At 41.9% G+C, this 353,789-nt stretch carries 291 protein-coding genes, 5 tRNA genes, 3 pseudogenes and 1 other annotated feature (1 of these 300 only partly in view); of the genes and pseudogenes, 118 read left to right on the top strand and 181 right to left on the bottom strand.

Translation table 11 applies throughout. The features are described 5' to 3' along the window. The 5 genes from AB0756_RS19180 to AB0756_RS19160 all read right to left on the bottom strand — a co-directional run. On the bottom strand, window positions 1-3,314 hold a 3,314-nt coding region (locus tag AB0756_RS19180), incomplete at its 3' end, for an nSTAND1 domain-containing NTPase (RefSeq protein ID WP_456320634.1). Then, entirely contained in the window at window positions 3,311-4,621 is a 1,311-nt protein-coding gene (locus AB0756_RS19175) for a P-loop NTPase fold protein (protein WP_038083824.1), read from the bottom strand. The genes AB0756_RS19175 and AB0756_RS19180, both read right to left, overlap by 4 nt. 142 nt (window positions 4,622-4,763) lie before the next feature. Beyond that, complete coding sequence (locus AB0756_RS19170) at window positions 4,764-5,402, bottom strand: Restriction endonuclease, type I, EcoRI, R subunit/Type III (RefSeq protein ID WP_038083822.1); 639 nt, start codon at window positions 5,400-5,402, stop codon at window positions 4,764-4,766. A gap of 131 nt (window positions 5,403-5,533) precedes the next feature. Continuing rightward, window positions 5,534-5,872 carry a helix-turn-helix domain-containing transcriptional regulator gene (locus tag AB0756_RS19165; RefSeq protein WP_038083820.1) on the bottom strand — a complete coding sequence of 113 codons (339 nt, stop codon included), beginning with the start codon at window positions 5,870-5,872 and terminating at the stop codon, window positions 5,534-5,536. Continuing rightward, a complete protein-coding gene (locus AB0756_RS19160; protein WP_038083818.1) occupies window positions 5,844-6,188 on the bottom strand; it encodes a type II toxin-antitoxin system RelE/ParE family toxin in 345 nt (114 codons plus the stop codon). Before AB0756_RS19160 ends, AB0756_RS19165 begins: the two co-directional genes overlap by 29 nt. Before the next feature lie 200 nt (window positions 6,189-6,388). Between AB0756_RS19160 and acs the strand changes: the two genes are divergently transcribed. From acs to AB0756_RS19145, 3 genes are all read left to right on the top strand, one after another. Next, window positions 6,389-8,359 carry an acetate--CoA ligase gene (gene acs / locus AB0756_RS19155; protein WP_038083816.1) on the top strand — a complete coding sequence of 657 codons (1,971 nt, stop codon included), beginning with the start codon at window positions 6,389-6,391 and terminating at the stop codon, window positions 8,357-8,359. Window positions 8,360-8,482: 123 nt separating this feature from the next. Beyond that, a complete protein-coding gene (locus AB0756_RS19150; protein WP_038083814.1) occupies window positions 8,483-9,298 on the top strand; it encodes a Uma2 family endonuclease in 816 nt (271 codons plus the stop codon). Between the two features lie 26 nt (window positions 9,299-9,324). Continuing rightward, window positions 9,325-10,062: a tetratricopeptide repeat protein gene (locus AB0756_RS19145; protein ID WP_050045902.1), complete on the top strand. Its 738-nt coding sequence runs from the start codon at window positions 9,325-9,327 to the stop codon at window positions 10,060-10,062. A gap of 117 nt (window positions 10,063-10,179) precedes the next feature. On the opposite strand, the gene AB0756_RS19140 is transcribed toward AB0756_RS19145, so the two are convergent. From AB0756_RS19140 to AB0756_RS19130, 3 genes are all read right to left on the bottom strand, one after another. Next, window positions 10,180-13,956 (bottom strand): eIF2A-related protein, encoded by a 3,777-nt coding sequence (locus AB0756_RS19140; protein ID WP_038083811.1) that lies wholly within the window; start codon window positions 13,954-13,956, stop codon window positions 10,180-10,182. A 214-nt stretch (window positions 13,957-14,170) separates the two neighbouring features. Then, window positions 14,171-14,347, bottom strand: a complete 177-nt coding sequence (locus AB0756_RS19135; RefSeq protein WP_237265898.1) for a hypothetical protein — start codon at window positions 14,345-14,347, stop codon at window positions 14,171-14,173. Between the two features lie 6 nt (window positions 14,348-14,353). Continuing rightward, window positions 14,354-14,842, bottom strand: coding sequence for a tetratricopeptide repeat protein (locus AB0756_RS19130; RefSeq protein WP_082051720.1), 489 nt, complete (start codon window positions 14,840-14,842; stop codon window positions 14,354-14,356). Window positions 14,843-15,047: 205 nt separating this feature from the next. On the opposite strand from AB0756_RS19130, the gene AB0756_RS19125 reads away from it, so the two are divergent. After that, entirely contained in the window at window positions 15,048-16,385 is a 1,338-nt protein-coding gene (locus tag AB0756_RS19125; protein WP_038083808.1) for an AAA-like domain-containing protein, read from the top strand. 55 nt (window positions 16,386-16,440) lie between these two features. Here the strand turns inward: AB0756_RS19125 and AB0756_RS19120 are convergent, their stop codons facing one another. The 6 genes from AB0756_RS19120 to AB0756_RS19095 form a co-directional block, all read right to left on the bottom strand. Beyond that, window positions 16,441-17,022, bottom strand: a complete 582-nt coding sequence (locus tag AB0756_RS19120; RefSeq protein ID WP_038083805.1) for a Uma2 family endonuclease — start codon at window positions 17,020-17,022, stop codon at window positions 16,441-16,443. Between the two features lie 658 nt (window positions 17,023-17,680). After that, window positions 17,681-19,288, bottom strand: a complete 1,608-nt coding sequence (locus AB0756_RS19115; RefSeq protein WP_050045904.1) for a DHA2 family efflux MFS transporter permease subunit — start codon at window positions 19,286-19,288, stop codon at window positions 17,681-17,683. A 32-nt stretch (window positions 19,289-19,320) separates the two neighbouring features. Then, entirely contained in the window at window positions 19,321-20,598 is a 1,278-nt protein-coding gene (locus AB0756_RS19110; RefSeq protein WP_038083802.1) for an MFS transporter, read from the bottom strand. Between the two features lie 148 nt (window positions 20,599-20,746). Continuing rightward, on the bottom strand, window positions 20,747-22,264 hold the full coding sequence (locus AB0756_RS19105) for an HlyD family secretion protein (protein ID WP_137986312.1): 1,518 nt from the start codon (window positions 22,262-22,264) through the stop codon (window positions 20,747-20,749). A 146-nt stretch (window positions 22,265-22,410) separates the two neighbouring features. Further along, window positions 22,411-22,878 (bottom strand): MarR family winged helix-turn-helix transcriptional regulator, encoded by a 468-nt coding sequence (locus tag AB0756_RS19100; RefSeq protein WP_038083798.1) that lies wholly within the window; start codon window positions 22,876-22,878, stop codon window positions 22,411-22,413. A gap of 73 nt (window positions 22,879-22,951) precedes the next feature. Continuing rightward, complete coding sequence (locus AB0756_RS19095) at window positions 22,952-23,866, bottom strand: glycosyltransferase family 2 protein (RefSeq protein ID WP_038083797.1); 915 nt, start codon at window positions 23,864-23,866, stop codon at window positions 22,952-22,954. A 238-nt stretch (window positions 23,867-24,104) separates the two neighbouring features. Between AB0756_RS19095 and AB0756_RS19090 the strand changes: the two genes are divergently transcribed. From AB0756_RS19090 to AB0756_RS19080, 3 genes are read left to right on the top strand one after another with little or no spacing between them, the layout of a single operon-like run. After that, window positions 24,105-25,862 (top strand): hypothetical protein, encoded by a 1,758-nt coding sequence (locus tag AB0756_RS19090; protein ID WP_038083796.1) that lies wholly within the window; start codon window positions 24,105-24,107, stop codon window positions 25,860-25,862. 19 nt (window positions 25,863-25,881) lie between these two features. Beyond that, window positions 25,882-27,015 carry a TPM domain-containing protein gene (locus AB0756_RS19085; protein WP_137986313.1) on the top strand — a complete coding sequence of 378 codons (1,134 nt, stop codon included), beginning with the start codon at window positions 25,882-25,884 and terminating at the stop codon, window positions 27,013-27,015. A gap of 59 nt (window positions 27,016-27,074) precedes the next feature. Then, window positions 27,075-27,641, top strand: a complete 567-nt coding sequence (locus AB0756_RS19080; protein WP_038083795.1) for a Uma2 family endonuclease — start codon at window positions 27,075-27,077, stop codon at window positions 27,639-27,641. A 15-nt stretch (window positions 27,642-27,656) separates the two neighbouring features. On the opposite strand, the gene AB0756_RS19075 is transcribed toward AB0756_RS19080, so the two are convergent. Next, window positions 27,657-28,445, bottom strand: a complete 789-nt coding sequence (locus AB0756_RS19075) for a hypothetical protein (RefSeq protein ID WP_038083794.1) — start codon at window positions 28,443-28,445, stop codon at window positions 27,657-27,659. Between the two features lie 19 nt (window positions 28,446-28,464). Then, window positions 28,465-30,195: an ArnT family glycosyltransferase gene (locus AB0756_RS19070; RefSeq protein WP_050045906.1), complete on the bottom strand. Its 1,731-nt coding sequence runs from the start codon at window positions 30,193-30,195 to the stop codon at window positions 28,465-28,467. A gap of 117 nt (window positions 30,196-30,312) precedes the next feature. On the opposite strand from AB0756_RS19070, the gene AB0756_RS19065 reads away from it, so the two are divergent. From AB0756_RS19065 to AB0756_RS19055, 3 genes are all read left to right on the top strand, one after another. After that, window positions 30,313-30,960 carry a class I SAM-dependent methyltransferase gene (locus AB0756_RS19065; protein ID WP_038083792.1) on the top strand — a complete coding sequence of 216 codons (648 nt, stop codon included), beginning with the start codon at window positions 30,313-30,315 and terminating at the stop codon, window positions 30,958-30,960. Window positions 30,961-31,133: 173 nt separating this feature from the next. Continuing rightward, window positions 31,134-31,646: a hypothetical protein gene (locus AB0756_RS19060; RefSeq protein ID WP_038083958.1), complete on the top strand. Its 513-nt coding sequence runs from the start codon at window positions 31,134-31,136 to the stop codon at window positions 31,644-31,646. A gap of 124 nt (window positions 31,647-31,770) precedes the next feature. After that, complete coding sequence (locus AB0756_RS19055; protein WP_038083791.1) at window positions 31,771-32,658, top strand: hypothetical protein; 888 nt, start codon at window positions 31,771-31,773, stop codon at window positions 32,656-32,658. 122 nt (window positions 32,659-32,780) lie between these two features. Here AB0756_RS19055 and AB0756_RS19050 read toward each other — a convergent pair whose 3' ends face one another. Beyond that, window positions 32,781-33,518 (bottom strand): hypothetical protein, encoded by a 738-nt coding sequence (locus AB0756_RS19050; protein WP_038083790.1) that lies wholly within the window; start codon window positions 33,516-33,518, stop codon window positions 32,781-32,783. Between the two features lie 241 nt (window positions 33,519-33,759). Beyond that, window positions 33,760-34,458 (bottom strand): DUF4079 domain-containing protein, encoded by a 699-nt coding sequence (locus AB0756_RS19045; protein WP_038083789.1) that lies wholly within the window; start codon window positions 34,456-34,458, stop codon window positions 33,760-33,762. 580 nt (window positions 34,459-35,038) lie between these two features. On the opposite strand from AB0756_RS19045, the gene AB0756_RS19040 reads away from it, so the two are divergent. Then, the gene (locus AB0756_RS19040) at window positions 35,039-37,309 is read left to right on the top strand and encodes a glycosyltransferase (RefSeq protein ID WP_038083955.1); all 2,271 of its coding nucleotides are present in this window, start codon (window positions 35,039-35,041) and stop codon (window positions 37,307-37,309) included. A gap of 96 nt (window positions 37,310-37,405) precedes the next feature. On the opposite strand, the gene recQ is transcribed toward AB0756_RS19040, so the two are convergent. From recQ to AB0756_RS19020, 4 genes are all read right to left on the bottom strand, one after another. Continuing rightward, on the bottom strand, window positions 37,406-39,562 hold the full coding sequence (gene recQ, locus AB0756_RS19035) for a DNA helicase RecQ (RefSeq protein ID WP_038083788.1): 2,157 nt from the start codon (window positions 39,560-39,562) through the stop codon (window positions 37,406-37,408). An 84-nt stretch (window positions 39,563-39,646) separates the two neighbouring features. Next, window positions 39,647-40,060 (bottom strand): type II toxin-antitoxin system PemK/MazF family toxin, encoded by a 414-nt coding sequence (locus AB0756_RS19030; protein WP_038083786.1) that lies wholly within the window; start codon window positions 40,058-40,060, stop codon window positions 39,647-39,649. Further along, the gene (locus AB0756_RS19025) at window positions 40,045-40,326 is read right to left on the bottom strand and encodes a hypothetical protein (RefSeq protein ID WP_038083784.1); all 282 of its coding nucleotides are present in this window, start codon (window positions 40,324-40,326) and stop codon (window positions 40,045-40,047) included. Before AB0756_RS19025 ends, AB0756_RS19030 begins: the two co-directional genes overlap by 16 nt. A 210-nt stretch (window positions 40,327-40,536) precedes the next feature. Beyond that, window positions 40,537-40,734 carry a type 2 periplasmic-binding domain-containing protein gene (locus AB0756_RS19020; RefSeq protein ID WP_137986314.1) on the bottom strand — a complete coding sequence of 66 codons (198 nt, stop codon included), beginning with the start codon at window positions 40,732-40,734 and terminating at the stop codon, window positions 40,537-40,539. A gap of 139 nt (window positions 40,735-40,873) precedes the next feature. Between AB0756_RS19020 and AB0756_RS19015 the strand changes: the two genes are divergently transcribed. Then, window positions 40,874-41,158 (top strand): DUF427 domain-containing protein, encoded by a 285-nt coding sequence (locus tag AB0756_RS19015; protein WP_038083782.1) that lies wholly within the window; start codon window positions 40,874-40,876, stop codon window positions 41,156-41,158. A gap of 177 nt (window positions 41,159-41,335) precedes the next feature. Here the strand turns inward: AB0756_RS19015 and AB0756_RS19010 are convergent, their stop codons facing one another. The 3 genes from AB0756_RS19010 to AB0756_RS19000 form a co-directional block, all read right to left on the bottom strand. After that, window positions 41,336-41,785: a TOBE domain-containing protein gene (locus AB0756_RS19010; RefSeq protein ID WP_038083777.1), complete on the bottom strand. Its 450-nt coding sequence runs from the start codon at window positions 41,783-41,785 to the stop codon at window positions 41,336-41,338. A gap of 202 nt (window positions 41,786-41,987) precedes the next feature. After that, window positions 41,988-42,341: a hypothetical protein gene (locus tag AB0756_RS19005; RefSeq protein WP_050045908.1), complete on the bottom strand. Its 354-nt coding sequence runs from the start codon at window positions 42,339-42,341 to the stop codon at window positions 41,988-41,990. Window positions 42,342-42,638: 297 nt separating this feature from the next. Then, on the bottom strand, window positions 42,639-43,178 hold the full coding sequence (locus tag AB0756_RS19000; RefSeq protein ID WP_038083774.1) for a phycobiliprotein lyase: 540 nt from the start codon (window positions 43,176-43,178) through the stop codon (window positions 42,639-42,641). A gap of 496 nt (window positions 43,179-43,674) precedes the next feature. Here AB0756_RS19000 and AB0756_RS18995 point away from each other — a divergent pair, with 496 nt between their 5' ends. The 5 genes from AB0756_RS18995 (at window position 43,675) to AB0756_RS18975 (ending at window position 53,793) form a co-directional block, all read left to right on the top strand. Beyond that, a complete protein-coding gene (locus AB0756_RS18995; protein ID WP_082051721.1) occupies window positions 43,675-45,090 on the top strand; it encodes an efflux RND transporter periplasmic adaptor subunit in 1,416 nt (471 codons plus the stop codon). Window positions 45,091-45,173: 83 nt separating this feature from the next. Next, window positions 45,174-48,473 (top strand): efflux RND transporter permease subunit, encoded by a 3,300-nt coding sequence (locus tag AB0756_RS18990; RefSeq protein WP_038083771.1) that lies wholly within the window; start codon window positions 45,174-45,176, stop codon window positions 48,471-48,473. Between the two features lie 196 nt (window positions 48,474-48,669). Further along, the gene (locus tag AB0756_RS18985; protein WP_038083769.1) at window positions 48,670-51,438 is read left to right on the top strand and encodes a response regulator; all 2,769 of its coding nucleotides are present in this window, start codon (window positions 48,670-48,672) and stop codon (window positions 51,436-51,438) included. 689 nt (window positions 51,439-52,127) lie between these two features. Further along, on the top strand, window positions 52,128-52,307 hold the full coding sequence (locus AB0756_RS18980; RefSeq protein WP_137986315.1) for an adenylate/guanylate cyclase domain-containing protein: 180 nt from the start codon (window positions 52,128-52,130) through the stop codon (window positions 52,305-52,307). Then, complete coding sequence (locus tag AB0756_RS18975) at window positions 52,294-53,793, top strand: diguanylate cyclase domain-containing protein (protein ID WP_038083765.1); 1,500 nt, start codon at window positions 52,294-52,296, stop codon at window positions 53,791-53,793. Before AB0756_RS18980 ends, AB0756_RS18975 begins: the two co-directional genes overlap by 14 nt. Before the next feature lie 17 nt (window positions 53,794-53,810). Here AB0756_RS18975 and AB0756_RS18970 read toward each other — a convergent pair whose 3' ends face one another. Beyond that, complete coding sequence (locus tag AB0756_RS18970) at window positions 53,811-54,386, bottom strand: Uma2 family endonuclease (protein WP_038083763.1); 576 nt, start codon at window positions 54,384-54,386, stop codon at window positions 53,811-53,813. Between the two features lie 36 nt (window positions 54,387-54,422). Beyond that, window positions 54,423-55,772 (bottom strand): PrsW family glutamic-type intramembrane protease, encoded by a 1,350-nt coding sequence (locus AB0756_RS18965; protein ID WP_038083761.1) that lies wholly within the window; start codon window positions 55,770-55,772, stop codon window positions 54,423-54,425. 320 nt (window positions 55,773-56,092) lie between these two features. Between AB0756_RS18965 and AB0756_RS18960 the strand changes: the two genes are divergently transcribed. Further along, window positions 56,093-58,063, top strand: coding sequence for a serine/threonine-protein kinase (locus AB0756_RS18960; protein ID WP_038083759.1), 1,971 nt, complete (start codon window positions 56,093-56,095; stop codon window positions 58,061-58,063). A gap of 150 nt (window positions 58,064-58,213) precedes the next feature. Here the strand turns inward: AB0756_RS18960 and AB0756_RS18955 are convergent, their stop codons facing one another. Continuing rightward, on the bottom strand, window positions 58,214-59,182 hold the full coding sequence (locus tag AB0756_RS18955) for a glycosyltransferase family 2 protein (protein WP_038083757.1): 969 nt from the start codon (window positions 59,180-59,182) through the stop codon (window positions 58,214-58,216). A gap of 143 nt (window positions 59,183-59,325) precedes the next feature. On the opposite strand from AB0756_RS18955, the gene rplS reads away from it, so the two are divergent. From rplS to rplL, 8 genes are all read left to right on the top strand, one after another. After that, window positions 59,326-59,688 carry a 50S ribosomal protein L19 gene (rplS, locus tag AB0756_RS18950; protein ID WP_038083755.1) on the top strand — a complete coding sequence of 121 codons (363 nt, stop codon included), beginning with the start codon at window positions 59,326-59,328 and terminating at the stop codon, window positions 59,686-59,688. Between the two features lie 154 nt (window positions 59,689-59,842). After that, a tRNA-Trp gene (locus AB0756_RS18945) sits at window positions 59,843-59,915 on the top strand. 174 nt (window positions 59,916-60,089) lie between these two features. Continuing rightward, window positions 60,090-60,311, top strand: coding sequence for a preprotein translocase subunit SecE (gene secE, locus AB0756_RS18940; RefSeq protein WP_038083753.1), 222 nt, complete (start codon window positions 60,090-60,092; stop codon window positions 60,309-60,311). Then, complete coding sequence (gene nusG, locus AB0756_RS18935) at window positions 60,311-60,952, top strand: transcription termination/antitermination protein NusG (RefSeq protein ID WP_038083751.1); 642 nt, start codon at window positions 60,311-60,313, stop codon at window positions 60,950-60,952. The genes secE and nusG overlap by 1 nt, the downstream gene beginning before the upstream one ends. A gap of 6 nt (window positions 60,953-60,958) precedes the next feature. Beyond that, complete coding sequence (gene rplK / locus AB0756_RS18930) at window positions 60,959-61,384, top strand: 50S ribosomal protein L11 (RefSeq protein ID WP_038083749.1); 426 nt, start codon at window positions 60,959-60,961, stop codon at window positions 61,382-61,384. A 130-nt stretch (window positions 61,385-61,514) separates the two neighbouring features. Continuing rightward, window positions 61,515-62,231 carry a 50S ribosomal protein L1 gene (gene rplA / locus AB0756_RS18925; RefSeq protein WP_038083950.1) on the top strand — a complete coding sequence of 239 codons (717 nt, stop codon included), beginning with the start codon at window positions 61,515-61,517 and terminating at the stop codon, window positions 62,229-62,231. Window positions 62,232-62,321: 90 nt separating this feature from the next. Then, window positions 62,322-62,520 (top strand) — a sequence feature (ribosomal protein L10 leader region). A 79-nt stretch (window positions 62,521-62,599) separates the two neighbouring features. Next, window positions 62,600-63,151: a 50S ribosomal protein L10 gene (rplJ, locus tag AB0756_RS18920; protein WP_038083747.1), complete on the top strand. Its 552-nt coding sequence runs from the start codon at window positions 62,600-62,602 to the stop codon at window positions 63,149-63,151. A gap of 78 nt (window positions 63,152-63,229) precedes the next feature. Then, entirely contained in the window at window positions 63,230-63,625 is a 396-nt protein-coding gene (rplL, locus tag AB0756_RS18915) for a 50S ribosomal protein L7/L12 (protein WP_038083745.1), read from the top strand. 373 nt (window positions 63,626-63,998) lie between these two features. Here the strand turns inward: rplL and psbA are convergent, their stop codons facing one another. From psbA to AB0756_RS18900, 3 genes are all read right to left on the bottom strand, one after another. Beyond that, window positions 63,999-65,081, bottom strand: coding sequence for a photosystem II q(b) protein (psbA, locus tag AB0756_RS18910; RefSeq protein WP_038083742.1), 1,083 nt, complete (start codon window positions 65,079-65,081; stop codon window positions 63,999-64,001). Window positions 65,082-65,446: 365 nt separating this feature from the next. After that, window positions 65,447-66,988, bottom strand: coding sequence for an MBOAT family O-acyltransferase (locus AB0756_RS18905; protein ID WP_038083740.1), 1,542 nt, complete (start codon window positions 66,986-66,988; stop codon window positions 65,447-65,449). Between the two features lie 54 nt (window positions 66,989-67,042). Then, window positions 67,043-70,054 (bottom strand): DUF1574 family protein, encoded by a 3,012-nt coding sequence (locus tag AB0756_RS18900; RefSeq protein WP_038083738.1) that lies wholly within the window; start codon window positions 70,052-70,054, stop codon window positions 67,043-67,045. Window positions 70,055-70,564: 510 nt separating this feature from the next. Here AB0756_RS18900 and AB0756_RS18895 point away from each other — a divergent pair. The 3 genes from AB0756_RS18895 (at window position 70,565) to AB0756_RS18885 (ending at window position 74,693) form a co-directional block, all read left to right on the top strand. Next, window positions 70,565-70,798 carry a hypothetical protein gene (locus AB0756_RS18895; RefSeq protein ID WP_038083947.1) on the top strand — a complete coding sequence of 78 codons (234 nt, stop codon included), beginning with the start codon at window positions 70,565-70,567 and terminating at the stop codon, window positions 70,796-70,798. Between the two features lie 104 nt (window positions 70,799-70,902). Continuing rightward, window positions 70,903-74,076 carry a phosphoenolpyruvate carboxylase gene (locus AB0756_RS18890; RefSeq protein ID WP_038083734.1) on the top strand — a complete coding sequence of 1,058 codons (3,174 nt, stop codon included), beginning with the start codon at window positions 70,903-70,905 and terminating at the stop codon, window positions 74,074-74,076. 362 nt (window positions 74,077-74,438) lie between these two features. Beyond that, complete coding sequence (locus AB0756_RS18885) at window positions 74,439-74,693, top strand: hypothetical protein (RefSeq protein WP_038113142.1); 255 nt, start codon at window positions 74,439-74,441, stop codon at window positions 74,691-74,693. A 61-nt stretch (window positions 74,694-74,754) separates the two neighbouring features. Here the strand turns inward: AB0756_RS18885 and AB0756_RS18880 are convergent, their stop codons facing one another. After that, window positions 74,755-75,138, bottom strand: a complete 384-nt coding sequence (locus AB0756_RS18880; protein WP_038113143.1) for a hypothetical protein — start codon at window positions 75,136-75,138, stop codon at window positions 74,755-74,757. Window positions 75,139-75,403: 265 nt separating this feature from the next. Between AB0756_RS18880 and AB0756_RS18875 the strand changes: the two genes are divergently transcribed. Further along, on the top strand, window positions 75,404-75,706 hold the full coding sequence (locus tag AB0756_RS18875; RefSeq protein ID WP_050045910.1) for a small RNA NsiR4-regulated ssr1528 family protein: 303 nt from the start codon (window positions 75,404-75,406) through the stop codon (window positions 75,704-75,706). Window positions 75,707-76,073: 367 nt separating this feature from the next. Here the strand turns inward: AB0756_RS18875 and AB0756_RS18870 are convergent, their stop codons facing one another. Together AB0756_RS18870 and psbP are read right to left on the bottom strand one after the other, a co-directional pair. Next, on the bottom strand, window positions 76,074-76,688 hold the full coding sequence (locus AB0756_RS18870; RefSeq protein WP_038088602.1) for a Maf family protein: 615 nt from the start codon (window positions 76,686-76,688) through the stop codon (window positions 76,074-76,076). Window positions 76,689-76,765: 77 nt separating this feature from the next. After that, a complete protein-coding gene (gene psbP, locus AB0756_RS18865; protein WP_050045911.1) occupies window positions 76,766-77,311 on the bottom strand; it encodes a photosystem II reaction center PsbP in 546 nt (181 codons plus the stop codon). Window positions 77,312-77,511: 200 nt separating this feature from the next. Between psbP and AB0756_RS18860 the strand changes: the two genes are divergently transcribed. Next, on the top strand, window positions 77,512-78,330 hold the full coding sequence (locus tag AB0756_RS18860; protein ID WP_038079112.1) for an SDR family NAD(P)-dependent oxidoreductase: 819 nt from the start codon (window positions 77,512-77,514) through the stop codon (window positions 78,328-78,330). Between the two features lie 56 nt (window positions 78,331-78,386). Here the strand turns inward: AB0756_RS18860 and AB0756_RS18855 are convergent, their stop codons facing one another. The 16 genes from AB0756_RS18855 to AB0756_RS18780 form a co-directional block, all read right to left on the bottom strand. Beyond that, window positions 78,387-79,139, bottom strand: a complete 753-nt coding sequence (locus tag AB0756_RS18855; RefSeq protein ID WP_050045912.1) for a hypothetical protein — start codon at window positions 79,137-79,139, stop codon at window positions 78,387-78,389. Window positions 79,140-79,463: 324 nt separating this feature from the next. Then, window positions 79,464-79,652 carry a CPXCG motif-containing cysteine-rich protein gene (locus AB0756_RS18850; protein WP_038079110.1) on the bottom strand — a complete coding sequence of 63 codons (189 nt, stop codon included), beginning with the start codon at window positions 79,650-79,652 and terminating at the stop codon, window positions 79,464-79,466. Then, entirely contained in the window at window positions 79,652-81,295 is a 1,644-nt protein-coding gene (locus AB0756_RS18845; RefSeq protein WP_038079107.1) for a B12-binding domain-containing radical SAM protein, read from the bottom strand. The genes AB0756_RS18850 and AB0756_RS18845 overlap by 1 nt, the downstream gene beginning before the upstream one ends. A gap of 22 nt (window positions 81,296-81,317) precedes the next feature. Next, the gene (locus AB0756_RS18840; protein WP_038079104.1) at window positions 81,318-81,572 is read right to left on the bottom strand and encodes a SemiSWEET transporter; all 255 of its coding nucleotides are present in this window, start codon (window positions 81,570-81,572) and stop codon (window positions 81,318-81,320) included. A 25-nt stretch (window positions 81,573-81,597) separates the two neighbouring features. Next, entirely contained in the window at window positions 81,598-83,421 is a 1,824-nt protein-coding gene (locus AB0756_RS18835; protein ID WP_038079102.1) for a hypothetical protein, read from the bottom strand. A 201-nt stretch (window positions 83,422-83,622) separates the two neighbouring features. Then, window positions 83,623-84,711 (bottom strand): chorismate synthase, encoded by a 1,089-nt coding sequence (aroC, locus tag AB0756_RS18830; protein ID WP_167844702.1) that lies wholly within the window; start codon window positions 84,709-84,711, stop codon window positions 83,623-83,625. Between the two features lie 319 nt (window positions 84,712-85,030). Next, window positions 85,031-85,435, bottom strand: coding sequence for a type II toxin-antitoxin system VapC family toxin (locus AB0756_RS18825; RefSeq protein WP_038079100.1), 405 nt, complete (start codon window positions 85,433-85,435; stop codon window positions 85,031-85,033). A 2-nt stretch (window positions 85,436-85,437) separates the two neighbouring features. Further along, on the bottom strand, window positions 85,438-85,653 hold the full coding sequence (locus AB0756_RS18820) for a hypothetical protein (protein WP_038079098.1): 216 nt from the start codon (window positions 85,651-85,653) through the stop codon (window positions 85,438-85,440). 517 nt (window positions 85,654-86,170) lie between these two features. Further along, window positions 86,171-87,562, bottom strand: a complete 1,392-nt coding sequence (locus AB0756_RS18815; protein ID WP_038079097.1) for a UDP-glucose dehydrogenase family protein — start codon at window positions 87,560-87,562, stop codon at window positions 86,171-86,173. A 103-nt stretch (window positions 87,563-87,665) separates the two neighbouring features. Beyond that, window positions 87,666-88,601, bottom strand: a complete 936-nt coding sequence (locus tag AB0756_RS18810) for a UDP-glucuronic acid decarboxylase family protein (protein ID WP_050045916.1) — start codon at window positions 88,599-88,601, stop codon at window positions 87,666-87,668. A gap of 292 nt (window positions 88,602-88,893) precedes the next feature. Next, window positions 88,894-91,044, bottom strand: a complete 2,151-nt coding sequence (locus AB0756_RS18805) for a cation:proton antiporter domain-containing protein (RefSeq protein WP_038084467.1) — start codon at window positions 91,042-91,044, stop codon at window positions 88,894-88,896. A gap of 142 nt (window positions 91,045-91,186) precedes the next feature. Continuing rightward, window positions 91,187-91,843, bottom strand: a complete 657-nt coding sequence (locus tag AB0756_RS18800) for an HAS-barrel domain-containing protein (protein WP_038084466.1) — start codon at window positions 91,841-91,843, stop codon at window positions 91,187-91,189. A 90-nt stretch (window positions 91,844-91,933) separates the two neighbouring features. Then, the gene (locus AB0756_RS18795) at window positions 91,934-92,125 is read right to left on the bottom strand and encodes an NAD(P)H dehydrogenase subunit NdhS (RefSeq protein WP_038084475.1); all 192 of its coding nucleotides are present in this window, start codon (window positions 92,123-92,125) and stop codon (window positions 91,934-91,936) included. Between the two features lie 141 nt (window positions 92,126-92,266). Then, entirely contained in the window at window positions 92,267-93,571 is a 1,305-nt protein-coding gene (gene rodA, locus AB0756_RS18790) for a rod shape-determining protein RodA (protein WP_038084464.1), read from the bottom strand. A gap of 74 nt (window positions 93,572-93,645) precedes the next feature. After that, on the bottom strand, window positions 93,646-94,716 hold the full coding sequence (locus AB0756_RS18785) for an Mrp/NBP35 family ATP-binding protein (protein WP_038084461.1): 1,071 nt from the start codon (window positions 94,714-94,716) through the stop codon (window positions 93,646-93,648). Window positions 94,717-94,861: 145 nt separating this feature from the next. After that, window positions 94,862-95,368, bottom strand: a complete 507-nt coding sequence (locus AB0756_RS18780; protein WP_038084459.1) for an SRPBCC family protein — start codon at window positions 95,366-95,368, stop codon at window positions 94,862-94,864. Window positions 95,369-95,657: 289 nt separating this feature from the next. On the opposite strand from AB0756_RS18780, the gene hemF reads away from it, so the two are divergent. Together hemF and AB0756_RS18770 are read left to right on the top strand one after the other, a co-directional pair. Next, window positions 95,658-96,695 carry an oxygen-dependent coproporphyrinogen oxidase gene (gene hemF, locus AB0756_RS18775; protein WP_038084458.1) on the top strand — a complete coding sequence of 346 codons (1,038 nt, stop codon included), beginning with the start codon at window positions 95,658-95,660 and terminating at the stop codon, window positions 96,693-96,695. Between the two features lie 207 nt (window positions 96,696-96,902). Further along, window positions 96,903-97,271, top strand: coding sequence for an STAS domain-containing protein (locus tag AB0756_RS18770; RefSeq protein ID WP_038084456.1), 369 nt, complete (start codon window positions 96,903-96,905; stop codon window positions 97,269-97,271). A gap of 42 nt (window positions 97,272-97,313) precedes the next feature. Here AB0756_RS18770 and AB0756_RS18765 read toward each other — a convergent pair whose 3' ends face one another. Continuing rightward, window positions 97,314-97,910 (bottom strand): chromophore lyase CpcT/CpeT, encoded by a 597-nt coding sequence (locus AB0756_RS18765; RefSeq protein ID WP_038084453.1) that lies wholly within the window; start codon window positions 97,908-97,910, stop codon window positions 97,314-97,316. A gap of 128 nt (window positions 97,911-98,038) precedes the next feature. Here AB0756_RS18765 and psb29 point away from each other — a divergent pair, with 128 nt between their 5' ends. Next, entirely contained in the window at window positions 98,039-98,722 is a 684-nt protein-coding gene (gene psb29 / locus AB0756_RS18760) for a photosystem II biogenesis protein Psp29 (RefSeq protein ID WP_072040759.1), read from the top strand. A gap of 59 nt (window positions 98,723-98,781) precedes the next feature. Here the strand turns inward: psb29 and AB0756_RS18755 are convergent, their stop codons facing one another. The 3 genes from AB0756_RS18755 to AB0756_RS18745 all read right to left on the bottom strand — a co-directional run bounded on the left by AB0756_RS18755 (window position 98,782) and on the right by AB0756_RS18745 (window position 100,906). After that, window positions 98,782-99,144, bottom strand: coding sequence for a phage holin family protein (locus AB0756_RS18755; protein ID WP_038084449.1), 363 nt, complete (start codon window positions 99,142-99,144; stop codon window positions 98,782-98,784). Window positions 99,145-99,434: 290 nt separating this feature from the next. After that, on the bottom strand, window positions 99,435-100,094 hold the full coding sequence (locus AB0756_RS18750) for an ExbD/TolR family protein (RefSeq protein WP_038084447.1): 660 nt from the start codon (window positions 100,092-100,094) through the stop codon (window positions 99,435-99,437). 32 nt (window positions 100,095-100,126) lie between these two features. Further along, window positions 100,127-100,906 (bottom strand): MotA/TolQ/ExbB proton channel family protein, encoded by a 780-nt coding sequence (locus tag AB0756_RS18745; RefSeq protein WP_038084472.1) that lies wholly within the window; start codon window positions 100,904-100,906, stop codon window positions 100,127-100,129. 211 nt (window positions 100,907-101,117) lie between these two features. Between AB0756_RS18745 and AB0756_RS18740 the strand changes: the two genes are divergently transcribed. Both AB0756_RS18740 and AB0756_RS18735 read left to right on the top strand, forming a co-directional pair. Continuing rightward, the gene (locus tag AB0756_RS18740; RefSeq protein WP_038084445.1) at window positions 101,118-101,432 is read left to right on the top strand and encodes a YkvA family protein; all 315 of its coding nucleotides are present in this window, start codon (window positions 101,118-101,120) and stop codon (window positions 101,430-101,432) included. A gap of 153 nt (window positions 101,433-101,585) precedes the next feature. Beyond that, complete coding sequence (locus AB0756_RS18735; protein WP_038084443.1) at window positions 101,586-102,383, top strand: sugar phosphate nucleotidyltransferase; 798 nt, start codon at window positions 101,586-101,588, stop codon at window positions 102,381-102,383. Between the two features lie 156 nt (window positions 102,384-102,539). Here the strand turns inward: AB0756_RS18735 and AB0756_RS18730 are convergent, their stop codons facing one another. Together AB0756_RS18730 and AB0756_RS18725 are read right to left on the bottom strand one after the other, a co-directional pair. Further along, entirely contained in the window at window positions 102,540-103,421 is an 882-nt protein-coding gene (locus tag AB0756_RS18730) for an RpnC/YadD family protein (RefSeq protein ID WP_038084441.1), read from the bottom strand. 412 nt (window positions 103,422-103,833) lie between these two features. Then, complete coding sequence (locus tag AB0756_RS18725; RefSeq protein ID WP_038084440.1) at window positions 103,834-107,049, bottom strand: glycoside hydrolase family 15 protein; 3,216 nt, start codon at window positions 107,047-107,049, stop codon at window positions 103,834-103,836. A gap of 357 nt (window positions 107,050-107,406) precedes the next feature. On the opposite strand from AB0756_RS18725, the gene AB0756_RS18720 reads away from it, so the two are divergent. Together AB0756_RS18720 and mgtE are read left to right on the top strand one after the other, a co-directional pair. Continuing rightward, complete coding sequence (locus AB0756_RS18720; RefSeq protein ID WP_167844703.1) at window positions 107,407-107,544, top strand: hypothetical protein; 138 nt, start codon at window positions 107,407-107,409, stop codon at window positions 107,542-107,544. A 1,651-nt stretch (window positions 107,545-109,195) separates the two neighbouring features. Beyond that, complete coding sequence (gene mgtE, locus AB0756_RS18715) at window positions 109,196-110,545, top strand: magnesium transporter (protein ID WP_050045917.1); 1,350 nt, start codon at window positions 109,196-109,198, stop codon at window positions 110,543-110,545. Window positions 110,546-110,617: 72 nt separating this feature from the next. Here mgtE and AB0756_RS18710 read toward each other — a convergent pair whose 3' ends face one another. From AB0756_RS18710 to cofH, 3 genes are all read right to left on the bottom strand, one after another. Then, complete coding sequence (locus AB0756_RS18710; RefSeq protein WP_038073233.1) at window positions 110,618-112,117, bottom strand: family 10 glycosylhydrolase; 1,500 nt, start codon at window positions 112,115-112,117, stop codon at window positions 110,618-110,620. A 552-nt stretch (window positions 112,118-112,669) separates the two neighbouring features. Continuing rightward, a complete protein-coding gene (gene psb27, locus AB0756_RS18705; RefSeq protein ID WP_038073236.1) occupies window positions 112,670-113,071 on the bottom strand; it encodes a photosystem II protein Psb27 in 402 nt (133 codons plus the stop codon). An 824-nt stretch (window positions 113,072-113,895) separates the two neighbouring features. Continuing rightward, window positions 113,896-115,035, bottom strand: a complete 1,140-nt coding sequence (gene cofH / locus AB0756_RS18700) for a 7,8-didemethyl-8-hydroxy-5-deazariboflavin synthase subunit CofH (protein ID WP_038073238.1) — start codon at window positions 115,033-115,035, stop codon at window positions 113,896-113,898. A 296-nt stretch (window positions 115,036-115,331) separates the two neighbouring features. On the opposite strand from cofH, the gene AB0756_RS18695 reads away from it, so the two are divergent. Together AB0756_RS18695 and AB0756_RS18690 are read left to right on the top strand one after the other, a co-directional pair. Further along, window positions 115,332-116,576 carry a glycosyltransferase gene (locus AB0756_RS18695; RefSeq protein WP_038073241.1) on the top strand — a complete coding sequence of 415 codons (1,245 nt, stop codon included), beginning with the start codon at window positions 115,332-115,334 and terminating at the stop codon, window positions 116,574-116,576. 81 nt (window positions 116,577-116,657) lie between these two features. Continuing rightward, window positions 116,658-118,430, top strand: a complete 1,773-nt coding sequence (locus AB0756_RS18690) for a glycosyltransferase family 39 protein (protein ID WP_050045918.1) — start codon at window positions 116,658-116,660, stop codon at window positions 118,428-118,430. A gap of 326 nt (window positions 118,431-118,756) precedes the next feature. On the opposite strand, the gene AB0756_RS18685 is transcribed toward AB0756_RS18690, so the two are convergent. Continuing rightward, complete coding sequence (locus AB0756_RS18685) at window positions 118,757-119,356, bottom strand: DUF3318 domain-containing protein (protein WP_038073437.1); 600 nt, start codon at window positions 119,354-119,356, stop codon at window positions 118,757-118,759. 192 nt (window positions 119,357-119,548) lie between these two features. Here AB0756_RS18685 and AB0756_RS18680 point away from each other — a divergent pair, with 192 nt between their 5' ends. After that, on the top strand, window positions 119,549-119,806 hold the full coding sequence (locus AB0756_RS18680; protein WP_050045919.1) for a hypothetical protein: 258 nt from the start codon (window positions 119,549-119,551) through the stop codon (window positions 119,804-119,806). A gap of 108 nt (window positions 119,807-119,914) precedes the next feature. Here the strand turns inward: AB0756_RS18680 and AB0756_RS18675 are convergent, their stop codons facing one another. The 6 genes from AB0756_RS18675 to AB0756_RS18650 all read right to left on the bottom strand — a co-directional run bounded on the left by AB0756_RS18675 (window position 119,915) and on the right by AB0756_RS18650 (window position 128,371). Next, window positions 119,915-121,609 (bottom strand): iron uptake porin, encoded by a 1,695-nt coding sequence (locus AB0756_RS18675; protein ID WP_038073443.1) that lies wholly within the window; start codon window positions 121,607-121,609, stop codon window positions 119,915-119,917. 144 nt (window positions 121,610-121,753) lie between these two features. Then, a complete protein-coding gene (locus AB0756_RS18670) occupies window positions 121,754-122,353 on the bottom strand; it encodes a Crp/Fnr family transcriptional regulator (protein WP_038073446.1) in 600 nt (199 codons plus the stop codon). Between the two features lie 343 nt (window positions 122,354-122,696). Beyond that, a complete protein-coding gene (locus tag AB0756_RS18665) occupies window positions 122,697-124,940 on the bottom strand; it encodes a PhoX family protein (protein WP_038073452.1) in 2,244 nt (747 codons plus the stop codon). A 466-nt stretch (window positions 124,941-125,406) separates the two neighbouring features. Further along, window positions 125,407-126,093 carry a phosphate signaling complex protein PhoU gene (gene phoU / locus AB0756_RS18660; RefSeq protein ID WP_202048627.1) on the bottom strand — a complete coding sequence of 229 codons (687 nt, stop codon included), beginning with the start codon at window positions 126,091-126,093 and terminating at the stop codon, window positions 125,407-125,409. Between the two features lie 10 nt (window positions 126,094-126,103). Continuing rightward, a complete protein-coding gene (locus tag AB0756_RS18655; protein ID WP_038073455.1) occupies window positions 126,104-127,420 on the bottom strand; it encodes an ATP-binding protein in 1,317 nt (438 codons plus the stop codon). A 198-nt stretch (window positions 127,421-127,618) separates the two neighbouring features. After that, the gene (locus tag AB0756_RS18650; RefSeq protein ID WP_038073458.1) at window positions 127,619-128,371 is read right to left on the bottom strand and encodes a winged helix-turn-helix domain-containing protein; all 753 of its coding nucleotides are present in this window, start codon (window positions 128,369-128,371) and stop codon (window positions 127,619-127,621) included. Between the two features lie 738 nt (window positions 128,372-129,109). Between AB0756_RS18650 and AB0756_RS18645 the strand changes: the two genes are divergently transcribed. The 3 genes from AB0756_RS18645 (at window position 129,110) to AB0756_RS18635 (ending at window position 132,404) form a co-directional block, all read left to right on the top strand. Next, window positions 129,110-130,084 carry a coiled-coil domain-containing protein gene (locus AB0756_RS18645; protein WP_038073461.1) on the top strand — a complete coding sequence of 325 codons (975 nt, stop codon included), beginning with the start codon at window positions 129,110-129,112 and terminating at the stop codon, window positions 130,082-130,084. Between the two features lie 212 nt (window positions 130,085-130,296). Continuing rightward, window positions 130,297-131,391, top strand: a complete 1,095-nt coding sequence (locus tag AB0756_RS18640; protein WP_038073464.1) for a coiled-coil domain-containing protein — start codon at window positions 130,297-130,299, stop codon at window positions 131,389-131,391. A gap of 353 nt (window positions 131,392-131,744) precedes the next feature. Beyond that, window positions 131,745-132,404, top strand: a complete 660-nt coding sequence (locus AB0756_RS18635; protein ID WP_038073468.1) for an ester cyclase — start codon at window positions 131,745-131,747, stop codon at window positions 132,402-132,404. Window positions 132,405-133,006: 602 nt separating this feature from the next. Here the strand turns inward: AB0756_RS18635 and AB0756_RS18630 are convergent. Further along, window positions 133,007-133,195, bottom strand: coding sequence for a CbtB-domain containing protein (locus AB0756_RS18630; RefSeq protein WP_072040766.1), 189 nt, complete (start codon window positions 133,193-133,195; stop codon window positions 133,007-133,009). 142 nt (window positions 133,196-133,337) lie between these two features. On the opposite strand from AB0756_RS18630, the gene AB0756_RS18625 reads away from it, so the two are divergent. Beyond that, window positions 133,338-134,663, top strand: a complete 1,326-nt coding sequence (locus AB0756_RS18625; RefSeq protein WP_038073471.1) for an Nramp family divalent metal transporter — start codon at window positions 133,338-133,340, stop codon at window positions 134,661-134,663. A 593-nt stretch (window positions 134,664-135,256) separates the two neighbouring features. Here AB0756_RS18625 and hisA read toward each other — a convergent pair. The 3 genes from hisA to AB0756_RS18610 are packed head-to-tail and all read right to left on the bottom strand — an operon-like array spanning window position 135,257 to window position 136,703. Beyond that, window positions 135,257-136,030, bottom strand: a complete 774-nt coding sequence (hisA, locus tag AB0756_RS18620; RefSeq protein ID WP_038073474.1) for a 1-(5-phosphoribosyl)-5-[(5-phosphoribosylamino)methylideneamino]imidazole-4-carboxamide isomerase — start codon at window positions 136,028-136,030, stop codon at window positions 135,257-135,259. Between the two features lie 35 nt (window positions 136,031-136,065). Next, complete coding sequence (locus AB0756_RS18615; protein WP_038073478.1) at window positions 136,066-136,359, bottom strand: DUF3593 domain-containing protein; 294 nt, start codon at window positions 136,357-136,359, stop codon at window positions 136,066-136,068. Next, window positions 136,356-136,703 carry a DUF2499 domain-containing protein gene (locus tag AB0756_RS18610; RefSeq protein WP_038073481.1) on the bottom strand — a complete coding sequence of 116 codons (348 nt, stop codon included), beginning with the start codon at window positions 136,701-136,703 and terminating at the stop codon, window positions 136,356-136,358. The genes AB0756_RS18615 and AB0756_RS18610 overlap by 4 nt, the downstream gene beginning before the upstream one ends. A gap of 79 nt (window positions 136,704-136,782) precedes the next feature. Between AB0756_RS18610 and csaB the strand changes: the two genes are divergently transcribed. The 3 genes from csaB to AB0756_RS18595 all read left to right on the top strand — a co-directional run bounded on the left by csaB (window position 136,783) and on the right by AB0756_RS18595 (window position 139,189). Beyond that, the gene (csaB, locus tag AB0756_RS18605) at window positions 136,783-137,820 is read left to right on the top strand and encodes a polysaccharide pyruvyl transferase CsaB (RefSeq protein WP_038073594.1); all 1,038 of its coding nucleotides are present in this window, start codon (window positions 136,783-136,785) and stop codon (window positions 137,818-137,820) included. Window positions 137,821-137,845: 25 nt separating this feature from the next. Further along, on the top strand, window positions 137,846-138,436 hold the full coding sequence (locus AB0756_RS18600) for a Uma2 family endonuclease (RefSeq protein WP_038073484.1): 591 nt from the start codon (window positions 137,846-137,848) through the stop codon (window positions 138,434-138,436). Between the two features lie 78 nt (window positions 138,437-138,514). Continuing rightward, the gene (locus AB0756_RS18595; RefSeq protein WP_038073487.1) at window positions 138,515-139,189 is read left to right on the top strand and encodes a DUF4241 domain-containing protein; all 675 of its coding nucleotides are present in this window, start codon (window positions 138,515-138,517) and stop codon (window positions 139,187-139,189) included. 15 nt (window positions 139,190-139,204) lie between these two features. On the opposite strand, the gene AB0756_RS18590 is transcribed toward AB0756_RS18595, so the two are convergent. The 9 genes and pseudogenes from AB0756_RS18590 to nrdJ all read right to left on the bottom strand — a co-directional run bounded on the left by AB0756_RS18590 (window position 139,205) and on the right by nrdJ (window position 150,982). After that, on the bottom strand, window positions 139,205-139,558 hold the full coding sequence (locus AB0756_RS18590) for a hypothetical protein (RefSeq protein WP_038073490.1): 354 nt from the start codon (window positions 139,556-139,558) through the stop codon (window positions 139,205-139,207). A 164-nt stretch (window positions 139,559-139,722) separates the two neighbouring features. Then, complete coding sequence (locus AB0756_RS18585) at window positions 139,723-141,087, bottom strand: cobyrinate a,c-diamide synthase (protein ID WP_038073493.1); 1,365 nt, start codon at window positions 141,085-141,087, stop codon at window positions 139,723-139,725. A 105-nt stretch (window positions 141,088-141,192) separates the two neighbouring features. After that, window positions 141,193-142,575, bottom strand: a complete 1,383-nt coding sequence (gene opcA, locus AB0756_RS18580; RefSeq protein WP_038073496.1) for a glucose-6-phosphate dehydrogenase assembly protein OpcA — start codon at window positions 142,573-142,575, stop codon at window positions 141,193-141,195. 101 nt (window positions 142,576-142,676) lie between these two features. Next, on the bottom strand, window positions 142,677-144,206 hold the full coding sequence (gene zwf / locus AB0756_RS18575) for a glucose-6-phosphate dehydrogenase (RefSeq protein ID WP_038073498.1): 1,530 nt from the start codon (window positions 144,204-144,206) through the stop codon (window positions 142,677-142,679). Between the two features lie 108 nt (window positions 144,207-144,314). Next, window positions 144,315-145,460, bottom strand: coding sequence for a transaldolase (gene tal / locus AB0756_RS18570; RefSeq protein WP_038073501.1), 1,146 nt, complete (start codon window positions 145,458-145,460; stop codon window positions 144,315-144,317). Between the two features lie 69 nt (window positions 145,461-145,529). After that, the gene (fbp, locus tag AB0756_RS18565) at window positions 145,530-146,579 is read right to left on the bottom strand and encodes a class 1 fructose-bisphosphatase (protein ID WP_038073504.1); all 1,050 of its coding nucleotides are present in this window, start codon (window positions 146,577-146,579) and stop codon (window positions 145,530-145,532) included. Window positions 146,580-147,118: 539 nt separating this feature from the next. Further along, on the bottom strand, window positions 147,119-147,418 hold the full coding sequence (locus tag AB0756_RS18560) for an RNA recognition motif domain-containing protein (RefSeq protein WP_038073596.1): 300 nt from the start codon (window positions 147,416-147,418) through the stop codon (window positions 147,119-147,121). 436 nt (window positions 147,419-147,854) lie between these two features. Further along, window positions 147,855-148,073 (bottom strand): hypothetical protein, encoded by a 219-nt coding sequence (locus AB0756_RS18555; protein WP_038073508.1) that lies wholly within the window; start codon window positions 148,071-148,073, stop codon window positions 147,855-147,857. Window positions 148,074-148,344: 271 nt separating this feature from the next. Next, a pseudogene (gene nrdJ / locus AB0756_RS18550) lies at window positions 148,345-150,982 on the bottom strand (ribonucleoside-triphosphate reductase, adenosylcobalamin-dependent). An 890-nt stretch (window positions 150,983-151,872) separates the two neighbouring features. On the opposite strand from nrdJ, the gene AB0756_RS18545 reads away from it, so the two are divergent. Beyond that, window positions 151,873-152,457 carry an Npun_F5749 family FMN-dependent PPOX-type flavoprotein gene (locus AB0756_RS18545; protein WP_038073511.1) on the top strand — a complete coding sequence of 195 codons (585 nt, stop codon included), beginning with the start codon at window positions 151,873-151,875 and terminating at the stop codon, window positions 152,455-152,457. Window positions 152,458-152,583: 126 nt separating this feature from the next. Here AB0756_RS18545 and AB0756_RS18540 read toward each other — a convergent pair whose 3' ends face one another. The 6 genes and pseudogenes from AB0756_RS18540 to AB0756_RS18515 all read right to left on the bottom strand — a co-directional run bounded on the left by AB0756_RS18540 (window position 152,584) and on the right by AB0756_RS18515 (window position 158,770). Beyond that, window positions 152,584-154,521: a HEAT repeat domain-containing protein gene (locus AB0756_RS18540; RefSeq protein ID WP_050045921.1), complete on the bottom strand. Its 1,938-nt coding sequence runs from the start codon at window positions 154,519-154,521 to the stop codon at window positions 152,584-152,586. Window positions 154,522-154,870: 349 nt separating this feature from the next. Continuing rightward, the gene (locus tag AB0756_RS18535) at window positions 154,871-155,119 is read right to left on the bottom strand and encodes a hypothetical protein (RefSeq protein WP_038073515.1); all 249 of its coding nucleotides are present in this window, start codon (window positions 155,117-155,119) and stop codon (window positions 154,871-154,873) included. 36 nt (window positions 155,120-155,155) lie between these two features. Then, window positions 155,156-155,287: pseudogene (locus AB0756_RS18530) on the bottom strand (type II toxin-antitoxin system HicB family antitoxin); the annotation flags it as partial. A gap of 147 nt (window positions 155,288-155,434) precedes the next feature. Further along, window positions 155,435-156,229 (bottom strand): serine O-acetyltransferase, encoded by a 795-nt coding sequence (gene cysE / locus AB0756_RS18525; protein ID WP_038073517.1) that lies wholly within the window; start codon window positions 156,227-156,229, stop codon window positions 155,435-155,437. 126 nt (window positions 156,230-156,355) lie between these two features. Beyond that, window positions 156,356-156,850 (bottom strand): hypothetical protein, encoded by a 495-nt coding sequence (locus tag AB0756_RS18520; protein WP_038073604.1) that lies wholly within the window; start codon window positions 156,848-156,850, stop codon window positions 156,356-156,358. A 186-nt stretch (window positions 156,851-157,036) separates the two neighbouring features. Further along, window positions 157,037-158,770, bottom strand: a complete 1,734-nt coding sequence (locus tag AB0756_RS18515) for a DUF3352 domain-containing protein (RefSeq protein WP_038073519.1) — start codon at window positions 158,768-158,770, stop codon at window positions 157,037-157,039. A gap of 259 nt (window positions 158,771-159,029) precedes the next feature. Between AB0756_RS18515 and AB0756_RS18510 the strand changes: the two genes are divergently transcribed. The 4 genes from AB0756_RS18510 to AB0756_RS18495 all read left to right on the top strand — a co-directional run bounded on the left by AB0756_RS18510 (window position 159,030) and on the right by AB0756_RS18495 (window position 162,344). Beyond that, window positions 159,030-159,389: a rhodanese-like domain-containing protein gene (locus AB0756_RS18510; protein WP_038073521.1), complete on the top strand. Its 360-nt coding sequence runs from the start codon at window positions 159,030-159,032 to the stop codon at window positions 159,387-159,389. A gap of 426 nt (window positions 159,390-159,815) precedes the next feature. Then, window positions 159,816-160,904 (top strand): heat-inducible transcriptional repressor HrcA, encoded by a 1,089-nt coding sequence (gene hrcA, locus AB0756_RS18505; protein ID WP_038073523.1) that lies wholly within the window; start codon window positions 159,816-159,818, stop codon window positions 160,902-160,904. A 70-nt stretch (window positions 160,905-160,974) separates the two neighbouring features. Next, the gene (locus AB0756_RS18500; protein WP_038073525.1) at window positions 160,975-161,652 is read left to right on the top strand and encodes a hypothetical protein; all 678 of its coding nucleotides are present in this window, start codon (window positions 160,975-160,977) and stop codon (window positions 161,650-161,652) included. Between the two features lie 8 nt (window positions 161,653-161,660). Beyond that, on the top strand, window positions 161,661-162,344 hold the full coding sequence (locus AB0756_RS18495; RefSeq protein ID WP_038073527.1) for a hypothetical protein: 684 nt from the start codon (window positions 161,661-161,663) through the stop codon (window positions 162,342-162,344). 122 nt (window positions 162,345-162,466) lie between these two features. Here the strand turns inward: AB0756_RS18495 and crtW are convergent, their stop codons facing one another. The 6 genes from crtW to AB0756_RS18465 form a co-directional block, all read right to left on the bottom strand. Then, a complete protein-coding gene (crtW, locus tag AB0756_RS18490; protein ID WP_072040767.1) occupies window positions 162,467-163,237 on the bottom strand; it encodes a beta-carotene ketolase CrtW in 771 nt (256 codons plus the stop codon). Between the two features lie 321 nt (window positions 163,238-163,558). Beyond that, on the bottom strand, window positions 163,559-163,753 hold the full coding sequence (locus tag AB0756_RS18485) for a chlorophyll a/b-binding protein (RefSeq protein ID WP_038073529.1): 195 nt from the start codon (window positions 163,751-163,753) through the stop codon (window positions 163,559-163,561). A gap of 215 nt (window positions 163,754-163,968) precedes the next feature. Then, on the bottom strand, window positions 163,969-165,408 hold the full coding sequence (locus AB0756_RS18480; RefSeq protein WP_050045922.1) for a PP2C family protein-serine/threonine phosphatase: 1,440 nt from the start codon (window positions 165,406-165,408) through the stop codon (window positions 163,969-163,971). Between the two features lie 565 nt (window positions 165,409-165,973). Continuing rightward, on the bottom strand, window positions 165,974-167,608 hold the full coding sequence (gene ftsY, locus AB0756_RS18475; protein WP_038073531.1) for a signal recognition particle-docking protein FtsY: 1,635 nt from the start codon (window positions 167,606-167,608) through the stop codon (window positions 165,974-165,976). 261 nt (window positions 167,609-167,869) lie between these two features. After that, window positions 167,870-168,526, bottom strand: coding sequence for a transcription antitermination factor NusB (gene nusB / locus AB0756_RS18470; RefSeq protein WP_038073532.1), 657 nt, complete (start codon window positions 168,524-168,526; stop codon window positions 167,870-167,872). 148 nt (window positions 168,527-168,674) lie between these two features. After that, window positions 168,675-169,448: a DUF502 domain-containing protein gene (locus tag AB0756_RS18465; RefSeq protein WP_038073612.1), complete on the bottom strand. Its 774-nt coding sequence runs from the start codon at window positions 169,446-169,448 to the stop codon at window positions 168,675-168,677. 305 nt (window positions 169,449-169,753) lie between these two features. Between AB0756_RS18465 and AB0756_RS18460 the strand changes: the two genes are divergently transcribed. Further along, on the top strand, window positions 169,754-170,077 hold the full coding sequence (locus AB0756_RS18460; RefSeq protein WP_137986318.1) for a hypothetical protein: 324 nt from the start codon (window positions 169,754-169,756) through the stop codon (window positions 170,075-170,077). Between the two features lie 179 nt (window positions 170,078-170,256). On the opposite strand, the gene AB0756_RS18455 is transcribed toward AB0756_RS18460, so the two are convergent. From AB0756_RS18455 to AB0756_RS18445, 3 genes are all read right to left on the bottom strand, one after another. Then, on the bottom strand, window positions 170,257-171,141 hold the full coding sequence (locus AB0756_RS18455) for a glycosyltransferase family 2 protein (RefSeq protein WP_038073535.1): 885 nt from the start codon (window positions 171,139-171,141) through the stop codon (window positions 170,257-170,259). Between the two features lie 144 nt (window positions 171,142-171,285). Further along, entirely contained in the window at window positions 171,286-172,122 is an 837-nt protein-coding gene (hpsJ-B, locus tag AB0756_RS18450; protein ID WP_038073537.1) for a hormogonium polysaccharide biosynthesis protein HpsJ, read from the bottom strand. Between the two features lie 230 nt (window positions 172,123-172,352). Continuing rightward, window positions 172,353-172,988: a TIGR04282 family arsenosugar biosynthesis glycosyltransferase gene (locus AB0756_RS18445; RefSeq protein ID WP_038073540.1), complete on the bottom strand. Its 636-nt coding sequence runs from the start codon at window positions 172,986-172,988 to the stop codon at window positions 172,353-172,355. 372 nt (window positions 172,989-173,360) lie between these two features. Here AB0756_RS18445 and AB0756_RS18440 point away from each other — a divergent pair, with 372 nt between their 5' ends. The 5 genes from AB0756_RS18440 to AB0756_RS18420 all read left to right on the top strand — a co-directional run bounded on the left by AB0756_RS18440 (window position 173,361) and on the right by AB0756_RS18420 (window position 180,572). After that, window positions 173,361-173,645, top strand: coding sequence for an HU family DNA-binding protein (locus AB0756_RS18440; protein ID WP_009457351.1), 285 nt, complete (start codon window positions 173,361-173,363; stop codon window positions 173,643-173,645). A 26-nt stretch (window positions 173,646-173,671) separates the two neighbouring features. Then, the gene (gene cobD / locus AB0756_RS18435; protein WP_038073615.1) at window positions 173,672-174,781 is read left to right on the top strand and encodes a threonine-phosphate decarboxylase CobD; all 1,110 of its coding nucleotides are present in this window, start codon (window positions 173,672-173,674) and stop codon (window positions 174,779-174,781) included. A gap of 813 nt (window positions 174,782-175,594) precedes the next feature. After that, window positions 175,595-177,358, top strand: coding sequence for a group II intron reverse transcriptase/maturase (gene ltrA, locus AB0756_RS18430; protein ID WP_237265821.1), 1,764 nt, complete (start codon window positions 175,595-175,597; stop codon window positions 177,356-177,358). 243 nt (window positions 177,359-177,601) lie between these two features. Beyond that, the gene (gene iscB / locus AB0756_RS18425; protein WP_038081113.1) at window positions 177,602-179,002 is read left to right on the top strand and encodes an RNA-guided endonuclease IscB; all 1,401 of its coding nucleotides are present in this window, start codon (window positions 177,602-177,604) and stop codon (window positions 179,000-179,002) included. 88 nt (window positions 179,003-179,090) lie between these two features. Continuing rightward, a complete protein-coding gene (locus AB0756_RS18420) occupies window positions 179,091-180,572 on the top strand; it encodes a dihydrolipoyl dehydrogenase family protein (RefSeq protein WP_038081112.1) in 1,482 nt (493 codons plus the stop codon). Between the two features lie 303 nt (window positions 180,573-180,875). Here AB0756_RS18420 and AB0756_RS18415 read toward each other — a convergent pair whose 3' ends face one another. After that, window positions 180,876-182,747, bottom strand: coding sequence for a DUF3685 domain-containing protein (locus AB0756_RS18415; RefSeq protein WP_038081111.1), 1,872 nt, complete (start codon window positions 182,745-182,747; stop codon window positions 180,876-180,878). A 138-nt stretch (window positions 182,748-182,885) separates the two neighbouring features. On the opposite strand from AB0756_RS18415, the gene AB0756_RS18410 reads away from it, so the two are divergent. Continuing rightward, window positions 182,886-185,912: a pentapeptide repeat-containing protein gene (locus AB0756_RS18410; RefSeq protein WP_038081110.1), complete on the top strand. Its 3,027-nt coding sequence runs from the start codon at window positions 182,886-182,888 to the stop codon at window positions 185,910-185,912. A 28-nt stretch (window positions 185,913-185,940) separates the two neighbouring features. Here the strand turns inward: AB0756_RS18410 and AB0756_RS18405 are convergent, their stop codons facing one another. Then, the gene (locus AB0756_RS18405) at window positions 185,941-186,396 is read right to left on the bottom strand and encodes a Fur family transcriptional regulator (RefSeq protein ID WP_038081108.1); all 456 of its coding nucleotides are present in this window, start codon (window positions 186,394-186,396) and stop codon (window positions 185,941-185,943) included. A gap of 897 nt (window positions 186,397-187,293) precedes the next feature. On the opposite strand from AB0756_RS18405, the gene AB0756_RS18400 reads away from it, so the two are divergent. After that, entirely contained in the window at window positions 187,294-188,316 is a 1,023-nt protein-coding gene (locus AB0756_RS18400) for a mechanosensitive ion channel family protein (protein ID WP_038081191.1), read from the top strand. A gap of 251 nt (window positions 188,317-188,567) precedes the next feature. Next, window positions 188,568-189,524: an undecaprenyl-diphosphate phosphatase gene (locus tag AB0756_RS18395; protein WP_038081107.1), complete on the top strand. Its 957-nt coding sequence runs from the start codon at window positions 188,568-188,570 to the stop codon at window positions 189,522-189,524. A 111-nt stretch (window positions 189,525-189,635) separates the two neighbouring features. Here the strand turns inward: AB0756_RS18395 and AB0756_RS18390 are convergent, their stop codons facing one another. The 3 genes from AB0756_RS18390 to AB0756_RS18380 form a co-directional block, all read right to left on the bottom strand. Next, window positions 189,636-190,532: an ABC transporter substrate-binding protein gene (locus tag AB0756_RS18390; protein WP_038081106.1), complete on the bottom strand. Its 897-nt coding sequence runs from the start codon at window positions 190,530-190,532 to the stop codon at window positions 189,636-189,638. A gap of 100 nt (window positions 190,533-190,632) precedes the next feature. Then, on the bottom strand, window positions 190,633-191,415 hold the full coding sequence (locus tag AB0756_RS18385) for an ABC transporter ATP-binding protein (protein ID WP_038081104.1): 783 nt from the start codon (window positions 191,413-191,415) through the stop codon (window positions 190,633-190,635). Further along, complete coding sequence (locus tag AB0756_RS18380) at window positions 191,412-192,398, bottom strand: FecCD family ABC transporter permease (protein WP_038081102.1); 987 nt, start codon at window positions 192,396-192,398, stop codon at window positions 191,412-191,414. The genes AB0756_RS18385 and AB0756_RS18380 overlap by 4 nt, the downstream gene beginning before the upstream one ends. Before the next feature lie 133 nt (window positions 192,399-192,531). Between AB0756_RS18380 and AB0756_RS18375 the strand changes: the two genes are divergently transcribed. The 6 genes from AB0756_RS18375 to AB0756_RS18350 all read left to right on the top strand — a co-directional run bounded on the left by AB0756_RS18375 (window position 192,532) and on the right by AB0756_RS18350 (window position 204,056). Further along, window positions 192,532-193,860, top strand: coding sequence for a TIGR03279 family radical SAM protein (locus AB0756_RS18375; protein WP_038081101.1), 1,329 nt, complete (start codon window positions 192,532-192,534; stop codon window positions 193,858-193,860). 169 nt (window positions 193,861-194,029) lie between these two features. Beyond that, window positions 194,030-196,831, top strand: a complete 2,802-nt coding sequence (locus tag AB0756_RS18370; RefSeq protein ID WP_050045923.1) for a family 10 glycosylhydrolase — start codon at window positions 194,030-194,032, stop codon at window positions 196,829-196,831. A gap of 632 nt (window positions 196,832-197,463) precedes the next feature. Beyond that, complete coding sequence (locus AB0756_RS18365) at window positions 197,464-199,923, top strand: PAS domain S-box protein (RefSeq protein WP_050045926.1); 2,460 nt, start codon at window positions 197,464-197,466, stop codon at window positions 199,921-199,923. Window positions 199,924-200,130: 207 nt separating this feature from the next. Further along, window positions 200,131-201,354: an EAL domain-containing response regulator gene (locus tag AB0756_RS18360; RefSeq protein WP_038086295.1), complete on the top strand. Its 1,224-nt coding sequence runs from the start codon at window positions 200,131-200,133 to the stop codon at window positions 201,352-201,354. Between the two features lie 122 nt (window positions 201,355-201,476). Next, window positions 201,477-202,571, top strand: coding sequence for a hybrid sensor histidine kinase/response regulator (locus AB0756_RS18355; protein WP_038086293.1), 1,095 nt, complete (start codon window positions 201,477-201,479; stop codon window positions 202,569-202,571). Between the two features lie 150 nt (window positions 202,572-202,721). Further along, the gene (locus AB0756_RS18350) at window positions 202,722-204,056 is read left to right on the top strand and encodes a PQQ-dependent sugar dehydrogenase (protein ID WP_038086291.1); all 1,335 of its coding nucleotides are present in this window, start codon (window positions 202,722-202,724) and stop codon (window positions 204,054-204,056) included. A 68-nt stretch (window positions 204,057-204,124) separates the two neighbouring features. Here AB0756_RS18350 and AB0756_RS18345 read toward each other — a convergent pair whose 3' ends face one another. The 8 genes from AB0756_RS18345 to dndC form a co-directional block, all read right to left on the bottom strand. After that, a complete protein-coding gene (locus tag AB0756_RS18345; protein ID WP_038086289.1) occupies window positions 204,125-204,886 on the bottom strand; it encodes a HEAT repeat domain-containing protein in 762 nt (253 codons plus the stop codon). Window positions 204,887-204,987: 101 nt separating this feature from the next. Continuing rightward, a complete protein-coding gene (locus AB0756_RS18340) occupies window positions 204,988-205,506 on the bottom strand; it encodes a GNAT family N-acetyltransferase (RefSeq protein ID WP_050045927.1) in 519 nt (172 codons plus the stop codon). Between the two features lie 68 nt (window positions 205,507-205,574). After that, window positions 205,575-205,727, bottom strand: coding sequence for a hypothetical protein (locus AB0756_RS18335; RefSeq protein WP_167844704.1), 153 nt, complete (start codon window positions 205,725-205,727; stop codon window positions 205,575-205,577). 101 nt (window positions 205,728-205,828) lie between these two features. Beyond that, window positions 205,829-206,239: a hypothetical protein gene (locus tag AB0756_RS18330; RefSeq protein ID WP_038086285.1), complete on the bottom strand. Its 411-nt coding sequence runs from the start codon at window positions 206,237-206,239 to the stop codon at window positions 205,829-205,831. A gap of 5 nt (window positions 206,240-206,244) precedes the next feature. Further along, entirely contained in the window at window positions 206,245-207,690 is a 1,446-nt protein-coding gene (locus tag AB0756_RS18325) for an AmpG family muropeptide MFS transporter (protein ID WP_408019836.1), read from the bottom strand. Between the two features lie 205 nt (window positions 207,691-207,895). Next, window positions 207,896-208,282 carry a DNA sulfur modification protein DndE gene (gene dndE, locus AB0756_RS18320; RefSeq protein ID WP_038086281.1) on the bottom strand — a complete coding sequence of 129 codons (387 nt, stop codon included), beginning with the start codon at window positions 208,280-208,282 and terminating at the stop codon, window positions 207,896-207,898. Window positions 208,283-208,533: 251 nt separating this feature from the next. Beyond that, window positions 208,534-210,522 (bottom strand): DNA sulfur modification protein DndD, encoded by a 1,989-nt coding sequence (dndD, locus tag AB0756_RS18315; protein ID WP_038086280.1) that lies wholly within the window; start codon window positions 210,520-210,522, stop codon window positions 208,534-208,536. Window positions 210,523-210,603: 81 nt separating this feature from the next. Further along, window positions 210,604-212,214 (bottom strand): DNA phosphorothioation system sulfurtransferase DndC, encoded by a 1,611-nt coding sequence (gene dndC, locus AB0756_RS18310; RefSeq protein ID WP_038086278.1) that lies wholly within the window; start codon window positions 212,212-212,214, stop codon window positions 210,604-210,606. 259 nt (window positions 212,215-212,473) lie between these two features. Here dndC and AB0756_RS18305 point away from each other — a divergent pair, with 259 nt between their 5' ends. Both AB0756_RS18305 and AB0756_RS18300 read left to right on the top strand, forming a co-directional pair. Next, entirely contained in the window at window positions 212,474-214,072 is a 1,599-nt protein-coding gene (locus AB0756_RS18305; RefSeq protein ID WP_038086301.1) for a DGQHR domain-containing protein, read from the top strand. 592 nt (window positions 214,073-214,664) lie between these two features. Continuing rightward, window positions 214,665-215,876: a DNA sulfur modification protein DndB gene (locus AB0756_RS18300; protein ID WP_038086276.1), complete on the top strand. Its 1,212-nt coding sequence runs from the start codon at window positions 214,665-214,667 to the stop codon at window positions 215,874-215,876. A gap of 22 nt (window positions 215,877-215,898) precedes the next feature. Here AB0756_RS18300 and AB0756_RS18295 read toward each other — a convergent pair whose 3' ends face one another. From AB0756_RS18295 to tig, 6 genes are all read right to left on the bottom strand, one after another. After that, window positions 215,899-216,372 (bottom strand): DNA phosphorothioation-associated protein 4, encoded by a 474-nt coding sequence (locus tag AB0756_RS18295; RefSeq protein ID WP_038086274.1) that lies wholly within the window; start codon window positions 216,370-216,372, stop codon window positions 215,899-215,901. A gap of 80 nt (window positions 216,373-216,452) precedes the next feature. After that, entirely contained in the window at window positions 216,453-217,085 is a 633-nt protein-coding gene (locus AB0756_RS18290) for a type I restriction endonuclease (RefSeq protein WP_038086272.1), read from the bottom strand. 6 nt (window positions 217,086-217,091) lie between these two features. Further along, window positions 217,092-218,024 (bottom strand): alpha/beta fold hydrolase, encoded by a 933-nt coding sequence (locus AB0756_RS18285; RefSeq protein ID WP_050045931.1) that lies wholly within the window; start codon window positions 218,022-218,024, stop codon window positions 217,092-217,094. 202 nt (window positions 218,025-218,226) lie between these two features. Next, complete coding sequence (gene clpX, locus AB0756_RS18280) at window positions 218,227-219,567, bottom strand: ATP-dependent protease ATP-binding subunit ClpX (RefSeq protein WP_038086270.1); 1,341 nt, start codon at window positions 219,565-219,567, stop codon at window positions 218,227-218,229. A gap of 9 nt (window positions 219,568-219,576) precedes the next feature. Then, window positions 219,577-220,275: an ATP-dependent Clp endopeptidase proteolytic subunit ClpP gene (clpP, locus tag AB0756_RS18275; protein ID WP_038086269.1), complete on the bottom strand. Its 699-nt coding sequence runs from the start codon at window positions 220,273-220,275 to the stop codon at window positions 219,577-219,579. Window positions 220,276-220,468: 193 nt separating this feature from the next. Then, a complete protein-coding gene (gene tig / locus AB0756_RS18270) occupies window positions 220,469-221,938 on the bottom strand; it encodes a trigger factor (protein WP_038086267.1) in 1,470 nt (489 codons plus the stop codon). 684 nt (window positions 221,939-222,622) lie between these two features. On the opposite strand from tig, the gene AB0756_RS18265 reads away from it, so the two are divergent. From AB0756_RS18265 to AB0756_RS18255, 3 genes are all read left to right on the top strand, one after another. Then, window positions 222,623-223,666 (top strand): aspartate-semialdehyde dehydrogenase, encoded by a 1,044-nt coding sequence (locus AB0756_RS18265; RefSeq protein WP_038086299.1) that lies wholly within the window; start codon window positions 222,623-222,625, stop codon window positions 223,664-223,666. Window positions 223,667-223,764: 98 nt separating this feature from the next. Beyond that, window positions 223,765-224,664: a 4-hydroxy-tetrahydrodipicolinate synthase gene (dapA, locus tag AB0756_RS18260; RefSeq protein ID WP_038086265.1), complete on the top strand. Its 900-nt coding sequence runs from the start codon at window positions 223,765-223,767 to the stop codon at window positions 224,662-224,664. Between the two features lie 378 nt (window positions 224,665-225,042). After that, window positions 225,043-226,818 carry a ribonuclease J gene (locus AB0756_RS18255; RefSeq protein ID WP_038086263.1) on the top strand — a complete coding sequence of 592 codons (1,776 nt, stop codon included), beginning with the start codon at window positions 225,043-225,045 and terminating at the stop codon, window positions 226,816-226,818. A gap of 95 nt (window positions 226,819-226,913) precedes the next feature. Here the strand turns inward: AB0756_RS18255 and AB0756_RS18250 are convergent, their stop codons facing one another. Beyond that, window positions 226,914-228,110, bottom strand: coding sequence for an anion transporter (locus AB0756_RS18250; protein WP_038086261.1), 1,197 nt, complete (start codon window positions 228,108-228,110; stop codon window positions 226,914-226,916). A 569-nt stretch (window positions 228,111-228,679) separates the two neighbouring features. Between AB0756_RS18250 and AB0756_RS18245 the strand changes: the two genes are divergently transcribed. Continuing rightward, window positions 228,680-229,057, top strand: coding sequence for a Mo-dependent nitrogenase C-terminal domain-containing protein (locus AB0756_RS18245; RefSeq protein WP_038086259.1), 378 nt, complete (start codon window positions 228,680-228,682; stop codon window positions 229,055-229,057). A gap of 76 nt (window positions 229,058-229,133) precedes the next feature. Here the strand turns inward: AB0756_RS18245 and AB0756_RS18240 are convergent, their stop codons facing one another. Beyond that, window positions 229,134-231,110 carry a caspase family protein gene (locus tag AB0756_RS18240; protein ID WP_167844705.1) on the bottom strand — a complete coding sequence of 659 codons (1,977 nt, stop codon included), beginning with the start codon at window positions 231,108-231,110 and terminating at the stop codon, window positions 229,134-229,136. Window positions 231,111-231,558: 448 nt separating this feature from the next. Between AB0756_RS18240 and AB0756_RS18235 the strand changes: the two genes are divergently transcribed. The 3 genes from AB0756_RS18235 to AB0756_RS18225 all read left to right on the top strand — a co-directional run bounded on the left by AB0756_RS18235 (window position 231,559) and on the right by AB0756_RS18225 (window position 233,131). Next, a complete protein-coding gene (locus AB0756_RS18235) occupies window positions 231,559-232,068 on the top strand; it encodes a hypothetical protein (RefSeq protein WP_038116834.1) in 510 nt (169 codons plus the stop codon). A gap of 159 nt (window positions 232,069-232,227) precedes the next feature. Continuing rightward, window positions 232,228-232,401: a 50S ribosomal protein L32 gene (rpmF, locus tag AB0756_RS18230; RefSeq protein ID WP_038116823.1), complete on the top strand. Its 174-nt coding sequence runs from the start codon at window positions 232,228-232,230 to the stop codon at window positions 232,399-232,401. Between the two features lie 133 nt (window positions 232,402-232,534). After that, on the top strand, window positions 232,535-233,131 hold the full coding sequence (locus AB0756_RS18225; protein WP_038085022.1) for a sulfite oxidase-like oxidoreductase: 597 nt from the start codon (window positions 232,535-232,537) through the stop codon (window positions 233,129-233,131). Window positions 233,132-233,196: 65 nt separating this feature from the next. Here AB0756_RS18225 and AB0756_RS18220 read toward each other — a convergent pair whose 3' ends face one another. The 12 genes from AB0756_RS18220 to groES form a co-directional block, all read right to left on the bottom strand. After that, on the bottom strand, window positions 233,197-234,573 hold the full coding sequence (locus AB0756_RS18220; RefSeq protein WP_038085024.1) for an aldehyde dehydrogenase: 1,377 nt from the start codon (window positions 234,571-234,573) through the stop codon (window positions 233,197-233,199). 17 nt (window positions 234,574-234,590) lie between these two features. Next, a complete protein-coding gene (locus AB0756_RS18215; RefSeq protein WP_038085026.1) occupies window positions 234,591-235,691 on the bottom strand; it encodes a sensor histidine kinase in 1,101 nt (366 codons plus the stop codon). A gap of 366 nt (window positions 235,692-236,057) precedes the next feature. Then, window positions 236,058-236,369, bottom strand: a complete 312-nt coding sequence (locus tag AB0756_RS18210; RefSeq protein WP_408019825.1) for a hypothetical protein — start codon at window positions 236,367-236,369, stop codon at window positions 236,058-236,060. 201 nt (window positions 236,370-236,570) lie between these two features. Beyond that, window positions 236,571-237,515, bottom strand: coding sequence for an RpnC/YadD family protein (locus AB0756_RS18205; protein ID WP_038085028.1), 945 nt, complete (start codon window positions 237,513-237,515; stop codon window positions 236,571-236,573). Between the two features lie 45 nt (window positions 237,516-237,560). Next, a complete protein-coding gene (ureC, locus tag AB0756_RS18200) occupies window positions 237,561-239,273 on the bottom strand; it encodes an urease subunit alpha (protein WP_038085030.1) in 1,713 nt (570 codons plus the stop codon). 65 nt (window positions 239,274-239,338) lie between these two features. Beyond that, window positions 239,339-239,650: an urease subunit beta gene (locus AB0756_RS18195; protein WP_038085032.1), complete on the bottom strand. Its 312-nt coding sequence runs from the start codon at window positions 239,648-239,650 to the stop codon at window positions 239,339-239,341. A 35-nt stretch (window positions 239,651-239,685) separates the two neighbouring features. Beyond that, window positions 239,686-239,988 (bottom strand): urease subunit gamma, encoded by a 303-nt coding sequence (gene ureA, locus AB0756_RS18190; RefSeq protein WP_038085035.1) that lies wholly within the window; start codon window positions 239,986-239,988, stop codon window positions 239,686-239,688. A gap of 51 nt (window positions 239,989-240,039) precedes the next feature. Further along, window positions 240,040-240,927, bottom strand: a complete 888-nt coding sequence (locus AB0756_RS18185) for an urease accessory protein UreD (RefSeq protein ID WP_038085037.1) — start codon at window positions 240,925-240,927, stop codon at window positions 240,040-240,042. Between the two features lie 8 nt (window positions 240,928-240,935). Further along, window positions 240,936-242,246 (bottom strand): ferritin family protein, encoded by a 1,311-nt coding sequence (locus AB0756_RS18180; RefSeq protein WP_038085039.1) that lies wholly within the window; start codon window positions 242,244-242,246, stop codon window positions 240,936-240,938. Next, on the bottom strand, window positions 242,239-243,159 hold the full coding sequence (locus AB0756_RS18175; RefSeq protein WP_038085041.1) for an SPL family radical SAM protein: 921 nt from the start codon (window positions 243,157-243,159) through the stop codon (window positions 242,239-242,241). Before AB0756_RS18175 ends, AB0756_RS18180 begins: the two co-directional genes overlap by 8 nt. A gap of 564 nt (window positions 243,160-243,723) precedes the next feature. Next, window positions 243,724-245,364, bottom strand: coding sequence for a chaperonin GroEL (gene groL / locus AB0756_RS18170; RefSeq protein ID WP_038085044.1), 1,641 nt, complete (start codon window positions 245,362-245,364; stop codon window positions 243,724-243,726). A gap of 121 nt (window positions 245,365-245,485) precedes the next feature. Further along, the gene (groES, locus tag AB0756_RS18165) at window positions 245,486-245,797 is read right to left on the bottom strand and encodes a co-chaperone GroES (RefSeq protein WP_038085046.1); all 312 of its coding nucleotides are present in this window, start codon (window positions 245,795-245,797) and stop codon (window positions 245,486-245,488) included. 979 nt (window positions 245,798-246,776) lie between these two features. On the opposite strand from groES, the gene AB0756_RS18160 reads away from it, so the two are divergent. Beyond that, on the top strand, window positions 246,777-247,424 hold the full coding sequence (locus tag AB0756_RS18160; protein WP_017740397.1) for a response regulator transcription factor: 648 nt from the start codon (window positions 246,777-246,779) through the stop codon (window positions 247,422-247,424). Window positions 247,425-247,495: 71 nt separating this feature from the next. On the opposite strand, the gene AB0756_RS18155 is transcribed toward AB0756_RS18160, so the two are convergent. From AB0756_RS18155 to AB0756_RS18105, 11 genes are all read right to left on the bottom strand, one after another. Then, window positions 247,496-247,804, bottom strand: coding sequence for an NIL domain-containing protein (locus tag AB0756_RS18155; protein ID WP_038085051.1), 309 nt, complete (start codon window positions 247,802-247,804; stop codon window positions 247,496-247,498). A 479-nt stretch (window positions 247,805-248,283) separates the two neighbouring features. Then, window positions 248,284-249,657: an ATP-binding protein gene (locus AB0756_RS18150; protein ID WP_038085053.1), complete on the bottom strand. Its 1,374-nt coding sequence runs from the start codon at window positions 249,655-249,657 to the stop codon at window positions 248,284-248,286. Window positions 249,658-249,943: 286 nt separating this feature from the next. After that, entirely contained in the window at window positions 249,944-250,948 is a 1,005-nt protein-coding gene (cheB, locus tag AB0756_RS18145) for a chemotaxis response regulator protein-glutamate methylesterase (protein WP_038085055.1), read from the bottom strand. Window positions 250,949-250,951: 3 nt separating this feature from the next. Then, window positions 250,952-253,180 (bottom strand): hybrid sensor histidine kinase/response regulator, encoded by a 2,229-nt coding sequence (locus AB0756_RS18140; protein ID WP_167844706.1) that lies wholly within the window; start codon window positions 253,178-253,180, stop codon window positions 250,952-250,954. Beyond that, window positions 253,177-253,923: a chemotaxis protein CheW gene (locus AB0756_RS18135; protein ID WP_038087643.1), complete on the bottom strand. Its 747-nt coding sequence runs from the start codon at window positions 253,921-253,923 to the stop codon at window positions 253,177-253,179. Before AB0756_RS18135 ends, AB0756_RS18140 begins: the two co-directional genes overlap by 4 nt. A 40-nt stretch (window positions 253,924-253,963) precedes the next feature. Further along, window positions 253,964-255,760, bottom strand: a complete 1,797-nt coding sequence (locus AB0756_RS18130) for a HAMP domain-containing methyl-accepting chemotaxis protein (protein WP_050045937.1) — start codon at window positions 255,758-255,760, stop codon at window positions 253,964-253,966. A gap of 110 nt (window positions 255,761-255,870) precedes the next feature. Next, entirely contained in the window at window positions 255,871-257,517 is a 1,647-nt protein-coding gene (locus AB0756_RS18125) for a methyl-accepting chemotaxis protein (protein ID WP_050045938.1), read from the bottom strand. Window positions 257,518-257,750: 233 nt separating this feature from the next. Beyond that, on the bottom strand, window positions 257,751-259,376 hold the full coding sequence (locus AB0756_RS18120; protein WP_038087646.1) for a methyl-accepting chemotaxis protein: 1,626 nt from the start codon (window positions 259,374-259,376) through the stop codon (window positions 257,751-257,753). A 354-nt stretch (window positions 259,377-259,730) separates the two neighbouring features. After that, the gene (locus AB0756_RS18115; RefSeq protein ID WP_038087640.1) at window positions 259,731-260,981 is read right to left on the bottom strand and encodes a CheR family methyltransferase; all 1,251 of its coding nucleotides are present in this window, start codon (window positions 260,979-260,981) and stop codon (window positions 259,731-259,733) included. A gap of 4 nt (window positions 260,982-260,985) precedes the next feature. Beyond that, window positions 260,986-261,492: a chemotaxis protein CheW gene (locus AB0756_RS18110; protein WP_038087637.1), complete on the bottom strand. Its 507-nt coding sequence runs from the start codon at window positions 261,490-261,492 to the stop codon at window positions 260,986-260,988. A gap of 259 nt (window positions 261,493-261,751) precedes the next feature. Then, window positions 261,752-262,678, bottom strand: coding sequence for a LysR family transcriptional regulator (locus AB0756_RS18105; RefSeq protein WP_038087634.1), 927 nt, complete (start codon window positions 262,676-262,678; stop codon window positions 261,752-261,754). A gap of 117 nt (window positions 262,679-262,795) precedes the next feature. Here AB0756_RS18105 and AB0756_RS18100 point away from each other — a divergent pair, with 117 nt between their 5' ends. From AB0756_RS18100 to AB0756_RS18090, 3 genes are read left to right on the top strand one after another with little or no spacing between them, the layout of a single operon-like run. Further along, the gene (locus AB0756_RS18100; RefSeq protein ID WP_038087630.1) at window positions 262,796-264,127 is read left to right on the top strand and encodes a Na+/H+ antiporter NhaC family protein; all 1,332 of its coding nucleotides are present in this window, start codon (window positions 262,796-262,798) and stop codon (window positions 264,125-264,127) included. 15 nt (window positions 264,128-264,142) lie between these two features. Continuing rightward, entirely contained in the window at window positions 264,143-264,355 is a 213-nt protein-coding gene (locus AB0756_RS18095; protein ID WP_038087627.1) for a hypothetical protein, read from the top strand. Beyond that, window positions 264,348-264,830 carry a GNAT family N-acetyltransferase gene (locus tag AB0756_RS18090; protein ID WP_038087624.1) on the top strand — a complete coding sequence of 161 codons (483 nt, stop codon included), beginning with the start codon at window positions 264,348-264,350 and terminating at the stop codon, window positions 264,828-264,830. The genes AB0756_RS18095 and AB0756_RS18090 overlap by 8 nt, the downstream gene beginning before the upstream one ends. Window positions 264,831-265,089: 259 nt before the next feature. Here AB0756_RS18090 and asnS read toward each other — a convergent pair whose 3' ends face one another. Together asnS and AB0756_RS18080 are read right to left on the bottom strand one after the other, a co-directional pair. Further along, a complete protein-coding gene (gene asnS, locus AB0756_RS18085; RefSeq protein ID WP_050045939.1) occupies window positions 265,090-266,481 on the bottom strand; it encodes an asparagine--tRNA ligase in 1,392 nt (463 codons plus the stop codon). A gap of 14 nt (window positions 266,482-266,495) precedes the next feature. Continuing rightward, window positions 266,496-266,849: a hypothetical protein gene (locus tag AB0756_RS18080; RefSeq protein ID WP_038090198.1), complete on the bottom strand. Its 354-nt coding sequence runs from the start codon at window positions 266,847-266,849 to the stop codon at window positions 266,496-266,498. Between the two features lie 217 nt (window positions 266,850-267,066). Between AB0756_RS18080 and AB0756_RS18075 the strand changes: the two genes are divergently transcribed. Further along, complete coding sequence (locus tag AB0756_RS18075) at window positions 267,067-267,351, top strand: DUF6439 family protein (RefSeq protein WP_038090195.1); 285 nt, start codon at window positions 267,067-267,069, stop codon at window positions 267,349-267,351. A 55-nt stretch (window positions 267,352-267,406) separates the two neighbouring features. Here AB0756_RS18075 and AB0756_RS18070 read toward each other — a convergent pair whose 3' ends face one another. Together AB0756_RS18070 and rlmD are read right to left on the bottom strand one after the other, a co-directional pair. Beyond that, the gene (locus AB0756_RS18070; RefSeq protein ID WP_038090193.1) at window positions 267,407-267,856 is read right to left on the bottom strand and encodes an ATP-binding protein; all 450 of its coding nucleotides are present in this window, start codon (window positions 267,854-267,856) and stop codon (window positions 267,407-267,409) included. A 425-nt stretch (window positions 267,857-268,281) separates the two neighbouring features. Next, window positions 268,282-269,643, bottom strand: coding sequence for a 23S rRNA (uracil(1939)-C(5))-methyltransferase RlmD (gene rlmD / locus AB0756_RS18065; protein ID WP_038090191.1), 1,362 nt, complete (start codon window positions 269,641-269,643; stop codon window positions 268,282-268,284). A gap of 159 nt (window positions 269,644-269,802) precedes the next feature. Here rlmD and AB0756_RS18060 point away from each other — a divergent pair, with 159 nt between their 5' ends. From AB0756_RS18060 to purF, 3 genes are all read left to right on the top strand, one after another. Further along, window positions 269,803-270,288 (top strand): allophycocyanin subunit alpha-B, encoded by a 486-nt coding sequence (locus AB0756_RS18060; RefSeq protein ID WP_038090189.1) that lies wholly within the window; start codon window positions 269,803-269,805, stop codon window positions 270,286-270,288. Between the two features lie 1,431 nt (window positions 270,289-271,719). Then, on the top strand, window positions 271,720-274,164 hold the full coding sequence (gene purL / locus AB0756_RS18055; RefSeq protein ID WP_038090187.1) for a phosphoribosylformylglycinamidine synthase subunit PurL: 2,445 nt from the start codon (window positions 271,720-271,722) through the stop codon (window positions 274,162-274,164). A 186-nt stretch (window positions 274,165-274,350) separates the two neighbouring features. Next, window positions 274,351-275,850, top strand: a complete 1,500-nt coding sequence (gene purF / locus AB0756_RS18050; RefSeq protein WP_038090184.1) for an amidophosphoribosyltransferase — start codon at window positions 274,351-274,353, stop codon at window positions 275,848-275,850. A gap of 110 nt (window positions 275,851-275,960) precedes the next feature. On the opposite strand, the gene AB0756_RS18045 is transcribed toward purF, so the two are convergent. The 3 genes from AB0756_RS18045 to AB0756_RS18035 all read right to left on the bottom strand — a co-directional run bounded on the left by AB0756_RS18045 (window position 275,961) and on the right by AB0756_RS18035 (window position 277,967). Then, window positions 275,961-276,245, bottom strand: coding sequence for a hypothetical protein (locus AB0756_RS18045; protein WP_038090181.1), 285 nt, complete (start codon window positions 276,243-276,245; stop codon window positions 275,961-275,963). Window positions 276,246-276,326: 81 nt separating this feature from the next. Further along, window positions 276,327-277,373: an ABC transporter permease gene (locus AB0756_RS18040; RefSeq protein WP_050045940.1), complete on the bottom strand. Its 1,047-nt coding sequence runs from the start codon at window positions 277,371-277,373 to the stop codon at window positions 276,327-276,329. 75 nt (window positions 277,374-277,448) lie between these two features. Further along, window positions 277,449-277,967 (bottom strand): adenine phosphoribosyltransferase, encoded by a 519-nt coding sequence (locus AB0756_RS18035; RefSeq protein ID WP_038089152.1) that lies wholly within the window; start codon window positions 277,965-277,967, stop codon window positions 277,449-277,451. A 454-nt stretch (window positions 277,968-278,421) separates the two neighbouring features. On the opposite strand from AB0756_RS18035, the gene AB0756_RS18030 reads away from it, so the two are divergent. After that, window positions 278,422-279,048 carry a DUF3038 domain-containing protein gene (locus AB0756_RS18030; RefSeq protein WP_038089165.1) on the top strand — a complete coding sequence of 209 codons (627 nt, stop codon included), beginning with the start codon at window positions 278,422-278,424 and terminating at the stop codon, window positions 279,046-279,048. Further along, window positions 279,045-280,616 carry a DUF4335 domain-containing protein gene (locus AB0756_RS18025; RefSeq protein ID WP_038089149.1) on the top strand — a complete coding sequence of 524 codons (1,572 nt, stop codon included), beginning with the start codon at window positions 279,045-279,047 and terminating at the stop codon, window positions 280,614-280,616. Before AB0756_RS18030 ends, AB0756_RS18025 begins: the two co-directional genes overlap by 4 nt. 196 nt (window positions 280,617-280,812) lie before the next feature. Here AB0756_RS18025 and AB0756_RS18020 read toward each other — a convergent pair whose 3' ends face one another. Beyond that, window positions 280,813-283,080, bottom strand: a complete 2,268-nt coding sequence (locus AB0756_RS18020) for a transglycosylase domain-containing protein (protein ID WP_038089145.1) — start codon at window positions 283,078-283,080, stop codon at window positions 280,813-280,815. A gap of 424 nt (window positions 283,081-283,504) precedes the next feature. Here AB0756_RS18020 and AB0756_RS18015 point away from each other — a divergent pair, with 424 nt between their 5' ends. Beyond that, window positions 283,505-284,173 (top strand): hypothetical protein, encoded by a 669-nt coding sequence (locus tag AB0756_RS18015; RefSeq protein ID WP_050045941.1) that lies wholly within the window; start codon window positions 283,505-283,507, stop codon window positions 284,171-284,173. 142 nt (window positions 284,174-284,315) lie between these two features. Here the strand turns inward: AB0756_RS18015 and lspA are convergent, their stop codons facing one another. Both lspA and AB0756_RS18005 read right to left on the bottom strand, forming a co-directional pair. Next, window positions 284,316-284,786, bottom strand: a complete 471-nt coding sequence (lspA, locus tag AB0756_RS18010) for a signal peptidase II (RefSeq protein ID WP_038089143.1) — start codon at window positions 284,784-284,786, stop codon at window positions 284,316-284,318. Window positions 284,787-284,807: 21 nt separating this feature from the next. Beyond that, window positions 284,808-285,395, bottom strand: a complete 588-nt coding sequence (locus AB0756_RS18005) for a biotin transporter BioY (protein ID WP_038089140.1) — start codon at window positions 285,393-285,395, stop codon at window positions 284,808-284,810. 454 nt (window positions 285,396-285,849) lie between these two features. On the opposite strand from AB0756_RS18005, the gene pstS reads away from it, so the two are divergent. The 4 genes from pstS (at window position 285,850) to pstB (ending at window position 289,919) form a co-directional block, all read left to right on the top strand. Then, window positions 285,850-287,046 carry a phosphate ABC transporter substrate-binding protein PstS gene (gene pstS, locus AB0756_RS18000; protein ID WP_038089136.1) on the top strand — a complete coding sequence of 399 codons (1,197 nt, stop codon included), beginning with the start codon at window positions 285,850-285,852 and terminating at the stop codon, window positions 287,044-287,046. A 164-nt stretch (window positions 287,047-287,210) separates the two neighbouring features. After that, window positions 287,211-288,161 carry a phosphate ABC transporter permease subunit PstC gene (gene pstC, locus AB0756_RS17995; RefSeq protein ID WP_038089133.1) on the top strand — a complete coding sequence of 317 codons (951 nt, stop codon included), beginning with the start codon at window positions 287,211-287,213 and terminating at the stop codon, window positions 288,159-288,161. Between the two features lie 20 nt (window positions 288,162-288,181). Then, complete coding sequence (gene pstA / locus AB0756_RS17990) at window positions 288,182-289,066, top strand: phosphate ABC transporter permease PstA (RefSeq protein ID WP_038089131.1); 885 nt, start codon at window positions 288,182-288,184, stop codon at window positions 289,064-289,066. Window positions 289,067-289,112: 46 nt separating this feature from the next. Beyond that, window positions 289,113-289,919: a phosphate ABC transporter ATP-binding protein PstB gene (pstB, locus tag AB0756_RS17985; RefSeq protein WP_038089128.1), complete on the top strand. Its 807-nt coding sequence runs from the start codon at window positions 289,113-289,115 to the stop codon at window positions 289,917-289,919. Window positions 289,920-290,089: 170 nt separating this feature from the next. On the opposite strand, the gene AB0756_RS17980 is transcribed toward pstB, so the two are convergent. The 3 genes from AB0756_RS17980 to AB0756_RS17970 all read right to left on the bottom strand — a co-directional run bounded on the left by AB0756_RS17980 (window position 290,090) and on the right by AB0756_RS17970 (window position 295,238). Further along, window positions 290,090-290,160: transfer RNA gene (locus AB0756_RS17980), tRNA-Gly, on the bottom strand. A gap of 57 nt (window positions 290,161-290,217) precedes the next feature. Continuing rightward, entirely contained in the window at window positions 290,218-291,471 is a 1,254-nt protein-coding gene (locus tag AB0756_RS17975) for a hypothetical protein (protein ID WP_038089126.1), read from the bottom strand. A 236-nt stretch (window positions 291,472-291,707) separates the two neighbouring features. Beyond that, window positions 291,708-295,238: a response regulator gene (locus tag AB0756_RS17970; protein WP_038089123.1), complete on the bottom strand. Its 3,531-nt coding sequence runs from the start codon at window positions 295,236-295,238 to the stop codon at window positions 291,708-291,710. Window positions 295,239-295,872: 634 nt separating this feature from the next. Between AB0756_RS17970 and AB0756_RS17965 the strand changes: the two genes are divergently transcribed. Continuing rightward, complete coding sequence (locus AB0756_RS17965) at window positions 295,873-296,481, top strand: GNAT family N-acetyltransferase (RefSeq protein WP_038089160.1); 609 nt, start codon at window positions 295,873-295,875, stop codon at window positions 296,479-296,481. A 755-nt stretch (window positions 296,482-297,236) separates the two neighbouring features. Then, complete coding sequence (locus AB0756_RS17960; RefSeq protein WP_038089158.1) at window positions 297,237-297,797, top strand: hypothetical protein; 561 nt, start codon at window positions 297,237-297,239, stop codon at window positions 297,795-297,797. A gap of 11 nt (window positions 297,798-297,808) precedes the next feature. Here AB0756_RS17960 and AB0756_RS17955 read toward each other — a convergent pair whose 3' ends face one another. From AB0756_RS17955 to AB0756_RS17940, 4 genes are all read right to left on the bottom strand, one after another. Next, the gene (locus AB0756_RS17955) at window positions 297,809-298,453 is read right to left on the bottom strand and encodes a YqiA/YcfP family alpha/beta fold hydrolase (RefSeq protein ID WP_038089120.1); all 645 of its coding nucleotides are present in this window, start codon (window positions 298,451-298,453) and stop codon (window positions 297,809-297,811) included. 85 nt (window positions 298,454-298,538) lie between these two features. After that, window positions 298,539-299,918 carry a glutathione-disulfide reductase gene (gor, locus tag AB0756_RS17950; protein WP_038089117.1) on the bottom strand — a complete coding sequence of 460 codons (1,380 nt, stop codon included), beginning with the start codon at window positions 299,916-299,918 and terminating at the stop codon, window positions 298,539-298,541. Between the two features lie 21 nt (window positions 299,919-299,939). Further along, window positions 299,940-301,280, bottom strand: coding sequence for a glutathione-disulfide reductase (gorA, locus tag AB0756_RS17945; RefSeq protein ID WP_038089114.1), 1,341 nt, complete (start codon window positions 301,278-301,280; stop codon window positions 299,940-299,942). Between the two features lie 163 nt (window positions 301,281-301,443). After that, window positions 301,444-303,591 (bottom strand): cation:proton antiporter domain-containing protein, encoded by a 2,148-nt coding sequence (locus tag AB0756_RS17940; RefSeq protein ID WP_082051722.1) that lies wholly within the window; start codon window positions 303,589-303,591, stop codon window positions 301,444-301,446. 157 nt (window positions 303,592-303,748) lie between these two features. Here AB0756_RS17940 and AB0756_RS17935 point away from each other — a divergent pair, with 157 nt between their 5' ends. From AB0756_RS17935 to AB0756_RS17920, 4 genes are all read left to right on the top strand, one after another. Then, window positions 303,749-304,552, top strand: coding sequence for a TrmB family transcriptional regulator (locus AB0756_RS17935; RefSeq protein ID WP_038080068.1), 804 nt, complete (start codon window positions 303,749-303,751; stop codon window positions 304,550-304,552). 23 nt (window positions 304,553-304,575) lie between these two features. Further along, window positions 304,576-305,100: a GNAT family N-acetyltransferase gene (locus AB0756_RS17930; RefSeq protein ID WP_038080070.1), complete on the top strand. Its 525-nt coding sequence runs from the start codon at window positions 304,576-304,578 to the stop codon at window positions 305,098-305,100. A gap of 221 nt (window positions 305,101-305,321) precedes the next feature. Next, window positions 305,322-306,479, top strand: a complete 1,158-nt coding sequence (locus tag AB0756_RS17925; protein ID WP_038080072.1) for a sulfate ABC transporter substrate-binding protein — start codon at window positions 305,322-305,324, stop codon at window positions 306,477-306,479. Window positions 306,480-306,525: 46 nt separating this feature from the next. Then, complete coding sequence (locus AB0756_RS17920) at window positions 306,526-307,527, top strand: PstS family phosphate ABC transporter substrate-binding protein (RefSeq protein ID WP_038080074.1); 1,002 nt, start codon at window positions 306,526-306,528, stop codon at window positions 307,525-307,527. 126 nt (window positions 307,528-307,653) lie between these two features. Here AB0756_RS17920 and AB0756_RS17915 read toward each other — a convergent pair whose 3' ends face one another. The 7 genes from AB0756_RS17915 to AB0756_RS17890 form a co-directional block, all read right to left on the bottom strand. Next, on the bottom strand, window positions 307,654-308,373 hold the full coding sequence (locus AB0756_RS17915; protein ID WP_137986320.1) for a carbonic anhydrase: 720 nt from the start codon (window positions 308,371-308,373) through the stop codon (window positions 307,654-307,656). Window positions 308,374-308,524: 151 nt separating this feature from the next. Beyond that, window positions 308,525-308,836 carry a P-II family nitrogen regulator gene (locus AB0756_RS17910; RefSeq protein WP_038080076.1) on the bottom strand — a complete coding sequence of 104 codons (312 nt, stop codon included), beginning with the start codon at window positions 308,834-308,836 and terminating at the stop codon, window positions 308,525-308,527. 4 nt (window positions 308,837-308,840) lie between these two features. Beyond that, window positions 308,841-309,812 carry a sodium-dependent bicarbonate transport family permease gene (locus AB0756_RS17905; RefSeq protein ID WP_038080106.1) on the bottom strand — a complete coding sequence of 324 codons (972 nt, stop codon included), beginning with the start codon at window positions 309,810-309,812 and terminating at the stop codon, window positions 308,841-308,843. 386 nt (window positions 309,813-310,198) lie between these two features. Then, window positions 310,199-310,468, bottom strand: a complete 270-nt coding sequence (locus tag AB0756_RS17900) for a DUF5678 domain-containing protein (RefSeq protein WP_038080078.1) — start codon at window positions 310,466-310,468, stop codon at window positions 310,199-310,201. 84 nt (window positions 310,469-310,552) lie between these two features. Continuing rightward, on the bottom strand, window positions 310,553-310,825 hold the full coding sequence (locus AB0756_RS40040) for a DUF3024 domain-containing protein (protein WP_456320635.1): 273 nt from the start codon (window positions 310,823-310,825) through the stop codon (window positions 310,553-310,555). Beyond that, entirely contained in the window at window positions 310,809-310,964 is a 156-nt protein-coding gene (locus AB0756_RS17895; RefSeq protein ID WP_202048630.1) for a hypothetical protein, read from the bottom strand. Before AB0756_RS17895 ends, AB0756_RS40040 begins: the two co-directional genes overlap by 17 nt. 145 nt (window positions 310,965-311,109) lie before the next feature. Next, a complete protein-coding gene (locus AB0756_RS17890; RefSeq protein WP_038080080.1) occupies window positions 311,110-313,434 on the bottom strand; it encodes an ATP-binding protein in 2,325 nt (774 codons plus the stop codon). Between the two features lie 401 nt (window positions 313,435-313,835). On the opposite strand from AB0756_RS17890, the gene AB0756_RS17885 reads away from it, so the two are divergent. Then, window positions 313,836-314,546 carry a peptidoglycan-binding domain-containing protein gene (locus tag AB0756_RS17885; protein WP_237265899.1) on the top strand — a complete coding sequence of 237 codons (711 nt, stop codon included), beginning with the start codon at window positions 313,836-313,838 and terminating at the stop codon, window positions 314,544-314,546. 109 nt (window positions 314,547-314,655) lie between these two features. Here the strand turns inward: AB0756_RS17885 and AB0756_RS17880 are convergent, their stop codons facing one another. From AB0756_RS17880 to AB0756_RS17860, 5 genes and pseudogenes are all read right to left on the bottom strand, one after another. Next, the gene (locus AB0756_RS17880) at window positions 314,656-316,257 is read right to left on the bottom strand and encodes a TROVE domain-containing protein (protein ID WP_038080107.1); all 1,602 of its coding nucleotides are present in this window, start codon (window positions 316,255-316,257) and stop codon (window positions 314,656-314,658) included. A 36-nt stretch (window positions 316,258-316,293) separates the two neighbouring features. Further along, window positions 316,294-316,418: transfer RNA gene (locus AB0756_RS17875), tRNA-OTHER, on the bottom strand. A gap of 60 nt (window positions 316,419-316,478) precedes the next feature. Further along, window positions 316,479-316,621: transfer RNA gene (locus AB0756_RS17870), tRNA-OTHER, on the bottom strand. A 51-nt stretch (window positions 316,622-316,672) separates the two neighbouring features. Beyond that, window positions 316,673-316,801, bottom strand: a pseudogene (locus tag AB0756_RS17865). A gap of 42 nt (window positions 316,802-316,843) precedes the next feature. Beyond that, window positions 316,844-316,974, bottom strand: a tRNA-OTHER gene (locus AB0756_RS17860). Window positions 316,975-317,283: 309 nt separating this feature from the next. Between AB0756_RS17860 and AB0756_RS17855 the strand changes: the two genes are divergently transcribed. After that, the gene (locus AB0756_RS17855) at window positions 317,284-318,018 is read left to right on the top strand and encodes a hypothetical protein (protein WP_038080084.1); all 735 of its coding nucleotides are present in this window, start codon (window positions 317,284-317,286) and stop codon (window positions 318,016-318,018) included. A 224-nt stretch (window positions 318,019-318,242) separates the two neighbouring features. On the opposite strand, the gene AB0756_RS17850 is transcribed toward AB0756_RS17855, so the two are convergent. Beyond that, on the bottom strand, window positions 318,243-319,370 hold the full coding sequence (locus AB0756_RS17850) for a quinone-dependent dihydroorotate dehydrogenase (protein ID WP_038080086.1): 1,128 nt from the start codon (window positions 319,368-319,370) through the stop codon (window positions 318,243-318,245). A 117-nt stretch (window positions 319,371-319,487) separates the two neighbouring features. Here AB0756_RS17850 and AB0756_RS17845 point away from each other — a divergent pair, with 117 nt between their 5' ends. From AB0756_RS17845 to AB0756_RS17835, 3 genes are all read left to right on the top strand, one after another. Beyond that, on the top strand, window positions 319,488-322,331 hold the full coding sequence (locus AB0756_RS17845; RefSeq protein WP_038080087.1) for a GAF domain-containing sensor histidine kinase: 2,844 nt from the start codon (window positions 319,488-319,490) through the stop codon (window positions 322,329-322,331). Window positions 322,332-322,596: 265 nt separating this feature from the next. Further along, window positions 322,597-322,767, top strand: coding sequence for a DUF2256 domain-containing protein (locus AB0756_RS17840; protein ID WP_072040761.1), 171 nt, complete (start codon window positions 322,597-322,599; stop codon window positions 322,765-322,767). Window positions 322,768-322,965: 198 nt separating this feature from the next. Continuing rightward, complete coding sequence (locus AB0756_RS17835) at window positions 322,966-323,919, top strand: isoaspartyl peptidase/L-asparaginase (RefSeq protein WP_038080091.1); 954 nt, start codon at window positions 322,966-322,968, stop codon at window positions 323,917-323,919. Between the two features lie 58 nt (window positions 323,920-323,977). Here AB0756_RS17835 and glmU read toward each other — a convergent pair whose 3' ends face one another. From glmU to AB0756_RS17815, 4 genes are all read right to left on the bottom strand, one after another. Continuing rightward, window positions 323,978-325,333 carry a bifunctional UDP-N-acetylglucosamine diphosphorylase/glucosamine-1-phosphate N-acetyltransferase GlmU gene (gene glmU, locus AB0756_RS17830; protein ID WP_038080093.1) on the bottom strand — a complete coding sequence of 452 codons (1,356 nt, stop codon included), beginning with the start codon at window positions 325,331-325,333 and terminating at the stop codon, window positions 323,978-323,980. 30 nt (window positions 325,334-325,363) lie between these two features. Then, window positions 325,364-326,641, bottom strand: coding sequence for a response regulator (locus tag AB0756_RS17825; protein WP_050045944.1), 1,278 nt, complete (start codon window positions 326,639-326,641; stop codon window positions 325,364-325,366). Between the two features lie 77 nt (window positions 326,642-326,718). Next, window positions 326,719-326,871: a hypothetical protein gene (locus AB0756_RS17820; RefSeq protein ID WP_153021474.1), complete on the bottom strand. Its 153-nt coding sequence runs from the start codon at window positions 326,869-326,871 to the stop codon at window positions 326,719-326,721. A 234-nt stretch (window positions 326,872-327,105) separates the two neighbouring features. Further along, the gene (locus AB0756_RS17815; RefSeq protein ID WP_408019837.1) at window positions 327,106-327,999 is read right to left on the bottom strand and encodes a tRNA (5-methylaminomethyl-2-thiouridine)(34)-methyltransferase MnmD; all 894 of its coding nucleotides are present in this window, start codon (window positions 327,997-327,999) and stop codon (window positions 327,106-327,108) included. A gap of 88 nt (window positions 328,000-328,087) precedes the next feature. Here AB0756_RS17815 and AB0756_RS17810 point away from each other — a divergent pair, with 88 nt between their 5' ends. Beyond that, the gene (locus tag AB0756_RS17810) at window positions 328,088-328,915 is read left to right on the top strand and encodes a sulfurtransferase (RefSeq protein WP_038080097.1); all 828 of its coding nucleotides are present in this window, start codon (window positions 328,088-328,090) and stop codon (window positions 328,913-328,915) included. Window positions 328,916-328,974: 59 nt separating this feature from the next. Here AB0756_RS17810 and AB0756_RS17805 read toward each other — a convergent pair whose 3' ends face one another. Then, on the bottom strand, window positions 328,975-330,432 hold the full coding sequence (locus AB0756_RS17805; protein ID WP_038080099.1) for a hypothetical protein: 1,458 nt from the start codon (window positions 330,430-330,432) through the stop codon (window positions 328,975-328,977). A gap of 345 nt (window positions 330,433-330,777) precedes the next feature. Here AB0756_RS17805 and AB0756_RS17800 point away from each other — a divergent pair, with 345 nt between their 5' ends. Then, window positions 330,778-332,286, top strand: coding sequence for a FecR family protein (locus AB0756_RS17800; protein ID WP_167844708.1), 1,509 nt, complete (start codon window positions 330,778-330,780; stop codon window positions 332,284-332,286). A 264-nt stretch (window positions 332,287-332,550) separates the two neighbouring features. Here the strand turns inward: AB0756_RS17800 and AB0756_RS17795 are convergent, their stop codons facing one another. After that, window positions 332,551-334,923 carry a serine/threonine-protein kinase gene (locus AB0756_RS17795; protein WP_050045947.1) on the bottom strand — a complete coding sequence of 791 codons (2,373 nt, stop codon included), beginning with the start codon at window positions 334,921-334,923 and terminating at the stop codon, window positions 332,551-332,553. Window positions 334,924-335,767: 844 nt separating this feature from the next. Between AB0756_RS17795 and AB0756_RS17790 the strand changes: the two genes are divergently transcribed. Then, on the top strand, window positions 335,768-336,289 hold the full coding sequence (locus AB0756_RS17790) for a LabA-like NYN domain-containing protein (RefSeq protein ID WP_038074984.1): 522 nt from the start codon (window positions 335,768-335,770) through the stop codon (window positions 336,287-336,289). Window positions 336,290-336,372: 83 nt separating this feature from the next. Next, window positions 336,373-337,971: a 2-isopropylmalate synthase gene (locus AB0756_RS17785; RefSeq protein ID WP_038074986.1), complete on the top strand. Its 1,599-nt coding sequence runs from the start codon at window positions 336,373-336,375 to the stop codon at window positions 337,969-337,971. A gap of 183 nt (window positions 337,972-338,154) precedes the next feature. On the opposite strand, the gene AB0756_RS17780 is transcribed toward AB0756_RS17785, so the two are convergent. From AB0756_RS17780 to AB0756_RS17770, 3 genes are all read right to left on the bottom strand, one after another. Continuing rightward, window positions 338,155-339,051 carry an NmrA family NAD(P)-binding protein gene (locus AB0756_RS17780; RefSeq protein WP_050045948.1) on the bottom strand — a complete coding sequence of 299 codons (897 nt, stop codon included), beginning with the start codon at window positions 339,049-339,051 and terminating at the stop codon, window positions 338,155-338,157. A gap of 20 nt (window positions 339,052-339,071) precedes the next feature. After that, window positions 339,072-339,806 (bottom strand): SDR family oxidoreductase, encoded by a 735-nt coding sequence (locus tag AB0756_RS17775; RefSeq protein ID WP_038074988.1) that lies wholly within the window; start codon window positions 339,804-339,806, stop codon window positions 339,072-339,074. 66 nt (window positions 339,807-339,872) lie between these two features. Then, the gene (locus AB0756_RS17770) at window positions 339,873-340,745 is read right to left on the bottom strand and encodes an oxidoreductase (RefSeq protein WP_038074990.1); all 873 of its coding nucleotides are present in this window, start codon (window positions 340,743-340,745) and stop codon (window positions 339,873-339,875) included. Window positions 340,746-340,923: 178 nt separating this feature from the next. Here AB0756_RS17770 and AB0756_RS17765 point away from each other — a divergent pair, with 178 nt between their 5' ends. Next, on the top strand, window positions 340,924-341,547 hold the full coding sequence (locus tag AB0756_RS17765) for a TetR/AcrR family transcriptional regulator (protein WP_050045949.1): 624 nt from the start codon (window positions 340,924-340,926) through the stop codon (window positions 341,545-341,547). Window positions 341,548-341,775: 228 nt separating this feature from the next. On the opposite strand, the gene pdxR is transcribed toward AB0756_RS17765, so the two are convergent. From pdxR to AB0756_RS17750, 3 genes are all read right to left on the bottom strand, one after another. Then, window positions 341,776-343,245 carry a MocR-like pyridoxine biosynthesis transcription factor PdxR gene (pdxR, locus tag AB0756_RS17760; RefSeq protein WP_038074992.1) on the bottom strand — a complete coding sequence of 490 codons (1,470 nt, stop codon included), beginning with the start codon at window positions 343,243-343,245 and terminating at the stop codon, window positions 341,776-341,778. A gap of 65 nt (window positions 343,246-343,310) precedes the next feature. Then, complete coding sequence (locus tag AB0756_RS17755) at window positions 343,311-343,832, bottom strand: type II toxin-antitoxin system YhaV family toxin (RefSeq protein ID WP_038074994.1); 522 nt, start codon at window positions 343,830-343,832, stop codon at window positions 343,311-343,313. Further along, window positions 343,825-344,154 carry a hypothetical protein gene (locus AB0756_RS17750; RefSeq protein ID WP_038074996.1) on the bottom strand — a complete coding sequence of 110 codons (330 nt, stop codon included), beginning with the start codon at window positions 344,152-344,154 and terminating at the stop codon, window positions 343,825-343,827. Before AB0756_RS17750 ends, AB0756_RS17755 begins: the two co-directional genes overlap by 8 nt. A 318-nt stretch (window positions 344,155-344,472) precedes the next feature. On the opposite strand from AB0756_RS17750, the gene AB0756_RS17745 reads away from it, so the two are divergent. From AB0756_RS17745 to AB0756_RS17735, 3 genes are all read left to right on the top strand, one after another. Continuing rightward, on the top strand, window positions 344,473-344,958 hold the full coding sequence (locus AB0756_RS17745) for a GNAT family N-acetyltransferase (RefSeq protein WP_038074999.1): 486 nt from the start codon (window positions 344,473-344,475) through the stop codon (window positions 344,956-344,958). Between the two features lie 62 nt (window positions 344,959-345,020). After that, window positions 345,021-345,698 carry a pyridoxamine 5'-phosphate oxidase family protein gene (locus AB0756_RS17740; protein ID WP_050045950.1) on the top strand — a complete coding sequence of 226 codons (678 nt, stop codon included), beginning with the start codon at window positions 345,021-345,023 and terminating at the stop codon, window positions 345,696-345,698. Window positions 345,699-345,890: 192 nt separating this feature from the next. Continuing rightward, window positions 345,891-347,345 (top strand): RecQ family ATP-dependent DNA helicase, encoded by a 1,455-nt coding sequence (locus AB0756_RS17735; protein WP_038075001.1) that lies wholly within the window; start codon window positions 345,891-345,893, stop codon window positions 347,343-347,345. Window positions 347,346-347,383: 38 nt separating this feature from the next. Here AB0756_RS17735 and pheS read toward each other — a convergent pair whose 3' ends face one another. Further along, window positions 347,384-348,376, bottom strand: coding sequence for a phenylalanine--tRNA ligase subunit alpha (gene pheS, locus AB0756_RS17730; protein WP_038075003.1), 993 nt, complete (start codon window positions 348,374-348,376; stop codon window positions 347,384-347,386). A 194-nt stretch (window positions 348,377-348,570) separates the two neighbouring features. Here pheS and surE point away from each other — a divergent pair, with 194 nt between their 5' ends. The 7 genes from surE to secA form a co-directional block, all read left to right on the top strand. Continuing rightward, a complete protein-coding gene (gene surE / locus AB0756_RS17725) occupies window positions 348,571-349,368 on the top strand; it encodes a 5'/3'-nucleotidase SurE (RefSeq protein ID WP_038075005.1) in 798 nt (265 codons plus the stop codon). A 291-nt stretch (window positions 349,369-349,659) separates the two neighbouring features. Beyond that, entirely contained in the window at window positions 349,660-350,541 is an 882-nt protein-coding gene (locus AB0756_RS17720; protein ID WP_050045951.1) for an MBL fold metallo-hydrolase, read from the top strand. A 57-nt stretch (window positions 350,542-350,598) separates the two neighbouring features. Beyond that, entirely contained in the window at window positions 350,599-350,787 is a 189-nt protein-coding gene (locus AB0756_RS17715; protein WP_137986321.1) for a hypothetical protein, read from the top strand. Continuing rightward, window positions 350,781-351,797 carry a bifunctional riboflavin kinase/FAD synthetase gene (locus tag AB0756_RS17710; protein WP_063779510.1) on the top strand — a complete coding sequence of 339 codons (1,017 nt, stop codon included), beginning with the start codon at window positions 350,781-350,783 and terminating at the stop codon, window positions 351,795-351,797. The genes AB0756_RS17715 and AB0756_RS17710 overlap by 7 nt, the downstream gene beginning before the upstream one ends. Before the next feature lie 122 nt (window positions 351,798-351,919). After that, the gene (locus tag AB0756_RS17705) at window positions 351,920-352,828 is read left to right on the top strand and encodes an AAA family ATPase (protein ID WP_038087920.1); all 909 of its coding nucleotides are present in this window, start codon (window positions 351,920-351,922) and stop codon (window positions 352,826-352,828) included. A gap of 64 nt (window positions 352,829-352,892) precedes the next feature. Then, entirely contained in the window at window positions 352,893-353,432 is a 540-nt protein-coding gene (locus AB0756_RS17700) for a cytochrome c (protein WP_038087923.1), read from the top strand. A 327-nt stretch (window positions 353,433-353,759) separates the two neighbouring features. Next, window positions 353,760-353,789: the 5' portion of a preprotein translocase subunit SecA gene (gene secA, locus AB0756_RS17695; RefSeq protein ID WP_038087926.1), read on the top strand. Its footprint extends 2,766 nt past the window's final position; the window shows 30 of its 2,796 coding nt (coding positions 1-30); its start codon is at window positions 353,760-353,762; its stop codon lies beyond the right edge, outside the window.

Below are 353,789 nucleotides of genomic sequence, written 5' to 3'. Positions count from 1 at the left end.
GCGGAATGCCCTTTGAGGGTTTTGAGTTCTTTGCCTGTGGTATCCCAAAGTTTGATAGTGTTGTCCTTACTTGCAGAAGCAATTGTCTTGCCATCAGGACTAAAGCTGACGCTCATAACTGGAGCGGAATGCCCTTTGAGGGTTTTGAGTTCTCTGCCTGTGTTATTATCCCAGAGTTTGACGGTGTTGTCCTCACTTGCAGAAGCAATGGTCTTGCCGTCGGGGCTGAAGCTGACGCTTATCACTGAAGCAGAATGCCCTTTAAGGGTTTTGAGTTCTCTGCCAAAAGACTCATACACTGCTTGCCGTAAAGCAACAACAACTCGATCGCGTGTATTGGCTTCCATCCACTTTGACCAAATTGTCTGTTGCAGTTTTTCTCCTGCTTTAATACTTTCTACCAAAGCTTCTTCTTGAAGAGTAGCTGTAAAAAGTGCTTCTGAAGAAGAAGCAAGAGCGCTAATTTGAGCATTTGTTTCACCAATGGTTGACTTGATTCCAAATGTCACAGCCACGGCTGTTAATGCCACCAATCCTACCCCTGTACCAAAGGCGATTCTTAATCGCTGTTTTAAAACTTGATTTAACTTTGCTTCTGCTAATTGGCGTTTTTGTTTTTCTCTTTCTAATTCTGCTAATAATTCCGCACCGCGTTGTTGGCGAATAAAAGATACCAAATAATCATGAACGAGTTGATAGCGATCTGCTGGAGATTGCGGTATCAAGAAGACTATACCTGATGTCACTAAAATCTTTAAAACTAATTCTAATTTATCAACCTTGGCTGCTAAAAATGCTAAAGTATCTGCTAATTCAGCATAGGTTTTTAACGGACGCGTATTATTTTCATCAGTTAGTAAATACAAGACTAATTGAGCAGCACGTTCATTTTCTTGTCCGCAATCTTTCACAACTTCGTCTAAGTATCTTTGGACTAGTTGTTCTTTTGGTCCTTGTTCCTGATACTGTTTTAACTGAGTGATTTCTTCGGTTTCTAGTTGTGCCCCTACGACTTGTAACTCAATGGGACGAACTTCTCCTTCTTCTGCCGCTAAATCTCTTACTAATTCTTCAATGAGTTCTGGTTCTAGAGAAGAACGTTGAGTTAAATTTTTAATAACCTTTCTCGCACCTTCAGGAGAAAAATTTCCAAAATAGTAGCGAATTCCTTTATTCAAAATATCATTTTTTGTGACTTCTAAATTTGTAATGCGATCGCACTCCAATAAATAATGCAAATAATCTTCACGTAAAGCAATAATGACTTTCACATAGGGAATATCCCAACTATCCAAAGCAAGTTTCAAAAACTGCCAAAACTCTTTTCGTTGAGATGGTTGAGAACAGTTAAAGAAAAACTCTTCAAATTGGTCAAAAATGAGAATAGTTAAGAAATTGCGAGTTGCATTTTGCCGTAATTGTTGAAGAATCTTATGAATTAACCCCGATGACTCCGCCCCCAACTCCTCCCCATGTCCACAGTTTTGGGGTGTTGTGTCACGAAGCACTTTACCCAATTCCTGTTTCCAATCACTGTAAAATCTGACTGTGACTGGCAAAGGAATCCGACTATCAATAGCAGGTAGATCGTGCAATGCGGGTACCAATCCTGCTGTCAGCAGCGAACTTTTTCCAACTCCAGAGGGACCATAAATCACAACTAATTTTTGGTCATCTCGACTGATGCGATGGATTAATTGTTTAACGTCTTCTTCTCGCCCAGATGCAACAATTTCTTGAGCAATAGTTCCTTGCTGAGAGGTTGTTCCCACAGCATCACCGTACAATTGAGTTGAACCAACTGTTATCAAAGCAGGATGAATCACCTGTCGCTGAGATTGCAATCGCCCCGCACCAATGAAAGCGCGGAAACCATATTGTTGCTCGATGGAACGTTTCTCTTGCTTGAGTTCAAATGCTTCTAAATATCTATGTTGTTGGTAGTGAAGCTCGGATAATGCATTTAATATCCGTATGTAAAGCTGTGGGTTATAATCGGGCTTACATCCTTCCTTAGCTGTTTCTAAGTTGTGTAGCGCTGCTTGTACTTCGTTTTGATGATGATATTGGGCTTGAGAGATTAAAAATTGATACCAACTTTGATAATGTCGTTTGATATCACTTTCATTTGCTAGTTTTGCGATCGCTTGAAGTGCTCTGATTGCATACTGCTGAGTCTCTTCCCAATTAGATTTTCCCAGTCCAACTTCTGCAAGGGAAGCATAAGCATTTGCCAACCTGAGAGTATTGGGATATGTTGTGTGTAGTTCAATGGCAGTGTTAGCAACAGATTTTAATTCATCCCATTTTGCTAACTGTTGCAGCACTTCTCCCCAAGGATTGATAAATTGAGCCACTAAATCGGGACGGTTTGCATGCTGTAGGATTTGCACGCACCGTTGATAGTAATTTTCTGCTTGACGACACGCTGCTTCATACTCGGCTCGATGTAAAACCGCGTACCTTCGCCACCATAACCCCAGGTGGAAGAGTACGCAGGCTTGTTGTTCTGTGTAAGGAGTGGGGGAGGGGGGAGAAAGTTCTACCATGTCCCCCATCTCTCCTCGCTGTTCCCAGAATGTAAGGCTTTGTTCGTAAAGTTGACGCGATCGCTCCATTTGACTTTTACTATAAGCATCGCGTCCTGAAATAAATTGCTGGCTGGCTTCTAATTCTGGTTCGGAGTAGCCCTGGCTGTGTAATTCTTCCAATGCTGATTCAATTTCAGCCGCATCCATTCCTATATTTAATGCAGTATTGTCTAAAAATCTGTCTCCACCTGTTTCTAATATTTTCGCAAATAACCCATCTACTTTTTTTTTAAGAACCTCAATTAAGTCTGTAGTCGAGATGGCAAATTTAATGGGTACGCCAGCATAAGTATAAAAATCGGGTGCCAGTTTTATAAACTTTTGCAGCACTAAATCGTTTATCCAGAAGACTACAGGAAATGAAAAGCTTTGGGGAAAATCATCTCGCACTCGATTTATAGAAATCAACAAATCGTCAATGGCTGTGACTGACTGCAATCCCAGTACCATAATGGCATCTGTCACAGATAATCTATCGGTTGCCAACTGTGCATGAATAATTGAATATAGATTTTTTGCTGACTTATCTAAAGTTATTTCTAGTATTTGTAATTGAGAATTTTGCCGTAACTGTTCTATAATTTCTTCTTGCAAATGTGCGTAGTTACAGCGTACTAAAATTAGGGAAAAGCGACCTTGAGAACGAACGATCGCTCTTACAAGAGTCGCCAGCGATCGCTCATTTTGCACGGAAATTTCTTCTGGATTTATCGGTTCGCTCATACCTGAAATTGCTTGGCTTCTGCTAATACGGGATTAATACCAAACCAGCGTCCCTGTTTGTCCTGATATTCAAAGACAAATAAACTTCTTAATAAAGTTTGATAGTCATCTTCACCACTCACACTTTGCTGCTGAACGACTTGACGGAGCAATTCCCATTCATGTTTTGTAATAGATAACACCAAGCTTTCGCGGTATTCGCGGATGGAGTTTTCCAAACATTCTCGCGATAAAGGGGGATCTTCTGACTGAAGACAACTGTAGAGCAGCCCTAGTAAGTTTCGCACGTGACCCCCACTGCTTTGACAAAGCCTGTTTAAAGTATCGGGAGTATCGAAAACTTCTGCAATCAAACCCAACCTCAATTCAGGGTTGACTGTGGGAAAAGCTCTTGCTAATACCATCTGTTGCAAAAGCTCTATACCTTCAGAGCACGGACTACCATCGCGTAACTGCACGGGAACCATCGGTAGTATCTTGGGACTCACTCCACCACCCAAACGATTTTTCATCGTCTCATACTCGTTAGAGAATACCAATGCTAGGGGTATTGTGTAAACAACATGGCACTTCAGCTTGCGTAACTCTTCGCCGCGATCGACAAACAAGTGTTCTGGTTGCGATCGCTCTCGGTTTTTCGCCCTTGGATCGACTCGATCCAAATTATCTACAATCACCACCAACCCTTTCTTACCCTTATCTTTGAGTTCCTGGTTAGCACGAGTTAAGAATTCTTCATTCAGAGATTCCAAAATATTATTAGTGCGAGGTTCTAGATATTGCCTTAACTGACTTCGCAAAAGAGGGCTATCTTTTGTTTTTGCGCTAATTTTAGCAATACCTACAGATAACTCCCCCGAAAGTTCTTTGGGAGTTTGTAAAAATTCATGAATTTCACCTAATAGTTTGGCAAAATATCCCGGTCTGAGTTTAATTCCTACTGCTTCTAAACTTTCACTCACTGACCTAGCGATCGCCAGTAATATATCAGTAACATCTACATCAGCCATGTCTAGGTCTTGTGTGGACTCAAAATATACCACATGAAAACCTTGCTGTTTTAACTCTGCTTCCAACCGTCGCAACTCAGTCGATTTGCCACAACCAATATGACCGGTAAATAATTGGCAAGTTGGTTTATCTGGAGAAAGGCGTGTAATCGTTCGTCCAAGTGCTTCAATCACTTTAGAACCGCGCACGGAAGCAAAGTCTATATAGTACTGCCTATCTTGAGGATTTGCCAAGACTAGAGTTCTGCTGGGGTTGCAACTGTCAAAAAATCTTTGCAAATCTAGTTTAAGTCGCATTCACCTGTCCTATCCGTAGATTTACTACTAGTTTGGCAGTAACTTCAGCTTTATTTTCCCTTTTTCCGCAAATGTTTCTAAGTGAAGTATAAGTCAGCAGGTGCAAAGATTCGCGACTCTACAAAGTTGAGAATCGAACTACCTAATTCTCTAGTTGGCAAATTGCTTTTAAAACCTGTGCTAGTAGAATACTGTGTTCAGATTGAATTAGGTTCAGTAATGGCATTAACTGATAGGTAGGGGGATTTCCTCGTTCGAGACGGACAAATTGATAACGACGACCGTTTGTTGCTAGTCCCCAAACTGATGATTGCTTTTCTAAGCTTTTAAAAGCGTAAGTCAGCAGTTGGGGTAAACCTTCGGCAACATCTACCGAACTGTTTTTTGTTTCTATTACCAAAATCCAAAATGTATTTGCAGTCTTTGCTTGAGTGTTGCTTACTGCTAAAATGTCCATCCGCCCTGTTATCTTTGTATCCTCATCTTCAATGGAGATAGCGATCGCATCTTCCATTGTCAAGCGAATAGGAACGTCATAAAATCCAGATAATCGCAACAGAGGAGCGAGAGCTAAAAATTTAACTAAACCTTCAGAAACTTTTCCAGCACTAAGGTAACGCTCAAAGTCGTTACTAATTCGTGATAAATCCTGCTGTTCCAACTCAGTCAGAGGCTCTAGAGTTAAATAGTTAGTAAATGAACCAATTGCTTCTTCTTGCAGTTTCAACAAGCGATGAACATCATTGAGAGATAAGTTACTGGCTTCTAGAGTTATTGGCATAAGTATTAACCACGTTTTTTAGTACTAATGAACATATTGCAATATGAACAGTAACAACTTCTACGGAGGATGTCCAAAAAGTCACACCTGGTACTTCTTTCGGCAATTAGTGTCTGGCTCTGTTATGATATTTAGCCTGAAAAATTATTGTCATCTTTTGGAGCAAGAGCAATTTGATAACCTAATGCATCAAGAAATTCGATTAAAGTGTAAATCTCTGCTCCACTAGTTTCTGCAAGAATTTTATCTAGTTTTTCATAATGCTGTTTGGCAGTTTCTGAAAGATTATTTGCTTGTAGACGCGCCTCTATCACATCTTTTAGGGCTGAACCTAGCATTTCAAACCCAGCGCCATCTTCTTCTAATTCCAAGAAAGTTTGAATATAAGCAGCAGCCTCTTGGGGATCTTTAAGAGATGAAATCAAGTATTCACGGTAACTTCTACTTGCTGGTGCTTGTACGTTTTTCATAATCTTTCCAGTATTCCCTAGCTTTGTTGATATCTTGTTCTTGAGTACTTTTATCTCCACCACAAAGAAGAAGTACGATTGTTGTTCCTATTTGTCCAAAATACACGCGGTATCCCGGACCATAATCCACTTTTAGTTCGCAAACTCCTTCTCCAACTGAACGATAATTTCCTAAATTGCCTGACTCTACTCGCTTCAGCCTGTTTCTGATTTTAGCTCTTGCTTGAATATCTCTCAAAGCTTCAAGCCATTCTGCAAAAGGGCTTCTCCCTTCTGAAGTGAGATAATCCTGAATTTCTCTTGGCTGTGCCTCCATACAATTATTCTATGATGCAGTTATAATTTGTCCTTGCACCCCAAACTCAAAAAACAAAATCCTTATTTGTAAAGTAGAGATATAGCATACCAAGTCCCTACTCCGTTAATTTCCATACATCTTAACGAAAATCAACCATACTTCTGGTAATTTTGCGTACACAATAGTTTTGTGTTAGAACGCCAATAACAAAAACGATCATGTCGCAAATCACCATAGAATCAATCCTTCAAGAAAAGCGTTTGTTCCACCCCAGCCAGGAATTTTCTCAAAACGCTCACATCAAAAGTCTTGAAGACTACCAGCGCCTTTACGATCGCGCTAAGGCAGATCCTCAAACATTCTGGGCAGAGTTGGCTGAGCAGGAGTTGCACTGGTTCCAAAAGTGGGACACGGTGCTGGACTGGCAACCACCTTTTGCAAAGTGGTTTGTTGGAGGAAAAATTAATATTTCTTACAACTGTATTGACAGACACCTGACGACTTGGCGCAAAAATAAAGCGGCTATTATTTGGGAAGGGGAACCAGGAGACTCGCGCACTCTCACTTATGCCCAATTACATCGCGAAGTTTGCCAGTTTGCAAATGTTCTGAAGCAGTTGGGTGTGAAAAAAGGAGATAGGGTTGGCGTTTATATGCCAATGATTCCTGAAGCAGCAATAGCAATGCTCGCTTGTGCCAGAATTGGGGCACCCCACAGTGTTGTTTTTGGCGGTTTTAGTGCAGAAGCATTGCGCGATCGCCTTGTGGATGCCCAAGCAAAAGTGGTCATCACGGCTGATGGTGGTTGGCGCAAGGATGCGATCGTTGCTCTTAAGGATCAAGTTGATAAAGCTTTGGCTGATGGGGCTGTTCCTTCAGTGGAAAACGTCCTCGTGGTGCAGCGTACCAACCAGCAAATTCACATGGAATCAGGACGAGACCATTGGTGGCATGAGTTACAAAAAGGTGTGTCTGCTGATTGTCCTGCCGAACCAATGGACAGCGAAGATATGCTGTTTATTCTCTATACTTCTGGTAGCACGGGTAAGCCAAAGGGTGTTGTTCATACCACTGCTGGTTATAACTTATACACCCATATGACTACAAAATGGATCTTTGACTTGAAGGAGACCGATGTATATTGGTGTACCGCAGATGTAGGTTGGATTACAGGACACAGTTACATTGTCTACGGTCCTTTGTCGAACGGTGCAACAACGCTCATGTATGAAGGTGCTCCTCGTGCTTCCAATCCGGGCTGTACCTGGGATGTGATTGAAAAGTACGGTGTCAATATCTTTTATACCGCACCTACTGCTATTCGTGCCTTTATCAAAATGGGAGAACACCTACCTAAAGCACGCAATCTCTCCTCGTTGCGCTTGTTGGGAACTGTAGGCGAACCAATTAACCCAGAAGCTTGGATGTGGTATCACAAAGTTATCGGTGGGGAACGCTGTCCGATTGTCGATACTTGGTGGCAAACGGAAACAGGTGGGATTATGATTACACCGTTACCTGGTGCTATTCCCGCAAAACCTGGTTCTGCAACTCGTCCTTTCCCTGGAATCTTAGCTGATGTTGTGGATTTAGATGGCAACAAAGCAGGTGATAATGAAGGCGGTTACTTAATTGTCCGACATCCTTGGCCCGGTATGATGCGAACAATTTACGGCGATCCAGACCGTTTCCGCCGCACTTACTGGGAACACGTTCGCCTTCAAGATGGGCAATCTGTCTACTTTGCTGGCGATGGCGCAAGACGCGATGAAGACGGATATTTCTGGGTGATGGGGCGCGTTGATGATGTGATTAATGTAGCAGGTCACCGCCTCGGGACAATGGAAATTGAATCGGCTCTCGTTTCCCATCCTGCAGTGGCTGAAGCGGCTGTTGTGGGTAAGCCAGATGAAGTGAAGGGAGAAGAGATTGTTGCTTTTGTAACTCTAGAAGGAGGGAGTACCGCAACAGAAGATTTGAGCAAAGAACTCAAGCAACACGTTGTTCGAGAAATTGGTGCGATCGCACGTCCGGGAGAAATCCGCTTTACCGATGCTTTGCCCAAAACTCGTTCTGGTAAGATTATGCGGCGATTGTTGCGGAATCTAGCCGCAGGACAAGAAGTTTCTGGGGACACTTCTACTTTAGAGGATAGAGGTGTATTGGATAAGTTGCGGGAAGGCGCTTAGGAATTTTGAACCACAGCCTGTAGCGGATGAACGCAGATATTTTTCTTTTCTGTCTGCGTTTATCGGCAACAGGCTGCGGTTGCAATATTAAAATAAAAATCAGATAGATGCCTGGTGAACCGTATGACTTCTGTCACTACACCAACCGACTCAGTGCTGAGTTTACCCGACCACACGCAATTGCCTGATTCCGACGGGACATTTGTGAAAAACTTACAAGAACATCCTCAAAGTATTCTACTGACAGATTCGATTAAACCTGTTTTAGAAAAGCTGCATCCTGAGGGTCAGTATTGTATCGGTCAGGATTCTGGGATTTACTGGCGGTTAATAGATCCCCCAGAGAGGGGCGCGGAATCACCGGACTGGTTTTATGTACCGAACGTACCGCCAACTTTGAATGGCAAAATGCGCCGTTCCTACGTTTTGTGGAAAGAATATGTTGCACCGTTAATTGCGATCGAATTTGTCTCTGGTGATGGGAGTGAAGAACGGGATAAAACTTCGCCATCACAAGGGGGAGAAGGGAAAGTTGGGAAATTTTGGGTTTACGAGCAAGCCATTCGTATTCCTTATTATGCAATTTATGAAGTAGAAAAAGCGGGGGTAGAAGTATACCGTCTCGTAGGTAATGCCTATCAACTGATGAACAAAAATGAAAGGGGTCATTATGCCATTGCACCAATGGGAGTCGAGTTAGGAATTTGGCGAGGATGGTATCAAAACGCAGAATTGCCGTGGTTGCGGTGGTGGGATGCTGAGGGAAATTTACTGCTCACAGGTGAAGAACGTGCTGAGGTTGAACAACAAAGGGCTGAGGTTGAACGACAAAGGGCTGAGGTTGAACGACAAAAGCGGGAGGAAATTGTAGAAAAATTGCGATCGCTTTCTCCGGAACAACTGAATGCATTAGGAATTAATCCAGAGTTATTGGATTAGCTGAAACTTCAGAAAGGAACCTCGAAATGAAGATGTTGAAATTAGCAAAAGCAAAGCTAACAAGTGGAATTTGTACGGGTGTATTTTTGACTTTTGCTTTGATTCCATCTTCTCTGGCTGCAAAGTCTGGTGGCGAATACCGACAATTAGGGCTGTTGTATCGCCAGCAAGGACGGTTTCCTGAAGCCATTGCAGCAATGCAAAAATCTGTGGAACTCGACCCAAAAAATATCATGGGACGCGTGAATTTGGGTTGGACGCAGCATTTAGCAGGTAGGGAAAAAGACGCAGCTATCTCTTTATGGCAAGCTATCTATCAAGAACCTTTGTTTGTTCCTGCGTACAATGCTTTGGGAATTGTTTATTTAGTTGATGGAAATGTACCAGTGGCAACATTAGTTCACGCTTGGGCTGCTATTCTCAAACCGAATAATGAAATTGCTTACTTTAATTTGAGTTTGTCTTGGCATCGTCTACAAGTTTATAACCTTGCTATTATTTGTGCCGAACGTGCTGCTACTTTAGAGCCCAACAATCCTCATCCTTTGGTTGCTGCTGCGATCGCTTATTGGGATAATGGCGATAAAGATGCAGCTAAACGGGTCTATGCAAAAGCTATTCAGTTGGATTCTAGATACCGCGATCGTTCTTTTTTAGGTCATCTCAAGCAAGCAGTATTTAGCCAAGAGCAAATTAAAATAACAGAGCAAATACTGACTGCTATACAAAATCATCAGGAATTTAACCGATCGACTAGCAGCTAGCCCCGACAAACTTTTAATCTTTCCCGTACTTGAGGCTGGGTATTGAGGTAATACCATTTTGGGTTTTAGATTTTAGATGCGTGGATTGGGAAAGTCGTGCTTAGACTGGATTTGTGCCTACCATCTGTCGCATTCTTTGTTCAATTTGGTATAATCTTTTAACCAGTTGCATCCCCGTACCAATAACCCATCCAATTCGTCAATGTGCCAAATCAGCACTTCGTTCCCATGGGGAGATTGACTGGCGACTTGCGTGAGAATATATTTCCCATCTGGGCTAAAACTTGCTGCTGACGTAAACATAGATGAATACTGAAATTGTGCAAGCTGCTTACCCGATATATCCCAAACACGAAAAGTTTTATCATTTGACGCTGTGGCAATGCGCTTACCATCTGGGCTAAATTTGGCATCTGTAACAACATCTTGATGCGGTATTTCAACTAAGGGTCTACCAGAAGTATTCCAAATAATCACCCTATTGTCTGGGGAAGTAGTAATAATTAGTTTTCCATCTGGACTAAAGCTTGGGTTATAAATATTTTGATTTGCTTTGAATTCTGATAATTTTTGACCTGAAGTATTCCAAATTTTTGCTATATTTCCATCAGTCGTAACAATACGCTCTCCATCTTGGCTGAATTGAGCCCCCAAATAACTATTTTCACTTTCTGGAAATTCTACTATTTTTTCTCCTGCAATATTCCACAAACTAGAGTAATTCTTACCGTCGTAATCAAACATAGCCATAATATATTTACTATTAAGACTCCAAGCAACCCCTCTGGCTGGAAATGTAGTTAGAAGCTTACCATCCTTTGACCAAATCTTAGTTTTCCTATCTGTAGTTGTAGTTAAAATATACTTACCATTAGGGCTAAAAGCAGCGAATTCTAACTCTTTGTCATGTCCTGCAAGCAATAATAACTGTTTTCCAGATGTATTCCAAACACGAGCAGTTTTATCATTTGATGCTGTGACAATTAGTTTTCCATCAGGACTAAAATTAGCGCTACTCACTATACCTGAATGTCCTTGAAATCTTGCTAACTGCTTACCATATTTATCCCAAAGTAATACAGATTTCCAAGTAGGGGTAACAATGTATTTACCATCAGGGCTCCAGCTTGCTCCCGTAATAGCATCTTTTGACTTAATAGTTACTTTATTGACTGGTATTCTATCGGATAGATTCCAGATACGAACAATTCTATCGTGTCCAAAAGTAACAATATATTTGCCATCAGGGCTCCAACGAGGTCTTGTTTGATTTCCTGTCAGTTCGGTGAGTAAATTACCTGATAAATCCCATCCTTTTACAACTTCATCTCTTATATCCCACACTTTTATAGTGTCATCAGTTGTAAAGAGTCTTTTTCCGTCTGGACTAAATCCTGCATCAACATTGAGTGCTTTCTCATTTTTTATTTCTCTAATAAGCCTACCAGACAAATCCCAAACAATCGTTTTTTCAGGTGTTGATACAAATACACGCTGGCTATCAGGACTAAAACCAGCATCCATAATTTTCCATCGATCGCTTACTGGGAATCGGGCAATTTGCTTACCTGAAACATCCCAAATATAGGAATCATTAGAATTAGTTAAAATATATTTTCCATTCGGACTCCAATAGGCACTTTTAACAGCCATGGTATCTCCTCTTAGAGTTACCAATAGCTGACCCGACATATTCCAAATACGAGCAGTCTTATCATCAGAAGCAGTAAGAATATATTTACCATCAGGGCTAAAACTGGCACTATTAACTCTATCTTGATGTTGAAGTTTTAGTAATAAATTACCAGACAAATCCCAGATGTGAGCTATTTTGTCATCAGAATTGTTAACAAGAGGTTTTCCATCTGGACCTAGTGTTGGTAGCCTGTCAGAAGTAGTAATGACACGTTTTCCATCGGGGCTAAAGCTGGCGCTAGTTACATATTCTTGATGTTTAAGTATTGCTAACTGTTTACCCGAAGTATCCCATATCCGAGCAGTTTTATCCACACTAGTGGTAAGAATATACTTTCCGTCTCGACTAAAATCAGCACTATTAACCTGTTCTTTATGTCCTCTAAGTTCTGCCATCAGCTTACCCGACAAATTCCAAATACGAGCGGTTTTATCTGCGGAAGTGGTGATAATAGACTTTCCATCATGGCTCCAGTTCACATTTGTAATAAAATCTTTATGAGCAACAAATTGCTTAAATTCACGGATATTATCGAGTATTGTTTGCAAGGCGAAAACTGGACTGGTTGCAGGATAGTTTTCGAGAGGACGTCCATCTTTTACTAGTTCTTTTAACCTTTGTCCTGCATCTACCGCTGTCACTAAAGATTCAATTTGTTTTGTTTTAAACTGTTGTAGCGCTACAAGCCCTGCGTGTTCTAATCTTGTTCCTTCCTGCGCTTCTCGTAATTGATGAGTTCCAGAGGCAAAAGCGATCGTTGCTCCAATAAGAGAACAAATAAGAACTCCACCACCGATACGAATTTGTCGTTTGGCTTGATGTTGTGCTTGGGTTAAAGTCTCGTTAGCTCGTGCTAAAATGCGACTTTCTTCTTCTTGAAATGCTAATGCAGTGGCTATTTCTTGTTTTTCAAATTCCTGGCTAGCAGTTAAAAACTGGTAATCCTGCTGATTTAAACTTTTATTAGCTGCCCAGTTTTTTGCATCTTCTAATGCTTTGCCACGCAATAATCTAGAATTATCTTGACAGCTTGAAGCAAACCAAGCTGATAATGCTTCTGCATAAGGTCTAAAGAGTGCAAGTGATTTCTCTACCCAATTTAAATCAAAAACACTAGCATAAATACGGTTATAAACCCTTAAAGCTCCCTGCTGTTCTACAACCAATCCGGATAGGCGTAATTCTATTTGTTCTGGGCTATCAGAAGCGGGAATTTGTCCTAATTGTAAAATTTGCTGATATAACCCAAGTAATGCGACTGTATTATGCTTGCTCATCAAAATTCTATCTTTGATGGTTTTTAAATGGGGCGGTTCGTCAAGGGATTCCCAGTTTTCAATGATTTGCTTTCTAACAGTATTCTCCACCCATTCAGCTTCTGTAATTTTTCCTTTTGCTCTCAGCGAATCATAATGAATATAGTTATGAGAAATTACTAACAAATCGCATAATTTTTGTGTAAGTAACGGTTGTCCTCCAGTCCACGCTAAAACTTCTTGCAAAATAGCTTGTGGATTTTCCATCCCTTTTAACCCTGATGCTAAAGGTGCGATTTCGTGTATTTGAAAACCTTTGAGTTGAATTGCACGACCTATATTAAAGGGTGTTCTTACTTTATCTGCGATTAAATCGCTTGGTGTTGCTACTCCAAGCAGGACAAAAGTAATTCTATTAAATTCGCTATTAAGATTGCGTTTTTCATAACAACTCCTAATCCAAGCAAAAAAATCATCTTTCTCAAATTTTAGGCTTAAAATACTATCAATCTCATCAATAAAAATAACTATTTTGCTCTTAATTTTCTCTAACAAAAAAGTTTCCACAAATATATCTAATCGCTGTATGGGCGATAATTCGCAGTTTTCTCTCCACCATGTTCTAATAAATTCACTGGGGTTAGCTATTTCAAAGTTGGCAACCAATGTATAAACAATACCCGCATACCACTGTTCCGGGTTTATATCTTTACTACCGCGTCCGGAAATATCAATTGTAGTACAAGCGATTCCTTCAGCTTGCAGTCGCTTGATTGTGCGAACTTGCAAGCTGGTTTTACCCATTTGTCGGGAATTAAAAATATAACAAAAATTTCCAGCTTTTAATTCATTGTAAAGGTCAGAGTCTGCCTGTCTAACTACGTAACTGGGAGCATCTTCTGTAAGGCTTCCACCAACTTTATAGGAAAAATTATTTTTCATTCTCTAACTCAGCCTACTAATGACTTGAAGTTGTATTTTGAAATTGTTACAAAAAAAGTTTGTGGGTTCTTTAAAAGCGCAGCGTAAAGCACCACTATATCAGTCCGTGTAGGAGTTACAAACACCTCTTTTTTGTCCTCCTTGTTTAGATCTGAAATAGGATTGCTATATATAATTGGGTACGTAACGGCAAATACGTCACCTACCCTACAATCTATTTCGATCGCTCGTTTAGTTTTGATAATTCATTTGTTACTTCCTCCAACATCTGTTGATATCGAGGATCTTGGAAACCACTTCCGAAAGACCCCTGTAAATATTCCTGAAGCAATTTTTCTGCTGCTTTATAATCTGCGATCGCACTTTCTCTATTTCCTAAATCCCGGTACATATTCCCTCAGAAAAAGTAGGCATCAGCAGAAGAAGCAGTTCCACTAATGAATTGAGTCAAATCTGAAATTGCTTTCTGTTTTTCACCTAACTTTTCATAAGCCCTAGCCCTGTTCCAGTAGGCAACATCACTAAAACCCAATCTACCTGTATTTTGCCTAATGACTTCAGTATAATCTTCTACTGCAGCTTTATAATTCCCAATTGCAGCATAAGCATTTGCACGATGATAATAAGGTTCTTCAGCTTGTGGATTGAGCCGAATTGCTTCGGTGAAAGAAGAAACTGCAGCTTGTGAGTTTTTTTCGCACTCCTGTTGAAAATGTCCCATGCTTGTGAAGTCAGCTACTGTATTAAGATATAGTGGCTTAAGAGATTTGCAGGCATCTGAATTCTCAGAGGCTAGGATTGGTGTAATCATTGGCATTGAAAAACCTAGCAGCAGAATAGATGATGCACAAGCTAATAAAGAAGGTATGGGTAAGGCAAATTTCATAATTGTGTAATCCAGACGGGGTTTCGGTTAAAGTAGAACTAGTGTTTGCAGGTTGCACCTCGAACCTTATTGCTACTAATCCCATGTAACCTTGACAGCACTTGAGTTCGCATAGGAGTATATCGAGTACGTATCGACTTTGTAATGAGATTGAAGATTTTACAATTTTGCCAAATCAATAAATCTAGCAGTTGTCATCTCAGAAATGCCACGTTCAGTTAGAGTACGTTCTGAATTCATAACAGAGGTAAAGTCGGCGCTACCGCGTAATGGATACATTCGTCAAACCGATTTAGCTGAATATTTGCAAATATCTCAGTCTACTATCAGTAGTTTTCTTAATGGCAGACCTGTTGATTACCTTAATTTTCGAGAAATCTGTCGGGCTTTAGGGCTAGAATGGCAAGATATTGCTGACTTAACTACTGATTTAACGGTGGAAAGTGGAAAAGATGTATTTTTATCACCATTAGCACGCACCATAGAGGAAAATCACAAAGAAACTCAAGAAATATCTTCATCCCAATCTCTAGAGCATCCATCCGGGCTAGTACCATTAGATTCGCCATTTTATATCAAGCGTTCCCCAATCGAAGAACGATGTAACGAACAAATTCACAAACCTGGTGCCTTAATTAGGATTAAAGCACCCAGACAAATGGGGAAAACTTCTCTTTTGGCAAGAATTATTGATAAATCGCATTCTCAAGGAGACTGTGCCGTCATATTGGATTTCCAACTTGCAGCACAGCAAATTTTTGTCAATTCAGATAAATTTTTTCGGTGGTTTTGTGCAAGTGTTGGTTTAGCTTTAAATATCCCGAATCAAATTGATGAATATTGGGATTTAGCAGAAATTGTGGGTAGCAGTATGGCGTGTAAAGCTTATTTTGAAGAGTATTTACTACCAACAATTAATAAACCGCTAACCCTTGGTTTAGATGAGGTTGATAAAGTTTTTGAATATTCAGAAATTTATCGAGATTTTTTTGGGCTGCTACGCGCTTTACACGAAGAAGGCAAACGGCGAGAAATTTGGAAAAAACTGCGATTGGTCATTGTACATTCTACAGAAGTTTACGTACCTCTTGATATTAATCAATCTCCATTTAATGTAGGTCTATCTGTAGAATTGCCAGAATTTAACAATCAACAGATTTTAGATTTAGTTCAGAGGTATCAACTCGATTGGGATGAAACCGAAGCTGACAAATTAATGATGCTAGTGGGTGGACATCCATTTTTAGTGCGTCTTACCCTTTATCACATTGCCAATAGAAATGTGACTTTAACCCAGATACTAGAAAATCCTACGAGTTCATCAAGTATTTATGCAGAGCATTTACGTCGCCAAACTTTAATTCTGACGCAACAACCGGAATTAGCAGATGCGATGAAAGATGTAGTTCACAATAACTCTACCAAAATATCGACAATCAATAAATTTAAATTACATAGTATAGGACTGGTCAAATTGCAAGGAGATAACGTATTACCACGCTGCAATTTATATCGTCACTATTTACAAATATATTGGTCTTAAACAGTAAAACGGACGAAACTTTCCCTCCCTTTACAAGGGTAGAATAACAGCTGAATTATTTACTGATTGGAGCGTTTAAAGTTACATCTTCATAGATTGCTGCTATAGGACAACGAAAATCAACGCTTGCTAAATGCACTTCTTCGTCTTTTTCAAACGGAATAAGTTCCCAACGACCTTGCTGATTGCGACGGAAACACTCTACAGCCATTGCGTCTTGGGAAATAAGGACATATTCTTGAAGTGTTTCTAGATGTCGGTAGTTAGCAAACTTTTTACCTCTGTCTAATGCTTCTGTTGAATCCGAAAGTACTTCTACAATCAAGCAAGGAAACTTTTTCAAGTATTCAAACTCTCTATCTCTAGCATCACAAGTGACCATCACATCAGGATAGTAGTAGCAATTTAAGGCTTCAATTTGTGCTTTCATATCAAATGCGTAAACACGACAACCTGTACCCCGGAGATGATTTCGTAAGAGAAATGATAAGTTTAGACTGATGGTAACGTGAGCATCACTTGCTCCTGCCATTGCAAAGACTTGCCCATCAATATACTCGTGTTTGATCTGACTGGATTTCTCAGCTTCTAAATATTCTTCTGGTGAAATATAGTATTCAAGTCTGCTAGTAACCATCTCAGTACTTTATTTATCGTAATTTAGTAATCATTATAAACCGATCGCACTATGACATGAAGGCTGAAGTCTGAAGGCTAAAGGATGAAAGTAAAGGCTGGCACCGTCAACTTTCGCGTGATTTATAATGGTCGCCTTATTTACGCTGACTTGTACTATAGCAATCCTATTTAATTTGTAAAAGACACGTAGGGTGGGCATTGCCCACTTTAGAATGCTGAAAATTTTTTATAAATGGCTTAGCATTGCTATAGGATCTAAAAAAGAGATAATAATTGAGCCGAATAGAACTTGCAGCTAGGGAACAGCAAAAAATAAATTATCCCAAATCAGAAATCAACGTGTAGGGGCGCAATGCCTTGCGCCCTTACGATGGGATGATTTTTTTATTGGAAGTCCCCCAGACAAACAAAGCCAAGCTATTAGCTGAAATTACCCAGTTGTTTAAGCTTCACAATCCAAAATCCGTAAATCCAAAATCCGTAAATCCAAAATCGGTCAATCCAAAATCTAAAATCCAAAATCCGTAAATCCAAAATCGGTCAATCTAAAATCTAAAATCTAAAATCCAAAATCGGTCAATCCAAAATCTAAAATCTAAAATCCAAAATCCAAAATCGGTCAATCCAAAATCTAAAATCTAAAATTCAAAATTCTATTAATGCGCTACAGCCCCACCCGTCGGCTTAACTTTTTTAATAAATAAAATCGCAATCCCACTCAACAATAAAGCAATACCAATAAAATAGAAACAATCGTTAAAAGCCATAACAAAAGCTTCACGACGCACAATCTTATCAATGGCAGCTATTGCTTGGTTTTGTGCTGTCTCTAAATCCACACCGCCACGATTGGCAAAATATTGAGCGAGCTGGTTAATTCGCTCTTGAGTTGCAGAACTATATATAGACACCGACTCCCCCAATCTATTGGAATGAAATTGTTCTCTATTAGTTAATAAAGTTGCTAATGCTGCAATTCCTACAGAACCACCTAAATTCCGCATCATATTGAATAAACCACTTGCAGAACCAGCATCTTTAGGGTTTAATCCTGCAGTAGCGATTGAAGTTAACGGTACCATAATCAGTGGTTGTCCCATGGCACGCACAAGTTGCGACCATCGCAATTGATCTAGCCCTGTTTGATAAGTCATCCTAGCGTTCATAAAGACACTTATAGAAAACAAAGCTACACCTACAGCCACCATTAACCGCACATCAATACGTTGCATAAGCTTGGGTATAAAGGGAATAATAAATAATTGAGGAATTCCCGCCCAAATGAGAACTTCACCGATTTGCAGGGCATTGTATCCTTGAATTTGGGCGAGATAGAGTGGCAAAATATAAATTGACCCGTACAATCCCACACCTAAAGAAACATTGACAACACTTGCTAATCCAAAGTTACGATATCGTACCAGTCTTAAATTAATAAACGGTTGTTTGCGAGTTAATTCAATCCAAAAGAATAACGCCACAAAAATTGCTGCTATGATACTTAGGCGGACAATCAAGGCTGAGCTAAACCAATCTTTCCGACTCCCTTCTTCTAGCACAATTTGCAGTGAACCCAAACCAATTGCCATGGAAACAATTCCCAACCAATCACCTTGCTTGAGCAATTGTAGTTGGGGACGTTCTTGTTTAATTCCATACCACACCCCAGCCAGCATTAACAAACCGGGAAAGACATTTATATAAAAGCTATACTGCCAGCTGTAATTTTCTGTTAACCAACCACCTAATGTTGGACCAATAGATGGTGCAAAAACTGCTGTAAGTCCAAAAGCAGCCAGACCGATGGGTTGTTTGGATGGAGGCAAATATGTTAGTACAACGGCCATAGCCGTGGGAATTAACACTCCTCCAGTGAAACCTTGTAAGGCTCGGAAAACAATCATAGAGTTGAGATTCCACGCCCAAGCACAAGTTATGGAAAATAAGATAAATAGGGCAGTGTTAACTAATAAATACCGTCGTAGGGAAAAGACACGAGACAGCCATCCCGTGAGGGGTATCACTACAATTTCTGCCACAAGATACGCCGTAGAAATCCAAGAACCTTCTTCTAGAGTTGCTCCTAAAGTTGCCTGGATTTCTTGTAAAGAAGCATTGGTAATCTGAATATCCAGTACTGCCATAAAAGCACCAAGCATACTGGCTAATACGCCTATCCAGGTTCTTAAGGGGATTTGTTGATTGGAGGGAGATTTGGTAGAACCCCGATTGCCTCCATTGCCAACTGCATTTGTATTAGTCACAGCAGGACTCCAGAGATTTTTTGAAAATTGAATTATTGTTTGGCACTGACTGCAATACCTTTTTCAATAAAAATTGGGTGAACCAATTTCCTTAAAGCGGGTAACTGTTTGGCAAAATATATGGAACCTAAGATACAAACTATACCATCAATAATTAAAGTTGTAGGAGCACCGATTTGACGAGCTAATGCACCTCCTACTAAATTACCAAAGGGGATTGTGCCTAAAAATGACATTGTGTATAAGCTCATGACTCGTCCGCGCATATTTTCCCGAACAATAGTCTGTAGAACTGTGTTGCTACTGGCAATTTGAATAATTGTCCCCAAACCAACGAACAGCATTGTTAGCAACGAAATTGGAAGTATGCGCGAGAAGGCAAAGGCAATTAACCCAATCCCTAAAACAGTCGGACCTAAAACAATCAGTTTTCCAAGCCCTATGACGGTTTTTCGCGTTGCTAGATAAATACCACCACTTAATGCTCCAACTCCCGAACCAGCCATTAAGAAACCTAAAGTTTCTGCACCACCTTTAAGAATTTCTTCTGCAAACACTGGGGCAAGAACAGTATATTGCATTCCAAAAAAGCTGACTAAAGCTGATATTAGTAAAATAGCTCGAATGGGTGGAAAACCAAAAGCATAAGCAAATCCTTCTTTGATTTCTACTAAAGGATTGCCATGAGTTGCCGTCATCCTTAAAGGCTTAATTTTCATTGCCAGTAAAGCTATAATGACTGCAATATAACTCAACCCATCAATGAGAAAACAGTAAGCAGTCCCAACTCTGGCAATTAGCAATCCTCCAATCGCCGGACCAATTAACCTCGCTCCATTAAACATGGTTGAGTTAATGGCAATAGCATTGGCTAAATCGTCTCTACGTTCCACTAACTCCGGTACAAATGCTTGTCTGGCTGGTGCATCAAAGGCATTAATAAATCCTTGAAACAAACTTAGAGCAATAATGTGCCAAATTTGGATAGTACCGGTAAATGCTAAGAGCGCTAATGCCAAAGACTGTATCATTGCCAGTACTTGCGTACCGATGAGAGTGTGATGACGGGAAAAGCGATCGACAAATACCCCACCAAAAGGAGTTAGAAAAAAGCTAGGAATTTGACTGGTAAAGCCGACAACACCTAACATAAAAGCGGAGTTTGTTAGATCGTAAACCAGCCAAATTGTAGCTAGTTGAGTCATCCAAGACCCAATTAAAGAAATGCCTTGTCCGGTAAAAAATAATTGGTAGTTTCTTGACTTTAATGCAGGTGGCAGTAATTTGCCTATGGGCGATCGCGTATTCATACAAGGGTTGTTTTATACCTGTCTTGTCTCTTCATAAATATCATCAGACTCTCACCCTAGCCCCTCCCTAAGGGAAGATATGAATGATGAATGCTGAATGCTCGAACCTTCAATTCATAATTCATAATTCATAATTCATAATTCATAATTATTTCACTGTTACGCTAACGTCTGCAGACATTCCTGGCGTAATTCGTGCTTCATAGCCTTTTATACTTTTTGGCTCGAAAACAATTTTGACAGGAACGCGCTGCACAATTTTAGTAAAGTTACCTGTGGCGTTATCTGGTGGTAAAAGGGCAAATTGAGCACCTGAAGCAGGAGAAATACTATCAACATGACCCACAAAAGTATGATGGGGAAATGCATCTAGCTTAATTTCTACTTCTTGTCCCGGCTTCATGTCTTCTAATTGGGTTTCTTTAAAGTTGGCTACGAGCCAATATTCGTTGCTCACAATCGCCATCAGTGGCGTACCTGCTTGTATCCGGTTCCCAACTTCTACCGTTTTGCGCCCTATGTGTCCGCTCGCAGGAGCCGTGATGTTGGTGTAAGACAGCTGCAATTGAGCATCTTTCAAAGATGCTTCTGTTTGGGCTATGGCTGCTTTTGCGGCTTCAAACTGGCTGCGGTTGACTGTAGTTTGTTTTCCACTTGCAGTCGCTTGTTGCAAGCCTCCCTTCGATGCGGCTAATTTCGCTTGGGCGCTGACAACGCCTTCTTGCGCTTGTGCTAGTTGAGATTGTGCTTTGGCTACGCCAACTCTTGCTGCTGCGAGTCTCGCTTGTGCTTGTTGCACTGCTTGAGTAGCCGCGCTCTTCTGTGCGGAAGCAACATCATAGGCTGCTTTTGCTGTATCTAATTGTTGGCGAGCAATTGCGCCTTGTTGATATAAGGTGTTGTAACGGTTGTAATCAGCTTGGGCTTTCTGTAAATTCGCATCTGCTTGTGCTACCTGTGCTTGGGCTGTGGGAACTCCTGCTTCAGCGACTTTGACTTCTGCTTGTGCTGCAGGAATTCCTGCTTGGGCTTCTTGCACTGCTGCAGTAGCAGTGGAAATCGCTGCTAATGCTCCACTCACATCTCCTTGTGCTTGAGTGGTTTTAGCTGTGGTTGTTTCTGAAGCCAGAGCAATGTTTGCTTGTGCGGCTTCTGCTTGACGGCGGGCATTTTGTAATGCTGCGGTTGCTTGCTGCACTTTGCTCTGATAATCTCGGGGATCGAGTTTTACTAACAATTGTCCCGGTTGCACTAACTGGTTGTCATTCACCAGAACTTGACTGACTGTTCCGGGAATACGACTGCTAACTTGGTGAATGTGTCCTGCTACTTGGGCGTTGTCTGTTTCTTGATGGCTGGACGCATACTGCCACCATCGATAACCAAAACCGCTTGCTGCGATCGCACCCACACCCAATGCTGCCAATATCAATCCCATTGGCTTCTTCTGTTTTGAGTTTTCTGGTGGTTGCGGTACGGTTTCTTGATTTTCTTCTTCTAATGGAGTATTGACACTCTTTTCTGGAATCAGTACTGCGGTTTCTTCATTTGCAGTTTTATCTGCTGTCGCGGCTTCGAGTGTCTCTAGATCTTTGACGAGTTCTGGTTCTAAAACTACTGTTTTATGTCCGTTACGTCTGTTTCCGTTATCGTTTGTGAGTTTCATGATGACTGGGCTTCCCTGATAGATTGAAAGTAAATTTTTGTAAATTGCTTAGAGTACGTAATATTTGCTTAGAGCTTGTTTATTTAGAATACGTAATATCTTAAAAGAAAAATTTAAATCTGGTATCACCCATTCAGGTGATTCTTTTATGAAAGATTGTCAATTGCCTTACTCAGTAATTGGGAAAATAACTCGCGATCGGCGTAGGAAATACCGCGCATCGCTTGCTCGCGAATTTCAACTGCTATAGGTGGTAACACAGTTTCGAGTTCCTTACCTGCGTCGGTTAACCAGATGCGCCAGATGCGGCGATCGCGAGAATCGCGTTCTCGACGAATCAATTTTCTTTCCTCCATTCTATCCAGGACACCAGTTAACGTACCGCCGACTTGTTGTAGTTTATCCCCTATACTAGAAGTCGGTAAACCGTCTTCTTCCCACAGACAACACAGAACAACCCAATGAAAGGGTGTCAAGCCAAACGGTTCCAAATGTTCTGTAAACTTGCGAGCAAGGAGTTGTGAAAGAAGTTTAATGCGGTAGCCCGTGCCATAGGGAGCACGAACTTGCTGCCAAGACGCCAAATCTTGAGAATTATGTGGTTTGGGAACCATACTCAATTATTTAGTGTACGTAATATTATTTTGCCATATTATCATTAATTAGCAAAAGCTAGAAAGAGGATGCTTACCCTTTCCCACTACGCTTGTCAATCATATCAGCCAATAAAGCAAACATACCCAGTTGAGTAGCAGCAACAAAGAGAATCAAAGTACGCTCGGTTAAATCGCGTCTAATAAAGATATCTTGACAAAGTGTAATCAGAAAAGCTGCGAAAAACAACCCAGCAACAGGTAAAAAGACACGTAATGGAGCAAAATACACTCCTACACGCAGAATGAGTTGCACAAAACGTAAAGTATCTTGAACGGGTTTGATCTTGCTCTTACCAACCCGATGATGGTAGTCAATCGGGACATAATGAACGATGTAGTGATTGGTGAGCATCGCCAGTGTAATGGTGGTAGTAAAGCTGAAGGTATCAGGTAGGATATTTAAAAATTCCTCAACAATGCTTTTACGGAACACCCTTAACCCACTATTCAAGTCAGGAATGCTCGTCATGGAAATCCATTCTGCAAAACGGACTAAAAACCACTTTGGGATTTTACGGAGATTTGAGTACGTGACATTGTTCCCTATTCTAGCTCCAACAACCATATCAGCCTGGTTAGTAAGAGCTACTAGTTCTGGAATCCGCTCGTTAGGATAAGTCCCATCAGCATCAGTAATGACAATCAGGGGATACTTAGCTTGACGAATTCCTGATTTTAAAGCTGCACCATACCCCCGATTTCTGATATGTTCTATGATACGAATATCACTGTGGGAGCTTAAAATATCACCAGTCTCATCTGTAGAGCCATCGTTAACCACAATAATTTCGTACTGACAGCGAGCTAAGTTAAGGGTACGGTGCAAATTACTTAATGTTGCTGCAATACTTTTTTCTTCGTTATATACAGGCAGAACAAGCGAAAAAGCTGGACATACAGATTGTGTAACTTGAGAATCTTTACCTATTTGCGTGTCTGACTGCATAATGATTTCTGAAAAGCACTATGTATATAACTTTGTTCATTTAAGCATAGGAAAAGCTAATTCGATAGTCAACAGAAGTATGAAGCCCAGCCCTTAAATTAATTTAGAGAGCTTGAAAGAACTCCAAAAAGCATTGATTTTCCTCTCCAGATTTATCTGTATCTGTTATCTTTTATTAGATCGAGAATGAAACATTTTTTTTTCATCCTTTATCCTTCATCCTTTATCCTTTGCAAAAATGGCAGTGACTGACACGTATTATCCATTTACCGCTTTAACTAAAAAAACGAAAATTTCTACAATTTTTTGGTTGACTCTCAGTATAGCTGTGGCAACTGTTTATAGTGTAATTGCTGTCTTACCAACCTTTCAACATCAATATATCATTCAAGATGATGCCAGACAACATATTTTTTGGATGCAACGATTTATCGATAATCAATTGTTTCCCAAAGATTTAATAGCCGATTATTTTGAATCCATTGCACCACACGGTTACAAAGCTTTTTATCAAATACTAGCAGTAGCAGGCATTAACCCAATTTTAGTTAGCAAGATTTTACCAGTCTTGCTGGGTATTATGACAACTGTGTATTGCTTTGGTATTTGTGTAGAAATCTTGCCAATACCACTCACGGGTTTTCTCGGTACGTTGATACTGAATCAAAGTTTATGGTTGGGAGACGATATCATTTCAGCAACATCTAGAGCTTTTTTATATCCTTTTTTCTTTGCATTGGCTTACTATCTACTAAAACGTTCGTTATTGCCATGCCTTGTATTTCTAGCACTGCTGGGCTTATTTTATCCTGGGTTTGTGCTGATATCTATTGGCGTTTTAATTTTGCCAATTTTTAAGTTTGACAATGGTTTACTGCGATTATCTAGAGAACCTAGCGATTATTGGTTTTGCGGATTGGGGATAGTGGTTGGATTCGGAAGCCTCCTCCCTTATTTTTTGAATGCTTCGCCATTTGGTTCCTTGATCTCTGTGAAAGAAGCCAGAACATTACCGGAGTTTCTTTCATCAGGAAGAATGAGCTTTTTTCATGATGACAATCCATGGCGCTTTTGGTTGAGTGCAAGCCGTGCTGGGTTGAGAATATCGTTTAATCCATCGATAGTTTTTCTAGGAGTGTTTTTACCTCTGTTATTGCGATTGAAATCTCGTTTCCCACTCGCCCAACAGGTAAGTAAGAATATTTATCTACTGATTCATCTAATAATTACTTCCTTATTTTTATTTTTTGCAGCTCATATTCTGCTGTTCAAACTGTATCTTCCAAGCCGATTTACAGTTCATAGTTCTAAAATTGTTCTAGCTTTAACTACTGCGATCGCACTCACGTTAATATTAGATGCCATTCTTACCACAAATCGGAAACGCAAACTTTTAGCAATATTTTTAATATTGATAATCAGTATATTTACTGTTTTTTATCCCAATATTTTCTGGAAAAATAAGTTTCCAACTAAGAGTTATGTAATAGGTCAAACAACAGGGTTATATCAATTTCTTCAACAATCTCCTAAAGATACAATTATCGCATCTTTGGTAGGAGAAGCTAACAACATACCTAGTTTTGCTCAACGTCCTATTCTAGTTGGTAATGAGTATGCAATTGCCTACCATGTTGGTTATTACCGCCAATTTCGTCAGCGATTAGCTGATTTAGTTCGCGCTCATTACAGTTTTGATCTAGCAGATGCCCAAAATTTGATTAAAAAATATGGTGTAGATTTCTTCTTAATAGATACAAGGAAAACAGTGTTTTCTCCCGAATACATAACAAACACAAAATGGTTGCGGCAGTACCTATCACCAAAATTGCCAGATGATATGCTAGCAAAATTGATGAGAGAAACATTAGAGAGTTTGCAAAAAGGAACAGTTCCCGCTTTATCTAAAGTGGTGCAAGATTGTACTGCGTTTAATGCTGGAGAATCAATATTGTTAGACGCGGGATGTGTTGCCAAAAAAAAGAATTCTGATTAATAGCAATTCTATCAAAAAGATGTTTAAAAAAGCTCTGTCGTTAGCTTTAAAGTGTACTTTAATTTGCTTTGTGCTTTGCTGTATTTCTGTACCCGCACAAGCTATTACTATCCGAGAAGTTCCCAACCCTCATTTATACAATCAAGGTTGGGTGACAGATATGGCAAATTTACTCAACCCGGAAACCGAAGAGCAGTTGAATCAAGTTCTATCTGATTTGGAGAAAAAAACGGGAAATGAAATAGCTGTGGTGACAGTCACAGAAACAGCGCCTAGTTCCAGCCCAAAGCAGTTTGCAAGAGACCTTTTTTATCGCTGGGGACTTGGCAAAAACGGAAAAACCTACGGTGTGTTATTTTTAATTTCTAAAAATGACCGCAGAGTAGAAATTAAAACTGGCGTAGGAACTCCATCAGTTTTACCTAACAGGCGTGTTAAGGAAATTATTGAGTTAGAAATCATTCCTCAATTTAAATTAGGGGAATTTTCTTCAGGGATAGTTGCGGGAACACAAGCACTTGTTTCTTCTTTATCAGATCAGAAATCTCTTTATCTGGAGGATATTGCTGAGTACCATCCAGAAGCAATTTTCTTTGGATTGATAGGAGTTGCTGTCATAGGAAGTGCGATCGCGATCGCACTAGCTCTCCGCCATCCTTTACTTGCACCCAATGGTCGTTCTCGGGTGTACAAAACTGAAAAAGATGAAGTAGCAAAATGCACTCAATGCCGACAGCCCATGACAAAAATAGACTCATTATCACTGATTTCTTACCTTAGCAAACCAGAGCAAGCTGCTCAAACATTAGGTAGCGTTAGTTTTGAGGGATGGCGGTGTCCAAAATGTTATCCCAACCCTACTGAAACAGGAGTTCACATACGTGCTTATGCACCTAAGAATCGTCAATTTACTATGTGTCCCACCTGTAAGGAATTGACAGTAGAACGTACATCACAGATTTTGCAAAGAGCCACTACAGCCAACAAAGGTCAAAAAATAGTGACTGAAAAATGCTATTGTTGCGACTATTACAAGGCAGATGTCATAACAATACCTGCAATTAGTTCGGATTACTCTAGTGGTTTTGATGGTGGAGGTGGTAGTTCCGGCGGTGACTCTGGAGGTGGAGGTGGAGATGGCGGTAGCTGGTAGGTAAAATGAGAGCAGATAAATTTCTGTAAGTGAAAGCGTCAGTAACCACAAGGGGTTCCATGCAGTCAGCCACCACCTATCCAGTCCGTTGGACAACTTATGACTTGGAAATTTTTGAGGGCGATCGCGTCAATCGCTACGAAATTATTGACGGAGAATTGTTTGTGACCAGAGCACCCGATTGGAAGCATCAAGCTGTTTGCATCAATATTGGAACTGTACTGAAGCTATGGTCGGATGAGAGTGGTTTGGGTCAACCTGCAGTTACCCCAGGGATTGTTTTTTCAGAATCAGATAATGTCATCCCCGATATTGTTTGGGTAAGTCAGGAACGTTTGGAAAGATTGCTAGATGAAGCAGGACATCTCACAGCTGCGCCGGAGTTGGTCGTTGAAGTTTTATCTCCAGGTAAAGCAAATGAAAGACGGGACAGAGAAGCCAAGCTAAAGTTGTACTCAGTGCAGGGCGTTCATGAATATTGGATTGTGAACCTTAAAGACCAAACAGTTGAGATTTACCGCCGTCAGAATGCGGTGCTAAAGCTTATAGTTACCCTATATCAACAGGATGAGCTAACCAGCCCAATATTACCTGGTTTTAGCTGCTTAGTCAGCAAGTTTTTTTAGTTTTGGCTTTTGTCCTCAGCCCTCAGCTTTTTTTTTCAGTAAGACTCTACTAACAATCAGAATAACAAGAGCGATCGCTAAAACTATTGCCAAATTTCTGACAGTTGCTTTATCCCAATTTTTAACACCAACAGCAACCAATGCCCAAATAGTAACCCCCGTATAAGCGCTGTCTTGATGCTGAATGGCGATCGCTGTAGCAACAACCGCTGCTACTATCAACAAAATCGACGTCCATACTTCCGCAGAAATTCCCCCTCCATCCCAATTTTGGGCATACAAAGCGCAAGCCACATTCACAATTTTAGCTACACTAATCCATCCCAGATAAATACTAATAGGAAAGTGTACGCACCACTTTTTGATACGAGATACAGGATGTTTACCAATGTCCAATTGCACGTAGGCAAAAATTAGGGGTAGCAGAATCCCTAACATTGCGACTGCTGAAAGCAAAAAGAGTCTACCTAGAAAAAGATATACCCAAATACTTTGTGCTAAACTGGCAACGACCAGTAAATAACCTATATTGCGTAAATCTTGGTCTTGTTTTTGATTGGGAAGAAATTGATAAACTGCAAAGGCAAACAAACCTAGATAGATCAAACCCCATATTGCAAAGGCATAGTTAGCAGGAATAATGAGAACATTTTTAAATAATGTATTAGAAATTTCACCAATACTTAGCCCATTGAGTGGAAAGATATTAGAGATAACATTCACTACAAAAGCGGTCAAGATCGCAACTAGTGTAAGAAGTTGACGAAGAAAATCACGGTCTAATCGGAAGTTAGACTGCTGCATAGTTTTGTTTCAACAATAGCTATTTTTCTTTTAGCTTATCTTTATTCAGAAGTTGAATTAGATTTACCTTTTGCACGGTACCCAAAATACGATAAGGCTGAGATACTGAAGTCATATTTTTTGTAGGAATCCAAGCGTAGCTAGCAGCCGGAAGTTCAGAAACTTTTTGTACCTTCTGTCCGTGATGGGGGGTGTAGAAATTAAGCAAAACAGCAATTTTGCCACCCGTTTGGACAAAATGAACGGGTGAAGAAGACAAAACTTGAGCAATCTCAGGTTGACGAATAAAAGATTTCAAATCTGGGTTATAGTCGCCTATGATACCAGTACTACCAGCGACAGCCAAAGTCAACCAAGCAGGAATTAACCACCCTGCGATCCAATAGCGAACTGTGAAATACTTTTGACCGTAATGGTAACGAGCAATCCAAATTGCAGGCAAAATCAGCCAACCCATTCCCAATACCAATACCATAGCAGCGTACTTGCGAACTTCTGCATCACCGATAGTAAAAGCCACAACACCTGCTATTAAGAGTACAACACCCAATCCACCAAAGGTATAACTGAGATTGCGGGCTAGGGAAGAGGGGGGAACTCGGGGTCCCCTCTGGGGATAGGGGGGAAGGGGGAGAGAGGGAGAGGGGGGGATTCTCTGCGTAGTTTGTCTCGTTCCTTTGTCAGGCTCCGTGACTAATCGAAAATTAGTATATCCTTTACCCAACCAATTCAAACCAACAGCAGCCAGTAAAGCGATGAACGGATAGAGGGCGAGACTGTAGTGAGGTAAGCGAGTCGGGAAAAGAGTCAGTTCCACTAATAAAGTGAGAGGAAAACCAACAAGGATGAGATGGTGGCGAGGAACGGGACGGCGCATAACTACGCCCAAGCCCAGAAGACTCACAAAAAACCAGGGAAATGCTCGCACTGGTAAATTCCAGAAATAAAACTCCAACCCGTTATTATTCCGTTCGCCAGAACTTAAATTAATCACAAAATTGATTAATTCTACAAAACTGTTTTTACCATAGTGTTGAAAGTTGAGCCAAAGCCAGATCCCAGTAGGAATTAAACCCACGGTAAATCCCAAGTACAACATTGGGTTGCTCAGATGACGATGTCGGCGATGCTCCCAAATTAGGTAAGGTAGCAAAGCAACGATAGGTAAGACAATCATGAAGCTTCTGACTAAGAAGCCCAAACCAAAACTTAAACCAGCAAGAAAACTCCAACTAAAGCGGGATCGGGGATGTAATTCTGCTTTTAAGAAAGACCAAATAGCCAAAAGTACCAAGAAAATCGTAGGTACATCCGGTGTACCCAAACGACTGTACTGCAACCAGAGGAATTCGACACTTAAAATCGCAGCAGCTAACCAAGCCACTTTTTTCCCTAAGAGAATTTTGCCGATCTCATATAAAAGTAGTACGCTCAGGATTCCCGCGATCGCACTTGGCAATCGCACGCTAGTTTCATGAATTCCGAACAAAGTATAGGCACTGGCTATTAACCAGTAGGGACCTGGGGTTTTGTGGTGGGGCGTTGACCATGGATGTATCCAGTCTCCTGACTCTAGCATGAAACGCGATCGCCAAGCATAAAGCCCTTCATCGTGTGCCATCAAGCTATCTTGTCCTGAGTTCAAGAACAGTAGCGGAAGTGTCCAAATTAACAAGCTTATATAAGGTAAACTCGGTAAAAACTCGATGAAAACCCTCTTTCGAGCAACAGACTGTGTTTTAAATAACATTGAATCAAAATCAGCCAAATCTTTGTTTGGCTCCTTTAGTTTTTGTATCTATTTATAGAATACGTATTGTGGTATCAAAATTGTTCCACACATAATAACTGACTTGAAAAAACATTTATGCCATTAAAACCAGAGCAACGTGACAAGCTAGACAGTACAGATGACAAGCTGTTTTATGAATACCCCCGCTTCGTGACTCACGTGGATGAAGGTTTTATTCAACAGCTGAGTGAGTTGTACCGCGAGCGACTCAAACCCAACACCCGCATCTTTGACATGATGAGTAGTTGGGTCTCCCATCTCCCAGAAGAGATGGAATTTGACCATGTAGAAGGACATGGGCTGAATGCTGAGGAACTACAACGCAATCCACGGTTAAATCATTACTTCGTACAGAATCTCAACGAAAATCCCCAACTTCCTTTACCAGATGCAAATTTTGATGCTGTACTCAACTGTGTTTCCGTCCAGTACTTACAATATCCAGAGGCAATTTTTTCAGAAATTCACCGCATTCTGAAACCGGGTGGTGTAGCAATTGTCAGCTTTTCCAACCGAATGTTTTTCCAAAAAGCAATTCAAGCATGGCGCGAGGGTAATGAAGCGAGTCGCGTTGCACTAGTAAAAAGTTACTTCTCTTCTGTACCGGGCTTTTCCCCTCCAGAAGTGATTGCACGCCAGTCAACAGCTCCCAATCTACTACAGTGGCTCGGTGTTGGAGGGGGAGATCCATTCTACGCTGTCATAGCATATCGCAATAATTAAAAATAAAGGGGTATTGGGTTTTCCCCCAACCCTTAACCCCTAATCCCCAATCCCTCGTTCCTACCTTAGGGTAGTTGTCCTCAAAAGTTATTAGAAAGTAAATTTTTCAGGTAAACACTACAAGAACGCAGATAATTAATTGCTTGTAGGTTAAGCATATGGAGGAGGCAAAGATGATGTTCCCTCGTGTCCGTAGAGTATTAGTTGCTTTATTGTTATGTTTGTTACTATTTACAACGGGGTGTGCAACGAAAGCCCCCGGACGATTCGATCAAGTACAGCAAGAAAGTAGCAAGCAAAAAAGCGGTCAAGCTGTTGCTAAAGAAGCAACTCAAGGTAGCGAATTTAACAAATTCTTCCCATCCGCCGGTGCGGGTTACCAACGAATCTTCACCCAAGAGAAAAAAGGCTTCGCTGAGGCTAAGTTGAAGCAAAACGGTAAAGATATAGCAATGTTAGCTGTTTCTGATACAACGAGTGTTCCTGGTTCGGCTGCTACCTACTCAAATAGCACCACAAAAATAGCCGGTTATCCCGCTCGTCAATTGGGGAATACTCAAACATCAGTATTAGTTAACAATCGCTATCAAGTTAAAGTAATTTCCCGTGACCCGTCATTCACAGCTAGCGATCGCGAAGCATGGATACAAAAGTTTAACCTTGATGGTTTGGCAAAACTGAAATGAGGCTGATGGCTAATAGCTAATGGCTGATGGCTGGTGGCTGATAACTGATGACACTATGAACGATTAGCAATTAGCAATTAGCAATTAGCAATTAACAAAACTACATAACAACAAGGAGTGTTTCGTGGCTAAACCGATTTTTGAACTGGTTGATGAACTACCAACCGGCGGTTTGACAGTGTCAATGTTGAATTCGCTCGATTTCGTGGCTCCGGGTCAATGGCAGAATGTGGTTGGATTTGTCAATACCATCAAAACTGTAACTGGCGAAACTGATGACAGCTTAATTCAAGCGATTGGTGAAAGAGCAATTTATCTCTACAACGATCGCTCTCAAGGATACCAACGCGCAATGTGGCTCTATCAAACTGTTGACAGCACAGATAGAGCCCTTGGTGCAGCAGCATTGGCAAATAAAGTCGGTGAAAAAATTCCTCTTTTTGGTTTTCTCAACAAAGTGACTCCCAAATCTGATAGAGCCCAAACTATTGATTTATGTCTAAAGTTAGTTGCTGAGTTGGTGGCTTTCTGCCAAATTAACGGGATTCCCGGAGATAGTATTGGAGATTTTGTTGCTTCTTTGGGTGAATATAGTGGTGAGTCACTGATTCGCATGGTTGCTTTAGTTTGTGTAGATGGCTTACTACCTCTTGGTCCGGACTTTATTAGTAGTGCATTATCTAGCATTAGCCAAACAAACCCCCAAGAATTGGAACAGAATGCTACTTACCAAAACATTCAAGACGCAATTCCCGGTGGTGATTCTCGCGGAAAACTGAACTTTATTGGAGAAAGCTTTGACTCCGTCAAGGGTTGGATGAGCGGTTTGGTTGCTTCTAATGGCTTGACACCACAAAAGGTTGCTCGCAACTTGCAAAGCTTCCTTGATGTTGCGGATGACAATCTGGACTATTTAGCTGCATTCCTGGATGTTTCAACCAACTACTACGAGCATACAGGGACGCAAACATTAGCACGCCGTCTCATTGAACGAGCATTTGCTGAAATTTAATTCTTCCAAAAAGTCACCTGAAATCAACCCAATGGCTGGTTTTTAAACCCCTGTTAGTTACGTATATTTATACAGGTGATGTGCTTGTTCTTTTTCCGTGAAGGCACGGCAACGCCGTGCCCTTACTTAGGTAATTTGAGTCCTTGTACTATGACAGGCATATGAGGTTCAAAATTCCGGAAATTTTCTAGTTTGTCAAACTTTCCTGTTGTTGAGGCTGTATCGAAGGCAGTTGTCATCACATAAAGGGCTTTACCGTCAAAGGCAACATAACCGCGATGTTCTTCATGAGATCCACCTTGTTTTTTCAGCCCTGCAAATCCATAATACACTCCTTTGAGTTGACCGACTTGTACTGTTTGAGGGGGCTGGGATGAGAAGGTAATTTTGTTACCATACTCTTTGTTACGATCTTTTGCCAAAATACTATAGCGCTCAGAGGTCCAAAGCTTCAGTGCTGAGGTTACCTGGTTTTGGTTCTTCGGGTCTTGGTAATCTATTTTGGAATTTGCTGGAAGACCAGCCTGTACCAACATTTTTTGAAAATTCGGTAGTTTGTCCAAAGTATAAACACCCATCTCAACCGTACCCAAAACTTTTTCTTGCGAAGATACACAGAGTAAAGGTGCAGTTCCCTCACATGGTGAAACACTCCAGCCTGATGGAGCGCTCGTTTTTCCTAAGATTGTCTTCCAGATATTGCTTTGAGTTGCTTGTGAGTTAGCAGCAGTTGCTTGTACAACTGTAGGTTGCTGCAATTTACGATTGGCAGAAAATTTAGAGAAAGCTTGTATCAAGCCAAGTGGTGTTAATACTGAAACGACAAGAGCACCAAAGAGAACGTGATAGAGTCTCAACATAAGTTTTATCAATAGAATTCGTCTTACTATTTTGGATTTAGGATTTTGTATTGAAAAAGCCCGAACTGGGCTTCGTTCCAAGCAACTATCTTTTACCTACCTGTTTCCAAGCGGTATTAGGTAGCAGAAACCATTATCCGCAAGCTTTGTGGATATCTTATGAAGATTCAGCTATTTCTTCTTATGTTCCGATTGGCTATTTGCCGATTTAGAGATTAGTCCCCATTCCTCCCGTCATCAGCTATTTCGGACAGGTTTTATTAGCAAAATCGCACTGATAAATGTAAGGCTCTTGCCAACTTAAAGGAATTTCTAGTAAGTCTCTTGTACCCGTTATACCTTGTCCGATAAACAGTAACAAGGCAACGCAATTTAAAATTGTGTGGACTGTGCGCCAACGATTCGATCTATCTTTATAGATATCAGGAACAATTGCTAAAGAAAAAATCATGAGCAAAGCAGCAGTTATTCCGTAGTAGTAATGAGACCAGTACCATTCATTGTCACGGCGAAAGACTCCATCCTGATAGCCAAGAATAACTATACCCGCACCAGTTAAAGTAGCAAAGACTCCCCGCCATAGTGGTTGCTTGACACGATACAGGAAGACTAAAGAGGTAATTGTAACCGCAAACATTATAAGAATAAAAGCAACTTGGAAAGCATCTTTACTCCACAATTGATTTTTAATAATGTTTTTCCCAATTGGATAAGCAAGCCCTATCAACACCAATCCTACAACTGCGCCTGTCAGCCAATTGCCAAGCTGTCTGTGTTCTACTCCCACTACAGGTGGAATCTTGCTTTTCTGTGAATTTTTGGATTCCAGGCGTCGCTGACGTGTTTGCCATGCAAAGTTAACTACCATGCCAATCAGAGGAAATACGAAAAAGACTGCGATCGCTGGATGGACAAGACCAAGAAAATCTGCTAACTCCATAGAATACCTTTTTACACAAACCTGTTGAGGGCAAACACTCTAATTTCGTTTTTTTTTGCAATCATAAAACACACCCTATTGTGTATTCAGCTACTTTAAGGGGAGCGATGGCAAAGCGTAAGCTACGTAGGGCTTATCGAGTACCGCTCCTCAAATTTCTTGCTAAGCTTACTTTAAACCGTATTTTCAGCAGTTAAATGAATGCAGCCTGAGAATTTTTGAGAAATACTCTAATGCTTTTTCAACCTAGGGCTCTAGCATATCCTTACAATTAATGAATTAGACCAAAAGATTCAAAGAGTGGATTTTTCATAGCGTCCCCATCCTGGTAAGTCATTTATCGATTTTTGTTGCATATTCTTTGTAATTTGTTGTAAAGTATATCAAATATTTACAATTGTATTGCACTCAAGAATTAACCACACTTGACCAAGCGTAAAGTCGTACAAGCTCCAAAACTGTGTTTATGGAAAAAAAAGAAGTTGATTCACAAGTATGGGGACTAACGGGTCACTAGTTACTGGTTGGCGATCGCTTATAATAGGTCACTCCTCACTGGTCATTGTTAGGGTATTTCAAAATGATAATTACAAAATTGAGTAAATACAGCCTCCAACTCGTTCGCCAGAGAGGTTTCCAAATCCACACTGTTACATTTTTTTTATTAAGCATCTTTGTCTTATTTAGTGCTGTCATTGCAGCCTGGTTTGCAGGCGATGAGGTAATCACTCATATTTTTGCCAAGATTTATGAATGGCAAAAGTACCCGCCAACCTGGTTACAAGTACCAATGGTACCAAAGCAGTATTTACTAGCACCCACTGTGTTGCTATTGTTATCTGTTTTGGCGATCGTAAAAATTTCTCCCCAACCTCAAGCTTGGTCTCGAAGGTTTGTGGTAGGAGTTCTGCTGTGCTTGACCTTGCGTTACATTGTGTGGCGCTCGCTTTCCACGCTCAATTTAGCCAATCCCCTCGTAGGCGTTTTTAGCTTGGGGCTATTCTTTTTTGAAATGTTCGCGCTCCTGAATACAATTATTCAGTTGTTTCTAATGCTTAATGTCAAAGATCGCCGTCAGGAAGCAACTAGAAAATCGATCGCTGTTATTCAAGGAATCTTTACACCATCTGTTGATATTTTGATACCAACCTATAATGAACCCGTTTTTATTTTGCGGCGTACAATTATTGGTTGCCAAGCACTAGAATACACTAATAAAAAAATCTATATTCTGGATGATACTAAACGTCCGGAAATGAAAAAATTAGCTGAAGAATTAGGATGTGAATGTATAACACGTTCTGATAATAAATATGCCAAAGCGGGAAATTTAAATCATGCTATAGCTCAAACTGATGGCGAACTCATTGTTGTTTTTGATGCAGATTTTGTACCGACTAAAAATTTTCTTACCCGCACAGTTGGCTTTTTTCAAGATGAAAACACAGCACTCGTGCAAACACCTCAAAGTTTTTATAATGCCGATCCTATATCCCGCAACCTTGGTTTAGAAAATATTCTCACTCCAGACGAAGAAGGATTTTACCGTCAACTTCAACCCATTCGTGATGCAGCAGGGAGCGTAGTTTGTTGTGGGACTTCCTTTATTGTTCGACGCAGCGCATTAGAAAGTGTCGGTGGGTTCGTGACAGATTCCTTAAGCGAAGACTATTTCACGGGAATAAGTCTTTCTGCAAAAGGCTACAATTTAATTTATCTCAACGAACAATTGAGTGCAGGTTTAGCGGCGGAAAACATAAGTGCTTACGTAACTCAGCGAATGCGTTGGGCGCGGGGTACATTGCAAGCATTTTTTATTAAATCCAATCCTTTAACAATTCCCGGACTGACTTTCATTCAACGATTGGGTCATTTGGAAGGATTGTTGAACCATTCTAGCAGTATTGCGCGTGTTTATTTCCTCTTGATACCACTTGCCTATTTATTTTTAGGTGTCATTCCCATTCATGCAACCGCAGTCGAAATTATATATTTCTACTTACCTGTTTATATAATAAATTTTGCAGTTTTTTCTTGGTTGAATTATCGCTCGCGCTCTGCTTTACTATCAGATATTTATTCTCTAATTTTGTGTTTTCCCCTTGCATTAAATCAGATAAAAGTGATGTTGAATCCTTTTGCTAGAGGATTTAAAGTCACGCCAAAAGGAAAAACAATTTATAGATACTACTACAACTGGCAATTGGCAATTCCTCTGATTATTTTATTCATTGCTACCGCCTTTGGCTTGTGTTGCAATTTAACAATGTTTGTGACAGGTAGTTCTTGGACTACAACAGTCCCACCAGAACTAGATTTACAAGTCAAAGGTATCAGCTTGGGTTGGTATTGGAGCGCTTATAATTTAATAACAATTGCTATTTCTCTTCTGGTATTACTGGATGCACCTAAATTAGACACATATGAATGGTTTGATTTAAGACGGGTTCTTCGCTTACATTTTGGAGAGCGAAACCTTTGGGGAGTATCCAGAATGATTTCAGAAGGAGGGATAGAAGTTGCTCTCAATCAGAAACCTCCCTTTGATTTAGTTGAAAATAGACCTGTAAAAGTAGAAATTGTCGAAGAAAACTTACTGCTAGATGCACGAGTTGAGTGGATTGGGTTGAAAAATGAATTTCCGACCGTGAGAGTTAGGTTTGAATCAGTCAGCTTACTCCAACAACGCCGCCTTGTGGAAATGTTATTTTGTCGTCCCGGACAGTGGAAGCGCAACAACGTACCGGGAGAGTTGGGTTCTTTGCTGTTGATATTGAAAATTTTGTTAAGACCGCGCATTCTTTTTAATAGAAAAGTCGATCGCACTCCGCTTGCTGTTGCTAAGATTTGAATCCAGAGAACAGTGATGCTGACGGTAGAGGGAACATCCAAATTTTGAAAAAATACAGGCGATTGGAATTGTAAAGAATATTAATCCAGAATAATATTACCTCTTACCTCTACACCGCCAGGTTATCTTTACAAGACGAATTTCATCAAAACTATAGCGATCGCCAAGATACTCTTTAATAGGTGTTAGAGGAACATCTCCTAAAATTTCCAATACTTGTAAAATTTTTTGCTGCTTCTCTACACTAACCAATAAATTTAAATCTATTGGCTGCTTCTTCTCAATGAGATTGCAAAGGTGATCGATAATGGTTCTTGGGCGAAGGTTGCGTTTTTTCGCAATTTCTGCAACACTCAAACCTTGCTGGTGCAATTGCAATGTTTGTAGTTCTGTCCCTATAGGTAATTCGTCAGACGGTGTAGAATTCAGTTTCTTTTCCAGCAAACCTTGTTTTTGATGGTAAGCACGAATTGCTGCTAGAAATTGGTCTCCGTATTGCGAGACTTTATGACTGGCTACCCCAGAAAGTTTACTAAATTCTAATAAACTTTTAGGTTGGCTCTGTGCCATTAATCTTAATGTAGAGTCAGAAAAGATGACGTAAGGTGCTACAGATTGAGCATCTGCAATTTGTTTGCGAAGCGATCGCAATTTTTGCAACAGTAAATCCACCTCTGCTGCTTTTGCATCCCTATCTGTTAAGGGTACTCTTTGTGCGACTGGAATAGCAACAGTCACTGTTCGCTGTCGGCGCATTATTTCCCAACTTAAGGCATTTAGTTTTAAGACTGCGTAACCATCACTTGTTTGTTCTAAAAAACCTTTATGCAACAAAGAACGCCCTAGCATTCGCCATTCATCTAAACCTCTATCTTTACCAATCCCATAAGTGGAGAGTTTATCGTGTCCGTTTTGGATAATTTTCTGTGTTTTTGCACCTCGCAACACATCTATAATATGACCCATTCCATACTTTTCTTTGCATCGAGCCACACAAGATAAAAATTTCATGGCTTCGATAGTCCAATCTTGCTCTGGCTTGGGATACCGACAGTTATCGCAATTTCCACAATTGCCTGCAAACCTTTCTCCAAAGTAACCCAATTGAATTGTTCGGCGGCAAACTGTTCCTTCAGCATAATCTATCATTTGCCGCAGTTGTTGTTTGGCAATCAATTGTTCTTGAGGGTCGGTTTTTTGATTGATACTCCACTCTATAGTTTTGACATCACTAAAGTTATAAAAAAGCAGACAGCGAGATGTTTCTCCATCTCTTCCCGCCCTACCTGATTCTTGATAATAACTTTCTATGTTGCGGGGTAAATCAAAGTGAACCACAAACCGGACATCTGGTTTATTAATTCCCATCCCAAAGGCAATTGTTGCTACGATAACGCGCACGTCATCGCGAATAAACCGAGTTTGATTTTGATTGCGTTCTTCATCAGTTAATCCAGCATGATATGGTAAGGCAGCAATTTTCTCATGCTGGAGTTTTAGAGTCAGTTCATCAACTTTTTTGCGGGTTAAGCAATAGATGATTCCCGAACCATCTGTTTCTCGAATCAGTTCCAACAATTCTGCGTAAGCAGATTTTGTTTTAGAACGGACTTCGTAGTAAAGGTTGGTGCGGTTAAAGCTAGAAATGTGGATGTTGGGTTGGTTTAACCCTAATTGTTGGATGATATCAGCGCGGACGCGATCGGTTGCTGTCGCAGTTAGGGCGGAGACAGGTATATCTGGGTAGCGTTGGCGTAATAACTTAAGTTGGCGGTACTCCGGGCGAAAGTCATGTCCCCACTCAGAAACACAATGCGCTTCGTCAATTGCAAAGGCAGAAATACCAACTTTGTGATGGACAAGATCGAGTAAAGGCAGAAATCTTTCGCTGACCAGACGTTCTGGCGCAACGTAGAGTAGTTTTATCTTACCTTGGAGCAGGGCTTCTTCACGCGATCGCACCTGATAGGCATTGAGGCTGCTGTTTAGGAAGGTTGCAGAAACACCGTTATTTCGCAATGCTTCCACTTGGTCTTGCATCAAAGCTATAAGTGGCGACACAACAACAGTGACACCTTTTTTCAAGAGTGCGGGAAGTTGAAAACACAACGATTTTCCCCCACCAGTGGGCATAACGATCAGTAAATCCCGATTTAAGAGCGCTTGTTCGATGATTTGCCGTTGTCCGAGGCGGAAGGTGTCATAACCAAAGTGGTGTTTTAGCGCTTGTTCTAAAGTGGGAGACTGATACATAAATCGCTTTCTTACAAAAAAGGCATCTTGCCTGCACGCTAATTGTAACTAATCACAGCCCAGGAAGAGAAGCTACAGTACATATTACCTTGTCTGTGATTTTGGATTTTTGCCTCTTTCCAAAGCTTTTGATGTTGATGGTGAAGGCTCAAACGGCTTTTGAAGGATTTCAATAATTGTCTTAATAACTTCATTCATTTTTTCGTCCTTCAATCTGCCCATTTGCTTAATGACGTTACTTTTGTCAACTGTCGCGATGATATTAGGGCGAATAAAGCAAGGGCTTAAGTTTAGTTTACCAATCCTGAAGTCTTGGTCTTCCAACTTAATTTCATAGTCTCTGCCCGGTTTACTGGTGATAGGACAGACCATGATATTGTTACTATCTGATTCTGCTATTATCAAGGCAGGTCTTCTCTTAGTGGCAGATGCATCTGAAAATGGAAAAGGTACTGAGATAACATCGCCTTTGCCTAAATTTTCTATAGATCCTTCCACGCTTCGTCTTCCTCTGGAGTGAGCCAAACTTTGTTAAGTGATGACTCACTCAACTCAAGAAAATCTTTTACTAGTGTTTGAGAATTGTCGTTATCATCAGACAACAAATTCTTAACTTTTTCTAGTGGGAGTCCAGTTAGCTTTGTTACTAGAGCTAAATCAATACCTTCCCTCAACATATTGAGTGCAACCTGGGTTAATCCCTGCTGCAAACCTTGCTCCCAAGCTTCGCGTAACGTTTTAGGTTGAATTGCAAAGTCATGCATGATTGTCAGTGTATTGCGATATGTTTCAATAATACTTGGTTACTGTGGCGATTAGCTTATTTCCTGTCTCAAACATTTCTTCACGTGTTTAATAGCCGAGCGCACTTGATAGACATTGAGACTACTACTTAAGGGTGTTGCAAAAACACCGTTATTTCGCGATGCTTCCACTTGGTTTTGCATTAAAGCTATAAGGTTAACCAGCTTAACCTACTTAGTTATAGAGTCGTACAAGCTAGCATATCCAGAGTTTTCCAACAGTTTTTGACCTTCAGCAGTTAGCAGCAAATTTGCGTATGCTTCTCCTGCTTGTCGAGCTGGGTGCTCCTCTTTTACAATCACATATAACTTACGAAGAAGAGGGTATCGCTTGCTGCGAAACACTTCAACATCCACATCAATTGACAACTGATACTAAGATGCTCCTACTGCAATCCTAAATTGCTTAAACTCTAGTATGTAGTACTCAAGCTCACCAGATTGAAAAACACAGGACTACCAACTTTCCCCTATTATTAAGGTGTAAAGTAAAGAGCGATCGCCACTTATGCCCAAAGCAATCTGGAATGGTGCTGTTATAGCCGAAAGCAATGACACTGTAGTTGTGGAAGGCAACCATTACTTCCCCCCGAGCGCAGTCAATAAGGAATACTTTAAGGAAAGCGACACCCATACAACTTGCCCTTGGAAGGGTGTTGCTAGTTACTACAGCATTGAAGTTGACGGACAACTTAATAAGGATGCTGCTTGGTACTATCCTAGTGCTAAGGATAAGGCAAAGAATATTGAAGGTTATATTGCCTTTTGGAGAGGGGTTAAGGTTGAATCATAGTCAAAATCCGCAATTTTGACTGTTCTGGAGTTGAGTGACTTCCAAATAAAAAATACCCTATCTACATTCATAGTAGGATGGGCTCTCAGCCCGTCCTAATATATTAGACGGGCAGAATTTCATGCAATCTTTCTGGCTTAATTTTGTATAAAAGTTACAAAAATAATAAGCTCAAGCTTATTCGCTTGCAATCACAATATCATTAGACTTGATTACGGCATAAGCCTCTTTACCCTCTGTCAGTTCCAACTCATCTGCTGATACTCGGGTGATAATTGAGGTAAGTTCAACTTTATGAACAATCTCTAGTGTAACCTCAGTATTTACGGCTCCTGTAATAACTCGTTTGACAACTCCTTTTAAAATATTTCGAGAGCTGACTTTTAAAGGTTTTTTCTGACCTACAACATCTATCTTAGGGCTGACTTCACTACCCCAAGCATCGTCTTTTCCCCGACGCTGAGTTGGTCGTGATGTTGATACAGAAGACTGTTCGTTGAGACTCCGCACTAATTCCCGCAAAATTTCTGTTTTGGTGCGCTGAGACTGTTGGCAAAATTCCTCTAAAATCTTTCTCTCCTCCTCGGAGGTTTGAAACGTAATCCATCCTTGTTCTTTTCTTGGCATATTTTTACCAAATTAGTTGGTAATTGAGACCGATGTTGATACGATCCTACCAAGCACAAATACGTTTGAACAAGAAAACTTTCTTTTACTTTTCGTTATGGTAGGTTGGGTTAAATAAAGTGTAACCCAACCAGACGTAGAATTTCTATTGAAGATAATTAGCACCTAAAGCCCCAATTTTTACTCAATCTCAATCTGCCACTTATACTTCATCCATCCCAACTTCCCAAGGAACTCCCTTGTCTGTAGGGGGACACAAGCGGATTTTGGCACTATTAGAAAATAGTTTTAATTTTTTAAAAATATCGGGAACAACATTCGCGATATGCCAGTAACTTTCTAAGTCATAGCAGATAATGAGCAGCGTTAATGTACCAGCGTTAATTGTGAAATACCAGTGACAACTCGACAACAAAAATCGCATTATCGGACCGCAAGCTTTGTAAAACTTCTGGCAAATGGTTTCTTCTAGCTGTCTGTGAAGCAACACATCAAGGTGTATGCTTCGCGATGGCTGATCGTCTGGGGGAAGAGGAGGAAGAAAGAATTTACCCATTAAATAAGTCCTCCTAAAAAACAGGATACCGTTCCCCTACTTTGCACTTTATTTTCTGGAATGTGGACTTTTCTCTAGGTTTTTTTCCAAATTCAAAAGTAAAAATTTAAATTTAAAATCAAAAATTTACAATTAAATAATAATACCTAAATAGATAGCTTTGGTGATACAAAATCAGTAGGTAAAATAAAAAATAAAACTATAGTCGCGAGGTGTAAATTGTCTGTATTTAGCTGGTAGTACTGTAGGGCGGGAAAATACCGCCCTACGTATATTTCAGCATAGCTGCCCTCTTCGCTAATCTATTCTCTTTTCCAAATACTGACCGATCATAACTTGTTCGCCTGCACGAGAGATAATTGACTGACGCGTGCGGTATTTGCTACCTATCAGCTTTAACTCTTCCTCAAATACTGAACCGTTGTACTCTGTTCTCAGACATAAAGTTTTGGGGTTTGGGAAGTGATATTCAGCAGTAATGGGCTTCGTTGTTGCAAAACCGCGATCGCGATACAAAATGTTTCCCAATGCACCAAACAGCGTTGAACCATTAGACTCTTTCCTTCCTGTCGCGGAATTGGCACTTTCCCAAGTGACTTCAGCACCACATCTCAAACTAACTGTTTCTGGCAAATCGTGCATTTGAGCTAGTTTTTGCAATTCCTCGCATCCTGGGGTTAAAAACTTTATAGTAATTATACTTACGACTTCTTTGGTTTCTCCATTCGGTAGTGTGTAGTAACGCCGTTCGGACCGCCACATCCCAACTGATTCTTGGAAAAAGTCAATCAATAAAGATTCATCAGAGCTTTGTGCAAGTTTAAGTAGTGCTGTCACTAGTAGTCTTCCTCTCTAATATTAAGTTTCATCATCAAGTGTTGGGATTGAATACACTATGTGTGTCTCAAATACCAGATTTCTTGATTTTTTTTAATATTACCTACAGATTTAGGAGAATAGCTGATAGCTTTGCTACAATAGCAAAAATCAGTATTCTCGCTTTTTTAACAACTCTCTTAAGTTAGATCTTTTGCATTCTGGTGTAGATTCCACAGTCTGAGATGGTTTAGATTGAGAGGAACAGACTGATATGAGGCGAAGTCTTGACTTTAGGTAGATCTGATAAAAATTTAACAATTGTTATAATTTAATTAAGAAACTTCAGGCAATTTATGTAACTAAAAATAAAAACAAGTCAGTGAAATTGCGGTCGTTTAAAGAATGACTGTAGTCGAAGCTGCTAGAGTGTCATAACATATATTTACTTAGAGTATAAACTTTTAGAAAATAAAACTAATGGGAGCAGTAAACTACCCAAGTAGGAGCAATGTCAATGCTTTTGGAAGGAAATAAAATACGGAAAAGAACACACCAGCAAATATGTACGGTTGTCAGAAAATTACAACAGCCAAACATCACCTCCATGCCAAAACAAGTGAATCGGAAAAACGTTTTGATTGCTTCAATACTAAGTGTAGGACTGCTGACAGCAGGTTGTGGTTCGTTGCCAAAAGAATCAGCTGAGGCTCAGTCACGGAGTCCGGGAAACAATCAAAGAGGTGGAGGTGCAGTCCCTGTGGATGTAGCAACAGCTCGAACGGGATTGCTGCGTCAAGAACCGGAGTATACGGGAACGACTGTACCCTTCCGGACTGTATCGCTGCGATCGCGAGTAGAAGGACAGCTTTTGGCACTAAACGTAGATGTAGGCGATCGCGTCAATCAAGGACAAGCGATCGGACAAGTAGATGATGCTCTGTTAAGAACCACTCAAAATCAAGCAGAAGCAGAATTAGCAGCTTTGAGATCGGAAGTCGCAAGAGTAAAAGCACAAGTGAGCAATGCGCGTGCTGAAGTTGAAAGATCCAGAGCACAACTACAACAAGCACAAGTCGATTCCCAAAGACAGCAGAAATTATTAAAAGAGGGAGCGATTTCACAACAAGCAGCCGAACAAGCAAGTACTCAAGCCAGAACAACATCTCAAGTCCTTCGCGCCGCACAAGAGCAAGTCCGTACAGAGCAAGAAGCATTAGGCGCAGCCCAAGGTAGAGTTGTTGCACAACAAGCAGTGCTTGCAGAAGCAAAAGAACGCCGTTCCTATGCAAGGCTTATCTCTCCCATTAACGGAGCCGTGTTAGAAAAGGTGACAGAACCGGGAAATTTTCTTCAAGCCGGTAATGAAGTTTTGAGAATAGGCGACTTCAGTCGCGTCAAAATTGAAGTTCAAGTTTCTGAATTAGAACTGGCAAAAATTCGGGTAGGACAATCTGTAAAAGTTCGCTTAGATGCTTTTCCAGATCGAACCTATATTGGACAAGTCACGCGTATTTCTCCCGCCGCAGATAGGACAGCTCGTCTGATACCTGTAGAAGTCGTGATACCAAACGGTGACGGTAGAATTGGCAGTGGCTTACTAGCAAGAGCTAATTTTGAAACTCAAGCACAAGCTAGAGTGCTTGTCCCCGAGACAGCCTTGGGGGCGAGAGGGGGAGAGGGGGAGAAGGGAAGAAGGGGAGAACAAAATTCTCCATCTCCTACCAATAGCCAAGGAACAATATTTGTGGTGACAGAAGCAGGCAAAAAACCAATAGTAACAGCTAGAGCAGTAACGCTAGGGGAAAAAGCTGATGGCAAAGTAGAAATATTATCAGGCTTGCAACCAGGAGAAAGATTTGTGGCTCGCAGTGGTAGACCGTTAAAAGATGGCGCGGCTGTCAGACTTTCAATCCTTTCAGAGAAACAATAGTCATTAGCCCCGAACGAATAAAATGGGCATTGAGTTTTACTCCACTCCCTATTCTCAAGAACATTAGCACCCGGCATTGACTTATGCAGCAGGTACAGCAAAGTAGCGGATTTAGTGTTAGCGCCATATCGATCCGTCAGCATATCGGTACACTCATGCTGACGCTAGCAGTTATTGTTTTAGGTGTCTTTTTTATCATCAAGCTGCCAGTGGATTTGCTGCCTTCAATTACCTATCCTCGAATTGGCGTAAGATTGGAAGCACCTGGAGTTTCACCAGAAGTCGCAATTGATGAAATCACCAGACCTTTAGAAGAAGCTTTTTCTGCAACTGAAGGTGTTATTCAAGTCTATTCCCAAACGCGAGAAGGACAAGTCAATGTGGATTTGTACTTTCAGCCCGGTGGAAATATTGACCAAGCCCTCAACGATGCAACAGCAGCTTTTAACAGATCCAGAAGTGGTTTACCAGACACCATAGAAGAACCTCGTATCTTCAAAGTCGATCCTTCTCAGTTACCAGTTTATGAATTTGCACTCACTTCACCTTCTTTAAGTGGTGTTGATTTGCGTGTATTTGCTGATGAAGAATTAGCCCGCGAACTCAGTGTTGTACCGGGTGTAGCTGGAGTCGATGTCTCAGGAGGTCTTCAAGAAGAAATTAGCGTCAATGTTGATTTAGACCGATTGCAGGCTTTGGGTGTAGGTTTAACTGATGTTTTAGACGAACTAAGGAACCGCAACCAAGACATTTCTGGTGGTCGCATCTTGGGGCGAGATACAGAACCGCTCACCCGAACTGTTGGACGGTTTAAAACAGCTGACGAAATCAAAAACATATTATTTGAGGTTTCCGCTTCTTCCTCTTCCGCTTCTTCCTCTTCCACTTCTTCGGTTTCCGCTTCTTCCTCTTCCGCCTCTTCCTCTGTCCCAAACAAGCGGGTGTACTTGCGAGATTTTGCTGAAGTCGTAGATGGTTCGGAACAACAGCGTATTTTCGTATTACTGAATGGTCAAGAGTCGGTGAAAGTAAGCGTTCAGAAGCAGCCAGACGCCAACACAATTGAGGTTGTGGATGGAGTCAAAAAGCGACTCGAACAACTCAGGCAATCCGGTTTGATTCAAGAAGGAACAGTTATCACACCAACTTTAGATGAGTCTCGATTCATTCGCAACTCTATTTCTAACGTCACGAGTTCTGGATTAATTGGATCGTTGCTAGCTGCGATCGCAGTATTACTCTTCCTGGGATCTGTACGTCAAACTTTTATCATCGTTGCAGCAATTCCCCTAGCAACACTCGCTGCCATTATTTTTATGGGATTATTTGGCTTATCCCTCAACGTTTTTAGTTTGGGTGGTTTGGCGCTCGGTGTAGGTATTGTGGTGGATAACTCCATCGTGATGTTAGAGAATATTGCCGAAGGCGCTGGTATGACGCCTGGAAAAAATTCCACCTCTCGTTTGAGTCAACAACAACTGATTGACCGTTCGGAACAAAGCAGTCGGGAAGTAGAATCGGCGTTAATTGCGTCCACAAGTACCAACTTAGTAGCAGTCTTGCCCTTTTTGCTCATTGGGGGCTTTATCTCATTACTATTTAATGAGTTGATTCTAACCATTAGCTTTTCTGTCGCTGCTTCTATTTTGATTGCGGTCACTGTAGTACCGATGCTTGCGTCCCGAATGCTAGCATGGCGGTGGTCGAGTCGTCTCACCGAGTTTTGGTTTCTCAAAGAATTCAATCGTCGGTTTGAGGCTGCAACCAGAGGATACAGTAGCTTCTTAACTCAAGTCTTGCGCCATCGGTTGTTGGTTATTGGGCTTGCTATCCTAGTTTTTGGTGGTAGTAGTTTGTGGATGGCTCCTCAAATTCCTCAAGAAATTCTACCTCGAATCAATACCGGACAAGCCAATTTAAACGCTCAATTTCCCCCCGGTACGCCGTTAGAAACAAACCGTAAGGTTATGGCTGCGGTTGATAATATTCTTCTCAAGCAATCAGAAACGGATTATGTTTTCTCCACATCAGGAGGTGCTCTGTTTGGTACGAATACCAGTGAAAATCCCTTGCGGGGTTCTAGCACCATTACCTTGAAATCCGGTACGGATGTCGAAGCATATGTTGAGCGAGTCACAGCTGAGTTTGAAAAGCTGAATTTAGCAGGAATCCGTTTGCGTCTGAGTCCCGGTCAAGTAAGAGGATTAATTCTTAGTAACTCTCCGGTGCGAGGGGCAGATGTTGATGTTATTTTGCAGGGAACTGATGCTGAAACTCTGCAAAGAGCAGGGCGTCAGGTATTGGCTGCTATGGAAGATCGAGTGACCGCAGCTAGATTCCGTCCCGATGCAGACCCCCGTCAGCCAGAGATACAGATTCGTCCTGATTGGGAACGAGTAGCGGCTGTAGGGTTGACAACACAAGAAATTGGAGACACGATTCAGACTGCTATTGAAGGAAGTGTACCAACTCAGTTGCAACGGGGAAACCGTTTGGTGGATGTACGGGTGCAGTTGAATGAAGAATCCGTGCGATCGACATCTCAATTATCGCGATTGCCATTATTTATTGAAAATAATCGCCAAGTGCGTTTGAGTGACGTTGCCAATATCGTCCAAGGTGAAGCACCAGGAGAAATTCAACGAATTAACCAGCGCCAAGTTGTGATTTTAGCAGGGAATTTGGCTGAGGGTGCAAGTCTTAGTGAAGCACTCACACAAGTCAACAATGTATTAAACAGTTTACAGTTGCCTGAAGGTGTCACTGTATTACCCAGTTCTGCAACAGAATCAAACAAGCAATTACAAGACTCACTCAAATTGTTGGGTGGATTGGCTGCTTTTCTTGTATTTGTGGTCATGGCTGTGCAATACAATTCACTAGTCGATCCACTAGTGATTATGTTTACAATACCGCTAGCACTTGCAGGAGGTATTTTCGGTCTTTACATTACTAAGACTGCCATCGGAGCTACAGTCATAGTTGGAGCCGTGTTGCTTGTGGGTATTGTAGTCAACAACGCCATCATTATGGTGGAATTGGCAAATCAAATCCGCGAAAGAGAAGGAGTTGACCGTCAAACTGCTATTTTGAAAGCATCACCTCAACGTTTGCGTCCGGTTTTGATGACTACCATCACAACTGTTTTGGGTATGTTTCCCCTAGCGCTGGGAATAGGAGAAGGATCTGAGTTTTTACAACCATTGGGTGTTGTTGTGTTTGCAGGGTTGTCTTTAGCAACGGTACTGACATTATTTATCATTCCCTGCTTTTATATTTTGCTCCATGACTTGCTTGATGGAAAATGGGCAAAGTCTATATTGAGCAGAATGGGTAAATTGAAAACCCGTTTCCAAAAGTTGATGTTTAGAAGGTTTCGTTAGTAGTTAGTAGGGACGCAAAGCATTGCGCCCTAATAGTATTGTTCTTTAACATAAACTCTACACGAGCTAAAAGCAACTCAAGCTTAACTCCTTAAGGGTACTATTTGCTGCGAAAACGGGCAAAATAGGTTAGTATCGCATTCATTTAGCACAAAATTCATTATTATTTTACCAATCAATAATAGTTTTCAGTAATATGACTGATGTAAGTGAAAATGACGGTAGTTTAGTCTATTTAAAGGATGATATATCATACAAAGAGGTCACAGATGCATGGAAAGTTATGATTGTGGACGATGATATATACGTTCACCAAGCAACGCATCTTGCATTAGAAGATTTTACATTTGAGGGCAAACCTTTAAAACTCATTTCAGCTTTCTCTGGTGTTGAAGCACAACAATTAATTCAAGATAACCCCGATACAGCCTTTATTTTATTGGATGTTGTGATGGAAACCCAAGATGCTGGTTTAAAGGTTGTGAAATATATCCGGGAAGTCGTAAAAAATCAATTAGTACGTATTATTTTAACAACGGCTCAACCCGGACAAGCACCAGAAACGTCAGTCATCTTAGATTACGATATTAACGATTATAAAACTAAACTAGAACTCACCCAACAAAAACTTATTACAACCACTATAGTTGCTTTGCGTTCATATCGCCAGATTTTACAAACTCAACAACCGCAATTTACTATCCCGCAAGCTAATATTCTAGTTGTAGACGATAATCTTAGTGACTTGCAATTGCTTAGCAAAACTTTATCAGAATCTGGATATAAAGTTCGACCAACACAAAGTGGAAATTTAGCCATTCGTTCTGCAAATTTATATCCTCCAGATATTATATTAATAGATATTTATTTAAGAGACTATGATGGCTATACCGTTTGCCAAAAGTTAAAAGCAACAGAAACAACTAGCAGTATTCCAATTATTTTTATTAGTGCTTCTTGTGAAATTTTTGATAAAGTCAAAGCTTTTGAAGTGGGAGGAATTGATTACATTACCAAACCGTTTCAACCAGAGGAAATTATTGCTCGAATTGAAACTCATTTGACAAATCGAAGACTCAAACAACAATTAGAAGAACAAAATCGGAGATTGCAGCAAGAAATACAGATTCGGACTTTAGCAGAAGAACGTTTGCTCATAGTAGAAAGAGCGATCGCAGCTACTTCTGATGGAATCGTTATCACTACTGCTTCTCCCGATTATTCTCTAGTTTATGTCAATTCAGGGTTTGAAAACCTCACGGGTTACTCCGTAGCAGAAGTTATTGGCAAAAATTGTCGCTTTCTACAGGGTGACGAAACAGATCAACCCGGTCTTTTAGAAATTCGCCAAGCCTTGAAAGATGGGAGAGAGTGTCAGGTTGTTGTGCGAAATTTTCGTAAAGATGGCACTAGCTTTTGGAATGAACTCAAGATTTCTCCAGTTTATGATGCTGCAGGGAACTTGACAAATTTTATCGGCGTACTGAAAGATATTTCCAAACGCCTCGCCACCGAACAAGCCCTTGCTATTGCTAAAGAAGCAGCGGAACAAGCCAGCAAAGCCAAAAGCGCCTTTCTCGCAAATATGAGCCACGAATTGCGGACTCCCTTAAATGCAATCCTTGGCTTTTCTCAATTGATGCTTCGCAGCGCAAACCTTCCTGTCGATCAAAAAGAAAATGTAGATATTATTCATAATAGCGGAGAACATTTACTGGCTCTCATCAACCAAATTCTTGATTTTTCTAAGATAGAAGCAGGAAGAGTTACCCTTAATTGCAAAACTTTTGATATTGTTAACCTCCTTAATGAAGTGAGACATTTGTTTCGCCTCAAAGCAAAAGAAAAGGGCTTGGAATTAATCTTTGATTGCATTGCTGAGATTCCTCAATATATCCGTACCGATGAAGTCAAACTGCGTCAGGTTTTGATTAACCTGCTATCCAATGCAATCAAGTTCACAGTTCAAGGAAGCGTTACACTCACCGTAGAACTTATTTCTAACTTAGAAGAAATAACCCACCCCAATCAAACATCTATTACTGACTCTCTGGTATTTTCTATTACAGATACAGGCATTGGAATTGCTCCTTGTGAAATGGATAATCTTTTTCAGCCATTTGTACAAACCTCATCAGGTCAGAAATCTCACGAAGGTACGGGTTTGGGTTTAGCCATTAGCCGCCAATTTGTGCAACTTATGGGGGGTGAGATGACTGTCCGGAGTGGACTTGGGCATGGCACGACCTTTACATTTAACCTACCTGTAGATATCGACTTTGAAGTTAATAAATCAGAATCTCAAAAGTTGACTCCTCGTGTGATTGCTTTAGAACCGAATCATCCGCCCTGTCGCCTCCTGATAGTGGATGACACAGACTACAATCGTCAACTCTTGGTAAAGCTCCTTGCACCTCTTGGTTTTGAACTTAAAGAAGCAAATAACGGTCAACAAGCAATTGAAATCTGGGAAGATTGGCAACCTCATTTAATTTGGATGGATTTACGAATGCCGATTTTAGATGGTTATAAGGCAACCCAGTACATTCGCGCTCAAGCCAAAGGCTTGTCATGTGCGATTATTGCTTTGACTGCGAGTACATCACAGGAAGCAGAAGCCGCCACTCTTGCTATGGGCTTTAATGCTTTTATCCGCAAACCCGTATCTGAGAAAACTATCTTTGATACTCTCAACAATTATTTGGGAGTACATTACGTTTACGAACAGAAAGTACCCGACGCTCAAGATTCAAGGGAGTTAGTTGAAATACCAAAACTGTCAGTTCAATGGGTGACTGAGATGAAGCAAGCAATCAACTGCGCTGATTTAGAGTTGATAGATAACCTTATTGCTCAAATCTACGTTGAGCATCCCTCCTTTGCCCAACACCTCCAAGGTCACCTTAACAATTTTGAGTACAAGAAAATCCTCAGGATAATTACAGAAAATTATGCAAAAGAGTAAGTTCTTTAGTATTCATGTATTCTAAGTAATATTACTGAGCACACAGTAGCACGAGTAGCCTTTAAATTTCAGCAAGCTCAAAGTCAGCAACTGCTACTTAACATTTTGTCAACTTATTGCCGAATGCCTCCAAGCAGGAAAAAATTCTCTGAACCATTTTTGCAGGTAGGGCATGCCCACCTTACGCCAACAGGTAATAAGAGATTGTGTAGGTAGCTTGAAAGGAGTATTTACCGATTTAATAGGCTTTACCTCTTTTTCCACGATAGAGATTTAGCAGAAATCCTAGAAATTATAAATTTTTGTCAATTTAATTGGTTGGCAAAAAACATGATTTAGAGACAATGACAACAATTGGGGATGCTTACATTAGTGGTTGGAGGTTAACCAACACTATACTGGAATAGTGCTCAAAAAACGCACAAATGGTACTAGTACAGTTCGGCGTAAATAAAGCAACCATTAGTGACAGAGAAAAAGCTTACAGTTAAAGCTTTTGCGCCTTCTGCCACGCCACTTGCTGTAGCCTGTGAAACCCGTCCACCGCAGTGGCTTCTCTGCCATCGTACTTCTGCCTTCGTGTACTAGATATGCGAGCTTGTTTAGCTTAATTCAATGCTGAAACAAAAGAGAAATTTCAGTTGTGAGTAAATAGAAATACGGAAAACGTTGTAGCTAGTTAGATGGTCATGACCGAATTTACTGATGACTCATGGGGAGATACACTCAACATTGCATTGCCTGTTAAGTTCGATAGATTACCTGGCAAGATTCAGCTTGGAAAAATTCTTGTTAAAGGGAAAGGAGAAATGATGACTGGTTTTTGGGAAAAGCAAAACATTTTAAAACACCCTTATGAATTTTGCTAGCAACCCAAAAGCTAAAGCAACAATTTTGGTAGTTGATGATACAGCTGCCAACTTGCGCTTGTTAGTCAACGTCTTGCAACAACATGGCTATAAAGTTCGACCTGTACCCGATGGAAATTTAGCACTACAGGTTGTTCAAGCAAGCCCGCCCGATTTAATTTTGCTAGATATTCTGATGCCAGATTTATCAGGGTATGAAGTCTGCCTGGAGTTGAAAACTAACCCAAAAACTAAGGATATCCCCATTATTTTCTTAAGTGCTTTGAGTGAAGGGCTTGATAAAGCAAAAGCTTTTCACCTTGGAGGTGCAGACTATATTACAAAACCATTTCAAGTGGAAGAAGTGCTAGCACGGGTGGCAAATCAACTGGCTTTACGGAGTTTACAAGTACAACTGCAACAGAAAAATCAGGAACTATGCCAGCAAAATGCTCAGTTGCAATTGCTTCTGACGGCTACAGAAGAAATTAGTGCAGCTGCTAGCATTGATTCTGCATTGAAAAGTGTTCTGGCTTTAATCTGTCAAACAATTGGTTGGGATTTGGGTGAAGCTTGGATTGTGAATTCTGAAGGAACAGCCCTTGAGTGCAGTCAAGGTTGGTATGCTCGCGCTCCTGAATTATCAAAATTTCGTGACGAAAGCCAGAAATTAACATTTTGCCCCAATGTAGGTCTTCCGGGAAGGATTTGGGTTTCCAAACAGCCTGAGTGGCTTTTTGATGTCTCTGAAGATGAGGATAATATCTTTTACCACTGCCATCTTGCTCGCCGAGTCGGTCTCAAAGCAGCTTTTGGCGTTCCTATTCTTTTTAACGAAGAATTTTTAGCAGTTCTCGTCTTTCTTTCCAATAATGCCATGGCTCCGCAATCAAGAGTTCTGGAGTTAGTCACTGCGATCGCAACTCAAATTGGGTCATTGATTAAACGTAAAAAATCTGAGGTTGCACTACAACAAGCCAATCACGAATTGGAACGTTTGATCAACTTAGATGGTTTAACTCAAGTAGCCAATCGTCGGCGCTTCGATCGAGTGTTAGAACTGGAGTGGAGCAGGCTGCGCCGGGAGCAACTGCCATTATCGCTCATTCTCAGCGATGTCGATTATTTCAAACGCTACAACGACACCTACGGTCATATTGCAGGAGACGTTTGCTTGCAGAAGATTGCCCAAGCGATTAGCAATTCTGCCAAGCGCCCCGCCGATTTAGTTGCTCGCTATGGGGGTGAAGAATTTGCTGTTCTTCTACCCAATACAAATCTTGAAGGAGCGATGAAAGTAGCAGACTTAATTCAGCAGCAAATACAAGATCTCTACATACCTCACGTAGAATCAAATATCAGCCAGTATGTCACATTAAGTCTGGGAGCCAGTAGTTTGGTTCCTACCCATGAAGAATCAATGGAAATATTAATTAGAGTTGCAGATCGAGCACTTTATGAAGCTAAAAAACGGGGACGCAATTGTATTGTTGCACAATCGGTGTGACATTGTGTACTAGGGGTTTACTCCTGTCCAACTTTAAAAACTTGCATTGCTGTAAGTTCCAAGCTTGGAAAAGCCACTGATACAATGCGTTCGCTACCTTTAAACACTGCTTCTTCGTAGAATCCATCCTCTAAAGTCAACACTATGATTTTTTCCTTCCCTGGATCGACAATCCAGTATTGTGCTATACCTCGTGCTGCGTATTCAGAACGCTTGTAACGGTAGTCTCTATCTTCATTGACTTTACCAGGAGAAACCACCTCAACAACCAGTGCGGGAGGTGGCATCTCTTGAGTAATAGTAGCCCGCCGTCCCCCAATTGCTACTAGTAGCTCCTGCGTTAGTATCATCAAGTCAGGAATTCGCACGCGTATATGCTTTCCCGTTACCACAATTTCCGTATCTTTATGGCGGATAAGCTCTAGAGGAACGAACTTAAGAAATACAGAGAGTAAATAAATAGAAATTAAATTATTTCTGTCGCTTTCTGGAGGCATTTCCAAAAGCTCTCCATCTACGAGTTCATACCGAATATCTGTTCCATAGTCCCAGGCAAGGTATTCTTCAAGAGTTAGCTTTTTAGTGGTGGTCATTTCACTCACCTTCACAAACTTACGTCAAATCTAGCATTACGAACCGTAGAAACGGGTTGCAAAATTTTGCGATCGCGTAGGTGATAAAGAACGCGCTTTAATAATTGCCGATCCCAGCAAAACATAAGACATTCCGCCAACTATAACTAACAACCCTAAAACAAAAACTCCCAAAGTACCGGTCAGTCCCGCACTGCTGTTCCACAATCCGTGTAATGCTGCAGCGCTCAAATATCCTACAATCAAAGTCCGCCACGCCTGACGTGGTTTGAGAATACTCAAGCCAATACAATAGCCAAACCACCCACTCCAAGCCAAATGCCCAGCCACTTCGCCCAAGATCCTTGGAATTAGCAGTTCCAACCCTGCTAAAAGCCCCGCTTGTTCTCCCATCTCTCTTGCAACTTGTGCAACAGTACCGGGTACATATTGACCCAACGTTTCAAATAGTGTAAATCCTACAGCAGAGGCACTTCCCAGCAAAATTCCATCAAGTGGTTCCCACACCCCGACGCGTTCCCGCCTTGGAGAAGATAGGTTTCTCCCCAAAAAATAAAATACAAATATCGGTAGGGATTTCAGTAATTCTTCTAATAAACCAGCACCAAAAAAATAACGGATAAATAATTGTGGAAAGGGGAGAGTGCTCGGATCGTCAGGCACAGTTCCAGGAAGAAGAACCCGAAATACGAATATAAATAAGTGCAGTATTGGACTTGCCAAAATGATGATAGTAAAAATTATGGAAGCGATCAGTACCCACCAAGGTTTTGGCTTGCCACACAATCTATATACAAAGTATAAAACACCACCTGCTAAATAGGAACCCAGTAAGAATTGATATGTACGTCCTTGAACAAAAAACAACAGCACCACGAATATGACCGTAATAATTCCCGGTATCAGGTAAGCTTTGCGTGTCAGGTCTTTAGGTGGTGACAGGATAGGAAGCAATTGCGACCAGCTGGCTTCACTTTCTGTATGAGAAGATAGAACGGGCTTTGCTGCTACTTGAGTTGGGGAAGCAACGGGTTGTGGTGCTTTGACAGGCTGTTGGTTGTGTTGGTACTCAAAAACAAATTCCGGTCCATTACTACCAAACATAACGCGATCGCCTGCAAGCAATTCCTGGCTACCCTGCAAAGCGTAACCATTCAAAAAAGTTCCATTAGCACTATTTAAATCCCACAGTACATAGCTTATCCTGCCATCTGGTGTTTTTGATGGGCGAACGGATGCGTGTCGTCGCGAAACCATTCCATAGAGATTGGAACTGAGTACTATCTGACAGCTGGGGTCGCGCCCAATGACTACTTCGCCTGTTGTCAACAGCGAGTAAGAATTGTTTCCACTGCCAGATACCAAACGCAGAAAAGCAATGCTCATGTAGGTATATCCTCTGCCTACCCGTTTAAAATTTTAAATTGAATTTTTACAGTACGTATTGTTACTGAAAAAATTGAGTTGCGTAGCAACTGAGTCAGCAACACTACATCCTTAATACCATTTCTTTATAGAGTATTCCCAAAAAACATAGTTAATCTTTGAACTGGTTCTTGTATGTGAACATATAGCAAAGGCAACAAACCTTGTAACAACACGGATTGCCAAAGAACAATGGACTGAAGTATGAAATATTCAGATGAAGTCAAAACTTTATTCTTTATAAGACTTATTCAAAGGACATTATAGGAGATCCGTATTAAATGATACCTGAAGTTATTAATAATCGTTACAAAATAGTGAAGGTTTTAGCAGAAGGTGGTTTTGGCAAGACTTTTTTAACTGAAGACACGCACTTACCCTCTGGGCGTCGATGCGTAGTCAAGCAGCTCAAACCAATCGCAGACAATCCTCAGATTTATAAATTAGTTCAAGATAGGTTTCAGCGAGAAGCAGCTATTTTGGAAGAATTGGGAAGCGGGAACAATCAAATTCCCCAGTTATACGCGTACTTTTGCGAACAAGGTCAGTTTTATTTGGTTCAAGAATACATTCAGGGTAAAACCTTATCTCATAAAGTACAAACAGAAGGTTTGATAAGTGAAAGTGATGTCAGGGAAATCTGTAAGAGTTTGTTGCAAGTTCTCAATTACGTACATAGCAAACAGATTATCCATCGAGATATCAAGCCAGATAACATCATTCTCCGGGATGCAAATGGGGCACCCGTTTTAATTGATTTTGGTGCCGTGCGAGAATCAATGGCTACGATTGTCAATTCTCAAGGTTATCCTACAAGCTCGATAGTTATTGGAACGCCAGGATTCATGCCACCAGAACAAGCCGCTGGGAGACCCGTTTACAGCAGTGACTTGTACAGCTTGGCAGTGACAATGATTTACTCGCTAACCGGGAAAATGCCGCAACAGCTGCCCCTAGACTCCAGAACGGGCAATATTATCTGGCATGAGTATGCAGCAAATATCAGTTCTGGTTTGCGGATGGTCTTGGATAAAGCAATTGCCTATAATCCAAGCGATCGCTTCCCAACAGCGCGAGAGATGCTTGATGCCTTGCAATTGCCTGCTGATGCTAGTGTCGATCCTACGCTCGCAATCTCTTACAATACCCCAACAATACACACTGTTCCGCCGACTATCGCACATTCAAGTGGCTATCCTTCTCAAAATGTGCCACCAACTGTCATCAGCGCAAACTCCGGTGGATTGTCTTCTGTACCGCCTACAACTATCGGCTCACAGTCACGCCCTCCTGAGAATATTTCACAGACCGCCACTCCAGGGACTGGTTCGACTTGGGTAGGGGGTGGAGGAACATTTAATAAATCCACGCCCGTACCATCAGAGATAAGGGGTTGGAATTGGGGAGCATTTTTGATATCACCATTGTGGTGCATGACTAACCAAGTTTGGTTCGGATTGCTATCCTGTCTACCTGTGATTGGTTTACCCATAAATCTCCTACTAGGGCTCAAAGGTAATACTTGGGCTTGGAGAAGCCGTCCTTGGGCGAGTGTTCCTGCCTTTAAATCCCATCAGAGAGGTTGGACTATAGCTGGTTTAGCGGTGACTCCTTTTTGGACACCCATTGTCATCATCTTTTATATCGCTATATTTTCTCCCATGTCAGAACCGACGGCTAATAACAATAAGTCTGAAACAAGCCAGTCGAGTATCAATCCAACTGCTTCTCCTTTACCTCAAAATTATCAAACGGGCAAATTTCAAGAAATTGAAATAGGCAATTTAAAAAATTATAAATTTAAAACAGGTTTGTTTTCCATCAATGTTCCTGAAAATTGGACATTTCGGGATAACAGCAAGCCAGGGGAGGCAATAGTTTTATGGCAAGATCGAGCTAAAAACGGAGCTATTATTGTCAATATTTTTGCCCAGCAAAAGCAGCAAAATCAACAACAATTAGCAGAAAGTTTAAAGAGAGTTCTCAAGAGCTTTTTTAGTTCGCAAAAAGATTTTAGGCTCGAACAAGCTGAAATGCAATTTGATGGCAGTGTCAAAATTAATTGGAGCTATACAGTCACATCGGAAGGCGTTACGGGAAAACTTACAGGTAATAGTTTTATCGAGCAACGCGGTGATAAAATTTCAATTTTCACCCAAGCTTTGCCTCTAGATCAATACGACAAACTAGAAAAATCATTGGATTTAATTCTGAGTAGCTATAAAATAAATCCATCGGGTTCATTGCCTTAGAAATTTTTCCTATTTGTTAAAGACTAGTACGTGAAGGTAGATGTACGTTTGTCTGGGGGAAGAAGGTGCAAAAGCTTTTAATTTCAGCTTTTTATTTGTTACTAATGGGTACCTTATTACGACGCGCTGTCCTGGTATTCCCAAAATTTGCTAAATCTTTATTAAGACTAGTTTGCGAATGGAAGAATTGTACTTCTTCAATCGCCTTACTAGAAGAGCGTCTAACAACAAACGCCAAGCATGGTACGAAAGAATACAGGGGTCGAAAATATTAATAAAACTGTTAAGATTTCTACTTTTAAGAGCAACTATAGTCCAGTGTAGTTTTAAGTAACTTTTGATATCTTGAAGAGGCAAAATATCTTGACGGTATTTTTCATCGACTAAAGCATGAATTTTTTCCTTCATTAAAATATTTGTGTCTAACCTAACTTTGAGGGAAATTTTTTGATCGTAACCTCCAGTCCAGACAGTACGATAAGCAAGACATTGATTGAGAAAAATAGCATCCCCATGTTGGGCAATGCGAATCCAAGAATCAATATCATCACAACTCGTTAATTTGACATCCCACCCTCCAGTTTGTAGGAAAGCCTCACGGTTGCAAGCAACTTGAACGGGTGTACCAAAAGGTATAAGTTCTAGCAACATGCCGTAATGAATGTCTGTTTGCGGGACGTAGTAGGCTAGCCCCGGACCGACAACAGGCGTGCGGCTCTTTTCAACTCCGTTTATATCTACCTGAGCCGCAATGCAAGAGCAGATGACTGCGCTTTTTCGCAGTGCGATCGCCCTGACCATTTCTTCCAAACAGTTGGGACTTAAGTAATCGTCATCATCCAAAAACTTAATCCAGTCTCCACTGCTGGCTTTGACTCCAGCGTTGACTGTTGCTGCATGACCTTGATTGACCTCATTGCGATGATAAACAAGGCGTGGTAAATTGTCATGGCATGACAGTTCAGCGCTTAAGCTTTTCATATAATCTTGGGTGCCATCTAGCGAACAGTCATCAGCAACAACCAGCTCGCATGGGAACGTCTGGTTGAGTACGGAGTTAATCGCTCGTTGCAACAACGTTAAACGGTTGTAGGTCGTAATAACGACGCTGAATTTCATAAATCGGATTCTCGCGACGATTGCCCTCTATAGTCCATTTTCCATCTAGCACCGTTATACTTGGTAAGTGCTCCCACTAAAATAACTAGACTGAATGCTAGTTGTCGATTTATTATTGTTGATTGTGAGTTTTTGCACCAAATATGAACGCTCAGCAGATCATCCGCTCTATAGAAGCGGAGCAGCTTAAATCTAATTTGCCCCAAATATTTGTGGGTGACACAGTCAGAGTCGGAGTTAAAATTAAGGAAGGCGACAAGTATCGCGTCCAGCCCTATGAGGGAGTTGTTATTTCCATACGGAATGGTGGGATTAACGAAACTATTACAGTTCGTCGCGTATTCCAGGGTGTAGGCGTCGAACGAGTATTTTTAGTCCATTCCCCACGGATAGACAACATCAAAGTACTGCGTCGTGGGAAAGTTAGGCGTGCTAAGCTTTACTATCTACGCAATCGTGTAGGTAAAGCGACCCGGATCAAGCAACGCTTCGATCGCCCTCTGTAACATCAACAGGCAGGAAACTTTGGGAGAAAGCTCGACAAAAAAGCGGCTTTAGCCGCCATAAAGAGTTCCATCGACCAAAGTTAACTAAACAAGTAGCCAATTTGTGTTATCCTAGTGTAAGCTAGTGATGGTAACTTAATAAGCAACAGCTTGTGCGCTCTTAGTTCAGTTGGTAGAACGCAGGTCTCCAAAACCTGATGTCGGGGGTTCAAGTCCTCCAGGGCGCGCTGTCAGCTAAGACAATGCCCGAAACTAAAGCAGTATCTGCTGGGTTAGCAGTATGACTTATAGATTTCGGGTATAGTTTTTGTGTTTGTAGCAAGTCGCTTCAAACAAGCTGGAGCTGTTACAAAAAAAGTAATAGGCAGCGTGTATGTAATGAACGGGGGAGGAGCGCGATCGTGGCCAAAAAAAATGAAGCAGAAATAGCGGAAACAACCAACTCTTTAGGACTTCCGAGCTTCTTCCAAGGACTCAAGGAAGAATTTGATAAGGTGGTTTGGCCTAGTCGGCAGCAGCTCGTGAGCGAATCAGCCGCTGTTTTGTTAATGATGGCACTGTCCGCATCCCTAATATTTCTAGTAGATAAATTTTTTACTTGGGCAGCACAACAGGTGTTCTGATGACTTATGCAACAGACGGTGAGCGTGATGCAACGCTACAGTCAGACGATACCGCAGATTCAGCGCTAGGCGCTTCCAAAGAAGCTCGCTGGTATGCAGTTCAAGTCGCTTCTGGTTGCGAGAAGCGAGTCAAGACAAATTTAGAGCAGCGCATTCAAACCTTTGATGTAGCTGATAAAATTGTTCAGGTGGAAATCCCACATACACCAGCAGTCAAAATCCGCAAGGATGGTTCTCGCCAGCATACAGAGGAAAAAGTATTTCCCGGTTATGTCCTTGTCAGAATGCTGATGGATGATGACACTTGGCAGGTAGTACGCAACACATCTCACGTGATTAATTTCGTGGGAGCAGAGCAAAAGCGTGGAAGTGGCAAAGGTCGCGGTCACGTAAAGCCTGTACCATTGAGCCATACAGAAGTCGAAAGAATCTTCAAGCAGACCAGCGAGCAGGAAGCAGTTGTCAAAATTGACATGGCTGCAGGTGATAAGATAAAAGTGCTTTCGGGTCCGTTTAAAGACTTTGAAGGTGAGGTGATTGAAGTCAGTCCTGAACGGAGTAAGCTTAAAGCTCTGCTTTCGATTTTTGGGCGGGATACACCAGTAGAATTGGAATTTAATCAGGTAGAGAAACAGAGCTAATCAAACATGGCGAAAAAAGTAGTTGCGGTCATTAAGTTGGCCCTAAATGCTGGGAAAGCCAACCCAGCACCGCCAGTTGGTCCTGCATTGGGTCAGCATGGCGTGAACATTATGATGTTTTGTAAGGAGTACAACGCCAAGACGGCAGAGCAAGTTGGAACGGTCATTCCGGTAGAAATTTCGGTATATGAAGACCGGAGTTTTACCTTCGTTCTCAAGACTCCGCCGGCTTCGGTACTTATTACTAAAGCAGCAAAAATTGAAAGAGGCTCCAGCGAACCAAATAAAAAGAAAGTTGGTTCCATTACAAAAGAACAATTGCGTCAAATTGCCCAAACAAAATTGCCCGACCTCAACGCCAACGATATCGACGCGGCGATGAAAATTATCGAAGGCACTGCCAAAAATATGGGCGTAACAGTCAAAGATTAGTTAGTGGCAAGCCGTTAATAGTTAGTGGGAAAGAAAACAACTAACAACTAGCAACTAGCAACTAACAAACAAATAACAAAAATTATCGGGGGAGAGGCGAATGCTTCGTAAGAAACCCCAGGAGAGCGAAATGGCGAAAAAAGTATCGCGCCGCTTGCAGGCGCTTCTAGAAAAAGTAGAAGACAAAGATTATCAGCCCTTAGACGCATTAGCGCTGCTGAAAGAAACAGCTACAGCAAAGTTTTCGGAAGCAGCAGAAGCACACATCAGATTGGGCATTGACCCCAAATACACCGACCAACAACTGCGGACAACTGTGGTATTGCCCAAAGGAACAGGGCAAACAGTGCGGGTAGCGGTGATTGCCAGAGGTGAAAAAGTTACAGAAGCCAGCAATGCAGGCGCTGACGTTGTCGGTTCGGAAGAACTGATTGACGAAATTCAAAAAGGCAGAATGGACTTTGACAAGCTAATAGCGACACCTGATATAATGCCACAGGTAGCAAAGCTAGGTAAGTTACTCGGTCCTCGCGGTTTGATGCCATCCCCCAAAGGTGGAACAGTTACATTTGACATCGCAAGTGCGATCGGGGAATTTAAAGCAGGTAAACTAGAATTCCGAGCTGACCGTACTGGTATCGTCCATGTTATGTTTGGTAAGGCATCCTTCACACCAGAAGATTTACTGGTAAACTTGAAAGCGTTGCAAGAAACCATCGATCGCAACCGTCCTTCAGGAGCAAAAGGTCGTTACTGGCGAACAATGTACGTATCCGCTACAATGGGACCTTCTATTAAAGTCGATGTCAACGCCCTACGGGATTTGAAACAGGCTGAAGGTGTATAAATGGCTAATGGCTAATGGCTAATGGCTAATGGCTGATGGCTAATAAAAAACTAACGATTAGCAGTTAGCTATTAGCTATTAGCAATTCAAAATTAAATACAGCGACAGCCGGAGACAGCAGGTGCTATTTGCTTAATATCCTGCCGAGGTTTGCGTCTTAAATGCTAAAAGTACATCCTAAAAAGGCTTTATGTACTGTGGTGTAAAGACGATGAAGTAAAGACTTATTGTTAAAAGTGTCTTTACTACAAAACCCCGGCTGCGAGAGCTGGGGTTTATTGTTTTTGTAGCTAATTACTAATAGCTATTCGCTAATGGTAAAAGCACAATTAGCTATTAGCTATTAGCAAAATAAGGAGGTGATTAAGATGCCAAGATCCATAGAAGACAAACACGCTATAGTAGCAGATCTCAAAGAAACTTTGAGTGAGTCGCAACTAGCAATAGTCATTGACTATCAAGGGTTAACAGTTTCAGAAATTACAGACTTACGGAGACGCTTGCGTCCTGCGGGAACTGTCTGTAAGGTAACCAAAAACACTCTCATGGGTATTGCCATTAAAGACCAAGAAAAATGGCAACCACTAGAAGAACTGCTCAAAGGTTCTTCTGCCTTTTTGTTAGTTAAAGAGGATTTCTCTGCAGCAATTAAGGCGTACCAAGATTTCCAGAAAGCCACCAAGAAAACAGAAGTTCGTGGCGGCGTCATGGAAGGTCGCTTGTTGAAAGAGCCTGATATCAAAGCTTTGGGAGATTTGCCATCCAAAGAGCAACTCATGGCACAAATTGCTGGAGCCATCAATGGTTTGGCTACCAAGATTGCTGTTGGCATCAACGAAGTTCCAGGTTCTCTCGCTCGTGCTTTACAAGCTGTCGCTGATAAAGAAAAAGGCGACGGTGAAACTGAAAGTGCTTCTTAGTTAGTAGTTGGTAATTAGTAGAAACGAAATAACTAACAACTAACCATTAATCAATCAACATTACAGGAGTCATAAACAATGTCCGCAGTAACTGATGAAATTTTGGAGAAATTGAAATCACTCACTTTGCTGGAAGCATCTGAGTTAGTCAAGCAAATTGAAGAAGCCTTTGGCGTAAGTGCTGCTGCACCCGCAGGTGGAATGATGATGATGGCTGCACCCGGTACTGGTGCTGCGACTGCTGAAGCAGTAGAAGAGAAGACCGAGTTTGACGTTATTCTGGAAGCAGTTCCTGCTGATAAGAAGATTGCCGTACTTAAAGTTGTACGTGAATTGACCGGTTTGGGTCTGAAAGAAGCAAAAGACTTGGTAGAATCTGCGCCTAAGCCAGTTAAGGAAGCGATCGCTAAAGATGCTGCTGAAGCTGCTAAGAAGCAAATCGAAGAAGCTGGCGGTAAGGTTACTGTTAAGTAATTTTTGATTTGTCAGCTGAGTTCATTACAAAATGACTGACAGGGGATAAGTTCCAAACTATCCATATCAAAGCAGCACCCAAGTTGAAATTCATCATTGGGTGCTGCTTTGTTTTTGTCTGTTTAAGTTTTGGCAAAATGCCCTCAGAATAGAATTCTGGTGATTTCCAATCGTTGGGTTAAAAGGGGTTAGAAAACCGGATTTGGTATAATTTAATCTCTTGACCATTGGTCTAATTTCTTAACGCATTTTTCCCGTTGCCACATTCTCGCTTACCAAAAGCCTTAATAAAATAAAAGCGCCCCCATTTAAGAGGACGCTTTTATTTACTCACAAAAGAGACGATATTTAAACTATGTCTCGAGATTGATGATTAACCGTTGATAGCAGGAGCACTGATAGCAACAGGTGCAACTTCGCCAGCAGCCAAATCGAGAGGGAAGTTGTGAGCGTTGCGCTCGTGCATGACTTCCATACCGAGGTTAGCGCGGTTGAGGATGTCTGCCCAGGTTCCGATAGCGCGACCTTGTGAGTCGATTACGGACTGGTTGAAGTTGAAACCGTTAAGGTTGAACGCCATGGTGCTGATGCCCAATGCGGTGAACCAGATGCCTACCACTGGCCATGCTGCCAAGAAGAAGTGCAATGAACGGGAGTTGTTGAAGGATGCGTATTGGAAGATCAAGCGACCGAAGTAGCCGTGTGCTGCGACGATGTTGTAGGTTTCTTCCTCTTGTCCGAACTTGTAACCGTAGTTCTGTGACTCGGTTTCGGTTGTTTCACGTACCAAGGAAGAGGTGACCAAGGAACCGTGCATTGCACTGAACAAGGAACCACCGAATACACCTGCTACACCTAACTGGTGGAAGGGGTGCATGAGGATGTTGTGCTCTGCTTGGAACACCAACATGAAGTTGAAGGTTCCACTGATTCCCAAAGGCATACCATCGGAGAAAGAACCTTGACCGATGGGGTAGATCAAGAACACTGCGGTTGCGGAAGCCAAAGGAGCAGAGTACGCTACGCAGATCCAAGGACGCATACCCAAGCGGTAGGATAATTCCCACTGACGGCCCAAGTAGCAGAAGCAACCGAGCAAGAAGTGGAAAATCACCAACTGGTATGGACCACCGTTGTAGAGCCACTCATCTAAGGAAGCTGCTTCCCAGATGGGGTAGAAGTGAAGACCAATTGCGTTAGAAGAAGGAACAACCGCACCGGAGATGATGTTGTTGCCATAGATCAAAGAACCTGCAACGGGCTCGCGGATACCATCAATGTCTACAGGAGGAGCAGCGATGAATGCGATGATGAAGCAAATGGTTGCGGAAAGCAGTGTGGGGATCATCAGTACACCGAACCAGCCGACATAAAGGCGGTTTTCGGTGGAGGTGATCCATTCACAGAACCGTTCCCATACGTTTCCGCTTTCGCGACGTTGTACAGTTGTGGTCATAATTTGTTATGAGTGCTTAAATTGCTTAACTAAATGCAACACAGGAATACTTTGATCCTGTATTATTTCGACTGTACATGAATTTACCGAATTTTTACTATTAACGTGTTATTTAATTTTTTTATATATAGAATTAATTTTACTTATGTATGGGATGGTGATGTGATTTTTCAAATACTTTGAGTGATAAAGGATATGCTTATCACTTAAATCTTATGGTGGGCATTGCCTTTCCAACTGAAAATTCACTTCGTTCTCAAACTTGGTCTGGGAACGAGAAAAGAGAGAGTCTTAAATGAGGGATGCCACTCCATTCGCGACTCTGTCTTCTTCTAAGACGGTAAGTCTGTCGAACTCACGTTTAATTAAAAATCAAAGTAAATGTAAGGTAAGCTGCCATCTGGGGCAAGCAGCCAAACTCCATACAGGCATAAAGGGACAAATACAAGCTTGAGAGGCCAGTTGAACTGTAACTTCAAAGTTTGCTTGAAAGCATAGACCACAGTCATGAGGGTAACTAAAACACCCAGCAGAACCATCAGTTGGAACTGACTGATGTTGAGGACTTCTACGTATACCTTTTGAGCAAATTGGCTATCAGCTGGATAACCGAAAAGATGCTGGAAGACGAAAGAGGAATCATTTAAATTCGGCAAGCGGAACCAAATCCATGATGTGAAAACCATCAGTTGGGTGAGCAGCCAAGCCAAAAATGTACCGAGTGGTTTGTGCCAAAAGTTTTCCAAATCCTCATTGCGATCGCTAATTGCATCTGTTAGACGGTGAACAACCAAGGCTAACCCGTGAAATAAACCCCAAACAACGAAACCTAATGCTGCTCCATGCCAAATGCCAGCAATTAACATGATAATCAGTAGATTGACACAAGTCCGATCCAAGCCCTGACGCGAACCTCCCAAAGGGAAGTACAGATAATTTCTCAGCCAGTCTCCCAAAGTCATGTGCCACCGCCGCCAAAAATCAGCAATGCTAGTACTGAAATAGGGGGATTTAAAATTTTCTGGTAAAACCAAACCAAACAGCATCGCACTACCACGGGCGATATCAACATAGCCGCTGAAATCTAAGTACAGTTGTAAGCCGTAAGCCAATGTAGCCAACCATAAATCCAAGCTACCTGCCCGAGGTAAATTACCAAAACAGACATCAACAAAAATTCCCAGGTGATCTGCTAAGATGCGTTTTTTTGCAGCACCTCTAGCAATAAGCCACAATCCTTCTGCAACCAAATCTGGGCTTGGAAAGCGGAGATTTTGAAGTTGGTTGTTTAAAGTATGAAAGCGGGTAATTGGCCCGGAAATGAGTTTTGCAAAGAAAAATTTATAAACTGTAAATTTTAGAAAATCCTTCGTAGCAGGCGCACCACGATAGACATCAACTAAATAAGCAATACATTCAAAGGTGAAAAAAGAAATTCCTAAAGGAGCAATTAATTTAAAAGAGTCAGCAGTAGAATTTGTTGTTGCAGAGTTATGAAATAAGAAATTTAAGCTAGGTTGTAAATACTTAAAGCCAAGTAGTAGCAAAACATTTAAAGCTATCCCAAACCATAAAAGATTTAAACGACGGCGGTTCCAATCCACTTGGGCAAAACGCCAATCTTCATTAGAGAGTTGCCAATCCAAATTATGTTGTCCGGGGGCTGTATTTTCACCAATTTCGCGTCCCAAACGAAAGTTAATATAAATTAATGCAAATAATAAAGGAATGTACTGAACTTGTGCGGGTAACACTGTTGTGCTGGGATTGCCTTCTCCCAAAGAAGCATAAAAGACAACACTAGCAATGAGTAAAGTCCACAATCGTAACTTTTGTTGCCCTACAGACCAATAGATTCCCAGTACACTAAGCAAAAATAGCCCGTATAAAATAGATACTAAATTCATTTTTTTGTTGGTTATTAGTTGTTAGTTGTGATTCTCCTTTGTCTCCCTTGTCCTTCACTGAGTTGGCCAAGGAATCATTGCGTCTTTGGCTAGCTTTTTCGAGACTTCATACGCGCCATAACGGTTGAGATGGCTCGGGTCAGAAAAGAAATTATTGGCTTTGGGCCAAAGTTGGCTTAAATCTCGGTAAATGAAGTTTGGGCGTTCGGCTAAGCTCAACATATAGTTTTGAAACTCTTTCTCATATTTCAATCGCATGGAGTCCAAATACTCAGCAGTCAGAGGCATATTCACAAATACTAGGGAAATGTTATGAGCCTCGGTGAATTCAAGTACCGATCGCAAAGCTGTCTCTTGTTCTCCTTGAAGTCTGAAAGATTTGTAGTCGTTGTCATAACTCCCAAGAACTTTTGGGTGTTTGCTGTAATATTTGTCAGGTTGAAAGCGGATGGACAAAGGTAAGAAGCCATCAAAATCAACTGCTTGCTGTAAATTCTCTTCCGTAGATTCCCCCCGTTCAAAATTAGTGCTATTTGATACTGTATTGGGGTTTAATACTGCTAAAGAGTTGAGTTGTTGGCTTAAGAGTTGTTTGAGCCGATCTCGTTTTTGATAGCTCGCAGAGAAATTGCCCATTCCTTGATTGAGCCACTCATCAACAGCTTTGTAGCCAAGACTACTGTCTTTTTTAACTACCTTTGTTGTTTCTTGCAGCTCGGTCATTTTATTGTCACCATTCTTGGTATGTGCTTTTTCTAACACTTGCTGGTAACCGGGGGATGCTGCAATTGTGTTAAAAGTTATATCTTCCCGACCGCTGTTAAAAGCACGGGAACCATCAGCCCAAAGAATCAGCTTTGGCAGTTGCGATCGCTCGAGAACTTGACGAAGGATAAAATCAACAACTTGTGCCGTAGCACCATTAATCCCAAAATTGAACACATCAACGCCCGAGTAACCTTCGTTCTTTAAAGCTCGAGAAAGAGCTTCTGGATCTATCCCCCTAAGAGCACGGGAAGAGCCAATAATCAACACATCAGGTGGGCTACCTCTTTTTTGCAAACGATGTTTGTAAAGTACGAGTTGTTCGTCCAACTGACGGGCATTAAAACTGGGCATTTGCGAGCGTGCTGCCAAAAGAATAGCAGTTGCATTTGCCCTTTGTTTGATAGGTGTATTTTCTGGGCTTGTGTCTTGGTCATCGTTATTCGGTTGAATAAAGCCCGACGAATTAAAACCGTCATTTTTACGCGAAGGCTTTTCTTTAGAAGTGTTGGTAAAAAAAATTGAACTCTCACCCTGCTCGTTACCACTGTTCTTGGAAACCTTAGATCTAGCAGGTGCAACACTTGCAACTGTCGGGGTTGGTTGTATGTTGCGAGCAATAATTCTACCCAATACCCAATCAGATTGTAATGTCAGAATTAAGCCAAGTGCTCCCCAAACTAAAGCCACCCGGATTCCTTGGGAATCGATTGATTCTTCTGAAAACTGGTCTTTGTCAGCAAATAAATGTGTTTTAATGAGGAACTTTCTGACAGAAGTACTCCAGTCGCGTGCGACTTCTGCAACAAAAGTGTGAACTTCCTCTGGTGTTAAATCGGGGCGCAGAACTGGTTCGCTATCTGTAGCCGGAAGCAGTTCGCCAATATACGCCGAAGTCGCAGCAAATTCTGGAGTTGCTTCCGGTACTAGGCGTTGGCGTTCCTCAAAATCAACACCATAGTTCCAGAAAGGTTCCTTGTTGCCAGCCCGACGACCGTAAATCCGTATTCCTACAAGATCGGGAATTTTTAGCTGACGCACAAATTGAGCAATTTTACTTGCGACTTGTTTGCGTGCGGGACAAACGGGAGCATCGCACATAACGTGTAACAAATCTTCTTTACGCCGCAGGAGTACCCGGAGACCACCCGTTTTAAGACGCAAATCTAAGTTAGGATTTAGCAGACGCTCGAGTAAGAAGATAAGCGCGGGTTCATCTCCTGCAGTTGCCAACTCTAAAGCTGATGCTGCAAAATTTGGATTCTCATTAGCGGGTAAAGTAGACCAATCGACCCAAACAGGTTTGTTATCTGCGGCTGTTTTGCGTCCGTATATAGCAGCCGCCACAATACCTTGAGGGGCTATTTCTTGCAAAAGAGGTTTGATTTTTTCCAAGCACAATGCCTGTTCTGGTATGGCAGCAGTGCCTAACGGGTCGAAAGCTGGGGTGCAGAAAATATGCAACGTCGTTTCTTTGAGAGTAGCTTTTACAGCAACTTTTAACTCTGCCAAAATCTCATTGAGCAGCATCGAAATTGCCTGTATATCCCCCCAACGCGCCCATTCTCGCAGCATCACCTCTGATGGGGTTAAATCTACCCGTAACAGCCAATCTAAGGCAGGTTCACCACTAACTCGCGAGGCAATCACAGCATCTTTGTAGCCAGAAAGCTTTAGATGCCTTAATTTCTGGGCTATTGGTTCGCCAATTAAAGAGGGATCGGGGCTGTAACTCGACTCGCAGAATATCCACAAGCGGCTTTCTTTCTGCTCGGTTTGTCCCGTTACCTTCTGCTCAATTACCTTAACCTCTACGGACACCCCAAAAGCACTCATGGTTTCACTCAGGTAACGCGCAATGGCATCTGGATGTCCTTGGCGTGCCAAACTTTCGTTAGAAACAATCAGCGCTCCACCTAGATTGAATGCTGGTGTTTTAAGACCGCATTTTTCAGCGTCTTGTAACAGCGATTGATGCACCTGTTCGAGATGCCGGTCCAATTGGTTGAGATGTACCCTGTGACACCATTCGGGTTTTTTTTCCCCTTTTCTACGCCCGTAGACGAGAACTTGGTAAATAGCGGGTTGCTCTGCACTTGTCAGGACGTCCAAATCTGTTTGCTGTAGTGCTGTTAGCAAGTCAGACAGAGTTTGCCACTTTTGAGGGCATTCTGGACCTTCACAGAGAATGTGCAGGTCATTTCCTCGCAATCGGATTTTTACCCCGAAAGTGCTAATCCCTGTTGCTTGGCTAACCCATTGCAATAAGGATTGCTGGCTAACTGGTAAGAGTTTTTTCATCTAAAAACCTCCGGGAGCGGAGAAACCATGTGTCTTTAAATCGCTTTGGTCGCTTGTTTCTGATAAACTGGCCACTGATTTAGTACCCAAGTCCCAATTTTTAATTGCGAATCCCTTGTAAACTAGAACCATAGAAGCACAATATGTAACTTTTTTTAACACTTCTGTTACCTTCTTTTCTTAGAAAATCGGCAAAGATAGTCTTGTCAGGTTAGGGCAGATGAGCCACTGTGGTGGTGAGGCAACGCGATCTTGAGGGTTTCCCCCATGAGCGATTGCCCTGTATGGTTCCACAGGCTACAGTAAGTGGTGGCAGAAAGGAAAAATTCCATTTCGGAAGAAAAACGATATCTTTGGGGTTTGCTTGTTCAATCGTCCTTTTACCACGCTAGTTACTTTAATGGAGGTTCCCTCCGCAACGCACTAGATCCTCTGCCCCCGTACTTCTGCCTTCTTTATATTGATTTTTTCGTTTCATTGCTTTTATCCTCTTTACAGGAAGAAATACCAATGCCACCCATAACTTCTAAACCTTCTGAAACTGGATTAGACTTATTTTTGTTTACCATCCCTCAGTATGCCCTCTTACAAGTTGGTACAGCGTCTATACTACTGCTGTTACTAGCTTCAAAAACCACCGTAGAAACCCTGTATGCGATCGCTGAAGCTAGTGAAGAATTGTTTCGAGGCGATCGCCTTCCCATTCTTAACTTTCCAGAGGTGAACGACACAAACAAAAGTTAAAAAATATACATTTTTTGTAAAAAATTCTGTGGCAAACTCCATGACTATAAATGACCAAATTCGATAAATATTAGAGATATTATTTTCCTTAACCCACTAAAGGTATGAGTTTCCTTTTATACTCTTATTCGTCTCAGGATGTGAATATCTACCCCGCCTCTGAAATGTTTCTACGCCATCGCCTCCAAATTGTAGAGGAGTTGTGGGAGTCGGTTCTCAGACAAGAATGCGGTCAAAAGATGGTGGACTTATTACGACAGCTACGAGATTTGTGTTCTCCAGAAGGACAAGCAATAGATAACCAAGCCTCCTCTGTATCTAAGTTAATCGAGCAACTCAATATCAATGAAGCAATTCGGGCGGCTCGTGCCTTTGCGTTGTATTTTCAGCTGATTAATATCATAGAGCAGGATTACGAACAAAGACAGCAACTCAGTCGCTATGAGGTAGCCACAGAAACAAAAACTCAGGAAACTCTACCAAATTTTATTTATTCCTCAAATCAAGAAGAAGCTGAAGCACCATTGAACAGTGGATTGGGAGCAGACCTCCTTACAAAAAGCTGGCAGGCAACTTCCCAAGGAAAACAGAAAGGCACTTTTACAACTTTGTTTCCCCAGCTATTTCAGCTCAATGTACCGCCGCAGCAAATTCAACGTCTGATAGCACAGTTAGATGTGCAGTTAGTGTTTACGGCTCATCCAACAGAAATAGTTCGTCATACAATTCGCGACAAACAACGCCGAGTTGTACAGCTTTTACAACAACTTGATACCGTAGAAAAGCGCTCTTTTAACGAGCAGCACATAGCCGGGAATCCCCCAGGGACTTCCTTCGGTCAAGATGCTCCAAAACTATGCTTGAAGGCGGGCGGATATCCTTGGGAAGTAGAGGAATTACAAGCCCAATTGCTTGAGGAAATTCGCTTGTGGTGGCGAACCGACGAACTTCATCAGTTTAAACCCTCGGTGCTAGATGAAGTAGACTATGCCTTGCATTACTTCCAAGAAGTCATTTTTGACGCAATTCCCCACCTATACAAGCGGTTTAAATACGCTTTGGCTAATACATTTCCATGGTTAGAACCACCAAACAGAAACTTTTGTCGCTTTGGCTCTTGGGTGGGAGGCGATCGCGATGGAAATCCTTCGGTGACGCCGGAAATAACTTGGCAAACAGCTTGTTACCAAAGAAATATCGTTTTAGAAAGATATATCAAATCCATCAAGCAGTTGATTAACTTGCTCAGTTTATCGCTGCACTGGAGTGATGTTTTGCCAGATCTGCTGGAATCTTTGGAGCAAGAACAGTCTCAATTGAGTGAAGTATACGACAAACTGGCTTTGCGCTATCGCCAAGAACCTTATAGACTCAAATTGTCCTACGTTCAAAAGCGTCTGGAAAATACACGCGATCGCAATTTGGCTCTTTACAAAGGCGAAAAGCTCACTAACGAAAATACCTTCGTGTATCGCTCTGGAGAAGAATTTTTAGCAGAACTGCGTCTGATAGAACGGAACTTGACAGAAACAGGTTTAAGTTGTAAAGAATTAGAAAATTTGATCTGTCAGGTAGAAATTTTCGGTTTTAACCTAACACATCTCGATATTCGCCAAGAATCCACCCGTCACTCAGACACTTTAAACGAAATTTTGGAATACCTCGGAGTTCTGAAAGTTCCTTACAATGAGTTATCTGAAGAAGAAAGAGTGGCTTGGCTGACAGCAGAACTTCAAACCCGCCGTCCGTTAATTCCAGCAGAACTGCCATTTTCGGAAAAAACGAACGATGTCATTCAAACTTTACGGGTAGTGCGATCGCTACAGCAAGAATTCGGTCAAAATATCTGTCAAACATACATCATCAGTATGTGTCGTGAAGTGAGCGACGTACTGGAAGTGTTGTTACTTGCTAAAGAAGCGGGATTGTTCGATCCCGGTACTGCCATTGGCACGATCCAAGTCGTTCCCCTGTTTGAAACAGTGGAAGATTTGCGTCGTTCAACCAGCGTTATGAGGCAACTGTTTGCCCTACCACTGTACCGTGCTTTGTTAGCAGGAGGCTTTGCAGCAGCCAAGACAGAAGGAGATGGAGAAGCAACAGATCCCTCTTCCCCCCCTCTCCCCGTCTCCGCCTCTCCCACTCCCCCTCACTCTCCTTCCCCACTCACGCCTAACTTACAGGAGGTGATGCTGGGTTACTCCGATAGCAACAAAGACTCTGGTTTCTTAAGCAGTAACTGGGAAATTCATAAAGCTCAAAAATCTCTACAAACAGTAGCAGAAGCATATGGTATAGCTTTAAGGATTTTCCACGGGCGAGGTGGTTCTGTAGGACGTGGTGGCGGTCCTGCATATGAGGCTATATTGGCGCAACCCGGACACAGTATCAACGGGCGGATCAAAATTACAGAACAGGGAGAAGTTTTAGCTTCTAAATACTCTTTGAGAGATTTAGCGCTGTATAACTTAGAAACAATTACCACTGCTGTCATTCAAGCAAGTTTGTTGCGAACTGGGTTTGATGATATTCAGCCCTGGAATGAGATTATGGAAGAACTCGCAGCGCGATCGCGCAAACACTACCGCGCTTTAATTTACGAGCAGCCTGATTTTATTGACTTCTTCCACCAAGTTACCCCCATCGAAGAGATCAGCCAATTGCAAATCAGTTCGCGTCCAGCACGCCGTCCTTCTGGGAAAAAAGACTTAAGTAGTCTGCGAGCAATTCCTTGGGTATTTAGCTGGACGCAAACCCGATTTTTGCTACCTTCCTGGTACGGTATGGGTACAGCCCTGCAAGAATTTTTAAACGAGGAACCGGAAGAACATCTGAAATTACTGCGATATTTTTACATCAAATGGCCCTTCTTTAAGATGGTCATTTCTAAAGCAGAAATGACTTTAGCAAAAGTAGACTTGCAGATGGCGCGACACTATGTAGACGAATTATCAGAACCAGAAGACAAAGCCCGTTTGGAAAAGGTTTTCGATCAAATTGCTAGCGAGTACTACCTGACACGCGATTTTGTTTTGCAAATTACAGGGCATCAACGACTTCTAGACGGAGACCCCACACTACAGCGTTCCGTACAACTTCGGAATGGCACAATCGTACCATTAGGATTTATACAAGTATCTCTCCTGAAACGCCTGCGTCAAGCCCGAACCAACGTGACTTCCGGAGTTATTCACTCTCGTTATAGCAAAGGTGAGTTACTGCGGGGAGCGTTGTTAACAATCAACGGTATCGCCGCCGGAATGAGAAATACGGGTTGAGGCTGATGGCTAATGGCTAATGGCTAATGGCTAATGGCTAATGGTGAGTCCAGCACTGCAGGCGGTGAGACCAGTGCTATAGGCGGGTTTCCCGCGCCCTGGCAACTGGCGTACAGCCCTTCGGGCATAGCTTCGCAACGCGAAGCGTCTCCGTAAGGAGATACCCGAAGGGGTTTCCCACGCCCTGGCGACTGGCAACTGGCGAACCCGTGTAGTCTGGCGAGCATAGCCTGCGGCATCGCAGAGCGCGTGCCTTGCACGTAGCGTCTCCGTAAGGACATAGGTCTGATGGCTGATGGAAAATTAACTATTAGCTAATAGCTATTAGCCATTAGCCATTAGCTATTAGCCATTCACAATTAATAATGAAAAACCGAATCTTAATTTGTACGTTTTTAGCGCTACTCTCAGGGTTTTTTGGTGGTTATGTAGGGGGACAAATCACCCTGAGTCTTCACAACCAGAAGTGCCAAAATCAACCTTGGGGGTGGAAACAAGTGTGTGGTGCTTGGACAACTCCAACCGCAATATGGCAAGGAAGCACGACCGGACTGTGGGTGGGAACTATCTTGGGTGCTTTTGTTGGTGGTGTAGTCACCAAGCAAAATAGAGAGTAGTTAGTGGTTAGCGGTTCTACCAACGACTAACCACTAACAATCAACAACTAATCATTAACCATCACTCAGTAGGTGTAGCAGGTGTTTGTGGATAACTCAAAGTTTTCCAAGAGTTTGTGCTAGTATCAAAACAACGCCAAGCTCCTATAGAACTATCCCGGTAGCAGAAAAGGGAGCGATCGCCAGCGTTAAAGTTATCGGTCAAAAAGTATACAATCCCTCTGAAAGGATAGATTTTGCGACTCAGCCGCTTGGCTACTGCTTGGTTGGGACATTCTACGACAAATACTGGTTGTCCGTGCAAATGGGCTAAGGAGAAAATACACATCCGCAGGATCGCTCGCAGCCAACTTTCTGAGTTATCAAAATAATCATCAATGATTTTGTTGGTTAGAGCTTTTTCTAAAGCACGGTCTTTTTTATAAGGAGTGTGAGGGTCTGACATAGCGCAACCTATAGCTTTACCGTTGGTTTGAGATTAAACCAAAAGCTCTAAAAGTGACAAGCGTATAGCAATCGTTTGAGCAAAAATCAGAAAATTTACTTAATATAAGACAAAAGAATAACCTCAGTAGAGGGCAATTTTCCTTGAAATTGCATAAAATGTATATAATAAAAGGCTACACAAGGTAAAAAGACCGTAGTATTTAGTATCTTAGTGCCTGCAAAGCTTGGTAAAATTTACTGAGTAACTGTGCTTCGATTTTGTCATGACAACTGAAATTAATCAAAACGATCCAACAACCAAGGGTGCTGATGCAATTGATGAAGCGATCGCACGAGGAATTGATTTCGATGGTTCTCCCATTCCCCCGGCTAAGTTAGATCTCTATCAGAAAGTCATGGGGCTAGAAGCAAACAGACAGCGCAGTGGGGTCTCAAATACAATGCGATCGCGCATTGTCAGAATTGGAGCAAAACACATTCCCCAAGCCGAACTCAATCAAATGTTAGAAGACGCGGGTTTTGCACCTTTGAAAGAGAAAGAAATTGCTTTTTATTACAGTAAATAGCTAATGGCTAATGGCTAATGGCTAATGGCTAATGGCTAATGGCTAATGGCTAATGGCTAAGTAGTCTGGTATGACAAAAATTAACCATTAGTACTGCTGGGCAATGCCTACCAAAGATTTTAGTGGGTATTACGCCACTCCTTTGGGCGCGAGGAAACTAGCGCCCGAGGTTTGCTCCCCTGCATATATTTCACAAATCAAATAGGATTGCCATAGCTAATAATTGAACAATATAACCATTAGCCCTTCGGGTATCTCCTTACGGAGACGCTTCGCGTTGCGAAGCTATGCCCGAAGGGCTGTACGCCAGTTCCCTACGGCGGGAAACCCGCCTACTTTCTCTGGTCTCACCATTAGCCATTAGCTATTAGCTATTAGCCATTTCACAATTTTGCCAAAAATCCGTAATTTTATACCCCAGTTCCTCTATCATTTGCCGCAGGAGAGGTAAACTTAATCCGATAACATTGCTGTGACAACCTTCAATTTTTTCTACAAACAAACTACCATAACCTTCAAGTGCAAATGCACCAGCACATTTGAGAGGTTCTCCTGTAGCAACATAAGCATCAATGGTACTGGAGTCGAGTTGTGCAAAGTAAACTCTTGTAACCTGATACCTTAACAAACTAACATTTTGAGAAACATCGATTAACGCATGACCCGTGTAGAGGTCACCAAAACTTCCTTGCATTTTTTGCCAGCGTTGGCGTGCTTCTTCTGGATCTGCAGGTTTGCCATGAATTTCACCCCCCATATAGAGAACAGAATCACAACCCATAATGAGAGCGTATTGAAACTGGGGAACTACAGTTGCTGCTTTGTTTTTCGCCAAAGTTTGCACGAGCTGTGCGGGATCGCTTAATTGAACTTGAGATTCATCGAAATTACTGGGACGAACTATGGCTTCAATTCCAATTGTCTGAAGAAGACGACGACGTGCAGGAGATGCAGAAGCTAATACAAAAGGTGGGATGTTCATAAAAAATTGTTGGTTGTTAGTGGTTAGTTGTTAGTTGTTATCTAACCACTGTACGGGCGCAAGGCAATGCGCCCCTACTAATATACAGAAAAAGAATTTACAGCTTCTTCTATAAGTCTTTGAACTCTAGACCAACGTTTTTCGGTAACGGAAGCATTGAAGGTAAAAAGTTTACCACGGCTAACTGCAACATTGGCAAGATTGTGACGTTGTTGATTTCCGGGCAATTTAACTAAATACTCCAATTTATAGTAGGTTATGCCTTTATATTCTCGTTCTTGAGCATTAACTAGTTCGGCTTCACGACCAGATCCTTCAGGCGCAAGAGCATTTTTCCCTAATTTGTAACCTACTTCTCCTGGTGTTCCCAGTTCTTTGAGAGTTTTACCATCTGGAACAGGGCTAATAACCACAGAAACATTTTCACTTGGTTCAATAATGTCATGAAAAACCACGTCGGGTCCGTTGGCGACTTTAACTTGCACCCAGCCGTTAGGATATGAAAACTCATAGCCATCAGTGGTATTAACATAACTTCTGAGACCAGCTGCGATCGCTACATCAGAATGACTTAGAGTGAAACTAAACACCAATAGCAAAATGAACGCAATTCGTTTCCACATGAATAATATTCCTTTAGGCTGGTTGCCAGAATAGGCAAGTATAATTTCTCTTACTTATTGTCGCATTAAGGGTGACATCCAGGTTCAAAGAGATAAAGGGAAGAGAGAAGTGATGGAAAATATCTTACGTGAGTTGGAAGGTTTCTAAAATTTTGTTGTTCACACTAATAGACAGTAAATAGAGTTTATTAGCAGAGAATATGGCTCCCACAGTACTTATCACAGGTAGTTCTCAAGGGATAGGAAAAGCGACTGCACTTCTGTTTGCTCGTAAGGGGTACGATCTTGTATTGACTGCACGTCGTATTGAGCTTTTAGAAAGTGTGGCGCAAGAAATACAGGCTCTCGGTCATCAAACACCACTCGTAGTTTCTTGTGATGTGACAGATCCCTTACAAGTCAATACATTAGTTGAAAAAGCTTTAGATCGTTTTGGGTGTATTGATGTATTGATAAATAATGCAGGGAGATTTGCTGAAGGACCAGTAGAAGCTTTTTCCCTGAGCGATTGGCATGATATCATAGACCTCAATTTGTGGGGATATATTCATACAATTAACGCTCTTTTGCCTCATTTTCTCCAACGCAAAAAAGGAACTATCGTGAATCTCAGTTCTATTGGTGGTAAAGCAGCAACGCCATACGTAGTTCCATACTGTACTAGCAAGTTTGCCGTTACTGGTTTGACAGAATCATTACATGCAGAATTAAAACCTAAGGGTATTCACGTTTGTGGTATTTACCCAAATTTAATTAAAAGTAGCCTGATGGAGAGAACTGTTTTTCGCGGTAACGACGAGCAGGATGCTCAAAGTCGTCGGGAACAACTAGAAAATATCTTAAAATTTCCTGGAGTTGAGAAGCCTGAGGATGTAGCAAATGCTATTTGGGATGCTGTCCACAACCATAAATCTGAGGTATTGGTAGGTTCGGCAAATATTTCGCAAGGGTTCAATAAATTATTTCCCAGTTTCTTACAATGGGCTTCCCGACAAGCTTTGAAGAATAAGGATAATTAGTTGTTAGTTGTTAGTTGTTGGTCGTTAGCTAATATCTACTAACCACTAACCGCTAACTAATTCCAATTAATCACTTTTTCTTTGACTATTGTTCTACCGTCTTCAATAACTCTGAAAACATTTCTATTTAGGATGTAATGGACATTTCCATTAATTGCAAGATATTGAGTGTTTTCTCCAGATTGAGAATTGTCTTTTTGTAGCGGAAGTGCGATCGCGCTGTTCCCATTCTTAGCAATACTGATATAACTGTCGGGAACTTCTTTACCACATATATAAACAAGAAAACCTGTTGTTTCTGCTTCTACTAAAGTATTCTGACCGGGAGGACAGTTTTTTGTGAGAGCTTGACCGTCACCCTTAAATGCACTTTTGACTCTTTCTTTAAGAATAAGACGACCCTGTTTGACGGCTATAAGTTCATAAGGAGTTATGACGTGTGCTAACTCTTCTTTAATAGCAACATAAGTTTCTCCATTGACTTGAGTAACGGGTATAGTTGTTTTACCTCCGTCACTTTTGGAAATCCGAACGTAGTATCCAAGAGAACCTGCTTTCTCTCCCCGACAAATGTATACCCGATATTTAGCTGTTTCAAAACTGCGTTTTGGTAGAAGTTTTGAAGACGGACAAACTTGTTCTTGGAGTGATAAAGTGGGGATGTTAGTTAAGTTATTTGTCAGTTTTTTTGGCTCTATTATCTTTTCTTGCGCTCTCGCATCAAGTATTGGCAACAATAACGATGCGATCGTCACTAATGCTAAGTTAAATGTCCCTACATATTTCAATTGACTGTCGAATAACTTCATGTTTTTAAAACAGAAACAGTAAAATACGCAACAATTTTGTGAAGAAGGTATTAAATTTCAGTGTTTTAACGGGTATAAGGCTTTAATTATTATCAAGTAAAAAAAATCCAGAACAGTATCACGTCCTAAATTTTTATATTCTCTTTAAAAAAAATTCTTTACAAGTAATTTTCGTGTTAAGAGAATCTACTTAGCTTGACTCTCTTTCTCTTTTAGTGTTGGAACCTTTTTAATTGTCGTGAATAGGATGGATAATGCTCGCCAGTCACTCCATGTGGGATCGGATACTCATCCTTCACTCTTTATCTATGGTTTTTACAAACGTTACTCTTCGTACTCCGTATCGATTTCAACATCAAGCGTATCTTCATCTATCCGCACGTATAAAATATTGGGATGACAGCAAACTTGACAATCCTCTACGTAAGATTGCTGACCACCCGCACTGAGATCCACAAAAGTTGTGTTCGGTTCGCCACAGAAGGCGCAATAATATTCCGCTGTTGTTTGCATTAACTCAAGGGCTGTAGTTCTTTCTGAGATGATGGGAAATAGCTGGTTGCATCTGCTAGATGTTTCAATAGTGTAGTCTGAGGCAACGGTCCTTGCAAGTGATGCCAAGGAAGTATTTGCTCTGTTGACCAGTTAGCATAAACGTAAAAATCTAGGTCGGGAATTTTTCCTCTAAGTTGTTTAAAAGCACGTTTGTAGCTACCTAAGGAATCTCCAAAAGAACGCGTGAGTTCCAGCATCTCGGAAAGTCGGCGATCGCCTCTCGACAATAAAGTTTGGATAATCGACCAGTTGTAGCTTTCCGGTCGAAAATCTATCCCTTGAGGTTTAAATTGCTTTTGCAAAAACTGCAGTCGTTTTTCTGCTTGAGGATTGACTCCAAACCATTGGAAGGGAGTGTGTGATTTCGGTACAAATGTACTGCATCCTAGTGTGAGCCGCAGACCAGGAGCAGCTTTTTTGAGTTCGCGCATCATTGCGACTGTTGCATCCAAATCTTCTGGTTCTTCACCGGGAATTCCTACCATTCCATAAAGTTTTAAACCTGATAACCCTCCCGCTTTCGCATTGATTGCAGCTGTCACAATTTCGTCATTTTGCAACTTCTTATTTACAATACGTCGCACTTTTTCAGAACCACTTTCTACAGCGATTGTCAGCGATTTTGTGTCTCGTTTTGCTAAAGTTTGTGCTAGCTGTACTGTCACTGTATTGGTTCGTACTGAGGCAATACTGAGACGCACGTCATCGTACTTTGGCTGACTGATGTAATTGAGCAAAGCCTCAAACTCTGGATGTTGGGTCACTGAAGCCCCAAGCAATCCCAGGCGGTTAGTCACTGATAACCCTTTTTCAATCGCTGGAATTAACGAGCTTTCCAGACTAGCAGTTCTAAAAGGGAGTGTGAGATAACTAGCCAAACAGAAACGACACATTTCGGGACAACTTCTTACCACTTCTACCATGTAGATGTTTTCCCAAGCTGCTTTTTCTGTCACGACAGTGGATGCTGAGAGGATATTTCCCCTGTAAGTTTGCTTGTGTACTATACTGGGAATTTCTGCAGACGTAGGTTTAATTGATTTAATGGTTCCATTTGATGGATGATACTCCACTTCATATAAGCTGGGGACATAAACACCGGGAACTTGTGCTAGAGCTTTGAGCTTGCTTTGTCTGTCTGCGTTTCTAACTTCTTTATACGCTTCTATAAAACTCCCTAATAAATTTTCGCCCTCTCCTAGCAAGATGACATCAAAGAAATCCGCAAAAGGTTCGGGGTTGGCTGTAAGCACGGGACCACCGCCAAAAACAATGGGGTCGCGATCGCCTCTCAAATTTGCTCTAATGGGAATCGCTAAAGATTCAAGCAAGTTCAACACGTTGACGTAATCCAACTCCCAAGACATGGAAAAACCTACTAATTCAGGATTTCTAGGAAGTTGTTCGCGAGTATCAGTGAATAAACGACTCACCTGTACATCCGAACGCACAGCCAGAGTAGCCCATACTACTTGATATCCAAGGCTTGTAATGCCCACACTATATTCGTTTGGAAAGGCAAATATAGTAGGAACAGCCCCAGTAGAGGAAGTAGCTCTTTCAAATAAAAGGCGTTCCGCAGAAAATACAGAAGATGTCACAGGTATTTCGTTAATAACAGGTTTATCTATATTTAATTTTAAGCCATAGAATTATCAGGTTAAAAACTAAGCTGACGCTGTTAGCAAGAATAATTGGCAAGGATTTGAGAGCAATGCCATAGAGCAACCATAAGAATATGCCCGTGTTGAAAGAAATCAGCATAATGTAGGAAACATCTTTTGCTGATTTTGTTTGCCATGTTTTCAACACTTGTGGAAAAAAGGAAAATGTTGTAATTGTGGCAGCAAGCAAGCCTAACACCATCACAAAATCCATAGATCGCACCCTTTTGACAACCCTTTTATTTTATACCCTTGTCTTTCACACCCTTCAGATACAATTTAGCCCAAGCATAACGCTCTATATCTTTTGTCAGTAAGTATTCAACCGTATTTTTTCGGCTATTATCACTTGTCATTGTTTTTAAAATATGCTTAATTTCTCCATCAATTTCTTCAGATTTAGCTCCAAGCATCATAGCTTTTTGAAAGCAGAAGTCTCCTTGCAAATAATTACCCTTATCGTAAAAAATAATTCCTAATAAAATATGAGCGTGATAATTTTCAGAATTACATTTTATTGCTTTTGTAGTAAATATCTCTGCGTTAATTAAATCAAATGTATCTTTGAAAGCAGCACCTTTAGCAAGTAAAATACTCGATTTCAGATGGTTGTCTGAAATTTTTTCTAACTCTATCTTGGTAAGTAAATTTAACGCTCTTTGTGGATCGCCTGCTTTACACCAGTAATTGCTAGCAGTTGAAAGGTGTGATATTTTCTGAGTGCGATCGAATTCTTTTTCATGAAAATTTGCCTCCAAAGTATAATATGCAGTAGCTATCTTTACAGAGTTGGATAAAAGGTCTCTTTCTACAAGATGCGCTACCGATACTGAATCCAGACGCTCTTTTGATTCAAGTTTCAACAATATTTTATAAAATATTTCAAAACTTAATTGATTTGTTGAATCTAAAATACCAAATTTTTTTTTCAACTCTATAAAGTGATGTTGCTGAGCAAAAGTAATAATATCATGGCGATTATTCTTAATCAACCACTCAATTTCTGAAGAACTTAAAGCCCATCCTAGTAGAATTCTTGATTTGAGATTGCGAACATAATTTTCATTAGCTATGGCAATTGTTTCATACAGATGTCGCTCTTTGAGAAACTCTATATCTTCTTCTTGTAAAGCATTATCTATGTCAATTAATTTTAAAACTTTGTACAAGTAACTAGAGGTTGATAATTCATCAATCTGCTCTGCTTTATACTTAATTTTTAGAATAGCAAACTCTCGTTTTTTTTCCAATTCATCAGCTATAGCTATCGTTTCAGTCAAACCGTGCTTCTCCAACCAATTCACTTCCGAGTAAATTAGTTCCTCATTGGTATCTAGTTTTTGTAAAATAAGATACAATCGACTTGCTGTAGAACTATCTGTATATTTATTGGCTTTGTACTTTTCCTTAAGCTGTGCAAAGATAGCCTCTCTTTCGGTTTCTTGTTGCTTAAAAATTGCTATAGTTTCAGCCAATCCATGATTAATCAACCATTCAATTTCAAAATCTTCTAGCCGTGTTTTTGTGTCTAGTTTTTTAAGAATTGTGTGTAATGGATTATAGGGCGATAAGTCATGATATTTGGTTGCGTGATATTTCTCTTTTAACGCCAGAAACTGCTGCTGTAGTTCCATTTCCTCAATCATTATAACTGTAGCAAAAAGCTGATTTGACTTTAACCATTCAATCTCGTCGTGGTTCAGTTGGTTTTCTGCGTTTAGTTTCCACAGAATTGCAAATAGAGGGTTTGAAATATCATTCTTAAAACTATTCCAATAATTGGGAATTTTGTACTGAGACTTGAGGCTATAAAACTCATTTTCAAGTTTTATAATTTCTTCTGCTTTTCGCTGTTCCTCTTTTAAAATATGCTCTACAGTTTCAAAAAGTTTGTGCTCTTTTAACCAATCCAACTCAATTTGAGTGAGTTTAATTCCTAAATCAAGTTTTTGCAAAATAAGATACAGTAAGCTCGAAGGCGCTGAATCTTGATATGCAGTTGCTTGATATTTAGATTTCAGATGCATAAAGTGTTTGACGCGAGCCTGAAATTTTTCGTCCATGTGAAGGTCTAGTACAATATACTTTATAAATTTTGTTATTAATGTTACTATAGCAGCACTGAGTTTAAAAGGATAGAACCTGTATTCCACCTATGCAAAAACCCCGACGTCTTTGAGAAGTCGGGGATATAAGCGATACAGAGTTTTTTATAGGCCGTTTGAGAACATTTGTACTGTTAATTTATGAAACATAAAATTTCTCTACAAAACTTTGCACTGACCGTAATGCTGCAATAAGCGATCGCACAGTACAATTGCCACCATTGCTTCTACCATCGGTACAGCACGAGGTAACACGCAAGGGTCGTGGCGTCCTTTACCTGCTAAAACGGTCTCTTCTCCTTCATTGGTAACTGTTTTTTGTTCTTTTCTAATAGTTGCTGTTGGCTTAAAAGCAACACGCAAAATAATATTCTCACCGTTGGAAATCCCACCCTGAATTCCCCCAGAATGGTTTGTGGTGGTACGAATTTCACCGCTCTCATCAATATAAAATTCGTCGTTATGCTCAAACCCTGTTAACAAAGTTCCTGCAAAACCAGAACCAATTTCAAATCCTTTACTAGCAGGAAGGGACATGACACCTTTAGCAAGCTCGGCTTCCAACTTATCAAACACCGGATCGCCCAAACCTTTGGGTACATTTCGGGCTACACATTCCACGACTCCACCAATGGAATCTCCTTGTCTCCCCGTTTGTTCGATCAGTTCAATCATCCGTTCTGCACATTCAGCATCAGGACAACGAACGATATTGCTCTCAACTTGTTCTAAAGTAACAGTGTTTGGATCGATCGCCGCTTCTAAATCTTTGATGCGCTTGACGTAACCTATGACTTCCACGTTAGCAACTTGGCGAAGAATTTTTTTCGCGATCGCACCTGCAGCGACTCGCCCAATAGTCTCTCGTGCTGAGGATCTACCTCCACCTTGCCAATTGCGAATGCCGTATTTTGCATCGTAAGTTGCATCGGCGTGAGACGGGCGATACTTAACAGACATCTCATCGTAATCTTGAGAACGGGTATCTTTGTTACGCACCAAAATTCCTATTGGTGTTCCCAGAGTTTTCCCTTCAAACACTCCAGATAAAATCTCACAAGAGTCTGCTTCCTTGCGAGGAGTGGTAATCTTACTTTGTCCGGGACGACGCCTGTCCAGTTCTACTTGAATTTCCTCTGTAGAAATTTCCAGTCGTGGAGGACAACCGTCTATAACGACTCCCACACCGCCTCCGTGGGATTCACCAAAAGTAGTAACGCGAAACAAATGCCCAAAAGTATTGCCCATGATGTTGATAATGTACCATCAAGCCTATGGTTTTTACTTACACGTATTCTCTCACTACCAAGAAAGAAATACCACGATCGTCACTTATCCATTTCTTTGACTTTTTTTGCAAATTGTTGCAATTTTAGATTTTAGCTGTCTCTTTCCCAATCGCCAATCATAGATACAGCACGAGGCAAAACACAAAGATTGTGGCGTCCTTATGTCACGCTTACATATAATAGTTAATTTGTCAAGATAAGCAAGCGCGAGAAAATCCTACAACCAAAAACGAAAATATTTCTTTTCTAGTCCCCAATCGCCAATCCCTAATCCCTATTTAAGAAGAACGCCAATTCTCCATTTGCAAATTAGGTACTCTTTGAAATTCTCTCTCGTTAGATGTTACAAGAATATGATGATGAGTTAGTGCTGTTGCTGCAATTAGTAAATCATATGCACCGATAGGAGTACCTGCTGTTTTCAGGATACTTCTAATCTGAGCAGCTTGTTCGGCTTCTGACGCAGCAAAAGATAATGTCGTAATTGAACTTAAGAAAGTTTCGAGCGCCGATTGAATTTTAAGAGCCTTTTGGGGATTAATCGCTAATCCATATTTCACTTCCATTAGTGTTAAGGATGAAATAAAAATATCAACAGGAGAAGTAGATTTTAATCGCTTAAGTGTATTTTCTTCTCCCTTAATAAAATCACTAATTACACAAGTATCTAGTAAATAACCCATCCTTAAAATTCGACTTCTTTAGGCGATAGCAGTTCGTCTCGGTAGGACTCAAAAACTATATTCTCTGTCACACCTTGATACTGCATAATAATTTCCGACCAATGAGTTGGTTTTGTTTCTAAGAAAGTTACAAAAACTCGGCTTTCACTAATGCCTTGTGGTGTTTCAGCAAGTTCGATTTTGCCGTTCTTGTAAATTCCTTCTATAGTTTGCAGCATTATTCTTTTCCTCCTAGCTACATTATAGTTGCTTGACAGCGATTGATTCACCTGTAACACTGAACACTTCTAAAACACATCCTTCTTCATTATTAGCAGGATGAGGAACAAAATCAATTTATGTACTAGGATAAAATAAAGGAAAAAAATTTTGTTGTCGTTATGAGTAACAGGTCTCAACTGCTCGAAGCAATTATAACCCTTCCGGAGGAGCTAGTTGACCAGGCATTATCATTTTTAAGCACGATCGCGATTGTGCTGGAAAAATCAAGGCAATGACTGATTTTTTGAATGAAGACGGTTAATTTTTGGAGAATCGTCTGTTGCGAGTCATGAAGCAAAATACGAAGGGATCGGACTTAGTTTTGTTATGCAGGAATACGGCAGAGGTTGATGTTTACCCTCTGCCGTTCTGCGGTAAAACTAAAGCTAGAATATCAGTTTGTTAGTCATTTCAAACTTGCTTGTAGCTAGATTTTGGCTCTCATCCAAAATCCCAAATCCACGCATCCAAAATCTACCGACCAACACCAATATACTGGAAACCAGCCCGAATCATTGTCTCTGGGTCAAGATAATTACGACCATCAACCATGACTGGATGACTCATAAGTTGAGCCATTTTGGCATAATCTAAGTTTTTGAATTGTTCCCATTCAGTGACAAGTACCAATGCATCACAACCATCAGCAAGTCTTTCAGCATCGGTTTCTACCAATACGCCGCTCAAACCATGACGCATACCTGTTTGGGAAACAATTGGGTCATAAGCTTTCACTTTTGCGCCCAAGCGGTTCAACTGCTCGATAATATTGAGAGCGGGCGCATCGCGCATATCGTCTGTATCGGGCTTAAAGGTTAAACCTAACAATCCAATAGATTTACCTTTAAGAATTTTCAAAGCTTGCTGTAGTTTTTCAATGGCAATTAATCGCTGGCGCTCGTTAACGCTTACAGCTGCTTTCATTAACTGAGCTTCATAACCGTAGTCATCAGCAGTATGAATTAATGCTGCAACATCTTTAGGGAAACAAGAACCACCCCAACCGATACCAGCGTTCAAGAACTTGTTACCGATACGGGAGTCTAAACCGATACCTTTTGCAACTTGAGTCACGTCAGCACCAACGCGATCGCAAATGTTAGCAACTTCGTTAATAAAACTAATCTTAGTTGCCAAGAAAGCGTTAGCAGCATATTTAATCATTTCTGCCGAACTCAAATCTGTTGTCAATACAGGTACTGGAGGTAAAGACGGATCTTCGGCAAATTTGCGCTCAACAATGGGAGTATAGAGTTGTTGCATCAAAGCGAGAGCTCTGGGGCTGTTACCTCCCACAACAATACGGTCTGGGTTGAAGGTATCATATACTGCTGAACCTTCCCGCAGAAACTCTGGGTTACTGACTACATCAAACTCTGCTGTAATTTCAGGCAATTTTTCTAATTCCGAACCACCACCTGCAGTCACAAGTGTTTTTTGACGTTCGGCAATACCATCTAAAACAATCATTCTTACCCAGTCTCCAGAACCGATAGGTACTGTAGACTTGTTAACAATAACTTTATAACCACCGTTTAAGTGAGCGCCAATACCGCGAGCAACTGCTTCAACGTAACGAGTATCGCTTTCACCAGTTGGTAGAGGCGGTGTTCCGACTGCAATAAACAAAATTTCTCCGTGAGCAACGCCTGCAGCCAAATCTGTAGTAAATTGAATCTTTTCTGCGTTAATTGCAGATTGCATAATTTCTGAGAGTCCCGGCTCAAATATCGGTGATTGCCCGGACTTCATAATTTTAACTTTCTCTTCGTTATTGTCTACACAAATAACATCATGACCAATGTGAGCTAAGCACGCACCTGTAACCAAACCAACGTAACCAGTACCTATAACACAAACACGCATTTCGTTTTATTCCTCGTTTTATGGGGTGATTGAAGAAACTTTTCAGTGGGAGCAAAAACTATAAATTTATGGTTCCCAGAGCTAACAGTTTTCTTGCCATTAGCTATTGGCCATTTTTAATGCGCTCGCGAAAATCTTCTACAGTCAGTTTTAACCCCTGTTGCAAAGGAACGCTAGGTTCCCAATTTAACCAAGTTTTTGCTCTTGTAATATCAGGGCGGCGACGACGTGGATCGTCAGAAGGTAGTGGCTCAAACTGAATTTTTGCGTCAGGGTTAACTAAGTTTTGCACCGCTTGGGCTAACTCCAGAATTGTATACTCATCAGGATTTCCCAAATTCACTGGACCGACGTATTCGTTATTCATCAGACGCATCAGACCGTCTACCAAATCAGAGACATAGCAAAAACTGCGGGTTTGCGAACCCTCTCCATAAACAGTCAGAGGAGTTCCCCGCAATGCTTGAACCACAAAGTTGCTAACGACCCGACCGTCATTTTCCAGCATTCGAGGTCCGTAGGTGTTAAATATTCTGGCAACACGGACATCTACTTTGTTTTGTCTGTAGTAATCAAAAGCCAAAGTTTCTGCAATGCGTTTTCCTTCGTCATAGCAAGAGCGAATTCCAATAGGATTCACATTACCCCAGTACTCTTCACTTTGAGGATGAACGTTTGGATCTCCGTATACTTCACTTGTTGAAGCTAACAAAAATCTTGCTTTGACACGCTTAGCCAACCCCAACATATTCAACGTACCCATCACGTTGGTTTTAACTGTTTTTACGGGATTGTACTGGTAATGTACTGGGGAAGCAGGACAAGCCAAATGGTAAATTTGATCGACTTCTAATCTAATTGGCTCGGTGATGTCATGACGGATCATCTCGAAATATGGGTGATCCAACCATTTCAGGATATTACGTTTGTGTCCTGTATAAAAGTTGTCAAGGCAAATCACTTCATGTCCATCGGTTATTAACCGATCGATAAGATGGGAGCCAATAAACCCAGCACCGCCTGTTACCAAAATTCTCATAGTTTACCAGTTACTAACAAATGTTTGCTTTCTTCGCTTGCGCTTGTACTTAGATTACCCAGGCTTTAAACAAAAATACAGCAAAAGAAATATGCTTTTTTCGAGAGTTCTGGATGGATGTAGCTAGTTGCCCCTGGATGAGCGCTTGTTATCTGTGTACTCGCGGGTCTTAACAAGACATAAAAAAAATAACAAACATTGTCTGCTTGTTGTTAGTGTTTAACCTAGATTTTACAAACTCTTTATAAAAGTAAAGTTTGTTAACGTATTTGTCACGAATATTGAACGCTGATTACACAATCCCCTCAGACATGGCTGCTGTGGTTGTCGGAACATTAGCCGGTACAGCTGCTGTTTGAGTGCGTTGGGGTTCTCCAAGCATGACGATGGAACAAGTGAGTTGATTAGCCAATTGAGTGGTGACATCACTAATTGCTAACCTATCGGGGCTAGTACGATTGCGGACAAAAGGCAATACGACTAAATCAAATAATCTAGCTGCCTGTAAAATTGCTTGAGCGGTATTCTCATGAGCTAGAATCTGAATCTCTGGCGGGTTTGGTGTCCCAAGTTTAGATATAGTGAGCGAGAGTTGCGATCGCCGCCAAGCAATTTTACTTGAACTGGTACGACGTTCGCAAACATTCAGCACGGTCACTTGTGCTTGATTTGCTTCTGCTAAAATTTGGGCAAACTGTACCGATTGTAAAGAAGGTGGCGTCAAATTTTCTAATGGAACTAAAATCCTTTGAATTTTACTTGGTGAATCAACCAAACGAGTGACAGCTACCGGGCAATGAGAAGACCATAGAACGCTATCAATGACATTACCAAACAAACGTGCTTTTAACCCAGTCCGTTTACCCCAACCCATGACAATCAAACTTGCTTTTTGTTCTCGAGAAGCCCGACTAATTCCGTGAGCAAAAGCATCGTCTATTCGCATTAAGGGTTGAGCCTCAACACCCATAACTTTACTCAGTGCTGTTGCTTTTGCTAACAACCTTTGACTTCGTTGAACGGAGGCTTCCACGTGCGGAGCATCCATATGAGCAAAAGCCGTTGCGATCGCGAGGGGGACAATCTTACCATGTGTTTGCCGTGCCAGCAGTACCGCCATTTCAATCAGGTGTTGCTGTGTTTGGGGATTGTACACGGGGACTATAATGGTATACTGACTTTCTCGTTCCTCTGACTTTTGCTGAGGAGGTACAATTGGCTTCTGCTCTTTGCACGGTGGAGAAGTTAAACCTACAGCTGCGCGATTCGTTATCAGCGGTCCCAGTATTGAAGTCAACAGCATCAAAATAATAATGCTGTTTAGAATCTGAATATTTAGCAATTTAGCTTGATAACCAACCAGTGCTGCTGCTAACGTCGTTCCTACTTGCGGTATTGACAGCGACCACATTGTCATGACTTCTTGCCAAGTGTATCGGTAAGTTACCTTTGCTAAAAAAGCCGCGATAAATTTAGCGATCGATAAACCAACAACAATCAGAACCGTTAACCCTAAAGTCTTAAAATTGGTTGTCAAAGAAGGTAAATCGACCTGCAAACCCAGATTCACAAAGAAAATCGGAATAAATAATACATTGCCAATGAATAATACCTTATCTTTAGCCGGACCTTCTCCCACTGTTTCATTAACAGCCAAACCAGCTAAGAAAGCTCCGAAAATCTTGTCCACGCCAACGATCTGCGATCCTACAAAAGTCACAAATACAGCAAGAATCACAAATAAAAATTGATTTCCTTCCTCATCCCCCGAGCGGCGAAAAAATTCTTTACCCAACCAATCAAAACCTACTAGAACGACAATTGAGTAGACAATTAAAGAACTAATTAATCCAACCACTAAGTTATAGTTAAATTGCTCGGCTTTATGAACGGCTAAGCTAATCGCCAAGACTAGTAAAGCACCAAAATCAGTAACAATAGTGGCTCCGACAGTAACAGCTACAGCTTCATTATTGACAACACCCAAACGACCAATCATGGGATATGCAACCAAAGTGTGGGAAGCCAATAAAGAGCCAATCAAAATAGCCGCATTCCAATCAAAGTTAAAAATTCGCCCTATAGCAGTTCCTACTAGTAAAGGAACTATAAATGTAAAAAATCCGAATCCCAACGAACGATTTTTTACCCGATGAAATTGTTGTATATCTACTTGTAACCCCGCCACAAACATCAGGTAAACTAACCCAATATATGAGAGTAAATTTATGACGGCAGAATCTTGACGCAAAATATTGCAGCCATGAGGTCCGAGGACTAACCCAGCAAGAAGCAATCCTACTAATCCAGGCAATCGCAGCCGCTCAAACAGGATTGGTACAACTAAAATGACTACCAACAGAATAGCAATGGGAACAATAGGTTCCTTGCTAAGAACTTGGAAAGCGGGTTCCAAAGCAAGAACTTGTAATGTGAGTTCCATAGGTAGGACGCAGAAATGGCAATAGAGGAGCTTCGAGCGAAGTGTCTCTTATTTATTAAAACTTAACAATTTGCAAATTTACCCTGAAAAGAAATAAAAATTTTCCTTACACTACCCAAACGATTATCTAAAAACTAACTACCTATGGGTGGATTTGGCTTAAGATAAATCGCAGGCGATCGTAATCCTCTTTAAGCAGTACACTGAGAGTACGTCCTGCTTTTACAAGCCATTGTCTGTCGGCTTTGCGTAGCTGATATACATCTCTAATAGCCGCTGCAGTTAGAGAATCTACTGGAGCACCACTGATAGAAAGCAATGTCTGTAAAAAATCAAGTTCTTCGGTGAATTTAATTATCTTTTCCGGTTCGCAGCGATAAACTGCTTGATGGATTTGAGGTGGACGAGGTGGTAGATATTGGTAAATTCTACCGCTAACAAACGTATCATTTCCCGGTTGTTCAAACCCCACAATTGCAGCCCGAAACTCGGTTTTAAGCATAGCAAAAATTTGAGGTTGCTCCGAGCGCAAGTCTTCTAGTGACAGACCCAACGCTACTGCTCGATGCACCGAATCTATGGGCATAGTTGTCACATGATAGACAACGCCATAAATTTGATTCCCGGATTCTTCATCCAAAGAACGAACCCAGCTACCAAAAGGAGGCATTGAGGGAAAACTTAAATCATCAGGTTCCAAACACTGAGCTAAAAACTCGCAAGTTGACGTTTCTATCACCTCAGCAATATGGTTGGGATGACGATTGCTTCTATCAAACTGTGGTAGGGGAAGGCGCATAAGACAAGGATGAAGGGTAAAGGATAAAGGATAAAAGACGGAGGATAGGAAGTTTTATACTTTATCCTTCATACTTCATCCTTCATAGTTTTACTTTTTCTTTCGTGCTGTTGTTTCTACAAGTTCCAACTCTGAAAGACGAAATGTAATTAACTTATCCCAATTACCACCTTCAAATAGGACAGCTACTTTTCCATCACTCACCCGTTGCACGAGACCTTCATAGCGATAGTAAGTATCTGCGGGATTCTTGACACGAACAGTTGCTCCAGGCAGAAGAATCATCGTTTTTACCCTTGCTTGCTCCTACCTCTAGCTTATACTAAATTGCTAATGGCTAATGGCTAATTGCTAATTGTTCTTTTATTAGCCCGTCTTCCATCAGCACCAAGCCAGCCATTAGCCACTACCCATTAGCCAAAATTAATACTTCTGTCGCTGGCGGAAATTGGCAACCGACTCAACAAGTCCCAAAGCAATAAAGTTTTTCAGCATGGCAGAACGTCCGTAACTCATCCAAGGGAGAGGAATTCCCGCCACTGGTGCTAAACCAACAGTCATGCCAATGTTGACAACCATTTGGAACACGATCATGGATAACACACCTATGGCCAAGAGCGAACCAAAATTATCTTTAGAAGTTTGAGCAACGTGTAGCAGGCGTTGACAAACCAAACAAAAGACAAAGAGAATGACCAAGCAGCCAATAAAACCAAATTCCTCACCTACAGCTGAGAAGATAAAGTCTGTGTGCTGTTCCGGAACGAAATTTAACTGAGTCATGGGACCTTTAAAAAGACCCCATCCCCACCATTCACCAGCACCAATAGCAATACGGGACTGGATGAGGTGATATCCTGCTCCCAAAGGATCGTGTTCGGGGTTGACAAATACGGTTAATCGGTCTTTTTGATATTCTTTTAATACGTGATTCCACGCAAAAACACCCAACTCCCCTCCCAAAAGATTGAGAGACAAAGCACCTATACCGCCAAGCCCGTATCGCCGCCAAGGAAGAGTTAAAAAACCAAGCAATCCCATGGCAAACGACCATAGCAAGCCCAAGGGTGTCAAAGTGAAATCACCAAATAACGCTATGGAGAAAGGCCAGTGTATGCCAAATAGAATACCTGCAAAAATAGGGGAAACTAGCAGTATCAACCAACCGGGGTTAGCGTTTGCCCAATACAACATCCCCAAGACGATCGCACCAAATACAAGAGATGTTGCTAAATCTGGTTGCAAAAACACCAAAGCCCAAGGCACTGCGGTAATTCCTAAAGCTCTAATAACATTATCTAAATTAGAAGCAGTGCGTTTGTGTAACATCACTGCTAAGGTAATGATTAAACCTATTTTGGCGAATTCTGAAGGTTGTACGTTAAAGCCCGCAACGCTAATCCACCGCTGTGCGCCTTTAGCACTGTGACCAACCAGCATAACTGCAATCAAGCTAGCGTTTGTTATGGCGTATGTTATCCAGTGCAACTGAATTAGGTTCTCATAACGGCATCTAGAAATGAAAAGGGCTAGGATGAGACCGATACCGCCCATCAGCCAATGCCACCACCAGTCCGTGAGACCCTGGTTCAACTCTGTACTGCGGATCATGACACCGCCAAATACGGTCAGGGCTACTGGTAATACAAATAACAACAAATCTACTTGTTGCCACGGTTTAAACCAATACTTCCAGCGAACTCTAGGAAGCGAACGTTTTAACAACATTGTGGAATTTTTAAATATTTTGAATTAATTATTCGCTATTTATGTTGCTTCAACCAGACAAATTTTGACAATTTTTAGGTCAAAGCAGCAACTGATACTTTACCCGCAATAGCAAGAGCGATCGCACTTAAAGCTTTAGCACTTGCTGAGCCTGGATCGGAAACAACAATGGGAATACCACTATCACCACCAATTCTGGTGGAAATTTCTATAGGTACGCATCCTAGTAACGGTACCCCCAATTCAGCCGCAGTTTTAGAACCACCCCCAGAACCAAAAATGTCATACTGTTTATCTGGCATATCTGGTGGGATAAAGTAGCTCATATTTTCTACTATTCCCAAAATTGGCACATTCATTTGCTGGAACATTCGCAAGCCCTTACGAGCGTCCAATAGTGCTACAGTTTGTGGAGTAGTGACAATAACTGCCCCTGCCATTGGAACTGCCTGTGCTAGTGTTAGCTGAGCATCACCCGTTCCGGGAGGCATATCTACAATCAAATAGTCTAACTCTTCCCACTCAACTTGGTAGAGAAATTGGCGAATGACGCCATTCAGCATCGGTCCGCGCCAAATAACGGGTTGATCCCGGTCAATCAAAAATCCCATAGAGACGAGTTTGACACCATGATTGAAAGCAGGTTCTAGAATTTCTCCTTTTGGTGTTGACCTTACAACCATTTCAGCATCACCAAGACCTAGCATAGTGGGATCGTTAGGACCGTAGATATCGGCATCAAGCAAACCAACTTTTGCTCCTGTCTGTGCTAACGCAACCGCTACATTAACGGCAACTGTACTTTTACCGACTCCTCCCTTACCACTAGAAACTGCAAGAATATTTTTGACACCTGGAATTCCATTGCGATCGGGTAAACTTTTTTGCTGGGGTGTTTCTGCTGTCACCTCTACAGAAACATTTGTGACACCCGGTAGCTGCTTAACCGCTTTTTGACAATCTTCAACAATAAATTCACGCAAAGGACATGCAGGAGTTGTCAGTACTAAAGTAAAGCTAACCTGACCGCCATCAATTTTGATGTTGCGAATCATATTCATTTCAACCAGACTTTTGCGGAGTTCTGGATCTTGTACCGGACGCAACACTTCTAAAACTGAGTGAGAATCGAGCACGTCATACATAGTCTTTGTTTGCCTTATTGTTGCAACAATTTTTTACAAAAAGTTCTTGTCTATTTAGAATCTTAACTTTATTGGGGAATTGTTAGTTGTTAGTTGTCGATTGTTAGTATTTTTATACTACTAACCACCAACCACTAACAATTCACTAAAAATCAAAACAACTATCCTTGATAGACTTTGTTTGTCCTGACACCTCAGCCGCTTCAACTAACGCTCTTGCAACACGATCTGCATAAGGGCGGGAAAACGACCAAATCAGAGGTGAGAGCCAACCGCGTAATGTCACCGAGTAAGATAAACAAGTTCCACAGACACTAGACTCAATTTTGTAAGTAACTCGTTCCTCCACTCCGGGAATAGCTAGCACTCGTATACTCAATAATTCTCTAGGATTCACACTCTCCACAAAAATCCTAATAGGAATGGGAGACAAACGCGTAACTGCTTGATAAATTAAACCGGGTTTTGGAACTAAGCCATAGGGGACGTTAGTACTTTTAAGTAGTGGATGCCAAGAAACATCCGCTATATCCACCACTTTTTGCCATAATTCATCTACAGAAGCAGAACTGATCTCTCGATACGTTCGCACCAGAGAAGCGCAAAACAGACGACGTTTGCGATGGACGAATTTGGATAAACAACTTAGCATCTTCCTAGTAGTCCTCCTCGCTACACGCTACAACTGGTAACTTTGACACAGTGAACATCTGCTCTGTCGTTAAACTTCGCATTTAACTTTCTCAAAATTTCCCTATAGATAGCAAGCCATCTGAAGAATGAAGTATGAACGACAAAGGCGTTTGCCAAATTGTCGAAACAATACTTAAACTTTACGCAACCACAAATAAGTTGAGAAAAATAAACAAACATACAAGCTTACACGCATTTGAGAGAAAATAACTAAACTGTAGTCATGCCAAACACTTGTATTAGAGTTTATGTTGACCAACGCCCAAATCCCAACTTTACCAGTAGAAACCACACAAACCCTGCCGGCTGACGCTAAAACCAGAGTCAGTCAGTTTATGAAACAGTTACAAGACCAAATTTCTCAAACGTTGGCAGAACTCGATGGCATGGGACAATTTCACGAGGACTCTTGGGAACGCCCAGAAGGTGGCGGCGGACGCTCTCGTGTCATGCGTGAGGGTGCAATATTTGAACAAGGCGGTGTAAATTTTTCGGAAGTTTGGGGTTCTCAATTGCCGCCCTCTATCATAGCTCAACGTCCAGAAGCGGCAGGGCATGGTTTTTATGCCACAGGTACTTCAATGGTGTTACATCCCCGCAATCCTTATGTGCCAACAGTTCATTTAAATTACCGCTACTTTGAAGCGGGACCTGTGTGGTGGTTTGGAGGCGGAGCAGATCTCACACCATACTATCCTTTTGCTGAAGATGCAGCACATTTTCACAAAACACTCAAGCAGGCTTGTGATGCAAATTCTCCAGATTATTATCCGGTGTTTAAGCGTTGGTGTGACGAATATTTCTACCTCACACACCGGAAAGAGACACGCGGTGTTGGCGGATTATTTTTTGATTACCAGGATGGACGGGGAGCTTTGTATCGGGGTCCCCATAAAGATAGTGCGGCTGCTGTTTGCAGCAACGAAATTGGGGAATTAGCACCCCGCAGTTGGGAGCAACTTTTTGCTTTTATACAAGATTGTGGGAACGCTTTCCTACCATCCTATTTGCCAATTGTGGAAAGGCGACACAAAATGGAATACGGCGATCGCGAAAGGAATTTTCAACTGTATCGCCGGGGAAGGTACGTAGAATTCAATTTGGTATATGATAGGGGCACAATTTTCGGGCTGCAAACCAACGGACGCACCGAGTCTATCCTGATGTCACTTCCACCCCTGGTGCGCTGGGAATACGGCTATCAACCCGAACCCAATTCTCCTGAAGCGGAGTTATACGAAACGTTCCTCAAACCGCAAGATTGGGCAAACTATTCTAATTCGTAATTCGTAATTCGTAATTCGTAATTAATCAAGAATTGCGAATTACCCCAATCCCCAATGCCAAATTAAGTAAGTTAAACTACTAAAGGTAAGCACCTAGCAAAAATAATGACAGAAAGATCTGTAGCTTTGTCATATAGAGCTAGGGCCAGCGATAGTCCACTTTACTTGAAATGAGAGGATGTTTGAGGAGTGCTAAGGGGAGACTCAGTGATTCATATCGATCAGCAAACTTATACAACTCAAGATGGAAATACGGTTATCGTTCTGACACCATCAGGACGACTTGATATCACTACAGCTTGGCAATTTCGCTTGAAGTTGCAAGAATGTATTTCCAAACTAAGCCGCCATGTGGTGGTTAATCTCGGTCAGGTCAATTTTATTGATAGTTCTGGGTTAACATCCTTAGTCGCCGGAATGCGTGATGCTGATAAAGTCAAAGGTAGTTTTCGGATTTGTAACGTCCATCCAGAAGCCAAACTCGTGTTTGAAGTTACTATGATGGATACTGTTTTTGAGATATTTGAAACTGAAGAGGAAGCCTTGGAAGGCGTACCTCGCAGTATCGCTAGTTAAATGCGTAGATTTTCGATTCAAATCTAAAATCCAAAATCAAAATTAAAACTGTTCTCGTTTATTGTAGCGATAAGGTCCTAAAATTGCACCCCAAGTAGCTTTTCCACTGCTCGGGTCAATCCCTTTGTCAAAACTCATAAATCGATCTTCAGTAGATTCAAAACCCAAAGAGATTTGTATAGTACTGCCACCATAAGTAAAACTGCAAAGAGTGTTTGCTGGTGGAGTGGCAGTAAACTTATAGCTATTAGGGGCTAAAGTATCCTGTTTGACATCTAATACGCAGCTTGGCAGCAATTCTAATTGGTCATAAGTGAGCCTATTGAGTAAATCGGGGTTGCGACCGGCACCTAGTAGAGCGGTGGGATTTTTAGGCATATAATATTGCGCTTTTAGGGGTGCATGAGTATTTTGTCCTTCGGTAAGACGTAAAATTCTCTGACGGTAAGGTTTATCAAGTTGGACAATATTGGCCTGTTCGGCAAAAATGGTGACGCTATCTTCTTGAAAAAGAGGCACTTTTCTATGCCACAGGCGCAAATGAACGTACCAAGCAGGATCTGCAAGAGCTTGTTCTCGATTATCAAACTCACCAAGAAGATAGCGAGCAAGGGTCAGTAGTGGTTGCGAGACAGTCATATTGTGTAGAAGCAAACAGCTATCGATCCCGAATTTTAGACCAGTTTGATACAAAGAGAAAACCCGAACTTGGCAAAGTTGCCCTAAAGCGAGAGAATAAAAATACGTCGCCCTTATAATTATGCTTTGTGAATAACGTCCGTACTGTCTCTGATACTAAGCGAACTTTCTACAACCTTCATACCCGCCCGATAAATACTATCTACCGTCGGGTTGTGGAAGAGTTAATGGTGGAAATGCATTTGCTGTCAGTCAATGTAGATTTTGGCTATGAACCAATTTATGCCCTGGGCGTCGTTACAGCCTTTGAGCGTTTTATGCAAGGCTACCAGCCAGAACGGGATAAGGAGTCGATTTTCAACGCTCTTGTGCGAGCGTTAGAAGAAGATCCGCAGCGTTACAGACAAGATGCTCAAAGATTACAATCTGTAGCGAAAAGTTTACCACCTTCGGAATTAATTGCGTGGTTAAGTCAACAAACGCATTTAGACAGGGATGCCGAGCTTCAGTCCTCGCTGCAAGAAATTTCCAAAAATCCAGCTTTTAAGTACAATCGCTTGTTTGCGATTGGAGTTTTTTCTTTACTGGAATTGTCAGACCCAGAACTTGTAAAAGACCAAAAGCAACTTACCGAAGCACTGAAAAAAATTGCTGATGGATTGCATCTATCTGATGACAAACTCAGTAAAGATTTGGAAATTTACCGTTCTAACTTAGACAAAGTGACTCAAGCACTAGCAGTGATGTCTGATTTGCTCTCAGCCGACCGCAAACGAAGAGAACAAAGAAGTCAGCAGTCTAGTACTAGTTAGTCATGAGTCGTGAGTCGTTAGCAGTTAGTGGTTCTTAGCTACTAACGACTTGCAAATTTTTAAACTCCTAACAAATGGTAGATTAAACTACTGAGAATAGAGAGCGTAAGAGCTCCTAAAATAGCGCTTCCCGCACCGTAACGCAGGCGGAAACCCGGTACTAACCGAGCTGCAATCCCAAAACTGACAACAGAGATAATAAATGTGAAGAAGCTCGATAACAAATTAAAAGTCAGAAAGTTGGGAACGGCAAATACAAGGCGTAGAAGTGGTCTGACAACTGCTGTTACAATTCCCAGAACGGCTGCGGAAATAAAAGCTTTTTCTGGTGAGTCAATTTCAACTCCAAATGGCAGCTTGCTAACAACAAATAAGCCAATGGCTGTTACCAGCCAAACAAGTAATAATGCCCCGATATTCATTACCACAACCTCTTAGCAAATGTAACTGGCAATGCTCCCTTTGGAAGTTACCCAAAAGGCGATAAGTGACGCTTAACGGCTATACAGCCGGATCGCATCACAAGGATTTCGATCTATTGCTTAACAAAGCCTGACATGAAATCAACAATTTGTAAGTTAGCAGAAATCTTTCTTTGACTGATATTTAATTTAGATCTCTTTAACTTTCACGCTCGTTCCCAGGTGAAGCCTGGAAACGAGAATAGGGCGGGCTATTCCCACCCTACAAATCCCGTATTCTGCATGCATTCCTACCTATTTCGAGCAGGATTCGGTTTTCCACCCGCAGGTACTTGAGGTAAGGAAGAAGAATTTCCAGATGGATTCACAGGAGTAATACTCCCTCCGGAAGGAATTTGGTTTGGTGCAGGTGGAGGATTAAACAGATCTGGGGTAACAGTATTTGGTAAACTTCCTCCCGGTACATTGGGATTATTTGGAAAAGAGGGAGAAGTCGGTACATTGGGATCTGTTGATTGACCTGAAGTACTGGGAATAATTCCCAAAGAAACGCGATCGCCTCCCACAGATCGCAATAGATCTAACATTTCGATAACATCGTTATAGGTTGCAGATCTAGAGGCATTGAGAACAAAAACCCCTTGTGGGTTCTTTTTGATATAGTCCTCTAAAGCGGACTTCAGTTGTTCGCGATCGATAGGCTGTTTTTCTACGTAAGTTTGACCAACAGCATCAATAGTCACAGGTAATATGTCCCGTCCTGCTTGCGATACGACACCAGCAGCAGATGTACCCGTTTTAGCTTTGGGTAAATCGATGTTAATAGCCTGCTGTCGAGTAAATTGCAAAGCAGCCAAAATAAAGAACGTCAAAATACAAAAGATGACATCAATGAGGGGAAGAATTTGAATTTGAGCTTCTTCAACAGGGTTATGTAAGTTAATTTTCATTTTATAAATCTCATGGTTATTAGGGCTTTTTATCAGCTATCGTTTGGTCTTGGAAGATCCGACTCTAATGGTGGTTCGGGAGTTTCAGTCAGACGACCTCTACCTTTTTTTCTGGGGGAGTTCAACCTATCTTGAGAATCTCGGATCGTACCCTGAGGGAGTGCCAAAGGGTCAGGTGCCATTTCTGCGTAGTTGGGAGGTGACTGACGGTACAGCAACTCCAACTCATTACCTGCTTTATGAAAAACCTTGATTTGGTTAACAACAAGACCTTGGAAAAGACGATAAAACACTAAACTTGCTATAGCAACAATCAAACCAAATGCCGTGCTAATGAGAGCTTGACCAATACCTGCAGGGACATTTGCTGTAGCTTCAGTACCTAAATCCCCAATTCGTAAATCTCCAAGAGAGCGGATCAAGCCCAAAACTGTTCCTAACAATCCTAATAATGGAGCTAGGGCAATGACAGCTTCCAACATTTTCTCTCCTCGTCGCATCCCAGCCAATTCATCTTCAGCTGTTGCTTCTAAAGCCAATCGAAAAGTTTCTGGATCGTTTTTCATTAAGCGTAAGGGAGCATAGAGAAATCTTCCCACGGGCTGGTCGATTCTCTGTTTGGCAATTTCACGCGCCTCTCTCCAATCAGTTTGGGCTGCATACAATACGCGCTCCACAATTTGCTTTTCTTGGTTTAATATCCGCAACCAGAACCACAAGCGCTCGAAAATGACACTTAAAGATAGAATCGATAGGGCAAGCAGTGGCCACATTGCCGGACCGCCCTTTTGAAACAGATCTAAGATATCCACAGTTTTCGCTTCCTCCATCCAAGGATAATGTATCTATGCCCAAAGCACTTTTATTTTAGAGATTAATGTACAACTTCAATAACTTGTTGTTAACATCAACGCTCGACACTGACATGTGGTGTAGCATATTCCAGACTAATTAGGACGGTTATTCCCACAGGAAGTTTAGGGCATATCTTGCCAGAATTAAAGGTAACTGGAGGATAAAAAAATGAATTTTTCCATTCAATCAGTTTATAGCTGGTATCGCAATACACTACGCAACCCAAAATACCGTTGGTGGATCGTTTTAGGAACTCTACTTTACGTCGTTAGCCCATTTGATATTGCTCCGGACTTTATTCCGGTTTTGGGGGAACTAGATGATGTAGTCATCTTAACTCTGCTGGTTTCCGAGGTATCCCAAATACTGATCGAAGGCTTTAAAGTCCGTCAAACCAAAGATGGGGTTCAAGCAGCAACTACGGCAGAAAATCCTACTTCTACTACAGAAACAATCGATGTCGATGCTGTTTCTGTTAAATAGTGCCTCTGACAGGGTAAAAATTCCGCAAACCTTCCTTTGACTTATGCTTGGAATAGCATCGCTCGAAGGAGGGATATTTTTTTGTTATTGGACGATGAGGCATTGTCTCCCATAGGATTATGCAAGAGTATAATTATGGAAATGCGATCGCCTATGAACAAGCGCCAAATTATCGGACTGTTGCCTGCTGGCGGACAAGCAAAGCGAATTTCTCCTTTACCACTGAGTAAAGAATTATATCCTATTGGCTTTCAAGACTTCGGGAATCAACAGGATTGCCGACCGAAAGTAGTTTCTCAATATCTGTTGGAAAAAATGCAACTGGCAGGTATTGAGAAAGCATATTTTATACTACGCCCTGGTAAGTGGGATATTCCGGCTTATTTTGGTGATGGCACTATGCTTTCCATGAACTTAGGTTACCTGATAATGGGTTTACCATATGGAGTTCCTTTCACTTTGGATCAAGCATATCCCTTTGTTCAAGATGCCATCATTGCTTTAGGCTTTCCTGATATTTTGTTTCAACCCGAAGATGCTTTTACACGGATACTCTCGCGTTTGGAAATGAGTGGTGCGGATGTCGTCTTAGGATTATTCCCCACACATCAACCTCATAAAGCGGGAATGGTTGATTTTGATAATATGGGTAGAGTACATCTCATTGTCGAAAAACCCAGGCGATCGCAACTGCGTTATATGTGGGGTATTGCAGTTTGGACGCCAGCTTTCACACTATTTTTACACGAGTACCTCATACCTCTTAAAGCAAAAAGTAACCTTTTGTCACAGCTACCAGAAATACCTATTGGCGATATTATTCAATCTGCTATTGAAAAAGGTTTTCACGTGGAAGCAGAAGCTTTTACCGATGGAACTTATTTAGATATAGGAACACCAGACGATTTAGTCAAAGCCGTGCATAAATTTAGTAGTTTTACAAATGGGTAAACCAAATAGGATGATACCAGAAATAATGGATAAAGGCTTGGCATAGTACGGGTAGGAACACCAGATGATTTAGTCAAAGCCGTGCTATATTTAGTAGTCTTACAAATGGATACGCTGAGTAGAGGCGGCTCTTAAAAAACCGCCCGCGCTACATTGTTATGACAAAAGAAGTTGCTGCAATTGGTCTAGGGAGTTCATTGTTTTAATTGCCTGTTGAATGCGCTTTAACTTTTCCAAATCAGTAATTTGAGAGATTTGTGGCATCAATTGCAAGCCCTCATTACCAAATTTGATTTCCAATCCTAGTTCAATTCCAGAGATGATTCCTCTACGTTCCCCACGTGCTTCCCCACGTGCTTCCCCACGTGCTTCCCCCTCTTGTAGTATTTGCTGATACCAGGGTGATTCTCTTAAAACCGCCATATCCCACCTCATGATTTGTTGTACTACCGCACTATCTAGTACGAGGCTAGCAAAAAATGCTAATACCGTTTCTAACTGATTTAATTCCTCGTTGTCTCGCAATTGTCGCAAAGCTTGTTGAATTGTTGATTCTTCAGATCCGCCTTTCAGAATTGGCACAAATGGCAGCAATGCAGGTAGTGGTTGCTCGAACACTATACTTACATCTACTTCCCACAGATTAATAACACGATAGTCTTGGCGAGCTTGTAATCCTGCAAAGCTCGACTCATAACGATTGGCAATTGCAGTATCGTCTTCTGTGTTTTTAAGAATATTAATCAGTACGGGATACGTCAGTAAATTATATTTTTCTTCTGCAAGGGCGGTATAAGCCCGCATCCGTTTAGGCATATTGGACTTGTAGCGCAGTTGTATCTCATTCAGTATGAGAAATTCTCCATATTCTGGGCTTTCAGCACGAATTAACACATCGCTTTCGCGGCTAATCCATTGAAATTCTGAGTTGAGAACTTCTTTTGTAACGATGTTAGGGAGTTGAGTCACCCATTTGACCCAATTATTTGGTGTCAGACTGATTAACTTTTTAGTGCTGATATCAGCAGATTTCGGCATGGATAGAACAGTTTTGTTGTTTCAATAACTGAATTGGATATTTTATCAGTAAATGTGCTGAAAAATGCCTCCCATTCATTGTTGTCGTAGTTTGAAACTCAACAAATTTTTGTTCAGTAACCATTTAGATAGGTGTGTTGATGTCCAAAATTCAACGCTTTATTGAAACGGTTAATCAATCCTTGAACGATGCGCGGATCTGTAGTTTGGAGTCCCACTTCGCGCTCACTGCTATATGTACCTGATGTGAGCGATGCGAAAGACTCAAGAGGAAGAGGAAAGGGAAAAAAGGCTACAGTCGTTCAGACTAGATTAGTCCGCCTGTGCAGACTTCATTTCTGTAGCCGCGATTTCCAAATTGCTAGGCTAAAAGGGGGTGAGAAACAGTTTCCCAACCCCCCGAGCACAAGAATTAAGCTGCCAAATCTTGACCGAATTCAGTCAAGAAGCGGAACGCCTTCACAATATAGCTGGCACATTCTCTAGGAGATGTGTTGTAAAACGATCGCCACGCACTGGCTTTGTCCTCATCATAGCGATCGCGTCTGTCGTGATGATTGTCCAACCACGCCAACCGGACTGCGTGACCGATTAACACATCCAACACGATGTATTCTTCAATTTGCAAGCTGGGGTTGCTAGATGCGATCGCAGCCAATTCCATCAATGTTTCAATACATACCTGCCTGTACTCAGGAGCTTCTATTTTATTCAACAGATGCTCGATTTGGAGAGCAAAGTTCTTTTCTCCTGGTGTCATTTCTGACAGAATTTCTTCACTATCTAAACGATTGCGTCGCTCCAATTTATCGCCAATCACCAATCCCTTACAATGTTCCATCACCAACCAAACCTGCTTAAAAAAGTCTTTAGGCACGCGCCCGGTTGTTCCTTCGGCTTGACGAAAACGCCGCCAACCACCTAATGGTATATCTTCTACTTCATCAATTAAAGTTGGTAGCACTACCCAATCAATATCACTTTCTTTTTGTTTGACGTGTAATGATTCTTGTTGACGTAACAAATTGCTCATACTGGAGTATTCATACAACACCTGACGCACTCTTGCCACCACCTCAAAAGGCGAAAGCTGCATCAAATGTTCGTAAGCTTCATCCTGAGTGACATCTAACTCCCGTGCCAATTCACTAGTAATCAGTAATATAATATACCCGATCCTGAGTGTGAGTAGCCCTTGGAAAAGTTCTGGTTCTGCTTTAATCAAAGCACTCAAATAAATGAGAATTTCTTGAGTGAGAACGCGATCGCGAATATCCTCTCGACAAAAGTCATTAATTTTCTCAACAATTTCACTATGAGACAATGGAGTCGTAATGAGTGAATCTTCGCTGTAAGCCTTACCAACAGCAATTTGCTTGCCACGGACTAAAATACTCGTTACCACATCCGACAAACCGATATCATTCATTTGTCGCAATCCAGCGGCGCGACGGACAACTGCCCAAAGCCCTGCATCTCCTGCTTTTGTATACACTTCATCTAACAAATCGCCCACAGTGACCGGACGCCCCGGTCCGCCAAAACCAGTATCAAACTCTAAACCTTGCAAACGAGTCAAAGTCTGTAACAACTCTATCTGTTCGTAAAGATTTTCTGACGCTCGCAAGGCAACAAGCAACAACCCAAGATCGGTTTCGCACTCCACCTGAAACTCTCGAATGTGTCCCAACTGCCAATTTTTCTGTGGATTGTACACTAAATAAGAACAGCGAGGTGTAGCATTTTGTACTGATGATTGAGAAAACTCGAAATCTTGGAGAACATCAATCCTTTGAGTGGCTGCAGTAAGCATCAACTGATTGAGCCGCCCTAATTTTACCCGTACACCATTACAAATACCGTCCTTTAGTTCTTGTATCAAGGACAGTAATGCCTCACTCCCTGTTTCTAACATGGTGTGAGTCAGCATTAAAGTAAAAGTGGGACGGCCTAACTCAGCACAGTATTTCTGAATATACGCCAGTTCACTTCTTATCTGATCCACCAAAAAATGACGATCCAGAGTTAAGTAGAACACTTGTGAGTCTGAAAACGAGGGTAAAAAGACAACTGTTTCACCGCGAATGCGAAAAATTTTAGATGTTGTCAAACTTCTCAGCCGTCGTACTGGACGTCCCGTTAAACCTAATTTATCGTTTCGCCCAATTTGGGTATACATTGCTGAAAGGTCAATTGCTTGCCTGATTTGAATTGGTTCTACTTGCTTGGGTGTTTGCGTTTCGATACCATAAACCGCCAGTTTTGCTTGTAAATCTTCATCTTCTGCAATTAAGGCAATTTGAACTAAAGGTTTCTGGTTTTTTCCAATGTACAAATACCTGCCCAAAGGATCGATATCACCAACAGCTATCAATCCTTCACTTAACATTTGACCGAGAAAATACAAACTTTGCGCCCACACAAGGGGAATATTTTCATTGGGTAAACGCAATTGACTGTGAGGTGCTTGTTTTTCTGCTTCTATTGACTCTTCAGGTACGTAATACAATTCTGGTAACAGACGCAAGCCATCTCGCTCAACTAATAAAGACTCCAAAAGCCCTTGATAGTATTTAGCTTGCTCTTGTTCGCCACGAAACAACCCGTCTAAAAAGAGATAGGTAAAAAATAAAGGCCATTCGCACTCAATCTTTTCAAACTGTTTGAGTTCAAAAGGTTCGTAGTGCAAGCGATTTGTATCTTCTAAAACTGTTTGGTGACCATCCCTCAAGAATCGCTTGCAACCATATTTTCCTTTCAGTTTCTTAATAATGTCGTTATGAGTCCGTTCTCGCAACGGCGCGTCTTCCACTGCAAAGGCTGGGAAACTAATTATGCTGAGCAATGCCGCATCAATTTCTTTTGAAGCCGATTCTCTAGGTAATAAAGATTCTAGAGTAATTCTAGCGCGGGCGATTTCATCCGGCAAAGCATGAATGACTGATGCTTGACAACCATGAACACCAAATAAATCTAAACCGTTGATAGCTTCCAAGGCGGCTTTTGCCATCCCTATCGAACTGGCATTTAATTCGGCATTACCGTGATTGATCTTGTTACCTCGCTCCCAAATACCGTAGTCTGGAGTACGATAAGCGCGTCCAATGTAGTACACCAAATTTTGAACGAAATTCACTTCATCAAAAGTGTAAATAATTTGCAATCCAGAAGCAGTCATCTGCGCCAGCATCAACAAAAAGATTGACGTTGCATCCAGTTGCAAGTGTCCCCATTCATCATCACCAACAACGATATCACCTGTTGCCGTGTTGTATTTAGCGTGTAAAGCATCTAAGGGGGCTTGAGTGTGTTTAAATTGCTCGACTTTGGCACTTTGCCGCATCATAGCAAACAACAGTCCCCGCATCAATTTAACAACACTGTGTTCTAACTCATACGTCCGTCCCTTGCTTTCATCAACCTTTCGGTATGCTAGCGCCAAACCCCAAACTGCCAGAATGCTGTAAACGTTATCGCGTACCCAGGCATCAGTATAGTCGCCGTGGGCAGTTATTGCTGTACTCGCTGGTAGTAAACCAGTCATCGGGTTCTGACGGGCAAGGATAATTGTCTTGATTTGATGATAATAATAATCAAGGCGAGTTTGCAGTTGAGCAGCTGTTTTCATACATGTCTTATCCAGGTTTTCGGAATAGCACCATTAGGCTGTGAAGTCAATTATGACACCAAACCAAATCCAGTTCTGAACCAGAGTTTTGGCTTGGGCGATGGTTAGCTGGAGGTAAGGCTTTCGTTTTTGATTCATTGGTTTTCTACGATAGAGAAAATATACTCTAAATTAAAGATTTTTTCAAATCTTTATCAGCAAGCAGCCTACTTTATCTTTATCTTTATACTGGCTCTGTTACCTATATATCAGGACAAAAATATAAGCAAATTCTCCCTTTCGTAAAAATCAAACAAAGAAGTTGTAATCCCATAAAACCCATCCCTCGATTAACTATAGATAAAGGAGAAGTCAATTATGTCTTTACGTTATAATCAAAACCAATCACCACTCGTAAAAGTTGTCTATACCCAAGTAAAAGTTAACGGCAGGCTCGAACTCATTCCACTAGAGTTATATGCCGATGGTTCTTTAAAACGTTCTGGAGATCGCTGACTGTTGACTGGTTAAAAAAAGATTTTTTAACTTTTGGCTATTGAAGACAATTTTATATTCCTCCTCGCTCATTCCCCCTATTCTAAAAAGCTTGGTAGGGGGTTTTTCTAATTGAATTTAGGAGGGGAACCTTTTCTTACACACTAAGGATATTACTCCCTTTCCGCTCTAAAATTTCACTGATTGTGCAGGGGTAGCAATGTTGGTGGGTATGCCTAACGCTGATAGATAATCTTCTGGCGGGAAGGAAGCAGCAATCTACTCTTCCAAGTTGAAAAAAGGGATAGGAATAATACCAATTTATACCTGACTTTGAAACAAAACTGATTTCCCGTTTCCGTCTATCCCTACCGTATATATATTAAGTCTTTTAAAGTTTTTTCTGGTGATTTCAATCTCCCTAGGGGTGTTTTCAAACGACTCGTTGAGCGTCCTAATTTTTTAGTTCCCCCTAAATCCACGCCACTTGCTACTAGTGGGGAAACCCGGATACCGATTTTCTAAGGAAAGACGCCCTCCTACAGCACTAGCGCCCCAAGCTCGTGGCTTCCTTAAAAAGGGAAACTTTACGAATATTTTAGCCTCCCCTAATAAGAGGGATTGGGAGAGCTAACACTTTGAAACACTGATGGGAGAGATAATCATTCAATGAAATGGTATGAGGATAAAAATAATGTTTATAGTGGACTCATTGAGACTCAAGAAAAAATTTGAATCTGATAACTTCCGGAAAAGATAGGGCATTACTTGAAGGTGTTAACACTCACTAAAGCTAGTTGAAAAGAGCGTTTATAAATAATATGGTGTAAGATTGACATAAATTAGCATTCGAGATTTACAACTCAACTAGCAGACTATTATAATTAACTTCATTTGGGAGTGAGGAATTTTAGCAAACCGTTCATCCTAAGATGAACAGCCACAGTATTGAAGGCTTCACATCAAAAAAACCTTCTAACTTGTTGGCGAAAACTCTAGGATCTTGGACAAATTGGTGATATGCGAACAGTAAACAAAGATCTTTGGGGTTGATAACACTACTCACCTATGACGTAGATACAAATCTCACCAAAATCAGATGGCTGTTACTAGATCTCGCGATTAAATGCTTGTAGCAGCTTCTGTTTTTGTTAGCGATGCGCTACGAGATTAGCTTGCCAAATTGTAGTCAGCAATACAAATGACCTCTAAAAATTTGATTCGTCGAGCTGACGCGTAGCAAGATTTTTCTGATTTCCTCAATGAAAAGTCATGGAGTTCCGTATGATTACACAATCTTTATTTTTGTGCTCAAACAAAGGCTACTTATTGCTTAGTAGAGATTTTAACATTAAAAAGCAGTCAAAGAAATTCAGTGATGGGGTTGACACAGATATTCACAGTAGTAGAATCTACTCAGATCCACAGACATCAGGGCAGTAAGAAATTTGGTTGTCTGGATATCAAAGTTTCCTATACTGAAGCTTCAGCATCTACCGGATCACACGGTTCCGGGTTAGTATTATGACTTAGCGATTCCATTTTATTTTAGGAATCGATGTTGATTTTTTGAGGGTTATGGACCAGAGCCCACAAGACGACGGCAGTACCAACCTCCTCTGAGCTGGCGAGTTTGTCTCCCAGCGCGGGGGAGACCATAGGAGGTTTTATGATGCTCACTGAGGATATTCGCAATTTAGCCATTGACATTGCAGACCTCAACCAACTTAAGTTGGATTTGAATGGTTTGCAACCTGTTGACGCCGGGGACTACATTGCACAATTGCCCAAGAAGAAAAGGGCGATCGCATTTCGCTTGCTGAATAAATGTCAGGCGATCGATGTATTTGAATACTTACCTCCAGACGTGCAGGAGGATTTGATTAATTCCCTACACGATATTCAAGTTGCCCAGATTGTTGAAGCAATGAGTCCCGACGAACGGGCAGAATTATTTGACGAACTGCCAGCCGGAGTTGTGAAACGGCTATTACAAACACTTAGTCCAGAAGAACGTCAAGCCACAGCAACCATTCTCGGCTATTCTGAAGGCACTGCAGGACGCGTCATGACAACAGAATACGTGCGCTTGCGGGAAGGACTGACAGTCGGGGAAGCGCTCAGCAAAATCCGTCTTCAAGACAAAGACAAAGAGACTATCTACTACGCCTATGTGACTGACGATAATCGCAAGCTCGTAAGTGTTGTTTCCTTGCGCCAGTTAATATTTACTTTCCCTGATGTCTTAATACGAGAAATAGCTAGCTCTCGCGTTGTTAGAGTCACAACAGAAACGTCTCAGGGAGAAGTAGGTCGTATTATGAAGCGGTATGACCTGATTGCCATTCCCGTTGTGGATCGAGAAGACAGACTTGTAGGAATCGTTACTATTGATGATGTCATAGACATTTTGGAAGAAGAAGCCACAGAAAACATTCAAAAACTGGCTGGCGTAAGTGGTGGCGATGAAGATGCATTGTCCCCTCCCCACGTAACTATACGCAAGCGATTACCTTGGCTGTTAGCAAATATTGTTTTGTACATTGGTGCAGCCAGCGCTATCTCACCTTTTCAGGGAGTCATTTCACAGGTGCCGGTTTTGGCAATCATCATGCCGATTTTAGCTAATAGCAGTGGCAACGTAGCCTTCCAAGTTGTGTCAGTGACAGTCAGAGGTATTGGCGTAGGAGAGGTCACACCAAAAGATACAATACCGCTTCTACGTAAAGAAGTATTGGCAGGTGTGGGTACAGCCATAGCATTAGGTATAGCCCTTGGCATACTTTCCCTCATTTGGTCGCCTCCTCAAGATCGCTGGGTCTCGGTAATAGCAGGAATGGTAATGATAGCGAATGTCATTTTAGCAGCCACCTTAGGAACGCTATTACCAATGGGTTTAAAGCGGATCAATCTCGATCCAGCCCTCATTAGCGGTCCCCTCATGACAACAACTTTAGATGCTCTTGGGTTTTTCACATTCCTATCGATGATCTCATTTGCTTTACACGTCTTCAGGGGGTAGAAAATTCGGCACAAGGTGCAGGGGGAAAACACTTGTTCCCCTTGTCTACCTTGTCCCCTTAACGACTATTCCCTAATTTCGGCAGAACTTGCGCTCGTTATCATGCTCTGGGTCTTGCCAAGAATAGGCAAAATGGCTAACTCCTCTTAATTGCGGAGTCGTTTGACGAAGTGCTTGCATTTGCGCTTCTAAGGATGGACGGTTGCTTACAGATTCTCCCCACTTACCGGCTAGAGCTGGAATAACTGTGGTGTTTGGTGATGCTACATTTAAAACTCGTTGTACTTGAGACACAATACAATCAGCATTAGAACAATTTGCATAAGACATGGGATGCCATTCCAGAGAACTTGGGAATTTATCCCAAGGTTGTAAGCGAGAGTCATACCCCCGACCCACCATTTGGTTCCCGTCGGGAAAGAAAACGGCACCAGCTGGAATTCCCGCCTGTTGTACCGGATAGGCAGCTAGATTGACAAAATCTAGAATGCCTTGCATGGCATGGGCAACGGATAGCTGCCATAACTCCACCTGCAGTTGTGGTTGTCTTTGGTCTGGAGGAATAATCGACTTTTGTTCTGTTGCGGAAGTGCGACCCTGCCACAAAGGTTCTCCTTCTTGAGGATAGAGTTGATCGACTTCAGCAATATCACCTGCTGTTACATATCCCTTACTTAAAAAACGCCGAATTAAATCTAGCCCTTTGTAATTCAGTGCGCGTTGAAACAAGGCTTGTTGAGTCGCATCACTGTACAACCATAAATCTGTGACTTTGGTTGCGATCGAGTCACTTCCTGCCTGTCTTGGGTAGCGTACATAGTCAAAGAGCACTCCATCGGGACGACGTCGCAACACCTCTTGCAGCATTTGGTAGTAGTCGCGTTTTGCTTGTAAGTTATAAGGGTCAATAAAAACTTGAGAATTATTATCTACAACGTATAAGCTCGTTTGCCCCTTACCATTACGAGCGATTGCTCCTTCCCGATCTGGACGCTGGGCGTAAGTATAGCCAAAATTAGTTGTAAACATCCAAGCATAAACCTTCAGACCTCGTTCTCGCCCTTTTTGAATAGCTTCCGCAAGCAGGTCTGTTTTTTCTGTCCCTGGTGTGCGAACAACGGAAGGCCAAATTGTTGGGTTAGCCCCTGTTGGTAGCAAGACTTGTCCGTCATAAAAAACTTCCAAATAAACTTGGTTGTAACCCTTGTTAACAATCCGATCCATAACTTGATCGATGCTTCCTTGGCGAGCATCACAAGGGTATAAACGCAACCAGATTGCTTGAATTTGTGGCCAATTGCGGTTTCGGCATTCCTGTAAATCTCTTGCCTGTGTTTGTACCAATTGCTGGTAGCGCTTTTGAGCAACTTGTTTGCCTTTGAGTGCTGACAAACGCAAGTTTTCTTTTTCTTGCGCTGCCTCTGGCGAAAGCTGGCAATACTCGGTTCGTTGCGCTTTTGCAGATTGATTGTCTATCCAAGGCATCAGCAACCCGGTAGTGAAAAGAGCAGCTGCTAACAGGTGTTGCCAAAAAAATATTGGTTTTACAACACTCAAAGAACGTTTAGACATACGTAGAACTATAAGTACAAAACAATCATCAACCTCAACTTGTATTCATTCAAATGAGATGTATATTGAATGCCATAGTATAAGGTTTAGAAGTCCATGTGCCATAGACTTCTAAAGCTTGATTTCTGTTGCCAAATTTTACAATTTAGTTTGCGTGGATTTTTAAGTTAAATATAATACTTCAATTTAAGTTTTCAACTCGCTGGCTTACCGGAAAGTTCAATTGGTATTCAGCAATATCACTTAATGATATGTTATACAATAAACTTTTATAAAAATTATTTTTTCGGATCTCCGACTTCTCTAGAAATACAGATGGTGATTCAGAGGTCCAATCCCTCCCCTTCTCAAAAGGCTCCACCTGGTAATACCTTCTTTAGAGGCTCCGCCTCCTGGCGAGGCAGAGCCTTGCGGACTGCATTCCCACCTAGAGGCTGAGAACGAGAAAGTACCGAATGACAGGTCTCATCCCCCATTAACCAGTTGTATCCTTTTAAAAGTCGGGGATTTGACCGAGCACTGAGAAAAACAGAATTATGTAATAAATCGCACTTATGCGCCACGCCGGAGTGCTGACTCAACCTGCTGAAACTCTTGTTCCAAACGGTCTTTAAGTTTTTTTGGTACGGGACGGTTGGGGTAGGAACTGTAGTGTCCGGCTAGGGAGTTAAGAGCTGTTCTCATGGTAGTAAAGGAATTCAGACCAGCGACAGAAGGATCGCGCTGATAGCGGGCGGCAAAATCATTTATCTTTTTACGTGCTTCTGTTTGAACTGCTGTTTTGTTTGGTGCGTCTTCTGTTACGTCTAAGGCAGTTCTTAAGGTGCTAACTACAGTTAAGGTGTCTTGAGAGTAATTCCCTGTTAAAGCACCCACTTCGTTAGTAGAACAGCCCACTAAACCAACAACGACTACCAAAACTAGGGCAAGTAGACGTGACCAATAGCGCTTCATAAAACCTCGTGGGAAGTGTGGAAACCTTGTGCTTTAGGTTGAGGAGGAAACACGACGCAAGTCCATGCCAGTTGCTACAAAGGGAGAAACCCCCTCGGAGTTCGCCTGTCGCCTACAAAAGAAAACCTTTCTGCAGCGCTGGACTCACCGCAACGCACTGACTCCTCTAAGGACAGTCGTCTTGAAATCCATTACCGCCTTGGGGTGACTCAATATCGTGTAGTTTTGCGATCTACTTTCGTTCGGGCAATTACGAACTGATATCTTTCACCCCTTTAGGTTCGTCAGCCCCCTAAGACGGGAAACCCCTCTGGGTTCGCCAGTTGCTTGCGAAAGGAAACCTTTCTATTGCACTGGTCTCACCGCCTGTGGGGCTAGACTCACCTGTACGCATAATGGGTTGCTCCTAAGAGCCTTCCCTTGCGGGAGTAATGTTAGCCTTGCCAAAGTTATTGGTCGGTACCCTTACGGGTTCGGCAATATCCTGCGACGGGAAACCCGTCTTCAGATTTGCCTCACTATTTAGATAGCACTGCCTTACCCCTTGTAAAGCTGTTTAACCATCTAATTCTAGAGCTATGGACTGGCAATGCATCCACAGGTAGGACTTTAACTCTTGCCAATAACGTAGTTCAGTTAAGAACTTAGGCGGGTCAGCTAACTAAAGCTTGGGGCACGAAGCCCCGTTACTTTAGTACGGGGTGCTGACATGCAACAAGTGAAACAATACCTAAATCAACGTCCATCCTATCCTGGAATGGTATCTTGGGGATCAACTTATTGGTTGGTGATTGGTGCTTGGTGCTTGGTGCTTGGTAAAACAACTAACAACTAACAAACTGATAAAGCGTATCCCTCTGCTGGTACGGACGATTTATAGATGCGATCGCATTTTGTAAAGTTTCGACTTCCATATTCGTACCACCCTGAGCACCCGCCATTGAGGTAATGTGTTCCTCCATCAACGTGCCACCGATATCGTTACAACCCCACTTTAAAGCTTCTGTTGCACCACTTAAGCCCAGTTTTACCCAACTTGGTTGATGGTTGGGTATCCAATTTCCCAAGAAAATTCTTGCCACTGCAGTGAGTAACAGCGCGTCAGCCAAGACAGGTTGTTCTCGTCCCACACGGCGGCGTAAGGATTTCGGGGCTTCTTTACCAACAAAAGGTAACAGTATAAATTCGGTAATGAAAGCTGGGTATTCCCGATTGAGCGCAGTTTTTTGGAGATGTCGTAATTTTTCCAAATGTCTTATTTGTTGCTCTGGTGTCTCAATATGACCTGATAACATCGTACTGGTGGTGTGCAAACCCAGTTTGTGAGCTGTAGTCATAATTTCCAGCCAAGTCCCCGTGTCTATTTTCTCCGGACAAAGAATACGTCTGACTTCGTCATCTAAAACTTCAGCTGCCGTTCCCGGCATAGAGTCCACCCCAGATTCATGCAAAGCTAGAATAACATCAGCGTACTCTAGCCCATCTTCTCTTGCTATAAATTGCACTTCTTGAGGAGAGAAAGCGTGTAGGTGTATCTTGGGAAATTTTTCCTTGATAGTTTCTACAAGCTGACGGTAGTAAAGCAAAGATTTACCATTTACCTTTGCTTGTAGGTTCAATCCTCCCTGCATGCAAATTTCGGTTGCACCTCGCCGTACAGCATCCGTTGTCTTTTCCAAAATCTGTGCCCAATCTAGCCAGTAAGACCCCTGTTCTGTTGCATCTCGGCGAAAAGCACAGAAGCTACAATGCTGCTCGCAAATATTGGTAAAGTTAATATTGCGGTTAATAACGTAAGTTACAATGTCTCCTGTTTGCTGTTGACGCAATTTGTCAGATGTAGCGCGAATGGCAGCAATTGCAGTCGGATCGGTTTGTTTTAACAAAACCAGTCCTTCTTCAGAAGACAAATCATACCCCCCAAGGGTACGGTCAAGGATAGCATCAACAGTTACAGTAACCACAGGTTAGTAGAAGCAGACGGTTAACATTTTTGCTTTTTAAGCATGACATATTTTTACCCATTTGGGACGAGGGAGAAAGGGAGACAAGGGGGACAAGGGAGACAAGGGAGACAACTGACAAAAGATTGTGCCGATTAATTGTTAGTATAAAGCATGACTAATTACTAACAAAAATTCCTGGAAAATAGAATTTTTGAAGAAATTATAAGACAATAACCTTTAACCTTTCATTAAATTATTTCAAGCCAAAGTCAGCCGAACTACAAAAACTTTGTTGCCCATACAAGTATTTCTCAATGAGTATCATCCAACCTAATTCACTTTTGTTAGTACCAACAGGTCCTTTAAGGATTTCTGAATTGCCACCCAAAAGCTCGTCCATAGGAGATGAAGCCGTTCTATTTTCCCTGGTTATCCCAACTTATAATGAAGCGGCAAATATCAAAAAAATGATTGGGGTCTTGAGTGGGTTGCTAGATGACTCCATACCCGGTAACTACGAACTAATTGTAGTTGATGATAACAGTCCAGATTGTACCTGGGACATTGCACAGTCTTTAATGCGGGAATATCCCCAACTCCGAGTGATGCGGCGTCAACACGAAAAAGGTCTTTCTAGTGCGGTCGTTCGTGGATGGCAGGTGGCTCGAGGTAATATTTTAGGAGTCATTGATGGCGATTTGCAACATCCACCTCACGTCCTCTTAGAACTGTTAAATACTATTGAACGAGGAGCTGATTTAGCAGTTGCTAGCCGTCACGTAGATGGTGGGGGGGTAAGTAGCTGGAGTTTTATCAGGCGTTTCTTATCCCGTGGCGCTCAAATCTTGGGACTCATTATTTTGCCCGGAGTCCTGGGTAGAGTGTCAGATCCCATGAGCGGTTATTTTATGGTACGCCGAAATTGTCTTGTCGGTAAAACTTTGAATCCTGTTGGTTATAAAATCCTTTTGGAAGTTATCGGGCGGGGTCGTATAAACCAAATTGGTGAAGTAGGATATGTATTTTGCGAACGGAAACAGGGTGAAAGTAAAGTGACATGGAAACATTATTTTGATTACTTGTATCATTTAATTCGCTTGCGCCTGTCTACAGGAAAGTTGGGACGCTTGAGTCAACGTTTGGGTTTTCCTATCGGTCGCTTTGTTCGCTTTGGGTTAGTAGGGTTAAGTGGCGTTTTTGTAGATATGACCGTGCTTTACTTGTTAAGTGATTCTACGACTTTAGATTTGCCCCTCGCTCTCAGCAAAATTATTGCAGGGGAAATCGCAATTTTCAATAACTTTTTATGGAACGATCTTTGGACTTTTAGTGATGTTTCAAGTCTACAAAATCAATGGCATCAGCGCATTTTACGGTTTTTAAAATTCAATATTATTTGCCTAGCTGGCTTAACATTAAATGTGTTTGTCTTACAGCTAGTGTTTACCTTTATGATTCCCAATCGCTACGTTGCTAACTTAATTGCAATTGCAGTTGCTACCATTTGGAACTTTTGGGTTAATTTAAAATTGAGTTGGCGGGTGACACAGGTGAAGTAGTTCTTGAGGAATTGGGGATTGTTACAGGAACAAAGTACTGGGAGTTGTGAGTTATAAGTTATGAGCGATCGCAAATGATGTATGTATTTAAGATTCAAAACTCAAAACCCAAAACTCAAAATTCTACCACTGTTGTTGGTTTGGCTGGTCATTGGTTTTGGCTTGCGCCTGATGAACTTAACAGCTAAGCCTCCGTGGACTGATGAATTTTCGACTCTAGTGTTTAGCTTGGGTAATAGTTTTTTACCTGTCCCTTTAGATAAACCGATTCCTATCGATATTTTGTTGCGCCCACTGCAACCCCAAATTGGCGTAGGGGTCAAAGACGTACTAACACACTTATTAAGAGAAAGCAATCATCCACCGCTTTACTTTATCCTGACTCACTACTGGACAAAATTATTTCCTACCCAAGATGGTTTGGTTTCTTTGTGGGGAGCGCGATCGCTTGCTGCTTTTTTAGGTGCATTGTCTGTCCCTGCAATTTATGCTTTATCCAGGCTTACTTTTCGTTCCCGTTTGGTCAGCCATATCGCTGCTGCAATTATGGCTACTTCTCCCTATGCCATTTTTCTAGCACAGGAAGCCCGTCATTATACATTGGCAATTTTATGGGTTATTGCTTCTCTCGCCTGCTTGGTTATTGCTACACGACACATTAAGGAACGCACTCAGCTACCCTTATGGATTGTCTTTTGTTGGACGGGAATTAATGCTTTAGGTATCGCGTCTCATTACTTTTTTACACTCACTCTTTGCGCCGAAGCTTGTGTTTTACTTTTTCTCGCTTGGCTGCAGTGGGAACACCGAGACAACAGAGGTGGGGAGAACAAGGAAGATGATTCTACTTTATCTACCCCCTCTTCCGTGTCTCCCTTGTCTACTCCATCCCCCCATCCTCTTAACACCTGGTTCCGAATAGGTGCGGTTGCGGCTGGTACACTTATTTCAGGGTTAGTTTGGGTACCTGTATTTTTACAGAACAGCTATGGTAATAAGTTAACAGAGTGGATTCAAAGCCCGCAACATGGGATGGCTTGGATAAATCCCATATTTCAATCTCTAGCTGCATGGATTACGATGATTTGCTTGTTACCTGTAGAAGCAGCAAATCTCGTCGTAATAATTATCTCCGGGCTGATCATGCTGATTTTCTTTGTTTGGGTTGTCCCAATTTTGCTTGATGGTGTGAAGGTTCAACTCAAACAACCAAAAACCCGTGTGATGGCGCAGGTATTTGCAGTATTCACTGTTAGTGCGATCGCATTATTTTTCACAATTACTTATTTTTTTGGTATTGATTTAACGCGAGGCGCTCGTTATAACTTTGTCTACTTTCCCGCAGTCATAATTTTACTTGGAGCCAGTCTTGCAGTGTGTTGGAGTAACAAAGAAAAAGTAAGATGGGGAGTGAGCGGGAAACAAGCAGTAGCGATCGTTGTTGTGATGGGAATGGTAAGTGCTATAACTGTAACTTGCAATCTCGGTTATCAAAAATACTATCGCCCGGATTTATTTGTACAAATTATCCAACAAACTTCTCGCGTACCCATTTTAATTGCGACTACTCAAAAAACTCACGTACACATTGGTGAAATGATGGGAGTCGCAAGGGAGTTTAAGATTCAAAGTTTAAAATTCATAACTCCACAGTTTTTGCTAGCACATCAAAATGAAGATGCAAACACTTCTACCAATGCTCTACAAAATACGTTAAAGGTACTATCGCGCCCCTTAGATTTATGGGTAGTGAATTTTTACGCACCTCTACCAGAAGAAGTTACAAATTGTACCATTGATAGTCGCTCTTTACCAGCAGTTAATGGTTATGAATACAAACTGTACCACTGTTAGCCATTAGCCATTAGCCCTATCTCAGGAGCACAGACGCTATGTGCAAGGCACACGCTTCGCGATGCCTTTGGGCTATGCCCGTAAGGGCTATACGCCAGTCCCCAGGGTATGGGAAACCCCTCCCTTGTTCGCCCTATCTCAGGAGCACAGACGCTATGTGCAAGGCACACGCTTCGCGATGCGAAGCTATGCCCGTAAGGGCTATACGGGTTCGCCAGTCCCGGTGGTCGCGGGAAACCCGCCTGCAGCACTAGACTTACCGCCTACTTTCTCTGGACTCACCATTAGCCATTAGCCATTAGCCATTAGCTATTAGCCATTAGCTATTAGCCATCTTTTGGAATTCCCACAGGAGATAATCCAGCTATAACGCGTAAATTTTGGCTGCGGAGTAATTCGATAAAATCTAGCCCGTTACGTCCTTCAATCTTGGCTACAGCCTCAATAGCAGATAACAAATGCTCGGCGGCTTCCACTTCCGAGTAACCCCGTCGCGCTGCTATGCGAATAGCTGCTTCATCAGCACCAATCTCTGATTCTTGAGAACGATTCATACGCCATATGCGAAATAGCGCTATCCCGGTTAATCCACAAGCTACAACTATACCAACTGCATCTGCTTGGGCTGATTCTACAAATCCTCCTAAAAGACCGGCTACAGCTATACCTTGATAGATATCGGGCTTAAACCATTTGACGCCTATTAACCAACTGACAGTTCGCAACAGTAACAAGTCCCGTTGTGGTTTTGTCATGCGACGCCACAAATCGAAGTTAATATAGACTGGTCTGTCTTGATTCCAAGGCAGTGGTAAGGAAGCGTCTATCACCTTTTGCTGTTCTGGTTTGCTGACGATTTTTGTCAGCATACGTCCAGAAGCAGGCATAATATCTATCAAACGACGTATTTCAACATTTGGTTCCATCTTTAGCTATCAGCTACTAGCTTTCACCTCTAATAAAACTTTTGATATAAGGTAAGATTACCTTATTTATTTACATAATAGACAAGTACAAGACAAAACACTGTCGATAGTCATTTTTACTTAACAACTGATGGCTTATACCCAGACGCGCCATAACGCGCCTCTACAACTATTAACTAATAGTAAATAATTATGGACGCTTTTACTCCTATTCCCCCCAATTGGACAACTCAAGCAACTCATGCTTATGAATTTTGCTGTCCCCAATGTCGCTCAAGTAGTTTAGAAGCCGTACAAGTTTGGATAAATCGTCGTTCGCCTGTGTTAACCGAACAAAACCGACGCAAATGGCAAGAGTTTTACCAATGCCATTGCGGTTCTGTTTGGTGGGCTTGGAGTAGCGATCGCCCCCCAAGCGATTTATTGTCTTCAGAAAATGGTAATGGTTAATGGCTACCAACCACTAACAAATCACAAATAAAAAAGGGCGCAATGCCTTGCGCCCCCACTAACTTTTCCCTAACTCACTAAGAGTCAGTTTTTTGTGAGAGACAAGTGTTAGAAAGTAAAGGTAGTACGCAGTGTACCTACATAAATGGTGTCGTTGTCGTTGTTGTGTTCTGGGTTGAAGATAACCAATACACCAGGAGTAATGGCAATGTTGTTAGACAGTTGGAGTCTGTACAACGCCTCTAAGTGGTAGGATGTGTCATCATCTTCACGACGAACGCCGTTTGCTTGAACAAAGTCGTTGTCACCTGCTTTTGGTGGTTGACCGAAGATAATGCCGAGTAAGTTACCTTCTCTACCAAAGTCTTTGAAGGCTAATGTTGCAGCCCAGTAATTAAAGTCTGCATCATCTCCTTCACGAGGACCGCTCTTAGCTTCTGCTTCGCTATAGCCATACCAACCACCGATGGTTATATTCTTGCTCAATCTGAAAGCAGCTTCTACACCGTAGTGGTTAGCGGTGAGTGCAGCACCATTAAAGGGGTTGTTTGCATATTGGCTACCTGTAGAAGAGAACAGGTTGATACCATTCTCGCTGTTTTGATAGGTACGGGCGTAGGTCAAACCAATACTTAGTGCTTGGTTGGGTTGGAAGGATAGCTGACCAATGGCTGCGTATGAACCATTGAAAATACCTCTACCTAAGCCTGGATTACTTGCTCCCGATCCCGTACCTGTGACTATATTACTTGCTGACCCTGCTAGATAGCCTGCTGATAAGGTGATGGGTCCTCTTGGATTGAGTGTAATGGTTGCACCTGCGCCACCTTGACCTTGACGGTAGATGGGGCTAAAACGACCGTAACGACCGATCGCGCCTCTTCCATCACTTGCGAGGTCGGGGTTTAAGTTATTGATGTTGTCGTAAAACTCACCACTGCTAGCATCAATCTTGATACGCACTGCTTCACCCAGATTGAAGCTGTAGTTGAGTTTATCTATTTCAATATCATTGTTATTATTGTCGTCAAACGACAGACGGGTCATGTTAGTACCCGTAACGTTCGTACCGTATGGGGTAGTATTTCGTGCTTGCAAGCGAGTGACTAACAGGTCTTTTCCAGTGAAACTGGTGTTTAATCTGAGACGAACGCGATCCGAAAAAATGGGGTTTGTCTCTAAGTCATCATTGGCATTGTTACCTGGATTTCCATCATTATCTGGGTCTGTAACACCAGAAGGAACTGCTCTCTCATTTCCAAAGACTTCAGATATGTTGAAGATGACTTCCCCAACCAACTTGGTTGTGGTAGAGAATTGATTGGCCTCTAATTCAGCAGTGCGGGCTTCTAGAGCATCTACACGACCGCGCAAAGTAGCCAATTCAGCTGAGAATTCCTCTTGCAAGCGCTGTAAGGTAGCCAGGTCTTCTTTCCGAACCAAGTCAGCAGTGGCTGTTGCAATTAGTTCGTTCACTCTGTCCAAACAAGCGTTCAAACCTGCAGCAAACTCATAACGGGTCATAGCACGGTTACCGCGATAAGTTCCGTTAGGGTAACCTGCTATACAACCGTACCGCTCAACCAAGGATTGTAATGCTTGGAATGCCCAATCAGTGGGTTGTACGTCAGAAAATTGAGAAACGGATGTTACCTGACCGAGGCTGTTATTTTGTTCTTCTAATTGAGCAACGGAGGTCATGTTTTCAGTCACTTCTCCAGCTAAAGCACTATTAGCTGTGAAGAATGTTGCCGCAAGAACAACCGGGCTTAACTTCAACAATTTCCCAGATACTTTTCTCATAGTTTTGTCTCACTCACACCTACTAACTCAACCGTGATATAATTCCCAAAAATAAAAAAATTGGGATTTACTAACGATATCTAGTAAGGATTATACCAGATGTTCTTATTGATTAAAAGTTGCTAGAACATCTCTTATGTATAGTTATTTCTTATCTTGAAAACACAATACTACGCGGCGCTTGTGGCGTAACAGAGAGCCTTCTTCTTCAAACTGCTGAAGAAGCCGCGTGACTGTTACTCTTGTTGTATTTAAGACTTCTGCCATCTCTTGATGGGTAACATTGAGTTCTATTAATTTACCTTGTTCTACATCACGACCAAACTTTTCACTTAACCAAACAAGAAATTGCCACAAGCGTAAAGAAATGGGTTTGCGATGTACTATACTTAGAAGTTCTTCTGCTTGTTGAATGTGAGATAGCAAAGCGTTTATATCTTGATTCCATAAATGAGGTGGAACAATACTTGCTTCTACGCTAGTTAAACACTCTATTTGATACGGCTTTACTCTAGATAAGGGATGACCAACAAGTTCCCCACTTCCCCAGTAACCTAAAGTGATAAATGTACCATCTTCACTCCAGGTTAATGTCCGAACAGCCCCTCGCTCAATTCTCCACAGAACGTCATTACGTGCTGGAATAATTTCACGACGGGTAAACAATCGTTGTGGTAACTGACTGTTGGAGGTGGGGCTAGGCGGTTGGGTAGTGTTTGGCGTGCGACTTGTGGAATAGATCATAGTCGTGGGGTGTTTATTAGTAGAGTGGGATAGTTTAACTGAGCCAAGAGCCACAGGACATACTCTGAAATTTGCAAGGAGATGCTAACTCGGGAATCTTTTAAATCAAACTTCTGATACAAAATATTCTCTTTTGCCTTAACTTCAGTCAAAAGGTGGATTTTGGCAGATAAGAAACTTTGATATCTTAAAATCATCTTGATTATTTGAGATATTTTTATCTGGAGAAATTTTTATCGAGAAAAGAGTTAAGCGGTAAGAAGCCGCCTCTAAAAATATTTTTCTTGTTTGAAAAAAAATGGAACTAGCAGTAGATAAAGATAGTCTACTGCCGATCGCACAATTAAACAACTTGTGACCTTGAAATAGCTACGACAGCCGGTCGCGGAGGAGCGTCAGGAGTTTTGCTGGGCCAATTCGAGCCAATGGGAACCTGGCGAGATTGTATAAATTCTTCACCTGTGGTTGTTGTTAAAAGAAACTTTCTCGTCTCTGATTGCTGGTTTTTCCGCACTCCATTTGCCTCCCCTGGGTGCTGTATGGAAAGAAACATTGTTGCCCTGTCCTGAGAAAAACAAGGTCCCGTTGTTTCGCACTCCATGGGTCCGATCGCAAATAGGAAAGCCCGACCTGCATTTTCTCCTGATGTAGGAATATGCCACAAAGCATTGTTCCCAAACAAACCAGAAATGCTAGCTGGTTTTCCATTCTTACTACGGGATTCTACTGAATTATTCATCTTACCAGTAGACATATCTGTCACCATCCAGACACTGCCATCGTCATCGAGTAATAAATTGTCTGGATTAGCAAAACCCATACCACCTGCTGATGGTTCGCCACCTGTAGCAAGCATGACCCAACGGAAGTTCATGGCTGCGGGCTCGCGACCCTCTTCTTGCAAGCGCATAACCCAGCCGTATTCATAGGGAGTTTCACCTTTGGGACCTTTGAATACACTGGTATCGGGACCACCTTCACCATCAGGCGAGCCAGAAGTAAAACTAATGTAAAGGTCACCATTGGGGTCTATTTCCGTATCTTCAGGACGCGCCGTACAAGTTGCACCTGCTGCATTAGCTGCGTAGTGAGCGTCAATTAATATCGCACCTTGTTTTTCCTGTGGAGTTCCTAGATAAAGGTCTCCCAGTTGTTTGAACCGTTTTTTGTACTGAGCAATTTGCTCGTCTTGATTTGCTTCAAAATCTCCCCCTTGAACGCGGGGCGGGAGTTTCTGCAAGCCTCGCACGTCTTTTGGTGTTTCCTTTGCAGGACCTTTTGGTAAGCGAATGAGGTTTCCTGCAATGGTACTTGGAAGATCGGGCTCGATAGGTGTATCAGCTTTAAGAGGAATCCAGCGACCCGTACCATCAGCATTAAATTTGGCTGCGTAAAGCATTCCCTGTTTCAGCAACCGGGAATTCGTTTTATCTTTGGGATCGCTGACTTTGTCGCGGCTGACAAATTTGTAAATATGTCCTCCCCTGCGATCGCAACCGGAGTAAAATGCCAGTTGTTTTCCAGCTTCTACCCGTACACCCACAGCTTCGTGGTGATAGCGTCCCAACCAAGTGTGTTTTGTCCCGTAGTCATTGGGGTTAGCGGGATCGACTTCCACAATCCAACCATATTTATTGCCAGATAGACCGAAAACATTTCCCTGTCCGAAAAGTTCCTCATCACCTAGACCAAAAGGGCGCTTTTCTGGGTCAAAGGATGTACCATCAGCATACACGGGTTCTGGAACTTGAGCTTGAAAATTTTCTTCAGCACTCAGGACTGTACCCCAAGGCGTTGTTCCACCAGCACAGTTGGCGAAAGAACCGATAATGCGATCGCCCAACTTATCTATATATCCCAATCCCTGTTTTTTAACAAATACTGCGACTGCAGGTCCGGTTGCTTTTAAATATCGCCCATCTTCTAACCCAGACACCCCGCTGATGCGTCTATCTGCTTTAGAGTTTGTGCGTTCCCACTTACCATCTGCTGTTTTGCGAATTGAGATAATACCCAATCCTTGATCGAGAAGAGCTTCTTTACAGATTTCTTTTATTTGAGCTTTGATAGAATTGTTTTCTGGTAATCCAAAGGCATTCACCTCGTTTTTTCCAGATTTATTTGCTTTCAGCGCTGTTTTTACCTCATCAAACGGTAATGATTTTCCAATCACTTGCTGATATGTTTGCATCCAAGGTATGGCGCTGATATATTCAAAATTAATTGATAAATAGCCTTCGTTTTCCCCTGTTTGCACAAACGATAAGTAATCGTTATTGTAGCCAAAACGAGAATTACCTACTTTATCACCCCACGCAGCGACGACTTGGTACTGATACCCCTCTGGCAATATCAAATCATCTTGTATTTCAAAAGCACTATACTGCTGCTTTTGCTCTTCAGGTCGGAAACCAGCTGTTTCTAGGGGAATTGGACCTTTAATTGGTTTAAACGTAAACGTTGCTTTTGTATTTTGCGGGGTAGGTTGCACTGCAACTTTTGTATCGCATCCTCCCAGGGAGCTCAGTGCGACTGTACCTGCACTTCCTCCCACCAACAGCAAGAAATCCCGACGTGTGATACTCATCTGCTTAATCAATTACACTTGTGCCATCTGTAAGATAGCAAACAACTTTTATGCTGTTTCTGCTTAATGTAAAGGTGTAAGTTTAAGAACAGGTAAGCTTTTGATAAAATGTGTACTATTTAACACATATGTAATTCTGTTATCTTTGATATTTTTTATAAGTATTTCTTATTATATTGCGTCCTATCGGTTTTTGAAACTATGTGTGGAAAGGTTAGGGGGATCTAACAACAAACCCTAAGCCCGTGAGAAATCTTCAACAGGGGGGAAGTAGGATTGCGATCGCATTGATTTTTCTAATTTGATTTTTACTCTCGCTCGAGAACGGGCACACCTATCAACAGAGGGAATTTAAAAATCAAAAGGTTTATACCAAAAAAATCGACAACAGGCGCAATAACGAACAATCTGCATTGCGAGCGGAAACGTTCTCGATCCCCAAACCCTACTCTCCGATCCCTGCGTTTCAATGTCTTTGACCTGTCACAATGTAAGCTACACGTTGACCGATATTAGTTGCGTGATCCGCCATGCGTTCCAAGCAACGGATTGCTAGGACAAGCAGTAAGATTGGCTCAATCACTCCAGGAACGTCCTTCTGATGTGCTAGGGTCTGATAGAGCCGATCGTAAGCGTTATCTACAGCATCATCCAGTTGCTTTATATACCGCCCACCTACATCATCCAAATCTGCCAATGCTACCAAACTGGTTGCCAACATAGCTTGAGCGTGGTGAGACATATCGGCAATCTCTGGTAAAGAAGGATGAGGCGGGTAAGGGAAAATTTTAATTGCGATTTCTGTCAAATCTTCAGCGTAATCTCCTATACGTTCTAAATCGCGTACAAGCTGCATAAAAGCACTTAAGCAGCGCAAATCTTGAGATGTAGGCGACAATTGGGTCATTATTGCCGCACAATCTGATTCAATTTGCCGATAAAAAGAATCAATTTGTTGGTCTAATGTCGGAAGTTCCTCAGCTACGGTTAGGTTACGAGTGAATAAAGCTTGGTGACTCAGGCGAAATGATTGTTCCACCAAAGCCCCCATACGCAATACATCTCTTTCCAATCGCCGAATCTCACGGCTTAGCTCAGGTCTTTCAGGGTTGGGACTGTGGAGGGGGACTTTCACACTTGTAGTCTCAAACATGAATATTTTATTAACTATAGTCTTGAGTTTGGGAATTTGCCATAACTTTGGGAAGTTGAACTTGCAGCCATGCACCTCCTGTTTTGGGATGGTTCATAGCTTTTATGGAACCACCATGAGCAAGAACTATTTGTCGAACGATCGCCAAACCCAAGCCACTACCAATAATTACCGATTTGGAGAGATTATCTGTCATTGTCACACGAGAACGGGAGCGATCGCCCCTATAGAATCTTTCAAAAACGTGGGGTAAATCTGCTTCAGAAAACCCCGTTCCTGAGTCAATAATGTTAATCTCCAAAAGTGACTCTTCTAAATTCTCATGCCCAGAAACTATTGTAGCCATAACTTCAATAGTTGTGTTGGGGGGGCTGTACTTAATACTGTTATCGAGCAAATTCAAAAATACCTGATAAAGTCGGGATTTATCAGCGTTAATCCAAACATTTTCCAAACCCGAGTATGCTATCTGAATTTGCTGGCGTTGTGCCAAAGGTTCCAAGGTTTCCCAAGCAGAAGCAATCAGCGATCGCACTTCCACGGAATCGCGATGAAGTTGGATGGTTGGGTTAGCTTCTAGCTGGGAGAGTTCTAACCAACACTGCACCAAGGTAATTAATCTGTCAACCTCTTGTAAAAGCCGACCGAGCCATCGATCTAGAGGTGGTTTTACACGCTCCTGTAAAGTTTCTACAATCAAACGAATTGAAGTCAGAGGCGTTCTCAATTCGTGAGCGAGATCGGAAAAAGCTCGTTCCCTTGCTTGAGTGAGATCTTGCAAAGGTTGTTGGTTTTCTATAAATACACCCACTTGTCCTTTAGGTAAAGGTAAGCTTGTCCCTCGCAACATCAAAGACCTAATTTCTGACATTGCAGCTGCATCCTCACACGAGGGGTGAAACTCCCACTGTTTTACTTGCGGCTGTTGGCAATTCCGTGTTTGCTCAATCAACTGGTCAAGTTCGTAAGACCTAACTAACTCTAACAGCAAGCGTACTTGACCCGGTTGCCATCTTTGTAGGTACAGCATTTTCTGTGCTTGGTCGTTACACCAAAGCAGCTGATTTTCCTCATCTACCTGTAAATACCCCACTGGTGCAAACTCAAGCAAATCTTGTTGTGTTTGCAGTACCTGATGCAATTGTTGCTTTTGTTGCTTGACCAGTTTAATTTTGTGCCGCAAGTTAGGAAAAAGCAGCACCACTTTATATGAGGGTACGGTTAGAGGTTGTAATATTTGGGCTAGGTAGTGGTTCAGTTGAAATTGTTGCCATAACCAAAACCCAATACCAACCGCTAAACCTAATAAAAATCCCAATATGAGCATTGCTGGCTGCTAGCTGTTAGTTGTCTTATGTTAACTAACACACTAACTGATACTTTTAATCCAAACAACTTCCGACACCAGAGACATCATCCAAAAGTCTAAATAGAATATTGTGCAAGGACAAGCCTTGAATGAAGGTTTTAGCCAACAATCAGCCGTGGTGTCAATTTTGTTTCAGAAGTGAAGTTGACAAACTTTCTATCCAAATCTATATCCGAAACCTCTCACCGTCACAATATAATCCGGACGGCTTGGGTCGATCTCTAACTTTTCGCGCAACCAACGAATGTGGACGTCTACAGTTTTACTATCCCCCACAAAATCAGGTCCCCAAACTTGATCCAGAAGCTGTTCCCTTGACCAGACACGGCGAGCATAGCTCATAAACAGTTCTAACAAGCGGAATTCTTTGGGAGACAAACTCACTTCCTGACCGCGTACAAGTACCCGACATTCTTGGGGATATAAAGTTACATCTTTATATTGTAAGACAGGGAGTTGGGGCAAAGTACTCAAACGTTGACGGCGTAACAAAGCCCGACACCGAGCAACTAACTCCCGCATACTAAAAGGTTTGGTGAGGTAATCATCTGCACCGACTTCCAACCCAAGAACGCGGTCTGTTTCGCTACCTTTTGCGCTTAACATCAAAATAGGTACTGGATTTCCCTGATAGCGAAGTAAGCGACAAATATCCAATCCGTTGATCTGAGGTAACATCAAATCCAAAATAACCAGATCGAAAGCTGTTTCGCCCGAATTCGGCTCGCAATTTTTTAAGTATTCTACAGCCAACCGCCCATCAGAGGCAGTCAGCACCCCATAACCTTCTTCTTCCAACGCAAGAACAAGCATTTCCCGGATGAGTTCCTCATCTTCAACCACTAAAATCCGGCTTCTTTGTCCGATTTCTGCTGTATGAGGATACTTAGTCGATTCGCTGGTAAACATTGATATCACAGAGTTAAATGGTTGCGCTGTATCAATCTAAATTATGCAGTTTCAGTGAAATTACGCTCCATGAGTGGCGTTTTACTTTGCAATTTGTAATATATGTAACTTATTTAATTATAAACCAATGTAACACCAACACCAAAACTATTTCTTAACTCTTGTGCTTCTATTTAGCTAGTAAAAAAGCAGCAAGTAACAGTATCGAAGCAAAGCCTTTATTTAAAAAACTTTGTAAACTTTACGATTGCTTCAAACAGTTAATAAATGGATATGTTCTAATAAGTTGTTACTTGATTTTAACACCTATAGGGCTCCTATTTGATTTTTGAACTACATATAGGAGAGCCGCCCTCATGCGCGGGTTTCCTTGCGGTTAGGGGGAGTGGCGTTCGGCATTGCCCACCACTTAAAACTTTTCATAAATCATTCATGATTCCTATAAAACATCATGAATTCATCTCTGAAGTTAAAAACAACTTCCTCATAAATCGGTCAGGGATCTCCAGTCATCGGTCACTGTTAAAAGCTTGACAGCGATAGAGCGCTTTGAGTATATTTAATTAGTACATAGTTACTATAGCTGCTGAGAATTCCGGATCTCAGACAGTATTCTGTCATTTCAGTATTTCTACTGCACTTGCAAAGCATACTCCAAGGCTACCCTGAACTCAGTATTGGGTAAGTTTTAGTATGCCTTGCTACTTAAGCAACCAATGATGAATCAGGAGATGAAATATGACAATAGTCGCATTAAAAGATAGCAAACAACAACTCATGCAAACATTTCAGCAAATCCTTGCAGACAGGAAAAAGTTAGAGCTAAAAATAGCTACCAAACAAGAAGAAGCCGAAAAAGTAAAAAATACACAAATTCTAGAAGCTGTTTCTACGTATACAGTTGATAATATTGTTAAAGGACTGGCAGATTTACAATTAGAGTTTGGAAGCATTGTCAATTCCTTATCTGAAAAGCTAGCAAAAGAGACTTCTAAACTAGATGAATTAAATCAAGCTATAGAGATTGAAACTAAACGCCTGCAAGAAATTCAAAAGATTAGAGTTGTAGCAGATACTCTCGATATTCTTACAAAAGAACACCAAGAAAAATTAAAAATTTTAGAACAAGATATTGCCAGTAAAAGAGAATTATTAGAAAAAGAAGTAGCTAGCGGACGTAAAGATTGGCAAAAAGAACAAGCAGAGTATGAAGAAGCTCTCAAAGCATATAATGAATTACTTACTAAAGAACGAACCTTAGAAGAGGAAGAATATCAGTATAAATTAGAAAACTCTCGAAAAATTAATGCCAACTCCTATGAAGCCAAAAAACGTACTTTAGAACGAGAAATTCAAGAAACAACACAAGAGAAAGACAAAAATTGGGCAGAACGAGAGAAAATTATTACTAAAAATAAACCTTTGTTTGATGAGTATCAAAAGAAAATTGCTGCTTTCCCCAATGAATTAGAAGAAGCTATTAAAAAAGCCAGAGAAGAAGCAATTAAAGAAACCAACCAAAAAGCAAAAGTTGAAGCCGATCTTTTGGAAAAAGAATGGGAATCTACCAAACAAAGTTACGAAGTAAAAATCCAATCTTTGGAAGAAGCAATTAAGAAGCAATTGGAGCAAATTGACACTATTTCCACTCAACTACAGACAGCTTTGAAACAAGCTCAAGACTTAGCAATGCGAGCTTTTGGAAATAGTTAATAATTGGTAGTTAGTGGTTGATAGTTAGTATCTTTTCAAGAACTTGTTAAATGCTCGATTAAGAATCTTTAGATCGAAAGATACTTGAAGCGATCGCTCACGTCGATCTTAACGACTAATAATGCGACTTAGTAGCTTTAAAGATTATTAGCTTTCAACCACAAATTATCAATAAATAAAAACTAAAAATCACCTGATAAAAGAGATACATCATGCCAACAAAAAAACCAACTGATAAGAATACAAAAGCTGAAATTCTTCAAGCTTATGAAGAATTAGCTAAAGAAAAAGTAGAACTTAAATCACAAATCGAAAAATTGCAAAAATCGGCAATTTCTTCTAATAATTCTGCAATCAAAGATGAGCCAAAAGTAGAAAATAAACCAACAATTATGAATCAAGCATCCAACGTTCAGCAAAAAATGAATTCTACAATTGAAAATTTAGTAAAAATTCAGTTGGGTTTTGGTAGTGCAGCAAGTGAATTGTCAGAACAACTGACGACGAGAGCATCTAAGCTAGAAGAAATCAGTCAATCCTTAAAAACTGAGAGTAAAGAGTTAAAAGAATTACACGCTTTGGAAGTATCAGAAGATACTTTGGATAATCTGATTGCAACCTATGAAGAGAATTACAAAGCTTATCAAGAAGAGTACAATCAGCAATACGAAGCGTTATCCCAATCTATACAAGAGCAAAGAAAAGCTTGGGAAAAAGAACAAGAAGAACACAAACGCTCGCTCAAAGAAAGAAACGACAATTTAAGTAAAAATCGTCAAAGAGATAATTCGGAGTACAAGTACGATTTAGAGCTTCAACGGAAATTAGAAACGGAAGAATACGAACAACAGCAAAAAGGGTTGTACAAAGAATTGGAGGAATCCCGACAAGAAATAGAAAAACAATGGACTGAAAGAGAAAAGACCATTTCAGAGCAAGAAAAACAGTTTGAAGAATCTAAAGCGAAAGTAGAAGCCTTTCCTAAAGAAAAAGAAGCAGCGATTAAAAAAGCCACAGAAGAAGGCAAAGGTATTGCCCACTATCAAGCTAAGATTAAAGCAGATATGTTTGCCAAAGAAGTAGAAGGTCAAAAGCGCTTTTACGAACAGAGATTGCAATCTTTGGAACAAACTATTGGCAATCAGGAATCTCGCATTCAAAATCTTTCCAAGCAACTTGAATCTGCGTTGAAACAAGTTCAAGATTTGGCGGTTAAAGCTATTGAGGGAACTGCAAACGTCAATTCTTATCAAGCCATGAAAGAAATTGCTTTAGAACAAGCAAAAAGTCAAGTAAAAAATAAATAATTGAAAATAAATAATTGGTATAGTTGTTAGTGGATAGGAGTTAGAACTATTCACTAACAACTAACAAATAATTCTTTACTTACTAGCACCAGATTCAGTTTTCTTTGGTTTTGTTGGTCTTGGAGCTTTTTTGATTTGTTTGGCTTGCGAACCCTGTTTTGGTATAGTCATAATTTTAACTGTTGTACTACTGATATATCTATCTACATTTTGCTGACAATTGATTCCGGATGGGACTGACAGTTTTATTTAAGCATTAATGCTTAATGAGATGTCGCGAACTCCAAACAAATACCCCTATGATGAGAGAATAATTATGAAGAGACTGTTATAACCCTATTAGAACAATCTTTATGAGTCAGACACAACCAGTAGAATTACCTCTCTGGGCACGAGACCGAGAAGAAGTGATTGCGATGGATGCTTCGGTTGAATGGCGAGAGGGAAGACCAGATTATTCCCATACCAATCAGTTCCGCGAACAAGAGCGCCAGTGCAACCATGCCGAAGGTTCTTTGAATGCGATCGCTCACAATCTTGTAAGAACTTTTGAGATGGAAGCCACCCACAAAATCAATCCACAACAATGGCTTTCTGTTGTTACTGAGAAGTTTCGCATGAGTACCAATGGAGGTAAACAATACACAGCACAAGATGTAATAGATGTCGGGACTTACAACCTCTTTTTAGGGGACACGGAACATTATCGTTCAACTGAGGAAACCTTTGATTCCTCCTATAACCTCTTCCATACAGCTTTTCCAGAAGGATTTCATTGGGAATTAATCGCAGTGTTATCCCCGCCGCCCAATGTTGTCTTTAAGTGGAGACATTGGGGGCAATTTAAGGGGAACTTTAAAGACTTTGCTCCTACAGGTGAAACGATAGAAATAGTTGGATTAAGTGTTGCAAGTGTTACCGAAGATCTGAAAATCGAATCAGTAGAACACTTTTTTGATAACAGTGCTTTTCTCAACAAATTAACCGCTTCTAAATGCCCCTTTCACTCTTAAAGAAGCGGATGAAGTGTAGCCCTAAAAAGGGAAACTCTTAAAGTTCCATTTTTTAGAGAAACTACTGCATTCGGGAGCTAGTCCTGCATCCGGATTACCCAGACAAGGATAAACTGGCATTCGGGTTAAGCGACTTGTAGCGAGTGGCATAAATTTACTCCTTTCCCACTTGAAAATTTCACTCATCTTGTAGGTAATCTTCTGGCGGGAAGGGAGTAGGAGGCTCTCAAAAATAAAGGTTGGTAAAAAAGAAAAATAGAGACGCTTTCTTCGTGCGTCTCTATTGGAGAGGAAACCCATTAAGTGAAAATTTAATATCTCAAATAAAAATTTATATAAATGTAAGAGCTATTTAGAATTTTTTAAACGCAATTTACTAAATAATTCTTTAATGCTCTTTAGTAATTTTTGAAGATTGAAGCTTTGAAAACTGAATAGACTAGATTCGGTTCTGAATGGTCTACCATTATTGGGAATTTTCCGACGTTTCATAGTGGGTTATTTGTTTTTCCTTACATACTGAGATACACGATTGCCAATCTACATTCCGGAAAATAAAAAAATAACCGATTGCAAGTCGGTAGAAAAATCTGAAAACAACTTTAACCAGCTACACTTAAAGTGTGACGACGCACTGAGTGTGCTGTGTTGTGAACAGCAGGATAAGTGGAGAAGAACACACTCCAGATCGCAAGAGTTGATAGCAGCATATAAAGCGTTACCTGCACGGGCTTGGATAGGGTAACATCTGCGGTTTTCTGGAAGACTGAAGGACGAGAAAAAGCAGTCATTTTTGACCTCACATAATTCATTTGGGTAATTCATCAATCAGATGTAATGTTTCCCTTTGTATCTATACACCCTACGGTTGATGCTTTTAGCACATTTTCTGAAATTATGAAAAGAATATGAGATTATCAAACAGCAAAACCAATGGCCGATCCTGAAAATAGACCCAGTCTTCCTGAAGTTCACCGTAGCATTTCTATCCCAAACAGTAGTGGCTTTTGGCGCAAGATGCTAGCTTATGGAGGACCGGGGTATCTGGTTTCAGTTGGATATATGGACCCTGGAAACTGGGCAACTGACATTGCTGGGGGAGCTAAGTTTGGCTACACCCTGTTGACAGTGATTCTGCTGTCGAACCTAATGGCAATATTACTGCAATCTTTGTGTGTGCGTTTGGGCGTTGCCACAGGGCGAGATTTGGCACAAGCTTGTCGGTATTATTTCAGCCCACGGGTCAGCTTTTGTTTATGGATATTGTGTGAGATTGCCATTGCTGCTTGTGACTTAGCGGAACTACTCGGAAGTGCTATTGCCCTGCAACTCCTATTTGGGATTCCTCTAGTGTGGGGTGTAAGCATCACCGCACTGGATGTCCTTGTATTGCTATTTCTACAAGGTAAAGGCTTTCGCTATACAGAAGCTTTGGTAATTATGCTGGTAGCAACCGTAGGCATTTGTTTCACAGCAGAAATTCTTTTCTCGAGACCTGATACGGGGAGAATTTTGTTGGGATATTTGCCCAAGCGAGAAATTTTACAGAATCCAGAAATGCTTTACATCTCCATCGGCATTTTAGGGGCAACGGTGATGCCTCATAACTTATATTTACACTCCTCCATTGTGCAAACACGCGATTGGGAACCAATGCCTAAAAAGCGATGGGAAGCGATTAAGTTTGGCACTATTGATTCCACTTTTGCTCTGTCGTTAGCACTATTTATCAATTCAGCAATTTTAATTGTGTCTGCTGCAACATTTCATTTTTCAGGTAATCAAAATGTGGCAGAAATTCAAGATGCTTATAAACTACTTTCACCATTGTTAGGAGTTAGTGCTGCAAGTGCTATTTTTGGTATCGCCTTACTTGCTTCTGGACAAAGTTCAACACTGACAGCAACCCTAGCAGGGCAGATTGTGATGGAAGGATTTTTGCAATTTCGCTTTCCTTCATGGTTACGTCGCCTGGTAACCCGTTTGCTTGCTATCGTTCCAGCATTAATTACTATTATTTTATTTGGAGAAAATAGTACAAGCAGCCTCATAGTTCTCAGTCAAGTTATCCTCAGCTTACAGTTACCGTTTGCAGTCATTCCATTGGTAATGTTTACAAGTAACCGTCGCCTGATGGGTGAGTTTGTAAATCCACTCTGGCTCAAATGTGCCGCCTGCTTCGTTGCTATTATTATCGTTGGCTTAAATGCTTGGTTGCTATTACAAAGTATTTTGGGCTGGCTGGGTTTTCATCTCTAATCTGTTTAAACTGTTTAGGATAGATGCAGTCGGGAAAAATTCCGTGCATTTACCTTGGTATTTCTATTACAGAGAAAGTTAAGCCATGAACTACATTCACTATGTCTCTGTCCAAACGTTTTATCTTTAATTTGTTCTCTTAAGTTACACGGTAACAAATCTGGGTTTATATCAACCCTCAATTTTTTCTTAACAAGCGGGAGCATCCCAATTTGACAAATTACCCTCAGAATAGAATTCTGGGACTATACAAGCAAAACCCACCTATGCGCTTCGCGCACGCTACGCGAACGTGGGTTTCAGAACATTAGTCCGCGTAGGCGGACTTAGCTTGTATAGCCGTGATTTCTAATCACTCGATGTTTTTTCCAAATTGGGATGCTCCCTAACAAGCAGTATTGTGCCCCCTAGGGCGTGTTTTCACGCGTATTTGTTTAATCTCCTAATTTTCTAGATCCCCCTAAATCCCCCTTAATAAGGGGGACTTTTGAGTATCTTAGCCCCCGATGGATTGGCTGCGGTAGTGTACATCTCTCTAGAAAAGAGATAAGGATTAGATATTGTTAACTGCGGTATTGACCTTTACACAACTGTTATGCAAAGGCAGAGAAATCTATATTTGGCGGAATATCTTGAATACGTCCTTGTCCTACTGCTCGCAATGCTTCTCTTAAAGAAATATCACCAGTGTACAAAGCACGCCCAACAATAACGCCTGTGACGCCTTGCGGTTCCAAAGCCAACAAGCTTAACAAGTCGGTTACGGAACTGACGCCACCAGAAGCAATGATGGGTATGGTAACAGTAGCTGCGATCGCACGCAATGCTTCTAGATTGGGTCCAGAAAGGGTTCCATCGCGATGAATATCGGTGTAGATAATTGCGGCTGCTCCCAATTCTTGCATTTGTACGGCCAATTGTGACGCGGAAACTTCTGAGGTTTCCAGCCAGCCACGAGTTGCTACTAGCCCGTTGCGAGCATCTATACCAACAACAATTTGTTCGGGAAACTCTTGGCAAAGTTGCTGTACGAGTTGGGGCTGTTCCACAGCTACAGTTCCTAGGATGACTCGCTGCACCCCCAAATTAAGTAACTGTTTTGCTGTAGAGTGTTCCCGAATTCCTCCACCAACTTGAATTGGTATGGCAATTTCTTGCGCGATCGCCTCAATCGCAGCTAAGTTAGTCGGCTTACCAGTTTTTGCGCCGTCTAGATCGACTACGTGCAACCTAGTAGCACCTTGCTCGACCCACTGTTTGGCAACTTCAACGGGGTTCTCGTTGAAAACTTGCGATCGCTCGTAGTCGCCTTGGTACAGTCGCACACAGCGACCTTCTAGTAAATCTATTGCTGGGAGAATTTCCATAATAGTTAGTTGTTAGTTGTTAGTTGCTAGTCGTCTCACTGGTCTTTGTTTCGCTTCATAACAGCCTCACGAAAACCCAGCACAATCAAGATATTAGAAAGTGTTAAAAAAAACTCGGCGCTGCCGTGCAACCAATCGACGTTTGCGAGAGAATTACCATAATGGACTTGAGCATAAATCCCTGCTGGAATGGTAACGGCAACAAAAACAAGAGTGCCATAAAATCCATACATTGCCAAACGAGGCATGGGCTGAACGCGGCTCAGATACCATAAGAAACCCAGGTATGGAAATAGGGAAAGGGCAAAGAGGGTTTCTTTTGAAATCATTTCTTTTCTATGGAGTAGGAATTAGGAGTTGAGGAATAGGGAGTTGTGTTGGTACGATAGGAACGCCAAATCCAAAACGCGGCTGCCCAAAGCGTAAAATTACCTACTAGGGTCATGGTAGCTTGTAGAGTGACCAGCCATTCTAGAGATTGTGCGTTGTCGAAATAATGCCAGGTACAGGCACACATAGCGCTGACAAGGGCGGGTAACATTGCAAAGGACAATGCTCCCCAAGCTCGGTTACCTGTCACTTCCCCATACTTCCAGATTAACCAAATAGCGGCAATCCACTCAACAACGCTAGATACATGAATAATCCAAGTTGGAATCGAAAGAGCATGCATAAGAGTTAATAGTCAACAGTCATTGGTCTTTTTGAGAAAAAATTGATAAGCTAAAATCCACTCATCCAAAATGAAAACAATGCGGGTTCTGTTATCTGGGTATTACGGTAAGGGGAACGGTGGGGACGAAGCTTTATTAGCAACACTTCTACAAATGCTACCACCATCAGTCACACCTGTGGTTCTCTCTGGTAATCCCAAAGAAACAAGCGATCGCTACAATGTAGAAGCACGAGATCGCATGAAAATCTCCCCTGTTGTAGAAGCTTTGCGGTCTTGCGATGCTTTTATTTGGGGCGGTGGAAGTTTAATTCAAGATACCACGAGTCTTATCAGCCCTTTTTATTATGCGGGAATTATGGCGGTAGCCCAAAAAATGGGTATGAAAACAGTGGCTTGGGGACAGGGAATCGGTCCGTTGAAGCGTTCTGTGACTCGTTGGTTAGCACGGCAAACTTTTAGTGGTTGTACAAAAGTGAGTGTCCGCGATCGCACTTCTGCGGCTATGCTGGCTGATTGGCAAGTTCCTTGTATTTTAGCTCCCGATCCGGTATGGGCTTTGGAAGGTAAACCAGTTCCGGGACTTTGGGATTTACCTGCTCCTAGAGTTGCAGTGACACTAAGAACTCATCCCGATTTAACAGAAAAACGTCTTGGTAACTTAACTCGCGCCTTGGTTGATTTTCAAAAAGCGACACAAACTTATATCTTATTGCTACCGTTTCAAGAAAGTGAAGATTTAGAAATAGCTCAAGCCATACAACCAAAACTTGAAGGTGTCAGCCAGATCCTGTCCTTAAAAGAACCACAACTTTTAAAAGGAGTTTTTCGCGGTGTCGAAATGGCAATTGGGATGCGCTTGCATAGTTTAATTATGGCTGCAGCAGAAGGGTGTCGCTGTTTTGCTCTCAGTTACGATCCCAAAGTTAATCGATTGATGGAAGATTTAGATATGCCGGGATGGAATTTAGCAACTTTGCCAGATGACCCTAACGTTATTAGTAAAACATGGATCGAGCATTATGCTAATGGCGAGCCGTTATCTACAGATAAAATACAGTCGTTAGTAGATAGAGCGCTGATGCACCGCGAAGTTTTGAAAGAAGTTTTAGAATAATAACAGCCAACTCACTTTTTCTCCAATGACTACCGTTACCCCTAAACGCTTCACTTTAGATGAGTATCATCGTCTCATGGAATTGGGATTTCTGACAGAGGATGACAGAGTGGAGTTGATTAGGGGAGAATTAATACAAATGGCAGCGAAAGGCACACGGCATTCTGTTTGTAACACAAAGTTAGCCAAAGAATTAGAGAGATTGCTAGGGGATAGAGCTGTTGTCCGCGTACAAGAGCCTGTTATATTATTCCCAAATAACGAACCAGAACCCGATGTTGCTATAGTACGGGGACAAGCTGATGATTATTTACCGAACCATCCTCAACTTGAGGATATTTTCCTAGTTATTGAAGTTGCTGATTCTTCTGTTGACTATGACCAAAGTACAAAACTAGAACTATATGCTGAAAATGGAATTAAAGATTATTGGATTCTTAATTTAGTAGCCAATCAATTAGAGCGTTACAGTCAGCCTTATCTTGATGAGCAAGGAAAGTATGGTTATCGCTTCAAGCAAATTGCTTTGCGAAATGAATCGATCGCAATTCCATATTTTTCCGATCTATCTTTGGATTTGGATAAAGTTTTTCCCGGTTTCGGGAAACAGAGATAGAAATTTTGTTGGAAAAAATATTCAATTTCCAGCCATCTTCAATCAGAGCTTGTCTAAACTTTGTGAATAAAAAAATGAATGAAAATTTCTGTTTTTGCTAAAGCTTTTGAAGCAGAGTATAGATTGTTAAGTACCTCTTGGGGTGAAATTACATTAACACCATACTACCTTGGAGATTTGGTTTTAACTTCAGGAAAATTGGTAGCTTGCGATCCACTAACCTTCTTTGGCGCAGAACCTTTTGCACTCGAATTAAAACCTGGTAAATATCCAACAATTTTAAGTGTAGCCTATTTTCATAAAAACAAACAATTTGCAGTTGCTTATGCAATGCTGCTTTTAAATGAGGAACCTGTTGTCAGGTTTGAAATGGCTACCATTCCAGGTGAAGATATTACTTTGCTTGAAAAAGGGAAAATATTTGGCTATGGAGTTGATTCCGGTACGGGGTGCTTTATGGATTTAGATGTCGCTCAACTGATTCTTGATAAGAACTGGGATGCAGAATCAGATGAAGATTTTTTTAGCAGCCAACTCTTAGAAGAACTGGAAAAGAACTCTCATTTCCCTCGGTGTTGGACAAATTTTTGTGTAGATGAGTCAACGCAAGCTAATATTATTGCGTTTGACTCTGGTTGGGGAGATGGGATATATGCTTCCTACTTTGGATATGATGCACGAGGAAACGCTGTCAGTGTTGTGACTGAATTTATAAATATTTTTGATTGGTGTCAAGATACTGGTGTAAGTTAATTGTTCGAGGTTGCTTTAACCATCTGTCTTATCATCACTATTCTTGTTTTGTTCCATCAGATAGTCGCAGACGCGGCGGATGTGTTGGCTATTCTCAGCGACAAGCTGCATGGTTTGAGTGGTAACCGTCACCAGTTCGGCTAAGCGATCGACACGTTGCTCTAAGTTACCAAGAATTGCTGCGTTTTCCAAGGTTTGTCTTTCAAGACGCGTGAGCATTTCGTCATGCTTGGCAACTGTTTCAACAGTGCTAGTGGCTATTTGTGCAACCTGCGTCATAAGTGGAGCTAACTGATTTAGCATTTCAGCATGGGTTGCTAGCATTCGTTCCAATCGCTCGAGTCTGTTTTGTGGTCCGTTCTGTGTCATGCTACTTCTCCTATCTTTTGCTCTTCCTTATAATTTGATTAAATGTTGGGTTTCGTTCCTCAACCCAACCTACTTTATAAACTTTCATTTTTCATTCAAGGCTTTTATTTGCTATCACAAGCTTACCAGACAGCAGCTGCCAACCCATCCTTATATTCGCCCTTTTACTGTTGATAAAAAAATTCTTGACATGAGTTTAAAAACCGTTGGGGAATTTCTATATTATTTCCCCAGTGCAAGTGAATGTAAGAAGCGTGTAGGGAAGAAGGTAAACACCATCCTTCGTCGCCCGTAAATTCTTGAGAATCATAGCGGTAAGTTTGAAAAAGCGATCGCTCTTGAGTTAAAGTTAAACGAGAACGATGAAACTCATGTCCGCAAACAGTGGTTCCTGCACGTACTAACAAACTATCTTGTTGGGCAATTGCTCGACGATAACCCAAAGTCAGATGTTTATCCATAATGGCTGTTGTTGGTAAAACTCCTACCATTGACCAAAATTTTCCTTCAAAATCAATAATTTCTTTGCACAAGTACATTAAGCCCCCGCACTCAGCAATTGTTGGCATTCCAGCAACAATTGCTGCGTTGACTGCTGTCAGGACGTTGGTATTTTCTGCTAATTGCCGTGCGAAAACTTCTGGAAAACCCCCTCCAAAATACATTCCATTAACACCTTGTGGCAGTTCAGCATCTTCTAAGGGACTCCAAAAAACGAGTTCTGCACCTAACGTTTGCAGTAAATCGAGATTGTCTTGGTAGTAAAAATTGAAAGCGCGATCGCGAGCAATTGCTATTTTAGGGAGTGAAGACTCGGAACTGGAGATTGGGAAAGACAATGTTCTGTGTTCTTCGTGTTTTTTTGTCTTTAATAGCGGAAGCAAGCGTTCCCAATCAAAGCAAGAATCTCCTAAATCGGCAAGTCGGTTAATCAAAGCATCCATTTGAGGAAGTTCTGCTGTAGGGACTAAACCTAAATGGCGATCCGGAATTGTAATGTTTTCTTCGCGTCGTAAAACTCCCAGAATCGGTAACTGTAAAGGTTCGAGAGCATTTTTGAGAAGTTCGAGATGGCGCGAGCTTCCCACGCGATTCAAAACGACACCAACAATTTTAATTGTGGGGTCATAAGAACAATAACCGTGAGCGATCGCTGCTACAGAACCAGATAATCGACTGCTATCAATAACCAGTACTACAGGTAAATCCAACAGCTTGGCGATATGGGCTGTACTGGCGGTAATTCCAACTCCATCAAACAATCCCATCACACCTTCGACTATGGCATATTCACAGAGTTGAGAGTGATAGGTAAAACATTCTTGTACGTAAACCTCAGAAGTTAACACGGTATCTAAATTACGACAAGAGCGACCAGTGACATACTGGTGAAACATCGGGTCGATATAATCCGGACCAACTTTAAAAGACTGTACTTGAAAACCACGGCGACACAAAGACGCTAAAAAGGTGAGCACGACCGTCGTCTTGCCCACCCCACTTCGTTCTCCTGCAATAATTAAAGACATTGCTAATTGCTAATAGCTAATAGTTAATTGCTTTTTATACCATTAACCATTAGCCATTAGCTATTAGCCATTAGCCATTAGCTATTAGCCATTAGCCATTAGCCATCAGCTATTAGCCAACTTAAGTACCTGAGAAGTAACAGCAAGACTTTCTTCCAAAAGTGCCTCGCGACCCCAACGTTGGACTTGTTGACTTAACAAAACTTCTGCTTTTTGCTCGGAAAGAGAAGTTACGTGTTGGAACAAACCTTGGGCTTGAGCACCACCTTGTGTTTCCAAACGCATACAACCACCTGTCTCAGAACAAATCAGCGTTCCGCAGTTAGCTTGGGGATTGGTCGAACTGAGACGCAAAGCAATTAAGTCACCAGGAATATCGCCTACATCAGCAACGGGTACGCCTGCTAACTCTGCTTCTACTTGTCTTTGTTCTGGTGTCAGGAAGCTAACTCGCGTAATATCGTAATCTCCACTTTCTTTTTGATAAGAAACAGGACGCCATTGCAATCTGCTTGCCAACCACCCCAAATACAACAGTGCTTGTACGGAACTGCCTTTTTCGTAATCGATATTAATTCTATCGACTTCTGGTAAAGCAGTACGACGTTGGGGTGGATCGTAAGCCTCAGCGGTTAACTCTTGCCATGCGGAAAGACGACGCCAGTTGAGGTCAGCTATAGGTACACCATTTTCTACTAACCCTTGCAAGTTCAGTAAATCGTTTTCTGGCTCGTTAAAGTAACAGGAATCTACAATAACGTTGTTACAAACTCCTGACAGTCTCTTAAAGAGTGGGTTGTTGATATCTGGTGTACCCTTCCACCAAAGGAACTTGGGCAACCCACCAATCAACAATGCTGGAAGCATCCCGCCTATTCTTTCTAAAGCTACAGCGGTTCCCGTGAGCGTGATGTACTCGCAGCAGACGAGAGTATTTGAAGACTGTTTTTGGATGGGACAGTAAGCAGAAACTTGAGCCTTGACACCCGTGTCTTCACCTGCTATTGGCGACAGGTTAATGATTCGGCATGGGTTGCGGATGGCGATTTCATCAGCGATTGTAGGGCTTGAAGCACTTGAACCATAGGGAGCGGGAGCGCTTGTACCATTGCCATCGCCTGTCGCACCATTTGTGTGACGTTTGGCAAATTCTTCTCGCAATAAAGCTATAGTCTCATTTGTAGCTGTTCCAGTTTCAGCTAAGCCGTACTTTTTCTGAAACTCCTTTAGTGCTGCTTGCATCTGAGGTCCGAAAATGCCATCAATGGGACCTTGGTAATATCCCAATGTCGCTAACAGAAGCTGAGTTTCTTCTGGTTCGTATACCACTAAGGTAAATGTGGTTGCCCTTGTAGCAGCAGGAAGTGTACCATCCTCGCCAGCAATGCCATAACTTTGCCAAATTTGACTGAGTTCCGCTTCAATTTCTGTAAGCGAAACATCCTTGGGTGCCTGAAGTGAAAAAATTGTAGGAGCTTGGGAAGTCATAGTGATAAATGCTAATTGTTAATTGCTAAATAGCTAATAGCTAATAGTTAATAGTTAATTGCTTTTTATAACAATTAGCTATTAACCATTAGCTGTTAGCACTAGAGTCTTCGCCAACGGCGACCGTCTTGGTTAATCAAGAGTTCTGCTTCAGCTGGTTCCCAAGTACCTGCTTCATATCTGGGAACGGTTGCTGGATCTGCGGGTGCATCCCATACTGAAAGCACTGGTGTTACTACTTGCCAAGCTGCTTCCACTTCATCTGCTCTTGTAAATAATGACTGGTCGCCCATCATACAATCTAGTAGCAAGCGATCGTATGCATCGGAGGTTGCTGCAATTCCGAAGGAACCGTATGTAAAATCCATGTCAACGGAACGAGTCCGGAACTCCGCCCCAGGCATTTTTACCTCGAAACGCAAAGAAATTCCTTCGTTTGGTTGAATCCGCATTGCCAAGATGTTACTACCCATCTGTTGGGCTGCTGATGGAAACATCCGAGAAGGAACTTCACGGAAGTGGATGGAAATCTCACTGACTTTTTTTGGCATCCTCTTCCCAGTACGCAGGTAGAACGGTACTCCTTGCCAGCGCCAGTTGTCAACCATGAACTTCACTGCTACATAGGTAGGTGTTGTAGATTCAAGATGAACGCCTGGTTCTTCATGATAACCAGGCACGGGTTTCCCTTTCATCCAACCAGCACTGTACTGACCCCGTACTGCCGATCGGTGTAAATTTTGCACATCAGCCAGACGAGTTGCTTGGAGAACTTTAACTTTCTCTGTCCGCAGACTGTCAGCATCTAAAGCGTTTGGTGGTTCGATCGCTGTTAAGCAGAAAAGTTGCATGAGGTGGTTTTGCAACATATCCCGCAATGCACCAGAACTTTCATAATACCCTGCCCGGTCTTCCACACCTACTGTTTCTGCAACAGTAATCTGAACGTGGTCAACAAAGCGACGGTTCCACAGTGGTTCAAAAATGGCATTAGCAAAGCGGAACACCAACAAATTCTGAACTGTTTCTTTACCTAAGTAGTGGTCGATCCGGTAAACTTGGCTTTCGTGGCAATATTTCTGTACCACTCGGTTCAAGCTTTGAGCAGAAGCTAAATCCCGACCAAAAGGTTTTTCAATCACCAAACGATGCTTGTACGGGTCTTCTAACATACCCGCATTTCCAAGTTGCTTGATACCCTCAGCAAAGAATTTGGGTGCAACGGAAAGATAGAAAATTCTATTTCCCCTTGTGCCGCGTTTTTCGTCTAATTCAGTTAATAAAGTATTCAGTTTTTGGTAACTTTCTGGGTTGTCCATATCCCCAGAACAATAATACAAACCTTGGGAGAAATCTTGCCACAGCCCTTCTGGACCTAGCCCATCAGAAAACTCCTCAATACCCTGGCGCATCTGTTCGCGGAAGTAATCGTGAGTCCAGTCTCTCCGCGCTACGCCAACTATAGTGGTTTCGGGGGGAATACGCCGTTCTTTGCGTAACTTGTAAAGCGCCGGTACGAGTTTGCGCTGAGTTAAATCGCCGGAAGCACCATAGATAACTATGATTTGAGGTTCGGGCATCCGTTGCTGTTGCAAACCAACCCGCAACGGGTTTTCTAGGAATGTGACCATAACAAGTTTGGTTGTGAGTTTTGTGATAAAGGGAATTGCTAATTGCTAATTGCTAATTGCTAATCGCTAATTTTTAAAAGCCATTAGCCATCAGCCGTTAGCCATTAGCTACACAGGTGACAACTGTCTCACCTTAGTTTCTAAGGATTTCATCAACGATTCAAAAGGCTGGACAAATTTCTCAATACCTTCGGTAAGAAGTTCATCCATGACAGTATTGATATCGATGTTGATGTCTGGATCTTTGAGGCTATCGATGAGTTGATACGCTTGTTCTACTCCTGTTTCCACCCGATTAGCTACATTACAGTGGTCAGCACACGCGACTATGGTCACAGGTGGTAGGGTGTTTACGGTGTCGGGACCGATCAACTCATCAACATACATCACGTCGCTGTAATTGGGATCTTTGGTGCTGGTGCTTGCCCATAACAAGCGTTGTACTTGAGCACCTTTGGTTGCCAATGCTTTCCAACGTTCGTCGTTGACGATCTTCTTGTACTCTTGATAAGCAATCTTGGCGTTAGCGATCGCGACTTTTCCTTTAACTGCTTTTAGCTTAGCTTCTACAGTAATATCGTCAACGCCTTTTTGCAATTTAGCGTCTATCTTACCATCAATGTTGGTATCTATTCTGCTGAGGAAGAAACTAGCAACAGAGGCAATTTTACTAATGTCTTTGCCTTCTGCAACTCGTCTTTCCAAACCGCGAATGTATGCCCAAGCAGTATTGATATAGCTTTGAACGGAGAACAACAAAGTGACGTTGACGCTGATTCCTTCGTAAATAGCTTGCTCAACAGCTGGCAAACCCGCTTCTGTACCGGGAATTTTAATCATCAGATTTTCCCTAGCGACTTCTTTGTAGTAGCGGCGGGCTTCTTTGATTGTTGCCTCAGTATCGTGAGCAATAGTTGGTGGTACTTCTATACTTACATAACCATCCAATCCCTTAGTTGCATCATAAACAGGGCGTAAAATATCACATGCATCGCGAATATCTGCAAAAGCTAGAGATTCATAAATTTTGTATGTAGGTAATCCACCACGGATTCCTGATTCAATATCAGCGTCATAAATAGCATTCCCAGCGATCGCTTTTTCAAAAATAGCTGGGTTAGAAGTAATCCCACAGATTCCTTTGTGTTCAACCAAGTCTTTAAGTTCACCCGAGCTAACAATATCGCGGCTCAAATTATCCATCCAGATACTTTGACCCAAGTCTTTAATCTCTAGTAATTGATTAGTCGTCATAATTGTACCTGTTTGATTCATTGCTAAAAAGCCATCAGCCATCAGCCTTTAGCCATCAGTCATTAGCCATTAATGCCCATTCTGAATAAAAGACTCTACCTTCGCTACATCCTTTGGGCTACCAATAATCAAAGGAGTACGTTGATGTAGTTTCTTTGGCACCACATCTAAAATCTCTGTATGTCCCGTAGTTGCGCGACCCCCTGCTTGCTCGATCACAAAAGCTAAAGGAGCGGATTCATAAAGTAAACGCAATTTCCCTTCTGGTTTTGGGAGTGTTCCTGGGTAAAGAAATACACCACCTTGCAACAATATTCTATGGATATCGCTTACCATCGCTCCGCTATAGCGAGCCGTGTAACCTTCTGTTCTGTGGACGTAACGGATGTACTCTCGAATTGGTTCATCCCATTGCCAAAAATTACCCTCGTTAACGCTGTATACGGAACCATGGTCGGGAATGCGAATGTTCTCTTCCGTCAGGATAAACTCTCCTAAACTTGGGTCGAGGGTAAATGAGTGAACTCCCTTACCTATAGTATAGATCAGCATCGTGCTGGGACCGTAGAGTATGTATCCTGCGGCAATTTGGTTGCGTCCTGGAGCCAGTAAATCTCGTGCTTCTCCGTCGAGATCGGTTCCTTGTTGTTGCCGAATCGAAAAAATAGAACCCAAACTGAGATTTGTATCAGTATTCGATGAGCCATCAATGGGATCGTATAGCAGGGTGTAGCGACCTATGGGGCAGTTTTCGGGAATGTAATAGGGTTTGTCCATTTCCTCAGAAGCCAAGCGACAGACTAACCCGCTTTGCTTGAACACTGAGATAAAAACGTCATTGGCATAGACGTCCATTTTTTTAACGGATTCTCCTTGTACGTTCACTTCTCCAGTAAATCCAAGAACCCCTTCCATTAAACCCGCACGGCTTAGACGACGTGCAACTAGCTTCCCAGCCAAAGCAATTCGATTCATCAACGTACTCAAATCCTGTGCTTCTGGCGAAAAGCTCTGAAGTTGCTGTAGGACATGACGGGATAATGTAGTACAATCACGGTCTAACGCCCGGTCTGCTGCTTCGTTATTGACCGACTCCAAAGATTCTGGCGCTTTAGTCATTATTATGTCCTCCCGTTCATAGTGGGTATTTACGTGGTTCATCCCGTGCGTCACAACTGTTGTTGCTGCCTCTATCTTAGAAAGGTAAATTGACCACTGAAATGGGTTTTTAGATAAAATAAAGAATCAATTCCAAATTGCAGCTATACCAAGCCGAAATCCTAATTTGGAATGGTATGCACAGTAAATATGCTTATTCATCCTGAATGTGTCGCTCGCTGTTGCCATTTCCCCGTATTTCATCCTGTAGATAGAGAGGTTAGCTTTAGCGATCGCTACAATTGCTAGTGAATCACAAATTTGTCAATTCTACTGTTATTCAGGCACCCACTCGCTGGGAAACTTGCTTCCATAAATTTGGTGATTTCTGCTAAAACCACTCTGGTAAAACGTAATGTGGCAAGCTGTGACCTTTCTCACTGGGTCACAACTTGCCGCTCGCACTTCCATTTAAGTGCCAGTAACAACTGTTTCTAGAAAACTGAGCAGTTTATAGCTTGCGTAACTAGAAGACAATTTGTTATCATCGTATTCTGCTTTTAATAAGACTCTTGTTTTTTCACCCAACTACCTCGTCGGTTGCCATTACTGTTTTCTTCTCGCGGTTTGGCTTTATTGACTCTGAGTTGACGACCCATCCATTCTGCGCCATCCAGTTCTGAAATGGCTGCATCCTCTTGGTTATCTTCATTCATGTCAACAAAAGCGAAACCCCGGAGTCGTCCTGTTTCGCGATCGGTAGGTAAAACAACTCTTTTGACCTCGCCGTATTCTGCAAATACAACTTTTAAGTCTTCTTCAGTGGCGCGGTAGGAGAGATTTCCAACGTAAATAGTCATGTGAATCACGTAAGTCGCAACGAAGAGCGAAAAGCCCAGCGTAAAGGTACAGACAAAATTAACAGCCAAGACGGGCTGAGTCTTATCTGACTTTCAGGTGAAAAATTTTGTAATGAAAATGTAACTTTGAGCAGTTACTTCGTTACAAGATTCCATTCTGTTTAGCTAAGTTTTCGCATACGCTCATATCATAACCGATCGTGTTGTTTTTCAAAGTATGAGATTTTACAAACACACATAAGTTATAATCAGTCTCTCTTATATACCCTATCTGTTCTATGGTTGACAGAATTTTATAGTGATTTTCTTAAGCTTCAAGAGAGAAATCTACCTATTTCTATAGATGCGAAATTTACTTTTTAGTACTTATCTAACTAAATTCAGGGTAAGCTTGCCTTACCCTTTAAAGCTTTACCCTGATGACAGCATCTAAACGTTAATCAATAGAGATTGTTTGTGGTCCACTTGCTTTACCATTATGTGCTTGAGTGGGAGCAGAAGTGTAAGTATTTGTACCTAATTGCTGGGAAAGCCAACTTTTAACAGGGTCATCTGCAAGATTAAGTTTTAGTACCCCAGACACAAATCCACCCATAAACGACATTGGGTGTTGGGTAAGTTGTTTAAATATTGGTGTTAATTCTTCAAGGAACATTACGAATCTCCAAGTATTGTAGTTAAAAATAAGAGGTTGGGAACTAGGGGCTTGGGTAGAGGAAGAGGAAGACCCTGACCCTCAATCCGGTGGCTCCGCCTCTTGTATTTAGTCAAGTAGTAAAACAGGTAGGGCTAAAGCCCACCAATACCATACTACGCGGGTATTTTGCCAGAAGGTCGAGGGAAAGCCTCGTAAGCTGAATTCCCAGGTTCTACCTGGGAACGAGAGATAGGCTCGCAGGGGTAGTAGTACTCCTAAACCCTAACCTCTAACCCCTCTCATTATTTTGTTCCGGCATCATGCATTTGTCTGAATCACATCCCGCAGGTCCGGCTTCCATTAACTCACCAAAATCATAGTTACTTAAAACACCATGAAAATCATCTGTTTTACGACGCATTTCGACTTCCTTCATAAATCGATCGTATTGCTCTTTTGAAATTGGCTCAAAAGGTAAGCGAGGGAAAGTTTGGAGATCGTCAAATCTGGCTAGCAGTGCAGCACTCATGTAACCTTCATCATCTCTGATGGCTTCATATATCCGCGTTCCCAAAGCTTCCACTTCATTTTCTCGGAGTTCAATGGTTGCCGAAGTGTTGTGTGTAACATAGAACTTTTGGACTTGCATATAAAAATCCGTTTGGGCGAGGGCGCTAAATTGACTGATGTCGATTTCATCAGCACCTGGTAAATCCGCCCAAAGTACAGAGACTGGAATCTCCACAAGCCATTCACTGACTCGCGGATCGAAGGGATCGTGCAACAAATTACCCTGTTCGTCTTTATCGGATTGGGAGGGAATGACATTGTAGCCGTAGTCAATACAAGCTAAAGCAACAGGGTCATTTTTACGGAAGGTGATCCGCCGCAAAAATCTTTGTGCTTTAGGTGGATGCCATCCCGGACTTGCACCTGTTAATAAGGATTTAGTACCGCTAGGTTGAACAGTAGTACAGCGGTTGGGGCGTTTCAGACCGTGGCGATCGCAGTAATCCCAAACAACACGATGAACGGTATCTTTCCAGAAACTTAGGTATTCCTGTTCTCGACGCTTAAATGCCAATCCTTGAGTTGTTTCCGGTCTTCCTTCTGCCCACCAACGCAACCAATCAACGCCAAAAGCACGGACAAAGAAATCAAATAACCCCGTGAAAGAAACACCCACAATAGGATCTAATTCACGGCTGTACTGATAGCGGGTTTCAAGAAACTTGTGGTGCAAAAGTGATGCAACAGAAAGAGATCCTGCTGTAAAAGCTTCTTCTTGTTCTTTGTAGTTCAGTGGATCGATTTGATTTAAGTGGATCTCCGATAAATTACAGTGGAAATTGCTACCTATAATTTCCATATTTGTTATCCTAAAGGCTTTTTATCCTCTAGTTCTGGAGGTTTTCCTCATACCCATAACAGGGATACAACTGGTTAATTCCAATTCAGTTCAGCATATCTTTTCTACCATAGGGTAGCCGGAGACTCGTGAGGGTATTATATTCTTGTCAGTTCTCAGTCATAAATTTTTACTGTTTGCTGAAAAGTTTCAACCCCTATGCGTTGCACTGCCAAAAGACTTTTAAATCTCAAGATTAGCTCAGGATTAGCATGCGGGAGAAGTGAGTTTTCTAACCGTTTAGCTTTCCCTGAATTTCCCCGGTTTTTTACGTGAGGCAAAATTATCTACCACACGGATTCAAGCCGAATCGAGCTAAACGATGTTCTAGCTCACTTTGAGAGATGTGAGGATATTTCTCCTGCAACCAAGCTTCTGCTTTTCCTTCTGCATAAGCCTTCAGAAAATCGACTCTTCGATCTTGAGTCACAAGTAGGTCGCAGTTAGCTCTAGCTACAGCTTCACCAGCCCATTGAATTGCACCTTCACCACTGTAGTATTGTTTGCGGACAGCATCAATACATTCTTCTAATGTAGGTTTGTAATGAAAGACTCTGCTATGGTTTGCCATCCTGAGTGCATCCCGTTCTGGATCGATGCGCCAGTTACCATTTTCGTCTTGCTGCCAAAGATTGGATTTTGCATCTGCAAATAAGCGATCGTCGCCAGAGCCTTGACGAATTCCAGCAGATCTACGGATATTACCTGCAACAATTGTTACAGCAGCTTCATCAATCAACAAACAGCATTCAACTGAATTTAACTGTCTTCCTACAGCTTTATTTAAAATCAATGCACAACGCTCGTAAAGCCCAGGCAATTTGACGGGATTGGCAACTCCTCCAAAGCCGTTCAGCCGCTCTCCTGCTTGACGTACATCACTAATATCGACAATCACTTGAACTTCTCGTGTAAACCGTTCATCTGTTGAGAGTTCCAACAATCTTTGATAAGACTGTACCCAACCTTGGCGGCTATCGCCAACATAAATTGTTACAAGATTGTTCTCTATTTTAACTTCTGTCTCCTCACGTCGGTGCTCGGGAAGGGTACTGCCAATTTCTCCTTGGACTGTGACAGATAGGCGATTGCGAATGGGAGGAAGTTGGTTGATGTATTTCGGTTCTAGAACAGCTCCAGTCCCACAGCCCATCATCGCTAAGTCCATCATTAAACCAAAAGCACTCCAATCCACAGCATTAGTTGATGTGCAATTGTAAGCTCCAGAAAAATTCTTTTGCTGCAGTAACCAGTTTGTACCTCCAACCCACAACCATCTTCCACTTGGTAATGCTTTTAAATTTCGCTGCATCCGTTCCAGGATCTCAGCCTCTTCTGGCAGAAGCTTACCCAATTCAATTAAACCCGATAAAGTGCGATCGCACACTTGCTCCCAAGTTTCTCTCACTCCACCCTCTTTACGGCGGCTGTAAGTTCTAAAAAACACTGGGTTAGCTGCAGGGGCGGTTTCCGGAAATTGGGCATTCTTTAGTCGTTCTCTTTCTAGCTCACGAACCATAATGAAGTCTTGTTGCTTGCTGACACAGATTACGACTATACGCTAACTGAATGAGAGGGTAAAGATTGCAAAATTTATGAATTTACGCTAAGTCTAAGGATATACTCAATGTTACTAGCACCTGATACTCAATCCGCTTTTTTCCCTAACGATTAGAAATCGTGGCTATACAAACGAAGTCCGCCTTCGCGGACTCAACGATCAAAGCCCTAACGATTAGAAATCGTGGCTATACAAACGAAGTCCGCCTTCGCGGACTCAACGATCAAAGCCCTAACGATTAGAAATCGTGGCTATACAAACGAAGTCCGCCTTCGCGGACTCAACGATCAAAGCCCTAACGATTAGAAATCGTGGCTATACAAACGAAGTCCGCCTTCGCGGACTCAACGATCAAAGCCCTAACGATTAGAAATCGTGGCTATACAAACGAAGTCCGCCTTCGCGGACTCAACGATCAAAGCCCTAACGATTAGAAATCGTGGCTATACAACCGAAGTCCGCCTTCGCGGACTCGATGATAAAAGGAATTCCCTTTGACACTCTCTGCCCTAAAGAGTCAGAGATTCTTAAGACTTTTCAGTCTTAATATCCGTACTAATAGGGTTCCTAGGCTCATTACGTTTGCCACAAGGGCGTAATGATATCTCCTCAAGGATGTTTCAGGCGTATACTTTCTCCCAGTCCGGGAGTAGGTTTTAACGTCTTGTACTGACAAGACTAGGATATCATGACTGTCCCTTTAGGGACAGACCGCTCGCCTACATCCATCGTCTAAAGTACGGTTGAGCCTCTCGCCGTGCTACGAGGCTCAACCTCAATGGTTTTGGCTCGCTCGATTACTTATAAGCTGTTTCACTTGGTTACTACTCATTGTTGTTGGAGGATAGTTGGAAAATCTTGCGCCATGGCGATCGCCCCTTGCTCGTGCTCTTCATCGCAATCGCAGCGAGCCTCATTCGCGATATTTCCAATTAGCAACCGTTCAAGGTGATGGACGTCCAGCCAACCGTACTGTTGTGTTCCGGGGATTTCTTGACGACACCAACCAGCTAAAAATTATTACTGATACGCGAAGTCAAAAATTTGACCAAATAAAGAATCGGGCTTGGGGAGAAGCTTGCTGGTATTTTACAAGCACCCGCGAGCAATTTCGTCTTGCAGGAGAATTGATACTTGTAGATGCCAATCATTTCGATCCAAAGATGCAAAAAGCCCGTCAGATGGCATGGCAAGAGATTTCAGACAACGCCCGCTTGCAATTCGCTTGGCCCGATCCCGGTGAACCGAGAAGCTCACAAGAGGCTTTCTCTCCATCACCTCCCGATTCAACTTTGCCTCTAGCCAATTTTTGTTTGTTACTGCTCGATCCCGTTAAAGTAGATCGTCTTGAATTACGAGGCGATCCCCAAAACAGATGGTGTTATTTGCTAGATGAATTGCAGATTTGGTCTGTTGTGGAGGTTAATCCATAATTCAGAATAATTCAGACACTCTGGTTCCCAGTAGTCCGTTGTAGTAGTTAATGCTTAATTCAGACACTCTCGTTCCCAGGCGGAGCCTGGGAATGTCTTCAGGGAGGCTCCGCCTCCAGTGACAGTTTAATGCCAACTCTGATAAAACTCTTGATAAGTCATACGTTGAGCACAATGCCATAGGAGCTTGTAAACTGCTTCATAGCGGTAAGAAGTTTGTTGATAAAACTCTTGGCTGAGATAGTCTTTCAAATCTGATACGACTTTTGGCAAATGCTCATCTTGTAGAATCGGCAGCAATTTATCAACCTCTTTTAGCAAAGAGAGTTCATAAGAAAAGCTGTGGCAAGGGCTGAGGCTTTCTTTGTTCTCTTCCTCTTCTTCAAAGGTTTGGATTAATTTGACTTTAGCCGCAATCATATTGTCAAGAAATTTTTGGTTCATTTGATTTTTCTGGGTTATTTCCTGCACGGAAACTAGCAGAGCGTCAACGTTGAGACCATTGTCTAAGTGAGCTAAATCAACTATGGTATTGAGAGCTTTTTCACAAGAATTATTAGTTTGTATCAAAACTTCAGCAGCATAGCGACGCAACCAGTCATTGCCATCGTTCTCCATAATTTTGACTAAAGTGGCGATCGCTATCTCGTTCCCTGGCTCTATTGCCAAGATTGCTCGAGCTACTTCAATATAATCACAGCAATTACCTTGATTTACCAGTAAACCAAGAAGAACTTTTATAGCTTTTTGACGTGTGGCTACAGCGACTTCATCCCAGCGAATTCTGTGAAGAGTAGAAATTGCGTTGCAAGACGCATTGCAATCTAAATTTTTTTCAATGATGGAAAGCAGCGTTGAAATCCCCACCTCGTTACTTGGGTAACGCCGCAGGAGTTCACCAGCAATTCTATAGCGGTAATAATCATCCTGAGTTGTTTCCAGCCTGTTGATAACTGTGCTTAGCGATCGCTTGTTATCTGGCTTAATAGAAAGCAAGTATGCAGCAGCTAGAGTAACACTGTGTAAGTTTTCACTTGTTTCCACAATTCGAGTTAAAGCTGTGCTTACCGCAGGACAATGCGGCGTAATTTTTCCCAAGCTAATAACTGCTTGACAGAGAAGATCGTCTTCTTTTGTCTTTTCTAACCTTGTAGATAGAGCTGCGATCGCATCCGTATTACCTGGAGCGATTTTTTGTAAATGCATAGCAGCCTGAAAGAGAACATCGCTTCGCTCAGTAGTTTCTAGAATATTGACTAAAGCTTTCTTAGCAGTCGCATTACCAGGATCTATACGTAATAAACATTTTGCAGCACAACAACTGATTCTGTCATCTTGATTCATTTGCAGGAACTTAGTGAGGGCTGCAATCGCTGTTGAACTGCTATAAGCGATTTTATCCAATGCCACAAATATCTTTACGTAAAGGTAGTTCCAACCAAAGCCTTTATTTGAAGTTATCTCAAGTAAATCGACTAAAGCTGCAATCGCATTTTCATCATTACAAGCAATTTCGCCCAAACTCTGACATATTTTGCCCAGAGTCCTTTCATTTTCCGTAACTTGTAGCAGTTTTACCAAAGCCGTAATCGCTATTTGATTTCCTAAGTCTATTTGTCCCAATCTTAAAGCAGCGTCTTGTAACACAAACTGACTTTCTGTAGTCTGAATTAACAACTCAAAGGCAGCAATTACTCGTTTTTTATCTGTTAAGTTCAAGACTACTTTTGCTTCTTCTTGTAATGGTTTTGGAAAGTTTTGCCAACCAAAATAAACATAACTCCATTGCAGTAGTTGTTGAACAATTGCATCCCCTAAACTACATTCTTCAAAATGATTCAATGCTTCTGCTGCTAGCAAGTAAGCTCGAGATCGGTAGAAATTCCCACAATCGTCTTCAAAATTTAGTAAGAGTTTCATAAACTCTTCTTTAAGTTCGTTGGGAATATCCTCTCGACTAAACCAGTGAAGAATTTCCGCTTTACACTGTGGCTCAAAAATGCGATAAATACTTTGACTTAGATTATGGGGAACGTGGTACAAGAAATAGCTAAAATCATGCATTGCCTCCTACTCACCCAAATGTGAGGCGCAAAGAACATTAAAACATATGATAACACTCTTTGTACAATAAACTGGGTCAGTACTTAGCTTCCGCTTGTCAAGCTTCCAAATACATCTTTATCAGATTGAGTACATATTGTAAGTCAATATAAACTTTTGTCTTAATACTGCTCTATTAAGAGAAATTGTAGGTTCGGCTTACCGTCGAGAACCCCAACAAATGCCAATAAATGTTATGTTTATTACTCAAACAATCTACTTAATTGCGCGTTTTTACACAAAACATACACAGTATAGACTCTTGCCTTTTCCTATGGTACACGTTTTACCCGTAACTCCAATAGTTTTATTACTGGAGGCTTTCTACTATTTTTTTCTCCATTGCCACTAATAAAGCTAAGTTTTCTTCTAGCGTTTGCTTGCGTTGACGTATTCTTTTTAATCGTTGCATCTTAGCTTCCTGGCTAAAAAATTTGTCGAAGAAGGTATCTTTCTCTTCATTTGCTATTCGTCCAATACATGGATCTTTGTCAATTTCATCAAGTGCTTGCCATATTTCAAGAGTTTTTGGTGTTGGGGTATCGTCAGTTTGATTCATAGTGTTAGTTTAATAAAATTACTAATCAAATATTTATAAGACTTCTCGATCATTACGAATTGCTGACTCGCGAGTTTCTCCATGAGTGCAGGGCATAACAACGCGATCGGCAAACTCTAGTATCATAACTAAAAAAAGCCTGACTTCATCTGACCATTGGATAACCATGCTGTATCAACTTATAAATCCTCGTCCTCTCGTATTTCTTTCCTATTTGTAAGGGCGCAATGCTTTGCGCCCCTAAAGTAGATGGTGGTTATCATTCGTTAAAATGGCTCTTTTCTAGCCACTAGTCCGCGATCGCCTATCCCGTGATTAAATTCCTGCACCATCCAAAAACTCTTCTATGATCTTATTGTCAATTCGGCAACGAGAGCGAGTTTCTGCAAACACTGGCTCCTCTGTTAGGATATGAGTCTGAGAAGAGTATTGCTCTTTCAAAGCAGCGGTTAGGTTGGTAACTGACAAGTTTTGTTGCACGTCTTGCAGCTGTTGAATTTGCTGTTCGAGTTGTTCAAGTCTATCTACTAAAGCACGTATCACTTGCGCTTCAGCATCTGGTAGACTTCCGTGTTCTAGCGGATTGACACGAACTCCAGAACGATAGAGAATCCGACCGGGTATGCCAACTACAGTACAGTCAGATGGAACATCACGCAAAACCACCGATCCGGCTCCAATGCGGACATTGTTACCAATCTGGATATTGCCGAGCACTTTTGCACCTGCTCCAACGACAACATTTTCACCCACAGTAGGATGGCGCTTACCACATTCTTTGCCCGTACCACCAAGGGTAACACCTTGGTAAATTAGGGTATAGTCTCCAATAATTGCTGTTTCTCCAATAACCACGCCCATTCCATGGTCAATAAAAACTCCTTGTCCGATTGTTGCACCGGGGTGAATTTCTATTCCAGTTAAAAACCGAGCTAGGTGGGAAATGAGACGGGGAATAAAGGGAATACCAATGCCATACAACCAATGAGCAAGGCGATGAAATAACAGCGCTTGCAACCCAGGGTAGCAAAACAACACTTCTAACCAGTTGCGAGCCGCTGGATCTCGGTCAAATATAATGCGGAAGTCAGTCAAAAGAGTAGATAACACGCTTATAAAACTCTCGTTTTGCCAAACAAGTTACACTCTATCTTAACGTTAATTGCTAACTGCTAATTGCTAATTGCTAATTGTTTGCCAGTCTGACTTCAGCCATTGACCATTAGCCATTAGCCATTAGCCTTGCTCCTGTACCGTAAGAGTATAATTCCGCCTTTCTCCCGGTTTAAATGTGCCTACCCACACGCGATATGTACCCGCTTTCCAAGTGCTATCTATGATGCTAGCGTCTTTATTTCTACCAGTATCATCGCCACACCGAACTATGCTGTTATCTGGTCCTTGAATGACCAATGTTGTATCATTACCACCTGTGTCAACTTGTATCTTGAGGCGAGAAAAATCTTTTTCCAGAATTAGGATGTGGTCTGGCTTGGGATCTCCATAGCCAATACAGACATTTCTGTTGCGATCGCGATTGCTAATAGCCGACAAGGAGTACGATCCACCTGTATAACCTGCTATTGTTCCTTTCGTTGATTCAAACCCAGGTGATAGCGCTAGCTTACCAAAGTTTGCTGTATCTGCAAACACGGGTGTAGAAGCAAGTGCGGTAAATGTAGCTAGGAGCCAGGCGCTTTTTATCGTAGATAGGGGGCGATTGCGTTTCATGATACCCCTCCCTTGTGTCTGAGTATAGTTTTTTTCTATACTCAAACTATCAGGAAAAATATTGAAATTTTCTGATCTTGTGGCACCTTTGATTGTGGCACAGGAAATAATAAAGCGGGGTAATGGGGATTTGAGCAATAGGTAAGAAACAATACCCATTCTCCATTCCCAGTTACCCATTAACAACTAACTATTAAATTGAAAAAACACACCACCTTTAAGCAAATCTGTATCGCTACCGTAACTGCTCACTGTTAGCGATCGCAAATTTTGAAAAAAGGATTTGCCAACGACTTCCACAAGTTTAAGAAAGGGGAGTTGACTTTCGATAATTGGCTGACTCTTTGTCCAATCGACATAAACATAGCCCTGATTGGGTTTTGGTAGAGCAGCAATACTATTTTGGAAATCACTCTTGTTTACCAAAGAATCTTCTTTGGCTGTAAGCGCTGCATCCATTGCCTCAATGGAAGAGGTGATAATCTCGTAATTACCTACATCTGCGTATGCTCCCAAAACCTTTGCTTGAATTGTATAGACCTGTCGGTCTTTTGCAAGTGCAGATTGACTGGAAGTAGCGGCTAACTCTGTCCAAGCAGATATTTTTTGTTCCCCTATCTTGAGGGAATTCAATGAAAGCCCCCCTGATGAAGCAATTTCATTTAAATGAGCAATGGCTGCTGGTGTCTCTTCTGATTTTTCTGCTACAAAAATCCAATCGGGATTGATTTGGTCTTCACGGGGTAACAAACCTATGGCATACTCTCCCCGTACCCAATCAAAAACATCATCTTTCCAATTGATATTCCAGTGCTTTTGAACTTCAGCTAGAGGTTGCAGCAAACCAGAGAAGACATCTTCCTTGGAACCAGATATAACTGCGATCGCTTGTTGCCAAAGTAGGGCTAAATTACTGTTATCCAAATTACTTAAATTGGAAGAAGCAACTGACAAACCCGCAGAAGCTGGAATATACTGCAATGCACCAACTGGTTGTGCGATTTCTGTAGTGGGTGAAAGCAAATTTTTTTCTTTTGCCAGTAAAGCGGTTTCCGCTATTAATCCTTTGCGATTCGTGACTAAAGAGACAATTTGACTGTTGTAAGGTGCGGTTTCACTTTCCAAGCCCTGCCATTTTGCCACGGTGGGGAGATTCAGGAAAGCAACTGCAAGTGCGTCCTTGGGTAAAGCTTTTATTGCTTGCTGGTATTTACTGGAACTCATCAAATTCAAGTCTGGGGCTTGAACGTTATTAATGGCATCGCGCAAAACTTTTGGATCGTTAGCAAATAATACAAAATTATCGCCTACCACTGCACCAGCAAGAGCATTTTGAATTTGAGATTTTGGATTTTTGGTTTTAGATTGGCGATTGGGAACTGAAAAATATCCACCTAGTTTCTCTTCTGCGGGTGTTTCCTGTGGAATCTCATAAATCAACTTTACACCCTTGTACTGTTCAACAGTTAAGTTTGCCCCAGCGAGCGATCGCTTGGAAAACAATAATTCTACAAATTCACGGCTTTTTTCTGGTTCTTTGGTAGCTAGTGCCATAAGATACCCAGGATTACTGCCATTTTCCGGTTCCCGATCCAAGTCCAAGGTAGTTACAGCCAGTGTGATTTCCTGACCCAACCACGGCTGAATATCTTTTTGGTAATCAATATCCGTATTTGCCAATAAGCTTGTTTTTAGCTTGGCGATTTCTCCATCTCGTTCCGAATTTGGCAAGCGTTCCGGATTTGTCAGCAACGACACCATCACTGGCGCTTGCTGGGAAACAAAGATAGCAGCATTTGGCTGTCCGGAAGGGATAGCGAGGTTGGATGGGGCTTTGGCGCTGTTACAAGCAGCGGTACCAAGGAGAAGCAGCATGAGGAGACAAGCAGTTATGGCTTTGAAAAATAAGCGTTGTGTCATATTTGTTACATAGACTGTTAGAGGCGCACAAACAAATATATAGCTGCTGGACGATCGGCAGCGTCACTACTAGGATTTAGTTTAAATCGTTAACGCTCATTGCCCGCGTGCTTTAAGCATAAGTACTACGCCTTGGTAATCTTTTGGAATTGGCAGGTCGTTGGGGAGGGAAGAAGTTGGGGATCTGTCGATCGCTCAATAACAAAAAAACAGCCGATTTTCTGTCAACATAAAAATACACGCATTATCGTAAAACTTCATGACAGGCAAACCTTTTGAGCAAGAGTTCACCCAAGTGAGCGTTGAGGAACTGGGTCAACGTTTATCTTCACAAGAGCCAGACCTTCAGCTTGTGGATGTACGCGAACCACAAGAAGTGGCGATCGCTAGCATAGATGGCTTTGTCAATCTACCTTTGAGTCAATTTGCTAATTGGGGGGAGCAAATTCAAACTCTCTTGAATCCTCATGCTGAAACTTGGGTACTCTGTCACCATGGCGTCCGTTCTGCCCAAATGTGCCAGTGGTTAATGACACAAGGGTTTACAAATGTTAAGAACATTGCAGGTGGAATTGACGCCTACTCTTATTTAGTCGATCCTTCCATCCCTCAGTACTAATTCCGGGCGATAAAGTTTTTTTTACAACTCCTTACCATGGCAATTCTGACTAGCTTTTGCTATCTTTAACACAGTAAATTCAGCTTCTAATCTTTGTAGAACAAGTCTCTCTCTTGCTCAACCACTCTCTATTTATTCTGGGTTGGGTAAAAATTAGTAACTTAAAATACAGCGTCTTTTAGAAGCTTATGAAATGATGCATGGTAGATGCAAGTTTTCTAACTCGAGCGATTCAAGCTTTTTAATCCAACTCACTTTGTGTTAATGAACACTTTATTAGGGGCTATACTGGAATTTTACTCTACCTATTTCAAAATAAATACATACTTTGATACCTTGCTTTACCAATATTAATCCTTTGTGGGCTTGTCTCCATTAACTTTTTCAAACTTTACTTAAAATTCTGCTTTAGTAACCCATTCCCTTATGCAAGTTCAGTTAACCAATCGGCAACAACATATACTTTGGGCAACCATACGTCATTACATTGCTACAGCAGAACCTGTTGGTTCCAAAGCTCTTGTTGAGGAATATAACCTCGGTGTGAGTTCGGCAACTATTCGCAATGTGATGGGCGCGTTAGAAAAATCAGGGTTCTTGTACCAACCCCATACCTCTGCAGGAAGAGTTCCTTCCGATTCAGGTTATCGAATTTATGTCGATCGGCTAATTACACCTTCTGAAACTTTAGGTAAGGAAGTAGAGGTTGTACTCCAACAAAATCTGAAATGGGAAGAGTGGAGTTGGGAAGCAATTCTGCAAGGAGCTGCACAAATCCTTTCTACCTTAAGTGGTTGCATTACTCTCATCACCATGCCACAAACTGGTGCTGCTGTTATCAGGCATCTGCAACTGGTGCAAATTGAAGCAGGACGAGTCATGCTGATTGTCGTCACAGATGGATATGAAACCCATTCAGCAGTTTTGGACTTACCTCCCGAACAAGACAACGTACAAACCGATGCGGAAGCCATCGACCATAAATTACAAATAGTATCTAATTTCTTAAACAGCCATCTGCGGGGGCGCAGTTTGGTGGAACTTGGCAATCTCGATTGGAGCGAACTGGATCGAGAATTCCAAAGTTACAGCAACTTTTTGAAAAAATCATTGGCAGAACTTAGCCGTCGCACTCTTAAACCATCTGCAACACAAATAATGGTTCGCGGTATTGCTGAAGTTTTACGTCAACCAGAATTCTCGGAATTACAGCAAGTGCAAACGCTTATCCACCTGCTGGAAGAAGAACAAGACCAACTTTGGCAGTTAATATTTGAACAACCAGAAGCTGAGGAAGTGGGTAAGCCACGAGTCACTGTTCGTATTGGTTCTGAAAATCCTTTGGAACCCATCCGTACTTGCTCGTTGATATCCTCTACATACCGTCGAGGTTTAGTACCTGTGGGCAGTGTAGGTGTTTTGGGACCAACGCGCTTGGATTATGAAAGTGCGATCGCGGTCGTGTCTGCTGCTGCTGATTACCTGTCAGACGCTTTCAGTTTGTTCAACTCTTAAGAAGGTTATTGGTTAGTTGTTAATGGAAAAACTACTAACGACTAACTACTAACTAGTAATAAGTTAAATTATGCTGAGAAAAATTGCCTTTGGGATTTTGTGGTTGAGCGTGATTCTCTACGCTTCTTTCTTCGCCCCTCCGAACCAACCCGATACGTTTGAGTTGATTAAAAATCTTTGTATTGGTCAGTGGCAAGGAATCAATCCTTTGGTAATATCGCTCTTTTATATTATGGGCGTCTGGCCTTTGATTTACAGCGCGGTTATGTTTGCTGATGGTAGAGGGCAAAGACTTCCTGCTTGGCTGTTTGCCACAGCTTCTTTTGGGGTTGGAGCTTTTGCTTTATTGCCTTATTTATCGCTACGGGAGCCCAATCCAAAATTTCCTGGCAAGAAGAATCTTTTTTTGGCAATACTAGATTCTCGCTGGACTGGTATTGCTCTAACTGCTGCCACTGTTGTACTAGTTGCTAGCGGTATTGGGGCTGGTGATTGGGGAGATTTTGCACATCAGTGGCAAACCAGCCGCTTTATCCATGTCATGAGCCTTGATTTTTGCTTGCTTTGTCTGGTGTTTCCAGCGTTACTTCGAGATGATATGTTCCGTCGGGGGCTAGATAATCCTCAGATCTTCTGGTTAGTTGCATTGATACCTCTGTTTGGACCTTTAATCTACTTATGTATACGTCCGCCTTTACCTGAGTTGGACGCAGAGGTTAGAAGTCAGGAGTTAGGGATTGGAAGTTAGGGAAAAGCATGAATAGAAAAATAGCTCTTTGGTCATTGTGGGCTGGATTTATTGCCTACATTTTATTTTTGTCACCTCCGTTACATCTAGACGAAACACTCGCTCTCTTGAAAAACATATTTACCTTAAATTTGTTGGCAATTAATCCAGTTGTACTCTCAATTTTTGCGCTAGTTGGTATTTTGTTGCTAATTTATAGTGGTGTTTTGTTCTTTGATGGCAGAATGCAATCGATTCCTTTTTGGCCTTTTGCTTTAGCTGGTGTTGGTGCGGGTATTCTTGGTCTTTTACCTTATCTAGCCTTTCGGGAACCCAATCAAGAATTTGCAGGACGAAAGGACTCTTTTTTGAATTTTCTAGATTCTCGCTTGTTCGGTCTTATTCTCACTTTCAGCACTCTGTCCATACTGGGTTATGGTTTGTTTTTTGGTGATTGGGTAGATTTTTGGCAGCAGTTTCACAGCGATCGCTTTATCAACGGTATGAGTTTGGCAGTGTGTCTTTTTTGTCTTTTATTTCCCACAGTGCTTGGTGATGATATGGCAAGGCGAAGATTTCACAATCCTGAATTGTTTTGGGCTGTAGCGCTTGTGCCCCTACTTGGTCCCCTTGCGTATCTTTGCCTGCGCCCTGCAATACTGGAAAATAATATTGCTCAGTATCGGCAAACAACATTAGTTCGTAATTCTTGAAAGGAATTTAAACAAAATAATTGCGACTTATATCGTTTTATGAAATGAAAAGACTCCTATAGGTTAATGGTGTAAAGACGCGCTATAATAGCACGTCTTTACACTATTTCTACTTATCGCGGTTAAGGTGAAACTGTCTCAGTCTTTGATTTATAAACTTTTGGCAATTGCCACCACGCTGCATGAGGATATTCATGGTGTTCGTTATGATAGCCAAAATGATAGCAAGTCAGAAATGACAACCAAACGGGAAGTGAGATTGTTTGAGCGCGATGGGGTTCTGAATAACCTTCTTCTGGTTCTTGATGGGGTAAGAAAGTCCCAAAATAAAATAGCTGTATGGAACTTAAGATGGCAGGTAGTGCCCAAAAGTAAGTCAAATTATCTTTGGGTATGTGAAGGAAGTAATGAGAAAGGTTATAGAGACTTGTTAAGACAATAATTTGCTGCCAGCTCCAGTAATTCTTCATGAAATACAGGTACCAGGCAAAAAAGTTTTTCTGCTTACCATTATGGAAGTCTGGATCTGATTCACTCGCAGGATGGTGGTGATGTACCCAATGCTTTTTGAGTAATTTACTATAGGATAACCAACCGTAAAGTAACAATGAAAATGAGCCGATAAAGTGATTGATTTTGCTATTTTTAGGAAATACAACTCCATGCATCGCATCGTGAGCAGTAATAAATAATCCCGTATAAAGAAATGTTTGCCAAATTATCCCTAGTAATAATGTTATAAAATTAAATTTAGAAATATCTACTGAAAGCAAGTAAGTTAAGCTGGCTGCCCATATACCTATTATGGTAATAGCAATAAAAAGCCCAGTAGTAGATTCACCGTTTAATTTTATGTGAATTTGAGAACTGGGTGGTTTTTCTAATTGTTGAATCACGCTATTGACTCCATCTTGGGTGAAAATTCAAAAAATCATGGTAGGGCAAACAGATCGCTCATCAGACAATCTCTAAATTGCGATCGGCTCCGCGCTTCGAGCAACACCAGCATTTCTATTGTATAGAAATATTAAGATACTTTAATAATTACATACCCAACAACTATCTTTGGTTTAAAGTTTTTTCTTGATTTTGTACTGGGTGTGGCGGGATGGTATCGATTGCTTGGAGTTGTAAGATCCCCGACTTCTTGAAAAAGTCAGGGTTCTGAAGAGATTTACCCATCAAAATTTATCAGGCAGACCAGTAGTGTGTGATTATCGAGGAAGAAGATTGAGTACGTCACGCACTACACTATAGCTATTGAGATCCCATAGTAGATAGGCGAGAAAGCCAATCATTGCCAGACGTCCTTGCCATAGTTCGGATTGAGGCGTGAATCCGAATTTTACAGCATTGCGATCGCTACCATTGTATGCCTTTTCAGTTGCATCTGTAGGATAAAGTCCCATTGTTAAGTTTCCTTACGCATTTAACTTACATTTTTCATAGTATTGACTCCTGCGGTTATCGCTATCTGTCTGCAGTGCCAAACAGCTAGTTCATCTCAAGAATGAGTTTCTTGGGATGTATGTAAATTTTTATCTAACAAAAGGACTGTAGAAGCTCTATCTACACTACCTAAAAGAAGATTTATGTGTAGACAAGTAGTATTGCTGTATACATTTCACCCAACTTCATTATGGGAATTAACCGCTCGTTGTGAAGCTTCAACCTGCAAAACAACCAATGTCATATCATCGGTGTTTTGCCTGTCCTCACCAATGAATTGTTCCACGCGGTCAAATAGATAATCGAGTATCTCTTCCGGACTGTTACAAATCCGACAAGCATAGTTAAACGCAACAAGAAGGTTTTCTTCATCAAAGCGATCGCCACTTGCAGATGCGGCATCCGTTAACCCATCTGTGTAGTAAAGAATAGTATCGCCCGGTTCTAACTGGGCGCGGGCATCTTCATATTGGCTGCTGGCATCCAAGCCAATCAGCATACCATAACTATCCAAGCGCGTGACTGTTTTTGTAGTGGCATGCCACCACATGGGAGGGTTGTGGGCAGCGTTAGTGTATGACAAAATCCTGGTTGCGGGGTCATACTCCGAATAAAACATAGTGACAAAGCGGTGGGAATTTTCCAAATCCGCATACATCACTCGATTCAGATTTTCTAGAATTTGACCTGGGCTATGACTGTGTAAAACTTCTCCCCGCAACATTCCCCGCATCATAGTCATAATGAGTCCAGCGGGAACACCTTTGCCCATGACATCCCCAATCACTAAACCCCAGCGACCGTCCATTTCAGCAGAACGACCGTTGTTGTTGTACTGAATTTGATGGTGATTCGTAGGAATAAAGTCATAGTAATCCCCACCAACACGATTGGCAGGTTTACAACGAGCTGCAAGAGCCACGCCTGGAATGGTAGGGTATTGGCGTGGTAGAAGTCTTCTTTGAATTTCCGCACCAATTTCTAATTCTTGGTCGAGACGTTCTTTTTTCCTCAGTTCTACAGCTAATTCATCGTTTTTGATCGCCACCGCAGTTTGATCTGCGATTAACCGAACTAACTTTTGTCTGGTTTCCGTCCAACTGTACTCAGGATCGCGACTTAAAACATACAGCCATCCTCGTTCTGTGTGTTTCACTAGAATTGCTGTGCCAAAGATGTGTATGTCTGGTCCCAAATGGCGATGCATGTGGTCATCCAAGACTCCTGTATTTGTTGCTAAAGGTTGGGAGTTTGGCACATAGGTAATCTGGCTGCTGACTGTTTCTAAGGCTTTGCGGATATTTTTACGCTGACGGCTATCTTGCCAGTGCAGTTGTTCTAATCTCACTTGACCGTTCGGTTTATACAAAAACAACGCACTTCCATCCGCATCTGTTACCCTTGTCGCCATAAGTGGAATCAGTTCCAGAAACTGATTGAGATTGTTGAAACTTCTAAGGGCAAACCCTAAAGAACTGAGTAAATCTTGAATTTTATTTTGTTCTCGATGTAGCCGTGCCACAAGCTCTTTCAGCGCTATTACAGGAGTTACATCCGTACCAGCACTGGTCTTGTTATTGTCAGTAGGTTGAGAGGGTGGTTGAGGCACAGGCACAGTTATAAATTGCACTTTACTTAAGCAGATCTTAGATTAGTTATAAATACTTCTGTTCTGGCATTGCTAAATCATATTGTGACAATATTGTCAATTTAGCAAGAGTAGAAAGACGGCAAGCATCTGATTTTTATACACATTTTTTTATCTCAGTCAATAGATATCTATAAGCTAAGTGTTTTGGATACAAAACAGATTTTGAAATAACTACTTTTTTGATAAGCGCTAAGAGGCTTACAATTTTCTCATGAATTACTTATTTTGTCACCTCCCATCAGAAATATTAAAAATAAAAAGTGTTGGAACTATTCCCACGGCACTGACAACATTTAAACTACCATTAGAGAATAATTTGCGATCGACATTATCAGGAATTCCAGACATTTTTCAGACATACCGATACCCCCTTTCCACTAGAAGATTACTGACAGACGGAGGGTGGGCAATACTCGCAAATCGCTAGCATTGCCCACCCTCCAAAAATTGGTAATCGTTAGAGCGGGAACGAACTAATTGTTTAAGTGCGTAAAGCCTTGCACCCTCTCCATTGAGTAAGTATCAACGACTAACCACTTAAAAGTGCTTCCACAAACTCGTAGCTAGAAAAAGGTCGTAGGTCTTCAACACCTTCGCCCGCACCAATAAAGCGAATAGGTAAGCCAAGTTGCTGCACGACAGCAAGAGCAACTCCCCCTTTGGCAGTTCCATCAAGTTTTGTTAACACAACACCACTAAGCTGCGCTGCTTGGGAAAAGACTTCTGCCTGTCGCAGCCCATTCTGACCTAGTGTCGCGTCTAAAACCAGTAGAGACTCTACTTTAGCATTAGGGGCTTTTTTATCAATAATGCGACGAACTTTACTGAGTTCATCCATTAAATTCTTTTTATTCTGCAGTCGTCCTGCGGTGTCTACCAACAGTAATTCTGTGTCTCGTGCGAGTGCGGCAGAAATTGCATCAAATACAACAGCTGCTGGATCTGCATTTTTTGCAGGATTAGCAATAACTTCGACACCACTTCTCTGACCCCAAATTTTTACTTGTTCTACAGCCGCAGCGCGGAAGGTATCAGCAGCACCTATCAAACACTTATATCCAGATTTATTGGCTAAGTGGGCAATTTTACCAATAGTAGTAGTTTTACCTACTCCATTGACTCCAGTCATCAACCAAATATTGAGGGTTTCCTTTTCTGGTGCAAAGGAAACTTTACCGGATTTCTGTATTGGCGTGTCCAGCATATCCCGAAGGATTGATTTCAGATATGCAATACCTTCTTCTGGTGGTAATGCTTCTTGGCGAATCCTTTTTTGTAAGGTACTGATAATATGGTCTGTTGCTTCCACACCCACATCAGCTTGCAAAAGCAAGGATTCTATTTCTGTGACAGCTGCTTGGTTGAGAGGTCCTTGACCAACAATTGCTTTAAGTTGGTTGAGTATATTACGGCGAGTTTTGTCTAAACCTTGGCGCAGTTTTTTCAGCCAAGTAATTTCTTCAATCGAAATGTCTTCAGGACGCCTCCCTTGAGCGGCTAAGACTTCTGTAGACCACAAAAATCCTTCATCAAAGGCAAACCCAGGAATTTCCCCTTGTTCGGGCGGTGCTGTTGTTGCAGCTGTTTGTAAGACCTCTGGTTCTGGTTGTTCGATCGCAGTGGCAATCAGACGTTCTTGCTTGGCTTGCCTTTCTGCTGCTGCTCTCTCTAAAAAAGAGAGTGTTGCTGGTGCTGCTGGTTGAATTTCCTCGCTTGGAACGACTGTTGGTTCTGTAGCTACACCTTCATCTATCCCTAACTCCGAATCACCTTTAATGTCTAAAGGTGACTCTGAACTCTCCACTTCCGGTGCTTCTGTTACAGCTTCCTCTACTGGTGCTACACCGAGTTCGTCTTGGATTTGGTCATCAGTACTTGGTTGACTCAGAAGAGCTTCCTTGTCTACCGTGTCTACCGTGTCTATAGTTGCTTCGTCAGATGGAGTAACATATTGCTCGTCACCCTGCTGTCTTTGCTGAATATTTTTGTAAGCTGCTTTTGCATAAGCCAGCAAGTCTACAGCTACCTCGGTTGCATTCTCTGCCGTTGACGTTGCGGCTTGTTCTAGCTGGGTTTCTTGTACAGCAGGTGTTTCTGGTTGCTTATCTTCAGATGGAGTACCAGAAGGCTCATTATGTTGACGGCGGAACCAATTAAAAACCATTGCAGCTAGAGTTGTTTTGACGTTTCCCCAGTCCGGGGGTAGGTTTTAATGTCTTCTACTGACTATCCTATAGTACTATTTTTTTGACTTAGGGCGTCAATCCACGATTGATTAACTCCTTTGGCTTTAGCCGAAGGAATTCTTAAGAGAAAGCTTGTGCCTCTCAGGCTAATCAATCAGCCCCTAACCTTTCATCGCAAACAAGAGAGGGCGAACAAGGGAGGGGTTTCCCACGCCTGGGGAACTGGTAACTCCCAAGGGTCACTGGTCACTGGTCACTGTTGATTTTGTTTGCTCGATGACTCGTCGCAAAACACCATTGATAAACCTATGGCTATCTTCTTCGCTGTACCGCTTAGCTAGCTCGACAGCTTCATTAATCGCGACGCTTTGAGGTACTGTAAGATACCTCATTTCTGCTACAGCAATTCGCAAAATATCGCGATCTATGTGAGCAAGGCGAGCAACTTGCCAATCCACCAGGGCGCTGGATATTTGTTCATCTATAGAACTACGGTTGTCATTGACAGTGAGAATGATGTCTCTGGCGTATTCTCTGACTTCTCTATGTTGATTTGCCAATTGAATGAGTTCTGGAAACTCCACAGCAGCTGCTAACTTGTTAATTGCTGTTTGTGTATACTCAATTGCTTCTTTAACCATCGCTCTAGCAGTATCGACATCGTTCGTGCGAGTTTGGCTGCTCAACAAGCGATCGTTACCGCGTTGTAGTTCCGCTGCGGCATTATCTAGGGTATCCTGCACTTCATCTTTGAGAGTGCGTACTGCAGCCAGTACCAGCGTGGGTACTAGCCGATCTTGCTCCATCTTCTCCAATTTTTTAGGATTTACAGGCAACTGGCTGAGACTTAAAAGTGCCAGTTCGCGGGCAATTTGACGGGGTTTTCGCTCTTGCATAAAAATTTAATGAAGGGGTTAGTAGTTAGTTGTTATGGGTTAGTTGGGAAGGGGCGCAAAACTCTGCGCTTGTGAATAATTAATAGTGCTAACTTAAAGCCATTAACCAGTCTTCCATTAGCAATTAGTCAGTCTTCCATTAGCCACTTTAACCTTCTTCAAGAGGCATTACCTGACGCTTTGTCTCTAAAGGAGGAACTTCTAGTTTGCGCTCTTTTGGAATCACTAATGGGGCTAACGATGTATTTGGAGAAACAATCCCACCAGAGACTATGATTTTAAACGCATCTTCAATAGACATTGACAGGTTAACGACCTCTTCTTCCGGAACAACTGCATACCAACCCGTTGTGGGATTGGGGGTTGTCGGGATAAAAAGGCTTAACATTGGATTAGACATTTGAGCTTGAATCTCATTGCTTATACTGCCAGTTACAAAAGCGATCGCCCAGATTCCCCGTCGTGGATACTCTACTAAAACAACACGGCGAAATTTGCCATTTGTATCTTTTAATAGTGTTTCTAAAAGCTGCTTGAGAGTTTTATATACTTGTCCAGCTAAGGGAATTGCCTGTAGGAGCCGCTCACCCACATCTAGCAACCAACGCCCTGCAATATTCCTAGCCATTAAGCCAATTACAAGAATACTTAGTAATGGCACCATTAGCCCTACCAAAAGATTCAGTATATTGACTAAGAGAGGATGCATCCCTTGAAAGGGATTGAGTTGTTTGGGAATTTGGGTTAGAAAGTTAACAACCCAAGTTGCAACAGTGATTGTTAGCCAGATCGTAGTAGCTAGGGGAATAACAACTAATAAACCTGCAATCAGGTCATTTTTCAGGTCCTGTTTCCAGCGATTGATTGCCAAACCCCCATTCTCCTTTTTTAGGCTTGTGGAATTTTTTTTATTGGTACTCATATTATTAGCCATTTAGCTACCATCGTTTAGGTGTCAAACTCCAGCTTTCAGCTTTTTGCTGACTGCTAACGGCTGACCAAGCGCTTCACTTTAAGACTTGTAAATGATTGTTCAAGTCTTTTAACGTATTACTAATACTACCGTGCGAGATAAAAAGCTGCTAATTCTCCTGAAAATACGGCTCAACTCTAGTTACATCTAACCTTATTAAGGATTCATTTTAAATAAGGTCAGATTGGGTAGTTTGGAGAATAATGTGAATTTTATTAATATATATAAATTTAATATAACATTTTTTTTCCAAGATGCTTATCGCCATTAACAAGCCCCCTCTTCCTTGTGCTTGCATGGTAGCAATGGAAGAGGGGGTTAACGGTCAATACTGCTCGGTTAAAGAAATTATCGCGGGAGACAAGCAGGGGATGCAGGGGAGGAAAAAACGGCAAAACCCGACAAGTATTGGGTTAACAGTAAGGTCTGTTTTATCAAGAAATCTTCTCATAATTATGAGACATGTGGCGAATGGGGGGATGATACTCCTCCTTAAATACTGTCTCGCTTCTCGTTCCCAGGCTGCGTCTGGGAACGATCTCAAAGATCTGCCGATCGTTCGCCAACAGCATCCTTAAGAAGGGGGGTGAGGTAGAGAGGCACAAAAAAACCGAAGTATGTAACGAAAAGTAAAGTTACTGAAAAACCCTTTCCCTTCCCCAATGAGCCTTGTGATAACGACAATTTTTAATGCCCACCTAACTTATGCATCAGTCCTATTATTTTCAGGAAATCACCTGAAGTGCAATCCGATCTTCTAATCAGCAGAATTTGAAACTAACTCTGTGGCTTGAGTTACAGGAATCGTTGGGTATTCAGCGCTAGGTATGGGCATATTCCTTATTTCCCAAACCTTAAGTAAAATTAAATATTCGTAGAAAGTTTGCAAGACACACCAGGTAAAACCCGCATACCCATCCAAGCAGCCACCTAAAACAAAATACATATAGAAGAAACGAATTAAAGGTCTAGCGGGTAAGCGTAAAGACAAATCTTTGAGAGCACGACGCCGTTCAACTTCTGTCTTACCGAAAAATAAATTTTGCCAATAAACTTTTCCCCCCTCCAATTGGCGGACGGTTTCTTTAGCTTCATCTGTGGAATAGCGATTGTGTTTTTCTATCCAACGGCTGAAACCCTTACTACAGGTGTAATGAGGGTACGTTTCTTTTACAAAGCTTGTAGAACCATCACACACTTCGCGTTCGGTGTGACCGTAGTCTATAAACCAGACTTTGCCGTGGCGGAAAAGGCGCATTTGATAGCGCGGGTATTGCGTGCTGCGCCGAATCCATCGGTTCATAAACATAACTCGCTCGGCAACATAGTACCCGACGTATTCCTGACTTTGAATTGCTTTGTTGCACTCTGCAAACAGTTCTGGTGTCATGCGCTCGTCTGCTTCGAGAATATAAACCCATTCGTGCTTGGGTGGTATATTTTCTAACATCCAAGTCCGTTGCTGACCGTGGCTTTCAAAAGCGTGTTCTACAACACGTACCGGATAACGACTGGCGATTTCTACAGTGCGATCGCTACTGCATGAATCAACAACAATAATATCATCCGATAACATTGCCGACTCTATACAAGCAGCAATGTCCAACTCTTCGTTATAAGTCAATATGTAAATCGAAAACATCTCAAATTCTTAGTAATAATAACTAATTTGTGGCAAATTATACTTTTTGTCAAATGTGATGGCAACAAGTATTGAGCCAGATGCAGTGGCAGTATGAACCACTAAAGATGAGGTGATTGATTCTACTGCCTGCCTTAGAGTGAATTACCGTGCAGGAACCTTACGTCCACCACCTTGTGTAGCACCAGTACTTCTGATTCCCGTCCAACCAATGATGATGTAACCGATAGATAACAGCAAACTACTCATTCCAATTCGCAATCCTGATTTCCATGCCCGTTCTCTGGCTTGTTTCTCAGCTTCTTCCCTGCGCTCCCGAATCGTACTCAGTTGTTGAGTTGCTAAAGCTTGAGGATCGCTTTGCTGGGCAATAAATTTATCAAGTTCTTGGGGATTCGCCTTAAACTTCTTGAGCAAATCTTTTTGAGCTTGGGGAATATTGGGGTTTTCAAGTGCTTGTTTGTACCGTTGCTCGTCTTTCAGCAGTTCGGAAAACTGGTTTTTGATTTGAGATTTTTGCTGTTCTACGGCTGCGCGGACTTTATCGTTACTCAATTGAGCTTGCACTTGATTGAGCTGGGTTTTTAATTGATTTTCTGCGGCTTCAGCATCCTTATTGATTTGCTCTACTCTAGTGGCACTTGCTTGACGAATATTATTCAGGTGTAAGGGAAAAATCAGCAAAAACATCAAGCCCAAAATGCTTGACAGTATGAATGCTGGAAATCTCAAATCGATACCGGGACGACTTCCATCATCCATACTGTCAATCCAGTACCCCGCAAAAAGGAAACCTAAACCCACAAGCGGCACAATTCCTCGATCGACTAGCGCCGTCGCCAAATCAATTTGCCATGCCTTATTAGTAGGTTGGAAAGGAAATAACAGAATCAAAAAGTCTACAAAGAAAGACACTATTAGAATGAGTCCCACAACCTTAGCAGTGCGGGCAGCAGTGATAGCAGCTAAATGATTATTCATAGTTTTTTGTCTCGCATACAACAGTAAAAGTCTTGTTCCATTCCAAGGTACTGGAATATTGTTCCCATGATGCTACCCGTTGTTTATGATTGGGAGATGATTTTTTAGAATTGGAGATTGGGAAATGAGTGATTCTCCCTTATATCCCTTCCTGTCCCCAACTCAATATACTTGTGTTGAAGAATACCAAATAAACCTTCACACCCTTTGTGTCAACAGTAAATACTCCTTTAGGGGGAAGAAATATATTTTTCCCACAAAGGTAAATCTTCTGGGCGATCGATATCGCGTAGAACAGGTAAGCAATCAACTGATAAATTCAGCAGATGGGCAATCTCTATAGTTTGTTGTAGGACTTGAGAAGTTCCCCAGGAGATGTTAGCAAATAAGTTTGGTATGGGGCGTTGCAGACCAATCAAGTAATAACCACCATCTTCTGCTGGACCTAGCACGAGGTCTTGACGCTCGAGTTGCTCAAAGGCTTTGACAAGAATTTCAGCATTGAGATCGGGACAATCTGTCCCAATGATGATGACTCTTTGAGCTCCTGATTCAAAAGCAGAAAGCAGCGATCGCACCAAGCGCACACCCAAGTCACCTTCTCCTTGGGGCTGGCAGTTTAAGTCAGATCCAAGCCAATCATGTAAGGTCTGCAAATTTCCACCTGCAAACCGCACTTCAAAAGATAAACTAAAGCCTGTAAGTAGCTGTTTTACCTGAGAAATTGTGTGTTCCGTCATTTGGCGCTGAAGCTCAGCTGCGCCTTCTGCACCCAAAGCGCTTATCAATCGAGTTTTTGTCTTGCCCGGTTCGGGATAGCGAGTAAATATGACTAGATGCTGTTTTGCGATTTGTGATAATGGCATTGGATAGGTGGATTTTAGATTTTGGATGCGTGGATTTTAGATTGCGAATTGTGAATTGTTTTCCTCCTAGATAGAGTCACAAGGGTATTTACTAAGTACTTATTCCTACTTTTGAGGTGTTTTTTGGTGCCACAATTACCCAATTTATACAAAAAATCCTGAAATCTATATAAATTAATGGTTTCATCTATCCACTTCTGGCTGGGACACTTTAGAATGATTCATTGAAAAGTCGAGCCGATGGGAGTTACAGCCCTTTTAGGCATAAATACCCAAAAAGATCGACTTCTGTAAATCTCCGAATAAAAAATTCAGTAGAGATGCATCAGGGAGCATCTGTACAAAATCTCAAGTAAACCCTAGGAGTTTGACATGAATAAAGGCGAATTAGTTGATGCAGTCGCAGAAAAAGCTAGCGTGACCAAAAAACAAGCTGATGCAGTTCTGACAGCTGCACTGGAAACCATCATTGAAGCGGTGTCCTCTGGAGACAAAGTGACGCTGGTGGGATTTGGCTCTTTTGAATCACGGGAACGTAAAGCCCGTGAAGGTCGCAACCCCAAAACCAACGAGAAGATGGAAATTCCTGCAACTAAAGTTCCTGCATTTTCTGCTGGAAAACTGTTTAGGGAAAAAGTTGCGCCCCCAAAATCATAGGTTCTCCCAAGCGTGAGCCTTTTTTGGTGCGGCGACCTAAACATGGGGGAAATTTAGCTTGGGCGGCTGCACTGGCTGGTTGTCCCCCAGATGCAATTCTGGATTTTTCTGCCAGCATTAGCCCTTTGGGACCTCCAAGAAGCGCTCTCGCTGCTATTGCGTCCCAATTGGATAATCTCAGACATTATCCAGACCCAAATTACTGTGAACTGAGACTTGCTCTCAGTCACTTTCATCAACTATCTCCCGAGTGGATTTTGCCGGGTAACGGCTCGGCAGAGTTACTCTCTCTTGCAGGCAGAGAATTAGCACAATTAGCCGCAACAGTTTTGATCGCTCCAGCCTTTGGCGACTACTATCGAGCGCTAGCGGCATATAATGCCAAAGTTCTGGAGTTTCCCGTGTCATTAACAGCCACTGCTTTGCAGGAATCACCTCCTTTGAATTCAGTGGCGTTCTTAAATCCTTTGTCAGAAATTCTTGACAAAGGACAAAGGACAAACGAGCGAGGACTATTGCTCAATAATCCTCACAATCCAACAGGAAAGTTATTTTCGCGGGAAGCCATTCTGCCATATCTGGAGACATTTGCTTTGGTGGTAGTAGATGAAGCTTTTATGGATTTTTTGCCTCCAGATCGAGAACAAAGCTTGATTGAGATGGTGCAAGATTATCCAAACTTAGTGATTTTGCGATCGCTGACCAAATTCTACAGTTTGCCAGGATTGCGTCTGGGATATGCAATCGCGCATCCCGATAGATTGCAGCGCTGGCAGTTATGGCGCGACCCTTGGCCTGTAAACACATTAGCCGCCGCCGCCGCCGTCGCGGCTCTCCAAGATAAGGTGTTTCAGGCAGAAACTTGGGCATGGTTAACACCAACAAGAAACCAGCTTTTCCTTGGTTTAGCCTCTTTGCCAGAATTACAACCTTTGGATGGTGCTGCTAATTTTTTACTCGTTGAGTCACAACAATCTGTATTGCAGTTGCAGCAAAAATTACTCAAAGAACACCGAATTTTGATTCGGGATTGCCTAAGTTTTCCTGAATTAGGCGATCGCTATTTCCGTGTTGCCGTGCTTTCTTCTTTAGATAACCAGCGCTTGCTAAAAGCTTTATCATTAGTCATTAGCTAAATGATGACTAATGACTAACGACCTAACGGGAGAACCAGTCGCTTAAGGTGGGAGACCTTCCTGTAGCGCTGGTCTCACAAAGGACCAAGGAAAAAAAAACGTCAGCACCCCGCACTAAAGTGACGGGGCTTCATGCCCCAGAATTTTGGTTAGTTGACCAGCCTAAGTACTTCAAGTACTACGTTTAAAGGCAAGTCGTGCGATTCGTTCACTCGAAATGAGTACTTATACTCAGGGATGAGTGGCAAGGGAATAAGAACCGAGTAATCGGAACAGAACCTTTGACAACTAAATGACCATGAGGGTGATTACCTTAGAAATCCTAGAGTACAAGAATAAAAGTCCCTCCCCGTAGGTGCAACGGTGACAGCATCACCTCCAAGGTAGCGACTAGCCATCAATCCTTGAAGCGAGGTGAAAAGGAGGTAAACTGGTAGCCCAAACTGGTTCTCCTTCGAGCATGAACCTATGAGTAGCGTCAGCGAAGATGCGCCTTAACCGTCGTAATCTAAAACCAGCGCAATCAGGCTGTCGCTGGAGCCAAAAGGCAATGGATAAGGGGCTGGCAAGTAACTTTTTGACCAGCACGCACTCCCAATAAACCCGGCGGATAGCATCGCTCTAAAGGTTTAAATAATGGTCATTTGGAACGAAGTAACCTAACATCCACTCTCAGTCGGTCGATACTGAGTAGGTGCTAACCGTATGTGGTGTTAGGAAAGATTGGGTCAGAAGCGAACGCCTCGTGTAATAACGAGGATATGCTGACGGACTCACGGTGATTTGGAATGTAGAGTCACAGTAGCAATGAATATGGCTAATACACGAGGAGTCACAACAGGAATAAACGATGAAGCAACCCCTTCTTTAAGGGAAAAGCCGACTCATGAAACTGAAAATGACAAATCGATGGTGGACTGGAGACACATCGACTGGCGCAAGCTGGAAAAACGTGTTTTTAAGTTGCAAAAACGAATCTACAAAGCCTCTGAACGTGGTGATGTCAAAGCAGTTCGTAAACTCCAAAAGACGCTGATGAAGTCCTGGAGTGCAAAGTGTCTCGCGGTTAGACGGGTAACACAAGACAACCAAGGTAAGAAGACGGCGGGTGTGGACGGTGTTAAATCACTAACCCCAAAGCAACGTCTCACCTTAGTTGCCAAATTAAAATTAGGCTCAAAGGTATCACCGACTAGGCGCGTATGGATTCCTAAACCTGGTAAGGATGAAAAAAGACCTTTGGGTATCCCCACTATGTACGACCGCGCACTGCAAGCTCTCGTTAAAATGGCACTTGAGCCAGAATGGGAGGCTAAATTTGAACCTAACTCATATGGGTTCAGACCAGGGCGTTCATGCCACGATGCTATCGAAGCAATATTTAATAGTATGAGGCACAAACCAAAATTTGTGCTTGATGCCGATATATCAAAATGCTTCGATAAAATCGACCATTTGGCACTGCTTCAAAAATTAAATACATTCCCCACCATTCGCCGACAAATTCGTGCTTGGTTAAAAGCGGGAGTGATGGATAATCAGCAGTTCCAAGAGACATCTGAGGGAACACCGCAAGGCGGAGTCATTTCTCCACTATTAGCGAATGTAGCCCTCCACGGAATGGAAGAACGGATTAAACAATATGCTGAAACATTGCCCGGTTTAAAACGGGAAAATCGCAAAAGTATATCATTAATTCGTTATGCCGATGATTTCGTAATTCTACACGAAAATCTAACCGTTGTCCAAAGATGCCAGATAATTATATCTGAATGGTTAAAAAGCATGAATTTAGAATTGAAGCCTTCAAAAACACGCCTAACTCACACTCTAAACAAGTATAAGGAAGAAGAACCAGGATTTAATTTTCTTGGTTTTAATATCAGGCAGTTTTCAGTGGGTAAACATCACTCGAAAAAGGGCTTCAAAATAATCATCACCCCAAGTAAGGAAAAGCAGAGGATACACTACGAGCGAATAGCTAGTATCATCGATGACTACAGCACAGCGCCGCAAGAGGCGCTAATTAGTCGGCTCAACCCGATAATTAAAGGATGGTCTAACTACTATTCGACAGTAGTAAGCAGTGAAGCTTACGCCAACCTCGATAGTCTTATGTATCCAAAACTTAGAGCTTGGGCAAAACGCCGTCATCCAAATAAATCAGGGAAATGGGTAGCTAAGAAATATTGGCGCACTATTGGCGGTGATAATTGGGTATTCGCCACAACGTACAAAGGTAATCTCAGGTGGTTAACAAACCACACAGATACACCCATAGTACGCCACGTAAAAGTAAAAGGCGATGCTAGTCCATACGATGGCAACCTAATTTATTGGAGTTCAAGAATGGGCGCACACCCCGAAATGCCAAAAAGAGTGGCAACACTCTTAAAGCAACAGAAAGGAAAATGCGCTCATTGCGGATTGTATTTTCGTGAAGAAGATGTAATGGAGATTGACCACAAAATACCCCTAAGCAAAGGGGGTAAAGACGAATATAAAAATCTCCAGCTATTACATAGACACTGCCATGATATAAAAACAGCTGAAGATGGTTCGGTTGGGGGTATGTAATTAGACAAGCACCAAATTACTGAGGAGCCGGATGAGGTGAAAGTCTCACGTCCGGTTTTGAAGACGAGTCGCTCTGGCGACGGAGCGGCTTAGTTTACTAAAGACTCACCAGCAGATGCGTAGCCAGTTTGCTGCTCTGAGATCGAATAGTTAAACATCTTTACGAGGGGTAAAGCAGTGCTATTTGAAAGTACTACCTTTAAACATTGGCGAGGCTAATATCACCCGAAAGGAGGGACACTTGTGTCCAAAGTCTTTGTAATTGATTCAGAAAAAAGACCGTTAAATCCAATTCATCCAGCACAAGCAAGACAACTTTTGAGAAATGGAAAAGCAGGAGTTTTTAAACATTTTCCTTTCACAATTATTTTGAAAGAAGCAAAACCCAATCAACAAATTCAAGTATTACGATTAAAAATTGACCCAGGTGCCTCCGTAACTGGTATTGCTTTAGTTAATGATTCAACAGGAGAAGTGGTATTTGCTGCTGAAATTAAACATAGAGGCTTTGCAATACGCGAATCTCTTACTTCAAGAAGACAACTTCGTAGAAGTAGAAGAAATAGAAAAACTAGATATCGCCAACCCAGATTTAACAATAGAGCTAAAACAAAAGGATGGCTGCCACCAAGTTTGCAAAGCCGCATTGCTAATATAAAAACTTGGGTTGAAAGATGGCGGAAGGTTTCACCAATTGAAGCAATATCTCAAGAACTAGTCCGCTTTGATATGCAATTAATTCGCAACCCAGATATCCAGGGTAAGGAGTACCAGCAGGGGACTTTACAGGGTTATGAGACACGCCAGTATCTTCTGGAAAAGTGGGGAAGAAGTTGTGCTTACTGCGGTATCAAAGATGTTCCCTTGCAAATAGAACATATTCTTTGTCGTGCCAAAGGAGGAAGTAACTCAATTACGAACCTAGCATTATCGTGCGAAAAATGTAATCTCAAAAAAGGCACAAAAGATATCAGAGAGTTCCTTAAAAAAGACCCTGCAAGACTAGAGAAAATTTTGAAACAATCAAAACAACCCTTACGGGTTCGCCCTTCGGGTTCGCCAGTCGCCTACGGCGGGAAACCCGCCTGCAGCGCTGGACTCACCAGTTCCCAGGGCGCGGGAAACCCGCCTTCAGGACTGGACTCACCGCTTGCAGATGCAGCCGCAGTTAACTCAACTCGATTTGCACTCCTGTCAGTTTTAAAAGAAACTGGATTGCCTGTAGAAACGGGTTCAGGTGGTCTGACAAAGTTTAATAGGACTCAACGAGAGTTACCAAAGACACACTACTTTGATGCAGCTTGTGTTGGTAAATCAACTCCAGAAAAATTAATTGTCAAAGGAGTTAAACCATTACTAATTACAGCGAATGGTCACGGAACAAGACAAATGTGCGGCACAAATAAACACGGTTTCCCAATTCGTCATCGCACAAGAAAACAAATACATTTTGGATTTCAAACTGGCGACATAGTTAAAGCAGTTGTCACTAGCGGGAAAAAAGTTGGTCATTACGTTGGTCGCGTGTTATGCCGCGCATCTGGCAGTTTTGATATTGCTACTAAGACAGGAAGAGTAGCAGGGATTAGCTATAAATATTGCAAATCTATTCACAAAAAAGATGGGTATAACTATGCATTTTAGGACATCTCGACTGCCGTTAAAACGGCACGAGTCGCGGTTCCTCCCCGAACTAAAGTTACGGGGCTTCCCCGCTCCCGGAGGTTTTTAGGTGACTAATGACTACGATGTTGTGATTATTGGTGGCAGCTTAGCTGGTCGCTTTGCTGCTTTATCTGCAACCCAAATCAAGGCTAAAGTTGCTTTGGTAGAACCAACAGTAAATGGTGAGTTATATCTGACTAATAACTTTTACGGGTTTGTCTATCACCAAGCTTTTAGTCAAATCACCAACTTTGCTAGGCAACTAGATGAGGCATTTTTCAAAGGTTGTCACATTTCATGTGCTCGCAACGAACAGAAATGTCAAATTTCTGTAGATGCTTCTCAAGCACTACTTTACTCTGATGGCATTATCTCCAAGATTCAAGAGCAACATTCACCTGCTATCCTAGCAGCGCAAGGAGTAGATGTTATTGTTGGTGATGGTCAATTTCAACCATCACCAACTCTTGCATTTGTGGTAAACAATCGCCAGCTTCGCGCTCGCACTTATTTACTAGCTACAGGTTCGCGTCCGGAAATACCAGAAATTGAAGGTTTGCAAAAAATAGGTTTTCTTACCATACCTGATGTTTGGCGATCGCTTAACAGCCCTACACCACCCAAGCAGTGGGTAATTATTGGTGGCGTACCCCAAAGTATCGAAATAGCTCAAACTTTAACGCGTTTGAATTACGATGTGACGCTTATTGTAGCTAGAAAAAATATTCTTCCTCAAGTTGACTTTGAGATTTCTCAACTCCTTTGCAGCCAGTTAGAAGCAGAAGGTGTGCGAATCATGACACAAGTACCTGTTACTCAACTCAGACGAATTGAGAATAAAAAATGGCTGCAAGTAGGAGATAAAGCGATTGAAACAGATGAAATCATAGTTGCAACCGCACAACAACCAAATATTGAATCTTTAAACTTGGCGGCAGTTGATGTTAAGTGGGATCGCAATCGCTTATTAGTCAACGATAAACTGCAAACCACCAATCGCCGGATTTGGGCTTGTGGTGATGTTATTGGTGGTTATGCAATTGCTAATCTGGCTCACTATGAGGCAAGAATTGCCATACAAAATGCACTCTTTTTTTCAAGACAAAAAGTCAATTATCAACAGATTCCTTGGGGTATATTTACTCATCCAACAGTTGCACAAGTTGGTTTAACTGAAGCACAAGCTAAACGTCAATACAATCAAGATAAAATTATAGTTTTACGACAATATTTTAAATCTCTCGCATCTGCCCAAATACAAGATGAAACAACAGGTATATGTAAATTGATAACCCTGAGTCATGGAGAAATTTTAGGAGCTTCCATCTTGGGTGCAAAAGCAATGGAATTTATTCATGTTATTGCTTTGGCGATCGCGCATAAAATCAAGGTAACTCACTTATCTGACATAGCACCTCTCTATCCCAGTTTCTCAGAGATTTTAGAACAAACAGCCCTTGCTTGGAATCAACACAAGCTGAACAGCGATCTTGCTTGGCAAGATTTTCTTGAAAGCTTTTTTCATTTCCGACGAAATTGGAATTTGTGATTGTTAGTAGTTAGGAAAAACATCGGGCGATTGAAAATCGCGACTATACAAACGAAGTCCCTTCGGGTATCTCAGGAGCGGAGACGCTACGCGTTGCGAAGCTATGCCCGCAACGGCTTACGCCAGTCCGGCGCGGGAAACCCGCCTATGGCAATGAGCATGCCACGCACACGGTTCAGGGCTGAACTCACCACCTACGTGGACTTAATACAAAGCCCGCGCCGGCGGGCTTTGTTTGTATAGCCCAGAATTCTATTCTGACGGAATTTGCAAAAACGGGATGCACCCCATAACAACTAACAACTAACGTCTTAAAGAAACATTACCAATTCCTTGGATGATCCCACGAGCGATCAAACCAATACCGCGACCAATTATCCTTGTTAAAACAAATACAACACCATTTCCTAATAAAGAGAGTAATGATTGCAAACGAGGTGTTAATGCGTCTCGAAATTCTATCGCTAAGGTAACCAATAGCGGAATGCCAGAAAGCCGAGCAAGTTCTTGATTGCGAGGAGCATAAATTGAAATTTTTGCAATACCGCGAGGTGCAAAAATAAAAAGTTCATAGCGGCTTTCAAAAATAGCTTGAGGTTGAGATATGTAAGTGCTTAAACGATATTTCCAAGATAAATCGTTTCTAAATTTTTCTATCTCTCTAGTGGAGAGCAACTGGCGAGTGTAAAAATTTTGTTTGATTGCTTCCACATCTGATAAAGAGTTTAGCAATGGCTGAACCACACTATTAGCTATTTGAATCAGGAGATTTTCTAAAATATTTTCTGCTTGCTTTTTTGCTTCATCACTATTGGGTGGATACGAAGTATTCTCTACTTGTAACTCGGTTTGAAATAACAAATAAGAAAATAATTCAACAAAAAAGGGAATTTGATTAATAATTTCTTCTTGAACTACAACAGCACTTTGTAGTAAGATATTGACGATTTCTAAATTACGACCGTCAACCCTAATCTTAGAAAATTTTCCAAAAAAATCTATAGTTGATTCTCGCCATATATCAAGTAACACAGTCTCTTTTAAGTTATATATGTCTTGAACTTCTATATGCGAAGTACGCATTTTATCTAGTGTATCTGCTACTTTTTGCAGAATTATATAGAGAAGTTCCCGTTTTTTGTCTGCACGTAAAATATCAATTTCTAAAACGACTTCAGTTAAGTTTTGCAAAGGGAACTGAATTTTTGTAACACAAAGAGCAAATAATTCTGCTTGTAGTGCTCTAGGGCTAAGTAAAACTGGTGGTTTTGGAGTTTTTAAGGAGTTTGGATTGGGATGAGAAAGCTGTAAAGGTAAGTCTGTGGGAAACTGCGCTCCTTCGGTAGCAAAATAATTGCCTTGGGGAACATCACGGGTGAGGGACTCGCGATCGTAGGAAACACGAGCTTCTACTTGTTGCCTTTCCAAGGGAGAAGTTAATAAGCGATCGAGTAACCAACGAGCTGCTAAAAGTTCTCGTCGGCGTCCAGCAAGAACTGCTTGCTCCAAAAGTGGAAGCCCAGGAACTTGTAATTTTGCGGTAATCTCTGCCAAAGAAACGTTGATGTAACCTTTCCCCGACAAGCGCAGCTTATTCCGAAGGCGAGATAGAGAGAGTGGGAGAGTGGGGGATTGGGAGATTTGGGGATTGGGGATGAATCGAGTTTGAATTTTGGATGGATCGTATGTACTTCTTCCTTGTCTCGCTTGTCCTCCTTGTCCCCAGTCTCCCTCTTGTTCTCCCACTTCCTCGTACCAAGACGAACGCCCAGCTGCTACTTCTTCCATAGCAGTCACTAATTCAGCCACAGGTATACCTTTGGGACAGTAACCATTGACGCCTGCAGCCTTTGCTGCCAAGAGTAGTCCTTGTTCTTGAGTTGAGCTTAAGAGCAATATCGGCAAGTTTGGATATTGAATTTTCAAATGCTGACAGAGTTGTAAACCGAGTTGTTGGCTTGAGATAGAGTGACCGTTACCCAGTTCTAAAACCACCAGGTTCACGCGATTAGGGTCATTACGTGCAAGTTCTGCTAGGATCTGCAATGCAGTGGTATCTGTTTCGGCTTCGGATATCACCTCAATGTCAGGGATGACTTCCAAAGCTACCCTTAGCCCTAACCGAAAAATAGGGTCTTGGTCAATTAACAGTAGTTTCAAAGGGCGAGCACTCATAGTTGGCTAAAAACAAGTGTTGTTCTTATTAGGTAAGAACAAGCTTTACAAATCAGCTTAATTTCCCTATTGTGACCTGTTTCCGCAACTCAATAAATGATTAATAATTCTTATAGGCTGATATTCCATATCTAAGTAATGAGTTTGAGTCTTCGGCATTGGTTAGCAGAACACGATATTGAAATTCCCCATATAGATCGATTTTCATCGGGGCAAATAGCTGGCTTGGCATTTCGTATTGTTCAAGATATGGAACTCAAAAGCCTGAGCATATTCGATCTTTGTCCGTTCGTTGAAGTTTTAGAAGTGCCTTTAGGGGCTGATGTACTAGAAATTTCTACCTTCGCACAACTGACTCAAAACCTAGTCAGTGCCTTTAGCCAAAAAAAATCTTTAAAACGCAATGAGGGGACGTGGTTGGCGTTTCAAATTGCTTATCTTCGTGCTTTACACCAAGTTCTCAGCCAGGAAAAAAAACTCCGCCGTCCTTGGCTAAGTAGGATGATGATATGGGATAGCCCCCCGTCCTCTTTACGTCTTCTTCCTGATGCTCAACTACAAGGGCTGCTGAAAACTCTCCGTCCTGGAAAGCTGACTGACACTCAAGCCGAGCAAGCACTGTCTGTGGTTGCAGATTCATTACTCGTCCAACAGATGAACAACGCATCTGTGGCTTGGTTGTTGGCTAATAGTGCGGAAGAAGCAGAAGCTAAGTCGCTCGTACAGCGATTGGTGAATGGGCTTACCGGACATTTGCTTGCTGCAATTGCGGAAAATGCTCCCTCATTTGCTCAACTCCAAAAATTCTTTCGGTTGGGAAATTCGTTACTTCCAACTTCTACGTCTACTGTAACAGCAGGTGACAAAATAGACTTGTACCGAGAACTATACCGAGCCAGTTTAATTCAAAGTTACTCAGAACCGCTATTTGCAGAATCTTTTTCTCTCAAAGATGTTTATGTCTCTCCTAAGGGTCAACCATTAGAGAAGAATGGTTCCGGGCAAATGCCAACCACTTCTCAAGCGGTCGATTTAATGACGTGGGCGCAGCAACAACTTTCCGATCTGGAAACTGTTGCTTTGATTGAATCAGAAGTGGGTTATGGCAAAAGCAGTTTTTGTCGAATTTGGGCAGGAATATTAGCTCAGGAAGCTTATCCTAACTGGATGCCAGTACTTATTAATCTTTCCGAGGTGACACCTTGCGAAAGTTTGGAAGCAACATTAAATTCTGGTTTCAAAGGAAACTTTCACGTCAATCTTTCAGAATGGCTGGAATTATCTCATCCAAGATGCCTTTTGCTTTTGGATAGTTTGGATGAGTTACCACCTTCTTACCTGGGTAAGAGGGCAAAAGCTATTTTTATTCAACAATTAATTGATTTTCAATCCAAGCATCAACACAAAATTTTCTTGACCAGCCGCTCGGCAGTCTTACAAGAAATCGCTCAAGATCTGCCATCACAATTAAACCGAATTACCATAGAGCATTGGGAACAGGATGAGCTGAGACAGTGGTTTCAACAATGGGCAAAAGTACAATCTTTACCAGTTGCCCAAAATTTCTTTACATTTTTAAAACAGGCAGGTATTTTCGCTACTAAACCAGAATTACAAGAACTTTCTGCTTTTGTGCGACAACCTTTGATGCTTTATTTGTTGGGCATTTTACATCGGGATGAATTGTTTGATGATGAAATTTTGCAACTAGCAGCTCAAGCTCAGCATAGAGAAAATGCTTCTTTGTTATGGGAAATTTATTACCGTCTGAGTAAATGGCTGTTTGGTTATCCTCAAGCTGAAGGTATTAAAACAGTGCAAATGGGTTGGGGTTCAAGCCATATTCACCGTACTCAAGAAGCGATCGCTAATCTATTACAAGGTCATCATCCTGAAGAATTGCTGGAAATTATGCAAGATACAGCGCTGCGTATTTTGCATTCAGGTCACTGTCGCATAAACCTGACTGAGGAATTAGATATATTGCCAGCATTTTATTTTAAGCATGGAGAAGGAAGTAGAAATTTTCTCAACGGAATCGCTAAAGTCCAAAACCCCAAATCCAAACTCAAAAATTCTCTAGAATTCACTCACTCTAAGTTAGGTGATTATTGGTCTGCTAAAGCTATAATTGCAGGTTTAAAACAGCTTGTTAAACGTATTCCTAGTGCTTATGGTGAGCCTAGTTTTATATTGGATTCAGAAAGTGAAATTGCTCTCCATCTTTACAAGTTACTTGGTTATGGTGCTCTCAGTCAGGAAATAGAAGCACTTGTCATTGAAGGGCTGCGACGCTTAAACAAGTGGGAATTTAGTTTTGAAGTGCTGTGTCAGCGTCTGTTACCTTTTTGGTATGCCTATTGCCAAGGTTATTGGTTAAATGAGGGTATAGGGCATCAAGCTTTGAGTTACTTTCAGATGTTCCAAAATCCCGTTAATCTGGAACAGGTGAATGCAGCAGTAGGATTCAACATTTTTTTATTACTTTTTAGCAGCCATCAGGAAGCAAAAAAAGAATTTTTTCCCTGCGGGAGCCCTGCTTCTTTAACAGAATTTAATTCAGAAGCGCTTATGTGGCTGATCGGTAGGACATCGATTTTAGGCAAAAACATTCTTATATCTCGCATTCGCTCCAAACCTTTTAGCTTTATCAATCTCTCAGGAGTTTATTTGGAAGCAGTGCTGCTAGCGGGGGCTAATTTTGGAAAGGTGAATTTATCACGTGCTGAGTTAGTTGGGACAAACTTTGCTACAGCTAATTTCCAAGATGCAAACCTTGCAGGTGCAAACCTCTCGAATACAAATTTAGATAATGCTAACTTTATGGGAGCCGATCTCACGGGCGCAAATCTTACAGGAGTAAATCTTGATTCTGTAAATTTGACTAATGCCTGTTTATTTCAAGCTGTGTTAACTGACGAGGGCAAACAGATTGCTTTACGTAAGGGTGCGATATTCTCATCAGAACAGTTTCAAATCATCAAAAATTTACTGTCACAACCATCCCTGCTTAATGTTAATAATACTACAGACAAAACAGTTATTTGGGCTAACAACAATATGTTGGAGAAGGGAATTATTGAAAGTATAGAAGGGGATCTAATTGTTTCAGAAGAGCCATACGATGATTGCGGCGATAACCCAACAGTAGTTAGCGATCGGTGATTAATTACCAACCACTAACTACTAACCACTAACCCTCATTCTGTTCTTTGTTATTGCGGTAGCCGTAAAAGTTAATACTGTAATCGGTAATTTTAACACCTGTTTGTTCTTCTACCTTGCGAATGAAATCTTCTGGAAGTTCTATATGAACATCAAGAATTTGATCGGTGTCCAAACAGTTAACGTGACTGTGAGAATCGCTAATATTGCCATACAAACGACCATCACAGCGTTCTATACACTCAATGATGCCTTGACCGGATAAAGCTTCTAAATTTTGATAAACAGAGGTATGTCCGATACCTTTCCCTTGCAAGTTTAGGCGATCGTAAATTTCTCGGGCAGAAAGATGCTCTTGTGCATCCCATAACAGTTCTAAAATAAAACGGCGCTGGCGACTCACGCGCATACCAAGCTTCTGACAGCGATCGAGAGCATCTTCTAGAGAACGAATTGGTTGTGTAGATAACGCTTGTTTTTGCATATTTACTTTAAGTTTTTTAAATTAATAGGTTTCTTATCCCTGTTAAATGTTTATTTGTTATTTTATGTATCTTGCGCTTTTGCTCCTCTAAGTTCACTTCTCCCCAAGAGGAACTTTGGAGCACTGGGGCAACGGCTGGTTGAAGTGACGTATATTTTTTGCTTCTCAAGCCTAGATTGTTCACACCCTAATTTAAAACAAACTCATTACAACTTTAACTTAAAATTGCTGTAAACGTCTACTGCACCGCTGCTATCTTGTCAATAGTTAATAATTATTTGCTGTACGACTGCAATTTCCGTCAAAAGAACGCGTGTTCGTCAGACGTTACCCTCCCACCCCTTATATTAGACAGGGCTAGAACCTCGCTCCACAAGAGAAAGCCAACATTGTAAAATAAAAATTAAGCAGTCACCTATTTTGCTCGTCTTGGGGGAGTTATCCGTTTCCAAGGCTGCATTCGCTAGACTTATAAAGTTTGCACTCTACTAGGGATTTCCAAGAAACAAATTATCCCTATTGTGGGATGGGTGGGGACGCCTGTCTTATATTGTCAGCTGTAGAAGCCCCGCAGTCGCCCCAACAGGGAGATTTCCGCTATCTTCTTACGGAGACGCTGCGCGATAATGCAGGCGCTATACCCGCAAGGGCTATAAGGGTCCGCCAGTTGCCAGGGCGTGGGATACCCTTTTGAAGGGCTAGATTCACCGCACGGCGATGCTCTCGTTACCACAAGCAATATTGGGAAATTTTTTATTTGGAAGTCTCCTATATCGTCTTCATAAATAACTATATGCGGTTTCAAACCGTATTTCAGCAAATAGGGTAATTTTCTGTAGTAAATGTTACAAAATTACTCTAACCTATCGTTCCCTAAATCAAAAGTTGAAAATCATGATGATGCAATTGATTGTGCCAATTGGATTTCTTCTGATTGGCTTAGTTAGTGGAATTATTGGCGAACAAGTTATTTTTAGAAAACTCAAAAAGATTGCATTTGGCAGAAAATTCCCAATTGGTGAAATACTGATTCAATCCTTAAATCGTATGCCGTTTATTTGGTGTACGCTAGCTGGTTTTTATGGTGCCGTTATTAGTTATCGTGCAGACCCAGAAATTACAGATGTTCTGAAAAAAATTATTACCATTGCTTTTTTATACTCTGTCACTTTAGTTCTTGCTAGACTCACTGCAGGAATTATCAATCTTTATTTACGGAGAACAGAAGGACTTTCAGCATCTTTGATTTCTAATGCCGCCAAAACTGCTATTTTAGTTCTAGGCATACTCATTTTACTACAAACACTAGGCGTAGAAATCACACCTGTTATTACCACTTTAGGTATTACAGGTATTGCAGTTGGTTTAGCACTTCAAGACACACTAGCCAATTTATTTTCTGGGTTTTATTTAATTATCTCCAAGCAAGTCAGAACGGGAGATTATGTGAAGCTAGATACTAGCAATCATGAGGGTTATGTTACAGATATTACTTGGCGCAACACCACTATTAAAGAGCTGTCTAACAACGTTATTATCGTACCTAACTCGAAGCTAGCTACTGCAATTTTTACAAACTATCATCTTCCAGTTAAAGAAATTACTCTGATAATGAATGTAGGAGTTTCCTACGATAGCGATTTAGAACATGTTGAAAGGGTCACTGTAGAAGTTGCAAAAGAAGTCATGCAAGAAGTAGCCCCTGAATTGATGGGCAATGAGCCGTATTTAAGATTTGAAGAATTCGCCGATTTTAGTATTAATTTTACGCTATATATGCGAGTGAGTGAATTTTTCGATCAACGTATTGCCAGACATTTGTTTGTGAAAAAATTACACAAGCGCTATCAAAAAGAAGGAATCAAAATTCCTTTTCCTGTTCGCGATGTTTACTTGCAAGGAAATGTTAACAGTAACTAGCAATCGCTACCAATTACCAGCCATGTTGGCAATCAAACCTTAACTCTTCATACTTTCTTCATATTAAGAGTGAAAAAACTCACAAAAATAGGTTAAAGTTGATAATTTAGTAAAATTACGTAAGCTGTTCTAATCTTTGATCGTTTAACCTTTATACTTTTAAGTGCTTTTTTACTGGAGAGTTTCTGTAGGGAAGCATTTGTGAAATTGTTTGTAGAACTGATACAGATGGCGATCGCAAGGTAAACTGAATGATTTTATCAAAACGTCAATTATTTGTAATTTTAAGTGTTTCATCTGCCGCGCTCTCGATTGCGTTAGAACCGTTAAAAGCTTTTGGCACTCAGCCTACAAGCGCCAATGGAGCCCAGCATATGAATATTTTCCAAGCCCTCGTCTTGGGTTTTGTTCAAGGAGCTACGGAATTTTTACCTATCAGTAGTACGGCTCATTTAAAAGTAGTGCCAGTGATACTTGGGTGGGGCGATCCGGGAGTCGCTTTTACAGCCGTTATTCAGCTTGGGAGTATTGCTGCAGTACTGTGGTATTTCTGGGGAGATTTGACACAACTTGTTGTAGGAGCAACAAAAGCAATTAGCCGTTCCGATTACCAAGACAAAGACTTCCGCGTGAGTTTGGGAATTCTGATAGGAACACTGCCAATCATTGTTTGTGGACTTTTAATTAAAAAATTGATTCCCGACTTTGATAATTCCCCCTTACGGAGTCTAGGAGCAATAGCCATTGCCTCAATTTTCATGTCTGTACTGTTGGGTATTGCAGAAAAACTGGGCAAGCGCAAGCGGGAATTCAGCCAGTTGGAAATGTCAGATGGTATATCGATGGGATTGGCTCAAGCTATGGCACTCATTCCCGGTGTTTCCCGCTCGGGCTCTACACTTACAGCAGGACTATTGATTGGTTTGGAAAGAGCAACCGCCGCAAGATTTTCCTTTTTGTTAGGTATCCCTGCTATTACCTTAGCTGGTTTAGTTGAGTTAAAAGGTTTGTTTGAACTTGGCTTTGGGGATAATTTGGTTCCCTTGATCGTTGGAACAGTTTCATCAGCAGTCTTTTCTTATTTAGCGATCGCTGGTTTGTTACGTTTTCTAAAAACCCGAAGCACTTGGGTCTTTATCTGGTATCGCTTAGTCTTTGGTATCGTGATTTTAGGGTTGATTGGAGCAGGAATTTTGACTAATCAGTAACTAGATCTCTTTCCCAGGCGGAGCTTGGGAAAGAGATCTGAAAAAGACGGGGTTTTAGACTGAAGTTTTCGCTAACTAAGAAGCAGGAGCCAGGAAACGAGCAAAAATTAATTACCCTAGCAAAACTGCTTTTAATTGCTGACAAGCTTTTGCGATCGCATCAATACTACCAGGATTGACAAGCCCGTAGTAATCAAACTCGTAGACTCGATTATTTTTTGTTGCTTTTAGGGACTTCCAAAAAGATTCTGACTGAAAAGATTTTAAAAGCCCAGGTTGAGGGCTAACAATAATGAGAACTTCTGGATTGGCTTCCAAAATTTTCTCAGCAGAAAGAGTTATGTAACCGGGTATCGGTGCTTTTCCTTGTAAATCTTCTGCTAAATTTGTTACCTGAAATTTATCCAGTAAATTGCCAGCCCAGCTTTTTTTATTTGGTGCTAAAATCGGTTGGCGGCTGACTAGTACCAAAGTAGATTCCTTCTGTATTGGTTTATCGGGCAAAAAAGTTTGGTACTGCTTTAAAAGTGGTGTTGGATCTGCATTCACTATCTTTGCTAATGTTTTAGTTAAATCTTCTAACCCTTCCCAACTATCGACTTTAGTGAGCAGAGTTTGAATACCTAACTCTTTGAGTTTGTTCGTTGTTTGATTGGAAAAACCCTCTGCACCAATAACTAAATCTGGTTTCAAAGCTAAAATTTTCTCTAGATTTGGTGGTGCTTGACCTTCGCTGACACGAGGAATATCCTTAAAACGTGGGTCATTTTTAAATAAGTTGCTACCTGACATTCCCACAATTTTTTTACTGTCCAATCTAGAAATAATATCTGTAGATAGAGATGTTAGCGTAACAACTTTTTCCACCGATCGCTCGGGTTGCTGTGTCACAGCAGTAGTATTTGTCTCTGATAAAGTTTTTGCCTGCTCGTTTGCTGTATTGGAGCAAGCAAAAATCCCAAAAATTATCCAGATAAATAGTCCAATCAATATTAAATAACGCTTCATAATAACACCTCAAAATATATCAACTAAAGAATGAAGTAAATATTCTAAATAAATTGAGTCTTCTCAATCTGTATATCAATTTTTCTTATCCTTCATATTTTTAGTCAATTGCCATTAAAGAACAAATTTGCAAACCGACTGGTGTTTCGATTACAGCAATTTTTACACCTAAAACATTAGCTAAATTGTCTGGTGTTAATACTCTCTTGGGTTCTCCTACAGACCAAACTTTTCCTTGATAAATTAGAGCAATACGAGAGCTATACCTAGCTGCTAAATTGACATCATGCAGCACTGTAATGATAGATATATTTTGTTCTTGGTTAAGTTGTTTGAGCAACTCTAATAACTGCAATTGGTAGCGTACATCTAAATAAGTTGTTGGCTCATCTAAGAGCAACACTTGTGGATTTTGGGCTAATGCAAGTGCTAAAAATGCTCTTTGTCTTTCACCCCCCGATAATTGTTCTACAGAGCGATCGCGGAATGTTTGCATCTGTGTTAGGTGTAAAGCTTGTTCTACTTTCTCTCTATCTTCTGCATCTAACTCCCATTGCCACCAAGGTTGGTGGGGCGTGCGTCCTAAAGAGACTAACTGTTTTACTGTCAATCCTGGAGGTATTGTTTGCTGTTGTGGGAGTAAAGCCAACTTTTTAGCAACATCTGTTGCTTTTTGAGTATGAATAGCTTGTCCGTCAAGGAGTACAGATCCTGTTTGCGGTTTCAACAAGCGACTCATCAGTTTTAGCAGGGTGGATTTTCCCGAACCGTTAGCACCGACTAAACTTAACCATTCTCCCGCTTGAAGTGTGAGGGAAATATCTTGAATAACGGGTTTGCCTGAGTATCCACCAGTAAGAGCGTGAGTTTCTAAGATTGTCATCTGCGGTTGTACAGTAACCAAATAAATACAGGCGAACCCAGCAGTGCGGTGATTGCACCTACTGGTAATTCTACAGCGCCCAAGCGAGAAAGCAGATCGGCTCCTGTTAAAACTAAAGCGCCACCTACAGCACTTAAAGGCAAAACAAATCGGTAATCTGTGCCAACAAACAAGCGGATACCGTGGGGAACGATTAAGCCAACAAAGCCAATCAATCCGGCGACACTCACAGCACCAGCAGCAAGTAGTGTAGCAACAGCACCAATCGTAATACGCGATCGCGCCAAGGAAACTCCCAATCCAACTGCTAAGTCATCTCCTAAATTTAATAAATTAAGACTGCGACCGAGTAGCGACCCTAGCAATAAAGCTATACAAATATAAGGTCCCGCAAGCGCAACTAGATTCCATCCCCTACCGTTAAGACTGCCAATTAGCCAACTTAACGCTGCTTGGATCTGTCCATCTTCTGCTAAAAGCAACAAAACCGATTGAATTGCTCCAAATAACGAACTCACAGCAACTCCACCCAATATTAACCTTTCGATAGAAATACCATCACCACTGCGAGCCAGAAGATAAACGAACAAGGTAGTCAATAGGCTACCAACCCATGCAGCAAAAGGAATCCAACTTTGCAATATTCCCAGAGCAAATATTGGGACAGCTACCAAACCCGCCCCAGCCGAAATACCAAGCAAGAAAGGATCGGCTAGTCCATTCCGAAGCATTCCTTGAAGCAGTGCGCCAGACATTCCCAAAGCTGCACCCACCAGCATTGCTGCTAGGGTTCGAGGTAACCGTAAATCCCAGATAATAGTTTGAGCGAGCGTATCGCCTTTACGAAGTACTGCCTGCCATAATTGGGATGGAGTTAAGGCAACTGCCCCAAAAGATAAAGAAATTCCTATTAAGAACACCAGTGTTACACTGAGCAGTAAAGTTGCCACTACAACACGGTTATCTGAGATAATTTTTTTCACTGATGTTAATTGTTAATTGTTAATTGTTGGCTCTTAGAGACTGTGATAGAAAAACACTATAATTTTTCTGTTCATTGTACCACCAACCACTCACTACTAACCACTAACCACTAACCATATAATCCTATTTAAAATGGCTATTATTCATCCTGCCCGAATTACTAAAGTATTATCTGAATCTATCGCCGCAGAAATTGGATTTGAACCGGGAGATGCAATTGTTAGCATTAACGGTACAAAGCCCAGAGATTTAATAGATTATCAATTTTTATGTGCTGATGAAGTGCTGGAATTGGAAGTGTTAGACGCTGCTGGTAAAACACATTATATAGAAATTGAAAAAGACTTCGATGATGACTTGGGGCTAGAGTTTGAAACAGCGCTTTTTGATAATTTAATTCAGTGCAACAATCACTGTCCCTTCTGTTTTATAGACCAGCAACCTCCCGGCAAACGTTCTAGTTTATATCTGAAGGATGATGACTATCGGCTCAGTTTTTTATATGGCTCTTACTTAACTCTTACAAATTTACCAGAACGAGAATGGCAGCGTATTGAAAATATGCGGTTGTCACCCCTTTATGTTTCCGTTCATGCAACAGAGCCAGAAGTCAGAATCCGATTGCTAAAAAATCCCCGAGCCAGTCAAATTTTGCAGCAAATTCAGTGGTTCCAAGAAAGAAGACTTCAAATTCACGCACAGGTTGTCGTCTGTCCTGGTATCAATGATGGCAGTCATTTAGAACAAACACTCAGAGATTTAGCTTCTTTTCACACAGGTGAAGTCCCTGCTGTTGCCTCTGTAGCAGTAGTACCAGTGGGTTTAACAAAATTTCGCCCGCCAGAAGACGAACTGATACCCGTAAGTACGGAAAAGGCAAGGGAAACAATTCAGCAAGTGCGATCGCTACAACGAGAGTTTCAGAAAAAATACGGTCAAAACTGTATTTGGTTAGCTGATGAGTGGTTTCTTATTGCTAGAGAGGAATTGCCAGAAGAATCCGAGTATGCAGACTATCCGCAAATCGATAACGGTGTTGGTTCCATTCGTTTATTTCTGAGACAATTTTCAGAAACAGCCGATCGGTTGTTACCACCAAAAATTGAACCTAGAAAATTTACTTGGGTTGTGGGTAACGCAGTAGAACAAGCATTTGAGCCAATTATCAAGCGATTGAACTCAGTTGAGGGATTAGAGGTAAGTATGTGTGCTTTGTCAAGTGACTACTGGGGACAGAACATCAGCGTCACGGGCTTGCTAACCGGTCACGATTTGCTCCTAAAGTTAAAGGGGCAAGACTTAGGAAATGGAATTTTGTTGCCAAGTGTCATGCTGAAACATGGCGAATTAGTATTTTTAGATGATATAAGTGTTGATGATGTGGCTCAAGCACTGGGTACAAAAGTATTTCCAGTGTCAGGAGTTGAAGAATTAATTTTAATGCTAATGGCTAATGGCTAACGGCTAATGGCTCATAGCTCATAGCATTTAATAATTAGCAATTTTATTTGATTTTTGAATACACGTAGGGTGGTCAATGCCCACCAAAAGCTTGAAGCGGTGGGCAACCAGCAATTAGCCATTAGCTATTAGCCATTAGCTATTAGCCATTAGCATATGGAGGTTTATAGTGATCGATCGGAAACGAAAAATTCAAAAAGCAGGATTTTTAATTTTTAATTTTAAATTCTTACTATTTAATTTACTAATTTTGCCCGCTACGGCAACAACTCCAGAACCAGTTATCAGTATTGTCCAAAGTACAGAAAATACAAATCAGTGGACGGGCATTACAAACCGTTTGCAGACTGCGGGAATCAAGTACTGTGTAATTCCCTTGTGGAATGTGAGGAGTGCTGCGGATTGGGGCGATCGCACTATCTTATTTATGCCTAATGTTGAGTCATTAGCTCCAGCGCAAGCTATTGCTTTAGAAGAATGGATGAGCAAAGGAGGACGTTTAATTGCCAGCGGTCCGGTAGGAAGTGTATCAGCACCAGGAGTTAGACAGCTTTTGCGTACACTGTTGGGGGGGTATTGGGGATTTAGCCTTGAAAACGCACAACAGTTACAACTTCCATCAAAACAAAAAATTCAGGTCTGGGCAGATAAAAAGGAACTTTTTGGCAAGATACGCGGTGGTGTGGTTGTTCCCGATGAATTAGCCACAACTCAAACTGCTGCTGTTTGGGATTCTAAAGATAGCCCGGTCGCAGTGGTAGCTACGGATCGTTCTACATTTTTTGGTTGGCGTTGGGGAGTCGATGCTGTTGCATCACCAGAGTTAGATACAGCTTGGTTGCAAACAAGTGTCAACCGTTTTCTCAAGAAACCTACAACTGCTCCATCTCGAGTAAAAGGGGGTTCGGGAACTTGTAGTCCCACTGTAGCAACGCTTCCCTCTACTTCTGGGATAAGGGACACAAGGGGACAAACAACTTCTTCATCTACCTCATCCAAAACTTCTCCTACTCCCCCACTCCCCACCGCCCCATCTCCATCCTCTGCTCCCCTCTCCCTACTACGCCAGTCGCCTCAATGGGGAGAACCCCCGTATGGCGCTGGCTCCCCTACTCCCCCCATTAACATTGCACCGACACCAAAATCAGACGAAGCAATCGACCAATTAGAACAAAGAGTACGATTTAATGTTGACCCCTACTCACAATCGCCCATCAGCTCATCAGATGCGATCGCACTCCAACACGAGCTTGAAAACCTAATTGGTAGAGTAGAGAGTTCTCGTTTATCAGCTTCAGTTATTAACGGAAACACCAACGCAGCCCAAGCGGCGAAGGCGCAACAAACAGAAGTTGCATCCACAACACCAGGTTCACTGGTTTCCAATCCAGAACAAGTTATCGATAATGCCCGCGCAGTTGCTAAAAACTTGCCTCAATTAATTGCACAAAAAAACTATGCCCTTGCCCGTCAGCAGTGGCAAATAGCAAGAGCAAATCTATGGAAACAATTTCCTCTCGACCAAAGACTTGCTCCACCAGAAATCCGGTCTGTCTGGCTCGATCGCGGCACAATCGTCCGTGCTAAGAACGAACAGGGGTTGGCTGTTATTTTTGATAAATTCGCTCAAGCGGGAATTAACACTGTATTTTTTGAAACAGTCAACGCCGGATACACAATTTATCCCAGTAAAATTGCACCACAACAAAACCCACTTGTTCGAGGATGGGACCCCCTTGAAAGTGCAGTTAAGCTAGCTCATGAGAGAGGTATAGAATTACACGCCTGGGTTTGGGCATTTGCGGCAGGTAACAGAAATCATAATAAATTACTGAACCTTAACCCTGAGTATCCCGGACCCGTGCTTGCTGCTCATCCCGATTGGGCGGGCTACGACAATCGCGGTCAGATGATTCCAGCAGGACAGGGTAAGCCGTTCTTCGACCCAGCTAATCCCCAATTAAGGCAATACCTACTGAATCTCTATGAGGAAATCGTCACTCATTACAACGTAGATGGTTTGCAACTAGATTACATTCGCTATCCCTTTCAAGACCCATCGGCTAATCGGACTTATGGTTACGGCAAAGCTGCTAGAGAGCAGTTCCAACAACAAACTGGTGTAGATCCAGCCAACATTTCTCCTAAAGACAGAGAATTATGGCAAAAGTGGACTGAATTTCGGACTTCTCAAATCAATACATTTGTTGCACAACTGTCAAAGCAACTGCGAGAAAAACGACCGAATTTGATTTTGTCAGCGGCTGTATTTCCTTTACAAGAACAAGAACGCATTCAAAAACTTCAACAACAATGGGAAGTTTGGGCAAAGAATGGGGATATAGATTTGATCGTTCCCATGACCTACGCTTTAGAGACAGCTCGTTTTGATCGACTGGCACAACCTTGGATCAGATCTTCTCAACTGGGGTCAGCGCTATTAGTACCGGGAATTCGCTTGCTTTCATTGCCTACAGTAGGAGCATTCGATCAAATTCAACTACTGAGAGATTTGCCCGTCATTGGTTATGCTCTATTTGCCGCCGAAAACTTTGGCAATGACCTACACAAAGTCTTTAGTGCAACTCAAGGTAGCGTTCAACCCAAACCACAAGAACTCATTCCTCACCGCCAACCTTTTCAAACGGCTGCAATCCGCTACTCTGCTTTACAACGAGAATGGAAATTTTTGTTTCAAAATAATAAGTTACCGATGTCTTCCACAACGCTAGCAACATTTCATTCTCAAGCAAATATTGTACAAAGTGCTTTAGATCGGCTAGCGAAAGAGCCTAATTCCAGTAATTTGCTTGCAGCAAAAGCCGTACTGACTCGCTTTGTGTCTCAATTTAGAATCTTAATGCGTGCTCCTTCTCAAGACAATTTGTACCAAATCAAAGTTTGGGAAAATCGTTTGACTACAATAGATCGGTTACTACGTTACGGAGAACGTGCTCAAGTGCGTAAGTAAGAACAAATACTTAAGGCTAGCCTGTGGGTGTGTAGGCAGGTGAAATTTGAAGAAGGCAGCCTTGCTGGAGGCAGATGGCAGAAGGCTCACTTCTGTTGGGGATTCTGACCCCAACCGATTGTAGACACCGTGTAGACGGTGAAGCAGCGTTGCAGGCGGTGAGACTAGTGCCTGCGGAGGGTTTCCCGCGCCCTGGCAACTAGCGAACCCGGAGGGGTTTCCCGCGCCCTGACGACTGCTGTTCGCGAAGCGTGTGCCTTGCACATACCCGTAGGGTGGGGTTTTATACCCCTTTGGCAGAGGTCAGACGGAATAGAGGGGATTACTTGTTACCTTTAATACTTATTCCTCCCTTCTGCCCTCTGCCCTCTGCCCTCTGCCTTTCCCAGATAAATCTTATTGGCTGTGGGAAGGAGATCCGAAGTGCAAGGATACCCTTTCCACAAGAAAATGCGGTTTCTGTAAGAGTGCTGCGCTTCAATTCTCTTAAGAAGAATTTTAAGTAATAAATATTACATTATTTATGTCAGCATACGCAAGAAAATATTTTTTTACAAAGTCACAATAAAACAAGCTACTTTGAAAGATTACTATAATACAAAATTTTTCTACTGAGACTATTGTGACTCTTTATGCACTCCTTAGATCAACACATTGTACTACCGTGTTTGGAATCTATCATCGATCCTTCTCCTCTAACTATTACCGGAGAAGAAACTTTGTCCGATGCGGTGGAACTTATGCGTCAATCTCGGCTAAAAACAGGTTTTGTTGTGGTGTTAAATAACACACAAGTGTTGGGGTTGCTGACAGAGCAAGATATAGTACAAGTAGCTTTTTCAGATATTAACTTTAAAACAATTAAGATTTTTGAAGTGCTGGAGACTTCAGTGAATACCCTGAAGTTTTCTGAATTGGAAAACAATATAGTACCATTACTAACTCTCTTACGCTTGTATCACTTACCTGCACTGGTTGTTGTAGATGAAAAGGAACGATTCATTGGAGTCATTACATACGAAAGTATTTGCCATTCTTTAGAAAGACAAGGAGCGATCGTAGGTCAAGCTCAAGCAGGTCTCGTCCAAGCAAATGCAGAACTGGAAATGCGCGTTGAGGAACGTACACAAGCTTTGAGAGAGATAAATCGGCAGTTAATGTACGAAATTGTCGATCGCCAGTTAGTAGAAGAGCAATTGCGGCAATCTCAAGAAATGTTACAACTTATTATGGACAACATTCCTCAAAGTGTGTTTTGGAAGGATACAACATCTGTCTATATAGGTTGCAACCGCAATTTTGCTCAGATGATAGGCTTGGATAGCCCAGAAGATATTATTGGTAAGACTGACTGCGATCTAGTTCGCAACCAGGAAGAAGCCCAGTATTACCGTGAATGTGATGCTAGGGTCATGGAGAATAACGTACCAGAGTATCATGCAGTGTCACTTCACCTGCGGAAAAATGGTAGAGAAGCTTGGTTAGAAACCACTAGAGTACCACTCCATGACGTAGAAGGTAAAGTCGTAGGCATCTTAGGTACATTTGAGGATATTTCTTGCCGCAAGCAAGCCGAAGAAAGCCTTCGACTTCGCGATCGCGCAATGGCAGCTAGCAGCAATGGCATTGTGATTACTGATGTAACCGTGCCAAACTCACCAATTATTTATGCCAATAAAGCTTACGAGAAAATAACGGGTTACTCTGTAGAAGAAGTTTTGGGAAAAAATTGCCGCTTTCTTCAAAATGGTGATACCAATCAGCCTGGTTTAATTGAATTACGCAATGCTATTATTCAGGGGAAGGGCTGTACGGTAGTTTTACGCAACTACCGTAAGGACGGCTCTTTGTTTTGGAATGAGTTAAGTATTTCTCCGGTTCACGACTCGAGTGGAAATTTAACACACTATATTGGTATTCAAACCGACATCACAGAGCGACAGAGGGCAGCTGTTGCTCTACTAGTATCGCAAGAACGGTTGCAGTATTTACTCTCCTCTAGTCCTGGAGTTATTTATAGCTGCAAACCTTCAGGCGATTTTGACACAACGTTTATTAGTGACAATGTAACGTCCGTGCTTGGTTATGAAGTACAGGAGTTTGTGCAAACTCCTGGTTTTTGGATAAACCACATTGATTCAGAAGATCTGCCAAGAATTATGGCTGGTGCAGCAAAACTGTTTGAGCAAAAACAAATTAACTACGAGTACCGCTTTTTCCATAAAAATGGAAGTGTCCGGTGGATGTACGATCAAGCCAAGCTTGTACTAGATGACACCGGCAACCCTTTAGAAATCGTTGGTTACTGGATTGATATTACAGAACGCAAGCAACTCGAAGAGGATCTCAAAAATGCCTTGCAAAAAGAAAAAGAACTTAACGACCTCAAATCTCGCTTTATTGCCATGACTTCCCATGAATTTCGCACGCCCTTAAGTACTATTCTCTCCTCCGCAGAATTACTACAATACTACAGTCACAAATGGACACGGGAAAAGCAGCTTTCTCACCTGCAACGCATTCAAAACGCCGTTCATCACATGATAGAAACGTTAAACGATGTTTTACTAATTGGTAGAGCAGAATCGAAAAAACTAAATTTAGATCTAGAAGAGTTTGATTTAATTGAATACTGTCAATACATGGTGAAGGAATCAGAATTAAATATTAAAAATCAACAAGTAATCAATTTTCAAAGCCAATATAATTCCATCCCATGTTCTATGGATAAGAAATTACTGGGACAAATTCTAAGTAACTTATTATCAAATGCTATTAAATATTCTCCAAACAATAACCTTATTCAATTTACCCTTCAGTTAGAAGCTGAGCAAGCAATCTTTGAAATTCAAGACCGTGGGATTGGTATTCCACCAGACGATCTACCCCATATATTTGAATCATTTCATCGTGCTACAAACGTCGGTCACATCCAGGGAACGGGATTGGGACTGGCCGTTGTTAAAAGATGCGTTGATACCTACAAAGGTGAAATTACTGTAACAAGCCAAGAAGCTTTAGGAACAACATTCACTGTCAGGTTACCAGTAGGGAATGGGGACGGTGAGGCTCCTATAGGAGATAAGGGGTAATGGGAAATAACAATTGACGACCCTATCTCCTACCGGAGACTCTAGATGCAAGGCATACGCTTGGGCGGTGCCGTATTTTATGGTCAGATACTGCTTTGTTTTTGAAAGCTAAGCCTGTAGGGTCATACACCCATTAGGGTGCAGGAGACTGACCTGTAGCACCGGACTGACTGGCAATTAGTAACCAACCACAAACTTAGGAAAATTATGATCAAAATTTTAGTCATTGAAGACGAACAATCAGTAAGAGAGAATATTCTAGACCTATTAGAAGCAGAAAACTATGATATGATTTCTGCTCCCAATGGAAAAATAGGTTTACAACTGGCATTCACTGAAGCGCCCGATCTTATTTTGTGCGATCTTATGATGCCAGAGGTTGATGGCTACGGGGTACTGACTGCATTACGCGAACAAACAGTGACAGCAACAATTCCATTTATCTTTCTGACTGCTAGATCTGCCAGATCTGATTTTCGTCAAGGCATGGATCTAGGAGCAGATGACTATTTAACCAAACCATTTACTCGGGCTGAACTGTTAAATGCGATCGTCAGTCGCTTATCCAAACAAGCCACTCTCAAACAACATATAAATAATTCCAACTATGACAGTAAGGCTGTCTCCCCAGAAGCACACAAGCTTGAAATGTACCTGCGTCAGACTTTAGAACAACGAGATTTTCGCCAATTTCAAATTTATTATCAACCTATTGTTGATATCAATTCTGGCAAAATTGTAGCAGCTGAAAGTTTATTGCGCTGGCACCATCCAGAACTGGGTATAGTTTCTCCCGTACAAGTGATACCCATAGCAGAGTCTACAGGTTTAATTGTTCCTATTGGAGAATGGATATTGCGTAGTGTATGCAAGCAGACTAAATTATGGCATGATTCAGGATTTCCTTTCTTGCACGTTGCGGTCAATTTATCAGTCTGTGAATTGATGCAACCTGAATTTAGTCAAAAAATTATTAAATTTTTACGGAACAATAACCTAGTGGCAGAGCGCATAGGACTAGAATTAACAGAAAGCATGATTATGCAAAATGTCGATGGCGCTCTTCAAAATATACAGGAAATTAAATCTTTAGGAGTACAAATTGCTATTGATGATTTTGGCACAGGTTATTCTTCTTTGCTTTATCTGAAGCAATTACCCGTTAATACATTAAAAATAGATCGTTACTTCATTCAAAACGTTGCTAACGATCCCCAAAAAGCAGCAATCACTACAGCATTGATTCAAATGGCACACAATTTGAATCTTAAGGTTATAGCTGAAGGTGTAGAGACAGAACAAGAATTAGAATTTTTACGAACTTATAACTGTGACGCTATGCAAGGGTTCCTCTTTAGCCGTCCCATACCAGCCTCAGATTTTGAAAAAATGTTAATTGAGGATAAAAAATTAGCGGTTAATGGTCAATAGTTTTTGAGAAGATATTGAATAATTAAAAAAGAATTATATATAAAGTTATTTTTTTAATTTTATTAAAAAAATGATAATTTAAGGAATTTAAACGCAGATAAACAAAAACCAAAAATAACAATATGCACAAAATTCTAGTTATAGAAGATGAAACAACCGTGCGGCAAAATTTGGTAGAATTACTCACTTATGAGAATTTCAAGGTTGTTGCTGCAGAAAATGGTTTAATCGGTATGCAATTAGCTCATGAGGAACTACCGGATATAATTATCTGCGATGTTATGATGCCAGAACTAGACGGGCACGACGTTTTGCAGAAATTACGTCAACAACCCCTAACAGCAACAATTCCATTTATTTTTTTAACCGGTAAGTGTGACAAAGCCGATATGCGCCAAGGAATGGTCTTGGGGGCAGATGATTACTTAACCAAACCTTTTACTAGGGTAGAATTATTAGCAGCTATTTCCTCAAGATTGGAAAAACAAGCTGCTATTCGTCAGCAATCACAAAAAAAGCTGGATGAGTTGCGTAGCAATATTGCGATGTCCCTTCCTCATGAAATGCGGACACCACTTAATGGAATTTTAGGTTTTTCAGAACTTTTAATTAAAGAAGTTGATAACCTTTCTTCACACGAAATCCGTGAAATGGCCGAAGGTATTCATAAATCGGGTGAACGTCTCTACAGGTTAATTCAAAAATTTTTACTTTATGCAGAATTAGAAATTATAGCGACAGACTCACAGAAAATAACGTTACTCCAAAACCACAAAACTACATTTCCTGTAATAGGATTACAAAGATTAATCGATGAAAAAGCTAAAAAAATGGGTCGTGGGTCAGATGTAAGTGTTAATTTTCAAAAAACTTGTCGCTTAAGGATTTGTGAAACTAGACTTTATAAAATGGCTGAAGAATTATTAGATAATGCTTTAAAATTCTCTTTGCCAGGAACCAATATTTATGTAGAAAGTACTGTTAAAAATAAAAAATTTACTCTATCATTTACTGATTTTGGTAGAGGTATGACAAGCTCCGAAATTTCAAATCTAGGCGCTTATCGGCAATTTGACCGAAAACTTTACGAACAGCAAGGTTCGGGTTTGGGCTTAAGCATTGTTAAGCGTATAGCGGAATTACACGGGGGGGAACTCCAAATTTACAGTCAGCCTGGAGAGAAAACGGTTGTGCAAGTACTGCTTCCATGTGCCTGAGAGCAAAAAAATAAATTCTTATAAATTAATCTTCCTACTTTTAATTCCAGCGATTGAGGACAGCTTTTTCACTCAATGGCAATCAGCGATCGCTGACCAAACGTTAAACTTGAAGGTGTTGCACCGTGAAGTTATACGGAAACTGCTACTATGAAATCTCTGCGTTGGTTGCTGCTGTTTCTGTTTCTGGGTACAGCAGCCTGCGTTCAAACCAGTGCCTACCCAGAAGAATCTACACCCCAAGCTTCTGCACCTTCTACTCAACTAGCACAGAATTCAGCACAAACAGAAAATGTGATTCCGACTGAGACTCTGTCTCCTACACCCATTAATATTGACGTCAAAAGTTTACCAAAACCTTTTGCTACTGATAGTGCTTCAAAAGGACCTCAAGTTGTAGCGATTCCTGCAAAACCGACTCTGCGCGTACCCTCTGGCTTTGTTGTTAACGTTTTTGCCGAGGGTTTAAATGCACCGCGTTGGTTGGCTTTAACTCCGACTGGAGATGTTTTGGTGACAGAAACCAGACAAAATCGCATTCGTTTACTTAAAGATACCAACGGTGATGGCGTGGCTGATATTAAAGAGACATTTGCTAGTTCTGCAAATGGACTGAATATTCCCTTTGGTATGGCTTTTGCAGATAATTCCTTCTTTTTGGGTAATACTGATGCTGTCTTGAAATTTCCTTACCAACAAGGTCAACAGCAACTCATTGGGAACGGACAAAAAATCGCTGATTTACCCGGTGGTGGATACAATCAGCACTGGACTCGTAACGTATTGTCATCACCAGATAGTAAAAAAATATACGTCTCTATTGGTTCGGAAACTAATGTAGATGAAGAACCACTACCAAGGGCTTCCGTACAGGTTATGAACTTAGATGGGACTGGGCGGCAAACCTTTGCCTCCGGTTTGCGTAACCCAGTGGGTCTGGACTTTCATCCTGTAACGAAAGAACTTTACACAACTGTCAACGAACGAGACGGCATAGGAGATGATTTAGTACCAGATTACTTTACTCGCATTCAGCAGGGAGAATTTTATGGATGGCCTTATACGTACCTAACACCTAATAATCTTGACCCCCGCCAAACCACAGGTAACAAAAGCAAACAACCCGACTTAGCAGCTCGCACTCGTACTCCAGATGTTTTATTTCAAGCACATTCAGCTGCTTTGGGCTTGCAGTTTTATGACGGACAAACCTTTCCCCAAAAATACCGTAATGGTGCTTTTGTTGCCTTTCGCGGTTCTTGGAATCGCGATCGCGGTACTGGTTACAAAATTGTCTTTGTCCCTTTTGATAGTAAAGGCAGACCCCAAGGCTACTATGAAGACTTCCTCACGGGATTTTTACTTGACCCTTCCATACCCACAACTTGGGGGCGTCCTGTAGGGTTACTTGTCCTACCTGATGGTAGTCTTCTCGTCACCGAGGAAGCTAACAATCGGATTTATAGGATTCAGTACAAAGGTTAGTGGTTAGTAGTTAGCGATCGGTCGTAGTAACTAACAACTAACAACTAACAACTATCAACTAACAAGCATCAAAACCATCCCTCAAGTTCGAGGGTTTCTACCATCTGGAGACCACGGGTGTCACCGACGCCCAAGATAGCTGCTTTGGCATCCTCCCTAACTCCTAAATCTTTGTCTTCTGCGAAAGATTGAATTAAAGCGTCTACAGCTGTGGCGTAGACGACATTAGAAGGGAGTTGGCGACACAGTTGCCCTAATGCCCAGGCACAATTACTTCGCACGGGAGCAACGGGGTCTTGCACTAATGCTTCAATCAAGGGTGGTATTGCCCCCACAACTGCTTCATAACCTACATCTGCCATCTGAACTAGGGCGCTTGCAGCCCACAAACGTACTGCTGAAATATCAGTTCTTAACGCATCTGTTAGGGGCACTAAAGAACGGCGATCGCGACAGTTTCCCAATGCCCAAACAATGCCTTTACGCACGTAACCATTCCAATCTAGGTTTAATTGGGTAATCAATGGCTGCACGGCATCTGGGCTTGGGTTGCGTCCGAGGGCGTATGCTACGCTCACCCGTACCAAAGGGCAAGTATCAGTTAACAAACGAATCAAATGCGGAATAGCTCGTGCATCTTCTATGTCACAAAAAGCACGAGAAGCCAGCATTCTCTGCTGTGGTTCTGGATGTTCCAGTAGAGCTAGCATTGCCTCTGGATTTGGCTTAGGTGTTTCTGCTTCCGCAGTCAGCGGTCCTAAACGATCTAGGGGACTTTCCAGTTCTATCTCTACATCATCAAGTAAGCTTAGGTCTTCTTCGTCATACATATCGTATTTCAATCCCTGATAGGGATTAATATAAAACCCTTCGTGTCCAGAAGTGAAGATGTATAAGTTTTATGGCTAAATATTGCACTTACGTATAAATCTTATTCGTCACGGTTAAGAGGTTTAAACATCCACAGTGATTGAGTTCCGTAGCCCAGTTGATTGTAAAGATTGTATGCAGCCGTGTTAGACTCAAACACTTGTAATGCTATTTGGCGATCTCCTCTAGCCTTGGCCCACTCTTCTACATACAGCATCAAAGCTTTAGCTATTCCCTGTCGCCGATATTCTGGCGCAACATAAAGTAAAAAAATATGAGCGTGACGAGTTCCCTGTATCTGATCGATGGCATTTCCAACCCAGATACAGGCGACAGGAGAAGAGGACGGGGTAGACAAGGTAGACGTTGCTTCCTTGTCCTCCTGGTTTCCTTGGTCTGCTAAAACCCACCAAACAGGTGTTTTAGTAGAGAAATACTGTTCAACTGTTTGTACTAAATGAGAAAAATCCTGTTGCTCTGGAAAAAGTTCTTGGTAAGTTCGCTGCATGAACTTGACCAATAGGGCGCGGTCTAGAGTAGAACCACGACGAACAATATAATCAGGTAGTAAGGATTCCAAAACTCAATGGGGGAAATTGTTATATTTTTTGTCAAGGTAGTTAATGGTTAGTAGCTAACCACTAACTACTAACTCCCAACCAACAACATTCCCAATTCCCCAATAGGTGCGGGTGCTGCCATATCTGAGGGTAGGAAAATGCGAGCGCTCACGGCCACAAGGGCAGCGAAAAATATAAGCACTACGAGTAGAGGAGCAATATACTGTCGGAAAATAGACATAACACAGAAAGCTCGGAACAGCAAGTTATTCTGATAACTAGCTTAAGAAATATTAAGCTGTCTTATTTATTCTAGCGACTTTAGATCTCTAAGAAACAAAGTTATCGGCGATCGCGTTCCAAATCGGCAATGCTTTTTTCCCAGTACCAATTTTCTGGCATACCGGGAAAATCTTGCTTTGCTTGCTCCACGAGGCGTTCTGCAGTAGCAGCGTCACCAGATAACAGACCAATCAGCTTATTCTTAAGATTGGTATCAGGTGTACGCTCATCACTTTGGGGCTTACTTCCATTAGAAGAAGGTCGAGATGAAGGTGACTGCTGCCTTCTAAATTCCCAAAATAATACGTAATACAGGGTACCAAAAATAACAATTAGGCTAAATGTTCCTAGAAACGTTAACAAGTTAAGTGCTAAAAATCCCAGAACTAACTGGGAAAGAACGTAGCCGAGTAGTACGCCAGTGATTAAAAGAATAACTGTTGCGGTACTAATGATGAGCTTCTGCCCCATAATTCTTATTCCTCATAGTCAAGTCCGGGTCTAGAAAACGGTTTTGGATGTTGATTCCAAGGAGCAATAACAGGCAAAAGCAGCAATCCTGGTAGGGCTGCGACCAAGGTCAGTAGAAAGAATGAAGACCAACCTGTTGCTTTCGCTAAATCGCCAGAGGGAGCCGAGAGAATATCCCTACTAATAGCCATCAAGCTAGAGAATAATGCAAATTGAGTTGTTGTAAAACTGTGGCTGCAAAGACTCATTAAAAAGGCAACCGTCACAACTGTAACTAAGCCAGCACAGAAGTTTTCAACATTAATTGCTAATACCAAAAGATTGCTATTTTTGCCAGCCACCGATAAGACGTAATAACCCAAGTTACTCACTAACTGTAATACACCAAATATCCAAAGAGCGCGATTGATACCAATTTTACTCATCACGATACCGCCAACAAGTACACCGACGGTTGTTGCTATCAATCCCATAACACCTTGAATTGCGGCAATTTCTGTTTTGCTAAAGCCTATTTCCCTTAAGAACAAATTACCAGTCACGCCGACTAATGCATCACCTAATTTATAGAGCAAGATAAAAATCAGAATCAGGCTAGCTTGCGAGATTCCAAATCGCTCAAAGAAATCTTGAAGTGGTAAGATGACAGCATCTTGTAAGGATTGAGGCGATTGATTTTGAGTTTGGTTCAGATGCTTTTTTGGTGTCAGAACAGATAAAGCTATCCAGCCTATCAACAAAATTGCTAGCACCCAGTAGAACACGGGTAACGCTATAGCACGAGAGATCGCTCCTCCCAATAAACCTGCAACTAACAAACCTATCAACACTATAAAAATCCCTTCTTTGAAAGACAAGGGAGAAACGGGGGTTGAAGTTGTGCGTTGCTGCAGTTCTGCTGGTGCCCAAAGGGTTGTGATTATACCTACAGCCATAAAAGCAGCCATCAGAAAATAAACTGCATTCCAAGGAATAATATCAGCTAAAGCTATAGCGAGGAAACTCGTGATAAATAAAGCGACACGGTAGCCAAGTACCCAAAGCGATGCGCCTGTTTCTAATTCCAGTGGCTGCAAGACATCTGTACGGTAGGCGTCACCGACAATGTCTTGAGTCGCACTTAAAAACGAAATGACAAAAGCAGTAATTGCTAGTATGTTCAGGACTTGTACGTTTTGAGATGGTTGTTGCAAAGCCATAGCGACGATCGCAACTACCAACCCTACTTGAGTCAAGATCAGCCAACCACGCCTTGGTCCTAGGAAAGGCGGTACAAACCTGTCAACGAGTGGAGACCACAAAAATTTTAAGGAATAAGGCAACGCCATTAGACCAAATAACGTAATTGTGCCTAAATCCACCTTTGCATCTTGCATCCATAATTGTAAAGTTTTGCTAGTTAAAAATAACGGCAAACCGGATGAAAAACCCAGCAACAATAAAGCCGCCATCTTTCGACTTACAAAAGCTCGTTGAATTGATAAAATAGTTTTCACAATTTTAATTTATCTCCTCCGGTACCCGGACGAATGTGAGTTATATTGCCATATTTATAAAGTAGTGTCAGGCAAAGATGCCAATTTATCGTGTTATTGCACCTTACCCCTTCTCTCGTTCGCAACTAGAGTTTGGGCATGCAGATCGTGAGGTGGAACCTCACGCGTCCGCAGCCAATTCAATCAAATCTTCAATTTTCTTAATATTTGGATCGCCAGCCAAGTAACCGATACCGCGATGTAAGTGAAGGCGAAACTGGGTCGCAAGAGTTTCTTTATCTGTCCCAAAGCCATCGTTGTAACAGCGTTGCTTGAGAGCAAGTAACAGAATATCGGACATCTCGCCACCGAACACCGACCATGTCATTTCAACGTTGCTGTCAGCAGGTATGGGTACGGGTGATGGAGGGGTGGGTTCCGCAAGAGAACGACAAAAACCCCAACGACACAACACGTTCCAGTTTTCAATTTTGGTACTGCGTTTGAGTTTGATGAGTTGCTCTTTTGCTGTTTGTGAGAGTTTTATACGGTCAAGAGGAGGTTCCATGGGTAGATAGAGGCGTAGGGGGGGAACAAAAACACTGTGTTTGAGCTACATTATGCAGATTATTTCATGTATCGTGCAAACACTTCAGGATAAAGTACTTGACCGATCGTGTCTAGCTCCCTAACTTTTTAGAGGATGTCTGAAAAGTTTTTAGTGATGTATCAAAGTTTCGCAGATCGCCCATGTTTAAAGGTCTAAAAGAGAACACGTATAAAATTTAATACTTTAATTGGTCTCCTCAATGTTATCAATTACCAAAAATACCCCTCTTTAACCGTTGTTTGACGAGTCAAAGAATCATATTGCAGGAGGTATGTACGAGCGATCGCTTCATTTTCTTGCAAGACTTTAAATTCCTTTTCTGCAATTTCTGTATCGGTAGAAAGCAGAATCACCTGATGAGAAGCAGAGGGAAAGTAACGCTCAACTAAGTTAGTGCGGTGAGAGGAATCTAGCCTTCCCAAAGGAGTATCAATAGCTACAGGTAAGCGATGCCCGGAAACACGAGCTAGTCCCCAAAGGAATGCGATCGCTAAAAGTTGCTTCTCTCCTGCTGATAAACGATTTTTTGGAACCATCTTCCCCTGTAGATCGTACAAAGAGAGACCAAACGTAGCAGTATCAATAACTATACGGTGTACTAAATCTGATTTATGTAATAAGTAGCGAAAACACTCAGTCACTTCCGCTTCCAGTTTATTAAGTTTTTTCAGAGTCAAGCGTTCGCGAAAAAGCGAAAGTGTTTGTTGAACTTTAGCAGAAGCAGCAATGATATGCTCTTTACTCTTACGGTCAATATTTTGGTCTGTATATTTTTTTAAATCTTTTTTTGACTTTTCAATTGCGGCGTCTAATTCAACCAAATAACGTCTTTTAGCTTCATGTTCTACTTTGATTTGTGCAACTTGACTTTGTGCTTCTACGTGTGCATTGTGTAACTTTTGATATATCTCTGGAGAAGCAGCCGTTTGCAATTGTCTCTCTAGTTTTAGAAGCTCCTCTTCTTTTGTCTTGAGCAGCCCAAGTTGGTGTTGAGCAGAAGATTTTGCGGTTTCTAAAGAATAACTGATGATATGAGAGAGTTGAGCTAGCAATTTTTCATCAGCCAGTAACCATGCTTCTTCTCCATTGTTTGAAGCCAATTGCTTGCTTTCCTCTTCAATTAAAAATTTAATTTTATCAAATTGTTCTTCTGACAAATTTACTTGAGCAATCCTATTAATCAAACGTTCATTTCTTTCCAGTAAAACATTTCGGGCTATTTGTGTTTGTGAAGAGTGGATTTCACTTTCTCCTGTTTTCCGTACTTGAACGAGTAGAGGTTGAATTAACACCATTGGTAAGACATCAGCAGCCAATAGACACATAACTTGACGGACTTGTTCAATTTCTCCCGTCACTTGTGCTTGCTGTTTTTCTAGCTGACTGCGTTCTCCTGCAATTTTGCCACCTTCTGAAATAAATTTATCAAGACATACTCTCTGTTTTTCTTCAGATGCTTCTAACTGAGCTTTAATGCGGTTTAATTGTTCCTGAGTTACTTGTTTTTCTTCTGTTTGTTGTTGGAGTCTTTGTTCAATTTCTTCCAAATTTGCCAAGTCTTTTGTATCCGCTAGTTCCTTGCGTTTGCGGCTGACTAAAATTTCTAAATCTTCTGCCAAACGTTCTGCTAGCTCTAAACCTAAAAGCCCGCGAATCGCTTCAACAACATTTTGTGGAGGAACGTCCTGTTGTGCGAGTTCTTTTACCTGTTCGCCATCAAACAGAAATAGGTTAGAAATTCCTAAAGGAATCAAATTTTCAACATACTCATCCCATATAGTCACTAAGCTCGTGTCAAGCCATTCGTCATTTGTTCCAATATCCAAAATACCTAAATGGTCTTTCCCATCTTTGGGATTTTTTTCCCAAGTTCTGACAATACGGTATCTGACTGGCTTATCATTTTCAATATGTTCAAAAGCCAATTCAATTCTGGTTTTCTCTGTTGGAGGAGTGGAACTGCTGACACATTGCGTGAGAAAATCACTGTAACTTAGATTTCCCCGAGTAGAACATTGAGCGCGAGGTCCATACAGTGCAAGGCGAATAGCATCCATTAAAGTCGTTTTGCCACCACCATTCATTCCACCAAATAAGATAATGGGACAGGAACTATCATTTTTTCTAGGGTCAAGTTTGATAGTTTGACGACCGTAGTAAGGACCAAAGTTTTGTAGTACTAGTTCAAGGAAGATCACAGTAGTTTCTTAATATTTGAATCTCAGGCAAAAGTTGGTAATAGATCTGATAACGTAACATTACGGTTGAATTATATTGTCTTAACTCTCTGCTTTTTTGGCTTGAAACTTAACTTGTCGCCAACTTTGCGGTTTGTCCGATTCCACATTGTTTGTTATAGCAGCATCGCCCAATGTTAACTGCTTGATTTTTGCGACATCGCCTTCAACAACCGCCTCTTTCAAATCTCTTTTCAAATGAGCGTTCCTAACAGCTTCATCTTGGGAACGCGAACTTCTTTCAAAACATTTTTCTAGTGTGTCAAATATTCCTACTCGGCGAGTTCGTTTGCGATACTGACGTTCTGTATCCAAGAGATTTGCCATGAGTTCCAAGTGCATTGCATCCTCACCACAGATTTCTTCAAGCACAGCCCATTCATCACTACCCAACAAACTCATACCAGCACCGGGACGGGGATCTTGAAAAATTTCCCCCGTGACTTCCTGATAAATTTTGGGTAAGCTATCATCAAATTCGTGTCTTTCCTCCAGCCATATGCGTCGAATTTCACTGAGTTCTTCTATAGAAATCAAGGTGATATCACGCATATTTTCGGGTGCGGTGTGACGAATTTGCATTTGAACAGTTAGGAGTTGTCGGAGCCAGTCTTCTCTAGCTTCTTTAATGTAGGGACCGGGTATCGGCTCAACCGACACGTCTCCATCTGTATTGCGCTCGTAGAGTTGCACGTCACCATTTCTCCGCCGAAAATCTCGGCGATCGCGGTTTTCTTCAGCATCTAATTCCTTACGAAATTCAAGTAGAGGTTGCAACCACTCTTTCTCTTCGTCATTTTGAATCATTGCTGCGAGAGATTTATCTTGGCTGACGAGCGTGCAAACCCAGCATCCAAAACGAGAGCTACCACAACTGGGGGTGGATGTATCAACAACTAAAGGACATTCATTATCAGCGCTAGCACCTCTATACATGGCGAATAAGTCCTTGTTGCTGTAGCCCCATGGGTTTTCCCATTGCATCAGATACAACCAAACTTCATCGTTTCGCCAGTCTTCAATGGGGCTGTACACAAGGGAGTTGGGCAAATTCATATTAGGGCTGAGGCGATCGCGTACCCGCTTGGCTTCCCATTTTTTCATCCTCGCCGCACGATTTGTGCTTTCAGCTTTGCGAGTCCCCAAAACAACAATAGCTTCACCGTTGTTTCTGATAACGTCACGAATAAAACGGTTAGATGGATTGATTTTAAGACGTTCCGTACACCAGCGAAATTTTCCTTTTGGGGCTGGGTATCCTTTACCAATAAAACCTACCCAGAATGTTTCTTTAACATCTGGCTGTAGGAGATGCGGTTCTATTGGCATTTGTTGTTCGAGCGCTGCTAGTTTCATCTGCTCTAGGGAATGGCGTACCCATGCAGATACATAAGGATTTTCTACAAGCGTGTCTGTTGTAATAACGTGTATTGTTTTAGTGCGCTTGGAATGTGGGAGCCCGGCGATCGCATTCCACACTAACTGTAGAGTAGCAGTGCTGTCTTTACCTCCAGAATATCCCACGACCCAAGGAATTGCATCCAAGCAGTACAATTCTTGAATTTCGGTAGTTAGAGATTCAATATCTTCTACTAACTCTGCCACAGGTCGCTGAGTTTGACCTTTGTTTTCTGGCTGTTGCGTGGTGCTCATTTGCCTACCCTTGTTCAACTCCTGCTAGTTTCATTACAAAAGACGGAGGTTCAATCCATAAAGCCTGCTTTTGCAGGGTTGTTCCAGAACTTCCGCTTTCAATCGCCTACGCCTCTGCTGTTTAGAGGTTGTTTTTGTCAAGGAATTCCTATTCTTGCATAAATTAGCACAGATTAAGGTTTTTAAAAACTTTTTTTATAAAGACTCAATTTCTTGTAAATTTAACTTCGTCTCTAGTTTTAAGTTTAAAAAAACTCATATGGATAACACTCAAGACAACCGCAATACTAAAATTGTCAGTCAGTATGAAGCACAGAAAGACGAGCACCAACATTTACTCGTTTCTACACTTGATAAGTATCAAGAGGGAACTGACCAGATTCTAGTTCGGAAAACTGACATGGGGGGTACTCAGGCATATGTTAGCTCTGTGACTCTAGAATGGTTTGCAAGCCGGGTCAACTTTGCGTCTTACTTACCTTTGTTTCAAAAAAAGTATAACGCTCAAACTGATAACGTTGAGATCGACGCCGAAAGTATTGACGAGGTTCAACAACGTCCCTTGGACTGGTCGCGTCAAGCACCATTGGTGCAGTATTTGGCGACTCGAAAACACCACAAATTTCCACCAGTTCTAGTAGTCATTAGTAAATCGTGGGTAGACAACCCTGATGCACCCGAGTGGGACAGTGAAGGACGAGCCATAAAACCCACAACTGATTTCACGCCATTTGATAAAGATGGTAAATTCGGGTTGCTGAACGTTTCTCAGAAAGATGTCACTATTTATGCCTTAGATGGTCAACATCGATTGATGGGAGTACAAGGTTTAATAGAGTTGCTTCAATCTGGTAAACTGCGGAGATACAGAAAAGATAAAACTCCTTTCGATACCTTCATAACAGTTAACGATTTGTTAGAGCAATACCAAGTTGCACCCGATTATTTGGAAAAGTTACCTCAAGAAGAAATTGGCATAGAATTTATTTGTGCGGTTGCGGCTGGTGAAACCCGTGAAGAAGCAAGATTGCGCGTTAGGTCTGTCTTTGTTCATGTCAACCTCATGGCAGTTCCTTTAAGCAAAGGTCAGCTTGCACAATTGAATGAGGATGATGGTTTTTCTATTGTTGCTAGAAAAATTGCTGTAACCCATCCACTGTTAGAGCAGCGCGAGGGTAGGAACCCTCGAGTCAATTGGAATAGTGCAACAGTTGCGACTAAGTCCACTGTTTTGACAACCCTACAAGCACTTAAAGAAATGTCTGAAAGGTACTTGGGGCAAAAGTTTTTGCACTGGAAACCTTTGGACAAAGGTTTAATCCCCATGCGACCGGAGAATGAAGACCTTGAAGAAGGAATCAAGGATTTTCAAACACTGTTTGATTATTTAGCGAGTCTTCCGAGCTATAACATTCTCAAATATGAAGAGACACCAGCTTTACGACACTTCAGCTTTGAAAAGAATGGCGGTGAAGGAAATATACTTTTCCGTCCTGTTGGTCAAGTTGCCTTAGCTCAAGCTCTTGGTGTTTTAATATTTAAAATGGGATTTTCCTTGGAAGACGTATTTAAAAAGCTGCGTAAGTTCGATCGCGAAGGCGGGTTTAGTGGTATGGAGCATCCTAAATCCCTTTGGTATGGCGTTTTATACGATCCAAACAAGAAGCGAGTACAGGTTGCAGGACGGGATCTTGCAGCTAAGTTACTCATCTATATTTTAGGTGGTGTAGAAGATAGTGTTGAACGTGCTGAATTGCGTAGGGATTTGGCTAAAGCGAGAACGCTTGAAGATAAAACAATCGGTTTTGATGGTAAATTCGTTGAACCCAAGCAGCTAGGGCTTCCGACCGGAATATAGAATTCTCAGCAGAGTTATTAACTCAGAGATTAAAACAATTGCACCTTAGGCTTTGTGTTATTTCTTGTTCAGAAGCTATTAGGTAGCAATAGGTATTTATAGTTCGGTTTTTTAGAAAAAATTCAAAAACAGTTGTGTTTGATTGATTTTCTAAAAAATTTCTGAAAATTAGACATTTCAGCTTATAATTGCTTGCCAGTTATGAACTTATTCTCCTAAGAGCAGCTTCTTTACGTTATCTACGCTTAGGTATAGTTAATGGCTGACTTAAGGATAGATGCAAGCAGCTACACGCGACGTGGTAACAAGGTTATAAAAATTTGTTTTTAGTACCTGCAAGTAATATTGAGCTTGCAAAATTACGTAAGTCTATAGCTAAAGAAAGAATAGTGAAAATTTAAAACAAGTTTTTACAAAAATTTCATATAAACTAAACAATTAAAACTGACATCTACTTTGTCATTCGTTACATTGAGACAAGAGCAAATTTATTAATTAACTAATGACAATGTTGCTGACAGTTATACTTAAGCTTCCATTTTAAAGTTAATCCTTACATTTGCTTGCATCTGCCAAATTTTGTAGGATTTTTATGACTTATTTAAATGAAGAGAGTAACGATATTATTTCACCTCAAGATAAAGCGCAGATTAGTACATTGATTGAGCCACTTTTCTCGAAGCATCATCGCGATCGCTGTTACATAGGTCTCATTTTTGAGCAGGGAAAGCGGGAGATGTTACAAATTAATGTTCCAGCCAGCGATTTTTCCAGCCTTCTCCAAGCAAAACCATCAACTGGTAACGATCCTGATTCTGGTAAAAATCGTCCGGAAGTTCAAGGACATACAGAGGAAATTAAACAGTATATTCTTGACCGTGCTCGTAAAGGAAAATCTTGGATATTGGGAACACTGACAGCAAATGTCAATCCAAAAGATATAAAAGTGATTAAATTGTATCGAAATATGTGTTTGGTGATTGTTCGCCGTACAGTTAAGCTAGATATTACTGATGGACAACATAGAAAACGTGCAATTCATGAATTAATGGAAAGCTCTGAAAGCGAGTTAATTGCCGATAATGATTTTCCTATTACTTTAGTATTAGAAGGGGATTTTCGCCAGTGTCAAACAGATTTTCGAGATATGGCTCAAACTAGATCGTTAGATAAATCTTTATTGCTATCGTTTGGAGAGTATTCTGGTAGAGTTGGTATTACTAAAGAATTAATTGAGAGAGTCTCAATGTTTTCTGGTAAAACAGAAAAGGTTAAAGCAAATCCCTCAACTAAAAACAAGCTAATTTATACTATGAATTACATAGCGAGATTTGTTAGTTGTGTTTTTACTAATAACGCAGATAATGAACTACAAGATTATGATGTAATAGAGAAGTCTGAATCTTTAGTTGAATGCCTAAATCAGTTTTTTTCAGAATGCCATAATACAAAATATATTTCCGCCAAAAGCAATCATGAATTAACAGTTACTGATGTAGCAAATTTTAAAGAAAATTGTTTGCTAGGGGTGAGTGCTGGATTGGAAGTTTTAGGACGTTTACTATACTGGACTTACTCAGCTGAAAGCAATTATTTCGATGAAGAAAAAATTTCCCAACTAGCACAAATTAATTGGTCAAGAGACTACGATTTGTGGAGAAATAATATAGTAAGGATAGATCCCCAACCTAAAAATCCAAATAAACCATATAGAGTCATAACCAAACCATATAGAGTCATAACCACTGCAAATGCTGTAACTGATGCAGTGAAGATGGTAAAAAACAGGCTGGAATGGAGCTAGCTGATTCATTAAAAGCCGCTACTCAAGACAGGAATTTAGTTAAATTAAATTCCTCGTCGTCCTCTTCTTGTTCAAATCGTTCAGAACTAAGGAGCAATAAAATTCGCTCTAAATAATCTACAGTACCTCGAACTTCAGCTTGTAAAATCTCCAAGCCCCCATTAGCGTATTCCTCAAAAATACGCAGACGTTCGTTTTCAAACTTGTCCTCTTGAGAAGAAAGAATATTAATGTCTTGAGTTGCAGTCACTCCCAATAACTTAATGACTAGATCGTATCCTCTAGATACAAAAATTTCTTGTCCTATAGGAGCAGGTTCCCGTTTAGATATTTCCCCCAAAGCCACACGCCGTTTGTGCTTCGCACCCAAAGCCGCAGCAAAAGCGATCGCATCAGCATAAGTTTGGAAAGGACCCGTTGCGCCATCAGCCGAAGTTAAAGCTTTTACCAAATCAGCCTTATCCTTAGCAACTCTAACTTTCCCAGTTTCTGCCATATTACTTATATGTTAATTGTAATAATCTTAACCTACATCTAAGCAAAATGTTAGCAAACTCCATCCGCATTTGTCCGCGTTCATCTGCGGTTCCGACCAATATTTTTTAGAATTTGCAGAACGCTGTAAAGTTCTCTAGCAGACGTAAACAAAGTAAAAACTCGCGACAAACCATATTGAGAACTACCCTCTTGGCTCAACTTAACAAATAAAATATCATCCCCATTCGTCACCATGCCAAACACGGCTTTACTTGAATACGGGTTAGCCATCAAATAAGCCAGTGCTTGCGGTAAAGCTGACACAACCGAAAGTGCAGTTTTTTTAGACTCCACTACCAAGATCCAAAACTGATTTTGCAGCACTAAAACATCAATTCGTCCCCGCAGCACCTCTTCGCCATCATTCAGTACTAAATCCACAGACGGCTCAGCCTTAATCATAAAAGGAGGATCGTAAAATCCCGCCACCCCTAACAAAGGTGACATCACCAACAATAACACTGTCCCCTCTAACAAATCCCCTACAGTACGATGATACAAATATCTACGTCGCAATTCATCTAAAGCAGCTTTTTCAGTTTCTGTAATTTCAGGCAATCCCTCATACCACTCAGAAAAAAACTGCTCGTCCTCAATTCGCACCAAGCCAAACCGATTTTGGACATCAGCCAAACTGGTAATCGCTTCTGTTATTGCTGTGGTTTGTGTCATTCCTTATTACATTCCTGCCATACCTAGCCTACTTTCCAACTGCAAAAACTCACGCACCCGTGACAAATAATTAGGTGCATCTTCCAACATGGGAAAATGCGCCGTATCTCGAATAACGGTAAATTCAATATTTTCATTCAATGCTGCTGCTTGACGCCCCATTTCAGCCGGAATAATTTTGTCATACTCCCCAGCAATCAGGAGTGTCGGTACTGTTATCCTCGCAAACTCCTGTGGCATTGTTTCGGCTGCTGCTTTACTCACTGCTGTAAAAATAGTCCCCAATGCAGCATCATAATCAGCTACCAGAAAATCTTCCAAAAAAGCTTTGCGTTCTACAGCCGAGATAGGACGACGCAAAAACCGCGCCATAAACATCCTGTCAATAAATGGTATGTTCGCCAACCATTTAGGACGGAATTTCACAACATAACCACCAAATTTATGAAAAGCTGCAAAGGCTTTTTCGTCGTACTCAAAAATACCAGCACAAGTCAAAATTGCTCTTTGTGCTCTCTGCGGGTAGCGATTCAGAAACAACGTCACAATTGACGTTCCCGTAGAATGAGCAGTGATATACACTCTTTGAAGTCGCAAGGCGTCTAACAAAGCAGCTAAATCCTCAGCGTACTCCTCAAGCTCATAAGTTAACTCCTGAATAGCTTGAGATTCAGCTTCGGGCGATCGCGATTCAAAAGATTCAGCAACAGATTCACTTGCTTGAGCTATGGTTGGCTTCCCATAGGAGCGTCCAAAGCCACGCATATCATACAGCAAGCAATCGAATTGTTCTGATAAAACCCGTGCCGTACTCTCCCAATACCGAGCAGAACCAGCCCAACCATGGACAAAAACCATCACGGGTTTTTCTTGAACCTCTGATGGCTTTTTTATCCACTCGTAATAATGCTCAACGCCACGAATACTAATGTAAGACATTTTTGAATTATGAATTATGAATGATGAATTATGAAAGGTATTTCAAGTTTTGAATTATAGGTTAATGAATTTTGGAATGAAAAAAATTTTGAATTTTGAAACTAAATTTTACTATTTAGTCCTCATAATTCCTAATTTATCATTCCTTCTTCATCCTTCATAATTTTTTATTCATAATTCATCATTCATAATTCATCATTCTTTAAGCTGACTCTGGTTTTGGTATTGAAGATGGATGCACCAACAATTCTGCTGTCGATCGCTTCTCTACCATTTCTCGCGTTACCGTACAGCGAGTCACGTCTTTGCGGGAGGGTAACTCGTACATCACGTCCAACATCAGTTCTTCAACAATGCCTCGCAGCGCTCTTGCACCTGTTTTCCGCCGATATGCTTCCTGGGCAATTGCTCGCAAAGCTTCTTGTTTGAACTCTAACTGAACGTTGTCCATCTTCAGTAGTTTTTGGTATTGCTTCACCAAAGCGCTGCGGGGCTGGGTCAGAATCGCCATGAGTGCTTCCTCATCTAGCGGTTCTACCACTGCTACCATTGGAATTCTCCCGATGAATTCTGGAATCATGCCAAATTTCACCAGGTCATCTGGTTCTAGGTGACGCAGAGTGTCAGCCGTGCGCCTGTCTTTTGTCTGACCTTCGCCCGGTTGTACAAAACCTATTGACTTTTTACCAATTCTCTGTTCTACGACTTTTTCCAAACCAACAAACGCACCGCCGCAGATAAACAGGATATTGCTGGTATCAATCTGGATGCAGTCTTGATAGGGGTGCTTGCGCCCTCCTTGGGGTGGAACATTAGCGATCGTCCCCTCTAACATTTTCAGCAAAGCTTGCTGTACGCCTTCTCCAGAAACATCGCGAGTAATTGATGGGTTTTCGCTTTTACGAGCAATCTTATCGATTTCATCGATGTAAATAATGCCTCGCTGTGCTTCCTCAACATCTAAATCTGCCACCTGTAACAGTCGCAGCAAGATATTTTCCACATCTTCTCCCACGTACCCTGCTTCCGTTAAGGTAGTAGCATCAGCCACAGCAAAGGGGACATCAAGAATCTTGGCTAGAGTTTGTGCTAACAGAGTCTTTCCACATCCAGTAGGACCAATTAGCAAGATATTAGACTTTTGTAGCTCTACAGCATCGTCCAATGCTTTGCCACTGCCTTTAGCTTGAACGATGGATAACCGCTTGTAGTGATTGTAAACGGCAACTGAAAGAACTTTTTTGGCTTCTTCTTGACCAATAACGTGTTCGTCGAGGTACTTTTTAATCTCTCGCGGTTTTGGTATTTGATTGAACGAGAGACTTGAAGAGCGACGAGCACGTTTTTGAGGTGGTTCTGACCTGGGTGCTGGTTGAGACGACGCTGCCCCATTCGTGTCTAGTAACTCTTCATCCAGGATTTCATTACATAAGTCAACGCATTCATCGCAAATGTAGACTCCCGGTCCGGCGATTAACTTGCGAACCTGCTCCTGAGACTTACCACAAAATGAACACTTTAAATGGGAGTCGTACTTAGACATACCAGCCTCTTATTTCAGAACGGTGACGTTTTCCCCTGCGACGGGGAGATTTTGTCGTAGAATGACTTGATCGATCAAGCCATAATTTTTTGCCTCTTCTGCCGACATAAAAAAGTCGCGTTCAGTATCGGCTTCTACTCTTTCTAAGGGTTGACCAGTATGCTGGGCCAGTAACTGATTCAACTTAGATTTATGATAAAGAATTTCTCTGGCTTGTATTTCGATATCCACTGCTTGTCCCTGAGCACCTCCCAAGGGTTGGTGAATCATAATCCGGGAGTCAGGAAGAGACATCCGCTTGCCACGAGTTCCTGCGGTTAACAAAAATGCCCCCATGCTAGCAGCCAATCCAAAACAGATTGTCACCACATCGGGACGAATTTGCTGGATTGTATCATAAATTGCCATACCTGCTGTAACGGAACCACCGGGAGAATTGATGTACAGTTGAATGTCTTTTTCAGAATCTTCCGCGTCTAAGAACAATAACTGAGCAACAATCGAGTTAGAAACGACATCGTCAATGGGCGTTCCCAGAAAGATGATTCGATCGCGCAGCAAACGAGAGTATATATCAAAAGCTCGCTCTCCAACTCCGGATTGTTCTACAACCATCGGGACGATGTTGCTAGGACTATTTAAGGAGGAGTAAAGCTTGAAGTCACTCGAACTATTAAATTGGTAGTTTCCCGACTGAGATACAAGCATAGAAGAACTTTTGATGACAAGTGTAACAGTAATTTTTGCAGCCAAAGCTGCTACGAATCAAAAATTGAATTCGCGATATAACTATGTGTTAACCATTATGCCTCATATATATTGCTCCGTGTGAAACAGTATCAAATCAAGTGCGACCATTTACCAAAATTTTGATAAACGGTCACTGCTTAGCGATCGCTGCTCACTGGTCGCCGCTCACTGATTCTGCTTGGACTTCCACCGTTTGTTCTGAAGCTGGCTGTGTAAATTCTGCTTCAGTCACGGGAACCGTTTCGGCCAATTCCACTTCAGAATCCTCCTCTGTGACTGTTTCCGCGCTCAAAGACCCTTCTGGCACTAGTTCAACAGTTGACCGTTCTAGGAGCCAATCCATGATTTTTTCAGACAACAGTTCATTTTCCACGACTTCCTGAAGTCTCTCAGGATCGACATCGCGCTCTTTATACTGCTCTAGCAACTCTTCGACTCTAGCTTTCACCTCTTCTGGAGATACTTCGATAGATTCGCGCTTGCCGATTTCCTGTAAAGATAGCGATCGCTTGATACGTTCGACAGCTTCATCACGAGAACGTTCCCGCAACTGAGGAATGACGTCTTGGGTAAACAACTTTTTGATATCAATGCCTTGTTGAGAAAGACGGACTGCTGTTTGTGTCAGCATCGCATCCACTTCCTCTTGAATCATGGTTTCTGGCAAATCTACTTCTACGTGCTTCACCAATTCAGCCAACAGGGCTTCTTGCTTGTTTGACTTGGTTTTCTGCTCTGCTTCCTTTTGGAAACGTTCTTCTAAAGAATTGCGTAATTCCTCAAAAGTTTCAAAATCACTGACTTCTTGAGCAAAATCATCGTTCAATTCCGGCAGTTCTTTTTCCTTGAGTTCCTTAAGTGTAACCGTGAAAATAGCTGGTTTTCCTGCCAACTCCTCATTTGCATAAGGATCTGGAAACTGAGCCGTAATTTCTTTAGTTTCTCCAGGATTCATGCCTACCATTCCCGTTACGAAACCAGGAATAAATTTATCCTCTTGCAACTCCACCTGAAAATCAGTTGCTTCGCCACCCGGTATGGGTTGCGGTTCTGCAGACGGGTCCTCACCTTCGCCTTTGGCAATAACGCCCTTGAAATCAACAACAGCAATATCGCCGAGTTGGGCTGCTCTTCCTTCTACTGGAATTAGCGTTGCCATTTGTTGGCGTTCGCCATCTAAGACTTGCTCAACCCGGTCTGGGTCGTACTTGACTTCTTCTGCTTTTAATTGTAATCCCGTGTAATCGCTGACTTCTACCTCTGGTTGAACATCTACAGCCGCAGAAAATGTCAAAGGCTTACCGGGTTCGTAGTGACCTATCAACTCCTCAAACGAAGAGCGCAACTTTGGCTGACCGATCGCTTTCACTTCTGCTTGTTTAACAGCTTTTTCGATTCCATCTTGAATCAGTTCTTCTAGCGCTGCTGCCTTAATGCGAGTTACGCCCATGCGCTGTATTAATATTTGCCGAGGCACTTTGCCTTTACGAAACCCAGGAATATTTGCAGTACTCGCTAAGTTTTTAATGACCTGTTCGTAAGATTCCTTGGTCTTTTCCGGCGCAATTTCTATTTCCAGACCAACTTGACTGGCGGGAAGTTTTTCCTGGGTTACTTTCATCTTCGTCTCTACGTATGTCGCTATCTTTGTGTTTTCTTTTACTAAGTAAATTTTTGGGGAACCGCAAAAAATAGATTATCTCACAAGAAATGTGAAACATTTTTTCTTTGGAAGTTCCTTGGTTGCTGACACTTTATCTCAAATTAGTTTATCTATTAATCCTCCAAATAGTTTTTCCCAAAGAGGTGACACGTGATATCCTGGTTCTCAATCAGCAGTTTGCATGACCTGCGTTATACCGTAGGGTACAGCTGTCTAATGGGGCTGAGCGCAGTTCTTGCTTCGTTCGACACCTTGGGGGCTAGACAAGTTGACTGGCTTGCTGCTTGAAGTCCATCTGAATCATAGTACATCAATCATTCTGATAACGCACCTTGATAGAGATAAGACTTGTCATCAGGCTAAGGTGCAGACATATGCATTTTTGCACTAACTTGAGAACAGGTAGTATAATGTGTTTAATTTGGTTGAAAATTTAATGATTATTAATTGTTGTAAAATGCAGCAATCACAAGCATAACTAAGAAAGTAAATGTATTAAATTAAGAAATACGATCAATTGCTAAAAATAATAAAACTATCTATTAAAAGGTTGACAAGGCATTTGGTATGTGCCAGTGCCATCTAGATTCTGAACTTTTACAAGAACTCGCACATAAACACTATTTAGAGGAGGAAGCCAGTTTGTCTAAATCCTATCGCATAGCTATTTTGGGAGCGACCGGTGCTGTTGGTCAAGAGTTGCTAGATTTACTGTCCGAACGGAATTTCCCTGTTTCCGATCTCAAGCTATTGGCATCCGAGCGGAGTGCGGGTAAGAGGATATCGTTCAAAGGGGAAAGTTTATTAGTAGAGCCAGTCAGTGAAAAGGTCTTTGAGAACGTAGATTTAGTCCTTGCAAGCGCAGGAGGTTCCACCTCAAAAGCTTTGGCACCAAAAGCTGTGGCCTCTGGTGCTGTGGTTATAGACAATTCCAGTGCCTTTCGCATGAATCCGGAAGTTCCCCTAGTTGTTCCAGAGGTAAATCCAGAAAGCGCCGCAACCCATAAAGGCATAATCGCCAATCCCAACTGCACCACAATTTTGATGGCAGTGGCTGTTTGGCCATTGCACAAGATAAAACCCGTGCGCCGTATAGTAGCTGCAACATATCAATCAGCTAGTGGTGCGGGTGCTAGAGCTATGGAGGAAGTAAAAACTCAAACAAGCGACATCCTAGCAGGTAAACAACCTGTTGCTGAAGTGTTTCCCTACCCCTTAGCGTTTAATTTATTTCCCCACAACTCCCCATTGAATGATTCCGGGTACTGTGAGGAAGAAATGAAAATGGTTAATGAAACCCGTAAAATCTTTGGAGAAGAAAGTATAAGAATTACGGCAACTTGCGTGCGGGTTCCCGTACTCCGCGCTCACTCAGAAGCAATTAACCTAGAGTTTGAAGAACACTTTAGCCCAGAAAAAGCAAGAGAAATTCTGCAGCAAGCACCTGGTGTAAAGTTGGTGGAAAATTGGCAGGCAAACTATTTTCCAATGCCAATGGAAGCTACAGGTCAAGATGAAGTTTTAGTGGGAAGAATTCGTCAAGACATCTCACACCCCTCCGGTTTAGAACTATGGCTGTGTGGAGATCAAATCCGCAAGGGCGCAGCATTGAATGCCATACAAATTGCTGAATTGTTAGTTGAAAAAAGTTGGTTAAAGCCACAGGAATTGGTGGTTAGCGGTTAGTAGTTATTAGTTAGTGGTTAGTAGCTTAGGAACAACTAACCACTAACAATTCACAATGAACAACTAACAATTAACAAAAAATTAGGAGAAAACTGAGGGTGGTAGATTTTGGTAGAGTTCTAACCGCTATGATTACACCGTTACGTGAAGACGGTAGTGTAAATTACGATGTAGCAGCAGAACTAGCGGTGCATCTAGCTAGCAACGGAACCGATACAATAGTCGTGTGCGGTACAACTGGAGAATCCCCAACTTTAACTTGGGACGAGGAATACCAGTTGTTCTCTGTGGTGCTGCAAGCAGTGCAAGGAAAAGCTCTTGTTATAGCAGGGTGTGGATCGAATTCCACCAAAGAAGCAATTGCTGCTACCCAAAAGGCAGCTACAATAGGAGTACATGGCACGCTGCAAGTGGTTCCTTACTACAATAAGCCGCCGCAAGCAGGCCTGTATCAGCATTTTCAGGCGATCGCCCAGGCAACGCCAGAATTGCCGATATTGCTATACAACGTTCCCGGACGCACAGGTCAAAATCTTTTACCACCGACAGTGGCGCGTTTAGCGGAAATTGATAATATTGTAGGAATAAAAGAATCAAGTGGAAATTTAGACCAAGCGAGCGAGATTCGTCGGTTGACACCAAAAGATTTCCCGATCTATTCTGGCGATGATTATTTAACACTACCTTTGTTAGCAGTGGGGGCAAAGGGAGTGGTTAGCGTAGCTTCTCACCTTGTAGGGAACCAACTACAGCAAATGATTCAAGCTTTTGAAATAGGTCAGGTTCAGTCAGCTAGGGAAATACATCTCCAACTGTTTCCTTTATTTAAAGCTTTATTTGCAACTACCAATCCAATTCCAATTAAGAAAGCATTGAACCTTGTGGGTTGGAACGTGGGTTCAAGTCGTCTACCACTAACTGAGGCCGATCCAGAAGTCAGTCAAAAGTTAGAAACGGTTCTTCAGGAACTCAATCTCCTCAAAGCAACAACGAGTTAAACACGTGTGGGGTGTTTGCTAGTTAAGCTATGTGTTAAGAAAATGTGCGTGATTTTACCATATCGCAGAGCGAAAGTCTGTGTTAAGAATGAAGTGAATATAATTATGAATTCCAAGCTTTTCAAGCCCATTTAAATTAAGCAGTTTGGTGAGTCGTCAAAAATAAAGTTAACTAGCGAGGGTTATCATTTGTCATTGTTAATTTGAAACGGTTATAACAATTTTCCATGTCATCACATAATGACTTTTATTTGCATTCACTTACATATATTGTCCGTGTTTCTATTACAAGAAAACTTCTAAATCTTGTGTTTTGAACGACAGAGAAACAACGCTCTAAAATCTCAAATTTTTAACGAAGAACAACCAAGGGAGAAAATGGTAAAAAACGAAACTTCTGCTGCCCTAAAAATTATTCCATTGGGTGGCTTGCACGAAATTGGTAAAAATACCTGCGTTTTCGAGTACGAGGATGAAATTATCCTTTTAGATGCGGGATTAGCTTTCCCTACAGAAGCCATGCACGGGGTGAATATTGTCTTACCAGACATGACTTATATAAGGGAAAACCGTCACAAAATTAAGGGTATGATTGTTACCCACGGTCATGAAGATCATATTGGCGGTATAGCTTTTCATTTAAAACAATTTGAAATTCCTGTTATTTACGGTCCGAGATTAGCATTGGCGATGCTAGAGGGTAAGTTGGAAGAAGCAGGAGTCCGCGATCGCACGGAGTTGAAGACTGTTCAGCCTCGGGATGTCGTCAGAATTGGCAAACATTTCTTTGTTGAATTCATCCGCAATACCCACTCTATAGCTGATAGCTTTACCGTAGCCATTCATACCCCTCTCGGTGTAGTCATTCATACAGGAGATTTCAAATTTGACCATACTCCAGTAGATGGCGAACGTTTTGATATCCAAAGGCTAGCCGAACACGGAGAAAAAGGCGTCCTTTGTTTGATGAGTGATTCCACGAACTCAGAAGTTCCAGGATTCACCCCTTCAGAAGGTTCGGTATATCCAAATTTAGAAAGGGTTTTTACTCAAGCCACCGGACGGCTCTTTGTTACAACCTTTGCCTCGAGCGTGCATCGCATCAATATGATTTTGCATCTCGCACAAAAGTACAAACGCACGGTGACAGTGGTTGGGCGTTCCATGCTCAATTTAATTGCCCATGCCCGGAATTTAGGATATATCAAGTGCGAAGACAATCTACTACAACCGTTGCACGTAGTTCGCAATCTTCCCGATGAAAACGTACTCGTTCTGACAACAGGTTCTCAAGGTGAGCCAATGTCAGCCATGACGAGAATTGCCAAGCAAGAGCATCCCCACATCAAAATTCGGCAAGGGGATACAGTGGTATTTTCAGCCAATCCCATTCCCGGTAATACCATCGCAGTGGTAACTGTCATCGATCAATTAATGATGCAAGGGGCAAATGTGGTCTACGGTCGAGAAAAAGGCATTCACGTCTCAGGGCATGGATGTCAGGAAGACCAAAAGCTGATGATTGCTCTAACCAAGCCCAAATTCTTCTTACCAGTTCACGGGGAACACCGGATGCTGGTAAAACACAGCCAAACAGCCCAAAGCATGGGTATTCCTGCTGAAAACATGGTCATTATTCAAAATGGCAATGTTGTAGAATTGACAGAAGAATCTATTCGTGTCGCAGGTAAAGTACCAGCCGGATTGGAACTAGTAGATACATCCGGTATTGGCATGGTTAGCGACAAAGTCCTGCACGAACGGCAACGCATGGCAGAAGAAGGTATTGTCACAATTGCAACAGCAATAGATTGGACAGGGAAACTTATGGCGAAGCCAGAAATTCACCTGCGCGGTGTTGTGACTAGTTTTGAGCGATCGCTACTGCAAAAATGGGTGCAGCAGCGAATTGAAGAAATCCTGAACGTGCGTTGGTCTGAATTTTCCACCTCTTCTTATGGAAGCGATCAACTAGAAGTAGATTGGGTTGGATTGCAAGAGCATTTGGAAAAAGAACTCGCACGCTCCTTGAAAAGAGAACTGCATTGTCAACCAACAGTGACATTACTGATGCAAATTCCTGATGAACCTCCGGTAAAAGTTGCTGATGGTAGAAGACGCCGCACTCGCACGGCGGCTCAAGTCGCATCGTAAATTATCCCCTCATCTCAATGCGAGAGGGGGCTTTGCCCTCCCTCGATCTAGTTACTCTCGTTCCCAGGCTAAACATGGGAACGAGAGATTTGAGTTTAAGCAATCAGCAGAAAAGTCAGAAGTAAAGTTAAGACAGTTAGAGGTAATCCAAAGCGCAAATGCTCTAAAAAAGTCAGCTTGTAACCCAACTCAGCAGCTGCTTCCACAACAATTAAATTAGCGACCGATCCAAACAAAGTGAGATTTCCAGCCAAAGTCGATCCAGCCGCTAGCAACAGCCAAGACTGGGAATTGTCTTGAGGAATTAAAGGTTGGAGAAGCAATACCGCAGGAACATTAGAAATCAGGTTCGACAATACAGCCGTGACACTTAAAAGACCAATAGGAGAACCAGTTGCATGAGTGAACGGCTCAAGCAAATTCAACTTTTGCGTTACCCTTGAAAGAATAAACAGCCCAGAAAACATAACCAGAAGATTCCAATCGACTTGTTTGAGAATGCGCTGTGGTTTAATCCGCCGAGTGATAAGTAACAAACTCGCTGCAATCAGGGCAGATTCAGCAAGAGGTAAGCCCACAGCAAAAGCAATCAACAATCCAGTCGCGATCGTTAAAGTTTTTTGATACAAAGGTTTGTAAACACGTGCTTTACCATTCGGCAACGAGCTGCACGGTTGAGTCGATCGCACACTTGGGTATAGTAGCCACAACAACCCAACCTGAATTACCAAACCTATCAAAGCAACGGGAGTCAATGCCCTTGCAAAATCTAAATAACCGATCCCCGAAAAAGAACCGATGAGAATATTTTGGGGATTTCCACTCAAGGTAGCGACAGAACCAATATTAGTTGCGCCAGCGACTGCAAGCAAATAGGGAATTGGATTTAAATTTAAGCTCTTTGTAAGACTCAAGGTGAGTGGGGTAAAAACTAGGGCTAAGGTGTCATTGAGAAAAAAAGCAGACAGGACACCACTACCAAAAGTCAAGACAGTTATTAAGCCGAATGGACTGCGAGTAAAACTAAGCAATACCAGCAGGGATCGCGGAAAAAAGCCAGCAAAAGATAAATTGGCATTAACAACCATCATGCTGAGCAGAAACACAATAGTTTTGGCATCAATTGCATCCCAAGCTTCCTGCAACTTGAGAACACCCAGCGCAATCAGAAATGCCGAACCTACTAGGGCGATTGTGGCGCGGTTCATGCGTAAACCGGGGAAAAAACCAATTGCTAACCCCAAGTAAGTCAGTCCTAAGACACCGTAAATTGCAAATTGAAGCAAAAGCATAGGGGTTAGGGACACGGAGGACAAGGAAGAACTCTCAATTCCCAGTTTCTTACTCCCTCTTGTACGCAGTTTGCGATCGCTATATACTTTTTTATTAAAACTTTACTTTTCTTGACAAACTTATATTTTTTCTTTAAATATAGCTGTACCGTTTGTGAGGTAAAAACAATGTAAAATTTACGTAGTTTGGCTAGAAGCTAATAATCAACCTCCAACTGCTATTTACCAGTATTTTTACTTAAGAAAAAGGCTGGTTAAGGAATGAAACATAAAGTTTTGTAAAAGTTTGATTTAGCTATACCCAACGGCAGATGACTTCATTAGAATTTAATCGTTGTGTCAAGTTATAAACAAGATGCTAGTACCACACTTCCGATCAAAAGGAAATTGTTGTTAACTTGACTTAATATAAAACAGGCTTTGATGCTAGTAGCTACTCAATCATCAGGTTGTACAGATTGTCAAATTGCATCTCAAGTCAGGACAAGATTTTTCCGGGACGAGTCATGACAATGTTGTAGATTTTCAGCAGGCAGTTAAAGACCCTCAATCAAAGAGAGGATTGCAAAATGAAGGTATACCATAATACCCCAAAAAGAATTTTTGTTGCAAGCTGGGTATCGTTAAATCCAGCACCAGAAAACGAAACTAAAGCGGTTGGACTACGCGGTTCATCTCCCAAGCCTCACTTTGATATTCTCAAACCGTTAAGGCAGTGGTTGGATAATTTTCAAGTACAAAATCGCGAGATAGCGCACCGCTTGTGCAAATCTATCCCATCTCAATGCCCCTTTGAGCGAGACATCAACCTATTTGGAAAAACCCTATTTCGCATTCCGCCATTGTGCAAGCTCAACCCTTTGTATAACGAGGTGGTCAGCTTGCGTTTTCGCGCATTGTGTTATTTGGCTGACGAATGCGGCGAAGATGTAACGCAATATTGCTAATGGCTAATGGCTAATGGCTAATGGCTAATGGCTAATGGAAGACTGACCAATAACCAATAACCACTAACAATTACCATTAATCGCTTTTTGACCACTTTTTAATGGCTTCCTGAGCCTGTTTGTAGGCACCTGTCCCTTCTGGTACTAGCACGGCAGTGTCAATAGCTGACTTAAATTCTCCTCGGTTAGCACGCCTTTGAGCAAGATCGAAAATTTTTTCGCTCCAAGTGTCAATAGATTTCTTAGCAACATCAAAGCCTGGTTGACCTTGTGGCACTTTCTTGGCAACCTCGATCGCACGATTGTATGTAGAAGCCTGTCCGGGTCGAACTAAGCCGCTAGCAGCATCGACGAGAGTTGTGTTACTCACATACTGCTTTGCCATTAGTCGCCACTGTCTCATCTGGAATTGTGCCTTGGAGTATATTGATTCCTCTTTTGTAATTAATTGCGCCGCAGCGATCGCATCTGAATAACGCTTTTCTTTTGCACGATTTTCCGCTAACTCCAAAATTATCCGGCTCCAAACTTCAACATTGGTTTGAGCTTGTTGGTAAAGAGGATCGCTTGGTGGAATTTCACGAGCTTTTGTAATTGCCAAACGTAAATTGCTTGCTTGCTTGGGAGTCAGCGACATCTTCTCCAAGTCCGCTAGGGCTTGTTTTCGCTTTTGAGACTCGTTGGAACTAGAAGTTGGTTGGACCGTTGGTTGAGAAGTAATTTGGACCGTTGGTTTGGGACTCACTATAGGATCTGAGGGCGTTGACGCTGTTACTGGAACTGTAGGAGCGTTTGGTGAACCCCCAACAGCATTGCGATCGCCTATTGAGCGGCTCCCTTGGGGAGCATTACCATTCGTGTCAGTTTTTGAAGACACGGGCAAAAGCCTCCCCAATCTCAATCCCACTCGTTCGTGGAGAACAGCCACTGCGATGATACATAAAAGTAGCATCGTAGCCACACTGCCAAAGAGAAGTTTTGGCAGAAAAGAGTTTGTTGATTTTTTGGAAGAAGTGGAGTAAGTGCTTGGGGGAGTGGAAGCGGGGGGAGACAAGGAAGGAGGGCTAGACAAGGGAGAGGGGGTAGACAAGGGAGAGGGGGTAGACAAGGGAGGAGGGCTAGACAACGAAGAGGGGGTAGACAAGGGAGAGGGGGTAGACAAGGGAGAAATTGCTGCTACCCTGTCTCCCCTGTCTCCCCTGTCCCTCTTGTCCCCTTCTCCCCTTGTCTCCACTTCCTCCCCAATAGAAGGAGCAACTAGTACAAGTGGTGTAAATTCCGAGCGAGCAAAAGCTGAGGCGCTTTTTTTGTCGATTTTTTCATCGAATTGGGGCAAGATAATTTGCCCTTGTGAGGTAGGGACAACAATCGGATTTTGTGTAGGACGCCAGTGATGCTGACACAATTCTGGTGTACGAACACTGAGGTAGTTTTCTAAATTCGTTAAACTGCTGCCATGACCGAAACGCAGAGCTTCCAAAAGCGTTGCTGTAAAAAATCCATGACCTAATTCGCTGCTTTCATAAGAAAATTCTTCTAGTTGGCAAGAAAGAATCGTAGAAATTTGTAATTCTTTGGCTAACTCTACTAATTCTTGACCAACAAAAGCATCTGCTTGAGAGCCAGTAGCACGGTTAATATCAAGCAGGATAAACGCATTCAGTGCAGCAACTTGCAAGCTTTGCATGATAGAGCGCACGTCTATACCTGTTTCCTCAATGCTATTGGGGTTTCCATCCATCGGCATTAAGTAATCTTGTCCTTTAGCGTTTGTGCCATAACCACTAAAGAAAAACCACACTCGGTCTTGAGGTTGAAAGTCTGTTGCTACCAAATCTTCAAACAACAGCAGAATATTTTCCTTAGTAGGAAGTGTCGGTCTATCTCTAAAAGGTGGTGAAGTATCTGTCATTAACAGACACTGTTGCGGTAAAAAACCACCGTATGTCACTAAAAAATCTTTGACAGCCTCAGCATCTGCTTGAGCATAACCCAAGGGTTGGTAGAAATGATATTGATTGATGCCAATGGCGATCGCCCAATTGTTTGCCATCGTGCTTTTAGTTTAGTTATTGTTTGCTATTTCTAACAGTGACTAGTGACTAATAACCAGTAACCAGTTAATTACCATACTTTAAAGTAGAAAATTTGAATCGTGAATCAATTTCTTTTTTTCCATACAAAACTTAGGGGATTCTACAGTATACAGAACCGCTCAATAGTTGGCGAACAGCAACGTTCGATCCCTAATTTAAGGGCTTCTACAGTATGCATCACCGCTTAATAGTCGCCGATCGCTAATTACGGATTACTGATAATTGTACTGAAGCCAAAATCCCCAACAATGAAGTATAAAATTTTCATTATTGATACTTATTTCGAGCGATTCAGATTAAGGTTATCACCTAAGGAGCTATAGAGTTATGAGGAGCGGCTATGTTTTTCAGTCATCAAGGATTATTCTTTTTCAAACCAATCCATTTAAAACACTCATTCAGTCTATACCAGTCATTGGCAAGAAAATCCGGATAGCTTCTGCTGTAATTGTGTTGATGAGTAGTGGAGTTCCCTTATGGATAGCGAGCGAAGCACTGAACCCCCAGATCGCACAAGCTTACACCGCCAGACTTGACCTTTCCATTGACCGCTTTCCTGAAGAAAATTACGAAACTCTCCTAACTAGAGCAGAAACGGCGGCTAGAGCAGCTGCTCAACGCAGTTTTGACCAAGATATTTTAGTTACGGATGTTTCTATAATGGTTTCCGTACAAAATTATGGTGCGATCGCACCAGTTCTAGAATTAAAAGTCAGTCGTCCGCAATGGCGTACACGTCCAGATCCAAAGCGTTGGGCAACTTACTTTAAAACAGCGCGATCGCTGCTATTTTTTGGAGGTAAGTTTTCTACTACCCAGGATGCTAACGCAGAATCACCCAATCCTCCTGCACCCCCACCTCAAAATACCGAGCCCAAACCAAGTGGGGAAAATGCTGTACCGCCAAAAAAATAGATATGAAGGATAAAGTATCAAGTATAAACAAGTTCCCCCGCCAAGAAGTACAACTGGACTAACTCACCAGCGACGAGTACTTTATCCTTTACAGTTTACACTTCAGCCTTTTGTTAGCATACAATAGTGAGGTTGTCAAAAATTGCAGTATCCGCAAACATGGCTGTTCCAAAGAAGAAAACATCAAAATCGAAACGAGATAAACGTCGAGCGACTTGGAGACACAAAGCTACAATTCAAGCCCAGAAAGCCCTGTCTCTAGGCAAATCAATCCTGACTGGACGTTCCACCTTTGTCTATCCAACTGCTGAAGAAGAGGAAGAAGAGGAATAGTAGAATAGCTAATGGCTAACGGCTAATGGCTAATGGCTAACGGTATACAAACGGCTCAATTAGCAATTAGCTATTAGCTATTAGCAAAAAATTAGCAATTAGCAATTAGCAAAAAATCTATATTTCTACTAGTATGCTGGGAAAGTTTTTTCAGAAGCCAACACAACAAGAAGGCGATCGCGTTCCACCCGGACAGTACCTCACAAAGGGATTTCCCGTACTAACCTATGGCGCAACGCCTCAAATCAATATAGAGGAATGGGAATTTAAGGTTTGGGGTTTAGCAAAACCTAAAACCTTCAAATGGTCGGATTTCTTGGAGTTACCCCATCATGAATTCACAGCAGATTTCCACTGTGTAACACGTTGGTCAAAACTTGATGTCAAATGGACTGGCATTAAGGTAACAGATTTCATGAAATCTATTGAGGTAGATTCCAAAGCAGCCCATGTTATGGAACACTGCTACGGTGGCTACACCACCAATATCTCAATGGAAGACTTTGTAAGAGAAGAAAATTTCTTTGCTTTTCAAGTTTTTGGCGAACCCTTACCTGCTGAACACGGCGGTCCTTTGCGATTGGTTGTACCTCACCTTTACGCTTGGAAAAGTGCTAAGTGGATTAATGGCTTGGAGTTCCTAGAAAAAGAGGATCTGGGCTTTTGGGAACGCAATGGCTATCATCGTCGTGGAGAACCTTGGGCGGAAGAACGCTATAGCAGCTTCTGAATTATGAATGATGAATGGTGAATGATGAAATTTTCATAATTCATAATTCATAATTCATAATTCTTTTAGTTAAAAAATCGCTTCAATAGAGACAATTTACCCTTGTAAGGAGGGTAAAGCAGTTTTGAGTTTAACCAGAAAGACCTGCGTAACACACTTTTATAATGGGAAAATGTATCAAAACTAGCTTTACCGTGATAATTACCCATACCGCTATCACCAACACCTCCAAATGGTAAAGATGAGACACCAACGTGCAAGACAGTATCGTTGATACAAACACCGCCAGATGATGTTGTCTGTAAAACTTTCTTTTGCAGGCTTTTATTGTTGGAAAATAAGTACAGAGCTAGAGGTTTTGATCGAGAGTTAATTAAATCAATTGCTTCTTGTACATCTGTGTATTCAATAATAGGAAGAATTGGACCAAAAATTTCTTCCTGCATAACTGGATCTGTTGGAGAAACATTATCGAGTACTGTAGGAGCAATATAACGTTCTTCCCGATTCGTTTCTCCTCCAATTAGAATTTTGCTATCTTTTATCAGATTAACTAATCTGTCAAAATGTCTTTGATTGACAATTCTGGCATAATCGGGGCTTGTGGCTGGATTATCTCCATAAAATTCTTGCAAACGCTTTTGAATTTCTACTAATAAATTTTCTTTGATTTTTTTATCAACTAAAAGATAATCAGGTGCAATACAAGTTTGTCCGGAATTCAAAAACTTACCCCAAGCAATGCGTGTGGCTGTATGTTCGAGGTTGGTATCAGAATCGACAATGCAAGGACTTTTGCCACCCAACTCTAGAGTCACTGGCGTTAAGTTTTTTGCAGCTGCTTCCATAACAATTTTGCCTACAGCTGTTCCACCAGTAAAAAAGATATGGTCAAACTTTTCTGCAAGAAGTTGCTGACTGGTTTCCACACCTCCTTCGACTACATTTATATATGCTGAATCGAAGTATTTCTGAATAATTTTACTAACAACCAAAGAAGTTTGTTGTGCAAGTTCTGAAGGTTTAAGAATTGTACAGTTTCCTGCTGCGATCGCACCTATTAAGGGGGATATCAGTAAATGGAATGGATAGTTCCAGGGACCAATAATCAAAACAACCCCTAATGGTTCGGGGTAAATCTGTGCTGAAGCTGGAAAGAATTGTAGGGAAACGGGTGCTGTTTGAGGCTTAGCCCAATTTTTAAGATGTTTGATAGCGCGATCGATTTCTTTGACAGTTGAAATTTCCATGCCATAAGCCTCAAACTCTGGTTTCCCCAAATCTGCTTTTAGCGCTTGAAGAATAGCTTCTTGATTTTCACCGATCGCTTGTTTGAGAACTTTTAATTGTTTGAGTCGAAAATCAACATCTTTTGTTGTACCCGTTTTAAAAAATTCTCGTTGTCGAGCAATGAGATCGGCAATTGATACTTGAGTATTCATCTTCTTGATAACCTCAACTACTGTTGTCCGGGAAGTTTTACAGTGAAAATACTGCCTTTACCTACCTCCGAATGAACGGTAATAGTTCCTTGATGTGCTTCCGCAATTCTCCGAGAAAGGTATAAGCCCAATCCACTACCAGAACTCTTATGGCTTCCCTGACGAAATCGCTCAAACAAAGTGGTTTGTTCTTCAAGAGAAATCCCCGAACCCGTATCTGCGACTTCAACAGTGATGAATGGATCGGACGCGTTTGCTGGTATTACACGGATAGTGACCGATCCGTTATCTGTAAACTTAATCGCATTACCCACAAGATTGGTAAAAAGACGAATGAGTTCCAGGCGATCTGCCATCACCAAATCTTTACCAGAGTTTTCACTCAACTTTAAATGAAGTGCAAGCCCTTTATCTACAGCCAGTGGGTTTAATTCACCAACAACTTCACTCAGTAGATTGGGAATATCGACTGGCTGAAATGCCATGGTTTTGCGACCCGCTTCAAAGCGGTAAACTTCCAGTAAAGTATTGACCATAGCCAACAGATTGCTATTGCTGCGAGCCATGATATCAATAACTTCTTGCATTTGATCTGAAAGATTACCCAATGCACCCTCTTGAAACAGCATCAGCATCTTATCAGCAGCGACTAGGGGTGTGCGTAAGTCATGAGTGAGACGAGAGACAAAATCTTGTCGCTGGCGATCGATTTCATCCCGTTCATCTATAGTATGTTTGAGGCGGAGAAGCGATCGCACGCGTGCGAGTAACTCATCTACCGTCACGGGTTTGCGAATAAAATCATCAGCCCCTAAATCCAAGCCATGAGCAACGTTGGGTGAATCATGGGCGGTAATGAGCAGAATAGGAATAAAAGGCAATGACTTATTTCCCCGGATCTGCTTGGTGACTTCATAGCCATCCATTCCCGGCATCATTAAGTCTAGCAGTACTAAGTCACAGGTTGATGTTTCCAGTTCTGCTAGCGCTGAAACACCATTCTCCGCTGTACTAACTATATAGCCTTCTTCTTCTAGAATGGTTTTTACTAAAAATACATTATCAGGAGAATCATCCACAACAAGAATTTTGTCGGGCTTTGAAGATAAGGAGCTCATATAAGAGAGAAACAGGAAAAGTGCAGTAATACTAGGTTAGTATAAGATATTAGTTATTGGTATCATTTTTTCCATTAATATCATCATAAATTTCTCATCTAATAAGGATTTTTTACTCTTAATTCGTCAGATACCCGATTTCTCAAAGAAGTCGGGTATCTTGCAACCCCTTACAATCCAATATTTGTCGGTTAAGCCTAAAAATACAAAAACGCGTAGGTTGGGTTGAGGAACGAAACCCAACATTTACAAACATTCATTGGGTTTTTCAATTCAGATTGGCATTTATTTAGCCGATGGCAAAGTAGTAGATATACCGTAATAGTTACAAGACAGAGTAGAAGTCCTTGAAGCTAGTTTCAAATTCTAACTTGCTCCAGAGGTACTCTCGTTAAGAAGTTGTTGGAATTCTTCTAAAGAGCCAATTGTAATAGCACTAGTAAAAAGTTGTTCCAGTAGAGATAACTCCCCAATTTCATTAACAACTGTCACACTTGCTTCAGGAACTACTCCAAATCGAGTTTGGAGAATTTTAATGATATGATTCCTTGTATTTTGCAGCTTTTCTTCTTCTTTTGCCAAACGTTCAACACTTGTGACATACCGCATTCTTTGAGCCTCCTCGTAACTTCTCACTTCTTGTTTAAAACTACGTACCAACTCTTCTGGTAACACCATTATCCAATCAATAAACCGAACTACACCCAGCACATCTTTCCGGCTATATCCTTGTTCAAATAATATTTTCAGGGCTCAAACAAATTAGGCTTAACAAATTAGGCTTAAGATGCTTCTATGCTCGTAATTGCGCTTTAGCGTTAAAGCACAACTACGAACATTTTCCGTTTTTTTAGATGAAGTACTTAGTACGTTCAATTTCTAACTTGCTCCAGAGGTACTTTCGTTAATAAGGTGTTGGAATTCTTCTAAAGAACCAATGGTAATAGCGCTTGTAAAAAGGTTTTCTAATAGAGACGGATCGTTGATTCTATTAACACCGTCCACAACTGCTTCAGGAACCACTTCAAATCGCGTTTGAATGATTTTAATTATATGCTCTCTTGTTTTTTCTTCTTTTGCCAAACGTTCAACACTTGTTATATACCGCATTCTTTGAGCCTCCTCGTAACTTCTCACTTCTTGTTTAAAACTACGTACCAACTCTTCTGGTAACACCATTATCCAATCAATAAACCGAAATAAATCTAGAACATCTTCCCGACTATATCCCCGTTCAAATAATTCTTTGACTATGTTCAATTTCCACTTTAGCCGATTTTCTGGGTTGCTGTGTGTTGCTTTTGTTTTTAAATGTGCCATGACAACTACACTAAAGGGATTAGTGCTTTGTTCTAAAATTTGCCATTGCGCCTCATAGTCCAAAAGTTTTACGACAGGAAACTCCAGACTCACGCGACATCCAGCTAAGGCGTACCCGTAACTTGAAGGTCGCCAAGAAGCTTCTTCATCAGCCAAAACTGCTAAACTGATAACTTTCTGTTTGTGGCGGTCAAACAAACGGTAGTTATAGATGTACATTCGTTGGGCAAATTGACGGTCGTATTGTCCTTGAACTTCGATATGAATCAATATCCAAGCCTTTTCCCCATCAATTAGCCAAACCTTGGCAACTTTATCTACAAGTCGCTTACCAATTTCTGCATCTGGTTCTAGCTGTTGCAGTTCTGTGTCCAAAAATTCAAAAGGTCGAGTCCAATCAATAACAGCGTAAGCATCAGGGAAAAAGAATTCTAAAAAGCGAGGAAAAAATCTTTCAATAATGTCTTTCCAAGGACTATCGTAATCAGTGCGCTGTTCGGTCATGAAATTGTCAATAAAGCTCTATTTGTATGTTTCCAACTTACTCATTCAAAACAAAAAATACCGTTGAGCCATTGGCAAAACCGTTGCTGGTTCGCATATCAACAATTCGCCATCCGCCCTCACTTCATAGGTTTCTGGATCGACCTCAATATGTGGTAACGCATCATTTAATTTCATATCTCGCTTGCTCAACTGGCGTATCCCGGAAACAGCAACAACTTGCTTGTTCAAACCCAATTGGCTCTTAATCTCCCTATCTAATGCAACTTGAGAAACAAATGTGAAAGACGTAGCATGACGCGCACCTGCAAAACTGCCAAACATGGGACGCATATGCACTGGTTGAGGAGTGGGAATACTCGCATTAGCATCACCCATTTGCGCCCACGCGATCGCTCCCCCTTTGATGACTATCTCTGGCTTGACACCAAAAAATGCAGGACGCCACAAACACAAATCGGCTAGCTTTCCCTCTTCTACCGATCCCACATACTGAGCAATACCGTGAGTTATTGCTGGATTTATAGTATATTTTGCAACATATCTCTTAGCTCTAAAATTATCCGCCCTTTGTTCTTCTTGTATACCAGCAATTGGGTTGAGTTCTCCCCGTTGTACTTTCATCTTATGGGCTGTTTGCCATGTACGAATAATCACTTCTCCTACCCGTCCCATTGCTTGGGAATCAGAGGAAATCATGCTAAATGCGCCCAAGTCGTGCAGAATGTCCTCAGCAGCAATTGTTTCCCGACGAATGCGCGATTCAGCAAAAGCCACATCCTCAGCGATCGCTGGATCGAGGTGATGGCAAACCATCAACATATCAAGGTGTTCGTCCAAGGTATTGACGGTGTAAGGACGTGTGGGATTGGTGGAAGATGGTAGGACATTGACTTCCCCACACACTTTAATGATGTCTGGCGCGTGTCCCCCTCCAGCACCTTCGGTATGATAAGTGTGGATAACACGATTCTTAAAAGCAGCGATCGTATCTTCGACAAATCCCGCCTCGTTCAGGGTATCGGTATGAATCGCAACTTGCACGTCGTACTCATCAGCAACACTGAGACAAGTATCAATCGCTGCGGGAGTTGTTCCCCAATCTTCATGCAGCTTTAAAGCGATCGCACCTGCTTGCACTTGTTCCACCAATCCTTGGGGTTGGCTGGTATTCCCTTTACCTAAAAACCCCAGGTTCACTGGAAAAGCATCAGCAGCTTGCAGCATCCGATACATATTCCAAGGTCCGGGAGTACAAGTGGTTGCGTTTGTACCCGTAGCAGGACCGGTTCCACCACCAATCATTGTGGTGATACCGGATGCGATCGCGACTTCAATCTGTTGGGGACAAATAAAATGAATGTGAGTGTCGATCCCTCCAGCTGTTAGAATCATCCCTTCTCCAGCCAGTGCTTCCGTTCCAGGACCAATAATAATATCTACATTATCTTGAATATAAGGATTTCCTGCTTTACCAATTTTGAATATCTTGCCATCTTTAATGCCAATATCTGCCTTGACAATTCCCCACCAATCAAGAATCAAAGCGTTCGTAATAACTAAATCTACTGCACCATCAGCGTTAGAAATGGGTGATTGTCCCATCCCATCACGGATAACTTTCCCGCCACCAAACTTGACTTCATCGCCGTAAGTTGTTAGGTCTCGTTCTACTTCGATCAGTAATTCCGTGTCAGCCAATCGGATGCGATCGCCCACTGTCGGACCAAAGGTTTCTGCATAGGCGCGACGATCCATTCTGTAACTCATGTTAAATCCTCAAAAATATTGAATTGCAGATGAACGCGAATGAAAGAGGGTTTTTAAGCGTCAAGTTGTCCGTTAATTTTGGCGTTGAAACCATAGACTTGACGGCTCCCAACTAAGGAGACTAACGAGACTTCTTTGTCATCACCTGGTTCAAAGCGAACTGCTGTTCCTGCAGGAATATCAAGACGCATTCCCCGCGCTTGTTCCCTCTCGAAACTCAATGCAGCATTCACTTCGTAAAAGTGGAAGTGGGAACCAACTTGTATCGGTCTATCTCCTGTATTGGACACTCGCAATCTTACAGTAGGACGACCCGCATTCAGTTCAATTTCCCCTGCTCCTGCAATCACTTCCCCTGGAATCATAATTTCTTAGCGCCTTTGTGTCGAGTGCGTGATACTTATCTTATCGGATTGTGAACTGTTACCAACTTTGTCCCATCAGGAAAAGTTGCTTCCACTTGCACGTCATGAATCATCTCTGGAACACCTTCCATCACATCATCTCGTGATAACAGAGTTGTACCATAACTCATTAATTCTGCGACTGTTTGCCCATCCCTCGCCCCTTCTAAAATAGCAGCAGAAATAAAAGCTATTGCTTCTGGATAATTCAACTTCAACCCTCTAGCCTTACGCCTTTCCGCTAACAGCGCAGCAGTAAAAATTAATAACTTATCCTTCTCCTGCGGTGTAAGTTGCATCTCTTACCTCTCTTGTTTCCTTGACTCTGCGCTCTGGTGCGCCTCTGCGGTTCAAACAAACCAAACTCGGGGTATACAACTACCACGAGCCAACACAGATTGACGCAGCAATTGCCAGACAGACGTAAACCAGTTTCTCACCTCCGTTGTTCCAGAACCACGGTATCGACACAATAATCCACATGACAGACGAGTCACGCCAACTTGGGGAGAGGGAATGGAGAATGAGGGGTTGGGGGCTGTAGAAGATAAGAAAAGGGAACGTGCTTTGTGTACCAATTCGTGAGAAACTTCTTGCCCAATGTATACAAGACTACCAGTTACTGGCTGCCCTGCCAATCCATGAGGGCTGTGAAAAACGTCTTCACGACCCGGTAACCATTGCCTGTCAATCCATAAAGGGACTCCCATCTGCCAAACTTCTGTATGCGATCGCCACTCTCCCGTGTAAAATTTTTCCCCTCTTGCACTCCTTCCAAATCGCGTAATTTCCCAACCCATCCAGTTAGCAGCCGCAGATAATTCTACCCGCACATCTTGTCGATATATCGCACCGTTAAAAATGATTGTTTCTTGCGGTAGCCACTCCAAACAAGCACCCGCATCGATTTGGATCTCTATATTTTGTCTTGCTTGTGCTCCGTTACTTCGATAAATTTTACTTGCTGCGGCTGTTGTAATCAGTGCTTGGGCTTTGGGTTGGAGATGGACTTTGCACGAGAGGCGATCTCCACCTACAACACCCCCAGCCGTATGCAAAACCACACTATGACAAATTTCTTGTCCTTCTGGATAAAATGGGCGCTGAACTTTCAGTGGTGCTTGATTTTGATTGTAAATAAGTGCTGTTGTACCTTGGCGTTGAGCATACACCAAGTCTAGTTTGCCATGCCACCCATTTACAGTTTGTGTTGTGGTTGGATAATTAAGTTGATTCACTAAATGATTTATGCTTTTTTTGCCAATATAATATAATCATCTAATACATAATTTGACTCATACTTCTGACCAAAATACTGGCGCAGCAGTGAAATCATATGCGATTGTTTGGGTAATTTTTCTTTAGCGTATTTTATAAATTCCACACCTCCTAGAGGAGTTCTCAAATCTGTTGATGTTAAATACTTATACCACACTAGCTCTAAACCCAGATCGTCTATAAAGTTTTTCACCAACCTTTTTTCTTGTTCGTGGTCTTCACTTTGTTTTGTTTGGTACATCTTAAATAACTTTTTGTCCTGAATGATTAAAATTGCATAACCTTCACTTTTTAAACTATTAGAAATGATTTTGTTATAAAGATTTTTAGTTTGATGATTTTTTTCACTATCGCTAAAAAAACAATGAGAAATGACTGTAAAATCAAAAAAATCTTGCGGTATATTGCTAGATGATGCATTCCAAGTTAAGAGGTCATCTGTCACAAAACGGAAGTAGGCATTTACCGGAGTTTTTCGAGCCTCTATGTACCGTCTCCAAAACTGAAGCCCTCGAAATTGGAAGGCATCTTGTTTCTCTAAAGAGTAGTAAGATATATGCATGGATGGAATTTGAAAAACCTCACTAGCACTTTGGAGAAATAAGGCTAGACCATAAGCGACAGTTGCAGGACCTGCTGCAATATCTAGGATTTTAATGTTAGTTGGTAGTAAGCCAGCTTGATAGACGAAAAACCAAGCCAAGTAAACGCAATAAACATTTTCTAAAAAATACTTCATAAAATAAACGTGTGGGGTCAGACTCAAGCTATAACTTGGGTCTTTCCCATTTTTTAAGCAGTTAATATCTTCAAGAGCATCTTCCAATTTGATTAAGAGTTTATTTTCAGATACCTTGCTGAACTCTTCTCTGAGATATTCAACTAGCTGAACTTCAAGATCGTGAAATACCCGTTCGTCTAAACCAGTACATTGAATTTTATTTTCATCATGTTGTACGATCTGAAAAACTTTGTTTAGATAATCAACAAATTCTCGCTCGAAAGTTAATATACTGCGTTCTATCTGCTTGAAATCTGCTTTTTCCGAGTGTTGAAATGCTTCGTTAAGTTTAGCTCTTAAATTTGCTGTCTCCCTTTTAGACTGCTGCAAATAACTTTCAGATTGAAGTCGATCTCTAAATAGCTTTTCCAGCCATGATAATTTTGCACCTGATGCTTGAATTTCTTCCAATAACTGTACTGCAAGACGCTTATTGCCTTGTTGCAAAGCCAGTTTAAACTTCTGGCTTCTCCACCAATTGACAATCTTTTTATTCATACCCAAACCCTACTTTACCTTCCTTAATTTCTACACCAGGAAGTTGACAAACTAATTTTTCCTTAAATCTCATATAGTTTACATTCTCATTCTCGTACCACCAAGCGTATTTTCGCTTAATTTCTTCAGCTTCTAGGCGGGTAGAAGCCACAAGCGAGCGACTATTGCTTGGGTGAAAATCTTGAATGACAACTCTATCTACAATATTGAGCTTGGCAATAAAATTATCTTCATCAACAGGTAATGTGGGAAGTAGAGGGGTAATTGTGACAGAAAGTTTAGGGACAAAACCTTTTAAAGGATCGATATTCTGATGGATTTTTAAAACGGCATTAAGTCTAGCTTGAATACTGGGCGAACGAGGTTCAAAATCTTTTCTAACCGACTCACTTCCTGTAGGAATGCTCATATTAATCCGCAATCGTTTGAATCTTTGTAAAATATCAATATCTCTGGTAATCATGGGACTGCGGGTTTGAATAACCAGTGTCGGACAGTATTCGAGCATAACTTCTAACAATCTACGAGTTAATTCATATTTAGACTCAATAGGTTGATAGGGATCTGTCACACTACTCATGTAAATACTAGGAGGTTTATTAGGATTTTTTCGGTACCATGCTTCTAGTTCTTTTTCTAAGATTGCCACGGAATTATCTTTAACAATCACCCATTTTCCCCAGCTTTGGCGCATTTCGGGATTGGGGCTAAAGGCAGCAGCATAACAGTAACTACATCCGTATTGACAACCTTTGTAAGGATTTAAAGTAAAATCATAAGCTGCAATAAAACCAGTTGCTTTATTCAGTAAAGATTTGGCATTTTGGGCATAAATATTAATCTCGCCAAATTTTTCTTTTGCTAGTTGTGTAGGATTGTTTATACAATACCCTTCATACCGTGGTTTCGGCATTTGTAGACCTCTTATATAGGTTTTCTTTAAAAAATGATGTAGAGACACACAATGGGGCGTCTTAAGATTAATGTTTCAAGATATTAATTGCTTCTAAGTCCGCGCAGGCGGACTTTGTGTGTATAGTAGCGAATTCTATTCGCCCAATACTTTATAAAACTTAAATAGGTAGTTGAGCACCCAGCCAACGAGCATAAGCAGGTAACTACACTCGTACTTCGACTGGTTGGTCGTCATTAATGTTGTAAATACCAGGTGTACCTTTTGATCGCTATCTTTAGGTGTATTAATAACCATAATGCACCTTATATAGGTTTTCCTTAAAGTAATGATGTAGAGACACACCATGGGGCGTTTTAAGATTAATGTTTCAAGATATTAATTGCTTCTAAGTCCGCGCAGGCGGACTTTGTGTGTATAGTAGCGAATTCTATTCGCTCAAAATTACGATCTCTCTCCTCTTTCTTTATGCTCCTGTGCGTCTCTGAAGCAAAAAAAACAGCCGCCTCCTTACAGAAGCAGCTGTTTTATCAAAGATGGGCTTTCGCCCACCTAGAAAAAATCTTAGTAATCGAAGTCGCCACCACCCATACCAGCGCCAGCGCCAGCAGGAGCACCATCTTTAGGTTCGGGCTTATCAACTACGATACATTCGGTGGTCAATACCATACCAGCAATGGATGCAGCGTTTTGCAGCGCGGAACGAGTTACTTTAGCTGGGTCAACGATACCAGCATCTAACAAGTTTACAAACTCGTTTTTAGCAGCATCAAAACCGATGTTGAAATCTTTCTCTTTCACGCGCTCAGCAATAACAGCACCGTTCTGACCTGCGTTTTCAGCAATGCGCTTCAGAGGAGCTGTCAAAGCACGAGAAACAATTAACGCACCAGTCAACTCTTCACCCTTGAGGTTGCCATTTGCCCATTCTTCAAGCTGAGGAGCAAGGTGAGCGAGTGTTGTACCACCACCAGGAACGATACCTTCTTCAACTGCTGCTTTGGTCGCGTTGATAGCGTCTTCCAAGCGCAGCTTTTTGTCCTTCATTTCGGTTTCGGTAGCAGCGCCTACTTTCACAACGGCAACGCCACCTGCTAATTTAGCTAAACGCTCTTGCAGTTTCTCTTTGTCGTAAGAAGATTCAGTTTCTTCAATTTGACGGCGAATCTGATCGATACGAGCTTTAACTGCAGCTTCGTTACCTTCAGCAACAATAGTGGAGTTGTCTTTGGTAATGGTGATGCGGCGTGCTTTACCTAAAGAATCTAGTTTGGTGTTATCCAACTTCAAACCAGCGTCTTCAGTGATGACTTGACCGCCGGTCAGGATGGCGATGTCTTCCAGCATAGCTTTGCGGCGATCGCCAAATCCAGGTGCTTTCACAGCTGCTACGTTGAGTACACCACGCAGGCGGTTAACAACCAAGGTTGCTAGTGCTTCTTTCTCAATGTCTTCAGCGATGATGACTAAAGGACGACCTGCACGCGCAACTTGCTCTAGAACGGGTACGAGGTCTTGGACTAAAGCAATTTTCTTGTCGGTCAACAAGATGAAAGGCTCATCGAATACTGCTTCCATCCGTTCGGGATCGGTTGCGAAGTAAGGAGAGATGTAGCCTTTGTCAAAGCGCATCCCTTCGGTGATTTCCAGTTCGGTAGTCATGGATTTTCCTTCTTCCAAGGAAATCACGCCTTCTTTACCGACTTTATCCATTGCTTCGGCAATCATCTTACCGACTTCTTCGTCGTTACCAGCAGAGATTGAACCGACTTGAGCAATAGCTTTGGAATCTTCTACGGGACGAGCGTGTTCTTTGATTTTGTCCACTAGGAAGCTAGTTGCTTTATCAATACCACGCTTGAGCAGAATGGCGTTTGCACCTGCAGCAACGTTACGCAAGCCTTCTTTAACAATTGCGTGAGCCAGAACGGTCGCAGTAGTGGTACCGTCACCTGCAGCATCGTTAGTTTTGGATGCTGCTTGGCGAATTAGAGATACGCCAGTGTTTTCTACGTGGTCTTCTAATTCAATTTCTTTAGCGATGGTCACACCGTCATTAATGATTTGTGGTGCGCCAAATTTCTTCTCTAACACTACGTTGCGACCTTTGGGACCGAGGGTAACAGCTACCGCCTCAGCCAAAATGTCCATGCCTCTTTCTAATGCACGACGAGCGTTTTCGTTGTATATAATGCGCTTTGCCATAGTTGTCAACGATTCTCTACTTTAGTTATTTCGCGATTGATAAAAGCTAGTTGCTAATTGCTAAAAAGCTAATTGTTCTCTTACCATTGGCTATTAGCCATTAGCTATTAGCCATTAGCTTTTAGCTCACAATTGCTAGAATGTCTTTTTCAGAAAGCAGTACATACTCGTCTGTACCCAATCTGATGTCAGTACCGGCGTATTTGGAGTAGAGGACTTTGTCTCCTACTTTAACGTCCAATGCCTGACGGCTACCGTCATCTTTGAGTTTGCCATCACCAACTGCAACGACTTCCCCTACTTGGGGCTTCTCTTTTGCAGTGTCGGGTAAGTACAGACCACCTGCGGTCTTTTCTTCTGATGCGCTGACCTTGACGAATACGCGTTCACCTAGAGGTTTTACTGTAGAAACGCTAAGAGATACTGCTGCCATACCGTGTTCTCAACTTATTAGCACTCTCGACTCCTGAGTGCTAATGTACCGAAAGGTGGCATGATATGGCAACATTTTTTGTTGTACGGGTTTCCGAACTTTGCTTTTGGAGATTTGTTTAAGTACTAATACTCAATTATTCAGAACTTTCAGGTTTTTTTCGGTAGAGAGCGAATATTGGTATATAGGCAAATTGGTTTGCAAAGCTGGGAAATTGATATAGAACAGTAATCAGGAGCCACGATTTGAGTAACAATACAGTGATTGAATCCAGCGATCGAATACCACAAACCAACAAGCCACCACCAGCAACAAAAACCTCTAGGTAATTCTGTAGAAACATTAAGACTGTCAAAAATCACAGCGATACATTTTAAGATTGGCGATCGGACAGTGACTAAATGCCCATACAGAGCAAAAACCAAGCTTCTTGCAAGTTTTTTGGTTTAGACTGATAATAGAGGATTACTCGGATAAACTGTGGTATAACACAGCGAACCCTGACGTAATTATGCGGACTATACAAGAAAGCAAAATACAGTAAAAGAATATGCTTTTTTGATCTATCCTTTACCCGATACTTCTCTAATAGTTCTGGTGAACTTATTGTAAGAGCTTCATATCCTCAAGGATATGACAAAGTAGTACGTAGTAGTGAATGTGCGGTAGCTTATTTTCTGGGAGCATCTTGGGAGTAACACTTAGTTGGTTATTCTGAATAATTATTATTTATTAGGTGTTTTTTAGCCCGCACCATTCAAAGCGATATATAATAACGCATTATGATTACTACTGCTCTAAGTATCCTCACGCTTACTTTGCCATTGGTACAGTAGTTCGTCAAAAGTCATTTTCCACTTTTGAGACTTCCACTAAACAAAGGCAAGTTAAGTAGGAAAAAGTACAACACCAACCTATTACACCGGAGAGGATTATTATTCAAGACCTTGATGGATCAAGCGCGACAAGTGCCACTGCTATGAAAGAACCCAGCATGAAAGATCACAAACGACTTCTATTAATTGATGATGACCCCAACCTCATTTTGCTGGTGAAGGATTATTTGGAATTCCGGGGTTATGAAGTCATCACTGCCGAAAATGGTCGCGAAGCACTGGAAATTTTGGAGCAGGATATTCCAGACATGATCATTTGTGACGTGATGATGCCGGAGATGGACGGGTACACTTTTGTAGAACAAGTCCGGCAAAACGAACGCACCAGTTGGATTCCCGTTCTCTTCCTTTCAGCTAAGGGACAAAGCGCAGACCGAGTAAAAGGTCTGAATAAAGGTGCTGATGTATACATGGTCAAGCCTTTTGAGCCAGAGGAACTCGTAGCACAGGTAGAATCTTCTCTGAAGCAGACCATTCGCTGGAAAGAACACCAAGCAAAAGGAGGGGAAAACGGTTCTCGTATCCAAGTTCCCTTTGACGTACAGCTGACCCCTACCGAACTGAAAGTTGTTCAATTTGTGGCGCGAGGCTTAGCTAACCGCGAAATCGCTGAAGAATTAAATGTCAGTCAGCGCACAGTCGAAAGCCACGTGTCTAATATGTTGGGCAAAACCAATCTCCACAACCGCACCGAATTAGCACGGTGGGCGATCGAAAACCAAATGGCGTAACGAAATTTGAGATTTTGGATTTTAGATTAAGAATCCAAAATCCAAAATTCAAAATCTCAACTGTGCTAGAGTTACCAACCGTCTTGACCGACAACTGCCTTATGCTTAATTTCTAAGTTCAGTTCATCCAGATAGGTTAAGGCACTAGCAATTTGGAAAACTGTTCCTCGGAGTTCCAAATCAAGACAGCCTTTCTGCGGTACATCCCCAAGGAGTTGTGCGGTAGCGATATTAACCGTAACTCCGCTGTGAGAGATCAGCTTGGAAATAACGGGCTGTTCGTGCATATCTTTGGGAATGTAAACCGTAACGCGAGTTTCAGTGCGTCTGTTGTCTCGGAAATTATTGGTAGATTTACCCTGTTTGACCAAAAGAGCCATAGTAGATTTCCCTTGAAAATAGTAGATTTCCCTTGAAAACGATTTGATAGGAGTTGGACGGTCAAAATTTTTTTACCCCTATCAAATCCAGCAATATTAATCTTTTTAACACAATCCCCGGTTCTATTTAACGATTGTTTCAAAAAGTATTGTTTATTTATCAGAATAGGGTTTTTTATAAAATTGATTGACCAGAGAAAATTCTCTAAATTGTGCTATCCTAGCGGTTTTTAAAAACCAATTTTCTCTTTTGGTTTGAATTTTTTATAGTAGTTTAGATGCTTGACTTCCTTAAGAAATCGGATTTCTAGCAAAGTCTGTTAGCAGAGGTTCGGCAAGTTTTGGTAGACATCGCGTACTCGGAGACATCTCTAAATCCCACCAAGCACGACAGAATCAAGATATTTATACTTCTCAAACATCCTCTTAGGTTTCATTCCTCAACTCAATGTACCTAATTTCGTAGCGATCGCCGCTTGCTAGTCTTGTAAAACAGGAATTTCAATAACAAATTCCGTACCTTTACCCAAGTCGGATCTCACATCCACATTTCCAGAATGCTTTTGAATAATTTGATAGCTAATGGCTAATCCCAAACCAGTCCCCTGATTGACAGGCTTGGTTGTAAAAAAAGGTTCAAAAATTTTATTTTGTATTTTAGAATCTATTCCCGGTCCATTATCTTTAATTGTCACTCGGATGAACTTATCATTTATTGTTTCTGTTTTAATAACAATTTGTTTTTGTGCTTCTTCTTTTACCTCTTGTAACGCATCAATAGCATTACTAATAATATTCATAAACACTTGATTGAGTTGTGCTGGATAACACTCAATCAAAGGCAGATCGTCAAAGTGTTTAACAATTTCGATTCCTTGTTTAATACGATGATTCAAAATTAATAACGTGCTTTCAATCCCTTCATGAATATTGACCCGTTTTTTCTCAGCTTGATCGAGTCGGGAAAAGTTTCTCAAGGAAAGAACAATTTCACGTATACGTTCAGTTCCAAATTTCATGGAAGAAATCATTTTACACAAATCTTCTATCATAAAATCAAGATTAATAGCTGTGAATTCCTCTTGAATTTTAGAAGATGGTTGGGGATATTCTTGTTGATACAGTTTAATTAAATTTAATAAAGAATAAACATAATTTTCTAAATAATCAAAATTACCATAAATAAAATTTACAGGATTATTAATTTCATGTGCGACCCCTGCAACCATGCGCCCCAAGCCAGACATTTTCTCTGTCTGAATCAGTTGAACTTGAGTTTTTTGTAATTCCTTTAAGGTATGCTCTAATTGCTGTGCTTGAAGTTGAGCGGTTAACGTTGCATTTGTGAGTGCTTTAAGATTATTGTAAGCTTTTGAATGGTAGCGGATGCGGGCTATAAGCTCTACGGCATCAGGCAATTTAATGAGATAATCGTTTGCCCCTTGAGCAAAGGCTTCTGCTTTGAGTTCCGGTTCTTCTTTACTAGAAAGCATGATGATGGGAATATCGCGAGTGGCTGAGTGAGACCGAAACCAACGCAGCAACATCAATCCATCCATTTCGGGCATGACTAAATCCAGCAGAATCACTGTTGGAGAGATTTCCATTGCTGTTTGGATAGCTTGAGTTGGATCGCTAACATAGTGAAAGGAAATATCTGCTTCTTCTGTCAGGATTCTATGGACTGCTTGACTCACTATCAACTGATCGTCAATCAGTAGAAGTTTGACCGCAGGTGTGTTGGCAGGTAGAACAGATGCAACCTCTTGTATAGTTTGTCCCTTACTTCTCCTTGAAGTTAAAGGTAAAACTTTGGCAGACACTTGGGTGAGTGCTTCTGCTGGCAAACTCATATCGCCTCTCCTCTTCTTTATCTGTGATTTTTATCACGATAAAGTTGTGATAAATTACTGATATACCGATTATATTTCAGGAAACCAACAAGCTCTAAATTGTTGCAATTGTTGATAAATTATCAGAGATCGACTGGTGTTGGATGTAAATTTTTATAAATAAAATGATACTAAGTATATTTCATAAAAAATACTAAAATTAAAAGTATATTTTTTTACTTAAAAGGCTGGGAGTAAAAGGCAGAAGAATGATTTGTGGAGAGATGGAAAATTTTTCCTTCTGCCGTCACCCCTCATTCTGATTTTGCAAATGCCTTATACAAGCATTCGCGATCGCATCAACGGGTAACACCTCCACAGCAGCTCCCAAGTCCACAGCGGCTTTGGGCATACCATAGACAATTGAGGTTTGTCGATCTTGGGCAATCGTATGCCAACCTTTATCTCGCAAGAGTTTTAAGCCTTGAGCACCATCCCGTCCCATACCGGTTAACAGTACCCCGACTCCATGACCGATCCAATGATTGGCAACACTCTTAAAGAAAACATCAACGGAAGGATGATAAAAACTATCTAGAGGTTGCCTGTCATAAGCAAGAGTCATGTCAGGACGCACGATAAGATGATGATTTTTACCAGCAATGAGAACGATACCTTTGTGTGGTGTAGAACCGGGAATGGCAAGCTGTACGGTCATCGGGATTTGCGCGTCTAACCAAGCCGCTAAACCTGGAGCAAACTGGGCATCAATATGCTGAATAACAATAAACGCCGCCTGAAAATCTTTGGGGAATTGAGACAGAATTGTGGCTAATGCTTGAGGACCTCCTGTAGAAGCCCCAATCGCAATTAAGAGCTTGTTGTGTTGGCTAGACTGTAAATGATGGTATGAACTTTTGCCAATTAATCTGGAGATAGTTGCAATTTTTTTAAGTAGCCCAGTCCCATCAATTGTTTGCTGACCGTAACTTATAGTAGGGGTATTGATAGCGTCTAATGCTCCGTAGCCCATTGCTTCAAAAACCTTAGCAGCGTAGCGATTGACACTCGCAGTCACCATAAGAATAGCACAAGGAGATTGACTCATGATGCGCCGGGTGGCTTCCACTCCATCCATCTCAGGCATTAGTACATCCATCAAAATCAGGTCTGGAGTATCTACGCTACATTTTGTAACAGCTTCAACGCCATCAAAAGCAACCCATGCTATCTCATAATCCGGTTTCATAGCGATCGCTTGTCGCAGCGCTTCTACTGCAATCGGTGCATCGTTAACAATGGCAATTCTCACAGGTTAAGCTTCTCCAATCAAGTCAATGACAGACTGTATTAAGGTATCATCATGAAAACTACTCTTGGTGAGGTAGTAATCTGCCCCCGCTTCCAATCCTTGAAGTCGGTCTTCTTCTCGATCCTTATAAGAAACAATGATCACGGGTGTATGCTTTAACTTGGGATGAGTTTTGATGTGGCTTGCGAGCTCAAAGCCATTCATTCGGGGCATATCAATATCTGTTACTACCAAATCGTAATTTCCTCCGCGTATAGCGTTCCAACCATCCACTCCATTGACTGCAACTTCTACTTTGTAACCATTGTTTTCTAGGAGTTTGCGCTCCATTTCGCGCACGGTGATGGAATCATCTACCACCAAAATGTGCTTGTATGTTTTACTGGTTATTTGACGAGTAGATTGGTTCACTTGGCTGGTTTGCCCGGTAGCGAATGCTTTAGCAATGGAACGCACTAGGTCTTCAACATCAACAATCAACACGGGAAAACCATTATCCATTAAAGCAGCTGCGCTAACATTAGGGACTTTACCGAGGCGGGAATCTAACGGTCTGACAACCAAACTGCGTTCTCCCAAATACCTATCTATCACTAATCCGTAACAGTTGGCGCGATCGCCTACCAAAATAACATTGAGCATTTCTGGATTTGTAGTAGGTGGTGGTAACTCTAGGATTTGACGTGCTGATATCAATTCAATCGGGCGATCGTTCATCATAAAAAACGGACGATTTTCCGAGACAGCAATCTCAGACTTCAAAAGAGTGACAACGCGTTCGATACGTGATAGTGGAAAAGCATAAGGTTCACCTGCAATTTCCACCAGTAGGGCGCGAATGACTGATAGTGTTAATGGTAATTGCATATAAAAAGTTATTCCCTGTCCCGGTTGAGAAACAGCCCGTACAGTTCCCCCCACTTCCCGCACCATGTTATGAGCTACGTTTAGCCCAACTCCCCGTCCCGAAAATTCTGTGACAGTAGTGGCTGTAGAGAAACCTGGTAAAAATAAGAATTCTATTAACTCAACTTCGCTCAGTCGATTTGCCATCTCTGTATTTGTCATTTGCTTTCTAATGACTTCTTGTCGCAAAAACTCCAGATCTATTCCCCGACCATCATCCGATACAGAGATAAAGAGCATTCCAGCACGATGAGCCACTTCAATCCGAATGGTTGCTTCTTCAGGCTTAAGCGCGGCTAAACGTTCTTGGGGTAACTCAATACCGTGATCGAGTGCGTTCCTGAGCATGTGGGTAAGGGGTGCTTCCAAGCGATCGAGAATATCTCGATCGACTAAGGTCGATTTACCAACAATTTCCAGCTTGACTTTTTTACCCAGTTGCTTGGCTATATCGCGAACCATTCGGGGAAATCCTTGACCGGCTTCAGCAAACGGAGACATTCGAGTGGCAATGACTTCTCGATAAAGACGATCTGCAAGGTTGGTAGAACGTTGAGAAAATTGTTCGAGTTCGCTGTAGCGATCGCTCAATAGCTGTTGGTATTCACTGGCTTTTTGGCGAACAGCGGTCAACTGCTCGTCAATTCGCCGCTCTAAATGACGGTTTGCTAATAATTCTTGTAACTTTTCTAATAAGTCCGATAGCTCTGTATGACCTGCTTTTAGCTGTAAGAAAGAATCAGCAAATGGTTCCAACCACTTTGCTTCAACTAAGGATTCTCCTGCTAGCCCCATTAAACGATTGAGATTATCTGCACCAACTCGCACTCCTTGGTTGGAGATAGGGGAGGGGGGGAGGGGGGGAGGGGGAGAGGGGGAGAGCGGGAGAGGGGGGGAGGGGGAGATGGGGGGAGGGGGAGAAGTTTGAATGTTGGCAATGGCTGTGACGAGCGATCGCATTCTAGTGTCTTCTAGCGGTTGCTCGTTGGGATTGTTCGCACAAATATCTGCTATATGCGAGAGTATATCCACTCCTTGCAGCAAAATATCAACATCAGCCGTTGTGAGGACGATTTTTTCTGCTTGAGCGGCTGCAAAGCAGTCTTCCATAATATGAGCAAGGGTCACGACTGCATCAATATGAACAATTCTGGCAGCCCCCTTAATGGAATGAGCTGCTCGCATTAAAGCTGTCAGTTCTTCTTTGGGCTTTGGTTTACCCTCTAGCGCCAATAGGGAATTATTCATGACGGCAACTTGAGCCTTGACTTCCATGCAAAATAAATCTAGCAAGGAAAGATTATTAACATTGATTTCCTCTGTCATGGCATCACCTTTTTGCTAAGAGTATGGAATAGCAATTCGTCATCCAAATAGCTGACACTGCGATCGCGCCACTTTAACAATCCTTTAGTATAGGTATGAGTTGCTTGAGTACCTGTGGGAGTGTGAAGCAATTCATCTTGATGACATCGATGCACCCCAAACAATTCATCAACAGCAAATACCCAAATACCACTACCTGCTTTTTCCACCACAACCATACGCGAATAAACCATAGGACTTAAAGCTTGAGGAGGGGTATCAGCCATCTCCAGATTCAACAAATGGGTTAAAGAAATACACAATTGCAATTCACCTCGAATACTCACCAATCCCCGCAAGATTTGATTGCTCCGATACGGTATGGTATGAATCGGACTCGGTGAAGTCGTTTCTTTAAAGATGTAGGCGGGAAGTGCCAACCATTCGCGTTGCAAGCGAAAGATAACAACTCTGAGAGTTTCTGTGGCTAATAAAGCATGAGAGGGAAAATAGCTTTGTTCTGAGAATGTCTCTGGTTTTTTCTCAGCCTCAGTTCTTGATTCAGCCAATAACTGAGTCCATTCACTCCGATAATTGTCAGGAATCGAACGTTCTAATAAACGACGACCGCTTGCAGAGTAAACAGGGCAATTCCGGCAGTGGCTAAAAGTAGTGAGCTTTGGACAGGTACAATCTCCTGTAACACCGATAGCATTCCAGCAAAAATCAATATTTGAATCTGATGGGGCAGTGAAACGACTCATAGAGGCTATTATCTACATATATGGGTATAATTCCCCCTAATTAAACGACATTCTCAGTTTGCTTGTAAGAAAATGGCAGCGTTTGAGTAGAATTATCTGTCTTGACTTGAAAGCGAGTTATCTCCTGACGCAATCCCCGAGCAACTTGATTGAGTCGAGTAATAGCATTATTGATTTCTCTCAAAGAATCGGTTGTTTGGATTGAGGTATTGCTCAACTGCACCATAGCATCACTGATTTGTTGCGCTCCCTGAGATTGTGCTTCCATTCCAGAGTTAACCGCCTCAAATCTCGGTGTCAGTTCTTGCACCTGCTCGATAATGTGAGACATTTGCCCGCTAATATTGGCAACATCTGCCACACTTTGTCCCACTTCTTTAGCAAATTTATCCATCTCCATCACACCGGCTGACACGGAAGATTGCATTTGCTTGACCATTTTTTCAATTTCCAAGGTAGCGACAGCTGTTTGGTCTGCCAAACGTCGAATTTCTCTGGCTACCACCGCAAACCCCAAACCATACTCCCCAGCTTTTTCTGCTTCAATGGCTGCATTTAATGACAGCAAATTGGTTTGGTCTGCTACTTTGGTAATCATCACCACAATATTGTTGATGTTGTTTGCCTTTTCACCGATTGTTCCAAGTCTTGAAGCAATGATATTCGTAGCTTCTCCTAACTGCCGCATAGTTGCTTCCATACGAAGTAAATCTTTTTGGCTGCTGCTTGTTGCTGTTGTTGTGGTTTGTGACATGAGTGCCACTTCTTCCATAGTTTTAACTAGTTCCCTGGAAGTGGCAGATATTTCTTTAGCTGTAGCTGCGACTTCGTTAGTAGAAGCGACTTGTTCGGTCATTGTCGCTTCTAATTGCTTCCCCGAAGCAGCAATTTGGGTGGCTGAAGTTGTGACTTCAATTCCTGACTGCTGTACTTGACGAATAAGAATATTCAAATTCTGAATCATGGTTTGAAAGGAAAATAAAAGCTTGCCAATTTCATCCTTTTGATTTGAATCTACGCTCAATTGCGTGGTCAAATCTCCTGTAGAAATTTGCTCGGCAACACCTACAACACGGATGACTTGAGTTGCAATTTGCCGGGAAATAAGAATCCCTAGCAGAATTGCTAAAAGAGGTCCAACAACTGTGGCTGTAGAAATCAAGAAGGTACTAATGGCTACGTCTTTTTCTGCACCATTGTAAATATATTTAGCAAAGTTCTGATTGTTTTTTAAAAGAGCGGTAGTAACTTCATCAATTTGTTTAAAAATAACATTTTTTTCATGCAAGGTATGTTCGTGCAATTTGATATATTTTGCCAAAGCGGCTTTGGTAGACCCCATCTCAGAAGAATTATCTTGATTTTGGCGTATTAATTCAAGTTCGCGTTTCCAAGGATTCCGAATACCCATACGCGTGTATTCTTCCTCAATTTGCATGAATTCTTGGTGAGATTGTTTCCATCTTTCCCATATGGGATAGAATTTTATTCTCAGATTTTCTTCTTCCTTATTATTGTAAGGAGTCGATTCAAATTGCTTAAGTCCCTCAGTAATTTGCTGCCACGATTCTTTTATTTTAACTAATGTATTTTGCCTTTGCTCTGGTGTTAAATCTGAATTTAATAAAATCCTCTGTGCTGATTCAATTTGAGTTTGACCCTCTTTAATTTTCCACAAACTATCGATACTTAAGAGATTGATGTTGGCTAAAGTGCTAATATGGTTTGATAAGCGAGAATTTCCGTTCCATCCCATAAAACCAACAATTAATACCAGAAAACCCATAAATGAAAAGGAACTAATGAGTCGCCATTGAAAGCTCATGTTTTTTAGCATTGAATGGATGAAGCCTCCTAGAAAATGAAGTCAAAACACGCTGACGGGGCGATGTTGGTAAGTTATAGTTCCCATTTCAAGCCAGAATATTAACTGCATTGCAGAAAAAATTACATGGCAACATTGTCGGTTTTGACTTTGAAACGGGTCATCTCCTGATGCAATCCCCAAGCAACATGGTTGAGTTGGGCGATCGCGTTATTAATTTCCTGTAAAGAATCAGTTGTTTGGATTGAGGTGTTGCTTAACTGCACCATAGCATCGCTAATTTGTTGCGCTCCCTGAGATTGCGCTTCCATTCCAGAGTTAACCGCATCAAATCTCGGTGTCAGTTCTTGCACCTGCTCGATGATGTGAGACATTTGCCCGCTAATATTGGCAACATCTGCCACACTTTGTCCCACTTCTTTAGCAAATTTATCCATCTCCATCACACCGGCTGACACAGAAGATTGCATTTGCTTGACCATTTTTTCAATTTCCAAGGTGGCGACAGCTGTTTGATCTGCCAAACGTCGAATTTCTCTGGCTACCACCGCAAAACCCAAACCATACTCTCCGGCTTTTTCTGCCTCAATGGCTGCATTTAATGACAGCAGATTAGTTTGATCTGCTACTTTGGTAATGGTTACCACAATATTGTTGATGTTGTTTGCCTTTTCACTAATAACTCCCAAACGTGAGGCAATGATATGAGTTGCTTCCCCCAACTGACGCATGGTTGCTTCCATGCGTAGAAGATCTTTTTGACTGCTATTGGCTGCTGTTGTAGTCCCTTGTGACATGAGTGCCACTTCTTCCATAGTTTTAACTAGTTCCCTGGAAGTGACAGCTATTTCTTTAGCAGTCACTGCCACTTCATTGGTAGAAGCTACTTGTTCGGTCATTGTAGCTTCCAATTGTTTCCCGAAAGCAGCAATTTGAGTGGCTGAGGTTGTCACTTGAACAGCGGATTGCTGTACTTGACGCACCAAAGAGTTCAAGCTTTGGGTCATATTTTTAAGTACAGTCATTAATTTCCCAATGACATTGTTAGAAGAGACTTCAACCTGACTTGTCAAATCTCCCTGAGAAACCTTTTCTGCTAAAGTAAACGCATTTTGTAAGGAAAGACTTAAAGCCCGACTGGGAATCAAAATTGTGGCTAGTGAAACAACCACTACAGTGCTGACAATACAGATAAACGTTAACAAGATAACAAAATCAGCAAAGGTTTGTACTTGAGTTGCTTGTTTTTGTTGATTTTCTATTTCTTGATTTTCTAATCGAGTCAACTCATCTAACTTTTGCCTGATAGCGTCCATAATTTTTTTCCCCCGATCTGAAAGAATCAAATTTAATGCTTCTTGTTCTCGGTTGGCCTTTTTTAAGTTGATTGTTTCTTCTAATTCATTCAATTTTTGCTGTGATAAGGCTTCAATTTCATTAATGATTGTTTTTTGTGCAGCGCGATCGCTAATTTTAGATTCCAATTCTAAATAAGCATTGCGTAATCGATTTGTAGCTGTTCTGTAAGGTTCTAAATACTCTTCTTTCTTTGTAAGAATAAAACCGCGCTGTCCTGTTTCTGCATCAATTAAATTTTTTTCAATTTCTTTTAATTGAGTTTTTACTGAATGAGTTAATAGTAACGAATTAGATGATGCAATTAAGGAATCATTGGTTCCTTTGGAAACAGAACTAGCAATAGCTGTTAAAATAACAATGATTCCACAACCACCCAATACAAATTGATTAATTTTTATACCCTGTTGCATATGTTGAGTCTATTTGGCTACTATTTGTACATATATATAGTCTTCCCAAAATAATCCAAATTTTCAATTTTTTTATAAGAAATGAGAAGCTTAAATACAGTCTTCTCTGTCTTAACTTAGAAGCGAGTCATTTCCTGAGTCAATCCCTAGGTAACTTAGTTTTGGCTTTTTCCTTCTTACAGAAATGTATGGACAAGCTTTTTTAAATTGTCAATCTGAAATGATGAAAAATCCTATGCGGTGACTTTAAAGCGAGACATTTCGTGGCGCAATCCCTGAGCAACTTGATTGAGTTGGTGAATGGCATTATTGATTTCTCGTAAAGAATCAGTTGTTTGGGTTGAGGTGTTGCTCAATTGAATCATGGCATCGCTGATTTGTTGCGCTCCCTGAGATTGTGCTTCCATTCCAGAATTAACTGCCTCAAATCTCGGTGTCAGTTCTTGCACTTGCTCAATAATTTGTGCCATCTGTTTGCTAATACTAGCAACATCTTCTACGCTTTGTTCAACTTCTTTAGCAAATTTATCCATCTCCATCACACCGGATGATACGGAAGATTGCATTTGCTTGACCATTTTTTCAATTTCCAAGGTGGCGACGGCTGTTTGGTCTGCCAAACGTCGAATTTCTCTAGCTACCACCGCAAATCCCAAACCGTATTCCCCAGCTTTTTCTGCCTCAATAGCAGCATTTAATGACAGCAAATTGGTTTGATCTGCTACTTTAGTAATCATCACCACAATATTGTTGATGTTGTTTGCTTTTTCACCGATGGTTCCCAATCTTGTGGCAATGGTATTGGTGGCTTCTCCTAACTGGCGCATGGTGAGTTCCATACGAAGTAAATCTTTTTGACTGCTGCTTGTTGCTATTGTTGTAGTTTGTGACATGAGTGCGACTTCTTCCATGGTTTTGACCAATTCCCTAGAAGTTGCTGAGATTTCTTTAGCTGTAGCTGCGACTTCGTTAGTAGAAGCGACTTGTTCGGTCATTGTCGCTTCTAATTGCTTTCCCGAAGCTGCGATTTGGGTAGCTGAAGTTGTGACTCCAATCCCTGACTGTTGTACCTGACGGATTAAAATATTCAAATTTTGAGTCATAATTTGGAAAGATTTTAATAGTTTGCCAATCTCATTATTACTATTTGATTCAGTATCAACAACAGAATTTGTTAAATCTCCAACAGAAATTTGCTCTGCTGCTTGAACTGCCTTATTAATTCTGACTTCTAGAAATTGAGCAATAAAAACACTTGCTATAATAGCTAATATCAAACAAACCATAGAAGCTACAAGGGCTGATAAATTCATGATATTTAATGATTGATTTGTCAAGAAAATGCTGTCATCTAAAATATCTTTTTCTCTTTTGTCAAAAGCTTTGCTAATTTTTAAAAAATCCTCTATATATTCTTTTCCGTTATTAAAAAATAAAACGAGATTCTTTTGATTTTTAATTTCATTTTTTTTGATACTTTTTTGAACATAAATATTGTAATTTTGATAAAGTTTATACATTTCATCCATTCTAGAACGTTGTGCAGAATCTTGAACTGTCTTAGATAAGAGGGTAAAATTTTCTTGAAACATCTTTCGATCGTTTGTATATAGTTCTAAAGCATCTTCATTGATTTTTGTGTCAATGAAATATCGTCGTATTCGCCTATCCATATTTAAAATAGCTTGAGTCATGAGTTGTTTTTCATCAATAATAGTTTGCGATCTATTAACTTTTTTAAAAGTTTCTGTTGATTGATTTGCTGTAAAATAGACTATTAGACTGAATCCTAAAACTAAAATCGTAGGAATTGAAAACCCAAGTATAATTAAATCTTTAATTTTCCAGTTGCTAAACATTTCTTTTTCCTCAAGATTTTGAATTTTTTTAAACCTGTACCCGCAATACACATGGTTTGGAACTCGCTTACACCAAATATTGAATCTAAAAAACATAAAATATTCGCAGTCGCGATGTATGCGCCTTAGTGCAACTACGAGCCTAAAGGCATCTTATGTTTAATTTGTTTGAGCTATTGACAACCTGTTTTTATAGGTGATAGAAGCTACAAGTATTGATTGGCAGGTACAAGAAGACCTTCAGTTGCTAGAATTCCCTATTGGTCAAAGAGAGTAACAATGTGTACGTTAAAATTTATTTGGATTGAGACTGGGGACTAATGACTGGGAACTGGGAAAAAGAATCCTCAATCTCTATTTTCTCTTCTTCCGCAATCTCTGAATTCGTTGCAATAAAAGAGCTGCGCTGGTTTCATCCCCCTGATGTTCCCTTAGTAATGCCAAGTGAATTAATGCTTCTTCGCAATCTGGTTGCAGGTAGATCGCTTTCTTAAACTGTTGCGCCGCTTGTTCTTCTTGTCCTGTTGCTTGCTGTATCTGTCCTAGTAGAACATAAGCTTTGGCACTGCTAGGGTTTTGTTTGAGATAATTATTGCACTGTTGAGTGGCTTCTTGAAAGCAACCTCGATCTGCTAAGGTTCTTGCTGTTTGCAGCATATCTTCTTTTGACTCATTTAAGAGTTGTACTTTTCCTCCGTCGGTAATTAATTGTTTGTTGTATGTTACAGGTGGTTTGAGAGCAGTTTTGTAGGTGGGATGATGCTTTTTGACAGCGGTTTTACAATGGTTTGATTTTAATGAAGCATGAGAAGTCCCTGACTTTCGGTAAGCAAATACCATTGGCTGGGAAATGGGAATGAATTTAGTATTGAGTAACCATCCTGCTTCGCCATGACCTACAAATAGCAAGCCTTTCTGGGTTAGCAACCGTTCCAGAACTCCTATTGTTCGCTCTTTTGTAGCTCGGTCAAAATAAATTAAGAGATTGCGGCAAAAGACAATATCGTAGGAGGGGGTTGTCCCCAAAAAATGAGCATCTGCAAGGTTACCTTGCATAAAATTGACCGAGCTTCTCACCTGTTGGCACAGTTGATATCCAGTTTCCGTAAGTTGGAAATATTGCTCTTGGAAAAAAGAGCTTGTACCGCGAAATGAGTATTGACTGTAAATTGCTTGTTGGGCAACTTGCAAGCTTTTTTTGCTAATGTCTATAGCGTCAATACGAAAATTGGCAGCCGTTAACCCGGCTTCTAGTAACGCGATCGCAATAGAATAAGGTTCTTCGCCTGTTGAGCATGGAACGCTGAGAATTTGTAATATACGATTTGAGTTATTTGCCAACCACTCAGACAATACATAATCCTTGAGAAAATTAAATGATTCTCTTTCTCTAAAAAACCAAGTTTCAGGGATAACAACACTCTCAACAAAAGCTTCCCATTCTTGAGGTGATTCCTGCAAAAGCCCCAAGTAACCAGCCATAGTAGATATTCTGCAATCTGCCATTCTTTGATAAATAGCTCTAGCGATCGTGCTAGAACCAATTGAATTTGCATCTAAACCAATTTTTTGTTTTAGTAAACTTTCGATGACAGATTGTGGCATTGGGTTAGTGGTTAGTTGTTAGGGGTTGGGGGTTAGGGGTTAGTTTAGCGGTCACAGATAAGAGATTGGCTTCTGACAACAAGTGTTCTGTGCGGATACACTGAATCATGCCTTGGGCGTCTAAGATTATCTTGCCCAAGTAAGGGGCTGCATCTACCTCAATGTTTGCATCAACCATTTCGACATCTGAGGTTTGCAAGGTTTCTACAACTCCTTCTGCCATTAAACCCACTAAATGAGGGGTTTGCGATTTTGAAATGGCATTGCGATCGCTCAGACAATAGTTAATAAGTACGATGCGAGTACTCAGATGCTCGCAGCATGGTTTATCGTGCATCAACTGGCGCAGATCGAGCACTGGAACAATACACCCTCGGTAATTAAAAACACCAGCAACGTATTTGGGTGTATGGGGTAGAGTTTTGAGAATAACTAGGGGGAGGACTTCTACAACCTGCTGACTTGCGATCGCATAAAGTTGATTATCAATATTAAGTAATAAAAATAACATTTATAGACCTTGTAATATGGATTGAGTGAATGCAGTTTAACTTAATCCTGCAAGGTTCATAAATAGAAAAAATACTTGAAATTGGGAATTACGCCTGTCTTCTGTATATTAAATGGTCAATATTGCTGAATCCAACTTTGAACCCCGATTTTTGGGTTTCGTTCCTCAACCCAACCTACTGCTTTTAACATTTTTAAACTCTCTTGTATACTGATATAACTCAATCTTAGAGCTTTTCCCAGTAGGCTAAAGTAGAAATTTATCTGCGTTCATCTGCGGTTAATTTTTTTCTATCCCATACCTGTTTGAGAACATCTAAAAAAGCAAAGACTCGTTTTGGTAATATGGCATCGGCTAGAATAATCACTCCAATAATTCGCTCGAGAGGAACTGGTAAACTCCTAACCTGTATCTCTTCTGGTATGGGTTCGGCGGTGAGTCGAGCCATCACAGTCGCGCCCAATCCCTGCTTCACCATGCTGAGCACTGTTGAATCTTCCCTGACTTTATGGCTAACTTTCAACGTTTGACCAAATCGTAAGAAATGCTCTTGGATGAATTTGTTATGCTGTGGACTCCGCAGATTGACAACCATTGAGTACTCTGCTACTTGTTCCCAACTGAGAGGTTCATCAGACGCAAGCATTCCTGGTGACAGCAGTACAACAAACTCGTCTCGAAATAATTCCCAAGCCTCAAACTCTTTTCCTGTGGGAAGCAAAGTAAAACCGACTTCTGCTTGACCTTGTTGTAATGCTTGTTCTACTTCTACATACCTGTCAAATTCGGTAATGACAACGCCCATGGTGGGATACTTCTCGCGAAAACGAGCGATGACTTTTGGTAGTATATGGGTTGCGATACTCCGAACGCAAGCGACCCGTACCTGTCCGCTTTGCAATCCTTTTTCTCGTTCGGCTTTTTCCATAACGTTCCCTAACAAATGCAAAATTTGTCGGGCTTCCTCAAAAATTTCTTCTCCAATCGGGGTTAATGTCGCACCGTGACGACCTCGCAACACGAGAACAACTCCTAATTCTTCTTCTAAAGTCGCGATCGCATAACTCACCGTTGATTGAGATAAACCCAACTCCAAAGCCGCTTCGCTAAAACTCTTGCGCTCTCCAACAGCCACTAGAGCACGTAGCTGAGAGATTTTAAGATTACAGTCGTTGATTTTGTTCATCAAACTCAAGAAAGCTTTCTATCTATCGATTTTATCGATAGAAGGTATCGAGGGTATCGTTTGTTTTTTAATTCAGTCATCAATAAACTGTTTCTTATTGGTAAAGAAATTTAAACAATGTCTTCATTATTTTCTCTCACGCTCTGCTTTGTTATTTTGTTGTTTAGCGTGACTAAAGGATTCTTTGTTGCTTATTCTCTCGGTCTATCTTTAGTCATACTGCTGGTTACTTTTACTTACCGGGGCTTCCCTTTCTCAAGCCTGTTAAAAATGGGTTATAACAGCAGTCAAAAAGCTTTTTCCATTATCACAATTTTATTACTTATAGGAGTGGTCACATCAATTTGGATGGCGTCTGGAACCATTCCAGCCTTGGTTTATTATGGGACTCAATTCATCAATCCTCAATACTTTGTTCTTTCAGCCTTTCTTCTTACCTGCATGATTTCTGTACTTCTGGGAACTTCCTTTGGAACTGTCAGCACTGTAGGTGTCGCACTCATGATTATGGCGAAAGGAGGAAACATCAATCCTCACATAATTGCTGGAGCTATTATTGCGGGAGGCTATTTTGGCGACAGATGTTCTCCCATGTCTTCTAGCGCTCATTTGATTGCTAGTCTTACCAAAACTAACCTATACAGAAACCTTGCATATCTAATGACAACTGGTTGGTTTCCATTAGTCGCTTCTATTCTAGTTTACTTTTTTCTTTCGCTTGGCAATCCCATTCAAGCTAGAAGTCAAAACTTACTGGCAGAAATTCCACATTTTTTTGACATCAACTTGCTAGTATTATGTCCTGCTATTATCGTTTTCTTCCTTTGTCTATTGAAAATAGAGGTGAAAGTTACGCTAGCAATTAGTATTGCGATCGCCTTCTTTTTAGGAATCTTTTTCCAAAATTATTCCTGGCTGCAAATGTTGCAATTTATTGTCTTTGGATTTCGTTTAGATTCACAAGCTCAATTAACTGACGCTCTCACTGGGGGTGGAATTCTATCAATGCTGAGAGTTTCAGTCGTTGTTGTGATTTCTACATTTCTTGTAGGAATTATCGTGGGAACAAAAACTCTAGCATCTGTAGAAAAAATCTTTAGAAGAATTTCTTCCAAAAGTGGTTTATTTTTGAGCACTGCTGCAGTTGGTTTGGTATCTGCTGCTTTTGGTTGTACTCAAACACTTGCTATTCTCATGACCTATCAACTTATGAAAGAAAAATACGAGCGGGAAAACGCGAGCCATTACCAACTGGCGATCGACATTGAGAATACTGCTGTTGTACTTGCGCCTCTTGTTCCTTGGAACATTGCTGGATTAGTTCCTGCGACTGTTTTAATGACTGATTCGGGATTTATTCCTTATGCGGTTTATTTGTATTTTATTCCAGTTTTTAATTGGATTGGGTTTAAGTTAGTTGAGTCGAGGATGCAACGTAAGTTTGAATAGAAATTTTCTATTTTTATGAACCGCGAAGACCAGCCAGTGCGTTGCGGTGAATCCAGCCCTGATAGCGCAGCGTGGCACGAAAGTGCCATAGGCGGGTTTCCCGCGCCCTGGGGACTGGTGAACCCGGAGGGGGGTTCCCCCCGTTGTTCGCGCAGCGTCTCCGCAGGAGATAGCATCTGGCGTCGCAAAGAACACGAAGGAAAGAGGAAAGGAACAAGATATGAATGAGGAAAAGCTTTTAATCAGACAAGCTACGAAAGATGATATCTCAATTGTTATGGAGCTTATTTTACTGAAAGCTGAGTTTGATGGATGTCTCGCTGCTTTAGAAGCAACGCCTCAAAAACTAGAAGATACAATTTTTTGTCAGAATCCTCTTGCTTTTGTTTTGTTGGCTGAGATTGATGAAAATGCAATTGGATTTGCAAGCTATCATCGCATATACTCTACTTTTCTTGCTAAACCAGGAATTTGGTTGGACGATTTATACATTAAAGCTGAGTACCGCCATTGTGGAGTTGGGACAGCTTTGATAAATCATTTGTGTCGAATAGCTCAACATATAGGTGGTGCAAGAATTGATTGGATAGTTAAAGTCAATAATGTACCAGCAGTCAAGTTTTACGAAAAAATGGGGGCAAAAATTATTCAACAGGTTAGATTGTGTCGTCTGGAAAGAGAAGTGATAAGGGATAAAGGCTGAAGCCGTATCGCAACTACAGCATATGAAAATGAAAACTTTCTGCTTGGGAGAGTATGAGACAAGGGAGCAGCTATTTTGACTTATCTTCTTAACTCAAATGTTTTTTTAGTAAAGTCCACGTAGGTGGACTTTGTCTGTATAGCCGCGAATTCTATTCGCTCTAGGAAGTGTAAGTTTCTTAGAAATGATTTAGGATTGCTATATATCTTGCACCATTGTTTATTGCATTCCCAGGCGGAGCCTGGGAACCAGAATCTCACTAAAATTCAGCGCTTTCAGGTGTGCGTGGGAAGGGGATAACATCTCTGATATTGCCCATACCCGTCATAAATTGCACGAGTCTTTCAAAACCAAGCCCAAAACCTGCGTGTGGAACCGTACCAAAGCGGCGCAAATCCAGATACCACCACAAATCCTCTGGTTTCATCCCTTGAGCAAGTATGCGACGTTCTAAAATCTCCAAACGTTCTTCCCGTTGGGAACCACCAATGATTTCACCAATTTTGGGCGCAACAATGTCCATTGCGGCTACGGTTTTTTCATCATCGTCCAAGCGCATGTAGAAAGCTTTGATTTGTACCGGATAATTTGTGACGATAGTGGGCTTTTTGAACAGCTGTTCTGCAAGGTAACGCTCGTGTTCTGATTGTAAATCGAGACCCCAACTCACTGGATATTCAAATTTGACGTCAGCTTTCTCTAAGAGTTTGATGGCTTCTGTATAAGTTACACGTTCAAATTCATTATTAATAATGTTATCTGCTGTTGCTATAACAGTGTTATCAATGCGCTGGTTAAAAAATTCCATATCTTCAGCGCAGTTTTCCATCACGTATTTAAATATGTGCTTGAGAAATGCTTCTGCTAAATCCATATCCCCTTTAAGATCGCAAAATGCCATCTCTGGTTCTACCATCCAAAATTCTGCAAGGTGACGGGAGGTGTTAGAATTTTCTGCACGAAAGGTAGGTCCGAATGTATAAACGTTGGTAAATGCTGTCGCCATAACTTCGGCTTCTAGCTGTCCGCTGACTGTTAAGTACGTTGGTTTACCAAAAAAGTCTTTACTGTAATCTACAGCTTTGGTATCCTTGCGAGGCACATCTTTTAAATCTAAACTGGTGACGCTGAACAGTTCACCCGCACCTTCACAATCATTGGCGGTGATGATGGGTGTGTGTACCCACAAAAAACCGCGTTCTTGGAAGAATTGATGAATGGCTGTAGCGCATGCATTCCTAACTCGGAAAACTGCACCAAAGGAATTGGTTCGCGATCGCAAGTGTCCGATGGTTCTGAGAAACTCAAAGGAATGTCGTTTCTTTTGCAGGGGATATGTATCGGGATCGGCTTCTCCGTATACTGTTACCTTATTAGCTTTTAACTCTACACGCTGACCTTTTCCTTGGGAAGCAACCAACACGCCTGCAACTTCTACTGACGCACCTGTGTTTAGCTGTTTCAAAATACTGTCATATCCTGGCAAATCTTCATTGATTACGACTTGCAAACTAGCCAAGGATGAGCCGTCATTCACTTCAATAAAAGCAAAACCTTTTAATTCCCGTTTTGTACGAACCCAGCCTTGAACTACCAAAGACTCATCAGGTTGACCATTTCGCAATATTTCTGCAATCCGTGGACTTACCATATCATCCAATAAACTTACTTTAATAACCAGCCTATGATAACGCCCAATCCCCCAAAGCGAACTGCCATCCAGAAAGGTTCTTTTAAACTTTTCCAAGAGAATAACTGGCTTTCCAATCTCAGATCTAGTTCTTCTAGCTGCTGTTGAATATACCTTAGCTCCGTTTTCATACCGGGCTGCTTGCTGTCATGCAATTGGTCAAGGCGTTGTTGCAACTCTTGTTGATGCGATCGATCTGCCTGTACTTGATTGTAACGTTCTTTAAATGCAGCTAGTGCTTGCTCTACTTTTAAGAGTTGCTGTTCCAAATCTTGTTCTGGGCTTTCTCCATCTGTTGGTGGTTCAGATGGTTTTTGATTCGGTTTCATATATAAGTTAAGTCGGTGTGAACAAACACAACTGAGTGCTCGAGCTGTTGGTGGTTAGTGATTAGTCGTGAGTAGGCTTGAGCGCAACCCAAGATTTGTTTTGTGCATCTAGGTTTACCCGCGCCTATCTACTTATGTCTTAGGCTAATATTAAATCCGATTCTCCCAACACTCAGGCTAAATTTGTCTATATTAACTAAACCAGAGCACCGATACCATGTCTCAATCAACCCAGATCCCAAAAACTAACGAGCTGAGCCAGTTTAGCACTTTAGAATTAGCCCAAGCTCTTATGGAGAGGCTGAGTATTTCACCTAACGATTGGCACCGCCTTAAGTCTAACCGCAAAGTTCGCGCCGGCGAACAAGCCGCCGCCGCTCTTGTTTTTCTCTTGAAAGACAACCCTGAAGAAGCTTTGCAAAAGCTCCAACAAGCAAGCGGTTGGTTGGATAAATCTCTTTCTGCTCCACCTTGTCCAACTCATGGAAGACAGGGTGAGTAGTTAGTTGTTGGTTGTTAATGATTAGTGGTTTTACTAACCACTAACCACTAACTCATTAACGTCTCAAAGATAATTTAGCTTTATGTTCTAATTGTTTGCATAATCTTAACTCTGTGCCTTTTCTATTCCACTCCACTTGATCGAACACCTGACGCAGAATACACAAACCACGACCATTTTCTGATTCATCGGGTGGTAAATATTCTGTGGGGTCTTCATAACAAGGAGCTACAGGCATAAAACCGTCACCTTGGTCTGATATGATCCACCAGTATTGATTGTCAATCAAGGAGAACCTGACTATAACTGTTTTTCCAGGATCTAGGTTGTTACCGTGCTTGGCTGCGTTTACAAGAGCTTCTTGAAGCCCAAGGCGCAATTCTGCTTGTAACATTGATGGAATTTCTGCCAATAATAAATCTAATATTGGACACAGATATAACGTTGAGGCGAAACTAATTGTACCCCAATTACGTCCTGTTGGACGGAGCGAGATATTAATCACAATGAGGAACCCCGTAGCTTTCAGAGTTAGCTAGACATCAGTTTGCTGTCACAGGCACCCTGATCTAATGTGAGGTGGTCGTGTTGCCTTCAAACTTGCGTCTGTTGAACTAAATTTTGAAAATGCTAGGGCGCATAGACTCTCTAAAAGACATGAGTTGATTAAGTACAATTACAGCTAGTGAGCACCAATCGTAAAAACAGGCAATTATTGCGTATAAAAGAGCATACTTTTACTCTTTTTATTGCTGAGCATAACCTAGACAACTCGATTCATAACTCCAAGAGAGACTTTGCTTTTTACTGCCTTGTGCAAAGTGAATTGCACTAGAGGAATCATATTTTTAGCTTAATTCTATAATAGCATCTCTCATCCATAACGATCCATAAATTTTGTTTTTGAGTTTGTGTTAAAAACAAGGGAATTCAGAGCAAGGTTGATAACGTGAGGAACGCTGCTGCCTCTACATGGGCTGTCTGTGGAAAGAAATCCGCAGGTTGCACTCGTGTAAGCGTATACAATCCATCCTCACAAAGCAATTTGAGGTCACGAGCCAGGGTGGCTATTTTACAACTGACGTATACAATGCGCTTAGGTTTCGATTGCCGTAAGGTTTCCATAACAGAGCGATCGCATCCTTTGCGTGGAGGGTCGAGCAAAACTATATCTGGTGAGATATCCGTGTTGGGAAGTAATTCTTCCACTGCACCAGTATGAAACGTGACATTTTCAATACCGTTAAGTTTTGCGTTTAAATTTGCCTGTTCTACTGCTTCTGCTTGAAGTTCTAACCCCACAACTTGTCGTGCTTTTTTTGCCAAAGGTAGAGTTAACGTTCCAATACCACAATAAGCGTCCAATATGACTTCCGAACCTTGTAAATTGAGTTCTGACTCAATGACTTGCAACAATGCTTCTGCTGTTTCAGTATAGATTTGGAAAAATGTATCGGCTCGCACGTGAAATTCGAGTCCCGCAAATTGTTCTTTTAAGTAAGAAACACCAGCAATACAACGGGTTTCCTCGCCAAAAATAGCATTGGTACGTTCTGAATTGCGGTTTGTACACACTCCTACCAACTGAGGATAGCGCTCCAACCACTCTTGCGCTTGGTCGTAAATTCCCGGTAAATTCCAATCTTTAACAACTAAAGTCAGCAACATTTCCCCTGTATGGCGACCAATACGCAAACCGAGATGGCGTATTAAACCTGTATGATTGTGCTCGTTGTAAATTTGCCAACCTTGCTTTTGAATGTCTTGTTTAACTTCCAATAGCAGGGGATTGAATCGAGGGTCTTGTACGGGGCATTGATTTAAGTTAATTAATTGATGGCTGCTTTTTTGGTAGTAACCGGCTTGGACCAGTCCTGTACGAGATAATCCTACGGGATACGTGACTTTGTTACGATAGCCCAAGCATTGCGAACCAGATAGCATTGGGTCTACTGGTGGTTGAGCAAAACTGCCAATACGTTGCAACCCTTGAATAACCTGATTGCGCTTGGCTTCAATTTGATATTCGTAATTGATATGCAGCCACTGACATCCTCCACACTTATCTGCGACGATACAACTGGGTCGAACGCGATGGGATGATTTTTTGAGCAACCGTTGGATCTGTCCGCGAGCGTAACTGGGTTTGACGTAAACCAGACGGACAGCAACGCGATCGCCAGGTACTGTATCCGGTACAAAAACGACGCGATCGTTCCAACGTCCGACACCATCTCCAGTATCGCTTAAATCCACAATCTCTACTTCAATAAATTCGCCTTGTTTCCACATAGTTGTTAATGGTTAGTTGTTAGTGGTTAGTTGTAAGTTGTGAGTTATTCTCCCTTGTCCCTAGAAGGGACCCCTAGTTACCCACTCCCCTTTATTTATGTCCTCAAGACTCGTTAAACTAGCAAATAATAAAATAAAATCACGTCCTACGCGATAATCATGACTGTAGTAAGCCAAGTTATTCTCAAAGCTGATGACGAACTGCGTTACCCTAGCAGTGGCGAACTTAAGAATATCAAAGACTATTTGCAAACTGGCGCACAAAGGATTCGCATTGTCGGTATCCTAGCCGAAAATGAGAAAAAGATAGTTCAGGAAGCTACCAAGCAGCTTTGGCAAAAGCGTCCCGACTTTATTGCTCCAGGTGGCAATGCTTACGGAGAGCGCCAGCGTGCTCTATGTATCCGTGACTTTGGCTGGTACTTGCGCCTAATTACTTATGGTGTACTTGCTGGTGACAAAGAACCAATTGAAAAAATTGGTTTAATTGGTGTCAGAGAAATGTACAACTCTCTCGGCGTACCCGTACCCGGAATGGTAGAAGCTATCAACTGTTTGAAGAAAGCTTCTCTTGACTTACTCAGCGCAGATGATGCTGCAGAAGCCGCTCCCTACTTTGATTACATCATTCAAGCAATGTCTTAGTACTGAGCGATCTGCACACTAATACATCCATATTAGCTGGATTTTCCCCACACCTGGTGGTAGCTATGGCAGATTTTCTGTCGGGTTAGAACCGGGTTGTGGGGAAATTTTATTGGGGGATTGAGGATTAACCCCTACCTCGCCAAAACAAAAAGCCAACAGTCCCTCTGTTGGGCTGTCGGCAATTAGTGTGTTCCCTATTAATGACTCGGCTAGAGTTCAGTTGTAAGCATTCTCTCAGTTGAATTATGTAGAGAATAGGATCTTAATCATGAGCACTAGTGATTGTCATCACTACAATGACTTGCAGTAGACGGTACCGACAAATTTAACTTTATAACTTTGCGCTTCGCGATCGCCGCTTTATGGTTAAAATAAGGGTTTTCTTTGATTTTCGAGCTATACGTAGTAGTGCATCTAGGTTAATTTATTGGGTATAAATTAATCTGTTAATGAGTCTGTGATTCTTTCCCCTTTGCCCCAGAGCAGCCTCAACCCAACATTTTCAGGTGGATGCGGTAGTAGGGTAGGTAATACCTGCCAAACGCTTCATGTGGTAAGCATTGCCTACCCTACAGTACTTAAAATTTTATATAATTCATTTTTGATTCCCAATACTGTATTAAGTATCACAATAAATAACTACTTGCTAAGTAAGCAGTCATTAAGAACTGTATCCATTGGGATGGATGAAAAAATCCTATTTGTTCTGCCTTCCATCTTCTACACCCTGCCTTTCTTTGTAAAAGTTTATGAAAGCTGATTCATGTGTGTAAATAAGTAAGTGTGTTCTAATGTTAAGATATTGGAGTTGTAAAGCTAAAATTGATTCCCTAGCATTTCTATAATTTTTGTTTTGCGATAAACCACCAACTCAATTTTTAGGTTTTCTGTAACAATTCTGTTAAGTACGACTGTAGTAACACCAAAAAAATTCAAATTGCATTCACTAGAGCAAGCATGATACTTAGCCTTAATGGTTATATACGGAAGCTAACGCATTCCAAATACCATTGTAGGTAAAATTGCTATACCTACAATTACGTAAAGTTTCATGCTTTACTCAAGCTAATTTCTATTTTATGAAATAGGCTTTATAGTTGAAATGTTGGAAATACTTAAATGCACCCCATGACTTTGGGTTTTGTCCAGGAAATTACTTATTTCCTCAGTAGATTCAGATGAAGCATCATTAGCATCAGCAGACTCTAGTTGATGATTGCTTTATTTTATAGTATTTATTATTAATCAAAGAGGAAATACTTAAATGTATGCTTAGTTCTTTAAAGCTTCTCTAACCAGAGTACTTAAAATTTTTCTGACATGGGAAGGGCAAGATCCTCGTACTGCATCAAATAGCAGGTGACTTTAGTGACGCAAAAGGTTCACAAATCGCTAAAATAAACCTCTGTCCCCTTGGTGCGTACTTCCATGACCAGCATCTCCTCTGCTCCTTTTTCTCCTGAAGAAATTGCTGATGAAGGTTTAAAGCCAGAAGAATACGAAGAAATTGTGCGACGATTGGGGCGTCATCCCAACAAAGCCGAACTTGGAATGTTTGGGGTGATGTGGTCTGAACATTGTTGCTACAAAAATTCTCGCCCTTTGCTCAAACAGTTTCCTACAACAGGACCCCGTATTCTTGTTGGACCTGGTGAAAATGCAGGTGTTGTCGATTTAGATAATGGTTTGCGACTTGCATTTAAGATTGAATCTCACAACCACCCCTCTGCTATCGAACCCTTTCAAGGAGCAGCAACAGGTGTCGGCGGTATTCTTCGCGATATATTTACAATGGGTGCGCGTCCCATTGCTGTCTTAAATTCTTTGCGCTTTGGTTCCTTAGAGGATGCTAAAACACAACGGCTTTTTAGTGGCGTGGTAGCTGGGATCGCTCACTATGGTAATTGCGTTGGAGTTCCTACGGTTGGTGGTGAAGTTTACTTCGATCCTGCTTACTCTGATAATCCTCTTGTAAACGTCATGGCATTGGGGCTAATGGAAACACCAGAAATTGTAAAATCTGGTGCATCAGGTATAGGGAACCCCGTACTATACGTAGGTTCTACTACCGGACGTGATGGGATGGGAGGTGCAAGTTTTGCAAGTGCAGAACTGACTGAAGAATCGATGGATGACCGTCCCGCAGTGCAAGTGGGAGATCCTTTTCTGGAAAAGTCGCTGATTGAGGCTTGTCTGGAGGCGTTTAAGACAGGATCTGTTGTGGCTGCACAGGATATGGGCGCTGCTGGTATCACCTGTTCTACCTCAGAAATGGCAGCCAAAGGTGGTGTAGGTATTGAGTTCGATCTAGATAAAATTCCTGTTCGGGAAACGGGAATGGTTCCCTACGAGTACTTGTTATCTGAATCGCAAGAACGGATGCTGTTTGTCGCTCATAAAGGACGCGAACAAGAGTTAATTGATATTTTCCACCGTTGGGGGTTGCAAGCAGTTGTTGCAGGAACAGTCATTGCCGAACCTATTGTCAGAATCTTATTTCATGGAGAAGTTGCTGCAGAAATTCCTGCCCAAGCTTTGGCAGAAAATACGCCACTGTATCATCGGGAATTGTTGGCAGAACCACCGGAATACGCGCAAAAAGCTTGGCAGTGGACACCTGAGTCTTTGCCTCCTTGTACTGCTGTGGGTATTGAGATTCACGGACAGTTTCACAGTTGGAGCAAGATTTTGCTCGCTTTACTAGATGCACCAACTGTTGCTTCCAAACGTTGGATCTACCGTCAATACGATCATCAAGTGCAGAACAACACAGTTTTGTTACCTGGTGGTGCTGATGCTGCTGTTGTACGGTTGCGCCCTCAAGAAGAGGAGGGAGGGAGAGAAAGAGGGAAGGAGGGAGGGAGTTTCCCTCACTCTCTCACTCCCTCACTCTCTCACTCCTCCAATTGCCAAAGCGCCGTAGCTGCTACGGTTGATTGCAATCCCCGTTATGTTTACCTCGATCCCTATGAAGGGGCTAAGGCGGTTGTGGCTGAGGCTGCACGCAATCTTAGCTGTGTCGGGGCAGAACCTTTGGCTGTGACTGATAATTTAAATTTTGGCAGCCCGGAAAAGCCTGTCGGTTACTGGCAATTAGCAGAAGCTTGTCGCGGCTTGGCTGAAGGTTGTCGGGAACTGGCAACTCCGGTGACTGGTGGTAATGTTTCTCTCTACAATGAAACTCTTGATTCTCAAGGAAAACCACAACCTATCTATCCCACTCCTGTTGTAGGTATGGTGGGTTTGATTCCCGATTTGACTCAAATTTGCGGTCAAGCTTGGCAAGCAGAAGGTGATGTTATTTATCTTTTGGGTTTACCTGTAGATGTAGAATCCAAAATTGAATTGGGTGGTTCTGAGTATTTAGCAACTGTCCACTCTACTGTGGCTGGTAAACCACCAAGAGTGGATTTTGAATTGGAACGTCAAATACAGCACGTTTGTCGCGAGGGTATTCGTCGGGGTTGGATTCGTTCGGCTCATGATTGTGCTGAAGGTGGATTGGCTGTTGCTGTTGCTGAATGTTGTATTGCCTCTCAACTCGGCGCGGAAATTAAGTTACCACTCTCTGTCAATGACCGTGCGGGCGAAAGTTCTTCTTTTCGTTGGGATGAAGTGCTTTTTGGTGAGGGTGGTGCGCGAATTGTAGTCTCTGTTGCATTAGAACAACAAGAAACCTGGGAGACTTTTTTAGGGGGACAAGTCGCTAATCACTGGCAAAAACTTGGCAAGGTTGGAAAATCCGAATTGGGTTTGCGGGTTTTAACAACTGATAACCAGACTTTAGTTAGCGTTAGCATAAATGATGTAAGCGATCGCTATTTCAACGCGCTTGAAAGGCGTTTAACCATCCAAAATACTTCCTCTAGTTAGAAAAGAATGAGTTGTAAGGAGGGGCAAAATAAAAACATCAACTCCTTCCTTCTCAAAATATTGGCGTTCGGTGATAAGGATTGCGATACTGTTTTAATGGATGGTTAAGATTTTTTTAAGACTTCTCCGACTATCCTCTTAATATATCCCCAAAAATTTAACACCCCCATCAGGAGCATAGCCAGCATGATCCCCAACCGTTCCGCCCACGCAGATAACCATCCAGAGTCGCTCGGTAACTCAATGAATAATGTAGAAAATCGCCCGGATAAACCAGAAGAGGCATGCGGTGTGTTTGGTATTTACGCACCAGAACAAGACGTTGCCAAACTAGCCTACTTTGGATTGTACGCTCTCCAGCACCGGGGTCAAGAATCAGCTGGGATTGCCACGTTTGAGGGTGAACGAGTTCATTTATATAAAGACATGGGATTGGTTTCTCAAGTCTTTAACGAGTCAATTTTGCAAGATTTGGTGGGTGACCTAGCAGTCGGTCACACTCGGTATTCAACAACGGGTTCGAGCCGCAAAGTCAATGCTCAGCCTGCTGTGGTTGAAACGCGTTTGGGTTCTCTGGCTCTAGCACACAATGGTAATTTAGTCAATACAGGAAAACTACGCGAAGAGTTGGTAAACAACAACTGCAACCTCGTGTCAACAACAGACTCAGAAATGATTGCTTTTGCGATCGCAGAAGAAGTCAATGCGGGTAAAGATTGGTTAGAAGGTGCGATTCGAGCATTTCATCGTTGTCAAGGAGCCTTTAGTTTAGTCATTGGCACTCCCAATGGGATAATGGGAGTCCGCGACCCCAACGGTATTCGTCCTCTTGTCATTGGCACTATAGAAGGGAATCCAGTCCGTTACGTTCTCGCCTCTGAAACTTGTGGCTTAGACATTATCGGTGCGGAATACCTGCGCGAAGTACAACCAGGGGAGGTTGTTTGGATTAATGAGGAAGGTTTGGCATCATTTCAATGGACTCCCAAACCCCAAAGGAAACTCTGTATTTTTGAGATGATTTATTTTGCCCGTCCCGATAGCGTCATGCATAACGAAAGCTTGTACAGCTACAGAATGCGTTTGGGACGGAGATTAGCTCAAGAATCCCTTGTTGATGCTGATTTGGTAATTGGTGTTCCTGATTCTGGTATTCCTGCTGCCATCGGCTATTCCCAAATTTCTGGTATTCCCTACGCGGAAGGGCTAATTAAAAATCGCTATGTAGGGCGTACTTTTATTCAACCCACTCAAAATATGAGGGAATCGGGTATTCGCATGAAACTCAATCCTCTAAAAGACGTGTTGTATGGCAAACGAGTTGTCATTATCGATGACTCTATTGTCAGGGGAACTACAAGCCGCAAACTGGTTAAAGCTTTGCGTGATGCGGGTGCGTTAGAAGTGCATATGCGAATTTCTTCTCCCCCTGTGACTCATCCTTGTTTTTATGGGATTGATACCGATAGTCAAGACCATTTGATTGCGGCTCGGATGTCAGTTGAAGAAATTGCCAAGCAACTTGAGGTGGATACTCTTGCTTATCTAACTTGGGATGGTATGGTGGAAGCAACAAGAGAAGACCCCGGTAGCTTTTGTTCTGCTTGCTTTACAGGAAAATATCCCGTTCCTGTTCCCGAACCGCTTAAAGGTTCTAAGTTAATCTTGGAAAAAACTTCAGTGTAGATTTTTTGAACTGTAGCTTCGACGCAGATAATTTTTGAATGATTATCTGCGTCTGTATTTTTATATGCATCGATTTAGTTGGGATGCGTTCAATATTTAAAACGAGCATTCTACTTCTGTTGTAAAAATTCAATATTAGGTACTAGCGGATCGGAAACAATACCTACGCCCGTAAAACCCCAACGTTGAAGCAAACTTCCTAGCTGAGAACCAGGAAGCGATTCTACAGAAAAGCGGTTTGCTATTTCTGCTGCGTGTGTGTTGAGGTAACTCATAGCATCAAAGTTTTCGCGAAACAAAAGTAAGTACGTTGAAGCATTATCGGGATTGGGTCGTGCGACCAGATAGCGACCGTCAGCCTTTGACCGGAGTAAGTAATAGACGTCAGAAAACATAGTGTTGTGAGTGGTTGGTGGTTGATAGTTGGTAGTGAGCGATCGACTACCAACTACTTACTACTAACTACGAACTCCTAACTAATTTAAATTTTCCAAGCGAATGCGAGGGTCGGCAACTTTTAGCAGCAAGTCTGCTACTAGGTTACCAATGCTTAGCAGCACGGCACTCATGACCAAACTCGCCATCACTAAATATAAATCCTGGGATTGCACTGCTAGTAAGGTTAACCTTCCCAAACCAGGCCAATTGAAGAAATATTCTGCAATGAAGGCTCCACTTAATAAACTGGCAAGTTCAAAGCCCAATAAAGTAATCAAAGGGTTGATGGCATTCCGCAGGGCATGAACGTAAATGACTCGGTTTTCTGGTAATCCTTTGGCACGGGCTGTTTGAATGTAATCTTGTCTCAATACATCCAACAATTCTCCTCTAGTAATACGCTGCAAGCCTGCAAAACTAGTAATACTGAGTGCGATCGTTGGTAGAATCATGTGCCAGCTAATATCTAATAGCTGACCAAACCACGTCAGTTCAGTGAAATTGATGCTAGTCATTCCACCAACTGGAAAAACTGGTGAGGTGTTTTGAGCAAAAATCAGCAAAAATAGCGCAGTCACAAAGCTGGGGAAACCCTGACCAACGTAACTGATAACTTGAAAAATTCGGTCAACCCACTGATTTTGTTTGACGGCAGCAATAATACCCAAAGGAATGGCGATCGCCCACGTTACAATAAGAGAAGAGACTGCTAGCAGCAAAGTTGCTGGCACTCGCTCCCACAACAGTGATGATACCGAGCGTTGGTAAACAAAGCTTGTACCAAAATCTCCTTTTGTCAAGATTCTCCACAGCCAAAGCCCAAATTGCTCGGGCCAAGACTTATCAAGACCGAATTGCTTTCTGAGCTCGTCTATTCGTTCTGGGGATATTTTCGGATTTTGCCTGAGAGTGTCTACGTAATCTCCTGGTGCTAGTTGAATAATGAAAAACGACAATGCCGAGGCTAAAAACAAAGTTAACAGCGCTTGCAATAGCCGCTTCATTATGTAAAGAAATGTGTCGCTGGTGACCACCCTTGTCACCCAATCGCGACTTGCTTCCAAGGAGATTTTTGAAGTAGTCATTTGTATAAATGTTTTTTGTCCTTTGTCAGTCGATGTCTACAAGTGGTCACCGATCTCTGTATTAGTTAATAATGACTAATATTCTACAAGAGTAATAATTGGTGCATCTGGCAAATGTTTTCGTCCTTGCAAATCCCGTAGCTCGATGATAAACCCAAAACCTACGAGTTCGCAGCCAATTTGTTTTACAAGTTTTGCTGTTGCAGCAGCGGTGCCACCAGTGGCAATCAGATCGTCTACTACGAGAACTCGGCAACCCGATTGTAAAGCGTCTTGATGAATTTCCAAACAATCCGTACCGTACTCAAGTGCATACTCAACAGAGTGAACTGCTGCTGGTAACTTTCCAGGTTTGCGGACGGGAATAAACCCTGCTCCTAATTGATAAGCAAGTGGTGCGCCAACAATGAATCCTCTTGACTCTATTCCTACCACGTAGTCTGCCATCAGGTTGGCCTCTTTGATTTGGTTGGCAAATAAGTCAACCATGTAGCGCAGCCCTTCTGGATCGCGCAGTAGCGTTGTGATATCGCGGAATAAAATTCCCGGTTTGGGAAAATCTGGAATGTCACGAATGAGAGATTTTAAATCCATAGGAAGGAGTTAGGAGTTAGAGATTGGGGTTTGAGGATTGGGGTAAAGTGAGGGTTTATTCTGAGACTCGGGGGGTAATGGGGATAAATACTTCTTGGCTCGTTTCCCTTGTCCACTTTGTCCCCAGTTCCCAATTCCTCTATTACCACATACCGCAAAAATCGTACACTATAATGTCATACGCTTGGTATTGGCTTTTCAGCAAAAAATCCATTGACGATTACTGAAATCTACACCAAGCTAGGGATGTAACGATCTCGATACGAATTAAGGCAGGTGAATTGATGCTTGAGAAAGTTTAAATTTTAATATACGGAAACGTTAGTGTAAAAAGAGTAAGTAGTGTATATGATAGGTACCTTGCCACAACTGAGCCAAGTCGAATTTAAAAAATTGGCTTGCTTATTTTAAATTAGTTTTACCTGCTTTGTTAAAGTCGTACAAGGTCTTTATAATGAATGTCTCTGCTAGTGTAACGTCTTATAATAGTCCAACCCCTAAGTCTTCGCCGATGATTCTGGAATCTTTACCCGAACCAGCGATCGAGGGACATGACTGTCCCCGTCGAACTCGGATGCAAATAGACTTAATATTACTGGCGATTGAGGCTTTGGAGCTAGGTGGCTCCGAAGCTATTTTGGCATTTGCTGAAGAGTTGGATCTTAAAGGTATTGTAAAAAATAGAGTCAATTTGTGGCGAATGCGTAGCACAAATCCTTTACGAAGAGCACATACCCGTCGGATCTTAACTATTACAGAGGCAAAGGCTTTAGTGGTTATTGCGTGCTACATAGCACGACGTCTGACAGTTGTCATTCGCCAGCTGTTAATGGTGTATCAACAAATGGTTGAAAAACAGATACCATTAGAACAAAATTTACGTCTCTCAAATTACTTGGAGAGATTTAGAGCACATTTTAAGAGCAGAATGAATCCCCGACGTTCTGGTTTAACTACATTAAATTCTGATGAAAAATTAGATGAACTGGCTATAAATTTGTTAGGACAACTCTTATTTTGTACCGGTACATCTGGAATGCAAAGGTTCTGGATTAGTCTATTTGACGGTGAAGTGGAATGAATATTCAGCGTAAGTATAGTTTACCTAATTGTACGCTCCTTTTGGAGGGTTTGAGTGATGCTACAAGGGCGGCACATCTTCAAGAACTGCGCCCGGAATTATCGATATTGGTAAATGCAGAATGTTATATATCTGGATATAAAAAACCTATATCAGGAGGACGAGAGTTTTTTGAAAGCTTGGTGAGAGCGGTTAGTGCTTACGCTCAAGAGTTTTTAAGCAACATACCCAATCCTCAAGCACGTGACTCAGAATCAGAATTGGTGCAGTTACAAAAAGTGAGTCGCGATCGCCACAGATTAGTCGTACACTCTGAGAATGCATCACAAGAAACGGGGGCAAATTCTCACGGTCAACCAACCACTGAAATCGATTTAAACACAGTACAGCTTTTTGATTTAGTAGAAGCAATAGACCAATTTTTTGCAGATAGCCAAACACTCCCAGAGTTATCGTTAAAAGTACAACCCGTTGCCAGACGATATGGCAACTTCAACCAAGCTTTAGTTAAGCAAGCTGTTCCCGCTGGTATAGGTGTCACTAGTTTGGCAGCAGCGGCGGTTGCTTTTAGCATCATTCCAGTACCTGAAATCCGTCCACCGCAACAAAACAATACACAACCCACTAGCAGCACAACATCTCGTTCCAACGCTCTTGCTTCTCCTGGTGTCACACCCACACCAGCCCCTAACGAACCAGTAGCAGCAAGCCCTACTTTCACGCCCACACCAACATCTACGACTGCCAGCGAGTCTACGCCTGCTTCCCTTGCTGCATCTGTAAATCCTACGACGCCAACACCAACACCAACTCCCACCGCACCTGAAGCAACTGCTCCGACTCCAATCCCAAACCCAACAGCCGTTAAAGATTTAGAAGCACTTTTAAACACGGTTCCCGAGATTACGGATGCATCCGTTTTACGTGCATTGCAACGCCAAGTTTACAACCAAATTAATCCAGAGTGGGCAAATCGTTCAGCATTAACTCAGGACTCCGTTTTTCGGGTCGGTGTTGCTGGGGATGGTTCCCTTGTTGGCTATAAAGCAGTCAATAAAGCTTCCAATGACGCTGTGGCGAACACTCCCCTACCCAAGCTGCTTTATAATCCTGCAAATTCGCGGGGTCCCATTACTAATGAACCAATCGCTCAATTCAAAGTCGTTTTTACAAACCGAGGCATTTTAGAAATTAGCCCTTGGCGCGGGTACACTAAAACTCCAGAGGTTATAGGTAGCAAAATTACTGACGCCAACACGATCGGTGTACTCAACCAGAAACTGACTAATACTATCCGCCAGGGTTGGCGTAATACAGCATCTTTCCCAAAAGATTTGAAGTATAGGGTAGCTCTTAATAAAGACGGAGCGATCGCCGATTACGAACCACTCAATCAAGTAGCTTTTGACTATTTCCGACAAACACCCCTTCCCAAGATGTTCCAACAAGACGTTTATGGTTCAAATACAGGTGCGCCAAACAGCAAAGAACCTCTTGCTCACTTCCAAGTGGTCTTCAAACCTGACGGTAACATTGAAGTGACTCCGTGGAAGGGGTACGGACAATAGCTAATAGCTAATGGCTAATGGCTAATGGCTAATGGCTAATGGCTAATGGCTGATGGTGTGCCCACCAGTACCGATCGCAAAGTGTAGCACGCTCACGTGCTATGGAGGAGAGTTTTCCTCTCATAGCACTGGCAAACTTGGAGGGTTAATAGTGCAATTAGCTAATAGCTATTAGCCATTAGCTATTAGCATTCTTTCACTTTGTAATCTTGCCCATATAATTTCCCCAAAGCTGTGCTGCTTGAGCACTACTCCCAGAAGTAGGAGAATTGTTATCGTTTCCCAGCCAAATTCCTGTTGCTAGCCGTCGTTGGGGAATAAACCCAATAAACCATAAGTCAACGTTGTTGTTTGTTGTACCCGTTTTACCTGCTTCTCCCAATCCAATCGCTGCACTGCGACCCGTACCGTTTGTTACCACTCCACGAAGCATCCGCACCATCGTATCGCTAATTTCTGGTGATAAAACTCGCTTGTTGGCTTCTGGATCTTGGTCAAAGGAATAAATAACACGACAAGTCTTTGGGTCTTTAATATCGCGGCAATCGCTACTATCTAGTATTCTACTAATTGCATGGGGACGGTTCCATACACCATTGTTGCCAATGGCACTAAAGGCACCTGTCATTTCTAATACATTAACCACGCTCTGACCCAGTATTAACCCAGGGACTTCTTCCAACTCGGATTTAACACCCAAGCGTCGTGCCATTGATATCACTTTATCTAGCCCTACGTCCTGCGCTAGTCTTAAGGCAATAGGGTTTTCAGATAAGGCTAAGCCAGTGGCAACGGTCAAACTTCCCGCACCCGTGCGGCAGGGTTTATAAGTAAAGCCTCTCCAGCGTAAAGGCAAACAGGAATAACTTCTCCCTGATGAAATTCCTTGCTCGATCGCTGCTGTGTATGCAAAAACTTTGAAGGTAGAACCGGGTTGCCTTTTTGCTTGAACGGCGCGATTGAATTGGCTGGTTCGGTAATCCGTACCACCAACCATAGAGACAATTCCACCCGTACTAGTATCAAGAGTTACCATTGCCCCTTGGGAAAAGCCAAAATTTCTTCCAGCCGTGCGGACTTGATTGCGTAACGCTGTTTCTGCTTGTGACTGAATTTGCGGGTCTAGCTGAGTTTCAATAATAAAGTTTCCCTCAGTTGCTAGTTCTTTTCCCAAAATTTTTTCTAGCTCTTGGAAGACATAACTATAAAAGTAAGGAGCAATGGTTTTTGCTTGCTGTTCGCAAACTTTGGAACTAATTTCAACGGGCGATCGCCTTGCTCTGTTATATTCGTCCTGTTTCACTTTGCCCATTTCGAGCAATCGTCGCAGTACGCGATTGCGGTATTCTATAGTTCTCAGCTTGTTATTGCTATCTCCACAAAAGTCGAAGGCATTGGGGGCTGGCAAAATTCCCACGAGTGTTGCTGCTTCTGCAAGAGTTAATTCTTTGGCTGACTTGTCAAAATAATACCGAGACGCATCTTCAAAACCTGATGTATCTGCTCCCAAAAAAACCCTGTTTAAATAGGTCAGCAGAATGTCATCTTTACTGTAAAATGTCTCCAGCTTTAAAGCGATAACTGCTTCGCGGAATTTCCGTCCGAGGGAATCCTGTCTGCCTACGTAACTCTGAAACAAACTTCGGGCAACTTGTTGGGTAACAGTACTGGCTCCCTGTTGGACATCCCCACTACGGGTATTAATAAATACTGCTCGTAAAATTCCTAACGGATCGACGCCAAAATGCCAGTAATACCGACTATCTTCCGAAGCAACGACTGCTGCGGGCAAATAAGGACCAAAATCCTGCAACCGCTTCATATCAATGTGGGCGGTTGTTCGTGGTTCCCGCAGTCGTGTTTCTCCATCACGAGCGTAAATCACAACTGGTGCTCGCGTTGCACCAGGTAGGGGTCTGACACTGACCTTCAACCATTCGACACCGATGGCAAGTACCATGAGAGAAACCGCACCAGCCGCACCCAGTCCCGCCCAACCTGCGGCTCTAACGTACCAGGCGGGTGGATTGACATATTGCAATCTGACTGAAGCTGCTAGTTCTGGCGGTCCAAGGGTAAGAACGTCTCCGTGACGCAGTTCCAAAGATTTTACCCGCCGCTTGCCTCGATAAATACCATTTGTAGATTCTTCATCTTTAATGACAAACGCAGGAGTTCTTTGGCTGGAGTCCCTTGAGAGAGATAGATGAATTTGACTGACGACTGGATTGCGAACAACGATATCGCAGGACTTAGAACTGCGTCCCAATATGTAGCGATCGCCTAAGAGGGGATATACTTCTGCTTTATCTGCCCCCGCATCCTGCACCCAAAGTTCCGGTACTTTGGCATTAGGCTTGAGTGCCAGTTTAGAGAAATCTACTCTAGCTTGAATTGTCTGTACTGCTTGAGTTATTTGACCAAGCAAAGTTTGTGGCTTTTGAGGCGGTTGGGGGGAACTCATGTGCTATTCACACTACTTTGAATGAGTGAAGAACCGGGGTTTATTCGTCTTTAATACCAAGTATCCACCATTGTACTCATAAGCTTATGAAGACGGTGGCAGTCTTTGGCAGTTCCCGATTCCAGTTAACTATCTGTATCTGTTGACTGATGTTGTTAACTTCGTCATGTGTTTATCTTGTTATAGCTTGTTTTTTTACTGTCACGCTCATTTTTATCTCCAATTTTTCAAAAAAAATTATTCACCTTTTGATATTGTGTGATATAATAGTCAGAATTTTTAGAAAAATGATAAATTTTTCTTTTATAACATATAAGAATATTTTAAAGCAAAAATATATCTCTTCATTTAGGATGATTTTCTATGTGCTATTGTCTGTTTAAATAAGCGGAAGTACTCCGTTGAGGTGTTGAGGTTAAGAAATATGAACGGAAGATATCTAGCCTTCATCGGTACAGCAATTGCTTTAGCGTTTTCAAGCAATGTTGCTGTTGCCCAATCAACTAAGTTTGAGGGGGTCGCTCAAGGTGGTCAGCCATCTACTGCTAAACCATTCAAACTTTCCCCAGAGGGCAAGAAAATCCTGTGCCAAAATTTCCCCCTAAATTCTCAATGTCAAGCAGGTGGTGGTACGGGCGCGACTCAAACCCCCTCTAGCGGTAGTTCAGGCACTCAGAATACCAACAAAGAGCCAGCAACAGGCGCTCCTAACAGCACTACCCCAGAAGGTACATCTACTCCTGGTGATAACGGTACTCCTGGTGTAACTGGTCCTGGAGGTACAGTCGAGCCTTCTACGACTCCTCCTGGCGGTTCAACAACCGATCCTTCTCGTACAACTGCTCCTGGTAGCGAGACTACACCTGTGGCACCATCCGGTACAACAGGTGCTCCAGATAGCGGTACTGGTACTCAACAAATCACTCCAGCTCCTGGCACTCCTGATAGTACAGGCGCTCCCAACAGCACTACCCCAGAAGGCACATCTACCCCCGGTGATAATGGCACTCCCGGTAGCACTGGTCCTGGCGGTTCAACCACTCCTTCTCAGGGTTCTGGTTCCGAACAGCCCTCCACAGGTGGTTCAAAGTAATTAAGATGCATTAAGGTGTCATCTGATATTAATCTGCTTGTAAAAGCAAAAGTGAGGGGTGGGTTAACTGGGTTAGCCTACCCCTCACTTGTTGTTAACAGTGACCAGTTTATAATGACTGGTGACTGATGACAGGTCAAACCTACTTGTGGTTTGAAGTTGGTGTTTTTTGAAAAGTAGAAATTAGCAAGCAAGCAATCCCGATATTGATAAAAACATCAGCCAAATTAAACACAGCAAAGTTAATTAACCGAACATCCAGAAAATCGACAACATAGCCATGAATAAACCTGTCGATACCATTACCAATTGCTCCACCTAAAATCAACCCATAGCCCAGTTGGTCCCAAAAATGTAACACCGGACCAAACCATGCCATTGCTATCAACACCAGACTGACTCCTAGTGATAACCAACGCAACCACTCTACTTTTCCTGAAAATAAACTAAAAGCAGCACCAGTGTTGGTGACATAAGTAAAGTGAAATATTCCAGGTAATAAGGCTTGCGTTTGTCCCAAGTTAAAAGTTTGCACTATCCAATATTTTGTCAGTTGATCTAAGCAAAAAGCCACCACAGCAGCAACCCAGAAGAGATTATTTTTTATACGCATAACTGATTACTGGTCACTACACTAGTAAAACATGAGATGGCGCAGCACATATGCTATTACAACTACAGCGCAAACTACAGCTAATTGTCCCGGTAATGCAAACCAGGAGTATTTCAGCATTGCTTGCGTCAAAGGCAAAGTTTCTGTACCTTGCCACTTTAAAACAGAACTGATAATCAAATAAGTAATACCGCAGATGTGAACGGTTAACAACCCACAAAAACAACTAAAAGTCAGAGTTTCTAGTTTGGGTTTAGCTTTAAAGGCGAAATATCCACAAATCCAAGCCCCAGGAATAAAACCCAGCAAGTAGCCAAAGTGAGATAGTTTAACGTAGCCAATTCCACCACCCTCAGCAAATACGGGTAATAAGGTTAAGCCCATCACTAAGTAAGCAATTTGTGAGAGTGCGCCTGCATTTTTGCCTCCCAAACACCCAACTAGCAACACCCCACCAATTTGATAGGTAACTCCCAAAGAGAAAGTGTGAACTCCCTGGTGGCTCCAACTCCAAGGTAGGGTGGTGACATGGGCTTCCAAGAACGTACCACCCATTGTCAGCAGTAAGCCAATCATAGACCATAATAATTGATTGGATGCAGCTAGCATTTACACAGCGCTCGCGTAAAGGACTTTTATAAATAAAATAAAAAATAGTCAACTTTATCTTAATTCCCTAAATTGTTAACTGAGAAATATTTAGCTAGTACAAGAAGGTGGGAAATATTTCTTGTATGAAGCACAATATGCCTTTAGCCATTAAATCTCTGTCTTATCGCATCCGTCTGCGGATAGAGAATGATAAAATTTTATAACTGGCTACCAGTAGCTTTAAGAATCATAACGATAGGATGTCGTACTTCCTGCGTTAGTACAAAAGTATTAAAAGAGTTGATTTTTTTGACTAACTAACTTATTTCATTCAAAAGCGATCGGTAAAAAATGTTAATTTTTTATAGATAAATTAAACTAGAGCCATTGGTCTTAGCTATGTTAACCTTTTCTTTACTCTACAGCTGTATAGTATAAACGCTTAGTCGGAAAATTAGTAAAATACACGTCCATGCTTTTCCGTTACCCTGTCAATAATTCTTCTCGCCTAACGAGAACAGTTTCAGTTCTTGCACTTACCCTAAGTTTAGCTGCTTGTGGGGGTGGAGAACAGCAAGCACAAAATGGTAACAACACCAGTGAGAATACTGGTACTGCTACAAATACAACTGCTACCGCACCAGGAAAACTCGATTTAGGTGGAAATGTATCCTTAACAGGTGCAGGAGCATCTTTCCCCGCACCTTTATATACAGCTTGGTTTCAAGGATTAAATCAGAAGTATCCCAACCTGCAAGTTAATTATCAGTCAGTTGGTAGCGGTGCGGGTGTCGAGCAATTTATCAAAGGCACAGTCGATTTCGGTGCTAGCGACGTTGCGATGAAGGATGAAGAAATTAAGAAGGTAGACAGAGGTGTTCTGTTACTACCCATGACTGCAGGTAGCATCGTCGTAGCATATAACGTACCGGGGGTAGACCAACAGATAAAACTGCCTCGGGAAGTTTATACCAACATTTTCCTGGGTAACATCAAGACCTGGAACGATCCTAAAATTACTGCTGCCAACCCTGGTGTTAACTTACCCAATACACCCATTACAATCGTACACCGCTCGGATGGTAGCGGTACAACAGGCGTTTTCACCCAGCACTTAAGCGCAGTGAGTCCAGAATGGAAATCCAAAGTTGGGAGTGGCAAAACTGTCAGTTGGCCTACAGGAGTTGGTGCTAAAGGTAATGAAGGTGTAACTGCTCAGGTACAACAAACACAAGGTGCAATTGGTTACGTTGAGTACGGTTACGCCAAACAAAACGATTTGAAATTTGCATCTTTACAGAATAAGGCAGGACAATTTGTTGTGCCTTCAGATGCATCCGCAGCGAAAACTCTTGAATCCGTTGCCTTACCTGACAATCTCCGCGCTTTTATCACAGATCCTGAAGGCGCAGAATCATATCCCATCGTGACCTACAGCTGGATTTTGGCGTATAAAAAATATTCCGACCCCGCAAAAGCTAAGGCCGTGGAAGCTATGATTGAATATGGCTTGACGGAAGGTCAAAAACAAGCTCCCGAACTCGGATATGTTCCTCTTCCTCAGCCTGTGGTGCAAAAAGTGGCAGCAGCGGCAGATGCAATTAGCCCCGATTACAAAATTGCAGGGGGTGCTGCTGGCAATACGACTGCGGCTAGTACTGGTAAATAGACAAATAACACTTACAAATTTTCAAGTTCGCCGTCACGCATTTCATAAACACAAGCAGAACCGCTGAAATAGTCTTAACTGTTAACTTGTTTGAGGCATGGAATTAAAATTTTCATTTTTAAGCGGTTCGCTCCCACTTTTTTGTCAATAAGTGAAATCATTAGATGAACAGGCAAGCTGAGAGTCATCAACCCACTATTCAACCTCGCTCTCAGGTTGAAAAATCAGTAGATAACGGTTTTATCTGGCTGACTCGGATTTTTGCAATAGCAGTTGCTCTACTTCTATTGTGGATAGCAGTTCAGGTTGCGATTCAAGCAGGACCCGCGATTCGAGAATTTGGTCTTGGATTTTTAGCAAAAAGCGCTTGGAACCCCGTTACAAACGACTATGGAGTGCTACCGCAAATCTACGGGACTTTGATGAGTGCTTTCATCGGTCTACTTATAGCAGTACCAATAGGTGTTGGTACTGCTGTTTTGTTGAGTGAAAGTTTGTTACCATTACCAGTAAAAACAGTCATAGTTTTTTTAGTAGAACTCCTAGCAGCTATTCCTAGCGTTGTTTACGGAGTTTGGGCAATTTTTGTGCTCATTCCTATATTGACCGATATTGGAAAATGGTTGAATGCTAACTTTGGGTGGATTCCATTGTTTAGCACTGTTCCTACAGGTCCGGGATTGTTACCTGCCGGTGTTATCTTGGCAATTATGATTCTGCCAATCATTACAGCTATATCCCGCGATGCTCTGATTTCTGTACCCTCGAGTTTGCGTCAAGCGGCTGTAGGGCTCGGAGCCACTCGATGGGAAACTATTTTTAAAGTTCTCATTCCCGCTGCATTTTCTGGAATCGTCAGTGCGGTGATGCTAGCACTCGGTCGGGCAATGGGAGAAACCATGGCTGTCACAATGATTATTGGTAACGCTAACACGATCAGTCCTTCGTTGTTTGCACCATCCAATACAATTTCTTCGCTACTGGCAAATCAATTTGCAGAAGCAAGTGGTTTGCAAGTCAGCGCTCTAATGTACGCAGCGCTAGTTCTGTTCATACTAACTTTGATAGTTAATATTCTGGCAGAACTTATTGTTTTAAGAGTGAAGCGACTGTAGGAAGTGGGTGTATTTAGAATATGGCAACTGTTCCAAACCAGCCTGGTGGCGGATTTACTGGCAACTTAGCTCGCGTTCCCATGTCTCCCCGAACTCTTTTTAGTACGGTGATGACTGGCATAGCATTTCTATGCGGGATGCTGGCTCTTTTGCCTTTGCTGGCAGTATTGACTTATGTAATTATCAAAGGCTTTAGCAGTCTCAGCCTCGATTTGTTCACCAAACTACCACCACCACCTTTGGTAAAGGGTGGCGGTTTTGGTAATGCGATTGTGGGAACACTGATTATGGTGGGAATTGCCGCTTTAATTAGCGTTCCATTTGGCGTTATGGCAGCTATTTATTTGACAGAATTTAGTTCTGGTAAACTTTCACGCTGGATTCGCTTTGCTACCAACGTTCTGAGTGGAGTTCCCTCTATCATCGCTGGGGTTTTTGCTTACGGTATTGTTGTCGCTACAACAGGTGGCTTTTCAGCAGTCGCTGGCGGTGCAGCTTTGTCAATTCTCATGTTGCCTATTATTGTGCGAACGACTGATGAAGCTTTGCAACTCGTATCAAAAGATTTGCGACAAGCAGCGGTGGGTTTGGGAGCAACTAACTTTCAAACAGTTTCTTGGGTAGTCGTACCTGCTGCTGTTCCCGCTATTGTCACTGGCGCAACTCTCGCGATCGCTCGTGCGGCTGGAGAAACGGCTCCTTTGCTATTTACTGCTCTATTTTCTCAGTTTTGGCCGAGTACTTTATTTCAACCGACTGCTTCTCTGGCAGTTTTGGTCTTTAACTTTGCAATTGCTCCCTTCAAAAACTGGCAATCGCTAGCTTGGGCTGCATCTCTCATCTTAGTATTGTTGGTTTTGATTACAAGCATCATTGCTCGTTGGGCAACTCGCGAACGCCGCTAAGCAACCATAGTTTAATGGCTCTAAGATTCAATCCTCGGAAAATTTTATGACAACTAACGTTAGAAGCGAAAATCAAACGGGAACTGTTTTCCGTACAGAAGGACTAAATGTATACTACGGAAATTTTTTGGCAGTACGCGATATTTGGCTTGATGTTCCCAGAAATAAGGTAGTTGCTTTTATCGGTCCTTCTGGATGTGGTAAGAGTACCTTATTGCGTTGCTACAACCGTCTCAATGACCTAATTGAAACTTTCCGAGCCGAAGGAAAAGTTTTTTATCAGGGTGAGGACTTGTATGCACCTCATATCGACCCTGTTGTCGTCCGTCGAAGAATTGGGATGGTGTTTCAAAAACCAAACCCGTTTCCCAAATCAATCTATGACAATATTGCCTTTGGTCCTCGATTGAACGGATTCAAAGGTGATATGGATGAACTTGTAGAGCGATCGCTCAAACAAGCCGCTCTATGGGATGAAGTCAAGGACAAACTGCGACAAAGCGGATTGTCTCTCTCCGGGGGACAACAACAGCGTCTGTGTATTGCTCGTGCGATCGCAGTTCAGCCGGAAGTCATTTTAATGGACGAACCCTGTTCTGCTCTTGACCCCATTTCTACCTTGCGTGTTGAGGACTTGATCCACGAACTCAAAGAGCGCTACACAATCATTATCGTAACCCACAATATGCAGCAAGCTTCACGAGTATCGGATTTGACCGCTTTCTTTAACGTCCAAACTTCTGAGAAGGGAGGTCGTACAGGTTATCTTGTGGAATACGATCGCACGGAAGCAATTTTCCAAGATCCACAACAACAAGCTACGAAAGAATACGTCAGTGGTAAATTTGGCTAAAAATTTTATCTGCTTGTTGTAATTATTACTAATGAAACAGTTTATTGAAAACGCAGTGGGGCGAGCAATGCTTGCCCTTATTTTTGTGGTACCTGGGCGATCGAAAACACTCTCTCACAATTACATCATTGAGAGAAATTTTTTCTATGAAACTGTAAAAGCGATTCCTAAGCGGGCAGCGAGAATCGAACTCGCATCAATAGCTTGGAAGGCTATGGTTTTACCACTAAACTATGCCCGCAAATTTCCAACTATTTAAGGATAACACAATGTTTGTGAAATGACAAGTTGTGGGTGGTTAGTTGTTAGTTGGTGGTTGGGGGTCAGGCGGTTCTTTGCTTTGTATGGTGATGCGTACAACGAGATTGCTGACGGGAGGCTTTTTCCCCTTGATGCTTGCTGGAATGAATTTTTGGTCTTTGAAAAGTTCTAGCGCATACTCTCGATATCGACTGCTTTGAGGTTCTGAAATCTCTGGAGGTATATAAACATCTGCGAGATTGCCATTGCTGTCAATAATTAAAGAGGCTTGGAAAGTTATGGGTCCTGGTGTCGGCTCTTCGTTGGGTGAAATGTTTAATTCTTTTTGCCTGGTATTTCCTACAGGCTGAGCTAAGTTTTCTGGAATGTCTTTTTGTACGCCACTAACTTCTATATCCCAACTTCCAACCCCTATTCCTCCTGGTTGTATGTTGGGTGATGATTGTTGTGGTGGTTGAACTGGTTGGGCTAAATCAGACAATGGCGTTCCTTTACCTGGAACGACTTCACCTTCTGTGTTGGGAAGATTTGCTGGTAAATCGTTAGCCCCGCTTGGTAAGGGATTGGGGTTGCTAGGATCGGTAGTGTTATTTTGTGGGTTAAAAGCGCGATCGCCATTCTCCTGATTTTTTGGCTCTTGAGCAGTTGTATCAGTATTTTCCTGAGAATTGGGTGAAGAAGTAGACTCGGGTTGTTGGTTGTCAACACTTGGGCTAGATGAAGGAGTGGGTTCTGGAGTCTCCGTAATGTCAGGTGAAGGAGTAGGTTCTGGAGTCTCTGTAATGTCAGGTGAAGGAGTGGGTTCTGGTTCTGGAGTCTGTGGAGGAATTGAATCTTTTGGTTCTGGATCTGGTTGAAATGTTGGTTTCGGCTCTACAGCAACTTTAGGTTGAGTTTTTGGATTTTTAGGTTTAACGTTCTCATCTGTTGTGAGTGGTGGAGTATTTGTAAAAGCAATAGCGCGTCTATCTTCAACAGGAGAAGATTTGGCTGCTGAAGTCTTTGGAGCAACTTGGGGAGGCTTAACTGAAGGCTTTTGCGCTGTTGGTTGTCTTTTTGGTGAAGCTTTTGTTGGAGTTTGTTTTGCCGGAATCGTTATAAATTCAATAGGTACAGCATGAGAAGAATTTTTTTGCAAAAGGCTCAACCCATGCGATCGCAACATCCAAAATAGCACCAGGTGCAGGCTTATAGAACTTAAGGCGATAGCAATCCACAACCCAGGCGGATCGGTATGTCGCCTGTAAGTTTTTTCTGGTATTGGGGTTTGGTCAGCAACAGGTTGTGTCATAAATTTAAATTGCTAATAGCTAATAGCTAATAGCTAATGGTAATTGACTATTAGCCCTCCCTTGTTCGCCCTCCCTTGTTCACCCGGGAAACCCGCCTATGGCGCATTCGCGCCACGCTTCGCTTTACCACTGGTCTCACCAGTCGCCAGGGCGCGGGAAACCCGCCTCCAGCGCCGATCTCATCATTAGCCATTAGCCATTAGCCATTAGCCATTAGCCATTAGCCCGTCTTCCATTATCTATTAGCTACAACTTCTGGTGTTACAGAGAAGGTAAGAACTGTTTCATCGACGCCTTTGAGTTCTAAGGGGCTGCATTTGGTAATTTCTTCATCTTGCAAATAATCTGCTACGGCTGCAGAAACCAGTATAGTACCGGGAAGAGCGGCTTGTTGCAATCGAGCTGCAATGTTTACACTTGGACCGATCGCCGTGTAGTCGGCGCGTTCGGAACTGCCAAACATTCCCACGACTGCTGTACCTTGGTGGATACCGCAGCGAAACTGAACGCCTGTACGTCCGTCACTTTCAAAAACGCCTTGCTCTCTCCAACGCTTGTTCAATTGTGAGAGCGATCGCAGCATGGCTCTAGCTGTATTAATAGAGCGCCGTACTTGTTCGTTCGGCGTGAGTTCTTCTGGTGCTCCAAAGAGAGCTAATATGGCATCTCCCATAAACTTATCGACTGTACCGCCGTTGTTAAATACGGCTCGTGTCATTTCTTCTAAATATTCATTTAATAATTCTGCGACTCGGCGCGATCTCAGAGTGTTTGATAGTTGAGTAAACCCGACGATATCACTGAACAAGACTGTAATTAAACGGGGTTCCGGTCGTAAATCTAAAACTAGATCCCCGACTGCTGCTTTTTGTACCAATACTGTTGGTAAAAATCGCTTTAGAACTGATTCTGTCAAATAGGTATTTAACTCTAAAACTCTCCGTTCGTTTTCTTTCAGGGCTAAAAGATTCCTAACCTCTGCAAGAAGTTCCCGGTCGTTAAACGGCTTTGCTAAATAAGCATCTGCACCGCGTTCTGTACCTTCAATTCGAGTTTCTTCGTCAACTTTTGCCGTCAGTAAGATAATAGGTATTCCTTTTAACTGTTCCTCATTACGTATTTCCCGAATCATTTCCAATCCGGATATCACAGGCATCATCAAATCGCTAACAATTAAATGAGGTACAAACTCGCGTGCAATCCGCAAACCCTCTAAACCATTACGGGCTGTACGTACTTGATAGCCATTAGCACGCAGAATACCGGATACATATGTTCGCAAATCTGGATTATCGTCTACTACTAAGATAGATGCTTTGGGGGTTTTGGAAGAATTAGCTGTGTTTGCTTTCTCATCTTCCCATGTCCCGTGTCCCCAATCCCCTGTTTCTTCTTCTACAAGTTCCAAGTCAGCTAACTCTACGCTAGCGCGACTTATATTTAATTCACATGGTGTTTCTAAAACTTGATCGGCGTTTAAGTGAGCGCGATCGGGAATCAGGGACACAGTGAAGGTTGTTCCTTCTCCGTAAACCGATTCAACATTGACTTCACCACCGTGGAGTTCTACCAATTCTTTGATGAGAGCCAAACCCAAACCGCTTCCTTCATACGAGCGATTCTCTGAACCTTCTGCTTGACGAAAACGTTCAAATAAAAAAGGAATTTGCTCTTTGACAATACCAATTCCGGTATCTTGTACCTGTAACAAACATCGGTTTCCTACCGATCGCACCGTAACGCCAATCGTGCCACCATTGGGAGTAAATTTCATGGCATTTGACAGCAGATTATAGACTACTTTGTCAAATTTTTCCATGTCCAAATAAACTGTAGGACAATTTTCTAGCTTGCTCAGCAGGTGCAATCCTTTTTTCTCGCAATAAGGGCGAAATGATTCTATAATTTGATTGACAAATTCCGCTAAATTGCAGGGACGAAAACCGGGCTGCATTCTACCTGCATCCAATCTTTGTAAATCTAGCAACTGATTGACAAGTCGCAACAAACGCCTGGAGTTACGTAATGCAATCGCGCATTGTGAGTAGGATAGCCCTTCTTTTGAAGCAACTGCTGCCTCCAAGGGTCCTAAAATTAAAGTTATGGGAGTGCGGAACTCGTGAGAAATGTTTTGAAAAAATTCAGTTTTTTGTCTATCTAATTCCAATAAGCGTTCAGCTTGGTCGCGAGTTTTTTGGTAAAGGCGTGATTGCTGTACGGCAATAGCTGCTTGAGATGCGACGGCTTTCGCCAAATCTATTTCTGATGGGAGCCATTGCCTTGCCCGATTATTTTCACGCAAGGTGATACTTCCTGTAATTTTACCATCAGCTAGTAAAGGAACTACCAAAAGCGAGCGGGCAGGGAGCCGCAACGGCAAATCAAATCCTCTGATTTCCGGCGGACATTGATTCATATCGGCGATCGCAATTGGTTCTTGCGTCCGCAATATTTCTTGTAAGATAGGATTTTCTTTAATAGGCGACTGAGATACAGGTAGCTCTTGCTTACCGTTCTGCTCGTAACTGTTAGAATCTTCACTTAATAAAGTGTTATGAAAATTGTCATACAAACCCACACGTTGGACAAATTCATCTTCCTCTGTCCATAAAGACAAAACACAACCGTCAACTTGTAAAGCTTGTCCGAGTTGTTGGGTAATAGCAGCAAAAATCTCTTGAGGATCTAAGCTAGAGCGAATAGCACTAGTAATTGTATTGATCAGCGATTCCCGCTTTGCCAAAGCGCGGACTTGCTCGTAAGCATAGGCTTGAGAAAGAGCAAGTGCTGCTTGATCGGCTACCATCATCACTAACTGCACCTCGTCTTCCTCCCAAATTCGGGGTATTTTGCATTGGTGCAGGGCAAGTACAGCCATCAGTTCTTGTCGGCAGATGAGCGGTACTATCAAACTAGAGCAAATCTCCGCCGCCGCAAAAGCTGTTGCACGGCTCTTCAATTCAGGGCGATCGTCGCTTTGGATGCGATCGTCCGTAGCGACTTGATTGATAACTTGAACTTCACGAGTTTCCCACAGTGTTTGGGAGAGGAGAGATGAGGGGGTAGACAAGGGAGAGAGGGGAGATGGGGAAGACAAGGTAGACAAGGTAGAAAGTTCTACTGTATCTACCTTGTCCCCCTCGTCCTCCTTGTCCCTTCCCACGGCTTTCTGATAAATAAATTCCTCATTTACCAGTTGGTTATCTTGAAAGGGACGTAAAAGACACACGTCCACCTCCAACATATGACCTACGGTATCTACAATTGCTTGTAAAATTTGCCGATAATCTAGAGCGCTACGAATCGTATTGGTAACGGTGTTTAGAAGCGACTCTTGGCGCAAAGTACGAGTTAACTCGCGGGTTCGGGCTTTCAAAACATTGTGGGTATCCAATGCTTGGCGTACCACTGTTTTCAGTTCTTCGGCTTCCCAAGGTTTTGTGACATATTTGAATACCTTACCAGCATTGATTGCTTCCACCAGGTCTTCGACATCGGTGTAGCCAGTTAAAATAATCCGGATAATGTCTGGATATTGAGTTGCTGTTAAACTTAAAAATTCTGTACCACTCATCATTGGCATCCGTTGATCGGAGATGATGACTGACACGTCTTCTTCTTTTGCCAGCAGTTCTAGTGCTGCAGGACCGGAGTTTGCTCTCAGTACCCTATAGTCTCGGTAAAAGGTACGATATAGCAAATCAAGGTTGTCGGGTTCATCGTCAACAACCAAAATCGTGGGTTTACTGTTTGCTTGGGATTTCATGCACCGCTTTCCTGCTGCAACGGCAGACGCATAAATAATAATCCGATCGGGTAGTTATGTATCAGAGTCAGGTGAAAGCAGAGCATTTTAAGTGGTAGGGTTATTTGCCTACGTAACTGCTGAGCGGAGGAAAGTTTGTTCACAGCCAATTGCCTCAATTGCCGGTCTAGATTACCATTTACAAGGGATGCACTCCTTGGGAGGTTGATGGGTAACCTTTAGTCTTACAGAATCATTAAATTCTTGCCAACTCTATCCCTCACCTCCGGCGAGAATTGTTAAACACCACTATGCAGCTTTCAGGAGTCGGTGAATAAATCCATCTAGTTAGGCTGCATATTTAAGTTTTCCCGCCACAGAACCATCGCTAACATTTTTCGGGAAATTTATTTAGGGCGAGCGTGGTAGAGTTTGTAATATTACTACAATACGGTTACAAATCAAAGTATACTATTAGACAAATAACTAACTCTAATTTAACAGTCAACACGGGCAAATTGCCACAACCCTCCCTATATTACCCGCAGTCCGATTTTAACTTCATCGGAAATCTTAAAATTATCGTCTAAGGTTAGATGGTGTTTTAGGATAGTTGAGAACAGTTACACTCCATAAAATCAAGATTAAACTAGCTTTGAAACCCTGGTTTTTTCATTCGCCTTATCAAGAGCCAGCTACCGCCGCTCCCAACGCCCCCTCTAAGTTTCAAATCCGTGCAGCTACACCTGCTGATTTGACTGGCGTTGCTCAAATCATTGCTGAGAGTTTTCACTCCAAAAATGGTCTTCTGGGATGGCTTTTTCCAATATTACGTTTGGGTATTTATGAAGATTTAAGACATCGGCTTGCATCAAGTGCTCCCCATCACGTTTGTTTGGTCGCGGCTAACACGACGAACCTTAGAGCGGATGATTTAGTCGGTACAGTAGAGATGGGTGTTAGATTCAATGATTCGTGGACTGAGGTTTCGAGGAGCGTTCTTTATTTATCCAACCTGGCTGTTCATCCCTTATATCGCAGGCAAGGAGCAGCGTCAAGTTTACTTTTAGCTTGTGAAAAAGTAGCCTTGAATTGGGGATTTCAAGATTTATACCTTCATGTTTTAGAAAACAACCACGAGGCACGCCACCTTTATTTCAAGCTGGGATATCGAGTCTATAAGGTAGAGTCTTGTTTAAACGCTTTTTTCCTGAGACGTTCGCGGCAGATTCTCTTACATAAGCGTTTGACCAGTGACCAGTGACTTTTTTTCAGATCGCAGACGCTACTTGTGAACTCCCAATGCCGCAGGCTGTACTCCCAAAGCTGTGCGGCGGTAGCCGTGGTATGATTGGCCGACTGTGCCAAAAAGGCTGTACGCTAGATCCATAAATTGAGCGGCGGCTCAACGCTTGATACCCAATCTTCAATCGTTAGTTAGCCTTCATGTCACTGGCTAATGTTAAAAAGACTTTTGCGTATTATAACGATAAAATTTTTATCTTTTGATTATAAGTATCTTAGTCTTTCTTGCTCAATAAATTTATTATTTTTTAATATAGAAAAATACTATATCTTACAGGTGTATAATTCTTCCTAAACTTATAGAAAAGTTTATCAGTTTTCTTTTTAGTAAATACGAGTGTCCTAAAACCAAATCTTTTTATGGTGTATCTGCTTGTGAAATAACATCAAAAACAGTAAAAGCTTTCTTGTAGAATAGATATTTAGATTGGCATCAGTAATATTACGATAAATATTCTGTTGAATCCTTACAAGAACTTTGTATTCAAAGTATCCATCTTTATAGAAACTTTAAAAAAATACTTCTACAGTTGGAGACAAATCCAGTTAAATCTCATAAAATATGATTACTCTAATACAGAACATTGTCTGTTTATTAAAATTTTTGTAAATAGGCTGTGGAATTATTAATATTAAAAATCAAAACTTTGATTTTACAACCTTTCTTTTATCAAATTGACAACTATCCCCAAAATCCTTCAATTTAGAGAAAAAATGGATAGCGCAAAGCGCCAACGCTATCAGTCTGCTATGGTATCTACTTATTACCCTGACACCAGATTCCTTGACTATTTTGTCATGCCAGATGGAACTGAGCAACCCTATGGCTCGGACCTCCTAACAATGCTGCTTAGTGGAAAAGTTTTCACAGTCAACAGTCGCAGGCGAAATGGTTTAATACTTTTTAAACATTTCCATGCTGAGTTTGCCGGACCGGGAGCAGCGGTAGGAGGCGATTACGATCGCGATTGTGTGGGGGCGCTACCAATAGGAAATTTATCTTTATTAACCCCAGAGACTCATGATGAACGCCAAAAGGCTTACTTAATCCGGCGACAGTGGATTAGATTGATTAAACAAATAACAGAAAATCCCATTCCCCAACAGCGCGTTCAGAAGGTTTTAGATCAATTTGAGCAATATTTTCCTCCAGAAATGGTTGCTCAGTTACCTGATGAAGCATTTGCTTTTTTGGTAGGTGTTTTACCACAAACAGTACGAATATCGCGTCGTTTGGGAAGTGATGACTCAGCCGACGAGGGTTATGATGAGTGAGTCGTTAGTGGCTAGCAGTTAGTAGTTAGCAGACAAAAGAGTTGAATGGCTTGCCAGATTTCTAACATAACGTTGCTTAAACTGTGGTCGCTACCAAGTTCTAATAACTTCACCCAAGGACGTTGGAGCGCAAAGTCACGGCTAGCTTGAATGGGAATGACTTCATCGTGTTTGCCGTGCAAGATCAAAGTGGGAATGGGACGTTGCAAAATCTCCTCTTTGTACTGACTCGCATCCAAAACAAAATCATAGCTGAGAGGAAGAGAACGTTTCTCTCCATAATGATGAACCATCAAATATTTTTCTCGTTGCCATTGCTGTAACGCTTCATCCCCCAGCTTAGGTAACCAATGAGATAAAAACCCAAAAGCGGGTGCTAGTAACACAAGGCGTTTCACTTGTTGATGCTGCTGTCCCAAATAGGCGGATGTTAAACCCCCCAAACTTGAACCAATTAACGTCACAGATGTAGAAGGTTCTGGTAATTCTAACGCGATTTGAGCCAACTGACGCGAGATGGTCAAGTTTGTGAAAGAAAGCGCATTTAAATCGGGAATTTTTAACTCAATATTAGCTTGGGTAAAGCGATCGCGAAGGTATATTGCTTTCGCAGAACAAGGACTTGATGCAAAACCATGAAGGTAGATATACTGCATAAATTATGAATGATGAATGATAAATTATGAAACAAGTGCGTCCTTCTTCATAATTCATAATTCATAATTCATAATTCATAATTTCTTATCGCATTGTGACAAATTCTTCTGCGGATGTGGGATGGATACCAACCGTGGCATCAAAATCTTTTTTGGTAGCACCCATTTTAACAGCAATTGCTACACCTTGAATGATTTCACCTGCACTGTCTCCAACCATGTGAGCGCCTAAAACTTTGTCAGTGGCAGTATCGACAACTAATTTCATCATTGTTCGATCGCTTGCGCCCGTCAAACTATGGAACAAGGGACGGAAGCGAGTGCGATAAATTTTAACTCCGTCTTCTCCTAGTTTTTCCTTAGCTTCGGTTTCTGTTAAACCAACTGTAGCGGCTTCTGGAGTGGAAAACACGGCAGTGGGAACATCTTGGTGACTGAAGACACGACGGTTCTCACCGAATTCGCTATCTGCAAAAGCACGACCCTCGCCTATAGCTACGGGGGTTAGGTTCATTCTGTCAGTTACATCACCGACAGCAAAGATGTTGGGTTGGGAAGTTTGGCTGTATTCGTTGACAGCGATCGCATTCATGGTACTGTAGCCCGGTCCTTCAATATCACTCGGAACAACATCCACTCCGGCGTTTTCCAAACCCAAGTCTTCTACATTCGGTGCTCGACCCGTCGCAGCAAGAAAAACATCGGCAACGATCGATTCTGTATGTTCTCCTGATAAATTAAGCTTTAATCCTTCTGGGACTCGTTCTACTGAGTCCACAATAGAATTTTTCACAATTCGCACGCCGTGCTCAATAGCTCCTTCTTGGATTCCAAGACGAATATCCTCATCAAAACCCTTCAACATTAGGTCTTTCCGAATGATTTGCGTTACCTCGCAGCCCAAACCACGCATAATACAAGCAAATTCCGTACCTATATATCCAGCGCCAATGATGGCAATGTGCTTTGGTTTCTCCTTCAGGTGAAACATTTCGTTAGAGGTAATCGCGTTTTCTATTCCAGGGATATCTGGTTTAACGGGACGTCCCCCAACAGCTATCAAAATTTTGTCTGCGGTTACCTTACGTCCATCAACTTCCACAGTGTGTGGGTCCACGATGGTAGCACGGCTTTTAAAGAGTTCAACTCCTGCTTTTGCTAAGAAGTTAATGTGGAGTTCTGATAACCGCCGGACTTCTTTATCTATAGATGTAATGAAACGTTCCCAGTCTAATTCGGCTTCACCAACTTTCCAACCATAACCAGCTGCATTTTGAAATAATGCTGGAAAGTGAGAACTGTAAACCATGAGTTTTTTAGGAACGCAGCCACGGATCACGCAGGTTCCGCCGACTAAATCGTTTTCGGCAATGGCTACTTTTGCCCCATAGCTAGCAGCTCTTTTGGAAGCTGCCAAACCCCCAGAACCAGCACCAATAACAAACAGGTTATAGTCATATGTCATAATTGAATTTCCTTGAATGAATTAGGAAAGATCGAGAAACTCTTCACCTACAGTTGGGTGAATGCCAATAGATTCATCTAAGTCTTCCTTGGTAATACCTTTACGAATAGCAACAGCAAGACTTTGAATGATGTCCGCAGCATTTTCACCAACCATATGAGCACCTAAAACACGCTCTGAATCACCTTCAACGATTAACTTCATCGTAGCTTGTTCGCTCTCGTTGGTTAAAGACGACAAAGGTTGAAAGTGATGGCGATAGAATTTAACGGAATCACCAAATTTTTCCCGTGCTTTTGCCTCCGTCAAGCCTACACCTGAGCCTTCAGGACGACTAAAAACAGCAGAAGGAACTTCATCATAATTAATTTTTTGCTCTTTTTTGCCAAAAATTGTATTGGCAAAAGCGTTTCCTTGTGCTTTTGCCACAGGTGTTAATTGAGGGCTACTCGTGCAATCACCAACAGCAAAAATATTTTCCACGGTTGTACGATTGTACTCATCAATCTTGATTGTCCCTTTTTGCTCGAGTTCAACTCCAGCCTTTTCCAATCCTAGATTTTTCGTATTTGGAGCCCGACCAACCGCCACTAAAATCGTATCTGCTGGTACTGTTTTTCTTGATTCCCCAACAATTAAAAGCAAGCGTTCTTCCAAGTATTTAATTTCTTTAACCATGCTGTTGTTAATAAAACGAATTCCTCGTTTGCTCAACCCTTGTTGAACGCCCCTGCGGATATCAATATCAAATCCCGACAAAATTGTTTCATCTTTATCTATGACCGTTACCTCGCATCCAAAAGCATTCATCATGCTGGCAAATTCCACACCAATGTAACCGCCACCAATGATGACTAATCTTTTGGGTAAGTAAGGTAAATGAAACATCTCACGAGATGTCAGGGCGTATTCAATCCCCGATATTTTTGGCTTGACGGCGTACCCACCCACGGCAATTAAAATTTTATCAGCGGTGTATTTACGTCCATCGATATCTATAGTGTGAGCGTCAGTAAAGCTAGCATGACCTCGAATGAGTTCAATTCCTGCTTCTTGTAACTGTTTCAGGTAGGAGTCTTGGATGCTGTCGATATGCTTATCTACAGACTTAATAAATTTTGTCCAGTCAAAGTAAGTTTTGCAGTCACTCCATCCATAGCTGAGCGCGATTTGATTTTTCAGAGCAAAATCGGCGGCTTGGACGATGAGTTTCTTGGGAACACAACCGCGATTTACACAAGTACCACCAATAGCTTCTTTTTCAGCAATGGCGACACGCGCACCGTAGCTAGCTGCTTTTTTGGCGGCTGCTAGTCCCCCAGGACCAGCACCAATGACAAACAGGTCGTAGTCGAAGGTCATGGCTTTTGGGAAGAATGAAAAGCAAAGAATTAGATCTTTTCTCTATCATCGCAATTCCTGAGCACATCGGCTAGGGGCATTGGGGAGGAGTGGGGGAGGGGGAGAGGGGAGAGGGGGGAGAAATTTCTACCTTGTCTACCTTGTCTACCTTGTCCCCAATCTCTCAAGAAGACACTGTTTGAACAACCACTCTGGGTTTTCGCAAAGTTTCCTGGTAACTTTGCGGTTCTCCTAGCAGGACGACCGAACAACGTATTTGCTGAACGACTTCAGTTGTTAGGTCGCTTATGGCTACCTGACCGATGCTCAATCGCCGACGGCGCGATCGCAATACGACAAGGTCGGTTGATTGCGATGCTTTGACAATAGTACTCACTACATTATCTGCTGGTGTAACAGATATATTGGTAGGGCTTTCAGGGAAGTATCTGGAAACAAGGAGTTCTAATTGGGACTTCATCCAGGAAATTCGGGCGGTGGAAGTCCGGCGATCGCACACGTGAAGTAATGTGACTTCTGCTTGATTGACATTTGCCAAAATCTTCACAAATTGCACGATTCGCACCGACTCTTGGGTCAAATTTTCAATGGGGATTAAAATTCGCTGTATGTTACTTGGGGAATCCAACAGACGGGTGACAGCTACCGGACAGTGAGATGCCCAAAGCACTCGATCGATGACATTACCAAACAAACGCGCACGCAATCCTGTTGTTCTACCCCAACCCATGACAACTAAATCAGCATTTTGCTCTCGACTGACATGGCTGATAGACTGAGGAATGTTGTAGTCGATCCGTGTCACGGGTTCTACTTCTACACCCAATTCTTCACCCAATGATACTGCATTGGATAGAAGAATTTTGTTTTGCTGTAGGTTTTTTTCTAATTCCGGAGAGTCCATATGCATGTGGGCGGGTGTCACAGCTAAAGCCAGAATTTTACCCTTTTCACGGCGCACTAAAAGTCCTGCCATTTCAATCAAAGCTCTTTCCGTTTCCGGATTGCGAACGGGAACAACAACGGTGAATCCTTCAACGGGTTCATTCCTCCAACTAAGCATTGTCCCATCTGTTTCATCTGTTTCATCTTGGGGACTGTTACCCATTGTTGCCAACCCAGGTGCGCTGCGGGCTGTGATCAGTGGTCCCAATGTTGCTGTCACCATCATTAAAACTATGACCCCATTGAGTACATCTTCAGTCACTAACTTGGCTCTGTAAGCAACCAAAGTTGCTGCCAATGTAGCTGCAACCTGGGGAAGAGACAAAGACCACATTGTAATCATTTCCCGCCAGTTATAGCGGTACACCAGTTTTGCCAAAAGTGCTGCTGCAAACTTACTACCAATTAAACCGACCAAGATAGCTAGTGTCAGCCAGATGGAACTGATGCTTTTAATAAATCCTGGAATATCAATTAACAAACCCAAATCCACAAAGAAAATGGGGATAAACAAGACATTACCAACAAAAACCACCTTTTCTTTTACGGGTCCCGAACCGATCACCTCATTCACCGCCAATCCGGCAAGAAATGCTCCAATAATCTTTTCTACGCCGATAACTTCTGCACCTAATGAGGAGATAAAAACTACCAGCAGAACAAACAAAAATTGGTTTCCTTCTTCGTCACCAGTGCGTTTAAAGAATTGATGCCCGAGCCATTTAAAACCAAATAAAATAATCGCAGAATAAATAATAAGTCCCAGTAAAAGCTTGGTTATACTAAATGCTGAAAATTCTCCTCGGTGGATACCAACACATACCGCCAGTACGAGCAGCGAGCCAATGTCAGTGAAAATGGTTGCACCGATGGTAACAGTCACTGCTTCGTTGTTAATGACTCCAAGCCTGCTGATGATAGGATATGCCAACAAGGTGTGCGAAGCAAACAAGGAGCCGATTAAAACAGAAGCATTCCACTCAAAACCAAACATTCGCCCCACTATTGTTCCTGCAATCAACGGTAGGAGGAAAGTAAAGGTTCCAAATCCCATAGAACGATGTTTGGTCTGCTGAAACTGTTCCATATCAATTTCCAGCCCTGCTACAAACATCAAGTAAATCAGCCCAATGCCTGAGAGAAGCTTGAGGGTTTCCGACTCATTTTGAAAAAGACCCAAGCCTTGGGGTCCCAAGACAACGCCAGCTGCCAGCAAACCCAACAATCCCGGTATCTTAAAGCGTTCAAAGATGAGAGGGACTATTAAGATGACAGTTAACAGAATGGCGAAAGAAACAATAGGCTCCAAATGCATCAATAGCTCCTGTGTTAAGCTGCGGACTGCATCCCATATCTTCAGGGACATGGAAATATTTATCTTCTGCCATTAGATGGTGTCTGAGAGTGAAATTAACAATGTCAAAAGATTTTTTGACACCACTTGTAAGTGGTGATATTATTTTCAATAACACCACTTGTAAGTGGTGACAAAAAAACTGGCTAGAACACGCAGCTAAAAGCAAGTGGAAAAGCAAATTGAGCTACTGAACGAATTAGGTTTGACTGGATATGAAGCGACAGCGTACTTGGCGCTGTTGGGGCGAAGCAGTTTCACGTCTACAGAGTTGGCTGCACGGGCAAAAATTCCACGACAACGCATTTACGACGTTTTAGAATCTCTTGAGGAAAAGGGGTTGTGTATTTCTAAAGACACAACTCCACGTTCCTATTTCGCCCTCGACCCAAGTACGGCGCTAGAAGTGGTTAGTACACAACGTACTGAGAAACTCGAACAAGAGCGACAGAGAATAATTGCTCGCACGAAAGATTTGATTCAAGAATTGTCCCCCATTTATCACATGGGGCGAGGTGAGAACGATCCACTCGAATATATTGACGTGCTGGGTAATCCATCTCGGATAGCGAGCAGGGCGCTGGCGCTAGCACGAACAGTTCGCTCTCAAGTCAACTCGTGCATCAAACGTCCCTTTGTTCTTACAAAGGAGCAGAATTGGCGTTTTATTCGCGAACCTCTTTCTCGTGGAGTTAAGTATCGCGCAATTTATGAAATGTCTGCTCTAGCAGACGATGAACTCCGTATCTGGCTCAGTACTTTCCATGATTGGGGACAAGAAATTCGTTTGATCCCCGAATTGCCCATTAAAATGCAGGCGTTTGATGACGAGGTTGTGCTGATCTCCATGCAAGATCCTGTGGGTAGTCCGCCTAGCTTGACTGCGATCGCAGTCGAGCACAAAGGCATGGTAGCGATGATGAATTTAGCTTTTGAGCAAATCTGGGAACGTAGCAAGCCTTATCAAAACTGACATATCCAATGAGAAAACTAAGTATGTTGAAACAAAACAATGCAATCTACGTTGAGGGATACCAACCAGGCTGTATCGGACGTATTACCGAATTGCACGGAGTTTATTACAGCCAATGTTGGGGCGTAGGTGCAGAGTTTGAAATCTTGATGGCTCGAGAACTTTGCGACTTTTGCGAGCAGTACGATATGGAAAGCGACCTTTTGGTGAGTGCTCGAGCAGATGAACGGCTTATAGGTTCTCTTGCAGTACAAGGAAATGCCGATCGCTCAAACAACAAGCAGGAAGCACGATTGCGTTGGTTTATTCTTGACCCAATTTACCAAGGTCAAGGCATTGGTAAAGCACTCCTCCAGCAAGCATTGCATTTCTGCCGTCAAAAAGCATTTTCAAAGTTATATCTTTGGACAGTTGATGGGTTACCTCAATCAAGGCACCTTTACGAAGCTTTTGGGTTTCATGTCGTTGCACGAGAGGTAGATGCGAGATATGGCACTCCACTCATTAGCCTCAAGATGGAAATGACAGTAAACTACCCCGCCGTATAGACGGAAGAGGCTTGTGTTAGTGATATAATCCCCTATCCCAAAAAATTTTGGCAATTGTTCGGATATCCAAAGGATATGCAAACAAATTGCTTGGGTTATCTATCCCCACCGAATTCGTTAAAGAAGATTAAAACAGAACAAAAAAACTACCAAAGTGATTTAAAATGCCATAAAAATACGGTACTGCGCTCAAACTACCGTATAGATTGCGGAGAACTGTAATGACCAAGTGGCAAAATAGGTTGATGGTAGGGATACGCGGGATTGGGCAAATCCATGCTCGCATGAAAGAGGCTTTTTGGTCGATCGAACACTGGAGCAATAGAGTTGCACGAAATTGGTCAAAGGGACATTCTCTTCGAGACTTTGCGTGTCTGTTTCTGGTAGGCGCTAGCTTGAGTGTTGCGATCGCAGCCTGTTCTGGAAGCACCTCGGCTACGAAACCCGAGGTCAAATTAAACCTCGTTTCTTTCTCAGTAACTCAAGCCGCTCACGACCGAATCATTCCTAAATTTGTAGAAAAGTGGAAAAAAGAACACGGTCAAAATGTGATTTTTGAGCAGAGTTACGGTGCATCTGGAACTCAAGCTGAAGCTGTGATTAAAGGTTCACAAGAGGCTGATATCGTACACCTAGCACTTCCCCTTGATGTCAATAAAATTCAGCAAGCTGGTTTAATCGAAAAGAATTGGGAATCGAGAGCGCCTAAAAGCAGCATTGTGACCAGATCTGTAGCGGCGCTTGTAACTCGTGAAGGCAATCCCAAAGGCGTTAATACTTGGGCAGACTTGACAAAAGATGGTGTTAAGGTAATCGTCGCTAACCCCAAAACTTCTGGTATTGCTATTTGGGAATTTTTAGCTTTTTGGGGTGTTATCACTCAAACAGGCGGTGACGAAACGCAAGCACAAACCTTTACGACTAATGTTTATAAAAATGCCCCCGTGCTAGCCCCAAGTGCGCGTGATGCGAGCGATCTCTTTTTCCAACAAGGAAAGGGAGATGTGTTGATCAATTACGAAAACGAAGTGTCTTTGGCTGAGCAGAACGGTCAAAAATTGCCTTACGTGGTGCCTAATGTGAATATTTCTATCGACAACCCTGTCACCATAGTGGACAAAAACGTTGAGAAGCACGGTACTAGAGAAGTTGCAGAGGCATTTGTAGATTTTCTTTACTCAACAGAAGCCCAACGTGAATTTGCCAAGTTAGGATACCGTCCTGTTAACCCAGCTGTCGTTGAAGAAGTGGCGAAGAAATACCCCCCCATTCAAACCTTTTTTACAGCTCAAGATTTAGGAGGTTGGGATCTTCTCCAAAAAAGATTTTTTAATGACGGGGCAATTTTCGACAAAATTTGGACTGCTAGCAAGGCGTAAATAGCGAACACAGAGCGCTTAGAAAAAAAGTACAGGAATTTCAGTTATGAGCTTTTACCGCAAATTTAAGTATCAAAGTCTGTTAACACCTTTGGTCATTTTAACGCTTGGTATAACTTCTTGTAATAGAGCTAACGAGAAGGCAACGGAAGTCAGTATAGATGGTGCAGCTGTCGGTTTTCCCATATCCTTAGCAGTTGCTGAAGAATATGAGAAAGCTTCACCCAAAGCAAATGTAAGCGTTGCTTCAAGCGGTACGGGAGGTGGCATCAGTAAGTTTTGTGCAGGTGATATAGATATCGTTGGTGCTTCACGTACCATTAGAGATGAAGAAATCAAAACTTGTGCCAAAAAGGATATTACCTTTGTAGAAATACCTATTGCTCTTGATGGAATTGCTGTCATTGCCAATCGTCAAAATAACTTTGCTCAATGTTTGACAATTGATGAACTGAAAAAGATGTGGAATGCAAAGGCAACTAATAAAATCAAGACCTGGAATCAAATCAATTCCAAATTTCCTAACAAACCACTAAAGTTATATGCTCCGGCTTCTGACACGGGAACATTTGATTATTTCACACAAGCTGTCACTGGAAAAGCAAAAAACGGACGCACGGACTATACTCCAAGCCACAATCAAAATATTCTTGTCCAAGGGGTTGCGGGGGATGAAAATGCCCTTGGGTATGTTGGGATATCTTACTATTTGCAGAACCAAGATAAGCTCAACTTAGTTGCTGTAGAAAGCCCTAAAGGAAAATGTGAAAAGCCTGTTCCCGTAGATAATGTTGTCAAAAATATTTATACCCCTTTGTCTAGACCGCTATTCATTTATGTGAGTAAGAAGTCATTGGATAACAAACCAGCTGTTAAAGACTTTGTAAACTTCTACATAGAAAATTCTTGGAAATGGGTTGAGTCAGTCGGTTATGTTTCACTACCGGATGAGGCTTATCCCAAGGTAAAACAAAAAGTGGCTAAAGGTACAACTGGAACTAAGTTTAAGAAGGCAAAACCGGGAGAACCAATTACGAATTTTATTTAATAGTAAATTTCCCAAAGTGTATTGTAGTGCAGGCATCTTGCCTGCTCCTTACTTAGGAGGGGTAGGAGTATACCCATCCTTCTTGAAAGAATTAGGCAGGATGACCATCCAACAAAATGAAATAATTTATATCAAGCCAACTTCTCCAGTATCGAGGTCATAACGACCTCCAACAATTTTCAGCTTACCCTCCAACAATCGCTGAGATACAATCTTTGAATTTTGTTTCAATTTCTGAATTTGATACTGAACGTTTGCAATGACAGCTTTATCAACAGCAGCGTCTAATGAATCGTCTTTTGTTTCAGAAATTACAGGTTTGATGGCTTTAACAAAAGAGCTAATATGACCGGGAAGACTTTCTCCCTGAACTGCTGCTGTAACAGCACCACAGCGTTCGTGACCTAAAACCATAATCAAGGGAGTCTTGAGAATATCTACAGCATATTCTATGCTTCCTAACACTTCATCTGTCACAATGTTGCCAGCCACACGAATATCAAATAGATCGCCTATTCCTTCATCAAATAAAATTTCAGGAGGGACTCGCGAATCTGCACAGCATAACAAAGTGGCAAAAGGATGTTGCGATCGCGAAACTTCTGTGACTCGTGATTTTGATTGGTCTGGATGCGTGCCTTTTTGCTCAACAAAACGTTGATTGCCATCCATTAAACGTTTTAAAGAAGCATCAGGATCTAGAGGTTCAACTGAAGCAGCAGTTGCACGTTTGGGCTGTATGCTCCAAAAGAAACTTCCCGTAACGGCAGTTACTAAGGCAATTCCACTCGTTCTTGTTAGGTTCAAGAAACTTCGACGATCCATCAATTCATGATTTTCATCCATGTTACTTGTTTGAATTTTAAATTTTGGATTCTAAAGAATATTGGGTTTCGTCCCTCAACTTTGTAAATAACTGAGGAATGTTGGGTTTTGTTCCTCAACTTTGTAAATAACTGAGGAATGTTGGGTGTCGTTCCTCAACCCAACCTACTCGTTACAATGATGCGACACATCTCATCGAACGAATTTCTGTAGCATCTGAAATATAGCAAGTTCCACCAAATTTGTTTAAAATTGGTCGGATAATTTCCACAGTTGATTTAATTTTGTCTGGAACACAAAAGGCAATTATGTAAACATTGTCCAGCAGAGTCATTTCTAAATCTTGAGAACCGCCCATAAAACCTTGTCCGGCAACATTTCGGATCAATAAATATCCCGAAATATTTGCCTGTTTTAAACCATCTAACATTTTTCCAAGTTCAACTGAATTCACAATGATTTCTATTCGTTTAACTGGATGCATAATTTTATCTCCAAAGTAGATTAATGCCGTACAGATATAAGGGAATTCCTACAATGATATTGAAAGGAAACGTTACAGCTAGGGCAGTAGAAACATATAAGCTGGGATTTGCTTCTGGAACTGTTAACCTCATAGCTGCAGGAACGGCGATATAAGAAGCGCTGGCACACAGCACTGAAAATAACAAAGCATCTCCCTGAGACATTCCAATTAATTTCGCGATGAGGAGTCCAATAGTTGCATTAACAATTGGAATTAGTATTGCAAAAGATATCAAGAAAGCGCCTGTTTTTTGTAAGTCTTTGATTCTTCTAGCAGCGACTAGTCCCATATCAAGTAAAAAGAATGTCAGGATACCGTAAAATAATCCCTGAGTAAAAGGTTCTAATACTTTCCAACCGTGTTCTCCTGTCAGCACTCCAATCACAAGGCTTCCTACTAGTAAAAAGACAGAACTATTTAAGAACGCTTCTTGTAAAACTTCAGGCCAGGAGAAATCTCGCTCTTTTGAATCTGCTGTAAATAAATTGACGAGAATCAAACCGACGATAATAGCCGGGGATTCCATGAGTGCCAAAGCCGCCACCATATAACCATCGAAGACAATCCCTAGTTCGTTGAGAAAAGATCCGGCTGTAATAAAGGTTACAGCACTGATAGAACCATAGGTTGCTGCGATCGCTGCAGCATCATAGGTGTCGAGTTTGATTTTGAGAACAAAAAAAGTGTAAATTGGTACGAAGATAGCCATCAGCATAGCTGCCAAAAGCGTTAACACGACTTCCTGGGTCACTCCACTTTTGATAAGTTCCACCCCTCCCTTAAATCCTATAGAGAAAAGCAGGTAAAGGGATAACAGTTTTGGAAAAGGAGCCGGAATTTCAAGATCTGACTTCACAAAGACTGCGATCATCCCCAGAAAGAAGAATAAAACTGGTGGATTCAGAATATTTGAGACGATTAGACTTGCATTCATACCTACTCCCCACCCCAAAAAGCAAAGAATTTCAGAAAGTTTTCTATCATGAACATAGACCATCACAGCTGTGTACAACCACTGTATGGCAATTAAGTCACTAAAAATATATAAGTAATTTTAATTTTAGTTATAAATAAAACTTTTCTAGTGATGTGGCTTTCTGATTTTTGACAATAATAATTGCGTAATTTCACTATAAAATTGTATTTTATTAGTCTTTTTAATACTTTTTGTACTGAAGAAACCCTATATTCATCGTTATCCTCAACGTAAATATTTAACGTTTTTTCCACGCCTGTTCGTACTTTCTTAATTCTTGGGCTATAGCTCCCGGGTTTTTATATGCGCGAGCACTTGAGTGTTGTGGTAAATGCGGTCAACCTTCACGCCATTTCAAGAGTAGTTACAGTGCGAAAGCGGATTGGTAGAATTTGAATAGAAGCAGTGCGGCGTGGAACTAAATAAATTACAAAAGGTTGGTTGGAAGCCTCTGCTAAATCTAAAACTTCTCGGAGGTTTTCACTATGAGCGATTAAACCCTTAGCATTGTAAGCAATATATTGATTTCGATAGAGGTCCAACAACATCTGTCGATTTTGGTTTAGCCACTTCAGCATCTGGCGGCTTTCATCTTGAGAAAATGTGTGGCTCATATATTTTTCATTTACTAAGCTTTATTTTATTTCACAAAGTCATCTTTAATCATAACTGGCGATCGCACTTTAACAATGTTTGAATCAACTAACAGGTTGTAGCAAGGGATTAGTTCTTATTTCAGATAAACTCTCTTCTAAAGATAATCCTTGCAGAATTTCCCACCATTGTCCGGTGTGCCTCATATAAGCTATATTGAAGCAATTTGATTTTGTGTACTCTAAACGGGCAAATCTGAATTCAAAGGAGGGAGAAATTGCATTTTTTCCCGGACAGTTATAAATAGAGCAAAAATAAAAATAGTTACGATACCACTTTCCAAAAACATCTACTATATAATTATTGATAATCTTCATTTCTTTGTTTAATAAATTTGGGTTTTAGCTCTTTGTTAATAAAATCGTTACACTGTTGTTCAATCAGTTCTTTTTCAGTAGCAGGTACTTGAGGTTTCGGCTTTTTCTCAGGTGAGCGTATCCATCTTTTCTTTGCCATGGGACTTCTCCTAAAGATTGTGTTTTAGCTTTATACTACCTAATGACTCTTGTAAACAGACTATACGACGAATAGTATAATTTATATTGTTAGCATTTAAATGTTACAAATTCAACAATACTTTTTAAGTAGATCTCCTAGAAAATCATCCTAGCGTATCAAGAAACAATTTCATTTCTTCTGCATCCCTTAACATTCCTAAAAGATTAAAACCATTCATTGCTTGAATAGCGTACTGGCGAGATGATTCTGCACTTCCCCATTGTCTTTCCCAACGAGCAAAAGAACGCTGATAGCGAGCAAGACGACGTTTGTTGTTGCTACTTTCTGCTACCGTTAAACCTTTGGTTATTAGCTGTTGAGCTTCATGCTTTTCACCCTGTTCTATAGCTATATCAGCTAGCCAATTTTGAGCAGAGTTCATGACTCGATACCAGTTAATATTTTCTGCTTTTTGTATTACCTCTTGAAAAAGTGCTTTAGCTTTCATCCATTCATATTCTGAATGAAAAATTTCAGCACGATGGTAGAGAACAGGGATTATATAACGAGTGTGCTGTCGCTCTTCTAGCTGAGCGTTTTGAACTAGTTCTTCTTCTAGTGTTAACCAGTACCTTGCATCTTGATACATTTTCTGTCGAATTTTCAGTCTAGCCGTCCCTTCTGCTAAGTCAGCTCGAACGCACAAGTCTGCATGATCGCGCAAAACCCATGTCCGTCGCAAAATTTCTTCTGCTTCTTTCAAATTCTGTTGCGAACACATCCGAATTAACAGCCAGCTTTTGCGGATAGAAAATTTTATAAAAGATGACCATTCACCCCGCCGTTCCGATTGTTCTATAAGCCATTGCAACCAATGCAGGCGATCGTCCCAGTAAGAGTAAAGGTTGGCATAGTGATATAAAAGCAGCCATAAATCCCTGACTTCTTCATAACGCTCTTGAGCTTTACACCAGTAAAGTGTTGCTCGCAAATTCCCTTGCTCTTCGTCTAACTTGCTGTAATGTATCCACTTTTCCCAATCTTCTCCTGCGTTATGTTGAGCAAAATCTTGATAAAAGTTTACCCAACGCTTGCGTGCTTCTCTTTCAAAATCTGGGTATGCAGCCAGTTCGGCTAAGACATACTCTCTTGTTAAAGAAAGCATTTCATATCGTCCAGTTTCTTGGTTAAGATTCACTAGCGAGAGTTGCTGAAGACGTGCTAAACCCGCATTGACAGAATCAGGAGATGCTGTGAGTCCAGCGACCTCAGCTACAGCAGCAAGTATTGGTGGATCGGGAAAAATTGCTATTGACATTAGCAACTTGTGAGCTGGTTGTTCCTTTATACCTTGTACTGATTGCTCAAAGCAGAAACGAGCAACATCACTTGTTGCTGAAGCCAACCTTTCAAGGACAAAATTCATGGAATAGCCACTAGAGACTTGACCGATGGCATAAACAATGGCGAGAGGAATTCCTCCAGTCCGTTGGTAAAGTAGACTTGAATTTTGAGCGGCGATCGTGACTCCTTTTTCTTCAGCTTGTTGCTGAATTAACTTCAATCCATCATTCAAAGGTAAGTGGCGGAGACTAATAGGAAGCAAAGCAATCCGTTCGCGAGTCGTCAAGACAACTTTAACGCGAGCTGGTAAGTCATACAAGAAGCTGATAACTTGTTCCGTCTCCTCAATTGTTTCCATGTTGTCCACAATTAGCATTGTTCTTTGTCTGGACAAACTTTGGCGAACGCGATCGAACTGATCGTCGAGAGGAGATTGAATAATAGTAGGGTCGTTGAGAGTATGAGCAATCTCGCGAAAAATGTCTCGCAGATTACGTTGTCCCTGATTTCTTCGCAAAATACTATTGGGAATAAGTTCTTGTTGTTTGGCTGACGTGAAAATAATAGCTTCAAATTTGGGTGCGCTAGAAAGGTTTTCCTGACTGGCTTTCAGGCAATGATAGGCTGCTGCTAAAACCAGAGCAGTTTTCCCTACACCGCCAATACCATCCACTGTAATGATATGAGCAGCATGATTGGGTGAAAGGCGTTGCAGTAAAAGTTTCATCTCTGGCTCACGCCCAATAAATTCTGTGTAAGTGGGCGCGGGTAAATTATGAGTGATTGTGGAACTACCAACACTAGATACCGAAGCACCCTTACGATACCCGTGTCTTTCCAGAATATAAACTAAGTTACCTGACTTAACGCTTTTATCTGGCTCTCCTGTCAAAGCTTCTATATCTCTATAGATACTGCTAACACTTGTTCTGACGACAGCATTTTTTTTCAGCAGATCGATACTAATCTTTTTTAGGCTATACCCACATAACAATCCTAGTAATAAGTCTTTTCTTGTATCCTGTCGGTATCGCTTTTGTGTTGTTGCCTCCAAATCAGTCAGTAGACGGTCTATGTGCCATTCCTTTAAAACATTGCAATTCCAGCTTTTGGGTAAATTCCAATCCTCTGAGCGGTTTGACATAAATATTACCCTACAAGTTTTTTATCTCCGGTCCTTTTTATATATCTAATAACATTTTACTGGATAAAATGTTAACAAATTACTAACAATTTTTTCACACTGTTAATTGGCTGTTTGTAATTCATTGATTACGCTAGTGTTTAAGCTCTACATTCAGTTATTAAACTGAGAGTTGATTTTCAGCAGATAAAAATTTGACACCGTCAAAACAGTAGCAATAAAAAATTTTGCAAAGAATACTACGCTATCCTTCTAGGAGAACTTTGATGAAAAGATTAATGCACTCCCTAGCTTCTTTTCTAGGTCTAGAGAAAAACAAGGTATGCTTTCCTGGGAAAAAACAAGTTTATTTGTTCACAAAGCGTCCCATACTTCACCAAGACTTTACACCCAATTCTTTGGTGGACGCTATTAATGAATTACAAACTATATTACATTCTCAAGGCTTTCTTGCAAATGTTACTGGAAAATTTGACTTAGAAACGGAGGAAGCTGTTAAGGAATTTCAAAGAAAAAATCATTTATATGTTGATGGAGTTGTTGGGGCGTTAACTTGGGCTTGCCTTTGTTATCCAACAATTTATCGTGGTATTAAAATATTGACACCAAAATTACAAGAGTCAGTGAAAGAATTACAGAATATTTTGCACCACGAAGGATTTCTTAAAAAAGAGCCTTATGGTGTTTTCGATTGGCAAACAGAAAAAGCAGTTAAACATTTCCAACGAAGTTACGGGCTGAAAGATGATGGTATAGTTGGGGCTGCAACTTGGGCTGTTTTATTAGGGATGAGGCAAAAAAAGGATGCGCGTGTTCCTAAAAATTTTTCTTTTCTGCCATTATCTGTGTTATCTATTTGGAAACAATTGTTAATGCTTTGTTTCATAATACTAGGCATCTATAACAGCCCTATTGCAGGTCCAGATCCACAATTTAATAAGGCGTTAGTCACTGGGTACGCGCTGACTTATATTGTTCCCTTTATGCTGGATTGTATTCCATTTAAGCAAGCTAGCGAGCAAAAACTACCACTTTTTGAATATGCTCCCTATGTGTTAACTGGTATCTTTTGGAAACCGATTCTCAACTTCATAGAGCAACTAGTTAATTAAGTTCTGTGTCCTTAAAAGACCAATTGAGAATCGGGGTAACCCGCCAAGAAGTATCAAGGATAAAGGATGAAGTGTTTTGCACAATCCTTCATCCTAATTCCAAAATTATCTATAGTTCGCCTGTCGCTAGCATTTGAATGATGCGAGGTATTCCAGGGTCAAAGCCACCCAAATCCCAAGACAATGGATCTTTTGGATCTACTAATGTAATCTGGTAAGGCGCAAGAGTGATATACACTGCCTTAGTATTAGAGTTCACCTTTTGACGGTACTCAGCTAACGCTTGGCTTGGGTGCTTGTAACCAGCCCATGATTCGCTGTCAGTCCAAAAGCAAACAACATCAGCTTTGAACTTGTTTTTAATCATCCAGTCATAAGCAACAGAAGCATTTGTTCCACCAAAGTTTTGGTTGCTAGCTTTGCGGACTGCTGACCTAAAGCTATCATCGGCGGTAATACCCAAATCGCGGAAGTCGGTTGCAAAACCACGAATCGCGTAGTTCTTTTCTGCTTTTGCTGTCACCAGAGCCATTGTTGTAGCTACTTCACAACAAGTGAGTCCCATATCGACAATTGGGCAACTCATGGAACCAGAGACATCTACGGCATGCATGAAGGTTTTACCTGTAGATTCCACCACATCAAAAGACAACGCCAAGGACTTTTCTAGGATTTCCACAATTTCATCAACTGGGTTCCAAGTCTTTTTGCTGCGTCCCAATGTACCACCAGATTGATAGGTCTTGAGGGCTTTCAAAACATCAATTGGGTGGATGCGACCTTTCCGCAGATGTTCTTTGTTATTGAGCACTGCTTCCACTCTCTTCAAATTGGCACGTTCGTTTCGCCCTAACACACCTATTTCAGTGAGGGAACCTAAATTACGCAGCAATGCACCAATTGGCATTTCATGGAATAGCAACTGCCAAGCACTTGAATCCATCTTACCTACGGGTGCAGCCATTTCATGAGTTAAGCGCCCTTGTAGTATGGCTTCATTGGTTTTTTCTGGATTTCGCTTCAACCACTCATACCACCAAATCTGCGCTAATGCCGCAGAAGGGATTGTCTCCGGTAGGGTTTCCCAACCTTTGACAACCCACTCAAACAATTGTTGATGGTCTTCTGTCATTGGTTTGACGTGAAACAACCGCAAAGCATCTCGGTTGGAAAATCCATGACGTTGCTGGTACTTCAGCAATTGGTAAGCCAAACCTTTAACATCTTCTTTTGCAAACCAATTTTTACCAACTTCTCGCACAACTTTACCAAACCCTCTCATGGACTTGGTGTAGTTAAGCCATTCATAAAAATGACTTCCCGTGCGGACAACTTGTGGGAAAATTTCGCAAAATGCTTTCTTTGCTTCTGGTGCTTCCCCCATGGATAACAATACCAAAGCAAGAATAGGCGCACTGTTGTTGATGGCACGTCCATCACTTGCATAAAGTATTTCTTCTGCGACTCGTCCTGGATTTTCTGCGATCGCCTGTCTGACAACTTCAACAAAATCTTCTGTCAGTTCGTGTTTGCCAGCATAGTAAGTGCTTTTGGCAGTACCAACCAGCAAACAGCGACGCAGCATCTTCCAAGTACCCGCATCGAACATGAACCCACCCGAACGTCCTTGGATCATCTCTGCTTCCCGTCCGGGAATGGGCTGAGTTTGTGGTGTGGCTGTCTTTTTTTGAGTAAAAAATTTATAATTCATTGTAGTATCTCCCAGCCCTTGCGGACAAAAAGGAAGGTGGCGGAGCAGGACTCGAACCTGCGACATCCCGCGTGGAAAGCGATAACCCTAATTCTTCGTCCTTTTCAGGCAAGGGATGAATAAGGATGTTTAGGCGTTCTATCCATCTGAACTATCCGCCACATGGGGATTAGGGATTGGGGATTCAATCCCTAATCCAAAATCTTAAATCTAAAATAAATTGGCGTGGGAAGCAGGATTTGAACCTGCGAATGATGGAGCCAACGATAACCCTCAATTCTTCAGCCTTTACAGACAAGTTTGTGAACCAAGGACTACGGGCAAATTGCCCATCCACTGCCTTACCAGACTTGGCTACTCCCACATAAATATTCATAATTCATCATTCATAATTCATCATTCATCATGAATTGGTGTGGTGGGGCGGGAGTCGAACCCGCAGCATACCCGATTCCGAAGTCGATAACCCTCAATTCTTCGGTCTTTTCAGACAAGGGGTGAACAAGGATTTTTTTGGTGCGTTTACCAATTTCGCCACCCACCACATAAATAATTCATAATTCACAATTCATAATTCATTATGGATTGGTGTAGCGGGGCGGGATTTGAACCCGCATCTCCGGTGAATAAAGGGGGGGATCGTTAAAAGCGATAACCCTAAATTCTATCGTCCTTTTCAGGCTATGTTGGCGCTCTACCGTTTGAGCTACCTGCCACATATCAGCTTGTAGTCTTAATGTAGTATATGTATTACTAGGTGTCAAGTGGCTGGGTCAAAAATTTTCTCGCTGCTATTGTAAAGCGGATTCTGCCCACCCTACTTTTTACTGAGCACTTGAGGCAGATCCTCCCTTAAGGCATTCCCTGGGTCAACCACCGGAGCGAGAGGGAGACGGTCGCTGCTCCTCATTTGCCAAATTTTTGCCAGGAAAATTTTTTGGCAAATAGACAATTGTTACAAACTATTGCCATCTTTTTTGCCAAGATTATATTATTTCTCAACAAAGACACTTGGCAGTAATCGGCATGAGTGAAAAAACAATAGAAAGCTACGGCAAGGGTTTTCTAGTTCTACTTTTGCCTATCTCGTTTTTAATTATTTTCCTAGTTGCCACCTGGCGAATCTGGCTGGGGATAATCCTTCTTGTCTTGATGCTTAATGTTTGGCAATTATATAAATGGCAACAATGGAGCCAACAAGTTAATCCAATGTTCCATCAATTGCTTAGGGAAAATCAAGGCAGGATTACACCTGTAGACTTGGCAATGAAAGGCAATTTTTCTGGGGAAACGGCAAAACGTTACTTGGAATCGAAAGCAGCAGAATTTGGTGCTCGTGCTATTGACTCTGAAGATGGAGGTAAAGTTTATTACTTTATCACTGCTAGTACTCTGGGTAGCATTCTAGATGATAGCGAACCACCAAAAGAACTTCCTGCTGAACGTGTTGCCTACCAACCTCTACCAATTATTGCTCCACCTCCACCCAAACCGCTTGTGGAAGAACCAGAGGCTGAGTTACCACCTCAGCCACCTCAAGAGACTCCAAAAAAATCGCTGGAGAAACAGTTGTTTTTTGGTTCTCTGATTCAATCTGAACTTGCCAAGCGGCTCAATGTTTATTCCAGTACCGTCTACAAAAGGAGAGACGATCCAGATTTTCCGGAGTGGAGTCGCAGCAAAGATCCAGATGGCATTGCTTGGAAATACTCTCGAAAAACTAAGGAGTTTTTCCCATTAGAACTAGACGAAAAAAGTTAAAAGTTAAAAGTCAAAAGTGAGCCAGTGCGGTGGTGAGGCAACGCGGTCTTAGGGGTTTCCCCCATAAGCGATTGCCGCGCATGGTTTCCCGTCATAAAGCAACTGGCTTACCCTTAAGGGTTAAAAGAAATTTCTTTTCACTTTTGCCTTTTTTCCCTAAAAAATACCGGGATGCCCAAAACCCCTAAAAAGAGCTTTGATTTTCACAAAATCAAAATTATTTGTCAATTTTGAGATCCAATAGCTTCTGAGATAGAGTGAAAACCATTTTGTTCTAACTTGAATAACAAACCCTGGAGGATAGACTTTACCATAGCTGGACCTTCATAAATCCACCCTGTATAAACTTGGAGAAGGCTAGCACCAGCAGTGATTTTTTCCCAGGCGTCTTCAGGGGTGAAGATTCCACCAACGCCAATAATTGGCATTTGACCTGCTGTTTGCTGCCAAATAAAACGAATCACTTCGGTGGAACGTTCTCTTAATGGAGCACCACTGATACCACCTGCTTCGTCTTGAGGTGATTTTCCTGTTTGGGGAACGATCTGAGTTTTCAATCCATTCCTACTAATAGTGGTGTTTGTTGCAATAATCCCGGCAAGTTGATAAGTTTTTGCCAAGGAAATAATATCAGATATTGCTTGCCATTCTAAGTCAGGGGCTATCTTAACAAATAAAGGCTTATTTAGGGAATTTTCCTGTTGTAATGTTGCCAAAATAGAACTTAACATGGAAGCATCTTGGAGCGATCGCAATCCAGGTGTATTTGGGGAAGAAACATTGACAACAAAGTAATCTCCATAATCCTTAAGTAAGTGAAAACTATTGCGATAATCAAGAGCAGCATCTTCTAGGGTGGTTACTTTAGATTTTCCCAAGTTGAGACCTATAGGTATTGACCTCAAATCTTGCTGAATTTCTGCCAATCGTACTGCCATTGCGGGAGCACCGCTATTGTTAAACCCCATGCGATTGAGGGCGGCTTTGTCTAAAGGCAAACGGAACAACCGAGGGGGGGGATTTCCTGGTTGTTGGTGAAAAGTAACGGTTCCCATTTCTGCAAAGCCAAAACCCAGGCTAGACCAGATGGGAACTGCAACTCCATCCTTGTCAAAACCTGCAGCTAAACCAAGGGGATTGGGAAACGTCAGTCCAAATAAATTTTGCTCTAAGCGTTTATCCTCAAGACAAAACGATCGCATCAAAAGTTCGTTCATCCAGTTTGCGGGAGGACGACCTCGATTCTGTCCCAACCAGCTCAAGCTGCGGATAGTTTGCTGGTGTAGCCATTCTGGATCTGTTTTTGCCAGAGTGAACAAAAGGGGACGAATTGCATCTTTGTAAATATCCAATTGAGTCTTCCCAATTTTAAATTCAAAACTTCACAATCTCAAAGCGAAATTCGCTCGATCCACCTGCTTTTATGGGCATCTTAATATAGTAACAATCTAAGTTAACCGATAATTCAGATGTTGCCCCCTCAAAAACCAACAGCAACCGACCAAAATATATTTTCCTTGGGGCGCGTCCTCCAGAGCCTCAGGGAAGAAAACGATGTTGACGTTTTAATCGAAACCACTATTTCTTACCTCAAAGAGCAGTTTGACTATAAATTGGTGTGGATTGCTCTTTACGATCGCCTGAATCACATCTTATTTGGTAAGGGAGGGCTATCACCTGTCGCCGAAAGCAGTTACTTGAGACAGCGAGTTGTACTCAGTCCGGGTGATTTGTTAGAGCAAGTCGTCATTGAGCAACGCTCCATAGGTGTAGCTGACTTAAAAGCTGAAAATCGCGCCGAACAATGGCAAGGATTTGCAGCAAAATTTAACATACAGGGAACGATTATATTACCAATTCGATACAAAGATCGCTGTTTGGGTGTTGTGTTGATGGGTTCGGAACGTTGGGGTTATATGCTTGGTGGTGAAGCAAAAGCTCGGCTGACGATGGTTTTGGGGGAACTGGGTGCAGCACTTTATCAAAGTGAAATAGATTTGCAGCAAAAGCAAACCAAGCGCTTGGACGAGCCGTTGTTGCGACTGTTGGAAAGTGTCAGAACTCTGAGTCACTTGGAGCAAAAACTGGAAGTTGTCGTACAAGCGACTCATGAATTCGTTTCACCAACCCGCACAAAAATTTACTGGTTCGATCGGGAAAAACGGTATTTTTGGCTGCGGTTGAGCGACCGTCATAGCAAGACGCAAGGCGAACAGCACTCCAGTGGAATTACAGTGCAAGAACTGAACGACTTTTATTATGCACTGTCAGTCAATCAAATTGTCTCGATTGGCGAGGGTCGTAGTTCGTTAAAAAGTGCTTTTACAGTCAAGCTGCTGCAACGGTTAAACGTGCGATCGCTATTAGCCGCGCCCATTGTTTGGCAAAAGGACTTGCTGGGTTTTATGGCTGTTGAAGCCAGAGAAGCTCGAATTTGGTCGGATGTCGAAAAAAACTTCGTTGTTGGTGCAGCTGGTTTGCTTTCTCTAGCAGCACCTACCGAAGGTATGGAAACCACTATCAAACAAGTTCAAGACGATGCTCAACTTACCAGTCAAATTGCCAAAGCTATCTGTAAAGATTCTGATACTCTAGAGATTTTACACCTTTGTGCAACAAGAGTCTTGGAAAGGTTGGGAGTATCTCGTTTTTTGCTACTCGATCTAGATACCGACCAAAATCAATACCAAATTTTATACCAAAATCAACCCCGCAATCGCAGAAATCTGATATCATCTCTTGATGCTCTTAAAGAATTGGATTGGCAGTTATTGCAGCATTCATCAGAAGCTGTGGGCATTGAAGATGCTGAGGAAGATTTAAAATTTTATAACTGGCGGTCTGAGTTAGTAGAAAATGGAGTGCATTCTTTTCTGATTAGTAACTGCACTCAAGGTCGTGCGCCAGAATCTCTTTTACTCGTTACTACCGAAACTCCTCGTTATTGGAAAACGCAAGAAAAGGAACTCCTGCAAGCAGTGAGCCAGCAAATTGGTGTTATTGTTCGTCAATGGCGGCTGCATCAAGTGACAGAACAGCAGGAAAAAATATTGCGTAGCTTTCAGCAATGCTTCCGAATTTTGGAGCGCACTCAAACTTCCATCCCTCAACCCGCTCATCAGTTTGAACGAGCAGCACTCGAACAAATAGCTTCTGTTCTTGGCTGTCCTTTAGCATTATTGCTTTCTTGGACACCAGAACAAGACGTTGCAGAAATCATACCGGGTGTTATTGCTAACAATCAATTTACCGTAAATACTGATGCAATCGTTCCCATTCAAACCGAGCCCCTGATCTATTGGGCGTTTGCAACAGACGGTTTATTAGCTATCAAAGCAGACGATTTACCCGAACAAACTAAAAAGTGGCTCAACGGTTCCGGAATCGGTCAGGTTTTGGTAATGGCGTTACGTACCAGTGCAGACTACCAACCTACAGGTGTTGTGTTGATAGCCGATCGGGCAGAACGTCAGTGGTCAGAACAAAGCCTCACTGCTTTAGAATCTTTAATTTGTCAGTTTGCTTGGTCGCGTTGGCATTTGCATCTCACGCAAATTCTCCAATCCACAACTAACAATCTCCAACAATTGAATTGGTACAAGCACCGTCGTTTGGAGGAAATGCAAAGAACACTCGTACTTTTATTGAGTCAAATGTACGATTTAGGTGTTCCTACAACCGAAATCACTCACACTCGTCACCTGCAATTATTGCGTCAAATTGATGCCGTGGCAGGATCGATGACACCCATGCTTAAATTGGAGCAGTGGCAAGTATGTGTTACCAAAGAAACCGTACCAATTGCTAGTTTACTCAAGCGATCGCTCGAGCGAGTGGAACTCTTGCTCAAACAACAAAAGTTGTGGGTCGGAGTCCATGGTTTAGGACAACCAATTGACAGTACGGAAAAAACATATTCTACTTTGTATAACTCTTCTGACGGGTCAAAAACCCAAGCCATGACAGTAATTGGCGACATAGTAAAAATTGAACTAGTTCTCTATGAGTTGTTAATCAATGCTTGTCGCCGTTCGGTGGGTGGCGGAAGAATTGACATTTGGTGTCGCCGTATGGACGAGCAGTTGCTAGAGGTATCAGTGACAGATAATGGTGTTATTGAAGCTCAACTTTTAGAAGAATTGCATCAAGATGCACCTAAGAAAGTTCTATCTCCTTCCAGCCTCAGTCAACCACCAGGTTTGCATTTGTTAATCTGTCAAAACCTCATGCAACTTATGGGAGGCGAACTGCATTTTTATCAGTTACCAGATGGTCGGGTTGTCAGTCGATTGTTATTACCTTTGACTGGTTAAAAGACTCGCGCAATCAATAAAAAATCCGCATATTATTGCGGATTTTACGTGGCGATTGTTAGAAATACGTATAAACGAGCAATATCGCTTTATGCCGAGCGTCATATTTTGCGGAAAGCAAGTAGCGCAACCCCCTACAGAAAGTTTTTTTTCTTGGTTCTGCCCAAAATAATCAGTCACCAAAATTACCATACCGTTGTGACAAATGCGGTTATAATGTACAACCAAATCTCAGAAATCAAACTCAAATCAGCACCGTATTTATATGGGACGTGCTCGTTCTAAATCGGACTTACCTGCAAAAATGTGTCCGGTATGTCAGCGACCTTTTACTTGGCGCAAGAAATGGGCTGATTGCTGGGATGAAGTCAAATACTGCTCGGAAAGATGCCGTCGTCGTCGTTCTGAAGCTAAAGATCCTGAGACAGGGGACTAGGGATTGGGGACTGGAGACAAGGAAAACAAGGGAGACAAAGAGGACACGGAAGACAAGGGAGATAAGGTCAAATTTTATTCCTTGTCTACCTCCTTTGTCTCTTGTCCTCAACTCCCTCATTCCCACTTCATGGGAGCCCCGAGTTGCTCAAGCCCCACAATATATAACCGCAAAGGCACGGAGTCAAGAAATAAACAGATGGATATACAGGTGCAACCTAAATTAATTATTCATGGAGGGGCTGGCGCTTCTCTTAAAGGGAAAGGAGGATTAGAAGCAGTTCGTCGATCGCTCCATAAAATAGTGGAAGAAGTTTATGCTCTCCTTTTGTCTGGAGAAAGTGCTAAAGAAGCTGTGGTAAGAGGCTGTCAACTATTGGAGGACGAACCCCGCTTTAATGCCGGAACTGGTTCGGTTTTGCAATCAGACGGTCAAATTCGTATGAGTGCTTCTCTAATGGATGGGGCTTGCCAGAGTTTTAGTGGAGTGATTAACGTATCGCGGGTCAAAAATCCTATTGATTTAGCTCTTGCTCTCCAAAGCTCTCCCGATCGCGTATTGTCCGATTACGGTGCTGCTGAATTAGCACGAGAATTACAAATTCCAAGTTATAACGGCTTAACTGAATTGCGTTTACAAGAATGGATACAGGAACGTCAAGATAACTTTAAAAGGGCAATGGCTGGGGTCATTGCTGAAGAAGAATTGCTAGAAACAAGCAGTGCCCGACGCGGTACTATCGGTGTAGTCGTTTTGGATACTCAAGGCAAACTCGCAGTAGGTACTTCCACTGGTGGAAAAGGATTTGAGCGTATCGGTCGCGTTAGCGATTCCGCAATGCCTGCAGGTAATTATGCCACCAAATTTGCTGCTGTCAGCTGTACGGGTATCGGTGAAGACATTATGGATGAGTGCTTGGCTCCACGGATTGTAGTACGCGTCACTGATGGAATGCCGCTTTTGGAAGCGATGCAGCGATCCTTTACAGAAGCACGGGAAAACCACCGGGATTTTGGCGCGATCGCTATTGATGCAAGTGGGTCAATAGGTTGGGGTAAAACTAGCCCTACTCTTCTTGCTGCATTTCACAACGGCGAGCAAATTGGTGACACTTTGGAAATACCCGGTGGTACAGAAGTAGGTGTTGTTTAAGGAATTATGAATTATGAGTTATGAATGATGAAACTCTCAATTCATAATTCATAATTTATCATTCATCATTTTTCAAGCGCCAGCCTGGTTTCTCTACCTGGCGAGCACGGGCAATGACCAGACAATCATCAGGAACATCTTTTGTCACAGCAGAGCCGGCTGCTATATAAACATCATTGCCGATTGATAAAGGAGCGACTAAAACGCTATTTGCTCCGGTTTTGGTGCGATCGCCAATTGTGGTTGGGTGTTTTTTCACTCCGTCATAATTGGCAGTAATTGTTCCCGCACCAATGTTAACTCGGGTTCCTGCAGTCGTATCACCTAAGTATGATAGGTGCGCTGCATTGGAATGGTCGCCTAGCTTGGTATTTTTAAGTTCTACAAAATTTCCGATTCGGCATCTAGCACCAACCACCGCGTGACCGCGTAAATGAGTATAGGGACCGACTGTAGTTTCTGAGTGTATAATACTGTTTGTGACTACAGAATATCGAATAGTGACATTTTCACCGATTTGACTGTTTTCAATTAAACTGCCCGGTCCAATCCGACTTCCGGTTTGAATAACTGTACTGCCTCTGAGGTGAGTTTGAGGTTCAATAATTACATCTGGTTGTAATTGTACCGTGTCGTCAATTGTAATACTAGCTGGATCTATGAGAGTCACGCCAGCCAACATCCATTTTTCTTTGATTCGCCTTTGCAAAATTTCGTATGCGGTAGCGAGTTGCAAGCGATCGTTGATGCCGAGAATTTCCTGATAATCCTCTAAATCCACTGCCATCACTGGCTCAATTTGACTAACCGCATCAGTGAGATAGTACTCTTTCTGAGCGTTATTTGCTTGTAGATGGGGCAAAATGTTGGCTAAATCTGGCCATCGGAAGCAATAAATGCCAGCATTAATACGTTTGTTCTCTTTTTGCTCTAGAGTGCAATCTCGATCTTCAATAATTTGTTGAACTATATTTTCACTATTACAAAAAACGCGTCCGTAGCCCTTGGGATTATCTACCTTTGCTGTCAGGATAGTGGCGGCGTTTTGATTTTTAGTATGAGTTTCTAACAAATTTGTCAGGGTTTCTGAACGCAGCAACGGTACATCTCCATACAGTACCAGTAAATCTCCCGTGTAACCTTCTAAATAGGGCAGTAACTGCTGAACGGCATGGCCTGTCCCAAGTTGTTGGGTTTGTTCTACAAACTCCAAACCTGGAATTGGCTGTAGGGCTGTCTTGACTTCTTCTGCTTGATACCCTATAATAACAAGCTGTCTGGTTGGCAAAAGCGGTTTGACGCTCTCCATCACTTGTTCGATGAGCGATCGCCCACCTAGGGAATGTAAAACTTTAGGCAGGCTGGATTTCATACGCGTTCCACGTCCGGCTGCCAAAATTGCTACAACTACCATAATAAAAGTGTATCGCTGTGACTGGCTTACTTATTCGAGTGTAGACTCAATTAATACTAAGTTACCCATTTCACCCAAGCAATTCTTACAAGAAGTCATCACAAACTCCTCAAACTGCTTCATAAGTTCGGGATTTCGCCAACCCTTGTTTGTTTCCTCTGCCATCACTTTGAGCGCTTCTTCAGGGGACAATGCCTTTTTATAGGATCTTTCGCTTGTTAAAGCGTCAAAAATATCAATTATTTGAAAGACCTGTGCTAATCGGGGAATTTGCTCGCCTACAAGTCCATCAGGATAACCCGAGCCATCCCACCGTTCGTGGTGGTGTCGGATGATAGGAACCACACCCCGCATACTGCGTAGTGGCTGGCAAATTTTTTCTCCAATTAAAACGTGCTGCTGCATTATTGTCCATTCTTCAGGGGTCAGTTTTCCCTGTTTTAGCAGTACAGAATCGGGAATACCTACTTTGCCAATATCATGAAGATAACCGCCCCACATCAAATCTCGAATCTGGTTGCGGGTTAAACCAAGGTACTCACCAAAAGCCTGACCCAATTTCATTAATCGTTCGCAGTGATCTCCGGTGCTGGGATCGCGACTTTCAATGGCTCTGGCAATAGAAAACAGAACTTGTTCGGCGTGATCTAAATCTTCGTTTAACCGCTTTTGTTGCACCAAAGACTTAACACGGGCGGCTAGTTCTACGCGATCGAATGGTTTGGTTAAGAAATCATCTGCACCGACTTCAATTCCCCGAATCCGCGATCGCCTATCGTTTAAAGCAGTGATAAAAATCACTGGTATAAGCCTGGTTAATTCTTCCTGTTTGAGCAACTGGCAAACTTCAAATCCATCCATTCCTGGCATCATGACATCTAATAGAATCAGGTCTGGTTGTTTTTGCGTTACCAGTTCTATAGCAGTACCACCGCTATCTGCTTCTATGACTTCGTAGCCTTCCATCGCTAAAAGAGCAACAGCTGTCATCCTACTAGCAGCATGGTCATCAACGACTAAAACTTTAGGTGCATCCGAATCATTACCATTCACTGTCCAATGTGCAGTTTGTATCGTTCTAGATACTAACAAATCAAATATAGGATTCACGCGAGAGCTTACCCAAGAGGCAGGTGTTTCCGGCTCTTCAAGCTCAATTTCTTTTATTGGTGAACTCAAAGCACCATCCTTATGTTGTAAAGACGGTGTATTATTTTTAACTATAGTATTATTAACTTGATTTGACAAGTTCGACTCACTGACAATTCCTTGGGTAGAGTCTGTAAATTTGGATTTCCATTGAACCACAAGGGTACTCCAATTTCAAAATAGTTAACAGCGATCGCTATTAAAAACAAGTTTACTTTTTATCAGTATTTATTATGCTAGCAAAACACGGTTTTTCTGATAAAGAGCATAAATATTTCACGGTTTTTTAAGATATGAGAAATGATGATATATTCTTTCATTCCTATCTCTCCAGTATGAGCAATTCCTGGTTGAGTTAAATCGGGTTTTTTACGGAGATTTCTTAGCATGGTATTAAAAGAAGATTGTTGCTGAGCTTCCGATGCCTATTAAAATTAAGTATCGGTATTTTAAAATTTTGACTTCAAGGTAAGTATTTACGCATTTTGTCACAAAATTTACAATAACCATAAAAATCATGTCATTTTTTTTACCTTTCAAGATATCTTAAAAGACAAATTTGTATTTTAAATTACAAAAAAATAGTTTTCCCCCTAAAGTCAATCTTCCTATAGTAATAAATTTTACAATATTTCTTTGAGACTTTTAGAAAGCCATCTTTTTCGCCAATGGGAAGTAGGTTCTAGAGATGAGTCTTGTTGCTCTTGCTGGCGTCGTCTCAAAATGACATCAGCAGAATCGTTCAGTTGTGGATCTCGATAGGGAATTGCTGCACGGGTTAACAAATGTTCTTTTTCGACTTGGGAGATCTCGTAAAAGTCCCCATCCTCCCCTCTTCCTAAATGAGCAGCAACAGTACCAGGTGTGCGCCTTCCCACAGGTGGTGTGGAACCAAACTGCAGTCCGGCATTTCCAAGTGCAGTACGTACAGCAGCAGCACAAGAGTAAGTTGCAAGTAAACCTTTCAAGTCCAAGCACAGGGAAAGTTGCTGAATAAATTCAACAGTCCACAACTGCGGACACTGAGGGGGAGAAAATGGATCGAGAAAAATAGCATCGGCTTTAAAACCGGATTTGTTCACAAGCTGAATTGTGCTTCTAGCATCACCAATTAAAAGATTTGCTGTCAGACCATCTTGGACGACTTGATGCTCGCAAGCTAACTGAGTCAAAATTTGAGTGTACTCATATCCCCAATTGTCATACAAATGATGGGCAATCGCAGCTTGTGGTATTGCAGCATTTATCTCTAAACCAATCACTTCCACATGACACTTAGGGTTAGCTTCCCAAATGGTTTGTAAAGCTGCTGCTGTGTTATATCCCAATCCGTAACAAACGTCTAAAAGCTGCACCTTTGCTTTATGTGCAGCGAAAGCAAGTTGGGTTGGTACGGAGAATTTGAGAAAACTCTCTTGACGAGCTCCATAGTGACTGTGGAACAATTCACCAAATTCGTGTGAAAAGAAGGTGAATGAACCATCTGCCGTTGACTCTGGTGTAAAACTTTCTCTCATATACATTTTGTAAATTGCTAATGGCTAATAGATAATTGCTAATGGTACTAATAACAATTAGCCTTTAGCCTTTAGCCAATAAACTTTTATGAGCGACAAACATTTCGTTGTTTCTTGTGAATGGCTCTTAGAACATCTTGAAGATCCACAAGTTGTTATAGTGGATTGTCGCTTTTCTCTGGCAGATCCACAACTGGGACAGCAACAGTACAAAGAGTGTCATATAAAAGGATCGCACTACTTAGACTTAAATCTAGATCTTTCTAGCCCTGTTGGAAAACATGGAGGTAGGCATCCTTTACCAGAATCTCATGAATTAGCTCAAAAGTTGTCATTAATTGGCGTCAATTCTGAAGACACTCTTGTCGTTGCTTATGATGATTCTCGTTACGCCTTTGCATCTCGTTTGTGGTGGTTGTTGCGCTATCTCGGACACGAGAATGTGGCAGTACTAAATGGGGGTTTTGCTGCATGGCAAAAAGCTGGTTACCCTGTAACAGATATTGTGCCAGAATACAAAGTATCAGTAGGACTTACTTCGCTTCCTAAGATACAAACAGACATGGTAGTGGATATCGCTACAGTGAAAGAGCGAAAAGATTTACCGGAAGTCGTGTTAGTTGATTCGCGAGAAACGGAGCGTTTCCTAGGAATTAGAGAACCGATTGATAAAATAGCCGGACACATTCCTGGTGCAGTCAATTATCCTTGGCAAGAAGTGGCAGACTCTGCTGGATATCTGCTGTCCAGTATAGAGCAACGTCATCGATGGTCTGAGATTGAGAATGCCAAGGAAATTTTTGTTTATTGTGGTTCTGGAGTGACTGCTTGTGTCAATTTACTATCGTTGGAATTAGCGGGTATCCATACAGGAAAACTTTACGCTGGTAGTTGGAGTGATTGGATTAGTTATTAGTTGGTGGTTAGTGGTTAGTGGTAGCCGTTTTTCCAATAACAACTAACCACTAACCAATTTCAAAATCTCCCCAATTCCAAATTGTAATTAATTGTGAAGAACCAGCCCTCAAAATCAATATTTTGCTCGGTAGAACTACCTAAATTGAATCCACCTTGTAAACTTAGATTTGTATAAGTAGATATTCCATAAGTTAAGTGTCCGTATATGCGATGATATTGGTCTTGTCTTTCGCGACGGGTAAAGTCGGACAAACTAAATTGGTAGTTCAGACCTACTTGAAGTGCTTTTTGCCAGTAGTAGTTTAAAGACAGCCATACGGTATTGGAGATGCGATCTCGATTATCTTGATTGCTTGGAGGGTTAGTAAAACTAGCTCGCAATTCATAAAAAGTATCTAGCATTAATTTGGGTGTGAGGGGGTCTCGCCTCCCAAAAGACAATTGAACGGAATTTTCGTTCAGGAAACGGTCTCCCGCATTGTAAAAACTACCGTTTCTAGCGTAAAAAAACTGTTGATTGCTCCAACCCAGTTCTCCGTACATTCGTGGTGATAGCTGTTGGTAGACACTGGTGTTGAATCTTATTTGGTTGTAATTGTACTTAGATTGGTCTAGGTAACGAATGATATTTCCATCAATTGATGCATTCAAATACGTTTTAGACCCAAGGCGCAGAGGAGCAGAAGATAACGACAATCCTGTATAGAATAAACCATCTTGTTTTGGATCGACTGCTGAGGAAAAAATATTATTGGTTTGAAAGTAGCCAACCCGAGCAAATAGGAAACCTACTGGTTTCGGTTGAATGACGGGCTTTGGTTGAGGTGGAAGCGGTGATTGCTCCAATGGCTGTTGTCGAACCAAGAGTGTACCCAATTCTCCAAAAGAACCTTCCGATTCTTGATTTTTTTTCAGTAGTTCTTGCAATCTTTCTATTCGCTGTTTGCGTTCTATGTCGGGCGATTGCAGGCGTTGCTCTATTTGCGGCAAACTGGACGGATCGGTAAAATTACCCGGTTGCCCTTCTAGCTGAGGATTTTCAAGCTGAGGTGGGGTAAGTTGTCTGTTGATTTCGGGAGATGACGGTTCTTGAGAGGGTGTCTCTGGGACAGGCGCTGGTTGTGGTTGTTCTTGAGGTGTGGAAGTTTCTGGTGGTTGGTTTGTACCTGCTTGTGCTTGCGTATTTGAACTCATGCCCTCACTACAATGAAGATCGCAAAGCTCGGCATTTCCTGCTGTTGAAAGTAAAAATTCTGAAGTTAGCAGTTTTTTTTCAATTTCTTTATGAAGACTTTGTAATTTGTTCTGTAATGCGAGTTGCTCTCTGGTGTAGTAGTTGGAATCAGTTTCGCGTATAATTCCTAAAGATGATATCCTTAGTAAGAGATCTTGATTCTCATCTCGGTAATGAGGATTTGCAGCCCACACCGCATCTACTTTGTTTAAACAGCACCAAGTTGTACTACTGGCTAGTAGGATCGGAAAGAGCAAGTTGTTCCAGCCATTGGGTTGCATGCGAAATATTTTTTAGCAAAATTAGACCTGAAATATGCACTTGAAGTTCCGTGGAGATGTTAAGTTCTCCTTTAAAACTTCATGAATACTGTGTGATAACGATTACCTATTGGTTCATCAGAAACTATGAATTTTATAATGTATCCTTTAAGATTTGTTTTTTCATTAACATAACTTAATATTCTAAAGATAGTATTTACACGTACTTCATAAAATCTAAATAGTTCATCAGGTTTAAGCAAAATTACTGAAAAAAATTGTTATAACAGATAACAGGTCAAGACCTTTACATTAAAATTCATTCTTATTGGTTTGGTTCAGTATAAATATCAGAGGCTCCAAACAATGTTACGCAAGTTTTATATACTACTGGTGATTAGTCTTATAGAAGTTGTGGTGTTGCCTTTGCCGAATCGGGCAAGTGCAGCCACTCCTCTCACTCAAGCTGTCATTCAGGAACTTCGCAACTTAGTACAACTTATGCCCCAGGATCGACCGAAGCGTCAAGCACGTCGTTCGGATGCCATGACGCCCGGTGATGGGTTGTCTACGGGAAGGTCGTCTTTAGCAGACTTGCGCTTTAACGATGGTTCTTTGGCTCGGATAGGGGAACAAGCAGTATTTCGCTTTTTACCAAAAACACGTAATTTTAGTCTGAAAAATGGAACCGTACTTTTGTTGATTCCACCCGGAAACGGTCAAACACGAGTCAACACTCCAAATGCTGCAGCAGCAATTCGCGGTTCGGCATTATTTGTACGTTACGATCCAAGCACTGACACCACAATTGTAGGTGCATTGACAACTAGTGGTATTGAAGTCCTTAATAAAGATGCTTCTCAACGAAAGGAGCTTCAAGCTGGGCAATTGATGGTTGTTGTCAAGGGAAAATTTCAAGGTCTGTATGATTTTGATTTAAGAACTTTTTATAATACGAGCGATATAGTTCGGGGTCTAGATTTGCCCTTAAGAACAGGTGTACCGAGTACTGACCCAGCGATCGCCAGCGTTCAAGCAGAAACTTCTGCTGCTCTGGCATTACAGCGACCCGTTATCGGTAAAGGGGTTATAGAAAATCCTTCTTTCTTAAAGTCAAATACTTCTTCTGAAGAGCCACTCAATAATGTTAGTAGAGATGATGCTCCTGTAAGTACGTTCCTCGAAACAGGGCAAGTTGTATCTAATAATGATGGGCGCTCGAATGGTAGAAATGGCCAAGATACTGACACAAGTACTCCACCTACAGTAACTCCACCCACAGTAACTCCACCCACAGTAACTCCACCCACAGTAACTCCACCCACAGTAACTCCACCCACAGTAACTCCACCCACAACTACACCTACAGTAACTCCACCTACAACTACACCTACAGTAACTCCACCCACAACTACACCTACAGTAACTCCACCCACAACTACACCTACAGTAACTCCACCCACAACTACACCTACAGTAACTCCACCCACAACTACACCTACAGTAACTCCACCCACAACTACACCTACAGTAACTCCACCCACAACTACACCTACAGTAACTCCACCCACAACAACTACAACTCAACCAACAGTAACAAATCCAGCCACTGTTTCCACTCCACCCACAACGACAACTCAGCCAACAACGACAACTCCACCCACAACGACAACTCCACCCACAACGACAACTCAGCCAACAACGACAACTCAGCCAATAACTACAACTCAGCCAACAACTACAACTCCACCAACTACAACTCAGCCAACTAACCCAACTGAAACTGGACCTACTTCGTCTCAGCCACAGCCTGCTACGCCATCACAACCACCTCCACTAGTTTCAACCGCGCCAACACCATCTCCTGCACCGTAGCAGCAATATTCCTCAAGGATTTTTTGATGTTGGTAAAACCAGAGAATCCTTGGTACTGCGAAGACCCAAATACCGTTGTTAGCTGTAGTGTCACGAATGTTGCCATGGGAGCAGACTCTGCTCTCAAACTTTAAAAACCAAAACTGGCGTGTTGCGGGAATGTATTTGCTGTCTATTAAAGAAAGTGAAGGAAAGTTAGCGCTTGTTAGCGCTCAAACAATTAGTTGATTACCCTTATCCCCGGAACTCCACCTTCCCCAATCCCTAATCCCCGATCTTTACAGTTGATTGAGAACTTTCATCAGATATTCCCGACCAAGGTGTCGTTGGGGTGTCTGAATCTTCTAGATAAAGGGTATCTGTAGGTAATTCTTCAGGTGACCAGGTTGGGATTCTCTCAGTTATTTCTATCTCTTCTAATGCCTTAAGTGCCTCTGATGCTGACTGATAGCGTTGTTGAAAATCTTCACGCACCATTGTGCTGAGAATATTTGCTAATGAAACGTTGACTTGTGCCTTATCAACCCATTTCACTTCTCCATTTCCATCTCTGTCAAGCTCGTGAGGAGCCATACCCGTTAGAGCTTTAATCCCAATCATGCCAACTGCATAAATATCACTACTGTACTGGGGACGTCCATAACACTGCTCGCTTGGAGCATAGCCTTTAGTCCCAATACCGATGGTAAAGGCTGTGTGCTCTGAAGCATCAAGCAATTGTGTAGTCATTTCTTTAACTGCTCCAAAGTCAATCAACACTAACTTACCATCTGAATCGCGCCGAATAATATTGCTGGGCTTAATATCTCGATGAATGACGTTATATCTATGGACAAAGGTTAATGTTTGCAATAAGTCTCGCAAAATCTGAACAACAGCTATTTCATGAAGAGGTCTACCGCTTAGTAACTCTTGACTGAGAGCGTGACCTTCTATATATTCTTGAATCAAATAAAATTCTTCTTCCTCTTCAAAGTATGCTAACAATTTCGGTATTTGCTCGTGATTACCCAATTTTTGAAGGGTTTGAGCTTCTGAAGTAAATAACCGTCTGGCAATTGCCAGCTGTTCTGGTTTACTATTTGCTGGTTTTAGTTGCTTGACAACACATTGAGGATTGCCAGGAAGCTTAATATCTTCGGCAATATAAGTTTCGCTAAATCCGCCTGCACCTAGAACTTTGACAATTTTGTAGCGACCATCCAGAATTTTTCCTGAGATTGCCATCTCCCTTTCCTGGAGCAAGTCTTTTAAGTCCTCTTGCTGGCTGAGAATTTCTTGAACAACTCGATGCGAGGAATATTTGCGAAAAATATCTAACAATTGACTTCTTCTGGCAATTTCCTTAACAAATTCGGTTCCCAAATAGGAAAATCCAACAAACATAATTCCCATAACGGGTATAGCTGTAGGCAAAATAAGTAGCCCAGACACAAAGCTTACGTAACTAATTCCTCCCCAGATGATGGCAAGACCAATACTTGAAAAAAATCTAACTGCGCCCCTCTGCTTCCAAGAAATAATTGCAGCAGAGCCACCTAATAAACACAACACAAATAAACCCCGTCCTTCAGGGCTGGGGATTGCTTGTACGAGCGCTTTATTTTCCATTAGGGTTGCGATCGCATTTGCGTGAATTTCTACCCCTGCCATTTTTTCAGGTTGCAACAAACCTCTAGCCGCCGCCGCCGAATGATAATCGTTTGCTAGCTGGGATGTTGCGCCAATCAGGACTATTTTATCTTCAAAAAACTTGCCTTGCTGTAAATAACTGTTCCAGTTCTTTGGATCTAGTACGTACCAAAAGGGAATTTGCTCAAATGTTCCTGGCGGTCCGTAGAAATGTATGCGATCGCCCTTTGGTGGAGGATAGTTTACCGCACCGGCTCTGAGAGCAGCTTCATCAAAGGAGAGAACTTTCTCGGTTAAAGTATCACCATTCCCTAACGATTTAGAAAACTCGCTAGCCAATTTGTGAACTTTACCGTTTATTTCTATAGGAAAATTAACAGAACCGACTCCTACAGATCCCACTTGAAACATCTGTTGGGGTTGCGTCAGTTGCGTAAATATGCCTTGATGTGTCGCAAAATTTTCGTAAAGAGCTGCTAAAGTGACCTTGCTGCCATAAAGTTGCAATGCTTGTTGCAAACTCTTGTCATCATCCACACCATAGGAACTTGGTGTATCAAAAACTACATCAACAGCCACGGAGCGTGCGCCGGAACGCACTAATTTTTCAATAACCTGTGCGTATGCAGCACGTTTAAAAGGAAAAGATCTTAGTGGTTCTAAGTAAGAGAATTCTTGGGGATTGGTTTTATAATACTGTTCGCCAATAGATATAGACTGTTCGTCAATCGCCAAGATCACGATATTTTTTGGAGGAACGACCGATCCCCGTATTAAATAAAACAGGCTTTGTGCCTGATTTTCCATGAATTGAGTCAAATTAGTATTAAAAGCTGAAAGCAACGCCGCGCTGACAACTGAAGTGCCAGCCAGCACATGGCCCAAACGAGCCCACAGTTTCGATCGACGTACTGCCAAGGTCGAAGTTGCTTTTGTCAGGCGTGATAACGGTCGATTGGCAGCCTCGACGTATTGTTTAGTTGTAGATTGAGGTTCTTCTGCCATACTCTAGTGCTCGTTTATTTACGTATAACATCAAGCTCTCAGTCTCTGCACTGTATTTGCACCCCCGACTACTGCTGTTTGAAATTCGTTTATCAATTAGCAGTCACTACTAAGCTACTCTATACGGAATACCACTTCGCTGTAAATAAGAAAATTTCTACAAGTGTTTGTTTGGAAAGCGCTATATAATGAGACCCAGTAGATGCGCTTGCAAGATGTTCTCATAAATCTACAGTAGTGTAGACATGGGAAACAAGCAACTCGAGCACTGCCTAACGCCATAGCAGAACAAAGAACGCTGACTTTTTGCTAAAAGACCCACATCTTCATTTTGTGCCTTCTACCCTCTGTATTTTCTTCAAAGTAAGGCAGAGTAGAATCGTTGGGAGTTAGGATAAACACAAAGCGTACTGGAATTTGCCCGTGGTTCGGCGCGATCGCTTCAACAATCGTGTAAGAGTAGTAAGCCCTCCTATATTTTAACTTCTATGACAAAAGCTATAAATTTCGGCTTGTGAATACCTCATGGCTCTTTGCCTATTTCATACCTCTTTAGGAGTAAACTTAACAGGTATAGAGCAAATAATGCTGCTATGCCATCTCTTTTATTGGTAAATTTTAGATTGCGGGTTCTCCTGAGTGTACTTGGGTAAAAAGGTTAGTACCAAGATCGCTTAGGGGCATACCTACTCCAATGTTCAGCAAATTTTCTGATATGCGAGAGGTTAAATAAAAGCTATATATGACAATATATTTTATAGATATTAGCAAGATAGCCATTTTATAATTGCTATAATCTATTGTTCAATCTAAATTCTTTTATATTATTAGGTGTAACTTTACTATGGGTTCCCCGATGAATCGTCTGTCTATATTTGTAGACGGAAACAATATGTTCTATGCTCAGCAAAAAAATGGCTGGTTTTTTGACCCGAGGCGGGTGTTGGAATATTTCAAAAACGAACAGTCAGAGACAACGTTAATTAATGCTTTCTGGTATACGGGCTTAAAAGATCCGCAAGATCAGCGAGGATTCAGAGATGCTTTAATTAGTTTGGGTTATACAGTCAGAACTAAGATTTTAAAAGAATATTATGATGATTCCTCAGGTCGCTACTCGCAAAAAGCGAATTTAGATATAGAAATTGTAGTAGATATGTTTAATACAGTAGATCAGTATGACAGAGTAGTATTATTTAGTGGAGATGGAGATTTTGAAAGAGCTATTGAGCTATTGCGTTCTAAGAACACCCATATTACAGTAGTATCTACAGAAGGAATGATAGCTAGAGAATTACGTAATGCTACCGATCGCTATATAGATTTAAACGATATTCGAGACCTGATAGAAAAAGTAGATGCTTAGTATTTATTAACATAGTTAGTAGCAGAAAAAGTAAGAAAGACGGTATTTTAAGCCACAAGGAAAAACTTAACAATAAGTTGCAAATGAAGAACAAAGCAGAACAAATCATCATTTTTGATACGACGCTCCGAGATGGAGAGCAGTGTCCGGGTGCAACTCTCAACATAGATGAAAAATTAGCCATAGCCAAACAACTCAGCCGTTTGGGTGTAGATATTATTGAAGCAGGCTTTGCCTTTGCCAGCCCCGGAGATTTTGAAGCAGTGAGCAAAATTGCTCAAACAGTGGGAACGGAAGATGGTCCTGTGATTTGCAGTTTGGCAAGAGCACGCCATGATGATATCAAAGCAGCAGCAGAGGCAATCAAACCAGCTGCAAAAGGTAGAATTCATACTTTTATTGCCACAAGTGATATTCATCTCAAGTACAAACTGAAAAAAACGAAAGCAGAAGTCTTAGCGATTGCTGAAGAAATGGTCGCTTATGCTAAGACCTTCACAAATGATGTAGAATTTTCTCCAGAAGATGCAGGGCGCTCCGAACCGGAATTTCTTTATCAAGTGTTAGAACGGGCGATCGCAGCAGGAGCAACAACAGTCAACATCCCTGACACTGTGGGTTACACAACTCCCACCGAATTTGGCTCCCTCATTAAGGGAATCAAAGATAATGTTCCCAATATAGATAAAGCCATTATCTCCGTTCACGGGCACAATGATTTGGGCTTGGCAGTTGCCAACTTTTTAGAAGCGGTAAAAAATGGTGCAAGACAATTAGAATGCACGATCAACGGTATTGGCGAACGTGCGGGAAATGCAGCACTTGAAGAATTAGTTATGGCATTGCACGTCCGGAGACAGTTCTTCAATCCCTTCTTGGGAAGATCGGTGGAATCAGAAGAACCGTTAACAAATATTGACACAAGGCAAATTTACAAAACCTCACGTCTAGTGTCCAATTTGACAGGAATGCTAGTTCAGCCTAATAAGGCAATAGTGGGAGCAAACGCGTTTGCCCACGAATCTGGAATTCATCAAGATGGCGTGCTAAAAAACAAGCTTACCTACGAAATTATGGACGCTCAATTGATTGGATTAACAGAAAATCAAATTGTCTTGGGCAAACATTCAGGAAGAAACGCTTTCCGCACGCGTTTGCGAGAATTGGGCTATGAACTCACAGACGCCGAACTTAATAAGGCGTTTGTTCGCTTTAAGGAGATTGCGGATAAAAAGAAAGAAATTACGGATTGGGATTTAGAAGCTATTGTTAATGATGAAATTCAACAAGCGCCCGATTTATTTCGGTTAGAACTTGTACAGGTTTCTTGTGGTAGCAACGCCCGTCCCACAGCAACTGTAACCATGCGTACACCAGAGGGCGAAGAATTAATGGATGCAGCCATTGGTACCGGACCTGTGGATGCAGTTTATAAAGCAATCAACCGTGTCGTCAACGTACCAAACCAACTGATTGAGTTTTCCGTACAATCAGTTACAGCAGGTATTGATGCTATTGGCGAAGTTACCATCCGTCTCAAATCGGAAGACCGAGTTTTCTCCGGTCATGCAGCAAATACTGACATCATCGTGGCATCGGCACAAGCTTACATAAATGCACTGAATCGATTATTTGCTGCTTCGCAAAGCAAACAACAACAGCAAGCAGTTGTGAATAATTAGCAATTGGGGCGTGACTACCAGACAAATGACGTTCTTCAGGATTCGCCCTATCCGCTTACAGAGATGCTCCACTTTCGTGCAGCGTCTCTGTAAGCAGATACACGATGCTATAAGCTATACCCGCAAGGGCTATACGCCAGTTCCCAGGACGAGAGAAACTCCCAAACTCCCCAATCATATTCGCTAAGCACTCGCGAATGCAGCCAGGTTATTTCGGACAAACTCGCGAAACAGAGTTGGTTCTTCTCCAAGAATTTGCGGGATATTGTGATAAACATCAGCAAAGTCAGGAAGTTGTCCGGCTTGTAGCAGTTCCATCTGACGAACAATACACTCAAAGTATGCAGGCTCCATAGTTTGACCGATGGGTAACTTTCGCAAATCCGCAGCAGGAAGAGGTTCGTAGGCGATTGTTTTGCCAAGTTCTTCTGAAAGAATTTGTGCGGCTTCATTCATAGTCAGGGCTTCTACACTTAGAAAATACTTTTGCCCGCTATGCTTTTGAGGAGCACGCAACGCCGCCGCCGCAACACGCGCAAGGTCAAAACAATCTACCAATCCGACACGCTCCTGACCGAAAAACATACGCAGTTTTCCATCTTGCACAGAGCCAAAGAAGTTTTGCATGAACGCGTTGGGAAGAAGATGAGTCCAACCAATACCGCTAGCTTCAATATAAGTTTCCACAAGTTGATGCCAAATGTAGTGGCGAATCAACTTTGCTTGGGGACGACCGGGTTGATGGAAAGTACCGACGTGGACAATATACTCGACCCCTGCATCTTTTGCTGCATCGGTCAGGTTTTTTCCTTGGCTCAGCATATCTACGGTATAGCCTGTAACCATAAAGAGGCGCTGTACGCCCTGTAGTGCTTCTTCGTAAGTCGATATCTGGTCAAGGTCAAGATGTACGGTGGAAATACCTCGTTGTGCAAAGGTTTCTGCTTGTTCGGGTTTGCGAACGGCAACCCGTAACTGAAGGTTATCGGAACCACCGTCTTGCTCCAACAGATTAACGAGGTGAGAACCCGTTCTACCGGTAGCACCGAGAATCAAAGCAACAGGATTTGAAGGACTCATCTAATTTTGACTGCTAAAAATTACCAAGGAAGGGGTTTGCGCGAATTAAAGAAACCACCTGTAGGACCATCTTCGGGTAGTGTAGCAAGCCATACAGGAGTGTCAGCCCCTTCTTCCACTGTTCCTGGTGCATTCGCACTACCCATATCTGTTTGTACCCAACCAGGGCAAGCAGAATTGACTTTGATGGGAGTATCCGCAAGTTCCTTGGCAAATTGTACCGTGATGGCATTTAGTGCCGTTTTAGATGATTGATAAGCCAGACCTCGGTATTGAAAGTAATGTGAATTTGGATCGAGAGTATCTGTAAGGGAACCAAGCGTACTGGAAATATTTACTATTCGACCTGCGTGGCTCTTGCGAATTAGAGGGAGCATTGCTTGGAGTACTGCAAAAGCACCAAAGACATTGGTCTCGAATGTGTCTTTAAAAACTTTTACATCAAGGTTGCTGGGATTTACGCCTCCATCATGTAAAACACCTGCATTGTTTACCAAAACATCTAGCTTGCCAAAACGTTCTTCAATATTTTTAGCTGCTGTAGCAACAGAAGAAATATCGGTCACATTTATTTGAATAGATTGTACGTCAAGCCCTTCGGCTTGTAACTTTTCCGCAGACTCAGCACCTTTGTTTTCATCTCTAGCACCTATAAGGACAGTCAATCCTGTTTTTGCAAGTTGACGGCTAATTTCAAAGCCTAGCCCCTTGTTAGCACCTGTTACTAAAGCAATTTTTTTGTCTTGATTCTGCATAGTTTTGTTGTGCTTAATCTATACAATTTGGGCAAAAAATAGGATGAGTTTGCCTCACCCCAAGACTTATCCACCTATGGCACTGACGACAGAGCCTTCATACGCAGTGTTGATAGAAACCTCTTTCCAAGCCTCAAGTTCTGCTTTTACAGAGTCAAGCTTGCCATTGATAGCGCTGACAGCATCTTCACCTAACACCAATCTCAGTGGTGGGTTATCGCTTTTTACTGCTTGAATAATTGCCAATGCTGCTTTCTTTGGATCTCCCGGTTGCTTGCCATCCACCTCTTGCAACCACTGGCGGAACCGTCCTACAATTGCTTGGTATTCTTCTAATTGAGTATCGCTCATGACTAACGAGCGACCATTAAAATCAGTACGGAATGCTCCTGGTTCAACAATTGTGACTTTAATGCCAAGATGCTTCACTTCTTGAGCCAATGCTTCGGAAATGGCTTCCAGTGCAAATTTTGTACTGCAATAAATCCCAGCTCCAGGGAAGCCTACAAAGCCACCTACGGAGGAGAAATTGAGAATGTGTCCGGTACGTTGTTTTCGCAGGTAGGGTAGGACTGCTTTTGTTAAACTCAACCCCCCAAAAACGTTGGTTTCAAATTGTTGGCGAATGGCGTCATCGCTGGCTTCTTCAATTGCTCCTACCAAACCATAACCGGCGTTATTGACTAAAACGTCAATGCGTCCAAAGGTAGCAATTGCACTTTTAACTGCTTCTGCGACTTCTTGAGGTTTTGTCACATCCAGTCGTACTGCTAAGGAACGCTCTGGAAACTGCTGTGTCAAATCTTCTACTTGCTGTGGCTTGCGTGCTGTGAGTACCGCAGTATCACCACTTGCCAATACTGCTTCTGCTAGCGCTCGACCAAATCCAGTTGAACTACCAGTAATAAACCATACTTGTGTCCCAGGAGAGTTTGTCATGACAAATCTTTGTGTTTTAGAAGCTTCAGTATTTTACGGAAACTCAAACACCTCCTTCTTGCATATTATTGCGAAATCTATCTAATTCTTGTTTTCTCTCGGTTACTAGATTTTTCAAATCTTGCATATACTTTAATTAGACGCACCGTAACGTCTTATAAAAAAGCAGTCTGTACTTATGTCACAAAAGGTAGAACACAACCGCACTCAAATAAAATCTTCCACGAAAACGCCTTCAACGCGCAGGCGAAATCAGCATTCCCATCAAGCAATTCTTAAGGCTGCTTCGGAGTTGTTGGAGGAAAAGGGTTATGGTGGTGTCTGTATTGAGGCGATCGCATCTCGTGCGGGAGTGGGAAAGCAAACTATCTATCGGTGGTGGTCATCCAAAGCATCTGTGATGATGGAAGCCTACGCCGCCCAAGCCACAAGCAACATCCCCACACCAGATACAGGTTCAGTACGAGAAGATTTATACAAAATTTTACAACAATTGTTCGAGCTATTGACAAAAACTTCTACAGGTGCAGCTGTTGCCGGACTCATTGCGGAAGCACAAATAGATCCGGAAGTGGCTGAGGTATTTCACGAGCGGTTTGTGCAAAGTCGCAGACAAGCCACGCACACTATTTTAGAGCGAGGAATTGCGCGTAGAGAATTACGCTCGGATTTCAATTTGGAAGTAGCGATCGACGCAATTTACGGTCCGGTATGGTATCGATTGTTGTTGAAGCACGCACCGTTGGATGATGCTTTTGCCCGAGAATTGGTGGATTTGGCTATGGTGGGGATACAAGTTTAGGGGAGATATCAAGAGGTGAAGAATCGAAAGAGTGGGAGGAGTATTTCTGTTGGAGTTCTACTTTTTCCATAAATTTTGCGATCGCTAATAATCCTGTAAACAATATCAATCTTTTCTAATGATGAAACTGCCATTTCAAGCTACAAAACTCCTATTTCTTTTTGAAAAAATTTTAATTAAAGATTTTTAGTATAGCAGTTTTAATTGCTTGTATAACCACTCAACACTTTAAAAAGTGTTCAAACTGTCAGCCAATCTATTAATACCCTCCACCAATTGCTGCTCTGTCAATTCTCCATAGCCAAAAATAAACTCACCTTTTGAATGCGGTTTTAGATAATGAGGCGCAGCAGATATAATTCCTACGCCTGCTTGTTCTGAACGTTGCATAATTTCTTCATCACTAAAAGGAGTTTGCAACCGCACCATTAAATGGATTCCTGCTTTTTCTCCTAATATCGTTGCTTTCTCTCCAAAATTCTTGTTGAACGCTTTCACTAAAACTTGACGGCGCTTGTCGTAAACGGCTCGCATTTTTCTAATGTGTCGTTCTAAATGCCCTTCCCCGATAAAATCTGCAAGTACTTGCTGTTCTAGTAAAGGTAAGTGGCGATCGCTCAACCATTTTGCACGAGCAAAAACAGAAACTAAACTTTTTGGTAACACTAAATACCCAATTCGTAGGGAAGGGAACAGCACTTTTGAAAACGTACCAATGTAGAGAACGGAATCACTTTTATCCAACCCTTGCAACGCAGGAATGGGGCGATCTCCATAACGATACTCACTATCATAATCATCTTCTATAATCAACGCCCCAGTTGCACCAGACCAAGTCAGTAATTCCAAACGTCTCGGTAGGGAAAGTATTGCTCCTGTGGGAAATTGGTGAGAAGGTGTGATATAAACGAGCCGAACTTGTTCTTTTGCATAGTTTGCCAAGTCTTCAACCACTAAACCAGACTCATCCACAGCCACAGGCAAAAGTTTTGCGCGTTGTGTTTCAAAAATGAGCCTTGCACTCAAGTAACCGGGATCTTCCAAGGCAATAACGTTCCCAGGTTCAATAAACAAACGCATAATTAAATCTAAAGCTTGCTGTGTCCCATTTACAACTAACACTTGGTCTGGATCGCAGTTAACAGCACGGGAACGGGAGAGGTATCGAGCGATCGCATCACGCAAAGGCTTGTATCCCAAAATATCCTTTGAATAATCCAGCCATTCTATGTTGGAGTAACAGTAGCGAGAAAGCAGCTTGCGCCACAGTTCTATGGGAAATTGGTCAAAAGCCGGTCGCCCGTAGCGGAAGTTGATGAACAATTCCGGTTCGGGAACTCTCGGTACATTCTCTGTCTGAGCCAAATTCACTCCGTATTTAGAGAGTTGAACTGGCGGACGGGTTTTTGTTCTGGTAGATTGAACGGGTGCAGAACGCAATAAATCATCGGGAAGTTGAGAGCAAACAAAAGTCCCAGAACCCACAACAGTCTCTATATATCCCTCACTGAAAAGTTGGTCGTAGGTTTGAGTGACAGTTGTGCGGGAAATGCCTAGAGATTTAGCAAGTTGACGTGTGGAAGGAATGCGCCCACCCGGTAACAATCGTCCATTGAGAATAGCTTGGCGCAGTTCCTCGTAAAGCTGTTGGTGGAGTGGTACTGGGGAATTGCTGTTTATCGTAATGGCAAAATCCATAGCGCCAAGGTTTGAGCGATCGCAATGTTAATTATTACAGTGTGGATGTTAGGATTATCTCAAAATTATTCTTGTTTATCTGGCGTTACTTCAGTCTCTGGGTTTAACAGTTCGATAGGACGGAAATCGACTTCCCCGACTGCCTCAAAATTTGCTAGCAGTTCATCCAAATTGTCTGGGAATGTTCCTTGCGCTACCATCTTAGTAAAAACTTCGTAACAGTCATTCTTGGCACCTTCTTTACGGGGAAACCCCAACCATAGAATCACAATAGCTTTTAATTGTGGAGTATCAAACGCCCGAAAAAACAAGCGGTATCTTTCGGGTAAACCCATCTTTTTCACTCGTCCATATTGTTTTAATGCCTTGGTTAAAACAAAATGAGATGCCTTGGGATCTGATGGAATTTTAGTTTCAATTGCAGTAGTAATTGCCGCAAATAGCTTTACGCTTGCATGGAGTTTAAACTCTTTCTTTGGAAGTTTTTCTCGCAGATTAGAAACACGGTCAAACAACTCTTGATATTGAGTACCAAATAGTTGTGGGTGAAAATAAATCTCCCAACCATGACTGACAAACTTAGGCATCTTCTAGTAAATCATCCTCTAATTCCACACCCTCAATCAATTTATGAGCAGCCTCAGACATTTCTGTAGTATAGGGCTGTAAAGTATTATTTTTCAGCGCTTCTGTTAGTGCAAAATCAAGAAACAGCTTCATCAATAGCGAGTCTTCTGCATCATCCTCAGATTGTGGGACAATCCGCACAATTGCAGTATCTGGCGACAATACCTCTATCCAACCATTTGCATTAGCGAACTGGGGATGTTCGCGGTAAAACTCGGCAGGTAGACGAAATCCCGCACTATTACCAATTTTTGTACTGCGAATACTGTAAGAGTTACTCATTGTGGGAGTGTATGTACAGGATGTACTTACATATTAACAGTTTATGCACCACCAATTTTCTTAATAAACAAGGTTGTTTCAGTTCAAAAATTATAGGACTTACGCAAAGCCCCCCTTTTTAAGGGGGGTTGGGGGGATCGGCAACGCGTGAAATACCCAAAATATTGTTGAAGTTGCGTAAGTCCTAGCTGAGTTTGCTTTAGTTGTGACGACCTACTTAAGTGGACTTATCCAAAACGACAAAAGTGGCTCTTGTTAAAGACCACTTGGAAAAAGTATGAAAGATAAAGTAAAAGATTTCATCCTTCATACTTCTTTATGCCGATCGCACAACAAATCATTATCAAAGAAGCGACTGCATCAGAAGACTCCCTCATCGCCGAGCATTTCTATAAAATGTGGCTGGATCTGGGAGTTCCAGATGATGCGTTCGCTCCCGATTGGTTGGATATTTCCCTTAAGTTTATAGAACAGGCTCGGCAAGAGTTATCCTATAAAGCTTTTGTGGCAGAGGTTGAAGGTAACGTTGTTGGTTCTGCCAGTTGTCAAATCCACAACGGTCTCTACCCTAACATTATCAAGCAACAACACCGCAAATATGGATATATTTGGGGAGTTTATGTTGAACCTTCATACCGCAGACAAGGAATTGCCAAGCAACTGACAAGTCAAACAGTAACCTATTTAAAAGAGATTGGTTGTACGCGAGTCGTTCTCAACGCTTCTCCATTAGGAAAACCAGTTTATGAAAGTCTTGGTTTTTCCAACAGCAATGCCATGCAATTAGATTTGTCAATTCTTTAAGAAGGTGGCTACTGTCCCCTCTAACGCTCACAGATGTTTTTTTACAATTGGAACGCACATTTATGACTACATTCAACAATCGTAGCGAGATAGAACAGTTGACTGTTACAAAACGCAATCAGATTAAGCGGATACCTCAACGCGGTCATTACGAATCTCAAGTCATCTACGAAATTTTAGATGAAGGGTTAGTTTGCCATGTAGGGTTTGTTGTGGATAACCAACCGTATGTTATTCCAACTGCATACGGTCGTGTGGGAGACGAACTTTATATCCACGGTTCTCCTGCAAGTCGCATGCTTCGTTCTTTACTTCACGGAATTGAAGTATGTGTCACAGTGACTTTACTAGATGGGTTAGTTCTCGCACGTTCTGCATTTCACCACTCCATGAATTACCGTTCTGTCGTCATATTTGGTACGGCAACTTTAGTACAAGATACACAACAGAAGTTAGAAGCATTGAAAGCTTTTACCGAGCATATTGTACCGGAACGGTGGGCAGAAGTACGGCAACCCAATCGTCAGGAATTAGAGGGAACTTTAGTGCTTTCCTTACCTATAACAGAAGCTTCTGCTAAGGTGCGGACAGGACCACCAAAAGATGATGAAGCTGATTATGCTTTACCCGTTTGGGCTGGTGTTTTGCCTTTAAAACTAGTTACAGAAGATGCAGTTCCAGATTCACGTTTGGATGCTGAAGTTTCTTTACCAAGTCATGTGCAAAACTACAGAAGATAGCTACAGATGTAAATACATTGTTTTTAAAATTGGTTACGTAACACCGTAACACCTAAGTAGAAGCTTCAATAATTAACAGAAATTGCGTATCAGTTACATGATACGCAATTGGCATATCTCAGTAAATAAAATTCCGGAGTTAGTAACTTTACGAAAGTAGGTATATATAATCACTTACAAAAAGTGCTACTTATGAATCACCCTGCCACAACATCTTGGAACGAAGTTCGGGCTGCATTTCAAAAGATCTGGGGTTATGAGGACTTCCGCCCACCGCAGGGAGAAATTATTCAAAGTTTGTTGGCGAAAAAAGACGCACTAATTATTATGCCAACAGGTGGAGGGAAATCTATTTGTTTTCAGTTACCTGCATTATTACAAACTGGGCTGACACTGGTGATTTCGCCTTTAGTGGCGCTGATGGAAAATCAAGTACGGGAATTACAAGAACGTAACTTAGCAGCTGCTCTTTTACACGGTGAATTGCCTTCGTTTCAACGACGCCAGACTTTGCAAGCTCTAGAAAAACAACAACTGCGACTGCTGTACCTGTCGCCGGAAACTTTACTCAGTTCACCTGTATGGGAAAGATTGTGCAAACCTCAACTGATCGTTAATGCCCTCATTTTAGATGAAGCACATTGTTTGGTGCAGTGGGGAGATACTTTTAGACCTGCTTATCGAAGATTGGAAGCCGTCAGACCCGCACTCCTGAAATATAAACCAGTGGGAACAACGATCGCGATCGCTGCTTTCACTGCTACGGCTGACCCCACAGCCCAAGCAACGATTCAACAAGTCTTACAATTAAACGAACCAACAGTTTTTTGCGTCAATCCTTACCGTCCCAATATTCATCCCTCGGTTCGCATAGCTTGGACCCCAAGAGGGAGAAAGCAACAGATTTTGAAGTTTCTGAAGGATAAAACAAAACAAACTGGCTTGATCTACGTTCGGACAAGGAGAGACAGTGAAGAGTTAGCCGCATGGCTGCAACAAATGGGTTACTCTACCACTAGCTATCATGCAGGGCTTGGTGCAGAAGAACGTCGCGCTGTAGAAGCAAAATGGCTGAGTGGAAAAATATCGTTTGTTGTTTGTACCTCGGCTTTTGGTATGGGAATCAACAAATCTGATGTGCGTTGGGTGATTCACTTTCACTCACCCTTACTGCTATCAGAGTACGTACAGGAAATTGGACGTGCTGGAAGAGATGGGAAACCAGCCCAAGCGCTAACTTTGATAAGTGAACCTACGGGATGGTTGGACCCGGAAGACAAACAAAGGCAAAAGTTTTTTGAAAAGAATTTGCGATCGCTCCAAAACTCCGCACAGCAACTCGTGAAAAAATTGCCTTCTACTGGTGAAGTAGCGACAGTAGCACGACAATTTCCCGAAGGAGCGATCGCTTTATCTTTACTGCACGCTAGCGGTCAACTCAAGTGGCTCGATCCATTCCATTACAAAATTCTTGCCAGTACAAAAACTCCACCCGTTACACAAGTAGGTGCTACCAAGCAGATGAACAAGTATCTTCTCACAAGGCAATGCCGTTGGGGATTCTTACTGAACGCTTTTGGTTTTCACCAAGAAGCCAACTGGCGTTGCGGACATTGCGATAATTGCTTAAAAAATTATGAATTATGAATTATGAATTATAAATTCTCAATTCATAATTCATAATTCTAAAATTGTCGTAAGAAACGTAAATCGCTGGCGTAGACGCGGCGAATATCATCGATTTGGTGGAGTACCATGGCAAAACGTTCTACTCCAAAGCCTGCAGCAAAGCCAGTATAAACTTCTGGGTCGTAGCCAACAGCTTTCAGTACGTTTGGATCGACCATCCCGCAACCCATCACTTCCAACCAGCGACCGTTCCATCGCAAGTCAACTTCTGCAGAGGGTTCTGTGAAGGGAAAATAGCTGGCGCGGAAGCGAATTTCCACGTCACCAAACATTTCTTGTAAAAATACTTTTACAGTTCCTTTGAGGTCGGTAAAGGTTAACCCTTCATCGACTGCTAAAAGTTCTATTTGATGGAAAACTGCTGAATGAGTGGCATCTACATTATCTCTCCGGTAGACTCGTCCGGGGGCGATGACTCGAATCGGTGGTTCTTCCGTTTCCATGTAACGAATTTGTACTGATGAGGTATGAGTCCGCAGGAGATTTCCATCTGGTAGATAAAATGTGTCCTGCATATCGCGGGCTGGGTGATCGGGTGGAGTGTTGAGTGCTTCAAAGTTGTAGTAATCTGTTTCCATCTCCGGACCGTTGGCTACCGTATAGCCCATACCTACAAAGATGTCTATTGCTCTATCGATTATCCCATTCAGCGGATGGACGCGACCTTGAGAACGGTAGATTCCTGGCATTGTTACATCCAAATTTTCAGCTTCTAGCTGTGCTTGAATTTGGGCTTTTTCTAAAGCTGTATGTTGTTGGTCTATCCTGGCTTGTAAGGCATCTTTTACCGTGTTTGCGATCGCACCAATTTTTGGTCTTTCTTCTGCACTCAGTTGACCCATACTTCGCAACAGCGCCCCTAGCTGACCTTTCTTACCCAGGTAGCTGACTCTTAGTTCCTCAAGGCGTTCTAATGTATTGGCGGCGGCGATCGCCTTTTCTCCTTCCTCTTGCAGTGCTAAAAGTTGCGCTTCTAAATTGTTAGTCATTAGTTAATAGTCATTAGTTAATAGTCATTTGTCATTTGTCATTTATAAAGGACAGATGACGTTAGCATGGCATCCACGAGCCAAAGACAGCGGCCAAGACCAAACTGTTGTTTTCTAGCACCCAGGACTAAACTATTATATGAGATTCTCGCTGTACCTCTTAATTAGCGCTCGCTAACCACTAACCACTAACTATGAAATTACTAATTAGTAATGATGATGGTATTTCATCTCTAGGTATTCGTACTCTTGCCAACACCTTAGCCGAAGCAGGTCATGATGTGAGTGTAGTTTGCCCGGATCGGGAACGTTCGGCTACCGGACATGGGTTAACGTTACACCAGCCAATTCGTGCTGAAATTGTAGAATCTATCTTTCACCCAAATGTCAAGGCTTGGGCTTGCGATGGGACTCCTTCGGACTGTGTTAAGTTAGCTCTGTGGGCTTTGTTAGAATCACCACCCGAGTTAGTTCTTTCTGGCATCAATCAGGGTGCCAATTTAGGGACTGAAATTCTTTACTCCGGTACCGTTTCTGCAGCAATGGAAGGTTTGATTGAAGGTATTCCCAGTATCGCTTTCAGTCTAACTAGCCGGAATAGTAAGGATTTTCAACCTTCTGCTGACTTTGCCAAAATTCTAGTGGGGCAAATTGAGAAAAACCCCCTACCGGAGTTGATGTTGCTTAATGTTAATATTCCCCCAGTTAAGTGGGAAGAAATTGCCGGAGTGACTCTTACCCGTCAAGGGGTGCGACGTTATGTCGATGTTTTTGATAAGCGAATCGATCCTCGTGGGAAAACTTATTATTGGTTAACTGGTGAAGTTTTGGAGGATATTGAACCACCCATTGGTTTGAATCTTTCTGAGAACATACCCATTGATGTTCGCGTTATCCGTGAAAACTACATCAGTATCACACCCTTACAATACAATCTGACCTATGCACGGGGACTGAGTGAATTGTCTAAGTGGGAATTTAAATTTCCGTAAAGTTTATTGAATATACGGAGAACTTCAATAAGTTGCTGAAATGCAACTGGGCAAAATTTAGGTTATAAAGTGAGGAGTCGATTTTGACGTTAAACGGTAGATAAATATTTGAAGATATGAAAATTCAGCTAAAAAGTTTTTTATCCCTAAAAACAAAAACAATGTTATATAGGGTGTGCTGTCTTCCTAATAAGTTTCTTGTCTAGAAAAAGCCTTAAGACAGCATAAACTTATTAATTAAAGTAAAAATTCTTTGTATTGATCGCCCACTCAGTCCAGCAAGCAAAACTCATGTCTAGGATAGAGAATTTATTTTCCGTGTATTTTTGGGGCGTTCGCGGCAGTATCCCCTGTCCGGGACCTGATACCGTTCGTTATGGCGGTAATACCCCTTGCGTTGAGATGCAAGTGGGCGGCAAACGCTTAATTTTTGATGGAGGCACGGGTTTACATGTTTTAGGACAATCTTTATTGTCCAAAATGCCAGTGGAAGCACATATTTTTTTCACCCACTCCCACTGGGACCACATGCAAGGGTTTCCCTTCTTTAGCCCTGGGTTTATTCCGGGAAACACGTTTCATATCTATGGTGCGATCGCTCCCGATGGCTCTACCATAGAACAGCGTTTAAACGATCAAATGCTGCATCCAAATTTTCCGGTTCCGTTGCAAATCATGCAAGCGAATTTATATTTTCATGATGTTATACCGGGAAACGCAATACACATTAATGATATTACGGTAGAGACTTCCCCGCTCAATCATCCTGGTGAAGCCGTAGGATACAGGGTAAACTGGCGTGGAAGATCGGCTGTTTACGTGACCGATACCGAACATTATCCTGACAGAATAGATGAAAATGTTCTGAAGTTATCTCGTGATGCTGATATCCTCATCTACGATTCTACTTATACTGATGAAGAATACCATTCTCTAACCAGACCTAAAATTGGTTGGGGACACTCTACATGGCAAGAAGCTGTGAAAGTAGCCCAAGCTGCCAATGTCAAAACTTTGGTTATCTATCATCACGACCCCTCTCATGATGATGAATTTCTCGATCGTGTCGGTCAAGAAGCTGCAGAAAAATATCCGGGGGCTGTCATGGCACGTGAAGGCATGGTACTTCAGATTCCCGTACCTGTTACCTTATCAGAATCTTTTCGGTGTTAGAAAATTCTTTGTTTAGAGGTGCATCAAGGAAGCAAAGGGGGATTTTGGATTAGATTGGTGAATAGAAGCTCATGCGCTTTTCGCGCACGCTTTGCCAACAGCCCTTCAGCAAAAAACGGTCAACTGCCAACTGCAAGCGGTTTGCTGTTAGCCATCGGTCATCAGCCAAAAATTATAATTAGGTTGATATCAGATCGCCAAGCTGAAAGCTTAAACATTTCTAAAATCCCAGAATCGACGTGCTAAATCTGTCTCAAAATGGGTTTTCTGTGTGGGTTACTTCTTCAACCGAACTGGCTCTAACACCAACGTGTGTTGCACTGGGCAAATTTGACGGCGTACATCGCGGTCACAAGCGGGTTATTCAACCCATATTGCCTGATGTTACGGCATCCTCACACGGCTACTCAACGGTTGTCACCTTTAATCCTCATCCTCAGGAATTTTTCACGGGTCTTGCCCGCACTTGGTTGACACCGTTGGATGAAAAAATTTTTCAGTTGCGATCGCTCGGGGTAGAACAATTAGTACTGCTACCCTTTGATAAGGAATTGTCCGCGTTACCTCCCGAACAGTTCGTAGAAAAAATTCTCATCCAACAATTACAAGCCAAACGGATTAGCGTCGGGCAAGATTTTTGTTTTGGCTCCAATCGTAGTGGGACTGCCAAGGATTTGCAAGTCTTGGCTGCCAAATTTGACATTCCCGTCACCATTGTTCCCATAGAAACTTGTGCATCTCCTGAAACCGCACTTAACAGTGATGTCAGCGATTCTTCCGATCGCCAGACTCGCATTAGCACTTCACTTATCCGTCAAGTCCTGCAAAATGGTGATATCTGTCAAGCAAACAAACTGTTAGGAAGACCTTACACGCTGATAGGTCATGTCATCAAAGGTCAACAACTTGGTAGAACAATTGGTTTTCCCACTGCCAACCTACAGCTGCCAAAAGATAAATTTTTGCCTAGCTTTGGGGTTTACGCCGTTCGTGTTTTCACTCTCAGTGAGCCACTGAACACTCCAGAAGATACTTACTTAGGCGTAATGAATATAGGTAACCGTCCAACAGTAAATGGTACGTATCAATCCGTAGAAGTCCATTTATTTGATTGGTCTGGCGATCTATACGGAAAAAAACTAGCAGTCGAGCTAGAACAATTTTTGCGCCCTGAGGAAAAGTTTTCTTCATTGGAAGCCCTAAAACAACAAATTCAGCAAGATTGTATTGCTGCAAGAGCATTTTTGGCTGGTTAGTTCTCAGTGATGGGTGGGAATACTGTAATTGGTTGTTGGTTAGCGGTGAGTCGTTAGTGGTTAATTGTTCCACTAACGACTCACCGCTAACAACTAACTACTAACAATTCCCTAATTTCTATATGAGACAAAAAATCGACGCTTTAACACAAAACTTGGGACTAGCCATTGTTGGTAAAGCTGAGGCAATACGTTTAGTACTAGTTGCCCTGCTAGCAGGTGGTCATGCTTTATTAGAAGATGTACCTGGGGTAGGCAAAACCCTTCTGGCCAAATCTTTAGCTCGTTCCATAGACGGAAAGTTTCAAAGGTTACAGTGTACTCCCGATTTACTCCCAACAGATATTACGGGTACCAATATCTGGAATCCAAAAAGCGGTGAATTTACTTTTCTTTCGGGTCCGGTATTTGCTAATGTCCTACTAGCAGACGAAATTAACCGTGCCACACCTCGGACCCAATCAGCTTTGCTAGAAGTGATGGAAGAACATCAAGTCACGGTGGATGGCGTTTCTCGTAACGTTCCCATGCCATTTTTCGTCATTGCGACTCAGAACCCAATTGAATATCAAGGTACCTTTCCCCTACCTGAGGCGCAGATGGATCGATTCATGTTGTCCTTAAGTCTTGGCTATCCCACTGAAGCAGAAGAACTTCAGATGTTGCAACGCCATCAAGATGGAATTAATGTTACCGATTTACAGCCGTGTATTTCTTTAGTAGAAGTGCAAGAGTTACAACAAATCTGTTCAAAAGTCAAGGTTGATACTTCGCTACAACAGTATATTCTTGAATTAGTGCGAGCAACACGACATGATGAGGAAATCACACTTGGTGTCAGTCCTCGCGGTACTGTTGCCTTACAACGGGCTACTCAAGCCCTAGCTTTTCTATTGGGGAGAGACTACGCCATTCCCGATGATGTAAAATTCTTGGCACCTTATGTTCTTTGCCACCGTCTTATACCGAGTGGAGGACGCAGGGCAAAAACTGTGATGGAACGATTATTGCGTTCTGTCCCCATTCAATAACTAGTGACGGGTAACCAGAGAGCGGTAACTAATCCAAAATCTAAAATTCCCAATCTCCAATCAAATGTCAAAGATTGTCAAACGTCAATTCCGCAATCAAAAATTAAAGGGAAAGCCGCTTGGCTTCCTCTTAGTCATTCTAGCTTGGAGTTTGGCTATGGGTTTAGCGATGGCATCTCATGTCCAAGGCGTACCGCCAACCTCTTCTGAAGTCGGTACTGTTGATGTCGTTCCCCCACAACAGCGACTTGGACAAGAATTGTATTTGGAAAATTGCTCGACTTGTCACATTCCCTTACCTCCCGCTGTTTTTCCCACCCAAACTTGGAAAAATTTGTTGGAGGACTCACAGCACTATGGAGTACAAATCAAACCATTAGTCGATCCGCCACGTATCCTAGTTTGGAGGTATCTTTCCGCTTTCTCTCGTCCCCAATTGCTAGAAGACGAACAAATACCCTATCGCGTCGGGAGTTCCCGTTATTTCAGAGCTTTGCACCCTCAAGTTAAGCTACCCAAGCCGATTCAAATTGGGAGTTGTGTCACCTGTCATCCCTCAGCCTCAGACTTTAATTTTCGTCGCCTCAGCCCGGAGTGGGAATAGGATATAGGGACAAGGAGAAATTTTCTCCCTTGTCTTCCCCCTCTCCCTTTTCCCCAATCCCTACTCCCCAAGGAGGGAAATCGCTACCTCTCCTCAGTTGGGCTTTACTGCTTCAACTCTGGGCAAAATGATACTATTGAAACAGTTTACATTTAAGATAAAAATTCAATCCAATCATTAGGAAATCTGATTGGCTGTTAATAATGCTGTTTTTGAGCGAGTTTTCATGACTAACCCATCTCAAACTAAGACTGGGTTTAGTTAAGTGTTTATAATTAATCCCAATCCTTAAATCCCCGTCCCCCTTAATTCTGTTCATAATCTGCCATGCTAAAAACTTTGTTGGGCGACCCCAAC

The organism is Tolypothrix campylonemoides VB511288_2 (assembly GCF_045999855.1).
GTDB classification, from domain to species: domain Bacteria; phylum Cyanobacteriota; class Cyanobacteriia; order Cyanobacteriales; family Nostocaceae; genus Scytonema; species Scytonema bouteillei_A.
This window is presented reverse-complemented; position numbering and strand designations above follow the sequence as displayed.

Coding starts and splice junctions, on each gene's coding strand:
- AB0756_RS17820 (WP_153021474.1), bottom strand. CDS start 326,871: ATGCTAAGAAATCTCCGTAAAAAACCCGATTTAACTCAACCAGGAATT.
- purF (WP_038090184.1), top strand. CDS start 274,351: ATGATCCCCAACCGTTCCGCCCACGCAGATAACCATCCAGAGTCGCTC.
- AB0756_RS18840 (WP_038079104.1), bottom strand. CDS start 81,572: ATGGATTTTGTGATGGTGTTAGGCTTGCTTGCTGCCACAATTACAACA.
- clpP (WP_038086269.1), bottom strand. CDS start 220,275: ATGCTTGTATCTCAGTCGGGAAACTACCAATTTAATAGTTCGAGTGAC.
- AB0756_RS19075 (WP_038083794.1), bottom strand. CDS start 28,445: ATGCAGCAGTCTAACTTCCGATTAGACCGTGATTTTCTTCGTCAACTT.
- AB0756_RS17740 (WP_050045950.1), top strand. CDS start 345,021: ATGACTACATTCAACAATCGTAGCGAGATAGAACAGTTGACTGTTACA.
- AB0756_RS18240 (WP_167844705.1), bottom strand. CDS start 231,110: ATGGCAAACAATTGGGCGATCGCCATTGGCATCAATCAATATCATTTC.
- AB0756_RS18025 (WP_038089149.1), top strand. CDS start 279,045: ATGAATATTCAGCGTAAGTATAGTTTACCTAATTGTACGCTCCTTTTG.
- AB0756_RS18460 (WP_137986318.1), top strand. CDS start 169,754: ATGCTTATCGCCATTAACAAGCCCCCTCTTCCTTGTGCTTGCATGGTA.
- AB0756_RS18650 (WP_038073458.1), bottom strand. CDS start 128,371: ATGTTTACCAGCGAATCGACTAAGTATCCTCATACAGCAGAAATCGGA.
- AB0756_RS18400 (WP_038081191.1), top strand. CDS start 187,294: ATGATGCAATTGATTGTGCCAATTGGATTTCTTCTGATTGGCTTAGTT.
- AB0756_RS17705 (WP_038087920.1), top strand. CDS start 351,920: ATGAGACAAAAAATCGACGCTTTAACACAAAACTTGGGACTAGCCATT.
- AB0756_RS18815 (WP_038079097.1), bottom strand. CDS start 87,562: ATGCGTGTTTGTGTTATAGGTACTGGTTACGTTGGTTTGGTTACAGGT.
- AB0756_RS17915 (WP_137986320.1), bottom strand. CDS start 308,373: ATGGATGAAAATCATGAATTGATGGATCGTCGAAGTTTCTTGAACCTA.
- AB0756_RS18825 (WP_038079100.1), bottom strand. CDS start 85,435: ATGGGTTATTTACTAGATACTTGTGTAATTAGTGATTTTATTAAGGGA.
- AB0756_RS18850 (WP_038079110.1), bottom strand. CDS start 79,652: ATGCAAACAACAGCGGAATATTATTGCGCCTTCTGTGGCGAACCGAAC.
- AB0756_RS19170 (WP_038083822.1), bottom strand. CDS start 5,402: ATGCCAATAACTCTAGAAGCCAGTAACTTATCTCTCAATGATGTTCAT.
- AB0756_RS18560 (WP_038073596.1), bottom strand. CDS start 147,418: ATGACTATTTACGTTGGAAATCTCTCCTACCGCGCCACTGAAGAAGAC.
- purL (WP_038090187.1), top strand. CDS start 271,720: ATGACCAGCATCTCCTCTGCTCCTTTTTCTCCTGAAGAAATTGCTGAT.
- AB0756_RS19085 (WP_137986313.1), top strand. CDS start 25,882: ATGTTTAAAAAAGCTCTGTCGTTAGCTTTAAAGTGTACTTTAATTTGC.
- AB0756_RS17920 (WP_038080074.1), top strand. CDS start 306,526: ATGAGCTTTTACCGCAAATTTAAGTATCAAAGTCTGTTAACACCTTTG.
- rodA (WP_038084464.1), bottom strand. CDS start 93,571: ATGTTGTTAAAACGTTCGCTTCCTAGAGTTCGCTGGAAGTATTGGTTT.
- AB0756_RS18155 (WP_038085051.1), bottom strand. CDS start 247,804: ATGGCTCTTTTGGTCAAACAGGGTAAATCTACCAATAATTTCCGAGAC.
- AB0756_RS19120 (WP_038083805.1), bottom strand. CDS start 17,022: ATGGTTACTAGCAGACTTGAATACTATATTTCACCAGAAGAATATTTA.
- AB0756_RS18595 (WP_038073487.1), top strand. CDS start 138,515: ATGAAAATTTCTGTTTTTGCTAAAGCTTTTGAAGCAGAGTATAGATTG.
- AB0756_RS18720 (WP_167844703.1), top strand. CDS start 107,407: ATGTCTTTACGTTATAATCAAAACCAATCACCACTCGTAAAAGTTGTC.
- AB0756_RS18810 (WP_050045916.1), bottom strand. CDS start 88,601: ATGAGAATTTTGGTAACAGGCGGTGCTGGGTTTATTGGCTCCCATCTT.
- pstS (WP_038089136.1), top strand. CDS start 285,850: ATGCTTTTCCGTTACCCTGTCAATAATTCTTCTCGCCTAACGAGAACA.
- AB0756_RS18405 (WP_038081108.1), bottom strand. CDS start 186,396: ATGCAAAAACAAGCGTTATCTACACAACCAATTCGTTCTCTAGAAGAT.
- AB0756_RS18035 (WP_038089152.1), bottom strand. CDS start 277,967: ATGGATTTAAAATCTCTCATTCGTGACATTCCAGATTTTCCCAAACCG.
- AB0756_RS19135 (WP_237265898.1), bottom strand. CDS start 14,347: ATGTACCGGGATTTAGGAAATAGAGAAAGTGCGATCGCAGATTATAAA.
- rlmD (WP_038090191.1), bottom strand. CDS start 269,643: ATGTGGAAACAAGGCGAATTTATTGAAGTAGAGATTGTGGATTTAAGC.
- pstA (WP_038089131.1), top strand. CDS start 288,182: ATGGCAACTGTTCCAAACCAGCCTGGTGGCGGATTTACTGGCAACTTA.
- AB0756_RS18630 (WP_072040766.1), bottom strand. CDS start 133,195: ATGACTGCTTTTTCTCGTCCTTCAGTCTTCCAGAAAACCGCAGATGTT.
- dndC (WP_038086278.1), bottom strand. CDS start 212,214: ATGAGCACCACGCAACAGCCAGAAAACAAAGGTCAAACTCAGCGACCT.
- AB0756_RS18195 (WP_038085032.1), bottom strand. CDS start 239,650: ATGATTCCAGGGGAAGTGATTGCAGGAGCAGGGGAAATTGAACTGAAT.
- AB0756_RS17970 (WP_038089123.1), bottom strand. CDS start 295,238: ATGAAATCCCAAGCAAACAGTAAACCCACGATTTTGGTTGTTGACGAT.
- AB0756_RS17775 (WP_038074988.1), bottom strand. CDS start 339,806: ATGCAGAATCAAGACAAAAAAATTGCTTTAGTAACAGGTGCTAACAAG.
- AB0756_RS18990 (WP_038083771.1), top strand. CDS start 45,174: ATGCAGCAGGTACAGCAAAGTAGCGGATTTAGTGTTAGCGCCATATCG.
- AB0756_RS18335 (WP_167844704.1), bottom strand. CDS start 205,727: ATGTCTATTTTCCGACAGTATATTGCTCCTCTACTCGTAGTGCTTATA.
- AB0756_RS18970 (WP_038083763.1), bottom strand. CDS start 54,386: ATGACCACCACTAAAAAGCTAACTCTTGAAGAATACCTTGCCTGGGAC.
- AB0756_RS19175 (WP_038083824.1), bottom strand. CDS start 4,621: ATGCGACTTAAACTAGATTTGCAAAGATTTTTTGACAGTTGCAACCCC.
- tal (WP_038073501.1), bottom strand. CDS start 145,460: ATGACGACTAATCAATTACTAGAGATTAAAGACTTGGGTCAAAGTATC.
- AB0756_RS18390 (WP_038081106.1), bottom strand. CDS start 190,532: ATGAAGCGTTATTTAATATTGATTGGACTATTTATCTGGATAATTTTT.
- AB0756_RS18090 (WP_038087624.1), top strand. CDS start 264,348: ATGAATGAGGAAAAGCTTTTAATCAGACAAGCTACGAAAGATGATATC.
- AB0756_RS18225 (WP_038085022.1), top strand. CDS start 232,535: ATGCTGGGAAAGTTTTTTCAGAAGCCAACACAACAAGAAGGCGATCGC.
- AB0756_RS18985 (WP_038083769.1), top strand. CDS start 48,670: ATGACTGATGTAAGTGAAAATGACGGTAGTTTAGTCTATTTAAAGGAT.
- AB0756_RS18175 (WP_038085041.1), bottom strand. CDS start 243,159: ATGCCGAAACCACGGTATGAAGGGTATTGTATAAACAATCCTACACAA.
- AB0756_RS17940 (WP_082051722.1), bottom strand. CDS start 303,591: ATGTCCCTGAAGATATGGGATGCAGTCCGCAGCTTAACACAGGAGCTA.
- AB0756_RS18415 (WP_038081111.1), bottom strand. CDS start 182,747: ATGAGTGCTCGCCCTTTGAAACTACTGTTAATTGACCAAGACCCTATT.
- AB0756_RS19140 (WP_038083811.1), bottom strand. CDS start 13,956: ATGAAAAATAATTTTTCCTATAAAGTTGGTGGAAGCCTTACAGAAGAT.
- AB0756_RS18955 (WP_038083757.1), bottom strand. CDS start 59,182: ATGAAATTCAGCGTCGTTATTACGACCTACAACCGTTTAACGTTGTTG.
- AB0756_RS18355 (WP_038086293.1), top strand. CDS start 201,477: ATGCACAAAATTCTAGTTATAGAAGATGAAACAACCGTGCGGCAAAAT.
- AB0756_RS18820 (WP_038079098.1), bottom strand. CDS start 85,653: ATGCTGCAAACTATAGAAGGAATTTACAAGAACGGCAAAATCGAACTT.
- AB0756_RS18015 (WP_050045941.1), top strand. CDS start 283,505: ATGAACGGAAGATATCTAGCCTTCATCGGTACAGCAATTGCTTTAGCG.
- AB0756_RS17790 (WP_038074984.1), top strand. CDS start 335,768: ATGGGTTCCCCGATGAATCGTCTGTCTATATTTGTAGACGGAAACAAT.
- AB0756_RS19165 (WP_038083820.1), bottom strand. CDS start 5,872: ATGAAAAACGTACAAGCACCAGCAAGTAGAAGTTACCGTGAATACTTG.
- AB0756_RS18600 (WP_038073484.1), top strand. CDS start 137,846: ATGACTACCGTTACCCCTAAACGCTTCACTTTAGATGAGTATCATCGT.
- AB0756_RS17845 (WP_038080087.1), top strand. CDS start 319,488: ATGTTGCCCCCTCAAAAACCAACAGCAACCGACCAAAATATATTTTCC.
- AB0756_RS17815 (WP_408019837.1), bottom strand. CDS start 327,999: ATGAGAGAAAGTTTTACACCAGAGTCAACGGCAGATGGTTCATTCACC.
- lspA (WP_038089143.1), bottom strand. CDS start 284,786: ATGCGTATAAAAAATAATCTCTTCTGGGTTGCTGCTGTGGTGGCTTTT.
- AB0756_RS18455 (WP_038073535.1), bottom strand. CDS start 171,141: ATGTTTTCGATTTACATATTGACTTATAACGAAGAGTTGGACATTGCT.
- AB0756_RS17895 (WP_202048630.1), bottom strand. CDS start 310,964: ATGGCAAAGAAAAGATGGATACGCTCACCTGAGAAAAAGCCGAAACCT.
- hisA (WP_038073474.1), bottom strand. CDS start 136,030: ATGGAAATTCTCCCAGCAATAGATTTACTAGAAGGTCGCTGTGTGCGA.
- AB0756_RS18440 (WP_009457351.1), top strand. CDS start 173,361: ATGAATAAAGGCGAATTAGTTGATGCAGTCGCAGAAAAAGCTAGCGTG.
- AB0756_RS18060 (WP_038090189.1), top strand. CDS start 269,803: ATGACTGTAGTAAGCCAAGTTATTCTCAAAGCTGATGACGAACTGCGT.
- groL (WP_038085044.1), bottom strand. CDS start 245,364: ATGGCAAAGCGCATTATATACAACGAAAACGCTCGTCGTGCATTAGAA.
- AB0756_RS19145 (WP_050045902.1), top strand. CDS start 9,325: ATGAAGATGTTGAAATTAGCAAAAGCAAAGCTAACAAGTGGAATTTGT.
- AB0756_RS19070 (WP_050045906.1), bottom strand. CDS start 30,195: ATGTTATTTAAAACACAGTCTGTTGCTCGAAAGAGGGTTTTCATCGAG.
- rplL (WP_038083745.1), top strand. CDS start 63,230: ATGTCCGCAGTAACTGATGAAATTTTGGAGAAATTGAAATCACTCACT.
- AB0756_RS18095 (WP_038087627.1), top strand. CDS start 264,143: ATGAACCGCGAAGACCAGCCAGTGCGTTGCGGTGAATCCAGCCCTGAT.
- AB0756_RS17905 (WP_038080106.1), bottom strand. CDS start 309,812: ATGAATGCAAGTCTAATCGTCTCAAATATTCTGAATCCACCAGTTTTA.
- tig (WP_038086267.1), bottom strand. CDS start 221,938: ATGAAAGTAACCCAGGAAAAACTTCCCGCCAGTCAAGTTGGTCTGGAA.
- AB0756_RS18895 (WP_038083947.1), top strand. CDS start 70,565: ATGCCACCCATAACTTCTAAACCTTCTGAAACTGGATTAGACTTATTT.
- AB0756_RS18805 (WP_038084467.1), bottom strand. CDS start 91,044: ATGGAACTCACATTACAAGTTCTTGCTTTGGAACCCGCTTTCCAAGTT.
- AB0756_RS18350 (WP_038086291.1), top strand. CDS start 202,722: ATGAAATCTCTGCGTTGGTTGCTGCTGTTTCTGTTTCTGGGTACAGCA.
- nusG (WP_038083751.1), top strand. CDS start 60,311: ATGACTTATGCAACAGACGGTGAGCGTGATGCAACGCTACAGTCAGAC.
- AB0756_RS18100 (WP_038087630.1), top strand. CDS start 262,796: ATGTCTTCATTATTTTCTCTCACGCTCTGCTTTGTTATTTTGTTGTTT.
- AB0756_RS18135 (WP_038087643.1), bottom strand. CDS start 253,923: ATGAGTCGTTTCACTGCCCCATCAGATTCAAATATTGATTTTTGCTGG.
- AB0756_RS18555 (WP_038073508.1), bottom strand. CDS start 148,073: ATGTTCCTTGAAGAATTAACACCAATATTTAAACAACTTACCCAACAC.
- AB0756_RS18360 (WP_038086295.1), top strand. CDS start 200,131: ATGATCAAAATTTTAGTCATTGAAGACGAACAATCAGTAAGAGAGAAT.
- AB0756_RS18220 (WP_038085024.1), bottom strand. CDS start 234,573: ATGAATACTCAAGTATCAATTGCCGATCTCATTGCTCGACAACGAGAA.
- AB0756_RS17930 (WP_038080070.1), top strand. CDS start 304,576: ATGTTGAAACAAAACAATGCAATCTACGTTGAGGGATACCAACCAGGC.
- hemF (WP_038084458.1), top strand. CDS start 95,658: ATGTTGACCAACGCCCAAATCCCAACTTTACCAGTAGAAACCACACAA.
- AB0756_RS18590 (WP_038073490.1), bottom strand. CDS start 139,558: ATGACACAGAACGGACCACAAAACAGACTCGAGCGATTGGAACGAATG.
- AB0756_RS18410 (WP_038081110.1), top strand. CDS start 182,886: ATGAGTTTGAGTCTTCGGCATTGGTTAGCAGAACACGATATTGAAATT.
- AB0756_RS18995 (WP_082051721.1), top strand. CDS start 43,675: ATGCTTTTGGAAGGAAATAAAATACGGAAAAGAACACACCAGCAAATA.
- recQ (WP_038083788.1), bottom strand. CDS start 39,562: ATGTATCAGTCTCCCACTTTAGAACAAGCGCTAAAACACCACTTTGGT.
- AB0756_RS18640 (WP_038073464.1), top strand. CDS start 130,297: ATGCCAACAAAAAAACCAACTGATAAGAATACAAAAGCTGAAATTCTT.
- AB0756_RS18965 (WP_038083761.1), bottom strand. CDS start 55,772: ATGAGCATTGCTTTTCTGCGTTTGGTATCTGGCAGTGGAAACAATTCT.
- AB0756_RS18855 (WP_050045912.1), bottom strand. CDS start 79,139: ATGAAGTTATTCGACAGTCAATTGAAATATGTAGGGACATTTAACTTA.
- AB0756_RS18365 (WP_050045926.1), top strand. CDS start 197,464: ATGCACTCCTTAGATCAACACATTGTACTACCGTGTTTGGAATCTATC.
- AB0756_RS19015 (WP_038083782.1), top strand. CDS start 40,874: ATGCCCAAAGCAATCTGGAATGGTGCTGTTATAGCCGAAAGCAATGAC.
- AB0756_RS18625 (WP_038073471.1), top strand. CDS start 133,338: ATGGCCGATCCTGAAAATAGACCCAGTCTTCCTGAAGTTCACCGTAGC.
- AB0756_RS18020 (WP_038089145.1), bottom strand. CDS start 283,080: ATGAGTTCCCCCCAACCGCCTCAAAAGCCACAAACTTTGCTTGGTCAA.
- AB0756_RS19125 (WP_038083808.1), top strand. CDS start 15,048: ATGCCACGTTCAGTTAGAGTACGTTCTGAATTCATAACAGAGGTAAAG.
- AB0756_RS18680 (WP_050045919.1), top strand. CDS start 119,549: ATGGACGCTTTTACTCCTATTCCCCCCAATTGGACAACTCAAGCAACT.
- AB0756_RS18080 (WP_038090198.1), bottom strand. CDS start 266,849: ATGAAACCGAATCAAAAACCATCTGAACCACCAACAGATGGAGAAAGC.
- AB0756_RS19050 (WP_038083790.1), bottom strand. CDS start 33,518: ATGTTGAGACTCTATCACGTTCTCTTTGGTGCTCTTGTCGTTTCAGTA.
- AB0756_RS17765 (WP_050045949.1), top strand. CDS start 340,924: ATGTCACAAAAGGTAGAACACAACCGCACTCAAATAAAATCTTCCACG.
- AB0756_RS18735 (WP_038084443.1), top strand. CDS start 101,586: ATGAACAAGCGCCAAATTATCGGACTGTTGCCTGCTGGCGGACAAGCA.
- AB0756_RS18875 (WP_050045910.1), top strand. CDS start 75,404: ATGACAACTGAAATTAATCAAAACGATCCAACAACCAAGGGTGCTGAT.
- rplA (WP_038083950.1), top strand. CDS start 61,515: ATGGCGAAAAAAGTATCGCGCCGCTTGCAGGCGCTTCTAGAAAAAGTA.
- AB0756_RS18610 (WP_038073481.1), bottom strand. CDS start 136,703: ATGCATGCTCTTTCGATTCCAACTTGGATTATTCATGTATCTAGCGTT.
- AB0756_RS18385 (WP_038081104.1), bottom strand. CDS start 191,415: ATGACAATCTTAGAAACTCACGCTCTTACTGGTGGATACTCAGGCAAA.
- rplJ (WP_038083747.1), top strand. CDS start 62,600: ATGCCAAGATCCATAGAAGACAAACACGCTATAGTAGCAGATCTCAAA.
- AB0756_RS19110 (WP_038083802.1), bottom strand. CDS start 20,598: ATGAATACGCGATCGCCCATAGGCAAATTACTGCCACCTGCATTAAAG.
- AB0756_RS18870 (WP_038088602.1), bottom strand. CDS start 76,688: ATGAACATCCCACCTTTTGTATTAGCTTCTGCATCTCCTGCACGTCGT.
- AB0756_RS18120 (WP_038087646.1), bottom strand. CDS start 259,376: ATGTTTAGCAACTGGAAAATTAAAGATTTAATTATACTTGGGTTTTCA.
- hrcA (WP_038073523.1), top strand. CDS start 159,816: ATGCAAGTTCAGTTAACCAATCGGCAACAACATATACTTTGGGCAACC.
- AB0756_RS18485 (WP_038073529.1), bottom strand. CDS start 163,753: ATGGGACTTTATCCTACAGATGCAACTGAAAAGGCATACAATGGTAGC.
- AB0756_RS17835 (WP_038080091.1), top strand. CDS start 322,966: ATGGATATACAGGTGCAACCTAAATTAATTATTCATGGAGGGGCTGGC.
- AB0756_RS18695 (WP_038073241.1), top strand. CDS start 115,332: ATGAGTATCATCCAACCTAATTCACTTTTGTTAGTACCAACAGGTCCT.
- AB0756_RS18495 (WP_038073527.1), top strand. CDS start 161,661: ATGAATAGAAAAATAGCTCTTTGGTCATTGTGGGCTGGATTTATTGCC.
- AB0756_RS17750 (WP_038074996.1), bottom strand. CDS start 344,154: ATGAGTAACTCTTACAGTATTCGCAGTACAAAAATTGGTAATAGTGCG.
- AB0756_RS17785 (WP_038074986.1), top strand. CDS start 336,373: ATGAAGAACAAAGCAGAACAAATCATCATTTTTGATACGACGCTCCGA.
- AB0756_RS18290 (WP_038086272.1), bottom strand. CDS start 217,085: ATGACACAAACCACAGCAATAACAGAAGCGATTACCAGTTTGGCTGAT.
- AB0756_RS18740 (WP_038084445.1), top strand. CDS start 101,118: ATGAATTTTTCCATTCAATCAGTTTATAGCTGGTATCGCAATACACTA.
- asnS (WP_050045939.1), bottom strand. CDS start 266,481: ATGGTAAGTCCACGGATTGCAGAAATATTGCGAAATGGTCAACCTGAT.
- AB0756_RS17955 (WP_038089120.1), bottom strand. CDS start 298,453: ATGCAGTATATCTACCTTCATGGTTTTGCATCAAGTCCTTGTTCTGCG.
- AB0756_RS18535 (WP_038073515.1), bottom strand. CDS start 155,119: ATGAATCAAACTGACGATACCCCAACACCAAAAACTCTTGAAATATGG.
- AB0756_RS17800 (WP_167844708.1), top strand. CDS start 330,778: ATGTTACGCAAGTTTTATATACTACTGGTGATTAGTCTTATAGAAGTT.
- AB0756_RS18975 (WP_038083765.1), top strand. CDS start 52,294: ATGAATTTTGCTAGCAACCCAAAAGCTAAAGCAACAATTTTGGTAGTT.
- rplS (WP_038083755.1), top strand. CDS start 59,326: ATGAACGCTCAGCAGATCATCCGCTCTATAGAAGCGGAGCAGCTTAAA.
- AB0756_RS19105 (WP_137986312.1), bottom strand. CDS start 22,264: ATGAAACTCACAAACGATAACGGAAACAGACGTAACGGACATAAAACA.
- AB0756_RS18890 (WP_038083734.1), top strand. CDS start 70,903: ATGAGTTTCCTTTTATACTCTTATTCGTCTCAGGATGTGAATATCTAC.
- pheS (WP_038075003.1), bottom strand. CDS start 348,376: ATGACTAACAATTTAGAAGCGCAACTTTTAGCACTGCAAGAGGAAGGA.
- AB0756_RS19005 (WP_050045908.1), bottom strand. CDS start 42,341: ATGGGTAAATTCTTTCTTCCTCCTCTTCCCCCAGACGATCAGCCATCG.
- AB0756_RS18005 (WP_038089140.1), bottom strand. CDS start 285,395: ATGCTAGCTGCATCCAATCAATTATTATGGTCTATGATTGGCTTACTG.
- AB0756_RS18205 (WP_038085028.1), bottom strand. CDS start 237,515: ATGACCGAACAGCGCACTGATTACGATAGTCCTTGGAAAGACATTATT.
- AB0756_RS18645 (WP_038073461.1), top strand. CDS start 129,110: ATGACAATAGTCGCATTAAAAGATAGCAAACAACAACTCATGCAAACA.
- AB0756_RS18635 (WP_038073468.1), top strand. CDS start 131,745: ATGAGTCAGACACAACCAGTAGAATTACCTCTCTGGGCACGAGACCGA.
- AB0756_RS18750 (WP_038084447.1), bottom strand. CDS start 100,094: ATGAAAATTAACTTACATAACCCTGTTGAAGAAGCTCAAATTCAAATT.
- AB0756_RS18670 (WP_038073446.1), bottom strand. CDS start 122,353: ATGATCTATTCCACAAGTCGCACGCCAAACACTACCCAACCGCCTAGC.
- AB0756_RS18040 (WP_050045940.1), bottom strand. CDS start 277,373: ATGACTACTTCAAAAATCTCCTTGGAAGCAAGTCGCGATTGGGTGACA.
- ltrA (WP_237265821.1), top strand. CDS start 175,595: ATGGCTAATACACGAGGAGTCACAACAGGAATAAACGATGAAGCAACC.
- AB0756_RS18210 (WP_408019825.1), bottom strand. CDS start 236,369: ATGGTGTTACCAGAAGAGTTGGTACGTAGTTTTAAACAAGAAGTGAGA.
- AB0756_RS18730 (WP_038084441.1), bottom strand. CDS start 103,421: ATGCCGAAATCTGCTGATATCAGCACTAAAAAGTTAATCAGTCTGACA.
- AB0756_RS18030 (WP_038089165.1), top strand. CDS start 278,422: ATGAATGTCTCTGCTAGTGTAACGTCTTATAATAGTCCAACCCCTAAG.
- AB0756_RS18860 (WP_038079112.1), top strand. CDS start 77,512: ATGGCTCCCACAGTACTTATCACAGGTAGTTCTCAAGGGATAGGAAAA.
- AB0756_RS18520 (WP_038073604.1), bottom strand. CDS start 156,850: ATGAAACGCAATCGCCCCCTATCTACGATAAAAAGCGCCTGGCTCCTA.
- AB0756_RS17770 (WP_038074990.1), bottom strand. CDS start 340,745: ATGACAAACTCTCCTGGGACACAAGTATGGTTTATTACTGGTAGTTCA.
- rplK (WP_038083749.1), top strand. CDS start 60,959: ATGGCGAAAAAAGTAGTTGCGGTCATTAAGTTGGCCCTAAATGCTGGG.
- ftsY (WP_038073531.1), bottom strand. CDS start 167,608: ATGGTTTTTAATTGGTTCCGCCGTCAACATAATGAGCCTTCTGGTACT.
- AB0756_RS18755 (WP_038084449.1), bottom strand. CDS start 99,144: ATGAATATCGGGGCATTATTACTTGTTTGGCTGGTAACAGCCATTGGC.
- gorA (WP_038089114.1), bottom strand. CDS start 301,280: ATGACCTTCGACTACGACCTGTTTGTCATTGGTGCTGGTCCTGGGGGA.
- AB0756_RS18780 (WP_038084459.1), bottom strand. CDS start 95,368: ATGCTAAGTTGTTTATCCAAATTCGTCCATCGCAAACGTCGTCTGTTT.
- fbp (WP_038073504.1), bottom strand. CDS start 146,579: ATGACTAAAGCGCCAGAATCTTTGGAGTCGGTCAATAACGAAGCAGCA.
- aroC (WP_167844702.1), bottom strand. CDS start 84,711: ATGGGCAATACTTTTGGGCATTTGTTTCGCGTTACTACTTTTGGTGAA.
- opcA (WP_038073496.1), bottom strand. CDS start 142,575: ATGACTTCCCAAGCTCCTACAATTTTTTCACTTCAGGCACCCAAGGAT.
- AB0756_RS18325 (WP_408019836.1), bottom strand. CDS start 207,690: ATGGCGGCTTTATTGTTGCTGGGTTTTTCATCCGGTTTGCCGTTATTT.
- AB0756_RS18445 (WP_038073540.1), bottom strand. CDS start 172,988: ATGCCATTATCACAAATCGCAAAACAGCATCTAGTCATATTTACTCGC.
- hpsJ-B (WP_038073537.1), bottom strand. CDS start 172,122: ATGAATAATCATTTAGCTGCTATCACTGCTGCCCGCACTGCTAAGGTT.
- AB0756_RS17700 (WP_038087923.1), top strand. CDS start 352,893: ATGTCAAAGATTGTCAAACGTCAATTCCGCAATCAAAAATTAAAGGGA.
- psbP (WP_050045911.1), bottom strand. CDS start 77,311: ATGTGGAAACGAATTGCGTTCATTTTGCTATTGGTGTTTAGTTTCACT.
- rpmF (WP_038116823.1), top strand. CDS start 232,228: ATGGCTGTTCCAAAGAAGAAAACATCAAAATCGAAACGAGATAAACGT.
- AB0756_RS18510 (WP_038073521.1), top strand. CDS start 159,030: ATGACAGGCAAACCTTTTGAGCAAGAGTTCACCCAAGTGAGCGTTGAG.
- AB0756_RS17900 (WP_038080078.1), bottom strand. CDS start 310,468: ATGAGCCACACATTTTCTCAAGATGAAAGCCGCCAGATGCTGAAGTGG.
- pstC (WP_038089133.1), top strand. CDS start 287,211: ATGAACAGGCAAGCTGAGAGTCATCAACCCACTATTCAACCTCGCTCT.
- AB0756_RS18900 (WP_038083738.1), bottom strand. CDS start 70,054: ATGAAAAAACTCTTACCAGTTAGCCAGCAATCCTTATTGCAATGGGTT.
- AB0756_RS17780 (WP_050045948.1), bottom strand. CDS start 339,051: ATGAGTCCTTCAAATCCTGTTGCTTTGATTCTCGGTGCTACCGGTAGA.
- pdxR (WP_038074992.1), bottom strand. CDS start 343,245: ATGGATTTTGCCATTACGATAAACAGCAATTCCCCAGTACCACTCCAC.
- AB0756_RS18880 (WP_038113143.1), bottom strand. CDS start 75,138: ATGTCAGACCCTCACACTCCTTATAAAAAAGACCGTGCTTTAGAAAAA.
- pstB (WP_038089128.1), top strand. CDS start 289,113: ATGACAACTAACGTTAGAAGCGAAAATCAAACGGGAACTGTTTTCCGT.
- AB0756_RS17890 (WP_038080080.1), bottom strand. CDS start 313,434: ATGTCAAACCGCTCAGAGGATTGGAATTTACCCAAAAGCTGGAATTGC.
- AB0756_RS17745 (WP_038074999.1), top strand. CDS start 344,473: ATGCCGATCGCACAACAAATCATTATCAAAGAAGCGACTGCATCAGAA.
- AB0756_RS18160 (WP_017740397.1), top strand. CDS start 246,777: ATGAAAGAACCCAGCATGAAAGATCACAAACGACTTCTATTAATTGAT.
- AB0756_RS18245 (WP_038086259.1), top strand. CDS start 228,680: ATGAAGGTATACCATAATACCCCAAAAAGAATTTTTGTTGCAAGCTGG.
- AB0756_RS17805 (WP_038080099.1), bottom strand. CDS start 330,432: ATGCAACCCAATGGCTGGAACAACTTGCTCTTTCCGATCCTACTAGCC.
- AB0756_RS18835 (WP_038079102.1), bottom strand. CDS start 83,421: ATGGACGAAAAATTTCAGGCTCGCGTCAAACACTTTATGCATCTGAAA.
- surE (WP_038075005.1), top strand. CDS start 348,571: ATGAAATTACTAATTAGTAATGATGATGGTATTTCATCTCTAGGTATT.
- AB0756_RS19080 (WP_038083795.1), top strand. CDS start 27,075: ATGCAGTCAGCCACCACCTATCCAGTCCGTTGGACAACTTATGACTTG.
- AB0756_RS18905 (WP_038083740.1), bottom strand. CDS start 66,988: ATGAATTTAGTATCTATTTTATACGGGCTATTTTTGCTTAGTGTACTG.
- clpX (WP_038086270.1), bottom strand. CDS start 219,567: ATGTCTAAGTACGACTCCCATTTAAAGTGTTCATTTTGTGGTAAGTCT.
- zwf (WP_038073498.1), bottom strand. CDS start 144,206: ATGGTCACATTCCTAGAAAACCCGTTGCGGGTTGGTTTGCAACAGCAA.
- AB0756_RS18585 (WP_038073493.1), bottom strand. CDS start 141,087: ATGTCTTTAATTATTGCAGGAGAACGAAGTGGGGTGGGCAAGACGACG.
- AB0756_RS17880 (WP_038080107.1), bottom strand. CDS start 316,257: ATGAATTATAAATTTTTTACTCAAAAAAAGACAGCCACACCACAAACT.
- AB0756_RS18250 (WP_038086261.1), bottom strand. CDS start 228,110: ATGCTTTTGCTTCAATTTGCAATTTACGGTGTCTTAGGACTGACTTAC.
- AB0756_RS18125 (WP_050045938.1), bottom strand. CDS start 257,517: ATGCAACAGGGTATAAAAATTAATCAATTTGTATTGGGTGGTTGTGGA.
- AB0756_RS18215 (WP_038085026.1), bottom strand. CDS start 235,691: ATGAGCTCCTTATCTTCAAAGCCCGACAAAATTCTTGTTGTGGATGAT.
- AB0756_RS18515 (WP_038073519.1), bottom strand. CDS start 158,770: ATGACACAACGCTTATTTTTCAAAGCCATAACTGCTTGTCTCCTCATG.
- AB0756_RS19040 (WP_038083955.1), top strand. CDS start 35,039: ATGATAATTACAAAATTGAGTAAATACAGCCTCCAACTCGTTCGCCAG.
- AB0756_RS40040 (WP_456320635.1), bottom strand. CDS start 310,825: ATGAAGATTATCAATAATTATATAGTAGATGTTTTTGGAAAGTGGTAT.
- AB0756_RS19090 (WP_038083796.1), top strand. CDS start 24,105: ATGGCAGTGACTGACACGTATTATCCATTTACCGCTTTAACTAAAAAA.
- AB0756_RS19150 (WP_038083814.1), top strand. CDS start 8,483: ATGACTTCTGTCACTACACCAACCGACTCAGTGCTGAGTTTACCCGAC.
- AB0756_RS19100 (WP_038083798.1), bottom strand. CDS start 22,878: ATGGTTCCCAAACCACATAATTCTCAAGATTTGGCGTCTTGGCAGCAA.
- AB0756_RS18615 (WP_038073478.1), bottom strand. CDS start 136,359: ATGATTTCAAAAGAAACCCTCTTTGCCCTTTCCCTATTTCCATACCTG.
- AB0756_RS18150 (WP_038085053.1), bottom strand. CDS start 249,657: ATGAGTTTGCCAGCAGAAGCACTCACCCAAGTGTCTGCCAAAGTTTTA.
- AB0756_RS18045 (WP_038090181.1), bottom strand. CDS start 276,245: ATGTTTTCTGACGTCTATTACTTACTCCGGTCAAAGGCTGACGGTCGC.
- AB0756_RS18675 (WP_038073443.1), bottom strand. CDS start 121,609: ATGAGAAAAGTATCTGGGAAATTGTTGAAGTTAAGCCCGGTTGTTCTT.
- AB0756_RS18375 (WP_038081101.1), top strand. CDS start 192,532: ATGGCTATTATTCATCCTGCCCGAATTACTAAAGTATTATCTGAATCT.
- psb27 (WP_038073236.1), bottom strand. CDS start 113,071: ATGAAGCGCTATTGGTCACGTCTACTTGCCCTAGTTTTGGTAGTCGTT.
- mgtE (WP_050045917.1), top strand. CDS start 109,196: ATGCTCACTGAGGATATTCGCAATTTAGCCATTGACATTGCAGACCTC.
- AB0756_RS18140 (WP_167844706.1), bottom strand. CDS start 253,180: ATGACAGAGGAAATCAATGTTAATAATCTTTCCTTGCTAGATTTATTT.
- dndE (WP_038086281.1), bottom strand. CDS start 208,282: ATGGAACCTCCTCTTGACCGTATAAAACTCTCACAAACAGCAAAAGAG.
- AB0756_RS18690 (WP_050045918.1), top strand. CDS start 116,658: ATGTATTTAAGATTCAAAACTCAAAACCCAAAACTCAAAATTCTACCA.
- AB0756_RS17720 (WP_050045951.1), top strand. CDS start 349,660: ATGTCTAGGATAGAGAATTTATTTTCCGTGTATTTTTGGGGCGTTCGC.
- AB0756_RS18465 (WP_038073612.1), bottom strand. CDS start 169,448: ATGAGTACCAATAAAAAAAATTCCACAAGCCTAAAAAAGGAGAATGGG.
- ureC (WP_038085030.1), bottom strand. CDS start 239,273: ATGGATCGTCGCGCCTATGCAGAAACCTTTGGTCCGACAGTGGGCGAT.
- AB0756_RS18395 (WP_038081107.1), top strand. CDS start 188,568: ATGATTTTATCAAAACGTCAATTATTTGTAATTTTAAGTGTTTCATCT.
- glmU (WP_038080093.1), bottom strand. CDS start 325,333: ATGGTAGTTGTAGCAATTTTGGCAGCCGGACGTGGAACGCGTATGAAA.
- AB0756_RS19160 (WP_038083818.1), bottom strand. CDS start 6,188: ATGGAGGCACAGCCAAGAGAAATTCAGGATTATCTCACTTCAGAAGGG.
- AB0756_RS18130 (WP_050045937.1), bottom strand. CDS start 255,760: ATGCTAAAAAACATGAGCTTTCAATGGCGACTCATTAGTTCCTTTTCA.
- AB0756_RS18295 (WP_038086274.1), bottom strand. CDS start 216,372: ATGGCAGAAACTGGGAAAGTTAGAGTTGCTAAGGATAAGGCTGATTTG.
- phoU (WP_202048627.1), bottom strand. CDS start 126,093: ATGTTTGAGACTACAAGTGTGAAAGTCCCCCTCCACAGTCCCAACCCT.
- gor (WP_038089117.1), bottom strand. CDS start 299,918: ATGACATATGACTATAACCTGTTTGTTATTGGTGCTGGTTCTGGGGGT.
- AB0756_RS19060 (WP_038083958.1), top strand. CDS start 31,134: ATGATGTTCCCTCGTGTCCGTAGAGTATTAGTTGCTTTATTGTTATGT.
- AB0756_RS17755 (WP_038074994.1), bottom strand. CDS start 343,832: ATGCCTAAGTTTGTCAGTCATGGTTGGGAGATTTATTTTCACCCACAA.
- AB0756_RS17795 (WP_050045947.1), bottom strand. CDS start 334,923: ATGGCAGAAGAACCTCAATCTACAACTAAACAATACGTCGAGGCTGCC.
- AB0756_RS17910 (WP_038080076.1), bottom strand. CDS start 308,836: ATGCATCCAGTTAAACGAATAGAAATCATTGTGAATTCAGTTGAACTT.
- AB0756_RS19025 (WP_038083784.1), bottom strand. CDS start 40,326: ATGCATGACTTTGCAATTCAACCTAAAACGTTACGCGAAGCTTGGGAG.
- AB0756_RS17960 (WP_038089158.1), top strand. CDS start 297,237: ATGGATAGCGCAAAGCGCCAACGCTATCAGTCTGCTATGGTATCTACT.
- AB0756_RS18105 (WP_038087634.1), bottom strand. CDS start 262,678: ATGAACAAAATCAACGACTGTAATCTTAAAATCTCTCAGCTACGTGCT.
- AB0756_RS18300 (WP_038086276.1), top strand. CDS start 214,665: ATGACTTATTTAAATGAAGAGAGTAACGATATTATTTCACCTCAAGAT.
- AB0756_RS19045 (WP_038083789.1), bottom strand. CDS start 34,458: ATGGAGTTAGCAGATTTTCTTGGTCTTGTCCATCCAGCGATCGCAGTC.
- AB0756_RS18665 (WP_038073452.1), bottom strand. CDS start 124,940: ATGAGTATCACACGTCGGGATTTCTTGCTGTTGGTGGGAGGAAGTGCA.
- AB0756_RS19130 (WP_082051720.1), bottom strand. CDS start 14,842: ATGAAATTTGCCTTACCCATACCTTCTTTATTAGCTTGTGCATCATCT.
- AB0756_RS19095 (WP_038083797.1), bottom strand. CDS start 23,866: ATGCAGTCAGACACGCAAATAGGTAAAGATTCTCAAGTTACACAATCT.
- AB0756_RS19010 (WP_038083777.1), bottom strand. CDS start 41,785: ATGCCAAGAAAAGAACAAGGATGGATTACGTTTCAAACCTCCGAGGAG.
- AB0756_RS18540 (WP_050045921.1), bottom strand. CDS start 154,521: ATGCATGATTTTAGCTATTTCTTGTACCACGTTCCCCATAATCTAAGT.
- AB0756_RS18710 (WP_038073233.1), bottom strand. CDS start 112,117: ATGTCTAAACGTTCTTTGAGTGTTGTAAAACCAATATTTTTTTGGCAA.
- AB0756_RS18785 (WP_038084461.1), bottom strand. CDS start 94,716: ATGTATGACGTGCTCGATTCTCACTCAGTTTTAGAAGTGTTGCGTCCG.
- AB0756_RS18305 (WP_038086301.1), top strand. CDS start 212,474: ATGGATAACACTCAAGACAACCGCAATACTAAAATTGTCAGTCAGTAT.
- AB0756_RS18725 (WP_038084440.1), bottom strand. CDS start 107,049: ATGAAAACAGCTGCTCAACTGCAAACTCGCCTTGATTATTATTATCAT.
- AB0756_RS18285 (WP_050045931.1), bottom strand. CDS start 218,024: ATGTCTTACATTAGTATTCGTGGCGTTGAGCATTATTACGAGTGGATA.
- AB0756_RS17810 (WP_038080097.1), top strand. CDS start 328,088: ATGAGCGACAAACATTTCGTTGTTTCTTGTGAATGGCTCTTAGAACAT.
- AB0756_RS18115 (WP_038087640.1), bottom strand. CDS start 260,981: ATGCCACAATCTGTCATCGAAAGTTTACTAAAACAAAAAATTGGTTTA.
- AB0756_RS18330 (WP_038086285.1), bottom strand. CDS start 206,239: ATGGGGCAGAAGCTCATCATTAGTACCGCAACAGTTATTCTTTTAATC.
- psbA (WP_038083742.1), bottom strand. CDS start 65,081: ATGACCACAACTGTACAACGTCGCGAAAGCGGAAACGTATGGGAACGG.
- acs (WP_038083816.1), top strand. CDS start 6,389: ATGTCGCAAATCACCATAGAATCAATCCTTCAAGAAAAGCGTTTGTTC.
- AB0756_RS17855 (WP_038080084.1), top strand. CDS start 317,284: ATGAGTGAAAAAACAATAGAAAGCTACGGCAAGGGTTTTCTAGTTCTA.
- AB0756_RS17735 (WP_038075001.1), top strand. CDS start 345,891: ATGAATCACCCTGCCACAACATCTTGGAACGAAGTTCGGGCTGCATTT.
- AB0756_RS18765 (WP_038084453.1), bottom strand. CDS start 97,910: ATGACTGTCTCGCAACCACTACTGACCCTTGCTCGCTATCTTCTTGGT.
- AB0756_RS18980 (WP_137986315.1), top strand. CDS start 52,128: ATGACCGAATTTACTGATGACTCATGGGGAGATACACTCAACATTGCA.
- ureA (WP_038085035.1), bottom strand. CDS start 239,988: ATGCAACTTACACCGCAGGAGAAGGATAAGTTATTAATTTTTACTGCT.
- nusB (WP_038073532.1), bottom strand. CDS start 168,526: ATGCAAGAGCGAAAACCCCGTCAAATTGCCCGCGAACTGGCACTTTTA.
- AB0756_RS17975 (WP_038089126.1), bottom strand. CDS start 291,471: ATGACACAACCTGTTGCTGACCAAACCCCAATACCAGAAAAAACTTAC.
- AB0756_RS18800 (WP_038084466.1), bottom strand. CDS start 91,843: ATGCGCCTTCCCCTACCACAGTTTGATAGAAGCAATCGTCATCCCAAC.
- AB0756_RS18110 (WP_038087637.1), bottom strand. CDS start 261,492: ATGTTATTTTTATTACTTAATATTGATAATCAACTTTATGCGATCGCA.
- AB0756_RS18075 (WP_038090195.1), top strand. CDS start 267,067: ATGTCTCAATCAACCCAGATCCCAAAAACTAACGAGCTGAGCCAGTTT.
- AB0756_RS18655 (WP_038073455.1), bottom strand. CDS start 127,420: ATGCTCATATTGGGATTTTTATTAGGTTTAGCGGTTGGTATTGGGTTT.
- AB0756_RS18500 (WP_038073525.1), top strand. CDS start 160,975: ATGCTGAGAAAAATTGCCTTTGGGATTTTGTGGTTGAGCGTGATTCTC.
- AB0756_RS18960 (WP_038083759.1), top strand. CDS start 56,093: ATGATACCTGAAGTTATTAATAATCGTTACAAAATAGTGAAGGTTTTA.
- AB0756_RS18345 (WP_038086289.1), bottom strand. CDS start 204,886: ATGTATGACGAAGAAGACCTAAGCTTACTTGATGATGTAGAGATAGAA.
- groES (WP_038085046.1), bottom strand. CDS start 245,797: ATGGCAGCAGTATCTCTTAGCGTTTCTACAGTAAAACCTCTAGGTGAA.
- AB0756_RS18180 (WP_038085039.1), bottom strand. CDS start 242,246: ATGAATAAAAAGATTGTCAATTGGTGGAGAAGCCAGAAGTTTAAACTG.
- AB0756_RS18685 (WP_038073437.1), bottom strand. CDS start 119,356: ATGGAACCAAATGTTGAAATACGTCGTTTGATAGATATTATGCCTGCT.
- csaB (WP_038073594.1), top strand. CDS start 136,783: ATGCGGGTTCTGTTATCTGGGTATTACGGTAAGGGGAACGGTGGGGAC.
- AB0756_RS18255 (WP_038086263.1), top strand. CDS start 225,043: ATGGTAAAAAACGAAACTTCTGCTGCCCTAAAAATTATTCCATTGGGT.
- AB0756_RS17840 (WP_072040761.1), top strand. CDS start 322,597: ATGGGACGTGCTCGTTCTAAATCGGACTTACCTGCAAAAATGTGTCCG.
- AB0756_RS17925 (WP_038080072.1), top strand. CDS start 305,322: ATGACCAAGTGGCAAAATAGGTTGATGGTAGGGATACGCGGGATTGGG.
- AB0756_RS19065 (WP_038083792.1), top strand. CDS start 30,313: ATGCCATTAAAACCAGAGCAACGTGACAAGCTAGACAGTACAGATGAC.